General features: G+C 71.7%; 413 protein-coding genes, 1 other RNA gene and 3 pseudogenes (2 of these 417 cut by a window edge). 253 read left to right on the top strand and 164 right to left on the bottom strand.

What is annotated here, in order from left to right:
• The 3 genes in view from ACIHAD_RS03980 to ACIHAD_RS03970 are tightly spaced (at most 2 nt apart) and all read left to right on the top strand, a layout consistent with a single transcriptional unit that may run on beyond the window.
• Positions 1–579 carry the 3' end of an ABC transporter permease gene (locus ACIHAD_RS03980; RefSeq protein ID WP_397352828.1) on the top strand. The gene continues 711 nt to the left of window position 1, outside the view, so the window shows 579 of its 1,290 coding nt (coding positions 712–1,290); the start codon falls outside the window, past its left edge; it ends in the stop codon at positions 577–579.
• Entirely contained in the window at positions 576–971 is a 396-nt protein-coding gene (locus tag ACIHAD_RS03975) for a cytidine deaminase (RefSeq protein ID WP_397352827.1), read from the top strand. Before ACIHAD_RS03980 ends, ACIHAD_RS03975 begins: the two co-directional genes overlap by 4 nt.
• Positions 972–973: 2 nt before the next feature.
• Positions 974–2,245 (top strand): thymidine phosphorylase, encoded by a 1,272-nt coding sequence (locus ACIHAD_RS03970; protein WP_397352826.1) that lies wholly within the window; start codon positions 974–976, stop codon positions 2,243–2,245.
• Positions 2,246–2,322: 77 nt separating this feature from the next.
• On the opposite strand, the gene ACIHAD_RS03965 is transcribed toward ACIHAD_RS03970, so the two are convergent.
• Positions 2,323–2,709, bottom strand: a complete 387-nt coding sequence (locus tag ACIHAD_RS03965) for a MarR family winged helix-turn-helix transcriptional regulator (RefSeq protein ID WP_397352825.1) — start codon at positions 2,707–2,709, stop codon at positions 2,323–2,325.
• Between the two features lie 135 nt (positions 2,710–2,844).
• Between ACIHAD_RS03965 and ACIHAD_RS03960 the strand changes: the two genes are divergently transcribed.
• On the top strand, positions 2,845–4,203 hold the full coding sequence (locus tag ACIHAD_RS03960; protein ID WP_397352824.1) for an MFS transporter: 1,359 nt from the start codon (positions 2,845–2,847) through the stop codon (positions 4,201–4,203).
• 48 nt (positions 4,204–4,251) lie between these two features.
• On the opposite strand, the gene ACIHAD_RS03955 is transcribed toward ACIHAD_RS03960, so the two are convergent.
• Positions 4,252–5,946 (bottom strand): hypothetical protein, encoded by a 1,695-nt coding sequence (locus ACIHAD_RS03955; RefSeq protein WP_397352823.1) that lies wholly within the window; start codon positions 5,944–5,946, stop codon positions 4,252–4,254.
• A gap of 124 nt (positions 5,947–6,070) precedes the next feature.
• Here ACIHAD_RS03955 and ACIHAD_RS03950 point away from each other — a divergent pair, with 124 nt between their 5' ends.
• The 4 genes from ACIHAD_RS03950 to ACIHAD_RS03935 all read left to right on the top strand — a co-directional run bounded on the left by ACIHAD_RS03950 (position 6,071) and on the right by ACIHAD_RS03935 (position 8,814).
• The gene (locus ACIHAD_RS03950) at positions 6,071–6,670 is read left to right on the top strand and encodes a hypothetical protein (protein WP_397352822.1); all 600 of its coding nucleotides are present in this window, start codon (positions 6,071–6,073) and stop codon (positions 6,668–6,670) included.
• Between the two features lie 5 nt (positions 6,671–6,675).
• Complete coding sequence (locus tag ACIHAD_RS03945; protein WP_397352821.1) at positions 6,676–7,026, top strand: cupin domain-containing protein; 351 nt, start codon at positions 6,676–6,678, stop codon at positions 7,024–7,026.
• Between the two features lie 91 nt (positions 7,027–7,117).
• A complete protein-coding gene (locus ACIHAD_RS03940) occupies positions 7,118–8,191 on the top strand; it encodes an adenosine deaminase (protein ID WP_397352820.1) in 1,074 nt (357 codons plus the stop codon).
• Positions 8,188–8,814 carry a PH domain-containing protein gene (locus ACIHAD_RS03935; RefSeq protein ID WP_397352819.1) on the top strand — a complete coding sequence of 209 codons (627 nt, stop codon included), beginning with the start codon at positions 8,188–8,190 and terminating at the stop codon, positions 8,812–8,814. The genes ACIHAD_RS03940 and ACIHAD_RS03935 overlap by 4 nt, the downstream gene beginning before the upstream one ends.
• A 36-nt stretch (positions 8,815–8,850) precedes the next feature.
• Here ACIHAD_RS03935 and ACIHAD_RS03930 read toward each other — a convergent pair whose 3' ends face one another.
• Genes ACIHAD_RS03930 through ACIHAD_RS03920 form a run of 3 tightly spaced genes read right to left on the bottom strand, consistent with a single transcriptional unit; the run spans position 8,851 to position 11,700 of the window.
• A complete protein-coding gene (locus tag ACIHAD_RS03930) occupies positions 8,851–9,579 on the bottom strand; it encodes an enoyl-CoA hydratase/isomerase family protein (RefSeq protein ID WP_397352818.1) in 729 nt (242 codons plus the stop codon).
• On the bottom strand, positions 9,576–11,063 hold the full coding sequence (locus tag ACIHAD_RS03925; RefSeq protein ID WP_397352817.1) for an AMP-binding protein: 1,488 nt from the start codon (positions 11,061–11,063) through the stop codon (positions 9,576–9,578). The genes ACIHAD_RS03930 and ACIHAD_RS03925 overlap by 4 nt, the downstream gene beginning before the upstream one ends.
• Positions 11,023–11,700: a TetR/AcrR family transcriptional regulator gene (locus ACIHAD_RS03920; protein WP_397352816.1), complete on the bottom strand. Its 678-nt coding sequence runs from the start codon at positions 11,698–11,700 to the stop codon at positions 11,023–11,025. Before ACIHAD_RS03920 ends, ACIHAD_RS03925 begins: the two co-directional genes overlap by 41 nt.
• A 111-nt stretch (positions 11,701–11,811) precedes the next feature.
• Here ACIHAD_RS03920 and ACIHAD_RS03915 point away from each other — a divergent pair, with 111 nt between their 5' ends.
• From ACIHAD_RS03915 to ACIHAD_RS03905, 3 genes are read left to right on the top strand one after another with little or no spacing between them, the layout of a single operon-like run.
• Complete coding sequence (locus ACIHAD_RS03915; RefSeq protein WP_397352815.1) at positions 11,812–12,630, top strand: MerR family transcriptional regulator; 819 nt, start codon at positions 11,812–11,814, stop codon at positions 12,628–12,630.
• On the top strand, positions 12,591–13,550 hold the full coding sequence (locus tag ACIHAD_RS03910; RefSeq protein WP_397352814.1) for a sigma-70 family RNA polymerase sigma factor: 960 nt from the start codon (positions 12,591–12,593) through the stop codon (positions 13,548–13,550). The genes ACIHAD_RS03915 and ACIHAD_RS03910 overlap by 40 nt, the downstream gene beginning before the upstream one ends.
• Before the next feature lie 14 nt (positions 13,551–13,564).
• On the top strand, positions 13,565–14,050 hold the full coding sequence (locus ACIHAD_RS03905; protein WP_397352813.1) for a GyrI-like domain-containing protein: 486 nt from the start codon (positions 13,565–13,567) through the stop codon (positions 14,048–14,050).
• A 12-nt stretch (positions 14,051–14,062) separates the two neighbouring features.
• On the opposite strand, the gene ACIHAD_RS03900 is transcribed toward ACIHAD_RS03905, so the two are convergent.
• A complete protein-coding gene (locus tag ACIHAD_RS03900) occupies positions 14,063–15,568 on the bottom strand; it encodes an MFS transporter (protein WP_397352812.1) in 1,506 nt (501 codons plus the stop codon).
• A 157-nt stretch (positions 15,569–15,725) separates the two neighbouring features.
• On the opposite strand from ACIHAD_RS03900, the gene ACIHAD_RS03895 reads away from it, so the two are divergent.
• Positions 15,726–16,094, top strand: a complete 369-nt coding sequence (locus ACIHAD_RS03895) for a YciI family protein (RefSeq protein ID WP_397352811.1) — start codon at positions 15,726–15,728, stop codon at positions 16,092–16,094.
• Positions 16,095–16,176: 82 nt separating this feature from the next.
• On the opposite strand, the gene ACIHAD_RS03890 is transcribed toward ACIHAD_RS03895, so the two are convergent.
• From ACIHAD_RS03890 to ACIHAD_RS03875, 4 genes are all read right to left on the bottom strand, one after another.
• On the bottom strand, positions 16,177–17,811 hold the full coding sequence (locus ACIHAD_RS03890) for a phospho-sugar mutase (protein WP_397353042.1): 1,635 nt from the start codon (positions 17,809–17,811) through the stop codon (positions 16,177–16,179).
• Between the two features lie 77 nt (positions 17,812–17,888).
• Entirely contained in the window at positions 17,889–18,692 is an 804-nt protein-coding gene (locus ACIHAD_RS03885) for a purine-nucleoside phosphorylase (RefSeq protein WP_397352810.1), read from the bottom strand.
• Between the two features lie 3 nt (positions 18,693–18,695).
• Positions 18,696–20,000 carry a M20/M25/M40 family metallo-hydrolase gene (locus ACIHAD_RS03880; protein WP_397352809.1) on the bottom strand — a complete coding sequence of 435 codons (1,305 nt, stop codon included), beginning with the start codon at positions 19,998–20,000 and terminating at the stop codon, positions 18,696–18,698.
• Entirely contained in the window at positions 19,997–20,977 is a 981-nt protein-coding gene (locus tag ACIHAD_RS03875) for an Lrp/AsnC family transcriptional regulator (protein ID WP_397352808.1), read from the bottom strand. The genes ACIHAD_RS03880 and ACIHAD_RS03875 overlap by 4 nt, the downstream gene beginning before the upstream one ends.
• Before the next feature lie 114 nt (positions 20,978–21,091).
• Here ACIHAD_RS03875 and ACIHAD_RS03870 point away from each other — a divergent pair, with 114 nt between their 5' ends.
• Complete coding sequence (locus ACIHAD_RS03870; protein WP_397352807.1) at positions 21,092–22,396, top strand: MFS transporter; 1,305 nt, start codon at positions 21,092–21,094, stop codon at positions 22,394–22,396.
• Here the strand turns inward: ACIHAD_RS03870 and ACIHAD_RS03865 are convergent.
• Entirely contained in the window at positions 22,393–22,818 is a 426-nt protein-coding gene (locus tag ACIHAD_RS03865; protein ID WP_397352806.1) for a gamma-glutamylcyclotransferase, read from the bottom strand. The genes ACIHAD_RS03870 and ACIHAD_RS03865 overlap by 4 nt on opposite strands.
• A 246-nt stretch (positions 22,819–23,064) precedes the next feature.
• Here ACIHAD_RS03865 and ACIHAD_RS03860 point away from each other — a divergent pair, with 246 nt between their 5' ends.
• From ACIHAD_RS03860 to ACIHAD_RS03840, 5 genes and pseudogenes are all read left to right on the top strand, one after another.
• Positions 23,065–24,459, top strand: a complete 1,395-nt coding sequence (locus ACIHAD_RS03860; protein ID WP_397352805.1) for an NAD(P)H-quinone dehydrogenase — start codon at positions 23,065–23,067, stop codon at positions 24,457–24,459.
• 31 nt (positions 24,460–24,490) lie between these two features.
• Positions 24,491–24,990: pseudogene (locus tag ACIHAD_RS03855) on the top strand (phosphotransferase).
• Between the two features lie 175 nt (positions 24,991–25,165).
• Positions 25,166–25,861 (top strand): annotated as a pseudogene (locus ACIHAD_RS03850) (alpha-xylosidase); the annotation flags it as partial.
• Positions 25,756–26,118, top strand: coding sequence for a carbohydrate-binding protein (locus tag ACIHAD_RS03845; RefSeq protein ID WP_397353041.1), 363 nt, complete (start codon positions 25,756–25,758; stop codon positions 26,116–26,118). The pseudogene ACIHAD_RS03850 and the gene ACIHAD_RS03845, both read left to right, overlap by 106 nt.
• A gap of 756 nt (positions 26,119–26,874) precedes the next feature.
• The gene (locus ACIHAD_RS03840) at positions 26,875–29,568 is read left to right on the top strand and encodes a cellulose binding domain-containing protein (protein ID WP_397352804.1); all 2,694 of its coding nucleotides are present in this window, start codon (positions 26,875–26,877) and stop codon (positions 29,566–29,568) included.
• A gap of 164 nt (positions 29,569–29,732) precedes the next feature.
• Here ACIHAD_RS03840 and ACIHAD_RS03835 read toward each other — a convergent pair whose 3' ends face one another.
• Positions 29,733–30,278, bottom strand: a complete 546-nt coding sequence (locus ACIHAD_RS03835) for a TIGR03086 family metal-binding protein (RefSeq protein WP_397352803.1) — start codon at positions 30,276–30,278, stop codon at positions 29,733–29,735.
• Here ACIHAD_RS03835 and ACIHAD_RS03830 point away from each other — a divergent pair.
• Positions 30,277–30,690, top strand: a complete 414-nt coding sequence (locus tag ACIHAD_RS03830) for a DUF6597 domain-containing transcriptional factor (RefSeq protein ID WP_397352802.1) — start codon at positions 30,277–30,279, stop codon at positions 30,688–30,690. The two genes, ACIHAD_RS03835 and ACIHAD_RS03830, sit on opposite strands and share 2 nt — an antisense overlap.
• Complete coding sequence (locus tag ACIHAD_RS03825; protein ID WP_397353040.1) at positions 30,642–30,860, top strand: helix-turn-helix domain-containing protein; 219 nt, start codon at positions 30,642–30,644, stop codon at positions 30,858–30,860. The genes ACIHAD_RS03830 and ACIHAD_RS03825 overlap by 49 nt, the downstream gene beginning before the upstream one ends.
• 52 nt (positions 30,861–30,912) lie before the next feature.
• On the opposite strand, the gene ACIHAD_RS03820 is transcribed toward ACIHAD_RS03825, so the two are convergent.
• From ACIHAD_RS03820 to ACIHAD_RS03810, 3 genes are read right to left on the bottom strand one after another with little or no spacing between them, the layout of a single operon-like run.
• The gene (locus ACIHAD_RS03820) at positions 30,913–31,254 is read right to left on the bottom strand and encodes a DUF5713 family protein (RefSeq protein ID WP_397352801.1); all 342 of its coding nucleotides are present in this window, start codon (positions 31,252–31,254) and stop codon (positions 30,913–30,915) included.
• 42 nt (positions 31,255–31,296) lie between these two features.
• Positions 31,297–31,476 (bottom strand): hypothetical protein, encoded by a 180-nt coding sequence (locus tag ACIHAD_RS03815; protein WP_397352800.1) that lies wholly within the window; start codon positions 31,474–31,476, stop codon positions 31,297–31,299.
• A complete protein-coding gene (locus ACIHAD_RS03810) occupies positions 31,452–31,769 on the bottom strand; it encodes a hypothetical protein (RefSeq protein WP_397352798.1) in 318 nt (105 codons plus the stop codon). Before ACIHAD_RS03810 ends, ACIHAD_RS03815 begins: the two co-directional genes overlap by 25 nt.
• 80 nt (positions 31,770–31,849) lie before the next feature.
• On the opposite strand from ACIHAD_RS03810, the gene ACIHAD_RS03805 reads away from it, so the two are divergent.
• The 3 genes from ACIHAD_RS03805 to ACIHAD_RS03795 all read left to right on the top strand — a co-directional run bounded on the left by ACIHAD_RS03805 (position 31,850) and on the right by ACIHAD_RS03795 (position 33,406).
• Positions 31,850–32,659, top strand: a complete 810-nt coding sequence (locus ACIHAD_RS03805) for a helix-turn-helix domain-containing protein (protein WP_397352797.1) — start codon at positions 31,850–31,852, stop codon at positions 32,657–32,659.
• A gap of 105 nt (positions 32,660–32,764) precedes the next feature.
• On the top strand, positions 32,765–33,154 hold the full coding sequence (locus ACIHAD_RS03800) for a VOC family protein (RefSeq protein ID WP_397352796.1): 390 nt from the start codon (positions 32,765–32,767) through the stop codon (positions 33,152–33,154).
• Positions 33,155–33,187: 33 nt separating this feature from the next.
• Positions 33,188–33,406, top strand: coding sequence for a GNAT family N-acetyltransferase (locus ACIHAD_RS03795; protein WP_397353039.1), 219 nt, complete (start codon positions 33,188–33,190; stop codon positions 33,404–33,406).
• Here the strand turns inward: ACIHAD_RS03795 and ACIHAD_RS03790 are convergent.
• On the bottom strand, positions 33,340–33,717 hold the full coding sequence (locus ACIHAD_RS03790; RefSeq protein ID WP_397352795.1) for a hypothetical protein: 378 nt from the start codon (positions 33,715–33,717) through the stop codon (positions 33,340–33,342). The genes ACIHAD_RS03795 and ACIHAD_RS03790 overlap by 67 nt on opposite strands.
• A 168-nt stretch (positions 33,718–33,885) precedes the next feature.
• On the opposite strand from ACIHAD_RS03790, the gene sigJ (ACIHAD_RS03785) reads away from it, so the two are divergent.
• Complete coding sequence (sigJ, locus tag ACIHAD_RS03785) at positions 33,886–34,782, top strand: RNA polymerase sigma factor SigJ (RefSeq protein ID WP_397352794.1); 897 nt, start codon at positions 33,886–33,888, stop codon at positions 34,780–34,782.
• 65 nt (positions 34,783–34,847) lie between these two features.
• Positions 34,848–35,348 (top strand): carboxymuconolactone decarboxylase family protein, encoded by a 501-nt coding sequence (locus tag ACIHAD_RS03780; protein ID WP_397352793.1) that lies wholly within the window; start codon positions 34,848–34,850, stop codon positions 35,346–35,348.
• A gap of 9 nt (positions 35,349–35,357) precedes the next feature.
• On the opposite strand, the gene ACIHAD_RS03775 is transcribed toward ACIHAD_RS03780, so the two are convergent.
• The 7 genes from ACIHAD_RS03775 to ACIHAD_RS03745 form a co-directional block, all read right to left on the bottom strand.
• Positions 35,358–36,119: a PIG-L deacetylase family protein gene (locus ACIHAD_RS03775; protein WP_397352792.1), complete on the bottom strand. Its 762-nt coding sequence runs from the start codon at positions 36,117–36,119 to the stop codon at positions 35,358–35,360.
• Positions 36,120–36,127: 8 nt separating this feature from the next.
• A complete protein-coding gene (locus ACIHAD_RS03770; RefSeq protein ID WP_397352790.1) occupies positions 36,128–37,264 on the bottom strand; it encodes an ROK family protein in 1,137 nt (378 codons plus the stop codon).
• A 2-nt stretch (positions 37,265–37,266) separates the two neighbouring features.
• Positions 37,267–38,088, bottom strand: a complete 822-nt coding sequence (locus ACIHAD_RS03765) for a carbohydrate ABC transporter permease (RefSeq protein ID WP_397352789.1) — start codon at positions 38,086–38,088, stop codon at positions 37,267–37,269.
• A gap of 1 nt (position 38,089) precedes the next feature.
• Entirely contained in the window at positions 38,090–38,971 is an 882-nt protein-coding gene (locus tag ACIHAD_RS03760) for a carbohydrate ABC transporter permease (protein WP_397352788.1), read from the bottom strand.
• A gap of 3 nt (positions 38,972–38,974) precedes the next feature.
• Complete coding sequence (gene ngcE / locus ACIHAD_RS03755; protein ID WP_397352787.1) at positions 38,975–40,402, bottom strand: N-acetylglucosamine/diacetylchitobiose ABC transporter substrate-binding protein; 1,428 nt, start codon at positions 40,400–40,402, stop codon at positions 38,975–38,977.
• A gap of 90 nt (positions 40,403–40,492) precedes the next feature.
• On the bottom strand, positions 40,493–41,449 hold the full coding sequence (locus tag ACIHAD_RS03750) for an N-acetylglucosamine kinase (protein WP_397352786.1): 957 nt from the start codon (positions 41,447–41,449) through the stop codon (positions 40,493–40,495).
• The gene (locus ACIHAD_RS03745; protein WP_397352785.1) at positions 41,443–42,693 is read right to left on the bottom strand and encodes a 6-phospho-beta-glucosidase; all 1,251 of its coding nucleotides are present in this window, start codon (positions 42,691–42,693) and stop codon (positions 41,443–41,445) included. Before ACIHAD_RS03745 ends, ACIHAD_RS03750 begins: the two co-directional genes overlap by 7 nt.
• Before the next feature lie 178 nt (positions 42,694–42,871).
• Here ACIHAD_RS03745 and ACIHAD_RS03740 point away from each other — a divergent pair, with 178 nt between their 5' ends.
• The 7 genes from ACIHAD_RS03740 (at position 42,872) to ACIHAD_RS03710 (ending at position 48,978) form a co-directional block, all read left to right on the top strand.
• Entirely contained in the window at positions 42,872–43,471 is a 600-nt protein-coding gene (locus ACIHAD_RS03740; RefSeq protein ID WP_397352784.1) for a dihydrofolate reductase family protein, read from the top strand.
• A gap of 740 nt (positions 43,472–44,211) precedes the next feature.
• Positions 44,212–44,724 carry a DUF5753 domain-containing protein gene (locus ACIHAD_RS03735; protein WP_397352783.1) on the top strand — a complete coding sequence of 171 codons (513 nt, stop codon included), beginning with the start codon at positions 44,212–44,214 and terminating at the stop codon, positions 44,722–44,724.
• On the top strand, positions 44,712–44,918 hold the full coding sequence (locus tag ACIHAD_RS03730; RefSeq protein WP_397352782.1) for a DUF397 domain-containing protein: 207 nt from the start codon (positions 44,712–44,714) through the stop codon (positions 44,916–44,918). The genes ACIHAD_RS03735 and ACIHAD_RS03730 overlap by 13 nt, the downstream gene beginning before the upstream one ends.
• Before the next feature lie 355 nt (positions 44,919–45,273).
• Positions 45,274–46,485 (top strand): ROK family protein, encoded by a 1,212-nt coding sequence (locus tag ACIHAD_RS03725; RefSeq protein WP_397352781.1) that lies wholly within the window; start codon positions 45,274–45,276, stop codon positions 46,483–46,485.
• A 104-nt stretch (positions 46,486–46,589) separates the two neighbouring features.
• Positions 46,590–47,483 carry a glycoside hydrolase family 3 protein gene (locus ACIHAD_RS03720; RefSeq protein ID WP_397352780.1) on the top strand — a complete coding sequence of 298 codons (894 nt, stop codon included), beginning with the start codon at positions 46,590–46,592 and terminating at the stop codon, positions 47,481–47,483.
• On the top strand, positions 47,381–47,977 hold the full coding sequence (locus ACIHAD_RS03715; RefSeq protein ID WP_397353038.1) for a fibronectin type III-like domain-contianing protein: 597 nt from the start codon (positions 47,381–47,383) through the stop codon (positions 47,975–47,977). The genes ACIHAD_RS03720 and ACIHAD_RS03715 overlap by 103 nt, the downstream gene beginning before the upstream one ends.
• Positions 47,974–48,978 (top strand): LacI family DNA-binding transcriptional regulator, encoded by a 1,005-nt coding sequence (locus ACIHAD_RS03710; protein WP_397352779.1) that lies wholly within the window; start codon positions 47,974–47,976, stop codon positions 48,976–48,978. The genes ACIHAD_RS03715 and ACIHAD_RS03710 overlap by 4 nt, the downstream gene beginning before the upstream one ends.
• A 96-nt stretch (positions 48,979–49,074) precedes the next feature.
• Here the strand turns inward: ACIHAD_RS03710 and ACIHAD_RS03705 are convergent, their stop codons facing one another.
• The 3 genes from ACIHAD_RS03705 to ACIHAD_RS03695 all read right to left on the bottom strand — a co-directional run bounded on the left by ACIHAD_RS03705 (position 49,075) and on the right by ACIHAD_RS03695 (position 53,079).
• Positions 49,075–50,475: a hypothetical protein gene (locus ACIHAD_RS03705; protein ID WP_397352778.1), complete on the bottom strand. Its 1,401-nt coding sequence runs from the start codon at positions 50,473–50,475 to the stop codon at positions 49,075–49,077.
• Between the two features lie 105 nt (positions 50,476–50,580).
• Positions 50,581–52,332, bottom strand: a complete 1,752-nt coding sequence (locus ACIHAD_RS03700) for an acetyl/propionyl/methylcrotonyl-CoA carboxylase subunit alpha (protein ID WP_397352777.1) — start codon at positions 52,330–52,332, stop codon at positions 50,581–50,583.
• Between the two features lie 27 nt (positions 52,333–52,359).
• The gene (locus tag ACIHAD_RS03695; RefSeq protein WP_397352776.1) at positions 52,360–53,079 is read right to left on the bottom strand and encodes an SDR family NAD(P)-dependent oxidoreductase; all 720 of its coding nucleotides are present in this window, start codon (positions 53,077–53,079) and stop codon (positions 52,360–52,362) included.
• A gap of 124 nt (positions 53,080–53,203) precedes the next feature.
• On the opposite strand from ACIHAD_RS03695, the gene ACIHAD_RS03690 reads away from it, so the two are divergent.
• The 3 genes from ACIHAD_RS03690 (at position 53,204) to ACIHAD_RS03680 (ending at position 57,135) form a co-directional block, all read left to right on the top strand.
• Positions 53,204–53,476, top strand: a complete 273-nt coding sequence (locus tag ACIHAD_RS03690; RefSeq protein ID WP_397352775.1) for a WXG100 family type VII secretion target — start codon at positions 53,204–53,206, stop codon at positions 53,474–53,476.
• 90 nt (positions 53,477–53,566) lie between these two features.
• On the top strand, positions 53,567–54,715 hold the full coding sequence (locus ACIHAD_RS03685) for a S8 family serine peptidase (protein ID WP_397352774.1): 1,149 nt from the start codon (positions 53,567–53,569) through the stop codon (positions 54,713–54,715).
• A 71-nt stretch (positions 54,716–54,786) separates the two neighbouring features.
• The gene (locus tag ACIHAD_RS03680) at positions 54,787–57,135 is read left to right on the top strand and encodes a serine/threonine protein kinase (RefSeq protein WP_397352773.1); all 2,349 of its coding nucleotides are present in this window, start codon (positions 54,787–54,789) and stop codon (positions 57,133–57,135) included.
• Positions 57,136–57,138: 3 nt separating this feature from the next.
• Here ACIHAD_RS03680 and ACIHAD_RS03675 read toward each other — a convergent pair whose 3' ends face one another.
• From ACIHAD_RS03675 to eccCa, 3 genes are read right to left on the bottom strand one after another with little or no spacing between them, the layout of a single operon-like run.
• Complete coding sequence (locus tag ACIHAD_RS03675; RefSeq protein WP_397352772.1) at positions 57,139–58,221, bottom strand: transglycosylase SLT domain-containing protein; 1,083 nt, start codon at positions 58,219–58,221, stop codon at positions 57,139–57,141.
• Positions 58,218–58,502 (bottom strand): hypothetical protein, encoded by a 285-nt coding sequence (locus tag ACIHAD_RS03670; RefSeq protein WP_397352771.1) that lies wholly within the window; start codon positions 58,500–58,502, stop codon positions 58,218–58,220. Before ACIHAD_RS03670 ends, ACIHAD_RS03675 begins: the two co-directional genes overlap by 4 nt.
• Entirely contained in the window at positions 58,502–62,491 is a 3,990-nt protein-coding gene (gene eccCa / locus ACIHAD_RS03665; RefSeq protein WP_397352770.1) for a type VII secretion protein EccCa, read from the bottom strand. Before eccCa ends, ACIHAD_RS03670 begins: the two co-directional genes overlap by 1 nt.
• A gap of 183 nt (positions 62,492–62,674) precedes the next feature.
• Between eccCa and eccD the strand changes: the two genes are divergently transcribed.
• Positions 62,675–64,030 (top strand): type VII secretion integral membrane protein EccD, encoded by a 1,356-nt coding sequence (gene eccD / locus ACIHAD_RS03660; RefSeq protein WP_397352769.1) that lies wholly within the window; start codon positions 62,675–62,677, stop codon positions 64,028–64,030.
• Positions 64,031–64,035: 5 nt separating this feature from the next.
• Here the strand turns inward: eccD and ACIHAD_RS03655 are convergent, their stop codons facing one another.
• Positions 64,036–64,464, bottom strand: a complete 429-nt coding sequence (locus ACIHAD_RS03655) for a YbaB/EbfC family nucleoid-associated protein (protein WP_397352768.1) — start codon at positions 64,462–64,464, stop codon at positions 64,036–64,038.
• Positions 64,465–64,589: 125 nt separating this feature from the next.
• Between ACIHAD_RS03655 and ACIHAD_RS03650 the strand changes: the two genes are divergently transcribed.
• The 9 genes from ACIHAD_RS03650 (at position 64,590) to ACIHAD_RS03610 (ending at position 70,581) form a co-directional block, all read left to right on the top strand.
• The gene (locus ACIHAD_RS03650) at positions 64,590–64,904 is read left to right on the top strand and encodes a hypothetical protein (protein WP_397352767.1); all 315 of its coding nucleotides are present in this window, start codon (positions 64,590–64,592) and stop codon (positions 64,902–64,904) included.
• Positions 64,901–65,689, top strand: coding sequence for a hypothetical protein (locus ACIHAD_RS03645; protein ID WP_397352766.1), 789 nt, complete (start codon positions 64,901–64,903; stop codon positions 65,687–65,689). Before ACIHAD_RS03650 ends, ACIHAD_RS03645 begins: the two co-directional genes overlap by 4 nt.
• A gap of 46 nt (positions 65,690–65,735) precedes the next feature.
• A complete protein-coding gene (locus ACIHAD_RS03640; RefSeq protein WP_397352765.1) occupies positions 65,736–66,179 on the top strand; it encodes a YbaB/EbfC family nucleoid-associated protein in 444 nt (147 codons plus the stop codon).
• A 126-nt stretch (positions 66,180–66,305) separates the two neighbouring features.
• Positions 66,306–66,632, top strand: a complete 327-nt coding sequence (locus tag ACIHAD_RS03635; RefSeq protein WP_397352764.1) for a WXG100 family type VII secretion target — start codon at positions 66,306–66,308, stop codon at positions 66,630–66,632.
• Between the two features lie 12 nt (positions 66,633–66,644).
• Positions 66,645–66,959, top strand: coding sequence for a WXG100 family type VII secretion target (locus ACIHAD_RS03630; protein WP_397352763.1), 315 nt, complete (start codon positions 66,645–66,647; stop codon positions 66,957–66,959).
• Between the two features lie 52 nt (positions 66,960–67,011).
• Positions 67,012–67,416: a hypothetical protein gene (locus ACIHAD_RS03625; protein WP_397352762.1), complete on the top strand. Its 405-nt coding sequence runs from the start codon at positions 67,012–67,014 to the stop codon at positions 67,414–67,416.
• Between the two features lie 9 nt (positions 67,417–67,425).
• Complete coding sequence (locus ACIHAD_RS03620) at positions 67,426–68,844, top strand: hypothetical protein (protein WP_397352761.1); 1,419 nt, start codon at positions 67,426–67,428, stop codon at positions 68,842–68,844.
• Positions 68,845–68,854: 10 nt separating this feature from the next.
• Positions 68,855–69,313, top strand: coding sequence for a hypothetical protein (locus ACIHAD_RS03615; RefSeq protein WP_397352760.1), 459 nt, complete (start codon positions 68,855–68,857; stop codon positions 69,311–69,313).
• 5 nt (positions 69,314–69,318) lie between these two features.
• Entirely contained in the window at positions 69,319–70,581 is a 1,263-nt protein-coding gene (locus ACIHAD_RS03610; RefSeq protein ID WP_397352759.1) for a hypothetical protein, read from the top strand.
• A gap of 133 nt (positions 70,582–70,714) precedes the next feature.
• Here ACIHAD_RS03610 and ACIHAD_RS03605 read toward each other — a convergent pair whose 3' ends face one another.
• Positions 70,715–71,632, bottom strand: a complete 918-nt coding sequence (locus ACIHAD_RS03605) for a M23 family metallopeptidase (protein ID WP_397352758.1) — start codon at positions 71,630–71,632, stop codon at positions 70,715–70,717.
• A gap of 130 nt (positions 71,633–71,762) precedes the next feature.
• Between ACIHAD_RS03605 and ACIHAD_RS03600 the strand changes: the two genes are divergently transcribed.
• A complete protein-coding gene (locus ACIHAD_RS03600; RefSeq protein ID WP_397352757.1) occupies positions 71,763–72,821 on the top strand; it encodes a hypothetical protein in 1,059 nt (352 codons plus the stop codon).
• Positions 72,822–72,837: 16 nt separating this feature from the next.
• Positions 72,838–73,602, top strand: a complete 765-nt coding sequence (locus ACIHAD_RS03595) for a hypothetical protein (RefSeq protein ID WP_397352756.1) — start codon at positions 72,838–72,840, stop codon at positions 73,600–73,602.
• Positions 73,603–73,645: 43 nt separating this feature from the next.
• Here the strand turns inward: ACIHAD_RS03595 and eccB are convergent, their stop codons facing one another.
• Together eccB and ACIHAD_RS03585 are read right to left on the bottom strand one after the other, a co-directional pair.
• Complete coding sequence (gene eccB / locus ACIHAD_RS03590; protein ID WP_397352755.1) at positions 73,646–75,049, bottom strand: type VII secretion protein EccB; 1,404 nt, start codon at positions 75,047–75,049, stop codon at positions 73,646–73,648.
• A gap of 55 nt (positions 75,050–75,104) precedes the next feature.
• Positions 75,105–76,661, bottom strand: coding sequence for an alpha/beta hydrolase family protein (locus ACIHAD_RS03585; RefSeq protein ID WP_397352754.1), 1,557 nt, complete (start codon positions 76,659–76,661; stop codon positions 75,105–75,107).
• A 79-nt stretch (positions 76,662–76,740) separates the two neighbouring features.
• Between ACIHAD_RS03585 and ACIHAD_RS03580 the strand changes: the two genes are divergently transcribed.
• Entirely contained in the window at positions 76,741–77,304 is a 564-nt protein-coding gene (locus tag ACIHAD_RS03580; protein WP_397352752.1) for an ArsR/SmtB family transcription factor, read from the top strand.
• A 23-nt stretch (positions 77,305–77,327) separates the two neighbouring features.
• Here ACIHAD_RS03580 and ACIHAD_RS03575 read toward each other — a convergent pair whose 3' ends face one another.
• Positions 77,328–82,091: an FtsK/SpoIIIE domain-containing protein gene (locus tag ACIHAD_RS03575; protein WP_397352751.1), complete on the bottom strand. Its 4,764-nt coding sequence runs from the start codon at positions 82,089–82,091 to the stop codon at positions 77,328–77,330.
• Positions 82,092–82,442: 351 nt separating this feature from the next.
• On the opposite strand from ACIHAD_RS03575, the gene ACIHAD_RS03570 reads away from it, so the two are divergent.
• From ACIHAD_RS03570 to ACIHAD_RS03515, 12 genes are all read left to right on the top strand, one after another.
• Complete coding sequence (locus ACIHAD_RS03570; RefSeq protein WP_397352750.1) at positions 82,443–83,120, top strand: hypothetical protein; 678 nt, start codon at positions 82,443–82,445, stop codon at positions 83,118–83,120.
• A gap of 1 nt (position 83,121) precedes the next feature.
• Positions 83,122–83,838, top strand: coding sequence for a hypothetical protein (locus ACIHAD_RS03565; protein WP_397352749.1), 717 nt, complete (start codon positions 83,122–83,124; stop codon positions 83,836–83,838).
• The gene (locus tag ACIHAD_RS03560; RefSeq protein ID WP_397352748.1) at positions 83,835–85,130 is read left to right on the top strand and encodes a CpaF family protein; all 1,296 of its coding nucleotides are present in this window, start codon (positions 83,835–83,837) and stop codon (positions 85,128–85,130) included. Before ACIHAD_RS03565 ends, ACIHAD_RS03560 begins: the two co-directional genes overlap by 4 nt.
• A 2-nt stretch (positions 85,131–85,132) precedes the next feature.
• Positions 85,133–85,981, top strand: a complete 849-nt coding sequence (locus ACIHAD_RS03555) for a type II secretion system F family protein (protein ID WP_397352747.1) — start codon at positions 85,133–85,135, stop codon at positions 85,979–85,981.
• Positions 85,974–86,894 (top strand): type II secretion system F family protein, encoded by a 921-nt coding sequence (locus ACIHAD_RS03550; RefSeq protein ID WP_397352746.1) that lies wholly within the window; start codon positions 85,974–85,976, stop codon positions 86,892–86,894. Before ACIHAD_RS03555 ends, ACIHAD_RS03550 begins: the two co-directional genes overlap by 8 nt.
• Positions 86,894–87,127, top strand: a complete 234-nt coding sequence (locus ACIHAD_RS03545) for a hypothetical protein (protein WP_397352745.1) — start codon at positions 86,894–86,896, stop codon at positions 87,125–87,127. The genes ACIHAD_RS03550 and ACIHAD_RS03545 overlap by 1 nt, the downstream gene beginning before the upstream one ends.
• On the top strand, positions 87,111–87,533 hold the full coding sequence (locus ACIHAD_RS03540) for a TadE/TadG family type IV pilus assembly protein (protein WP_397352744.1): 423 nt from the start codon (positions 87,111–87,113) through the stop codon (positions 87,531–87,533). The genes ACIHAD_RS03545 and ACIHAD_RS03540 overlap by 17 nt, the downstream gene beginning before the upstream one ends.
• Complete coding sequence (locus ACIHAD_RS03535; RefSeq protein WP_397352743.1) at positions 87,530–87,925, top strand: TadE/TadG family type IV pilus assembly protein; 396 nt, start codon at positions 87,530–87,532, stop codon at positions 87,923–87,925. Before ACIHAD_RS03540 ends, ACIHAD_RS03535 begins: the two co-directional genes overlap by 4 nt.
• Before the next feature lie 20 nt (positions 87,926–87,945).
• Positions 87,946–88,332, top strand: coding sequence for a pilus assembly protein TadG-related protein (locus ACIHAD_RS03530; RefSeq protein ID WP_397352742.1), 387 nt, complete (start codon positions 87,946–87,948; stop codon positions 88,330–88,332).
• Between the two features lie 70 nt (positions 88,333–88,402).
• Positions 88,403–91,123, top strand: a complete 2,721-nt coding sequence (locus ACIHAD_RS03525) for a BTAD domain-containing putative transcriptional regulator (protein ID WP_397352741.1) — start codon at positions 88,403–88,405, stop codon at positions 91,121–91,123.
• Positions 91,120–91,746: a hypothetical protein gene (locus ACIHAD_RS03520; protein WP_397352740.1), complete on the top strand. Its 627-nt coding sequence runs from the start codon at positions 91,120–91,122 to the stop codon at positions 91,744–91,746. Before ACIHAD_RS03525 ends, ACIHAD_RS03520 begins: the two co-directional genes overlap by 4 nt.
• Complete coding sequence (locus ACIHAD_RS03515; protein ID WP_397352739.1) at positions 91,743–92,675, top strand: hypothetical protein; 933 nt, start codon at positions 91,743–91,745, stop codon at positions 92,673–92,675. The genes ACIHAD_RS03520 and ACIHAD_RS03515 overlap by 4 nt, the downstream gene beginning before the upstream one ends.
• On the opposite strand, the gene ACIHAD_RS03510 is transcribed toward ACIHAD_RS03515, so the two are convergent.
• Positions 92,672–93,103, bottom strand: a complete 432-nt coding sequence (locus tag ACIHAD_RS03510; RefSeq protein ID WP_397352738.1) for a MarR family winged helix-turn-helix transcriptional regulator — start codon at positions 93,101–93,103, stop codon at positions 92,672–92,674. The genes ACIHAD_RS03515 and ACIHAD_RS03510 overlap by 4 nt on opposite strands.
• A 90-nt stretch (positions 93,104–93,193) precedes the next feature.
• Here ACIHAD_RS03510 and ACIHAD_RS03505 point away from each other — a divergent pair, with 90 nt between their 5' ends.
• Positions 93,194–94,357 (top strand): MFS transporter, encoded by a 1,164-nt coding sequence (locus ACIHAD_RS03505; RefSeq protein ID WP_397352736.1) that lies wholly within the window; start codon positions 93,194–93,196, stop codon positions 94,355–94,357.
• A 32-nt stretch (positions 94,358–94,389) separates the two neighbouring features.
• Here the strand turns inward: ACIHAD_RS03505 and ACIHAD_RS03500 are convergent, their stop codons facing one another.
• The 4 genes from ACIHAD_RS03500 to ACIHAD_RS03485 all read right to left on the bottom strand — a co-directional run bounded on the left by ACIHAD_RS03500 (position 94,390) and on the right by ACIHAD_RS03485 (position 97,868).
• Positions 94,390–94,545, bottom strand: coding sequence for a hypothetical protein (locus ACIHAD_RS03500; RefSeq protein WP_397352735.1), 156 nt, complete (start codon positions 94,543–94,545; stop codon positions 94,390–94,392).
• Between the two features lie 70 nt (positions 94,546–94,615).
• Complete coding sequence (locus tag ACIHAD_RS03495; protein WP_397352734.1) at positions 94,616–95,131, bottom strand: methylated-DNA--[protein]-cysteine S-methyltransferase; 516 nt, start codon at positions 95,129–95,131, stop codon at positions 94,616–94,618.
• Positions 95,128–96,534: an AlkA N-terminal domain-containing protein gene (locus ACIHAD_RS03490; RefSeq protein ID WP_397352733.1), complete on the bottom strand. Its 1,407-nt coding sequence runs from the start codon at positions 96,532–96,534 to the stop codon at positions 95,128–95,130. The genes ACIHAD_RS03495 and ACIHAD_RS03490 overlap by 4 nt, the downstream gene beginning before the upstream one ends.
• 77 nt (positions 96,535–96,611) lie before the next feature.
• Positions 96,612–97,868: an MFS transporter gene (locus tag ACIHAD_RS03485; RefSeq protein WP_397352732.1), complete on the bottom strand. Its 1,257-nt coding sequence runs from the start codon at positions 97,866–97,868 to the stop codon at positions 96,612–96,614.
• 60 nt (positions 97,869–97,928) lie between these two features.
• Between ACIHAD_RS03485 and ACIHAD_RS03480 the strand changes: the two genes are divergently transcribed.
• The gene (locus ACIHAD_RS03480; protein ID WP_397352731.1) at positions 97,929–98,927 is read left to right on the top strand and encodes a DUF5937 family protein; all 999 of its coding nucleotides are present in this window, start codon (positions 97,929–97,931) and stop codon (positions 98,925–98,927) included.
• Here ACIHAD_RS03480 and ACIHAD_RS03475 read toward each other — a convergent pair.
• From ACIHAD_RS03475 to ACIHAD_RS03465, 3 genes are all read right to left on the bottom strand, one after another.
• Positions 98,885–99,826 (bottom strand): NYN domain-containing protein, encoded by a 942-nt coding sequence (locus tag ACIHAD_RS03475; protein ID WP_352321648.1) that lies wholly within the window; start codon positions 99,824–99,826, stop codon positions 98,885–98,887. The genes ACIHAD_RS03480 and ACIHAD_RS03475 overlap by 43 nt on opposite strands.
• 107 nt (positions 99,827–99,933) lie before the next feature.
• Complete coding sequence (locus ACIHAD_RS03470; protein WP_397352729.1) at positions 99,934–100,134, bottom strand: acyl-CoA carboxylase subunit epsilon; 201 nt, start codon at positions 100,132–100,134, stop codon at positions 99,934–99,936.
• On the bottom strand, positions 100,131–101,720 hold the full coding sequence (locus ACIHAD_RS03465; RefSeq protein ID WP_397352728.1) for an acyl-CoA carboxylase subunit beta: 1,590 nt from the start codon (positions 101,718–101,720) through the stop codon (positions 100,131–100,133). Before ACIHAD_RS03465 ends, ACIHAD_RS03470 begins: the two co-directional genes overlap by 4 nt.
• A gap of 36 nt (positions 101,721–101,756) precedes the next feature.
• On the opposite strand from ACIHAD_RS03465, the gene ACIHAD_RS03460 reads away from it, so the two are divergent.
• The 3 genes from ACIHAD_RS03460 (at position 101,757) to ACIHAD_RS03450 (ending at position 106,893) form a co-directional block, all read left to right on the top strand.
• Positions 101,757–102,563 carry an ABC transporter ATP-binding protein gene (locus ACIHAD_RS03460; RefSeq protein ID WP_397352727.1) on the top strand — a complete coding sequence of 269 codons (807 nt, stop codon included), beginning with the start codon at positions 101,757–101,759 and terminating at the stop codon, positions 102,561–102,563.
• Entirely contained in the window at positions 102,560–104,203 is a 1,644-nt protein-coding gene (locus ACIHAD_RS03455; protein WP_397352726.1) for a hypothetical protein, read from the top strand. Before ACIHAD_RS03460 ends, ACIHAD_RS03455 begins: the two co-directional genes overlap by 4 nt.
• A 113-nt stretch (positions 104,204–104,316) precedes the next feature.
• Positions 104,317–106,893: a phosphoenolpyruvate carboxylase gene (locus ACIHAD_RS03450; RefSeq protein ID WP_397353035.1), complete on the top strand. Its 2,577-nt coding sequence runs from the start codon at positions 104,317–104,319 to the stop codon at positions 106,891–106,893.
• Between the two features lie 53 nt (positions 106,894–106,946).
• On the opposite strand, the gene ACIHAD_RS03445 is transcribed toward ACIHAD_RS03450, so the two are convergent.
• Positions 106,947–108,026 carry an epoxide hydrolase family protein gene (locus ACIHAD_RS03445; RefSeq protein WP_397352725.1) on the bottom strand — a complete coding sequence of 360 codons (1,080 nt, stop codon included), beginning with the start codon at positions 108,024–108,026 and terminating at the stop codon, positions 106,947–106,949.
• A 158-nt stretch (positions 108,027–108,184) separates the two neighbouring features.
• On the opposite strand from ACIHAD_RS03445, the gene ACIHAD_RS03440 reads away from it, so the two are divergent.
• Positions 108,185–110,002 carry a hypothetical protein gene (locus ACIHAD_RS03440; protein WP_397352724.1) on the top strand — a complete coding sequence of 606 codons (1,818 nt, stop codon included), beginning with the start codon at positions 108,185–108,187 and terminating at the stop codon, positions 110,000–110,002.
• Positions 110,003–110,103: 101 nt separating this feature from the next.
• Here ACIHAD_RS03440 and fdhD read toward each other — a convergent pair whose 3' ends face one another.
• Together fdhD and ACIHAD_RS03430 are read right to left on the bottom strand one after the other, a co-directional pair.
• Complete coding sequence (fdhD, locus tag ACIHAD_RS03435) at positions 110,104–110,946, bottom strand: formate dehydrogenase accessory sulfurtransferase FdhD (RefSeq protein WP_397352723.1); 843 nt, start codon at positions 110,944–110,946, stop codon at positions 110,104–110,106.
• Complete coding sequence (locus ACIHAD_RS03430; RefSeq protein ID WP_397352722.1) at positions 110,943–113,147, bottom strand: FdhF/YdeP family oxidoreductase; 2,205 nt, start codon at positions 113,145–113,147, stop codon at positions 110,943–110,945. The genes fdhD and ACIHAD_RS03430 overlap by 4 nt, the downstream gene beginning before the upstream one ends.
• A gap of 84 nt (positions 113,148–113,231) precedes the next feature.
• On the opposite strand from ACIHAD_RS03430, the gene ACIHAD_RS03425 reads away from it, so the two are divergent.
• The 10 genes from ACIHAD_RS03425 to ACIHAD_RS03380 all read left to right on the top strand — a co-directional run bounded on the left by ACIHAD_RS03425 (position 113,232) and on the right by ACIHAD_RS03380 (position 121,062).
• Complete coding sequence (locus ACIHAD_RS03425; protein WP_397352721.1) at positions 113,232–114,053, top strand: biotin--[acetyl-CoA-carboxylase] ligase; 822 nt, start codon at positions 113,232–113,234, stop codon at positions 114,051–114,053.
• A gap of 46 nt (positions 114,054–114,099) precedes the next feature.
• Positions 114,100–114,618: a PH domain-containing protein gene (locus tag ACIHAD_RS03420; protein ID WP_397352720.1), complete on the top strand. Its 519-nt coding sequence runs from the start codon at positions 114,100–114,102 to the stop codon at positions 114,616–114,618.
• An 83-nt stretch (positions 114,619–114,701) separates the two neighbouring features.
• Entirely contained in the window at positions 114,702–115,619 is a 918-nt protein-coding gene (locus ACIHAD_RS03415; protein ID WP_397353034.1) for an adenylate/guanylate cyclase domain-containing protein, read from the top strand.
• Between the two features lie 15 nt (positions 115,620–115,634).
• Complete coding sequence (locus ACIHAD_RS03410; RefSeq protein ID WP_397352719.1) at positions 115,635–116,720, top strand: S-(hydroxymethyl)mycothiol dehydrogenase; 1,086 nt, start codon at positions 115,635–115,637, stop codon at positions 116,718–116,720.
• The gene (locus tag ACIHAD_RS03405; RefSeq protein ID WP_397352718.1) at positions 116,721–117,341 is read left to right on the top strand and encodes an MBL fold metallo-hydrolase; all 621 of its coding nucleotides are present in this window, start codon (positions 116,721–116,723) and stop codon (positions 117,339–117,341) included.
• A 121-nt stretch (positions 117,342–117,462) separates the two neighbouring features.
• Positions 117,463–117,639, top strand: a complete 177-nt coding sequence (locus tag ACIHAD_RS03400) for a bacterioferritin-associated ferredoxin (RefSeq protein ID WP_125632481.1) — start codon at positions 117,463–117,465, stop codon at positions 117,637–117,639.
• A gap of 25 nt (positions 117,640–117,664) precedes the next feature.
• Complete coding sequence (gene bfr, locus ACIHAD_RS03395) at positions 117,665–118,150, top strand: bacterioferritin (protein ID WP_397352717.1); 486 nt, start codon at positions 117,665–117,667, stop codon at positions 118,148–118,150.
• A gap of 136 nt (positions 118,151–118,286) precedes the next feature.
• Positions 118,287–118,826 carry a hypothetical protein gene (locus ACIHAD_RS03390; RefSeq protein WP_397352716.1) on the top strand — a complete coding sequence of 180 codons (540 nt, stop codon included), beginning with the start codon at positions 118,287–118,289 and terminating at the stop codon, positions 118,824–118,826.
• 285 nt (positions 118,827–119,111) lie between these two features.
• Entirely contained in the window at positions 119,112–119,780 is a 669-nt protein-coding gene (locus tag ACIHAD_RS03385; protein ID WP_043620820.1) for a response regulator transcription factor, read from the top strand.
• A 4-nt stretch (positions 119,781–119,784) separates the two neighbouring features.
• Entirely contained in the window at positions 119,785–121,062 is a 1,278-nt protein-coding gene (locus ACIHAD_RS03380; protein WP_397352715.1) for an ATP-binding protein, read from the top strand.
• Here the strand turns inward: ACIHAD_RS03380 and ACIHAD_RS03375 are convergent.
• Positions 121,046–121,522, bottom strand: a complete 477-nt coding sequence (locus ACIHAD_RS03375) for a GtrA family protein (protein ID WP_397352713.1) — start codon at positions 121,520–121,522, stop codon at positions 121,046–121,048. The genes ACIHAD_RS03380 and ACIHAD_RS03375 overlap by 17 nt on opposite strands.
• Before the next feature lie 227 nt (positions 121,523–121,749).
• Here ACIHAD_RS03375 and ACIHAD_RS03370 point away from each other — a divergent pair, with 227 nt between their 5' ends.
• From ACIHAD_RS03370 to purE, 3 genes are all read left to right on the top strand, one after another.
• A complete protein-coding gene (locus ACIHAD_RS03370) occupies positions 121,750–122,553 on the top strand; it encodes a hypothetical protein (RefSeq protein ID WP_397352712.1) in 804 nt (267 codons plus the stop codon).
• A gap of 79 nt (positions 122,554–122,632) precedes the next feature.
• The gene (locus tag ACIHAD_RS03365; protein ID WP_397352711.1) at positions 122,633–123,781 is read left to right on the top strand and encodes a 5-(carboxyamino)imidazole ribonucleotide synthase; all 1,149 of its coding nucleotides are present in this window, start codon (positions 122,633–122,635) and stop codon (positions 123,779–123,781) included.
• 14 nt (positions 123,782–123,795) lie between these two features.
• Positions 123,796–124,290 carry a 5-(carboxyamino)imidazole ribonucleotide mutase gene (purE, locus tag ACIHAD_RS03360; RefSeq protein WP_397352710.1) on the top strand — a complete coding sequence of 165 codons (495 nt, stop codon included), beginning with the start codon at positions 123,796–123,798 and terminating at the stop codon, positions 124,288–124,290.
• Between the two features lie 143 nt (positions 124,291–124,433).
• On the opposite strand, the gene ACIHAD_RS03355 is transcribed toward purE, so the two are convergent.
• Positions 124,434–125,747: a UDP-glucose dehydrogenase family protein gene (locus tag ACIHAD_RS03355; protein ID WP_397352709.1), complete on the bottom strand. Its 1,314-nt coding sequence runs from the start codon at positions 125,745–125,747 to the stop codon at positions 124,434–124,436.
• A 123-nt stretch (positions 125,748–125,870) separates the two neighbouring features.
• Between ACIHAD_RS03355 and ACIHAD_RS03350 the strand changes: the two genes are divergently transcribed.
• Positions 125,871–127,034: an acyl-CoA dehydrogenase family protein gene (locus ACIHAD_RS03350; RefSeq protein ID WP_397352708.1), complete on the top strand. Its 1,164-nt coding sequence runs from the start codon at positions 125,871–125,873 to the stop codon at positions 127,032–127,034.
• 99 nt (positions 127,035–127,133) lie between these two features.
• Here the strand turns inward: ACIHAD_RS03350 and ACIHAD_RS03345 are convergent, their stop codons facing one another.
• From ACIHAD_RS03345 to ACIHAD_RS03330, 4 genes are read right to left on the bottom strand one after another with little or no spacing between them, the layout of a single operon-like run.
• Positions 127,134–128,294, bottom strand: a complete 1,161-nt coding sequence (locus tag ACIHAD_RS03345) for an alanine racemase (protein ID WP_397352707.1) — start codon at positions 128,292–128,294, stop codon at positions 127,134–127,136.
• Between the two features lie 53 nt (positions 128,295–128,347).
• Complete coding sequence (locus ACIHAD_RS03340; RefSeq protein ID WP_397352706.1) at positions 128,348–129,808, bottom strand: class I adenylate-forming enzyme family protein; 1,461 nt, start codon at positions 129,806–129,808, stop codon at positions 128,348–128,350.
• 49 nt (positions 129,809–129,857) lie between these two features.
• On the bottom strand, positions 129,858–134,501 hold the full coding sequence (locus tag ACIHAD_RS03335; RefSeq protein ID WP_397352705.1) for a condensation domain-containing protein: 4,644 nt from the start codon (positions 134,499–134,501) through the stop codon (positions 129,858–129,860).
• 45 nt (positions 134,502–134,546) lie between these two features.
• Positions 134,547–134,744 carry an MbtH family protein gene (locus ACIHAD_RS03330; protein WP_397352704.1) on the bottom strand — a complete coding sequence of 66 codons (198 nt, stop codon included), beginning with the start codon at positions 134,742–134,744 and terminating at the stop codon, positions 134,547–134,549.
• A gap of 664 nt (positions 134,745–135,408) precedes the next feature.
• Here ACIHAD_RS03330 and ACIHAD_RS03325 point away from each other — a divergent pair.
• From ACIHAD_RS03325 to ACIHAD_RS03290, 8 genes are all read left to right on the top strand, one after another.
• A complete protein-coding gene (locus ACIHAD_RS03325) occupies positions 135,409–136,815 on the top strand; it encodes a condensation domain-containing protein (RefSeq protein WP_397352703.1) in 1,407 nt (468 codons plus the stop codon).
• A 28-nt stretch (positions 136,816–136,843) separates the two neighbouring features.
• Positions 136,844–137,659 carry a glycosyltransferase family 25 protein gene (locus ACIHAD_RS03320; protein WP_397352702.1) on the top strand — a complete coding sequence of 272 codons (816 nt, stop codon included), beginning with the start codon at positions 136,844–136,846 and terminating at the stop codon, positions 137,657–137,659.
• 11 nt (positions 137,660–137,670) lie between these two features.
• Positions 137,671–138,738: a glycosyltransferase family 4 protein gene (locus ACIHAD_RS03315; protein ID WP_397352701.1), complete on the top strand. Its 1,068-nt coding sequence runs from the start codon at positions 137,671–137,673 to the stop codon at positions 138,736–138,738.
• A 26-nt stretch (positions 138,739–138,764) separates the two neighbouring features.
• Entirely contained in the window at positions 138,765–139,580 is an 816-nt protein-coding gene (locus ACIHAD_RS03310; RefSeq protein ID WP_397352700.1) for a 2OG-Fe(II) oxygenase family protein, read from the top strand.
• Positions 139,564–140,670 (top strand): hypothetical protein, encoded by a 1,107-nt coding sequence (locus tag ACIHAD_RS03305; RefSeq protein WP_397352699.1) that lies wholly within the window; start codon positions 139,564–139,566, stop codon positions 140,668–140,670. Before ACIHAD_RS03310 ends, ACIHAD_RS03305 begins: the two co-directional genes overlap by 17 nt.
• A 3-nt stretch (positions 140,671–140,673) precedes the next feature.
• Positions 140,674–141,192: a low molecular weight protein-tyrosine-phosphatase gene (locus ACIHAD_RS03300; RefSeq protein ID WP_397352698.1), complete on the top strand. Its 519-nt coding sequence runs from the start codon at positions 140,674–140,676 to the stop codon at positions 141,190–141,192.
• Between the two features lie 362 nt (positions 141,193–141,554).
• Positions 141,555–142,994 (top strand): ATP-binding protein, encoded by a 1,440-nt coding sequence (locus ACIHAD_RS03295; RefSeq protein WP_397352697.1) that lies wholly within the window; start codon positions 141,555–141,557, stop codon positions 142,992–142,994.
• Positions 142,924–144,096 (top strand): MFS transporter, encoded by a 1,173-nt coding sequence (locus ACIHAD_RS03290; RefSeq protein WP_397352696.1) that lies wholly within the window; start codon positions 142,924–142,926, stop codon positions 144,094–144,096. Before ACIHAD_RS03295 ends, ACIHAD_RS03290 begins: the two co-directional genes overlap by 71 nt.
• A gap of 20 nt (positions 144,097–144,116) precedes the next feature.
• On the opposite strand, the gene ACIHAD_RS03285 is transcribed toward ACIHAD_RS03290, so the two are convergent.
• From ACIHAD_RS03285 to ACIHAD_RS03260, 6 genes are all read right to left on the bottom strand, one after another.
• Positions 144,117–144,890 carry an SDR family NAD(P)-dependent oxidoreductase gene (locus tag ACIHAD_RS03285; protein ID WP_397352695.1) on the bottom strand — a complete coding sequence of 258 codons (774 nt, stop codon included), beginning with the start codon at positions 144,888–144,890 and terminating at the stop codon, positions 144,117–144,119.
• A gap of 24 nt (positions 144,891–144,914) precedes the next feature.
• Positions 144,915–145,754: an EamA family transporter gene (locus tag ACIHAD_RS03280; protein ID WP_397352694.1), complete on the bottom strand. Its 840-nt coding sequence runs from the start codon at positions 145,752–145,754 to the stop codon at positions 144,915–144,917.
• A 5-nt stretch (positions 145,755–145,759) separates the two neighbouring features.
• Positions 145,760–149,086, bottom strand: a complete 3,327-nt coding sequence (locus tag ACIHAD_RS03275) for an amino acid adenylation domain-containing protein (protein WP_397352693.1) — start codon at positions 149,084–149,086, stop codon at positions 145,760–145,762.
• A gap of 3 nt (positions 149,087–149,089) precedes the next feature.
• Positions 149,090–151,372 (bottom strand): amino acid adenylation domain-containing protein, encoded by a 2,283-nt coding sequence (locus tag ACIHAD_RS03270; protein WP_397352692.1) that lies wholly within the window; start codon positions 151,370–151,372, stop codon positions 149,090–149,092.
• Positions 151,373–151,449: 77 nt separating this feature from the next.
• Complete coding sequence (locus ACIHAD_RS03265; RefSeq protein WP_397352691.1) at positions 151,450–152,211, bottom strand: thioesterase II family protein; 762 nt, start codon at positions 152,209–152,211, stop codon at positions 151,450–151,452.
• Complete coding sequence (locus ACIHAD_RS03260) at positions 152,208–153,221, bottom strand: phosphopantetheine-binding protein (RefSeq protein ID WP_397352690.1); 1,014 nt, start codon at positions 153,219–153,221, stop codon at positions 152,208–152,210. The genes ACIHAD_RS03265 and ACIHAD_RS03260 overlap by 4 nt, the downstream gene beginning before the upstream one ends.
• Before the next feature lie 241 nt (positions 153,222–153,462).
• Here ACIHAD_RS03260 and ACIHAD_RS03255 point away from each other — a divergent pair, with 241 nt between their 5' ends.
• Both ACIHAD_RS03255 and ACIHAD_RS03250 read left to right on the top strand, forming a co-directional pair.
• Entirely contained in the window at positions 153,463–154,446 is a 984-nt protein-coding gene (locus tag ACIHAD_RS03255; RefSeq protein WP_397352689.1) for a TauD/TfdA family dioxygenase, read from the top strand.
• 3 nt (positions 154,447–154,449) lie between these two features.
• Positions 154,450–155,430 (top strand): TauD/TfdA family dioxygenase, encoded by a 981-nt coding sequence (locus ACIHAD_RS03250; RefSeq protein ID WP_397352688.1) that lies wholly within the window; start codon positions 154,450–154,452, stop codon positions 155,428–155,430.
• A gap of 63 nt (positions 155,431–155,493) precedes the next feature.
• On the opposite strand, the gene ACIHAD_RS03245 is transcribed toward ACIHAD_RS03250, so the two are convergent.
• The 6 genes from ACIHAD_RS03245 to sbnA are packed head-to-tail and all read right to left on the bottom strand — an operon-like array spanning position 155,494 to position 160,541.
• Entirely contained in the window at positions 155,494–156,288 is a 795-nt protein-coding gene (locus ACIHAD_RS03245) for a hypothetical protein (protein ID WP_397352687.1), read from the bottom strand.
• A 3-nt stretch (positions 156,289–156,291) separates the two neighbouring features.
• On the bottom strand, positions 156,292–156,573 hold the full coding sequence (locus ACIHAD_RS03240; protein ID WP_397352685.1) for an acyl carrier protein: 282 nt from the start codon (positions 156,571–156,573) through the stop codon (positions 156,292–156,294).
• Positions 156,574–156,605: 32 nt separating this feature from the next.
• On the bottom strand, positions 156,606–157,580 hold the full coding sequence (locus ACIHAD_RS03235) for a 3-oxoacyl-[acyl-carrier-protein] synthase III C-terminal domain-containing protein (RefSeq protein WP_397352684.1): 975 nt from the start codon (positions 157,578–157,580) through the stop codon (positions 156,606–156,608).
• On the bottom strand, positions 157,570–158,511 hold the full coding sequence (locus ACIHAD_RS03230) for an ornithine carbamoyltransferase (RefSeq protein WP_397352683.1): 942 nt from the start codon (positions 158,509–158,511) through the stop codon (positions 157,570–157,572). Before ACIHAD_RS03230 ends, ACIHAD_RS03235 begins: the two co-directional genes overlap by 11 nt.
• Before the next feature lie 40 nt (positions 158,512–158,551).
• Positions 158,552–159,553, bottom strand: a complete 1,002-nt coding sequence (sbnB, locus tag ACIHAD_RS03225) for a 2,3-diaminopropionate biosynthesis protein SbnB (RefSeq protein ID WP_397352682.1) — start codon at positions 159,551–159,553, stop codon at positions 158,552–158,554.
• A gap of 1 nt (position 159,554) precedes the next feature.
• A complete protein-coding gene (sbnA, locus tag ACIHAD_RS03220) occupies positions 159,555–160,541 on the bottom strand; it encodes a 2,3-diaminopropionate biosynthesis protein SbnA (protein WP_397352681.1) in 987 nt (328 codons plus the stop codon).
• 179 nt (positions 160,542–160,720) lie between these two features.
• Here sbnA and ACIHAD_RS03215 point away from each other — a divergent pair, with 179 nt between their 5' ends.
• The 3 genes from ACIHAD_RS03215 to ACIHAD_RS03205 all read left to right on the top strand — a co-directional run bounded on the left by ACIHAD_RS03215 (position 160,721) and on the right by ACIHAD_RS03205 (position 164,150).
• Positions 160,721–162,076, top strand: coding sequence for a condensation domain-containing protein (locus ACIHAD_RS03215; protein ID WP_397352680.1), 1,356 nt, complete (start codon positions 160,721–160,723; stop codon positions 162,074–162,076).
• 13 nt (positions 162,077–162,089) lie between these two features.
• Positions 162,090–162,929: a hypothetical protein gene (locus ACIHAD_RS03210; RefSeq protein WP_397352679.1), complete on the top strand. Its 840-nt coding sequence runs from the start codon at positions 162,090–162,092 to the stop codon at positions 162,927–162,929.
• Between the two features lie 129 nt (positions 162,930–163,058).
• Positions 163,059–164,150 (top strand): type III PLP-dependent enzyme, encoded by a 1,092-nt coding sequence (locus ACIHAD_RS03205; RefSeq protein WP_397352678.1) that lies wholly within the window; start codon positions 163,059–163,061, stop codon positions 164,148–164,150.
• A gap of 28 nt (positions 164,151–164,178) precedes the next feature.
• Here ACIHAD_RS03205 and ACIHAD_RS03200 read toward each other — a convergent pair whose 3' ends face one another.
• Complete coding sequence (locus ACIHAD_RS03200) at positions 164,179–165,918, bottom strand: fatty acyl-AMP ligase (protein WP_397352677.1); 1,740 nt, start codon at positions 165,916–165,918, stop codon at positions 164,179–164,181.
• Positions 165,919–166,140: 222 nt separating this feature from the next.
• Between ACIHAD_RS03200 and ACIHAD_RS03195 the strand changes: the two genes are divergently transcribed.
• From ACIHAD_RS03195 to ACIHAD_RS03185, 3 genes are all read left to right on the top strand, one after another.
• Complete coding sequence (locus ACIHAD_RS03195) at positions 166,141–166,398, top strand: acyl carrier protein (protein WP_397352676.1); 258 nt, start codon at positions 166,141–166,143, stop codon at positions 166,396–166,398.
• The gene (locus ACIHAD_RS03190; RefSeq protein WP_397352675.1) at positions 166,395–168,128 is read left to right on the top strand and encodes an acyl-CoA dehydrogenase family protein; all 1,734 of its coding nucleotides are present in this window, start codon (positions 166,395–166,397) and stop codon (positions 168,126–168,128) included. Before ACIHAD_RS03195 ends, ACIHAD_RS03190 begins: the two co-directional genes overlap by 4 nt.
• Before the next feature lie 105 nt (positions 168,129–168,233).
• Positions 168,234–168,968: a hypothetical protein gene (locus ACIHAD_RS03185; RefSeq protein WP_397352674.1), complete on the top strand. Its 735-nt coding sequence runs from the start codon at positions 168,234–168,236 to the stop codon at positions 168,966–168,968.
• 172 nt (positions 168,969–169,140) lie between these two features.
• On the opposite strand, the gene ACIHAD_RS03180 is transcribed toward ACIHAD_RS03185, so the two are convergent.
• Positions 169,141–169,800 carry a hypothetical protein gene (locus ACIHAD_RS03180; RefSeq protein ID WP_397352673.1) on the bottom strand — a complete coding sequence of 220 codons (660 nt, stop codon included), beginning with the start codon at positions 169,798–169,800 and terminating at the stop codon, positions 169,141–169,143.
• 105 nt (positions 169,801–169,905) lie between these two features.
• Between ACIHAD_RS03180 and ACIHAD_RS03175 the strand changes: the two genes are divergently transcribed.
• Together ACIHAD_RS03175 and ACIHAD_RS03170 are read left to right on the top strand one after the other, a co-directional pair.
• Entirely contained in the window at positions 169,906–170,574 is a 669-nt protein-coding gene (locus ACIHAD_RS03175; protein ID WP_397353033.1) for a DNA alkylation repair protein, read from the top strand.
• A 385-nt stretch (positions 170,575–170,959) separates the two neighbouring features.
• Positions 170,960–171,778 carry a DUF4240 domain-containing protein gene (locus ACIHAD_RS03170; protein WP_397352672.1) on the top strand — a complete coding sequence of 273 codons (819 nt, stop codon included), beginning with the start codon at positions 170,960–170,962 and terminating at the stop codon, positions 171,776–171,778.
• 300 nt (positions 171,779–172,078) lie between these two features.
• Here ACIHAD_RS03170 and ACIHAD_RS03165 read toward each other — a convergent pair whose 3' ends face one another.
• Positions 172,079–172,315 (bottom strand): hypothetical protein, encoded by a 237-nt coding sequence (locus ACIHAD_RS03165; RefSeq protein WP_397352671.1) that lies wholly within the window; start codon positions 172,313–172,315, stop codon positions 172,079–172,081.
• A gap of 471 nt (positions 172,316–172,786) precedes the next feature.
• On the opposite strand from ACIHAD_RS03165, the gene ACIHAD_RS03160 reads away from it, so the two are divergent.
• Both ACIHAD_RS03160 and ACIHAD_RS03155 read left to right on the top strand, forming a co-directional pair.
• Positions 172,787–173,476, top strand: coding sequence for a hypothetical protein (locus ACIHAD_RS03160; protein WP_397352670.1), 690 nt, complete (start codon positions 172,787–172,789; stop codon positions 173,474–173,476).
• A gap of 177 nt (positions 173,477–173,653) precedes the next feature.
• Positions 173,654–174,784: a hypothetical protein gene (locus ACIHAD_RS03155; protein WP_397352669.1), complete on the top strand. Its 1,131-nt coding sequence runs from the start codon at positions 173,654–173,656 to the stop codon at positions 174,782–174,784.
• 11 nt (positions 174,785–174,795) lie between these two features.
• Here ACIHAD_RS03155 and ACIHAD_RS03150 read toward each other — a convergent pair whose 3' ends face one another.
• From ACIHAD_RS03150 to ACIHAD_RS03130, 5 genes are all read right to left on the bottom strand, one after another.
• Positions 174,796–175,488, bottom strand: coding sequence for a DUF4097 family beta strand repeat-containing protein (locus ACIHAD_RS03150; RefSeq protein ID WP_397352668.1), 693 nt, complete (start codon positions 175,486–175,488; stop codon positions 174,796–174,798).
• A gap of 99 nt (positions 175,489–175,587) precedes the next feature.
• On the bottom strand, positions 175,588–176,427 hold the full coding sequence (locus ACIHAD_RS03145; RefSeq protein WP_397352667.1) for an LLM class flavin-dependent oxidoreductase: 840 nt from the start codon (positions 176,425–176,427) through the stop codon (positions 175,588–175,590).
• Complete coding sequence (locus ACIHAD_RS03140; RefSeq protein WP_397352666.1) at positions 176,424–177,254, bottom strand: GNAT family N-acetyltransferase; 831 nt, start codon at positions 177,252–177,254, stop codon at positions 176,424–176,426. Before ACIHAD_RS03140 ends, ACIHAD_RS03145 begins: the two co-directional genes overlap by 4 nt.
• A gap of 110 nt (positions 177,255–177,364) precedes the next feature.
• Positions 177,365–177,712, bottom strand: coding sequence for an STAS domain-containing protein (locus ACIHAD_RS03135; RefSeq protein WP_397353032.1), 348 nt, complete (start codon positions 177,710–177,712; stop codon positions 177,365–177,367).
• A gap of 34 nt (positions 177,713–177,746) precedes the next feature.
• Positions 177,747–179,189, bottom strand: coding sequence for an LCP family protein (locus ACIHAD_RS03130; protein WP_397352665.1), 1,443 nt, complete (start codon positions 179,187–179,189; stop codon positions 177,747–177,749).
• An 82-nt stretch (positions 179,190–179,271) separates the two neighbouring features.
• Here ACIHAD_RS03130 and ACIHAD_RS03125 point away from each other — a divergent pair, with 82 nt between their 5' ends.
• Positions 179,272–180,288 carry a glycosyltransferase family 2 protein gene (locus ACIHAD_RS03125; RefSeq protein WP_397352664.1) on the top strand — a complete coding sequence of 339 codons (1,017 nt, stop codon included), beginning with the start codon at positions 179,272–179,274 and terminating at the stop codon, positions 180,286–180,288.
• Here ACIHAD_RS03125 and ACIHAD_RS03120 read toward each other — a convergent pair whose 3' ends face one another.
• Positions 180,289–182,022 carry a CDP-glycerol glycerophosphotransferase family protein gene (locus ACIHAD_RS03120; RefSeq protein ID WP_397352663.1) on the bottom strand — a complete coding sequence of 578 codons (1,734 nt, stop codon included), beginning with the start codon at positions 182,020–182,022 and terminating at the stop codon, positions 180,289–180,291.
• A gap of 69 nt (positions 182,023–182,091) precedes the next feature.
• On the bottom strand, positions 182,092–182,826 hold the full coding sequence (locus tag ACIHAD_RS03115) for a 2-C-methyl-D-erythritol 4-phosphate cytidylyltransferase (RefSeq protein ID WP_397352661.1): 735 nt from the start codon (positions 182,824–182,826) through the stop codon (positions 182,092–182,094).
• A gap of 91 nt (positions 182,827–182,917) precedes the next feature.
• Between ACIHAD_RS03115 and ACIHAD_RS03110 the strand changes: the two genes are divergently transcribed.
• The 6 genes from ACIHAD_RS03110 (at position 182,918) to ACIHAD_RS03085 (ending at position 188,713) form a co-directional block, all read left to right on the top strand.
• Positions 182,918–184,333, top strand: coding sequence for a CDP-alcohol phosphatidyltransferase family protein (locus tag ACIHAD_RS03110; RefSeq protein WP_397352659.1), 1,416 nt, complete (start codon positions 182,918–182,920; stop codon positions 184,331–184,333).
• A 58-nt stretch (positions 184,334–184,391) separates the two neighbouring features.
• Positions 184,392–185,015: a DUF5941 domain-containing protein gene (locus tag ACIHAD_RS03105; RefSeq protein WP_397352657.1), complete on the top strand. Its 624-nt coding sequence runs from the start codon at positions 184,392–184,394 to the stop codon at positions 185,013–185,015.
• A 77-nt stretch (positions 185,016–185,092) separates the two neighbouring features.
• Positions 185,093–185,827: a sugar phosphate nucleotidyltransferase gene (locus tag ACIHAD_RS03100; protein WP_397352656.1), complete on the top strand. Its 735-nt coding sequence runs from the start codon at positions 185,093–185,095 to the stop codon at positions 185,825–185,827.
• Positions 185,828–185,856: 29 nt separating this feature from the next.
• Positions 185,857–186,897, top strand: coding sequence for an iron-containing alcohol dehydrogenase family protein (locus ACIHAD_RS03095; RefSeq protein WP_397353031.1), 1,041 nt, complete (start codon positions 185,857–185,859; stop codon positions 186,895–186,897).
• Entirely contained in the window at positions 186,875–187,642 is a 768-nt protein-coding gene (locus ACIHAD_RS03090; protein ID WP_397352655.1) for a CDP-alcohol phosphatidyltransferase family protein, read from the top strand. Before ACIHAD_RS03095 ends, ACIHAD_RS03090 begins: the two co-directional genes overlap by 23 nt.
• A gap of 186 nt (positions 187,643–187,828) precedes the next feature.
• A complete protein-coding gene (locus ACIHAD_RS03085; protein ID WP_397352654.1) occupies positions 187,829–188,713 on the top strand; it encodes a glycosyltransferase family 2 protein in 885 nt (294 codons plus the stop codon).
• Here the strand turns inward: ACIHAD_RS03085 and ACIHAD_RS03080 are convergent.
• From ACIHAD_RS03080 to ACIHAD_RS03060, 5 genes are all read right to left on the bottom strand, one after another.
• Positions 188,710–189,417, bottom strand: a complete 708-nt coding sequence (locus ACIHAD_RS03080) for an acetoacetate decarboxylase family protein (protein ID WP_397352653.1) — start codon at positions 189,415–189,417, stop codon at positions 188,710–188,712. The two genes, ACIHAD_RS03085 and ACIHAD_RS03080, sit on opposite strands and share 4 nt — an antisense overlap.
• Before the next feature lie 38 nt (positions 189,418–189,455).
• Entirely contained in the window at positions 189,456–190,418 is a 963-nt protein-coding gene (locus ACIHAD_RS03075) for a glycosyltransferase (RefSeq protein ID WP_397352652.1), read from the bottom strand.
• A 56-nt stretch (positions 190,419–190,474) separates the two neighbouring features.
• Entirely contained in the window at positions 190,475–191,674 is a 1,200-nt protein-coding gene (locus ACIHAD_RS03070) for an acyltransferase family protein (protein ID WP_397352651.1), read from the bottom strand.
• 172 nt (positions 191,675–191,846) lie between these two features.
• Positions 191,847–193,442, bottom strand: coding sequence for an LCP family protein (locus ACIHAD_RS03065; protein ID WP_397352650.1), 1,596 nt, complete (start codon positions 193,440–193,442; stop codon positions 191,847–191,849).
• Positions 193,443–193,609: 167 nt separating this feature from the next.
• Positions 193,610–195,127, bottom strand: coding sequence for a hypothetical protein (locus tag ACIHAD_RS03060; RefSeq protein WP_397352649.1), 1,518 nt, complete (start codon positions 195,125–195,127; stop codon positions 193,610–193,612).
• Between the two features lie 65 nt (positions 195,128–195,192).
• Between ACIHAD_RS03060 and ACIHAD_RS03055 the strand changes: the two genes are divergently transcribed.
• The 4 genes from ACIHAD_RS03055 to ACIHAD_RS03040 are packed head-to-tail and all read left to right on the top strand — an operon-like array spanning position 195,193 to position 200,134.
• A complete protein-coding gene (locus ACIHAD_RS03055; protein ID WP_397352648.1) occupies positions 195,193–197,217 on the top strand; it encodes a glycosyltransferase family 39 protein in 2,025 nt (674 codons plus the stop codon).
• A 33-nt stretch (positions 197,218–197,250) separates the two neighbouring features.
• Complete coding sequence (locus tag ACIHAD_RS03050) at positions 197,251–198,078, top strand: hypothetical protein (protein WP_397352647.1); 828 nt, start codon at positions 197,251–197,253, stop codon at positions 198,076–198,078.
• Positions 198,079–198,136: 58 nt separating this feature from the next.
• The gene (locus tag ACIHAD_RS03045) at positions 198,137–199,066 is read left to right on the top strand and encodes a glycosyltransferase family 2 protein (protein WP_125632415.1); all 930 of its coding nucleotides are present in this window, start codon (positions 198,137–198,139) and stop codon (positions 199,064–199,066) included.
• A gap of 3 nt (positions 199,067–199,069) precedes the next feature.
• A complete protein-coding gene (locus tag ACIHAD_RS03040; RefSeq protein ID WP_397352646.1) occupies positions 199,070–200,134 on the top strand; it encodes a glycosyltransferase family 4 protein in 1,065 nt (354 codons plus the stop codon).
• On the opposite strand, the gene ACIHAD_RS03035 is transcribed toward ACIHAD_RS03040, so the two are convergent.
• Positions 200,035–200,994 (bottom strand): YbhN family protein, encoded by a 960-nt coding sequence (locus tag ACIHAD_RS03035; protein WP_397352645.1) that lies wholly within the window; start codon positions 200,992–200,994, stop codon positions 200,035–200,037. The two genes, ACIHAD_RS03040 and ACIHAD_RS03035, sit on opposite strands and share 100 nt — an antisense overlap.
• Positions 200,995–201,085: 91 nt before the next feature.
• Here ACIHAD_RS03035 and ACIHAD_RS03030 point away from each other — a divergent pair, with 91 nt between their 5' ends.
• The 7 genes from ACIHAD_RS03030 to ACIHAD_RS03000 all read left to right on the top strand — a co-directional run bounded on the left by ACIHAD_RS03030 (position 201,086) and on the right by ACIHAD_RS03000 (position 210,545).
• Positions 201,086–201,913: a methyltransferase domain-containing protein gene (locus ACIHAD_RS03030; protein ID WP_397352643.1), complete on the top strand. Its 828-nt coding sequence runs from the start codon at positions 201,086–201,088 to the stop codon at positions 201,911–201,913.
• Positions 201,910–202,818 (top strand): lysylphosphatidylglycerol synthase domain-containing protein, encoded by a 909-nt coding sequence (locus tag ACIHAD_RS03025; protein ID WP_397352642.1) that lies wholly within the window; start codon positions 201,910–201,912, stop codon positions 202,816–202,818. The genes ACIHAD_RS03030 and ACIHAD_RS03025 overlap by 4 nt, the downstream gene beginning before the upstream one ends.
• 106 nt (positions 202,819–202,924) lie before the next feature.
• A complete protein-coding gene (locus ACIHAD_RS03020; protein WP_397352640.1) occupies positions 202,925–204,034 on the top strand; it encodes a glycosyltransferase family 4 protein in 1,110 nt (369 codons plus the stop codon).
• A gap of 20 nt (positions 204,035–204,054) precedes the next feature.
• On the top strand, positions 204,055–205,146 hold the full coding sequence (locus tag ACIHAD_RS03015; protein ID WP_397352639.1) for a sugar phosphate nucleotidyltransferase: 1,092 nt from the start codon (positions 204,055–204,057) through the stop codon (positions 205,144–205,146).
• Between the two features lie 72 nt (positions 205,147–205,218).
• Positions 205,219–206,112 carry a DNA-3-methyladenine glycosylase family protein gene (locus tag ACIHAD_RS03010; protein ID WP_397353029.1) on the top strand — a complete coding sequence of 298 codons (894 nt, stop codon included), beginning with the start codon at positions 205,219–205,221 and terminating at the stop codon, positions 206,110–206,112.
• A 51-nt stretch (positions 206,113–206,163) separates the two neighbouring features.
• Positions 206,164–208,716 carry a bifunctional FO biosynthesis protein CofGH gene (locus tag ACIHAD_RS03005; protein WP_397352638.1) on the top strand — a complete coding sequence of 851 codons (2,553 nt, stop codon included), beginning with the start codon at positions 206,164–206,166 and terminating at the stop codon, positions 208,714–208,716.
• A gap of 116 nt (positions 208,717–208,832) precedes the next feature.
• Positions 208,833–210,545, top strand: a complete 1,713-nt coding sequence (locus ACIHAD_RS03000; protein ID WP_397352637.1) for a substrate-binding and VWA domain-containing protein — start codon at positions 208,833–208,835, stop codon at positions 210,543–210,545.
• 31 nt (positions 210,546–210,576) lie between these two features.
• Here the strand turns inward: ACIHAD_RS03000 and ACIHAD_RS02995 are convergent, their stop codons facing one another.
• From ACIHAD_RS02995 to cofD, 4 genes are all read right to left on the bottom strand, one after another.
• Positions 210,577–211,002, bottom strand: coding sequence for a DoxX family protein (locus ACIHAD_RS02995; RefSeq protein WP_397352636.1), 426 nt, complete (start codon positions 211,000–211,002; stop codon positions 210,577–210,579).
• A gap of 16 nt (positions 211,003–211,018) precedes the next feature.
• On the bottom strand, positions 211,019–211,750 hold the full coding sequence (locus ACIHAD_RS02990; RefSeq protein ID WP_397352635.1) for a lytic polysaccharide monooxygenase: 732 nt from the start codon (positions 211,748–211,750) through the stop codon (positions 211,019–211,021).
• 100 nt (positions 211,751–211,850) lie between these two features.
• Entirely contained in the window at positions 211,851–213,122 is a 1,272-nt protein-coding gene (locus ACIHAD_RS02985) for a coenzyme F420-0:L-glutamate ligase (RefSeq protein WP_397352634.1), read from the bottom strand.
• Complete coding sequence (gene cofD / locus ACIHAD_RS02980) at positions 213,119–214,057, bottom strand: 2-phospho-L-lactate transferase (protein WP_397352633.1); 939 nt, start codon at positions 214,055–214,057, stop codon at positions 213,119–213,121. Before cofD ends, ACIHAD_RS02985 begins: the two co-directional genes overlap by 4 nt.
• A gap of 181 nt (positions 214,058–214,238) precedes the next feature.
• Here cofD and ACIHAD_RS02975 point away from each other — a divergent pair, with 181 nt between their 5' ends.
• The 4 genes from ACIHAD_RS02975 to ACIHAD_RS02960 all read left to right on the top strand — a co-directional run bounded on the left by ACIHAD_RS02975 (position 214,239) and on the right by ACIHAD_RS02960 (position 221,655).
• Positions 214,239–216,863, top strand: coding sequence for a hypothetical protein (locus tag ACIHAD_RS02975; RefSeq protein ID WP_397352632.1), 2,625 nt, complete (start codon positions 214,239–214,241; stop codon positions 216,861–216,863).
• A gap of 321 nt (positions 216,864–217,184) precedes the next feature.
• On the top strand, positions 217,185–217,445 hold the full coding sequence (locus ACIHAD_RS02970) for a WhiB family transcriptional regulator (RefSeq protein ID WP_020546325.1): 261 nt from the start codon (positions 217,185–217,187) through the stop codon (positions 217,443–217,445).
• A gap of 104 nt (positions 217,446–217,549) precedes the next feature.
• Positions 217,550–220,354, top strand: coding sequence for a glycosyltransferase family 2 protein (locus ACIHAD_RS02965; RefSeq protein ID WP_397352631.1), 2,805 nt, complete (start codon positions 217,550–217,552; stop codon positions 220,352–220,354).
• Entirely contained in the window at positions 220,351–221,655 is a 1,305-nt protein-coding gene (locus ACIHAD_RS02960) for a DUF5719 family protein (RefSeq protein WP_397352630.1), read from the top strand. Before ACIHAD_RS02965 ends, ACIHAD_RS02960 begins: the two co-directional genes overlap by 4 nt.
• Positions 221,656–221,684: 29 nt before the next feature.
• Here ACIHAD_RS02960 and ACIHAD_RS02955 read toward each other — a convergent pair whose 3' ends face one another.
• Entirely contained in the window at positions 221,685–222,044 is a 360-nt protein-coding gene (locus tag ACIHAD_RS02955; protein WP_357702700.1) for a metallopeptidase family protein, read from the bottom strand.
• Positions 222,045–222,411: 367 nt separating this feature from the next.
• Here ACIHAD_RS02955 and ACIHAD_RS02950 point away from each other — a divergent pair, with 367 nt between their 5' ends.
• Genes ACIHAD_RS02950 through ACIHAD_RS02930 form a run of 5 tightly spaced genes read left to right on the top strand, consistent with a single transcriptional unit; the run spans position 222,412 to position 226,418 of the window.
• Entirely contained in the window at positions 222,412–222,780 is a 369-nt protein-coding gene (locus ACIHAD_RS02950) for a DUF3499 domain-containing protein (protein WP_352323386.1), read from the top strand.
• 44 nt (positions 222,781–222,824) lie between these two features.
• Positions 222,825–224,174, top strand: a complete 1,350-nt coding sequence (locus ACIHAD_RS02945) for a phosphomannomutase/phosphoglucomutase (RefSeq protein WP_397352629.1) — start codon at positions 222,825–222,827, stop codon at positions 224,172–224,174.
• Positions 224,171–224,338, top strand: coding sequence for a Trm112 family protein (locus tag ACIHAD_RS02940; protein ID WP_352323388.1), 168 nt, complete (start codon positions 224,171–224,173; stop codon positions 224,336–224,338). The genes ACIHAD_RS02945 and ACIHAD_RS02940 overlap by 4 nt, the downstream gene beginning before the upstream one ends.
• Complete coding sequence (locus tag ACIHAD_RS02935; protein ID WP_397352628.1) at positions 224,335–225,441, top strand: SIS domain-containing protein; 1,107 nt, start codon at positions 224,335–224,337, stop codon at positions 225,439–225,441. Before ACIHAD_RS02940 ends, ACIHAD_RS02935 begins: the two co-directional genes overlap by 4 nt.
• A gap of 50 nt (positions 225,442–225,491) precedes the next feature.
• Positions 225,492–226,418, top strand: a complete 927-nt coding sequence (locus tag ACIHAD_RS02930) for a cation diffusion facilitator family transporter (RefSeq protein WP_397352627.1) — start codon at positions 225,492–225,494, stop codon at positions 226,416–226,418.
• 4 nt (positions 226,419–226,422) lie between these two features.
• Here the strand turns inward: ACIHAD_RS02930 and ACIHAD_RS02925 are convergent, their stop codons facing one another.
• The gene (locus tag ACIHAD_RS02925; RefSeq protein WP_397352626.1) at positions 226,423–226,758 is read right to left on the bottom strand and encodes a MerR family DNA-binding transcriptional regulator; all 336 of its coding nucleotides are present in this window, start codon (positions 226,756–226,758) and stop codon (positions 226,423–226,425) included.
• Positions 226,759–226,859: 101 nt separating this feature from the next.
• Between ACIHAD_RS02925 and ahcY the strand changes: the two genes are divergently transcribed.
• Complete coding sequence (ahcY, locus tag ACIHAD_RS02920; protein WP_397352625.1) at positions 226,860–228,287, top strand: adenosylhomocysteinase; 1,428 nt, start codon at positions 226,860–226,862, stop codon at positions 228,285–228,287.
• A 64-nt stretch (positions 228,288–228,351) separates the two neighbouring features.
• Complete coding sequence (locus ACIHAD_RS02915) at positions 228,352–229,587, top strand: adenosylhomocysteinase (RefSeq protein WP_397352623.1); 1,236 nt, start codon at positions 228,352–228,354, stop codon at positions 229,585–229,587.
• A gap of 19 nt (positions 229,588–229,606) precedes the next feature.
• Here the strand turns inward: ACIHAD_RS02915 and ACIHAD_RS02910 are convergent, their stop codons facing one another.
• Positions 229,607–230,239 carry a DUF305 domain-containing protein gene (locus ACIHAD_RS02910; RefSeq protein ID WP_397352622.1) on the bottom strand — a complete coding sequence of 211 codons (633 nt, stop codon included), beginning with the start codon at positions 230,237–230,239 and terminating at the stop codon, positions 229,607–229,609.
• A 168-nt stretch (positions 230,240–230,407) separates the two neighbouring features.
• On the opposite strand from ACIHAD_RS02910, the gene ACIHAD_RS02905 reads away from it, so the two are divergent.
• The gene (locus ACIHAD_RS02905; RefSeq protein ID WP_397352621.1) at positions 230,408–231,814 is read left to right on the top strand and encodes an LVIVD repeat-containing protein; all 1,407 of its coding nucleotides are present in this window, start codon (positions 230,408–230,410) and stop codon (positions 231,812–231,814) included.
• A gap of 15 nt (positions 231,815–231,829) precedes the next feature.
• Here ACIHAD_RS02905 and ACIHAD_RS02900 read toward each other — a convergent pair whose 3' ends face one another.
• On the bottom strand, positions 231,830–232,807 hold the full coding sequence (locus ACIHAD_RS02900; protein ID WP_397352620.1) for an RDD family protein: 978 nt from the start codon (positions 232,805–232,807) through the stop codon (positions 231,830–231,832).
• Positions 232,808–232,858: 51 nt separating this feature from the next.
• Here ACIHAD_RS02900 and ACIHAD_RS02895 point away from each other — a divergent pair, with 51 nt between their 5' ends.
• Complete coding sequence (locus ACIHAD_RS02895) at positions 232,859–233,851, top strand: stage II sporulation protein M (RefSeq protein ID WP_397352619.1); 993 nt, start codon at positions 232,859–232,861, stop codon at positions 233,849–233,851.
• Here ACIHAD_RS02895 and ACIHAD_RS02890 read toward each other — a convergent pair.
• Genes ACIHAD_RS02890 through ACIHAD_RS02870 form a run of 5 tightly spaced genes read right to left on the bottom strand, consistent with a single transcriptional unit; the run spans position 233,848 to position 239,361 of the window.
• Positions 233,848–235,221 carry a DUF58 domain-containing protein gene (locus tag ACIHAD_RS02890; RefSeq protein WP_397352618.1) on the bottom strand — a complete coding sequence of 458 codons (1,374 nt, stop codon included), beginning with the start codon at positions 235,219–235,221 and terminating at the stop codon, positions 233,848–233,850. The two genes, ACIHAD_RS02895 and ACIHAD_RS02890, sit on opposite strands and share 4 nt — an antisense overlap.
• A 55-nt stretch (positions 235,222–235,276) precedes the next feature.
• Positions 235,277–236,233, bottom strand: coding sequence for an AAA family ATPase (locus ACIHAD_RS02885; protein ID WP_397352617.1), 957 nt, complete (start codon positions 236,231–236,233; stop codon positions 235,277–235,279).
• Between the two features lie 13 nt (positions 236,234–236,246).
• A complete protein-coding gene (locus ACIHAD_RS02880; protein WP_397352616.1) occupies positions 236,247–237,419 on the bottom strand; it encodes a DUF4350 domain-containing protein in 1,173 nt (390 codons plus the stop codon).
• Entirely contained in the window at positions 237,416–238,042 is a 627-nt protein-coding gene (locus ACIHAD_RS02875) for a DUF4129 domain-containing protein (protein ID WP_397352615.1), read from the bottom strand. The genes ACIHAD_RS02880 and ACIHAD_RS02875 overlap by 4 nt, the downstream gene beginning before the upstream one ends.
• The gene (locus ACIHAD_RS02870; RefSeq protein ID WP_397352614.1) at positions 238,039–239,361 is read right to left on the bottom strand and encodes a glycerophosphoryl diester phosphodiesterase membrane domain-containing protein; all 1,323 of its coding nucleotides are present in this window, start codon (positions 239,359–239,361) and stop codon (positions 238,039–238,041) included. Before ACIHAD_RS02870 ends, ACIHAD_RS02875 begins: the two co-directional genes overlap by 4 nt.
• 268 nt (positions 239,362–239,629) lie before the next feature.
• Between ACIHAD_RS02870 and mtrA the strand changes: the two genes are divergently transcribed.
• The 6 genes from mtrA (at position 239,630) to ACIHAD_RS02840 (ending at position 246,920) form a co-directional block, all read left to right on the top strand.
• Positions 239,630–240,307, top strand: a complete 678-nt coding sequence (gene mtrA, locus ACIHAD_RS02865; protein ID WP_043620615.1) for an MtrAB system response regulator MtrA — start codon at positions 239,630–239,632, stop codon at positions 240,305–240,307.
• Between the two features lie 18 nt (positions 240,308–240,325).
• The gene (gene mtrB / locus ACIHAD_RS02860) at positions 240,326–242,062 is read left to right on the top strand and encodes an MtrAB system histidine kinase MtrB (protein WP_397352613.1); all 1,737 of its coding nucleotides are present in this window, start codon (positions 240,326–240,328) and stop codon (positions 242,060–242,062) included.
• Positions 242,049–243,761, top strand: a complete 1,713-nt coding sequence (locus ACIHAD_RS02855) for an LpqB family beta-propeller domain-containing protein (protein WP_397352612.1) — start codon at positions 242,049–242,051, stop codon at positions 243,759–243,761. Before mtrB ends, ACIHAD_RS02855 begins: the two co-directional genes overlap by 14 nt.
• A gap of 166 nt (positions 243,762–243,927) precedes the next feature.
• Positions 243,928–244,665, top strand: a complete 738-nt coding sequence (locus ACIHAD_RS02850; RefSeq protein WP_397352611.1) for a ComF family protein — start codon at positions 243,928–243,930, stop codon at positions 244,663–244,665.
• Between the two features lie 626 nt (positions 244,666–245,291).
• A complete protein-coding gene (gene hpf / locus ACIHAD_RS02845; protein ID WP_397352610.1) occupies positions 245,292–245,957 on the top strand; it encodes a ribosome hibernation-promoting factor, HPF/YfiA family in 666 nt (221 codons plus the stop codon).
• Positions 245,958–246,221: 264 nt separating this feature from the next.
• On the top strand, positions 246,222–246,920 hold the full coding sequence (locus ACIHAD_RS02840) for a response regulator (protein ID WP_397352608.1): 699 nt from the start codon (positions 246,222–246,224) through the stop codon (positions 246,918–246,920).
• 362 nt (positions 246,921–247,282) lie between these two features.
• Here ACIHAD_RS02840 and ACIHAD_RS02835 read toward each other — a convergent pair whose 3' ends face one another.
• Both ACIHAD_RS02835 and ACIHAD_RS02830 read right to left on the bottom strand, forming a co-directional pair.
• Positions 247,283–248,476 carry a winged helix-turn-helix domain-containing protein gene (locus ACIHAD_RS02835; protein WP_397352607.1) on the bottom strand — a complete coding sequence of 398 codons (1,194 nt, stop codon included), beginning with the start codon at positions 248,474–248,476 and terminating at the stop codon, positions 247,283–247,285.
• 370 nt (positions 248,477–248,846) lie between these two features.
• Positions 248,847–249,107 carry an HGxxPAAW family protein gene (locus ACIHAD_RS02830; protein ID WP_397352606.1) on the bottom strand — a complete coding sequence of 87 codons (261 nt, stop codon included), beginning with the start codon at positions 249,105–249,107 and terminating at the stop codon, positions 248,847–248,849.
• A gap of 224 nt (positions 249,108–249,331) precedes the next feature.
• Between ACIHAD_RS02830 and secA the strand changes: the two genes are divergently transcribed.
• On the top strand, positions 249,332–252,124 hold the full coding sequence (gene secA, locus ACIHAD_RS02825) for a preprotein translocase subunit SecA (RefSeq protein ID WP_397352605.1): 2,793 nt from the start codon (positions 249,332–249,334) through the stop codon (positions 252,122–252,124).
• A 98-nt stretch (positions 252,125–252,222) separates the two neighbouring features.
• Here the strand turns inward: secA and ACIHAD_RS02820 are convergent, their stop codons facing one another.
• The 3 genes from ACIHAD_RS02820 to ACIHAD_RS02810 form a co-directional block, all read right to left on the bottom strand.
• Complete coding sequence (locus tag ACIHAD_RS02820) at positions 252,223–253,491, bottom strand: PTS transporter subunit EIIC (protein WP_397352604.1); 1,269 nt, start codon at positions 253,489–253,491, stop codon at positions 252,223–252,225.
• A 79-nt stretch (positions 253,492–253,570) separates the two neighbouring features.
• Positions 253,571–254,887: a PTS transporter subunit EIIC gene (locus ACIHAD_RS02815; RefSeq protein WP_397352603.1), complete on the bottom strand. Its 1,317-nt coding sequence runs from the start codon at positions 254,885–254,887 to the stop codon at positions 253,571–253,573.
• Positions 254,888–254,984: 97 nt separating this feature from the next.
• Positions 254,985–255,725, bottom strand: coding sequence for a GntR family transcriptional regulator (locus tag ACIHAD_RS02810; RefSeq protein WP_357703032.1), 741 nt, complete (start codon positions 255,723–255,725; stop codon positions 254,985–254,987).
• Positions 255,726–255,901: 176 nt separating this feature from the next.
• Between ACIHAD_RS02810 and ACIHAD_RS02805 the strand changes: the two genes are divergently transcribed.
• The 10 genes from ACIHAD_RS02805 to ACIHAD_RS02760 all read left to right on the top strand — a co-directional run bounded on the left by ACIHAD_RS02805 (position 255,902) and on the right by ACIHAD_RS02760 (position 263,910).
• On the top strand, positions 255,902–256,936 hold the full coding sequence (locus tag ACIHAD_RS02805; RefSeq protein ID WP_397352602.1) for an SIS domain-containing protein: 1,035 nt from the start codon (positions 255,902–255,904) through the stop codon (positions 256,934–256,936).
• A 51-nt stretch (positions 256,937–256,987) separates the two neighbouring features.
• A complete protein-coding gene (locus ACIHAD_RS02800) occupies positions 256,988–257,221 on the top strand; it encodes a glucose PTS transporter subunit EIIB (protein ID WP_397352601.1) in 234 nt (77 codons plus the stop codon).
• A gap of 10 nt (positions 257,222–257,231) precedes the next feature.
• On the top strand, positions 257,232–257,678 hold the full coding sequence (locus ACIHAD_RS02795; protein ID WP_397352600.1) for a PTS glucose transporter subunit IIA: 447 nt from the start codon (positions 257,232–257,234) through the stop codon (positions 257,676–257,678).
• Positions 257,679–257,857: 179 nt separating this feature from the next.
• The gene (locus ACIHAD_RS02790) at positions 257,858–258,121 is read left to right on the top strand and encodes an HPr family phosphocarrier protein (RefSeq protein ID WP_397352599.1); all 264 of its coding nucleotides are present in this window, start codon (positions 257,858–257,860) and stop codon (positions 258,119–258,121) included.
• A complete protein-coding gene (gene ptsP, locus ACIHAD_RS02785) occupies positions 258,118–259,782 on the top strand; it encodes a phosphoenolpyruvate--protein phosphotransferase (RefSeq protein ID WP_397352598.1) in 1,665 nt (554 codons plus the stop codon). Before ACIHAD_RS02790 ends, ptsP begins: the two co-directional genes overlap by 4 nt.
• A gap of 59 nt (positions 259,783–259,841) precedes the next feature.
• Positions 259,842–261,134, top strand: coding sequence for a glycoside hydrolase family 3 protein (locus tag ACIHAD_RS02780; protein ID WP_397352597.1), 1,293 nt, complete (start codon positions 259,842–259,844; stop codon positions 261,132–261,134).
• A gap of 125 nt (positions 261,135–261,259) precedes the next feature.
• On the top strand, positions 261,260–261,907 hold the full coding sequence (locus ACIHAD_RS02775; protein WP_397352596.1) for an HAD family hydrolase: 648 nt from the start codon (positions 261,260–261,262) through the stop codon (positions 261,905–261,907).
• Positions 261,908–261,938: 31 nt separating this feature from the next.
• Positions 261,939–262,448: a DUF6912 family protein gene (locus ACIHAD_RS02770; protein ID WP_397352595.1), complete on the top strand. Its 510-nt coding sequence runs from the start codon at positions 261,939–261,941 to the stop codon at positions 262,446–262,448.
• Between the two features lie 34 nt (positions 262,449–262,482).
• Complete coding sequence (locus ACIHAD_RS02765) at positions 262,483–263,109, top strand: HAD family hydrolase (RefSeq protein ID WP_397352594.1); 627 nt, start codon at positions 262,483–262,485, stop codon at positions 263,107–263,109.
• A gap of 93 nt (positions 263,110–263,202) precedes the next feature.
• Positions 263,203–263,910 (top strand): HAD family hydrolase, encoded by a 708-nt coding sequence (locus ACIHAD_RS02760; protein ID WP_397352593.1) that lies wholly within the window; start codon positions 263,203–263,205, stop codon positions 263,908–263,910.
• A gap of 38 nt (positions 263,911–263,948) precedes the next feature.
• On the opposite strand, the gene ACIHAD_RS02755 is transcribed toward ACIHAD_RS02760, so the two are convergent.
• Positions 263,949–265,556 carry a penicillin-binding transpeptidase domain-containing protein gene (locus ACIHAD_RS02755; RefSeq protein WP_397352592.1) on the bottom strand — a complete coding sequence of 536 codons (1,608 nt, stop codon included), beginning with the start codon at positions 265,554–265,556 and terminating at the stop codon, positions 263,949–263,951.
• 86 nt (positions 265,557–265,642) lie between these two features.
• Between ACIHAD_RS02755 and ACIHAD_RS02750 the strand changes: the two genes are divergently transcribed.
• From ACIHAD_RS02750 to ACIHAD_RS02740, 3 genes are read left to right on the top strand one after another with little or no spacing between them, the layout of a single operon-like run.
• Positions 265,643–266,572 (top strand): LysR family transcriptional regulator, encoded by a 930-nt coding sequence (locus ACIHAD_RS02750; protein ID WP_397352591.1) that lies wholly within the window; start codon positions 265,643–265,645, stop codon positions 266,570–266,572.
• Positions 266,569–267,426 (top strand): serine hydrolase, encoded by an 858-nt coding sequence (locus ACIHAD_RS02745; protein WP_397352590.1) that lies wholly within the window; start codon positions 266,569–266,571, stop codon positions 267,424–267,426. Before ACIHAD_RS02750 ends, ACIHAD_RS02745 begins: the two co-directional genes overlap by 4 nt.
• A gap of 58 nt (positions 267,427–267,484) precedes the next feature.
• Positions 267,485–269,449 carry an acetoacetate--CoA ligase gene (locus ACIHAD_RS02740; RefSeq protein ID WP_397352589.1) on the top strand — a complete coding sequence of 655 codons (1,965 nt, stop codon included), beginning with the start codon at positions 267,485–267,487 and terminating at the stop codon, positions 269,447–269,449.
• A gap of 28 nt (positions 269,450–269,477) precedes the next feature.
• Here ACIHAD_RS02740 and ACIHAD_RS02735 read toward each other — a convergent pair whose 3' ends face one another.
• The gene (locus tag ACIHAD_RS02735) at positions 269,478–270,113 is read right to left on the bottom strand and encodes a GNAT family N-acetyltransferase (RefSeq protein ID WP_397352588.1); all 636 of its coding nucleotides are present in this window, start codon (positions 270,111–270,113) and stop codon (positions 269,478–269,480) included.
• Positions 270,114–270,549: 436 nt separating this feature from the next.
• On the opposite strand from ACIHAD_RS02735, the gene ACIHAD_RS02730 reads away from it, so the two are divergent.
• Positions 270,550–271,179, top strand: coding sequence for a L,D-transpeptidase family protein (locus ACIHAD_RS02730; protein WP_397352587.1), 630 nt, complete (start codon positions 270,550–270,552; stop codon positions 271,177–271,179).
• A 1-nt stretch (position 271,180) separates the two neighbouring features.
• Here ACIHAD_RS02730 and ACIHAD_RS02725 read toward each other — a convergent pair whose 3' ends face one another.
• The 4 genes from ACIHAD_RS02725 to ACIHAD_RS02710 all read right to left on the bottom strand — a co-directional run bounded on the left by ACIHAD_RS02725 (position 271,181) and on the right by ACIHAD_RS02710 (position 276,791).
• A complete protein-coding gene (locus ACIHAD_RS02725; RefSeq protein WP_397352586.1) occupies positions 271,181–272,710 on the bottom strand; it encodes an FAD-binding oxidoreductase in 1,530 nt (509 codons plus the stop codon).
• A gap of 86 nt (positions 272,711–272,796) precedes the next feature.
• Positions 272,797–274,404: an NADH-ubiquinone oxidoreductase-F iron-sulfur binding region domain-containing protein gene (locus ACIHAD_RS02720; RefSeq protein ID WP_397352585.1), complete on the bottom strand. Its 1,608-nt coding sequence runs from the start codon at positions 274,402–274,404 to the stop codon at positions 272,797–272,799.
• A 31-nt stretch (positions 274,405–274,435) separates the two neighbouring features.
• A complete protein-coding gene (locus ACIHAD_RS02715; protein ID WP_397352584.1) occupies positions 274,436–275,260 on the bottom strand; it encodes a hypothetical protein in 825 nt (274 codons plus the stop codon).
• Positions 275,261–275,315: 55 nt separating this feature from the next.
• Positions 275,316–276,791 (bottom strand): DUF1996 domain-containing protein, encoded by a 1,476-nt coding sequence (locus tag ACIHAD_RS02710; RefSeq protein ID WP_397352583.1) that lies wholly within the window; start codon positions 276,789–276,791, stop codon positions 275,316–275,318.
• A 209-nt stretch (positions 276,792–277,000) separates the two neighbouring features.
• On the opposite strand from ACIHAD_RS02710, the gene ACIHAD_RS02705 reads away from it, so the two are divergent.
• The 3 genes from ACIHAD_RS02705 to ACIHAD_RS02695 all read left to right on the top strand — a co-directional run bounded on the left by ACIHAD_RS02705 (position 277,001) and on the right by ACIHAD_RS02695 (position 282,873).
• Positions 277,001–277,546, top strand: coding sequence for a sigma-70 family RNA polymerase sigma factor (locus tag ACIHAD_RS02705; RefSeq protein ID WP_357702993.1), 546 nt, complete (start codon positions 277,001–277,003; stop codon positions 277,544–277,546).
• On the top strand, positions 277,546–277,743 hold the full coding sequence (locus tag ACIHAD_RS02700; RefSeq protein ID WP_397352582.1) for a zf-HC2 domain-containing protein: 198 nt from the start codon (positions 277,546–277,548) through the stop codon (positions 277,741–277,743). The genes ACIHAD_RS02705 and ACIHAD_RS02700 overlap by 1 nt, the downstream gene beginning before the upstream one ends.
• A gap of 270 nt (positions 277,744–278,013) precedes the next feature.
• Positions 278,014–282,873, top strand: coding sequence for an NAD-glutamate dehydrogenase (locus ACIHAD_RS02695; RefSeq protein ID WP_397352581.1), 4,860 nt, complete (start codon positions 278,014–278,016; stop codon positions 282,871–282,873).
• Positions 282,874–282,892: 19 nt separating this feature from the next.
• On the opposite strand, the gene ACIHAD_RS02690 is transcribed toward ACIHAD_RS02695, so the two are convergent.
• Positions 282,893–283,924, bottom strand: a complete 1,032-nt coding sequence (locus tag ACIHAD_RS02690) for a hypothetical protein (RefSeq protein WP_397352580.1) — start codon at positions 283,922–283,924, stop codon at positions 282,893–282,895.
• Between the two features lie 47 nt (positions 283,925–283,971).
• Between ACIHAD_RS02690 and prfB the strand changes: the two genes are divergently transcribed.
• Positions 283,972–285,087: a peptide chain release factor 2 gene (gene prfB / locus ACIHAD_RS02685; protein ID WP_397352579.1), complete on the top strand. Its 1,116-nt coding sequence runs from the start codon at positions 283,972–283,974 to the stop codon at positions 285,085–285,087.
• Here the strand turns inward: prfB and ACIHAD_RS02680 are convergent.
• A complete protein-coding gene (locus ACIHAD_RS02680; protein ID WP_397352578.1) occupies positions 285,073–285,264 on the bottom strand; it encodes a hypothetical protein in 192 nt (63 codons plus the stop codon). The two genes, prfB and ACIHAD_RS02680, sit on opposite strands and share 15 nt — an antisense overlap.
• Before the next feature lie 201 nt (positions 285,265–285,465).
• Here ACIHAD_RS02680 and ftsE point away from each other — a divergent pair, with 201 nt between their 5' ends.
• From ftsE to ssrA, 5 genes are all read left to right on the top strand, one after another.
• Positions 285,466–286,155, top strand: coding sequence for a cell division ATP-binding protein FtsE (gene ftsE, locus ACIHAD_RS02675; RefSeq protein ID WP_020541427.1), 690 nt, complete (start codon positions 285,466–285,468; stop codon positions 286,153–286,155).
• A gap of 20 nt (positions 286,156–286,175) precedes the next feature.
• On the top strand, positions 286,176–287,084 hold the full coding sequence (gene ftsX, locus ACIHAD_RS02670) for a permease-like cell division protein FtsX (RefSeq protein ID WP_397352577.1): 909 nt from the start codon (positions 286,176–286,178) through the stop codon (positions 287,082–287,084).
• A gap of 23 nt (positions 287,085–287,107) precedes the next feature.
• On the top strand, positions 287,108–287,575 hold the full coding sequence (gene smpB / locus ACIHAD_RS02665) for an SsrA-binding protein SmpB (RefSeq protein WP_397352576.1): 468 nt from the start codon (positions 287,108–287,110) through the stop codon (positions 287,573–287,575).
• Between the two features lie 20 nt (positions 287,576–287,595).
• Positions 287,596–289,461: a penicillin-binding transpeptidase domain-containing protein gene (locus ACIHAD_RS02660; RefSeq protein ID WP_397352575.1), complete on the top strand. Its 1,866-nt coding sequence runs from the start codon at positions 287,596–287,598 to the stop codon at positions 289,459–289,461.
• A gap of 292 nt (positions 289,462–289,753) precedes the next feature.
• Positions 289,754–290,138, top strand: a transfer-messenger RNA (tmRNA) gene (gene ssrA / locus ACIHAD_RS02655).
• A gap of 55 nt (positions 290,139–290,193) precedes the next feature.
• Here ssrA and ACIHAD_RS02650 read toward each other — a convergent pair.
• From ACIHAD_RS02650 to ACIHAD_RS02640, 3 genes are all read right to left on the bottom strand, one after another.
• Complete coding sequence (locus ACIHAD_RS02650) at positions 290,194–291,564, bottom strand: hypothetical protein (RefSeq protein WP_397352574.1); 1,371 nt, start codon at positions 291,562–291,564, stop codon at positions 290,194–290,196.
• 77 nt (positions 291,565–291,641) lie between these two features.
• Positions 291,642–292,097 (bottom strand): cyclase, encoded by a 456-nt coding sequence (locus ACIHAD_RS02645; RefSeq protein WP_397352573.1) that lies wholly within the window; start codon positions 292,095–292,097, stop codon positions 291,642–291,644.
• A 48-nt stretch (positions 292,098–292,145) separates the two neighbouring features.
• Positions 292,146–292,616 (bottom strand): hypothetical protein, encoded by a 471-nt coding sequence (locus tag ACIHAD_RS02640; protein WP_397352572.1) that lies wholly within the window; start codon positions 292,614–292,616, stop codon positions 292,146–292,148.
• Between the two features lie 99 nt (positions 292,617–292,715).
• Here ACIHAD_RS02640 and ACIHAD_RS02635 point away from each other — a divergent pair, with 99 nt between their 5' ends.
• The 3 genes from ACIHAD_RS02635 to ACIHAD_RS02625 all read left to right on the top strand — a co-directional run bounded on the left by ACIHAD_RS02635 (position 292,716) and on the right by ACIHAD_RS02625 (position 294,875).
• A complete protein-coding gene (locus tag ACIHAD_RS02635; RefSeq protein ID WP_397352571.1) occupies positions 292,716–293,684 on the top strand; it encodes a GlxA family transcriptional regulator in 969 nt (322 codons plus the stop codon).
• A gap of 83 nt (positions 293,685–293,767) precedes the next feature.
• Entirely contained in the window at positions 293,768–294,352 is a 585-nt protein-coding gene (locus tag ACIHAD_RS02630) for a lipoprotein (RefSeq protein WP_397352570.1), read from the top strand.
• Positions 294,336–294,875 carry an OmpA family protein gene (locus tag ACIHAD_RS02625; RefSeq protein ID WP_397352569.1) on the top strand — a complete coding sequence of 180 codons (540 nt, stop codon included), beginning with the start codon at positions 294,336–294,338 and terminating at the stop codon, positions 294,873–294,875. The genes ACIHAD_RS02630 and ACIHAD_RS02625 overlap by 17 nt, the downstream gene beginning before the upstream one ends.
• A gap of 77 nt (positions 294,876–294,952) precedes the next feature.
• Here the strand turns inward: ACIHAD_RS02625 and ACIHAD_RS02620 are convergent, their stop codons facing one another.
• On the bottom strand, positions 294,953–296,032 hold the full coding sequence (locus ACIHAD_RS02620) for a S1C family serine protease (RefSeq protein WP_397352568.1): 1,080 nt from the start codon (positions 296,030–296,032) through the stop codon (positions 294,953–294,955).
• A gap of 19 nt (positions 296,033–296,051) precedes the next feature.
• A complete protein-coding gene (locus ACIHAD_RS02615) occupies positions 296,052–297,482 on the bottom strand; it encodes an AMP-binding protein (RefSeq protein WP_397352567.1) in 1,431 nt (476 codons plus the stop codon).
• 590 nt (positions 297,483–298,072) lie between these two features.
• On the opposite strand from ACIHAD_RS02615, the gene ACIHAD_RS02610 reads away from it, so the two are divergent.
• The 8 genes from ACIHAD_RS02610 (at position 298,073) to ACIHAD_RS02575 (ending at position 311,323) form a co-directional block, all read left to right on the top strand.
• Positions 298,073–298,912 (top strand): hypothetical protein, encoded by an 840-nt coding sequence (locus tag ACIHAD_RS02610; RefSeq protein ID WP_397352566.1) that lies wholly within the window; start codon positions 298,073–298,075, stop codon positions 298,910–298,912.
• Positions 298,913–298,982: 70 nt separating this feature from the next.
• Positions 298,983–301,160, top strand: coding sequence for an acyl-CoA dehydrogenase (locus ACIHAD_RS02605; protein ID WP_397352565.1), 2,178 nt, complete (start codon positions 298,983–298,985; stop codon positions 301,158–301,160).
• A gap of 77 nt (positions 301,161–301,237) precedes the next feature.
• Positions 301,238–302,803: a hypothetical protein gene (locus ACIHAD_RS02600; RefSeq protein WP_397352564.1), complete on the top strand. Its 1,566-nt coding sequence runs from the start codon at positions 301,238–301,240 to the stop codon at positions 302,801–302,803.
• Between the two features lie 124 nt (positions 302,804–302,927).
• Entirely contained in the window at positions 302,928–303,059 is a 132-nt protein-coding gene (locus ACIHAD_RS02595) for a hypothetical protein (RefSeq protein ID WP_260477562.1), read from the top strand.
• A gap of 83 nt (positions 303,060–303,142) precedes the next feature.
• Positions 303,143–304,366, top strand: a complete 1,224-nt coding sequence (locus tag ACIHAD_RS02590; RefSeq protein WP_397352563.1) for a glycosyltransferase family 4 protein — start codon at positions 303,143–303,145, stop codon at positions 304,364–304,366.
• Positions 304,363–308,514, top strand: coding sequence for an alpha-(1->3)-arabinofuranosyltransferase family protein (locus ACIHAD_RS02585; protein ID WP_397352562.1), 4,152 nt, complete (start codon positions 304,363–304,365; stop codon positions 308,512–308,514). The genes ACIHAD_RS02590 and ACIHAD_RS02585 overlap by 4 nt, the downstream gene beginning before the upstream one ends.
• Positions 308,511–310,349 carry a hypothetical protein gene (locus ACIHAD_RS02580; RefSeq protein ID WP_397352561.1) on the top strand — a complete coding sequence of 613 codons (1,839 nt, stop codon included), beginning with the start codon at positions 308,511–308,513 and terminating at the stop codon, positions 310,347–310,349. Before ACIHAD_RS02585 ends, ACIHAD_RS02580 begins: the two co-directional genes overlap by 4 nt.
• Positions 310,346–311,323, top strand: a complete 978-nt coding sequence (locus ACIHAD_RS02575) for a DUF3068 domain-containing protein (protein ID WP_397352560.1) — start codon at positions 310,346–310,348, stop codon at positions 311,321–311,323. Before ACIHAD_RS02580 ends, ACIHAD_RS02575 begins: the two co-directional genes overlap by 4 nt.
• Here the strand turns inward: ACIHAD_RS02575 and ACIHAD_RS02570 are convergent.
• Positions 311,264–312,037 carry a class I SAM-dependent methyltransferase gene (locus tag ACIHAD_RS02570; protein WP_397352559.1) on the bottom strand — a complete coding sequence of 258 codons (774 nt, stop codon included), beginning with the start codon at positions 312,035–312,037 and terminating at the stop codon, positions 311,264–311,266. The genes ACIHAD_RS02575 and ACIHAD_RS02570 overlap by 60 nt on opposite strands.
• On the opposite strand from ACIHAD_RS02570, the gene ACIHAD_RS02565 reads away from it, so the two are divergent.
• Positions 312,036–313,859, top strand: a complete 1,824-nt coding sequence (locus ACIHAD_RS02565) for an ArnT family glycosyltransferase (protein ID WP_397352557.1) — start codon at positions 312,036–312,038, stop codon at positions 313,857–313,859. The genes ACIHAD_RS02570 and ACIHAD_RS02565 overlap by 2 nt on opposite strands.
• Here the strand turns inward: ACIHAD_RS02565 and ACIHAD_RS02560 are convergent.
• Positions 313,802–315,049 carry an acyltransferase family protein gene (locus ACIHAD_RS02560; protein WP_397352556.1) on the bottom strand — a complete coding sequence of 416 codons (1,248 nt, stop codon included), beginning with the start codon at positions 315,047–315,049 and terminating at the stop codon, positions 313,802–313,804. The genes ACIHAD_RS02565 and ACIHAD_RS02560 overlap by 58 nt on opposite strands.
• Before the next feature lie 120 nt (positions 315,050–315,169).
• Here ACIHAD_RS02560 and ACIHAD_RS02555 point away from each other — a divergent pair, with 120 nt between their 5' ends.
• From ACIHAD_RS02555 to ACIHAD_RS02530, 6 genes are all read left to right on the top strand, one after another.
• The gene (locus ACIHAD_RS02555) at positions 315,170–316,090 is read left to right on the top strand and encodes a DUF3068 domain-containing protein (protein ID WP_397352555.1); all 921 of its coding nucleotides are present in this window, start codon (positions 315,170–315,172) and stop codon (positions 316,088–316,090) included.
• Complete coding sequence (locus ACIHAD_RS02550; protein ID WP_397352554.1) at positions 316,087–316,974, top strand: decaprenyl-phosphate phosphoribosyltransferase; 888 nt, start codon at positions 316,087–316,089, stop codon at positions 316,972–316,974. The genes ACIHAD_RS02555 and ACIHAD_RS02550 overlap by 4 nt, the downstream gene beginning before the upstream one ends.
• Complete coding sequence (locus ACIHAD_RS02545) at positions 316,971–318,386, top strand: FAD-binding protein (RefSeq protein ID WP_397352553.1); 1,416 nt, start codon at positions 316,971–316,973, stop codon at positions 318,384–318,386. The genes ACIHAD_RS02550 and ACIHAD_RS02545 overlap by 4 nt, the downstream gene beginning before the upstream one ends.
• Before the next feature lie 85 nt (positions 318,387–318,471).
• Complete coding sequence (locus tag ACIHAD_RS02540; RefSeq protein WP_397352552.1) at positions 318,472–319,212, top strand: SDR family NAD(P)-dependent oxidoreductase; 741 nt, start codon at positions 318,472–318,474, stop codon at positions 319,210–319,212.
• Between the two features lie 88 nt (positions 319,213–319,300).
• Complete coding sequence (locus tag ACIHAD_RS02535) at positions 319,301–320,407, top strand: NAD(P)H-dependent flavin oxidoreductase (RefSeq protein ID WP_397352551.1); 1,107 nt, start codon at positions 319,301–319,303, stop codon at positions 320,405–320,407.
• 24 nt (positions 320,408–320,431) lie between these two features.
• On the top strand, positions 320,432–321,208 hold the full coding sequence (locus tag ACIHAD_RS02530; RefSeq protein WP_397352550.1) for an arginase family protein: 777 nt from the start codon (positions 320,432–320,434) through the stop codon (positions 321,206–321,208).
• A 33-nt stretch (positions 321,209–321,241) separates the two neighbouring features.
• On the opposite strand, the gene ACIHAD_RS02525 is transcribed toward ACIHAD_RS02530, so the two are convergent.
• Positions 321,242–321,715, bottom strand: a complete 474-nt coding sequence (locus tag ACIHAD_RS02525) for a carboxymuconolactone decarboxylase family protein (protein WP_397352549.1) — start codon at positions 321,713–321,715, stop codon at positions 321,242–321,244.
• Between the two features lie 193 nt (positions 321,716–321,908).
• Complete coding sequence (locus ACIHAD_RS02520; RefSeq protein WP_397352548.1) at positions 321,909–322,718, bottom strand: crotonase/enoyl-CoA hydratase family protein; 810 nt, start codon at positions 322,716–322,718, stop codon at positions 321,909–321,911.
• 126 nt (positions 322,719–322,844) lie between these two features.
• Between ACIHAD_RS02520 and ACIHAD_RS02515 the strand changes: the two genes are divergently transcribed.
• From ACIHAD_RS02515 to ACIHAD_RS02495, 5 genes are read left to right on the top strand one after another with little or no spacing between them, the layout of a single operon-like run.
• Positions 322,845–324,395: an acyl-CoA synthetase gene (locus ACIHAD_RS02515; RefSeq protein WP_397352547.1), complete on the top strand. Its 1,551-nt coding sequence runs from the start codon at positions 322,845–322,847 to the stop codon at positions 324,393–324,395.
• A complete protein-coding gene (locus ACIHAD_RS02510) occupies positions 324,385–325,287 on the top strand; it encodes a Zn-ribbon domain-containing OB-fold protein (RefSeq protein WP_397352546.1) in 903 nt (300 codons plus the stop codon). The genes ACIHAD_RS02515 and ACIHAD_RS02510 overlap by 11 nt, the downstream gene beginning before the upstream one ends.
• Positions 325,284–326,303, top strand: a complete 1,020-nt coding sequence (locus tag ACIHAD_RS02505) for a thiolase domain-containing protein (RefSeq protein ID WP_397352545.1) — start codon at positions 325,284–325,286, stop codon at positions 326,301–326,303. The genes ACIHAD_RS02510 and ACIHAD_RS02505 overlap by 4 nt, the downstream gene beginning before the upstream one ends.
• Positions 326,304–326,306: 3 nt before the next feature.
• Positions 326,307–327,455: a thiolase domain-containing protein gene (locus tag ACIHAD_RS02500; protein WP_397352544.1), complete on the top strand. Its 1,149-nt coding sequence runs from the start codon at positions 326,307–326,309 to the stop codon at positions 327,453–327,455.
• Entirely contained in the window at positions 327,455–329,053 is a 1,599-nt protein-coding gene (locus ACIHAD_RS02495; protein ID WP_397352543.1) for an acyl-CoA synthetase, read from the top strand. Before ACIHAD_RS02500 ends, ACIHAD_RS02495 begins: the two co-directional genes overlap by 1 nt.
• A 3-nt stretch (positions 329,054–329,056) precedes the next feature.
• Here ACIHAD_RS02495 and ACIHAD_RS02490 read toward each other — a convergent pair whose 3' ends face one another.
• The 3 genes from ACIHAD_RS02490 to ACIHAD_RS02480 all read right to left on the bottom strand — a co-directional run bounded on the left by ACIHAD_RS02490 (position 329,057) and on the right by ACIHAD_RS02480 (position 336,271).
• Complete coding sequence (locus tag ACIHAD_RS02490; protein ID WP_397352542.1) at positions 329,057–334,654, bottom strand: hypothetical protein; 5,598 nt, start codon at positions 334,652–334,654, stop codon at positions 329,057–329,059.
• An 84-nt stretch (positions 334,655–334,738) separates the two neighbouring features.
• The gene (locus ACIHAD_RS02485) at positions 334,739–335,368 is read right to left on the bottom strand and encodes a LysE family translocator (RefSeq protein ID WP_397352540.1); all 630 of its coding nucleotides are present in this window, start codon (positions 335,366–335,368) and stop codon (positions 334,739–334,741) included.
• Positions 335,369–335,389: 21 nt separating this feature from the next.
• Positions 335,390–336,271, bottom strand: coding sequence for a LysR family transcriptional regulator (locus ACIHAD_RS02480; protein ID WP_397352539.1), 882 nt, complete (start codon positions 336,269–336,271; stop codon positions 335,390–335,392).
• 117 nt (positions 336,272–336,388) lie between these two features.
• On the opposite strand from ACIHAD_RS02480, the gene ACIHAD_RS02475 reads away from it, so the two are divergent.
• On the top strand, positions 336,389–336,910 hold the full coding sequence (locus tag ACIHAD_RS02475) for a cysteine dioxygenase (protein ID WP_397353027.1): 522 nt from the start codon (positions 336,389–336,391) through the stop codon (positions 336,908–336,910).
• Positions 336,911–336,914: 4 nt separating this feature from the next.
• On the opposite strand, the gene ACIHAD_RS02470 is transcribed toward ACIHAD_RS02475, so the two are convergent.
• The 4 genes from ACIHAD_RS02470 to ACIHAD_RS02455 are packed head-to-tail and all read right to left on the bottom strand — an operon-like array spanning position 336,915 to position 341,028.
• Positions 336,915–337,481, bottom strand: coding sequence for a TetR/AcrR family transcriptional regulator (locus ACIHAD_RS02470; protein ID WP_397352538.1), 567 nt, complete (start codon positions 337,479–337,481; stop codon positions 336,915–336,917).
• A complete protein-coding gene (locus ACIHAD_RS02465; RefSeq protein WP_397353026.1) occupies positions 337,478–339,724 on the bottom strand; it encodes a YhgE/Pip family protein in 2,247 nt (748 codons plus the stop codon). The genes ACIHAD_RS02470 and ACIHAD_RS02465 overlap by 4 nt, the downstream gene beginning before the upstream one ends.
• A gap of 8 nt (positions 339,725–339,732) precedes the next feature.
• Positions 339,733–340,302, bottom strand: coding sequence for an ATP-binding cassette domain-containing protein (locus ACIHAD_RS02460; protein WP_397352537.1), 570 nt, complete (start codon positions 340,300–340,302; stop codon positions 339,733–339,735).
• 57 nt (positions 340,303–340,359) lie between these two features.
• Entirely contained in the window at positions 340,360–341,028 is a 669-nt protein-coding gene (locus ACIHAD_RS02455; RefSeq protein ID WP_397352536.1) for an alpha/beta fold hydrolase, read from the bottom strand.
• Positions 341,029–341,142: 114 nt separating this feature from the next.
• Here ACIHAD_RS02455 and ACIHAD_RS02450 point away from each other — a divergent pair, with 114 nt between their 5' ends.
• Both ACIHAD_RS02450 and ACIHAD_RS02445 read left to right on the top strand, forming a co-directional pair.
• Entirely contained in the window at positions 341,143–341,730 is a 588-nt protein-coding gene (locus ACIHAD_RS02450) for a helix-turn-helix domain-containing protein (protein ID WP_397352535.1), read from the top strand.
• A 12-nt stretch (positions 341,731–341,742) separates the two neighbouring features.
• Positions 341,743–341,982, top strand: coding sequence for a hypothetical protein (locus tag ACIHAD_RS02445; protein ID WP_397352533.1), 240 nt, complete (start codon positions 341,743–341,745; stop codon positions 341,980–341,982).
• 51 nt (positions 341,983–342,033) lie between these two features.
• Here ACIHAD_RS02445 and ACIHAD_RS02440 read toward each other — a convergent pair whose 3' ends face one another.
• Both ACIHAD_RS02440 and ACIHAD_RS02435 read right to left on the bottom strand, forming a co-directional pair.
• Positions 342,034–342,798: a phytanoyl-CoA dioxygenase family protein gene (locus ACIHAD_RS02440; protein ID WP_397352532.1), complete on the bottom strand. Its 765-nt coding sequence runs from the start codon at positions 342,796–342,798 to the stop codon at positions 342,034–342,036.
• Between the two features lie 81 nt (positions 342,799–342,879).
• Positions 342,880–344,235, bottom strand: coding sequence for a M20/M25/M40 family metallo-hydrolase (locus tag ACIHAD_RS02435; RefSeq protein WP_397352531.1), 1,356 nt, complete (start codon positions 344,233–344,235; stop codon positions 342,880–342,882).
• A 231-nt stretch (positions 344,236–344,466) separates the two neighbouring features.
• On the opposite strand from ACIHAD_RS02435, the gene ACIHAD_RS02430 reads away from it, so the two are divergent.
• Together ACIHAD_RS02430 and ald are read left to right on the top strand one after the other, a co-directional pair.
• Positions 344,467–345,849 carry an aspartate aminotransferase family protein gene (locus ACIHAD_RS02430; RefSeq protein WP_397352530.1) on the top strand — a complete coding sequence of 461 codons (1,383 nt, stop codon included), beginning with the start codon at positions 344,467–344,469 and terminating at the stop codon, positions 345,847–345,849.
• 52 nt (positions 345,850–345,901) lie between these two features.
• Positions 345,902–347,011, top strand: coding sequence for an alanine dehydrogenase (ald, locus tag ACIHAD_RS02425; RefSeq protein ID WP_397352529.1), 1,110 nt, complete (start codon positions 345,902–345,904; stop codon positions 347,009–347,011).
• Positions 347,012–347,045: 34 nt separating this feature from the next.
• Here ald and ACIHAD_RS02420 read toward each other — a convergent pair whose 3' ends face one another.
• The 4 genes from ACIHAD_RS02420 to ACIHAD_RS02405 all read right to left on the bottom strand — a co-directional run bounded on the left by ACIHAD_RS02420 (position 347,046) and on the right by ACIHAD_RS02405 (position 350,045).
• Positions 347,046–348,434, bottom strand: a complete 1,389-nt coding sequence (locus ACIHAD_RS02420; RefSeq protein WP_397352528.1) for a sel1 repeat family protein — start codon at positions 348,432–348,434, stop codon at positions 347,046–347,048.
• Positions 348,435–348,490: 56 nt separating this feature from the next.
• Positions 348,491–349,369 carry a sulfite exporter TauE/SafE family protein gene (locus ACIHAD_RS02415; protein ID WP_397352527.1) on the bottom strand — a complete coding sequence of 293 codons (879 nt, stop codon included), beginning with the start codon at positions 349,367–349,369 and terminating at the stop codon, positions 348,491–348,493.
• A 93-nt stretch (positions 349,370–349,462) separates the two neighbouring features.
• A complete protein-coding gene (locus ACIHAD_RS02410; protein WP_397352526.1) occupies positions 349,463–349,699 on the bottom strand; it encodes an SHOCT domain-containing protein in 237 nt (78 codons plus the stop codon).
• 94 nt (positions 349,700–349,793) lie between these two features.
• Positions 349,794–350,045, bottom strand: coding sequence for an Lrp/AsnC ligand binding domain-containing protein (locus ACIHAD_RS02405; RefSeq protein ID WP_397352525.1), 252 nt, complete (start codon positions 350,043–350,045; stop codon positions 349,794–349,796).
• Here ACIHAD_RS02405 and ACIHAD_RS02400 point away from each other — a divergent pair.
• Positions 350,031–350,336, top strand: coding sequence for a hypothetical protein (locus ACIHAD_RS02400; protein WP_397352524.1), 306 nt, complete (start codon positions 350,031–350,033; stop codon positions 350,334–350,336). The genes ACIHAD_RS02405 and ACIHAD_RS02400 overlap by 15 nt on opposite strands.
• 40 nt (positions 350,337–350,376) lie before the next feature.
• On the opposite strand, the gene ACIHAD_RS02395 is transcribed toward ACIHAD_RS02400, so the two are convergent.
• From ACIHAD_RS02395 to ACIHAD_RS02385, 3 genes are all read right to left on the bottom strand, one after another.
• The gene (locus ACIHAD_RS02395) at positions 350,377–351,147 is read right to left on the bottom strand and encodes a class I SAM-dependent methyltransferase (RefSeq protein ID WP_397352523.1); all 771 of its coding nucleotides are present in this window, start codon (positions 351,145–351,147) and stop codon (positions 350,377–350,379) included.
• A gap of 178 nt (positions 351,148–351,325) precedes the next feature.
• Positions 351,326–351,973, bottom strand: a complete 648-nt coding sequence (locus tag ACIHAD_RS02390) for a response regulator transcription factor (protein WP_357702885.1) — start codon at positions 351,971–351,973, stop codon at positions 351,326–351,328.
• A complete protein-coding gene (locus tag ACIHAD_RS02385; RefSeq protein WP_397352522.1) occupies positions 351,970–353,082 on the bottom strand; it encodes a sensor histidine kinase in 1,113 nt (370 codons plus the stop codon). The genes ACIHAD_RS02390 and ACIHAD_RS02385 overlap by 4 nt, the downstream gene beginning before the upstream one ends.
• 104 nt (positions 353,083–353,186) lie before the next feature.
• Between ACIHAD_RS02385 and ACIHAD_RS02380 the strand changes: the two genes are divergently transcribed.
• Positions 353,187–354,902: a gamma-glutamyltransferase family protein gene (locus ACIHAD_RS02380; protein WP_397352521.1), complete on the top strand. Its 1,716-nt coding sequence runs from the start codon at positions 353,187–353,189 to the stop codon at positions 354,900–354,902.
• An 84-nt stretch (positions 354,903–354,986) separates the two neighbouring features.
• Here ACIHAD_RS02380 and ACIHAD_RS02375 read toward each other — a convergent pair whose 3' ends face one another.
• Together ACIHAD_RS02375 and ACIHAD_RS02370 are read right to left on the bottom strand one after the other, a co-directional pair.
• Positions 354,987–356,441 carry a flavin-containing monooxygenase gene (locus ACIHAD_RS02375; RefSeq protein ID WP_397352520.1) on the bottom strand — a complete coding sequence of 485 codons (1,455 nt, stop codon included), beginning with the start codon at positions 356,439–356,441 and terminating at the stop codon, positions 354,987–354,989.
• Between the two features lie 207 nt (positions 356,442–356,648).
• Entirely contained in the window at positions 356,649–356,822 is a 174-nt protein-coding gene (locus ACIHAD_RS02370; protein WP_357990759.1) for a hypothetical protein, read from the bottom strand.
• A 106-nt stretch (positions 356,823–356,928) separates the two neighbouring features.
• Here ACIHAD_RS02370 and ACIHAD_RS02365 point away from each other — a divergent pair, with 106 nt between their 5' ends.
• Entirely contained in the window at positions 356,929–357,711 is a 783-nt protein-coding gene (locus ACIHAD_RS02365; protein WP_397352519.1) for an SURF1 family protein, read from the top strand.
• Positions 357,712–357,713: 2 nt separating this feature from the next.
• Positions 357,714–358,025, top strand: coding sequence for a DUF3817 domain-containing protein (locus ACIHAD_RS02360; RefSeq protein WP_397352518.1), 312 nt, complete (start codon positions 357,714–357,716; stop codon positions 358,023–358,025).
• Positions 358,026–358,050: 25 nt separating this feature from the next.
• Here ACIHAD_RS02360 and ACIHAD_RS02355 read toward each other — a convergent pair whose 3' ends face one another.
• From ACIHAD_RS02355 to ACIHAD_RS02340, 4 genes are all read right to left on the bottom strand, one after another.
• On the bottom strand, positions 358,051–358,242 hold the full coding sequence (locus tag ACIHAD_RS02355) for a hypothetical protein (protein ID WP_352322643.1): 192 nt from the start codon (positions 358,240–358,242) through the stop codon (positions 358,051–358,053).
• Between the two features lie 105 nt (positions 358,243–358,347).
• On the bottom strand, positions 358,348–359,772 hold the full coding sequence (locus ACIHAD_RS02350; protein ID WP_397352517.1) for a glycosyltransferase family 39 protein: 1,425 nt from the start codon (positions 359,770–359,772) through the stop codon (positions 358,348–358,350).
• Positions 359,769–360,836 (bottom strand): protein kinase, encoded by a 1,068-nt coding sequence (locus ACIHAD_RS02345; RefSeq protein WP_397352516.1) that lies wholly within the window; start codon positions 360,834–360,836, stop codon positions 359,769–359,771. Before ACIHAD_RS02345 ends, ACIHAD_RS02350 begins: the two co-directional genes overlap by 4 nt.
• Before the next feature lie 39 nt (positions 360,837–360,875).
• Complete coding sequence (locus tag ACIHAD_RS02340; protein WP_397352515.1) at positions 360,876–361,730, bottom strand: arylamine N-acetyltransferase; 855 nt, start codon at positions 361,728–361,730, stop codon at positions 360,876–360,878.
• A 72-nt stretch (positions 361,731–361,802) separates the two neighbouring features.
• Here ACIHAD_RS02340 and ACIHAD_RS02335 point away from each other — a divergent pair, with 72 nt between their 5' ends.
• The 6 genes from ACIHAD_RS02335 to ACIHAD_RS02310 are packed head-to-tail and all read left to right on the top strand — an operon-like array spanning position 361,803 to position 369,746.
• Positions 361,803–362,486 carry a response regulator transcription factor gene (locus ACIHAD_RS02335; protein WP_397352514.1) on the top strand — a complete coding sequence of 228 codons (684 nt, stop codon included), beginning with the start codon at positions 361,803–361,805 and terminating at the stop codon, positions 362,484–362,486.
• Complete coding sequence (locus ACIHAD_RS02330) at positions 362,483–365,494, top strand: DUF4153 domain-containing protein (RefSeq protein WP_397352513.1); 3,012 nt, start codon at positions 362,483–362,485, stop codon at positions 365,492–365,494. The genes ACIHAD_RS02335 and ACIHAD_RS02330 overlap by 4 nt, the downstream gene beginning before the upstream one ends.
• Positions 365,495–365,502: 8 nt before the next feature.
• A complete protein-coding gene (locus tag ACIHAD_RS02325) occupies positions 365,503–367,032 on the top strand; it encodes an amidohydrolase family protein (protein WP_397352512.1) in 1,530 nt (509 codons plus the stop codon).
• A gap of 41 nt (positions 367,033–367,073) precedes the next feature.
• The gene (locus ACIHAD_RS02320) at positions 367,074–368,150 is read left to right on the top strand and encodes an alanine racemase (RefSeq protein ID WP_397352511.1); all 1,077 of its coding nucleotides are present in this window, start codon (positions 367,074–367,076) and stop codon (positions 368,148–368,150) included.
• 9 nt (positions 368,151–368,159) lie between these two features.
• Positions 368,160–368,540: a RidA family protein gene (locus ACIHAD_RS02315; RefSeq protein ID WP_397352510.1), complete on the top strand. Its 381-nt coding sequence runs from the start codon at positions 368,160–368,162 to the stop codon at positions 368,538–368,540.
• A gap of 9 nt (positions 368,541–368,549) precedes the next feature.
• Positions 368,550–369,746: a hypothetical protein gene (locus ACIHAD_RS02310; RefSeq protein ID WP_397352509.1), complete on the top strand. Its 1,197-nt coding sequence runs from the start codon at positions 368,550–368,552 to the stop codon at positions 369,744–369,746.
• A gap of 140 nt (positions 369,747–369,886) precedes the next feature.
• Here ACIHAD_RS02310 and ACIHAD_RS02305 read toward each other — a convergent pair whose 3' ends face one another.
• Positions 369,887–370,426 carry a TetR/AcrR family transcriptional regulator gene (locus ACIHAD_RS02305; protein ID WP_397352508.1) on the bottom strand — a complete coding sequence of 180 codons (540 nt, stop codon included), beginning with the start codon at positions 370,424–370,426 and terminating at the stop codon, positions 369,887–369,889.
• A gap of 3 nt (positions 370,427–370,429) precedes the next feature.
• A complete protein-coding gene (locus ACIHAD_RS02300) occupies positions 370,430–371,044 on the bottom strand; it encodes a LysE family translocator (RefSeq protein WP_397352507.1) in 615 nt (204 codons plus the stop codon).
• Between the two features lie 102 nt (positions 371,045–371,146).
• On the opposite strand from ACIHAD_RS02300, the gene ACIHAD_RS02295 reads away from it, so the two are divergent.
• The 4 genes from ACIHAD_RS02295 (at position 371,147) to sigJ (ACIHAD_RS02280) (ending at position 377,430) form a co-directional block, all read left to right on the top strand.
• A complete protein-coding gene (locus ACIHAD_RS02295; RefSeq protein WP_397352506.1) occupies positions 371,147–373,885 on the top strand; it encodes a helix-turn-helix transcriptional regulator in 2,739 nt (912 codons plus the stop codon).
• A gap of 346 nt (positions 373,886–374,231) precedes the next feature.
• Positions 374,232–375,026, top strand: a complete 795-nt coding sequence (locus ACIHAD_RS02290; RefSeq protein WP_397352505.1) for a hypothetical protein — start codon at positions 374,232–374,234, stop codon at positions 375,024–375,026.
• Positions 375,027–375,198: 172 nt separating this feature from the next.
• On the top strand, positions 375,199–376,491 hold the full coding sequence (locus ACIHAD_RS02285; protein WP_397352504.1) for an ArsB/NhaD family transporter: 1,293 nt from the start codon (positions 375,199–375,201) through the stop codon (positions 376,489–376,491).
• A gap of 57 nt (positions 376,492–376,548) precedes the next feature.
• Positions 376,549–377,430 carry an RNA polymerase sigma factor SigJ gene (sigJ, locus tag ACIHAD_RS02280; protein ID WP_397352503.1) on the top strand — a complete coding sequence of 294 codons (882 nt, stop codon included), beginning with the start codon at positions 376,549–376,551 and terminating at the stop codon, positions 377,428–377,430.
• Here sigJ (ACIHAD_RS02280) and ACIHAD_RS02275 read toward each other — a convergent pair.
• On the bottom strand, positions 377,427–378,848 hold the full coding sequence (locus tag ACIHAD_RS02275) for an MFS transporter (protein WP_397352502.1): 1,422 nt from the start codon (positions 378,846–378,848) through the stop codon (positions 377,427–377,429). The genes sigJ (ACIHAD_RS02280) and ACIHAD_RS02275 overlap by 4 nt on opposite strands.
• Before the next feature lie 78 nt (positions 378,849–378,926).
• Here ACIHAD_RS02275 and ACIHAD_RS02270 point away from each other — a divergent pair, with 78 nt between their 5' ends.
• Positions 378,927–379,415, top strand: a complete 489-nt coding sequence (locus ACIHAD_RS02270; RefSeq protein WP_397352500.1) for a winged helix-turn-helix transcriptional regulator — start codon at positions 378,927–378,929, stop codon at positions 379,413–379,415.
• A gap of 6 nt (positions 379,416–379,421) precedes the next feature.
• Here the strand turns inward: ACIHAD_RS02270 and ACIHAD_RS02265 are convergent, their stop codons facing one another.
• Positions 379,422–379,958, bottom strand: coding sequence for a hypothetical protein (locus ACIHAD_RS02265; RefSeq protein WP_397352499.1), 537 nt, complete (start codon positions 379,956–379,958; stop codon positions 379,422–379,424).
• Positions 379,959–380,067: 109 nt separating this feature from the next.
• Between ACIHAD_RS02265 and ACIHAD_RS02260 the strand changes: the two genes are divergently transcribed.
• The 15 genes from ACIHAD_RS02260 (at position 380,068) to ACIHAD_RS02190 (ending at position 394,230) form a co-directional block, all read left to right on the top strand.
• Positions 380,068–381,408, top strand: coding sequence for a lanthionine synthetase LanC family protein (locus ACIHAD_RS02260; RefSeq protein WP_397352497.1), 1,341 nt, complete (start codon positions 380,068–380,070; stop codon positions 381,406–381,408).
• Positions 381,409–381,759: 351 nt separating this feature from the next.
• Entirely contained in the window at positions 381,760–382,278 is a 519-nt protein-coding gene (locus ACIHAD_RS02255) for a flavin reductase family protein (RefSeq protein ID WP_397352496.1), read from the top strand.
• 201 nt (positions 382,279–382,479) lie between these two features.
• Positions 382,480–384,102, top strand: coding sequence for a TIGR04028 family ABC transporter substrate-binding protein (locus tag ACIHAD_RS02250; protein ID WP_397352495.1), 1,623 nt, complete (start codon positions 382,480–382,482; stop codon positions 384,100–384,102).
• The gene (locus tag ACIHAD_RS02245; protein ID WP_397352494.1) at positions 384,099–385,028 is read left to right on the top strand and encodes an ABC transporter permease; all 930 of its coding nucleotides are present in this window, start codon (positions 384,099–384,101) and stop codon (positions 385,026–385,028) included. The genes ACIHAD_RS02250 and ACIHAD_RS02245 overlap by 4 nt, the downstream gene beginning before the upstream one ends.
• Positions 385,025–385,813, top strand: a complete 789-nt coding sequence (locus ACIHAD_RS02240) for an ABC transporter permease (RefSeq protein WP_397352493.1) — start codon at positions 385,025–385,027, stop codon at positions 385,811–385,813. The genes ACIHAD_RS02245 and ACIHAD_RS02240 overlap by 4 nt, the downstream gene beginning before the upstream one ends.
• The gene (locus tag ACIHAD_RS02235; RefSeq protein WP_397352492.1) at positions 385,810–387,357 is read left to right on the top strand and encodes a dipeptide ABC transporter ATP-binding protein; all 1,548 of its coding nucleotides are present in this window, start codon (positions 385,810–385,812) and stop codon (positions 387,355–387,357) included. The genes ACIHAD_RS02240 and ACIHAD_RS02235 overlap by 4 nt, the downstream gene beginning before the upstream one ends.
• Positions 387,354–388,346: a putative FMN-dependent luciferase-like monooxygenase gene (locus ACIHAD_RS02230; RefSeq protein WP_397352491.1), complete on the top strand. Its 993-nt coding sequence runs from the start codon at positions 387,354–387,356 to the stop codon at positions 388,344–388,346. The genes ACIHAD_RS02235 and ACIHAD_RS02230 overlap by 4 nt, the downstream gene beginning before the upstream one ends.
• On the top strand, positions 388,343–388,927 hold the full coding sequence (locus tag ACIHAD_RS02225; RefSeq protein ID WP_397352489.1) for a CMD domain protein: 585 nt from the start codon (positions 388,343–388,345) through the stop codon (positions 388,925–388,927). The genes ACIHAD_RS02230 and ACIHAD_RS02225 overlap by 4 nt, the downstream gene beginning before the upstream one ends.
• The gene (locus tag ACIHAD_RS02220; protein WP_397352488.1) at positions 388,924–389,490 is read left to right on the top strand and encodes an alkylhydroperoxidase domain protein; all 567 of its coding nucleotides are present in this window, start codon (positions 388,924–388,926) and stop codon (positions 389,488–389,490) included. The genes ACIHAD_RS02225 and ACIHAD_RS02220 overlap by 4 nt, the downstream gene beginning before the upstream one ends.
• Positions 389,487–390,107, top strand: coding sequence for a VOC family protein (locus tag ACIHAD_RS02215; protein ID WP_397352487.1), 621 nt, complete (start codon positions 389,487–389,489; stop codon positions 390,105–390,107). Before ACIHAD_RS02220 ends, ACIHAD_RS02215 begins: the two co-directional genes overlap by 4 nt.
• A 23-nt stretch (positions 390,108–390,130) precedes the next feature.
• A complete protein-coding gene (locus ACIHAD_RS02210; protein ID WP_397352486.1) occupies positions 390,131–390,670 on the top strand; it encodes an OsmC family protein in 540 nt (179 codons plus the stop codon).
• Positions 390,671–391,062: 392 nt separating this feature from the next.
• Positions 391,063–392,127, top strand: coding sequence for an ABC transporter substrate-binding protein (locus tag ACIHAD_RS02205; RefSeq protein WP_397352485.1), 1,065 nt, complete (start codon positions 391,063–391,065; stop codon positions 392,125–392,127).
• 12 nt (positions 392,128–392,139) lie between these two features.
• Positions 392,140–392,946 (top strand): ABC transporter ATP-binding protein, encoded by an 807-nt coding sequence (locus ACIHAD_RS02200; protein ID WP_397352484.1) that lies wholly within the window; start codon positions 392,140–392,142, stop codon positions 392,944–392,946.
• On the top strand, positions 392,943–393,806 hold the full coding sequence (locus ACIHAD_RS02195; protein ID WP_397352483.1) for an ABC transporter permease: 864 nt from the start codon (positions 392,943–392,945) through the stop codon (positions 393,804–393,806). Before ACIHAD_RS02200 ends, ACIHAD_RS02195 begins: the two co-directional genes overlap by 4 nt.
• Before the next feature lie 13 nt (positions 393,807–393,819).
• Complete coding sequence (locus ACIHAD_RS02190; RefSeq protein ID WP_397352482.1) at positions 393,820–394,230, top strand: RrF2 family transcriptional regulator; 411 nt, start codon at positions 393,820–393,822, stop codon at positions 394,228–394,230.
• 16 nt (positions 394,231–394,246) lie between these two features.
• Here ACIHAD_RS02190 and ACIHAD_RS02185 read toward each other — a convergent pair whose 3' ends face one another.
• Together ACIHAD_RS02185 and ACIHAD_RS02180 are read right to left on the bottom strand one after the other, a co-directional pair.
• Entirely contained in the window at positions 394,247–394,894 is a 648-nt protein-coding gene (locus ACIHAD_RS02185) for a response regulator (protein WP_397352481.1), read from the bottom strand.
• Positions 394,891–396,024, bottom strand: a complete 1,134-nt coding sequence (locus tag ACIHAD_RS02180) for a sensor histidine kinase (RefSeq protein ID WP_397352480.1) — start codon at positions 396,022–396,024, stop codon at positions 394,891–394,893. Before ACIHAD_RS02180 ends, ACIHAD_RS02185 begins: the two co-directional genes overlap by 4 nt.
• Positions 396,025–396,143: 119 nt before the next feature.
• Between ACIHAD_RS02180 and ACIHAD_RS02175 the strand changes: the two genes are divergently transcribed.
• From ACIHAD_RS02175 to ACIHAD_RS02165, 3 genes are all read left to right on the top strand, one after another.
• Entirely contained in the window at positions 396,144–397,196 is a 1,053-nt protein-coding gene (locus ACIHAD_RS02175; RefSeq protein WP_397352479.1) for a DUF418 domain-containing protein, read from the top strand.
• 81 nt (positions 397,197–397,277) lie between these two features.
• Positions 397,278–397,787: a SigE family RNA polymerase sigma factor gene (locus tag ACIHAD_RS02170; protein ID WP_397352478.1), complete on the top strand. Its 510-nt coding sequence runs from the start codon at positions 397,278–397,280 to the stop codon at positions 397,785–397,787.
• Positions 397,784–398,905, top strand: coding sequence for a hypothetical protein (locus tag ACIHAD_RS02165; protein WP_397352477.1), 1,122 nt, complete (start codon positions 397,784–397,786; stop codon positions 398,903–398,905). The genes ACIHAD_RS02170 and ACIHAD_RS02165 overlap by 4 nt, the downstream gene beginning before the upstream one ends.
• Here the strand turns inward: ACIHAD_RS02165 and ACIHAD_RS02160 are convergent.
• Genes ACIHAD_RS02160 through ACIHAD_RS02145 form a run of 4 tightly spaced genes read right to left on the bottom strand, consistent with a single transcriptional unit; the run spans position 398,900 to position 402,813 of the window.
• Positions 398,900–399,742 (bottom strand): TIM barrel protein, encoded by an 843-nt coding sequence (locus ACIHAD_RS02160; RefSeq protein WP_397352476.1) that lies wholly within the window; start codon positions 399,740–399,742, stop codon positions 398,900–398,902. The two genes, ACIHAD_RS02165 and ACIHAD_RS02160, sit on opposite strands and share 6 nt — an antisense overlap.
• A 5-nt stretch (positions 399,743–399,747) precedes the next feature.
• A complete protein-coding gene (locus tag ACIHAD_RS02155) occupies positions 399,748–400,584 on the bottom strand; it encodes a carbohydrate ABC transporter permease (RefSeq protein ID WP_352349562.1) in 837 nt (278 codons plus the stop codon).
• On the bottom strand, positions 400,578–401,465 hold the full coding sequence (locus tag ACIHAD_RS02150; RefSeq protein WP_397352475.1) for a carbohydrate ABC transporter permease: 888 nt from the start codon (positions 401,463–401,465) through the stop codon (positions 400,578–400,580). The genes ACIHAD_RS02155 and ACIHAD_RS02150 overlap by 7 nt, the downstream gene beginning before the upstream one ends.
• 28 nt (positions 401,466–401,493) lie before the next feature.
• The gene (locus tag ACIHAD_RS02145) at positions 401,494–402,813 is read right to left on the bottom strand and encodes an ABC transporter substrate-binding protein (RefSeq protein WP_397352474.1); all 1,320 of its coding nucleotides are present in this window, start codon (positions 402,811–402,813) and stop codon (positions 401,494–401,496) included.
• A 285-nt stretch (positions 402,814–403,098) separates the two neighbouring features.
• Here ACIHAD_RS02145 and ACIHAD_RS02140 point away from each other — a divergent pair, with 285 nt between their 5' ends.
• From ACIHAD_RS02140 to ACIHAD_RS02130, 3 genes are all read left to right on the top strand, one after another.
• Complete coding sequence (locus ACIHAD_RS02140) at positions 403,099–404,100, top strand: SIS domain-containing protein (protein ID WP_397352473.1); 1,002 nt, start codon at positions 403,099–403,101, stop codon at positions 404,098–404,100.
• A gap of 87 nt (positions 404,101–404,187) precedes the next feature.
• The gene (locus tag ACIHAD_RS02135) at positions 404,188–405,060 is read left to right on the top strand and encodes a PfkB family carbohydrate kinase (RefSeq protein ID WP_397352472.1); all 873 of its coding nucleotides are present in this window, start codon (positions 404,188–404,190) and stop codon (positions 405,058–405,060) included.
• Positions 405,061–405,103: 43 nt separating this feature from the next.
• Positions 405,104–406,192, top strand: a complete 1,089-nt coding sequence (locus tag ACIHAD_RS02130) for a LacI family DNA-binding transcriptional regulator (RefSeq protein ID WP_397352471.1) — start codon at positions 405,104–405,106, stop codon at positions 406,190–406,192.
• A 75-nt stretch (positions 406,193–406,267) separates the two neighbouring features.
• Here ACIHAD_RS02130 and ACIHAD_RS02125 read toward each other — a convergent pair whose 3' ends face one another.
• Together ACIHAD_RS02125 and ACIHAD_RS02120 are read right to left on the bottom strand one after the other, a co-directional pair.
• Positions 406,268–406,555 (bottom strand): DUF3040 domain-containing protein, encoded by a 288-nt coding sequence (locus tag ACIHAD_RS02125; protein ID WP_397352470.1) that lies wholly within the window; start codon positions 406,553–406,555, stop codon positions 406,268–406,270.
• Positions 406,556–406,911: 356 nt separating this feature from the next.
• Positions 406,912–407,514, bottom strand: a complete 603-nt coding sequence (locus tag ACIHAD_RS02120) for a Dps family protein (RefSeq protein WP_397352469.1) — start codon at positions 407,512–407,514, stop codon at positions 406,912–406,914.
• Positions 407,515–407,703: 189 nt separating this feature from the next.
• On the opposite strand from ACIHAD_RS02120, the gene ACIHAD_RS02115 reads away from it, so the two are divergent.
• A complete protein-coding gene (locus ACIHAD_RS02115; RefSeq protein WP_397352468.1) occupies positions 407,704–407,838 on the top strand; it encodes a hypothetical protein in 135 nt (44 codons plus the stop codon).
• Between the two features lie 72 nt (positions 407,839–407,910).
• On the opposite strand, the gene ACIHAD_RS02110 is transcribed toward ACIHAD_RS02115, so the two are convergent.
• Entirely contained in the window at positions 407,911–408,375 is a 465-nt protein-coding gene (locus tag ACIHAD_RS02110; protein ID WP_397352467.1) for a PPC domain-containing DNA-binding protein, read from the bottom strand.
• Between the two features lie 37 nt (positions 408,376–408,412).
• Positions 408,413–408,952, bottom strand: a complete 540-nt coding sequence (locus tag ACIHAD_RS02105) for a hypothetical protein (RefSeq protein ID WP_397352466.1) — start codon at positions 408,950–408,952, stop codon at positions 408,413–408,415.
• Between the two features lie 98 nt (positions 408,953–409,050).
• Here ACIHAD_RS02105 and ACIHAD_RS02100 point away from each other — a divergent pair, with 98 nt between their 5' ends.
• Complete coding sequence (locus ACIHAD_RS02100; RefSeq protein WP_397352465.1) at positions 409,051–412,404, top strand: WD40 repeat domain-containing serine/threonine-protein kinase; 3,354 nt, start codon at positions 409,051–409,053, stop codon at positions 412,402–412,404.
• A gap of 21 nt (positions 412,405–412,425) precedes the next feature.
• Here the strand turns inward: ACIHAD_RS02100 and ACIHAD_RS02095 are convergent, their stop codons facing one another.
• The 3 genes from ACIHAD_RS02095 to ACIHAD_RS02085 all read right to left on the bottom strand — a co-directional run bounded on the left by ACIHAD_RS02095 (position 412,426) and on the right by ACIHAD_RS02085 (position 416,885).
• Entirely contained in the window at positions 412,426–412,977 is a 552-nt protein-coding gene (locus tag ACIHAD_RS02095) for an FAD-dependent monooxygenase (protein WP_397352464.1), read from the bottom strand.
• Between the two features lie 54 nt (positions 412,978–413,031).
• A complete protein-coding gene (locus ACIHAD_RS02090) occupies positions 413,032–415,989 on the bottom strand; it encodes a hypothetical protein (RefSeq protein ID WP_397352463.1) in 2,958 nt (985 codons plus the stop codon).
• Between the two features lie 113 nt (positions 415,990–416,102).
• Positions 416,103–416,885 (bottom strand): SAM-dependent methyltransferase, encoded by a 783-nt coding sequence (locus tag ACIHAD_RS02085; protein WP_397352462.1) that lies wholly within the window; start codon positions 416,883–416,885, stop codon positions 416,103–416,105.
• 98 nt (positions 416,886–416,983) lie between these two features.
• On the opposite strand from ACIHAD_RS02085, the gene ACIHAD_RS02080 reads away from it, so the two are divergent.
• Positions 416,984–417,424, top strand: coding sequence for a hypothetical protein (locus ACIHAD_RS02080; RefSeq protein ID WP_397352460.1), 441 nt, complete (start codon positions 416,984–416,986; stop codon positions 417,422–417,424).
• 9 nt (positions 417,425–417,433) lie between these two features.
• Here the strand turns inward: ACIHAD_RS02080 and ACIHAD_RS02075 are convergent, their stop codons facing one another.
• Positions 417,434–418,033, bottom strand: a complete 600-nt coding sequence (locus ACIHAD_RS02075) for a TetR/AcrR family transcriptional regulator (RefSeq protein ID WP_397352459.1) — start codon at positions 418,031–418,033, stop codon at positions 417,434–417,436.
• A gap of 92 nt (positions 418,034–418,125) precedes the next feature.
• Here ACIHAD_RS02075 and ACIHAD_RS02070 point away from each other — a divergent pair, with 92 nt between their 5' ends.
• Entirely contained in the window at positions 418,126–418,929 is an 804-nt protein-coding gene (locus ACIHAD_RS02070) for a class I SAM-dependent methyltransferase (RefSeq protein WP_397352458.1), read from the top strand.
• A 24-nt stretch (positions 418,930–418,953) separates the two neighbouring features.
• On the opposite strand, the gene ACIHAD_RS02065 is transcribed toward ACIHAD_RS02070, so the two are convergent.
• From ACIHAD_RS02065 to ACIHAD_RS02045, 5 genes are all read right to left on the bottom strand, one after another.
• Positions 418,954–420,393: a cation:proton antiporter gene (locus tag ACIHAD_RS02065; protein ID WP_397352457.1), complete on the bottom strand. Its 1,440-nt coding sequence runs from the start codon at positions 420,391–420,393 to the stop codon at positions 418,954–418,956.
• Positions 420,394–420,457: 64 nt separating this feature from the next.
• Positions 420,458–421,666: a CynX/NimT family MFS transporter gene (locus ACIHAD_RS02060; protein WP_397352456.1), complete on the bottom strand. Its 1,209-nt coding sequence runs from the start codon at positions 421,664–421,666 to the stop codon at positions 420,458–420,460.
• Between the two features lie 71 nt (positions 421,667–421,737).
• Positions 421,738–422,625: an ATP phosphoribosyltransferase gene (gene hisG, locus ACIHAD_RS02055; protein ID WP_397352455.1), complete on the bottom strand. Its 888-nt coding sequence runs from the start codon at positions 422,623–422,625 to the stop codon at positions 421,738–421,740.
• Between the two features lie 43 nt (positions 422,626–422,668).
• Positions 422,669–423,373, bottom strand: coding sequence for an SDR family oxidoreductase (locus ACIHAD_RS02050; protein WP_397352454.1), 705 nt, complete (start codon positions 423,371–423,373; stop codon positions 422,669–422,671).
• A complete protein-coding gene (locus tag ACIHAD_RS02045; protein ID WP_397352453.1) occupies positions 423,360–424,079 on the bottom strand; it encodes a phosphoribosylaminoimidazolesuccinocarboxamide synthase in 720 nt (239 codons plus the stop codon). The genes ACIHAD_RS02050 and ACIHAD_RS02045 overlap by 14 nt, the downstream gene beginning before the upstream one ends.
• A gap of 224 nt (positions 424,080–424,303) precedes the next feature.
• Here ACIHAD_RS02045 and ACIHAD_RS02040 point away from each other — a divergent pair, with 224 nt between their 5' ends.
• Genes ACIHAD_RS02040 through ACIHAD_RS02020 form a run of 5 tightly spaced genes read left to right on the top strand, consistent with a single transcriptional unit; the run spans position 424,304 to position 430,740 of the window.
• Complete coding sequence (locus tag ACIHAD_RS02040; RefSeq protein WP_397352452.1) at positions 424,304–425,581, top strand: aminotransferase class III-fold pyridoxal phosphate-dependent enzyme; 1,278 nt, start codon at positions 424,304–424,306, stop codon at positions 425,579–425,581.
• The gene (locus ACIHAD_RS02035; protein WP_397352451.1) at positions 425,574–426,629 is read left to right on the top strand and encodes a Gfo/Idh/MocA family protein; all 1,056 of its coding nucleotides are present in this window, start codon (positions 425,574–425,576) and stop codon (positions 426,627–426,629) included. Before ACIHAD_RS02040 ends, ACIHAD_RS02035 begins: the two co-directional genes overlap by 8 nt.
• A 29-nt stretch (positions 426,630–426,658) precedes the next feature.
• On the top strand, positions 426,659–428,458 hold the full coding sequence (locus ACIHAD_RS02030; RefSeq protein WP_397352450.1) for an ABC transporter ATP-binding protein: 1,800 nt from the start codon (positions 426,659–426,661) through the stop codon (positions 428,456–428,458).
• A gap of 21 nt (positions 428,459–428,479) precedes the next feature.
• Positions 428,480–430,258, top strand: a complete 1,779-nt coding sequence (locus tag ACIHAD_RS02025; RefSeq protein WP_397352449.1) for an ABC transporter ATP-binding protein — start codon at positions 428,480–428,482, stop codon at positions 430,256–430,258.
• Positions 430,255–430,740: an NUDIX domain-containing protein gene (locus ACIHAD_RS02020; RefSeq protein ID WP_397352448.1), complete on the top strand. Its 486-nt coding sequence runs from the start codon at positions 430,255–430,257 to the stop codon at positions 430,738–430,740. Before ACIHAD_RS02025 ends, ACIHAD_RS02020 begins: the two co-directional genes overlap by 4 nt.
• On the opposite strand, the gene priA is transcribed toward ACIHAD_RS02020, so the two are convergent.
• Positions 430,737–431,474, bottom strand: coding sequence for a bifunctional 1-(5-phosphoribosyl)-5-((5-phosphoribosylamino)methylideneamino)imidazole-4-carboxamide isomerase/phosphoribosylanthranilate isomerase PriA (gene priA / locus ACIHAD_RS02015; protein ID WP_397352447.1), 738 nt, complete (start codon positions 431,472–431,474; stop codon positions 430,737–430,739). The two genes, ACIHAD_RS02020 and priA, sit on opposite strands and share 4 nt — an antisense overlap.
• 183 nt (positions 431,475–431,657) lie before the next feature.
• On the opposite strand from priA, the gene hisG (ACIHAD_RS02010) reads away from it, so the two are divergent.
• The 14 genes and pseudogenes from hisG (ACIHAD_RS02010) (at position 431,658) to ACIHAD_RS01945 (ending at position 446,592) form a co-directional block, all read left to right on the top strand.
• Positions 431,658–432,524, top strand: coding sequence for an ATP phosphoribosyltransferase (hisG, locus tag ACIHAD_RS02010; RefSeq protein ID WP_397352446.1), 867 nt, complete (start codon positions 431,658–431,660; stop codon positions 432,522–432,524).
• The gene (locus tag ACIHAD_RS02005; RefSeq protein WP_397352445.1) at positions 432,521–433,327 is read left to right on the top strand and encodes an HAD family hydrolase; all 807 of its coding nucleotides are present in this window, start codon (positions 432,521–432,523) and stop codon (positions 433,325–433,327) included. The genes hisG (ACIHAD_RS02010) and ACIHAD_RS02005 overlap by 4 nt, the downstream gene beginning before the upstream one ends.
• Positions 433,328–433,451: 124 nt before the next feature.
• Positions 433,452–434,519, top strand: coding sequence for a BMP family protein (locus ACIHAD_RS02000; RefSeq protein ID WP_397352444.1), 1,068 nt, complete (start codon positions 433,452–433,454; stop codon positions 434,517–434,519).
• The gene (locus tag ACIHAD_RS01995; RefSeq protein WP_397352443.1) at positions 434,516–435,607 is read left to right on the top strand and encodes an ABC transporter permease; all 1,092 of its coding nucleotides are present in this window, start codon (positions 434,516–434,518) and stop codon (positions 435,605–435,607) included. The genes ACIHAD_RS02000 and ACIHAD_RS01995 overlap by 4 nt, the downstream gene beginning before the upstream one ends.
• Positions 435,604–436,824, top strand: coding sequence for an ABC transporter permease (locus ACIHAD_RS01990; protein ID WP_397352442.1), 1,221 nt, complete (start codon positions 435,604–435,606; stop codon positions 436,822–436,824). Before ACIHAD_RS01995 ends, ACIHAD_RS01990 begins: the two co-directional genes overlap by 4 nt.
• On the top strand, positions 436,824–438,917 hold the full coding sequence (locus ACIHAD_RS01985; protein ID WP_397352441.1) for a N,N-dimethylformamidase beta subunit family domain-containing protein: 2,094 nt from the start codon (positions 436,824–436,826) through the stop codon (positions 438,915–438,917). Before ACIHAD_RS01990 ends, ACIHAD_RS01985 begins: the two co-directional genes overlap by 1 nt.
• Positions 438,918–438,928: 11 nt before the next feature.
• Positions 438,929–439,840: a 6-phosphogluconolactonase gene (locus ACIHAD_RS01980; RefSeq protein WP_397352440.1), complete on the top strand. Its 912-nt coding sequence runs from the start codon at positions 438,929–438,931 to the stop codon at positions 439,838–439,840.
• Positions 439,837–440,766: a PfkB family carbohydrate kinase gene (locus ACIHAD_RS01975; RefSeq protein ID WP_397352439.1), complete on the top strand. Its 930-nt coding sequence runs from the start codon at positions 439,837–439,839 to the stop codon at positions 440,764–440,766. The genes ACIHAD_RS01980 and ACIHAD_RS01975 overlap by 4 nt, the downstream gene beginning before the upstream one ends.
• Positions 440,763–441,488 (top strand): GntR family transcriptional regulator, encoded by a 726-nt coding sequence (locus ACIHAD_RS01970; protein ID WP_397352438.1) that lies wholly within the window; start codon positions 440,763–440,765, stop codon positions 441,486–441,488. The genes ACIHAD_RS01975 and ACIHAD_RS01970 overlap by 4 nt, the downstream gene beginning before the upstream one ends.
• Positions 441,489–441,546: 58 nt before the next feature.
• Positions 441,547–442,242 (top strand): response regulator transcription factor, encoded by a 696-nt coding sequence (locus tag ACIHAD_RS01965; RefSeq protein ID WP_397352437.1) that lies wholly within the window; start codon positions 441,547–441,549, stop codon positions 442,240–442,242.
• A 48-nt stretch (positions 442,243–442,290) separates the two neighbouring features.
• Positions 442,291–443,223 (top strand): hypothetical protein, encoded by a 933-nt coding sequence (locus ACIHAD_RS01960; RefSeq protein ID WP_397352436.1) that lies wholly within the window; start codon positions 442,291–442,293, stop codon positions 443,221–443,223.
• 153 nt (positions 443,224–443,376) lie between these two features.
• Positions 443,377–445,191 (top strand): glycoside hydrolase family 15 protein, encoded by a 1,815-nt coding sequence (locus ACIHAD_RS01955; RefSeq protein ID WP_397352435.1) that lies wholly within the window; start codon positions 443,377–443,379, stop codon positions 445,189–445,191.
• 231 nt (positions 445,192–445,422) lie between these two features.
• Positions 445,423–445,632: pseudogene (locus ACIHAD_RS01950) on the top strand (TrmO family methyltransferase); the annotation flags it as partial.
• A 138-nt stretch (positions 445,633–445,770) separates the two neighbouring features.
• Positions 445,771–446,592, top strand: coding sequence for an alpha/beta fold hydrolase (locus tag ACIHAD_RS01945; protein ID WP_397352434.1), 822 nt, complete (start codon positions 445,771–445,773; stop codon positions 446,590–446,592).
• 114 nt (positions 446,593–446,706) lie between these two features.
• Here the strand turns inward: ACIHAD_RS01945 and ACIHAD_RS01940 are convergent, their stop codons facing one another.
• A complete protein-coding gene (locus ACIHAD_RS01940; RefSeq protein WP_397352433.1) occupies positions 446,707–447,633 on the bottom strand; it encodes a zinc-binding alcohol dehydrogenase family protein in 927 nt (308 codons plus the stop codon).
• A gap of 123 nt (positions 447,634–447,756) precedes the next feature.
• Here ACIHAD_RS01940 and ACIHAD_RS01935 point away from each other — a divergent pair, with 123 nt between their 5' ends.
• On the top strand, positions 447,757–448,170 hold the full coding sequence (locus ACIHAD_RS01935; RefSeq protein WP_397352432.1) for a MarR family winged helix-turn-helix transcriptional regulator: 414 nt from the start codon (positions 447,757–447,759) through the stop codon (positions 448,168–448,170).
• 111 nt (positions 448,171–448,281) lie between these two features.
• Here ACIHAD_RS01935 and ACIHAD_RS01930 read toward each other — a convergent pair whose 3' ends face one another.
• The gene (locus ACIHAD_RS01930; RefSeq protein ID WP_397352431.1) at positions 448,282–448,851 is read right to left on the bottom strand and encodes a YbhB/YbcL family Raf kinase inhibitor-like protein; all 570 of its coding nucleotides are present in this window, start codon (positions 448,849–448,851) and stop codon (positions 448,282–448,284) included.
• Between the two features lie 267 nt (positions 448,852–449,118).
• On the opposite strand from ACIHAD_RS01930, the gene ACIHAD_RS01925 reads away from it, so the two are divergent.
• From ACIHAD_RS01925 to helR, 3 genes are all read left to right on the top strand, one after another.
• Complete coding sequence (locus tag ACIHAD_RS01925; protein ID WP_397352430.1) at positions 449,119–449,391, top strand: GlsB/YeaQ/YmgE family stress response membrane protein; 273 nt, start codon at positions 449,119–449,121, stop codon at positions 449,389–449,391.
• Positions 449,392–449,559: 168 nt separating this feature from the next.
• Entirely contained in the window at positions 449,560–450,549 is a 990-nt protein-coding gene (locus ACIHAD_RS01920) for a sporulation protein (RefSeq protein WP_397352429.1), read from the top strand.
• A gap of 313 nt (positions 450,550–450,862) precedes the next feature.
• Positions 450,863–453,022: an RNA polymerase recycling motor ATPase HelR gene (helR, locus tag ACIHAD_RS01915; RefSeq protein WP_397352428.1), complete on the top strand. Its 2,160-nt coding sequence runs from the start codon at positions 450,863–450,865 to the stop codon at positions 453,020–453,022.
• A 20-nt stretch (positions 453,023–453,042) separates the two neighbouring features.
• Here helR and ACIHAD_RS01910 read toward each other — a convergent pair whose 3' ends face one another.
• Together ACIHAD_RS01910 and sigJ (ACIHAD_RS01905) are read right to left on the bottom strand one after the other, a co-directional pair.
• Positions 453,043–454,236 (bottom strand): NAD(P)/FAD-dependent oxidoreductase, encoded by a 1,194-nt coding sequence (locus ACIHAD_RS01910; RefSeq protein ID WP_397352427.1) that lies wholly within the window; start codon positions 454,234–454,236, stop codon positions 453,043–453,045.
• 91 nt (positions 454,237–454,327) lie between these two features.
• A complete protein-coding gene (gene sigJ, locus ACIHAD_RS01905) occupies positions 454,328–455,275 on the bottom strand; it encodes an RNA polymerase sigma factor SigJ (protein ID WP_397352426.1) in 948 nt (315 codons plus the stop codon).
• 196 nt (positions 455,276–455,471) lie between these two features.
• Between sigJ (ACIHAD_RS01905) and ACIHAD_RS01900 the strand changes: the two genes are divergently transcribed.
• Positions 455,472–455,979 carry the 5' portion of an alpha/beta fold hydrolase gene (locus tag ACIHAD_RS01900; protein WP_397352425.1) on the top strand. The gene runs 353 nt beyond the window's last position, so 508 of the gene's 861 nt are visible here — the first part of the coding sequence; it begins with the start codon at positions 455,472–455,474; the stop codon falls past the right edge of the window.

Genomic DNA, 455,979 nt, shown 5'->3' with positions numbered 1-455,979 from the left:
CCGTGGGCGGCCGAGTCGCTGGGCGTGAACGTCTACCGGATCAAGTACCTCGCGGTCGTCGTCTCCGGCGCGTTCGCCGGGCTCGGCGGCGTGTTCCTGGTCTTCGTCTCCAACAAGTACGTCGAGGGGCAGACGCAGGGACGCGGCTTCATCGGCCTGGCCGCCATGATCTTCGGCAACTGGCGGCCCGGCGGGCTCGCGGCCGGCTCGTCCCTGTTCGGCTACGCCAGCGGCCTGCAACTGCGCAGCTCCGGCGACGCCAACGCGGTCACCACGTTCTTCCTGTTCGGCTCGCTGCTGCTGCTGATCTACATCGCGTTGCAGATCCGCAAGCTGGTCTTGCCGAGCCAGCCGGCCGAGGTCGTGGCCAGGGGCGTCAAGGACTACACCGTGATCGCCGCCGCGGCGGTGGGCGCGCTCGTGCTGTTCTGGCTCTGGCAGACCGTGAAGACGCTGCCGGGCGAGTTCGTCTTCATCACGCCACACGTGCTCACGCTGCTCGTGCTCCTGGTCGCCTCGCAGCGTCTGCGGATGCCCAAGGCCGACGGCGTACGCTTCCGTCGGGGGGATCAACATTGAACATCGATTGGGACGGCCTTCGCGCCGAGGCCGCCACGGCCATGCGCAACGCCTACGCGCCGTACTCCAAGTTCCCGGTGGGGGCGGCGGCGGTCGTCGACGACGGCCGGATCGTCACCGGCTGCAACGTCGAGAACGCCTCCTACGGGCTCGGCCTGTGCGCCGAGTGCGGCCTGGTGTCGGCGTTGCAGATGTCGGGCGGCGGCCGGCTGGTGGCCTTCACCTGCGTGGACGGCCACGGCGAGCTGCTCATGCCGTGCGGGCGCTGCCGTCAGCTCCTGTACGAGTTCGGCGGTGAGGACCTGCTGGTCGAGACCATCGACGGCCCCAAGCGCATGGCGCAGATCCTGCCGTACGCGTTCGGCCCCGACGACCTCAGCAGGAGCTCGTGACCATGGACGCCATCGAGGTCATCCGCGCCAAGCGCGACGGCGGCGAGCTCACCACCGCCCAGATCGACTGGGTGATCGCCGCCTACACCCGCGGTGACGTGGCCGACGAGCAGATGTCCGCCCTCGCCATGGCCATCCTGCTCAACGGCATGAACCGGCGCGAGATCGCCGACTGGACGCAGGCCATGATCCGCTCGGGCGAGCGCATGGACTGGTCGATGCTCGACCGGCCCACGGCCGACAAGCACTCCACGGGCGGCGTCGGCGACAAGATCACGCTGCCGCTGGCGCCGCTGGTGGCGGCGTGCGGGGCGTACGTGCCCCAGCTCTCCGGGCGCGGCCTCGGGCACACCGGCGGCACACTGGACAAGCTGGAGTCCGTCCCCGGCTGGCTGGCCTCGCTCTCCAACGAGCAGATGCTGCACGTCCTGCGCACGGCCGGAGCGGTGGTCTGCGCGGCGGGCTCGGGGCTGGCCCCGGCCGACAAGAAGCTCTACGCGCTGCGCGACGTCACCGGCACGGTCGAGTCGATCCCGCTGATCGCCTCGTCGATCATGTCGAAGAAGATCGCCGAGGGCACCGGCTCGCTGGTGCTCGACGTGAAGGTCGGCTCCGGGGCGTTCATGAAGACGACCGAGACGGCCCGCGAGCTGGCCGAGACCATGGTCGCGCTCGGCAGTGACGCGGGCGTGCGCACGGTCGCCCTGCTGACGGCCATGGACCGGCCGCTCGGCCGGGCCGTGGGCAACGCGCTGGAGGTCGAGGAGTCGATCGAGGTGCTGGCCGGCGGCGGGCCGTCCGACGTGGTCGAGCTGACCGTACGGCTGGCGCGCGAGATGCTGGCCGCCGCCGGGGTCTCCGGCAAGGACCCGGCCGACGCCCTGCGCGACGGCTCGGCCATGGACGCGTGGCGGCGGATGATCTCCGCCCAGGGCGGCAACCCCGACGCGGTCCTGCCGAGGGCGGCCGAGACCATGACGGTCGCGGCGCCGTCGTCGGGGGTGCTGGCCCACCTCGACGCGTACGCGGTGGGGCTGGCCGCCTGGCGGCTCGGCGCCGGACGGGCGCGCAAGGAGGACCCGGTGTCGTTCGGGGCCGGGATCGTGCTGCACGCCAAGCCCGGCGACCTGGTCCGCGAGGGGCAGCCGCTGTTGACGCTGCACGCGGACGAGACGGCCAGGTTCGAGCGGGCGCTGGAGGCGCTGGAGGGCGGCTACGAGGTCGCCGAGTCGGGGCGCGAGCTGCTGCCCCTGGTCATCGACCGCATCGGCTGACCACCGGAAGCACTCGTGCGCGGCGGCCGGACCCCTGCCCGGGGACGGCCGCCGCCGCTTTCCCGGCCCCGTACCGGTCAGGTGGTGACGGCGGGGACGTCGGTGAAGACGTCCGCGAGCACGGCGCGCTGCGTGGGCAGCGCCTCGGTGTGCCGCTCGCGCCCCTCGTCGGTGATCCAGACGAACACGCCCCGGCGGTCGGAGTGGCAGGTGCCGCGGGTGACGAGCCCGTTCTTCTCCAGCCTGGCCACGACCCTGGACAGGGCGCTCTGGCTCAGGTGGACCTCCTCGCAGAGCTCCTGGATGCGCAGCTTCCTGTCGTGGTGGACGATCCGGTCGAGCACCTCGAACTCGCTGGGCCCGATCCCGTGCCGCTCGCCCAGCTCCCGCTCCAGCGCGCACATGGCCTTGGCGTGTTTGGCCAGGACGTAATGCCAGGTCTCGACCACGAACTCCTCGTCCATGTCGCGGAGGTTACCATCTTGGGAAGATTCATGCAACGACATTAAATGCGCTTGCATTAGATGCGAGCGCATGTATTGTTCTGACTCATGTCCTCTTCCTCATCCCGTTGGGGCGCGCTCGCCGTGCTCTGTGCAGTGATCTTTCTTGACGCCCTTGATGTCTCCATGGTCGGCGTCGCGCTGCCGGCGATCCAGCACGATCTGGGGCTCAGCACGTCTTCCCTGCAGTGGGTGGTCAGCGGCTACGTGCTCGGCTACGGCGGTCTTCTGTTGCTCGGGGGCAGGACCGCCGACCTGCTCGGGCGGCGCAGGGTGTTCCTGGTCGCTCTGGGCGTCTTCGCCGTCGCGTCGTTGCTGGGCGGTGTCGTGGACGACGGGGGCCTGCTGATCGCCGCCCGGTTCGTCAAGGGTGTGGCCGCCGCGTTCACCGCGCCCGCCGCTTTGTCGATCATCACCACCACGTTTCCCGAAGGACCGGAGCGCAACAAGGCGCTGAGCATCTTCACCGCCTGCGGCGCGAGCGGCTACTCGCTCGGCCTCGTGCTCTCCGGCCTGCTGACCGAGATCGGCTGGCGGTGGACGCTCCTCATGCCGGTGCCGGTCGCGATCATCGCGCTGATCGCCGCGTTGATGGTGCTGCCGAAGGGGCGGGAGGAGCGCGCCGAGGGCGGTCACGACCTCGTCGGCGCCGTGCTGATCACCGCCTCGATGTTGCTGCTGGTCTTCACCGTCGTGCAGGCTCCCGAAGCCGGTTGGACCTCGTTCCAGACGATCGGCTCGCTGGTGGCCGTCGCGGTGCTGCTCGGCCTGTTCGTCTTCACCGAGTTGCGGTTGAAGCACCCGCTGGTGCGGCTCGGCATCCTCCGCTCGGGTCACATCGTCCGGGCCAACCTGGGGCTGCTCATCCTGATGGGTTCGTACGTGGCCTTCCAGTTCGTGGCCATGCAGTACTTCCAGAACCTGCTGCACTGGTCGGCGCTCGGCACGGCCATGGCGTTCCTGCCCGCGGGCCTGCTCGTCGCGGTCAGCTCGACCAAGATGGGCGACTTCGCCGACAGGTTCGGCACCGGCAAGCTGATCGTCATCGGCGCCGCGGCCCTGGCCGGCGGGTACGCGATCTTCCTGGGCATCGACGAGACGCCGAGCCTGGGCGGCATGGTGATCCCCGGCATGGTCCTGTTGGGCGTGGCGTTCGCCCTGTCCTTCCCGTCGCTGAACATCCAGGCCACCAACGGCGTGGACGACGACGAGCAGGGTCTGGCCTCCGGGCTGCTCAACACCTCCGGCCAGGTCGGCGGCGCGATCGTGCTGGCCGTGGTGACGGCCGTGCTGACCTCGGGCGGCGAGACGCTGTCGATCGGCGCGCTGCGCTCGGCGATCGTGGTCGCGCTGGTGCTGGCCCTGGTCGGGCTGGTGATCTCGGCCACCGGCCTGCGCTCGCGCAAGGCCGCCGCTGTCGAGCAGGAGGACGTGAAGGTCTTCGAGGCCGTCTGACCTCCACGGGTTCGGGAAGAGGGTTCCGCCGGGGGCGGGGCTCTCTTCTCACTTCTCCAGGGCGCCGATCGGGTCGGAGTGGTCGATCCATTCCGTCGCGGAGTCGTCGAAGGCGGCGGCCTCGCCGGTGCGGACGTCCACCTGGATCAGGTAGAGGTCCTCGTGGTCCCACAGGCGCACGAGGACCTTGCCGGGGCCCAGCCAGCGCTCCACCCTGATCACTTCGAGGTCGTCGTTGTCCAGGCGGGTACGGGGGCCGGCGACGCGGCCGGTGCGGGCGTCCATGGTGACCAGCCGGGCGTCGGCCGTCACCAGGGCCAGGGAGCGGCCGTCGGGCGCGAGCGCGGTGCCGTGCTCGATGAGGGCGGGGTCGATCCGGAACCCCTTCGTACGGGTGCTCGCGCCGTCCAGCCTGAGCGTGCTGACGGAGGCGTGGCCGGGCACGTCGTCGGTGTCCCGGCGTTCGGCGACCACGCGCGTGCCGTCGTCGTGGACGGCCAGGACCTCGACGTCCTTGCCGCGTACGGTGCGGGTCGTGCCGGTCCGGAAGTCGAGCACCGCGCTGTCGCCGGCCTCGCCGAAGGAGAGCGAGAAGTAGCGGCCGTCCGGGGACGAGGTGATGTGCGCCTCGCCCTCCCCGGCCGTCGCGTCGATGCCCTTGACCACGCCCGTGGGCAGGTCGTGGACCAGGTAACGGCCCTGCGGGTTCTGGTAGACGAGCCGGTGGCCGTCCTGGCTGAGGGCGAGCGGCATGTAGTCGCCGGTGTCCGGGTCGTAGCCGGCCCGCGCGTCCGGCAGCCGCCACTCCGCGCCCGACCGGGTCGTCAGCACCCACTGGCCGCAGGGCTGGGGGGCGAGGGCGTCTGTCTCGTCGTCGCGGCAGTAGCCCGGGTAGGCGAAGCGCACCGGGTCGGGGAGCGCGGCGGGCAGCGGGTCGCGGATCTCCTGGGCGGTGCCCGCCGCCCCGGGGTCGAAGGGGGAGCGGGTCATCGCCTCGTTCACGTTGCCGGCCACCGCGGACAGCCCCGCCACGACCGTCGCGACCAGCGCGGCGACCAGGCCGACGGAGGCGGACGTCCACACCGACGCCCGTATCCTGCGCCGCGTCGTGACCCGGCGCAGGACGGTGCCGGCGAGGTCGGTGCGCGGCGTCCCGGCGGCCAGGGCGAGCAGGGCGGCCCGCAGGGCCGGATCCTCGGCGGCGGCGTCCTGTGGCCCCGCCGCCGGGGCGGCGGGCTCGGGCGCGGGGCCGAGCGTCCAGGGGGAGGCGGATGTCGCGTCGTCCCGGCGACTTCCCTCCGCGCGACCCTCGGCCGGGTGCGGGGGGTCCGCGAACAGGTGCGGGTGGGAGGCGCGGAGCTGGGCGCGGGCCCGCCGCAGCTCGTCGTCCAGGGCGCCGATCCACAGGCCCGTGACCGTGGCCGCGTGCGGCAGGCTCAGCCCGTCGTGGAGGGTGACGACGACGGCCGCGCGGGTCTTCGGGGCGAGCCCGGCCAGCAGGTGCCCGTCCGGGGCCGGCCAGGACGCGCCCGTCGCGCCCAGGAACCGCCCGTACAGCTCGCGCAGCACCGCGTCGGCCGGGCGGTGGCAGCGGATCGCGGACCACCGGCGGCAGGCCGAGACGAGGGCATGGACGGTCAGCTCCCGCGCCCTGTCCGCGTCGCCGGTCAGCAGGTACGCCGTCCGGGCGAACGAGGGTTCATAAGACGCCAGAAAAGCCGATAAGTCGTGGGATTTGCTCACTTGTATGACTCCTTGGAGGTTGATCAGCGTAGAGGGAGTCCCGGCTCCGCGGAAGTGCCCCGGAAACCCGGGCCGATCCGCCGTGAAGCCGCTTGCAGGCCCGTGGGCTGGGCATCTACCGGGCATGCGCCCGTCCTTTACGGCCGGCGACCGGTCGTCGCGCCTTCGCCGCGTCGTACCGCTCGCCTGCCTCGCCCTGCTGACCGCGTGCGGCACCACCTCGCAGACCGCCCGGCTGGACACCCCCGCGGAGACCAGCCCCACCGCCGCGCCACGCAGCACCCCCTCCGACGTCCCCACCAGCACCGCCGAGGTGGACGTCGAACGCGACGGCCTCGACCCGGCGGTGGTGACCGGCGTCCGGTACGCCACCCACGACGGCTACGATCGCGTGGTGATCGACCTCAAGGGCGACATACCCGGATACAAGGTGAAATGGGTGGACGAGTTCCTGGAGGACGGGTCCGGCGAGCCCATGGGCGTCCACGCAGGCGCGTACCTGCAGCTCACCCTGTTCCCCGCCAACGCGCACGACGACGACGGCCGCCCCACCTGGAAGGGCGGCCCCGTCTACCCGGCCCACCTCAAGAACGTCTCCGACGTCGTCAGGACCGGCGACTTCGAGGGACGCGTGGGCATCGGCCTGGCGCTCGCCCGCAAGGCCGGCTTCCGGGTGAAGGAGCAGTCCGCGCCGAGCCGGCTGGTGCTCGACGTGGCACACTGAACCCCGTGGTGAGAAAGATCGAGGGCCCGACCCGCATCCCCGTCCCCGGCGGCAAGCTCATCGACGAGCACGTGGGGCGCGTCAACAGTGGCGACGAGCAGGTCTCGATCGCCCACATGACCGCCCCGCCCGGCTGGGCCGAGCCCGCCCAGACGCCGTCGTTCACCGAGTACACCGTCGTCCTGCGCGGCAGCGTGCTCGTCGAGCACGACGGCGGCACGGTCGAGATCGGCGCGGGCCAGTCGGTGGTGACCTCGCCGGGGGAGAAGGTGCGCTACAGCGCGGGCCCCGACGGCGCCGAGTACATCGCCGTGTGCCTGCCCGCCTTCACGCCGGAGGCCGCCGCCCGCGACTGAGCGGAGGCCGTTCGCGGGTGTGCCGGAAGGGTCGTCCACAGGCGGACGCGACGTGTGCGGCGGCGGATGAGTGTGCTCATATCATGGCCAGATGAGCCCCACGCTTGACAAGATCCGGCAGGCTCCCAAGGTGTTGTTGCACGATCACCTCGACGGCGGGCTGCGCGCCGAGACGATCGTCGAGCTCGCACGGGAGATCGACTACGGGCGGCTGCCCTCCACCGACCCCGACAACCTGCGCCTCTGGTTCGAGGAGGCCGCCGACTCCGGCTCGCTGGAGCGCTACCTGGAGACCTTCGACCACACGGTCGCGGTCATGCAGACCCGCGAGTCCCTGGTCCGGGTGGCCGCCGAGTGCGCCCGCGACCTCGCCGACGACGGCGTGGTCTACGCCGAGGTGCGCTTCGCCCCCGAGCAGCACACCACCATGGGGCTGAGCCTCGACCAGGTGGTGGAGGCGGTGCTCGAAGGGTTCACGCTGGGCTCGCAGGGGCGCGGCATCCGGGTCGGCACGCTGCTGACCGCGATGCGGCACATGGCGCGCTCGATGGAGATCGCCGAGCTGGCCGTGCGCTACCGCGACGTCGGCGTCGTGGGGTTCGACATCGCCGGGGCCGAGGCCGGCTACCCGCCCACCCGGCACCTCGACGCCTTCGAATACCTCCAGCGGGAGAACGCGCACTTCACGATCCACGCCGGCGAGGCGTTCGGGCTGCCGTCGATCTGGCAGGCCATCCAGTGGTGCGGCGCCGACCGGCTGGGCCACGGCGTGCGGATCATCGACGACATCACCGTGGCGGGCGACGGGTCGGCCAAGCTGGGGCGGCTGGCGGCGTACGTGCGCGACAAGCGCATCCCGCTGGAGATGTGCCCCACGTCCAACCTCCAGACCGGGGCCGCCGACTCGATCGCCGAGCACCCCATCGGGCTCCTGCGCAGGCTGCACTTCCGGGTCACCGTCAACACCGACAACCGGCTGATGAGCTCGACGAGCGTGTCGCTGGAGTTCGCCAAGCTGGTCGAGGCATTCGGCTACGACTGGGACGATCTGCAGTGGTTCGCGGTCAACGCGATGAAGTCGGCCTTCCTCCCGTTCGACGAGCGGCTGGCGCTGATCAACGGCGTGATCAAGCCGGGGTTCGCGCAGATCAAGTGGCAGCCGTGAAGCACACCTACCGATCCAGGACCGCGTTCGTGCTGGGCTGCGCCTGGCTGGTCTTCGTGGCCTTCAACGTGTGGGACCTGACTGCCCACTACAACGGCAAGCCGTCCATGGTGGCGCTGGCCGTGCTCGGGGCGATGACGGCGCTCGTCTACGCGATCGCGGTCAGGCCCGCCACCGTGGTCGGCGAGGAGGGCCTGCTGGCCCGCAACCCGCTGCGCACGACGTTCCTGCCGTGGGCGTCCGTCGGCGAGGTGACGGTCACCCACTCCATCGCGGTCCGTCACGGCGGCGAGGGCGCCGAGGAGCGGGTGCTGCGGTTGTGGACGCCGATGAGCAGCGCCCGCGAGCGGTCCAAGGCGCAGCGGCGCGGGGTGCCCAAGCCCGAGCGCGGCGGCCAGTTCCGGGTCGAGACCACGGTCAGCAAGGCCGAGCAGGCCGCCGCCGAGGCGTTCACGGGCAAGACCCACGCCGACTTCGTGGGCGACCAGATCCGCGACCGCGCCGAGGCCGCCCGCCGCCGCGAGGAGCCGGCGACCCCGGCCAGGGTCACCTGGTCCTACGACTCGATCGCCGTCCTCCTGGTCGCGGTCGCCCTGATCATCGCCGCCGTCGTCATCGCCTGACCGGCCGCCGGCCCGTGGTGGGCGACCGGTGCCGGGTCAGGGGGTCCGGCGGGTGAGGAAGCGGGTCATGCCGGCCTGGGCCAGGCCCGCCCGCTCGACCTGCCGGGCCGCCTCGGTCTCGGCCTCGAAGGCGCGTTCGACCTCGGCGAGCGGCGGGCGCAGCAGCCGGAGGTGCACGGCGGTGGCGGTGCCCGGCCGGGTCCAGTGACGCACCCGGGCGATCGCCGCCGCCACCAGTTCCTCGGCGGGCACGACCTCGTCCAGCAGCCCGGCCGCCAGCGCGTCGGCGGCGCCCAGGCGGGCCGAGTCCAGCACCAGCCGCAGCGCCCGGCCGCCCGCCAGCCGGGGCAGCAGATGACCGGCGGCGTTCGAGATCGACAGGCCGAGGTGGTTCTCGGGGAAGAAGTACTCGGCGGCCGGGGCGCCGATGCGGGTGTCGAAGCAGAGCGTCCACTCGGCGGCGCCGCCGACGGCCAGGCCGTTGACCGCGGCGACCACCGGCACCTCGGTCTCCAGCACGGCCCTGGTCATGTCGTGGAACAGCTCCACCTCCGCCTCCAGCGGCTTGCCCGCCGCCTCGGCGATGTCCTCGCCCGCCGAGAACGCCCGGCCGGCGCCGGTCACCACGATGCCCCTCGCCGTACGGCCGTGCGCGCGGACGGCCGCGGCCAGGTCCCTGCGCATGCCGGCGGTGAGGGCGTTCAGCTTCTCGGGGCGCGCGAGGGTGATCAGGGCCACCTCGTCGCGTACGGTCACGTCGATCATGCCGGGTCCTCCGTGGGGATGGCGGGGGCGGCGCGCTGGTCGCGGCCGGGGCGGAGCAGATGGCGCTTCTCGACACGGGCGGACGGGGTGAGCGTGAACGACTCCACGAACTCCACGTACGCCGGGATCTTGAAGCGGGCCAGGCGTTCCCTGGCATGGGCGATGACGGCGGCGGCCGTGCGCGCGTCGGCGGCGTGACCGGGGCGGAGCTGGAGGAACGCCTTGGGCAGCTCGCCGAAGAGGTCGTCGGGGATGGGGACCAGGGCCGCGGACAGGACCGCGGGATGCCCGGCGAGCACGCTCTCGACCTCGGCGCACGAGATGTTCTCACCGCCCCTGCGGACCATGTCCTTCAGCCGCCCGGCGTGCCGGATGCGGCCTCGCGCGTCGCGTACGCCGAGGTCGCCGGTGTGGTACCAGCCGCCGCGGAAGGCGTGCGCGGTGGCCTCGGGGTGGTTCCAGTAGCCGTTCATCATGGGCGTGCCGCGGACCAGGATCTCGCCGGTCTCCTCGTCGAGCCGGACCTCCTTGCCGGGCGGCGGCGTGCCCATCGCGCCGGTGCCGACGGTGTCGTCCGCGTCCGGGGCGGCCATCAGGTCGCAGCCGCTCTCGGTGGAGCCGTACAGCTCGCGCCAGGGCGCGCCCCAGCGTTCCTCGAACGCGCGGTGCAGGCCGGGGACGATGCCGGAGCAGAGCACGAGCCGCATCCGGTTGTCCCGGTCGAGGGGGCTGGGCGGCTGCTTGTGCATCAGCAGGGGCATGGTGCCCAGCACGTACGTGAGGGTGGCGCCGTGCTCGCGGGCGGCGGGCCAGAAGCCGGAGGCGGAGAAGCGGGGGAGGACGACGAGCGGGATGCCGCCGACCAGACAGAGCAGGGTGGTCCATTGCGGGTCCATGTACGAGTACGCCTGGGCGATCAGCATGACGTCGTCGTCGCGCAGCCGTACGAGGTCGGCGACGACCCGCGCGGTCCTGATCCAGTAGTCGTGGGTGAGCAGGCAGGCCTTGGGAAAGCCCGTCGTCCCCGACGTGTACTGAAAATTGGCGACATTGTCCGCGCTGGGGGATATGTCGAGAGGTGGGCCATCCGTCAGCGTGTCCACGAGGTGCACCACGCCCGGCACGCGCGCGGCGTGGGCCGCGCCGGCGAGGGTGGCGACCGCGCCGGAGTCGCGCAGGACGTGCTCCAGGTCGGCGGCCTGGTAACGCACGTTCACCGGGACGGTGACCGCCCCCGCCTTCAGGACGGCGAACCAGCTCAACGGCCACCACGGCTCGTTGTCCAGCATGACGGCCACCCGGTCGCCGGGGCGTACCCCCCGGACGGCCAGCGCGCGGGCCAGACGGTCGGACTCGGCGTCGGCCCCGGCGAAGCTCAGCGAGGTCGCGGGGACGGTCGGTGAGGGGGCGGGGAAGCGGAGGAACTCGCGCTCGCCGTACGTGTCAGCGGCGTGCCTCAGCAGGCCGGGGATCGTGGTGTGCATCCGGCGGCTCCCACGGGAAGTCGGGCAGCAGACGTGGATCGAGGGGCGCCACGACCGGGACGGCGGCGCGTACGGCGGCCAGGCCGATCGTGACGAACTCCGCGCACACCTGCTCCAGCGTCGAGTCCCCGTCGGGGCGGTACCACTCGCTGGTGCCGGTGCACATGGACATGAGGGCGAGGCGGGTCAGCCTCTGGTCGGCGACGTGGAAGACGCCTTCTGCGACGCCGTCGGCCAGGGCGCTCTTCCAATGGCTCTCGTAGGCGTCGCGCAGGGCGATGACCTCGGCGTGGGCGGGGGAGCCGGGGGTCAGGGAGCGGAGCTCGCCGTCCATGACGCGGCTGGTCAGGGGGCTGCGCGCGTGCAGGGCGGTGAGCGAGGTGATCAGCAGGGCGAGGCGGTCGGCGGGACGCGTGGCCCCGTCCAGGACGCGGGCGGTGGAGTCGATCAGACCTTGGAGGCCGGTCCGCATGAGATCGGCCAGCAGGGCTTCCTTGCTGGGGACGTGGTGGTAGATGCCGGCGTTGGTCAGGTTCACGGCCCTGGCCAGGTCTCTGATGCTGGTGGCGGCGTAGCCCTGCCGGGCGAAGAGCCGCACGGCCGCCGTCCTGATCCGGAGCAGTGCGTCGACGTCCACGGCGACCTACCGAACGTTCGGTTGCTTGTTACGCTGGAAAATACCCCATGTCTGTAGAAATCGCCATAGGTTGACCCTGACACCGTGTGAGCCCCTACTCCTGGAGCGGTCATGTTCAGCATCGGAGATTTCGCCAGGCTGGGGCTCGTGTCCATACGCATGCTCCGCCACTACGACGCCATCGGCCTGCTGCGCCCCGCGCACGTGGATCCGCTCACCGGTTACCGGTCCTACCAGGCCGCCCAACTGGCCAGGCTCAACCGCATCGTCGCCATCAAGGACCTCGGCTTCACGCTGGAACAGGTCCGGGCGATCCTGGACGAGAAGGTCAGCACCGAGGAGCTCCACGGCATGGTACGGCTGCGCCGCGCCCAGCTTGAGGCCCGGATCAGCGCGGACCTGGCCAGGCTGCGCGGCGTCGAGGCGAGACTCCGGACCATCGAGACGGAGGGACACATGAGAACCGCGGAAGTCATGCTGAAGAAGGTCAGCCCGGTACGGGTCGCCCAGCTCAGCGCCAGAGCCGCCAGCTACGAGGGCGAGGACGTCGGCCCGGTGATCGGGCCGCTGTTCGCCGAGATCTGCGCCCGCGTGGAACAGGCCGGCGTCCGGGTGGTCGGCCCCGGCCTGGCCCACTACCGCCAGGAGGACGACGGCTCGGTCATGGTCCACGCTTGCCTGCCGGTCAACGTGGACCCCGACCCCCGCCACGACTTCGAGATCAGGGACCTGCCCGCCATCGGCACGGCGGCCACGATCATCCACCACGGCCCGATGGAGGCCGTCGGACCGACCTTCCAGGCCCTGGCCCACTGGATCGAGGAGAACGGCTACCGGTCGCTCGACCTGGCGAGAGAGGTGTCACTGCACTGCCCGGACGACCGCGCGGAATGGGTGCACGAGCTGCAGATCGAGGTGGCCCCGATCTAGTGGAGGCGACCGAGCTGGAAGGCCACCGGGTCGAGCTGACCGGCTACTGCTACCGGATGCTCGGCTCGGGCTTCGAGGCCGAGGACGCGGTGCAGGAGACGTTCGTCCGGGCCTGGCGCACGTACCAGGCCGGGCGGGGGCCGTTGCGCCCGTGGTTGTTCCGGCTCGCCACGTCCGTCTGCCTGGACATGCTGCGCGGGCCGCAGCGGCGGGCGCGGGCGATGGACCTCGGGCCGGCGGCGCGTCCGGGCGACCCGCTCGGCGACCCGCTGCCCGGGGAGGCGTGGGTGTGGCCCGTGCCCGACGGGCGCGTGCTGCCGGCCGACCCGGCGGAGCTGGCGGTGGCCAGGGAGAGCGTGCGGCTGGCGTTCGTGGCCGCGTTGCAGTGGCTGCCGCCGCGGCAACGGGCCGTGCTCATCCTGCGCGACGTGCTGAAGTGGCAGGCCGCCGAGGTGGCGGGCCTGCTGGGGATGAGCGTGGCGTCCGTGAACAGCGCGTTGCAGCGCGCCCGCGCCCGCCTTCCCGCGGTCGCCCCGGAGGACGCCGAGGTGGACGAGAGCCTGCTCGACCGCTACGTCTCCGCCTTCGAGCGGTACGACGTGGACGCGCTGGTCTCCCTGCTGCACGAGGACGCGACGATGTCGATGCCGCCGTTCGCGTGGTGGCTGCGCGGCCGGGAGGCGGTCAGGGCGGTCCTGCTGGCCGCCGGCGCCCCCTGCGAAGGCGCCCGTCTGCTGCCGGCCAGGGCGAACGGCGCGCCCGCCTTCGCCCAGTACCGGGACGGGACGGCGTTCGCCCTGATAGTCCTGGAGATCGGCGGCGGGGTCGTCACCGGCATGACCACCTTTCTCGATCCCAGGCTCGTGTCGTCCTTCGGGCTGCCGATGAGTTTCGGGGCCGCACTCCGTACTGACAGGTGAAGGAGGACAGACACATGCCACAGATCGTCGAATTTCCCGAGCGTCCTTACATCGGGATCCGGAAAACCATCACGATGACCAGCTTCGGCCTCGTCGGAGACCGGATCGCGGAGATGATCGGCTGGCTCGCCGAGCGCGGGCACACGCTCGCCGGAGCCCCGTTCTTCCGGTACCACAGCATCGACATGCCGCGGGACCGGCTGGTCGTGGAGGCGGGCGTGCCCGTCACCGCGCCCGTGCAGGGCGAGGGCGAGTTCCACGCGGGCACGCTGCCCGCGGGCCGCTTCGTCACCGAGTCCCACCACGGCCACCCCGACCAGCTCTCCGGCGTCATCGAGTCGGTGCTGACCTGGGCCGCCGAGCAGGGCCTGGCCTGGGACATGACCGAGAAGGACGGGACCGAGCACTGGGGCTGCCGGCTGGAGCTGTACCAGACGGACCCGCGGATCGAGCCCGACCTGAACAAGTGGGACATCGACCTGCAGTTCCGCCTGGCCTGACACCCCCGCCGGTCACGCCGCGTCCGTGCGGGGCAGCAGCGAGGTCAGCAGCGCGGCCAGCACGAACAGGGCCGCGCCCGCCAGGCCGATCACCACGAGCCCGCTGACGAACGCGGCGTGACTGGCCCGCAGCAACTCGGCGGCCTGCGCCGGGGCGAGCCGCCCGGCCACGGCCGCCGCGCCGGCCACGGTCTCCCTGGCGGCCTCGGGGACGTCCGGGGGCAGGGCGTGGTGGTAGACGGCCGCGCCGACCGTGCCGAGCAGGGCCAGGCCGAGCGTCCCGCCGAGGAAGTTGCCCGACTCGGCCAGCGAGGCCGCCGACCCGGCCTTCTCCGGCGGCACGGAACCGACCACGATCCCCGTGCCCAGGGCGAACAGCGGGCCGGTGCCCAGCGCCAGCACGGTGATGGCGATGATCACCACCGGCAGCCCGGACCCGGCCTGCGTGAGCAGCGCCGCCCCGGCGGCCGACAGCGCCAGGCCGCCCACGACGGCCGTACGGGGGGCCAGGCGGCGGGTGAGGGCCGGGGTCAGCGTGGTGCCCAGCGCGACGCCGAGCCCCATGGGCGCGAACCACAGCGCCGACTGCGCCGGGGTGTACCCCAGCACCGATTGCAGGAGCTGGGTGACCAGGAGACCGGTGCCCGCCATCGCGACGCCCGCGAGCACGAGCGCGGTCAGGATCAGGGTGAGCGGACGCTGGGTGAACAGGCGCAGGTTGAGCAGGGGGGCGTCGAGCGTGAGCTGCCGCCGTACGAACGCCGTCCCGAACGCCAGGCCGACCGCGATCGCCCCGAGCGGTGCGCCGGGCCCGGCCGACACCGACGAGGCGGCCAGCTCCTTGACGCCCCAGACCACCGGCAGGATCGCCAGCAACGACAGCACGACGCTGACCAGGTCCATGCGCCCGCCGTCCGGGTCGCGGAACTCCGGCAGCAGCAGGACGCCGCCCACGAGCAGCACCACGATCACGGGGACGGCCAGCAGGAACACCGACCCCCACCAGAAGTGCTCCAGGAGCAGCCCGCCGACGACCGGCCCGAGCGCGGCCCCGGCGAACTGGCAGGTGGCCCAGGCGGCGATGGCCGTGCCGCGCTGCCGGGCGTCGCGGAACATGTTGGTGATGAGCGCGAGCGTGGAGGGCATCAGCGTGGCGCCGGCCACGCCCAGCGCCGTACGGGCGGCGATCAGCATGGCGGGGCCGGTCGCGTACGCCGCCACGACGGAGGCGACGCCGAAGGCCGCCGCGCCGGTCAGCAGCAGCCGGCGGCGGCCGATCCGGTCGCCGAGGCCGCCCATCGTGATCACCAGCCCGGCGACCATGAACCCGTAGATGTCGATGATCCACAACTGCTGGACGGCGCTCGCCCCCAGGTCCACGCTCAGCCGGGGCAGCGCCAGGAACAACGCGTTGATGTCGACCGCGACGAGCAGGGTGGGCAGGGCGAGCACCGCCAGCCCGGCCCATTCGCGCCGCCCGGCCCGGGGTTCGGCGGCGGTCTCGGTGAGGTTCGGCATGTCGGCGGCCTCCAGGTGTCATCGGTTTCACCAGGAGGTCGGAGCCCGGCTCGCGCGCTCGACATGCTTTCCGGGAAAGTTCTGCGGGGCATGTCGAGAGGGCCGCGCCGGCTCCGACTCCAGCACGACGGAACGCGTACGACCACGAGGAGAGACGATGAAGTTTCTGTTGATCATGCAGGTGAACCAGCAGGTCATGGACACCCTGACCGAGGAGCAGCGCGAGCTGATCATGAACGGCCACGGCGCGTTCATGAAGACGATCCAGGAGTCGGGCGAGATGATCGGCACGCAGGCGCTCGGCGACCCGTCCACCAGCGCCGTCGTCCGCACCCGCAACGGCCTGCCCGCCGTGACCGACGGCCCCTACCTGGAGGCCAAGGAGTACATGGGCGGCTACTACATCGTCGACTGCGAGAGCCGCGAACGCGCGATCGAGCTGGCCGGGATGATCCCGGACAGCCAGATCGAGGGCCTGGCCATCGAGGTCCGGCCGATCATGTTCTCGGCCGGCGCCGACATGTGACCGCGAGGCACCGGGCCCGCGACGCGGGCCCGGCCCCCGGAGGCCCGGCGGCGTCGACAGACCCGGGGCAGGGCCGGAACACTCAGAGGCCCAGGGCGGCGGTGAGGTCGGCCTTCAGGGCGTCGAGGTCGCGGGCGGCGGACGCGCGGGCCTGCGGCACCTCGCCCGTCACCGGCACCACCACCTCCAGGTAGCACTTGAGCTTGGGCTCGGTGCCCGACGGGCGGACCACGACGCGGCCGCCGTCCGACAGGTGGAAGCGCAGGCCCTCGGTCGGCGGCAGGCCGCCGTCGCCGCGGCTCAGGTCGTCCACGGCCTCCACCGCGTGGTCGCCGAGCCTGGTGGGCGGGGCGGCGCGCAGGCGGTCCATCGCCCCGGAGATCAGCGACAGGTCGGCGACCCGGAAGCCGAGCTGGGACGTCGCGTGCAGACCGTACCGGACGGCCTGGTCGTCGAGGAGGTCGAGCAGGGTACGCCCGTCGCGCTTGGCGGCGGCGGCGACGGCGGCCACCGTCAGGGCCGCGCCGATGCCGTCCTTGTCGTGGACCGGCAGGCCGGCGTCGGAGCCGACGCTGTAGCCGATGGCCTCCTCGTAGCCGAAGACCAGGCCCTGGCCCGCCTTGATGATCCACTTGAACCCGGTCAGCGTCTCGCCGTAGCGCACGCCGTGGGCCTGGGCGATCTTGCTCAGCAGGGTCGAGGAGACGATCGTGGTGGCCACCAGGCGGTCGCCCGTGGTGTGGGTGATCACGTGCTCGGCCAGCAGGCCGCCGACCTCGTCGCCGGTCAGCATGCGGCACGTGCCGTCGGGCAGCGGCACGCCGACCGCGCACCGGTCGGCGTCGGGGTCGTTGGCCAGGACCAGGTCGGAGCCGAGCTTGGCGGCCAGCGCGACGGCCAGGTCCATCGCCCCGGGCTCCTCCGGGTTGGGGAAGGCCACCGTCGGGAAGTCGGGGTCGGGGTTGCGCTGCTCCTCCACGGCCATCGGGGTCTCGAAGCCCGCCGCGAGGAAGGCCCCCGTCAGCGTCCCGGAGCCCACCCCGTGCAGCGGCGTGTACGCCACCCGCAGCTCCCGCGCCTCGCCCAGCGGCAGGGCGGTCACCGCGTCGATGTAGTCGTCGACGATGTCCTCGCCCAGCTCGGTGAGCGTGCCGGGACCGTCGAGGGGGAGCTGGTCGACCCGGCCCACGGCGTCGATGGCGGCCGAGATCTCCCGGTCGACCGGCGGCACGATCTGCGAGCCGTCGCCCCAGTAGACCTTGTAACCGTTGTCCCTGGGCGGGTTGTGGCTGGCGGTGACCGTCACGCCCGCGTCGGCGCCCAGGTGGCGCACGGCGAAGGCCAGCACCGGCGTGGGCAGCGGGCGCGCCAGCAGCGAGACGTGCAGGCCCGCGCCGGTCAGGACGGCGGCGGTGTCCCTGGCGAACACGTCGGACTTGTGCCGGGCGTCGTAGCCGATCACGACGTGCTTGCCGGGGCCGAGCACGCCCGCCAGGCCGGCGGCGGCGCGCATGACGGTGACCCGGTTCATCCGGTTGGGGCCGGCGCCCAGCTCGCCGCGCAGGCCGGCGGTGCCGAACTCCAGCTTGGCCTGGAACCGCTCGCGCAGGGCGGGCAGGTCGTCGTCCTCCAGGAGGCCGGACAGCTCGGCCCGGGTGTCGGGGTCGGGGTCCTGGGCCAGCCACTGGCGGGCGCGGCGCAGCAGGTCGGCGTCCACGGGCGGCAGCGGCACGTCGCCGTCGGCCTCCGGCGGGATGCGGTCGTCACCGTCGGACTCGGGCGGGATGCCGGCGGTCACAGGCGGTCCACCACCTTGGCCAGGAGCACGCCCATGCGGGCGGCCGTGGCGCGGCCGACCTCCAGGACCTCCTCGTGGTTGAGCGGCTCGCCGGACAGGCCCGCCCCCGGGTTGGTGACCAGGGAGACGCCGAGCACCTCCAGGTTCGCCTCGCGGGCGGCGATGGCCTCCAGCACGGTGGACATGCCCACCAGGTCGCCGCCGAGCGTGCGCAACATCCGGATCTCGGCCGGCGTCTCGTACGTCGGCCCGCGGAAGGCCACGTAGACGCCGTCGGCCAGGGTCGGGTCGATCTCGCGGACCAGGGCGCGCAGGCGGCGCGAGTAGACCTCGGTGAGGTCGATGAAGGTGGTGCCGGTGATCGGGTTGGCGCCGGTCAGGTTGACGTGGTCGCTGATCAGGACCGGGTCGCCGACGTTCTGGGTCTCCGGCCGCAGGCCGCCCGCCGCGTTGGTCAGGACGATCGTGCGCACGCCCGCCGCGGCCGCCGTGCGCACGCCGTGGACGACCGCGTCGACGCCCAGGCCCTCGTACAGGTGGGTACGGCCGAGGAAGACCAGCGCGTGCCGCCCGGACGGGGTGCGGACGACGCGGATCTTGCCGCCGTGCCCGGCCACGGCCGGGGCGCGGAAGCCGGGCAGATCGGTGAACGGGATCTCGGCCACGGTCTGCCCGATCGCGTCAGCGGCGGGAACCCACCCCGACCCCATGACGAGGGCCACGTCGAAGGTGTCGAGGCCGGCCGCGCCGGTCAGGGCGGCGGCGGCCTCTCCGGCCAGGGTGTATGCGTCGTTGCTCACATCTCAGTAGTTTAGGAGCAGCCTGTCCAGAACCCGCACCCCGAACTGCAGCGCGTCCACCGGCACCCGCTCGTCCACGCCGTGGAACATCGAGGCGAAGTCCATGTCGCCGGGCAGCCGCAGCGGCACGAACCCGAACCCGCGCACCCCGAGGTCGGCGAAGAAGGTCTTGTTGTCGGTGCCGCCCGACATGCAGTACGGCACCGCCCGCGCGGTCGGATCCTCGGCCTTCAGCGCCGCGATCATCGACTCGACCAGCGCGCCGTCGAAGGTGGTCTCCAGCGCGATGTCGTGGTGCACGAACTCGCGGCGCACCTTCGGCCCGATGAGCGAGTCGACGGTCTTGAAGAAGTCGTCCTCGAAGCCGGGCAGGAAGCGCCCGTCCACGACGGCCGTGGCCTGGCCGGGGATGACGTTCGACTTGTAGCCGGCGTCGAGCTGGGTCGGGTTGGTGGTGTGGCGCAGCGTCGCGCCGACGAACCGCACCAGCGGGCCGAGCTTGTCCAGCAGCGGGGCCGGGTCGTCCTCGTCGAACGGCAGGCCGAAGGCGTCGGCGACCTCGGTGAGGAACTGGCGCACGGTCGGGGTGTAGGTCAGCGGCCACTCGTGCCCGCCGAGCCGGGCCACGGCCTTGGCGACCTCGGTGACCGCGTTGTCGGGGTTGAGCATCGAGCCGTGCCCGGCGGTGCCGTCGGCGACCAGCTTCATCCAGGCCAGGCCCTTCTGGGCCGTCTCGATCAGGTACAGCCGCAGGGAGGGATCGACCTCCAGCGAGTAGCCGCCGACCTCGCTGATGGACTCGGTCACGCCCTCGAACAGCTCGGGGTTGTTGGCCGTGAGGTACTTGGCGCCGTACACGCCGCCGGCCTCCTCGTCGGCGACCCAGGCGAAGACGATGTCGCGGCGCGGGCGGCGTCCCTCGCGCTTCATCTGGCGCAGCACGGCCAGCATCATCGCGTCCATGTCCTTCATGTCCACGGCGCCGCGGCCCCAGATGTAGCCGTCCCTGACCTCGCCGGCGAAGGGGTCGACCGACCAGTCGGCGGCGTTGGCGGGCACCACGTCGAGGTGGCCGTGGACGAGCAGCGCGGGCAGCGACGGGTCGGTGCCCTCGACGCGGGTGACCACGTTGCCGCGGCCCGGCTCGCTCTCGACGTACGTCGCCTCGATGCCGACCTCGTCCAGCCTGGCCATGACGACCTCGGCCGCGGCCCGCTCGCCGGGGCCGCTGCCGTCCCCGTAGTTGCTGCTGTCGACGCGGATGAGCTCCACGCACAGGTCGGCGACTTCCTTCTCGGCAGGTGTCATGGCGTCTTCTCCAGGGTGAGCAGTCCGGACTTGTGCAGGTGACCGCGCTTGTAGGCGCGGGTGATTAGGGTCAGGTCGCTGTCGGTGATCTCGTCGAGCCGGCCGAGCACGTCGGTCATGAAACGATAGAGGTCCGCCTCGTGGGCCACCGCCACCTGCACGATGAGGGAGTGGGTGCCCGACGTGGCGGCGCAGTACCGCACGTTGGGGTGCTCGGCCAGGCGCCGGCCGGTCTCGCCCAGCCCGTACGGCCGCACCTTCAGCCACAGCATGGCCTCGACCTCCAGCCCGAGCAGCGCGGGCTCGACCTCGGCGCGCGGCAGCAGCAGCCGCCGGTCGATGAGCGAGCCGACGCGCCGCCGGGCGGTCGGCACGGAGAGGTCGAGCCGTTCGGCGATCGTGGTGAAGGCGGCCCGGCCGTCGGCCGCCAGCAGCTCGGCGATCTCCTTCTCCAGCGGCGACAGGCCGTCCTCGTCGGGCAGGTCGGGAGGCGGCGGCGCGGGACGCAGCTCGGCGACCTCCCGCTCGGTCAGGAAGGGCGCGTGCCACTCGGCCACGGTCGTGAACGTGTGCAGCACGACCTGGGTCTGCGTCTGGAGCACGCCGTCGATGTCGCTGATGTCGTGGGACAGGATGGTGTGCAGGTCCTGACGGGACGGCGGCACCAGCTCGCAGGCCAGGTCGGCGGCCCCGGTCAGCGCGTAGACCGACCGCGTGTCGCGCCGGTCGGTGAGCGACCTGGCCACCTGGGCCGCCGTGCCGGGCCGCACCTGGACGTGCAGGTGCGCGGGGCGGCCGTGGCCGGTGCGCAGGTCGTCGTAGATCGCGGTGACGCGGACGACGCCGTCGGCGATGAGCCGCTGGAGCCGGCGGGCGACCGTGCGCTCGTGCTCGCCGACCGCCCGGCCGATCTCGCCCCACGAGGCACGTGGGCTCACCTGGAGCGCGGCCACGAGCCGCCGGTCGAGAACGTCCACCTGCAACCGCTTCCGTGTCGGGTTTGTAAATAATTGCCCAGACATTTGACTGTTTCGGTCTTCCGAATGCACAGTAAGCCATTACCGCACGTGTCAGCAAAAGGAGCACATGCCGTGTCGACCTCCCCCGTCGCGCAATCGCCGCTCGGCATACCGAAGAGCAGGGTCCGTCAGCTCATGGCGGCCAGCATCGGCAACGTGGTCGAGTGGTACGACTGGTACGCCTACACCTTCCTGGCCACGGTCTTCTCGGCGCAGATCTTCCCCGACAGCTCCGGCAACAGCCTGGTGCCGCTGCTGAGCTCGTTCGCGGTCTTCGCGGTGGGCTTCTTCATGCGGCCCCTCGGCGGTCTGCTGGTGGGCGCGTTCGCCGACCGGTACGGCCGCAAGTCCGCCATGACCTTCACCATCATCCTGATGGGCGGCGGCTCGCTGCTGCTCGCCCTGACCCCCACCTACGAGGCCGTGGGGCTGCTGTCACCGGTCATCCTGACGCTGGCCCGGCTCATCCAGGGCCTGTCCGTGGGCGGTGAGTTCGCCGCCGCCACCACGTTCCTCGTCGAGTCGGCCCCGCCGCGCCGCCGCGGCCTGTTCTCCTCCTTCCAGTACGTCAGCACCACCATCGGCCAGCTCATCGCCTCCGGCCTGGCCGCGGTGCTCACCTCGACGCTGGTCAAGGAGGACATGAGCTCCTACGGCTGGCGCATCCCGTTCCTCCTGGGCGCGCTGCTCAGCCTCGTCGGCCTGTGGATCCGCAAGGGCGCCGACGAGACCTCGGCGGTGGCGGAGGAGATCCAGCGGGGCGAGGTCAAGCGGCCGGGCATGTTCGAGTTCCTCAAGCACCACCCGAGGTCCGCGCTCACCATCGTCGGCATCACGATCGCCGGCACCGTCGCGTACTACACCTGGACCAGCTTCCTGCCCACCTACGCGCAGATCACCGTCTCATTCGACAAGGCCGAGTCGCTGCAGGTCGGCACGATCTCGCTGGTGTTCTTCATGCTGCTGCAGCCGCTGCTGGGCCTGCTGTCGGACAAGATCGGGCGCAAGCCGATGCTGATCGCGTTCGGACTCGGCTTCCTGATCCTGCCGGTGCCGCTGCTCGGCCTGCTCACCGACTCCTTCGCCAGCCTGCTCGTCGTGCAGATGATCGGCATGGTGTTCCTGGGCTGCTTCACCTCGGTCTCGGCCGCGGTGAACTCCGAGCTGTTCCCGACCCGGGTGCGGGCCGCGGGGGCCGGGTTCCCGTACTCGCTGACCGTGGCGATCTTCGGTGGCACCGCGCCGCTGATCGGGACGGCGCTCCAGAAGGCCGGGAACCCCGACCTGTTCCCGTGGTACATGTCCGGCCTGGCGCTGATCTCCACGCTCGTCTACGTCTTCGTGCTGCGCGAGACCAAGGACGAGCCGCTGCGCTAGGGCGCCGAGGTGCAGGGGCGCTCCCGCAGCTCCTTGACGTAGTCGTCGGGGGCGCCCGCACGCTCGGCCGCGTCGGCCAGGTTGCACAGGTAGCGGGCCGAGGGCAGGCCGCCCTCGTAGCCGTCGAGCACGTAGAACCAGGCCACGGCCTCGCCGTCGAGGGTCTGCACCCGCAGCCGTACCTTGTGGTAGGCCCCGCGGACCGCGCCCTCCCACTGGTCGAGCGAGGTCTCCTCCCACTCGGGCACGTCGTAGAGCACGACGAAGACGTGCTCGTCGGGGGCCTCCACGATGGTGGCGATCGAGCTCTCCCACTTGCTGTCGGTACGCCCGAAGGTCAGCCGCCAGCCGGTCAGCCAGCCGACCCCCCAGATCGGGGAGTGCGGGGCGCGCATGGCCATCTGCTCGGCGTCCATGTTCATCCCGTAGGAGGCATACAGCCGTAGATCATTCGGCTTCCCTGATTGATCCGAAAGCCACGCCACGATCCACCCCTCTCGCCGGGTGCCGCTCGTCATCCAGCTACCGCGCCATCCTGCCACGCTGACCCGGCGTGTCGGTCCATCAAGCCGGGCACGGAAGGCCCATGTGTCCCCCATGTCCACGGGATCGTCATCCGTCATGGCCCGGTTGCGGCTTCCCGGGGCACGTGCGGGACAATGGGACACGTGACGAGGATCGTGATCATTGGTGGCGGACCAGGCGGCTACGAAGCGGCGCTGGTGGCCGCCCAGCTAGGCGCGCAAGTCACGATGGTCGAGCAGGACGGCCCGGGCGGGGCCTGCGTGCTCACCGACTGCGTGCCGTCCAAGACGCTGATCGCGACCTCCGTCCGCAAGCAGGCCCTTCTCGACGCGCCCTCGCTCGGCGTGTCGTTCTCGGGCGGCCCCGACGGCGACGCGGGCGTGGTCGGCGTCGACCTGCCGCTGGTCAACAAGCGGGTCAAGGAGCTGGCCCAGGCCCAGTCGGCCGACATCGCGACCCGGGTCGAGGCCGAGGGCGTCGAGATCATCAAGGCGCGGGGTCGGCTGGTCGATCCGCAGGTCGTACGCGCGGGCGACCGTACGATCAGGGCCGACGTGGTGCTGGTGGCCACCGGCGCGACGCCGCGAGTTCTGCCCGGGGCCGAGCCCGACGGCGAGCGCATCCTCACCTGGCGGCAGCTCTACGACCTGGAGGAGCTGCCCGAGCACCTGATCGTGGTCGGCTCCGGCGTGACCGGCGCCGAGTTCGCCGGCGCCTACCGCTCGCTCGGCGCGGAGGTCACGCTGGTCTCCAGCCGCGACCGGATGATGCCCAACGAGGACGCCGACGGCGCCGAGGTGCTCGAAGAGGTCTACCGGCGGCGCGGCATGAACGTCATGGGCCGCTCGCGCGCCTCCTCCGTCAAGCGCACGGCCGACGGAGTGGTGGTGACCCTGGAGGACGGCCGCACGGCCGAGGGCTCCCACGCGCTGATGACGGTCGGCATGGTCCCCAACACCGGGGGCATGGGCTTGGAGGAGGCCGGCGTGCAGCTCGACCGCAACGGCTTCGTCAAGGTCGACAAGGTCTCCCGCACCGCCGCACCCGGCGTCTACGCGGCCGGCGACTGCACCGGCGTGCTCATGCTGGCCTCGGTCGCCGCCATGCAGGGCCGCATCGCCGTGTGGCACGCGCTGGGCGAGGCCGTCCAGCCGCTGCGGCTGGCCACGGTGGCCTCCAACATCTTCACCGACCCCGAGATCGCGGCGGTCGGCGTGGCGCAGCGTTCGATCGAGGCGGGCGAGATCGACGCGAACGTGGTCAAGCTGCCGCTGGCCACCAACGCGCGGGCCAAGATGCAGGGCTTCAACGACGGCTTCGTCAAGCTGTTCTGCCGCCCCCACACCGGCATCGTGCTCGGCGGCGTGATCGTGGCCCCGCGTGCCTCGGAGCTGATCCTCGCGGTGTCGCTGGCCGTGCAGCAGCGGCTGACGGTCGACCAGGTCGCCCACACGTTCGCGGTCTACCCGTCGCTGTCGGGCTCGATCACCGAGGCGGCCCGCCGCCTCATGCAGCCCGAGGCCGCCAGCGGCCTCTGACGCCGTGACACGCCTGACGGGGGTCCTGGGGATGGATCGCGCCCTGCTGAGCCGGCTGCTGCCGGGCGTCGACCCGGAGGATCTCACCGTCCGTCAAGGGCAGTTCCACCAGGTGGTGATCGGCGCGGACCGGGTCGTGTGCCTGCCCCGCACCGAGGCCGCCGCCACCCGGCTGCCGCAGAGGGCCGCCGTCCTGCGCCTGCTCGCCGGGTTCGGGCTCGGCTTCCGTACGCCTCGGCCACTGTCGGAGGGCGGCGCCCACGGCGCGGACCGGTTCCTGGTTCTCAGCCGCGTTCCCGGAGCCCCGCTGGAGGTCGAAGCACTCGCAGATCCCCGGGTGGCCGAGGCCGCGAGGCCGGCCACGGCACCCGTTTCCTGAACCGGGTACTCGCGCTGGGCGGCTGGCCGGACGGCGCGATGGCCACCCGTATCGCCGTCATCCGCGCAACCTTCGCCCTGCAGCAGGCCCTGTCCGCGCACCGGGACGGTGACGAGGAAGAACTGGCGGACGGCCTGACCGGCTACCGCTGAACCCGGCCCCGCTGCTGACGGACGCCGTCCCCGAAGACGACAACACGTGAAGCCGCGCGGGTCGTCCTGACCCGCGCGGCTTCCTCGTTGTGCGGGAGCGGTCGAGCTGTTGATTTTTGTTGGTATGGAAGCCAAACTAATTGCCGAGTCGGATCGGCCCTGAAAAGGAGCTTTAATGCCCTTTCGCCCCCCGCTGGTCGCGCACGAGTACTTCGTCGCGGACCCGCCCGAACTGCCGGTACGCGCGCCCGGCGAGGGCGGCCTGTCCGCGGTGACGGGAGCCGAGCCGGTCGCCGCCGGCGGCTCGGAGGTGATGCTGAAGGCGGTCACGACGGCGGAGGAGACGCTGGTCGTCCAGGTCGGCGTGGCCGGGGAGGGCGTCATCCGGGTGCGGTTGTCGCAGGACGCCACCGCCCGGCCGCGCTCGGAGGCCGCCCTGCCCCTGGTCCGGCCGGGCTCCTACGCGCAGGCGCGGGTGACCGCGGGGGAGCCGATCGTGGTCGACGCGGGCTCGCTGCGGGCCGAGATCCGGCTCGCGCCCTTCTATCTGCGTTTCACGGACGCCGCCGGGCGCACCCTGGTCGAGCAGGACCGCGGGCACACCGACATCAGCGGCCGGCTGCGCACGCTGCCGTTCGGCCGCTCCTCGGCGGGCGGGACGGCGGTCGCCTACCACGAGAGCTTCGCGGCGGCGCCGGACGAGGCGTTCGCCGGGTTCGGGGAGTCGTTCGCGCGGCTGGACAAGCGCGGGCAGCGGCCCCTGATGTGGAACTTCGACGCCTTCGGCGCGGAGTCGCAGCGGGCCTACAAGAACATCCCGCTGTACCTGTCGAGCAGGGGCTACGGCGTGCTGGTGGACAGCGGGGCGCCGATCGAGTTCGACATGTGCCGGTCCACGCACAGCGTCGTGCAGATCGTGGTGCCCGACGACGTCATGGACTACTACGTGCTGGCCGGGCCGACGCCAGCTCGCCGACCGGCGCGCTGCTCGGCACGGCCGCCGTGCCGGCGACCGGCGGGGTCTACCGGTGGGACACGGTCACCGCGACCGTGCGGCCCGGCAAGGGCGCCGTGTACCTGGTCTTCAAGGGCGACCTGCGGCTCAGGGACTTCTCGCTGGCCCGCTGACCCGCGCTTGCGTCCACCCGCATTGGATAGTAGCGTTATCCAAGTTCGGATAACGCTACTATCCAATGAGGTGTTACGGGTGACGGTGATCGTTCTCTTGGTGGCAACGCTGGGCTTCCGGTTGCTGGGCGTGCTCGGGGTGCGGCGGTTCGGCGCGTGGCAGGTGTCCGTGGCGCACGGGCTGGCGGTCATGCTGGTCATGACGGGAAGCGCGCACTTCGTCCCCGAAGGTGTGACCTTCATGCCGAACCATGGCGACCTGGTGCGCATGGTGCCGCCCTTCGTGCCGTTCCCCGCCGCGATGGTCCACCTGACCGGCGTGTTCGAGCTGGCCGGGGCGCTCGGGCTGGTGCTGCCCGGCACGCGCAGGGCCGCCGGGCTCTGCCTGGCCCTGCTGTTCGTCCTCCTGCTTCCGGCGAACGTCTACGCGGCGGTCTCCGGCGTGCCCTTCGCGGGCGGGGAGGCGACGCCGTTGTGGGAGCGGATCCCGGAGCAGGTTCTGTACATCGCCGCGGCGCTCGTCGCCGTCGGACGGCGTGCCGTCCCTGCTCAGGAGAGTGCCGAGCACGTCGCTGCCGTTCGTTAATTCGTTGTTTGACCAAACTATTGACCATCGGGTCGCCCGTGTGTGAGCCTCTTGGTTGATAGCTCATGCGCGAAGGCGCGGTGACGGTCAGGGTCCTGCAATCTGGTCGTGCATGGCGGTCGTCTGAAGCCGTGGGGCGCCTTGTGGCGTGCCTGGAAAGGAAGCCGCGCATGCGAAGAAGGTTGTTCGTCATGCTCGCGACCGCCGCCGTCCTGCTGGTGGCCGCGGTCGTGCGGATGTCGCCGGTCTCGGCCGTGGCGTCGGATCCGTACGCGTTCAAGAACGTGCGGATCGACGGTGGCGGGTTCGTGCCGGGGATCGTTTTCAACCAGACCGAGAAGAACCTCGTCTACGCCCGTACCGACATCGGCGGGGCGTACCGGTGGAACCAGTCGAACAAGTCGTGGACCCCCTTGCTCGACTGGGTCGGCTATGACAAATGGGGCTACAACGGCGTGATCAGCCTCGCCACCGACCCCGTGGAGACCAACCGCCTGTACGCCGCCGCCGGCATGTACACCAACAGCTGGGACCCCAACAACGGCGCGATCCTCCGTTCCACCGACAAGGGCGACAACTGGCAGGTCACGCCCCTGCCGTTCAAGCTCGGCGGCAACATGCCCGGCCGCGGCATGGGCGAGGCCCTGTCGGTGGACCCGAACAAGAACAGCGTGCTCTACCTCGGCGCTCCCAACGACAACGGCCTGTGGCGCAGCACGGACTACGGCGCGACCTGGGCCAAGGTGACGAGCTTCCCCAACGCCGGCACCTACGCCCAGGACCCGAACGACGCCAACGGCTACCTCAGCCACAAGCCCGGCGTGCTCTGGGTGACCTACGACCCGCGCTCGTCGGCCAAGGGCAGCGCCACCAGGACCATCTACGTGGGCGTCGCCGACAAGGCGAACAGCGTCTACCGCAGCACCGACGCCGGCGCCACCTGGGCCCGCCTCCCCGGCCAGCCGACCGGCCACCTGCCGCACAAGGGCGTGCTCGACACCGTGAACGGCTACCTCTACCTCGCCACCAGCGACACCGGCGGCCCGTACGACGGCGCCAAGGGCGAGGTCTGGCGCTACGCCACCGCGACCGGCACGTGGACCCAGATCAGCCCCGTCGCCTCGTCGAGCAGCGACGACTACTTCGGCTACAGCGGCCTGACCATCGACCGGCAACACCCCGGCACGATCATGGTCGCCACCCAGATCGCCTGGTGGCCGGACGTGATCTTCTTCCGCTCCACCGACTCCGGCGCCACCTGGACCCGGGTCTGGGACTGGACGTCGTACCCGAACCGCAGCTTCCGCTACAAGATGGACATCACCGAGGACCCGTGGCTGACCTTCGGCGCCAACCCGCAACCGCCGGAGGTCACGCCCAAGCTCGGCTGGATGACCGAGTCGCTGGAGATCGACCCGTTCGACTCCAACAGGATGATGTACGGCACCGGCGCCACGATCTACGGCACCGAGGACCTCACGAAGTGGGACTCCGGCGCCCAGTTCACGATCAGGCCCATGGCGAGGGGGCTGGAGGAGACCGCCGTGCTCGACCTGATCAGCCCGCCGAGCGGCGCGCCGCTGGTCAGCGGCCTGGGTGACATCGGCGGCTTCCGGCACGCCAACCTGGACGCGGTGCCGTCCATGATGTTCACCGCGCCGGTCTTCACCTCCACCACCAGCCTCGACTACGCCGAGAGGTCGCCCTCGGTCATGGTCAGGGCGGGCAGCTTCACCGACGCGGACCGTCCCGGCGACAGCCACGTCGCCTTCTCCACCGACGGCGGCGCGAACTGGTTCCAGGGCGGCGAGCCCGGCGGCGTCAACGAGGGCGGCACGGTCGCGGCCGCCGCCGACGGCTCCCGCTTCGTGTGGGCGCCCAAGGGCGTCGCCCCGGTCTACTCGGCCGGCTACGGCAACTCCTGGCAACCGGCCGCCGGCCTGCCCACGGACGCCGTCGTGGAGTCGGATCGGGTGAACCCGGCCAGGTTCTACGGCCTGAGCGGCGGCCGGCTCTACCTCAGCACGAACGGCGGCGCCGCCTTCACCGCCACCGCGGCCACCGGCCTGCCCGCGACCTGTAAGTTCAAGGCCGTGCCCGGCGTCGAGGGCGACGTCTGGGTGGCCGGCGAGGGCGGCCTGTGGCACTCCACGAACAGCGGCACGTCCTTCGCCAAGGTGCCCGGGGTCACCGGGTCGGTCAACGTCGGCTTCGGCAAGGCGGCGCCCGGCGGGACGTACCTGGCGGTCTTCACCGTGGCCACCATCGGCGGTGTCACGGGCCTGTACCGCTCCGACGACGCCGGCGCGAGCTGGGTGCGCGTCAACGACGACAAGCACCAGTGGGGCAACATGGGCGAGGCCCTGACCGGCGACCCGCGCGTCTACGGCCGCGTCTACCTGGGCACCAACGGCCGCGGCATCCTGTACGGCGACCGCACCGGCCCCGTCGTCACCCCGACCGCGACCCCGACCCCGCCCGCGACCCCCACCGTGACCCCGACCGTCACCCCCACGGCGACCCCGACCGTCACGCCGACCGTCACCCCCACCACGGGCTCGGGCTGCGCCGCCACCTACACCCCCGGCAACTCCTGGCCCGGTGGCTTCCAGGCGGAGGTCACGGTCAGGAACACCGGCGCCACCGCCACCAGGTCGTGGAAGGTCACCTGGACCTACGGCGGCGACCAGAAGATCACCCAGCTCTGGAGCGGCACCCTGACCCAGTCCAGCGCGAACGTGACCGTCACCGACGCCGGCTACAACGGCACCCTCCAGCCGAACGCCATCACGTCCTTCGGCTTCACCGGCGCCTACTCCGGCACCAACACCCCACCCGCCACCCTCACCTGCACCCCGGGCTGACCTCCGGCCCCACCACCGACCTGGGAGGCGCTGCGTCGTGCGCGCTCACGCAGCGCCTCCCAGGGGCCCGCCGACGGGTCCCGCGGGGGCGCTGCGCGCATTTGGGAGCTGCCGCGGCGCCCCCTTCGCCGGTGAGCCGCCGGGTCCCCGCACCGGCCGGAAGGTCAGGGCTTCCAGGCCGGGTCGCGGCCGATCAGGCCGATCAGGCGGTCGAACGGCGGGGCGTCGTCCGGCACCGCCACCGGCGGCCCGAACGCCCCGCGCCGCCTGCCCATCTCCACCGTCTCCTCGGTGAACCGCAGCCCCCGGGACACCGCCTCCGCGTCCGGTTCGTACGCCTGGCCGGTGGCCCTGGCCAGGTCCCAGCCGTGGACGACCATGTCGACCAGCCACAGGTGGGCCACCATGGTCATCGGCAGGCCGCCCAGCGCGGCGCACGTGCCCTCCCACGCCTCCGGCCGCGACCAGGCGGCCAGCATGCGCCGGGACCGTTCCGGGAAGTCACCCGCGTACGGGCCCTGCTCGGTGCGCTCCCCGCCGCGCGCCAGCGACTCGAACATCTCCGCCACCCATTCCAGGTGGTTGACCAGCGCCTTGACGTCGAACTCCGCGCAGGGCGTCGGGGACCCGAACTGCTCGGGCCGCACCGCGGTCACCAGACTCGCGGTCCGGCCGGTGACACGGGTCATCAGCGGCATCATGTCTTCCATGGCAGACATGGTGTCCCGCCTGCCCGAGGCGCGGCTTGTAGAAACGCGACAGCGCGGCTGGGTCAACCCGTACGCGGGGCTCGCCGCCTTCGACTTCGCGCGCCAGGCGCCGACGCCGGAGCAGGCGGCGTACGTCGACCACTTCTGGGTCGTCACCTGGACCGACCTCGCCGAGCCGTACGAGCAGCGCATCCTGTCGCACCCGACCGTGAACATGACGATCGTCCAGGACTTCCACCAGATCGCGGGCGTGATCGACGGCGGTTTCTCGTACACGATGCGGGGCAGCGGCCGGGCGCTCGGCACCCGCTTCCGCCCCGGCGGCTTCCGGACGTTCCTCGGCGGGGCCGGTCGGTCCGCTCCCTGCAACGGCTGTTCCGGGACTATGTCGGCATCGGCCCTAAATGGGTGATCCGCCGCTTCCGGCTGCACGAGGCCGCCGAACGCGTGCACCAGGGCCTCGACCTCGCCACGCTCGCCGCCGAGCTCGGCTACACCGACCAGGCCCACCTGACCCGCGACTTCACGGCCGCCGTCGGCATGCCGCCCGCGGCCTACGCCCGGCTCAACACCCGGACCTGACGCCCGCGGCCTACGCCCGGCTCGCCCCCGGGACCTGACGTCTCCGGGCGGGTCACCACTCGCGTGGGGCGATCAGCTCCTCCACGTCCGCGTCGGGGAAGCCGTAGGTCGAGGCCACGAACCAGAACTCCTCGCCGATCGCGTCGCGCGCGACGGTCTCGATCTCGCTGCCGGCCTCGTGGAACTCCTCGTCGAGCTCGTTGAACTCCTCCGTCGCGGCGTGCGTCAGCGCGTAGAGGGCCGCCAGATCGGCGGGCCGCTCGGTCTCGACGCGCTCGCACAGCCGCAGCAGGACGGCCCTGCCCTTGTCGACGACGTGATCGGGGTAGTAGCCGTCGTCGTACATGGCCTTGAGGAAGGCGTGGCCGATCACCTGCGGATGCGTGGGGGACATCCCCGATCTCCTGTTCCGTGCGGTCGCGGTCTGACGGCTCGATCATGCACCGCGCGACCGACAGAATCCGCCGGGCCGGGGTCGGCGCATCAGCTCGTACGCCGCGTGCGCCGTGATCCCGTACGCGAGGTGCGGGACCACGTCGGAGACCCACGCGCCCGCCGGCCACTCGCGCGGATGGGTGACGTCGAGCAGCGTCAGCGGCACGTTCGAGCCGGACATGGCCAGAGCGGTGAGCGCCAGCACGCAACCGGCCACGACCTGCGCCGCCCCGACAGGACCCCGTAGGCGATCCCGGTCGCGTACCCCATGAGCGAACCCAGTGCCTCGGTGCGGTTGGCGGCCCGGTCGCCGTCGCCGAGGTCGGTGTGCGTCAGGTCGGACAGCTTCTCCACGGCCTGCCGCGGCGTGCTGCTCGCGGCCCGCGCCCGGACGAGCATGTCCAGGTAGGAGACGGTGTTGAGCGCCGTGGTGCCTGCCGCTCCCGCGATCAGTCCCTTGACGAGTGTGTGCATGCCCTGGCCGCCACCCCGCCCGGCCTGCCCTGCACCCGCACGTCGAACCTGCGGCGTCCGGGGGCCCGTACTGTGGTGAGGTGAGCGCTGATGGCATGCCCGCCGCGCTGTCGCCGTACGTGACGGCGCTGGCCGCCTACGACCTCGGGCCCGGCTCGGGCGGGGTTCATCGCGGGTTGCCGTCGTCCACGGTGTCGATCACGATCCCGGAGGCGGACCCGGTCGACATCGCATGGGTCGGGCGGCCGGGCGCGGGGCGGCGGCTGCGGGCCGCCGTGGCCGGGCTGCACCTGGACGCGGCCGAGCTGAGGCAGCGAGGGTGCACGCGCGGGGTGTGGCTGACGCTCACCCCGCCGGGCGCCGCCGCGCTGCTCGGGGTCCCCGCGTCGGCGCTGGCCGGGGAGGTGGCCGAGCTCGCCGACGTCGTCCCGTCGCTGGCCGACCTGCCCGAGCGCCTGGCGGCCTGCCGGTCCTGGGCGCAGCGCCGCGCCCTCGTCGAACGCCGCCTGCTGGCCGGCCTGTCCCGGCACGGCGATCGCGCCGCCCGCCGTTCGTCCCGCGCCGCGCTCGCGGCCCTGTCCGGGACCGACCGGGTCGAGGAGGCCGCCCGGCTCCTCGGGTGCTCGCGGCGCCACCTGAGCAGCGCGGTGCGCGCGGAGTTCGGGGTGACGCCGAAGGAGTACCAGCGGCTCGTCCGCTTCGAGGCCGCCCGGGCGCGGCTCGTGGCCGCCGCGCGGTCCGGCGCGGCCGGGCTGGCGGACGTGGCCGCCGCGTCGGGCTTCGCCGACCAGGCCCACCTCACCCGGGAGTGGCGCGCCATGGCCGGCTGCACCCCCACGGAATGGCTACGCACCGAAGGCCCAGCCCCCCAGCCTCGAACCACGCCGTAACACCAGCCCCGCCCCTGCCCCTCGCCATGCTGACGTCCGCGACCTGCGAGGGGTCGTTCCCAGATGTTCAAGACCCCCGCCGCCACGCGCCGCCACGATGGCCGCATGAACGTGAACCTCATTCCTCGTCTGATCGTGCCCGACCCCGACCGGGCCTCCGCCTTCTACCAGGACACCATGGGAGCCGAGCAGGTGTTCCGCGCCGGCCAGGGCGACGACGGGCGGCCCGCCGTCATCGAGCACCGCCTCGGGAACGCCGCGTTCCGGGTCTCACCCGCCGTCGCCTCGTGGGGCTGGCTGTCGCCGGACGATCTGGGCGGCTCCCCGGTGCTCCTGGAGATCGAGGTCGGCGACCCCGACGCCGTCGGCAAGCGCATGACCGCCCAGGGGGCGCAGGCGGTCGTGCCGATCGAGAACCGCCCCTACGGCAAGCGCTCGGGCCGCCTCCGCGACCCGTACGGCCACCTGTGGATCATCACCGGAGACCTGCGCTGAAGCACCGGCGACGAGGACGCCTACGTCGGCGAGCTGGCCGTCGCCCCCGAGGCCGTCCGTGGCGGTCTGGGGCGCCGGCTCATGGCGGCGGCCGAGGAGTGGGCGCGTGACCAGGGGCTGCGTCACGTCACCCTGGAGACCGGGGCGGCCAACACGACCGCCCGCCGTTTCTACGCGGCTCTCGGCTACACCGAGGAGGGCGTGCGGCTGACCCGGTCGCTGGACCGCGCCGTCCAGGCCCGGCTGAGCTGAAGCACGCTTCCGGCGAACAGCAGCACGCCCAGCGGCACGTGCAGGGTCGTCACGTGCGCGATGCCCAGCGCGACCTGGGCGCTGACCAGTACCAGGAACCCCGCCGCGTGCATGATCGGCTTCGGGGAGCCGCCGCCCGGCCGCCACGCCAGGATCGCGGCGACCAGGTGCAGCACCGCCACGACGAACACCGTGTACGCGGCGGCACTGTGCATCGGCTGGCCGTTGGGCACCGACAGCAGTAGTCCGGCGGTGACCGGCGCGGCGAACAGGGCCAGGGTCTGCAGGGTGATCGCGACACGTAGCAACATGGGGAACTCCTCGGCCGCCGGGTGGTGGCGGCCCGCTTCTGGGGCTTGCCTTCGATAGTCCGACGACGTGACCGCCGGGAATGTGAGGTGGCGCGGTGACCTCACGATCGGAGGCGCTGTCTCGTCGGACACACTAGGGCAAAAGCGACTAAGGGAGTCGTCCACACCATGAGCACCGCATCCGACCCGAGCCTGGACGCGATCATGAGCGAGCGCAGGCAGCTCATCAACCTCGCCTACCGCCTCCTCGGCTCGCTGGCCGACGCAGAAGACGTCGTCCAGGAGACCTACACCCGCTGGTACGCCATGTCCCGGCAGCGGCAGGAGGCCATCGAGTCGCCGGGCGCCTGGCTGACCAGGGTCGCCGGCCGCATCTGCCTGGACCAGCTCGGCTCGGCCCGCGCCCGCCGCGAGCGCTACGTGGGCGAGTGGATCCCCGAACCGCTGCCCGACCGCAGCGAGTGGCCCGGCGACGACCCGGCCGACCGGGTCACCCTGGACGAGTCGGTCAACATGGCCTTCCTCGTCGTGCTGGAGTCGATGACACCGGCCGAGCGGGTCGCGTTCGTCCTGCACGACGTCTTCCGCTACCCCTTCGCCGAGGTGGCGGAGATCGTCGGACGCACCCCGGCCGCCTGCCGCAAGCTGGCCTCCTCCGCCCGCCACCGCATCGACGCCGCGCGGACCTCGGTCGCGACGCCCGTGGCCCGGCAGGCCGGCATCGTCCGCGAGTTCAAGCAGGCGTGGGAGGCCAAGGACATCGAGGCCCTCATCGCCCTCCTGGACCCCGACGTGGTCGGCGTCGCCGACGGCGGCGGCGTGGTCAACGCCGTGCTGCGGCCGGTCGAGGGCGCCGACAGGCTCGCCCGTCTCACCATCGACATCGGCACCCGGGTGCCGTCCATGACGCTGCTGGAGCGCACGGTCAACGGCCGGCCCGGCCTGGTGGCCCAGCGGGACGGCGTCACCGTGATGGTCATGGCCTTCGACGTGGCCGACGACCGGATCACGCGGCTGTGGGCGGTACGCAACCCCGACAAGCTCCACCCCTGGACGGCGGCGTAGCCCTCACATTCCCGGCCGTCACGTCGTCGGACCGTCGAGAGACGAACACAGACGAAGGGAAGCCGATGTCCACGACGACCGAGCAGGAGAACCTCCAGTCGCGTCTGCCCGATCCCTCCAGGTTCTTCCCCGAGCTGGGAGAGATCGCCGTCGCCATGACCAAGGCCACCCGCAACGGCGCGATCCCCGGGACCACCGTCGGCCTGGTGCAACTGCGCGCCGGGCAGATCGTCGGCAGCACGTACCACACGGTCCGGCAGTCCGACCTGTTGCGCAGGGCGGGGGAGCCGGACGAGCGCCTGGCCGCCGTGGCGTCGTGGCGGGACGCCCCCTACTTCTCCGGCGCCGAACGGGTGGCGCTGGAGCTGGTGGAGGCGGTGCTCACCGCGAACCCGTCCGGGGAACGCGTCCCGGACGAGCTGTACGCCAGGGCGGCGGCCCACTACGACGACAAGGCCCTGTGGACGCTCGTCCTGGCGATCAGCCAGATCTGCTTCTTCATCCCCGTCGCCGCCATCGCCAAGCCGATCCCCGGCAAGGCCCCCGGCAAGAATTACACCGGCTGAGGCGGACGGCTACGCGGCCGGTTCGCGGGTCCCGGCGAGAAGGCGCCTGGCCTCCTCCACGTCGGCCTTCCTGCCGTAGCCGGCGAGCTGGAAGGTCTCCTCCTGCGCGAAGTCCGCCCAGTGTTCGAGCACGAACGCCCGTCCCGCCGCGACGTCGCCGGGCGGGGGCGCCTGGTCCAGGAAGCCCCGCTGCCACGGCGCGAACTCCAGGAACTGGGAGGCGTGGGCCAGGCACGCGTCCAGCTTGGCCGTCAGCACCGGGGAGACGTCCACCACCACGTCGGGCCGGTGTACGGGGGCGGAGGCGTAGTCCGTCATGAGCAGGCACAGCGGCATGCGCTCCAGGGGCGGCTTGCCCACCTCCAGGTTGCGCGTCATCGCGAACTCGACCGCGTGCGCGGCCAATTGCCCGGCGGCCCGGTTGTCGGGGTGGCCGCCGCCGTCGGCGTGCAGGGCGATCACCAGGTCGGGCCGCCAGGCGCGGATCTGCGCCAGCACCCGCAACCGCAGCTCGACGGTGGCTTCCAGCATGCCGTCGTGCACGTCGAAGATCTCGTAGTCCACCACGCCCAGGGCGTCGGCCGCGCGCCAGGCCTCCTGGGCGCGGCGGCGGGCCAGCGGGCCGCGCTCCAGCACGTGGTGCCCGGCGTCGCCGTTGGTGAGCGTCAGGAACTTCACCGCGTGGCCGGCCCGTGCCAGCAGCGCGGCCGTGCCGCCCGCGTAGATCTCGGGCTCGTCGGGATGAGCGGCGATCACGAGGGTTCTCAACATGTGCGTCCTTAGGGGTTGGATTCACCGGTACGGCCGGCCGTCCCGGCTTGGAAGACCCGCTCGCGGGTCAGGTCCAGGGCGTAGCAGAGGGCACCGTCGAGCACGGCGTTGCCGCGCGCGGCGCTGAGGGCGACGGTCACCGGCACCAGCGGCGTCGAGGCCAGGCGGTCGGCGACCCGCGCCCTGAGCGGCTCGCCTCCCGCGACGCACAGCGGCCCGGCCAGCACGACCAGGCCCGGGTCCAGCACCCCGATCGCGGCCGTCACGCCGAGCGCCACCCGTGCGGCGGCGTCGTCGAGGAAGCCCGGGTGGGCGTCGGCCAGCGTCCGGCTCACGGCGGTCAGCGTGGGTTCGGCAGCCAGGCCGTGCGCCTCGGCCAGCGCGGCCAGCGGCTCGGCGCCGAGCAGCGCGCCGAGCGGCCCGCCGTCCTGCCCGTAGCGGCGGCCGGTGGTGACCGGGTCGGGCACGATGACCGAGCCGACCTCGCCGCCGCGCCCGGTGACGCCGCGCCAGAGCCCGCCGTTCAGCACGACTCCCGCGCCGACCCCGCCGCCCACCCAGAGCAGGACGAAACTGCTGTCCTCGTGCTCCTGGAGCTCCCGGATGGCGACGAGGTTGACGTCGTTCTCCAGGCGGACGTTGCCCGGCAGGTCGTCCAGGCCGGTCCAGCCGGAGAGCTGCACGGCCTGCCGCAGCCGCCTGCCGTCGGCCTCCACCACGCCGGGGACGCCCACCACGACCTGGTCGAGCTCGTCCAGGGCGAACCCGGCCGCGCCGAGCGTCTCGGCCAGCAGCCGCCGGGCGTCGCCGGTCGCCTCGGTCCGGTGGCCGCCGACCACCCGGCCGGTCAGGTCGGCGACCGACACCTCGATCGAGCTGGTGGTGAGGTCGACCCCCGCGACGCGCGCGGCCGTGCCGTCGAGCTGCCACATCTGGGCGGCGGGCCCGGCGTTGCCCGGTTTGTGGCCGGCCTTCCTGGCCAGCCCGCTGTTCTCCAGCCTGCGCAGCACCTCGGCCGCCGACGCCTTGGACAGGCCCGTGTGCAGTTCCAGCTCGGCGCGGGTGAGTCCGCCGTGCTCAAGGAGCAGGGTGAGCGCGGCGCGCTCGTTGAGCGTACGGAAGACGGTGGGGTTTCCCGAAGACATGCCTACTTCAGCGCTCCTGATGTCAGCCCGGACTGGATATGTCGCTGGAAGACGATATAGACCAGCACAACGGGAAGCACGGTCATGCTGAGTGCGGCGAACAGTCCGGGCCAGTCGGCCTCGTACCCGGCGATGGTGGAGATGTCGGCCACGCCCTGGGTGATGACCCACAAACTCTTGTCGCCGGGCAGCAGGACCAGCGGGATGAGGTACTGGTTCCACTGGCCGAGCACGTTGAAGATGGTCAGGCTGACCAGCGCGGGCCGGGCCATGGGCAGCATGACCTGGAAGAACGCGCGGGTGTGCGAGGCGCCGTCGATCATCGCCGCCTCGGCCACCGCGTCCGGCAGGGCCCTGAAGAAGGACGTCAGGAAGAACACCGTGAACGGCAGCGAGTAGGCGACGTAGACCAGCACCAGGCCGACATGGCTGTTGAGCAGCCCCAGCCCGTCCACCACGAAGAACAGCGGCACGAGCGCCAGGAAGACGGGGAAGGCCATGCCGGAGACGAACAGGAAGTAGACCAGCCGGTTGCCCGGGAAGCGGTAGCGGGCCAGCACGTACGCGGCCATCGAGCTGAGCAGCATCGTCCCGGCCACGCCGAAGAAGACCACGATGACCGTGTTGAGCAGGTAGCGGCCGATGTTGGCCCGCTCCCAGGCCCGCGCCCAGTTGTCCCAGCGCAGCTCGCCGGGCAGTTGCAGGGCATCGCCGAAGATCTCGGCGTTGCTCTTGAACGACGCCAGCAGGGTCCACAGCAGCGGGGCGATGATGAGCAGCGCCCAGAGGCCAAGAACGGCCTGGATGCTGATTTTTCGGAACATTTCAGTAGACGACCTTCTGGCGGCGGGTCACGCGCAACGTCAGCGCGGCGAAGGTGAGGGTCAGGAAGAACAGCGCCACGCCCATGGCCGAGGCGTAGCCGAACCGGGAGTAGGAGAAGGCATTCTTGTAGATCTCCGTGGCCAGCACGGTGGTCGCGCCGTCCGGGCCGCCCTGCTCCACCGACAGCACGTTGACCAGCGCGAACCCGTCGAACGCGGCGATCCCGAGATAGACCCAGGCCACCTGGACGGTGTCCCAGACGAGGGGCAGCGTGATGGAGAAGAACGTGCGCAGCCGTCCGGCGCCGTCGAGGGCGGCCGCCTCGAACACGTCCTTCGGGATGGCCGCCATCCCGGCCGAGAACAGCACGACGTAGAAGCCGACCGCCTGCCACACCATCACCGCGATGATCGACCACAGCGCCAGGTCCTGGTCCGTCAGCCAGCCGACCGGCTCGACGCCCAGCTTCGCCAGCGCGCCGTTCAGGACGCCGCTCGCGTCCGGCCGGTAGACGGCCTTGAACAGCACCCCGACCACCGCGACCGCCAGCACCTGCGGCAGGAAGAAGATCACCCGGTAGATCCGCGCCCCCGGCGTGCCCGCCGAGTCCCCGAGCAGGTACGCGAAGACCAGCGCGAGGGCGATCGTCACCAGCGGCAGTGTGACCAGCAGGACCGCGTGGTTGCGGACCGCCTGCCAGAACGTGTCGTTGCCGAGCATCCGCCGGAAGTTGTCCAGGCCGACGAAGTTCAGGTTCGCCGACACCCCGCGCCAGTCGGTCAGCGCGATCTGGAACGCCTGGACGTACGGGCTGATCACGAAGACCGCGTAGAGGATCACGGGCAGGGCGAGGAAGCCCGCGACGAAGCCGTGCCGCCTCATCGCTCAGACGCTCCGGGTCTGCTTGGCGATCGACGGATCGGCCTTGAGCTCGTCGGCCTTCTTCTGCATGTTGGCGCAGAACTGCTCCGGCGTGATCCGTCCGGACATCACCGAGTTGGTCTGGACCTGCCCGTGGTCGAACAGCTCCTTGTACCAGCCCTCGAAGCGGGCGTCGGTGATGATGTCCGTCCCGGCGGCCTCCTGGGCCTTGGCGGCGCTGCGCACCGCCGAGGTCAGGTCGAGGCCGTCGACCACGCCGTTGACGACGGTGAGGTTCTTGGTCATCTCGGTGTAGCCGCGCGCGCCCTCTCGCGACACCATCAGGCGCAGGTACTCCAGGCCGCCCTGCGGGTTCTTGCCCTTGGCCGCGACGAAGAACGCCTCGCTCACCCCGATCATGATCGCCTCGTACGGCATCGCGTCGGCGGCGGTGATGCCGGGGACCGGGGCGATCGCGTACTCGAAGGAGGCCGGCCGGTCCTTGGCCATCTCGTTCTCCAGCCACGAGCCGCAGGGGTAGAACAGCACCTTGTCCTGAAGGTGTTTGACCTGCGTCTGGGTGTGGTCCAGCCCGAAGTACGCCTTGTCGCCGAAGTCGCGCTGCACCTGCGCCCACGCCGCGACGGCCTGCCGTACGGGCTCGGCCTGCCAGGCGCCGTCGGCGAGGTTGTCGATGTCGACGATCACCTTGTTGCCGCCGATCTTGGCGGCGCTGTAGACCAGGTTCCAGAGCTGGTAGAAGGGCCCGACCTGGCCGGGGTAGGCGAACAGCGCGATGCCGGCCTTCTTGGCCTCCTCGCCGAGGGCGTTGAACTCCGCCCACGTCTTCGGCGCCTGCCAGCCGCGCTGCTCGAACAGCTTGGCGTTGTACCACAGGGCGCGGTGGGCGACCGTGTACTGCAGCACCCGTGGCACGCCGTCGATCAGGGAGTTCTCGTAGACCCCGCCGACCAGCGTGTCGCGCACCTTCTTGGCCGGGTCCACCAGCGAGGGGGCGTCGAACAGCGGCGTCAGGTCGGCGAGGTGCCCCTCGGCGACGAGCGACTGCAGGTCCAGGGCGTCGGGGCCGGAGTTGTTGACCACGTCGGGCGCGTCGCCGCTGATGAAGCGGGGGCGGAGCTGCGTGCCCACCTTCTGCGTCGGCACGTGGTTGATCTTCGCGGTCTTGTACGCCTTGCTGTACAGGGCCTCGTGCAGGCCGGTCGCGTAGCCGTCGCCGTTGCCGCCGCTGAAGATCACGACTTCCAGCGGCCTGGCGGCGTCCACGCCGAGGGGGTTGGCGGCCGAGGTGGGGGCGGCCGAGGTGGAGGCGACCGGACCGGCGGACCGGCCCGTGGCGCACGCGGCGAGCAGCCCGGCGCCCGGGCCCGCCGCGAGGGCGGTGAATCCGATACGTCGAAGAACCTCACGTCGGCTGGGGGTGGTGGACATGGGTGGCCTCCTTGACCGCCAACCGTCCGGATACCTTCCAGACGGTTGGCGGCTGACTCTAGACTTACCGCCCCACGTGCGTCAATACCTCTAGAACTGCGCTCGGAGTCGAGCCTTGGCCTCCTCGGAGGCCCCGATTCGGTCCAGACCGTTCAGCGCGGCGCCCACGATCGGTGGCTGGTCGGGGATGACCTGCTTGGCCAGCGGAGCCCGTACGGCGAACCGCTCCTCCAGCATCGCGACCAGCAGAGGGATGCGCGCGCGCAGCACGCCCCCGCCGAGCACGACCTCCGTCGGGGTGTCCAGCAGGTCCAGCCGGCGCAGGCACACCTCGGCCATCACCACGATCTCGTCGGCCAGCCGGGTGACCAGCTCCAGCGCGATCGCGTCAGCCGACGCGGCGGCCTCGAACACCCCGGGCGCGAACCCGGTCAGGTGATGCCGCTCGATCTGCCCGAAATGCACGCCGAGCACGACCTCCTCGACCGTCCGCGTGCCGAAGTGCGCCGTGATCAGGCCGGTCAGCGCGGTCGGCGCGCCCCGGCCGTCCTCTGCGCGGACGGCGTGCCACAACGCCTCCTCGGCCAGGCCGCCGCCCCCGCCCCAGTCGCCGCTGATCCGGCCGAGCGAGGGGAAGCGGGCCACCCGGCCCGTGGGCGAGACGCCGACCGCGTTGATGCCCGCGCCGCACACCACCGCGACGCCGCTCGGCCCGGACGCCCCCGAACGCAGCAGCGCGAAGCTGTCGTTCCCCACGACGACGTCGGCCGCCATGCCGCGCGCGCGGAACTCGGCCGCGAGGGCCTCCTCCTCCACCGGCAGATCGGCCCCGGCCAGGTAGGCGCAGAGCCGGTCGGCGTACGGGGGAGCGGCCACCGGGCCGAGCGCCCGCCTGACCGCCTCCGCCACGACGTCCACGGCCGCCGGCACGCCGACGGTCTGCGGCTCGAACGGCCCGCCGTCGCCCTGGGCCAGGATCGTGCCGTCCTCGGAGAGCACGACGACGTGGGTCTTGCTGTTGCCCGCGTCCACGGCGATGATCACCATGACAGGTACCGCTCGTTCGCCGCCAGCAGCAGGCCGGTCAGCTCGTCCGCGACGGCCTCCTGGCCGACCAGCGGATGGGCCAGCAACGCGTTGCGGACCCGGTCCGCGCCGCCGTGCAGCGCCGCGTCGAGCGCCAGCTCCTCGTACGCCGAGACGTTCGCGATCAGGCCCGCGTACAGCGGCTCCACCGGATCGACCGGCAGCGGCGCCGCCCCGGACACCGAGACCCTGGCCGGGACCTCGATGACCGCCTCGTCGCGCAGGAACGGCAGCGTCCCGTCGTTGCGGGTGTTGACCACCTGGACGTCGCCCCGGTCGCCGAGCAGCGAGGCGATCAGCGCGACCGCCGCCTCCGAGTAGTAGGCGCCGCCGCGCTCGTCCAGCAGGTCCGGCTTGGTGTCCACGGCCGGGTCGGCGTACAGCTCCAGGAGCTGCTGCTCCATCGCCGCGACCTCCGCCGCCCGCGACGGCTTGGCCCGCTGCTCGGACACCACCAGGTCGTGGGCGTAGAAGTAGCGCAGGTAGTAGGACGGGACCGCCTGGAGCCTGCGCAGCAGCCCGACGGGCAGGCCCAGGTCGTCGGCCAGCTCCTGCCCGTGCTCGGCGAGCAGTCGCGGCAGCACGTCCACGCCGTCGACCAGGACCGACCGCTCCCACGTCAGGTGGTTGAGCCCGACGTGCCCGAGCGCGACCCGCTCCGGCGGCACGTCCAGGTGGCGGGCGAAGCGGCGCTGGAACCCGATCGCCACGTTGCACAGGCCGATCGCGCGGTGCCCCGCGTCCAGCAGCGCCCTGGTGACGATGCCGACCGGGTTGGTGAAGTCGACGATCCAGGCGTCGGGCGCGTGGGCGCGTACCTGCTCGGCCAGTTCGAGCACGACCGGGACCGTGCGCAGGGCCTTGGCCAGCCCGCCCGCCCCGGTCGTCTCCTGTCCGACGCAGCCGCACTGCAACGGCAGCGTCTCGTCCACGTTCCGCGCGGCCTGGCCGCCCACCCTGAGCTGGAAGAGCACGGCGTCCGCGCCCGCCACCCCCTCGGCCACGTCGGCGGTGGCGACCACCTCGGCCGGGTGCCCGGCCCTGCGCAACATCCTGCGGGACACGCCCGCCACCAGGTCGAGCCGCGCGGCGTCCGGATCGATCAGGGTGATCTCGGTGAGCGGCAGCTCGTCGCGCAGCCGGGCGAAGCCGTCGATGAGCTCGGGGGTGTAGGTCGAACCGCCCCCGATCACGGCGAGTCTCATACGTGCTCCTTCAATTAGGAAACTTTCCTAACCGCCGAACCTACCCGACCTGTCTCCTTCCGACTCCTCCCACCCCGTTCCGGGAAATTTCCCGATGCCATGTCGAGAGTCCGGCCCCGGCTCCGACTCATCGGTGAAGGCGCCGGACGGGCGCCACGGACACACAGGAGGAACCGGGATGAGCAAGGTCACCTGCGACATGGGCATGTCCCTCGACGGCTACGTGGCGGGCCTGAACCAGAGCCTGGACAACCCGTTCGGCGAGGGCGTGGGCGACCGGCTGCACCAGTGGATGTTCGAGGAGCCCGAGCGGCACGCCGAGGTGATCGAGGGCATCACGGCGGCCGGGGCGTTCATCATGGGCCGCAACATGTTCGACCCCGGCCGCGGCGACTGGAACCTGGACTGGACCGGCTGGTGGGGCGAGGAGCCGCCGTACCACGCGCCGACGTTCGTCCTCACCCACCACCCGCGCGAGCCGCTGACGATGAAGGGCGGCACGACCTTCTTCTTCGTCACGGACGGGATCGAAGCCGCCCTGACCCGGGCCCGCGAGGCCGCGGGCGACCGCGACGTCTCCATCGCCGGCGGCGCCGCCACCGTCAACCAGTACCTGGCCGCCGGTCACATCGACGAACTCCGCCTGCACGTCGCCCCCGTGATCCTGGGCAGGGGCGAACGCCTCCTGGCCGACGCCGGCGACATCACCCTCACCCCGACCGCACCCCCCACGGGCACCGCTTTGGTCACCCACCTGACCTACCAGGTGCTCCGCTAGCAGGGGCCTCACCTCGGGTGTCCGGCCCATGCGACATCACGATCAGGCGTACGTCGATCACGGCGGACAGTCGGCTCAGCCCTGTCCGCCTCCGCGAGGTCACGATCGAGACCGGGTTCTTGTTCGCGAACTCCCCTCAGGAGCCATCGGCGGGTGCGACGGTCCGGAGATCGGCCCATCCGACGCGGTGACCGTGCCGTTCGACGACGTGCGTGCCGCACCTGACCGACAACGCGGCCACCAGGCCGAGGCCATGACCTGATTTCCCGCAAGGACTCCACCTCCAGAGGGGCGAAGTGCGGTTCTCGTCCCGCCGTGCCCGGATCGACCACTTCAAGACGTACGAATCCGTCCCCGATCCCGAGCAGCACCGCGACCCAGTCACGCTCGGGGCCGGACGGCACATGTCTGACCGCGTTGGTCACCAATTCCGAGACGACCGTCGTCGCGTCGTCGCGAACCACCGGATCGACGTCGGCCGGCCAGCGCCGAATCGTCCGCCGACTTTCTCCGGGTGCCTGCTTCACCGCGCCCCAGCGTCATGCCTCTCCACCTGGAGATCGCACTGTTCCGATCCGGTATCTGCGTGGGCCTTGCTCGAAGTGACATGCATTCACCTCATGCGTTCGTGACGTTCCGCCGGGCCGATTCCCACGACAAAAGCGTTGTCGCTCGAATCCAGCATGAACTCTGACGCAATCCGATGGTGCTCCTGCCTCGCGAAACCTGTCAGACGCAAGGTGACTTCCTGGGATCCGCTGCTGATTCCCGGGATCTTGCAGACCGCCGACTACGCTCGCGCGATCTTCTCCAGGACGGCTCCGCAGGATCGTGTCGAAGAGCGCGTCCAAGCTCGCATGAAGCGGCTGAGGATCTTCGACAGCCCCGGCCCGCCGACCTTTCTCGCGCTCATCGACGAAGGAGTGCTGCACCGCCCGATCGGAGGGTCCGAAGTACTGGCGGAACAGCTCCACTACTTGCTGGACCTCACGCGTCATCCCCCTATCACCCTTCAATTGGTTCCCGTCGCCGCAGGCTGTGTGGCCGGCACCATGAGCGCGTTCGCGCTGGCGCGGCTGCGTGACGGTTCGGAGGTGGTCTCCGCTGACTCGGTCCTGTCCGGCTACGTCACTGGAGATCACGATGCGGTCATGCGCCTCAAGCAGAGATATGACACCATCAGAGCGGACGCACAGCCGAAGAACGTCACATCACAGGCGATTGAGGATGCGATCAGGAAATGGACCGGATAAGCCTCGATGGAGCGAAATGGCGCAAGTCCAGCGCCAGCGGTGACAACGGGCAGTGTGTGGAAGTCGCGACCAACATCCCGGGCGTGATCGCTGTCCGCGACAGCAAGAATCCACAAGTCCCGGCACTGATTTTCACCCCTGGGGAGTGGCAGGCGTTCCTGCGAGGGGTCAACCCGGGCGAGTTCGACGTCTGAGCAGGCGTTCCCGTGCTTCGGGAGTGTCGAGGCCGTGTCTCTGAGCCTCAGGCAAGAGGGCGTGTGAGTCGCCCGTTCCCGTCTTGGCGCGTCCCATCGGAAACCGGGATCGTGTCCGAGGGGTTCGGGACAGGTAGGTCCCTGCCGGGGGTGTGGGGGCTTGCCCCCACATGGACGCAGCCTGAGCTCCTGTCGCGCGAAGCGCGCCCCGGCGAAGCCCCTGAGCCCTGTCGTGCCTTCTCAGGTTAGGCTTAGTTGGTATTACGGCCAAACAAAGCGGCAGGTCCCCTCGTTGGGGAGTACACCCGGCCATGCGGCATGCTTGGATCACCTCTTGGCGGGAACGGGGCTGATATTGATCATTTCCACGGCCGGCCCGCAGCCGGCCGACTTCGCCGACGTACGGGCCACCAACCTCACGGTCGTGCTCCGGTTCGTCCGCGAGCACGCGCCCTGCTCGCGCGCCGACATCGCCGCCTCCACCGGCCTGAACAAGGCCACGGTGTCGAGCCTGGTCGCCGACCTGATCGACCGCCGGCTGGTCCGCGAGACCGGCCTGACCGAGAACCGGGTCGGACGGCCGGCCACGATGCTGATGCTGGACGGCTCGCCGTACGCGGCGATCGGGGTCGAGATCAACGTCGACCACGTCTCGGCCGTGGCCACCGACCTGGCGGGGGAGCGGCTGCTGACCTGGCGGCGGTCGTTCTCGGCCGGTGAGTCGGTCAACCAGGACATCGCCTCGGTCGCGGCGATCGTGCGGCGCGTGGTCAACCGCATGGCCAAGGAGGAACGCCAGATCCTCGGCCTGGCCGTGGCCGTGCCGGGCCTGGTCGACGTGCAGGGCACCGTACGCCTGGCGCCCAACCTCGGCTGGCGCGACGCCGACCTCGGGGGCGACCTGGCCAAGGCGCTGCGCGGCCCCGGCTTCCCCATCCAGGTCGACAACGACGGCAATCTGGCGGCCCTGGCCGAGCAGCGGTTCGGCGCGTACGCCGGCGCCTCCGACCTGGTCCACCTGACGGGCGAGGTGGGCGTGGGCGCGGGCGTCATCCTCGACGGCCGGCTGCGCAGGGGCGGGCTCGGCTACAGCGGCGAGATCGGGCACGTGCAGCTCGACCCCGACGGCCCCGAGTGCCACTGCGGCCGGCGCGGCTGCCTGGAGGCGATGGCGGGCATGGGCGCGATCCTGCGGCGGCGTGCGTCCCCGGCCGAGCTCCAGGTCGAGATCGAGGAGGTCGTCCGCCTGGCGCGGGCCGCCGATCCCGCCACGCTGGCCACGCTGGAGGCCGTCGGCACGAGCCTGGGCAGGGGCGTGGCGATCGTCGCCAACCTGCTCAACCCCGAGGTCGTGATCCTGGGCGGCTACTACGTCCCGCTCGCGCCCTGGCTGTTGCCCGCCGTCCAGGCGGAGCTGGCCGATCGGGTGATCGCCGAAGCCGCCGGAGGATGCCAGGTGGTGGCCTCGACGCTCGGCCACGACGCCGCCGCGCTGGGCGGTGCGGCCCGGGTGCTCGACAGCGTGGATTCGGGAAGATTGCCGGGAGGAATGGCGCGAATCCCTTGACCTAGGTCATCAGGAGGGCACCCTTCAGGGAACCCCATCGAAACGTTCGCGTCATTTCCCCAGGCCGGTTGTCGAAGCGCTTCGACACTTTCAGAGGGACGAACATGCCCGAACCCTTCCGCGACCCAGCGATCCCGCTGGCCGACCGGATCGCCGACCTGCTGGGCAGGCTGACGATCGAGGAGAAGGTCGGCCTGCTGCACCAGTACCAGGCCCCGGTGGAGCGGCTGGGCCTCGGCGCGTTCCGTACGGGCACCGAGGCGCTGCACGGCCTGGCCTGGCTCGGCCCGGCGACCGTGTTCCCGCAGGCCGTGGGGCTGGCCTCGTCCTGGGACCTGGACCTCGTCCGCCGGGTGGGGGAGGCCGTCGGCGAGGAGGTGGTGGCCTTCCACCACAAGGACCCGGCGGGCGCCGGGCTCAACGTGTGGGCGCCGGTGGTGAACCCGCTGCGCGACCCGCGCTGGGGGCGCAACGAGGAGGGCTACTCCGAGGATCCGTGGTTGACCGGCGTGCTGGCCACGTCCTTTTCGCGTGGCCTCACTGGGAGCGCTCCCACCGCGATGCGAACGGCCCCCACCCTCAAGCACTTCCTGGCCTACAACAACGAGACCGACCGCTGCGTGACCTCCAGCAACCTGCCGCCCCGCGTCCTGCGCGAGTACGAGCTGCCCGCCTTCAGACCGGCGATCGAGCAGGGCGTCGCGGTGGCCGTGATGCCCTCCTACAACCTGGTCAACGGCCGTCCCGCGCATCTCAGCCCGCTGATCGGGGAGGTGCTGCGGGCCTGGGCGCCGGGCGACCTCCTGGTGGTGAGTGACGCGTACGCGCCGGGCAACCTGACCGGGCTCCAGGCGTACCACGAAGCCACCAGCAGCGCTCGCGCGTCAAGCAGCCGCTGCGCCGCCTGCGCGGCTTCGACAAGGTCCGGCTCGCTCCCGGCGAGACCCGCACGGTCACCCTCACGCTGCCCGTCGCCGACCTGGCCTTCTGGGACGTGACCAGGAGCAGGTTCGTCGTGGAGCGCTCGACGTACCGGCTCATGCCCGGCCGCAGCGCCACCGACCTGCGCCTGAGCGCCTGCTTCGAGATCGAGGGCGAGACCGTCCCGCCCCGGTCGGGCCTGCTGCGCGCCGCCGACCACGACGAGTACGACGCGATCACGTTCGTGGACGAGGCCAAGGTCGCCGGCGACGCCGTGCGCTCGGAGGCCGAGGGCGCCTGGATCCTGTTCCGGCAGGTGGACCTCACCGGCGTCGCGGCCTGCGTGGCCAGGGCGGGCAGCGCCGAGGGCGGCGTGGTCACCGTGCGGCTCGGCGACCCCCTCTACGGCGACGTCCTGGCCGCCTTCCCGGTGCCGCGCACCGCCCGGTACGACTTCCACGACGTCCCCGCGGCGCTTGCGGCGGCCGGCGGCGTGCACGATGTTTATGTGGTGTTCGAGAACGACGGCGTGACCCTGGTCCACCTCGACCTCCTCGGAGCCGGGGCTTGAGCGGGCGCGCCGTCACGATCTCCGAGGTCGCCCGGCATGCCGGCGTGGCCGTCAGCACGGTGTCGTACGTGCTGAGCGGCAAACGCACGATCTCGGCCGGCACCCGCAGGCGCGTGCTCGACAGCATCAGCGTCCTCGGCTACCACCCCAACGCCGGCGCGCGGGCCCTGGCCAGCAAGCGGTCGAACGTGATCGCGCTGGTGCTGCCGCTGCGCGCGGGCATGCACGTGCCCGTGCTGATGCGTTTCGCCGGCGCCGTCGTCACCGCCGCCCGCCGGTACGACCACGACGTGCTGCTGCTCACGGCCGACGAGGGCGCCGCCGGGATCCGCCGCGTGGCCGCCAGCGCCATGGTCGACGCCCTGATCCTCATGGACGTCGAGCTGGACGACCGCCGCGTCCCGTTGCTGCGCGAGCTGACCGAGCCCAGCGTGCTCATCGGGTTCCCGGCCGAGCCCGCCGGGCTGACCTGCGTGGATCTCGACTTCGCCGCCGCGGGCGCGCGCTGCGTCGCCCACCTCGCCGAACGCGGCCACACCGAGATCGCCCTGCTCGGCGCGCCGTCGGTGGTGTACGAACGCGGCACCGGCTTCGCCGGGCGTACCCGCGAGGGCTTCGTGGCCGCCCTGGCCGGGCACGGCCTCAAGGGCACGGCCCTGGCCTGCGAGGAAACCTTCGACGAGGTCCACGAGACCCTGCGCGACCTGCTGCTCGACCGGCCGGAGCTGTCCGGGCTGGTCGTCCACAACGAGGCGGAGGCCGGGCACGTGCCGGCCGCGCTCAGGCAGCTCGGCAGGCGGGTGCCGCAGGACGTCGCGGTGGTCGCCATCTGCCCCGACGACGTGGCCGAACGCGCCAGCCCGCCCCTGACGTCGGTGCAGATCCCGGCCGAGGAGGTGGGCCGCGAGGCCGTCCGCCTGGTCATGGACAAGCTGGAGGGCCGGGCCGTGCCGGAGTCCACGCTCCTGGCCCCGCGCCTGGCCGTACGCGCCAGCACCTGAACCGCGCCCGGCTGCCGCGAGAACGGCGGGCCGGAACGCGAAAGGGCGCGCCCCCCCGGAAGGGAGGGCGCGCCCGTCAGGGTCGGCGCAGGGGGTTTACCAGTCGCCGCCGCCGAAGTCGCCACCGCCGAAGTCTCCGCCGCCGCCGCCGAAGTCGCCCCAGCCGCCGCCACCGCCGCCGCCGAGGTCGCCGCCGAAGTCGCCGCCGCCACCGAAGTCGCCGCCGCCGCCGTCCTGGTAGCCCTCGGCGTAACCGGCGCCGTAGCCGCCGCCGCCCCAGCCGCCGTGGAACATGCTGCCCATCATCGTGCCGATGAACATGCCGGTCATGATGTCGCCGAAGCCGCCGTAGTAGCCGTAGGCGTACGGCTGGTAGGCCGGGCCCGCGTCGTAGTAGGGGCGACGGTGACCGTCGACCATGACCTCGCGCATCTGCGGGTCGAAGCCGCGCTCGACGGCCTCGGCGTCCATCGCGCAGGCCGGCACGTCGCGCACCGCGCCGCCGGGCGGGGCCCAGCGCACGTCACGCGCGGACGGGCCGTGCTGCGGGTTGAAGAAGCAGGGGGCGCGCCGCTCGGGGATCGGCCGGTTGTTGACCTTGGCCTTCACCACGGCCAGCGCGTAGCGGCCGTCCTCAAGGGTCTGGGTGACCTCGCGGACCTGGTCGGCCCGCTGGACCGCGTTGAGCTGGACCTTGGCCTTCTCATAGGAATCGAGCGCCTGCTGCCACTCGGTGATGTGGCCGCCGCCCTGGCCGGCGAGGGTGACGTCGGTGTCGAGCTCGGTGATCTCCTCGCCCAGCTTGGTGACGTCCTCCTCCACGGTCTGCTTGACCGCGGCGAGGTCCTTGGCCTCCTGGATGGCGCGCTTCTTCTTCTTGTTCTTGGAGTACAGGAAGTAGCCGCCACCGCCGACCACCAGCAGCCCGAGCAGGGCCACCAGCGCGAACGTGCCGCCGGCGCCGGGGTTGGCCTGGCTGCTGGGGCTGAGGGCGCCGCTGCGGTCGTTCTTGCCCGCCGCGTCCACCCGGTTCGCGAAGTCCTTCACGCCCGCGACGATGTCGCCCGAGTTGGCGTTCGTCGAGAGCTTGACCAGCTGGCCGGCGAGGTTGTTCCGCAGGGCGTTGGACCCGGCGAACATCGTCTCGCCGTCGAACACCACGACCGTCACCTTGGGGCGACCGGCCTCGACCAGCGCCTTGCCCAGCGACGACAGGTACGGCCCGACGGTGGAGTTGTCAAAGGTGCCGTCGGGCAGCGCGACAGCGTAGATCTTGCTGTCGGCGTCCTTCAGCGTGTCATTGATGTCGCTCTGCTGGCTGGAGCTCAAGGGGGAGCCCGACACCACGTAGAGCGGGGCCTTCTTCCAGTTTTGCACCACACTTTGTGCGTCAGGTGGCGCCGCCGCGTTGGCGGCAGGGGACAGCGCAAGAACGACGAACAGCCCGGCGATCAGAGCCGCGATCGCGGCCCCTGCTCGGCGCAGCGAATGGGTCATTGGCAGCAAGCCTCCTTCGCCCATGAGGACGAACGGGCGGTCGGCAAAGTTCCTCACTGGGCACGTTACCTGCCCGCGACGGCGCGGAAGCACAGGGGAGCGGGCTCAGGCGTCCTTGATCTCGCAGATCGTGGCGCCCGACGTGACGGTCTGGCCGACGGCGGCCGACAGGCCCGTGACCGTGCCCGACTTGTGGGCGGTCAGCGGCTGTTCCATCTTCATGGCCTCCAGCACCACGACCGTGTCGCCCTCGCCGACCACGTCGCCGTCGTTCGCCACGACCTTGACGATCGTGCCCTGCATCGGGCTGACCAGCGCGTCGCCGCCCGCGGTCGCGTGCTTCCTCGCGCCGCCGGCGCGGCGGGGGGCCTTGCCCGCGGCGGGCGCGGGGCCCGCCATGCCGAGCCCGGCAGGGAGCACCACCTCAAGGCGCTTGCCGCCGACCTCGACCGTCACCGTCTCCCGCACCGCCGGGGCGGCCGGAGCGGCGGCCACCTCGCCCGCGTACGGCTCGACCGGGTTGTCCCACTCGGTCTCGATCCACCGTGTGTGCACGGCGAACGGCTCGGACGTGAACGCCGGATCGGTCACGACCGCCCGGTGGAAGGGCAGCACGGTCGGCATGCCGTCGATCTCGAACTCGGCCAGCGCCCGCCGGGCCCGGTCGAGGGCCTCGTGACGGGTGCGCCCGGTCACGATCAGCTTGGCCACCAGCGAGTCGAACGTCTGCGGCACCGTCATCCCGGCCTCGTAGCCCGAGTCGAGGCGTACGCCGGGTCCGGCCGGGGTGCGCATGGCGGTCAGCGTGCCCGGGGCGGGCAGGAAGTTGCGGCCGGCGTCCTCGGCGTTGATCCGGAACTCGATCGAGTGGCCGCGCAGGACCGGGTCGTCGTAGCCCAGGAGCTCGCCGTCGGCGATCCTGAACATCTCGCGCACCAGGTCGACGCCGGCGACCTCCTCGCTCACCGGGTGCTCGACCTGGAGGCGGGTGTTGACCTCCAGGAAGGAGATCGTGCCGTCCTGGCCGACGAGGAACTCGCAGGTGCCGGCGCCGACGTAGCCGGCCTCCTTCAGGATGGCCTTGGAGCTGGTGTAGAGGATGTCGATCTGCTCCGGCGACAGGAACGGCGCGGGGGCCTCCTCGACCAGCTTCTGGTGGCGGCGCTGGAGCGAGCAGTCGCGGGTGCTGACCACGACCACGTTGCCCTCGCGGTCGGCCAGGCACTGGGTCTCGACGTGGCGGGGGCGGTCGAGGTAGCGCTCGACGAAGCACTCGCCCCTGCCGAAGGCGGCCACGGCCTCGCGCACGGCGGACTCGTACAGCTCGGCGACCTCCTCCAGCCTGCGCGCGACCTTGATGCCGCGGCCGCCGCCGCCGTACGCGGCCTTGATCGCGATCGGCAGCCCGTGCCGCTCGGCGAACGCCACGACCTCCTCGGCGCCGGAGACCGGGTCCTTGGTGCCGGCCACCAGCGGCGCGCCGACCTTCTGCGCGATGTGCCTGGCCTGCACCTTGTCGCCCAGCGCGGCGATGGCGGCCGGGGGCGGGCCGATCCAGGTGAGGCCGGCGTCGATGACGGCCTGGGCGAAGGCGGCGTTCTCGGCCAGGAAGCCGTAGCCGGGATGGACCGCGTCGGCGCCGGAGCGCGCGGCGACGTCGAGCAGCTTGGCGATGTCGAGGTAGGTCTCGGCGGGGGACTGCCCGCCCAGCGCGTACGCCTCGTCGGCCACCCTGACGTGCAGGGCGTCGAGGTCTTGGTCGGCGTAGACGGCCACGCTGCCGATCCCCGCGTCCGTGCACGCGCGGGCCACCCGTACGGCGATCTCGCCGCGATTGGCGATCAGAACCTTCCGCACCGACCTTCGTCCCTTCCTCGTGGATGCTCAGCGGCCGAGGTACGCGCCGCCGTTCAGATGCAGCACCTGCCCCGTCATGTGCCCGGCTCCCGCGGATGCCAGAAAGAGAACGGTATCGGCCACGTCGGAGGGGGTGCCAGGGCGCCCGTTGCGCGTGTTCCGCACGCGGGCCCTGATGCTCTCCTCCGTGAGCCTGCCGCGGAAGAACTCGGTCTCCATCACCAGCCCGGGAGCCACGACGTTGGCGGTGATGCCCCGGGGGCCCAGTTCGGCGGCCAGGTCCGCGGTCCACGACTCGACGGCGGCCTTCGCGGCCCCGTACGAGCCGGACCCGGTGCCGCGTGCGGCGATCGAGCCGATGGAGACGATCCGGCCGCCCTCGCCCATGCGCGGCGCGAGCGCGGTCGTGACCAGCACGGCGGACAGCAGGTTGGCGTTGAGGTTGGCCCACCACGCCTCGGCGACGTCCGCCAGGTCGCCGGACTGCCCGCGTTCCAGGTTCGTGTTGCCCCCGGCGTTGTTGACCAGGACGTCCACGTGGGCGGGCAGGCTGTCGAGCGCGCCCTTGACGGCGGCCGGGCTCGCGGCGTCGAACGGCACGTACGCCGCCCCCAGCCGCGCGGCCGCCTCCTTCAGCACGTGCTCGCGCCGGCCGGTGATCGTGACGTGGTCGCCGAGGGAGGCGAACGCCTCGGCGACGGCGTAGCCGATCCCGGTGCCGCCACCCGTCACCACGACTTCGCGCATGGGTGGATCACTTCCTTTGATCCGAATAATCCTCTGGACGACCATAGCCGCTCGGCATAACGGGGGCGATGGGCGGTGGCCCGCTTTAGGGTGAGGGCGCTTTCACCAGTCCCAGGAGGTATGCATGAGCCAGAGTATGCTCGGCGGCGACCCCGCGGAAATGCAGCAGATGGCCGGCCAGTTCACGCAGCAGTCCGAGGCGCTCCAGAACATCATGACGGCGCTCGACCGCGAGGCGGCCAAGGTCGGCACCGCGTGGACGGGCCCCGGGGCACAGCGCTTCAACCAGGCCTGGCAGAACTACCGCACGGCCTTCCAGCGCATGACCGAGGAGCTGCGGGAGGCTTCGCGGGTCATCAACACGTACCAGCGGAACATCGAGTCCGCCACGCAGTGAGCACGGACAGGGGCCCTGGCCGGGCGCCGGGGCTTCTTCCGTCGTAAGGGGAGCTTTCCTCCGGGATCGGGCAGGCTACCCTCTTTCTTCATGATTGGTCGCGCCTTGGCGGCGAGCGTGCTCGCCCTGCAGTTCGCGGCGGCGCCGGCGCAGGCCGCGCCCGAGCGGTGCACGCCCAAGAAGGCCACCATGGCGATCGCCGAGAGCTGGGCGCAGCGGCGGCTCAACGTGCAGCGGGTGTGGCCGCTGACCACGGGCCGGGGCGTCACGGTCGCCGTCATCGACAGCGGCGTGGACGAGACCCACCCCCAGATCCGGCTGAGCGGCAAGGCCGACCTCACCAACACGGGCTTTCGCGACTGCGTCGGCCACGGCACGGCGGTCGCCGGGATCATCGCCGGCCAGCCGCGCAAGGACGTGCCCTTCCACGGCGTCGCCCCCGGGGTCAGGCTGCTGTCGATCAAGCAGGTCAACGGCGACAGGGGCGACGTGGCCCTGCTGGCCAAGGCCATCAAGACGGCCGTGGACGAGCGGGCCACTGTGATCAACCTCTCGATCGACGCCCCCGACACGGCCGACCTGAGGGCCGCCGTCGCCTACGCGCTGGAGCAGGACGTGGTGATCGTCGCCGCCGCCGGCAACCTGACCAAGGAGGACGGCACGTCGGCCCCCTCCTACCCCGCCGCGTACGACGGGGTGCTGTCGGTGGGCTCGGCGACCCCGGACGGTGGGCGTTCGACGTTCTCCAACCCCAACGCGGTCGCCGTGCTCGGCCCGGGGGAGGGGATCAGCTCGACCTGGCCGCTCAAGGGCTACCAGTCCGCCCTGAAGGGCACCAGCTACGCCGCCCCCTACGTGGCGGGCGTGGCCGCGCTGGTCCGGTCCCGCCATCCCGGGCTGACCCAGCTCCAGGTGCGCAGGCGCATCACGATGACCGCCGACGGCGCGTCGGGGACGGGCACCGGCGCGGGGATGGTGAACCCGCTGCTCGCGGTGACCGCGGTCCTGCCGTCGGAGCAGGTGGCCGTGGCGCAGCCGGTGCCGCCGCCGCTGCCCGCGACCGTGGTGCGCAAGGCCGTGCCGCCGGACCGGCGGTCGATGGAGGTCGCGACGGTGGTCGCGGCGAGCGGGTTGTCGCTGGCCGGGATCGTGATGGCGGCGTGGGCGATCGTCCCCATGGGACGCCGGAGGCGCTGGCGTCCCGGCTCGCCGCCGGATCTCGGGCGAATTGACGGTTAACTGTAAGAATGAGCGACCGAAATTGCTGATGCTTATGGGGCTTATGCGGTTAAATGTGTCTCGATCATGACGTGACTCCTGAAAGGACGGTCATGGTGGAGAAGGACTCCCCCCAGGCACCTGTACCGGAGCGGATCGGCGATCACGAGATCGTGTCCCTGTTGGGGCAGGGCCCGCGTGGCGCCGTTCATCTGGGCAAGGAGTCCGAGGACGCCGATCCGGTCGCGATCAAGACGCTGACCGCGGACCCGGCGGCCGACCCGGACTTCGTGACCCGGCTCAAGGACGTCGCGCGCGTGTCCAGCTCGTACGTGGCCCGCACGCTCGACGCCGGCGTCCAGGACGACCTGTTCTACGTCGTACGTGAGCACGTCGAGGGACGCTCGCTGGCCGAGACCGTCGCCGCCGACGGCCCGTTGACCGGTGACGCGCTCGAACGCGTGGCGGTCGGCATGCTCACCGCGCTGACCGCGGTGCACCTGGCCGGGTTCGCGCACCGGGGGCTCACCCCGAACAACGTGATCCTCACCGGCGAGGGGCTGCGCGTCACCGACATCGAGATCGGCGACCCGGCCGGCGAGGTCGGCTACCGCGCCCCCGAGCAGATCAACGGCCTGCAGTACGGGCCCTACGCCGACGTCTTCGCCTGGGCGGCGACCGTGGTGTTCGCCGCCACCGGCTCCGCGCCGTTCGGCCAGGACGCGCACGCCGTCCTCACGGACGAGCCCGAGGTGGACGGGCTGCCGGACCCGCTGCGCCAGACGGTGCTCGCGGCGCTGTCCAAGGACGTGTCCGGACGGCCCACGACGTACACGGCGCTGCTGCGGCTGCTGGGGGACGACAAGGCGCCCATGCCGGAGGCGCCGATCGACGGCGTGCCCGTCCAGATGCCGCCGTCCGACCCGGCGGCCCTCGTCACCCTGGTCGACGGCCAGTATCCGGTGCCGGGCCAGCCTCCGGTCCCGGGGCAGCCGCCCGTGCCGGGCCGGCCTCCGGTGCTGCCCCTGGCCATCGAGGGCGCCCCCGCCCCGTACGGCCCGGTGCCCCCGGGCTTCCTGCCGGAAGGCGCGATCCCCCCGGGCGCGATCCCGCACGACCCGATGCAGCAGGGCCCGATGCAGCAGGGTCCGATGCAGCAGGGTCCGTTCCCGCACGACCCGATGGCGCACGGCCCGGTCCCGCCCGGCGCGCTGCCTCCCGGCCCGATGGGGCCGGACCCGATGCAGCACCTTCCCGCGTACGAGGAGCCGGTGCAGGGCGTGCCGGTGCAGTACCCGCCGGTGCCCGTACAGGCCGCGTGGGGGCCGCCGCCCGGACCGCAGAACCCGCCGGCCGAGTCGGCCCAGCCCGTGATGTCGGGCGCGGGCGGCTCCGGCCCGGTACGCAAGCCGTTCCCCATCGGCCTGGCGGCCGGCGTGACGGCGGTCGTGCTGCTGTCGGCCGTCGGCCTGTGGGGCGCGAGCCACTACTCCTCCAGCGTCACCTTCGAGCCCGCCGCCGCGGCGGCCTCCGCGTCGCCCACCTCGGGCGCGGCAGCCGCCCAGCAGGCCATGACCGCCGTGCCCACGCAGCCCCAGGCCGAGGTCACCGCCCCCTGGGCGACCACGCCGTCCCCGGACGACGACGGCGTGGGCCCGCTGGTGCTGCCGAACGACGACACCTCCACGGGCACCCACCAGGTGCCGGTGCTGACCTCGGTGCCGACGCCGACGGTGACCCAGCCGCTGGTGGTCCCGACGGTCCAGCAGCCGACGGCCCAGCCGACCGTGCAGGCGAAGAAGACGGAGAAGGACCCCGAGCCGACGGCCACGGTCACCAGGACGGTCACGCCGACCCCGTCCGCGACCCCGACGCCGACCGAGAAGCCGACCCAGAAGCCGACGGAGAAGCCGACGGGGAAGCCCACCGACGAGCCGACCCCGACGCCCACGGAGAAGCCGACCGGGACGCCCACCCCGACGTCCACCCAGACGGCCACCCCGACTCAGGCCCCGACCCAGACGCCCACGCAGGCGCCGGAGCCCACCGCCCAGAGGCCCACCCAGGCGCCGGAGCCCACCAAGGCCTCCGAACCCCCGGTGGTCAGGCTGACGACGAACCCCTACTCGGCGGCGCAGGTGTGCGGGTCCGGTTTCGCGGTCCAGAGGTCGAGCGCGTTCACCGGCGGCACGACGTACCAGCTCTACAACAGCGGCACGGGCCAGAACTGCGTGGTCACCATCAAGTCCGGCGCCGACGTCGGCAAGGCGAGCCCGGTCAGCGCCACCCTGGAGGTGCAGGGCGGCCCGAGCAGCACCGACAGCGGCAACTACGAGTACTACGCGGGCCCGGTCAAGCTTCCCGCCAAGGGCAAGTGCGTGCGCTTCTCGGGCAGCGCGGGCTCGGGCAACACCAGTGTGCCCTGGGCCAACTGCGGCTAGGGTTCAGTATCCGCGGTAGCCGGATCCGGTCTTCATGCCCACGACCCCCGGCACCGCGGACACACTGCCGTAGCGCTCGATCGAGTAGCGCACGCCCGCGATGATGTTGTCCACCGGGTTGTAGATGTCCCGGTGGCCGTCCAGGGCGTGGGAGCTGAAGGTCGGGTCGATCGTCTGCATGAGCCCCTTGGAGGGGTGCCCGGCCGCGGCGTTGGAGTCCCACAGGTTGATCGCGTGCGGGTTCCCGCCCGACTCGTGCTGGATGATCATCCAGATGTCGTCGACGTTCATCTTGCCGACCGGGTAGCCCTGCTCCTTGAGGATGCCGACGGCCTCCTCGATCCACTGCTTCACCTTGCCCGTGGGCGCCGGTCCGCCGCCCGCGGGCGGCGGCGGGCCGCTGGGGCCGTAGCCGCCGATGACGGGGCTGCCGCCGGTGCCCGAGTAGGGCGAGGTGTAGCTCTGGGTACGCCGCCAGTCCAGCCGGTGCTCGGCGTCCGGGACGAACCTGTGCTCGCCCTCCTGCTCGCCGGCCGCCTTGATCTTGGCGAACGTCATCGTGCGCTCGCCCAGCGCGGTGTCGATGGCGTCCTTGGCGTCGGTGACGGCGGTCCTGGCGTCCTTGACCGGCTGCCCGGCGTTCTCGGTCGCCTCGCGCACCAGGCGGCCGATCTCGGCGTCCAGGTCCTCCGGCTTGGCGTCGGGGTTAGCGTTCTTGTAGTTCTGGATGCTGGTGAGCAGGCGGTCGCAGATGCCGTCCACCTGGCGCTCGGAGTTCTGCAGCACGTCGGCGGCGGCGTCGAGCGCGTCGGCGCAGGAATTGAGCGCGTCGTGCAGGCCCTGACCGGCCCTGCCGTAGTCCCACATGTAGCGGACGAACGCGTCCGCCGAGGCGCCCTCCCAGGCCAGGTCCACGGTGGTGACGGCGCTGCCGAGCTCGCCCGAGCCGGCGAGCACCTCGCCCGCGGCCGTACGCCAGCGCGCGGCGATGCCGCGGATCGCGCCGGGGTTGCCGCTCACCTGCGCGGCCAGCGCGGCCAGGGCCGGGCCGCCGGGCAGGCCGTTGATCGCCTCCGGTGCGCTCATGACGGGGTGTTCGCCTTCCGCACGTTGCTCTCCACCAGGTCCAGGGCCCGTTCGACGCTCTGGACGAGGCTCTTGGCCTTGCCGCACTCGCTGTCGGTGACGCCCTCCACCCCGTTCACGACGGTCGCCAGGGCCGAGGAGCCGGTCAGCTTGCCGAAGATCGAGGAGTCGACGGCCGTGGCGGGGAAGCCGTCGGCCAGGTCGCCGAACTTGTTCGCCACGGCATGGGCCGCGATGCGGCAGTCGTCCAGGGCGTCGAAGTGGATGTCCAGTCCTGCCATCACTCCTCCTCCGGGGGCGGCCAGAACGCCGTCTGCGCCAGCCGCGAGCCGAACCTTCTGTCCACCATGAAGCCGCGTCCCGGAGGCTGCGGCTGGGCGCGTACGTTGCCGAACAGGAAGCCCTCGTCCCTGCTGCCGGACAGGATGACCGCCGGGCTGGCCATGTCCTTGATGCGCTGGATGACCGGGTCGAACATGGCCCGGCCCAGGCCGCCCATGGCCCGCGACATGATCAGGTGCAGTCCGATGTCACGGGCCTGCGGCAGCAGCTCGACCAGCGGCAGCAGCGGGTTGTTGGACGTGGCCACCAGGTCGTAGTCGTCGACCACGATGTACAGGTCGGAGCCCTTCCACCAGTCGCGGGCGCGCAGCTGCTCGGGCGTGAGGTTCGCCGGCGGCAGGCGCTTGAGCAGGGCGTTGCGGGCGTCGTTGACCAGTTCGAGCGCGGCGGCGCTGGAGGCGGCGTAGCCGATGCGGTTCTCGCTGACCGCCGTGTCCAGCAGCGACCGGCGGTAGTCGATCACGATCATCATGGCCTCGCGCGGCGTGTGCCGGGCGACGACGTTCTCGGCGATCACCTTGAGCATGTTGGACTTGCCGCTCTCGGTGTCGCCGACCACGATGAAGTGCGGGTCGGCGTCGAAGTCGATCAGCACGGGCGCGAGCGTGGCCTCGTCCACGCCGATGGCGATCCGCTCCTTGCCGGTCTCCTCCACGCCCGGCAGCGACGCGGCGGGCAGCACCGAAGGCAGCAGCCTGACCTGCTTGGCGGGCGGGCCCTGCCAGGAGTCGCCGATCGCCTGCACCAGGCCCTGGAGCCCGGTGGCCAGGTCGTCGGAGTCCTGCACGCCGTCGATCCTGGGCAGCGCGCCGAGGAAGTGCAGGCCGTCCTTGGTCAGGCCGCGTCCCGGCACGCCTTCCGGCACGGCCAGCGACTTCTTCCTGTTGATCTCGGACTCGTACGCGTCGCCGAGCTTGAGCTCCACCCGCGTGCCGAACAGGTCACGGATGCCCGGCCGGAACTCCGACCACTTGCCGGTGGCCGCGACCACGTGGATGCCGTAGCCGAGGCCGCGCGCCGCCAGGTCGGTGATGACCGGTTCCAGGGTCTCGAAGTCCTGCCGGATCGTCAGCCAGCCGTCCACGACGAGGAAGATGTCGCCCCAGCCGTCGCCCTGGAGCGAGCCGTCGGCCACCCGCCTGCGGTAGGTGCTCATGGAGTCGACGCCGTTCTCGGTGAACTCCCGTTCCCGGTCGCGCAGGATCGAGGCGATCTCGGCGACCGTGCGGCGCACCCGGTCGGCGTCCAGCCTGGAGGCCACGCCGCCGACGTGCGGCAGCCCCTCCAGCGAGGCCAGCGCGCCGCCGCCGAAGTCCAGGCAGTAGAACTGCACCTCGCGGGGGGTGTGCGTGAGCGCCATGCTGGTGATCAGCGTGCGCAGGATGGTGCTCTTGCCGCTCTGCGGGCCGCCGGCCACGCCCACGTGCCCGGCCGCGCCGGACAGGTCCAGCCAGTACGGGTCCCGCCGCTGCTCGAACGGCCGGTCGATGATCCCCACCATGGCCTGCAACCGGCCGCGTCCCGGCCAGCCGGCCGTGGACAGGCCCAGCTCGGGCGTGACCGACAGCGGCGGCAGCAGGTGCGCGAGCGTGGGCGGCTCGGCCAGCGGCGGCAGCCAGATGCGGTGCGCGGGCGGCCCCTGGCCCACCAGGCGGCCGACGACGATGTCCAGGAGGCTCCGCTGCGCCTTGTTGCTCTCCTCCTGCGCCGCGGGGTCCTCGGGCTGCTCCTCGACCATCGGCACGGGCACGAAGTCGGGGCCGTACTCGACGATCTCCCGGACCGTCACCGAGCCGTCGTGGGTGGCGACGTGCCGCGGGTCGACCTGGTGGGGGCCCGACACGTACGCGGCCTTGAACCGGGTCATGCCGGAGGTGTCGAACTTCAGGTACCCGTTGCCCGGCGCGGACGGCAGCTCGTACGCGTCGGCCACGCCCAGGACGACCCGGCTCTCCATGGCCGAGAACGTCCGCAGACCGATCCGGTACGAAAGGTGCGTGTCCAGCCCGCGCAGCCGTCCCTCCTCCAGTCGTTGCGAGGCCAGCAGCAGGTGCACGCCGAGCGAGCGCCCGAGCCGGCCGATCATCACGAACAGGTCGATGAACTCGGGCTTGGCCGTCAGCAGCTCGCTGAACTCGTCCAGGATGACGAACAGCGTGGGCAGCGGACGCAGGGCGGCGCCCTGCTCGCGGGCCTTCTCGTAGTCGCGCAGGGAGGCGTAGTTGCCGGCCGCGCGCAGCAGCTCCTGGCGGCGCACCATCTCGCCGTGCAGGGCGTCGTGCATGCGGTCCACGAGCGGCAGCTCGTCCTCCAGGTTCGTGATGACCGCGGAGACGTGCGAGAGGCCGTCCAGGCCGAGGAAGGTCGCGCCGCCCTTGAAGTCGACGAGCACGAAGTTGAGGATCTCCGAGGAGTGCGTGACCGCGAGCCCGAGCACCAGCGTGCGCAGCAGCTCGCTCTTGCCCGAGCCGGTCGCGCCGATGACCAGGCCGTGCGGGCCCATGCCGCCCTGGGCGGACTCCTTGATGTCCAGCTCGACCAGCCGGCCGTCGGCGCCGAGCCCGATCGGCACCCGCAGCCGGTTCCGGCCCGCGCGGGGCCGCCAGGTCACCGACGGCTCCAGCCGGGTCGGGTCGCCGACGCCGAGCAGCTCGGTCAGGGTCGTGTTCACCGCCAGCACGTCCTGGGCGTCGCCGCCCTTGGCCGAGGAGGCGCGCAGCGGCGCGAGCTGGCGGGCCAGCCCTTCGGCGCGCAGGAAGTCCAGCGAGTCGGGGTCGCCGAGCCGGTTGGTGTTCTCGCGGCCCGCGTGGTCCAGCTTGACCATGTGGAAGCCTGCGGCGTCGATGCGCAGCCGCAGCGTGCTGCGCTCCTCGACGGTGCCGGCCGAGTTCGACAGGTCGATCACGGTCACGCCGTCGATGGCGTCCGCGCCGAGCTGGGAGTCCTGCGGCACGTGGCCGCCGTCCAGGATGAGCACGTGGTACGGCAGCGCGTCCGGCGAGGCGCCCGGCTTGAAGCGGGCCCGTTCCTTCAGCTCGACGCCCACCAGGCGGTCGAGCTGGGCCAGGTTCTCGGCCATGAGCCTGACCTGGCCGGCACCGTCGGTCTCCTCGGGGTGCAGGGCGTGCGGCAGCCACTTGACCCATTCCCAGTGGCTCATCCACTCCTTGCTCGCGCACACCATGATCCGCATGTCGTCGGGGGAGTGGAAGACGGCCATCTGCGCGATCATGGCCCGGACCAGGTCGCGGACCAGGGCGGGGTCGCCGTCCAGCTTGATGCGGGCGAAGGAGTGCAGCGCGACGGCGACCGGGAGGCGTTCGACGGTCGAGTGCGTGCGGATGAAGCGGCGCAGCGCACCGGCGGACAGGGCGTCCAGGTCCTCGACCGGCTTGGAGTCCGGGGGGATGAGCTGGATGGCCAGCTTCTGGATGCCGGTGCCGAGCCGTACCGTGCTGAAGTCCTCGTCGCGGGGGCGGCGCTCCCACAGGCGCGGGCCCATCGCGGTCCACCAGAGCGTGTCGGGGGCCGGGCCGCTCCACTCCAGGGCCTCGCGCTGCTGGATCGCGGCCTTGCGCACCTTCTTGCGGATCTGCGCCAGGTAGCGGAAGTAGTCGCGCCGGGCGCCGTTGAGCCGCTGCTTGCGCTCGCCCGCCTGGCGGCCCATCTGGCCGACGGTCATGCCGACCATCGAGAACGCGAACAGGCCGCTGGCCACGTACATGATGGGGTTGGCGTTGGTGCCGCCGGCGGTGAACATCAGGCCCATCGCCGCCGCGCCCGCCACCATCGGCAGGTACGTCAGCACCGCCATCATGCCTTGCGACTGGACCTCTGGGATCTCCGGTGGAGACTCCAGCAGGATCTCCCCGCGCGGAGGCTTCGGGCTGGGGCGGCGCTCCGGGCGCCGTACTACGACGATGCTCACCCTAGTGACAGGCCCTTCTGGTGCTCGGAAGAACCTTCTTACCAGATGTGCCTAACGTCCGAGTTGAGGTCTGAGTTAACACTGTCTCGCTATGTTGTGTTTGTGACATCGTTGGCCGAAATCCCGCCTCCACAGCAGGGCGCGTTGCATCAGGTGCCCGCTCCGCTCCCGCCGCTGTGCCACGTGACGGTGGTAGGGCCGCGCAGGAAGGCCGACCTGGCGCTGCCCGCCGACATCCCGCTGCCGCACGTGCTCCCGGGACTGCTCAGAGCGATGGGCGAGCTGGGCGGCGACATCGCGACCGCGCCCGGCTGGACGCTCCAGCGGCTCGGCGGTCCCCCCTTCGACCTGGGCCAGAGCCTCGGCGCGCTGGGCGTGCTGGACGGCGAGATCCTCTACCTGCGCCCGCGCGCGGTGTCGCTGCCGCCGGCCAGGTTCGACGACGTGGCCGACGTGGTCGCCACCGGTGTGCGCGAGGGCAAGGGCAAGTGGACGGCCGACCTGACCCGCGGCGTGGGCGGCGGGACGGCCTGCGGGCTGCTCGTCGCCGGCGCGGTGGCGCTGGCGTTCGGCGGGCTCACCCCGATGGTGACCGCGATCGTGGCCGGGGCGCTCGCGCTGCTGATCGTGGGCGTGGGGATGGCGATCTCGCGGGCGGTCGGAGACTCGGGCTCTGGCGCGCTGATCGGGTACGCCGCGCTGCCGTACGCGTTCCTGGCCGGGCTGCTCGCCCCGGCCGCCGCAGGGGGACTGGCGACCGTCGGCGCGCCGCAACTCCTCGGCGCGCTGGCCTGCACCGCGCTGGTGGCCACGCTCGGCGGCACCGCGATCGCCGACGGCGTGCCCGGCTTCCTCGGCACGGCCATCGCCTCCATGGCCGGCGCGGTCTGCGCGGCCGTGGTCATGGTGACCGGGGCGTCGCCCGCGGGCGTGGCGGCCGTCGGCGCGGCCGTCGTGATGGCGCTCAGCCCGCTGGTGCCCGTGTTGTCCTTCCGGCTGGCCCGTGTGCCGCTGCCGGCCATGCCCACCAACGCCGAGGAGCTGCGCGGCGACAACCAGCGGCTCGACAGCGCCTCGGTGCTGGAGCGCACCGGCGCGGCGCGGCGGTACGCGACCGGCATGATCGTGGGCGTCGCGCTGGTCGGGGCCGGGGCGCACGCGCTGTTCGTCGCGGACGGCCGGTGGATCTCGGTGGCGATGTCCCTGGTGCTGGCGTTCACCCAGATCATGCGGGCCCGGGTGTTCCAGGGCGTCGGGCAGCGGTTGTGGCTGCTGCTGGTCGGGCTGGCCGCGCTCGGCGCGGTGGCCGTGTCCGTCGGGATCGGCGTGGGCGGCGTGGCCTCGGTGGCCGTGGTGCTCGGGCTGCTGTGGGCCGCCATGGTGATCGTCGGCATGGGCGTGTGGCTGCCCGGCGGCCGGCCCTCGCCGTTCTGGGGGAGGGCCGCCGACATCACGGAGTGGGCGCTGATCGTCGCGCTCGTGCCGCTGGCGCTCGGGGTGCTGGAGGTCTACTCCTGGGTACGCGGTCTGGCCGGTTAGCCGTCTCAGTCGTCCGACAGGGCGCGGCGGCGGATGGTCTCCAGGGCGTCGAGGCGGTCGTTCATCTGCCGCGACAAGCCGTCCTGGAGGTCCTGGAACTGCCGGGTGACCGCCTCGGCCGACAGGCCGCCGAACGACGCGGGCGGGATCACGTCCCTGAGCCTGCGCGCCTGGTCGTCCTGGGCGGCCCGGACGGCCTGGACGATCTCCTCGGTCAGCTCGTCCAGCTCCAGGCGGCTCGCCCGGGGTGCCAGCCTCAGATCGTCCAGGCGGCCTTCGGCGTCCACGCGTGCGGTGACCGCGCCGCCGCGGCTCTCGCCCTGGCCGGTGACCAGGCTGAGCTCGTCCAGCGTGCCGGCCAGGGCGCGGACCGAGCGCTCGCTCTCGCTGATCACGCGGTCGAGGTCGTCGGGGTGGAAGTCGATGGGGTTCATGGCCAGCACGCCACCGCCCGAAGGTTAACGAACGTGGAGCGGTAGTTTTCCGGGCCCTGAAGTGATCATGAAAACCCCGCTATGAGTGCTGAAACGAGGGCAAACCGCCGCAACAATCGGACGTCGTGGCAACGAATCGGGAAATCCATATCACCTCGACGACCATCGGCAAGACGCGCCAACGGGTGGAGTCCGAGCTGAAGACGGGGATCGTCGGTTTCGTCAAGGGCCTGATCCCGCTGACAGCCGTGGACGGCCTGGGCTTCGGCGTCCTGGGCAACATGATCATCGGCAGCACGTACCAGGCGGTCATGGACCGCGCCGACGGCCTGATGGGGGAGGCCGAGGGCGCGCTGGACGGCTGGTGCGGCGCGCTGACCGTGTGCGAGCGCAACTGGCGGGCGGCGGAGGACGCCAGCATCATCCAGTACCGCTCATGAGCGACCCCTACCTCAAGGCCATCAACAAGGGCAGGGGCGGCTCGGCGGAGTCGCTCAGCACGAGGGTGCTGAACCTGCTGAAGAGCGCGGGCCGGTTCTCGCCGTACCTGGTGGCCGTGGCCGGCATCGTGGCGGTGGGCGCGGCCGACGAGTTCGCCATGGCCGAGGCGGCCAACACCTGGAAGTACGGCATCAGCGCCCGCCTCGACGACGGCGTGAAGAACCTCATGCCGCAGATCCTGGCCACGTCCAGGACCGGCTGGGTCGCCGCCGACCAGACGGAGTTCGGCCGGGTGCAGGCGCTGTTCCATCAGGAGATCGGCGCGCTGCGCAACTCGTTCGGCGAGATCGGCGGCGTGCTGGACGAGGTGGCCGCCGGGGTCCGCAACTACTGGCTGCAGATCGGCTCGACGGTCGTGTCCGGGATCGCACTGCTGTTCGCGGCCATGCGGATGAAGATCACGCCGGTCCCGCAGGTCGCGGCGGCCGGGATGATCCTGGAGCACCTCGTCGGCACTGCGCTGGTCAGCGCCGCCGCGGTCATGACCGGGATGCTGGCGCAGCTGCTCAGAGGCGGCATGCAGGTGCTCGGGACGCTGGTCAGGAAGCAGCACCAGTTCGGCTTCGTGCTGCCGGGGGGCGCGGCCGCCATCGACTTCGGCCGGGCCACGATCAACGCCGGGAACCTGCCCCCCTTCCAGGAGCCCGCCGCGCCCGGACAGTTGCCCGCCGGCTACCAGGGCTTCGACTGGGTCGTCCCCGAGGTGAACACCACGAAGCCTTGATTGTGGTTAGATCACCGAGATGTGCCCTATGGGAGGGATGGAGTCGGTGACGGATTTCGGGGACTTCGGCAACATCGACATGGACCGGCTCCTGGACAACATGGACAAGCAGCTCAGCAAGTCCGAGGAGCTGCAGAAGGCCATGTCCGCCCTGGTGGGCCGAGGCGAGGACGAAGGGCACCTGGTCCTCGTCGAGTACGGCCAGGAGGGCCTGCGGACCCTGGACATCCAGCCGAAGGCCATGCGACTGAGCGCGGTCGAGCTGTCGGAGAGGATCAAGGCGGCCATCGAGCAGGCGACCGCCGACCTCCAGCGGCAGGCCGACGAGCTCCTGACGCAGCTGTTCGGCGAGGCCAGCAACCCGATGCGCATGCTGGAGAACCCCGAGCGGGCGCTGCGTCCGGTCCGGAAGGCGGAGGCCAGCTACGAACGGGCCTTCGAGGACGTTATGGGAGAACTCGACAGAATTCGCCGCGACCTGGACCTGTGATTGACCAGGGCGTTTGCTGACATGTCGAGAAGTTGTTACATCTTGGCCATTGGGTCCGCTGTTACTCATGGGGGCTTTGGTGCTTATATGGGTAAGCGACCGAAATGATCGTTACGGAGGTGACGAGTGTCCGAACTCTTTGGGGCAAGCCCGAGCCAGATCAAGGTGGCCTCTGGCCATGTGGTGGACACCGCCCAGTACATCGAGGGCCTGAGGACGGCGGTTGAGACGACCGCCAACGGTCTTCTCACGACCGGCTGGCTCGGCCCGGCGGCGGCCAGGTTCAAGAACGCCATGAACAACTGGGACAACTCCATGCGGGCCGTACGGACCGACCTGGAGGGCATCGCCGACAAGATGGGCGTCAACGCGGTCGTCTACTCCGCGGCCGACCAGGACGTCCAGGCCGGTATGGGCCGCGTCGAGTCCCTGATCAACGTCGACATCAAGTAGGAGGCGACCGCGGTGTCAGCTGAGCTCGACTTCACCAAAGTCAACTTTGGGCACATGGAGCTCGCCCAGGGCGACTTCGTCAAGATCCTCGGTTCCTTCGAGAAGGCCACCGAGGACCTGATGACCCGGCTGAAGACCGACCTGGCCGGTCACTGGGAGGGCCCGGGCGGCGCTGAGTCGTTCTTCCGGCAGCACGAGCAGAAGTGGCAGACCGCCGCCGCCCAGATGCGGGGGCAGCTGGACGAGCTGCAGAAGGCCGTCCAGATCGCCAACGAGAACTACCGCGCGGCCGAGAACCGCAACAAGTCCATCTGGTACGACGGCTGACGTCTTCTTCTCGGCCACCCGCGCGGTGGCCGAGCCTTGTGAGGGGAGGATCATGGCCGGGCTCGAACCCGAACCGTGGCCTGGGCTCGACGACACCGACGCCGAGCTCTACTACAACGTGGGCAGGATGCGCGCCATCGCCGACGACCTGGAGATCGCTCTCGCGCTCACCCAGGGCGCCGGCGGCAACAGGGACGGCGTCACCGGCTCGGTGGAGACCCTCACCAGGTACTTCACGCTGGGCGAGGAGCACATAGGGCGGTGGCCGGCGGCCAGCGCCCTCGCCCACAGCGTGGGCAGCACCGGCGCGGACCCCGGCGGCCAGGTGTCGCTGGAGGGCCGCGGCGCGTTGCTGGCCGGCCTGTACCAGGACTACGTCGAGTGCTGTCAGAAGCTGGTCAAGGCCATCAGGGACAGCGCCGACAGCTACGCCAAGACCAACCCGGGCCGAGAGTGAGCAGCAGCGTTGGCTGAGCGCAAGGTCGACATCCGTGACGAATCCCGGCGTCCGACGACCGGGCCCGTCACCGCGTCGCGGGAACAGATCGAGGGATGGCTCAAGTCCACCTCCGCCATGGAGGTGCACGACCGGGGGCTGTCCTACAAGCAGGTGGCCAAGATCGTCCGAGGGGTGGCCGACGCGCTGCCCCAGATCGGCAAGGATCTGTCCGGCGCCTGGCGGTCGGACACGTCCGCCCAGGCGCAGCGGGCGCTGCAGATGCTCAACGTCTCCGGGCAGCAGATCGCCGAGGCCATGGACAAGATGTCCGAGGCGCTGATCCTGTACGGGCGCGACTACCTGCCCGCGGCCATCGAGGAGGTCGAGGCCGCCAAGAACGCGAAGACGGCCACCCCGATGCCTTCGGCGGGCGCGTCGCCGAAGCCGCCGTCCTCGACGCCGTCGCCGTCGTACACGCCGCCGGTGCTCGGGCCCCAGACCTCGCACAACTATCCGGAACCCGCGCCCGGCGCCACCAAGTCGCCTGCCGAGATGCAGGCCGACGTGGCCCGGCGGGCGCTGGAGAAGCTCAACAACCACATCGTCGACCTGTACGACTTCCGGATCCCGGACAGCGTCGTCGTCGAGCTGCCCGAGGTGAAGCCGGCCGAGGCGCCGGCCCCCGAACGGGACATGCCGCTCGACCAGCACACGCCGTACACGAAGGGCTCGTACTGGAGCGGCGGTGGCTCCGACGGGAGCTCGACCGGCTCCGGCGGCGGCGGTGGTGGCGCGCACGGCGGCTCCGGCGGATCGGGCGGATCGGGCAGCGGTGGAACCGGCGGGACCGGCGGCGGCCATGACGGCGGCGGTAACGGCGGCACCGACCCCCGCCCCGGGGATCAGACCCCCGGTGGCGACACCCCCGGCACCGACCGGCCGGACACCCCCGGGACCGACACACCGGGCACCGACCCCTCGGGAGGTCAGGGCACCGGATCCGGCACCGGATCCTCCTCCTCGACCGGCGACGGCACCACGCCACCCGTGCTCGACAACAGCACCACCGACGACCGCGCCACCCAGTCGCAGGACGTGGACACCCGCGACCCGCGCGCCACCGAGACCGCCGGCTACCACCCGACCACCACGCCCGGCTACCCGGCCACCCCGAACCAGCCGGTCGTGACCCAGCCGGCCTACCCCTCACCGGCCTCCGGGACGCCCGCGGTGATCGGCGGCCCCGGGTCGTACGTCCAGGGCAGCGCGCCCGCGGCGGCGGCGGCACGGGCGGGTGCGGCGGGCGGCGGCATGCCGTTCATGCCGTTCGGCGGCGGCGGTGGGCAGGCGGCCGAGGAGGGACAGGTCGAGACCTCGACCCTCCTGAAGGAGGACAACGACGTGTGGAGCCACCACGAGGGCTCCATCTCACCGGTGATCGGCTAGGGAGGCGGCCATGGCGCTCGAACTGGACTCGAAGTGGCCCGGCCTCGACGGGGACAAGGACAACTACACCAACCGCACGGAGATCAAGCGCATCGCCGGCGAGGTGAACGAGCTGCTCAAGAAGCTCAAGACGCCCACGCTCCCGCCGGTGACGCAGTTCCTGACCGCGCGGGGGGCCAAGGCCCCCGAGCCGCAGCTGCCCGAGGGGGCCGGCTCGCTGCCCGACCTCCAGCGGTACTGCGCGCTCAGCCAGAGCCAGATGGGCGAGTGGCCGGCCGCCATGCACTTCGCGTTGGCGGTCAACTCGGCCTACTCCCAGCTGATCGGCGAGCAGGGCTCCTCCAGCGGCCTGTACGCGGCCATGGTGCAGCAGGCCGACAGCACGGTGGAGGCGCTGCTCGACATCTCCAAGGCGTCGGGCGGCGCCGAGCAGGCGACCGAGGAAGCCGCCGCGCGGCGGGAGGTCTGACAGCCATGGCCGAGCCCAGGAAGCAGACGTTCAAGCTCGTCTACAACACCGGTCCGGTCGACACCTCCACCCCGGACGTGTCGTTCATGGGCAGCATGTTCAGCGACACGCTCGAGAAGGTCAAGAACTGGATCGACGACACCGACCCGCCCTCGGTGAAGCTGGCCGGTCTCTACTACGCGCGGGCCGAGGCGCTGCTGAACGGGTTCGCCGGCGACCTGAAGACCAAGGCGACCGAGCTGGCCGAGAACTACACGGGCCCGGCCGCCGTCGAGACGCAGAAGCAGCTCCAGACCCTGCACGCCAGCGTGCGCGAGCTGGCCAGGAAGCTCGGCGAGATGGGCCGGCCGCTCCAGGGGTACGGCGAGACGCTGCACTGGGCGCAGGCCAACGTGGTCGAGTCGATGGACCACGACTCGCGCTCGGACCGCGACGTCGACTGGGCCGGGCGGGTGCCGTTCTACCGGCTCTACCGGGGGGACAAGCGGGCCGTCGAGCACCTCAAGAAGGTCAACGAGCGCATCGTCGAGCACTACAAGCAGCTTCCCGTCGAGATCCAGACCGCGCTGCCCGACCCGAGCGTCCCCGAGTTGCCGGACTTCAACAACGGCGGCGCGGGCGTGCCCGGTCCGGATCTGAACGGCGACGGCGTCCCGGACAAATACCCCACGGCCTCGTTCGGGCCGGGCGCGGTGCCGGGCGGCCCCGGGTACGTCGACGGCAAGATGCCGGGTGACGGCGGAACGGGGTCCTACCCGACGGTCCACTACCCCGACGGCACCAACGGCTCCGGCGTGAACGTCGGCGGCGTGCAGGGCTACGACGGCGGGGACAACCCGTACGGCGGGGCCGACTCCTCGGCCCTGAACGGCTCCTCGCTGGGCTCCTCGCCCAACGGGGTACCGCCCGCCTCCCTGCCGTCCACGGGCGACGGCGGCACCACCAAGCTGGCCGGATACGACCCGTCGCTGTCCGGGATGCCCAACGGCGGCTACCCCACGGCGTCCACGACGGGCGGCTCGCCCTACGGCGGCGTGGGATCGGGGTCGGCGAGCGGCTTCGGAGCGGCCGAGGGCGCGGCGGCCAACGGCGCCGTTCGCGGCGTGAACGGCGGCGGCGGCTTCCTCTCCCCGGGCATGATGGGCGGAATGCCCGCTCGTGGCGGTGAGAGCGGGGAGAAGCAGGACAACGAGAGCTCGACCTGGCTCGCCGAGGAGGACGACGTGTGGGGCGGCCCGGAGGGCACCACGCCGAGCACGCTCGCCTGAGGCCGCCCTGCGCGCCCGCCCGGCTCCGTCACCCGGAGCCGCCGCACCACCCCTCCGGCCCACCCTCGCCGACCGGGCCGGGGGTGCGGGTGGCGCGCGGAGGCGCCACCCCGATCACGTACGTGCCGTCGCGTCAGCCGCAGTGCTCGAAGGGGCTGTTGTACGCGGTCGAGCCGATCGCGCCACCCCACTTGACGCAGGTACGCGACGCCTTGGCCCGGACCGGACCGGCGTAGTACTGGTAACTGCCCGCGTCGGTGCTCCTGGCCTTGCCCTTGACCTCCAGGTAGGCCCGCACGGCCGCCTTGCCCGAGCCGCTGTTGCGCAGCGTGGTGACGCAGTTCTGGCCGCTGGAGGCCGAGTACAGCAGGACGACCCGGCCCTGGCTGCCGAGCGGCGCGGAGTCGATCTGCTTGAAGCCCGCGCCGCAGACCTGCTCGGCCGAGTACGGGTTGCCGCCGCCGGTGGGCTTGCCCGGGTTGCCGGGGGCGGGCGTGCCGCCGCCGCCCTGGCAGTTGTTCGACTTCAGCGTCTGGTGGCTGTAACCGAAGGTGGAGCCGTTGAACCTGGCCGCCACGATCGTGCCGGACGACGTGCGCTGCTCGTAGTGCAGGTGGGCGATGATGCCCTTGTACTTGGCCGAGGTGTTGCCGACCTGGCCGATCCGCTGCCCCTGGGCGACGTTCGCGCCTGCGGAGACCGCTCGCGACTTCATGTGGGCGTACAGCGAGACGCTGCCGTCGGCGTGCCGGATCTTGACCACGTTGCCGAAGCCGTCGGCGGTCCGGTACTCCGACATGATCACCTTGCCGGCCGCCGAGGCCACCACGGTACGGCCCATGTCGGCGTTGCCGTCGTTGTACGAGCCGTTGAAGTCGATCTCGTAGCCGGCGGTGTGCGCGCTGCTGTCGTTGCTGTCGCCGGTCCAGGTCTCACCGCACGGGAAAGGAAGCTGGTGGACGGGGGCGGCGCTGGCGCTGGCCGCGCTCGTACCGGCGAAGGGCAGCGCGGCGATGCCGCACACGCCCACAATCAGGGTCTTGATCCGCATAGGGGAAAGGCTGCCATCCTGATCAACGGCGAGTCTAGGTCATTCGCAAAGTGTTCACGCTAAAAGTTGATATTTGTCGATATCGTAGCCAGGACTGTGCAAAACGCAGTTTTCGGACAGGGAGGGTCAGATGGGCGCAGGGGAGAGCACCACGCCTGGTCTGGGGCAATACCAGCCGGGGGGCTCCCCCGCCGGGGCCACGATCCAGTTCAAGGACAAGAAGATCAGCGAGCTCGGCGGCAAGATGGCCGAGCAGGAACCCGGCATGGGCAAGATCGAGACGAACACCAAGGGGATCAGCGTCGACTTCCCCGGGTTCGGCATCGTCGGCATCGGCCTCTCGTACGCCCACGAGCAGGTCAAGGGTGGCGCGACCGGCGCGATCAGCATGGCCAGGACCGCCCTGCGGGACTACAAGACGGCGCTGGAGAAGCTTGAGAAGAACTACGAGAAGGTCGACAAGGACAACGACGGCCTGATCAACGAGTACGGCGACGACAATCCCACAGGACCCGGCCCCGGACCTGGACCCGGCCCCGGCCCCGGAGGCATCGACCCGAGCAGTCTGGGCGGCGGGGGCGGCCTGCCGCCGATGGACATGCCGGACGACAAGTTGCCCGACGACAAGCTGCCGGACAACAAGCTGCCCGACGACAGGTTCATGAACGGGCTGCCGGACGACAAGTTGCCGGACGACAAGCTGCCCGACCAGAACCTCCCGAAGCCCGACTATCCCGACCCGAGCAAGCTGGATCCGAACCTGCCCGGCTCGAACCTGCCGGACCCCAACGCGCTGAACACGAACCTGCCGAAGACGCCGTCCATCGAGGACCAGCTCAACCACAGCGTCCCGGACCCTTCCCAGACCAAGCTGTCCGGGTTCGACCCCACCGGCCTGCACTCCGCCATCCCCAGCACCGGCAACATGACCGGCCTGCCCACCGACTACCCCACGTCCGGCGGCTACGGAGGCAGCCAGGGGGCCGGCGGGGCTGCGGCGGGGGCGGGCGCGGGCGGCCTGCGCGGCGCCGGCGCGAACGGCATGTCGGGCATGCCGTTCATGCCCATGTCGGGCGGCGCGTCCGGCAACGAGCAGAACCGCGATCGGGACAAGGCCGAGTACGTACGCGGCGACGAGAACGACTGGCTGGACGACATGGACATCGCACCGCCGGTCCTCGGCGAGTGAGGAAGGGCAGGACAAGATGGCCCAATACGACAGCGACCGGTGGCAGATCCTCTCGGCGGCCGCCATGGCCAGCGCGTCCGCTCTGGTGCTGAGCCAATACCCGATCGCCAGGAACATCGCGCTGCTGATCGGGACGATCGTGTCCAACCCGGGAGACATGGCCAAGGCGGCCAAGGAGTGGGAGGCGCCCGCGGACGGCCAGGCGGGGATGGACTTCGACGCCATCAAGACGGAGCTCGTCAGGCTGAAGCAGGAGATCGAGGACAAGGGGTACTGGAAGGGGCCGGCCTGGATGGTGTTCAGCGAGGCCGTGGACCAGTTCGCCCAGCAACTCGACGTCACCGCGACGTACTTCAAGGGCGTGGGCGGCGGCATGGACCACATGGCCACGCTCTACCACTGGGCTGTCCAGGTCGCCGTCTACGTGGGCTTCGCCATGGCGCTCGCGGCCGCGTGGGAGGTGGCGTCCTACTTCATCCCCCTCGGGGGCAGGGTCGCGGCCAGGGTCACGATCAGCGGCTTCCTGACCGCGCTGGGACAGGCCCTGAGGAGCGTCGTCAGCAAGAAGGTGAAGTCCGTGGCCATGCTCACCGGCGTCCTCGTCCTGGTGAACGGCATGTGCGCCATGATGACCCAGTCCATCGACAAGGGCCGCCCCAAGCCCGACTTCGCGCCCACCGACCTGGAGTACGCGAGCAACGGGAGCGAGGGCGCCGGCAGCCTGCGGCGGAAGAACGGCGGCATGCCGAGCATGAACCTGCCCGGCGGCGGCCTCATCTAGCCCTGTCCCACCCCCGCCCGGCGGTCTCCGGGCGGGGTGTCGCTCACTGGGCCGTCACCTGCACCGGCGAGCGCGCCGCCGTCGGGTCGAGCGCCGGGCCCTCCGGGATCAGGTGGACGAGGTTGTAGGGCACCGGCGCGACGTCCTCGGCGCCGTACCCCAGCTTGTTGATCTGGTCCCCGGACTGCAGCGGGAACTTCCTGCCCTGGTCGGTGAGCAGGAAGTAGGTCTGGACGAACGCCTTCTGGCCGTCCCCGGGCAGCAGGCCGCCCAGCGCCGCCCCTCCGGCGGGCAGCAGCACCTGGTCGAAGTGCTCCTGGTCGCCCCGGGCGGTGGGCGCGGGGATGACCATCGTCGCGCCGACCGTGATCTTCGCCTGAGCCGAGCCGTTCTGCGTGTCGGCGTACACCGAGCACAGCGCCGCGGAGGAGGTGACCGTCCTCGGCAGGCTGGTCGGCAGGCCGCCGACCGTGAGGTTCTGGCGGGAGGTCCTGCCGTTCGCGGTGGCGGCGTCGATCTCGATCGGTACGGCGGCGCGCCTGCCGTACGCGGTCTTGGTCCTGGGGTCGGCCAGCAGCAGCGTGGCCTGGGTGAGGTTGACCGGGGCGAGCCCGTCGGCGAGCAGCACGTACCAGCGGTCGGGAGCCCCGCCCATGCCCTTCACGGTGTATACCTGCCCGACCGCGCCCTTCCCGCCTCCGGGGGCGACGGCGCGCCGCCCCAGGCCGGTGATCGCCGGCGGCATCAGGTCGGGGCCGGGAGGGATGGCGTTGATCCAGGTCGAGGGCACCTTCCTGGGATGCGCGTTGAGCGCGCGCACGCCCGTGTCGGTGACCTTCATGCGCCGGTCGTTCCAGATCACCCAGCCCTGCTGGCCGTCCGTGACGACCAGCGCGTCGCCGCCCACGGGCGTCCCGCCGACGTCCTGTCCGCCCACCAGCGTGACGTACGGTTCCCGTACCCCCGCCTGGGTCGGCTCGGTCACGCAGGCCGACCATGGGCCCTTGACCAGCTTCTCGCGGGCCGGAAGGCTGTCCGGCGCCCCCGCGATGCCCACCAGCGGCCCGCGCGGCAGCGTCGCCAGCGAGGCGGCGGAGACGCTGCGCACCTTGAAGTCGGTCGCGTCGAGCAGCAGCAGCGCCGAGACGTAGTTGGCGGTCGGCAGCAGCCGCGCCTGCTCCTGGCTGTAGACGTAGGTGGCGCCCGTCTCCTCCTCGACCAGGAGTTGCCCGGCCTCGGTCAGGTTGGTCGCCCCGCCCGGCTTGAGCAGCCCCCAGATCCCGAACACCGCCGCGATGAGCACGCCCACGAGCACGCCGCAGAACATCGCCACGTTGTGCCGTCGCATGGGCGTCTCGGGCACATCGGGCTCAGCCTGCAGCAACGCCATGCCCAGGCGCTGCTGCATCAGCCGATGAGCCTGGTAGAGGTCCTTCCGGGTCTGCATCTCACCTCTCCCGTATCCCAGGGATCAGCATAGAACGCTCTTGTGTCGTGAACCCCTACGGAAGTAGCAAACCCCAATAGAACGCCCACGGAACGAAGACCACGCCCGCCGCGACCAGCAGGCCCAGGCGTACCCGCTCGCCGGTCGCGCGCTCCTGCCGCCACCGGCGCGCGGCGAGCGCCGTCGCCACGACGGTGGCCACCGCCACGGCCTGGAGCGCCAGCCAGACGAGCGGCCTTCCGAGGAGCATCGGCCCCGGCGCGGCCAGCTTCCCGCCGGTCGACATCAGGTAGAACAGGTAGGCGAACCCGCCGAGCGCCGCCGCGAGCCCTCCGGCGCTGACCACCCGGGCCGCCACCAGACCCCTCCCCGGCGCGAGGTGACCCTCTCCGGGTGTGCCGTGGGCCGCGCCGCGCCGCCGGATCCGCCGGACCACGGCGACCACCGGATATCCGGCGAACCCCACGAGGAACAGCGCCAGCACCACCGACTGCGCGAAGGCCGACTCCCACCACGCGGGAGGCGGCACCCCGATGGAGTCGCTCGCCTGGACGGGCGCCGGCCCCGACACCTCCGCGACCGGAGCCTGCCCCGAGGTCGCCTTCGCCGCCCAGCTCCCCACCAGCTCGGCGTAGCCGGGAGCGAGCTCGGGCGACCGCGTGATCCCGCCGTCCGGAGTCAGGTGCGCCGCGTGATCGGCCCCCGCGAAGAACCGGAACGTGTACCGCCTGTTGCCCCCCTTCTCCAGCGCCGCACGGAACAGCGGCGGCGTCTCCCGAGGCGGGGTCAGCAGGTCGTGCACCCCCCAGATCGCCAGCACCGGCTGCCGCACCCCGGCCAGGACCGGCTCGGGGTCGTAGTAGGGCTCCGGGAACATGCCGCCGTCCGCGATCACCCGGTACAGCTTCGGCTCGGCGTGCTCGACCAGCGACCCGCCGACCCCCGCCTTGCGCAACCCGGCCGCCACGGCCCACGTCTGCTGCCGCAACGGCAGCAGCGCGTTGGCCCCGACCACCACCACGAACGCGATCTCCTTGGACTTCGAGGCGGCCAGCGGCGCGACCCAACCGCCCTCGCTGAGCCCCCAGATGCCGACCTTGCCGGGATCGACCCCCGGTTCCTTCCGCAGTGTCGCGACCGCGCCGAGCGCGTCCTCGGCGAGCCGCGCGTACGACCGCCGGAACAACGAGTACCCCTCCGAGCGCTTGTCGTAGACCAGCACCGACAGGCCCTGCCGGGCGAAGGCGACGGCCTCGCCGAGCAGCTTCTCGCGGGGTGTGCCCGTCCCCGCGCCGTGCACGAGCACGATCCCGGGCCGTCCGCCCGTGCCGTCCCCGTTCCGCCCGGTCGTGGCCCGGGACGCCGCGCCGGACGGGCTGATCACGCTGCCGCGCAGCTCCAGCCCGCCGCCGCCGCGGAACGTCACGTCATGGACGGCCAGGTCGCCGGGCACCGCCGGGCCCGCGCGATCGAGGAGGACCGATCCGGTCCGCCCTCCGGCGCTCGTTGCGGTCGTGGGGGCGAGGCCGGCGGAGGCGGCATGAACCGGGCCGGGCGTACCCAGCCATAACAGGGCGACGGCGCCGAGAGAGGCCGTGAGAAGCTTTCGCATACTGCCGACAGTAGTCTGCAGAGAGTTCTCGGCAAAGAGATGTCTGCAGATATCCTTCTCAAGGACTAGCCTGCTCCTCATGAAGGATGACGAGCCCCTGGTGCTCCACGACCCCGACCGGCTCAAGGCACTGGCCCATCCCATGCGCCGCCGCATGCTGACCCACCTGAACATCCACGGCCCCGCCACCTCCACCACCCTCGGCGAACTGCTCGGCGCCAAGACCGGCACCACCAGCTACCACCTGCGCCAACTGGAGAAGTACGGCTTCATCGAGGAGATCCCCGAACGCTCCTCCGGCCGCGAACGCTGGTGGCGCCGCGCCAAGCTCCCCAGGGACATCCGCCTTCCCGACCCCGGCGAACTCGGGCCGGAGGAGCGGGCGGTCCTGACCGAGTTCCACCGGATCGGACTGGAGGAGGACCGCGCCCTGCTGGACCGCGTCCCCGCGGCCTTCCAGGCCGACCCCGACTGGGTGAAGGGCTCCCGAGGGCTCGCCCGCATGACCAAGGAGGAGCTGAGGGAGTTCCACGACGCCTATGTGGCCCTGCTCCTGAAGTACAGCCACCCGGCAGACGAGGCCCCACCCGGCGCCCGCCCGCTGTACGTCCGCATGTACACCCTCCCGGCCGACGAAGGCTGAACCCCCACCCGGGTGGGCGGTGGTCAGGACGCGTCGGGGAGGGCCGCCTGGACAGAGGTGACGTTGCCGGTGGTGACCAGGAGGCCGCGCCCCGGAGGGCCGCCGCCGGCCCCACGGGGCAGCCGGATGCTGAACAGGTCGCCGTCGGTCGGGCCCTGGACCGACAGGAGCACCCCCGTACGGGACTTGCGGGTCTCGGCCACGAACCCGCGATAGGCGACCGCCAGATCACCGGTGGCGCCCGCGATCAACAGGCCGTGATCGCCGTCCCGGCCCGAGCGGAGCACTTCCTCCAGGGCCGTCCCGAGGGGGGAGTCCGGGTTGACCAGCTCGGCGTCGTCCACCACCACGACGTACTGGCTCAGGTCCGCGACCAGTTCGGGCAGGTTCGTGGCGTTCCCGTCCAGGACGGCCACGGCGTCCGTCAGGTCGCGCAGCGGGCTGCGTCTGGGGGCGACGGCGATGACCGGCGTGCCCGCGGCGATGAGCGACCGCGCGGCCGTCAGCAGCACGGACGACCGCCCCGACCGCGACGGCCCCGCGACCACCGCGCCCGGGCCGTGGGCCAGCAGGTCGAGGCCGAGCGGCATGAGCGCGTCCCCACCCGCGCCGACCAGCGCCCACAGCGGCGAGGGCGGGGTGAAGGCGGGGTCGAGCTCCATCGTCTGGGAGGCGGTGACCCGCATCGGGAGCGCGTCCACGCGCAGCGGCCGGTCGCCCTCCCGGCTCACGCCCCCACGCCCCCCGGACGGCGGGCTCGCGGAACGGGCGAGGGACTGGAGGGCGGCGACCTGGGCGGGGCCCGAGGGGTCGGCCGACAGCAGGGCGATGTGGTGTTCCGTGATGCCGTGCTCGCCCAGCGACAGGGCGCGGCCCGGAGGCATGGACGCGGGCAGCCCCTTGAGCGGGAAACCGGCCAGGCCGTAGTCGGACGTGTCGGACAGGCGCAGGAGAAGGCGGTCGTCGAAGACGGTCGAGACCTGGCCGAGCAGGCCCGACCGGTCGCTGGTGACCACCGCGCGCAACCCCACCGCCGGGCCCTCGCGCAGGAGCTGGAGCAGGGCTTCGATCAGGCGTCCGTAGTCGTAGCTCTCGAACGCGGCGACGAAGCCCTCCCAGCGGTCGAGCATGAGCACCAGCCACGGCAGGCGGTGACCGGCCTGGCGGTATTCGGCCAGCGAGGCGTGGCCCGCCTCGGCCAGCAGTTGCTGGCGGCGGCCCACCTCGGCGCGCAGGCGGCCGAGCAGGCGCTCGACCCGTTCGATCTGGTCGCGGGTGACGACGGCGCCGCAGTGGGGCATCGCCATGACGGGCAGCAGCGCGCCCGAGCCGCAGTCGATGGCATGGACGTGCACGTCGGCGGGCGACGTCCGGGCCGCGATCGCGCCCGCGATCGTCCGCAACGCCGTCGAGCGGCCGCTACGGGGGGCGCCCGCGATCAGCAGGTGGCCTCCGTGGGCCAGGTCGAGCGCCAGCGGGCAACGATCCTGCCGCCACGGACGATCGGTCACCCCGAACGCCAACGCCCCCACCTCCGAGAACCCGCCCGCCCCACCGCCCGGCGAGCCCGCCTCACCGTCCGGCGACTCAGGCCCGCCGTCCGGGGACCCAGCGCCGCCGGATCGGGCCTCAACCGCGTCTTCCGGTGACGCGGGGGCGCCGGGCGGTGGTGGGTCGGTGGACGGCAGGTCCAGGACGAGGTGGGTGGGCAGAGGGTCCAGCCACGGGCTCGGCTGGGCCGGGACGCCCGCCAACCGCCCGGCCTCGATGAGCGCGTCGGCGACCAGCCCGAGGTCGGTGACCGCCGACTCCTCCTCCGGCTCCGGAGGCGGCGGAAGGGGCCTGCCGAGCGAGCGCCAGTCCACGTCCAGCACGCGCACGTGCCCGGCCGGCCCCCCGGCGGACGGCGTACGGGCGGGGCTGCGCCCGCCGACCCGAGCCGTCTGGACGGCGATCGCCGCCCCCACCCCCGACCGCACGTAACACCGGCCAGGGGTGGACTTGGAGATCGCGGCCGCGTCGGGAAGGTCGATGACGTCGGTGGACTCGGCGGGCTCGGTCACCCGCAGCGCGATCCGCAGCGACGTGTTGGCCTGGATGTCGGCCGTGACCACGCCGGCCGGCCGCTGGGTGGCCAGGATCAGGTGGATGCCCAGCGAACGGCCCCGCCGCGCGATGTCCACCAGGCCCGCCACGAAGTCGGGCAACTCGGCCACCAGCGCGGCGAACTCGTCGATGATCAGCACCAGGCGCGGCAGGGGCGCCTCGCCCGCGTAGTCGTCGATGTCCTTGGCGCCCGCAGCCAGCAGCAGGCGCTCCCTGCGCCGGATCTCGGCCGCCAGCGAGTCGAGAGCCCGCTGGGTCAGGTGCCCGTCGAGGTCGCTGACCATGCCGACCGTGTGCGGCAGGCGTACGCACTCCTTGAAGGCCGCCCCGCCCTTGTAGTCGATCAGCACGAATGTGAGCTGGTCGGGCCGGTTGGCCACCGCCAGCGAGCAGATCAGGGTCTGCAGCAGCTCGGACTTGCCCGCGCCGGTGGTGCCGGCGATCAGCCCGTGGGGGCCGTCGAGCTTGAGATCGACCGAGAACGGGCCCTCGGGGCCGACGCCGATCAGCGCCTGGGTGGTGCCGTGGGCCCGCCACCGGCCGGCCAGCTCCTTGCCGGCGGGCTCGGGCATGCCCATCAGGTCGAGCAGGCGGACGGCTCCGGGCAGGTTGCCCGACGGATCGTCCCTGCTCACGTCGCGGATCGGGGACAGGGCCCTGGCCAGCCGGTCGCACCAGGCGGACGAGACCAGGTCGCCCAGCACCGGTCCGATCACGTCGAGCCCCCCGCCGAGCAGGCGTACGAGGCCGTCGGAGCCGCACGCCGCCACCGTCTGGCACTCCTCGGGCAGCAGCCGCTGGTCGTCGTCGATGGCGAGGGTGAACACCCCCGAACGGGGACCTTGCCGCAGGACCTGGGGCATGTGGGGCAGGCCACGCAGGATCTGGGCGCCGTCGAGGATCACCAGCACGTCATGGGGACGTACGTCGTAGGAGGAGAAGCTGGGCTTCTCGGGACCGCCCAGATCGTCCCAGCCTGTGGGGATCTTGCCGAACTCGGGGATGGCCGTGTTCTGGCGTTCGTCGATCAGCGCGGCGAGCTCGGCGACCCGGCGGGCGGCCGACTCCGGATCGGTGCCGACCAGGGCCACGCAGTCGTCGCCCGAACGCGGGGCGCAGTGCGGCAGCCAGCGCGTCCAGCCCCAGCGGCGTTCGCCGTCGGCGCGCGCGGACACGACCACGATGGCCAGGTCGCGCGGGCTGTGCAGGGTGGCGGCCTGGGCGATCAGCCAGCCGGCCAGGCTGGTCGCGGCCTCGCGCGGGCCGGTGACGCCCGCGACGCCGAGCCGGCGCATGGCCAGCGCGACCGGCACGGCCCGGCAGAGCGGCGGCTCGATCGGGCCGCCCTGCTCCTCCGACAGGTCGAGGTTGGCGGGCAGGTCGGCGAGGCCGACGCGCAGCCGCAGCGAGTCGGCGTCGTGGATCCTGCGCTCCCACAGCCGCCTGCGCGGCCCGGTGGCCGTGAGCAGGACCTGGGCCGGGTCGGGCGCGTCGGACCGGCGCGCGGCCTCGTCGGCGACCCTGGCCCCCTCGACCTCCTCGTCGTAGGCCCGGACCCGTTCACCGAACTCCTTGAGCGCCTGCTTGTGCTTCTTCCTGCCGTGGCGGCGGTCGCTGACCCACTGGCCGATCATGATGATCGGCGTCATCAGGGCGACGAGCAGGTAGTAGGGGGCGCGCAGGGCGAACGCCAGCGTCACGCCGAGCACGGCGGGCAGGAACGCGGCCAGCAACTGCAGCCGCATTCCCTCGGACCTGGTCGGCTCCTTTGGCTTGACGAACTTGCGCTCAGGCTCGGGACGGCGCAGCCTGGGCGGCCGGTTGTAGGCGAGGCCGCCCTCGCTCCTGGGGGCGAGGTGGGCGTCCCTCGGCTCGATCGAGGTCAGCACGAACACGGAGGACCCGCAGGTCAGCACCGCCTGATCGGGCCACTCGGCGGGCTCGGTGAGCGCCCTGCCGTCGAGCTCGGGCATCTCGCCCTGTTCGGCGGCGAGCTCGGCCGCCTCCCGCTCGGCGACCCGCGCGGTCAGCTCGGCGACCTCCTCGGCCCACCGCCCCTTGAGCTTGAGCCTGGAGGTCTGCCCGGGGAGCTGCCGGGACGCCCGCTCGACCGTGATCGCGTCGGGCGTCACGCGCACGGCGACGGCCTCGGCGGCCAGAAGGGGGTCGGCGACCGCCATCGCGCAGGTCGGGTCGGACCCGATGACGTGCACGCCCAGCCCCAGGCGGTGGACCGCCCCCGCCGCCGGGCCGCCGATCACGCGGACCTCGGCCACCCCGCCGGGCTCCTCGACGACGGTGGCGCGGGCGAGGCGCGGGTCGAGCGTGACCTTGTCGCCGTCGCGCAGGACGGCCGCGGCCACGGCACGCGGATCGAGGGCACGCCCGTCACGCCAGAGCAGAGCACCGGAGTCACCGGAGACGCCACCGGAGACGCCACCGGGGACGCCGAGCCGGTCGGGGACGCGCGGACGGGGGATGCGCGCCTCGACCCGCCCCCGCCCCTCGGCCTCGGGCGACAGGCCGTAGGGCGCGCGTGTCCTCGGCAGGTGGACGACCTTCGCCATGGACGTGCGCCCGCTCAGCGCCTCGGTCACCCTGGCCACCGTGGCGTCGGCGTCGCCGTCGATCACGACGTCGCGGTCGCCCTGCTCGCCGAGCACGGTGAGCATGATCCGCATGTGCCGTCTCCTCGCTCGACCTCGGGCGCCAAGGTAGCGCCAGAAGGGAGAGTAGGCGCCCCGGTTGACGCCAACGGCATGAGAAGGCGTTCCTGTGGACAACTCATGCGCCCGGCTCAGGGATCAAGTCTGAAAAAGCTGAGATTTCTGTGACCAAAGATAAAACAGTGACTACGATGCCGATAAATCGGTATTAGTCAACTCGGTAGAGACAATAGGCATCGATTATTCCGGGTTGACATCCCGCCACCTGCGAAACAAGCATGGGTCCTCGCATTCCGCCCACGCCTCACCCGGGCGCCCCACATAATGGGCGTGAATTCCGCATTTCACAATGGGAGCCCCCCACCCATGAGGACCAGTGAAAAACCTGTCGCCGACAACGCGGCGGCGGGGTTGTCCGGCCCGGCCTCGCGCAAGCTCCCCGTGCCCCCACGCGAACGCAAGCCGGCCCTCGCCGCGCTGGCCGTCCTGCTCATCCTCGGCGGCGCGCTGGCCACCACGCTGCTCGTCCTGCGCAGCGGCGACCGCGTCTCCGCCGTCAGGGTCACCCAGCAGGTCGGCGCGGGCCAGCAGTTCGTGGACGGCATGCTCGAAGAGGTGAAGATCGCCTCGGACACGGGCGTCGACTACGTCCCCTGGTCGCGGCGGTCCGAGGTGACCAAGAGCTTCGCGGCGGTCACGATCCTGCCGGGCACCCTGCTGACCAACCAGATGGGCAGCAAGGCCAGCGACGAGCTCGGCCCCGGAAAGGCCACCGTCGGCCTCGCCCTCAAACCCGGCCAAATGCCCGCCGGCATTCAACAGGGCGACCGCGTCCAGGTGGTGTACGTGCCGAACCGTACCGCTCAGGGGCAAAGTCGCGTGCTCGCCGAGAGCGCGCTGGTGTTCAGCGCGGGCGACAAGAGCAGAACCGGCGGTAATTCCGGGCAGATCACCGTGATCGTCGATTCGTCGGACTCACCGCAAATACTCGCCTACGCCTCCAGCGGAGAGATCGCGGTGGCCGAGCTCCCGGGAGCGCGCTGACGTGGCGCTGATCGTTCTGGCCGCGGACAAGGGCGCGCCCGGCGTGACCACCGCGGCCACGGCCCTCGCGGCGGTGTGGCCGCGGCCCGTGCTGCTGGCCGAGTGCGACCCGGCCGGCGGCGACCTCGCCTACCGGCTGCCGGCGGTCGACGGCGGCGTGCTCAACCCGGGCAAGGGCCTGCTCACGCTCGGCGCGACCGCCCGCAGGGGCCTCGAACCCGCCCAGATCCACCAGCACACGCAGAAGATCATCGGCGGGCTCGACGTGCTGGCCGGGCTGACGCACGGCGAGCAGGCGGCCGGGCTCACCTGGCTCTGGGGCCCGCTGGGCAGGTCGCTGGCCGCCATCCCCGACGCCGACGTGATCGCCGACTGCGGCCGGCTGGGCTCCCACCCCCAGATCGCCGACCTCCTGGCCGAGGCCGAGCAGGTGCTCCTGCTCACCAGAGCCACCCTCGACCACGTCGCCCACCTGCGCGAACGCCTCCAGATCACCAAGGCGCACGGCGTCGTCGTGATCGCCGACCCGCGCAACTACCGGGCCTCCATCGAGGACGTCCGCAGGATCGTCGGCCCCATCGTCCAGTTCGTCCACGGGCTGGCCCACGATGCCAAGGGCGCCGAGCTGCTGCGCGGCCAGTGGGGCGGCCGGCTCGACCGGTCCCTGCTGATCCGTACGGCCCGCGACCTCGCCGCGAGGCTGGTGAGCCACCGATGATCGACCACACGCTCGTCAAGCGCTTCCGCCAGGAGGTCGGTGACCGGCTGGCCCACCAGCGCCGGATCGACCAGGCGAGCGGCGTCCCGCCGATGTCCGGCGAGGACGAGCGCCAGTTCGCCAGGGCGCTGATCTCGCAGGTGCTGGAGGAGCACGCGCGCAACGAGATCGGCCTCGGCCGCACGCCGCCCACCATCGAGGAGGAGGAGGCCCTGGCGGCCGGCATCCACGCCGCGCTGTTCGGCGTGGGCCGCCTCCAGCCGCTGCTCGACGACCCCGAGGTCGAGAACATCGACATCAACGGCTGCGACCGCGTGTTCGTCAGCTACGCCGACGGCCAGGAGATCATGCACGACCCGGTCGCCGAGTCCGACGACGAGCTGGTCGAGCTGATCCAGATCCTGGCGGCGTACTCGGGGCTGTCCAGCAGGCCGTTCGACACCGCCAACCCCCAGCTCGACCTGCGGCTGCCCGACGGCTCCAGGCTGAGCGCGGTGATGGACGTCACCGTGCGCCCGGCCGTGTCGATCCGCCGCTCCCGCCTCGGCAAGGTCTTCCTGTCCGACCTGACCGGCAACGGCACGATCAGCCCAGAGATCGGGAGGTTCCTGACGGCGGCCGTCGCCGCCCGCAAGAACCTCATGATCGCCGGGTCCACCAACGCCGGCAAGACCACCCTGCTGCGGGCGCTGGCCAACGAGATCCCGCCCAGCGAGCGCCTGATCACCGTCGAACGCGCCCTGGAGCTGGGCCTCGACCAGTTCTCCGAGCTCCACCCCAACGTGGTCGCCTTCGAGCAGCGCCTGCCCAACTCCGAGGGCCAGGGCGAGATCTCCATGGCCGAGCTGGTCAGGCGCTCGCTGCGGATGAACCCCAGCCGCGTCATCGTCGGCGAGGTGCTGGGCGACGAGATCGTCACCATGCTCAACGCGATGACCCAGGGCAACGACGGCTCGCTGTCGACGATCCACGCCAACTCCAGCATGGAGGTCTTCAACCGCATCGCCACCTACGCCCTCCAGGCCGGCGAGCGCCTGCCCATCGACGCCACCCACATGCTCATCGCGGGCGCGATCGACTTCGTCGTCTTCATCGAGAAGCGCAACGACTACCACGTCGGCGGCACCCTGCGCCGCTACGTCTCCAGCATCCGCGAGGTCAACGGCTGCGACGGCCGCGTGTTGTCGAGCGAGGTGTTCGCGCCGGGCCCCGACGGCACGGGCGTCCCGCACGCGCCGGTCTCGTGCCTGGAGGAGCTCATCGCCCACGGCTACAACCCGGGAGGCTGGTGAGGATGGCGTTCGACCTCGACCCGTTCGCGATGCTGGCCGGAGCGGCCGCCGGCGGCGGCCTCTTCCTGTTCTTCCTCGCCCTGTACGGCCTGCGCCGCCGCCCGTCCCAGCCCCGCCGCCCGCTCGTCAAGATGCTCACCACCCGCACGGCCGTCGCCGCGGTGGCCGCCGGCCTGGTCCTGGTGATCACGGGCTGGCCGGTCCTGGCGGTGGGCACGGTGCTGCTCGTGTTCGCCTGGCGCGGGTTGTCCGGCGGCGCGGCCGAGGAGCGCGCCGCCATGCACCGCCTGGAGGGGCTGGCCGCCTGGACCGAGTCGCTGCGCGACACCATCGCCGGGGCGGCCGGGCTGGAGCAGGCCATCCCGTCCTCCATCAGGGCCGCCGCGCCCACGCTCCGGCCGCACCTGCGGGCCATGGTCGACCGCCTGCACACCAGGATGGCGCTGCCGGAGGCGCTGTCCCGCTTCGCCGACGAGCTCGACGACCCCTCGGCCGACCTGGTGATCGCCGCGCTCATCCTCAACTCCCGGCTGCGCGGGCCGGGCCTGCGCGACGTGCTCGGCGCGCTCGCCGTCTCGGCCCGCGAAGAGCTCGACATGCGCCGCCGCGTCGAGGCCGAACGCCGCTCGACCAGGCGCAGCGTGCAGATCGTGGTGATCACGGCGCTGGTCTTCGCCGGGCTGCTCATCCTGTTCAACCCCGCCTACGTCAGCGAGTACGGCTCCACCCTCGGCCAGGCCGTGCTCGTGGTCGTCGGCGGCCTGTTCGGCGCCGGGTTCGCGTGGATGCGGCGGCTGGCCAGGTTCGACAAGCCGACCCGGCTGCTGATGGGAGGAGGCGGCCATGGTTGAGGGCGTGCTGGCCGGAGCGGTGCTCGGCCTCGGGCTGTTCGTGCTGGTACGCGCGCTGTTCCCGGCCCGTCCAGGACTGGTGGCGCGGCTGCTGGCGCTCGACGCCGTGCGCGAGGACGCCGACGCCCCGCGCATCCGGCTCCTGCTGCCCGACGAGGAGGTCAGCGCCTTCCGCCGCGGCCTCGGCGCCCGCCTGGCCCGCCTCTACGGCGCCCGCGGCTGGGAGGCCCGCTCGGTCAAGTCCGACCTGGCCCTGCTCGGACGCTCGTTCGAGGCGTTCCTGGCCACCAAGGTGCTGCTCGGCGCGAGCGGCCTGCTGGCCTTCCCGATCCTGCTCGGCTGGCTGGCGCTCATGGGGTGGGGCGTGTCGTTCACGGTCCCGTTCTGGTCGGCCGTGCTCGTGGCGCTGCTCTTCTTCTTCCTGCCCGACCTGCAGATCCGCAAGGAGGCCGCGGCCATGCGACGCGACTTCCGGCACGTCGTGGGCGCCTTCCTCGACCTGGTCTCGATGAACCTGGCGGGCGGGCGCGGCGTGCCCGAGGCGCTGATGATGGCCGTCTCGGTCAGCGGCGAGCAGCCCAACTGGGCGATGGGCCGCATCCGCGACGCGCTGGGCGGCGCCCGGATCGTCGGCATCACCCCGTGGCAGGCGCTCGGCCAGCTCGGCGAGGAGATCAACGTCGACGAGCTGCGCGACCTGTCGGCCGCGCTCGGCCTGGTGGCCGACGACGGCGCCAAGGTACGCGCCTCGCTCACCGCCAGGGCAGCCACCCTGCGCCGGCGCGAGCTGGCCGAGATCGAGGGACGGGCGGGCGAACGTTCGCAGTCGATGCTCGTGGCCCAGCTCCTCCTGTGCGCCGGATTCGTGATCTTCCTCAGTTTTCCCGCCGCAATGAAGATGTTGGGGGCCTGATGAACCATCCCTGGATCGTCTATCTCACCGCGTACCTGGGGGTGCGGATCGAGCGCGCCCGCAACGCGCCCAGCAGGGGCGCCTCCGCCGTCGAGTGGGTGATCATCACGGCCATCATCGCGGGCGTCGCGCTCGGGCTGGCCACGCTGATCAAGACCCTGGTCGAACAGAAGTCGAGCGAGATCCAGGGCACGTTCGGCGGCGGCGGCGGTGGTGGTGGCGCAGACTCGTGAGCGGGGCGCGACCGTGATCGAGCTGGCGTTGCTGATGCCGGTCGTCCTCGCGGTCGTGCTCCTCGTCGTGCAGGTCGCGCTCTGGTTCCACGGTCGGGAGATCGCCGAGGCCGCGGCCAGGGAAGGCGCGCGGGTGGCCAGGTCGGCGCCGTTCGACTCGGGCGACTGGCAGGGCGCGGCCACGGCCAAGGCCACCGACATCGTCAAGGCGGTCGGCCCGCGCCTGCTGGAGAACGCCGCGGCCACCACCTCCGAGCAGGACCCCGACCAGCGCTTCGTCACGGTGACGGGCAGCGCCGTGCAGGTCGTGCCGCTGCTGCCGCCGCTCACGTTCACGATCACGGCGACCGCGGGCGGGCCGATCGAGTGCTTCCGTCCCGACAACGGCGGTGATGACTGCCGATGAAGCCGGGCGAGCGCGGCTCTATGGCCGTGGAGACGGTGATGCTCGCCCCCGTCTTCCTGCTGTTCCTCATGTTCCTGGTCGGGGCGGGGGTGCTGGTGGAGACGCAGGGGCGGGTCAACGGCGCGGCCAGGGACGCCGCGCGGGCCGCGTCCGTGCAGCGGAGCTTCGACGACGCGGGCGCCGCGGCGGAGAGCACCGCGAAGAGCGCGCTGGACGACAAGTGCGGCGGCACCGCCGTGAACCTGGACGGATCCACGTGGGAGGCGGGCGGTCAGGTGCAGGCGGAGGTGACCTGCGAGCTCGACCTCGGGTTCCTGGGGTTCGGCGGCACCAAGCGGTTGACGGGCACCGCCGTGGTGCCCCTTGAGCAGCTCGTCAGGCGGGAGCCGTGAAGGCGGGGGAGCGGGGGTCCATGTCGGTGTTCACCGTGTTGTTCTCCGTCGTGGTGTTCCTCCTGGCCGGGCTGCTGGTCGACGGCGGCGCGGCGATCAACGCCCGGCTGCGCGCCGCCGACGTCGCCGAGCAGGCCGCGCGGGCGGGCGCGGACAAGATCGACGTCGATCGGCTGCGCACCGACGGGCAGGTCGCCCTGCTGGACGAGGGCCAGGTCTGCGCCAGGGCCGACGAGATCGTCGCGGCCCAGGGCGGCGACGGCGTGGCGCGCGGCTCCTGCTCGGTCCAGCAGGAGCGGGTGACGGTCAGTGTCTCGGTGCGGTGGGAGGCGTTCTTCCTGGGGGCCCTCGGGTTCCCGGGTTCGGAGATGAACGGCGAGGCCACGGCCGCCCCCGAAGCCAGGTAGACCGATTCCCGCCACTCGCTGGCCGGGGCGACGCACGACGCAGGACGCTGGACGGAAGAAGGGAGCGGCGATGCCGACGCGAGAGCCGACGCGTCCCCCGGGACGGCACCAGCCCAGACGGCCGCCTGCGCGCGGCCCGGCCAGACGGACCTTCGGCGACGTGGTCGCCGGGCTCGCGGCGCTGGTGGCGCTGGTGGCGCTGGTGGGCGGGGTGCCGTACGCGCTGCTCATGTTCGCCGGGCCGCCGGTCACGTCCGAGATGCTCGACCTGCGCTTCTTCACCGCCGAGGCCGGGCCGAGCACGATCCAGGCCGTGCTGGTGCTGCTGGTCTGGCTGGCCTGGTTCCAGCTCTTCGTGTGCGTGCTGGTCGAGGTGTACGCCGGTGTCCGAAGGGTCGGGATGCCCGCCCGCGTACCGTTGTCGGGCGGCACGCAGGCGCTGGCCAACAAGCTCGTCGGCGCGGTGCTGCTGCTGTTCACGGCCGGGGCGATGATCGCGCCCATCGCGCGGATGGCCGCCCCGCCCGCCGCGCCGCCGGTGACCGCGGTCGCCTACTCCGCGCCGATCGTCGAGCGCACGCTGGAGACCCACAAGACCAAGAAGGTGTACGTGGTGCAGCCCCCGCACGGGCGGCACCACGAGAGCCTGTGGGAGATCGCGGAGAAGTGCCTGGGAGACGGCCGCCGATACCCGGAGATTTACCGACTCAACCAGGCCAAGGAGCAACCGGACGGCATCCGCCTGCGCATGGCCGACCTGATCAGGCCCGGCTGGGTGCTCGACATGCCGGACGACGCCAGGAACGTGCACATCGTCCCCGCCGGCCAGTCCCGCGAGCAGACGCTGCGCGAGCACCCCGGCGTGGCCCACACCCGCGCCCAGCCCGACGCCCGGCGCGACGTCGCGAAGAAGGCCGCGGAGGCCACCGGGAAGAGCGAGAAGGACCAGGCCAGGCACCGCAAGCCCGACGTCCGGCAGGACCAGCCCGAGATCACCGTCAGGGAGGCCCAGAGCCTCGACCTGATCGACTACCTGGCCGGGGCGTCGCTGGCCGCCGCCGGGCTGCTGGCCCTGCTGGCCAGGAGGCGGCGGGAGCAGTTGTGGCGCAGGGTGTTCGGGCGCCGGATCGTCCGGCCGCGCGACGACGCCGCCCAGGCCGAGGTCGCCCTCAGGCTGGGCGGCGACGCGCCGGGCGCGCGCATCCTCGACATCGGGCTGCGGCTGCTCGGCGCCGAGCTGGCCGCCCAGCACCGCACCCCGCCCACGGTCTACGGCGCCCATCTGTCCCCGCGCACGCTCGACCTGTGGGTCCACCCGCCGGACGGCGACCCGCCCGAGCCGTGGACGGCCCAGGACGGCGGCCAGGTGTGGCGCCTGCCCGCCCACGAAGGCCGCCTGCTGGAGGAGCAGGCGGGCGGCGCGCCGTACCCGGGGCTGGTCTCGATCGGCACGGACGCGAGCGGCCGGGTGCTGATCGACCTGGAGGCCGCGCAGGGCCTGATCAACGTCCGCGGCCCGCAGACCACCGCGGCGCTGGCCGCGCTCGCCGTCGAGCTGGCCACCAACCGCTGGTCCGACCGCATGCGCATCACGCTCGTCGGCTTCGGCGACGAGCTGACCGCGATCGCCCCCGACCGGATCAGGGCCGTCGGCAGCCTGGCCGAGGTGCTGCCCGAGCTGGAGGCGACCGCCGCGCCGCGCAGGGAGGTGCTCACCGGACGCGTCTCCGGCAGCCCGCGCGAGGCCCACTACCTGCTGTCGGCCGTGGCCCCCACCCACGAGGAGGCCCGCCGCCTGGCGCTGCTGGCCCGCCGGGACACCGCCGGGTACGTCCTGGCCGGCGACGTCCCGCACGCCACCTGGACGCTGGAGATCGGCGACGACGGCAAGGCGCGCATCGCCGAGCTGGGCTTCGAGGTCGAGGCCCAGCTCCTGCCGCGCCGCCACTACAAGGCGCTGGTCGACCTCTTCCGCACCGCCGGACGGCTCGACGGCGAGGTCTGTCCCGAGGCGGAGCCGCTGGAGGGCCTGCACCCGCCCGCGGTCGAGATCAGGATGCTCGGCCCGATCGCGATCGCCGGGCTCGCGCCCCTCGAAGAGGGCCGCATGGCGCTGGCCACCGAGTTGCTGGTCTACCTGGCCACGCATCCCGGCGGCGTGCATCCCGTCGTGCTCGGCGGCGTGTTGTGGCCGCGCGGCGTGCAGACCATGGTCAGGGACGCCACGATCGCCCGCGTCGCCGACTGGCTCGGCCCCGAGCACCTGCGCGTCGACGAGGCCGGACGGCTCAGGCTCGGCCCGGAGGTCCGTACCGACTGGGCCCTGTTCCGCGAGCTGGTCCGCCGGTCCCAGCACGACCCGACGGCCCGGACCGTGCTGCTGGAGAAGGCGCTCGGCCTGGTACGCGGCCCGCTCCTGGCCAATCGCCCGTCCGGCCGGTACGCCTGGCTGGCGGCCGACGACCTGGAGTACGACGTGGCGGCCGGCGTGGCCGACGCGGCCCACCGGCTGTGCGAGCTCCGGCTGGCCCAGGACGAGCCGGACGCCGCGGTGGCGGCCGTACGCGCGGCGTTGCTGCTGGCGACCGACGACGAGGGGCTCTGGCGCGACCTGCTGCGGGCCACGCACGCCACCGGCGACGCCGTCCGCATGCGGGCCGTGGTCGAGGTCCTGACCCGCAGGGCCGCCTCCCACCCGTACGGCGGCGGGATGGCCCCCGAGACCGAGGCGTTGATCGAGGAACTGCTGCCGTCGTGGCGCATCCACGTGGTGAGGGAGTCGTCCGCATGAGACGTATGCCGGTGATCGCGCTCGTCCTGCTCGTGGCGGGGTGCGGGGAGGCGGCGCGGCCGTACACGCCGCAGCCGGGCCCGTCGGGGACCGCCCCCGCGACCGCGACGGCGCCCGCGACGGGGGGCTCGGCGCGGCCCTCCGCGGACGCGCCCGGCGTCGAGACGGTCGAGGTCGGCGGCGGGAAGCTGCGGGTGGACATCGACTGGCCGGCCAGGCGCGACCCGCTCATGACCGTCATCACCGACTGGTACCTCGCCTCCCGCAAGGTGATGGTCTCGGGAAGCGATCGATACCTGAAGGATCTGGATCTCGAACTCCAGGCGGTGCGCCAGGCGTATGACGGAGTACGCCGGTACACCGAGGAGGACAGAAGAGTGAAGGGCGTCGCCCGGCTGTACGACCTGCGCGTCACGAAGGTCCTGGACAAGGGCGCGCAGGTCGACACCTGCGTGGACGAGTCGAAGGTCCGCGTGGTCAGCGCGAGCAGCGGCGAGGCCGTCTCACCCCAGCCCTCCATCATGCGCGCCCCCTACCTCCAGAGGGCTCTCGCGCACCGCGGCGACGACGGCGTGTGGCGGATCCGGGAACTCCTCTACGACAAGGAAGGATGCGCGCGATGAACCGCGTGATCTCGCTGGCCACCGCGGCTCTGATGCTGCTGGGGCACCTCGACGACCCGGGCGACACGGCCGGCAGCCCCATCGAGCACGGCAGGACCAGAGGGATCGAGCTGCGCAACTCCAGGATCGTCATCTCCGGCGACGGCGCCAAGGGCGGCAACGCCGACGGATACGTCCTCAAACGCCCCTGCTGGTACGAGCCCGGCATGACCGGGGCCGAGATGCTGAAGTCGCAGGAGGCCCTGCGCGACTACTGGTTCCGGTACACCAAGGACCCGTCCGAGGAGAAGTTCCAGGAGTTCCTCAAGCAGTTCAAGGACAAGATCGGCAAGGACGGGCGCTGGTGGGGCCCGGCCTACGACGCCTCCGACCCCAAGGGCCAGGTCTGCTTCGCGGCGCTCGACCCGTTCGTGTTCGTCCCGCCGGGCACGACCCCGCCCGCCGGGATCACCATCCAGGAGCTCGCCGAGATCGCCAGGGCGTCCCTGACCGTGCCCGAGCCGACGATCAGGCTGAGCCCCGACGCCAAGAGCTTCGTCAACCTGCCCACCTGGGTCTGGCTGGAGGGCCTCGGCGAGCGGCGCAGGTCGGTGACCGCGGAGATCCCGGGCGTCATGAGCGTGACCGTCGTGGCCACGCTGAAGAGCATCAAGATCGACCCGGGCACCACGAAGGACCGGGCCGAGGTGCACGAGGAGGGCTGCGGGGCCGCCGGGCGCCCGTACGCCAAGGGGGCCTCCTTCACCTGCGGCGTGCGTTACCTGCGGGCCTCGATCGACCAGCCGCGTGAGGCGTACCGGCTCACCGTGACCACGTCGTGGCCGGTGGAGACGACCGGTGGCGTGGTGCCGTTCCAGTTCGCGCCGGTCGAGGTGGGCGCGACCCGGGACGTGCCGGTCGGCGAGATCCAGAGCAACGTGAAGCCCTAGGCGATCACCGCGGCCAGCGGGGCCAGCTCGGGCTGCTCGGCGGCCTCGGCCAGCACTTCCTTCAGCACCGTGTCGTGCGTCGGGCCCGCCCTGGTCAGCAGGTCGCGGCCGTCGGGGGTGACCTCGGAGTAGATGCCGCGCCGGTCGTCCTCGCACAGGTAGCGCCTGAGCAGATCGCGTTTCTCCAGGCGGGTGACCAGCCGGGTCGTGGCGCTCTGGCTGAGCACGACGGCGCGGGCGAGCTGCTGCATGCGCATGTGCCAGCCGTCCTGGCGGGCGAGCACGTCGAGCACTGTGTACTCGCTCACACTCAGGCCGTGCTCCTTCTGCAGCGCCTTCTCCAGCCTGTCCTCGATTTTGGCGTGCAGCGCGGCGAGGGTGCGCCATCCCTGGGCGCGCGCCTCCACGGCGTCGTCGGCTAGGGGCATGTGACACCCTCCTCCTCTTGCTTGTATGTTCAGTTAGTCGGCGTGTGCAAATAATGTCTACGCCTACTAACGTCGTATGAGGAGTATTCTATGCCTCTCGCCCTGCTGGCCCTGGCTATCAGCGCCTTCGGCATCGGGACCACCGAGTTCATCATCAACGGGCTGCTTCCCGAGCTGGCCGCCGACTTCGGCGTGACGATCCCGGCCGCCGGGCTGCTCGTCTCCGGTTACGCCCTGGGCGTCGCCGTCGGCGGGCCGCCGCTGACCATGCTCGGCGGGCGGCTGTCGCGCAAGACCATGCTGCTGTCGTTGATGGTCATGTTCATCGTCGGGAACCTGCTGTCCGCCCTCGCGCCCTCGTACGGCGTGCTGATGGTGGGCCGGTTCCTGGCCGCGTTCGCGCATGGCGCGTACTTCGGGGTGGGGTCGGTGGTGGCCGCCGACCTGGTGGCGCCGCAGAAGCGGGCCAGCGCCATCGCCCTGATGTTCACCGGCCTCACCCTGGCCAACGTGCTCGGGGTGCCGCTCGGGACGTGGATCGGGCAGGCGTTCGGCTGGCGGGCCACGTTCTGGGTGGTGGTCGGGATCGGGTTCGCCGGGCTGGCCGGCGTGCTGGCCCTCGTGCCGCGCCAGCCTCGTCCGTCCGGGGGCGGGTTGCTGCGCGAGCTGGCGACCTTCCGCAAGGCCGGCGTGTGGCTGGCCCTGGCCATGACCGTCTTCGGGTTCGCGCCGGTGTTCGCCGTGATCACGTTCATCGCGCCCATCATGACCGGGGTGGGCGGGTTCTCGTCCGGGGCCGTACCGGTGGTGATGGCCCTGTTCGGGGTCGGCATGGTGGTCGGCAACCTGATCGGCGGCCGGCTCGCCGACCGCGCGGTCATGCCCGCCATCTACGGGTCGGTGGCGCTGCTCACGCTGCTGGCCGTGGTGGTGGCGCTGGTCTCCGCCAGCCAGGTCGCGTTCGTCGTCACCATCACGCTGTTCGGCGTGGCCGCCTTCGCCACCGTCTCGCCGTTGCAGACCCGGGTGCTGGACGCCGCCAGCGGCGCCCCCACCCTGGCCTCGGCCGCCAACATCGGCGCCTTCAACCTCGGCAACGCGATCGGCTCCTTCGCCGCCGGCCTCACCATCGACGCCGGCCTCGGCTACACGGCCCCCGCCTGGACCGCCGCCCTCCTGGGACTCCTCGGCCTCCTGGTGGCCGCCGCCGCCGGCCTCCAGTCCCGCCGCCACCACCTGGCCCCCGCCGCCTGAGCTCGAAGCGGCTCCGGTTTCGAAGGCCAGGCTCAGTTGAGGAGTTCGTCGACGTTCCCGGTGGTGACGGCCCAGTCGATCCAGGGGGTGAGAAGGTCCGGGTCAGGGCACTGGAGGAGCAGCTCGGCGGCCTCATCCGGTACGTGGATGCCCCGAACCAGCAGGATCCGCACGATCGCCTCTGCCATCCCCTTGGCCTCGCTGGACCTGCCCAGAGCCCTGATCAGCGCCCTGTGCAGGGCCAGGTCCGGGGTCCCGTCAGGTGCGCGTGCCGAGCTTTTGTCCGCTTTCGTGGGCGAGGAGCCATTCCTTCACCGGGACGCCGTAGTAGTACCCGCCGTAGCCGCCCGTGCTGGGCAGGACGCGGTGGCAGGGGACGAAGGGGGCGATGAGGTTCTGGGCGCAGGCGGAGCCGGCGGCGCGGGCGGCGGTACGGGGAAGGCCGGCGGCCTGGGCCAGCTCGGCGTACGAGACGGTCGTCCCCGCGCGGACCTCGCGCAGCGCCTCGTGCAGGCGCTTGCGGGTGGGGGAGCCGGGCTGGGAGACCGGGACGGCGTCCAGGGCGTCGAGGTCGCCGTCGAAGTAGGCCCGGACGGCTTCGGCGGCGGCGCCGAGGTCGTCCACCACGTCCAGGCCCTCCGACTGAAGGGCGGGGGTGAGGCGGGCGAACATCTCCGTCGGGTCGGCCGTGAAGCCGCCCGCGACGAGGACGCCCTCGCGGGTGAGCAGCGACAGCGAGCCGATCGGCGTCGGCAGGACCTGAGCGGTGATCATGAGGAGCTCCAGAGGTGCAGGGCGGCGTAGGCCCGCCAGGGCCGCCACCGTTCGATGTGGTCGTGCGGGATGCCCAGGGCGGCCATGCGCTTGTTCAGCACGAGGTCGCCCGTGGGCCAGGCGTCGGGGTCGCGCAGGGCGCGCAGCGCGATGTAGCTGGCGGTCCAGGGGCCGATGCCCGGAACCTTCAGCAGCTCGGCCACGGCCTCGGCCGGGTCCTGGCCGCCGTCGAGGTCGATGTCGCCGTCGGCGACCCGGCCCGACAGGTCGGCGAGGGTGGCGATCCTGCGGTTGGTCAGGCCGAGGCCCGTCAGGTCGGCCTCCCGCAGCTCGGCCGCGGTGGGGAAGAGGGGGCCGCCGGTCCTGGCGACGATGCGGCCGAGCAGCGTACGCGCTCCGGCCACCGAGATCTGCTGGCCGACCACCGCGCGTACGGCCAGCTCGAACCCGTCGAACGTGCCCGGCACCCGCAGCCCGGGCCGCGCCTGGACGAGGGGGGCCAGCGAGCTCTGGCCGAGCGCCTCGGCGATGGCGTCGGGGTCGGCGTCCAGGTCGAGCAGGCGGCGGCAGCGGGCGACGACGCGGGCGAGCTGCCGGGTGTCGGCCACGGCCACGTCGAGCGCGACGTGGTCCGGCCGGGGGGTGAGGGTGATCGTCCCGCCCGGCACGGCCCTGGAGTACGACGCCGGGCTCGCGACCTCAAGGCCGGGGATGGCGCGCGAGGTCAGGAATCCGAACACGCCCGCCACGTCGTACGGCTCGCGGCGGTGCAGCCGCAACCTCAGCGTGACCGGCCCGGCGACCTCGGGCGCGGGCGGCGCCGCCGCCGGGCGTCCGGCCGTGGCGCGCAGCTCGCTGGGCGTGAAGCCGTACGTCTCCCGCATCGTGGCGTTGAACTGCCGCACGCTCCCGAACCCGGCCGCGAACGCGACCTCGGTGACCGGCAGCCCGGTCTCCGTCAGGAGCTGCTTGGCCAGCAGGAGTCGCTTCGTCCGGGCCACCGCCAGCGGCCCGACGCCCAGCTCGGCCACGAACAGCCGGTGCAGGTGGCGTTCGGTGATGTGCAGCCGCCGGGCCAGCCCGGCCACGCCCCGCTCGTCGGCGGCGCCGTCGTCGATCAGCCGCAGGGCCCGGCCGACGAGGTCGCCGCGCAGGTCCCAGCCGGGGTCGCCGGGGGACAGCTCGGGCCGGCAGCGTTTGCACGGCCGGAACCCGGCCGCCTCCGCCGAGGCCGCGTGCCGGTAGAAGCGCACGTTCCTGGAGGAGGGGGTACGCGCCGGGCAGATCGGCCGGCAGTAGATGCGCGTCGTCGTCACCGCGGTGTAGAAGCGCCCGTCGAACCGGGAGTCCCTGGCGGAGACCGCCCGGTAACAGGATTCGAAGTCGAGCTCTAGGGGTGACATGCCTCCGAGACTATGCGCGCGCCGCGGGTGCCGACCGGCGGAAATCGGACCTCACCGTGAAAACGCAGGTCACCAGGTCAGTACGGCCGACCGGCGGTATTCGGACCCGGCCGCCGAAGGGCTGAGAAGTGGATCGGCAGCCAACTCATGGCCATGATCACCGCGCCCGGCCAGAGCGACGCGCGCACCCCCCACAACTCGCCGAGCAGCCCGGCCAGCAGCCCGCCGAGGCCGAGCGCGCCCATCAGCAGCAGCCGCATCGTGGCCGTCATCCGGCCGAGCAGGTGGTCCGGCGTGACCCGCTGCCGCAGGCTCACCAGCAGCACGTTGTTCACCCCGGTACGGAACGCCAGCACGAACCACGCCGCCGCCGCTGCCCACAGCCACGGCCCTGGACCGAGGAACGGGATCACCAGCGCGGCCGGGGCGGTGACCAGGCTGACCAGCCACACCGCGCGGCCCGTGCCGAAGCGCCGGCCGAGCAGATGGGCCGCCGACGACCCGGCGAGCACGCCGAGCCCGCCCATCGCCAGGTACGCCCCGAGCACCCACTCCGGATAGCCGAGCTGCCCGACGATGAGCACCGGCAGCAGGACCGAGCAGAGCGGGAACGCCAGGTTCGCCATCGCGCCCTGCGCCAGCGCCGCGACCAGCACCCGGTTGCCGAGGATGAACCGTACGCCCTCCGCGATCCGGTCCTTCATGGACTCCGCGCCGTCCGGCGAGCCGTCCTGGGGGAGGGCCGGTTCGGGGACGCCGCGCAGCCAGGCCGCCGACCACAGGTAGCTCAGCGCGTCCAGCAGCACGGCCAGCGGCGCGCCGGCGACCTGGGCCAGCACCCCGGCGAGGCTGCGCCCGGCGACGTCCATGCCCGCCGCCGTGCCCACGAGCAGCGAGTTGGCCGACGTCAGCCGCTCGCGCCCGACCAGCCCCGGCACGATGCTCATGGACGCGACGTCGAACAGCAGCGACCCCGCCCCGACGAGCACCGTCACCACGTAGAGCTGCGCCATGGACAACACGCCCGCCCACCACGCCACGGGCACCGAGAGCAGCGCCACCGCCCGCCCGGCGTCCGTCGCGATCATCAGACGACGTCTCCGGACGCGATCCACCCAGGCCCCGGCGGGCAGCCCGAGCACGAGGGCCGCGAGCGTGGCGAGGGCCGAGAGCAGCCCGACTTCGCCCGCGCCCGCCCCGAGGACGGTCACGGCGAGCAGGGGGAGCGCGACGTAGCCGATCTGGCTGCCGAGCTGGCTGACCGTGCCGGCGACGAACAGGTTACGGAATGCGCGAAGCCGCAGAAGCGGAGTGTCCACCAAAGTTGCTGACATGTCGGCAGGATGCTGAAATGTCGCCCAAGGCCGCTATCGATTAAGTGACAAGCAAATCCAATGACGCTCGACCTGACGTTCACCGCCCACGACATCGCCAACACCCGCTTCGCCGTCTCCCCGCTCGGCGAGGTCGTGGTCAGCGTGCGCGTGGTGAAGGACCCGGCGGCGCACCCGCTCCTGCGCCCCTGGGCCGACCAGGTGCGCCGCCGCCTCCGGGACGTGGACTGGCGGCTGCTGTCCGACCTGGTCCCGGTGCCCACGGTCTCCATCGCGGGCTTCACCTGCACGCCGCCCTCGACGTCCATGCCGGACCTGGAGCTGGAACTCGCCACGATGCGGGGCGCGGCCGCACGGGTCCGCACGGACCTGGACCGCATCGGCGGTCCCCGGACGAAACGGGTGCAGGCCCTCTACGACGACCCGGAACAGGGCCTCGAACGCCTGGCCGTGGAGGTAACCGACTATTGGGAGGCGGCGATGGCGCCGTACTGGCCGCGGATCAGGTCGCTGCTGGAGGGCGAGATCCTGCACCGGGCCCGGCTGCTGGCCGAGGGCGGCGCCCAGCGCATGCTGGCCGACCTCGACGACACCGTCACCTGGAACGACGGCACCCTGCGGCTGGAACACCGCTACGTCACCGGCCGGCGGTCACTGAGAGGGCTCGGACTGCTGCTGGTGCCGTGCGTGTTCGCCTGGCCGCGGGTCTTGTCGGTCACGACGCCGCCGTACCAGCCGACCGTGCGCTACGCGCCGCGCGGCATCGCGACGCTGTGGGAGCGCCGCGAGGTGGACCCGCCCGAGGCCCTGGCCGCCGTGCTCGGCAGGACGCGCGCCCGGCTGCTGGCCGAACTCGACCAACCGGCCTCGACCCGCGACCTCGCCCAGCGCGCCGGGCTCTCCGAGCCCGGCGTCAACCAGCACCTGACGGCGCTGCGCAAGGCCGGCCTGTGCAGCGCGCACCGCAGCGGCCGGTACGTGCTCTACGCTCGCACGGCGGTCGCCGAGACGCTGCTCTACTTGGAGGAGACCCCCACCCCCAGGTCGAACTCCCGGTAGACGCGCGCCCAGAACCCGTCACGCAGCCAGACCCGGGCCTCCGGGTAGGGCCGCAGCGAGTGCCCGAGCTCCTTCTCCGCCTCGATCAGCAACTCGGTGTCGATCACGGTCGGCAGGATCGGGCCGGGCAGCAGGTCGCGGATGTTGTCGCGGCCGCGGGTGAGTATCCACTTCTGGGCGACGTGCTCGCCGACGTCCTCCACGCGCGGACGGCTGGGCCCCAGCTTGGCGACCTGACCGGGCTTGGCGTGCGGCTTGACCGGCGCACGCCCGGCGAACACCTGGGCGGGCGAGGGAGCGGCGGCGGGCGGGGTGACCGCAACAGGTTGCGGCGCGCGGCTGAAGAACGGTCTCAGGAAATCGGCCGAGATCACTTCCACGGTGTCCGACTCCCACACCAGGCGCTCGGCCTGGTTGGTGCCGTAAGGGGGCTCGACGCCCCACAGGTGGATGCGAACGCCGTACGCCTGCGCCGCCTCGACCGCCGGGACCATGTCCTCGTCGCCCGCCAGCAGGATCGTGTCGGTCACCGCGTGATGCCTGGCCAGTGCCTCCAGGTCGCTCCTGATCTGCGCGTCGACGCCCTTCTGCTGGCCGCGGGCGTTGAGGTTGCCAAGGCGGACCTTGACCCACGGGAGCTGGGCGATGACACGCTGGTCGACGGTCGGCACACGGTCGCGGGCTGCGTCATACCAATAGATCCGCAGAAGTTCGCCGGAAATACGTTCCTCTGCATGTTTCTGTAGACTCTGGATGAGCTCATCGGCGGCCACCCGATATTCCTTGCGTTCCTTCGCGCCGAGCAGCACCTCACCTGCCGCAGCGTACAGATAACCGACATCCACTAGGACGGCGTACTTGGCTGCCACAGGATGCGGCATGAGGTCTGGGATGGCCATGTCGTCCTCCAGGCCGCGGTGTTAGTTGATCGGCTGACTATATACGCCTACTTTCTCTAGATAGTCCCAACTCCCGGGGAACTTGACACCCGATTCCCGGGATCTATCTAGGGTAGTGCGCTCATCCGCCAAGCCGCCTTCCCCGGCAGGCCAGGGTTACGCATACCTCTGGCGGGGTTTCGCCATGTTTGTCTACGAGGTCTCTCGGGTTCGGCGTACGAGCTCCGGCGCGTGGCGAGCACGGCCACCACGGCCGCGATCTCCTCGGCCGTGGCCTCGCCGCGGACTATACGCAGGTGGTCGCTCATAGAGGAATGTTCCCATGCTTCTTCGGCGGCAGCGAGGCTCTCTTGTTACGCAGGGCGCGAAGTGCCCGGACAACTTGTGGCCGGGTTTCGGATGGCCGAATCACCGAGTCCACATAGCCGCGTTCGGCCGCGATGTACGGATTGGCCAATGTGTCCTCGTACTCGGTGACGAGCCGGGCGCGTTCGGCGTCGGGGTCGCCGGAGGCGGCCAGTTCGCGGCGGTAGAGGATGTTGACCGCGCCCTGCGCGCCCATGACCGCGATCTGGGCCGTGGGCCAGGCGAGGTTGACGTCCGCGCCGAGGTGCTTGGAGCCCATGACGTCGTACGCGCCGCCGTACGCCTTGCGGGTGATGACCGTGACCAGCGGGACCGTGGCCTCGGCGTAGGCGTACAGGAGCTTGGCGCCGCGGCGGATGATTCCGTTCCATTCCTGATCGGTCCCGGGGAGGAATCCCGGTACATCAACAAAAGTCAGGATCGGAATATTAAAGGCATCACAAGTTCGAATAAATCTGGCGGCCTTCTCGGAGGCGTCGATATCCAGACATCCGGCGAAATGCATCGGCTGGTTGGCGACGACGCCCACCGGCTGGCCGTCCACGCGGCCGTAGCCGACCACGATGTTCGGCGCGAACAGCGCGTGGACCTCCAGGAACTCCCCGTCGTCGAGCACGTGCTCGATCACCTGGTGCATGTCGTACGGCTGGTTGGGGGAGTCGGGGATCACCAGGTCGAGGGCCGGGTCGGGCGCCAGGTCGTCGGCGGCGGCGAACGCCGGGGCCTCGTCCAGGTTGTTGGAGGGCAGGTAGGACAGCAGCGCCTTGACGTAGTCGAGGGCGTCCTCCTCGTCGGTGGCCTGGTAGTGGGCCACGCCCGACTTGGTGTTGTGCGCGCGGGCCCCGCCCAGCTCCTCGAACGTGACCTCCTCGCCGGTCACCGTCTTGATCACGTCGGGGCCCGTGATGAACATGTGGGACGTCTGGTCCACCATGACGACGAAGTCGGTCAGGGCGGGCGAGTAGACGTGGCCGCCGGCGGCGGCGCCCATGATGAGCGAGATCTGCGGGATCACGCCGGAGGCGTGCACGTTCCGCTTGAAGATCTCCGCGTAGAGGCCGAGCGCGACCACGCCCTCCTGGATGCGCGCGCCGCCGCCCTCGTTGATGCCGATGATCGGGCAGCCGGTCTTGAGCGCCAGGTCGAGGACCTTGACGATCTTCTCGCCGTACACCTCGCCGAGCGAGCCGCCGAAGACCGTGACGTCCTGGGAGAACACGCAGACCTGCCGGCCGTCGATCGTGCCGTGGCCGGTGATGACCCCGTCGCCGTACGGCCGCCGCTTCTCCAGCCCGAACATCGTGGACCGGTGGCGGGCGAACTCGTCGAACTCCACGAACGAGCCGTCGTCGAGCAGCGCGAGCACCCGCTCGCGCGCGGTCATCTTGCCCTTGGCGTGCTGTTTGTCCACCGCCGACGCCGAGCCGGCGTGCACGGCCTCGTCGAGCCGTCGCTCCAGGTCGGCGATCTTGCCCGCGGTGGTGTGGATGTCCGGCATCTCCGGCATGGGATCGGCGGCAGCGCTCATGCGCGTTAGGCTAGCTCGTCCTCCTAGAGTGGATCCATGACGGATGCGGTTCGCTCCCACGGCCTGTACAAGCGCTACGGCGCCCAGGTCGCGGTGGCCGGGGTCGACCTCGTGGTCCCGGCGGGCAGCTTCGCGGGTCTGGTCGGTCCCAACGGCGCCGGCAAGACGACCACGCTGAGCATGATCACGGGCCTGCTGCGGCCCGACGGGGGCCAGGCCGCGATCGACGGGTTCGACGTCTGGCGCGACCCCGTCGCCGTCAAGGCGCGCATCGGCGTGCTACCAGAGGGGCTGCGGCTGTTCGAGCGGCTGTCGGGCCGCGAACTGCTGCTCTACAACGGCCGGCTGCGCGGCATCCCCAAGGCCGACGTCGAGCAGCGCGCGGGCGAACTGCTCGACGTGATGGACCTGACCGGGGCCGCCGACAAGCTCGTCGTCGACTACTCCACCGGCATGCGCAAGAAGATCGGGCTGGCCGCGGCGCTGCTGCACAATCCGTCCGTGCTCTTCCTCGACGAGCCGTTCGAGGGGGTCGACCCGGTCAGCTCCAACACCCTCACCGAGGTGCTCCGGCGCTTCACCGCCTCCGGCTCGACCGTCATCTTCTCCAGCCACGTCATGGACCTGGTCGAGCGGCTGTGCGACTGGGTGTCGGTGATGAGCGGCGGCCACATCGTCGCCCAGGGTCCGCTCGACCAGGTGCGCGGCGGCTCCAGCCTCAACGAGGCGTTCATGCGGCTGGTCGGCGGCTCCCGCGCCCACGGCGAGGCGGGCCTGAGCTGGCTCGGCGCCCGGCCCGGTGAGCAGCGCCCGGCCGCGCCCACGCCCCAGGACACCCCGTGAGCGCCCCCGGACCGTCCGCCGCGACCTCCGCCGAGCAGCCCGCCGAGCGGTCCGCCGCCGTCACGGGGTCGCCGATGGCCACGGCCGCGCTCTTCGCCCGGCTCAAGCTGCGCCTGCTCGCCGGCAACCTGCGCGGCGACGTGCAGCGCAAGCTCGGCTTCGTGTTCACCCTGCTCGCCGCGGCCGGCCTGGCCGTGCTCGGGTTCCTGCTGATGAGCCTGCTCAGGCTGGCGCCCTCCGACGTCGCGGCCGAGCTGGTGATCGTCGCGTTCGCGCTCTTCCTGGTGAGCTGGATGATCGTGCCGCTGCTGGCGTTCGGGCTGGACGACACGCTCGACCCGGCGCGGTTGTCGCTGTTCCCGCTGCGTACGCGCGAGCTGGCCGTCGGGCTGTTCACCGCGTCCGCGACGGGCGCGTGGCCGCTGGCCATGCTGGTCGTCACGGCCGGCGCGCTGGTCGGGCTGCCCACGGGCGTCGGGGGCGTGCTGCTGGGCGTGCCCGCGGTGCTGCTGCAGTTCGCGCTCTGCGTGGTGACCTCGCGGTTGATCACCACCTCGCTGTCCGGCGCCCTGCGCAGCCGGCGCGGGCGTGACGTGCTGGCCGTGGCCGCCCTGTTCGTGGTGCTGCTGGCGCAGCTCCCCAACCTGCTGATGAACCGCGGCATCGGCGACCCCGCCGCGATGCTCCACCGGCTGGCCGGCGTCCTGCGGTGGACCCCGCCGGGCATGGCAGCGCACGCCATGGCCGACGGCGGCCTGGTCGGCGTGGCGGAGCTGGCCGCCGTCGCGGTGATCGTCGTCGTGCTCGCCTGGTTGTGGATCAAGGCGCTGGGCCGTGCCCTGGTGTCGCCGGACGCCTCGACGCAGGCGGCCTCCGTACGCCGGCGGCGCGGCCTGGCCGACCGGTTCCTGCCCGACGGGCCGCTGGCGGCCGTGGTGACCAAGGAGCTGAAGTACATCAGGCGGGAGCCCAGGTTCCGCGTGGGCTGGTTCTCCTCGGTCGTGGTGACCGTCATCCTGGCGTTCTCGCTGAACAACGGCACCGAAGGGCAGGCGGGTCCGGTGCTGCCGGTGCTGATCACCGGCATGGGCGCGCTGATGATCTCGTTGCAGTCGGGCAACGCGTTCGGCATCGACGGGCGTTCCCTGTGGATGAACGCCGTGGCGTTCGGCTCCGAGGAGGACCTGCGCCGCGACCTGGCGGGCCGCCATCTGGCCAACTGCCTGGTCGCCGCGCCGCTGCTGCTGCTCGTGGCGGTCGCCGCCGCGCTGCTCACCGGCAGCCCGCAGGCCGTCGTGCCGGCGTTCCTGACCGGGCTGGGCGCGCTCGGCGTCGGGCTCGGGGTCGGCTCGGTGACCAGCGTGACGATCCCGTACACGCTGCCCGAGCGGATGAACGCCTTCAGCGGCGCCGCGCCCGGCCAGGGTGGTCAGGCGTTCGCGTCGTCGATGGGGGCGATGCTCGGGATCGTGCTGATGTCCGTCCCGATCGTGGTGCCGCTGCTGTTCGGGCTGCTGTGGGTGTCGGTGCTGGCGCCCTTCTACGGCGTGCTCATCGAAGTGCTCGGCAGACGCCTCGCCGGCAAGATCGGCTTCCCCCGCCTCCCGGAGTTGCTGGCAGCGGTGTCAAAGCCCAGTTAGGGAGTGGTCTAGTCCAATGGGCGAGACCGCCATGCGGTCGCCGAAAGCGACTCGCTACCCTTCGAAGCATGATTGACCAGGGGCTCGAGCGTCGTAGTGCCGCCGTGACCGAGATGCCTGACGAGCTGCGCCACGACGTGCGCATGCTCGGCAAGCTGCTCGGCGAGGTGATCGCCGAACAAGGTGGCGAAGACCTGCTGGCCGACGTCGAACGGTTGCGCAAAGCCGTCATCGCGGCGCGCAGAGGCGAGATTTCCGCCGACGAGATCACCGAAATGGTCGCCGGATGGGAGATCGAGCGGGCGGTGGCGGTCGCCCGCGCGTTCACCTGTTACTTCCACCTGGCGAACCTGGCCGAGGAGCATTACCGCATCCGTACGCTGCGCGAACGCGACGCCGAGGGGAGGGTGCAGCGGGAGTCGCTGGCGCAGGCCGTCCACGAGCTCGGCAACGAGCGCGTGAGCGAGCTGCTGCAGGGCCTGGAGCTGCACCCGGTGCTGACCGCGCACCCCACCGAGGCGCGCAGGCGCGCGGTCGTCACCGCCATCCAGCGGGTCAGCGGCCAGCTCACCGAGTACAACACGCCCGGGCGCGGCGCCTCCGAGCGCGCCGAGAGCAGGCGCCGCCTGCTGGAGGAGATCGACCTGCTGTGGCGTACGGCCCAGCTCCGCGCCACCAAGCTCGACCCGCGCGACGAGGTGCGCACGGCCATGGCCGCCTTCGACGAGACGCTGTTCCGGATGGTGCCCCAGGTCTACCGCTCGCTCGACGCGGCGCTCGACGCGGGCACCGGCACCCGTCCTCCGCTGGCCAGGCCCTTCATCCGGTACGGAAGCTGGATCGGCGGCGACCGCGACGGCAATCCCAACGTCACCGCCAAGGTCACCCGCGACACCATCCAGATCCAGTCCGAGCACGTGCTGACCGCCCTGGAGACGGCCTGCACCCGCATCGCCCGTACGCTGACCGCCTCCGCCCAGTTCTCGCCGTGCTCCGCCGAGCTCAAGGGCGCGCTGGCCGCGGCCGTCGACGCGCATCCCGAACTGGTCTCCGAGCTGGCCACCCGGTCGCCGCGCGAGCCGCACCGCCAGTGGCTGCTGTTCGTGGCCGCGCGCATCGCCGCCACCCGCCACCGCGACCTCGACCTCGCCTACCGCTCGCCCGCCGAGCTGCTGACCGACCTGCGGCTGGCGCAGGAGTCGCTGGCGCGCAGCGCGCCGCGGCAGGCGTACGGGGAGCTGCAGCACCTCGTCTGGCAGGTCGAGACGTTCGGCTTCCACCTGGCCGAGCTGGAGGTGCGCCAGCACTCGCAGGTGCACGCGGCGGCCCTGGAGGAGATCAGGGCCGGCGGCGAGCTGTCGGAGCGCACCGAGGAGGTGCTGGCCACGATCCGGGTGATCGCCTGGATCCAGGAGCGGTTCGGCGTCACGGCCTGCTCCCGCTACGTGGTCTCCTTCACCCGCTCGGCCGACGACATCGCGGCCGTCTACGAGCTGGCCGGGCACGCCCTGGGCGACCGGGCGCCGGTGCTCGACGTGGTGCCGCTGTTCGAGTCCGGCCAGGACCTGGCGAACTCGCCGCGCGTGCTGAGCGGCATGCTGGAGATCCCGCAGATCCAGGACCGCCTGGCCGCGACCGGGCGCCGCATGGAGATCATGCTCGGCTACTCCGACTCGGCCAAGGAGCTGGGCCCGGCGGCCGCCACCCTCCGCCTCTACGAGGCGCAGGAGGAGCTGACCGTGTGGGCGCACGAGCACGACGTGAAGCTGCGCATGTTCCACGGCCGCGGCGGCGCGCTCGGCCGCGGCGGCGGCCCGGCCAACCGGGCGGTGCTGGCGCAGGCGCCGGGCTCGGTCGCGGGCCGCTTCAAGGTCACCGAGCAGGGTGAGGTCATCTTCGCCCGTTACGGGCACATCGCCATCGCCCGCCGCCATCTCGAACAGGTCACCAACGCCGTGCTGCTGGCGTCCTCGCCCACGGTCGGCGCGCGTACGGCGGCCGCCGCCGAGCGGTTCCGAGGCCTGGCCGAGCAGGTCGCCACGGCCTCGGAGGATGCCTACCGCGCGCTCACCGAGGCCCCCGGGTTCCCCGAGTGGTTCGCGCTGGTCAGCCCGCTGGAGGAGATCGGCTCGCTGCGGCTCGGCTCCCGCCCGGCCCGCCGCGGCCTGGGCGCGCCGCGCTCGCTCGACGACCTGCGGGCCATCCCGTGGGTGTTCGCCTGGGCCCAGACCCGCGTCAATCTGCCCGGCTGGTACGGCCTCGGCACCGGCCTGGCCGCCGTCGGCTCCCTCGACGAGCTGCGCGCGGCCTACGCCGAGTGGCCGCTGTTCAACGCGATGCTGGACAACGCCGAGATGTCGCTGGCCAAGACCGACCGCTCGATCGCCAAGCGCTACCTGGCGCTCGGCGGCCGGGACGACTTCGCCCGCCAGGTGCTGGAGGAGTACGACCGCACCCGCGAGCTGGTGCTGCGGGTGACCGGGCACAAGCGGCTGCTGGAGAACCGCAAGGTGCTCTCGCGGGCCGTGCAGCTGCGCGACCCGTACGTGGACGCGCTGTCGCACCTGCAGCTCCGGGCGCTGCGCGCGATGCGTACCGAGGACCTGTCGGAGCAGGAGCGCGAGCGGCTGTCCACGCTGCTGCTGCTGTCGGTCAACGGCGTGGCCGCCGGCCTGCAGAACACCGGCTGAGCACGCGCGGACGGCCCGGCGGGGGGGAGCCGGGCCGTCCGAAGCGCGGGAGTTCAGCGCAGGCTGTCGAAGAAGGCCGTGATGTCGGAGGTGAGCGCCTCCGTGGCGCTGTGAGCGGTGTAGTGGCCGTGGGCCGGGGCGGGCAGCGTCTTCCACGAGACGATGGCGCTGTGGTCGCGCTCGGCGAAGCGGCGGATCGACTTGAAGTCGCCCTCGGCCATGGCCAGCGCGGTCGGGGTGGTCGTCGGCTCCTGCGGCTGCTCCATGCGGGCGTTCTCCCAGTAGAGCCGCAGGGCCGAGCCGGCGGTGCCGGTGAACCAGTGGATCGAGGCGTTGATCAGCACGAAGTCGTCGTCCAGGTCCTCGTCGAAGAGCTGGGCCAGCCAGCCGACGAGCCCGGCGGGGGAGTCGACGACGGCGTGCGCGAGCGTCTGCGGCTGCTGCGACTGCAGGACGTTGAACGCGCCCTTCTCCTTCCAGAACCAGTCGAGCACGGCCAGCCCGGCCTGGTCCTCCTCGCTCAGGCCGGCGAACTCGGCCGGGTCGCCGGAGGGGAAGGAGAAGAGCTGGGTGACGTGCACGCCCACGACGTGCTCGGCGTCGATCCTGCCCAGCTCGGGGGAGATCATCGAGCCGCCGTCGTTGCCGACGGCGCCGTAGCGCTCGTAGCCGAGGCGGGCCATCAGCTCGGCCCACGCCCCGGCGATGCGCCGGTTGTTCCAGCCGAGTTCCTTGGTCGGCCCGGAGAAGCCGAAGCCGGGCAGCGACGGGACGACCACGTGGAAGTGGCGCGACAGCGGCTCGATCGCGTCGAGGTACTCGGCGACGGTGCCGGGCCAGCCGTGGGTGAGGATCAGGGGCAGGGCGTCGGGGGTGTCGGAACGTACGTGGATGAAGTGGATGTTCTGCCCGTCGATCTCCGTCGTGAACTGCGGGTACGCGTTGAGCCTGGCCTCCTGGGCCCGCCAGTCGAAGCCGGACTGCCAGTGGGCCACCAGGCGCTTGACCCGCTCGACGCCCACGCCCTGGTCGGAGCCGGGGATCTCGTCGGCGAAGCGGGTCCGCGCGAGCCGGTCCAGCAGGTCGTCGAGGTCGGCCTGGGGGATCTCGATGCGGAACGGGCGGATGCTCATGAGGGTCCTCTCGACCGAAGAAGCGGAACGGCTTGTTCTGTTCCAACTATAGCAGAACGGAATGATTCATTCCACAACTCTTCACAAGAGGGATCCAAGTGACTTCCAAGGATCACTGAGCAGCATGGGGGCTTTGACAAGTGCAGAAAGGGACCCCCATGAAAAGGACAGCCTTGCTGCTGGGCGCCGTGCTGCTCGGCAGCCTGCTGGCCGCTCCTCCAGCCCTGGCCACCACCGCACCGGCGACCTCGGTGACCCGGGTCAAGGCCACCCCCGCCGACCGGACGGGCGAGTGCCCCACGACGGTGGCCTTCGCCGCCACGGTGGCCGCCAAGGGCAAGGGCACCGTGCGCTACCGCTGGGTACGCGGTGACGGCAGCAAGAGCGCCATCAGGAACTTCCGCGTCAACGGCGCGCGCAAGGTCGTCGTGAGGGACCGCCAGACGTTCGACCGCGACACGACCGGCTGGCAGGCCGTGGAGGTCCTCGGCCGGCGCGGCCTGTCGGCCAAGGCGCGCTTCCGCGTCTCGTGCACCGGGTCCCCGCAGCGCTACGACGTGGTCAACCCGCTGCCCGCCCAGCCGGACAGGCCGCTGGTGGCGGCCGCGAGCGTGCAGGCGAGCCCGTCCCGCCACGACGGCACCTGCCCGGCCACCGTGACGTTCACCGCGACCATCCAGGTGTCGCGCACCCCGGCCAAGGTCGGCTACCGGTGGATCGACAGCGCCACGGGCGAGGGCGCGGTCGAGTCGATGTACTTCGCCGGCGGCGGCCCGCGCAGCAGGCAGATCACGCTGCCGCTGTCCGTGGGCACCTCGACGGCCGGCTGGCGGTCCGTACGGATCCTCAACGCCGGCGGGCACGACTCCGGCCGCGCGCCGTACGACGTGACCTGCCGCGTCACGCCCGGCCCCGAGCCCACCACGACGTCCACCCCGACGCCGACGACCTCCTCGACACCCACGCCCACCACGTCGTCCACCTCGACGCCCAAGCCGACCACGACGTCCGAGCCCCCGGCGCAGCAGCCGCAGGCGGCGATCACCGCCCTGACGCCCGGCGACTACCAGGGCTACTGCGACGAGCCCATCGCCTACCAGGCCACCGGCCGCATCACCCTTCCGGCGGGCCCGGCGGTCAGCGTCGGCTACTGGTGGAGCCTGGACGGCGCCGAGTGGCAGCACCAGACCGTGAGCTTCCCGGCCGCCGGCCAGGCCAGGGCCCAGGACGTCACCGCCGCCTGGAGCTTCGACCAGCCGAAGACCGGCTCGCACAAGCTGGCCCTGACCACCCGGCCCGCCTCCGCCCAGGCCGCCGAGCGCACCTTCGCCCTCTCCTGCACGACCGACCCCGACCCGGCCAAGCTGGCCATCCCCTACGTCCTGACGCCCGTCTACCGGGGCGACTGCACGCAGCCCATCGGCCTGCGGGTGGACGCCCGGATCACCACCGACCGCGACGCCGACGTCCGGTACCGCGTCGTCGTGGACGGCAAGCCCGGCCCGGTCAGGACGCAGGACGCCAAGCCCGACAGGGCCCAGTCGATCGGCGACCTGTTCTACATCAGCCCCAAGGCCTCCGGCGGCGGCGTCATCCGGCTTGAGGTGCTGAACCACAACAAGCCGGTCAAGGAGAAGCCGTACACCGTGACCTGCGTGCCGCAGGACCCGTCGCCGGGGACCGTGCGGATCAGCGAGTTCCGGCCGGTCCACTACTTCGGCGACTGCGCCGAAGCGCCGTACGTCACCGCCTTCGGCGCCTTCCGCGCCGCGCCGGACACCGAGATCACCTGGCGCTGGGTCATCGACGGAAAGCCGACGGAGTCGGCCACGTACAAGACCAACAGCGGCGGCCTTCTCCAGGTGCAGGCCTTCCACTGGCACCGGGACACGAAGACCTCCGGCGTGGTCCGGCTTGAGGTGCTGAACCACAACAAGCCATCCGCCGAAGGCACGTACCCGGTGACCTGCGAATAGCCCTCACAAGGCAGATCCAGCCGGGACACGAGCCGCTCTGATCATCCTGGGGTTCCATCACCCGCGAGGAGGAACCCCAGGACGAGACGGACAGCCGCTGACTAGGGCGTGACGACCCGCTCCTGACCGGCGTAGACGTTGCAGCGCTCGCCGCGCAGGAACCCCACCAGCGTCATCCCGAACTCCCTGGCCAGATCGACGGCCAGGGACGAGGGCGCCGACACCGCGCAGACCGCCGGGATGCCGGCCGCCAGCGCCTTCTGCATGATCTCGTAGCTGGCCCGGCCGCTGACCATGAGCACGTGCCCGGCCAGCGGCAGCCGGTCCGCCAGCGCCGCCCAGCCGACCAGCTTGTCCACCGCGTTGTGCCGGCCGACGTCCTCGCGCGACGCCAGCAGCGTGCCCGTCGCCGAGAACAGGCCCGCCGCGTGCAGCCCGCCGGTCTTGCCGAACACGCCCTGGGCCTCGCGCAGCGCGCCCGGCAGGCCGTAGAGGACCTCTGGGGTGAGTGCGAGCTCGCCCCTGGGGATCGGCTTGCAGCGGCCGTGCAGCGCGTCGAGGCCGGCCGAGCCGCAGACGCCGCACGCGCTGGAGGTGAGGAAGTGCCGGTCGAGCGCGGGCAGGTCGGGCACCGGGCCGTGCAGGCGGACGGTGACGGTGTTGTAGCGGGCCTCGGGCGGCAGGTCCTCGTCCGTGCAGTACGCGATGGCCGCGATGTCGCCCGGCCCGACCAGCCCCTCGCCGCTCAGGAACCCGGCGGCCAGCTCGAAGTCGTGCCCCGGCGTGCGCATGGTGATGGCGACCGTCTTGCGCGCGCCGTCGTCACCGGTGAGGCGGATCTCCAGCGGCTCCTCCGTGGCCAGGTCGTCGCGCCGGTCGCGGGTGCCGGAGCCGGCCAGCTCCCTGACGCGGACGCGGGTGGTGGGCCCGGGACGCGCCTTCACAGCGGCCGCACGGTGACGAGGGCGTTGTAGTCGGGGATGCGCGCCTGAGGCGATCGGCGGGCCTCGTCGAGCAGGACGTTCCCCTCCGGCCAGTGGATCTGCAGGTTGCCCGGCATCACCGGGGCACGCAGCACCTTGCCCTGGTAGGAGCGCTCACCGGCGCGCAGCTCGACGGGGGCGCCGTCGGCCAGCCCGAGCCGGTCGGCGTCGTACGCGCTCATCAGCACGGCCTCGCGGGCGGCGCCGTTGAAGCCGTCGAGCCGCTCGTGGACCATGCTGTTGAACTGCTTGCCGCGCCTGGTCGCGACCTTGAACGTGCCGTCGGGGCGCTCCAGGGCGGGCGGCTCGACCACGGAGAAGACGGCCAGCCCGTCGGGCGTCTGGAAGCGGCCGTCGGCGAAGAGGTGGCGGCCGCCGTACTGGACGTTGTCCCCGAACTTCCGCAGCCCGGAGATGCCCTGGTAGAACGGCACGACCTGCTCGATCTCCGCACGGATCTGCGGAGTGCCGGTGAAACGGACGTGATCGGCTATCTCCGGACGGGTGCGGGCGGCCAGCTCGGAGAAGATCTTCCACTCCGGCCACGCCTCGCCGACGCGCGGCCCCTCGACCTCGGGCGAGAAGATGATCCGCCGCTCGGTGGAGGTCTCGGTCACGCCGCCGACCATCTCGTAACGCGTCTGGGCGGGCAGCAGCAGCACGTCGCCCTCGCCCGGCACGAGCATCTGCGAGGACAGCACGATGTCGATGTGCACCCGCAGCCCCAGCCTGGACAGGGCCTCGCGGCAGTAGGCCGGGTCGGGCAGGACCTCCAGGAAGTTGCCGCCGGAGGAGACGAGCGCGTCGAGCTCGCCCCGGTGGGCCGCGTCGATCATGTCGGTCGCGGTCAGGCCGGGCGCGTCGGGCACCTGGAAGCCCCACAGGTCGGTGAACTTGGCGGCGTTGGCGGACGTGATCGGCAGGCCGCCCGGGTAGCCGGTCGCGTACGCGCCCATCTCGGCCCCGCCCTGGACCCCGCTGTGCCCCCGGATCGGCATCAGCCCGCACTTGTCGCGCCCGACGAAGCCGCGGGCCAGCGCCAGGTTGACGATCGCCCGGACGTTGTCCTCGCCGTAGGCGTGCTGGGTGATGCCCATCGACCAGACCAGCACCGCCGAGCGCGCGTTGCCGAGCAGCTCGGCCAGCCGGAACATCTGCTCCTTGGTGGCCCCCGAGAGCGCTTCGAGCTCGGCCCACGACTGGGACTCGACGGCCTCGCGCGCCTCCTCGAACCCGGACGTCTGCCCGGTCACGAACGCCTTGTCCACCCAGTCGTTCTCGATCAGGTGCTTGAGCACGCCGTTGAGGAAGCCGATGTCGCCGCCGACGTTCACGCCGAAGAACTCGTCGGTGATCTTCGTGCCGAACAGCGCGGACTCGGCGTTGGAGGGCACCCAGTACTTGTCCATGCCCGGCTCGCGGTAGGCGTTGACCATGGCGATCCGGGTGCCGGCCTTCTTGGCGTGGTAGAGGTACTTCATCGCGACCGGCTGGTTGTTCGACGGGTTCGAGCCGATGAAGACGATCAGGTCCGAGCCGATCCAGTCGGTGTAGGAGCAGGTCGTGGCCGCCGCGCCGATGGTCTGCTTGAGCGCGACCGTCGAGGGCGAGTGGCAGATGCGGGCGGCGTTGTCGACGTTGTTCGTGCCGAGCGCCCGCACCGCCTTCTGCGCCGCGTAGTAGTTCTCGTTGGGCACCCCGCGGCTGGTCAGGTACGTGCCGAACCGCGCGCCGCGCAGCCGGTCGGCCGCCACCCGCAGCGCCTCCTCCCAGGTGACCCGGGTGAAGCCGGGCTCCCCGGCCCGCCGCAGCATCGGGTACGGCAGCCGCCCCAGCTCCCGCAGCTCCGCGCTCTTCCGCCCGGCCAGCCCCGAGACGTCGCGCAGCAGCGACACGTCGAGCGCGGGCATGGTGTTGAGCGGCAGCAGGCGCAACCTGATGTTGCACAGGTGGATCTCGTCCATCGTCCAGTCGCGCATGCCGTGGGTGCCGAGCGCGCATCCGTCGCAGGTGCCCTGGTTGAGTATGCGCCAGGCGTAACGCCTGTTCCCCTTGACCGACCTGAACGCCTTCCACAGCTCCAGGTAGTTGTTCGGCTTGCGCAACCCGAGGCCGAAGGGGCGCCACGAAGCCCAGTTGCGAGGGTCAGGACGTCTGCTCATCCCCCCATCTTTACCCCTCGCGCGCATTTCGAGACAGCCGGTGCGGTGCGCCGACCTCGGCGCGGGGTCGGCCAAGATAGGGGGATGGCCTCCTCGCGCTACTCCGACCTCGACCGTCCGCCGCTCTCGGAGGCCGCGCTCAACCGCGCCCTCGTGCGTCCCGGAGCCCTGTGGACCGGCGTCACCGTCGTCGAGACCACCGGCTCGACCAACGCCGACCTCGCCGTGGCCGCCCAGGCCGGGGCCGAGCAGGGCCGGGTGCTGGTGGCCGAGTCGCAGGTCGCCGGCCGGGGCCGGCTCGACCGCGCCTGGTCGGCGCCGCCGCGGTCGGGGCTGACGTTCTCCGTCCTGCTCAGGCCCACGGCGCCGGTCACCGCCCAGGGGTGGCTGCCGCTGCTGTACGGCGTGGCCGCCGCCTCGGCCGTCCGCCGCCTGGCCGAGGTCGACGTGCGCCTCAAGTGGCCCAACGACCTGCTGGTGGGCGAGCGCAAGCTGGCCGGGGTGCTGGCCGAGCGGGTGGACGACGCCGTCGTCATCGGCATGGGCCTCAACGTCTCCCTCCGCGCGGACGAGGCGCCGGTCGAGACGGCCACGTCCCTGGCCATCGAGGAGGCGGCCTGCGTCGACCGCGACCCGCTGCTGCGGGCCGTGCTGCGCGAGGTCGAGAGCCACTACCGCGAGTGGGAGGCGGCGGGCGGCGACGCCGAGGCCGCCGGGCTGCGCGCCGCCTACCTGGCCGCCAGCGCCACGGTCGGCCGCGACGTCCGCGTGGAGCTGCCGGGCGACCAGGTGCTGACCGGGCGGGCGACCGGCGTCGACGGGTCCGGCCATCTCCAGGTGGAGTCCGGCGGCGAGCGCTACACGCTGGGCGCGGGAGACGTCGTGCACGTACGGGCCGCCCGATGAGCCACCGGCGTAGCCGCTCGGCCGGGTTGGTGGCAGCATGTGCGGCATGACCCTTCCCGACCACCATCTGACGCAGGGTGAGCGGCGCGTCCGATCCTTCCATCCCCACTGGAAGCGCCTCGTCGGCCCGTTCTTCGCGCTGATCCTCATCGCCGCGGCAGCGGGTGCGGCCCTGTACTTCTTCCCCAGCACGTGGGGGGAGAGCGTCACCTCCTACGGCAGGATCGCCGCCGTCGTCATCGCCCTGATCCTCCTGACGATCTTCTCGTTCGTGCCCTACCTCCAGTGGAAGAACACCGGTTACGTCCTGACGACCCACCGGTTCACGATCAGCCTGGGCGTGCTGAACAAGTCGACCGACGAGATCCCGATGGCCAAGGTCAACACCGTCAGCTCCGACCAGACGTTCCTGGAGCGCATGCTCGGCTGCGGCACGCTGACCGTCGAGTCCGCGGGCGAGAGGGGTCAGATCGTGCTGCGCGACATCCCGCGGATCCAGGACGTCCGCATGGACCTGTTCAAGCTGGTCGAGGACGCGTCCGACGGAGCGATCGACGGCCACTGAGTTGGCGTAGCCTGCTGATCGTGAACGCCACCCAACCGCCCGGCAGGCCGACGGCCGAGCAGATCGAGCGCACGCTCGTCGGCATGCCGGCCCGCCACACGCGCGCGCAGGTCGCGGCCGGGGCCGGGGTGTCGCAGGAGCTCGCCCAGCGCATCTGGCGGGCGCTCGGCTTCGCCCAGTTCCCCGACGACGCCGTGGCGTTCAGCGACGCCGACGTGGCCGCGCTGCGCCGGGTGCGCAGCATGCTCGACGGCGGTCTGCTCGACGAGCAGACCGTCATCCGCATGGCCCGCGCCCTCGGACAGACCACCGCCAGGCTCGCGCAGTGGCAGGCCGAGATCGTGATCGGCACCATGCTCCCCGACGCGCCCGCCGACGCCGACCTGAGCGGCGTCCTCGACACCGCCAAGGCCCTCCTTCCCGACTTCGAGCACCTGCTGGTCCACGTGTGGCGGGCCCAGCTCGCCGCCGCGGGCACCCGGCTGCTGGCCGTCGCCGACGACCAGGCCGAGCGGGCGCCGGGCCGCGTGTCGATCGCCGTCGGCTTCGCCGACCTGGTCTCCTTCACCCGGCGCTCGCGCGAGCTGGACGAGCGGGCGCTGGCCTCGCTGGTCGAGGGCTTCGAGTCGCGCGCCGCCGACGTGGTGGCCGCGCACGGCGCGCGGCTGGTCAAGACGCTCGGCGACGAGGTGCTGTTCACCGCGCCCGCCCCGGCCCAGGCCGCGGCGATCGCGCTCGACCTCGCCGACAGCCTGGAGCTGCGCATCGGCATGGCGTACGGGCCGGTCGTGCCCATGATGGGCGACGTGTTCGGCACCACCGTCAACCTGGCCGCCCGGCTCACGGCCATCGCCAGGCCGGGCACGATCCTGGTCGACTCCGAGCTGGCCGAGGGCCTGGCCGGCGCGGCGGACGGGGTCGAGGTCCACAAGATCAGAAGGCGTCCGGCAAGAGGGCTCGGCGTGGTCCAGCCCTATGTCTTGCGGAGATCAACCTCCTGACACAAGATGGCTGCCATGCCGTACGAAGTGCAGGGCGTGATCGCCCGCGGTAAGGGCCAGGAAGTTTCGCTGGAGACGGTGGTCGTCCCCGACCCCGGGCCGGGCGAGGCGGTGGTGAACGTGCAGGCCTGCGGGGTCTGCCACACCGACCTGCACTACCGCGAGGGCGGGATCAACGACGACTTCCCGTTCCTGCTGGGCCACGAGGCGGCGGGCACGGTCGAGGCCGTGGGCGAGGGCGTGACCGGGCTGGAGCCCGGCGACTTCGTGATCCTCAACTGGCGCGCGGTGTGCGGCCAGTGCCGCGCCTGCCTGCGCGGCCGGCCGTGGTACTGCTTCGCCACCCACAACGCCACCCAGAAGATGACGCTCAAGGACGGCACCGAGCTGTCGCCCGCGCTCGGCATCGGCGCGTTCCTGGAGAAGACGCTGGTGGCGGCCGGGCAGTGCACGAAGGTGTCGGCCGAGGCGCCCGCCCAGGTCGCGGGCCTGCTGGGCTGCGGCGTGATGGCGGGCATCGGCGCCGCGATCAACACCGGCGGCGTGACGCGCGGCGACAGCGTGGCCGTGATCGGCTGCGGCGGGGTCGGCGACGCGGCGGTCCTGGGGGCGTCGCTGGCCGGGGCGTCCCGGATCATCGCCGTCGACGTCGACGACCGGAAGCTGGAGCTGGCCCGCGGGTTCGGTGCGACGCACACGGTCAACTCGCGTGAGAGCGACCCCGTCGAGGCGATCCGCGACCTGACCGGCGGGTTCGGCGCCGACGTGGTGATCGAGGCGGTCGGCCGGCCCGAGACGTACGAGCAGGCGTTCTACGCCCGCGACCTGGCCGGCACGGTGGTCCTGGTCGGCGTGCCGACGCCGGAGATGCGGCTGGAGCTGCCGCTGCTCGACGTGTTCGGCCGCGGCGGCGCCCTGAAGTCGTCCTGGTACGGCGACTGCCTGCCCTCGCGGGACTTCCCGATGCTGATCGACCTGTTCCTGCAGAACCGGCTGCCGCTCGACCGGTTCGTCACCGAGACGATCGGGCTCGACCAGGTCGAGGAGGCGTTCGCCAAGATGCACCGCGGCGAGGTGCTGCGCTCGGTGGTGATCCTCTAGATGATCGACCGCGTCATCACCTCCGGCACGTTCTCGCTCGACGGCGGCACCTGGGAGGTCGACAACAACATCTGGCTGGTCGGCGACGCGCGTGAGGTCGTGATCATCGACGCCGCGCACGACGCCGAGGCCATCGCCGCGCGGGTGGGCGGGCGCCGGGTCAAGGCCATCGTGTGCACCCACGCCCACAACGACCACGTCAACGCCGCGGCCCGGCTGGCCGAGCTGACCGGGGCGCCGATCCGGCTGCACCCGGCCGACCAGGTGCTCTGGGAGCAGGTGTACGGGCCGGAGGTGGCGTACACGCCGCTGGCCGACGGCGAGAAGATCTCGGTGGGCGGGGTGGCGCTGGAGGTGCTGCACACGCCGGGTCACTCGCCGGGCGCGGTCTGCCTGCACGCTCCCGACGTGGGCGTGCTGTTCAGCGGTGACACGCTGTTCAAGGGCGGGCCGGGGGCGACCGGGCGGTCGTACTCGTCGTTCGGCACGATCATCGAGTCGATCGCCGGACGGTTGCTGTCCCTGCCGCCCGAGACGGTCGTCCACACCGGCCACGGCGACTCCACGTCCGTCGGGGCCGAGGCGCCGCACCTGGAGGAATGGCGGGCGAGAGGCCACTGACCTGGGGAGTGAGCCGACTGTGACGCCTCTAACATAGGCAAGCCTTACCGAAGTGAGCTATCTTAGGTGTGCCTAACCTAAAGGCATTCCCTTCTGCTCGCTTTGAGAGGCTTGACGCCGGATGTACGTGTGCATATGTCGTGCTGTGACCGAGAACGAGGTCCACGACTGCATCGCCTCCGGGGCGAAGAGTGCGAAGCAGATTCGCGACACCACTGGTGCCGGTGGGGACTGTGCCCGTTGTGTACGGAAGATCTGTGCGATCCTGAAGCAGTCCGAAGAACTGACGACCGCATAGCCGCATCGCGACGAGGGGCCCGTTCATGCAGGGCGACAAGCAGATCATCGAACTCCTCAACGAACAGCTGACCGCCGAGCTCACGGCGATCAACCAGTACTTCCTGCACGGCAAGATGCAGGAGAACTGGGGCTACACCAAGCTGGCCGAGCACACGCGCGCCGAGTCCTTCGAGGAGATGCGCCACGCCGAACGGCTGACCGACCGCATCCTGTTCCTCGAAGGGCTGCCCAACTACCAGCGCCTCGGCACGCTGCACATCGGCCAGACCGTCGAGGAGCAGCTCAAGGCCGACCTTGAGGTGGAGCTGGCGGTGGTCGAGCGGCTCCGGCCGGCGATCCAGCTGATGAGGGAGAAGGGCGACATCACCTCCGCCCGCATCTTCGAGGACATCCTTGAGGACGAAGAGGAGCACATCGACTATCTGGAGACCGAGCTGGGCCTGATGCGCAGCCTGGGCGAGCAGCTCTACCTCGCCCGCTACGCCGAGCCCCCCTCGGCCGACGACTAGCGCCACGCTCTCTCCGGCCCCGCCGCCCGTACGGGCGGCGGGGCCGTCGCCTTTTCCGCCGCGCACGGGCCGGCCGCGGCGGCCTGACGGATACTGGGGAAGGCGAGCCCCGGACACCTGTGAGGGAGTGGTCTCCATGCTCTATCTCTTCGGCTTCGAGCGCATCGGCGTGGCCGTCGGCGACTTGTACTTCGTCGACCCCGATCCCGGAGAGCACCAGGAGGGCGCCGAGCACGGCGTGCGCCTGGAGATCCGCAGGCTCGCGCCGGGCGAGCTCAAGGGGTCGATCTACTCGGCCCGTCCCATCGTCGTCGATCAGCTCGTCTGGCGGGTCGACCTGCTGGAGTCGGTCGACGGCACGCCGGGGAGCTTCGACCGTACGCACCACCACCCGGGCTCCAGCGGCTGGGAGCCCGACCGGCGGGTGTTCGACGAGGAACTGTCGGCCGAGCCGCTGAAGTGGCTGGGGGAGCGGCTGGCCGACCTCGACGGCGTGCTGCGGCAGTCGGGCGTCGATCCCGCCGAGGTCGGCGCGGACGACGCGGCGAGCCTGCGCGAGACGGCCCCCGAGATCGTCGACACGGTCCGCCGCCTGCTCGACCGGGTACGCGCCGGCGAGCTCGGCACCGCCCCGGCCACCGGCCCGGCCACGTCCGTCCGGTCGAGCTGGCTCTGAGCGGCGCCGGGTATCACGCCCCGGATGTCGGGGTTCGTCCAGCGATGGCCCGGTACGCGCGGTGGACGGCGCGCCGGGCCGCGGAGGCGCGCCCGCCGATGCGGGCGTACGTGATGTGATCGGAAAGCCTGGAGCGCTTTGTGATTTCCCCTCGATAATCGCGGTAATTTAATCACGACTAACCCTTATTTAGCTTCGTTTGCCCAGGTCAATGGATAGGTCAACGACAAGTCAAACCGCGCGCTGTGCCCGGGAAACGATCGCCTAAGGTCCTACGATCGCTTCATGACCTGCGTACTTCTCGCCGAGGATGACACCTCGATCTCCGAGCCACTCGCGCGTGCGCTACGCCGCGAGGGCTATCAGGTAGAGGTGAGCCCCGACGGCCCGCAGGCCCTGGAGAGGGCCCTGTCGGGCGGCATCGACCTCATAGTTCTCGACCTCGGGCTGCCAGAGATGGACGGTCTTGAGGTCGCGCGCCGGATCCGTGCCGAGGGGCACGGCACCCCGGTTCTCATACTCACGGCCCGCGTGGACGAGGTCGACACCGTCGTCGGCCTCGACGCCGGCGCCGACGACTACGTGACCAAGCCGTTCCGGCTGGCAGAGCTGCTGGCCCGAGTGCGCGCGCTGCTGCGGCGCGGCACGTCCGAGACCCCGGTCGTGCAGGGGGTCCGCATCGACGCCGACTCCCGGCGCGCCTGGATGGGGGAGAAGGAGCTGCACCTGACGACCAAGGAGTTCGACCTGCTGCGGGTCCTGGTCCGCGACGCCGGCAAGGTCGTCACCCGCGAGCAGATCATGCGCGAGGTGTGGGACACCAACTGGTGGGGTTCGACCAAGACCCTCGACATGCACATCTCCTGGCTGCGCCGCAAACTCGGCGACGATGCCGCCAAGCCCCGTTACATCACGACGGTCCGGGGAGTCGGCTTCCGGTTCGAACGCGAGTAGGCGCATGCGCCGTCGACTGCTCTCCTCCACACTGGTCGTCGCGGTCATCGCGGTCCTGTTGCTGGGGGTCCCCCTGGGCGTCGTGGTCAGCCGTCTGATCGTTGACGAGGCGGCTCAGGAGCTCGGGGCGGAAGCCAAACGTCTCGTGGGCGAGGTCGAGTACGCCCGCGTCCAGGAGACCCCGCTCGATCCGCAGCAACTGGAGCAGAAGTACCCGGGCAGGTACATACAGATCTGGGAACGCGGAACCCCTCTCAGGGTGACCGTCGTCGGCACCGCGCCGGCGTCGGGTCACCTGATGACCGAGGACGCACAGACCAACACAGGCGTCTATGTCCGCATAAGTCGTGACAGAGACCAGGTCGAGCGGGACGTACGCGCCAGGCTCCTGCTGATCGTGGCCCTGGCCGTCGCGGCGCTCGCGGTTGCCGTGAGCCTGGCCGTCGTACAGTCGCGCAGGCTGACGTTGCCCCTCCAGGACCTGGCGAAGATCGCCGAGCGACTGGGGTCGGGCGACGCGCGGCCGAGCAAGCACCGCTACGGCATCCCCGAACTGGACCGCGTGGCCCAGGTGCTCGACCGCAGCGCCACCCGCATCTCCGACCTGCTCACCCGCGAACGCGAGTTCGCCACCGACGCCTCCCATCAGCTCCGCACGCCCCTGACCGGCCTGACCATGCGCCTGGAGGAGATCGTCGCCGCCTCGAACGACCCGGAGGTCGTCCGTGAGGAGGGCGAGGCGGCCATCGTGCAGGCCGAGCGGCTGACCGCGGTGATCGACGAGCTGCTGGCGGCCGCCCGTCGTCAGCGCCACGCCCAGGCCGAGCCCGTCGCCATCGACGAGGTGCTCATCCAGCAGATCACCGAGTGGGAGCCGGTCTTCCGCGAGGCGGGCCGCACGTTGCACCTCGACGGCACCCGCGGCCTGAAGGCGATGGCCACCACCGGCGGCTTCGGCCAGGTCATCGCCTCGCTGCTGGAGAACTCCGTGCGCCACGGCGGCGGCACGGTCACCGTCACCAGCACCAGCGGCGACAACTACATCGTGATCGAGGTCTCCGACGAGGGCCCCGGCATCGCCGACGAGATCGCACCCAAGATCTTCGAGCGGAACGTCAGCGGCGGCGGAGGCACCGGCCTCGGGCTCACCCTCGCCCGCGCGCTGGCCGCCGCCGACGGCGGACGACTGGAACTGGTGCGGCGCCGACCGGCGACGTTCGCCATCTTCCTGCGCCCGGCCGAGGAGGACAGCAGGAACCGCGTGGTCAGCGGTCCTGCCTGACCTCGGGCAGCTCGACCGGGATCGGCTCGGTGGCCTCCAGGAACACCCACTTCTTGTACGACCAGTAGCGGAACAGCGTGCCGAGCCCGACGCCGACGAAGTTGGCGATGTTCAGGCTGACGCCGTCGTGCAGGTGGAGGGTGTACTTGGTGAAGCCGATCACCAGCAGGCCGAACAGCAGGGCGACGCCGTTGAGCAGGAAGAACAGGAAGTATTCGCGGCCGAGGCCGCTCTGCTCGCGGTGGCGGAAGGTCCAGAAGCGGTTGCCCAGGTACGCGAAGGTCGCCGAGAGCGTGGTGGCGAGGACCTTGGCGGTGAGGGGACCCCACTCGAAGCCGAGCAGGAAGAGGTTGTAAACGCCGGTGTCGAACAGGAAGGCGGCGGCCCCGATGCTCCCGAACTTGGCCAGCTCGTGGACCAGGGACTCGAACCGCTGGTAGAGGCGCTTGGCAAACTCCACGTCCGCGCTCGGTCCTTTCCCTAGTCGAGACTGACCATCTCAGCGTACCGGCGATGTCGTACGGCCGGTGTCAGGGGGCCGAACATCCCTCGCAAAGACGACTTCTAGAAATATCGTCTTATGAGCGGCATTTCTGAAAGATCGGCATTACGCTGCCGTTCAGATCGCGGGCCCGCCCGCGATGTCGGACCTGCCGCTCCAGACGGCCGCCCTCCCGGGAGCCACCTGTGCCGCTTCGACTGCTCGTGCTGGTGCTGGCCCTGCTCACAGCGGGCTGTGGCACGACCGGCGGCGCCCCGGTGCTCCAGGAGGACCGCACGCCTGCGCCGGCAGCCGCGCCACGGGTCGACCCGGCGACCGCCGGGCAGGCGTTCTCGCTGCTCAGGCAGCTCGACGAAGCCTGGCGGCGGCGGGACTGCGCCGCCGTACGGGAGCTGACCACGTGGGCGGAGCGGACGCTGGACGGCCGTGCCTGCGAGGCGACCCGGAACGGCCGTCCAGCCCTCCCCGCCGACCCCGGTTACCTGCTGCCCGACGAGGGCGACTGGTTCGCCGCGCTGGCCCGCGAGCCCACGCCCGCGTACTACCTGTTCTTCCTGGAGGACGGACGCTGGCGGCTGGGCGCCGGTCCGGTCCCCGTGCCTGTGCCCGTGCCCGTGCCTGTGCCCGTGCCCGGCGAGCCGGCGCGGGAGGCCACCGAGGCGCCGTCGTCGCTGGTCAGGCCGGCCCGCCTGGTGCCGCAGCGGCACCTCACGTACCTCACCGACCCGGCCGGGGTGGCGGGGGTGCGCTTCCCGGCGGGCGACCCGCTGCGCGGCCTGCTCAAGGACGTCACCGCCCAGCGCGCCGACGTGGAGCTGTACGGGACCCGTACCCTCGCGATCCCGGTGGCCGCCGATTCCGTCCTGGTGTTCGACGCCCTGCGCCTCACGTACGAGGGCGGGCGCACGGACCTGGTGGTGACGGCCAGCCTCGTCGGCGCGGGCAACCGGATCAGGACGCTCGGGCTGCGGCGGGGGCGCGCGAGTTGAACAGACGCTCGTGCTGCGGCGGGGGCGTGCTGGTTGACAACGGCGAGGTAGTCGTTCCGTCCCGGTAAGCTCACCTCACGTGAGTTCCTACAGTCCCATCGGGCCGGTCGTCGGCGTGGTCGGCGCCGGCCAGCTCGCCCGGATGACGCAGCAGCCGGCCATCGCGCTCGGGGTCGAGCTGAGGGTGCTGGCCGCCGCCCCCGGAGAGAGCGCCGCACGAGTGATCGTCGACACCCGGGTCGGAGACTACCGCGACCTGGCCGACCTGCGCGCGTTCGCCCAGGGCTGCGACGCGATCACGTTCGACCACGAGCACGTGCCGACCGAGCACATCAGGGCCCTGATCGCCGACGGCCACGCCGTGCACCCGGGCGCCGACGCGCTCGTGCACGCCCAGGACAAGGCGGTCATGCGCGAACGGCTGACCGCGATCGGCGTGCCGTGCCCCGCCTGGGCCCACGTCGCCTCCGCGGAGGACGTCTCGGCGTTCGCCGGCGAGCACGGCTGGCCGGTGGTGCTGAAGTCGGTGCGCGGCGGCTACGACGGGCGCGGCGTGTGGGTCTGCCGCACCCCCGAGGAGGTGGCCGAGGCGTTCGCGACCGGCGTCGAGCTGATGGCCGAGGCGTTCGTGCCGTTCGAACGGGAGCTCGCGGTGCTGGTGGCCCGCTCGCCCCACGGGCAGGGCGTCAGCTACCCGGTCGTGGAGACCGTGCAGCAGGACGGCATCTGCGTCGAGGTGCTCGCCCCCGCCCCCGGCATGGACCCGGAGGAGGCCGCCGTCGCCCAGCGCATCGGCCTGAAGATCGCCCACGAGCTGGGCGTGACCGGGCTGCTGGCGGTGGAGCTGTTCCAGACCGCGGACGGCCTCGTGGTGAACGAGCTGGCCATGCGCCCCCACAACAGCGGCCACTGGACGATCGAGGGCTCGACCACGTCCCAGTTCGAGCAGCATCTGCGGGCAGTGCTCGACCTGCCGCTCGGCTCGCCCTCGATGACCGCCCCCGTCGTCGTCATGGCCAACCTGCTGGGCGGCGACGACCCCGACCTGTTCAAGCGCTACGAGCACGTGCTGGCCCACGACCCCGGCATCAAGCTGCACTTCTACGGCAAGGAAGTGCGTCCGGGACGCAAGATCGGGCACGTCACGGCCCTGGGCTCCGACCTCGACAAGGTCCGCGCCCGCGCCCGCCACGCCGCCGTCTACCTGATGACCGGGGAGTACACGTGACAGAAGGAGGCGGCGTGAAGATCGGGATCGTCATGGGGTCGGATTCCGACTGGCCCGTGATGAAGGCCGCGGCCGAGGCCGTGGCGGAGTTCGGGGTGCCGTTCGAGGCCGACGTCGTCTCGGCCCACCGCATGCCGGTCGAGATGATCGAGTACGGGCGGCAGGCGGCCTCCCGCGGCATCCGGGTGATCATCGCGGGCGCCGGCGGCGCGGCGCACCTGCCGGGCATGCTGGCCTCGGTCACGCCGCTGCCGGTGATCGGCGTGCCGGTGCCGCTGAAGTACCTCGACGGGATGGACTCCCTGCTGTCGATCGTCCAGATGCCGGCCGGGGTGCCGGTGGCGACGGTGGCGGTCGGGGGCGCGCGCAACGCGGGGTTGCTGGCCGTCCGCATCCTCGGGGCCTCCGACGCCGGGCTGCGCGAGCGCATGGAGGAGTTCCAGGGGCGCCTCAAGGAGCAGGCGTACGCCAAGGGTGAGAAGCTGCGAGCGGAGGCCGCGGAGCTCTGAGCAGGCCGCTCAGAGCTTTTCAGGCCCTTTCGGAGCCGTTCCGTGGCGTTCGCGGGGCGGGCGCCCAGGAGGTCGTTCTCCGGGCGCCCGGCGAGCCGCGGCGGCCCCCTACGGTGGGCCCGGGGCTACGGCGGGCCCAGGGGCTATGGGCGGCCGAGTGCCCGGTAGTGCCAGCCGGCCGAGCGCCACACCTCGGCGTTGAGCGCGTTGCGGCCGTCGACGATGCGCCGGGTCGCGACCACCGCGCCCAGCTCCTCCGGATCGAGCTCCAGGAACTCTTTCCACTCCGTCAGCAGCAGCACCACGTGCGCCCCGCGGACCGCCTCGACGGCCGACTCGCCGTAGTTCAGCTCCGGATGAGCCTTACGAGCGTTGTCGAGCGCGATCGGGTCGTAGACGGTGACCTGTCCGCCCTGGTGGCCGATCGTCACGGCGACGTCCAGGGCGGGGGAGTCGCGAATGTCGTCCGAGTTCGGCTTGAAGGCCGCACCCAGAACGCCGACCGTGCATCCGTGGAACGAGCCGCCCGCCAGCTCTCTGGCCAGGTCGACCATGCGGGCACGGCGGCGCATGTTGATCGCGTCGACCTCGCGCAGGAACGTCAGCGCCTGGTCGGCCCCCAGCTCGCCGGCCCGCGCCATGAAGGCCCTGATGTCCTTGGGCAGGCAGCCGCCGCCGAAGCCGAGCCCGGCGTTGAGGAAGCGCCCGCCGATGCGGTCGTCGTACGAGAGCGCCTCGGAGAGCTGCTTGACGTCGGCGTGCGCGGCCTCGCAGACCTCGGCCATGGCGTTGATGAAGGAGATCTTGGTGGCGAGGAAGGCGTTGGCCGCCGTCTTGACCAGCTCCGAGGTCGCGAAGTCGGTCACCACGAAGGGCACTTCCCCGAGCGGCGCGTACACGTCGCGCAGCACCTTCTCGGCCCGCTCCGAGCGCACGCCGAGCACGATGCGGTCGGGGTGGAGGGTGTCCTCCACCGCGAAGCCCTCGCGCAGGAACTCAGGGTTCCACGCCAGCTCGACGCCGACGCCCGCGGGGGCCAGACGGGCGAGCTTGTCGGCCATGCGCTCGGCGGTGCCGACCGGCACGGTGGACTTGCCCACGACCAGGCACTCGCGGTCGAGCAGCGGCGCGAGCGAGTCGATGGCGCTGTCCATGTACGACACGTCCGCGGCGTACTCGCCCTTCTTCTGGGGCGTGCCGACGCAGACGAAGTGCACGTCGCCGAAGGCCGCGACCTCTTCGTAGGAGCTGGTGAAGCGAAGGCGGCCGGAGTCGAGCCCACGGCGGAGCACGGGTTCCAGCCCGGGCTCGTGAATGGGGAGCTCACCGTTGTTCAGCCGGCGGATCTTGTCCGCGTCAATGTCGAGGCCCAGGACTTCGAATCCGAGATCCGCCATGCAGGACGCATGCGTGATGCCCAGGTATCCGGTCCCGATCACCGTGAGGCGATATGGCACGAGCGAGCTCCTTTCGATCGCCAGGCATGCTACCGGCCTTCGCTACCTCCTTCGTGCCACCTGCATCTGTTCGCAAACCGTACTAGCTGGTAACAAAGTGCTCGGACGTCCTAGTATCTACGCATGAGCTTCCCTCTCTATGCGCCCGCCGAAGAGCACGACATGCTCAGGGAGACGGTCCGCGCCCTGGCCGACGAGAAGATCGCGCCGCAGGCCGCGGCGGCCGACGAGTCCGAAGAGTTCCCCTGGGACGTCTACAAGGCCCTCGTCGCCGCCGACCTGCACGCCGTGCACGTTCCCGAGGAGTACGGAGGTGCCGGGGCGGACGCGCTGGCCGCGGTGATCGTCATCGAGGAGGTCGCGCGGGCCTGCGCGTCGTCCTCGCTCATCCCCGCGGTCAACAAGCTGGGCACCGTGCCGCTCCTGCTCTCGGCGTCCGAGGAGCTCAAGCAGCGTTATCTGGCGCCGGTGGCGCGGGGCGAGGCCATGTTCTCGTACGCGCTGTCCGAGCCGGAGGCGGGTTCCGACGCCGCCGCCATGAAGACCCGCGCCGTTCTCGACGGCGACCACTACGTGCTCAACGGCACCAAGATGTGGATCACCAACGCCGGCGTCTCCGAGTACTACACGCTGATGGCCGTGACGGACCCGTCCGCGGGCGCCCGGGGCATCTCCGCCTTCGTGGTGGAGAAGTCCGACGAAGGGGTGTCCTTCGGGCCGAAGGAGAAGAAGCTCGGCATCAAGGCCTCGCCCACCCGCCAGGTGATCCTGGAGAACGTACGCATCCCGGCGTCCCGCATGATCGGCGAGCCCGGCACCGGCTTCAAGACGGCCCTCGCCACCCTCGACCACACCCGCGTCACCATCGCCGCCCAGGCGCTGGGCATCGCCCAGGGCGCCCTGGACTACGCGATCGGCTACGTCAAGGAGCGCAAGCAGTTCGGCCGCGCGATCGGCGACTTCCAGGGCCTGCAGTTCATGATCGCCGACATGGCGATGAAGCTGGAGGCCGCCCGGCAGCTGACCTACCGCGCCGCCGCCAAGAGCGAGCTGGCGATGCACGGCCGGCCGCAGAAGGACCTGACGTTCCTGTCGAGCGCCGCCAAGTGCGCCGCCTCGGACGCCGCCATGGAGATCACCACGGACGCGGTGCAGCTCCTGGGCGGGTACGGGTACACGAAGGACTTCCCGGTGGAACGCATGATGCGCGACGCCAAGATCACCCAGATCTACGAGGGCACCAACCAGATCCAGCGCATGGTGATGGCCCGCCAGCTCCTCAAGTAACCCCTGACGTGCGAGAACCCCGCCTGCCGGTCGGCTGGGGCGGGGTACGCCGTCCTGGGGTCGTACGGCCTGGACGAACCGGCCGCCGGCCCGGCGGACTCAGAGCCGGGTGTGCACGAGGGTGACTCGGCGGGCGTCCAGGACAGTGCCGCCGTCGTCCAGGACGATTTCCGCTGGGACGGGCCGACTCAGGAAAGCCAGCAGGCTCGCCGTCAACCCGTACGCGCCGACGTTGGGGATCTCCAGGACATCGCCTATGTTCGGCACAGGGATGTCGGCCGACCGGCTCAGGATGTCCAGCGGAGTGCACAGCGGGCCCACGAGGCTGAGACGGCCGTCCCGCGGCGCGATGGCAGGAGCGGCGACCGGCTGGGCGTCAGGAGTGAGAATGCGTCCCAGCCCCGACATTCCGCCGAGGGCGTTGACGCCCACGTCGAGAACGACATAGGTACTCCCGGAACGTGGTTTGACGTCAAGTACGCTGGTCAACAACGATCCGCAGCCGCCTACCAGGTACCGGCCGGACTCGAACGCGATCTCCGGCCGGCCTGCGCGCCACCCGGGCAGGCTTCGGTCGAGCGCGGCGGTCAGGGCGTGGCGCAGGTCGGCGTAGACGGGCCGTGATCCGGGGCGGGCATATGGAGCTGCGAAACCGCCGCCGATGTCGATGAGGCGGCCGACGCTCCCCGCCTGCCGCAGCACCTCAGCCGCCGTCTTGATGCTGAGCTCGAACTCCGCCGTGAGCCCGTCGGCGTCGGAGATGTTCGTCGCCGGGAAGATGTGCACGCCGACGAGGCGGAGCGGGCCTTTGTCGCCGGCGGTCCGCAGGAGGTCGACGGCTGTCTCCGGCGTCATCCCGAACTGGGTGGTGGCGCCGGTCATCCGCAACCCGGTCACCCCGGTGGCCGCCTGGACGCCGTTGAGGCGTAGCAATACGTCGAGCTCGGCGGCGTGGTGTGATGCGATACGCTCCAGACGTTCGAAGTCGGCCCGCGATTCCACCGAGAACGTCCGAACGCCGCGCCGCACGGCGTCGTCGAGTTCTTCGGCACTCTTCCCCGGTCCGGTCATCAGGCAGCGTCCGGGTGCTTGTCCTGCTGACAGCGCGGCCGTCAGCTCGGCGGCCGAGCTCACCTCGCAGTGCAGGCCCTGACGGACGAACTCCGAGATCAGCAGGGGGTGCGGATTCGCCTTGACCGAATAGTAGAGCCGCGTCCGCTCGGGAAGCTGGCGCCGCAGCTGCGTGACCGCGGTCCGCACCTCGGCGAGGCGGTAGACGTACAGGGGACTTCCGTACCGGTCGATCAGTTCTCTCACTCTGTCACCACCAGGTCGGCGCCGAGCTGGACCTTGTCGATCTTGCCGCTCGTGGTTCGCGGCATCGCCCGCACGATGAGGCAGCGATCGGGAACCTTCGCCGTTCCCAGCCGATCCGCGACTTCTTTCATGACGCGTTCGGGGCGTAAGGCGGACTGGATCCACAGAACGCATTCCTGGTTCCGGCCGACCAGCGCGGCCGCGGCCTCCAGTACACCCGGAACGTCGAGGGCAGCCGCCTCGATCTCGTTCAGGCTCGTACGAACGCCGTTGCGCTTGAAGATGTCGTCCCGGCGGCCGACGAATGTCAGCGCGCCGTCATCGTCCAGGAATCCGTGGTCACCGGTACGCAGACGACGTTCGCCGGTGACGGAGTCCACGGGAAAGCGCCGCGCGGACGCCTCCGGGTCGGCCCAGTAACCGTCCATGACATGGGGACCTCGTACGACGATCTCGCCGACCATCCCCGTCGGAAGCGTCTCACCGTCCGGCCCGACGACCTCGACGTGTGTACCCGGCAGCGCGGTTCCGACGGTGTTCGGTTTCACCAGATCCGCATCGGGAGAGGCGATGGTGATGCGTTTGCACTCGGTCATGCCGTACATGGCCACGATGCTCACGCCGGGGAACGCCTCGCGGAGTCTCGCGGCGACCGCAGAGGTGAGCTCCGCCCCAGTGTTGGTGATCAGCCTCGGCCTCAGCGTGTCCTGTCGTCCCGCCAGGCGCAGCAGGGTCAACGCCGCCGGCGGGACCAAGGGCAGCACGGTGGCCCCGCTGTCGCGCATCGAGCGGTAGACCGAGAGCTCGTCGTGAGCGGCGGAGACGACGAGTTCCGCGCCTGCCTCGGCGCAGAGGAAGGCCTGGTAGAGACCGTAGTCGAAAGACAGGGGGAGCCGGCAGAAGACGACGTCGTCGGGCCGGTAGGCGAGCCTGGCGGCGATGGCGCGCGTCGCGAACGTCACCTGCCGGTGGCGCGACACCACCCCCTTGGGGCCTGCCGTCGAACCGGAGGTGTAGATGAGCACGGCGACATCCGACGGATCCACCACCGTGTCGGCCGTCGGCCGGTCGATCGTCTCCCATTCGCCGAGCAGCTCGTCGAGACCAGCCACACGGTGTTCAGGAGGGATCGTGGCCGCGGTACGCGGCGCGTCCGGGGATTCGGCCAGGATCAGCCGCGGCTCGCAGTCACGAATGATCGCTTGGAGCTGATACGGCCGTGCCTGTGAGCTCACCGGTACGAGGATGATTCCGGAGCGCAGAGCTCCGTAGAGGATCGCCAGGAGGTGGCGGGAGTTGGGCAGGAATGTCAGCAGGCGGTCCCCGTGGCCGAGGCCGCGGTACCTCAGCCAGCCGGCGACACGTTCGGCGGCGGCGAGCAGCTCGCGGTAGGTCCAGGACCCTGTGTCGTCTCGTACGGCACGAGCGTCCGGCGCCGCCGCGGCCGCCCGGTCCATGAGCCGGTGGACGGGGCCGAGGTCGGCGAGCAGCCGCTCCATGGTTGTGTCAGTCATGGCCGTGTGCCCGCGCTGCTGCTTCCTGGGCCGGACGGTCCGCACGCAGACGGTCGATCTGCTGCCACAGGCTGCCCGCCGTCGCGAACGTCTCGAAGGCCAGCAGCTCGTCCGACATCTCGATGTCGTACGCGGCCTCCAGCGACGTCAGCAGCTCGACCGTGCCGAGCGAATCGAGGCCGAACTCGGCCAGTTCCAGGTCGGAACGCAGGTCCTCCTCCTCCGGCAGAAACCGCAGCACACCCCGCAGCAGTGCTTCGAACTGCTCGTCCCAGGGTTTCCCGGCCGAGCGCGGTTCGCGCGCGGCTTCTGGGGGCGGAAGCGCGTCGGTGTCCAGTTCGCCCGTGGGCGTCAAGGGCCAATGCTCCACCTGCACCACGGCGTCCAGGGCCAGACGGCGCGGAAGCCGCCCGGACGCCTTGCGCCGCAGCTCCTGAGTGTCCAGCGTGACGCCGTCGTCGGCGCGTACGTAGCCGACGATCCGCCGGTCGGCGCCCTGGAGCACGACAGACGTCTCCCGCGTACCCGGCAGGCGGCGCAACTCCTGCTGAACCTGGGCGAGGTCCAGGAACTGCCCGTTGGCCGCGGTCAGAGCGGCGCGGGGGCCGAGGTGCTCCAACGTGCCGGCCTCGTGCCACCGGGCCAGCAGGCCTGTCCGCACCATCCGGGCACCAGGAGGGCCGTGGGGGTCGGGCACGAACTTCTCGGCCGTCCGGGCCGGATCGTCCAGGTATCCGGTGGCGAGTACGGTCCCGCCGAGACAGAGCTCCCCGATGGCACCGATCGGCACCATGCCCTGCCGGCTGTCGAGCACTCGCACCGTCACCCCGGGCAGCGGCCTTCCGCCGGCGGCCACCCATCCGGCTGTCTGGGGAAGACCGCACGCGACCAGCCGATTGTCTGCCCCAGGTGGCGCCGTCGAGACCGATCGCAGATCACGGCACCTGATAGGGGTGGTCCCTCCCACGACCAGTCCGCCACCGGTGGCAAGGGGCAGCATGATCTCCCCGAGCGCCGCCCATGACGTCGGGGGACTCATGAGCCCCCATTCGACGCCGGGACCGATCTTGACACCGTGCTCGGTCAGCGCGGCCGTCATGCCGGCGAGCGCCTGCGCGAGTGAGGACCGCGACACCACCACACCGGAGGTGGCGTCGATGGGGAGCACACAGCTCGCACCGGCGAGGCCGCGACCGGGAACGGCCCCGCCGGTGTGGACGACACTGACCCCATCGGGGGCCCCGGCCGTCTCCGGCGCGTCCGTCACCATGACGTGGTGGAGGGGGACGACGTCGTCCGGCCGTACGTGCACCCAGGCGGCGTCCACCTTCGAGACGGCGAGCACGGCCAGCGGCAGCCGATGGTCGGGCGTCACGGCCAGCGCCACCAGAGAGCCCGGTCCGGCACCGGTCTGCCGGATGCGGTCGGCGAGGCGGTCGGCGGCCCTGTCGAGCTCGCGGTAGGTGAGGGACGCGGAGGCGTCCACTGTCGCGACCGCATCCGGATGGTCGCGTACGCAGGCTTCGAACAGCTCCAGGAAGGTCGTCGGCCGTCGGTCCGTCGACGGCGTGGCGGTCACGGCCCGGAGATTCGTCAGCTCGTCGGCGGGCAGGCAGGAGGCTGCAGCGTCTCCGGCGGCCCCCTCGGACATCTCCTCCAGCACCCGGCGATACAGAGCGCCGAGGCGTTCGGCGTTCTTCCTGCTGAGCACATGGGTGGTGGTGTTCAGCTTCACCACCCCCGAGGTGGTGAAGACGTGAAGCGCGAACTCGTTGTCGGTCTCCGTGACGGTGGCGGTCCATTCGAGGAGCCGCTTGTCGACGTGATGGAAGTCGAGGTAGTTGAACATGACCTCCAGCAACCGGTCATGGTTTCCGTACTCGTGCTGGATGGCCTGCATCGGCAGGCGGCGGTGCGGCCACATCTCCGCCAGGCGGTCATGGACGGACGTCACCAGCTCACCCCACGTCCGCGCGCCTTCAGGCATGGAGATGGAGAGCGTGTTCAGGTACATGCCGGCGACGTGTTCGGCACCGACCATCTCCGGCCGCGCGTCGCAGACCAGGCCGGTGAAGAATCGGTCCGTCCCCGCCACCATGTTCATGACCTTGAGGTGTGCGGCGAGCAGCACCGCCTTCAGCGACGTCCGGGTCTCCCTGGCGAGCTCGCGCAGCCGTTCTTCGAGATCCAGGTAGAGCACGGTGTGCTGGTAGCGCTCCTCCGGCGCGTCACGATCGCCGTGCCACACCGAAGGAAGCGTCGCCGGCACCCGGTCCCGGTGCACCTGCCGCCAGTACGCGCGGTCGGATTCCGACTCCAACGCTGCGGCTTCCGCGGCGATGTGGTCCGCGTATCGGAACGGGAACGGCTGACTCTCGGGCGGCGCCTTCCCGTCGCGGATGGCGTGGTAGGAGGTCAACAGGTCCATCAGCAACAGGTGGAAGCTCCACCCTTCGACCGTCGGGTGACATTCGGTCAGCGACAGCCACCAGTCGGTCGAGGACGACGAGGTGTGCGCGTGGATCCTGAGCAGCGGAGGCCGCGCCAGATCGAAGAGGACCCGGCGCTGCTCCGCGGCGTACGCCTGGAGCATCGGCTCCCAGTCCTTGAACTCGACGGGCCCGTGCTCGGTCAGACCCGGACGGATGTCAGCGCTCGCGTGCACCACCTGCAGCGGCGTCGAATAGCTGCTCAAGTCGAAGGACGTCCGCAGGATCTCATGCCGGTCCACCAGCAACTGCGCGGCCGCCCTGAGCGCCGCGAGGTCGAGCCCGCGTTCGTCCCTGATCAGAAACGAGGTGGTGTCCTGGTAACGGGCCAGGTCGGGCCGTGCCCGCATCTCGATGATCATTCCGAGCTGGGCCATGGCGCACGGGTAGGCGTCAACCGCGTCAGTCGGAAGTCTGTCCCTGTCCGACTGGCTCACCAGCGCGAAGGGCGCGACACCCGCCGTACCGGTCGCGATGCCCACGCGGTCGGCGACCGCGAGGGTCAGCTCGTCGATGGTCTGGTGGGTCAAGACGTCCGCGGCCGTGACGTCCAGGCCTTCGGATCTGAGACGGGCGGCCAGGGAGACGGCGAGCAGCGAATCGCCGCCCGTGTCGAAGAAGTTCTCCTCGGAGCCGACACGATCTCTCTTGAGCGTCGCCAGCCATGCCGCCTCCACCTGACGGCGCATGTCGTCGTACCAAGCGGTCCCTGCCGTAGCGGGAGAATGTTGTTCCGTACGGCCATGGCCGCCGGCCGGGCGCCGTGGCTCCCGCACCGGCCCGAAGCGCTGCCAGATGTCGGCGAGCGGCGTGTGCGGTTCGAACACTGCCGTGTTCATGAGGAACTCGAACGCCGATGCGAAGCCCCGCGCGGTCTCCTGGTCGAAGAGCGCGACGGCGTACTCCAGATAGATGTGCGGCTGGGCCTCTTCGGACTCCTCGACGTGCAGGTTGAGGTCGAACTTGGCCACCGGATCGGTCTGCAGGCCAAGATGCTCGATCTTGAGGCCGGCGAGGCTGATGGCGCCGTGCTGGCTGCGGTTCATGTCGAACGCCACCTGGAAGAGCGGATTTGCGCCGCCCCTCCGGGTGGGGCTCAGCTCATCCACAACCCACGCGAACGGGACGTCTCGCCGGTCAAGCGCGTCCAGTGCGTGCGTCCGCACCTCCTCCAGCAGATGGAGGAATGACCGGTCCGCATCGCAGTGTGACCGGACCACAACGGTGTTGACGAGATATCCGACGAGCTGATCGAGATCCGGACGGACGCGTGCGCTCACGGGCAGACCCACCGCGATGTCCGTCTGGCCCGAGACCTGCGCGAGCATCGCCTGGAACAAGGCCAGCAAGACGATGGCGGGGGTGGCTCGCCGCTCTTCCGCCAGCCGTTGAACGGCCGCGGCGGTATCGGGCGGGACCAGGATCTCCAGGGCGCCGCCGCGCATGTCGGGCCGGGCGGGTCTCGGCCGGTCCGCCGGAAGGGCGAGGTCGGTGAGCCCGCTGAGTCTGCGACGCCAGTAGTCCAGCTGGGGGCGGAGCTCGTCCGCCGACCTACGTTCTCGTTCCCGCCGGGCATAGTCGGTGTACCGCAAGGAGGGCTCGGGCAGGGATGCCGGCGCACCGGTCGCGTAGTGCGCATAGAGGATGCTGAGTTCCTCGCCGATCCGGCGATAGGAGTTCTCGTCGCAGGCGATGTGATGGATGGTGATCACACACCAGTGGACCTCTGTCTCCAGCTTGAGCAACCTCACCCGTATGGGGTGATCGATGGTCAGGTCCATCGGCGTCCGCCGCATCTGCTCGGCAAGTTGCCGTGCCTGCCCGCGTGCCGCCGCCGGCTCATGTCCACTGAGGTCGATCAATGGCAGGTCGAATGGGCCAGGAGGGTCGATCACCTGGATGGCGCCGTCGTCAGAGTGCTGGTACCTGGTACGCAGGACATCGTGCCGTTCGATGATCCGCTCCCATGCCCGGCGGAGGGAATCGACGCTCAGGGCCCCGGTCAGGCTCATCGACCATGACATGAGATAGGCCGGCGCGGCCGGGTCGAGCTGATGCAGCACCCACATCTGCTGCTGACCGGACGACAGTGGCGACGCCGTCCCCTGATCGAGGCGGCCAAGCGGATGCGTCAGGTCGGGAGCCATGGCGAACCTTTCTGCGGGAGCTGTCATTCGAGCTGCTACCTGCCTCTAGAGGTCGGTACGCGCGCTCAGCGGCCTCATGTCGGTCCAGACCTGTGCGATGCGGTCCAGGCAGGCGGCTTTGGGGCCCGATGTCCCTTCGGCACTCCAGCCGGCCGGCATCTCACGGTCGGCGGGCCAGATCGAGTACTGCTCCTCGTGGTTGACGACCACCAGATAGTCACGGTCGTCGCTGTCGGTCGTCATCGGGCTGCTCCAACTCTCGATCGAGGATCGACTGATCGGGACCATGCCTCAGACCCGTACGACGCCGGCCACCGAGATCGTGATCATCGTCGCAGCGTGGTGGAAGTCTCACCAGGCACACAACCGGCAAGAACGTGCCGCTGTTTGCCGATGAACGGCCGAAACAACTTTCCGGCAGACTGCCGCACGACGATTTCGCCCGGGTGGATGCACTAATGACCTGGGAGAACCGGCACGCCGTCGCAATAACCCCGTCACCCTCCCGCGCCCGCCCCACAGAGGCGTGGAAGCCCGGGTTCCCGCAGGTGGACGATGCCTTTTCCGTCGTCCCGCAGGCATCTTCTGCGGGCCGGGCGCCGCACGAAGATCGGATCTTGTCAGAGGTTTGGTCTGTGTGCTGTGATATTGCACCTTGAGTGCTTCAGTAAAAGGGCAGAAGGGGCGCTGTGTGTCTTCTAATTTGCTCTTGAACCAGGAAAGAGCGGCGAGCGGGCATAGTTCATCGCCCTGACCGCGCAGTACGACCGGTGCGCTCTTCCAAGAGGCAGGTGTCACCCCGATGTGGTGCCGCGCCGGGGCGGTGTGCGTGACCGGGGACATTCGGAACGGGGGCTGCGGTGGAGTTTCCGCTTGTCGAGTCGGAATTTCTTTCTGACGGTGGCACATGAGGGTGGTCGGGATAAAGTTCGCGGGTCTCGACGAGACCTCTGGCCCGCTCACCTGGGCGCAGGAGTATATGTGGAAGATGATTCACATGGCTTCCCCGGGGACGCGCAGCCAATTCAATATGGCGGCGTATGTCAGAATCCCTGACGGGGTGACGTTCCAGCAGGTCGTCATGGCGTTCCACAGCCTGATCGAACGGCATGAAGGCTACCGGACCGTCTACCGGGCCGACGCCGGCGGGGCTCTTGAGCAGCATGTCCTCGGCGCCGGGGCCGTCGAGATCGATGTCGTCGACCTGCCGGAACCGTTCGCTGCTGATTCGCGGCAGGCGGAGGAGTTGTTCAACGAACTGCTCTCCGAGGAGTTCGACCTGGGGAAGGAGTGGCCCTACCGGGCGACCCTGCTGTGCCTGGCCGGCGCTCCCGCACTGCTCGTGGTGGTCCTCTCCCACCTGACAGCCGACGGCTCCTCCAGCGCGCTCCTCCAACGAGAGCTCACAACGCTTCTGCTGAAGTGCGGCACCGGGCGTGACATGGACGACCACGGCACGGTGGTGCAGCAGCTTCACATCGCGGCCCATCAGAGATCCGCCGCCGGACAGGCCGGGAGCGAACGCTCGATGAGACACTGGGAGCGGGTGCTGTCGCGTTACTACCGCTCCGGACAGGAACGCGCGCGGCACGAAGGATCGCTCCACCGGGTGCGAACCGTATCGATGACCTCGCGCCGCCTGGAGGCCTTCGCTTCCATGACAGCCCGCCGGTGCAACACGACGCCCTCGACGGTGTTCATCGCGGCCACGGCCTTCGCGTACGCGACCATCACCGGACGAGCCGGTCTCATCCTGGAGGTCGCCTGCTCGAATCGGACCAGAAATTGGGCCGAGACGCACGGCACCATGTTCCAGTTCGGGATCGCGGAATTCCCGGCCACGGGGGCCGGCTTCGACGTGATCGTGAAAGGCTCGGCGGCGGCGGCGTTGTCCGCCTACGCCTGCAGCCAATACGATCCGGTTGCCCTGGAAGCCCTCAGGCAACGATTATCCGGAGGGACGGGGCATTACTCGCGACTTCCTGCGATCCCCTTCGTCATCAACGACATCGTCGGCCGGCACCTGACCGCCGCCGACTCGAATATCTCTCCGGACCAGGCACATCGGCATCCACCGGCTTTCAGCGAATTCGGTGAAGGCGACCCGGAGACGGGTGGCTACGCGTTCTATCTGGGCTATCACCGGGCAAAAGGCGGCGATTTGCGAATCGGCCTCGAGTTCGACACCAGGATATTGTCCTGCGCCGAGGCAGTGGGCTGCCTGAAGGCGATCGACGGCTTGCTCCTGAAGGCCGGTCGTGCGGACCTCTCGTTGGCCGAGGCGCAGAACATCGTCCAGAGCTGCCTGCCGTGAAACCGTGACAGCGACTTCATCCGGCTGATTGACATTCCCGCTGCGGCGCGCCGTCGAGGCGGATGCGAATGCATTCGGCGCGGCGAAACACTTCGAGAGGCTAAGAGGTCTGGCGATGTTCCCTGCTGACGAACTGCGAACCTACGTCGTGAATTTACGCCGCCGCCCCGACCGGCGGCAGCGGATGCAGCGGATCCTCCCCGCCGACCTGCGCGCCGGCTACACCTCGGACTGGGACGGGCCCTTCGACGGCGCCAGGCTGGACCTGGCCGCGCTGCACCGGCACGGCTACGGCCTCTTCCCGTGGCGGCTGGACATCGATCACCGCTGGTGGGGCCGGCCTCTCCGGTTCGGCGAGATCGGATGCATGATCAGCCACATCCATTGCTGGCGAGACGCCTGGCTGAGCACCGCCACGGCTTGCCTGATCCTTGAGGACGACATAAACCTCGCGCCGGATTTCAGCGAACGACTGCAGGCCGGGTTCGAGGCCGTCACTCAGGACGACGGTCCGACGCTCATCTACCTCGGCCGAGATCCCCAGGAGCCCGACAAGGGGTCGAGGAACGGGATCGCCTCGCCCGGATTCAGCTACGGCACCTACGGCTACATGGTCAACCGGGCGGGCATCGAGGCATTCCTCTCCACCGATCCGCACCGGGACATCATCCCCGCCGACGAGTTCCTGCCGGCCATGTATCTCGACCATCCCCGATCCGACGTGCGGGCCCGGTACCCCAAGCAGCTCCGTGCCCTGGCCTATGCCCCTCCTCTCGTGGTGCAACTGCCCAAACGTGAAGCAGGCAGCGACACCGAGCTCTCGGAATTCGTCTCAATTCACTGATCGGAAGGCCCATGGCGGACTCAGCTGAACCTCTGCGAATCGCTGTCCTGTCCCCCGTCTGGCTGCCGACCCCTCCGGCGATGTACGGGGCGATCGAGCAACTGGCGAGCATCTTGAGCGAGGGGCTCGTCGAACGGGGTCATCATGTGACGCTCTATGCCAGCGGCGACTCGGTCACCTCCGCCGAGCTCCGCAGCCACTGTCCCGAGGCGCCCGGCTGGGGAAGATCTGCGGGGTCGCCGTTCTACGAGGTCCCGCACGTACTCGCGGCCTATCGGGACATCGATCGGTACGACGTCTTCCACGATCACACCGATCCGATCGGTCCCGCGCTGGGAGCGGTGGCGGCCGCGAGAGTTCCGGTGGTGCACACGATCCACACCACGCCGGGCGACGCCGAGAACCGCCCCATCTACGAACTGATCCATGACCGGGTCGACCTGGTCGCGGTCAGTCACGCCCAACGCGCCACGATCGCGGGTACCCGGGTACGTGACGTCATCCACCACGGGCTTCCCATCGACAGGTTCGAGTACTCCGAAGCCAAGGGGGACTACCTCTTCTTCATCGGGCGAATGAAGTACGGCAAGGGGCTTCACCTGGCGATTCGCGCCGCGAGGGAAGCAGGCCTGCCGCTGCTCGTGGCGACGAAGTCCATGGAGTTCCCTCAGGAGGAGGAGTACTTCAGGACGGAGATCCAACCGCTGCTCGGCGACCACGTGCGGCTTCTCGGAGAGGTCGGCTTCGCCAAGAAGGTGGAGCTCTACAAGAACGCTCGTTGCACGCTGATCCCCACGCTGTGGGACGAGCCGTTCGGGCTCACGGCGGCGGAATCGCTGGCCTGCGGCACCCCGGTCGTCGCGCTGAACAGGGGCGCGACCCCTGAGATCGTCGAACACGGCGTGACCGGCTTCCTGACCGACCAGCCGGACGAGCTGGCCTGCCACATCGGACGTGTGGGCGAGCTCAGCCCCAAGGACTGCCGGCTGGCTGCGGAGACCCGCTTCTCGGCCACCCGGATGGTCGACTCCTACGAACGGTTGTACCGCCGGTTGATGAGCGAGCGCCGTTTCTCGTAAAGCAACACATCCACGGAAGGATTCTGATGACGGACTTACTGGCCGCCGGCGTGAGCCGGAGCCTGCTCGACAGCGGGTTCGCCGAGGTCACGCTGCCTTCGGAAGGCGGCACCCTGCTCCAGGAGGCGATCACGCGCAGCCGGGCGTTCTTCGGTCTGGACGCCCAGGTCAAGAAGAGACACACGAGCAGTGACCTGAACTTCGGCTACCGGCCGATGGGCGTCGAGTACTCGATCTCACCCGACCGACCCGACCTGAACGAGTGCTTCACCCTCTGGGCCGATCGCCTCGACCTCATACCCGCAGCGGAGGAGCTGGCACCGCTGACGGACGCCCTGCTCGGCTGGCGCGGGTTCCTCGTCCCCTTTGTGGGGGACATCGTCCGGCATGTCGCCGACGCGTTCGGCGACGTGACACCTCCAGACTTCGCCAAGGCCTCCTACCTGCAAGTGAACTTCTACCCGCAGGCTTCGTCCGGGGGGCGGGACCTCCTGCAGGACCGCCACGAGGACGGTCATCTGCTGACCGTCATCCACGCGACCGACCCGGGGCTGGAGATCTGGGACGGCCTCGACGGCGCCAGGGCCGTCTCGACCGGCGCCGAGCAGGTGCTCGTCATGCCCGGGTCGGTGCTCACCGCGCTCACCGGCGGCAAGGTGGCTCCGCTCTACCACCAGGTACGGAACCACGACCTCGCCGGCCGCATCTCGATCATGTACTTCGTGAACCCGGAGCTGACAGAGCCGCTCCACCCGTGGAACGGCGACCGGAAGGTCGACCTTCGCGATCAGGTGAGGAACAAGCCGTCTATGTTTGGACTGCCCGATGTCCCTGTCCTCTGAGAAGACGATCCTCGTCGTCAACTCCGGCGACGGAACCGGTCTCAACTTCACTCGCTCTCTCGGGCTGGCCGGGGGCTACCGAGTCGTGGGCGTCGACACCACGATCGAGGACTTCCACACCAGTGAGGCCGAGAGCAAACACTTTCTGGCGTGGAGCGAGGCCGACGAATTCGTCGAGGCCGTGAACAAGATCGCCGATATGGAGGGCGCGGATCTCGTCTACGCCGCTGACACCGGTCCGCAGCTCATGGTGATCAGCGAGCGCCGTGACGACCTCAACCGCCCCACGCTCCTGCCTGATCAGGTCGATCACTGGCGAATGGAGGACAAGTGGGCTACGTGGGAGGCCATGCAGGAAGCCGGCCTGCCCGTTCCCGACACCGCTCTCGCCACCGACAGGGAGAGCGTCGCCGCGTTCATCGACAAGCACGTCGACATCTGGCTCCGGCGCCGACGTGGCAGTGGCGGGTCAGGAGCGCTGGCGACGGCCTCACTCGAACTGGCGCAGGCATGGCTGGACGAGCACCACGGATGGCACGAGTTCACGGTGGCGCAGAAGCTCACCACCAGAACGGCCACGTTCAGCGGGCTGTGGTACGAAGGCGATCTGCTCTGCTCGCAACTTCGCGAGCGGCTGTCGTGGAAATACCCGTCGGCCACCGCATCGGGCGTCACCGGCGTCACCGGCGTTCAGCACACGTTGTGGGACGAGCAGCTGCACGACCTGGCGGTCCGGTGTGTCCGCGCGACGTGCGCGCGGCCACACGGCATCATCGGCGTCGATTTCACCTACGACCATGACGGGAACCCGCTGCCGACGGAGGTGCAGCCGGCGCGCTTCTATTCGTCGATCTTCTTCCTCGCGCAGTTGGGCGTGAACCTTCCCGACCTCTACTGCCGGCTCGCTCTCGGTGAGCTGGACGTGCCCGCGGAGCCGTCGATCAATCCGATTCGGGACCGGCATTACTGGGTCAAGGCGGTTGATCGGCTTCCTCAGTTGATGTCGCCGGAGGAATTTCAGTGCAATGGCAACAATGTCCCCGGAGGGCCGGCGCCTGCCGGCTTTTCCCGGAGGACGAGGTCGGAGTGACGCATGCACATCTCATTCATCTGTAAAGGGAATATCTGCCGGTCGCCGATGGCCGCCAGCATCGCCCGGACATACCTGGGGCGGGCCGGGCTGGCCGGCCGGGTGACGGTCAGCAGCGCGGGAATAGAAGGGTGGAATGCCGGGAGTCAGGCCGATGCCAGAGCTGTCGCGGTCCTCGCCCGGCACGGATACCCCGGTGACCACCGCGCGGCACAGGTCAATGCGACGCACCTCGGCGCCGACCTTCTCGTCGCCATGGACGAAGGCCAGAAGAACGCGCTCGCCAAGGAGGCGGATCCGGCGCGGATACGCCTGTTGCGGGAGTTCGCCGCGCCACGGGACGGGGAAGATCTGAACGTGCCCGATCCGTACGAGGGAGAGATCGCCGACTTCGAGGTGACCCTGCAGCTGATCGAGGCCGCCATGCCGGGGTTGATCTCCTGGATCCGGCAGGCGCTCGCCGAGCCCGGCGGAGTTTCGCGTCAACCCTTGACGGAGCCCGGTCCTGCTGGATCGGTTTAGCGCGACGAAGCGGTCCGCGCGGACGTTTGTGTCGTTCTCCTGCACAGAGCCGGAACAAGATGTCAAGGGCGGTTCCCGCAGTCTTTGTTTCGTTTCTCGGCAATGCGAATGACGTAGCGTATACCGACGGATTACTAAACTAATTCACTTGCCATCAAAGGTTGACATAGGTGATCTTTCATGTTCAGCTCTGTCATCGAGTCCTCAGGTGCCGGCGGCCGTCGGAAACCAATCCCGAGGGCTCATTCAGTGAATGCGAAACATCGGCGAGGTAGTAGCAGGGGGAGCTCGGTGTCAATGCTGTGGTGGAATGCTGACGGGGTTACCGCCCGCACGGGTGGTCAGGCGCCTTCGATCGACGGGTGACGAACGTCGTGGACCTGGCAAGAGATGTCGCAGTTCAAAGACGACTTCGAGGCTGGACCCAGGAGGACCTGGCGGAACGCACCGGCCTGAGCGTGCGGACGATTCGCAACCTCGAACTCGGTGTGGTGCAGAATCCGCGGCGCTCGTCGGTCGACCTGCTCGCGGACGCGCTTGGAGTCTTCAACCGATCGACCACGACCGACCACCGCCCGCACCAAGTCCCGCAATGGCGTGGGACGAAGCTGCCGGCCTTGCCGGTCATCGAGCATCATCCGAGCGCCGCGCAGTTGTCTCACCTCGTCAAAACCGTGGCGGCGAACCAGCTCACCACATTCGTCGGTCCCGGAGGCGTGGGCAAGACCTCGCTGGCGTTCGGCGTCGCCCTTGAGCTCGGCTCGTCGTTCCGGGACGGGGTGGCCGTCGTCGAGCTCAGCGATCTGGTTCCGGAACATGTCAAAGGCGAATCGCAGGCGCCGTCCATCGCTCGGCGCGTCCGACGGGTGATCGGCGCGGACCGTCCCGCGGCGGCCGACAACCTGCCACTGTGCAGCCGCGACACGAACCTACTGCTGATCATGGACAATACCGAGCATGTTCCGGTCGGCAGCATCCAGGTCGCGCGCGACCTGCTGAACCAGTGCCCCGATCTACGGATCGTGATCACAGCGCGGAGCCGGTTGACCGAGCGTCTGGGGAGCAACCAGGAGATCCAGCCGTTGTCCGTCGAGCCGCAACCTGGCGACGGTCCCTTCGGAGCGCCCGCTGTCGAGTTCGTCCTGCGGCATCTGGGAGGGGACTCGATGGCGGCGGCGAGCCTGCTCGAGGAGTTGCCGAGCCTGGTCGAGCTGTGCCGGCGGTTGGACGGGATACCCCGCTATCTGGAGTTCGCCGCAGAACGCCTGCGCACGTTACCCATCCAATACCTGCTCTCCTGCGGCCCGTCCCTGGACATGCTCTTCACCCACGATCACGCGCTGCCCCCTCATCAGCAGTCCGTGGCCGCCAGCATCAAGTGGGATGTGGATCTGCTCTCCTGCAGTCAGCGTCGCCTTCTCGAGTGCGTTTCGAGCCTGCCGACCAGTACGTTCGCGATCGAGGACGTGATGGCGGCGTACGGAGAGAGCTCGATCGTCGGCACCGAGCCCCTCGTTCTCATGTCCGAACTGATGGTCACCCCGCTCGTGCGGGCGGACACGGAAGAACCGCACCATTACCGGCTCGCCCCCTACGTGGGCCACTTTGTCCAGAGCATGACCTCGAACACCCTGCGTCGGCGAAGGAGACCATGTGAAGCGCTCGTTGACGACGCCAACCGTTCGGCCACTCTGGCGCAACCGAGCCTATGTGGCGTTGTGGAGCGGCCAGGTGGTGTCCACCCTCGGCTCCCAGATCAGCGCGACCGCGATGCCGCTGCTGGTGCTCGCGTTGACCGGTAGCCCGGTCAACGCCGGCATCGTCGGCACAGCGGCCACCGTGCCGTTCCTTCTGTCCCTGCCCGTGGGGGCCCTCGTTGACCGCTGGAACCGTCGCACCATCATGCTCATCAGCCAGGTGACGGCGAGCGTCGCGCTTTTCAGCGTCCCGCTGGCCTTATGGCTGCACAACCTGACCATCGCGCAGCTCGTGGCGGTGGCGTTCGTGCAAGGGTGTTGCACGATGTTCTATGACGTGGCGGAGAGCGCGGCGCTTCCGATCATCGTGCCCCCGGCGCAGCGGCCGACCGCCTTGGCGCAGAACGAGGCGAGGTCGCGTGGCGCGTTCCTCGCCGGTCCGCCCCTGGGCGGCTTTCTTTTTGGCCTGGGCTGGTTCGTTCCATTTCTGGCGGATGCCATCGGCTACATCTTCTCCACCGCCGGAGTCCTGCTGGTCAGAGAGAAGCTGCAGGGCGAGAGAACGGAACCGTCCCGATCATTGGGCCGGGACATGGCGGACGGCCTTCGCTGGTTGTGGAAGGTGCCCTTCGCGCGTACCGCGGTCATGCTGGTCGCTGCCAGCAATCTCGTGTTCTACGCGCTGGTGCTCACACTGATCGTGCTGGCGGGTCGTAACGGAGCCTCTCCCCAGGAGGTTGGCGTCATGCTGGGGATCTACGGCGGCGGCGGCCTGCTAGGGGCGCTCACCGCGGGATGGCTGCACCGGTTCCTCAGGCCGAAGACGGTCCTCATCTCGATCAACTGGGTCTGGGCCGTGCTGCTCTCCTCAATGCTGCTTCCGCACGACCCGCTCGTGCTCGGCGTCATCGCGGCCGGCTGCGCGTTCGTCGGTCCACTGTGGAACGTCGTCATCCTGAACTATCAGATGGCCATCGTGCCCGAGCACATGATGGGCCGTGTGACCAGCACCGTCATGATGGTCACCGCCGGTGTGCTGCCCGTGGGCTCACTCGCCATCGGCTACCTGCTCGAATGGCTGGGACCGGTCCGGTCGCTGTCCGTTCTGGCCGTTGCGATGTTGGTGGTGGCGATCGCCGCAACGGTCAGTCCGTCGCTCAGGCGGATGCCGGCAACGGAGGAGATCCCGGCGACGGCAGGCAGTTGACGCTCCGGCGGATGTCGTCCCTAGGCCAGCCCGCCACCGTCGACCACGAGTGCCGCGCCGGTGATGAAACTCGCGGCGGGACTGGCCAGGAACAGGACGGCTTGTGCGATCTCGTCGGGATGGCCCTTCCGCCGCATCGGGCGTTCCGCGGTGGAGGCGTTGAACGCCGTCCAGTCCTCCATGAGCTGTCGAGCCTCCTCGCGGAGCATGGGGGTGTCGGTGTCGCCGGGGTTGATGGAATTGACCCGTATTCCCGCGTCGGCGTGATCAATGGCCAGGGCACGGGTCATGTTCACGACCGCGGCCTTGGACGCGCAGTATGACAGCGCGTTGCCGCCGCCCTTGAGTCCCCAACCGGAGCCGGTGTTGACGATCGAGCCGCCGTCCTTCATCACGGGAATCGCGTATTTGCACATGAGGAAGACCGACCGGACGTTGACCGCCATGACGCGATCCCATTCGTCGCAGGAAGTGTTAAGGGCGGTGGTCCGGCGGATTATCCCGGCGTTGTTGAAGAGCACCTGCAGCCCGCCGAAGGCGTCCACAGCCGTCTGAACGACGTGCCGGCAGCCCGCCTCCGACGCTATGTCGGCTGTCACGGCCACCGCCCGCCCACCCGCCGCCCCGATCTCGGCAGCGATCTTCGACGCTCCTTCGCCGTCAATGTCGGCGACGACCACTGCGGCGCCGTGGCGGGCGAACAGCGATGCGGTGGCCCGGCCGATGCCCGATGCGCCGCCTGTCACGATCGCCGTCTGACCGGCCAGCGTATGGACCGGATTCTGCGAGGTCATTCGTCCTCCTACTTGAGTACGGGGCTACATCGCCGCGATGAGGGTCGTGGCCGCGAGTGCGAGAGACAGCCCCAAGATCTGCTTGCCTCTCAGCCGCTCGCCGAGAAAGACATAGGCCAGCAGCAGGGTGCTCACCGGGTACAGAGAGGCGAGGGTCGCGACCAGGCTGAGCATCCCCTCCTGTTTCGCGAGGAGGAACAGGACGTTCGCGCCGACGTCGAGGCCGCCCGCGCAGACGATCAGGTGCCAGCCGCGGACGACGGGTTTCGCCCCTCTGAGAGTGAGCACCGCCAAGACGGCTATCAAAGCGACCGAGCTGCACCTGGCTGCGAGCAGCGGCCACACGCCGGTCTCGCCGGACGCGGCTGGGATCAGGACGAAGAAGAGGCCGAACCCGCCGCCGGAGCCGATCGCGATGAGGACCGAGCTCACCTTCCGCACCTGGGTCCGGGCGGCGGAATCCGCGCTGCTGATCAGGGTGACCGCGAAGATGGCGAGGCTGACACCCACGAGCGCGAACGGCGCGGGTCTCTCGCCGTGCAGGAGGCCGAAGACGACCGGAACGATCGCGGAGACCGCGGAGGTCACCGGAGCCACCACCGACATCGTGCCGATCGCCATCGCCCGGTAGAAGAGCGTCAACGCCGTCCCACTGGCCAGGCCCGCCAGAGCGCCCTGCCAGAGAGGGCCTGCGGCCGGGTGACCGGCGACGAAGGGCAAGAGGAGCAGGATCAGGATCGCGCCGCTGAAATGCGAGATCAGTGCGACGACGACCGCGGAGTTCCTTCGGGTGGCCACCCCGCCGAAGAAGTCCGCTGTGCCGTACAGGATCGCGGTGCTCATTGCCAGAACGGCGGCAAGCATCCTCACTACCTTTCGTTGCCTGGCCTATGACGGGTGTCGCGGAGCCGCTCCGCGACGACTCGGGCGAGGTCGGCCGCGGTGGGCCGGTCGAAGAACGCCCGCATCGACACCTCGACGCCGTAGGTGGACTGCACGTGCCACAGCAGCCGGGAGACCGACAATGAGCTGCCACCCGCGCGCATGACGTCGTCGTCGGCTCCGATGTCGGGCTGGTCGAGCAGTTCGCGAACATGGCCGAGGATGTCCGTCTCGTACGGCGGCTCCTCGTCGCCGGTGTCGAGGCCCGGCGCGCCGATCGCGCTGTCCGGCGTGGTGGCCAGACGCTCGGCCAGGATCGACAATCGCCGGGAGATGTCCTGGCCCAGGCCGGCTGGGAACAGTGCCGACGCGTACTCCAGGACGCCGCCGTAGCCGCCGTCCTCAGCCGGCCACATGGTCAGGGCGACATCCGTCCGCGACACTGACCAGAACCGAGCAAGGAGCTCGGCGTCGCCTTCCCGGGGCCGGATCCCCACCCCTCCCTCACCGACGACGGTGAAGTACGACTGGGCCAGCGGTGTGTGGGAGAAGTCGCGGTGCGGCGCGACGGCGTCGACGACCATCTCGAACGGCACGGAGTGACGGACGAAGGCCTCTCGGCACATGCGGCCGACGTGCGCCAACGCCTCCATGAACGTCATCTCCGGGGTCAACCGTGCCCGGATGACGACGGTGTTGAGGAACGGACCCACGATGTCGTGCAGCTCCGGCCGTGTACGGCCGGCGTGCGGCACGCCCACCCCGAAGTCCCAGTGCCCGGCCAGGCGCGCCAGCACCACCGTCCACAGGGTCAGCAGGGTGGCATGAGACGTCGCACCCACCGTGCGTCCGACGGTGACGAGCGCGGTCGCCACCTCGGGCGGGAGGCCGACGCCGGTGACGGCACCATCGATACGCCGATACGCCTCGCGCGGCACGGCGGTGGGAAGCCCGAGAGGCGGCAGCTCGGCCAGCGTCGACCGCCAGTACGCGAGCTGCTCGTCGCGCACCTCGTCGGTCAGCTGGGAGCGCTGCCAGGCGACCGCGTCCACGTATCGCGGTCCGCTCCGGGCGGGCACGTCCCCCGCCGGATCGCTCAGCAGAGCATGCAGGTCGCGCTCCAGCAGGCCGGCCGACCAGCCGTCGCAGATGATGTGGTGACAGACCAACAGGAGCAGCTGCTCCTGGCCTTCGATGCGCAGGAGGATCGCCCGGAGCAGCGGTGCGGAGGCCAGGTCGAATCCGCCGGCGACCTCTTCGGCCAGCCGCTGGGGCAGCTCGTCCGCCGTGAGGTCGACGGTGCGCAGCGGCACCGGCACCTCGGGCTCGATGATCGACGTCAACCCGTCGGCGTCCATGACATATCGGGAACGCAGCACGTCATGTCTCGCGACCAGCCGCCCGAGCGCGTTCTCCACCGCGTCGGCGCCGGTGCCGGCGGGAAGCCGAAGGGCGATGGGCATCAGGTATTCACGGCTGCCCGGGTCCATTCGATCCAGCACCCAGAAACGTTCCTGGACGGGGGACAGCGGTAGCCTCGCGCCTGCCGGCAGCGGCTCGATCGGCCGGGCCTGGACGGCCCTGTGCAACAACTCGGCCTGTGCACGGGGTGTGGTCGCGAAGTGGAGTTCCCGGAACTCCAGGTCGAGCTTCGACGCGTCGGCCAGGCGAGAGGCCAGTCGGGCGATCATCAGCGAGTGTCCGCCCAACGCGGCGAAGTCGTCGTCGAGCCCGATCTCCGTCGTGCCCAGCAGTTCGCGCCAGGTCGCCAGGACAATGCGCTGTTCGGCGGTCAACGCGTCCGCTGGACCGGAGGCCGTGGGCGGGACCGGGGGGATGGCCGCCCAGGCCGGCTCAGGCAGCGCCGCCCGGTCCGTCTTGCCGCTGGAGGTGCGCGGAAGCCGGTCGACCTCCGTCACGACCGTCGGCACGAAGGTGTGCGGCAAGGTCTCCCGCAGGAACAGCGGCAGATCGGCGGACGTCCCCGGGCGAGCGGTCACCACCCATGCGGCAAGTCTCCTGACGCCATGAGGACCGGTCACCGCCCGCACGACCGCCTCGGTCACCTCCGGGTGGGCGAGCAGCGCGACCTCGATCTCACCCGGCTCGATCCGGATGCCGTTGATCTTCACCTGCTCGTCCACGCGGCCGGCGAACTCGTGGCTGCCGTCGGGGCGCAGCCTCACCAGGTCGCCGGTCCGATACATACGCGAACCCGCCGGGCCCGACGCGTCGGGCACGAACCGTTCGGCGGTCTGCGCCGGATCCCCGAGATACCCGCGACCGACGCCGACTCCCGCCGCGTACAGCTCGTGGAGTCCAGGGGCGTCCGTGGGAGCCAGCACGCACCGGATGTTGTCGATGGGGCTCCCGATGGGAACGGGACCCGACTCCTGGCCCGGGTCGAACCGGGCCGCGAGTACGTCGATCGAGCACTCCGTGGGACCGTAGGTGTTCCAGATCTCGACCTCCACCTGTGCGCGGACCTGCCGACACAGCTCGGCTGTCAACGGCTCCCCCGCGGAGCACACCCGCCGCAGCGACGAGCAGGTCCGCAGCTCCGGCTCGGCCGCCAGCTGCTGCAGCATGGTCGGCACCACCTGCACGACGGTCGCCTGACGCTCCACGATCGAGCGAACCAGCTCACCGGCGTCCTGGCCCGCGTCGTGCCGGCCGAAGGTCACGGCGCCGCCGCAGACGAGCGGGCCGAAGATCTCCCATCCGGCGGCGTCGAACGTCAACGGCGTCTTCTGCAGGATGCGGTCTTCGGCGGTCAGCTTGAGCGTGTCCACCGCCCAGCGAACCCGGTTGGCGATGCCGGCGTGTTCGATCACCACCCCCTTCGGGACGCCGGTGGACCCGGAGGTGAAGATCACGTATGCGGCTCGCCCCGGGGGAGTGTCGCCGCCGGGCGTCCACAGGATCCCCTTGTCCCTGAGCCGGTGCACGTCTACGGTCAGCCGCGGTGAGAGGCCGGGCGCGGGTTCCACGAGGTCGGTCACCACCAGTCGTGGGCCGGCACGTTCGATGGTCAGGCGAAGGCGGTCGGCCGGCGCGTGGGCGTCCAACGGCAGGTAGCAGGCGCCCGCCAGCCAGATCCCGCAGAGGGCGGCGACCAGATCGGGGCCGGGCCGCATCATGACCCCGATCACGTCCTCAGGCTTCACACCTCTTCCGGCCAGGGCGCCGGCGATCTGCCTGGCCGACCTCTCCAGCTCCTGGTAGGTGGTCACTCCTCCCTCATGGAGCACCGCGGGTTCGTGCGGATGCCGGGCCGCGGTACGCAGGAACCACTCGGGCAGCAGAAGGCTCATCGATCACTCCGGGATGTCGGTGACAACGTGACGGCGCGCACTGCGCGGCCTCATGTCGGTCCATACGGCGGCGATGTGCCGCAAGCACTCGTCGCGACTGCCCGAGTAGCCCGCGGACTGCCATCCGGCCGGTACCGGTCGCCCGGCGGCCCACAGCGAGAACTGCTCCTCGTCGTTGATGACCACGTCGTAGGCCGTCTCCTCCGCCTCGTCCATCTCCTCCTGGCCGGGCGCGAGCGGAGGCGGAGCATCCTCGTGGAGCAGGTGCCGCAGGGCACGGTGGTCCACTTTGCCGTTCGCGGTCAGGGGGAACTCGTCGATGCTCCGGATCACGGACGGGATCATGTACCCGGGAAGATCTTCGGCGATCAGCGAGAGCAGGCCGGCCGGATCGACCGTGTGACCGGCCACGGGAACCACGAATCCCACCAGGTCGACCCGGCTCCCGTGATGACGGTCGACGACGATCGCGTCCCGGACTCCGGGATGTCGCTGCAGCGCCGCTCCCACCTCGGCCAGCTCGATCCGGTGGCCCCGGATCTTCAGCTGATGGTCGGTACGGCCGAAGAACTCCAGCTCACCCTTCCGCCAGCCGGCACGGTCACCGGTGCGATAGAGCCGCGAGCCCGGCGCACCGTAGGGGTCGGGGACGAACCGCTCCGCCGTCAGCGCGGGGTCGCCGAGATAGCCGCGGGCGACCCCCGCGCCGCCCACGTACACCTCGGCCACCACTCCGGGCGCGACCGGCTCCAGCCACTCCGTGAGAACGTAGACCGTCGTGTTGGGGATGGGCTCGCCGAGGGGGAGCAGGCCGTCGCGTGAACGGCCCGGAGTGATCCTGGCGCCCGAGTTGCCGACCGTGATCTCCGTCGGGCCGTACTCGGTGGCGACCGCTGTCCCGTCCGGTCCGGACAGCTCGTGCCAGCGCACGGCCAGCGAAGCGGGGAAGGCGTCGCCCGCGGCGATCACCACCCCGGCCAGCTTAGCCGCCTGATCGGAGGAGAGGTCCAGGCTGATCAGGTTGAGATGGCCGGGCGTCATCTTGATGAAGCTGTACGGCCCGCCTTCGACCAGCACCGCGCCTAGATCGGCCGGATCCAGCGGGTCGGGCAGCAGGTGAACCGCTTGGCCGACCATCAGCGGCGTGAACAGGCTGGGCATCCCGAGATCGAATCCCAGAGAGGTGAAGTAAGGAGAACCTCCCTCGCCGCACGCCGCGTAGGCCCGCGCCGTCCAGAGCAGATAGTTGGCCAGCCCGCGGTGCTCGACCATCACCCCCTTCGGCAGTCCGGTCGAGCCGGACGTGAAGATGACGTAGGCGACGTCGTGCGGACGAAGCCGGCTCCGCCGCCCGGCCCCGGCCTCCGCCCCGGCCGCCGCCATGTCCTGGTCGAGCAGCAGCGCCTTGGCCCGCCCCAGCGCCGTCACGGTGTCGAGGTGCTCGGAGTGCGAGACGACGAGCGAGCAGCCGGCCATCGCGGTCATCCGGCTCAACCGCTGAACCGGCAGGTCGGGATCGAGCGGCAAGTATGCGGCGCCCGCCTTCCACACACCGATCAAGGTCGGCAGGAGGTCGGCGTGGCGGCGCATGCACACCCCGACCGGTACGTCGTCAGGTACTTCCTCGTCGAGGATCCGCCGGGCGATTCGGTCGGAGAGCCGATCGAGCTCGCCATAGGTGAGCGTCTGCGTCCCCACCCGGACCGCCACGGCGGCCGGCGTCCGCGCGACCTGCCTCTGGATCAGGTCGAGGACCGTGACCGGCTCGCGCGCCGTCCGCGGTCCGCGAGCCCAGTCGGCCAGGACGAGGCGTCGTTCGACGTCGGGCAGGAAGGAGGCACGAGCGTCGCCGTCGATGGACGACGCCATCGACGTCAGGACGGCACGGAACATCTCCGCCATCGACTCCACCGGCACGGCGGAGGAGGTCGCGGAAACCGTCAGTTCGGATCCCTGCACCGCGACGGCGAGCCCGTGCTCGGCCGGGGCCGAAACGCCGACCACGAACCGGGCCTCGTCCCGTGCCTCCCCGAGGGCGGGCTCCGCCGCGGCCAGCCGCCGCTTGGCGTGGCCGACCAGGCCTGACCATGTCGCGGCGGACACGTGCGCGACGAGGGACGCCGAGGGCCCGCCCCGAAGATCGACGCCGGTACGCACGACAGGGCCGCCGGCCAGCATGCTCAGCACCTTGAGATGGGCAGCCAGCAGCACCACCGACTCGTCCGCCCCTGCGGCGGCGGCCAGCGTCCGCAGGCCCGCCGACAGGTCCGCCCACGGCACCGTCATCGTCCTGGACGGGGAGGCCGCAGCCGATGATTGCGAGCCTGTGGGGGGCGAGCTTCCGCGATCATTGCCCATCGCGATCACCGATCCTCAAGTAGCTGCCTCGCCAGTCGTCCGACGAGCTCCCCGGCTTCGTGGACGAGATAGTGGCCGGCCTCCAGCACGTGGAGCGTGAAGTCCTTCGAGGTCTCCTGGCACCAGGCGGCCATCGCCGCGCATGAGACGTGGTCGTCGTGCCGGCCGCCGATCACGGCGATGGGGGTCTCCAGGGGCGGCCCAGGAGAGTAGACCAGCCTTTCGACCAGCCGGTAGTCGGCCCGGAGCACCCGTTCGAACAGTCTCATCAGGTCGGGATCGTCGACGACTGCCTGGGGCATGCCGCCGAACTGGATGACCCGGGCGCGCAGGGCGTCGCTCGGCAGGAGGTGCAGCGGGTCGTCGATCCGCCGTTGTGCCGGCGCCTCGGTGGAGGAGAGCACCAGCAGGCGCGGCACGGGCCCACCGGACGAGCCGAGGCGCCGGGCGAACTCGTAGGCCAGCACGCTGCCCGAGCAGTGCCCGACGAGGACGAAGGGCCGGTCGAGCAGCGGCGCCAACGCCGGTTCCATGGCGGCGAAGAGGGGGTCGGCATCGTCGATGAGCGGCTCGGCCATCCGGTTCTCCCGCCCGGGGAGGCGCACGGCGCACAACTCGACGTCCGCGGGCAGGTGGTCGGTCCAGGATCTGAACGTGACCGCGCCCGCGCCGACGTGCGGGAAGCACAGAAGACGTAGACGCGTGGACGCGTCACCGCCGGTTCGCACCGTCCATCGGCTGGTCGAGGCCGGACCGGCCGGGCTCATGCCGGCGTCCGCCGGATCATGTCGGCCAGCGCCGGGTCGCCGATGATCGCGTGGGGCGAGGTGAGCCCGTAGCCGAGCTTGTGGACGTCCAGGCGCGGCAGGATCGGTCGCCACGTGCGCTCTGGTACGGCCGAGTCCTGGAACAGGACTGCCGGCCCCTCGTACGGTTCGGGACCGTACTCGCTCAGCAGGCGGTCGAAGAGCGCCGAGGCGAGCTGCAGGCGGGCCAGATCAGGTGGCGTGCACCCGCGGTACCAGCCGTGCTCCTGATCGACGCGCTCATGGGCCTGCGTCGCCGACTCGGTGCCGTCCAGCCCGAACCGGCGCGCGAACACATCCAGGTGACGGGAGTGGACGACGTCGAGCGGCTCGGGACGCCGATCGAGCGCGGGCGGGTTGACCAGGACGAGCTGTTCGACCTCCGCTGAGCGGGCCAGGACGCGCGCGACCTCCACCGCGACGGCCGCGCCCGGTCCGAAGCCCGCCAGCCGGATCCGCCCGTGAGACAGTCGCGCCCCGATGGCCGCGGCGTACCGTTCGCCGATCTCCCGCAGCGACGACATCGGCGGGACGGGACCGTTGCCGCCGGGCAGCGCCAGACCGAAGGCCGGCCGTCGGCGCACCCAGCCGGCGACCGCCTCCCGCTCGGCCTGGACATGGCTGTAGGAGTGCACGACGAAGAGAGGGACGTTCTCGCCCTCTTCCACGATCGGCGCCGGCTCGACGTCGGCAGGGTTCCACTCCTGCGCGCACACATCCTCCGCGGACGACCGCAGCCCCGGAACATCTTTCGGCGGGCCGTCGGCGCCGATCGTCAGGTGCTCGGCCAGCCGGGCGGGGGTCGAATACCGCAAGGCGGCCGAGCTGCGCACGTCGAGCCCTCGTTCGCGGGCGAGCAACACGATGTCGGTGACGGTGATCGAATCTCCGCCGAGGTCGTAGAAGTCGTCGTGCGGGCCGACCTCACGGCCGAAATGATCCGCCCAGACCTCCCGGATCACGCGTTCCACCGCGTGGCATGACAACGGACGACGTGGAGTGACGTCTGAGTCTGTGGTGCTGGTCATCCCACCTCATAGGCACTGGACTCCGACAATGATCCTGATCTTGTGGTAACCCGTGGGACGGAGCCAGGCATCCGGCAGGCAACTGCCGGATGGGCAAGTTGCCGTTTCGGGTTCCTGGATCCGCGCATCATGTGATGGCCAGGATGTGGCCGATGAACCGAGCCGCTAGCGAGGAGCAGGGACCGTGTCCATTGCACCGATCCGCGACTTCACCAGCCATCCCGGGCTGGAGCTCTCCCGCGATGAACGGAAGGTGGTCGAGGCGCTCGCCTCCCGCCTCACCAGGGTCGCGACCGGGCGGGTCGATGACTCCGCATGGCTTGACGAGGCACGTTCGGCGAGCTGCCGGCTGCCCGTGCGGCTGATGGAGACGCTACGCCACTACCGGCACGACGCGGGCCGTCAGGGGTTCCTGACGATAGCCAACCTGCCTGTCGGCGCCGAGAGTCTTCCCGCGACGCCGACCATGGCGGACTCGGTCGAGCGCCGTGCCACCGTCGCCTCCGCGACAGCCGTGATCCTCGCGCATCAGCTGGGCGAGGTGATCGCCTACCGCAGCGAGAAGAACGGGGCACTCGTCCACAACATCGTGCCCGTTCCGGCGCTGGCGAGCACACAGAGCAACGGGGGCTCGGTGCAGCTCCAGGTGCACACGGAGAATGCCTTCCATCCGAACCGTCCTGACTACGTGGGGCTGCTGTGCCTGCGCACCCCTGACCACGAACTGGTCTCCACCCGGGTCTGCTCGGTGCTCGACGCGCTGCCGTTCCTGACCGACGCCGATCGGACGCTGCTGCACGAGCCACGCTTCCGCACCGCGCCCCCTCCGTCCTTCCGGTCGGCCGCGCGGAGCGAGCCGCACGGCGTCCTGTCGGGGGACGCCGAGGATCCCGACCTGCGGGTCGACCTGGACACCACCACCGGACTGGACCGCTCAGCCGGGGCCGCGCTGGACCGGTTGCGGCAGGCCATCATGGACGTGTCCGCGGACCTCGTGCTGAGACCCGGTGACATGGCCATACTGGACAACCGGATCGTGGCCCACGGCCGGAGCGCCTACTCCCCTCGCTATGACGGCACCGACCGATGGCTGCACCGGGTCTTCGTTCACCTGGACATCCGCCGCAGCCGCAGCAGGCGTGCCGACAACGGCATGGTTCTGGACTAACGCATGCGGACAAGCGCATGGGGGAGCCGGGACGAGCTGCCCCACACCGTCATCGGACACGGCTCGGGCGTGGCCGGGCTGGTCGAGCAGCGTGCTGACATCCGGGCGGCGATGGCCGAGCACGGCTCGGTGCTGCTGCGCGACTTCGGCATCTCCGGCGTCGAAGACTTCGACCGCGTGGTCAAGGGCCTCTCGGGAGAGACGCTCAGGTACACGGAAAGGTCGTCGCCTCGGTCGCAGATCAAGGGCAACGTCTACACGTCGACCGAGTACCCGCCGGACGAGGAGATCTTCTTCCACAACGAGAACTCCTACCAGCAGCAGTGGCCCATGGTCCTGTACTTCTTCTGCGTGGAGCCACCGGCCAGGGGCGGGGCGACGCCGCTGGTCGACACTCGCGAGGTGCTGGCCCGGATCGCGCCGGAGGTGCGCGAGGAGTTCGGCCGGCGCGGATGGATGGCTGTGCGCAACTTCCGTGACGGGTTCGGTCTGGGCTGGCGAGAGGTCTTCGGCACGGAGGACCGCCAGGCCGTGGCGGCCTATTGCGCGGCCAACGGGATCGAGGCCACCTGGCTGAACGAGCACTGGTTGCGCACTCGTGCCGTCCGGCAGGCCGTGCACCCGCACCCGCGCTCGGGCGAGCCCGTCTGGTTCAACCATGCGACGTTCTTCCATGTCAGCACGCTTAGCCCGGACGTACGTGACGGCCTCCGGGCGATGTTCGCCGAGGAGGAGCTGCCCGGTCATGCCTTCTTCGGCGACGGCGGATCGATCCCCGATCCTGTCGTGGAGCATCTTCGGGACGCCTACCGAGCTGCGTCGACACGGTTCGACTACCGCAGGGGCGACATCCTGATGATCGACAACATGCTCGTCGCGCATGGCCGCGAGGCCTTCACGGGGCCTCGGCGCATCGCGGTGGCCATGGCGGAGCCGCACTCCGTGATGCCGGGGGGCGCGGCCATCGGCGCACCGGTTCGGTGAGGCCGGCGCAGTGGTCGTGCTCCACCGTCACCCCGCCCGTCACCCCGCCCGTCACCCCGCCCGTCACCCCGGCTGGAGCAAGGCTCTGAAGAGCCGTCGCGTGCCGGGATCGTAGTCCGCCACGAGACTGCGCCGGCCCGGCCGCCACGAGGCCGCCGCCGTCGCCCACACCGCGGCGCATCCCCGTTCACGGGTGATCTCGACGCTGCGCCGCCTCGCGGCGGGTCCCAGATGATCGGCGAGTTGCGCGCCCACGGTGACCGGCATCTCGTCCAGGGCGCCGTGCAGGACGCTCGCGGGATCGTCGGCCGGCACCTCGTCGAGGACGTCCAGCATGAGACCGTCCGATCCGACGTCGCCGGTGACCAGGAGCACCACGCGGTCCCGCTCCGCCCGGTTGCCGTCGGCATAGAGGCTGGCCGACTGGTCGAAGGCGAATACAGCGCCGCCCGTGAGTTCTCCCGCGGCGTACATGGCGTGCAGGACGCGCAGAGCTGTGAAGGGCGCGCCGACCCCCTGACCGGAGACGGAGAAGGCAACAGGGTCGCCCGGACACAGGTCGGCCACTCGGGACCCGGCGACCTCCGCGACCGTGATGTCAGGTTCCTGGTACGCGAGAATCGTCGCGCCCAGTGGCGGTAGCGGCCTGTCGAGGCTCTCCAGCAGGCCCTGCGCCATCTGGGAGAAGGTCAAGCCCGACGGATCAGGCGGCGCCGGCCTCATCCCGTGGGCCGCCACGAGGTCGTCGATCGTCCTGCGCTCGTCAGGCTGCAGCAGGGGACCCGCGCCGCCGGTGAAGGACCGCACGATCGGGCGGCCCACCGGCAACCCGCGCCCTGCCGAGCAGTTCGCGGTCATCGGCTATCCTGCCTCGCCACGCACGCCGGCCAGGCCGGCCGCGATGTAGGCGCTCAACGTGCCCACGGTCTGGAACACCGCCCGCGTCAGGTCGTCCGGATCGACGGGAAGGCCGAACGAGTCCTCCATCCTGATGAGCAGTTCGATGACTCCAGCGGAGTCCAGTCCCAGCTCGTCGAACAGTCGCATGTCGTCGCTGAGCTCAGGGAGCTCCGCCCCGAGGATGACGGACAACTCCGCGCGGAGGAAGCTCCGGATCTCAGCGGAATGGGCAACGGCAGGCACGATTCTCCTCGCAATACAGGTATGGAGTCTGTTCATTGATCAGACGTGAGGCGAAGCACTGCGGCGGTGAAGGTTCCGCCCTCACCGGCGGATGCCAGAACCACGGCGTCACCCGCCGTGACGACTCCGGCTGTCCGGGCGAATTCGAGATTGATGAAAGGGTCGGCGCTGTAGCAATGGCCTAGATTCGGAACGTTGTCCAGGTATATGCGGGAGATGGGGATCTCCAATGCCTTCGCGATCAACGTCCAGGAGTGGCGGTTGACGTTGTGCGGCAGGATCTGGGCGATCCCGCCGATGTCCAGCCCGGCCTTGCGGACAGCCGCGGTGATGACGTCGGCCAAGGTCGTCGTGTAGGCGTCGAGGTATTCACGGCGCACCGCCATGGGCATGTAACGCGCACGATAGAACCGGCCCATGGTCCGATGGGCGAATCCGATCACGGCGTCGCCCGGCCCCCCGAGTGCGGTCAGCACGCCGATCGCGGCATCGCCCAGCATCGACGTGCCCCGAAGTGGTCGTGCGGCCGGCGACGGCGCCTTGTCGCCCACCACCAACAGCGCCATGGTGCCGGCGGGCTCGGCGCGCAGGAGCAGGTCGCACAGCTTCAGCGCGTACAGGCCGGCCACGCAGCCCTGGTGGGAGACCGCGAACACGCGGGCGTCGGTCAGACCGAGCTTCTCGGGAAGCACGGCGAGGACGGGCATGCTGGGCGGCGCGATGTGCGGCATGGTGTGCGCGTGGATCAAATACCGCACCTTGGAGCCGTCACAGCCGTCGAGCGCCGCGCCGGCGGCGTCGAGCAGCATGGCCGTCATCGTGTGCCGATCGGCGACCGCGACCCGGTCCAGGCCGAGGAAGCGGGTCAGCAACCGCGCCTCGGTGGCCGGCCATTGCGCCGCCTCGGCCAGCTGGTGTACCGGCACTCGCTCTTCAGGGACGAAGAGCGCCACATTGCGCAAGGTCAGGAAGCTGGTGCAGTCGCCGTGGCCGTTGTCATCCGACACCGTGACACCACTCGAGGACCGCCATCGCGCTGAACATCTTGTTCTCCGCCTGGGTGAAGGCGATGCTGGCCGGCCCGTCCAGCACGCCGGCCGTCACCTCTTCGCCGCGATGCGCGGGCAGGTCGTGCATGAAGATCGATCCCGGCAGCTCGTCGACGAGCGCTTCGTCGACCTGGAAGGGAGCGAAGACGGCGCGCCAATTCGGGTCGGCCTTGGTGGTACCGGTCGTCTGCCACCGTGTGGTGTAGACGGCCTGAATGTCGGAGACCAGGTCCTTGAGATCATGGCGCTGCTGAATGAGGGTGCCGTTGGCCCGGCCCCGTGTCGCGACGGAATCCATGAGTTCGGCAGAGAGGCCGTAGCCGGGCGGTGTCCGTAGCTCCAGCCGGACGTCACGGAAGCGGCTCAGGGCCAGGGCCAGGGCGCTGGCGGTGTTGTTGCCCTCTCCCACGTAGAGGATCCGGAGCCCGTCCACGTCCCCGAAGTGCTGCGACAGGGTGGTCAGATCCGCCAGCGCCTGTGTCGGGTGCTCGTCCGCGCTCATGGCGTTGACGACCGCCATCCGCTTCTGGTGTGCCCAGGCGCGCATCTCGGCCGGATCGCCGGCCGTCCGTGCGACCAGCGCCGTGAGCATCCGCGACAGCACGCGACCGGTGTCCTCGCTCGACTCGCCGGTGTTGGTCTGCAGGTCCCGTGCGCCGTACGTGATCAGGCCCGCTCCCAGGCGCAGGGCGCCGGAGGAGAAGGCCGTACGGGTGCGGGTGGACGTCTTCGTGAAGTAGACACCCACCACGGCGTCGGCCAGTGTGTCACGCAGCCGATCACCGGAGGGTGTCTGGGCCAACGCCACCCCCCGGTCGACGATGTCGCGAATATCGGTATCGGCCAGATCGCGGAGAGTGATGAGATGTCGGATACTGCGGCTGCCCACCTTGCCACCTTTCTGATGGGACCGGACTCCGTCGGAGTGGCTACCAGCGTTCGGTCTCGGCGAAGAAATCAGGCACTGTGAGCGTCCGGCCCTTGTCCAGGCCGGCTCGTAGCACCTCCATGCTCAGCGCAAGGTCGAGAACCCCCAGGCCGAAGGGGGAGAAGATGCGTGGCTTGTCCTGACCGAAGGTGATCTCGTCCAGAAGCAGCCGGCCCATCGTCCCGTCGATGAACTTCCGATGGCCGAACAGTTGCTCCGCCAGGTGCGGAGAGGTCTGGGCAGTCAGACAATGCTCGATGTCGTCCAGGACGTTGTGCGAGGCTTCGATGAGTTCTGGCCCGATGTCCCGCAGAGACAGGTTGAGTACGACCTGGCCGGGTTCGAAGGCATCGTCGGCCACGATGTGGGGCGTACCGGCGTTGGTGGCCAGCACCACGATGTCCGCGCCCCGCGTCGCGTCGGCCAACGAGGCCGCCACCGCGCCAGGGAAGCCGAGCCCGTCGGCGAACCGGGTCGCGCTGGTGGCGGAGTCCCGGTCGGTGTCGAACACCGCCGTCTCCTTGATCTGCCAGCCCAGATCGTGGAGGAACTCCATGACCGTTCGCGATATGACGCCGGCGCCCACGACGGCGATCCTTCCTGCCGCGCGTGAACCGTGCAGCTTCTCGGCGGCCAGGACCGCTGAGGCGGCCGTACGGGCCGCACTGATCTGCGCGCCCTCCAAACAGGCGAACGGATATCCCGTCTCCGGGTCGTTGAGGATCAGCACCGCCGAGGCCCGCGGCACGTTGCGCGTGACGTTCTCGGGAAAGCTGGCGACCCATTTGATGCCGGCCACCGCTGGAGACCGCAGAGCGGCGGGCAACGCGATGATGCGGGCAGTGGGCCGCTCCGGGAACCGCAGGAAGTAACTCGGCGGATTGAGCGTCTCACCGCGGTGGTGGGCGAGGTAGGCGTCGCGGACGGTCTCCACCACCGCGGGCCGGGACTCCTCGATGAAGGACCGGATGTCGGGACCGCGCATCACATGGAAATCGAACATGTCAGCCTCTCACCGGGTCGAGGTCGATCGTCGGCAGGGCATCGTCGGACGTCATCAGCCGCTCGTCCACCCATGTGTCGTCATAGACGGTCTGGGCGTATCTGTCACCGAGGTCGGGCGCGATCCCGACCACCCGGGACCCGGGGGGCAGGTCCGGCGCCCGTTGTATGATCGCCGCGACTATCGATCCGGTGGACCCGCCCACGAAGATGCCGCGTTCACGGGCCAACCAGCGGCAGACGCGGACGGCCTCGCACTCGTCGACGAGCACGAGATCCTCGACCTCGTCCGGTCGCAGGATCTCGGGCCTGCTGCTGGTGCCGATCCCGGGGATGTGCCGCGCACCGGCCGGCCCGCCGAAGCTCACCGAGCCGACCGCGTCGACGGCGACGACCTTGGTGCCCGGCGAGGCGTGACGGAAATACCGTACGCAACCCATGAGCGTGCCGGCCGTGCCGGCGCCGACGAAGAGGTAGTCGAGCTCGGACAATTCGGCGTGAATGGCGGCGGCTGTGGTCTCCGCATGTGCGATCCAGTTCGCGGAATTCGCATACTGGTTCAGCCATACGATGCCCGGATCGGCCGCCATGAGCTCGTTGATGTATGCGATGCGGCTGCCCAGGTATCCGCCGTTGGCATCACGTCTGTCGATCTGCACGACGTCGGCGCCCAAAGCCTTCATGATGGCCAGGCTCTGTGCCGAGATATTCGGGTCGGTCACACAGAGAAATCGATAACTCCGCGCGGCGCACACCATGGCCAGCGCGATTCCGAGGCTGCCTGAGGAGGATTCCACCACTCGGCTCCCGGGACGCAGCAGCCCACGCGTCTCGGCATCGCGGATCATGCTAATGGCCGGCTTGATTTTGATGGAGCCGGTCGGGTTGAGGCCCTCCAGCTTCAGATATATGTCGACGTCCGGCACTACGTCGGTGACGCGCAGGAAGATATCGTCCATAACGATGTCATGGATCCGCTCATAGATCACGCTTCCCCCACTTGGCGCCGCGCTGTTCCATCGGCCGTCGACCTTCACCGCAGAGCGTAGGCAAATCGTTTCGCGGCCGAACAGGCAATTGAACGGCAGATTGCCCTCGTTCTGCGGTCCCGCGAAATTGCCCGTGGTCCTTCCTCGACCCGGCCGGATGCGGATGCCGTACTTGTTCCATGCCGCGCCGAGGGGATCACCACCTGCGCACGCCGGGAACCGGACGTGAGCTCAGCGCCGGGCAGGAGGCGTTGTGGTTCGTCCAGCAGCTCTATCCTGACTGTGCCGCCTACAACATGGGGACGGCCGTGGCGATCCACTCTCCCCTCGACGTGGAGAAGCTGGCGGGAGCCGCGGCGCTGACCGTGCGCAGCAATGACGTCCTGCGATCCGTGTTCCGCCTGGTCGATGGTGAGGTGAGGCGCCTGCCGGTCGATCCGGACGGCGACCTGCAGGCCGGATGGGACATCGTGGACGCCACGGACCTGGACGAGTCGTCCTTGCGCGACCGGCTCAGGGAATTGTCGCAGCGCCCTTTCCGGCTCGACCACGAGCTGCCCATCCGTTTCTGTCTCCTGCGCCGCCGACATGACCACGTCCTGCTGATCAACGCTCATCACATGGTCGTCGACGACGTCGGGCTGGTGGCGGTCGTTCGTCAGGCGCTCTCCCACTACGCCGGTGAGCCGGTGGACGAGGAGAGCGAGACCTACGACGACTTCGTCGCGCGGCAACGTGACTCTCTGACGACGCCGCGAGCCCGGGCGGCCGAGGCCTACTGGCGTGCCGAACTCGCTGATCTGACGGCGCCGGCGCCGTTCGACCGATGGCCGAGACCGGCTGATTACCGGTACGAGGGAGCCGAGCTCGCCCTCCATCTGCCGGATGGGCTGACGGCCGCGATCCGGTCGGCAGCGGCCGCCGAGAACGTCACCGCCTTCGTGTACCTCATGGCGGCCTTCCAGGTCATGATCCACCGTCTTACGGGGAAGACCGATATCCTAATCGGCTGTCCCGTCTCGCAGCGGTCCGCCCGCCGCTTCGCCGCCTCCGTCGGCTATTTCGTGAATGCCTTGCCCATGCGCTCCTCAGTAGGGCCCTCGGACACGTTCGAGGCGACGCTGCGGCGCACCGGCGACCGGTTCTGGCGGGGCATGGTGCACCGCGACTATCCGGCCGCGCTCATTCCCAGGCTCGTCGGCCACCGCCCCGACCGCAGGCTCCCCGGCATGGTGACGGTCATGTTCGGCGCGGACATGGGACGGCCGGCCGACCCCCTCTACGGCATGGTCGAGCCCGGCAGGAGGGGGGAATTCGCCGGGCTTGAGCTGTCCCATTTCGATTTCCCGGATCAGCTGGGTCAGTTCGATCTCAACGCCCTTGTCGTTCGGCAGGGCGGGACCCGGGTGCGATTCAAATACAACACGTCGGTGTTCACGTCCGAAGCCGCCGGCGATCTGGCGGACATGTATTACCAGATGTTGGAGAAAGCCGCTCGTGGCGCACGGCGCGAGCATCCCGTGTACGAGGGATAGAGGAAGCTCAGAGATGTCGGTTCCGGTCAGTGACGTGTCGAACAGATCCTTCCAGAGGTTGGCCGCGGCGGGCTGGCTGGAGGACGCCCAGTTGGCTGGCGTAGTCAAATTCACGCCGAAGTTCGAGCGGGTGGTCTCGTGGCTGCAGAGCCGGCTGACCCACCTCAGCCCGAACGGCCCGTCCGGACCGTTTCAATATCCACCGGTCATCGCCCGGGTGACCATCGAGCGGGCCAAATACGACGCGGCCTTCCCGCACTTGCTCGGCATGGTCCAACCGCACATCGGCGGCTCCGGAGAAAGCGACGCCGTGCTGATGCCCGCGGTCTGCTACGGCGTCTACCAGGAACTGGCCGACCGCGCCATCGACGACGCGCGCCAGTTCGACGTCAGCGGCTGGTGCTATCGGCACGAGAGCACGGCCGAGCTGGGCAGGTTCCGCTCGTTCCGGATGCGAGAGTTCGTCATCGTCTCGGACGACGACACCGCACAACGCTGGCGCGATGACTGGGTCACCCGTGGCCGTACGTTCTTCGCCCAGCTCGGGCTACCGGTCACCGTAAAACCGGCCAGCGACCCCTTCTTCGGCCCGGGCAGCCATTTCATGCGCTCCAGCCAACTCGAACAGAGCCTGAAGCACGAGTTCGTCGCCCACATGTCGGACGACGACCCAGGAACGGCGATCGGGTCGGCCAACAGCCACAAGGACCATCTGGGTGAACGCTTCTCGATCAGCTACCGGGACACGGGATGGGCGTACAGCTCGTGCGTCGCCTTCGGTCTCGACAGAATCGCGCTCGCCCTGATCCACCAGCACGGCAACGACCCTGCCGGTTGGCCGGAAGCCCTGTGAGATGCAGGTGATGAGTTCGCCGGCGACGCGGCGGAGGACCGCCCACGCCCTGGCCGCGGGTGTGAACGCCTCGTGACCGACTGTCGAGGCTTCGAGCGGTTTCGGGCCCATCTCGCCACGCAACGCCCCGTGACCCCGGTGCTGGTGCTGGACCTGCACGTGGTCGCGGAACGCCTGCACGAGTTCAACCAGAGCTTTCCCGGCGTGACGTGCTATTACGCCGTGAAGGCCAACCCGCACCCGGAAATAGTGCAGCTGCTCGTCCGCCTGGGCGCCTCCTTCGACGTGGCCAGCACCCCGGAAATAGACCTGTGCCTCGCCGCCGGAGCGGCGCCGGAAACACTCTCCTACGGCAACCCGGCGAAGAAGGCCCGGGACATCGCCTACGCCTACGCGCGCGGCGTGCGCCTGTTCGTCTTCGACTGCCCGCAGGAGTTGGAGAAGCTGGCGGAGCACGCCCCCGGCGCGCAGGTCGTCTGCCGCATCGCCGCCACTTCGGACGGGGCGTTGTGGCCGCTGGGCCGCAAGTTCGGCTGCCCACCCGAACAGGCGGCCGGCCTGCTGCGCCGTGCCCTGGAGTCCGGCCTGGACCCGGTGGGCGTCTGCTTCCACGTCGGCTCGCAGCAGCTCGACCCCACGAGATGGGAGGCGCCTGTATCGGCCGCCGCCCGGGTCCACGCCGAGTGCGGGCTGCCGCCGCGCCTGCTCAACATGGGCGGCGGCCTGCCCGCCCGGTACCAGGGGGAACAACCCCCGATGAGTGCGTACGGCGAAGCCGTTCTCGACTCGGTCGCCCGGCACTTCCCCGGCTTCTCCGGGCAGTTGGCGATGGAGCCCGGGCGTTGCCTGGTCGCCGACGCGGGCGTGCTGCGCACCGAGATCGTGCTGGTCTCGGACGAGCGCGATCGGAAGCGATGGATCTACCTGGACATCGGCCGATTCGGCGGGCTCGCCGAGACAGAGGGGGAGGCGATCCGCTACCGGATGGCCACCGCGCTCGACGGCGGCCCGGAGGGACCGGCTGTGCTGGCCGGACCCACCTGCGACAGCGCGGACATCCTCTTCGAGCACGAGCCGTACACGTTGCCCTTGGGACTGACCTCAGGGGACCACGTGGACATTCTCAGCGCCGGTGCCTATACGACGAGCTATGCGTCCGTCTGCTTCAACGGTTTCACCCCGCCCGCGGTGATCTGCCTGGACCGGGATGTCGCCGAATAAGATCTTGAGGGTTGTGAGGCGCTGCGGGTCATCCCTTCGGACCCGGCCCCCCGGGCGCGTCCTCGAACAACGAGCGCAGCTCGCCGGCGAGATAGGCCCGGCGCATCTCCGACCGCTCGATCTTGCCGCTCGTCGTCCGGCGGACGGCGCCACGGCGCAGCAGCACCACCGCGTCACAGCGCACGCCGAACTCGCGGACGACGACCTGGCGAATGCTCAGCGCCGTCGCAGCCAGTTCGGCCTGCAGCACGCGGCCCGCGACCTCATGCATCAGGACCAGCCGCTCGCCGCCCGACTCATCCGGAACCATGACGGCCGCCCCACATCCTTCCCGCAGCACGTCGTGGTGCAGCCGGACTTCCTGCTCCACGTCGTGCGGGTAGATGTTCCGGCCGCGGACGATGAGCATCTCCTTGATCCGGCCGGTGACGTACAGCTCGCCGTCCACCAGGGCGCCGAGATCGCCGGTGCGAAGGAAACCCTCGTCGGCGCCAAGGCGGGCACCGAACGTCCGCGCCGTCGACTCGTCGTCGTCCCAGTAGCCGGCCACGATTGAGCGCCCCCGTAGCCAGATCTCGCCGATCTCGCCGTCCGCCAGCTCAGTTCCGGAAGCGGGGGCGACGATCCGTACGTCGAGGTCCCGGGGCCGGCCGCAGCTCACCACTTCGCGAGAGGATGAGTCCGGCGTGACGGGGAGCATCCGGCCACCGGCGAGCGCGTCGCCGTCGCACCTGGTGACCACGGCAGGACGATCAGGTGAGGCCGACACGAAGACCGTGGCCTCGGCCATCCCGTAACACGGGACGACGGCCTCGGGCCGCAAACCGGCCCGCGCGAACCGTTGGGTGAACTCTCGCACCACGCGGGTGTCCACCGGCTCCGACCCGTTGGCCGCATGCTTCCACGACGTCAGGTCGAGTTCGTCGATCTCGTCCTCGGTCACCCGGCGGTTGCACAGGCGGTATCCGAAGTTCGGGGCCGCTGAGAAGGTGACGCCGAACGTGCTGATCAGCTTGAGCCACGCAGCGGGGCGGCGCAGGAAGGCCGTCGGATCCATGAGGACGGCGCTGCAACCGGCGAACAACGGGGGCACGATGATTCCGCCGAGGCCCATGTCGTGGTAGTTGGGAATCCATCCGCCGAGTCTGTCGGTGTGGCCCAGGCCGAAAGTCCGAAGGAGAGAGGTCGCGTTCGCCATGAAATTGCCATGGGTGACGACGCTTCCCTTCGGGTGCCCGGTCGAACCGGACGTGTACTGAAGAATGGCCACCGTATCGGGCGACGCCGCCGCCGGGTCAAAATAAGGGCGGTCGTGGTGTGACACCCCGTCATGCTCAAGAACCGTCGCCCCGACCTGGTGCGCGTCCGCCCATTCGCGTATCTCGCCGGCTGCCGGGGCAGCCGCCAGCACAATGGAGAAATCCGCGTCGCGGGCGATGCTGAGCACCCGCCGCCGCGAATGCGCGGACTGACCCGGTAGCGAAGAAGGAACGGCGATCATGTCCGCATACAAACAGCCGAGCAGTGCGGTGACGAATTCACCGCCGGCCGGATAGGTCAACAGCACCCGCGAGCCGGCGTCAGCCCGTTCCCGCAGGTGCGCCGCCACCGACTGCGCCTCGCGATGCAGCTCGGCATAGGTCCACCAGCGTACGGTCGACGGATCGAGCGGATTGCGGACCATGCCGATCGCGGGGCGCTCCGGATGATGGAGGGCGTGTGACCGTACTGCGGCGCACAGGGTCATCGAGCTCTCGCCAGTAGTCATGCCCAGATGACATCCGGGAGCGGGCGGGCAGTCCAGGCAGTACACGGGCAAATGCGCTGCCGCAAGAAGCCGGGAATTGCCGCCCCGGTACTACCGAGCTGCTTCTTGTCGCCGGTGCCCAACCGGTGGGCAATTTCGGCAGAGAAACTTCCGTTGACACCCGCCGTGAGGATATCCAGGATGAGCCGTGCGAGCAGTGGATCAACGACCTGAGGAATCCGAATGAACGATGAGGTCGACGCCATCGGTGCCTGGCTGGCAGAGCGGATCGCCGTGTATCTCGATTGTGAAACCGATGAGATCGGAACTGATGCGTCACTCGTGACCCTCGGCGTCGACTCGGTGTACGTCATGGGCATCACAGGCGAAATCCAGGACCGCTACGACATCGAACTCGACCCGTCGACGGTTTGGGACCATCCCACGGTGTCAGAACTCGCCAAGTATTTGCACGGTTGCTTGAAAGGCGGCGGGCGGTGACCGTCTCTGTGCCGATCGGCACGGCGACGTACGCGCCCGCCGCCGATCTGGAACGGCTGATCAGGCAGAGCGACGAATCACTGTCGGCGGAGATCCTGGTCGAGGCCGACGAGCGCGAGCGGTTCCCGCACGACGGGCTTGCCGTCATCCGGGACTGGGGGTTCGGCGACCTGCTCGTCCCGCGGCACATCGGTGGCCGACTCGACTCCTACGAGCAACTGTTCGCCGCGTTCCGGGCATTGGCCCGCCGGGATGCGAGGTTCGCCGTCTACTACGGAACCACGCTCCTGGCCGCCAACCCCGTGTGGCTCTGGGGTGACGGAACGCAGCAGCGATGGCTGGCAGCCGCCGTCCGCGACGGCGCTTGCGGCACGTTCGCGATGTCAGAGGCCGATCACGGCAGCGACCTGATCAACTGTGGGGTTCGGGCGCGTCGCGACGGTGATCGCTTCGTCGTCGACGGGTCGAAGTGGTTGGTCGGCAACGGCAACCGCGGCACTTTCCTCACCCTCTACGCCCGCACCGGCACCCAGGCGTTCTCGCTTCTGCTGTTGGACAAAGAGAAGCTGCCGGAAGGCAGGTGGCGGCCGCTCGACCGCGTCCCGACCCTGGGTCTCCGGGGCCATGACCTGTCCGGGATCGAGTTCTCCGCCTGTCCCGTGCCGGAGCAGACCCTCCTCGGCAAGGAAGGATCCGGCGCGGCGAAAGTCCTCAAGACCCTCCAGCTCACCCGTACCCTCATCGGTGGATTCGCGATGGGCGGTCTCGACACCGCCCTCCGCATCGCCCTGCGATACGCGCAAGGCCGCGAACTCTACGGGGCGCCGATCACGAAGATTCCGGTGGTCGGCGGCGTGCTCGTCGACGCCTACCTTGATCTGCTGATCGGGGAATGCACGGCCGTCCCCGTCACGAGAGCAATCTCGGCCGCTCCGGGCCGCGTGAGTCTCTGGTCGTCCGTGGTGAAGTATTTGGTACCTGCGATCTGCGAAGAGGCTGTGGCGGGCCTGGCCACTGTGCTGAGTGCGAGGCGCTACCTGAGGACGGAGTTCGCGTACCGGCACTTCCAGAAGATCGAGCGTGACCTGGTCATCGCCGGCATCTTCGAGGGCACGAGCCATGTGAACCTGGCTTCGATCGCCGCGCAGCTGCCCCACGTGAACGATGGGCGAGGCCGGGATCACGCTCGTGACGACGGCCTGCTGGCGCACCTGTTCGCGCTGGGGACCGAACCTCGCACGTGGCAACCGTCAGGGGCGGCCATGCGCCTGACCAACGGGACCGACGACGAGATCACCACAGGCTGGCCTCGCCATCGCGCACGTGCTCTGGAGCTCATGGCAGCGCTCGACGCGACTCTCTCCGCCGAGCTGGCGGCGGTCCTCGATCGACTCGACCGAATTCGGGCCAGGCTGCTGCGAGATGTCCAGGCACTCGCCGTCCAGCACTCCCGCCGGCCCGGCGCGCACGCCTTCACCGTCGCCCGGACACATGCGCTGCTCCACGCGGCCGGGTCAGTGCTGCTCACGTGGATACACGCCCGGGACACCTTGTCCCCGCAGTTCCGCGACGGCGAATGGGTCGTGCTCTGCCTGGATCGGATCGTCCGCCGCCTGCGTACCGACCTCGCGCGCAACGAACGCCTCATGCCGGTGGCGTTCGACCTGATGTGCCGGCAGGCGGAGGCGGGCGAGCTCTTCTCGCTGATGCCGATGGCGATCGCCGAATAGGACCTGTGGCATTCGACGCGCCCGCGCTCAGAAGGCGAGGTCTCCCACCCGCACCGACACGACTTGCACGCGGCCCCGAACACCATTCGAGTCAAGGAGATGAGCATGATCGACGAATCCGTTGCCAGCCTTGCGACGGCGCAGGAAAGGCACCACGTCGATGAAGCGGACCTGAGGACGGCGCGCGAGACCCTCGCCAGGTTCGGCTACGCGAAAGTGTCGTTTCTGGTTCCGCAGAGCATCAAGGTCGAAGTGGGCAGAGAGGTCGTCGAGCTGTCCTCCAGCGCGGGTGTGCGCAGGGACCTCGCGTTCAGGGAGACGGACGGCTCGCCGCGACGCATGCGGAACGTCCGGCACAAAGAGATCACGGAACACGGCACGGTCATTCCTGAGGTCTACGAGTTGACGTCCTTGCGCGCTCTCTTGAGCCAGGTGGCGGGGGAGGACGTCCTGCTGTGCCCTTACGAGCCCGAGCGGTACGTCATCACGACTCTGGAGAAGGCGGGCGACACCCACGGATGGCATTGGGACGACTACGCCTTCGCGCTGGTCTGGGTGATCGAGTGTCCGCCGGTCGACGCCGGTGGATATGTCCAGTGTGTGCCCGGCACGTCCTGGAACAAGGAGAACCCGCAGATCAACAGGACCTTGATCGCCAACCCGATCTACTCGATCGGCCTGAACCCCGGTGACCTCTACATGATGCGGACGGACACCACCCTTCATCGCGTCCATCCCATCGATTCCGGTCGCCGGACCATCATCAACATGGGCTACGCCTCGCAGGCCGATCTGGACAAGGTCATGACTCACGAAACGATGGACGCTCTTTGGAGCTGACAGGCAGGTCACCCGACCGCCAACGGCGGTTCCCGTCTTGACAGACCGGCCATGTCAGCACGATGTTTCGGTCCGCGGTCTGTCAGGTCGGGGAGTTGCTTCGGGCTTCTCGAAGCAGGGAACCGGCCGGCTGGTACTCCGGCTGCTGGATGTGCATGGCCCGCTTCGGTGGTCAGACGAAGCCTTCGGCGACGAGGCGGGGGCCGTGTTCGTCGATGATGTGGCGCCGGCCCGATCCGCCGACGACGCGGCACCAGCTTTCCACGGTCAGCTGGGTTCGCTCCAGTCGGTAGCTGAAGCCGCCGTACATGCCGGGGACGGCGAACCAGCAGGCCGGGTGCCGTTGCTCGGTCAGGGGCTCCAGTTCGGGAAGGCGTAGCTGGTGCTCGGTGACCAGGTCGTCGGCACGTTCGTGGATCAGTGCGTGGAAGTGGCGCTGGATCGACCTCAGGGTTTCGGCCGGCAGGTGGTGGTGGATGACCGGGGTGAGTGGTGCCAGGAGGGCGTGGTGTCCCCGGCGGGTGGCGATGTCGATCGCCCGCTCTCCTTGAGCCGTACGGAGCGTGCGCCAGGCGCCGCGGGCGATCAGCCGGTGCACGACGCTGACGTCGGCGCCGTGCCAGGCGGCCTGGTGGAGTGGGGCGTAGCCGCTGGCGCCGCCGACTCTGCCGCCGTTGACCCACTCGGGATGCTCTTCGAGCAGCTCGGAGACTGTGGACCAGGCGCCGTCACGTGCGGCGTCGGCCAGTTCGTCGCGTCCCGCGATCAGATGGTCCTGGTAGCTCGATCGCAGAGTGACGCCGTCCCACCTCGAAGCCTTGTCCTGTTCCATGCAGTCCCTGCCCGCTCGGTCACGGAGACACACCAAGGTACGTCACGACGCGTTTAGGCTGGAGCTGCTTATGAGGAGGTGGCCGGGGTGACGCTGACCGAGGTGATGGCCGAGTTGGCCGCGCTGGAGGATCCCAAGGCGCGTGAGGTGAACGAGAGACACGGTGACGATCACGGTGTGAACCTCGGCAAGCTGCGCGCGCTCGCCAAGCGGTTGAAGACGCAGCAGGAGCTCGCGTGCGCGCTCTGGGAGACGGGTGACACCGCGGCGAGACTGCTGGCGATGTTGATCTGCCGTCCGAAGGCGTTCGGACGTGACGAGCTGGACGCGATGGTGCGCCAGGCGCGTAGGCCCAAGGTGCACGACTGGCTCGTGAGCTACGTGGTGAAGAAGAGCCCGTACGCCGAAGAGCTGCGTGTGGCCTGGTCGGCTGATCCGGATCCGGTGGTCGCGAGTGCCGGGTGGGCGTTGACCGTCGAGCGCGTGGCGAAGAAGCCCGAGGGGCTCGACCTGGTGGGGCTGCTCGACGTCATCGAGGCGGAGATGAAGGACGCCCCCGATCGCCTGCAGTGGGAGATGAACAACTGCCTGGCCCACATCGGGATCGAGCACGCCGAGCACCGCGCCCGCGCGGTCGACATCGGGGAGCGCCTGGAGGTGCTCAAGGATTATCCGACGTCCCCGGGGTGCACGTCGCCGTTCGCGCCGGTGTGGATCGCGGAGATGGTGCGCCGGGAACAGGGCACCACGGTGGCTCCTCGGGCGAAGGGCTGACCTTCGGGTTCAGAGCGGCTGAGCACCGTACGGCCGAGGGGTTGGTGACCGGCCGCGGACGGGAGCGCCTGCAGGCGGAGCGCGCCGCGATCGTGATCGGCTGCGAGATCTGGATGAGGATGGGCGATGCGGAGTTCCTGGTTGCGACGGCCGCCGCTCGTGATCACGTAGCCGGTACTCGGGTGGGGTGCCGGTGAGGGACGGTCATGGGGCCATGCGAGGCGCCATCTGGCCAGGGGGCAGTGCCGGCGCAGGGGAGGAGTCGGGGCGGCCCGTTTCTGTGAAGGTGGCGGTGAGAGGCGGGTGGTCCTCGGTCTGGGGGAGGAAGTGCGGCGTCTCGGTGTGGGACGTGACTGCGGGGGCCGGCGGCATCAGGACTGTCAGCATGCTCGCCATGGACCTCGATGGCTTCTGGGAACTGATCGAGCGGTCCGGCCGGGTGGCCGAGACCAAGGACGCGCGGCTCGCGTGGGTGGTGGCGGAGCTTTCCCGGCGTTCCGTGGAAGAGGTGGTCGACTATTGCTGTTTGTGGGAGGGCGTTCAGGGACGGGGTTGCACCATCGATCTGTACGCCGCCCATTGGTTCGTGTTCGGCAGTGGTTCGCTGGACGGGTTCGAGTATTTCGTGAGCTGGCTCGTCAGCCTGCGGCGGGAGACGTTCGAGAAGGTCACCGACTGTCCTGATCTGCTGATCGACGTGCCTCAGGTGTTACGTTTCCTGACTCTCAGAACGGCTTACTACGGCTCGGTCGGGCCTTGGTCGGCAGATATGCAGCGCCGTCTTGAGGAGGAGTGGCCGGAATTCGAATCCATCGCCTTTGTCGCGCACAAAGCCTACGAGAAGTTCGGTCACCTTTCCGACCCTGCCCGTCGACCGGGGGAATTGTCGCCGGTGGAAGCCGTATTACGGAGTCCGATCGGGGTCGGGTTTCTGACGGCTCCAGATCTGCCTGGCCCGGGGGAGATCCCTGATCGTGCCGCCTTCCGGGATCATGCCCCACAGGAAAGGGATCAGATAGGCGGGCGGACCGTCCAGGAGTTCGGTCAGTTCGTCCTCGGTGATGGGGAGGGTGAATGCGGGGCCGGGACGCGAGGGGGCCCAGCCCTGTTCGAGGGCGCGACGGACGCATCCGGCGACGAGCGGCGGACGGATCGCGATAGTCCGTGCTCCCTTCCAGTTGTCCGGCCGGGCACAGGGGAGTGACACGAGGAGAACGCGGCCGGGATTCTCGTCCCGTTCGACGACGAAGGTGAGCGGGCTCAAGGAATCGCCACGAGAGGCGGGTTTGTGGCTGACGCGCCAGCGGAAAACGGCGCCGTCGACCGTGATGAGCCGTGAGCCCTTCTTGGGCATCGACATGGGCGCCTCCGGGTGCCGCTTTCACAATCGTAGGACCGTCGTCAGCGTAGTCGGCAGGTGTGGACCGGCGCGGGGTCTCCGACCGGTCCTTGGGGCATTCGCCGTCCCGTGCGGTTGCGGGGGCGGGCGGGGCCGGGCGCGGGGTCAGCCGCTGGTGTCCTCCGAGGGGGTCTCGGGCTTCTGGGAGTTCAGCCAGGTGTGGGCGGCCGAGGTGCCGGTGATCCAGAGTGCCGCGAAGCCGCCGGAAGCCGTCGCGCCCGCCATGATGGCGCCGGCGACCGTGCTGCCGTTCCCGGTGGCGAGCAGGCCGGCGACGACACCGACGAGCAGCGCGAGCAGGACGCCGCTGACCGCCGACCAGATGAGGGTTGCCTTGCTCATTCGTGTCCCCTTGCCGTACGGGCTTGATTCATGACGAAGGAGTACCAGCGGGGCTCGGGGGCGCGTCCGGGCAATTGATCATTCCGGCCGTGATCGCGCTTGCCTCGGACGTATTCGGACGGCCTCGGATGGATTCGGCCGAGAGGGGTTGAAGGGGCGGATGTGTGTGTTGCGCCTGGCACCCCGACAAGACCGACTTATGGCACTATGGCTACTTATCTCAGCGCGATGAGATGTGGCGACCGTCTGTCTTCTCGTACGCCACTTCCACTCTTAAACCGGACAATGGTGTCCGAACCGGGGCGGCTCATGAAGGATGTCGATCGAGGCGAAGATCACCTTGCTGTGCTTGTGACGCGTCTGAACAGGTTGCGTAAAATTGAATGCGGAAATCCCTCGCTGAAACGGATTGAAAAAGTCGCACTCGCCCTTTTGGCAGAAGACCCCGAACGAAACAGATGGCGCCGGCCGTTGCCCACGTCCACCGTGTCCGACCTGCTGAACGGCAGGTCCCAGAAAGTGCCGGACTTCATGCTCACGCGGACCATCGTCGAGGTGTGCCAGGTGATCGCGGTGAAGTCCGGCATGCCCGTCGAGTCCCTGGAGGAGCTGACCAGAGAGTTCAGCGCCCTGTGGCAGGCGGCCAAGGAGGGGGAGGGGCAGGCGGTACGGCGCGGGGACAGGTCGCCGGCCGCCGATCGGACCGGCGGGGACGTCCTGGAGCCTGTACCCGGTGAGCAGTCGTCCTGGCGGCCGTCGCCCACGGATCTGCGGGTTCCCCTGCATTGGGGGCGTCTGGGGATGTTCCGGTTGCGGTCGGCGGAGAGGGGTGACGCCAGGGCCGCGCACGAGCTGGCCGTCCTCCTGGCCTGTGAGGCTTGCGGTGCGGGTGGGAAGGAGGCCGAGCACTGGCGGCGGCTCGCCACGTACTGGAACCATCGGGCGCTCGGCGCGGTGCCGGAGGCGGCGGGCTTCCAGCTGCGCGGGCGTCGGCTGGTGGTGATGGCCAGGGCTCTGGCCGAGAAGTACGCCGAGGCGGGCAAGCCCAGCTCGACGTACTTCTGGAAGGCCGTCCGGCAGGCGGAGACGTCCGTGCGGCCCGTGGAGGCGGAGGCGTCCGTGCGGACGGCGGGGGAGCGGCAGGAGGCGGAGGTCGGCTGACCGTGGTGTGACGGTCTGTCGCGGTTCGCGGATACGGGCCGCGCGCCGTGGCGTGCCGTGCTCCGCGTCCAGTTCGGATGACCTTCACTGGCAGTTCACGTGTTTGTCAGACAGCGGCGATTCGTCCCGATAACGTCAGTTTCGAGTTGATCGCTAACCGAAGACAGGTAGTGCACCATGCGTAAGACGCTGGCCCTCGCAGTGGCCGCCACCGCCACCCTCACCCTCCTCGCCGCCCCCGCCGCCGCCACCAGACCCGCGGATCTCCCGGCCGACATCGACGGCGGCGCCTGGACCGAGGGTCACGTCCAGGGCATCGCCATCGACCAGCGCAAGGGGTACATGTACTTCTCCTTCACCAACGTCCTGGTCAAGACCGACCTCAAGGGCAACCCGGTCGGCTCGGTGACCGGCTTCACGGGCCACCTCGGCGACCTCGACCTCAACGCCAAGGACGGCCGCGTGTACGGCTCCCTGGAGTACAAGGAGCAGGAGTCGTTCTACATCGCCATCTTCGACGTCGACCGCATCACCAGCATGGGCATGGACGCCCAGACCAGCGACATCGTGAGCACGGTCTACCTCAAGGAGGTCGTCGCCGACTACACCGCCGACATGAACGGCGACGGCAGGTTCGACGGCAACGTGGGCAACACCCCCGACCACCGCTACGGCTGCAGCGGCATCGACGGCGTGGCGTTCGGCCCCGAGTTCGGCAAGGAGCACGGCAAGCAGAAGCTCACCGTCGCGTACGGCATCTACTCCAACACCACCCGCCAGGACAACGACCACCAGGTCCTCCTGCAGTACGACGTCCAGCAGTGGCGCAAGTACGAGCGCCCGCTCACCGAGACCGCCCCGCACAAGAGCGGCCCCGAGCGGGTGGACGGCAAGTTCTTCGCCTACACCGGCAACACCACTTACGGCGTGCAGAACCTGGAGTACGACGAGCACACCCGCAACTGGATGCTGGCCGTCTACAAGGGCGTCAAGCCGCAGTTCCCCAACTACTCCTTCTTCATGGTGCGCGCCGCCGACCGCCCGGTGACCGGCGAGCTCGCCGGGCAGCCCGCCCCCGAGCAGGGCAGGATCCTGCCCCTCGCCCCCGGCGGCCTCCAGGACCAGGCCACCGGCGTGCGCGGCTGGCAGTTCAACGGCGAGTACGGCCTGGCCTCCCTGGACGACGGCCGCTACTACGTCGCGAAGGCGGGCAAGGTCACCGAGGGCGGCGTCACCAAGAACACCGGCCACGCCCAGCTCCACCGCTGGACCGGCAGCACCCCGACCCCCTTCGAGCCGGTGAGCTAGACCGGAGGCGCCTACTGGGCCAGGACGCGTACGTTCCCGTACGTGCTGCGGGCGAGGATGGTCCTCGGGCTGGACTTCGTGCTCTTGATGTCGGAGTGCTCGGAGCCGTCCTCGCTCTTGACCGTGACCTGGTAGGAGTCCTTCGGCACGCGGACGGTCACGCCGCCCTCGCGGGACTTCAGGTCCAGGTTCGCGGGCGGCGTGGCGAAGGCGAGGGAGATCGAGCCGTCCAGGGTGCGCCCGCGCACGCTGGGCGACCGCAGGCCCTCGCCCTCGATCATGCCGGAGTCGCTCAGCAGGCGCAGCTTGCCCGAGGTGTCCTTGACCTCGATGCGGTCTCCGCTGGAGACGTCGACGTCCTGGGTGAGGCCGTTCAGGATGACGCCGTCGGAGGAGTCGATCGTCAGCCGCACCCCGGCCGGGACCTTCACGTGGTAGCGGGCGCCGCAGTCGCCGACGATGAGCGTGCAGTCGGCGCTGAGGCGCAGCACGCCGTCCCGCAGCGACCAGGAGGAGCTGGTGGCGGCCTTGCCGCGCGCCCAGCGCTGTACCTCGACGGCCGGGCTGGTGCCGGGCAGCACCCGCAGCCCGCCCAGCGAGGACGCGATCTTCAGTTCGGCCCCCGTGAACGGGAACGTCTGGACGGCCGGCACCTCTTCGCTGTCGAAGCGCACGCCACAGCCGGTGACCGCCAGGATTGCCACGATTACCACCAAAAGCCTCATGGAACCGATCGTGGCGAAGCGGCGGCGGAGGCCCATCGGCCGTTCGACCGATGGGCCTCCGCCATTCGGCCATTGGGACTACAGCGCCGACAGCAGGGCGCTCACGTGCGGCAGGGGGTCGCGGCCCAGCGGGCGGACGACCACCGTGTGCGCCCCCGCCGCCCACATGCTCCTGACCTGCTCCGCCGCCTGCTCGGGGGTCCCGGCCGCCATGACGACGTCCTGCGGCGGCACGCCCAGGTAGGCCGCCTGGTCCCGGACGACCGGATGGGTGAGCCGGTCCGCCTCGACGCCGGTGTGCAGGAAGGTGAAGACGCCCAGCTCGTGGTCGTCGCCGCCGGCGATCCGCGCGGCGATGCCGGGAAGCTGCTCGGGGCCGACGCCCTCCGGCACGATCGTGCCCTGCGCGACGCGGCCCGACAGCGCCAGCGACCGTGGACCCTTCACACCCGCCAGGACGGGCGGCGGCACCGCCGGCGGGTGCACCAGCGACACGCCGTCGAGGTGCACCGCCCTGCCGTGCAGGGTGACCGTCTCGCCGCGCAGCAGGGCGCGTACGGCCGTGATCGTCTCCTCCAGCAGGGCGAGCGGCGACGGCACGGCGGCGCCCGCCTGGCGCATCCACTCCTGCACGCCGTGCCCGATGCCCGCGGCCAGCCGGCCCGGATGCATCCGGGCCAGGTTGCCGATCTCCATCGCCAGCAGCATCGGGTTGCGCAGGGGCGCGGGGGTGATGCCGATGCCGACCCGGAGCCGGGACGTGACGGCCAGCGCGGTGGCCGCCGCGGAGACGCCGCCGGTCCAGCCCAGGTCCTCCACCACCCACAGGTCGTCGACGGCGGTCTCGTCGAGCGCCCTGGCGAACGGGATCAGTTCCTCGGGCGGCAGGTCCCGGTCGAACATCACGCCAAGTCTCACGAAGCCCTCCAGTAATAGCGGAACAACCGGCCGACCTCCGAGTATCCGGCACGCAGGAAGGCGTTCGCGGTAGGCGTGTTGCCCACGTCGGTCCCGGCGGTGATCCGCTGGAGCCCGGCCTCGGCCAGCGTGCGCGTGCCGTGGGCGAGCAGGTCGTGGACGTAGCCGTGGCCGCGGTGCTCGGGCACCACGCCGATGTAGGCGATGGAGCGGTCGTCGGGCGCGACCAGGCCGACGGGGGAGTCGCCGAGGTGGCCGACGACGAACCAGTCGGGCTTGGCCTTGCGGTTGACCAGGTCTTCGTACATCCAGCGGGCCTCCTGCGCGGCGCCCACGGTGGCCAGCTCGATCTGCGTGTCGTGGTCGAGCGAGCCCTCGGAGATGCGCATGAGCAGGGCGAGCACCTCGTCGGGGCGCATCTCGCAGGCCGGCCGGTACGTCAGCCTGCCCGGCTCCTCCGGCAGGTCGGTGCCGGCCGCCCATTCGAGCGTCAGCCGCTCGACCTCCATGACGAACCCGGCCGCGGTCAGCGCCTCGTGCTCCACCGCCCGGTCCACGACGGGGGTCAGGCCGGGCGCGAGCGAGATGTCGTACATGATCTTGTCCAGCCCGGCCGCGCGCAGGCCGTGGCGCAGCAGCGCGGCGGCCGCCGCGGGGTCGGGGCCGGGCTCGAACTGCCAGACGATCACCGGGTCCGCGCCCGCGAAGGGGGCCCAGAACGCCAGGCGCGCCCGCCCTTCCGCGAAAGACCACTCCGGCCGGGTCCTGCCCTCGTCGAAGGCCGCGGCGAGCTGGGAGCGGGCAGGCTCGGGGAACTCATCGAACAACGTGGAAGCCTCCGGACGTGAGGGGGCTCTCCCCGTGAGCCTACGAATCGGCGGCTCCGGGAAGGTGTGCCCTGGATGACATCACGTCCATGATCCCTGCGGCGAGCGGGTCAGGCGGCCGGGTCGAGGGCGGCACGGGCCTCGCCGAGCGAGGCGCTGGTCTCGAAGTGCCGGTCGAGATTGGTGATCGTCAGGAGGTGACGGATCATGCCGGGCCCGAGGACGAGGATCATCCGTCCGCGCAGGTCCTGGATGTGGCTGAGCGTCGCCACCAGGACGCCGAGCCCCACCGAGTCGCAGAAGGGCACCTCGGTCAGATCCATCACCAGATTGAGCGGATCGGCCGCCGCCAGCGCCTGATCGAGCTCGGCGCGAAGCCGAGGAGCGCCCGCCACGTCGAGATCGCCGACGACGTGCAGGACGGTACAGGGGTCCTCCCGCCATGACTTGACCACCATGGCAGTCACGTGCCCGCGCTTTACCTAGTTATGCCTATTTCTTGCAGATGTTCTCCATGGCGGTCTTGGTCGTCGGGGTGGCGCTCGGCTTGCTCGTCGGAGCGTCCGGCTGCTTGAGCTTCTTGATCTTCGGCTGGTCGCTGCCGGCGATCACCTCGACGCCCTCGACGTCGGCCTGCCGCAGCTCCGCGCCCGGGATGACGGACGCCACCAGGCGGGCGGCCGCCTCCTGGCCGGCGGCGTAACGCACGAGGGTCTGCTTGTGGTCCTTCTTGTCCGTGTTGCCGGGCACGCCGGGCACCTTGAACCCGGAGGCCACCAGCGCCGACTTGGTACGCGCCCCGAGCCCCGTGATGAGCGTGCCGTTCATGACCTTGACCGTGACGCTCTCCGGCGGCACCACCGTCTTGACCGGCGCCGGCGTGGCCGACTTGGTCGGCAGGGGCTTGGCGAGGTCCTGGTCGGCGTCGATGCGGCGGAACATGTCGCGGGCCGCCGGACGGTCCCACAACACCGCGGACTCGCCGGTCGGGGCCTTGAAGTCGACGTTCGCGAGCGGCACGTCGGCGAACCGGACGTCCTCCAGCGAGACGTCGCGGAGCTGGGAGGCCAGCCCGATCAGCCCGTCGTCGGGATCGACCTTGACCGTGCTCAGCGTGGAGTTGACGAACGCGGCGAGCTTGGCCGGGTTGGCCAGCGTGTCGGCGCTGAGCGCGCGGTTGAGCAGCGCGGAGATGACCTGCTGCTGCCGGTCGATGCGGTCGAGGTCGGAACGGGCGGTGGCGCGGGTGCGGGCGTAGCCGAGCGCCTGGGCGCCCTGGAGCTGGTGGGTGCCGGCGGGCAGGTTGAGGCCCGTCTTGGGGTCGGTGATCGGGATGGGCGTGCAGACGGTGACCCCGCCGAGCGAGTCGACCACGTCGATGAACCCGAGGATGTTCACCTCGATGTAGCGGTTGATCTCCAGCCCGGTCGCGGCCTTGACGGTCTGCATGGTGAGCTTCGGCCCGCCGAACTGGTAAGCCGAATTGATCTTGTGATCGCCCTTGCCGGGGATCGTCGTCCAGGTGTCGCGCGGCAGGCTCACCACGGTGACGCGCTGGTGGTCCTCCGACAGGTGGATGACCATCATCGTGTCGGTGCGCTGGCCGGACTCGCGGCCCAGCTTGAGCTGGTTCTGCTGCTGCCGGGTCAGGTCGTCGCGCTTGTCGATGCCGACCAGCAGGATGTTCTCGGCCCCCTGGGACTTGGGGGCGGTCACGCCCGCGTCGACCGTGCCGATCTGGCGCGGGGTCGCCCACACCACGCCGGTGGTGACCAGGATGCCCGTGGACAGCACGCCCGCGACGATCACGTTGCGGCGGCGGGCCTTGGCACTCCTGACGGGCCTGCGGGGACGGGTGGCAGGGGTCAGCCTGACGCCGCCGTAGGCGTCGCCGCCCACCAGCACGCCGCCGTCCTCCTCGCCCGGTTCGCGCATGCCCTCCTCCTCGTGTCCGCCGGGGACACCGGGGCTTTCGATTGCCCTTCTCCCCTGGTCGTACAGTAGCGTGAGCCCCGCCATGAAGCAGTTCCCCGACTCGCCGCACGCGCCCGCGGAGACGCGCGGCTGGCCCCCCATCTCCGTCGTCATGCCGGTCCTCAACGAGGAGCGGCACCTTCGCGAGGCCGTCGACCAGGTCCTCGCCCAGAGCTACCCCGGTGAGATCGAGGTCGTCCTCGCCGTGGGTCCGTCCCAAGACCGCACCCAGGAGGTCGCCGACGCCATCGCGGCGGCCGACCGCCGGGTGACCGTGGTGCCCAACCCGACCGGTCGCACGCCCAACGCGCTCAACGCCGCCATCGCCGCCTCACGCAACGGCATCATCGCCAGGGTCGACGGGCACGCCATGCTGCCCTCCGACTACCTGCGCGTCGCCGTCGAGACGCTGGCCGAGACCGGCGCCGACAACGTGGGCGGCGTCATGGCGGCCGAAGGCGTCACACCGTTCGAGCAGGCCGTGGCCTGCGCCATGACCTCCAAGATCGGCGTCGGCGCCGCGGCCTTCCACGTGGGCGGCACCGCGGGCCCGGCCGACACCGTCTACCTCGGCGTCTTCCGCCGCTCGGCGCTCGACCGGGTCGGCGGCTACGACGAGCACTTCCAGCGGGCCCAAGACTGGGAGATGAACCACCGCATCCGCCAGACCGGCGGGCTGGTGTGGTTCCAGCCGCGCATGCGGGTCTCCTACCGTCCGCGGCCCAACGCGAAGGCCCTGGCCAAGCAGTACTTCCACTACGGCCGCTGGCGGCGCGTGGTCGCGCGCACCCACGAGGGCACGATCAACCTGCGTTACCTGGCGCCGCCCGCCGCGGTGCTGGCCATGGCGCTGGGGCTGGTCCTGTCGCCGTTCTTCCCGCTCACGCTCGTCGTCCCCGGGGGCTACGCGCTGGCCCTCGTGGCCGGCTCGGCGGTCACCGGCAGCGGGCTCCCGGGCGCGGCCAAGCTGCGGCTGCCCCTCGTCTACGCGGCCATGCACGTCTCGTGGGGCTGGGGCTTCCTCACCAGCCCGCGGAGACTGGCCAGGCCGCCACACTGATCACGAGCCCGCGAAGACCCGCTCGACGGCCGCGTCGAAGCGGGTCAGCGCGTCCGGGTACTCCGGCCCGAGCAGGTAGCTCCTGAGCTTGATCCTGGCTCGGGCCAGGGTGTCCTCACCGTCCAGGAAGTCGGCGAGGGCCGCGAGGTCCTCGCCGAGGAGCACCCCCGCCTCGGTGCTCGGGTAGCGCTCGTGGAAGGCGCGCTCGGGCAGCCCCGCGACGTTCGTCACCGCGTACGGCTTCTCGCTGGCCAGGAAGTCGGCCACGACGCTGGAGATGTCGCTGATCAGCAGGTCGCAGTCGTTGAAGCACTCGTACAGGTGCGGGCGTTCGCCGGTGACGATCAGGTGCCTGATCTCCGGCGCCCCGCCGGGGCTCGACGGATGCCTGGCCTTCGACTTCGCCAGCTCGGCCGCCTCGATCATGGACACGATCCTGCGGTGCGCCCGCGCGGCGCTCTTGTCGCGGTGGCCGGTCAGCGGGTGCGGCTTGTAGATGATCCGCAGCGGCGGGTCGTGGTCCAGCAGGGCGCGCACGATGCGCGGGCCCATGGTGATCAGCGACGTGTGGAACAGGTCGTCGTTCCAGCCCTCCCAGGTGGGGGCGTACAGGACCGTCCGGTACGGCAGCTCCGGGCCCTCGGTCGAGATGCCTTCGAGCTGCGGACGGCCGACCTCGTGGATGTTCTCGTCCCGGACGCCCACCCGGGCCCGGCGGTACCGGTCGCGACCGGCCGGACCGGCCACCCACACCTCGTCGTAGACCCGCGAGAACGGGTTGAACGACGCCTCCTTGTCGCTGTCGCCGTGGTTGAGGAACACGCTGCGCAGGGTCGGGATGCGCAGCATGTGGACGTTGCGGCCGACGTTGGAGACGTACAGGCAGAGCTTGGCGCTGAACAGGGCGCGAAAGCTCATCAGGTCGGCCGAGGACGGGATGCACACCATCGGCAGCGTGGTCGACTCCAGGTGCCTGGCCATGCCGCGCTCGCGCAGCACGACGATGGCGCGCCTGCCGAGGCGTTCCAGCGTGGGCAGCCACATCCTGGCCTGGTAGGCGGCGGCCGTCGCGCCGGAGAAGTACAGGATGACCTGGGGGTCGTAGGCCCTGACCTGCTCGCCCACGACCTCCAGCACCCTCGCCCGGTCGCCGAGCGGCCGGGCGCGGCGCACGTACGGGAGCAGCGCCAGCACGCCCGCCGCGCCGAGCAGCAGCGCCACGCCCGCGCCGGCCGCCCCGGCCGCCGCGCCGAACGTCGCGCCCAGCACCGGCAGGACGTCCAGGCCGAGGAAGCGCAGGCCGCGGTGGGCGCCCAGGAACGGGGGCGGCATCTTGGGGATGCGCAGCGCGGAGACGTCGATGTTGCGGGTGGTCACCGGCATGCTGCTCAGCGTCTGCCGCAGCCGGATGGCCAGGCCCGAGTGCGCGGCACGCGCGCCGTGCAGCGCGAACAGCCCGGCGGCCAGCGCCACGAACCACGGCGAGTCGGCCCCCGACACCCGCGCCACCAGCAGCAGCGCGGCCGTCTCCCTGGCCGCGAAACGCAGCGTGGTCCCCAGGTGCATCCGGCCGAGCAGGTCGGTCAGCCCGTCGGCCAGGCGTCCGGCGGCGAACTCCATGGCGTAGGAGACCACGGCGACCAGCCCGAACAGCAGCGGCGCCGGCCACAGCGCCGACGCCAGCAGGACGGGGTAGCAGCCGAGCAGCGCGCCGATCGCCAGCAGTCTTCTCATGCGACCGCACGGTAACAACCCGCAGGTCAAGGGCCTTCCACGCGAACGTCTACGACATGCCCGGACACGTCAGGAGATGGACCCCTTGATCGCGAAGAGCTGCTCGGCGATCCGCAGGTCGTCCGGATGGGTGACCTTGATGTTGCGCTCGCTGCCCGGGACCAGGTGGATCGGCACCTCGGGCAGGTAGCGCAGCACCACCCCGCAGTCGTCGGTGGCCGGGCGCTCGGCGAAGCCCGGGTCGGCCAGGGCCCGCTCGTACGCCTCGCGGATCACCGAGAGCCTGAAGCACTGAGGCGTCTGGCTGCGGCGCAGCCGCGACCGGTCGAGCACCTCGCCGATGACCTCGCCGTCCGGGCCGGGCACGGCCACCAGGACCGTGTCGGAGCTCGGGATCGCCACGTTGACGGCCCGGTGGGTACGCAGCGCCGCCACGCACTCGGTGATGATCCGCGGCTCCAGAAGGGGCCGTACGGCGTCGTGCAGCAGCACGTCGCACTCCTGCGTGCCCAGCGCGCGCAACGCCCGCCACGTGCTCTCCGTACGGCTCCGGCCGCCCTCCACGATCCGGGTGACCTTGCGATGGCCGCCGTTCGCCACGATGTCCTTCACCCGGTCGGTGAAGCCCGGCGTCATCAGCACCACGATCTCGTCGATCTCCGGGGCCTGCTCGAAAACCGCGATCGAGTGCTCCAGAATCGTCCGCCCGGCTACTTCGATGAGTTGTTTGGGTATCTCATGTCCGACCCGCTGCCCCACGCCTCCCGCGAGGAGCACTCCGACCGACCGCAGCGCTGCATCCATGTCGGCAGCGTAACGGTCCGCTTCCGTGATATCGCGTCCCCCTGTCGCTACGCTGAGTCCACGCACTCCCTACCGGGAGGAGACCTGCGCTTTGCCCGACTCACTCACCCGCGAGGGCACGACCACCTCGGTGGTGCTGCTCGCCACGACCCCGGCCTGCCGGCTCTCCTGCGCCGACGGCACGTTGCTCGACCGGCTGAGCGACCAGTTCGCCGGGCTTCCCGTCCGTGACGTCCAGGTGGTGACCCCCGGTGGCGGGCTCGGCGCCGACCTGCGGGGCGTGGCCAAGATCGCCCGGGTCTGCTCGGGCACGGTCGTGGTGCTCCCCGCCGACCTCGTCGCCCACACCGAGGCGCTCGCGCTCCTGCTCGAACATCCCGCGCGCGACACCGGCGCGCTCGTCTCCCACGACGACGCCGCCGCGCCGATGCGTCCGCCCGTACGCGTCGAGTCCGGCAGGGTCGTCGCGGCGGGCAGCTCGTTCCACACCGTCCCCGAGGCCAACGCCACCTTCAGGGGCGTGCTCCAGACCGGCGAGGCCGACCTGGCGTCCCTGGCCGACATCGCCGAGGAGCTGGCCGAGCTGGCCGACCTGGGCAGGCTCGGCCCGGTCACCCCCGTCGAGGCGGTCGACCTGCTGCTGGTGGGCCTGGTCAGAGCGGGCGTCCGGGTGCGCGCCGCCTCGATCGGCCCGCTGCACGCCGACCGCGTGACCGGCCAGAACGCCGCCGACAGCGCTCTGACCAGGCTCGCCGAGGTCGACGAGGCCAGGGTCAGGCTCGACACCTCGGTCAAGGAGGACGACGGCTTCTTCGCCACGTTCTTCGTCTCGACCTGGTCGCGCCACCTGATCAAACCGGCCGTACGGCTCAAGCTCACCCCCAACGCCGTCACCGGCGTCTCGATCGGCCTGGCCGCGCTGGCCGCCGTCTGGTTCTCGGCCGGCACCCAGCCGGGCCGGGTGGCCGGGGGCCTGCTGTTCCTGATGTCGTTCGCGCTCGACTGCCTCGACGGGCAGCTCGCCCGCTACACCCGCGCGTTCTCCCCGCTCGGCGCCTGGGCCGACGGCATGGCCGACCGGCTGAAGGAGTACCTGGTCTACGTCGGGCTCGCCTTCGGCTACGGCGGGACCGCGATCTGGTACCTGGCCGCCGCCGCGATGATCACGCAGGTCGTCCGGCACTCCATCGACTACTCCTACGCGGGGGCGGTCGCCGACGCGGGCCGCGTCGGCGCGCTGTGGGCCAGGCCCGCCCGGTCGCTGCTGGAGCCGGCCGACGCGCGGCAGGCCCACGGGGTGCTCGGGCTCGCCCAGCGGATGGAGGGCGACGCGCTCGCCCGCTGGGTCAGGAAGATCGTCGTGCTGCCCATCGGCGAGCGGACCGCGCTGATCGCCGTCACCGCCGCCGTGTGGAACGCCAGGGTGACGTTCGTGTCCCTGCTGTGCTGGGGCGGGGTCGCCGCCCTCTACCAGCTCGCCGGGCGCGTCGCGAGGTCGGCGCGGTGAGGGGAGCCTGGGCCGGTGCGCAGAAGGCGGCGGTTCGCCGGATCGGGAGGTGGGCAGCGTGATCTCCGTGCACATGACCCCCGTGCCTGAGAGCAAGGTCGTCGCCTACCGCGACGACGGGCCGCTCTCACGCGCGATGGGCCTGCTCGTCGCCGGGCAGCTCCCGCCGCTGCCGCCGGTGATCGCCGGCACGTTCGTCACCGGCGTGCTGCTGCTGATCGGCGTGGCCGGCTCCGACGGGCTCGCGGTGTTCGCGCCCGCCGTGACGCTGCTGCTGGCCGGGCCGGGCAGCACCCACCCGCACGACGGCCGCTTCGACTGGCTCGTGCCGCCGATCCTGCGGCTCATCGAGTACAGCTTCATCGCCGCCTGCGGCTTCGCCCACGGGCTGCCGCCCGTGCTGACCTTCCTGCTGCTCGGCGCGCTCGCCTTCCACCACTACGACCTGGTCTACCGGCTGCGCCAGCGCGTCTACCCGCCGCCCTGGCTCTCGACGCTCGGCCTCGGCTGGGACGGCCGGATGATGGCGGTCTCGCTGGCCGCCCTCGCCGGCTGGATGACCGCCGGGTACGTGCTGCTGACGCTCTACCTGTGGGCGCTGTTCGGCTGGGAGAGCATCACGTGCTGGCTGGCCGCGCCCCGCTCGGGCGTCGAGGCGAGCGAGATGGGAACGCAAGACTAACGCCGGATTACCCGCGAAGGGGCCAAAGGCAACTAACCTTTGGGCACACGTAGTCATGCTCGACCGAGGAGTGCACGTTGCTGGGAATGGTTCTGGCCGCCGGGGCCGGACGACGCCTGCGGCCGTACACCGACACGCTGCCCAAGGCGCTCGTGCCGGTTGACGGCGAAACCACGATCATGGACATCTCGCTGCGCAACCTCGCCGAGGTGGACCTGCGGGAGGTCGTGGTCGTCGTCGGTTACGCGGCGCAGGCCGTCCACGAGCGCAAGGAGGAGCTGGAGAGGCGCCACGGCGTCAAGCTCACCCTCGTGCACAACGACAAGGCCGAGGAGTGGAACAACGCCTACTCGCTGTGGTGCGCCCGCGACTACTTCGCCCAGGGCGTGCTGCTGGTCAACGGCGACACCGTCCACCCCGTCTCGGTGGAGAAGACGCTGCTGGCCGCCCCCGAGAGCAGCGACCTCCTGCTCGCGGTCGACAACGTCAAGAAGCTGGCCGACGAAGAGATGAAGGTGACCCTCTCCCCGGAGGGCTCGCTGCGCCGCATCACCAAGCTGATGGACCCGGCCGAGGCGTACGGCGAGTACATCGGCGCCACGCTCATCAGGCCCGGCGCGGCCGAGCGGCTGACCGACGCGCTCAAGGCGACGTTCGAGCGCGACCCCCAGCTCTACTACGAGGACGGTTACCAGGAGATGGTCGAGCGCGGCGAGGCCGTCCACGTCGCGCCCATCGGCGAGGTCGACTGGGTCGAGGTGGACAATCACGACGACCTGGCCAAGGCTCGCACCATAGCCGTTCGCTACTAGAAGGAGCGCGAATGCCGCTTCTAGCGAGGATGCTGCCGGCGCCCCTGACCATGGAGGTCAGGCGCGGCGCCGTCGCAGAGCTCGGCGCCCTGCTGGCCGACAGCCGCGTGGCGACCTCCGGCCGCGTGGCCGTGGCGGTCGGGCCCGGCCAGGGCGACCACATCGAGCGCCTGATCGCGCCCACGCTCGACCAGGCCGAGGTGTTCAGGGTGAGCGACGGGTCGGTCGAGGCGGCCGTCTCGCTCGGCGCCGACCTGCGCAAGGGCGCCTACGAGGTCGTCGTCGGGGTCGGCGGCGGCAAGACGATCGACGCGACGAAGTACGCCGCCTCGCTCGCGGGCATCCCGATGGTGGCCGTGGCCACCAACCTCTCCCACGACGGCATCTGCTCGCCCACCGCCTCCCTCACGTACGAGGGGGGCAAGGGCACGTTCGGCGTGCCGATGCCGCTGGCGATCCTGGTCGACCTCGACTTCGTGCACAACGCGCCCAAGTCGCTGGTCAGGGCCGGGATCGGCGACGTCGTCAGCAACCTGTCGGCGATCGAGGACTGGCAGCTCGGCAGCGTCGAGCGCGGCGAGCCCATCGACGGCCTGGCCTGCTCGATGTCCCGCACCGCCGCCGAGGCGCTGGTCGGCCGGAGCGACGGCATCGAGTCCGACGCGTTCCTGACCGTCCTGGCCGAGTCGCTCATCCTTTCCGGCATGTCGATGGTCGTCGCGGGGTCGTCACGGCCCGCGAGCGGTGGAGATCATGAGATCCTTCATGCCGTGGATCAGCTCTTCCCCGGCACCTCCAACCACGGCGAGCTCGCCGGCATCGGTGCCGCCTTCTGCTTCTTCCTGCGGGAGGACACCGCCAGGGTGACCCAGGTGGTCGACTGCCTGCGCCGGCACGAGCTCCCGGTCGTGCCCGCCGACATCGGGCTCACCGGCGAGCAGTTCGCCGACGTCGTCGCGCTGGCGCCGTCGACCCGTCCCGGCCGGTACACGATCCTGGAGCACCTGCGCATGCAGGACTCCGAGATCCGCGATCGGGTGGGGGACTATGTCCGGGCCTTCGGTAGCTGAGCTGCGGCGGGTAGCCCAGCCCGAGGGCCATCTCGACCGCAGGAACGGCGAACACTGGGCAGGCGTGCTCTACATGCGCCGGCTGTCCATCTACGTCACGTGGCTGACGAGCAAGACGTCGATCACGCCCAACCAGCTCACCTGGGTGATGACGATCGCCGGGGTCGCGGCGGGCTTCGTGCTGGCCCTGCCGGGGCTGTGGGCGGCCGTGCTGGCCGCCCTGCTCGTCCAGGTCTACCTGCTGCTCGACTGCTCCGACGGCGAGCTGGCCCGCTGGACGGGCAAGACGTCGCTGGCCGGGGTCTACCTCGACCGCGTCGGGGCCTACTTCACCGAGGCCGCCGTGCTGGCCGGGCTCGGCTGGCGGGCCTCGGCCGTCCTGCCCGACTGGTACACCGTGCTCGGCTTCGCCGCCGCGCTCGGCGCGATCCTCATCAAGGCCGAGACCGACCTGGTGGAGGTCGCGCGGGCCAAGGGCGGGCTGGGCGCCTCCTCCGAGGCGTCGGCGGTGCAGTTCCGTTCGGGGCTGCTCGGTCTGGGCAGGAGGATCCTGGCGGCGACGAAGTTCCATCGGATCATGCAGCCGATCGAGCTGTCCCTGCTCGCGGTGGCGGCCGCGGTGATCGACCTGGCGACCGGAGCTCTCGGGGCCTCCCGGGTGCTCATCGTGGCCTGCGTGATCGCCGCCGCGCTGCAGACCGTGCTCCATCTGATCAGCATTATGGCGTCGAGGCGGCTTGGGTGATCTCATGTCGGAACCGGAGGAGCTTCCCGTCCGTCGTATTGATCGGACGTCCGCCGTTCGGTGGGGGTTCACCATCGGTTCCGATACGCTTAGCTCCACCATTGTCAACAAGATGCAGACCAGCAGACTCGGTGATCATGAAAGAATGTTCCGCTCGTGTCCTCAACGCGTCAGGACGATGACCCGTTGAAGATTTCGTGCGTCATCCTCACCATGGGCAACCGGGTCGCGGAGCTGAACCGGGCCGTCGAGTCCGCGCTCAACCAGATCGACGGCGACGTCGAAGTCGTGATCGTGGGCAACGGCGCCGACGTACCCCAGGTGTCGGCCACGCCACCCGAGGGCTCGGCCGCGGTCGTGAAGACGATCCGGCTCGACCACAACACCGGCATTCCCGCCGGCCGTAACCGCGGCGTCGAGGAGTGCTCCGGCGACGTCGTGCTGTTCCTCGACGACGACGGCTGGTACGCCAACCAGAAGGTCGTCGCCCACGTGCGCGACCGGTTCGCCACCGAGCCCGACCTCGCGGTGATCTCCTTCCGGGTGATGGACCCCGAGGGCGGCGTCGGCCAGCGGCGGCACGTGCCCCGGCTGCGCGCGGGCGACCCGCAGCGCTCCTCGCCGGTCACCACGTTCCTGGGCGGCGCCTCGGCCGTGCGGCGTTCGGCCTTCCTCCAGGTCGGCGGCCTGCCGGAGCGGTTCTTCTACGCGCACGAGGAGACCGACCTGGCCTGGCGCCTGCTGGGCGAGGGCTACCGGATCGAGTACGACGCCGAGACCGTCATGTACCACCCGCAGGTCCCGCCGACCCGCCACGCGCAGTTCTACCGGCTCAACGCCCGTAACCGCGTCTGGCTGGCCCGTCGTAACCTGCCGTGGCCGCTGGCGTTCCTCTACCTGACCAACTGGGTGGTGCTCACCCTGATCCGCGAGCGCCGTTCGGGGGTCGCGATCAAGGCGTGGTTCTCCGGCTTCTTCGAGGGGCTGCGCACGCCCGCCGGCGAGCGCCGTCCCATGGCCTGGCGCACCGCCTGGCGCATGGTCAAGCTCGGCCGCCCGCCGATCGTCTAGACCACCTCCGCCTCGCCGAAGGTCATCGAGGCGCGGGAGACGGTCGAGGCGAACAGCGCCCGCCTGGGCAGCCCCAGCTCGCTGAGCTCCTTGGCGATGGGGTGGTTGCCCAGGCGGATCAGCGCGCCGCCCGGCCGCACACGGGCGCCCCCGGCGCGTACGGACCACGGGATGCGCCGGGTGACGCCCTCCAGATGGGTGAAGGCGTCGAGCGGCGTCATGGCGGCCGGCGCCGGCACCCCGGGCCTGATCAGCATGTCGAGCACGAGCCTGCCGTCCTTGCGCAGCACACACCGTTTGTACGGCGACCCGAGCCGCAGCTCGATGTCGGCCAGCTCCTTGGGAAAGCCCCAGATCGTCCGCCCCGCCTCCAGGGTGAACCGCTGGTCGACGGGCAGCCAGTGGACGAAGACGCCCGCGCCGCGCAGGTCGCCGAGCCCGACCGAGCCCGCCGCCCCCGGCCGCCTGATCAGGAAGGCCATCCCGAACTCGTGGTAGGTGTCGAGGTCGCCGCTGCGGTAGTCGACGAACAGCAGCACGCACACGGCCTTGCCGGGGAACACCTCGGCCACGTCGAGGCCGGAATAGGCGATCACCGCCCGCGCCGCGTCGGCCCGCACCGCGTAGAAGGCGCTGCACACCTCCGCGTCCTCCACCCGCACAGGCATGCCCACCGTCCGGCCCTGGATCAGATGCGATGCCATGGATCCAGTACATCAACCCCGGCGCCCGCTGGCCATTCCTACACCGCCAGCGCGTGTTCGGGCAGTCCCGCCCACGACTCGGCCAGCTCGACGAAGTCCGCGGCCCGGTCGGGCCAGTGGTGGCGCAGCCGGGCCTCGACGTGCCCGAGCGCCCCCAGATCGGCCCGCCGCACGGGGTCCTCCTTGAGGTCCAGTACGGCGTCCAGCAGTGCGTTCACGTCCAGGGGCACGACCAGGCCGCAGCCGATGCCCTTGACCAGCGGGGCGGCCTGCGGGGTGGCGATCACCGGCAGGCCGCGGCCCATGTAGTCGAGGATCTTCGTCGGCGGCCCGGTCACGGCGTCGCCGGCCAGCGACAGCCCGGCCAGCGCGCCCTCGGACATGCGCAGGGCGTGCCGGTTGGGCACGTACCCGAACCAGTCGAGCAGGCCGACGCGCTGGGCGTCGCGCAGCAGCGGGCGCACGTCGCGGTCGGCGGCGCCGATGAGGTCCATCCGGATGCCGTGCGGCGCCAGGCGCTCGGCCAGGGCGATCAGCTCGGCCACGCCGCGGTCGGCCGACAGGCGGCCGATGTGCACGACCCTGGTGTCGCCGGGAGGGGGCGGGCTGGGTGACACCAGGGTCGCTTCCGGCACCACCGCGGAGGTGATCACGTGGTGCCGTCTCTCCGCGCGTGCCCGCCGTCTGGGGGAGACGTCCTCGCGGACGTCCCAGACGACCGGAGGACGCCGGTGGGGCAGCGCGCGCAGCAGCCGGTGGTCGTGCACGATCAGCAGGTCGGCGTCCCGTACGCCGCGCCTCAGCGCCGCGCGGGCCTTCCCGTACGGCGCCTGCCGGGCGACGTCGACGGCGGTGAGCCCGACGGCCGGGGTCACGTTGTAATAGGTGAACGGCGCGACGTAGGTCACCTCGTGGCCCGCGTCGAGCAGCGCCCTGATCTGCCGGTGCATGATCCGGGCGTCCTCGGGATGGTGGACGGTGGTGGCGACACATGCGCGCATGTGTCGATGCTCCGCGCCTACCAGGTCAAAGGCGTTAACTCAGGTAGAAGTGCCGCTTAACTTCCAGAGGGGCGGCGATAGAGCCAGGTCAGGCGAGGTTCGAGCACCCACTTGAAGACCGTACGCGTCTCTGGCAGGCACAACACGATCGCCAGCGCGAACGAACTGGACGCGATGGCGAGCACGCCGAGCGGCCCGTGCAGCCACGGCAGGGCCAGCCAGCCCTGGTCCTTGGCGATCAGCACGGGGATGCCGTGGAGCAGGTAGCAGTAGAGCGTGCGGGTGCCGAGGTCGGAGTACCAGGTCTCGCCGCGCGGCACCAGCGCCAGCACGGCGAAGCACATCGCCAGGGCGCAGACCAGCAGCCCGGCCTTGAGTAGCAGGCCCATCCACCAGGACAGGTCCATGTCCTGGAAGCTGTGCTTGAAGTAGAACGGGTCGAGCGGCGCCTTGGGCGCGATGACGATGGCCACGGCCGCCGCGCACAGCAGCGTGACCCCCGAGACGATCTTGATCCACAGCTTGTTGAGCATCTCGAAGTGCTCGGGCTGCATCACCAGGCCGAGCACGAAGAACGGCAGCAGGCCGAAGAAGCGGTCCATGCTGAAGTCGCCCGTGATCTGCGAGAACCCGGCGAACATGTAGATCACGATGGCGACCGGGACCGGGTGTTTCATCCGCTTCCACACCGGTGTGGACAACCGCCAGAACAGCAGGGCCAGCAGGTACCAGTTGAGCCACGCCGGATCGATGATCGTGAGGCTCCACTTCTGGCCGAGCCCGTAGCGGACGGCGGCGTAGCCGATCTCCACGATCACGTACGGCACGACGAACGTGTCGACGAGCTTGTTCGTCTTCGCGTTGGAGTTCCAGAAGTTCCTCGACAGGTAGCCACTGATCAGCACGAACAGCGGCATGTGGAACATGTAGATGTAGATGTAGAGCGCTCTGGAGGAATGGGCCGAGAGCGTGGGCACCAGCGAGTGACCCAGCGGCACGAGCGCGATCAGGATGAACTTGACGTTGTCGAGGTAGGGATCGCGCCTGCGCTTGGGCGGCTCGGGCTCCTCGGCGGGCTCCTGCCGCTCCTCGGGGCGCTCGGCCGTCGCGATGCCGTGGGGGTCGGTCTGGTTGCCCCAGGCGGACTCCTGGGGCAGGGGCCAGCGAGCTCCAGTGTTCGCCGGCCCGCCTTCCTCGACGGGGCCGTCAGGGCTCCGCGGGGTCGTGACCGGTGGGGAGAACTTTGTGTCAGACACAGGGGAGCTCAGCTTCGCTAGGGGCCGGGGTGCACGACGCAACTCTGACATTTCATACTTACAACCGCCTTAACAGCGGCCGTGTCGCGCTGCGTCGCCGACCCGCAAACATTATCTCGATCTAGTGGTCCCTGTCTCACGGGACGCCCGGTTCCACAGGGAACTTGGAGCCTCAGGTGCACACGTTCTTCTGGTCGGAGGCGGTGATCGTGCTGTTGGTCACGCTGTCAGGAAGCTTGGTCACCTTGACCGACTTGAAGTCCGAGCCCACGACGAGCTGGAGCACCGGAGCGCCCTTCCCGCCGGTCCCGGCCGCCACGCCGGAGGTGTAGGGCTGCGGGTTGGTCGCGGTGACCTTGCCCGCCGAGGGAGCCGGCTTGGGCAGCACCGCGCCGGACAGCACGGCCGCGTAGTCGGCGCCGGTGGCGGCGCCCTTGGCGTAGTGGATCTCGCTGGCCGGCAGGCTCGCGCCGTCGGCGGCCTGGTAGTTGCCCACGCCGACCACGTTGAAGCCCTGCTTGGCCAGCTCGTCGGCCACCAGGCGGGCCTTGCCCGGCGTGGTGGTGCCGTTGAGCACCTGGACCTTCACCTGCTCGGGCTTCGGCGTGACCTTGGGCTTGGTGCTCGCGCTGGCGCTCGGGGACGGGGCGGGGAGCTCGGTGTCGCTGATGATCGAGGCCCACAGCGCGGAGGCGTCGGGCTCCTTCCAGACCACCCGGTTGGGGTCCTGGGGGTCGGGCAGCCACGGGATCGTGGTGAGCTGCACGCCGCCCGCGGTCAGCTCCTTGGCGCTGGTGGCGATGTCGATGAGCTGCTGGGTGTCGTTGGCCAGCTCGGGGTCCATGGTGACCGAGCCCGCCGCCGCCTTGATGAAGCCGGTCAGCTTGCCGATGTCGGTGAGCAGCTCACTGCTCGTGGCCTTGGCGATGACCTTGCTGAGGAAGATCTGCTGGCGCTTGATGCGCTGGATGTCGCTGCCGTCGCCGTAGTGGCGCAGACGTACGTAACCGAGCGCCTTCTCGCCGTTGAGCAGGCTCTTGCCCGGAGGCAGGACGAGATGGGATGCCTTGTCGTTGACGCCGGACTTGAGGCAGATCTCGATGCCGCCGAGGGCGTCGACGATGTTCTTGAAGCCGCTGAAGTCGACCTCGACGAAGTGGTTGATGCGGATCTGGGTGAGCGTCTCGATCGTGGAGATCGTGCACGCGATGCCGCCGGAGTTGTACGCCGAGTTGATCATGTCCCGGCGGGGCGGCATCTCGGCCTTGGTGGTCTCGTTCTTGCACTTCGGGATCTGCACCATCGAGTCGCGCGGGAAGCTGATCAGGCGCGCCTTGTCCCGGTTGGGGGAGATGTGCATGACGATGATGGTGTCGGTGCGCTTGCCGCCGGCGTCGGCCGTCCTGGCGATCTGCTGGCCGTACTTGGCGTTGCCCTTGCCCGCGCGGGTGTCGGAACCGACGAGCAGCACGTTGAGCGCGCCCGTGTCACGTGGACGCGGGTTGATGATGTCCTCTTTGACGCTCTTCTGGGTGATGTTGCCGAAGGCGTCGCGGTAGACGGTGTAACCGGTCAGCGCGCCCGCGACCATGACCGTGGTGGCGGCGATGCTGACCCAGGCCAGCACCCGCATCTTGCCCTGCCCGCCGCCGCCGTCGCCCCGGTGGCCGCGCGAGGGCCGGTCGTCGGGCGGAGGAGGCGGGGAGCCCGCCGCCCGTCGCGCCATCCGGCTGCCCGGAGCGCTGGGGGCGACTCTGGCGTCCTGCATGGACGCGCTCCTGTAGTCACTCATACGCCCCCCAGCCTCGTTCCCTGCGCCAACGCGCCGGCTTGGTCGCTCCGCGCCACGAGATTAGGTCACGTACGGCGTGCCCGGTGCCATGACCGCCGGAAACGACCGTGACCCGGGCGTGATGTTTCCGCGGCACAGCATACTCAGAGCCGGACATTTCGTGGAATATCATTGCCAAAGTCTTTCCCGCTTTCTGACCGTCTCCGCAGGTCAGGCCGGACGCTCAGAGCCCCCGCGAGGCAGGCCAGAGGCACGGCCGGGAGCACGTACCGGTAGTCGAACTCGGCCACGGCGGGCGGTGTGACGAGCAACACGACGGCTGCCGACCAGGGCACCAGCCACGACGGCGGGCCGGCGTGGCGCAGACCCCGCGCCCTGCGCACGGCGGCCGCGACGGGCGACGCGAGCAGGAGCGCCAGCAGCACCGGGCCGGGCAGGCGCACCACGCTCTGGTAGCCCCGCAGCCATCCGGCGTAGGGCTCGACGATCTCCGTACCGATCGCACCCTGCTCGTAGAGCTTGGCATACTCGGCGCCGACCCGCGCGGGATCGCGGCCAGGCGGTCCGGGCGGGGTCACCGGGAACTCGTAGTAGGCGTAGATCTCCGCGTCGGGATAGACCGGACGCCCCCACGTGAACGTGCGGCCCAGCTCGGCCAGCACCGAGCCCGCGTAGTCGAGCGGCTGGCTGGTGACGGCCAGGGTCGCGAACCTGGAGGCCAGGTCGTCGTTCGCCTTCGTGAACGTGATCCCCGGCAGTTTCACCAGCGGCGAGTCCTTGCTCCAGATGTACTCCTGCGAGGGCGGACGCCGCTCCGGCGGACGGGGGTCGCACAGGACCCGCAGGTCGGCCGGCGGGTTCATCCTGGCGCAGTCGGCGAAGGACATCGTGCGGGCGTAGAGGAAGGCGCCGTTCGCGCCCACCAGGCCGACGCGGTGGTGGGCGGCGTAGAACCAGGCGCCGTAGGCGACCACCGGGACCAGCGCGGCGGCGAGCAGCACCCCGGCCAGGCCCACGCGCCTGCGCAGCACGAACCACGCGGCCAGGACGACGATGAGCGGCTGGCCGACGGTCCTGGTCAGGGTGGCGGCGGCCAGCAGGAGGCCGAGGGCGGCGACGGTGGCGGGCCTGTCGGTCAGGCTCAGCGCCACGGCGGCCACGATCAGGAACAGGAACAGCGCGTCGGAGACCAGCAGGTGCTCCAGCTCGACCTGGTACGCGTCGAGCAGCACGGGGACGGCCGCGAGCGTGCGCGCCCAGCGGGGGGCCCGGCGCGCGGCCACGTAGACGATGACGCCGGTGGCCAGGCCGAGCAGGTGCTGCGCGGCGGTGACCGCCCAGAAGCCGTGGAAGGGCTCCAGGAGCTTCATGAACATCGAGTAGCCCGCCGGGCGCACCAGGTCGGGGCGCGGCCGGAAGACGGTGACGACGTAGGTGTAGGAGTCGGGGAACCACAGGGCCGGGCGGTAGCCGAGCATGGCGAGCGCGCGCAGCGCCGCGCCGACCGCCAGGACGCCCGCGAACCAGCCGTGCCGCCGCCACCAGGCGGGCTCCCTGAGGCGGGAGGCGAGCCGCCGCCTGCCGCGGGGCGCGCCGTCCTCGGCGGGGGCTCCCGCGGGAGGCTCCGGCTTCAGCCGCGCGTCGTCCCGCTCCTCCTGCACCTCGCGTACGCTACCCGCGTTTTCGTGGACGCCGTGACTCCGGCGTTGGATACGCTCGCTCACCGATGGAACGTGATCGATCGGGCCGCGTACTGGCCGCGCTGTCGGTGTCGCCCGCGCTCGCCGTGGCGGGCTGGCTGCTCGTGGGCCTGCCGCTGCTGCTGGCCGGCCGGTTCGCGCCGCTGCCCGCGCTGCTTCTCGGGGTGACCGCGGCGGCGCTGCTGTGCTGGGCGGGCACGCGCGGCGTCCTACGGGGGGCGCGTGGCGCGGGCCAGGGCGTCCAGGCCACGCCCTGGCAGGTGGCGGGGGTCGTGGCGGTGGCGGCCGGGTCGGGCGTGTTCAACGTCGTCATGCACTCCGAGCAGCTCCTCGTCCGGCGCGACCCGGCGACCTACGCCCAGTACGCGGCCTGGATCGCCGGGCACGGCTCGCTGCCGATCCCCGACCAGGCGGCGGCGTTCGGCGGCCACGACTCTTCCCTGTACTTCGACAGCGTCGGCACCTACCCGGTGGACGGCGGGGTGGTGCCGCAGTTCATGCCGGGGCCGCCGATGTTGTTCGCGATCGGCGACTGGCTGGGGGCACCGTTCGCGGTGCCGGCCGTGCTGGGCGCGCTGGCCGTGCTGACGGTGGCCGGGGTGGCGGCGCGGCTGGCCGGGGGGCGGTGGGCGGTGCTCGCGGCGGCGGCGTTCGCGGTGAGCCTGCCGATCCTCTACACCTCGCGTACGACGTTCAGCGAGATCCCGTCGCTGATCCTGCTGTTCGGCGGGCTGGCGCTGGCCCAGGACGCGATCGAGGCCGAGCGGCCCGGCTGGCGGCAGGGGCTGCCGGCCGGGCTGGTGCTGGGGCTGGCCGTCCTGGTCAGGGTCGACGGGCTGCGCGACGTGCTGCCGGTGCTGGCGTACGCGGGGCTGCTGGTCGCGATGCGGCGGTCGGGCAGGGCGCAGGGGGCGGTGGGGGTGCCGCTGCTGGCGGGGCTGGTGGCGGGGGCCGGGGTGGGGCTGCTGGCGGCGTACGTGCTGGCCCGGCCTTACCTGGAGTATCTGTCGGGGTCCGTCCGGCCGCTGCTGGTCATCTGCGCGGTCGTGCTCGTGCTCACGCCGGTCGGCGTGGCGACCGCGCCCGTCCTGGCCGGGATCCGGCCGCCGCGGTGGCTGCCGACTGCGGGGGCCGCGCTGGTCGTGCTGGTCATGGCCGGTCTGTACGCCCGTCCCTGGTTCCAGACCGTGACCCGGAAGCCCGCGAACATCGAGGACGCCCGCACGGCCGAGTTCATCGCCCAGATCCAGAAGGCGAACGGCCTGCCCGTCCAGGGGGACCGGCTCTACTTCGAGTACTCGCTCCATTGGGTCACCTGGTACATCGGCATCCCGGCCGTCGTGCTGGCCACGGTCGCGGCGGCCGTGCTGCTGCGCAGGCTGCTGCGCGACGGCAGGCCGTTCGTCTGGCTGCTGCCGCTGGCGATGATCGGCTGGACGACGGTCACCACGCTGCTGCGGCCCGAGATCACCCCCGACCAGCCGTGGGCCTCGCGGCGGCTGGTCCCGGTCGTGATCCCCGGGCTGATCGTGCTGGCGGTGTGGGGGCTGGGCTGGTTGCGGGAGCGGTCGTGGCCGCGGGAGCCGGTGCGGCGGTGGGCGACGGTCGCGGGGGTGCTGCTGGTGCTCGCGCCGCCGGTGGTGACCTCGATCGGCACCGCGTTCACGCCGGTCGAGCGGGGGGAGGCGGCGGCGGTCCGGACGATGTGCGGGGCGATCCCGCCCGAGGCGTCGGTGCTGTTCGTCGAGCGGGTGACCGGCGACCGGTTCACCCAGCTCGTCCGCGGGATGTGCGGCCGTCCGGCGGCGCAGGTGACGCGGCCCGAAGGGCACGACCTGGCGGAGGAGCCGGCGGTCCGGGCCGCCGTCGAGAGGGTCAGGGCGGCCGGCCGGGTGCCGGTCGTGCTCGCCGCGGACCCCGGCCAGGTCGCCCCTTACGGAACGCCGCGCCAGATCATGGGCCTGGTGACCCGCCAGGACGAGCGCTCGCTCGTGGACCCGCCCAACGGGACGTGGTCTTTGCGGGTAGATGTCTGGATGGCGGTGGGTTGACCCCGGTCCGGGCGGATCGCGATAGTTCTGGGCATGCCTGACACCGACGAGCTGTCGTTCGGCGACGACCGGGAGCCCTGGTTACGGCCCTGGATCAGAGCCCACCAGAGGACGGCGGCGATGGCCGTAATGGCCGTCCTGCTGGTGGCGGCGCTCGGCGGGGGCGGCTGGTACCCGCACCTGCGCTCGCTCCTGCCCTCGCCGCCGCCCGACGGCGCGCTGCCCGTCGTGGACGGCTTCACCGTCGCGCTGTGCGCCGAGGGGACGCAGGGATGCCCGCAGGGCACCGCCGAGCGGGTGCTGGCGCTGGTCCGGCGGATCCCCGAGGCGGTCGCGCCCACGCTGGTGCCCGCCGACGAGATCGAGCGGCGCTGGGCCCAGAAGGTGATCATCGACGAGGGGCTGGCCAAGCCCCGCGAGGAGAGCTGGATCCCGGAGATCGAGGCCGGGCTGCGCGGCCCGGCCGACTACGACGCCGTCCGGCGGCGGCTGGCCGGGGAGCCGGGCATCCTGGTCATGCCCCGCCTGCCCAGCTTCTGGCAGGGCAAGGCCGACCTGAGCGTCGTGATGTGCGGCCGGCGGCAGCAGTACCCCTCCTGCCGGGCCGCGGCGACCGAGGCGCAGCGCGACGCCGTCGTGGCCCGGCTGCGCGAGCTGGACGGCGTGGACGAGGTGTTCCTCCAGGACAAGCCGTTCGGCCTGCGGCTTTCCCGGCTCTACCAGGGCGACGTGCCGCCTCTCACGATCGACGCCGTCTCCGAGATGTTGTACGTGCGCTTCGACGACCCCGCCAGGGCCAAGGCGGTGGGTCAGGAGATGCTCAGGATGCCCGGCGTAGGATGGTCACAGCTGATCAAGTGACTGTAAAGCCCGTCGATGTGGACTCGGCTTCCAGCGGGGCAGAGTACCCTCGACCCCCGTGAGCACGCTTGAGACCCCCAAGAGTGGACCTGCCGTGGAAGAAGCGCCGTACGTCACGATCGTCCTGCCCTGCTACAACGAGCAGGACCACGTCATCGACGAGGTCGAGCGCATCACGCGGGCGATGGACTCCAGCGGCTACACCTACGAGCTGGTCGCCGTCGACGACTGCTCGACCGACCAGACCCTGGCCCGGCTCGAAGAGGCCGCGCCCGAGTACCCTCACCTGCGCATCCGCGCCTTCCACCGCAACGGCGGCTCGGGCACCGTGCGCCGCATCGGCACGCAGGAGGCCAGGGGCGAGATCGTCGTCTGGACCGACGCCGACATGACCTACCCCAACGAGCGCATCCCCGAGCTGGTGCAGATCCTGGAGAAGGACCAGACGGTCGACCAGGTCGTCGGCGCGCGCACCACGGAGGAGGGGTCGCACAAGATCCTGCGGGTGCCGGCCAAGTGGGTGATCCGCAAGGTGGCCGAGAAGCTCGCCGGGCAGAAGATCCCCGACCTCAACTCGGGGCTGCGCGCCTTCCGCAAGTCGGTGGCCCGGCCCTACCTGCGGCTGCTGCCGCCCGGGTTCTCCTGCGTCACGACGATCACGCTGTCGTTCCTGTCCAACCAGCACGACGTCTACTACCTGCCCATCGAGTACGCCAAGCGGGCCGGCAAGTCGAAGTTCAGTTTCATCTCCGACGCCTACCGTTACATCCTCCAGGTGCTGCGGATGATCATGTACTTCAACCCGCTCAAGGTGCTCATGCCGCCGGCGCTCTGGCTGGTGGCGATCGGGTTCGTGAAGGGCGTCTGGGACATGGTCCGCCAGCCGTTCTACTTCCCGGCCAACACGGTCATGATCTTCCTGTCGGGCCTGCTGATCGGCTCGGTGGCGCTGCTGGCCGACCTGATCGTGCGGTCGCGGGGGGAATAGCGCGTGCGGATCGCGATCGTCGGCCCGACCCATCCGTACAAGGGGGGCGGGGCGCAGCACACCACCGAGCTGGCGCACCGGCTGGCGGCCCAGGGCCACGACGTGGTGATCGAGTCGTGGCGGGCCCAGTACCCGTCGTTCCTCTATCCAGGGCAGCAGACGATCTCCGAGCCCGAGGGCACGCCGTACCCGAGGACCGCGCGGCGGCTCGACTGGCGGCGGCCCGACGGGTGGTTCGCGGCGGGGCGGCGGCTGCGCACGGCCGACCTGGTGGTGCTGGCGGTGCTGAGCCCTGTGCAGGTTCCTCCGTACCTGGGGATCCTGTCCGGGATCGGGCGGAAGGCCCGGACGGTCGCGCTCTGCCACAACGTGCTGCCGCACGAGCGGAAGCCGTACGACCAGCCGCTGATGAAGGCGCTGCTGCGGCGGGTCGACGGCGTGCTGGCCCACTCCGAGCAGCAGGCCGAGCTGGCCAGGGAACTCGCGCCGGGCAGGCCGGTCGGGGTGGCGGGGCTGCCGCCGCACCTGCCGTCCACGTCGGCCGAGCAGTCCGGCGGGGTGCGCGGGCGGTTGTTGTTCTTCGGGATGGTCCGCCCGTACAAGGGGCTTGACCTGCTGCTGCGGGCGTTGCCCGAGGGGATCTCGCTGACCGTCGCGGGCGAGTTCTGGGGCGGCCTCGACGGGACGAAGGCGCTGATCGACGAGCTGGGCCTGGCCGACCGGGTCGAGCTGCGGCCCGGGTACGTCCCCGCCGCCGACGTGCCGAAGCTGTTCGCCGCGGCCGACGCGCTGGTGCTGCCGTACCGCAGCGCCACCGCCAGCCAGAACGTCTGGCTCGGCCACGAGCACGGCGTGCCGGTGATCGCCACCCGGGTGGGCGCGCTGGCCGACCACGTGACCGACGGCGTCGACGGCCTGCTGGTCGAGCCGGGCGACGCCGGGGCGCTGCGCGCGGCGATCGAGCGCTTCTACGCCTCCGGCGAGCCGGAGAGGTTGCGGTCGGGGGTCAAGGCGGTCGATCCCGAGCCGTTCTGGGCCGCGTACGCGGGCGCGCTGCTCGCCGTCTGACGGCCGAGCACGAACGCGGCCCCCGCCGCGACCGCGTCGGCCAGCGTGAACGCCAGCCGCGACACGATCGCCACCGCGATGGCCGGAGCGGTGCCGATGACCGGCCCGAGCACCAGCACGAGCGCGCCCTCCCGCACGCCCACCCCGGCGGGCACCACGAAGGCCAGGATGCCGGTGCACCAGGCGAACGTGTACGCGCCGGTCGCCACGAGGTAGAGGTCGGGGCGGCCGGACAGCAGCCAGGTGTGCAGGCCGTAGACGAACCAGCCGAGCGCGGTCCAGGCGACCGCGACGACGACCGTGCGGCCGGGAAGCGCGCTCTCCAGCGGCTCCTTGCGGGCGATCCGCAGCGCCAGGTTGAGCCCCCAGGTGAGCACCTTGGGATGCAGGCACACGATGATCACCGGGACGAGCAGCACCACGTACCAGGCCCGGCGGACGGCCTCGTGCGAGCTCAGCGTGGCGGCGGCGATCGAGATGCCGACGCCCAGGTTGACCACCAGCCCGAGCGAGATCGTCGCGAACGTGCGCCGCGGCGGGCTCCCGTGGTCCCGCCCGAGGTCCATCATGGCCGCGTACGCCCACACCGCGCCCGGGATGTACTTGCCGAGCTGGCCCACGAACATGATCCGCCCGGCCACCCGCAGCGGCAGCCGCGTGCCGAGCCCCGCCATGATCTGCCGCCAGGCCACCAGCATGCAGAACTGCCCGGCCAGCACCGCCCCGAACGCCCCGAGCACCGCCCACGGCGACAGCCTGGCCAGGGCCTGCGTCGTGTCGTGCCAGTTCCTCGCCAGGCCGTAGCCGAGGAAGGCGAGGGCGACCAGCGCGAGCAGGACGCGCAGCAGGCGGCGCAGCATCAGGCCAGGCTACGCGGGAGCCGCCGGGTTGAGCCAGCATGTGGGGCAGGTCAGCGTACCGGGGCCCGCGGCGCGGGTACTGTTGGGCGGCGTGGGCAAGCAACGCGTCGCGCAGCTCGAGTACTCCGAATTCCAGTCGGCCATGCTCGACGAGGACAAACGCCGCCGCAAGGCCGCGAAGATCATCGCCGTGCTGGAGCACTTCCAGGGGCCGCTCGGCGGACTGACCGTGGGCGACGTCGGCTGCTCGGCCGGGTTCATCGCCGACGAGCTGGCCCAGGCCGGGGCCAAGCACACGCTGGGCATCGACATCGACGTGCCGGGGCTGCGCAAGGCCGCCGACCGGTTCGGCGAGCGGGTGGCGTTCGTCTGCGGCGACGGCACGGCGCTGCCCTTCCCCGACGGGTCCATCGACGTGCTGGTGTTCAACCACATCTACGAGCACGTGGTCGACCCCGACGCCGTGGTGGCCGAGATGCACCGCGTGCTGTCCGACGACGGGGTGCTCTATCTCGGGCTCGGCAACCGGCTCGGGGTCGTCGAACCCCACTACAAGCTGCCGTTCCTGTCGTACCTGCCGCCCGCGCTGGCCGACCGCTACGTGCGCGCGTCCGGCCGCGCCGACCACTACTACGAGCGGTTCAGGACGCGGCGGGGGCTGCGAAAGATGTTGCGGGCCTTCCACGTGTGGGACTACACGTTCCCGGTGCTGGCCACGCCGACCAGGTTCGCCGGCTCCGAGCTGTTCCCCGGCCTGCCGGGCCGGCTGGTCAGGGCCGTGCTGGCCCGCGCGCCGCGCGAGGTGCTGCGGCTGCTGCTGCCCGTCGTGCCGACGTACCTGTGGGTGGCGACCAAGACGCCGCGCAGGCCCGCCGGGCCGGCGCTGCCGCAGCCGCCCGAGCGGGTCCTGCCGCTGTGAGCCTCGTGGAGGAGACGGGCGCGAGCGCCGTCCCCAAGCGGTCGTTGCCGCGCCGGCTGCTGCGCTTCGGCTTCCTGGCCGTCGCGCTCGCGTTCGGCGCGTGGGCGGTGGCCGGGCAGTGGGACGCCGTGGTGGCCGGATTCGCCAGGCTGTCGTGGCCGGCGCTGGCCGGGTCGCTGGTCGCCGTGGTCGCCGCGCTGCTCGGGGCCATGCTCACCTGGCGCACGCTGCTGGCCGACCTGGGCTCGCCGCTGCCGCTGCGGCCGGCCGCCAAGGTGTTCTTCGTCGGCCAGCTCGGCAAGTACATCCCCGGCGCGGTCTGGCCGGTGCTCGCCCAGATGGAGATGGGCCGCGACCTGGGCGTGCCGCGTCCGCGCAGCGCCGCGGCGTTCTTCCTGATGATGCCGGTCCAGATCGCCAGCGGCCTGCTCGTCACGCTGGTCACGCTCGGCTGGCACCGGTTCGGCTGGGTGCTGCTGTTCATCCCGCTGCTGCTGGTGCTGTTGGAGCCCAAGGTCGTCAACGGCGTGATCGGCTTCGGCCTGCGCAAGCTCAAACGGGAGCCCCTGGAACGACCGCTCACCCGCCGCGGCATGCTCACCGCGTTCGGCTGGGCGCTGGCCGGCTGGACGGCCTACGGCGTGCACTTCTTCTTCATCGCCCCGCAGGGCGGCCTGCTGTTCGCCGTCGGGGCGTTCGCCCTGTCGTGGTGCCTGGGCATCGTGACCTTCGTCGTGCCGGCGGGGGCGGGGGTGCGCGAGGTGGCGATGGTGGCGGTGCTCGCCCCCGTGCTCGACAGCGGCGCGGCCATCGCGGTGGCCCTGTGCTCCCGCATCGTCATCGTCGTCGGGGACCTGATCTGCGCAGGCCTGGCGGGAATCGCCTCACGTCGCGACTCCGTGTGATTTGGCCCACGATTTGGGGGAGGGTGGTCATAAGCTGAATCAAAGAGGGGGGACTTGCCAGGTCCCACGTTGATCTTGAGGGGAGAAGATCCACGCAATGCCTCGCATGCTCGTCGATGCCGCCGCGGTCCCCGCCGACCGTGGAGCGTTGATCCGGTACGTGGACGGGCTCGTGGCCGCGCTCCACCGGGCCGGAACCGATCTCGCCGTGGTCTGCCAGCGTGCGGAAGCGGAAAGGTACCGGCGACTGGCGCCTTCGGCCCGGGTCATCCCCGGCCCCGTCGCCATCACCAACAGGGCCGCCAGGCTGGCCTGGGAGCAGACCGGCCTGCCGCTGCTCGCCCGCCAGGCGGGGGCCGAGGTCATCCACGCCCCCTACTACTCCATGCCGCTGCGTTCCGGCGTCCCGACCGTCGTGACGGTGCACGACGTGACCTGGTTCACCGAGCCCGAGCAGCACAGCCCGGCCAGGGCCGCGTTCTTCCGCTCGGCCACGCGCACCGCCGTCCGGCACGCCCGGCGCGTCATCGTGCCGTCCAAGGCGACCAGGGACGAACTGGTCCGGGTGTTGTCGGCCGACCCGACCCGCATCGACGTCGCCTACCACGGCGTCGACCTGGCCCAGTTCCACCCGCCGAGCCAGGACGAGATCCGCCGGGCGGCCATCAGGTGCGGGCTGCACGGCCAGCCGTACGTGGCCTTCCTCGGCAACCTCGACCCCCGCAAGAACGTGCCCAACCTGATCCGCGGCTTCGCCGCCGCCGTGAAACGGCTGGAGACGCCGCCCGCGCTGGTGCTCGGCGGCGGCGTGCACGAGGACGACGTCGACGCCGCCTGCCGCGAGGTGGAGGCCACCGTCCGGGTGATCAGGCCGGGATACCTGCGCGCGCCCGATCTGCCGGGGTTCCTGGGCGGTGCGCTCGTCGTGGCGTTCCCCTCGCGGGGCGAGGGCTTCGGCATGCCGGTGCTGGAGGCCATGGCCTGCGGCGCGGCCGTGCTCACCAGCCACCGCACCTCGCTGCCCGAGGTGGGCGGCGACGCCGTCGCCTACACCGAGCCGGACGCGGACAGCATCGCCGACGCCCTGGGCGAGCTGCTGGCCTCCTCCGAGCGGAGGCGGCAGTTGCAGGAGGCCGGACAGGCACGGGCACGCGAATTCACCTGGGAGGCTTCGGCGGAGGCGCATCTCAACTCCTATCAACGCGCAATCGAATAGTTCGCTACTCTCACGGAGTGATGGAGAGCTCTTTGCCAGACCTCGAGGCGATCCTCCTGGTCGGGGGGCAGGGCACACGCCTGCGTCCGCTGACACTGGGCACGCCCAAGCCGCTGCTGCCGACCGCCGGAGTGCCGTTCCTGGCCCACCAACTCGCCCGCGCCCGGTCCTTCGGCGTACGCCGGATCGTGTTCGCGACCTCGTACAAGGCGGCGATGTTCGAGCCCGTCTTCGGTGACGGGGCGGCCCTCGGGCTCTCGCTCGAATACATCACGGAGGAGACGCCGCTCGGCACCGGCGGGGCCATCCGGAACGCCGCCGAGGCGCTCACCTCCGGGCCCTCCGACCCGGTGCTCATCCTCAACGGCGACATCCTGTCCGGGCACGACATCGGCGACCAGGTGCGCACCCACTGCGAGCGCGACGCCGCCGTGACGCTGCACCTGACGGAGGTGGACGACCCGACGCGGTTCGGCTGCGTGCCGACCGACGAGTCCGGACGGGTGACCGCGTTCCTGGAGAAGACCCCCAACCCGGTCACCAACCGCATCAACGCCGGCTGCTACGTCTTCACCCGCTCGGTGATCGACTCGATCCCGCGCGGCGAGGTCGTCTCCGTGGAGCGTGAGACGTTCCCCGGGCTGATCGACTCCGGCGAGCTGGTGCTCGGGTACGCCGACCGGACGTACTGGCTCGACGTGGGCACTCCCGCCGCGTTCGTGAAGGGCTCGCGCGACCTGGTGCTCGGGCGGCTCGACTCGCCCGCGCTGCCCGGCCCGCAGGGCGAGCACCTCGCGCTCGGCGGGGCGAAGATCTCGGCCGAGGCCAAGGTCCAGGGCGGCACCGCCGTCGGCGCGCGGGCTGTCGTCGAGGCGGGCGCGTCCGTGGTGGGGTCGGTGTTGTGCGACGACAGCGTCGTCGAGGCCGGGGCCACCGTGAGCGATTCGGTCGTGGGCAAGGGGGCGCGGATCTGCGCCGGCACGGTCGTGCGCGACGCGGTGATCGGTGACGGCGCGGTGGTCGGGCCGGGCAACGAGCTCCAGGGCGGGGTGCGCGTCTGGCCCGGCATCGAGCTGCCCGAACGCGCGGTGCGCTACTCCAGCGACGTCTGACCCACCCGGCGGGCCCGGCCAGGCCGGGCGGGTGAGCGACCACCCGCCGCCGCGCGGCAGACTGGACGGGTGATGGAACGCAGGTGGGAGCCCGACGGGCCGCTCGACGCGGAGTTGGCCCTGGGCCCCCACCGGCGCGGCACCGGCGATCCCGCCTGGCGCCGCACCCCCGACGGCTCGGTCTGGCGCACCTGCCGCACCCCCGACGGCCCGAGCACGCTGCGGATGACCGTGACGGCCGGAGCCGTGCACGCCCAGGCGTGGGGGCCGGGAGCCGGATGGTCGCTGGAGACCCTGCCCGCCCTGCTCGGCGCGCTCGACGACGTCTCCGGCTTCCGCGTCCGGCACGACGTGCTGGCGGACGTGGCCCGCAAGCACGCGGGGCTGCGCATCGGGCGTACCGGGCGGGTCATGGAGGCGCTGGTGCCCGCCGTGCTGGAGCAGAAGGTCGTCGGCCGGGAGGCGTGGCGGGCCTGGCGCTACCTGCTCGGTCACTACGGCGAGCCCGCGCCCGGCCCGGCCCCCGACGGCATGCGGGTGGCGCCCGAGCCGGTCGTGTGGCGGCAGATCCCGAGCTGGCACTGGCACCGGGCGGGCGCGGAGGCCGTCCGGGCCAGGACGATAGCCAACGCCGCCTGGCACGCCGCCAAGCTGGAGGCCGCGGCCACCACCGAGGAGCTCGACCGGCTGCTGCGGGCGCTGCCCGGGATCGGCGTGTGGACGTCGGCCGAGATCCGCCAGCGTGTGTTCGGCGACGCCGACGCGGTGAGCGTGGGGGACTTCCACCTGGCCAAGCTGGTCGGCTACGCGCTGACGGGGGAGAAGACCGACGACCAGGGGATGATGCGGCTGCTGGAGCCGTATCGGGGGCATCGGCACCGGGCGACGGTGCTCGTCTGGCTCAGCGGCGTGCGTCCTCCGGCGCGGGGGCCGCGGATGCCGGCGCGCGACTATAGGTCCTTCTGACACCCCGCCCTGAGTGCGCGTCATGAACTCAGGGGTGCGTACTGTGCCTCTATGAGTGTTGTCAGTGATTCCGCGCTTCGCCGTGCCCTCGCCCGTGCCCGTGACGGCAAGGCACTCGACCTCACCGAGGCCGTCGTGCTGCTGCACGCGCGCGGTGAGCAGCTCGACGCGCTGCTCGACCACGCCTCCCGCGTGCGCGACGCCGGGCTGAAGGCCGCCGGCAGGGAAGGGGTGATCACCTACAGCAGGAAGGTGTTCATCCCGCTGACCAGGTTGTGCCGTGACCGTTGTGGCTACTGCACGTTCGCCACCGCGCCGCACAAGCTGGAGTCGGCCTTCCTGAGCCCGGACGAGGTGCTGGAGATCGCCCGGCAGGGCGCGGCGATGGGTTGCAAGGAGGCGTTGTTCACGCTGGGGGACCGGCCGGAGGACCGCTGGCACCAGGCCCGCGAGTGGCTGGACGCGCACGGCTACGACGACACGTTGTCCTACGTGCGGGCCATGGCGATCAGGGTGCTGGAGGAGACCGGGCTGTTGCCGCACCTCAATCCCGGTGTGCTGAGCTGGCGTGACCTCCAGCGGCTCAAGCCGGTCGCGCCGTCGATGGGCATGATGCTGGAGACCACCTCGCGGCGGCTGTTCGAGGAGAAGGGCCAGCCGCACTTCGGCTCCCCCGACAAGGACCCGGCGGTACGGCTGCGCGTCCTGGAGGACGCCGGACGCACCAACGTGCCGTTCACGACCGGGATCCTCATCGGCATCGGCGAGACCGTCGAGGACCGGGCCGAGTCGATCTTCGCGATCCGCAGGGTCGCCCGCGAGTACGGCGGCGTCCAGGAGGTCATCGTCCAGAACTTCCGCGCCAAGCCGGACACGGCCATGCGCGGCCTGCCGGACGCCGACCTGCACGAGCTCGCCGCCACGATCGCCGTCGCGCGCCTGGTCCTCGGCCCCCGCGTACGCCTCCAGGCCCCGCCCAACCTGGTCGACTCCGAGTACGCGCTCATGATCCGCGCCGGCATCGACGACTGGGGCGGCGTCTCGCCCCTGACCCCCGACCACGTGAACCCCGAGCGCCCCTGGCCGCAGATCGACGACCTGGCGGCGCGTACCGCGGAGTCCGGTTTCGACCTGCGGGAACGCCTGACGATCTACCCCGAGTACGTGCGGGCCGGCGAGCCCTGGCTGGACCCCCGGCTGTTCGCGCACGTCGAGGCCCTGGCCGACCCCGCCACCGGGCTCGCCCGCGAGGACGCCGTGCCGGAAGGCCGTCCCTGGCAGGAGCCCGACGGCGGGTTCGCCGCCTCCGGCCGGGTGGACCTGCACGTCGAGGTGGACACCACCGGCCGCGCGAACGACCGGCGCGACGACTTCGACCACGTCTACGGCGACTGGGCGGCCCTGCGCGACCGCCTCGGCCCGGTCGCGGCCCCGACGCCGAGCGACGTCCGGCAGGCGCTCAGGCGGGCCGAGGCCGACCCCGCCGGGCTGACCGACGCCGAGGCCGTCGCGCTGCTGGGCGCGGAGGGCGAGGCGCTGGACGAGCTGGCCGCCATCGCCGACGCGCTGCGCAAGGAGGCCGCCGGCGACGAGGTCACCTACGTCGTCAACCGGAACATCAACTTCACCAACGTCTGCTACACCGGCTGCCGCTTCTGCGCCTTCGCCCAGCGCAGGACCGACGCCGACGCGTACACGCTCAGCCTGGACCAGGTGGCCGACCGGGCCGAGGAGGCGTGGGCGGCGGGCGCGACCGAGGTGTGCATGCAGGGCGGCATCCATCCGGACCTGCCGGGAACCGCGTACTTCGACATCGCCAGGGCGGTCAAGGCCAGGACGCCCGGCATGCACGTGCACGCGTTCTCCCCGATGGAGGTCATCAACGGAGCCTCCCGGACGAACCTGTCCGTACGCGACTGGCTGGAGGCCGCCAAGGAGGCCGGCGTGGACTCGCTGCCCGGCACGGCGGCCGAGATCCTCGACGACGACGTGCGCTGGGTGCTGACCAAGGGCAAGCTGCCGGCCAAGGAGTGGATCGAGGTCATCACCACGGCCCACGAGGTCGGCATCCCGACGACGTCCACGATGATGTACGGCCATGTGGACCACCACCTGCACTGGGTCAAGCACATCAAGCTGATCAGGCAGCTCCAGGAGCGGACCGGCGGGTTCTCGGAGTTCGTGCTGCTGCCGTTCGTGCACACCAGCGCCCCGATCTACCTGGCCGGCATCGCCCGGCCCGGCCCCACCGCCCAGGAGAACCGCGCGGTGCACGCCCTGGCCAGGATCCTGCTGCACGGCGCGATCCCCAACATCCAGTGCTCGTGGGTCAAGCTCCAGGACGACCTGTGCCGCCAGGTGCTCCAGGGCGGCGTGAACGACCTCGGCGGCACCCTCATGGAGGAGACGATCAGCCGGATGGCGGGCTCGGAGAACGGCTCGTACAAGACGATCAGCGAACTGCGCGAGATGGTCGAGGTCACCGGCAGGCCGGTCCGCCAGCGCACCACCGAGTACGGCAGCCCCACGGACGAGCGGCTGGCCGCCGCGCGGGCGAGCGACGGGGTGTGCCAGAGCGTGAGAAGAATCTTGCCGATGGCGTAGTTATAACAAGTTCTAACAAGGCTTGCGCCCGGCACGGGAGGCACTGGAAGAATCATCACTCCACCGGAGAGAGGTTCATCGTGCGGTTGGGTCGACACCGTGCCGCGCTGCCTCCCGTGCAGCGACGCAGGAAGGCGCTCCAACGCGGCATGCTGGCCGGCCTCGCCGCCGTGGCCGTCGCCGCCGGCAGCCTGTACGTGGTCCTCGGCGGCGGTCCCGCCCTCTGCGTGTCACGAGAGCCTGTTCTGGTCAGCGTGGCCGCCGCCGTGGACGTGGCGCCGGCGGTCATGGAGGCCGCCGGGCGCTTCAATCAGACCAGGACGTCGGTCGGCGGCCGGTGCGTGCTGGTCCAGGTGACCGAGGAGCCGCCGGCCACGGTCCTGCGCACGCTGATCGGCGACCGGGCGGGCGTGCTGCGCGAGCGTCCCGACGGCTGGATCGCCGACTCCTCGGCCTGGATCAGGCTGGCCCGCAGCCAGGGCGCGAGCTCGCTGCCCGCGGGGGAGACCGTGGTGGCCACCTCGCCGCTGGTGTTCGCCACGCGCTCGTCGCTGGCCCAGCGCTTCTCGGTGGGCAGGACCGAGATGAACTGGCGGATGGTCTTCCCGCCGACCGTGCGCGGGCGGCTGACGCCCAACCCCGACGAGCCCGACGTCGTACGGGTGCCCGACCCGTCCCTGGTGGGCGCGGGGATCGCGACCGTGGCCGCGGCCAGGGACGTCGTGGGCACCGGGCCGGCCGCCGACAAGGCGCTGACCGCGTTCGTCCGGTGGGCGCAGGCCGGGTCGGCCCCCGACTACCGCAGCATGCTCGACGCCGTGGACGACCGCGGGTTCTGGCAGCGGCCGGTGGTCATCGTCCCGGAGCAGTCGGTGTGGAACCACAACCGGGTGCCCTCGTCCGACCCGGTCGTGGCGCTGCACCCGCGCGAGGGCACGATCGACCTCGACTACCCCTACGTCGTCACGGCCGCCGATCCGGCCGTCGCGGAGGCGTCCACGGCCTTCGCCGACTGGCTGAAGGGCGCCCAGGCGCAGGAGATCGTCCGGCGGGCCGGGTTCCGTTCGGGCGACGGCAGGCTGGGGCCGCTCTCGCCGGGCCCGCAGATCCCGTCGCAGGCGCCGCGGACCAGGCCGTCGGTGTCGCAGCAGGACATCGACGAGGCTTTGCGCGCCTGGAGCAGGCTGGCGCCGCCGACCAACATCCTCGTGCTGGCCGACACCTCCAAGCACATGGCCGAGCCGCTGAACGGCAGCACCAAGGTGCGCATCGCGCTGGCCGCGGCCAAGATCGGGCTGCAGCTCTTTCCGAACTCCACGCACATGGGCATGTGGGAGTTCGCCGACAAGGTGGGCAACATCAGGGGCTACCGCGAGCGCGTCGGGCTCGGCCCGATCAGCGAGCCGGAGTCGGGCCAGGTGCTGCGGCGCAGCGTCCTCGACGAGCTGACCAGCACGATCGCTCCCCACCCCGACCTGGACAGCTCGCTCTACGACGCGATACTGAGCGGGTTCCGCAAGGTCAGCGGCGACTACCGCGACGACATGAACAACACGCTGCTGGTGATCACGGCCGGCAAGGACGACGGCAAGGGGGTCAAGCTCCCGCAGCTTCTCGGCACCCTGCGGAACGAGTGGGACCCGGACAAGCCCGTCCAGATCGTCATCATCGCGTTCGGCAAGGACGTGGACCGCGGCAGCCTGTCGCAGATCACGGCGGCCACGAACGGCTCGCTGCACGAGGCGCAGGAGCCCGGGGAGATCATCGACGTCTTCCTCGGCGCGCTGGCCCGCAGGCTCTGCCACCCCACCTGCAAGCCGGCCGCCTGAGGGGATGCCGGTCGCCCGGCACCCCCTCGGCCTACATCTGGTGGACGGTGGCGTTCTCGCCGCGATGGTGGACGCGGGACACGAGCTTGTCCAGCGACCACGCGCCGCTGCCGAGCAGCGCCAGCATCAGGAACGACCACGAGAACATGGCCGCGGTCTCGCCCCCGTTCTGCAACGGGAACAGGCCCTTGGGCAGGTGGACGGTGAAGTAGGCGTAGGCCATCGTGCCCGAGCACAGCAGCGCGGCGACGCGGGTGGCGAGCCCGATGAGGACGAGGCCGCCCGCGCCGAGCTCGATCACCCCCGCCCACCAGTCGGGCCAGTGTCCTACGGAGGGGGTCGATCCGCCGTAGGGGCCGCCGAGTACGCCGAACAGAGTGGCGGCCCCGTGGCAGGCGAACAGCAGGCCCACCACGATGCGGAACAGCGACAGCGCGGCGTCACGAATCTTCGTCATCAGCCTGTCCAGACAGTCAGATCCGCTGCCAGAGCGCCGGGACGTTCGGCGGCTCCCAGCCGGCGATGGCCGTGTGGGGCTGCAGGCACCGGTAGGAGACGCCGTTGTAGGTGACCGTGCTGCCCGTGGTGTAGGCCGTGCCGGCCTTCCAGGTGCCCGAGGCCGTCGCGGTCGGCGTCGGCGTCGGGGTGGGCGTGGGGGTCACGGTCGGGGTGGGGGTGGGGGTCGGGTTGCCGCCGCCGCCGATCTGCAGGTCGATGCAGGAGTAGAAGGCGTTGGAGGTGTCGGAGATGTTCCAGATCGCCAGGACCTTCTGGCGGCCGGAGTAGCCGGAGAGGTTCACCGTGTGCGAGATCGTCGACGGCGGCTGCTGGCCGTTGCCGTTGAAGACGGCGACCCGGTTGCCGCCGATGTAGTACTCGTAGTTGAGGGTGGCGTGCCTGGCGGTGAACGTCCAGGTGAAGGTCACCGAGTTGCCCACGGAGGTGGCCGGCCAAGGCTTGCTCTCGTCACTGAGCTGGGCGAACTGGCCAAGGTTGGCGTTGCAGCTCCGCAGGCCCTTCGGGCCCTCGACGCTCTGCGGCTCGTAGACGATCTGGCCGCAGTCGGGCACCTTGCCCTGGGCGCAGAACGCCTGCCTGCTGGGGGGCGAGTTCACATAGCCATGGGCGAACGCGGGAGAGGTGTTGAACACCGCCGTGGCGATGGTGATCACCGCCACGGCGACTAACGTGAGAGTCCTTCGCATTGAAGTGGCTCCTTTACATGGGGGGATAGTCCAAATGTAAAGGAAAGTTTCCTAACGGTAAACGGTTGGCTTACCAGATTTCCAGACTCTCGTCAGAGGCTCAGCGCGTCACGATGTAATCGCGCGGGTCACGGGGGGCGCGGTCGCGCGGCGGCGCCGCGGCGTGCCCGATCGCCACGCAGCCCATCGGGTCCCACGACTCCGGCAGGTCGAGCACCTGCCGCACCACGGGCCGGCAGAACATCGTGGAGGACACCCAAGCCGAGCCCAGCCCCTCGACCGCGAGCTGGATCAGGAAGTTCTCCACGCCGGCGCCCGTCGCCACGACGAACATCTCCCGCTCGGAGGCGTTGCGCCGGTCGTCGCGGTAGGTGTGCGAGCCCTCCATCACCAGGCACGGCACCACCAGGTAGGGGGCGTTGCGCAGGACGTCGCCGCGCTTGACCCGCTTGGCGATCGACTGCTCGGTGAACCCGTCGGCGCGCAGGTCCTCGACCCACGCCTCGCGCATGGCGTCGAGCAGCTCGGTGCGCGTGCGCGCCGACTCGACCAGCACGAACCGCCACGGGGTCGTGTGGTGCGGCGCCGGCGCCGCGATGCCCGCGGCCACCGCCCTGCGCACCGCCTCGCCGTCGACCGGCCGGTCGGAGAACTCCCTGATCGTACGGCGGGCGAACACGACGTCGCGGGCGCCGAAACGGAACAGGTCTTCGTCGGCCGGGCGGACGAGCGGCCTGACCCCCGGCCCGTCGTCGTCGGTCACCAGATGGCCGAGGCCGCGCACGATCGCCGCGGGAACCCCGTCGAGCTTGCCCTTGACCAGCTCGGCCGCGCTCGCGATCTCGTCGGCCAGCGCGGTGACGGTGGCGCTGAGCGCGTTGCCGTAGGAGTCGGAGGAGCCGCGGAAGTCGTCGAGCGGACGCACCCCGGCGGCGCCGATCGCCACGTCGGTCAGCCCGTTGCGCCACGGACGCCCGAACGTGTCGGACACGATCACCCCCACCCGCGCGCCCAGCCCGGCCCTGATCCGCGCCGCGGAGGCGTCGGAGTCCTCGGGCAGCAGCAGGACGGTGCCGGGCTCGGTGTTGGAGGCGTCGACCCCGGCCGCGGCCATGACGAAACCGTGACGGGTCTGGACGATCACCGTGTCGCCGCGCCTGGCGACCACCCGCTCGGTCTCCTCCTCGATCGCGCTCGCCCGGTCGGGCGCCCGGCGGACGCGCCCCTCGGCCTTGCTGACGATCTTCGAGGTGACCACCACGATGTCGCCGTCGCGCAGGTCGGCGTCCTTGAGCAGGGCCGCCACGTCGTCACCCGGCCGGACCTCGCCGATGCCGGTGACGGCGATGACCTCGATCCGCCGCGAGCTCATCGGGCCAGCTCCAGGGCCAGGTCGAGCGCCGTACGGGCGATGTCGGCGGCCGTCTCGGCGTCGTGCATGAGGATCGGACGGGACACCACGCGCACGCCGTCGAGCGCCACCCCGGAGTCCTCCTCGGCCACCAGCCAGCCGTCGACCAGGCCCGCGCCGTAGAGGTCGAGCACGGCCTGGGCCGAGGTCTCCACCCCGATGGCCGTCAGGCAGGCGTCGGCCATGCCGCGCACGGGCGCGCCGCCGATGATGGGGGAGACGCCGACCACGGTCTTGGCCGCGACCGCCTCGCGGATGCCCGGGACCTGGAGGATCGTGCCGATGCTCACCACCGGGTTGGACGGCGGCAGGACGACCACGTCGGCCTGCTCGATCGCCTCCAGCACGCCCGGCGCGGGCTTGGCCGTCTCGACCCCCACCAGCGCGAACGACTCGGCCGGGACCGAGGCGCGCAGGCGCACCCACCACTCCTGGAAGTGCACCGCCCGCCTGCCGCGCTCGTCGGAGACCACCACGTGCGTCTCGCAGCGGTCGTCGGTCATCGGCAGCAGCCGCACGCCCGGCTGCCAGCGCGCGCACAGGGCCTCGGTGATCTGCGAGAGCGGGTAGCCCGCCTCCAGCATCTGGGAGCGGACGATATGGGTGGCGAAGTCGCGGTCGCCGAGCCCGAACCACTGCGGCTCGACCCCGTAGGCGGCCAGCTCCTCCTTGACGACATGGGACTCCTTGGCCCTGCCCCAGCCCTGCTCCTCGTCGATGCCGCCGCCCAGGGTGTACATGACGGTGTCGAGATCGGGGCAGACGCGCAGGCCGAACAGGGTGATGTCGTCACCCGTGTTGCCGATGACGGTGATCGAGGCGTCGGGTGCGGTGGCGCGCAGGCCGCGCAGGAAACGGGCGCCGCCGATGCCGCCGGCGAGGGACACGATGTGCATGCGTCCCAGTCTTTCACCGGGCTCCGACATCCCCGTGGGGGGAGTGCTTCTGCCCCACTTCGTGGCAGGAAGTTCCAGGTATAGGGGTAAATGGGAGGGAAGAGGTTCTTGGGACGCCCGCCGCGAAAGTCGGCAATGTGGCAAACTCCCTTCGGGCCAAAGGGTCCGATGGGGGTTACTCATGAGCAAAGTAAATGCCGCGCGACTACGGGAGCCGGCTGCCTGGATCATGCTCGTCACCGGGCTGCTGGACGTGGTCCTGTCGATCGGCCACATCCTGATCGGCTCGGGCAGCTCGCTCGGCGGCGGGTTCGCCGACCGTGCCGCCGCGAACATGCTGGGCCTGACCAGCCCGGTCGTGACCGCGCTGCTCGTGGGTGCCGTGCTGCTCGTGACCAGGGCGGGCGAGCGCTCGTCCAAGGCCAGGACCATCGCCTACGGCTCGGCCGCCGGCCTGCTGCTCGCCGCCGTGTTCGGCGCGCTGGCGCTGGTCGTCGGGCTGTTCGCCGGGGGCGGCTTCCGTGGGGTCGTCGAGTACGTGCTCACCGGCGTGCCCACGCTCGCGCTGACCGTCGTCGCGCTGGTCTACCTGCTCCCCGAGGTCCTGCCCGACCGTTCCGCCATCCCCACCCTCGACGGGTACGGCCGCCCGACCACCCACTACGGCCAGCCCCAGCAGTTCGGCCAGTCCGACCAGTCCCCGTACGGCCGCCCCCAGCAGTTCGGCCAGCCGGACCAGCCCCATTCCCCCTACGGGCAGCCGGACCAGCCCGCCTACGGCCAGCCCGACCAGCCCTCCCAGCCCGCGTACGCGCAGCCGCACGCCGCGCCGACCCCCTACGGCCAGCAGCCCGCGCTCGCCCAGCTTCCCCCGGGCCAGGACGCCCAGTCCGCCGCCCCCGCCCCCCAGCCCGCCTCCTCCGGCTACGCCCCGCAGCCCCCTTCGGGCCAGCAGACCCCGGGCTACGCCGCCCAGCCTTCTTCCTCCGGCTACGAGCCCCAGCCCGCCTCCTCGGGGTACGCGCCCCAGCCGCCCTCGGGCCAGCAGGCGACCGTCGCCTTCGGCCAGCAGACGGCCAACAGCCAGCAGGACCAGCAGGCTCCCTTCGGCCAGCCGGACCAGCAGGCTCCCTACGGTCAGGACCAGCAGTCGGCGTTCGGCCAGCCGGACCAGCAGGCTCCCTTCGGCCAGCAGCACGGCTACGGTGCCCAGGCGCCGAGCCCCGGCGGGCAGCCCGGCGGCGGATACGGCCAGCAGCCCCCGAGCTACGGCGGCCACCCCGAGCCCTCCACCCCTGGTTACGGCCAGTCCGAGCCCTCCACCCCCGGCTACGGCCAGCCCGCCCCCTCCGCTGCCGCCTTCGGCCAGCCAGACCCCTCGGGCTACGGTCAGTCCGCGCCCGGCTTCGGCCAGCACGACGCCACCGCCCCCGGCTACGGCCACCAGCCCGAGACCGCCGTCCCGCACGCGGCCGAGGCGCCGTCCCCCTACGCCCCCCAGGCCCCCGAAGCCCAGCCCGCGTACGGCCAGGCCCAGCCCCAGCAGCCCGCCTACGGCCAGCCCGACCAGACGCCGTTCGGCCAGCCTTCACAGGGCCAGCCGGACCAGTCCCCGTTCGGCCCGCCGTCTCCAGGTCAGCCCGACCAGACCCCCTTCGGTCAGCCGTCTCAAAGCCAGCCGGACCAAACTCCTTTCGGTCAGCCGTCTCAAAGCCAGCCGTCCCAGGGCCAGCAGTCCGAGGCCGCCTTCGGTCAGCCGTCCCAGGGCCGGCAGCAGTCTGACCAGGTGCCCTTCGGCCAGCAGCCCTCCCACGGCCAGCAGCCCGAGCCGTACCAGCAGCAGCAGCCCTACCAGCCGGCCAGGGCCGCGCTGCCCGCCGCGTCCACCGACCAGCCCACGCGCCAGCCCGAGCCGCCGTTCCCCCCGGCGCCCGAGCGCCCGTACGGCCCGACCGACCAGCCCTTCGGACACCCCCAGAGCCAGGCCGGGCAGCCGGGCGCGCAGCCGGGCGCGCAGCCGGACCAGGGCTTCCCGCCGCAGAGCTTCGGCCAGGACCAGGGGTACGCCGCACCGGCCTACACCCCGTCCGAGACGCTCCCCGACTCCGGCTACCAGCCGCCCGCCGGCGAGTACACCCCCGCGCCGTACGTCCCGGCCGACAGCCAGCCCAGCGCGTACGGCCAGGCCGGCTACCCCACCCCCGACAACCCGTACGCCCCGAGGGACGGCTCCCAGAGCGCCTTCGCCGACCAGGCGTACCCCAGCGGCGAGACCAGCCCGAGCGTCCCGTACCCGCAGGCGGAGCAGCAGCAGCCGTACCTGGACCGCCAGAGCGCCTTCGACCAGCAGGGCGGCCAGCCGTTCACCGGCTACTCCGGCCACGAGTACGCCACCCCCGCCTACCAGGAGCCGGACCCGCCCGTGGACCCGCGCTCCCAGCAGCTCCTGGACGCCTACCAGCAGGCCGAGACCTACCAGAGCTCGACGGCCGGCCAGCCCGACCTGAGGGTCCCCGACTACGGCGGCCAGCCGGCCAGGCCGTACGACGACCCCTTCGGCCACCCGCAGCAGGGCCAGCCCTACCAGCAGCAGCAGAACGCGTACGAACCCCGGCAGGGCCAGTACGAGCCCCCGACCTACCGCCCCACCCACCAGGCCCCGGCCGGGTGGAGCGAGGCGCAGGGCGAGTCGACGATGCGGCTCGACCCCTCGCAGTTGGGGGACGCCCTGGGCGCCCAGAACCGCCCGGGTGACGACCCAATCGACCCAACGGCCATATACACGCCCAACGAGCCACGCAGGTAACGGACCGGCAAACGACGGCTAGAGAGAAGGTGGCCCAAAGGGCGGGCGTCTACCCCGCCCTGGTACGGTTCCGACCGCTGACAGCGTTGAACGAACCGGGTCGAAGCCTTGCTGTGCAGGGGGCCTCGGCCTGGTGCGAACACCACATGCCGAGCACACCGGGGCGAGAGTCGGTCTTTCCCCGGATACCGTCATGCCGCTTGACGTCACGTACGGCACGCGCGTGTAATTACAACCATGTTGTTACGCCTTCCCGTGGGTGGGTAGGAGGAAGGCGTCCATGGGGGGCTCCATTGCGGGCGGGCGGCAGGGAGGTGTGCAGTGACCGATCCGGTCATCGCACAGGATCAGCTTGACGCTGAAGAACTCGGATGGCAGGAGCGTGCGTTGTGCGCGCAGACCGATCCGGAGGCGTTCTTCCCGGAAAAAGGCGGCTCCACCAGAGAAGCCAAGAAGGTCTGTCGATCGTGTGAGGTCCGTGCCGAGTGCCTGGAATACGCACTCGAACACGATGAGCGATTCGGCATCTGGGGTGGGTTGTCGGAGCGGGAGCGCAGACGGATCAAGCGCCAGGCCGTTTAGGGGATATGAGCGAAAGGGTCACGCGGTAGCCCGCGTGACCCTTTTTCGCGTGTGGTCACACCTGTAGGGTGGGCGCGCCTGATCAACGCTGGAGTCGCCCGCCCATGACCCGTCCCCTCGTCACCGCGATCGTCGTCGCCCATGATGGCGGGCGCTGGCTGGGGGAGACGTTGCGCGCGCTGGCCGGTCAGAGCCGCAGGCCGGAGCGCGTCGCCGGGGTGGACAACGGCAGCAGGGACGGCTCGGCCGACCTGCTCGCGCAGACGCTCGGCGCGTCCAACGTGCTCGCGCTGTCGCGCTCGGCCTCGTTCGGCGACGCGGTGGCGGAAGTGCTGGACAAGCTGCCGCCGTGCGGCCAGAACGAGTGGCTCTGGCTGCTGCACGACGACTGCGCCCCCGACCGGCGGGCGCTGGAGGCCCTGCTGACGGCGGCCGAGCAGGATCCCAAGGCGGCGGTGCTCGGCCCGAAGCTGCGCGACTGGCTCGACCGCAGGCGGCTGCTCGAACTGGGCGTGACCGTCGGCCTCACCGGGCGCAGGGACACCGGGCTGGAGCCGCGCGAGTTCGACCAGGGGCAGCACGACGGCACCCGGGAGGTGCTCTCGGTCTCCACGGCGGGCATGCTGGTCCGCCGCGACGTCTGGGAGCGGCTCGGCGGCCTCGACCCGCTGTTCCCGCTCTTCCGCGACGACCTCGACCTGTGCTGGCGGGTACGCAACGCCGGCCACCGGGTGCTGGCCGTGACCTCGGCGGTGGCCTGGCACGCCGAGGCGGCGGCACGCAGGCGGCGGCGGATCACGGTCAGCGGCGACCATCCGCGCAGGCTCGACCGGCGGAACGCGATGTTCGTCATCATGGCGAACCTGCCGTTCCGCGTGATGTTGTGGGCGCTGATCCGGAATCTGGCCGGTTCGGCCCTGCGCACGCTGCTGTTCCTGGTGGGCAAGCAGCCGGCGAACGCGCTGGACGAGATGGTGGCGCTGGGGTCGATCCTGGTGCACCCGTTCCGGCTGCTGAAGGCGCGCAGGGCCCGCCGCGACGGCCGTAAAAAGGGATTTATCCGTATAAAGCGGTTGCTGACGCCGCCGGGGGGCGCCTACCGGCGGCTGGCCGACATGGTGCAGAGCTTCCTCGCCGGCGAGGGCCCCGTGGACTCCGCCGGCCGCCACCACCACCACTCCGCCGCCGAGGACGACGAGGAGAGCACGCCGGCGGACACCGGCGCGGTCAAGGGCTTCCTCAGGCGGCCCGGCGTCGTCCTCATGCTCGCCCTCACCGTGATCTCGCTGGCCGCCGAACGGTCGCTGCTCGGCGGCGACCGGCTGGGCGGCGGCGCGCTGGTCCCGGTCACCGGCGGCGCGGGAGACCTGTGGCGGTTCTACACCGAGGGCTTCCACGACATCGGGCTCGGCTCCACCGACTGGGCGCCGCCGTACGTGGCGCTGCTGGCGCTGGCCTCGACGCCGGCGCTGGGCAAGACGTGGCTGGCCGTGTCCGTGCTGCTGCTCGGCTCGGTGCCGCTGGCCGGGGCGTCGGCGTACCTGGCGACCCGGCACGTCATCCCGGCGGTGCCCGCGCGGGCGTGGGCGGCGGGGACGTACGCGCTGCTCCCCGTCGCGACCGGTGCGATCGCGTCCGGGCGGCTCGGCACGGCGGTGGTGTTCGTACTGGTCCCGGTGTACGCCGCGCTCGGCGCCACGCTGCTGTCCGGCGAGCGGCGCCGTGCCCGGCGCGCGGCCTGGGCGCTGGGGCTGCTGCTGGCCGTGGGGACCGCGTTCGTCCCGCTGGTGTACCCGCTCTTCGCGGTGCTCGGCGTGCTGGCCGCCGTCGCGTACGGCGGGGTGCGGCGCGGCGTGGTGACCTCCATGGTGATCGCGCTCGCGGTGCCCGTCGCGCTGCTGCTCCCGTGGCTGGCCGGGCTGGTCACGGACCCCGGCCGGATCCTGCTGGAGGCGGGCCTGCACGATCCCGCGCTGGTGGAGGCGGGGCTCGCGCCGGAGTCGCTGCTCGCGCTCAGCCCGGGAGGGCCGGGGCTGCCGCCGTTCTGGGTGACGGCCGGGCTGGTGGTGACCGCGCTGGCCGCGCTGCTGATGCGCCGCCAGCGGATGATCGTCGCGATCGGCTGGGGCATCACGCTGTACGGCGTGCTGGCGGCCATCCTGGTCGGCCGGATCGAGGTCGAGGGGGCGCGGGCCTGGCCCGGCGTGCCGCTGGCGTTCGCGGGGACCGGGCTGCTGGTGCTCGTGGGCCTGACCGCGCACCGGCTGGCCGAGCTGCGGGCCGGCGGCGGGCTGCGCAAACTGGGCGCGACCCTGGTGGTGGCCGCCGCCGTGAGCACGCCGATCCTGGCCGCCGGGTACTGGGTGGCGTACGGGGTGCGCGGCCCGCTGACCGGCGACGCGCCCGAGGTGCTGCCCGTGCTGGCCACGTGGAGCACCCGGCACGGCGAGCGCACGCTGCTGATCAAGGGGGACGCCTTCACCGTGCTGCACGGCCGTACCCCGTTGATCGGCGAGGCCGAGCTGCCGGTCGCGTCCGAGGGGCGGACGAAGGTGGCGGTCGCGGCGCGGGGCCTGGTCGGCGGGCGCGGCGGCACGGACGCCGCGACGCTGGCCCAGCACGGGATCGCCATGGTGGCCGTGGCCGCGCCGGTGCCGCCGCGGCTCGCCAGGTCGCTCGACTCGCAGCCGTCGTTGCAGCGCATGAGCCTGTCGGAGGCGGGCGGCCTGTGGCGGCTGGTCGAGCCGGTCACCCGGGTGCCCGCCCGGCCCGCGGACGTCCTGCACACGCCCTGGTTGTGGACCCAGGGCGCGCTGGCCCTGCTCGTACTGGCCCTGGCCATGCCGGGACGCCGGGCGAGCGGCGCGGTCGAGGGCGTCGAGGTGCCCGTGCCCGTGGGAGCGCGATGAAGGCGTTCGTGGAGAACAGGTTCGGCCTGCTGGTGCTGGTCGTGGTGGCCCTGTCCGCCCTGTACGGCGTCGCGTTCGTCACCCGCCCGGCCGCCGTCCCGCCCAGGGCCGAGGGGCCGCGGAAGGTCGCCGTCGAGTCGGTGACCGCCGTCTGCCCCGGCGCCAAGGGCGCGCGGATGAACGTCTACCTGCCCGGACGCCTGTCCCACGAGGTCATGAAGAACGCCCAGTCGTACGTGACGAACGGCCCGGGAGCGCTCGAAGCCGGATACACCACCCGGGTGACCTCGGGCGCGGCACGCGGGCTGTCCGGGGTGCGCTGCACCGAGCCGGCGCAGTCCGCCTGGCTGGTCGGCCCCGGCCCGGCGGCGGCCGACGTGATCCTGCACCTCACCAACGCCGACAAGGCCCCGGCCCAGGCCGACGTCGAGGTGTACGCGGCCGAGGGCCTGGTCTCCGGCGACAGGGGCCGCGGCCTGGAGATCGCGCCGGGCGAGCACAAGGAGATCGACCTCAGGACGCTCGCGCCCTCGGCGGACGTCATGGCCGTCGGCGTCACCACCGTCTTCGGCCGGCTCGCGGTGGCGGCCAGGGCGTCGATGCAGGCCGGCGGCGTGGACTGGCTCCCGCTCGCCGCGCCCCCGGCCACCCGCGTGGTGGTGCCCGGGATCCCCGGCGGCGGCGGGAAGCGCGAGCTGCTGGTCGCCGCCCCCGGCGAGAGCGACGTGTCCGTCCAGGTCAAGGCGGTCAGCCAGGACGCCGAGTACGCGATGAAGGGCCGCGAGACCATCGACGTGCCCGCCGGCAGCGTGGTCGCCCTGGACGTGACCACCGGGATCGGCGGCGAGCCGGCCGCGCTCGTGCTCACCGCGCCGGAGCCGATCGTGGCCGGGCTGGTCGTCACCGGCACCGGCCTGCGGCAGGACGTGGCGTTCACGGCCGGCACGCCCGCGCTCGACCTGGGCAGCGCGGTCGCGGGCAACGGGCCCGGCACGCGGCTGCTGTTCACCGCGCTGGGCGGCCCCGGCGAGGTCAGGGTGCAGGAGGTGCCCGTGAAGGGCGCGGCGGGCCGGCCGTACGACGTGGCGGTGCCCGCCGGGCGGACCAAGGAGGTGCGGCTGCGCGGCAAGGGCGAGTTCGCCGTGGTCGTCACGCCCGTGTCGGGCCAGGTCTACGGGGGCCGGGTCATCGAGGAGCGGCAGAAGGACGGGCTGCTCGTCACGGCCCAGCCGCTCGCGCCCGCGCGCATGTGGACCATGCTGCCCGCGCTGACCGACAGCGCCCGCGTCGTGCTGCCCTGACGCGGGCCGGTCGGGCCGGTCGGGCCGGGTCAGCGGCGGTCGTCGTAGCCCGGGTCGACGGTCTCGGGGGCGAGGCCGAGCAGGGTGGCGACCTGCTCGACCACCGTGTCGTGCACCATCGCGCCGAGGGTGTCGCGGTCGCGGGCGCGGGCCTCAAGGGGGCGGCGGTAGATCACCACGGAGGCGGGCGACTGGCCGCTGGCCGCGTCGGCCCGGCCGAACGGGATGGGCTCGGTGCCCATGCTCGGGCCGTCGCCCAGCTCGTTGAGCGGCGGCACCTCCTCGACCGCGAACTCCACGGCGGACAGCTGTTTGTCCCATCGGGGCCGGAGCCGGTCGACCGCGTCGAGCACGAGGTCGTCGAAGCGCTCGCTGCGGGACCGGGCCATGGGGACGTGGGAGGGGGCGAGGGGGCCGCGCAGGCCACGACCGTGGCGATCGCGCCGTCTGGGACCGCGCTTTGGAGTCACCGACCAAGTGTAAGGGCACCTGCCCGCGACCCCCCGGAACCCCACCCCGCGTCGCCGCGGTCGAACGGCTCGGTCGCCTCGCCCTCGGCCGACGGTCGATCAACCGACGCGGAAAGCAGGGCGCGGCCGGTGTGGCGTCGACGGCGACGGGGCAAGGTTGTCCCTCAGGCGCGCGCATCGGTCATGTGGGTGGAAAGCCTGCGACAGGTGTCCGAATTGTGGCGACACGCTCGTTAAGAGCGCTCAGATAGTGGCGCCTCGCACTCTTACCAGATACGGTCCCTCCGTGAGCCCCGTCCGCCGCTGTTCCCGCACCGCTTGCAGCCAGCCTGCCGTCTTCACGCTCACGTACGTATACGCCGACTCGACCGCAGTTCTCGGCCCTCTGGCGACGTACGCCGAGCCACACTGTTATGACCTGTGCGCCGAACACGCCGAGCGGCTGACCGCTCCCCGCGGCTGGGAGGTCGTCCGGCTCCCCACCGATGGCAACTCACCCAGCTCGGACGACCTTGAGGCGCTGGCCAACGCCGTCAGGGAGGCCGCCAGGCCCACCCCGTCCGGCAGCGGCGAGCCGGTCGGCCAAGGCGTCGAGGTCGGGCGCAGGGGCCACCTGCGCGTTCTTCGGTCGGCCCAGCAGCACCGCGACCGGTAGGCTCGTTTCACACGACAAACGACCTAGGGGCGGAGCTGGAGAGAGTGGGCGACCTCGCCAAGATCTTCAAAGCGTACGACGTTCGCGGGGTGGTTCCCGGCGAGCTCGACGAGCCGATCGCCGAGGCCGTGGGTGCGGCGTTCGTGGAGGTGACCGGGGCCGCGTCCGTCGTGGTCGCCCATGACATGCGCGAGTCCTCCGTGCCGCTGGCCGACGCGTTCGTCAGGGGCGCCCGCTCGCGCGGGGCCGACGTCGTGTTCGCCGGGCTGGGCTCCACCGACCTGCTCTACTACGCCAGCGGCAGCCTGGGCCTGCCCGGCGTGATGTTCACCGCCAGTCACAACCCGGCCCAGTACAACGGGATGAAGATGTGCCGCGGCGGCGCGGTGCCGATCGGCGGCGAGACCGGGCTGGGCGAGATCCGCGACCGCGCGGCCGAGCTGGTGGGCGCCACCGCCACCCCGACCGGGTCGCTGATCGAGAAGGACCTGCTGTCCGGCTACGCCCACCACCTGCGCTCCCTCGTCGACCTGTCGGCGATCCGGCCGCTCAAGGTGGTCGCCGACGCGGGCAACGGCATGGCCGGCCACACGGTCCCGGCCGTGTTCGAGGGCCTGCCGCTGGAGCTGATCCCGCTCTACTTCGAGCTCGACGGCAACTTCCCCCATCACGACGCCAACCCGCTGGAGCCGCAGAACCTCCTCGACGTGCAGCGGGCCGTCGTCGAGCACGGCGCCGACCTGGGCCTCGCCTTCGACGGCGACGCCGACCGCTGCTGGGTGGTCGACGAGCACGGCGCGTCCGTCTCGCCGTCGGCCGTCACCGCCCTGGTCGCCACCCGTGAGCTGGCCAAGAACCCGGGCGGCACGATCATCCACAACGTGATCACCTCGCTCGGCGTGCCCGAGATCGTCCGCGAGCACGGCGGCACGCCCGTGCGCACGCGCGTCGGCCACTCCTTCATCAAGGCGGAGATGGCCCGCACCGGCGCGATCTTCGGCGGCGAGCACTCGGCCCACTACTACTTCCGCGACTTCTGGTTCGCCGACTCGGGCCTGCTCGCCGCGATGCACGTGCTGGCCGCGCTGGGCGAGCAGGACCGCCCGCTGTCCCAGGTGGTGGCGGCCTACTCCCGCTACCACGCCTCCGGCGAGCTCAACAGCGCGGTCGCCGACCAGGGCCAGGCGCTGGCGCTCGTGCGCGCGGCCTTCGAGGGCCGCGGCGAGGTCGACGAGCTCGACGGGCTGACGATCACCGGCCCCGACTGGTGGTTCAACGTGCGCGCGTCCAACACCGAGCCGCTCCTCAGACTGAACGCCGAGGCGGCCGACGAGAGCAAGATGCAGGCGATCAAGGACGAGGTCCTCGCCATCGTGGGAAGGGTGTCATTGTGAAGATCGACGACTGGCTGCTGGAGATCCTGGCCTGCCCGGCCTGCAAGGCGCCCCTGCGCGCCGAGGCCGAGACCGAGGAGCTGGTCTGCACGGACTGCGGTCTGATCTACCCCGTGCGCGACGACATCCCCGTCCTGCTGGTCGATGAGGCAAGGAAGCCGTGACCTGGGAGCCCGGGCGGCTCGATGACCAGCAACACCTCACCGCGGCCGATCCGGGCGGCATGCTGCTCGCGGTCGCGGCCTCGGCCGCCCAGGTGCGCACGGGTCGCCGTGCCGCGGTCGAGGCCGGCCTCGACCGCCTGTCCGCCCAGGGCCGCCCGCGGGCCGTCGTGGTCGCGGGCATGGGCACGGCGGGCCTGACCGGTGACATCCTCGCGGCGGTGTGCGGCAACGGCGTGCCGCTGCCGATCGTGACGCTGCGCTCCTACCAGCTCCCGGGCTGGGTCGGCGCGACCGACCTGGTCATCGCCGTGTCCGCCAGCGGCGACGAGGAAGAGACGGTCTCCCTCGCCGTCCAGGCCGTCCGGCGGGGGTGCGGGCTGCTGGCCGTGTGCCCGCCCGGTTCGCCGCTGGAGGCCGTGGCCGTGCAGGCGTCGGCGGTGCACGTCCCGGTGCGGCCCGACGGTCCGTCCCGGGCCGCGCTGTGGCTGCTGACGATCCCGGTGATCGTGGCCGCGTCCGCGCTCGGGCTGGTCACGGCCGAGCCCGAGGTGTTCGAGCGGGTGGCCGCGACCCTTGAGGACATCGCCAACCGTTGCCGTCCCTCCAGCGAGTCCTTCGTCAATCCGGGTAAGTCCCTTGCCATGGATCTGGCCGAGAGCATCCCCATGATCTGGGGTTCTTCGCCGGTGGCCCGCGCGGCGGCGTACCGGCTGGCCTCCCAGCTCAACGAGAACGGCAAGTACCCCGCCATCTTCGGCGAGCTGCCCGAGGCCGCGCACAACCAGGTGGCGGCCCTGGAGGGGCCGCTGGCCGAGCGGGACATCTTCGCCGACACGGCCGGGCCGACGCTCAGGCTCGTCATGCTGCGCGACGTCGAGGAGCATCCCCAGGTGACGCGGCAGCGCGAGGCGTCGCTGCGGCTCGCGCACGACCGCGACGTGCCGGTCAGCGAGCTGACCGCGGAGGGGGTGCATCCGCTCGAACGGCTGGCCACGCTCGTCGGCCTGGCGGACTACGCCGCCACCTACCTGGCCCTCGGCTACGCCGTCGATCCGACGCCTGTGGCCACGATCACTGAGCTTCGGGCCAGGATTTCCCAATAGGATCCCATGTCAGGGTCTTTTTAGGTGATCTTTATGAGCGGAGACGACCGGTGAGCGCGAGTGGTGGCACGAAGGCAATCATTGCGGCGCTGAGCGCCAACCTGGCGATCGCGGTGGCGAAGTTCGTGGCGGCGTTCTTCACCGGGTCGTCCTCGATGCTGGCCGAGGGCATCCACTCCGTCGCCGACTCGGGCAACCAGCTCCTGCTGCTGATCGGCGGCAAACGGGCCCAGCGGGCCAGCGACAAGGCCCACCCCTTCGGCTACGGGCGCGAGCGTTACTTCTACGCGTTCGTGGTCGCCGTCGTGCTGTTCACGATCGGCGCGGTCTTCTCGATCTACGAGGGCTGGCACAAGATCTCCGCACCGGCCGAAGTCGACAAGCCGATCTGGGCGTTCGCGGTGCTGATCTTCGCGATCATCGCCGAGGGCTTCTCGTTCCGTACGGCGGTCAAGGAGTCCAACCCGCTGCGCGGCAAGCAGTCGTGGTTCGCCTTCATCCGCCGTTCCAAGTCGCCCGAGCTGCCCGTCATCCTGCTGGAGGACCTGGGCGCGCTGCTCGGCCTGATCTTCGCGCTGTTCGGCGTGACGATGGCCGTCGTCACCGGCGACGGCGTCTGGGACGGCATCGGCACCCTCATGATCGGCGTGCTGCTGGCCGTCATCGCGATCGTGCTGGCCGTCGAGACCAAGTCGCTGCTGCTCGGCGAGGGCGCGTCGCCCGAGGTCGAGGAGCAGATCCGGGCCGCGCTGGAGGGCGCGCCCGAGGTGGCCAGGATCATCCACATGCGCACGCTGCACCTCGGCCCCGAGGAGCTGCTGGTGGCCGCCAAGATCGCGGTCGAGCACGACGACACGGCCGGCGAGGTGGCCCGCGGCATCGACGAGGCCGAGCGGCGCATCCGCGACGCCGTGCCGATCGCGCGGGTGATCTACCTGGAGCCCGACCTCGACCGGCTGCGCACGACGGCCGGCTGACGCTCTAGCCCCGGGGCCGCAGCAGCCTCAGGGCCTTCTCCTTCTCGAAGTCCAGGGCCCTGCGCGGCACCTGGATGCGGCCGATGCGCACGCCCAGCTCGCGCACGGCCGCGGCCACCTGCGGCTCGCTCAGCACGCGCAAGGCGAAGGCCAGTTCGGCGGGCGAGACGTCGAACCGCTTCTCCAGCTCCACCCCCTGCGCCACGGCGGCCAGTTCCTCAGGACCGAATCTGCGGTGCGCGCCGCGCTCCCGGACCGGCGGCAGCAGCCCCAGAGCCTCCCGGTATCGGAGCATTCGAGGGGACATGCCGAGCCGCTTGGCTGCTTCCGTGATGCGCATCCTTACATTCTTACGTCAGTTTCGCTGTCTCGGAGATGCGGGGCTGCCCGAGCGCCGCCTAAACTCGTCCGCGACACCAATCGTGACGCGAGGGGAACCCGATGGACTTCAAGGTCGCCGACCTTTCACTTGCCGACTTCGGCCGTAAGGAGATCCGGCTCGCCGAGCACGAGATGCCCGGCCTCATGGCGATCCGCAAGGAATACGCGGCCTCCCAGCCCCTCCGCGGCGCGAAGATCATGGGCTCGCTGCACATGACGATCCAGACGGCCGTGCTCATCGAGACGCTGGTCGACCTCGGCGCCGAGGTCCGCTGGGTGAGCTGCAACATCTTCTCCACCCAGGACCACGCCGCCGCCGCGGTCGTCGTCGGCCGCGAGGGCACCCCGGAGGACCCCAAGGGCGTCCCCGTGTTCGCCTGGAAGGGCGAGACGCTGGAGGAGTACTGGTGGTGCACCGAGCAGGCCCTCACCTGGCCGAACGGTGACGCCCCCAACATGATCCTCGACGACGGCGGCGACGCCACGCTCCTGGTCCACAAGGGCGCCGAGTACGAGAAGGCCGGGGCCGTGCCCCCCGCCGGCGCCGACGACCCGGAGGAGTGGCACGTCATCATCGACCTGCTCACCCGCACGGTCGGCGAGGACAAGCGCTGGACGCGCATCGCCGAGAGCATCAAGGGCGTCACCGAGGAGACCACCACCGGCGTGCACCGTCTCTACGAGATGCACAAGAACGGCCAGCTCCTCTTCCCGGCGATCAACGTCAACGACTCGGTCACCAAGTCCAAGTTCGACAACAAGTACGGCTGCCGCCACTCCGTCATCGACGGCCTCAACCGCGCCACCGACGTGCTCATCGGCGGCAAGGTGGCCGTGGTCTGCGGCTACGGCGACGTCGGCAAGGGCTGCGCCGACGCGCTGCGCGGCCAGGGCGCCCGGGTCATCGTCACCGAGATCGACCCGATCTGCGCCCTCCAGGCGGCCATGGACGGCTTCCAGGTCACCACGCTGGAGGAGGTCGTCGGCATCGCCGACATCTTCGTGACCGCCACCGGCAACTTCAACATCATCACCGCCGAGCACATGGCGAAGATGAAGCACCAGGCGATCGTCTCCAACATCGGCCACTTCGACAACGAGATCGACATGGCCGGCCTGGCCAAGCTGCCCGGCATCGAGCGCATCACCATCAAGCCGCAGGTCGACGAGTGGGTCTTCGCCGACGGCCACTCGATCATCGTGCTGGCCGAGGGCCGCCTGATGAACCTGGGCTGCGCCACCGGCCACCCCAGCTTCGTCATGTCCAACTCCTTCACCAACCAGGTGATCGCGCAGATCGAGCTGTTCACCAAGACGGCCGAGTACCCGACCGGCGTCTACACGCTGCCCAAGCACCTCGACGAGAAGGTCGCCCGCCTCCACCTCGACGCGCTCGGCGTCAAGCTCACCGAGCTGACCAAGGAGCAGGCGTCCTACATCGGCGTGCACGTCGAGGGCCCGTACAAGTCCGACCACTACCGCTACTGATCGGCAGGGCGGCTCCGGGAGGGGGGTCCCTCCCGGAGCCGCTTCTTCTCGCGAGGGGCTGGGCATGGATCTCTGGGAAAGCGGCGAGCGGCAGATCTCCTGGGCCGCGCGCTCGATGCCGGTGCTGACCGCCATCGGTGAGCGGTTCGCGCTCGAACGGCCGCTGGACGGGCTGAAGATCGCGGCCTGCCTGCACGTCACCGCCGAGACGGCCGTGCTCATGGGCGCGTTGAAGGCGGGCGGCGCCGAGATCGCGCTGGCCGCCTCCAACCCGCTGTCCACGCAGGACGACGTGGCCGAGGCGCTGCGCGCGTACGGGATCGCCGTGCACGCCCGTGCCGGGGTCGATCGCGCCACCTACTACCTGCACATCCATCAGGCCCTCGACCTCGGGCCCGACCTCGTCCTCGACGACGGCTGCGACCTGGTGAACATCCTGCACACCGAGCGCACCGACCTGCTCGACGGCGTGAGCGGAGGGTGCGAGGAGACCACGACCGGCATCATCCGGCTGCGGCAGATGGCCGCCGAGCAGGCGTTGCGGTTCCCGGTCGTGGCCGTCAACGACACCCGTACGAAGCGCATGTTCGACAACCGGTACGGCACCGGGCAGTCCACGCTCGACGGGATCATGCGGGCCACCAACACCATGCTCGCCGGCCGTACGGTCGTGGTGGCCGGGTTCGGGTTCTGCGGGCGCGGCGTGGCCGAGCGGGCCAAGGGGCTCGGCGCCAGGGTCATCGTCACCGAGATCGACGCCGTCAAGGCCCTCGACGCCACCCTCCAGGGCTACGAGGTGCGTCCCATGGCCCAGGCGGCCATGATCGGCGACCTGTTCATCACCGTGACGGGCAACCGGGACGTCATCAGGGCCGAGCACCTGTCGGTCATGAAGGACGGCGCGATCCTGGCCAACGCCGGCCACTTCGACGTGGAGATCGACGTACGGGCCCTCGACGAGATGGCGCACGAGGTGCATCGAGGGGTGCGCCCGAACACCGACGAGTACGTCATGCCCGACGGCAGCCGCCTGCTGCTGCTGGCCGAGGGCCGCCTGGTCAACCTGACCGCCGCCGAGGGGCACCCGGCGGCCGTCATGGACATGTCGTTCTCCGCGCAGGCGCTGGCCGTGGCCTGGCTGGCCGGGCAGCGGGCGGGCCTCGTGCCCGGCGTGTACGACGTGCCGGAGGAGATCGACCACGAGGTGGCCAAGCTCAAGCTGGCCGCCGCCGGCATCGGCATCGACACGCTGACCCCCGAGCAGGAGGACTACCTCCACTCCTGGCGGGTCGGCTCCTAGCCGGGCTCCCGGCAGGCTCCTAGAGCGCCGCCTGCATCTCCTGCATGCGGCGGATCTCGGCCGTCTGGGTGACGCTGACGTCCGTGGCCAGCTCCTCGATCTTGATGTGCGAGCCGCCGGTCAGGACCTGGTCGGACATCTCCAGCGCGCCCAGATGGTGTTTGATCATCAGCTCCAGGAACAGCCGGTCGAAGTCCTTGCCGGTGGCCGCCTTCAGCTTGGCCATCTGCTCGGGCGTGGCCATGCCGGGCATGTCGCCGTGCGCCGCGTGATGGTCGGGGACCTTCTGGTCCTGTTCCTTGAGCCAGGTGGACATGAACTGGATCTCCGGGCCCTGGGCCGCCTTGATCCGGTCGGCCAGGCTCTTGAGCTTGACCGAGTCCGCCCTGGTGGGAGCCAGGATCGCCATGTCGAGGGCCTGCCGGTGATGGACGATCATGTCCTGGACGTACGTGATGTCGGCGGCGTTGGCCGTGGGCGCGGGGACGGCGGTGGCCGCCTCGCCGGGAGGCAGCGTGCGGGCCTGCTCGCCCGGACGGCCGGGGGCCAGCACCGGTGCGGTGGAGTCGGCCCGCGGCGCGGAGGACGCGCCGGAGGAGCAGCCGGACAGGGCAATCAGCGTGCCCGCGATGACGATGAGCGCGCCGCGCACTCGGCCTCCTGACTGGCTCGGGACGAGAATGCGGACTCTAGGCCATGAATCGCCCGAGGGAAAGAGGGCGAAACGGAACAAGATTTGACACATTGGACGCTGGCCAGGTCCGAGGGCCGTGAGCGACGATAACGGAGATTTATGCCCCCTTTATAGGAGGACCACGGAGTGTTCACCCCCCGCAGGGCCCTCATCCTGGTCGCCGCAGTCGTTGCGGCAACGGGCGCCACCCTGCCCGCCCAGGCTGCGGACATCCCGGCTCCCGGCGAGATCGTCATGAGCTCCAACATCACGCACGTCGCGAACGTGCCCAAGCCGGAGGCTCTGTCCGACATCCACACGGACATGGCCTTCCAAGGCGACTACGCCTTCGTCGGCAACTACTACGGCTTCTCCATCTACGACATCAAGCACCCGAAGAAGACCTCGCTCGTCAGCTCGGTCGTGTGCCCCGGCGGCCAGATGGACATGTCCGTCTACGGCGACCTGCTGTTCGGTTCCGTCGACTCCTCGCGCAACAACGACTCGTGCAGCAGCACCTCCCAGAGCGCCTCCGTCAAGGAGTCGTGGGAGGGCATGCGCATCTTCGACGTCAGCGACAAGTCCAACCCCAAGTACATCAAGTCGGTCGAGACGAACTGCGGCTCGCACACGAACACGCTGGTGCCCGACCCGGCCGGCAAGAACGTCTACATCTACGTCTCCTCCTACGGCCCCAGCGCCAGCTACCCCGACTGCCGGCCGCCGCACGACCTGATCTCGATCATCAAGGTCCCGCTGGACAACCCGACCGCCGCGGCCGTCGTCGCGACGCCGAACCTGTTCCCCGACGGCGGCAACCCCGGCCTGCCGCTGCCGTACCCGAACGGCAAGTCGGCCACCACCGGCTGCCACGACATCACCGCCTACCCCGAGAAGGGCATCGCCGCGGGCGCCTGCATGGGCGAGGGCATCCTGCTCGACATCTCCAACCCCGAGCAGCCCAAGGTCACCGCGAAGGTGCGCGACGACGTGAACTTCGCCTTCTGGCACTCGGCCACGTTCAACAACGAGGGCACGAAGGTCGTCTTCACCGACGAGCTGGGCGGCGGCAGCCGGGCCACCTGCAACGAGGCCATCGGCCCGAACAAGGGCGCCAACGCCTACTACGACATCGTCGGCGGACAGCTCGTGTTCAAGGGCTACTTCAAGATCGCCCGCCACCAGGCCGACACCGAGAACTGCGTCGCCCACAACGGCTCGCTGATCCCGGTCAAGGGCCGCGACGTCATGGTGCAGGCGTGGTACCAGGGCGGCATCTCGGTGGTGGACTTCACCGACTCCGCCCACCCGCAGGAGATCGCCTACTTCGAGCGCGGGCCGGACGAGACCGCCCCGCCGCTCGACGGCGGCTTCTGGTCGGCGTACTACTACAACGGCTACATCTACGGCTCGGACTTCAACCTGGGCCTGGACGTGCTCAAGCTCAACGACCCGCGGACGAACCAGGCCAACAGCGTCAAGATGGGCCTGCTGAACGCGCAGACGCAGGGCTCGTACCCCGAGCACGGGCGCGGCGTCCCCGGCGGCAGGTGACCCCGCGCCGCCGGCTCACTGCGGCGGCGCGAACCCGCCCGGAGTCGCCTTCGGCGGCTCCGGCGCGGGCCCCGGCTGAGGCCGGTAAGGCGCCTGCGGGGGTCGAGGCGCCTGCGGGTACGGCCCTTGCGCCGGATGAGGCGCCTGCGGGTACGGCGCCTGCTGCTGGTACGGCCCCGGCTGCGGGTACGGCGGGTACGGCGGGTACGGCGTCGCCCGTGGCGCGGATCCGGCTCCCAGGGCGGCGGCCTGGCGCGCGAAGCGGGCCTCCTCCCGCCGCCGCCGCTCGGCCAGCACCGCGCTCAGGTACGCGTGCGGCGGCACCCCCGCGGGCGCGGCCGGCGAGACGAAGGCCGTCGTCTGCCGCGCGATGCGCATCCCCATCTCGTGCTGGACCTGCGGCGTGAGGTCGTGCCAGCGCATCAGGTACTGGCGGGCGGCCTGCGCCACCTCCTCGGGAAGCTGGGAGAGCTCCAGGGTGGCGGCCCAGGCGGCCAGCGGCGGCGGCATCAGGATGGCCTGCCCGCTCTCGCGCGGCGCCCGGTCGGAGATCACGATGGTCCCGGCGAAGACGTCGCCGAGCCGCTTGCCCCGCTGCGAGACCAGTGACGAGATCAGCGCAGGCGCCCCGGAGAACATCCAGAACTCCACCAGCCCGGCCAGCCCGCGGAACAGCGCCTGCCGGAACCGTTCCGGGCTGCCGTCGTCGGCGACCACCCGGAGGCCGAGCGCCAGCTTGCCGAGGCTGCGCCCCCTGCTGAGCGTCTCGAAGAGCACCGGATAGCCGATCATCACCAGCACCAGCAGCACGATCATGACCGCGCCGAACATGGCGTCGTCCGTGACGATCGCGAACGCGCCCAAGAGCATGTACGCGCCGATCAGTACGATGACCTGCACCGCCATGTCGATGACGATCGCCACCGCGCGCGAGGGCATCTGGGCCACCCGCACCTCGACGACGACGGCGTCCCCGGTCACAACCTCTGACATATGTGGAGCCTAACGGCAATGCCGCACTGATCGAGCGGCCACAATGGTCGGGTGGACATCGACGCGTTCATCACAGCACACCGTCCCGTCTGGGACCGGCTCGACCACCTGGTCAAGAACCGCTCCTCGCTGACCGGCGCGGAAGTGGACGAACTGGTCGACCTCTATCAGCGGGTGTCCACGCATCTGTCCATCGTGCGCTCCTCCTCCCGCGACGCGATGCTGACCGGACGGCTGTCGGCCCTGGTCGCCAGGGCCAGGTCGGCGGTGACCGGCGCGCACACGCCCGCCTGGCGGGAGCTGGTCAGGTTCTTCACCGTCTCCTTCCCCGTGGTCGCCTACCGGGCGCGGTGGTGGTGGCTGTCCGCGGCGCTGGCCAGCATCGCGGTCGCGTGGGTGCTGGGGGCGTGGGTGGCCGCCAACCCCGACGTGCAGGCGTCGATCGCCTCGCCCGACGAGATCGCCCAGCTCGTCGACCACGACTTCGCCGACTACTACTCCGAGCACCCCGCCGCCTCCTTCGCCGGCCACGTGTGGGTCAACAACGCCTGGGTGTCCGCCCAGGTCATCATCTACGCCATCCTGCTCGGCATCCCCATTCCCTACATCCTTTACAGCAACGCCGCGAACGTCGGCGTCTCGGCCGGGCTGATGGCCTCCAGGGGCAAGCTGGACATCTTCTTCGGCCTGATCACACCGCACGGCCTGCTGGAGCTGACCGGCGTCTTCCTGGCGGCCGCCGTCGGCCTGCGCCTGGGCTGGACGGTGATCGACCCCGGGCCGCGCAGGCGCCTGGAGGCGCTGGCCGAGCAGGGCAGGGCGGTGATGAGCGTGGCGCTCGGGCTGGTCGTGGTGCTGTTCGTGTCGGGGCTGATCGAGGCGTTCGTGACCCCGTCGGGACTGCCCACGGCCGTGCGGGTGGGCATCGGGGTGCTCGCCGAGGTGGCCTTCCTGGCGTACGTGATCGTCTTCGGCCGCAGAGCCCTGCGCGAGAACGAGACCGGCGACGTCGAACGCGCTCCCGACGTCGCCCCCACCGCCTAAAGCCGGCCCGCGGCCTTCAACGCCAGGTAGGCGTCCGCCAGCGCGGGCGCGATGTCCTCGGGCGGCGCGTCCACGACCTCGACGCCGTGCCGGCGCAGCCTGGCCGTGATGCGCCTGCGGGCGAGCTGGGCCTGCTCGGCCGCCGCCGCGTCGTAGACCTCCTCGGTGCTGCCGCGCCTGGCCGCCATGGCCGCCACCCGGGGGTCGGACACGCCCGCGACCAGCACCAGGTGCCGCGAGGAGAGCTGGGACAGCACCGGCATCAGGCCCTCGTCGAGCGCCGCCGCGTTGAGGTCGGTGAGCAGCACGACCAGGCAGCGCCGCTTGGCCCGGGACAGGACGGCGGCCACCATGCCCTGCCCGTCGGCCTCGACCAGCTCGGCCTCGATCGGCGCCATCACGTTGACCAGCGACGACAGCAGCTCGGTACGGGACGCGCCGCTCACCCACGCGCGCACCGCCCGGTCGTAGGCCAGGAAGTCGACCTGGTCGCCGGCCCTGGCGGCGAGCGCGGCCAGCAGCAGCGCCGCGTCCATCGACCAGTCGAGGCGCGGCCAGCCGGGGGCGGGCCGCGGGTCGGGACGTACCAGCAGCCCAGGGCCCTGCGCGGCGGCCCCGGCCAAGGGGACCGGCGCGTCGCCCACCCGGCCGGCCGACGTGCGGCCGGTGTCGAGCACGATCAGCACCCGCCGGTCGCGCTCCGGCCGCCACGTGCGCACGACCACGTCGTTGCGGCGCGCGGTGGCCCGCCAGTCGATGGACCGCACGTCGTCGCCCACCACGTACTCGCGCAGGGAGTCGAACTCGGTGCCCTGCCCGCGCACCAGCGCCGGGTGCCGGCCGTCGAGCTCGCGCAGCCGCGCCAGCCTGGACGGCAGGTGCTTGCGGGACAGGAACGGCGGCAGCACGCGCACGGACCAGGGCGAACGGTGGCTGCCCTGGCGGGCGGCCAGGCCGAGCGGCCCGACCGAGCGCACGGTCACCGCCACCGACGACCGGTCGCCGCGCCTGGTCGGGTTGAGCGTGACCACGATCCTGCGCCGCTCACCGGCCGGCACGTCGAGCGCGGCGACCCGGGGTTCGGCCCCGGCCGAGGGCGGCCAGGCGTCCCTGATCCGCCCGCGCACCCGCCGGCGGCCCGGGTTCTCCACGATCAGCTCGACCGTGGCCGTCTGCCCCAGGCGTACGAGCGTGTCCCCCGAACGGTGGAGCCGCAGGGGCCGTACGGCGCCCGCGAACACCAGGTCCACGATGATCGCGGCGGCCAGCAGCAGGCAGACCCCGGCCAGCGCGGCGCCGGGCTGCGGCGCGAGCAGCACCACCACGATCCCGGCCGCGGCGATCAGCCCGGCGCGTCCCGTCAGAGCCATCGGCGCCTCCCGGACGACACCGCCGCGGACCTCTCGCGTTCGTCGGAGCGGGCCATCAGCGCGGGACCGGGACCGAGGCCAGGATGCCGTCGAGCAGGCCGTCGGCGGTCGCGCCCTCCAGCTCGGCCTCGGGCCGGAGCTGGATGCGGTGCCGCAGCGCGGGCCTGGCCAGCGCCTTCACGTCGTCGGGCGTCACGTAGGGCCGCCCGGACAACCACGCCCACGCCCTGGAGGCCGCCAGCAGCGCCGTCGCGCCACGCGGCGAGACGCCGAGCTGCAGCGACGCCGAGCTCCTGGTCGCGCGGGCCACGTCGACGATGTAGCCGAGCACCTCGGGGGCCACGTGCACCTGGGAGACCGCCTCGCGGCCGGCCGCCAGGTCCTCGGCCGTGGCCACGGGCTTGACGTCGGACAGGTCACGCGGGTCGAAGCCGCGCGCGTGCCGTTCGAGCACCGAGATCTCCTGCTCGCGCGGCGGCAGCGGCACGGTCAGCTTGAGCAGGAAGCGGTCGAGCTGGGCCTCGGGGAGCTGGTAGGTGCCCTCGTACTCGACCGGGTTCTGGGTCGCGCAGACCACGAACGGGTCGGGCAGCGGCCGGGCCAGGCCCTCCACGCTCACCTGGCGCTCCTCCATGGCCTCCAGCAGCGCCGCCTGCGTCTTGGGCGGGGTGCGGTTGATCTCGTCGGCGAGCAGCAGGTTCGTGAAGACCGGCCCCTCCCTGAACTCGAACTCGCTGGTCTTCGCGTCGTAGATCAGCGAGCCCGTCACGTCGCCCGGCATCAGGTCGGGCGTGAACTGCACACGCTTGAAGTCGAGCGACAGGGCCGCGGAGAGGGTGCGCACCATCAGCGTCTTGGCCACGCCCGGCACGCCTTCGAGCAGCACGTGCCCCCGGCACAGCAGGGCGATGACGAGCCCGGTGACCACGGCGTCCTGGCCGACCACGGCCTTGGACACCTCGGCCCGCAGCGCGCCGAGCGCCTCCCTGGCCGCCTCGCCCGAGGGGGCCACGCGGAATGTCTCCTCAGAGTTCACTGACCTGCCTTTCGATGGAGTCCAAGTACCCGGCCAGCGCGACGAGAGCGGCGTCGTCGGCCGGCGGCGGGCCGTACAGGGCGGCGCCGACCACCTGCGGGTCGTCGGCGATCCGCGCCGCCAGGGCCGCGACCATCTCCTGCGGCCCGGCGCCCTGGGCCAGGCCCAGGCGGGGCGTGAGCCGGTCGATCGTGCCGGCGCGCAGCGAGTCGGCGGCCCGCTGCCTGGCCCTCCTGGCGCGGTAGAGCCTGCCGCGGCCCTCGACCGTCTCGGCGGCCCGCACGATGACGGGCAGCTTCTCGGTCACCACCGGCCCGAGGCGGCGCCCGCGCCAGAACGCGACGAGCACCACGGTCAGGCAGGCCATCAGGACCGCCCACGGGACGCTCGCGGGCATCAGCTCGTACATCGACTTGCCCTCGGAGCCGGGCAGGTCGAGCGGGGGCGGATTGTCGGGGCGCACCAGCCAGGTGACGGGCCTGCCGGTGCCGATGAGGTCGAGGGCGAGGGCGGCGTTGCCGTCCTCGGGCAGGCGCAGGTTGGTCATGAACTGGCCGTCGCCGACGACCGTGGTGGTGGCGCCGTCGCGGGTGCGGTAGCTGATCAGCGAGTAGCCCTCGCCGGCCGCGTAGCAGGCGGCGGCGCCCGGCGGGCCGTTCAGCACCAGGCCGCCGACGTACGCGCTGCCGGCCCGCGTCGCGGCGGGCAGCCCGCACCCGGGGTCGCGGGAGCGCACGCGCGACGGCTCGCGCAACGTGCGTGCCTCGGGGGCCAGCACGCCGAGGCCGGGCAGGTCGCCGACGATCAGCCGGTCGCCCGGGACCTGCGCGAGCCGGTGCTCGTCGAGGTAGGTCAGGTCGGTGATCAGCAGCAGCCGGCCCCCGGTCGCGGCCTTGCCGGCGGCCGCCTCGACCGAGTCGACCCGGTCGACCTGGACGCCCCGGGCCCGCAGCAACTCCGCCAGCGCCTTCGACCCGGAGAGCGAGGTGTCGGCGGGGTCGAGGAAGCGCGAGGGACCACGCTGCGGGCTGAGCAGCACCGTGGCCGCCGCGAACAGGACGACGACCAGGCCGAGCACGACGATCATGCGGCCCGCCCGCCAGGTGGAGCGGGCGGTGGGGGAGGTGGAGGCGGACGGCGGCGCGGGGGTGGTGACGCTCATGACGGCCGGCCTCCCACGGCGAGCGGGACGGGCCGTGCCTGGCGCAGCCGCTCGTCCAGGTCGCTCATCGCCTGGTAGGCGGCCTGCGTGCCGGGCACGCCGCCGTAGCTGACGTCGTCGAACGAGCGGGCGGCGGCGGCCAGCTCGACGGCGAAGCCGGGCAGCGCCGCGCCCGCCTCGGCGGCCAGCTCGTCGGCCGTGCGGCCCGGCATGCCGTCGACCAAGGCGCGTTCCTCCAGGTCACGGGCGATGGCGCGGAGGCGTTCGCGGATGGCCCCCGTCCAGTCGCCCTCGGCGGCCAGGCGTTCGGCGGCCCCGCGGTGCTCGGCGGCGTTGAGCACGCGCTCGCCGTAGAGGCCGCCGACGGCCATGGCGTTCCTGCGCGCGGTCCTGCGCAACCGCCAGGCGACCAGCAGGATCACGCCGAGGATGATCAGCGTGATCACGACGGCGGCGATGACCCCGCCGGTCGAGCCGCCGCCCGTCGCCGCGTCGGTCAGGTCGCCGACGAACTGGGTGAAACGCCGGTAGAGCAGGTCGAACAGGGATTCCTTCTCGTATCCGGGCTTGAGGAGCTCCTCGGCCGCTCTGCGCGCCGCCTCCTCCCGGCCGACCGGGCTCACGACCCGGCTGAGTTGGACGGGTGCCAGAGCTCGTCGGCGGAGGCGTGCACCCATCCCTGGCGCTGCTGCTCGATCGCCGCGGTCTGCAGCACGAGGTCGAACGCCTCGCCGCGCATGCGCCGGTCGGCGTAGAGCAGCCCGGAGACGCCGGCCTGGAAGGGATAGGAGAACATCGCGCTCAGCGTGCCGCCGACGGCGATGAACACGGCCGCGGCCACGGCCGAGCCGGGCGAGCCGGCGCCGAGCATGCCGATCAGCGTCCCGCCGAGCGTGAACGGCACCGACAGCACCCCCGACACGACCCCGACCAGCAGCGACGTCAGCAGCAGGATGCCGAGCACCCGCCAGAAGTCGCCGGTCACCAGGTGCCACGAGCGCCGCATCGCGTCGATCGGCCCCCGGCCCTCCAGGACCACGGCGGGCGCGGCGAACGCGAAGCGCGTGGTGATGAACAGGTAGTACGGGATGAAGACCAGGACGAACAGGCCCATCACGCCGAGCATCAGGCCGACGCCCTCGGAGGTGGAGACGTTCATCGCGAGCGCGGCCAAAACCAGCAGGAACACGGCCATGGGCACGATCATCATGGCGGCCATCAGCCCGACGACCCCGAACAGCGCCGGGAGCCGGCTCTTGCTGAGGTGCCACGCCTCGGCCGCGGTGATGTTGCCGCCGAAGACGGCCCGGCCGAGGATGCGGGTCAGCACGCCGGTCAGGACCGTGACCACGACGAACTGGACCGCGTACGAGACCAGCATGCCGCCGTACTGGGCGACCACGCCGTAGAGGCCGTTGAAGCCGGCGGAGGCCGTCTCGGGGTCCTCCAGCGCGTCGCCCATCGAGCCCAGCATGAGCGCCTGGCCCACCGCCAGCGGCACCGCGCCGAGCAGGGCGGCGACGGCCGACAGGCCGAGCACGGCCTTCGGGTTGGACCTGATCAGCTTGATCGTGCCGTCGAGGATGTCGCCGAGGCCCAGCGGGCGCAGCGGGATGATGCCGGGGCGCAGCGCGGGCGGCGGCATGAAGCCGTAGCCGGGCTGCCGGTACCCGGGCTGTTGGTACCCGGGCTGTTGGTAGCCGGGCTGCGGATGGCCGGACTGCGGCGGGCCCGGCTGGGGGTATGGTGTCTGAGGCCCCGGCGGGCCGTAGGGCGGCGGCTGGGGGGCTTCGCCCTGCGGCTCGTACGGTTGGCCGTACGGTGGCTGCGTGGGCGAGCCCGGCGCGGTCCACGGGGAAGCCTGCGGGGCGCTGTAGGGCGGGGGCTGTTCGGCAGACCAGCCTGGGGGCGTCTCGGGCGTGCGTCCGTGACCGTCTGACATATCCCAATCCTGGCACGCTGGGCGGGTGGCTGGTGTCACGGAGGCGATTCGCCGGCTCATCTTGCCCGCATTTATCGGCGAATCAGGGCAAGGAAGGCGGCCGGGGATGGCCGAAAGTCGCTTCGTTACCGCAGACTGGGTTTGTGGTTGCGGGGGGAACCTGAAATTCGCCTTTCGTAGGGCTCATGTCCCACACATGGGCCGACCAAGGGTAACCTTCAGCGATCGTGCGGGTATGTCCCACAATGCGTAGAACGAATGAGGGGCCATGAAAGGTCGCGTGCTGGTCGTCGACGACGACGCCGCTCTCGCCGAGATGCTCGGCATCGTGTTGCGCGGAGAAGGCTTCGAGCCGTCCTTCGTCTCCGACGGCGACAAGGCCCTCGACGCGTTCCGGGATACACGCCCGGACCTTGTCCTGCTCGACCTGATGCTGCCGGGCGCCGACGGCATCGACGTGGCACGCAGGATCAGGGCGGAGTCGGGGGTGCCGATCGTGATGCTCACCGCCAAGAGCGACACGATCGACGTGGTGCTCGGGCTGGAGTCCGGCGCCGACGACTACATCGTCAAGCCGTTCAAGCCGAAGGAGCTCGTGGCGCGGGTGCGGGCGCGGCTGCGCCGTACCGACGAGCCGACGCCCGAGATCCTCCAGATCGGCGACATCACGATCGACGTGGCCGGCCACTCGGTCAAGCGCGGCGAGGAGACGATCAACCTCACGCCGCTGGAGTTCGACCTGCTCGTCGCCCTGGCCCGCAAGCCGCGCCAGGTCTTCACCCGCGAGGTCCTGCTGGAGCAGGTCTGGGGCTACCGGCACGCCGCCGACACCCGGCTGGTGAACGTGCACGTGCAGCGACTCCGCGCCAAGATCGAGAAGGACCCCGAGCACCCCGAGATCGTCGTGACGGTCCGCGGCGTGGGCTACAAAGCCGGCCCCGCCTAGCCTTCGCCCCGCCCCTCCATGCCCCCGACCAAGAAAGCCCGCCGACGGACGGTCCGCCAGATTCTGGGCGGCGTCCGCCGGAGGGTGCGCCGTGCGGCGGGCCGGGTGCGCAGCGTGTGGCGGCGCTCGCTCCAGCTCCAGGTGGTCACCAGCACGCTGGTGATCTCGGTGACCGTCGTGGTCGTCCTCGGCACGTTCCTGTCCGACGAGATCAACAGGTCCGTGGTCGAGAGCAGCCAGCAGTCCGCGCTCAACGAGGCGTACGCCGACCGGCTGCAGATCGCCGACGCGCTGATCCCGCCCTCCGACGACGGGGCCAAGGCCCCCGACACCGACCAGAAGGTCAACCCGCTCGACCAGGTCATGGACACCGTCACGGGGTCGGGCGAGGACGGCTCCAAGAAGCGCTACGACGTGCTCATACTCAACGAGGCCACGCCCGGCATGTCGCGGGCCTCGGGCCGGGTCGTGCAGGCCGACGTGCCGCCCTCGCTCCGGCAGCGCCTGCAGCGGTACATGAACCGGGCCGAGTACGGCAAGACCGAGGCGTCCATCGAGACGATCAGGTTCGCCGGGCAGAGCCAGGCCACGCTCACGTACGTGGTCGGCGCGGTCGTGCACGAGCCCCTGACCGGCGACGACTACCAGGTCTACCACTTCTTCCCGTTCAACGAGGAAGAGGAGCTGCTGTCCAACGTCCGGCTCGCCATCGTCGTGGTGGGGCTCGGGCTCGTGCTGCTGCTGGCCGCCATCGCGTACCTGGTCACCCGGCAGGTCGTCACACCCGTGCGGCTGGCCCGCCAGGCCGCCGAGCGCCTGGCCGCCGGCAAGCTGGACGAACGCCTCAAGGTGCGCGGCGAGGACGACCTCGCCCGCCTGGCGAACTCGTTCAACGAGATGGCCGCCAATCTGGCGCTCAAGATCCACCAGCTTGAGGAGCTGTCGCAGGTCCAGCGTCAGTTCGTCTCCGACGTCTCGCACGAGCTGCGCACGCCGCTGACCACCGTCCGCATGGCCGCCGACCTGCTGTACGACGCCCGCGAGGACTTCGACCCCATGGCCGCCCGCTCGGCCGAGCTGATGCAGGCCCAGCTCGAACGGTTCGAGTCGATGCTGGTCGACCTGCTGGAGATCAGCCGCTACGACGCCGGCGCCGCCACGCTGGACATCGACTCCGTCGACATTCGCGACGTCGTCCACCGGGCCATCGCCGACTCCGAGGCGCTGGCCGAGCGCCACTCCACCCGCTTCGACATCCGCCTGCCGCACGAGCCGTGCATGGTCGAGGTCGACAACCGCCGCGTCGAGCGCATCCTGCGCAACCTGCTGTTCAACGCCATCGAGCATGGCGAGGGCAGGGAGATCGTGGTGACCGTGGGGGCCGACCGCGACGCCGTCGCCGTCGCCGTCCGCGACCACGGGATCGGGCTCAAGCCGGGCGAGGAGACGATGGTGTTCGACCGGTTCTGGCGGGCCGACCCGTCCAGGGCCAGGACCATCGGCGGCACCGGGCTCGGCCTGGCCATCTCCCGCGAGGACGCCACGCTCCACGGCGGCTGGCTCCAGGCATGGGGGCAGCCGGGCGAGGGCTCGCAGTTCCGCCTCACGCTGCCCAGGCTGGCCGGGGCCGATCTGAAGGGCTCGCCGCTGTCGCTGGTGCCGCCCGAGATCGAGATGCGGCGTACGTGGCGCAGCCACATGACGCCGGTGCTGCTCCCGGCCTCGGGTGACGGAGGCGGCCATGACGAGGACTAGGCGGATGGGGGCCGCGGTCGCCCTCGTCGCGGCCGTGGCCTGCGCGGGGTCGGGGTGCACCGTGATCCCGGTCAGCGGGCCGTACACGGTGAACGACACCGGGGGCGGCGACCCGCTGAACAAGCCGTTCCAGCGCATGATCGCCATCCCGCCGCGCGACGACTGGGATCCCGAGCGGCTCATCAAGGGGCTCCAGGCGGCCATGGCGGCCTACCCCGACGATCCCACCGTGCTGGCCAGGTACCTGACGCCCAAGGCCCAGGCCAAGTGGAAGCCGTCCGGGCCGGTGACGGTGATCGAGGACGCGTACCAGGTGGAGGGCGACGAGCCGGAGACGTACGGCCTCAAGGGCAAGCAGGTCGCCCGCATCGACCCCGACGACGCGTACGTGCCGCTGTCGGGGAACGCGCCGGAGCGGCTGTTCGTGCTGAAGAAGGACGCCCGGGGCGTCTACCGGGTCGACGACCTGCCGGACGGGCTGCTGCTCACCAAGTCCGACGTGGCCCGGGCGTACCGGCTGACCAACCTGTACTACCTCAACAGCGCCCGCGAGCGGCTGGTCGTCGACCGGGTGTGCCTGCGGCTCAAGCCGACCGAGAGCTTCGCGCAGACCATCGTCAAGCGGCTGCTCAAGGGGCCGAGCAGCGCGCTGCGCGGCGCCGTGGGCACCGTGTTCCCCGAGGGCACCGAGGTCGAGTCGGTCGGCACCGGCGAGGACCGCGTCGTGATCAACTTTTCGGGCCCGCTCCTGCCGCTCGACCTGGGCGAGAAGGCCGCTCTCGTGGCTCAGCTCAGGTACAGCCTGACCAACAACAAGGTCGCCAACAGCCGCACCATCGAGGTGCAGGTCGAGGGCGAGCAGTACTGGACCGAGCCGCCCAACCCCGAGACCCACTGGCTGGACAACGGCGGCAGCACGCCGTACTACACCAGCAGGGGGTCCGTGCACGTCATGAGCAACGAGGACGCGGGCGTCGCCGTGTCCGGGCCCGCGGGGGAGCCGAACACCGACTTCAAGGCGTTCGCGCTGTCCACGCAGCAGACCGGCGCGATCGTCGCGGCGCGCACCTCCACCGGCATCTCGATCGCCGGGCTCACCCCCGAGGGCCGCTGGCAGCAGGTCATCGAGGGCGCCGACCTCACCGACCCCACCTGGCGCCGCGACGGCTCCCTGTGGACGTTCGACCAGCACAACAAGGTGGTCCTGCGGTACGACCCCGACGGCGGGCGCGGGCCCGAGCGCGTCTCCGCCCCCGGCCTCGACGGCCTCGACGTCACCGCGCTCAGGATCGCCAGGGACGGCGTGCGGGTGGCCCTGCGCACCGGCAAGAACACCGTGCAGCTCGGCGCCCTGAGCGAGGGGCTCAACGGTCCCATGCTCGGCAACCTCCAGACGCTGACCTCGACCGAGGTCGAGTACAAGATCGAGGACATCGCCTGGGAGGACGACGAGCACCTGCTGGTCCTCATCCAGAGCACGGCCGGGCGGATACTCAACGAGATCGACATCGGCGACGGCGAGACGATCGGGATCCCGCTGAAGGACCGGCTGGAGCGGGTGACGGCGCTGAACGGGCGGGTGCTCGGGGAGGCGAAAACCGACAAGGGGCCCAAGATCATCGAGCTGAACCAGGACCGGCAGGGCTGGACCAGCAAGATCGACCCCAACGCCGAGAACCCGTTCTTCCCCTTGGGCTGACCCCCGGCCCGGAGCCTCTTGTGGTCCTCTGGGCCCGGTCCGTTCTGTGCTGGGCACGGGCTTTAAGTTCGGGGTCGCGCCGGTTCCGGGGCGTCCTGTGCCGGCCCCACCTGTGGCGCTGGAGCCGTGGCCTTCGTCGGGCGCGTGCCGTGGGGCGTCCGGCCCGGTGAGAGGGGCGTTCCTGGAATTGTCGGTGGCGGGGGGCATGCTGGGCGGCGTGTTCCGGGGCGTGCTCGATGTGTTCCTGCCGCAGTTCTGCGTGGGCTGTGGCCGTGCCGGTGCTCGGTGTTGTGCGGGGTGCGCGGCCGAGATGGCCGCGGCCCCCGCCAGGCGGGGGCCTGGACCGGGCCCGGCCGGCCTGCCCGAGTGCTGGTCGGCCACGCCGTACGAGGGCGCGGCGCGCAGGGCCGTCCTGGCGTACAAGGAGCGGGGTGCGGTGGCGCTGGCCGGCGTGCTGGCGCAGGTGCTGGCGTTCACCGTGCTCACCGCGCTGAGTGCCGGGGCGGCGGTGGAGTGGGCGCGGGGGCCGTTCGCCGTCGTCCCGGTGCCGAGCGCGAGGAGGGCGTCGCGGGGCCGGGGGCACGATCCCACGGGCCGGTTGGCCGTGCTCGTCACCCGTCACCTCGTCGCGTCGGGCCTGTGGGCCGAGCCGTGGCCGGGTTTGCGGCAGGCGCGCCGGGTGTCCGACCAGGCGGGCCTGAGCTCCACGCAGCGCGTCGCGAACCTCGCGGGGTCCCTCTGTGTGGCCGGGCGCGCGAAAGGCCCTCCAGTGCCGTCTGCGTTGCTCCTGGACGACATCGTGACCACGGGCGCCTCGCTCGCCGAAGCCGCGCGAGCACTGCGCGCCGCCGGCGTACGGGTGCCGCTGGCGGTCACCGTCGCCGCGACACGCCGAAGATCTTGAAACGCTTGGCATCACTGTCGGTAAAGAAAGATCCAATTCTTGAGCCCATCTTGAAGGATGGATTTCCCTTCGGGGGAAGAAGAACCTGTGCAGCTCAGGCCGTCGGTAGGCGCGTGGCCGCAGGGCTTGCCGAGCGGTCGTGCCGGTGTCCTCCGGGCGTCCGGAACCCCGGGAAAATCACGGAAAGTGATCCTTTGGTCGATCCTCCGGCTGACATTCGCCCAGGATGCGGATAGCGTTCTGACATGGCACCCGTTCGGGTCCGTGGTTGCGCAGAGCCGGTGTCCCCGGCTCTGCTAGCCGATGCCAGCCGCAGGCAAAACGGTCCACGTAAGGCGACTCTTTGTCGACCGATCACGGTGCGGCTTAGGGATAAGTCCTGCCTTCCCGAGGGTCCAGATGTCCCTCGCCAGAAGAGAAGGGCAGTAGTGGCAACAGAGCTGCGAAATCCTCAGCAGGCGGATGTGGGGTCGAAGACCAGGTCGGCCGGACGGGTGCCACCCGAGATCCCGGTGACGTCGTGGCGGAAGAGGGTAGCGGTGACGGAGAGGCGGACACGAATCCCCGTCCGGAACGCACAGAGTCGGGCGCTCTTGCTCAGTCGTTAGACGAAGGGGGGCTGTTGCATGGACATCATCGTCAAGGGTCGGCACACAGGAGTGAGTGACCGGTTCCGAGACCAAGTGACGACCAAGCTGGCCAGGATCGAACGTCTGGACAACAAACTCATCCGAGTCGATGTGGAGGTGTCGAAAGAACGCAACCCTCGCCTCGCCGACCAGCGCGAGCGCGTCGAACTCACCATTCATTCGAAGGGCCCGGCCATCCGCGCCGAAGCCTCGGCCGACGACCGGTTCGTAGCCCTCGACATCGCCCTCGACAAGCTGGAAGGCCGCCTGCGGAGGCTGGCCGACCGGCGCAAGGTCCATCACGGCAACCACTGCCCGCCCTCGGTGGCGGAGATCACCGCGACGCTCCCTGACGTCGCCGGCCTGCCGCCTCTCGGGGCCAAACCCGTCCCCGAGCCGGCCGAGTCCTACGAGGACCTGTCGGTGCAGGAGGAGAAGCTCGACGACGACATCGTCCCGATCGAGATGGAGGGCGACGGCCCGCTCGTCGTCCGGGAGAAGTTCCACAAAGCGGAACCCATGACCATCGACCAGGCCATGCTCGAAATGGAACTGGTCGGGCACGACTTCTACCTGTTCCGTGACAAAGAGAGCGGCCTGCCGAGCGTGGTCTACAACCGGCGCGGGTACAACTACGGCGTGTTGCGGCTCATAGAGCCCTGATCGCACGCTGAAAGATCTTCTCGACCACCCGAGGACCGTGTCATACGTGCCATCATGGCGGTCCGACGGCTCTGGCCCCCCGACGAGGAGGAGACGTGAGCGAGCTCAGTCAGGTTCAGATGAGCGAGCGAAGCGAGGGTACTGACGGGACAACCGCCATGCGGACAGCCGCTACGGCCCCGACCGGGCGTGACAGCGGAGCGGCCGTCCGATGAGCAGGTTCCCCGTGAGCAAGGCAGGCGCAAGGCGGACCGAGGAGGGCTCGTGACCGAGTCCGGCGAGGTCCGTACGGCAGAGAGCGAGCCGATCCGCGTGCTGATCGTTGACGATCACGAGCTGATCAGGCGCAGCCTGGCGTTGACGCTGGCCGCGGAGCCCGACATCGAGGTGGTCGGTGAGGCGAGCGACGGGCAGGAGGCGGTCGAACTGGCCGATCGCCTCATGCCCGACGTCGCGCTCATGGACGTGCGCATGCCCCGGCAGGACGGGATCGAGGCGACCAGGAGCATCAGGGCGTCCGTCCCGAGCACCCGCATCATCATGCTGACGGTGAGCGACGAGGAAGAGGATCTCTTCGAGGCCATCAAGGCCGGCGCCACCGGCTATCTGCTGAAGGACGTGCAGATCAACGACGTGCCCGCCGCGGTGCGCGGCGTGCACGAGGGGCAGTCCTTAATCAACCCGGCGATGGCCGCCAAGCTCATCAGCGAGTTCGCGAACATGAGCCGCAAGGAGGCCGAACGCCCGCCGCAGCTCCCCGTGCCCCGGCTGACCGACCGCGAGATGGAGGTCCTGCGCCTGGTCGCCAAGGGCATGAACAACCGTGAGATCGCCAAGCAACTGTTCATCTCCGAGAACACGGTGAAGAACCACGTCCGCAACATCCTCGACAAGCTGCAGCTGCACTCGCGGATGGAAGCGGTGGTGTACGCGGTGCGCGAACGCATGCTGGAGATCACGTGATGGTCGCGCGGGCGCGCACGGAGGACGTCGACCACGGCCCGGAGCCCGCCCTCCGGGGCCGGTGACCCGCCCCCACTTCCGGTTCGGGACCGTCCCGGCCCCGGCGTGGCGGTCGCAGCCGTGGCCGTCGGCCTGCCGCCGCTCGGGGGGCCGTTCCAGTGCCAGGAAGCCCCGGAGTTTCCCGCAGCGCGGAACACCCCACCCATGCCCCCTCCGGCAGCGAGCGGGACACCGGCGCCCACCCCGACGGCATCGCCCTCGGAGCCCTGCGGGGAACCGCGGTTCCTTGGTCATCGCCTGACAGCTCGCCGCGCGGTAGGCGGTCCTCCAGGGCCCGCGGGAGCGCGTGCCGAAGGGGTGGGTCAGGGCTGGGGCGTGGTCAGGTGGTGGGCGAGTTCCGGGGGATCGGTGCGTTCGACGCGTACGGTGCCGCAGCCGACCCACTCGGCGGCCGACCACAGCGCGTCGCGCAGGGCGTCGGCCCACTTGACGGGGGACAGGCCGGGCTCCAGGTGGACCTGGCGGGCGACCAGGGTGGTGCCCTCGCGGGCCGGGTCCACCCGGCCGATCAGGCGGCCCCCGGCCAGCACGGGCATCGTGAAGTAGCCGTGGACGCGCTTCTCCTTGGGCACGTACAGCTCAAGCTGGTACTTGAAGCCGAAGACGCGCTCGGTGCGGCCGCGGTGCCAGATCAGGGAGTCGAACGGGGACAGCAGCGTCGTACGGTGACGGCCGCGCGGCTCGGACTCCAGCGCCTGCGGGTCGGCCCACGCGTTGGCCTGGCCCTTCTTGGCGGGCCAGCCCGCCACCTCGACCGGCACCAGCCCGGCGGCGCCGCTGAGCAGGGCCTGGTCGAGCATCGCCGCGTACTTGCCCTTGAGCCGCAGGAAGTCGAGCAGGTCGGTACGGTTGGCCACCCCGAGCGACCGGCCCGCGATCGCGGCCAGGAGGACGACGCACTCCTCGTCGGGCAGGTCGTCGGCCAGCAGGTCGGCGGGTACGACACGCTCGGTCAGGTCGTAGACGCGGCGCCAGCCGACGCGGCGTACGCAGGCGATCTCACCGATGTCGAGCAGCCATTCAAGCCCGATCTTGGAGTCGGACCAGTCCCACCACGGGCCGCCGTTCTTCGCGCCGCCGACGTCGGACGTCGTGAGCGGGCCCGAGTCTCGCACCTGCTGCAGCAGCTTGTCGACGCTGTCGGGGACCTCGTGCCAGCGGTAACGCCGGTCACGGTAGGCGCGGCGCCGGAAGCCGTAGAGCGGCCAGTGCTCTATGGGGAGGATGCAGGCGGCGTGACACCAGTATTCGAAGCTTTGGGCGGGATCGTGCCAGTAGGCGCGCTCGACCGCGGGCCTGCCCACCGCGCCGAGGCGCGCGTAGGCGACCAGCTCGTGGGAGCGGGCCAGGACGGAGATCGTGTCGAGCTGTACGGCGCCGAGCCGGCGAAGCATGCCGCGCACCCCGCCCTTGCGCGCGTCGGCGCCGATGAGCCCCTGGGCGCGCAGAATGACCCGACGCGCCTCGTCAGCGGTCAGGTCGGTCACGTTCGTCATACGGCGAACCCCAGGGAGCCTTGGGGGACGGTAGGGCTATCCATGGGGGAAATTTAGCGGCGCCCACCGACAGAATCCCTCCACCCCAGGTACGGGCCCCGGCGGCCCCCCGGCGATCGCGGCGGAGTGGGGGCGGGCCAGGCGATGGGCGAGCGCGCCGAGGCGGACGCGGCCACGGGAGGCGCAGGAGGCCGCGACGCGCTGCGGTGGGGGAGGCGTCGCGGTGGAGGGGGTAGCCGGGGGGCAGGGGGCGACACGCCGATGTCCTGGGGTTGGGGAATTGGATGCCGAGAACAGAGGGGTCCAGGAGGGGGCGGACATGGGAACGGCGGGCGCCCGGATGGTCGGGGCCCGCCGTGTGCCGCAGTGGTCAGCGGTGGTCTTCGGCGTGCATGCCGACGCGGGGCGCGTCGATCACCACGTCCGTGAAGATGTCGAAGACGAGGGCGAGGATGCCGCCGACGACGAACACACCGGCGCCGACCCAGACCAGCGTCCAGTTGTCGGCCGTCAGCCCGAAGCCGGCCACGATGGTGCCCACCACCATGACAGTCACGGCCAGCCACGAGGAGGCGCGCCCGCCGTGGCTGCCGAGATTCTCCGTGTGCTCGGACTTCTTCCCCTCAACCATGACTAATCCTTCCTTTGCCGGATATCCCGCTATTGGTGCGAACCGGCGCTCAACCGGCATACCCTCTGCCTTGGCCCCATTCTCCCAGACGTGTCCGGCGCCCTCGTCGTCACGGTGGCTGTGTCTGGTTGCGGAACCGCCTACGATGGCAACCGGGGAAGTTTGTCTCGGCCTCTCCTCCTGGCGGCGCCGCCGGGGTAGACCTGCGAGGAGCTTTACATAAAGTGGCAGCCATTCTCGACAAGATCCTACGTGCCGGCGAAGGCAAGACTCTGCGCAAGCTCAAGCGGATCGCCGATCAGGTCAACTCCATCGAGGACGACTTCACGAGCCTGTCCGACGCGGAGTTGCGCGCCCTGACGGACGAGTTCAAGCAGCGTTACGCCGATGGCGAGAGCCTCGACGATCTGCTTCCCGAGGCGTTCGCGACCGTGCGCGAGGCGGCCCGCCGCGTGCTCGGCCAGCGGCACTTCGACGTGCAGATCATGGGCGGGGCCAACCTGCACATGGGCAACATCTCCGAAATGAAGACGGGTGAGGGCAAGACCCTGACCTGTACGCTGCCGGCTTACCTCAACGCGCTGGCGGGCAACGGCGTCCACGTCATCACCGTCAACGACTATCTGGTCAAGGTCGGCGCCGAGAACATGGGCCGCGTCTACCGGTTCCTGGGCATGGAAGTCGGCATGATCCTCTCCGGCCAGGCGCCGGACGAGCGGCGCAAGCAGTACGAAGCGGATATCACGTACGGCACCAACAACGAGTTCGGCTTCGACTACCTCCGCGACAACATGGCGTGGTCCCTGGAGGAGTGCGTCCAGCGCGGCCACCATTTCGCCATCGTCGACGAGGTCGACTCGATCCTCATCGACGAGGCCCGCACGCCGCTGATCATCTCCGGCCCCGGCGAGCAGTCGGGCAAGTGGTACAGCGAGTTCGCCAAGATCGTTCCCAGGCTGCGCAAGGGCGTCGAGGCGAAGAACCCGGGCGAGGAGAGCACCGGCGACTACATCGTCGACGAGAAGAAGCGCACGGTCGGCGTCCTGGAGGCCGGCGTCGAGAAGGTCGAGGACTGGCTCGGCATCGACAACCTCTACAAGCCCGAGCACACCCACCTGGTCGGCTTCCTGAACAACGCGCTCAAGGCGAAAGAGCTGTTCAAGAAGGACAAGGACTACATCGTCGCCGACGGCGAGGTGCTCATCGTCGACGAGTTCACCGGCCGCGTCCTGCACGGCCGGCGTTACAACGAGGGCATGCACCAGGCCATCGAGGCCAAGGAAGGCGTGAAGATCAAGGACGAGAACCAGACTCTCGCCACGGTCACCCTCCAGAACTACTTCCGCCTCTACGCCAAGCTGTCCGGCATGACCGGTACGGCGGTCACCGAGGCCAACGAGTTCCACCAGACGTACAAGCTCGGCGTGGTCCCGATCCCGACCAACCGGCCGATGGTCCGCAAGGACCAGCCCGACGTGGTCTACAAGACCGAGGACGCCAAGTTCAACGCGGTGGTCGAGGACATCAAGGAGCGCCACGAGGCCGGGCAGCCGGTCCTCGTCGGCACGACGTCGGTGGAGAAGTCCGAGCGGCTGTCCAAGGCGCTCAAGCGCCGCGGCGTGGTGCACGAGGTGCTCAACGCGAAGAACCACGCGCGTGAGGCGGCGATCGTCGCCGAGGCGGGCCGCAAGGGCGCCGTCACCGTCGCCACGAACATGGCCGGTCGAGGCACCGACATCATGCTCGGCGGCAACTCCGAGTTCCGCGCCGACCTGGAGCTGCGCCAGCGCGGCCTCGACCCGGTCGAGACGCCGGAGGAGTACGAGAAGGCCTACCCCGAGGCGCTGGAGAAGGCCAGGGCGGCCGTCAAGGCCGAGCACGACGAGGTCACCCAGCTCGGCGGCCTCTACGTGCTGGGCACCGAGCGCCACGAGTCGCGCCGCATCGACAACCAGCTCCGCGGCCGTTCCGGCCGTCAGGGCGACCCCGGTGAGTCGCGCTTCTACCTCTCGCTCGGCGACGACCTCATGCGCCTGTTCAACGCGGCCAGGGTCGAGATGATCATGAACAGGCTGAGCATCCCCGACGACCAGCCGATCGAGTCGGGCATCGTCTCCAAGGCCATCGCCTCCGCCCAGCACCAGGTCGAGCAGCAGAACTTCGAGATCCGCAAGGAAGTTCTGAAGTACGACGAGGTCATGAACCGGCAGCGCAAGGTGATCTACTCCGAGCGCCGCCGCGTGCTTGAGGGCGCCGACCTGCACGAGCAGGTGCGCGGCTTCGTCGGCGACGTGATCGACGGCTACGTCGCGGGTGCCACGTCCGAGGGCTTCGCCGAGGAGTGGGACCTTGAGAAGTTGTGGAAGGCGTTCGGCGAGCTCTACCCGGTCTCGCTCCGGATCGACGACCTGGTCGAGGAGGTCGGCAGCCGCGAGGAGCTGACCGCCGAGATCATCTCGGAGAAGATCAAGGCCGACGCCCTGGAGGCGTACGCCAGGCGCGAGGAGCAGCTCGGGGCGGAGGCCACGCGTAACTTCGAGCGCCAGGTCATCCTGTCCGTGCTCGACCGCAAGTGGCGCGAGCACCTCTACGAGATGGACTACCTGCGCGAGGGCATCGGCATGCGGGCCTACGCGCAGAAGGACCCGCAGATCGAGTACCAGCGCGAGGGCTTCGAGATGTTCGCCGCGATGCTTGAGGGCATCAAGGAGGACTCGGTCGGCTTCCTGTTCAACCTCGAGGTCGAGGTGCAGGAGAACCCGATCGTCGAGGAGGAGGAGGACGCCGCGGTCACCGAGACGCGGTCGATCATCTCCACCGCCCTGCGCGGGCCGCAGCGTCCGACCGAGCTCGAATACTCGGCCCCTGGTGAGCAGGGCGACGTCGAGCACACGCGGGTGCACACCACGCCGGCCGAGCGGGCCGCGTACGGGAACGTCGAGCGTAACGCGCCGTGCCCGTGCGGGTCGGGCAAGAAGTACAAGCGCTGCCACGGCGACCCGAAGAACGCCGTCTGACGGGCTGAGGCAAGCGCCTGACCGGGCCCCCGTCGCCCCTGCGATAGCAGGGGGCGGGGGCTTCGTCATGCGCGCGGCGGAGGACTTCCGCGTTCCGGTCAGGTGGGGGTGGGGGGTTCGCGGCCGGGGGTGGGGATGTCGAGGCGGCGGATCAGGGAGGCGAAGATCAAATAATAGAGGACGAAATACAGCAGCCCGAAGCCGATGATCAACCCCAGCCGATGGGTGTTCGATTTGCTGGCGTTCAGCAGCATGTCTATGGCGCCCCCGGAGAAGGTGAACCCCAGTCGCGCGCCGAATTCCGCCATCAGGGCCATCGACAGCCCGGTCAGTAGGGCGTGCACCACGAAAAGCACCGGCGCCACGAATATGAAGGCGAATTCCAGCGGCTCGGTAATGCCGGTGATGAATGCCGTCAGCCCGGCCGACAGCATGATGCCGCCCACGGACTTGCGGCGTTCCGGCGGGGCCGCCCGCCACATGGCGATGGCCGCCCCGAGCAGCCCGAACATCATCACGGGGAAGAAGCCGGTCATGAAGATGCCGGCGCCCTGCTCGCCGGCGAAGTAGCAGTTCAGGTCGCCGGCTGCGTTCCGGGTGGCGCCGTTCAGGCCCGCGTGGCATTCGGGCAGGGTGAACCAGACGATGGTGTTGAGGAAGTGGTGCAGGCCGACGGGGATCAGCAGGCGGTTGGCCACGCCGTAGATGCCGGTGCCCGCGGTGCCGTGGGCCGACAGCCAGTCGCCCACGCTGGACAGCCAGTCGCCGACCGGACGCCAGACCAGCCCGAACACGACGCCGAGCAGCAGGGCGGCGACGGCGGTGATGATCGGGACCGAGCGGCGTCCGCCGAAGAAGGCCAGCCACGGGGGCGGTTTCAGCCGGTAGAAGCGCTGCCAGAGCAGCGCCGCCGTGATGCCGATGACGATGCCGCCGAGCACGCCGGTGGGGTTCTGGGCGCCCAGGTTGAGCATGGGCCCCTGAGGGGTGGCGACGACGACCTTGGCGTAGACGGCGCCGTGGCCCGCGTCGTAGAACAGCGTACGGCTGACGCGGTCGAACACCAGGTAGCCGACCAGGGCGGCGAGGGCGGTGGAGCCGTCGGACTTGCGGGCGAACCCGATCGCCACGCCGATCGCGAACAGGACGGGCAGGTTGTCGAACAGGGCGCCACCGGCCGCGGCCAGGACGTTGGCGACGGGCAACATCCAGGGGAGGAGGCCGCCGAGGCCGTCCTTGCCGAGCAGGTCGTCCTGGCCGAAGCGGAAGAGCAGGCCCGCGGCGGGGAGCACGGCGATGGGCATCATGAGCGAGCGGCCGATGCGCTGCAGCACCGCGAAGGTCGCCGACCAGGGCGACGCGCCCATGGTCCTCACCCCCGCTCGGTGGTCCGTCAGCGGGGGAATGCCAGGTTCCTACCACGGCGGGCGTGGCGGAAAACGGACGCTAGGTCTCGCCGGAGTCGAGGTCGGGCTCGGGTTCCCGGCCGGGCGTCATGATGTCGAACCTGCGGATGAGGAACGTGAACACGACGTAGTACACGACGCCGTAGATCAGGCCGAGCAGCAGGATGCCCGGAAGGTTCTGGGTGTTGGACTTGCTGGCGTTCAGCAGCATGTCCAGCAGGCCCGCGGAGAAGCCGAAGCCGAGCTGCCCGCCGATGAGCGTGGTGAGCGCCATCGCCAGCCCGGTCAGGACGGCGTGCGCGACCAGCAGCGCGGGCGCGACGAAGATGAACGCGAACTCGATCGGCTCGGTGATGCCGGTGACGAACGAGGCCAGCCCCGCCGAGAGCATGATGCCGCCCACCGTGGCCCGGCGGTGCGGGGGCGCGGCCCGCCACATGGCCAGGGCGGCGGCCGGCAGGGCGAACATCATGACGGGGAAGAAACCGGCCATGAACTGGCCGGAGTGCGGGGCGCCGCCGAAGTAGCAGTTCCAGTCGCCGCCCAGCACGTGACCGCCCACCTCGCACTGCGGCACGACGTACCAGACGACCGAGTTCACGAAGTGGTGCAAACCGAGCGGGATGAGCAGGCGGTTGATCAGGCCGTAGATGCCGGTGCCGATGGGGCCGATGGCGGCCAGGGCCTCGCCGGCGTGGCGGATCCACTCGCCGAGGACCGGCCAGAGCCAGCCGAACAGCACTCCGAGCAGCAGCGCGACGATGGAGGTGATGATCGGCACGAACCGGCGTCCGCCGAAGAACGCCAGCCACGGCGGCAGCTTGATCCGGTGGAAGCGCTGCCACAGCAGCGCGGTGACCAGGCCCATCACGATGCCGCCGAGCACCTTGGTGGGGTTCTGCATGCCGTAGTTGATGACCTCTTTGATGCCCTGGTCCTGGACCTGGCGGATGGCCACGGTGTCCCGGATGTCCGAGCCGAAGAACATCACCTTGGTCACCCGGTCGAACACCAGGTAGCCGACGACGGCCGCGAGCGCCGTGCTGCCGTCGGCCTTGCGGGCGAAGCCGATGGCCACGCCCACCGCGAACAGCAGCGGCAGGTTCTGGAACAGCGCGTCCCCGGCCGCGGCCAGCACCTCGGCGACCTGGCTCATCCACGCGAACCCGGGCACGTCGGCCAGGCCGCCGGGGGCGGGGCCGTTGGAGCCCAGCATGTCGGGCTGGCCGAACCGGAAGAGCAGCGCGGCCGCGGGCAGGGCCGCGATGGGCAACATCAGCGAGCGGCCCAGCCGCTGGAGCACGTTCATCACGCGTGCGAACGGCGAAGGCCGGGCGGCGGCGGTGGTCTCGTTCACCGGGCGTTCCTCCGGGGGGTGGGAGTGGGGCGTCCGCCGGGCAGGCCGTCCGGGCCTGGCGAAGTGGCCCGAGCCGTCCGGGCCCGGCGGAGTGGCCCTAGCCCCGTCTAACGGGCATTTCGAGGATGGTCCGCAGCTGATAGCGGTCAGCGCGGTAGGTGGACACGCCGAGCTCCGCGCAGACCCCGCCGGAGAAGGACCTGCGCTGGAGCAGCAGCACGGCGCCGCCGCGCGGCAGCTTCAGCAGGTCGGCGTCGCTCGGGTCGGCGATGCCGCCGTCGATGGTGAGCTCGCCGGCGTCCATGACCAGCCCGTAGCGGCTCTCCAGCAGCTCATACAGCGATTTGTCCGACAAGTCGTAATCGGCCAGGTCGGGGGCGAGCTTGACCGGGATGTGTGCCCGTTCGATGGACAGCGGCTCGCCGTCGGCCGTACGCAGGCGTTCGATGAAGTGCACTTCCTCGCCCGGCTGGATCCCCAGTTCCTTGGCCAGGTGGGCGCTGGCCCGCACGATGCGGCGGTCGAGGTCGCGCGAGCCCGGGATCATCCCGCGCGCTCTCATGTCGTCGGTGAACGACGTGAGCTGCAACGCCAGCTCGATCTTGGGCCTGGCCACGAACGTGCCCTTGCCCGGCACGCGGTGCAGGCGGCCCTCGGAGACCAGGTGGTCGACGGCCTGCCGTACGGTCATCCTGGACAGGCCGAACCGCTGGCAGAGCTCCCGCTCGGACGGGATGGCCGCGCCGATGCTGAGCTCGTTGCTGTCAATGAGGTCCAGCAGGATCTCGCGAAGCTGGAAGTACTTGGGCACCGGGCTATCCGGATCGATGTGCGCCACGGATCCTCCCCTCGATCGGCAAAGAAGAAATCTGGGACTGGTGGTGCGGCAGTCTATGGGCAGATTTCTTGTTTGGTGGCCATGGGCTATGGTTCGTACTGGTCTAGTCCGGACTAGACCACATGTCGTGAAAGACGGTCAAGTCCGAACCGTATGAATCGAGGGATGAGCTCAGGATGACCACCAAGATGCGCAGTGAGATCGCCGAGCAGCCGGAAGCGCTGCGGGCCACGCTCGACGCCCTGCTCCCCAGGGTGGACGAGGTGAGGGCGGTGGGCGAGCAGACGCGCCAGCTGCTGTTCATCGCGCGTGGCACCTCCGACAACGCCGCAGTCTACGGCCGCTACCTGGTCGAGTCCCACGCGGGCCGGATGGGCGCGCTGGCGGCGCCGTCCATCGCGACGACCTACCGGCGCAAGCTCGACCTCGACGGCGTGCTGGCCGTCGCGATCTCCCAGTCGGGCCGTACGGAGGAGATCGTCGAGACCCTGACCTGGGCCAAGGACTGCGGCGCGAAGACGGTCGGCATCACCAACGGCGGCGAGGACAGCCCGCTCGCCCAGGCGGCCGACGTCGCGCTGTGCACGCTGGCCGGCGAGGAGAAGGCCGTCCCGGCGACCAAGACGTACACCACGCAGCTCGCCGCGCTGGCCGTGCTCGCGCTGGGCCTGGGCGCCGACGTGGACGCAGGCGACCTGCGGCGGGTGCCCGAGGCGGTCGAGAAGCTGATCGCCGAGCCGGGCGACCTGGACGCGGTCGTCGAAGGGCTGCTGGACAAGCCGGGCGTGGTCGTGTCCGGACGCGGGCTCGCCTTCTCCACGGCCCTGGAGACCGCGCTCAAGCTCAAGGAGGCCTGCTACCTGCACGCCATGGGCCTGTCCTACGCCGACCTGCTGCACGGCCCGATCGCCGTGGTCGACGCCGACACCCCGGCGCTGCTGGTGGCCTCGGAGAACAGCCCCACGCTGTCCGGCACGGTGGCCCTGGCCGAGCGGGTCGTGGCGGCGGGCGCGGCGGCGTACACGATCGGCGGCGGCGACGCGCTCGCGCAGGCCGGCACGGCCGCGCTGAACGGCCCCGACCTGCCCGAATGGGTGGCGCCGATGGGCCTGATCATCCCCGGCCAGCTCCTCACCGAAGCGCTGGCCCGGCGCCTCGGCATCGACCCCGACTCGCCGCGCGGGCTCAACAAGGTCACGCAGACGGACTGAGCCGGGCGCCTCGTTTAGCCTGGTCAAGGAGTTGGAACGAGGGAGGACCGGATGGCGGATGTGAATGCGATCATCGCCGGTCTCGGCGGTGCCGACAACATCATCGAGATCGAGCCCTGCATCACCCGGTTGCGCACCGAGGTGCACGACGCGTCCAAGGTCGACCAGGCCGCCCTCAAGGCGGCGGGGGCGCACGGCGTGATGGCCGCGGGGAACGTGGTCCAGGTCGTCGTGGGGCCCGAGGCGGACACGATCGCCAGCGACATCGAGGACATCATCGGCTAAGGGCGAGACCATGACGACTGTTCTCGCCCCGGTCGAGGGGGCGGCTGTGGGGTTGGCCGCCGTGCCCGATCCGGTCTTCTCCGCGGGCATGGTGGGGCCGGGAACGGCGATCGACCCGCTGCGGGGGCCGGGCAAGGCCGTGGCCCCCATAGCGGGAAAAATCATGAAACTGCATCCGCATGCCTACGTCATCGTGGGGGACGACGGCAGGGGCGTGCTGGTGCATCTGGGCATCGACACGGTCCAGCTCAAGGGGAAGGGATTCCAGCTGCTGGCGGCCGAGGGCGACAGGGTCAGCGCGGGGCAGCCCGTCGTGGCGTGGGACCCGTCCGTCGTCGAGGCCGGCGGACGGTCCCCGGTCTGCCCGGTCGTGGCCCTGGACGCTCCCTCGGAGTCGGTGACCGGGATCGTCCAGGGGGCGGTGCACGTGGGGGACGAGCTGTTCACATGGATGTAGACACCGTCGGCGCGGTCCCCGAGATCGCCGTACGGCGCCTCATCGGCACGGTCGTACCAGCAGAAGACGTCACAATAGGCGTGCCCCCAGCCATGCCGGCGCCGGCCCGACCACGAGCGGCCGGCCGCCGTTCACGCAAGGGTCCAGCTGGTCTGGACCGGGTAGAGAAGGAGAGGCTCATGGGTGAGCGCAAGGTCACGGTCGCGGCGGAGGTGGGCCTGCACGCCCGTCCCGCGGCGACGTTCGTGAAACGGGCCCAGCTGGCCCCGATGGACATCAGCGTGGCCAAGGCCGGCGGCGGAGGGGCGCCGGTCAACGGCAAGAGCATCCTCGCCATCATGGCGCTCGACGTCCGGCAGGGCGAGACCGTCGTGATCAGCGCAGAGGGCGACGGTTCCGAGGAGATCCTGGACGAACTGGCCACGATCGCCGGAGCGCCATGAACCTGCGGGGGGTTGGGGTCAGCCCGGGCATCGGGCACGGCCCCGCGTACGTTCTGACCGCCTCTGTGCCCGAACCCCCCGAGGGCAGCACCTACACCGGTGAGGCGGAACAGGAGAAGGAGCGGGCGACGGCCGCGCTCTCACAGGTCGCGGGCGAGCTGGAGGCCCGCGGCAACCAGGCGGGCGGCGAGGCCGAGGAGATCCTCAAGGCCCAGGCGCTGATGGCCGAGGACCCCGGTCTGGTGGTGAAGGTCAGGACCCTCATCGACCGGGGCCTCGCCGCTCCGCGGGCGGTCTTCGAGGCGTTCACCAAGTACCGGGACGTGCTCACCGGGGCCGGCGGTTACCTGGGCGAGCGGGCCGCCGACCTCGACGACATCAGGGACCGGGTGATCGCCCTGCTCACCGGGCGCCCGATGCCGGGGCTGCCGGCGGCGCCCGAGGAGCCGTACGTGCTGGTCGCGGCCGATCTGGCGCCCGCCGACACGGCGTTGTTGTCCAGGCGGCACGTGGCCGGGTTCGTCACCGAGCAGGGCGGGCCCACGAGCCACACCGCGATCATGGCCCGGGCGATGGGCGTGCCCGCCGTGGTCGCCTGCCCCGGGGCGACCGGCATCCCCGGCGGCGTCCGGGTGCTGGTGGACGGCACGACGGGCGAGGTGAGCCTGGAACCGTCCGACGACCACGTGGCCGGGGCGCGGGACGCGGCGGCGGCGAAGCAGGCGGCGATCGGCGCGGCCAAGGGGCCGGGCCGGACCGCCGACGGGCACGCGGTGCCGCTGCTGGCCAACGTCGCAGGCCCGGCCGAGCTGGAGGAGGCGCTGGCCGCCGGGGCGGAGGGCGTCGGGCTCTACCGGACCGAGTTCCTCTTCCTCGACCGGGCCGACGCGCCCACCGCCGAGGAGCAGCGGCGGGCGTACCGCGCGGCGCTGGAGGCCCTGCCCGGAGCCACCGTGGTGGTGCGCACGCTCGACGCGGGCGCCGACAAGCCGCTGCGGTTCCTGCCCGCCCCCGCCGAGCCGAACCCGGCACTGGGGGAACGCGGGCTGCGCCTGTTCAGGCGGTTCCCCGAGGTGATGGACGCGCAGTTGCGCGCGCTGGCGGCGGCGGCCGAGGACGCGCCGGCCGAGCTGCTGGTGATGGCGCCCATGGTGGCCACGGCCGAGGAGGCCAGGTGGTTCGCCGACGCCTGCCGGGCGCGCGGGTTGTCCAAGGTGGGCGTCATGATCGAGATCCCGTCCGCGGCGCTGCGGGCCGGGCAGCTCGCCGGGGTGGTGGACTTCGTCTCGCTGGGCACCAACGACCTGGCCCAGTACGCCTTCGCCGCCGACCGCCAGCTCGGCACGGTGAGCGGGCTCCAGGACCCGTGGCAGCCGGCGCTGCTCGACCTGATCGCCATGTCCTGCGGCCACGGCAAGCCGGTGGGCATCTGCGGTGAGGCGGCCGCCGATCCGGCCATGGCGTGCGTGCTGGTCGGGCTCGGGGCGACCACGCTGTCGATGGGGGCGGGGGCGCTGGGGGCCGTACGCGCCGCGCTGGCCGCGCACACGCTGGAGCAGTGCAGGCTGGCGGCACGCAACGCGCGGGCCCAGGTCACAGCCGCGAACGCGCGCGCGGTGGCGCGCATCCACCTGCCCGGGCTCGCGGCACTGGGGGTGTGAACGGGCCGTTTTCCGGTGGCGGGGCTCGTACGGGCCGCGGCATGGATACCTTGGAAGGCATGTTCAGACGGATCGGCCCGGCAGGGCTCCTGGTGTTGGCGCTGACCGCGTGCGGCGGCGGCGGTGGCGCCCCGGCGAGCGCGGCCCCGGCGAGCGACGGGGCCACCCCCGCGGGGAGCACGACACCACAGAGCCCGCCCCAGGCCGAGGCCGACCCGGTGCTCCGGGTGCTGAAGCGGATGACCCTGGAGGAGAAGGCCGGCCAGCTCTTCATGCCCGTCCTGTACGGCACCGCCGCCGACACCGTCTCCGGCGAGAACCAGGCCCGCTACGGCGCCCAGACCCCGGCCAAGGTGATCGCCCGCTACCACCTGGGCGGCGTGATCCTCTTCCCGGCGAACGTCAAGACCACCGCCCAGGTCGTCCAGCTCACCAACGGCCTTCAGGAGGCGTCGAAGAAGGTCCCGCTGCTGGTCGGCACCGACCAGGAGAACGGCCTGGTCTCCCGCATGTCCGCGCTGATGACCGACTTCCCCGGCGCGGCCGAGATCGGCGCCACCAAGGACCCGGCGATGTCCAGGGCCGTGGCCAGGGCGACCGGCGAGGAACTGCGGGCGCTCGGGGTCAACCTCGACTTCGCGCCCGTCGCCGACGTCAACGTCAACCCGAGGAACCCGGTCATCGGCAGGCGGGCCTACGGGAACGACCCGTCCGCGGTGGCGAAGATGGTCGCGGCGGCGGTCAAGGGCTTCGGCGACGCCAAGGTGGCGGCCACGGCCAAGCACTTCCCGGGCCACGGCGACACCTCCGTCGACAGCCACACCGGCCTGCCGGTGATCAAGCACACCATGGCCCAGTGGGAGAAGATCGACGCGCCGCCGTTCAGGGCAGCCGTCGGCGCCGGGGTCGACGCCGTGATGAGCGCCCACATCGTCTTCCCCAAGCTCGACCCGTCGGGCGACCCGGCGACGCTGTCCAAGCCCATCCTGACCGGCCTGCTCCGGCAGAAGCTCGGCTTCAAGGGCGTGATCTCCACCGACGCGCTCAACATGGAGGGCGTGCGCAAGAAGTACGGCGACGGCGAGGTGGCGGTGCGCGCGGTGCTGGCCGGGGCCGACCTGCTGCTCATGCCGTACGACCTGGGCAAGGCGTACCAGGCGGTGCTGGGGGCGGTGAAGTCGGGGCGCATCTCCGAGGACCGCCTCGACCAGTCGGTCATCCGGCTGCTCAGGCTCAAGCAGAAGAGGGGGCTGCTGTCCGCGGCGCCCGTCGCGTCGGCGCGGGAGGCGGCCGGCGTGCTGCGTTCGCCCGAGCACCGCAAGCTGGCCGCCGAGGTGCGGGCCGCGGGTTAGGGCGGCCCATGGACAGATCGCGCAGGCCATTCAGTGGGATTTATCCGTAAATAAAGAGCCGGGCCGTGCAAAAGCCGATTCTGTGGGGTTCTATCCTAGAACCGGATTCGAGCGAGGAGGCGGTCGTGGTCGCAGGGGTGCTCATCGACTGGGGTGGCGTGCTCACGAGCAGCCTGACCGACTCCATCGCCCGGTGGCTCGCGGCCGACCGGATCGACGCCGACCACTACCGTTCGGTGATGCGCGAGCTGGTCGACCACGCCTACCGGGGCGGCGAGGGCCAGAACGTCGTGCACGCGCTCGAACGCGGCGAGCTCGACGGCCCGGCCTTCGAACGCGACCTGGCCGCGCGGCTGCTCACCGTGGACGGCGTGCCGCCGGTGGCCGAGGGGCTGCTGGAGCGGATGTTCGCGGGGTTCGAACGGGTTGACGCCATGTACGACATGCTCCGCGACGTACGGAAAAATGGTGTCAAGACGTGTTTGTTGTCTAACTCCTGGTCGAACACCTACCCTCGCCACGAATGGGACGGCCTCTTCGACGCGGTCGTGATCTCCGGCGAGGTCGGCATGCGCAAACCCGAGGAGCGCATCTTCCGCCACGCCCTCGACCAGGTCGGACTGCCCGGCGAGCAGTGCGTGTTCATCGACGACATCGAGGCCAACATCCTGGCCGCCCGCGCCCTCGGCATCACCGGCATCCACCACCGCGACGCCGACACGACCCTCACAGAGCTGGAGTCCGTGCTCCGGCTCACGCTGCGACGGGCATGATGGTGCCCTTGCGATTTCGGAAAGGTTCGTGATGCGCGTCTATCTGCCGTGCACCCTCCCCACCCTCGCCCGCGCGGTCGAGGCGGGGGAGCTGGGTCCGGCCCCCCTGACCGGTTACGCGGTGACCCCCGCGCTGACCGAGTGGTACGCCTCGGGAGACACCGAGGAACTGGAGTACGTCGCGCTGACCGAGGCGGCCCGCGCCTCGCTGCGCATGCTGGCCGCCGACCGCGCCGACGGCGTGGCCGCCGGGCCCAGGCGGGTGGTGGTCGCCGCCGAGGTGCCCGACGGCTCGGTCTCGGCCGGCGTCGGCCTGGAGGAGCGGGCACGGGTGCGCCTGGCCGCGGCCGTCCCGATGGCGAAGGTGGCCGCGGTGCACATCGACGACCACGACGCCGCAACCGACATCGAGGCCGCCGTCGAGGCGCTGGCCGCCGCCGACGACGGCGACGACGACGCCCGGTTCACGGTCGACGGCGCGGAGGCCCACGAGCTCATGTGGTACGCCACCCAGGAGATCCCGGACCTGCTGCGTTCATGAGAACGTCACACCTGCCGAATAAGCTTGATGGGACATGACAAAACACATCATCTGGGATTGGAACGGGACGCTTTTTCACGACGTCGAGGCCGTCGTGGGTGCCACCAACGCCCTCTTCAAGCCGTACGCGTTGCCCGAGCTGACCGCCGACGGGTTCCGCGCGGTCTACACCCGTCCCATCTGGGTCGCCTACGAGCGCCTGCTCGGCCGGCCGCTGGCCGAGGGGGAGTGGGAGCTGCTGGACACCGGGTTCCACGAGCACTACTTCAGGCTGAGCGCCGCCTGCGGGCTGGCCCCCGACGCCGAGGTGGTGCTCGGCGGCTGGGCCGGCACCCAGTCGCTGTGCTCGATGGCCCCCCACACCCATCTGCTGCCGATGGTCGAGTCCTTCGGCATCACCCGGCACTTCACCCGGATCGACGGGCTGGTCGGGAGCACGGGAGGCGAGAAGGCCGTGCACATGACCGCGCACATCCAGGCCCTCGACGTCGATCCCGGCGAGATCCTGGTGATCGGCGACAGCGTCGACGACGGGCTCGCCGCACAACACGTGGGGGCGCGGGCGGTGCTCTACACCGGTGGCATGACCACGCGGGCCGAGCTGGAGGGCACCGGCCTGCCCGTGGTGGACACGCTCGCCCAGGCGCTCCGGTACGCCTGAGGGGCATGCCGGATCCGCCTCGGGGGAAGCCCGGGGCGGGCGGCGGCCGTACCCTTGCCGGTAACCCCTCAGGAGGTCGCCATCAACCGCCTTGTGCTCTGGAACGTCGATCTCACCCTGGTCGACGTCGCCATCGTGACCCGGGACGCCTACGCCGAGGCGTTCCGCGCCGTGACCGGCCGGCCGCTGGTCAAGCTCGTGCCGCCGCTCGGCCGTCCCGACTCCGAGATCGTCTTCGAGACGCTGGCCGTCAACGGGTTCCAGGCCGAGGACGCCCACCTGCCCAGGTTCCTGGCCGCGCTCGCGCTCGCCTTCGCCGACCGGCGCGGCCGGCTGGCCAAGGAGGGCCGGATGATGCCGGGCGCCAAGGCCGCGCTGAAGTCGGTGGCCCGGCTCGACGGCGTCGTGCAGTCGGTGCTGACCGGCACGATCAAGGGCAACGCCGTGCACAAGCTCAAGGCGTTCGGGCTGGACAAGTACGTCGACTTCGAGCTCGGCGGCTACGGCGAGGAGGTCTACCCCAAGGCGACGCTGTTGCAGGTGGCGCAGGGGAGGGCCAAGCAGCGGCTGGGCACGCCGTTCACGGCGGCCAACACGGTCGTGATCGGCGACTCCACGCGTGACGTGCAGGCGGCCAGGATCGGCGGGGCCGCCGTGATCGGGGTCGCCTCGGGGCGGTCGACGGCCGCCGAGCTGCGGGAGGCGGGCGCCGACCTGGTGCTGCCGGACCTGTCCGACGCCTCGGAGGTGGTGGCCGCCGTGCACGGCCTGACCTCGCCGCTGGACCGCAAGGCCGGCTGACCCCGCCCCCGTCGCCCCCGTCGCCCCCGCACGGTCGATCAGGGCAGGGCGGTGAGGAACCGCGCGGCGACCGGGGCCGCCACGGCCGAGCCGGCGCCGCCGCCCTCCACGATGACCGCGAAGGCCACGTCCCCCTTGTAGCCGATGAACCACGAGTGCGCGGGCGGTTCCTTGCCCGAGCCGTACTCGGCCGTTCCGGTCTTGCCCGCGGTGCCCGCCGGGAAGTGCGCGGCCTTGGCGGTGCCGTCCGTGACGACGGCGGGCATGAGCTTGCGCAGGGCCGACACCACGCCGCGCTCCAGCGGGCGCGGGCGGTCGTCGGAGGCCAGGCCCTTGGAGACGATCCGCGGCGGGATCCAGGCGCCCGAGGCGATGGCGGCGGCGACGGAGGCCATGTTGAGCGGGCTGGCCAGCACCCGGCCCTGGCCGATGGAGGCCGAGGCGAGGTCGGTGTCGTCCTTGGGGTCGGGGAACTCGGCCCGTACGGCGGGCACGCCCGGGTTGATCGGGGTGCCGAAGCCGAAGCTCTTGGCCACCTCCGCCAGCCTGCCGCCGTTCAGCTCGGCCACGCTCATCTCGCCGAACGTGGTGTTGCACGAGTGCGCGAAGGCGTCCTGGAAGGAGAGCGTGCCGTAGTCCTTGAAGCCGGCGTTGTGGAAGGGGAAGCCGCCGATGTTCTTCTCGGCCGGGCAGGCGACCGTCTTGCCGGGCTCGACCCCGTCGGCGACCAGCGCCGAGGCCGTGACGACCTTGAACGTCGAGCCGGGCGGATACTTGCCCAGCAGCGCCCGGTTGAAGCCGCCGGGCTTGTTCACCACGGCCAGGATCTCGCCGGTCGAGGCGCGCAGCGCCACCAGCGAGGCCGGCTTGGTGACGCCTTCGAGCGCCGCGGCCCCCGCCGTGTGCACCTTCAGGTCGATCGTGGTGGGGAACGGCTCGGTGCCGCCCGGCTGGACCAGCGTCTCGACCAGCTCGTCGCCCTTGTAGAGGCCGATGCTGGAGTCGCCGCTCTCGTCGAACCGGTCGGGGTAGGTCTGCCTGATGCCCTCCACCAGTTGCTGCACCGAGCCGGGGGCGTCCGCGCCGCCGATCTCGGTGCCGTCGGCGGCCAGGACGCGCACCGCGTCGCGCTTCTGGGCGACCAGGCGCAGCGACAGGCCCTTCTTGAGCTCGGGGTGGATGGCGGCCGGGGTCCAGGCGACCTTCCACGCGCCGTCCCGCTCGACCAGCTTGAGCCGGCCGCTGTACTTCCAGTCCCGGCGGCCTCGCAGGTTGACGCTGAAGCCCAGGTAGCCGTCGTCGTCCGGGCCGTTGTCGGCGAGGGGGCCGTTCGAGCGGGAGCGGGAGAAGGTGGCCTGCTCGACCTTGAGGTCGGTGAGGAAACGCCGGTGCCAGGTCTCGAAGTCGGCGGGCGGGTCGGCGACGAGCTGCCGCATCTTCGCATAATCCTTGACGGACCAGGCCGAGAGGTATTCGTCGGTCGTCTGCTCGGGTGAGCCCTTCGTCCGCAACAGCCAGATCGTGGCCCCCGCCGCCACGACCAGCACGACAAGGACGGTCAGGACCAGCGGCCACCTGCGCCGCCGCCGGCGGCGCGGTCCCTCCGGCCGAAGTTGCCCGTACAGGGCCCCCGTTGGTGATGCCATGGCCTGAGGACACCAGAGACGGAGGAGTCCCGTCCAATATTGATATGACCGCTACATGGATATAAATCTGGATATAGTGGCTGGTCATGGACCTGGTCCGGCATCTCCGCTACTTCGTCGTCGTGGCGGAGGAACTGCACTTCGGGAACGCCGCGATCCGCCTCGGCATGGCGCAGCCGCCGCTCAGCCAGCGCATCAAGCGGCTGGAGGAGGAGCTCGGCGTGCCGCTCTTCGACCGCTCCGCCCGCCAGGTGCGCCTGACCGAGGCCGGGCGGCTGCTGCTCGGCGAGTCCCGCGAGATCGTGGCCAGGGTCGAGCGGCTGCGCGAGCTGGCCCGCCACGGCGACGGCGGCGTGCTCAAGATCGGGGTCCCGCCCGACCTGGCCGCCTCCGTGATCGCCGCCCTGGTCGCGGGCTTCCGCGCGGCCAACCCGGACGTACGGCTCGTCCCCGCCGAGATCTGGACGGCCGACCAGGTGACCGCCCTCGCCGAGGGCGCGATCGACGTCGGGCTCGTCCGCCATCCGGTCGCCGCCCCCGGCCTGGACTTCGGCCAGGTGCTCGTGCAGCCCCAGGGCGTGCTGCTGGCCGCGGACGACCCGCTGGCCGGGGCCGGCGAGGTGCACCTGACCGAGCTGGCCGGGCGCGAACTGCTGATGCCGCCCAAGGAGGGCGAGCCTGGCTGGCACGCCGAGACGCTGGCCGAGTGCCGCCGGCACGGCTACGTCCCCGGCCAGGTCCATCAGGGCGCCGGGCTCGGCCTGGTGCTCGCGGGTCAGGCGGTGGCGTTCGGGCCGAAGGCGGACGTCCCTGGGCTGGCGTGGCGGCCGCTGCTAGGCTCGCCGATCGCGTGCCGGGTCTCCACCGCCTGGCGCACGGCGACGGGCCCGAGGAAGGACTGGGTCGCCGAGTTCTCGGCCGTTGCCGTACGCACGTTGAAGGAGAGCGCCGGGATGACCGACGAGGGCGCCGCGCCCGCGCGGCGGATCAGCCGGAGGCCGGGGATGCTGGCATGAGCGACCCCGACTACGCGGCGCTGTTCCGGATGGCCGGGGTGACCGGCTGGCTGCACGCCTGCGACATCGACTCCGGGCAGGAGGCCGGGCACGGCGCCGAGGAGCCGGTGCCCCTGGCGTCGGTGTACAAGTTGCCACTGCTGGTGGAGTTCTGCCGGCAGGCCGACGCGGGGCTGCTGGACGCGACGGCCCCGACGACCGTCCCGGCCGGCCGGCGGGTCTCCGGGCCGACGGGCCTGTCGGCCATGCTCGACGACGTGACGATGTCGCTGCGCGACCTGGCGTACCTGATGATGGCGGTGAGCGACAACACCTCCGCCGACGTGCTGCTCGACCGGGTGGGCATGGAGGCGGTCAACACCATGCTGGACTCCTTCGGCCTCGGCGGCACCCGGCTGCTGCAGAGCGGCCGGGCCCTGTACGAGAGCATGGAGCTGGACGCCGGCCACGGGTGGCCGTACCTGGATCCCGACGACATCTCCCGCATGCGGGTGCTCGACCCGGCGCGCACGAACCGCAGCACCCCGAGCGAGATGACCCGCCTGCTCTCCATGATCTGGCGGGACGAGGCCGCCACGCCGGGGTCGTGCTCCTGGATGCGTTCCGTGCTCAACATGCAGGTGTGGCCGCACCGGCTGGCCTCGGGCTTCCCGTACGACGACGTCGAGGTCGGCGGCAAGACCGGCTCGCTGCCGACCCTGCGCAACGAGGTCGGCGTGGTCGAGTACCCCGACGGCGGCCGGTACGCGGTGGCGGTGTTCACCCGTTCGTTCAGCACCGCGGTCATCCAGCCGCGCGCCGACGCGGTGATCGGCACGGCCGCGCGTATGGCGGTGGACCACCTACGGAGGTAGCAAGTTATGTGGGAGGTCAGGTATGACTTTCCACCTACCGGGCGACAGGATGGGGCACATGGTTGCTGAAGGTGCGCTTCTCTGGGAGCCGACCCAAGAGGTCGTGGCCGCCGCCAAGCTGACCCGCTACCTGGAGTGGCTGGGGCGGTCCGGAGCGAGCTACGAGGAGGTGTGGCAGTGGTCCGTCGACCGTCCTGAGGAGTTCTGGGCGTCGCTCTGGGACTACTTCGACGTCATCGGGGAGCGCGGTGACGGGCCGGTGCTGTCGGGCGAGATGCCCGGCGCGACCTGGTTCGCGGGTGCCTCGGTCAACTACGCCGAGAACGCGCTGCGGCGCACCGAGGGCACCGCCCTGGTCTTCGTCTCCGAGGACGGCGCCCGCCAGGAGCTGACGTACGCCGAGCTGCGCGACGAGGTGGCCCGCGTCCGCGCCGGCCTGGCCCGGCTCGGCGTCACCAGGGGCGACCGCGTGGCCGGCTACCTGCCGAACATCCCCCAGGCTCTGATCGCCTTCCTCGCCACCGCCTCGCTGGGCGCCGTCTGGTCGGCCGGCTCGCCCGACTTCGGGGTGCCGAGCATCGTCGACCGGTTCAAGCAGATCGAGCCCAAGGTGCTCATCGCGGTCGACGGCTACCGCTACAACGGCAAGACCTACGACCGCTCCGACGCCGTGCAGGAGATCGCCGCCGAGCTGCCCACGCTGCGCGCCACGGTCTGGATCCCCTACCTGCCGGCGGCCGGCGAGGGCCGCGCCCCCCAGCGGGCCGAGCCCGGCGCCGCGCACACCCGTTCGGTGCCGCACGGCGAGGTGATCGGCTGGGAGGGGCTGCGGGCCGAGGCCGGGCCGCTGGAGTTCGACCGGGTGCCGTTCGGCCACCCGCTGTGGATCCTCTACTCCAGCGGCACGACCGGGCTGCCCAAGCCGATCGTGCACGGGCACGGCGGCGTGCTGCTCGAACACCTCAAGTCGCTCGCCTTCCACCAGGACCTGGGCGAGGACGATGTGTTCTTCTGGTACACCACCACGGGCTGGATGATGTGGAACTACCTCATCGGCGCCCTGCTGGTGGGGGCCACGCCGGTGCTCTACGACGGCTCTGCCACACATCCCTCGCCCGCCGCGCTCTGGCGGATCGCCGCCTCGGAGCAGGTGACGTACTTCGGGGTGGGGGCGCCGTACATCATGGCCTCGCTGAAGGACGGGATCCACCCGACCGGGCTGGAGCGGCTGCGCGGCATCGGCTCGACCGGCTCGCCGCTGCCCCCCGAGGGCTTCGCGTGGGTCGCCGCCGAGCTGCCCGGGACGCCGATCGGGTCGTTCTCCGGCGGCACCGACGTGTGCACCGGGTTCGTCGGGGCCACGATGCTCCACCCGATCAGGGCGGGGATCATCCCGTGCCGGTCGCTGGGGGCGAAGGTGGAGTCGTACGACCCCAAGGGCGAGCCGGTGGTCGGCGAGGTGGGCGAGCTGGTGCTGACCCGGCCGATGCCCTCCATGCCGGTGATGTTCTGGAACGACCCCGACGGGCGGCGCTACTTCGAGAGCTACTTCGACGTCTACCCCGGCGTGTGGCGGCACGGCGACTGGATCAAGATCAACGAGGACGGGAGCTGCGTCATCTACGGCCGCTCCGACTCCACCCTCAACCGCGGCGGCGTGCGCATGGGCACCAGCGAGTTCTACCGGGTCGTGGAGCGGTTCGACGAGATCGCCGACAGCCTCGTGATCGACACCGGGCAGCTCGGCCAGGAGGGCCGCCTGCTGCTCTACGTCACCCTCGCCGAGGGCGCCGAGTTCGGCGAGGAGCTCGAACGCGCCCTGTGCGCGGCCCTTCGCCAGGAGCTGTCGCCCCGGCACGTGCCGAACGAGATCCGCGTCGTGCCCGGCATCCCCCGGACGCTGTCCGGCAAGAAGCTGGAGGTGCCCGTACGCAAGATCCTGCTCGGCACGCCCGTCGAGGAGGCGGCCAACCCCGACGCCATGGCGAACCCGGAGGTGTTGCGGCACTTCAGGCCGTCGTGACGGTGACGGTGACGGCGACGGCGGCGGCTCAGGGCTCCAGGCCGAACAGGGGCAGGCAGGCGTCCAGGTTGTGGATCTCGATGTCGGGCGACGGCGACCAGTCCTCGCGGGCCATGCGGAAGCGCCGGGTGACGACCGGCTCGCCCTGGCGCGCGTGCACGGTGACGCCGTCGTCGCGGTAGCCGAGCTTCCTGGTCACCGCCAGCGAGGCGTGGTTGTCCTCGAACGCCTCCGTCACGGCGTGCCGCGCGCCGAGCCCGGCGAAGGCGAAGTGCAGGACGGCCCTGCGCATCTCCGTGCCGATGCCGAGGCCCTGGAAGCGCCGCCCCAGCCAGGAGCCCGTCTTGACCTGCCGGGCCACCGGGAAGCCGGTCGCGGTGATGCCCTGGGTGCCGACCACCCGGCCCTCGTGCACCGCGACCAGCTCCACCGACCAGTCCTCGGCGGTGAATCCGGCCCAGCTCCTGAAGTGGTACTGCACGGTCCGTCGGACCCGCTCGGCCGGGGCGGCCTCGGACCACGGGAACAGGAACGGCATGAAGCCGGCCTCGTGGACGCCCTCGGCGGCCCGGTCGGCCAGTTCGTCGAGGTCGTCGAGGCTGGGGTGCCGCAGTTCCAGCCGCGGCGTGGTGATGGAGAGCTCAAAGAGCGGCCAGTTACGCATATCTCGGCATACTTCCAGCCGTACCGGCGCTCGCGCGACTCGTTTTTTGCCTCACCCGGATATTCGCCGGAAAGGTTTTGCCGAACGGTGTGCGTTCCGGGCGTCGGCTTGGCTAAGGTGGGGGCTGTTCGGAGGGGTGAACAGAAACCGGGTGGGTGAACGCGCAGCTCACTCCCCGGCTTCTGGAGGAAAGGCGGATGCGTCCATGGCGCATCCGCCTTTCTTTTTCGCCCCTTTCGGGCTTGCTCAAAACGCCTAAAGCTTTGACTTTGTTGTCGCATAAAAGCGATATGCCTGTTTTTAGCATGATTTACCAGTGTCGTGAATTGTCGGCGATCTGGGTAGGCGTTGACCTATGATCACAAAGGTTCGGAGAGCGGTTGTTTTCGCCGCTCTAGGGTGTGGTGGGCTCCCGTTCCTGGCCGGTACGCCCGCCGTGGCGGACACGGCGGTGCCCGGCGGGGAGGTCGTGCTGCGGCCGGGCGACCGCGGCGAGACCGTCAGGCACCTCCAGGAGCGGCTGCACCGGGGCGGCTACTACTACGGCAGGATCAACGGCGTCTACGACGAGCAGACCAAGTTCGGCGTGTGGGCGTTCCAGAAGCACCGGCACCTGCGGCCCCAGGGCGCGGTCGGGCCGGAGGTGTGGAAGGCGTTCGGCCGGCCGGTGCGCATGCGGCCGCTGGTGCCGAACGGGGAGGCCGACCGGGTCGAGATCAACCTGCGCTACCAGCTCCTCGTCGTCTACCGCCACCGCCGCCCGGCGCTCGTCTCGCACGTCTCGACGGGCGCGCGGGTCGACTACTGCCAGAACGGCCACTGCGGCAACGCGATCACCCCGACCGGCGACTTCCACGTCACCAGCCGCGCGCCGGGCTGGACCGAGGGGCCGCTGGGCACGATGTACGACTCGCTCTACTTCGTCGGGGGCATCGCCATGCACGGCTCGTCCAAGGTGCCGCTGCGGCCCGCCTCGCACGGCTGCGTCCGGCTGCCGCTGGCCACCTCGAAGCGGCTGTTCGACATGGTGGACATCGGCGAACCCGTCTATGTGCGGGAGAAGTAGGTCAGATGCCTTGCGGCAGGCGGAACAGCCGGTCGGGATCGTAGGTGGACTTCACCTCGGCCAGGCGGGCGGCGTTGGGGCCGTAGTAGGCGCCGCGCCAGCCGGTCAGGTCGGGGTCGACGTAGTTCACGTAGGCGTGCTCGCCGAAGTGCGGGGTCATCTCGCCGTGCAGCTTGCGCAGCCACGTCCGGTCCGTGCCCTCCGCGTAGTACTGCACGCTGTAGAGCGCGGCCCGGTGCGGGAAGGCCGTGGCGGCCGGCTTGACCCGGCCCACGGCGCCGCCGAGCGCGTCCAGCAGCACGGAGTGCCGTCCGCCCCGCGCCACCCCGTCCACCAGGCGCCGGACGCCGTCGGCCGGGAGCCCGGCGTAGGCCAGGTGCGACTTGGCGGCGAACGCCTCCCGCGGCGTCCGGCGGCACTGCGCCACCGACCGTGACGCGCACCCCGCCATGACCATCATGGCCTCCCGGTACGACGTGGTCCGCACGGACCTCGACGACGGCGTGCCGATCCGCGCGACCAGCGGGGCGAGCAGACGGTCCAGTGACGCCTTCGGGCCCTCGTACGTGCCGACGACCAGCACGTCCAGGCCGCTTTCCGCCCGCGTCAGGTGCAACGACGACCACAGCTCGTCCGGCGCGGACGGGCCCCACGACTGCCAGGCGCGCACCGCGGCCCCGGCCTTGGACCACGGCCAGCGCAGGAAGAACACGGTGAGGCCGCGCGTGGCGTGGGTGCGGAAGGTGAAGGAGACCGCGATGCCGACGTTGCCGCCGCCACCGCCGCGGCAGGCCCAGTAGAGGCCGGAGTGGTGGGTGGCGTCCGCGGTCAGCAGGCGGCCGTCGGCCGTGACCACGCGTACGGACTCCAGGGTGTCGCAGGTGAGCCCGTACTTCCTCGACACCACGCCGATGCCGCCGCCCAGCGTCAGCCCGGCGATCCCGACCGTGGGGCACGAGCCCGCCGGGATGCTCACGCCGTGCCGGGCCAGCCGGTCGTAGACGTCGATCAGCTTGGCACCCGCCCCGACCGTGGCCCGGCCGGAGGCGTAGGAGACCGCGTTCATCCGGGACACGTCGATCACCAGGCCGGTCCCGGTTGACCAGCCCGCGTAGGAGTGGCCGCCGGAACGGGCGGTGACCGCGACGCCGGTCGCGCGCGCGAACGCCAGGCACGCCGAGACGTCCGCCGGGCTCGCGCAGTACGCCACGCCGCCCGGCCTGATCCGGTCGTAGGCGGGGTTGAACAGGCGGCGGGCGCTGTCGTACCCGGAGTCGCCGGGCAGCACCAGCGTGCCGGCGAGCTGCCTGCGCAGCCGCGCCCAGTCCGGCGGCGGCCCCGACCGCCCCGCCCCGAACGCCCCCACGCCGGACACCTCAGCGCCGGACGGCCCGAAGCCGGCCGATCCCGCGCCGGCCGATCCCGCGCCGGACGGTCGCGCGCCGACGGCCGGTGCGCCGGGCGTCCTCGCGTCGGCGGCGAGTGCCAGCGGCGCGAGCGCGGTGAGGTGGAGAAAGTCGCGGCGGTCCATGGGCGTCCCCCGTCGGTCGTGTCGAACCGATCGATGAGACGCGTGGACTTTGCGACAAGTTGGTCACAACTCCATCACTGCCGAAATCACCCCGCTGTCCCCCCAAATCCAAAGATGTTCGGACTAACCCCCACCCGCGTCAGCCCCGGGGCCTTCCTCAGCACGCCGTCCTTGACCAGCCGCAGCGGCGACATGGGCGGCTTCGGCCCGTCCCCGTTCGTCTGGGCGATCCGCAACGCCAGCGCCGGGCACATCTCGACCGCCCGCCGCGCGTCCTTGACCATCCAACCCGGCACGTTCCTGAACGACGGGAACCCGTAGTCGTCCAGGTCCACGAACTCCGGCAGCAGGTGCGCGCACAGTCCGTGCCCCTGGCAGCGGGTCCAGTCCACCTCCAGCCGGTACTCGGGCTCCACCTCGGGCTCGGGCATCGGCAGCACGCCGCGCACCGGCCGGCCGCACGAGCCGTGCTCCAGGTGGAGCGCGATCTCGCTCTCGAACGCGTCCAGCGCCGACAGCACGAACTTGGCCGTGCCGTCCGGATGGAAGCACGCGCCACGCCGCTCGACGGCCCGCACGCACCGGCGTACGGCGTCCACGGAGCCGGTGCCCTCGGCGATCGCGCACAGCGCCCGCGCCACGTCCGGCAGCCCCAGGCGGCAGGGACCGCACTGCCCGGCCGACTCCGCGGCCAGGTACGAGGCCACCCTGGCCGCCTCACCCAAAGGACAGGTGGCGTCGCCGAGCGGCACGATGATCCCCGCGCCCAGCGTGGCCCCGGCCAGCTTCATGCCCTCCCGCGAGATCACCGCTGATCTGGCCACCTCGGCCGACAGCCACGCGCCGTGATAGCCGCCGACCAGCACGCCGTCCCCGGCCTCGGCCTCGCACAGCGCGAGGACGTCGGCCAGCAGGACGCCGGTCGGCGCCTCGATCACCGCGCCGTTGGCCGCGCCGCCGCTCACCGTGAGCAGAATCGTGCCGGGCTCCTTGCTGGTGCCCACCTCGGCGTACTTCTCGGGGCCGTACTCGGCCAGCAGCGCGAACTGCGCGTAGGTCTCGGTGTTGGACAGCAGGGTCGGCAGCCCGTCCACGCCGCTCGTCGCGGCCCGCCGCTTCCTTCCCGGCGGGATGGCCTCCTCGCCGTTCACGCCGCGGACGAGCGCACCGCCCTCCCCGCTGATGAACCGCTCCGCCAGGCCGACCACCCGGATCGGGATGCGGCTCTCCGAACCGCCCGACACGTTCGCGGCCCGGCGCTCGGCCACCGCGGCCGACACGGACGACTCGGCCACCTCGCCCTCGACGGTGGCCACGACCACCTCGCGGGCGCCCAGCGCCTCCGCCGCCAGGATGGCGCCGTCCAGGACGAGGTGCGGGTTACGGGTGAGCAGCATGGCGTCCTTGGAACTGGCCGGCTCGCCCTCGGCGCCGTTGACCAGGACCACGCTCTCGCCCGTGCCCGCCGCGTCGGCCACGGCCCGCAGCTTGCGTCCGAACGGGAAGGCGGCGCCGCCCCGCCCGCGCATGTCCACCTCGTTCACCATGGAGATGAGGTCGGCCAGCTCGCGCGGGCGCGGCTCGCCGTGCAGCGTCCGGTGCGCGGGCAGGTCGAGCCGCCGGCAGTGGTCGAGCCCGGCGGTCAGCCGCGCCGGGCCCATCCGCAGCACGCGCGGCACCCGGTGCGGGATCACGACCGGCTCCTCGGGGTCGCGCGGCGCGGGCTCATCCGGCCTCCCGGTACCTGCGCCGCGCGTCGGCCAGGCTCACCGGCGCGTCGGCGGTCGCCGCCGTCGCCGTGGCCGCCGCCGTCGCCCGCGGCCGTTCGACGGGTACGTCAGCCGCGATCCCGGCCGTCACGGCGGGCGCCTCGACCCTCTCCGGTACGACGGGCGGCCTGCGCAGCGTGGCCAGCACGCGGACGACCAGCGCCGAACCGACCGCGGCCAGGCACGCCACGTACGACCAGGCCACCCAGCCGGCCGGTGGGCGGCCCGCCGTCAGCCCGTGCATGATCGCGATGGGCCACGCCAGGTACGCGGCCGAGTGCAGCAGCCGCCACAACCACGGCGTGCCGCGGACGGCGAAGCGGCCTCTGAGCATCCCCGTGGCCACCGCCACGACCATCAGGTCGAAGGCGAGCGCGCCGAAGCCCACGTAGACCCCGGCGACCGGCACGACCGCGGCCCCCGGCGGCGCGTGTCCCAGGCTGACCATGAGGACGATGTGCGTGACCAGGTAGCCCAGCCCGATGAGGGCGGTGGCGCGGTGCGCGAGCTGGGCCCTGACCCGGTTGGGCGGGGACAGGAACACGCGTTCGGTGGTGAGCAGGCCGAGCGCGACCGTCGCGGTCAGCAGCACCAGGGCGAACACGCCCGCGTAGAACTCTAGGAAACTGACTCCCCGGCCGAGCAGCGCGACGCCGCGCTCGGTCCTGGCCAGCGCGAACACCGACAACAGGACGGCCGTCAACGAGGCGCTCGCCCCCAGCCGGACGTTCCTTGTGTCCAGCTTTGTGGGGGCGTGCCGGGGGTGTCGTCTGTGGAGCATCTGTTTCCCTCCAAGGTCGGGTGAGGGTACGACTCGGAAGGCTGATGGGGACGTGTCAGCAGCGGCGCCCCCGGTTGATGCACGAGACGACGAACTGCATCAGCCGATCGGGCATGACGTTGGCGAAATCCGCGTGGTCGGTGACCGGGTTGTGCTTCTGTTCAGGGAACGCGTCCACGGCGAACGACGGACCCTGTGGAACCGTGTAGGCGAGGAGCATGCGCAGTTGCGGAATCGCCCTGGTGCCTTGCGGACAAGCGCCGTTCTGCCCGGGGAAGACCACGTGCGTGCGGTGATTGGCGCTGTCGGTGTTCTGACCGTCCCAGCAGCTGGGGAAATCCAGAATACGAAGAACCTGACTTCCGCGCGGGCAAAGCGGATATTTATCGGGACTTATGCGATTTGTGAATCCTGTGCAGGTCCAGCGGGCCCGCGCGTTGGCCCCGCCGTTCGTCCCGGCCTTGGCGTCGCCGGTGATCAGCCGCAGGAACCTCGGCATCGCCACGACCCCGGAAGTCGCGTTGCCCCGGAACTGCAGGCTCACCGCTCGGGCGCGGATCACCCGGCCCACGTTGCCGTCCGGGTCCTGGACGTTCGCGTCCACTTTGCGGTCGCGCAGAACCGGCCAGAAGTAAGTGGATTTATCCCCTAGGCGGCAGGTGGTGCCGGCGGCGGCCAGGCTCTCGTCGGTGGAGAAGCCGTCCGTGGACAGGTTGCCGACGTAGTCGTGGAGGTGGTGGGCGCCGTTGCTCACGCCGGGGGCCACGATGAAGTTGTCGGGGTTGTTGTGGCCGTTGCGGTTGGTGCCGCATTGAGCGACGAACGTGCCGCGTGAGCCGTTCCTGCCGATGCCGGCGTCGAGCCTCAGGGGCTGGACCTGGCGGATGTCCACGAAGTCCTCGACGAACGGGCCCAGATCCTGGCAGTCGTCGTCCTGGGAGGCCGTGGGGGAGGGGGAGGCGGTCCTGGTCGGCCGGCCCCGCTGGTCCGACGGCTGGTCGCCGGGATCCTGCGGGTTCTGGGGGTCTTGGGGATTCTGGGGGTCCTGCGGATTCTGGGGGTCCTGGGGGTTCTGGGAGTTCTGGTCGGGGTTCTGGGGTGCGCCCGGGGTGGCGGTGGGGGTCCGGGGCGAGCGGTCGCGCCGGAACAGGGTGCCGGCGGACTCCTCCGGCTCCGGCGACCGCGCCGGGTCGTGCAGCACGATCCCGCCGCCCTGCACCTGCTGGTCCCCACCCTGCCGCTGATCGGGCGCCTGCCGATCAGGGACCTGCTGGTCGGGAACCTGTTGATCGGGTGCCTGCTGGTCCGGTGCCTGCGGGTCGGGCGCTTGCTGGTCGGGCGCTTGCTGGTCAGGGGCCTGCTGGTCGGCGGCGCGGTCGCCCTGGCGCCGGGCGTTCTCCTGGCTCACCTGGGCCGGGTCGCAGTGGTCGGCACGCGCCGGTCCCACGCCGATGACGGCGGCGGACACCAGGCCCCCCGCCGCCACGGCAAGAGCGGACATGGCCGCGGCCATGCGCCCAGTTCTCCTCATGGTTGTCTCCTCGTTTCGACCGCCTCGGCGGCGGCGGGCGGCCACCACGGAGCCGCCGGGCATGAGGGTCTCGCCGCACGAAGCCGTTGCATGGTGGGAGGTACGCGGGCTTACACCATCAGGTTCAGTCATGACCGGAGATAGTTAGAAATAACTGGAGTTATCGGAGTGGCTGCCGTACGGATAACGAAGGTGTAAAGATGTGCCCCGTGCTAGGTCACCTCGACGGCAGGTTCGAGAGTGCGGATGCCGAGGCGGAACATCGCATCGCGGTGCTCTACCAGGAGTTCGGCGGCCCTCTGCTGCGCCACGTACGCAAATCGACCGGTAACGATCTGCAATGGGCCGAGGACGTCGTACAGGAGACGCTGGTCAGGGCCTGGCGAAACTCGGCAAGACTGCAATGGGAACCGAGCCTTTTATGGGCGTGGCTGCTGACAGTGGCCCGCCGCATCGTTATCGATGGACGTCGACGGAAGAGCGCCCGGCCTCACGAGGTCGAGCCGCCCGAAGTCGACCAGATGTCGGTGCCGGACGGCTCCGAGCGCGCCCTTTCGGCGATCGTGGTCGCCGACGCGCTGCGCAGCCTGTCCGACGAACACCGCGAAGTCATTGAGCAGACCTACCTCCGAGACCGTACGATAAGTGAGGCGGCGGAGATTCTGGGGATTCCGCCGGGCACGGTGAAGTCCCGGCTCTACTACGGGATCCGGGCTCTCCGCGAACAGCTGCGGGACAAGGGGGTAGCCGGCTGATGCACGACGGGGTGGCCGCCTACGTCCTCGGTGTCCTCGACGAAGAGGAGCACGAGGCGTTCGAACGCCACCTCGACGCGTGCGAGCGGTGCCAGGCCGAGCTCGTGGAGCTGGCCGAGCTTCCCGACCGGCTCGACGACCTCAGGAACGTCCCCTCGGCCTCCGGCGATGATCCCCCCATGTCGATGTCACGTTGACGTCTATGTCCTTTTCGGGTGATATCGGTACGGCAAGGCACACGCCCGGAACCATGACCGGGCGTCCAGGGGGAGGTGTTCGGTGGGCATCGACGGTGATGCGCCCGTTCCCCCGCATCCGCGGATCCGCACCGAGTCGGGCACCCACGGCCCGACCGGTGCCCCCTGTCTCCGCGGACGTACGCGTCTGCACTACTTCCCCTTGCTATGGGAACTAAGAGCCTGGCTATGAACAGCCATGGCAAACCCTCACAAAGGAGTGAGAGCGAAATGCCGCTCGACGAGGCCAAGGATGAGCTGCTGCAGAGAGCCGCGGAAAGTTGCGCGGTCGGCAGCGAGCACATGAGCGCGGAGGAGGCCCTCTCCTTCCTGCGGTTCTACTACCGCCATGTCGCGCCCGAGGACCTGCTCGACCGCAACCCCGTCGACGTGTACGGCCCGGCGATGTCCCAGCGACAGCTCGCCGAGGTACGCCCCCAAGGCCGGGCCGTGGTCCGCGCCTACACCCCCACGCTGGAGGAGAACGGCTGGGACCCGGGGCACTCGGTCGTCGAGGTGGTCACCGACGACATGTCGTTCCTCGTCGACTCGGTCACCATGGAGCTCGACAGGCACGACATCGGCGTCCACCTGGTGGTCCACCCCCAGATGCGGGTGCGCCGCGACATGACGGGCCGGATGCTCGGCCGCGGCCAGGAGGACGTCACCGGCCAGATGCTGGTCGAGTCGTGGATCCACATCGAGATCGACCGGCAGGCCGACCCCGCCGTGCTCAGGCGCGTCGAGGCCGACCTGCAGCGGGTGCTGGCCGACGTGCGGTACGCGGTCGAGGACTTCAGGAAGATGCGGGCGCTGGCCGTACAGACGGCCGAGGACCTCAGTATGAACCCGCCGCCGCTGGAGCCCGCCGAGGTCGAGGACAGCCTCGACCTGCTGCGCTGGCTCGCCGACGGGCACTTCACCTTCCTCGGCTACCGCGAGTACCGGCTGGAGCACACCGACCGGGGCGAGACGCTGAAGGCCCTGCCCGGGGCCGCGCTCGGCATCCTGCGCGACGACAAGGTCGGCTCGGACAGCTTCTCCGCGCTGCCCGCGGAGGTACGGGCCAAGGCCCGTGAGAAGCAGCTCCTGATCATCACCAAGGCCAACAGCCGGGCGACCGTCCACCGTGCGACCTACCTCGACTACATCGGGGTCAAGCTGTTCTCGCCCGAGGGCGAGGTGATCGGGGAGCGCCGCTTCCTCGGCCTGTTGACCCATGTGGCCTACAACGAGTCGATCTCCCGGATCCCCGTGCTGCGGCGCAAGCTGGCCGAGGTGCTCAACGCCGCCGGCCACGCGCCCGACAGCCACGACGGCAAGGACCTGATCGAGATCCTGGAGACGTTCCCGCGCGACGAGCTGTTCCAGACCTCGGTCGCCCAGCTCCTGCCGATCGCGCTCGGCGTGCTGCGGCTGCGCGAGCGCAAGCAGGTCAAGCTGTTCCTGCGGCGCGACGACTACGGCCGCTACATCTCCTGCCTGATCTACCTGCCCCGCGACCGCTACACCACCAAGGTGCGGCTGAAGATGCAGGAGGTGCTGCTCAAGGCGCTCGGCGGCAGGTCGCTCGACTACAGCGCGATGATCGGCGAGTCCGTGCTGGCCCGGCTGCACGTGGTCGTGCGCGGCGAGCAGCTCCCCGTGCCCAGCGTCGACGTGGAGGAGCTGGAGGCGCGCCTGGCCGCGCTGACCCGCTCCTGGGAGGACGACCTGGCCGTCGCGCTCGACGAGATGACCTCCGAGGAGGAGGCCCCCGCGCTGGTCAGAAGGTACGTCTCCGCCTTCCCCGAGGGGTACAAGGCCGACTTCCCGCCCAAGGTCGCCGTGGTCGACCTGCGCCGCCTTGAGCAGCTCGTCGCCGACGGCGAGGAGGTGGCGATCAACCTCTACGAGCCCTACGACGCCACCGAGGGTGAGCGTCGGCTGAAGATCTACAAGGTCGGCTCGCCGATCTCCCTGTCGGAGGCGCTGCCCCTCATCCAGCGGCTCGGCGTCGAGGTCGTGGACGAGCGGCCGTACGAGATCGACAGGGACGGCGACGCGGGCACCAAGAACGCCTGGATCTACGACTTCGGCCTGCGCTACACCCCCTCGGTCGAGGTGGACAGGAACGACTTCAAGCGCCTCTTCCAGGACGGCCTGAGCGCCCTGTGGCAGGGCCGGGTCCAGGCCGACAACTTCAACGCCCTCATCCTGCGGGCCGGCCTGACCTGGGAGCAGGTCGAGATCCTGCGCGTCTACGCCAAGTACCTGCGGCAGGCCGGCAGCACGTTCTCGCAGATCTACATGGAACGCGTGCTGCTGGGCAACGTACGGCTGGCCCGGCTGCTGGTCCGCCTGTTCGAGGCCAAGCTCGACCCGAAGCGCGGCGACGACGTGCGGGTCGACCTCGTGGAGGCGCTCAGCGAGGAGATTTTGGGCGCCCTCGACGAGGTGGCCTCCCTCGACGAGGACCGCATCCTGCGGGCCTACCTGGAGATGATCCAGGCGACCCTGCGCACCAACTACTTCCAGACGGTCGACGGGCAGCGCAAGCCGTACATCTCGCTGAAGGTCGACCCGCAGGCGATCAGCGTGCTGCCGCTGCCGCGGCCGAAGTACGAGATCTTCGTGTACTCGCCCCGCGTCGAGGGCGTGCACCTGCGGTTCGGGAAGGTCGCCCGCGGCGGCCTGCGCTGGTCCGACCGCATGGAGGACTTCAGGACGGAGATCCTCGGCCTGGTCAAGGCCCAGATGGTGAAGAACACCGTCATCGTGCCCACCGGGTCCAAGGGCGGGTTCGTGGTGAAGCGTCCGCCCGCGTCCGGCACCCGCGAGGACATTCTGGCCGAGGGCGTGGCCTGCTACCGGATGTTCATCTCCGGCCTGCTCGACGTCACCGACAACCTGGTGGACGGCAAGGTCGTGCCGCCGGCCGACGTGGTCAGGCACGACGGCGACGACACCTACCTCGTCGTCGCCGCCGACAAGGGCACCGCCACCTTCTCCGACATCGCCAACAGCGTGGCCAAGGAGTACGGCTTCTGGCTCGGCGACGCCTTCGCCTCCGGCGGCTCGGTCGGCTACGACCACAAGGCCATGGGCATCACCGCCCGCGGCGCCTGGGAGTCGGTCAAGTACCACTTCCGCACGATGGGCGTGGACGTGCAGACCACCGACTTCACCGTGGCCGGCGTCGGCGACATGTCCGGCGACGTGTTCGGCAACGGCATGCTGCTGTCCCAGCACATCCGGCTGGTGGCCGCCTTCGACCACCGGCACGTCTTCGTCGACCCGACGCCCGACGCGGCCCGGTCGTTCGCCGAGCGGCAGCGCCTGTTCGACCTGCCGCGCAGCTCCTGGGACGACTACGACCCCTCGCTGATCTCCGCGGGCGGCGGCGTGTTCCCGCGTACGGCCAAGTCGATCCAGATCACCCCGCAGATGCGCGAGGCGCTGGGCATCGAGGCCGGCGTCAACGCGATGGCCCCCAACGACCTGATCAGCGCCATCCTGCGGGCCCCCGTCGACCTGCTGTGGAACGGCGGCATCGGCACGTACGCCAAGGCCGGCTCCGAGTCCAACGCCGACGTCGGCGACAAGGCCAACGACATGCTCCGGGTGAACGCCGGCGACCTGCGGTGCAAGGTCATCGGCGAGGGCGGGAACCTGGGCTTCACCCAGCTCGCCCGGATCGAGTTCGCCCTGAACGGCGGCCTGGTCAACACCGACTTCATCGACAACTCGGCCGGGGTGGACACCTCCGACCACGAGGTGAACATCAAGATCCTGCTCGACCAGGTCGTCCGCGACGGCGAGCTGACCGACAAGCAGCGCAACCAGGTCTTCGCCTCGATGACCGACGAGGTCGCCGACCTGGTGCTGCGCGACAACCACGCCCAGAACGTGGTGCTCGACGCGGCCCGCGCCCAGGCGGTCGAGATGCTCCACATCCACGCCCGCTACCTGCGCAAGCTCGAACGGGACGGGCTGGTCAACCGGGAGCTGGAGTTCCTGCCCTCCGACAAGACGCTGGCCGAGCGGCGGCAGGCCAGGCTCGGGCTGACCGCGCCGGAGTTCTCGGTCCTGCTGGCCTACACCAAGCTGGTGGCCGACGCCGAGGTGCTGGGGTCCGAGCTGCCCGACGACCCGTACCTGGCGTCGTGCCTGGTGTCGTACTTCCCGTCGGACCTGCGCGAGCGGTTCCGCACGTACATGGACGCGCACCCGCTGCGCCGCGAGATCATCACGACATGCGTGGTGAACGAGCTGGTCAACTCCATGGGCACCACGTTCATGTTCCGCTTCGGCGAGGAGACCGGGGCCTCCACGTCGGACATCGTGCGGGCCTACCTGGTGGCGCGTGAGGTCTTCGACCTGCCGAGCTTCCACCGGGCCGTGGAGGCGCTGGACAACGAGGTCGACACCGCCACCCAGATCGCCATGCTGCTGGAGGGCCGCAAGCTGGTCGAGCGCGGCACCCGCTGGCTGCTGGTCAACCGGCGTCCGCCGCTCGACCTGGCCGGGTCGATCAGCTTCTTCCTGAAGGGCGTCAACGGGCTCTCGGCGCACATCCCCAAGCTGCTCACCGGGCCCGACCTGGCCGCGTACGAGGAGCGCCGCGACTCCTTCGTGGCCCGCGGCGTGCCGCAGGAGCTGGCCGAGCGGGTGGCGTCGATGGTGTCCGCGTACTCGACGCTGGACCTGGTCGAGGTGGCGTCACTGACGGGCCGTCCGGTGAACGAGGTGGCGGAGGTCTACTTCGACCTGGCCGACCGCCTGCAGCTCGCCCGCCTGCGCGAACGCGTCATCACCCTGCCCAGGGACAACCGGTGGAACTCCATCGCCCGCTCGGCCCTGCGCGACGACCTGTACGCCGCGCACGCGTCGCTGACCCGTGACGTGCTGGCCCACAGCAAGCCCGGCCTGCCCCCCGAGGAGCGGCTGGCCGGCTGGACCGAGGCCAACTCGGCCGCCGTGGGACGCGCCCGTCAGACGCTGTCGGAGATCTGGGAGAGCGACCACTTCGACCTGGCGACGCTCTCGGTGGCCCTGCGCGCGATCCGCACGCTGGTGTCGGCCAGCAACCTGCCTCGCACGGAGGCGTAGGAACGGCCCGACGGGGCTCTCACTCGCCGCTGGCGCGGGTGAGGGCTCCGTCGTGGGCGACGACCCGGGCGGCGGCGGGGGCCGTCAGCGGGGGCACCGCCGTGGCGTACTGGTGGACCTCGGTGAGTTTGAGGCTGCGGCGCACCGAGGAGCCCGAGATGGCCCAGCTCGCCTCCGGCGGCACCGGGATGATGTAGGTGTTGTTGGCGACGGTGCGGGTCGAGGTGTTGCGCGACAGCGAGTACTGGATCAGCGCGCCGCCGTCGGACGTGCGCAGCGCGTAGACCGGCCAGTTGTCGGCGCTGAAGATCGAGTCGTAGCTGAACCCGTCCTTCTTGGCCTTCTCCCGGTCGGTGGCGATCTGCTTGGCCACCTCCGTCGTGTACGGCCCGTCGGCCAGGAGACCCGCCGTCACCCCGGCCGATCCGGTCTCGGCCACGCTGGCGTGCACCGGGCCCATGTACTGGGGGCTGATGGTGACGCTCTTGTCGTCGGCTGTCAGGGCCGTGGCGTAGCCGTCGGCGTCGAGCTCGACCTGCGGCAGCCGCTGCCCCGGCAGGAGCTGCGCGGCCGAGCTGAGCTGCCAGTCCTCGCCGCTCTTGGCGAACGTCAGCAGCGTCGGCTGCCCGTTGCGCGTCACCAGCGCGCTGAACCAGGGCGCCCGCTCGCCCTGGGCGAACCTGGGCACGTAGAGGGTCGGCGAGCCCCACGTGTAGCGCGGCGGACGGTCGCCGGTGGACTCGTAGGCGGCCTGCGTGAGCGCGAACTGCCCGTCGCGGACCAGGTCGCTGTCCAGCGCGAGCCGCCCCGGCACCAGGCTCTCCACGCGCAGCACGTCGTCGGTGGGCAGGATCTCGGCGATCGCCTCGGCCGCCTCCCGACGCGTGACGGCGGGGGCCGGCGCGGACGGCGAGGGGCTGGCCGAGCCCGTGGCGGACGCCTTCCCCTGCGACACTCCGGGGGACGTCTGAGCAGGGCCTGTGCACGCGGTCGCCGCGGCCAGCACGCCGACGGCGAGCGCCAGCATCTTCCCCCGACCGTATGCGCGCACCTCGCCATGTTATTCGTGCACGCGAGGGTCGCGTACCCTAGGGAGACGTGGCAGGCATCGATCCGGCAGAAGAGATCAACGAGCTCGCGAACACGCTCCGCAGCATCCAGGACGTGCTCGACCTCGACGCGATGCGCAAGCAGATCGAGGAGCTGGAGCAGCAGGTTGCCGCCCCAGACTTGTGGGACGACCCCGAGCAGGCGCAGAAGGTCACCAGCAAGCTCTCCCATCTTCAGGGCGAGCTCAACCGTGTCGACGGCGTCGCGCGCCGTCTCGACGACCTGAAGGTGCTCTACGAGCTCGCGGCCGAGGAAAGCGACGACGACACGCGCGCCGAGGCCGACAAGGAGCTGGAGTCCCTCAAGTCCGACATCGGCGCCCTTGAGGTGCGCACGCTCCTGTCGGGCGAGTACGACGCCCGCGAGGCGCTCGTCACCATCAACTCCCAGGCCGGTGGCGTCGACGCCGCCGACTGGGCCGAGATGTTGCTGCGCATGTACCTGCGGTGGGCCGAGCGCAAGGGCTACTCCACCGAGGTCTACGACACCTCCTACGCGGAGGAGGCCGGCATCAAGTCGGCCACGTTCGCCATCAAGGCCCCCTACGCCTACGGCACGCTGCGCGGCGAGCACGGCACCCACCGGCTGGTCCGCATCAGCCCGTTCGACAACCAGGGCCGTCGCCAGACCTCGTTCGCGGGCGTCGACATCGTGCCGGTCGTCGAGCAGACCGACCACATCGACATCATCGAAGACGATCTGCGCATCGACGTCTACCGTTCCTCGGGCCCCGGCGGCCAGGGCGTCAACACCACCGACTCGGCGGTGCGCATCACGCACATCCCGACCGGCATCGTGGTGTCCTGCCAGAACGAGCGCTCCCAGCTCCAGAACCGCGCCTCGGCCATGAACGTGCTCCAGGCCAAGCTGCTGGAGCGCAAGCGGCAGGAGGAGGCGGAGAAGATGTCGGAGCTGCGTGGCGCGACCACCACGTCATGGGGCACGCAGATCCGCAACTACGTGCTGCACCCGTACCAGATCGTGAAGGACCTGCGCACGGGCAACGAGGCGGGCAACCCGTCGGCGGTGCTCGACGGCGACATCGACGGGTTCATCGAGTCGGAGATCCGCTGGATGCGCCGGCAGGAGTCAGGCACCGACTAGGTGCCTGAGCACCAGCGTCGCGAAGAGCAGCACGAGGAGCAGGACGACGACGAGGGCGGGTGACAATCCGGCGAAGCCGTGGTTGTGCATCCGCTCCCTGTTGGCTCGGCAGAGGGGGCAGCGGCCCTCGATCACGGGGTGGGCGCACTGCGCGCATACGAGGTGTTCACAACTCATGACAGCCCCAAGTGTAGCCGCACAATCGTTTTGTTTCCGTTATGGACGTTCCATGCCAGTCTTCCCCCTAGACTGTCGTCTGGCCAATCGGAACGTCGATCATCAGTAAAGACGGCGCCCCCGATCGGCCGGCGGCGGGAATGGGCATGTGCCACCCTCGCTTCCGTCCTGACCCCTAGACTGGCATGCCGTGATGCTCTCGTGATCCATTTCGATAATGTCACCAAGGTCTACGCGAACCAGAACCGGCCCGCTCTCGACCACGTCTCCGTCGACGTGGACAAGGGCGAGTTCGTGTTCCTCGTCGGCCCTTCGGGGTCAGGCAAGTCCACATTCCTGCGTCTGGTCCTGAAGGAGGAGCGGCCCAACTCCGGGGCGATCCACGTCGCCGGCAAGGATCTGGCCCGCCTCTCCAACTTCAAGGTGCCCCACCTGCGCCGCCGCATCGGCTGCGTCTTCCAGGACTTCAGGTTGCTCCCGAACAAGAACGTCTACGAGAACGTGGCGTTCGCCCTAGAGGTGATCGGCAAGCCCAGGCGGTTCATCCGCAAGGTCGTGCCCGAGGTCATCGAGCTGGTCGGCCTGGAGGGCAAGGCGCACCGCATGCCCGACGAGCTGTCCGGCGGCGAGCAGCAGCGTGTCGCCATGGCCCGAGCGTTCGTCAACCGGCCGATGATCCTGCTGGCCGACGAGCCCACGGGCAACATCGACCCCGCGACGAGCATCGGCATCATGAAGGTGCTCGACCGCATCAACCGGACTGGCACCACGGTCGTCATGGCCACGCACGACGCGGCCATCGTGGACTCCATGCGCAAACGCGTCGTCGAGCTGGAGGACGGGAAGATCGTCCGTGACCAGTCGCGTGGCGTGTACGGCCAGGCGTACTGACAGGGAGCGGCAGACAGAACATGCGGGCGAACTTCATCTTCTCCGAGGTCTGGATCGGCCTCCGTCGCAACCTCACCATGACGATCGCGGTCGTCATCACCGTGGCCGTCGGCATGGCGATGCTGGGCGTCGGCTTGATGATCAACGCCCAGGTCTCCATGCTCAAGGGCTTCTGGTACGACAAGGTCGAGATCTCGGTCTTCCTGTGCACCAAGGGCACCGCGATCCCCGAGTGCAACGGCAAGGCGGTCACGCCCGCCCAGACCAAGGCGCTGGAAACCCGCCTCAAGAGCCTCCAGGGCGTCAAGGAGGTCCTCTACGAGGACCAGACCACGGCGTACGACAACTTCAAGACGGCGTACCAGGGCAGCCCGACGCTCGTCCAGGCCACCAGGGTCGAGGACATGCCGCAGTCGTTCCGCGTGAAGCTGGTCGACCCCGACAACTACCAGCCGGTGATCCAGGCGGTGAAGGGCCAGCCGGGCGTGTCCCAGGTGATGGACCACAAGCAGCTCATCGGCAAGTTCTTCGACATGCTCGACAAGCTGTCCTTCTACGCGCTGGCCGTCGCCATCATCCTGGTGCTGGCCGCGGCGTTGCTGATCGGCAACACGGTGCGGTTGTCGGCGTTCAACCGGCGCCGGGAGACCGGGATCATGCGCCTGGTGGGCGCGTCCAACCTCTACATCCAGCTCCCGTTCGTCATGGAAGGCGTGATCGCGGGTCTGATCGGCGGCGTCTTCGCGGCCGTCATCCTGATCGTGACCAAGGTCATGCTCTTCGAGGAGATCGCGGGCTACTTCGGCAGCGGCACGGCCCAGCTCGGCTGGGACGCGGTGGCCCGGACCATCACGCTCACCATGGGCATCGGCGTCGTGATCTGTGTGCTGGCCTCGTTCGTGACGCTCCGCCGATACCTCAGGGTGTGAGGAATCGCCGGTAAGGTCGAAGCATGCCACGTGAGACCGGGCGGAAGGTCATCGCCCAGAACAAGCGGGCCCGGCACGACTACCACCTTGAGGACACCTTCGAGGCGGGGCTCGTGCTCCAGGGCACGGAGGTGAAGTCGCTCCGCGAGGGCCGCGCCTCGCTCGTCGACGGCTACGCCAGCATCGACGGTGGCGAAGCGTGGCTGCTCAACGTGCACATTCCCGAGTACACGCAGGGCACGTGGACCAACCACGCCGCCCGCCGCAAGCGCAAGCTGCTGCTGCACCGCAAGGAGATCGAGAAGCTGGCCGCCATGACCAAGGAGGGCGGCCTCACGATCGTCCCCACGGTCCTGTACTTCCAGGACGGCCGGGCCAAGGTCGAGATCGCCATCGCCCGCGGCAAGAAGGACTGGGACAAGCGGCAGTCGCTGGCCGAGCAGCAGGCCAAGCGGGAGATGGCGCGGGCCCTGCGGCACCGTAGCCGATGAGAGCGGCGGCACTCTAACCGATGACACGCGCCCGCCGCACCCTTGCCGCGACCGTCACGCTGGCGGTCGCGAGCATGACCCTGACCGGCTGTTTCGAGGAGTCCTCGCCGCACGACGCGGTGCGCGACTTCCTCGTGGGCTGGCAGTCCGAGGACTACGCCCTGGCCGCGGGCCGCACCGACGGCGACCCGGCCACGGTGGGCAAGGCCCTGGCCAACGCCAAGCTGGAGCTCGACGCGGCCTCGTTCCGCTTCAGGATCAAGAGTGTCAGCGTCGACGGCGAGGAGTCCAAGGCCGACTTCCGCGCCGAGGTCGACCTGGGGGAGAACACCCCGCTCTGGGAGTACGACGGCTCGCTGCCGCTGCACCTGGTCGACGGCAGATGGAAGGTGCGCTGGTCGCCGTCGGTGCTGCACCCGCAGCTCAAGGAGGGCCAGCGGTTCGCGGTCGAGACCAACCCCAAGCCGCGCCAGCCGGTGGTCGACCGGTCCGACGATCCCCTGCAGAACGAGCTCTACGTCTACGTCGTCGGCGTGGTGCCGTCCGCGCTGGGCGACCGGGCCGAGGAGGTCGTGGCCAAGCTGTCGGCGATCACCGGCTACGCCCAGGACCGGCTGCTCAGCCGTATCAGGTCCTCGCCGCCGGACAAGTTCGTGCCGCTGGTCACGTTCGGGCGCTCGCGTTACCTGTCGATGAAGTCCAGGCTGGCCGGCATCGCCGGCATCCAGACCGACCCGCAGCCGCAGCCCATCGACCCCGCCGCGCCCAAGCAGATCGTCGGCAAGGTCAGCGCGCTCACCCCCGAGGACGAGCAGAAGCTCGGCGGCCCCCAGCGGGCCGGTGACTCGGTCGGCCAGAGCGGCCTGCAGCAGGCGTACCAGGACTATCTGACCGGCTCCACCGAGACCAAGGTGATCACCCTCGATCTCAAGACCGGCAAGCAGGTGGCCAAGCTGCGCGAGTGGCCGGGCCGCCAGAACGTCTCGGTCAAGACCACGATCGACAGCCACATCCAGGCGGCGGCCGAGAAGGCGGTGGCCGAGACGGCCACCAGCGCGCTGGTGGCCGTGCAGCGCGACACCGGCGAGATCCTCGCGGTCGGCACCAGTGGGCTCAACCAGGAGAAGGACGCGCTGGCGGGCAGGTTCCCCGCGGGCACGGCCTTCTCGATCGTGGCCGCCGACGCGCTGATCAAGGGCGGCGTCAGCACCAAGCAGCGGCTGGCCTGCCCGGCCGAGCGCACGGTGGGCGGCGCCAAGTTCGTGCACACCAGCCAGGCCGCCGGGGTGAGCTCGTCGGCCACGTTCCAGGACAACTTCGCCAAGGGCTGCGTCACCGCGCTGGCCTCGCTGGCGCGCCGGGCCAGCGCCGGCGGCCTGGCCACGAGCGCCAAGGCGTTCGGCATCGGGCTGCCGTGGCGGCTGCCGCTGAAGTCGTTCAGCGGGGCGATGCCCGAGTTGTCCAGCGACGCCGACAAGGCCAGGGCCATCGCGGGCCAGAACGTCGAGGTCAGCCCGCTGTCGATGGCGCTGGTCGCGGCGGCGGTGGGTTCGGGCACCTGGCGTCCGCCGGTGCTCGTGACCGACCCCAAGTCGCCCGATCCGGCGGCGGAGGTCGTCCCGGCCCGGCAGCCGGACCCCGTCCCGATGGACCCGAAGGTGCGCACCGCGCTGACCGCGATGATGCGCGCCGGGGCGGTCGGCAGCCCCGCCCAGGCGGGCCGGGGAAGGGTCTACGGCGTCCGCGCCACGGCGGGCAGCCAGGACAAGCCCATGACCTGGTTCGTCGGCTGGCAGGGGGACGTGGCGATCGCCGTCCTGGCCAAGAACTACGACGCGGCGGCCGTCGCGGGCAGCTTCTTCTCGGGCCTTCGTGACCCTGCGTGAAAATCTTGTGACGCCGAGCAACCATTCCGGCCGGCGGCTGCGTCTTACTGAATGACTGGGCCCGCTCGGGGGGTTGCGGACTCAGTCGCCGTGATGAGATCAGGACTTCATCTCGGGGGAAGTCCTGCCGTCCGGACCGGCTCGACCCTGCCGGTCGGCCCCCGGGAGCGCGTGCTGCTGTGCCGCGCTCCCGGGGGTTTCGCCATGCCGGAATTAAGTTGGCGTTGGGGGCGTTGTCCCCTGTAGATTCAGTGTTGCTCGCCTCCGCGTGAGGCGTGTTGACAACTGCACAGGGGGTGACTGGCTTCGACTTCGATCTTGCAAGCCAGGTGAAGCGGGCCGAGGACTGCGGACATAACCTCGTTAATCCTGTGACCGCAAAACAATAAGTGCCAATTCCAAGCGCACTGAGGTCGGCCAGGGTTCCCTGGCCCTCGCTGCCTAAGTAGCGAAACCTCTGTCAGCCCGGGAGCGCCTTCGGCCCGGTGTCTGGCATCGTTAGAAGGCTCAACCGATCGACCCGGCCACGGGGGGGATCGGGAAATCAAACAGTGGCTGAGCCCGTCGGCGACTCGCCTGTGTGATCGCCGGGGCTGAGAAAAGCACAACAGGCTGCGCCCGGAGAAGCCCTGACTTGGGGTTGAAGGACGCGGGTTCGATTCCCGCCACCTCCACGTGACCAGAACGCCTCCGATCTGCCGAGACCTCGGCGGGTCGGAGGCGTTCTGCTGTCTACAGGGCGCGCAGCCATCGGCGGAAGCGGTCCAGGCCGGTGCTCGGCTCCAGCGGCGGCAGGGCGCGGCGCAGCTCGTCGTCGGTGGCCGGGCGGGCGTCGAGGGTGGCCTGGCGCAGCAGCCTCGCGTCCACCCGCAGGCCGCCGAGCACCTGGACGGTCACCGTGCCGCGGCGCACCGCGTAGCCGTGGGTGTCCTCTTTGCGGACGTACGTGAGGCCGGAGCCGGCGGGGGTGCACTCCTTGGTGAGGAAGCAGACGTCCTCGCCGCCGGCGTAGCTCACGTACATCGTGATGCGGACGGTCTGCGCGCCGTTGCCGGTGTGGTCGGCGGGCGTGTAGATCAGGCCCGCCGGGATGCCCGTGAGCTGTGGGGTGTAGCCCGGGATCTTGGCCGCGTAGTAGTCGCCGGTCTGCTCCTGGTCGCCCAGTTCGCGGGCCGTGGCCGGGCGCAGGCTCCGGGCGGCCGACCGGAGCAGGGCGTGCCCGACGGCCGCGCTGCCCACCACGGCGACGTACCGGCGGCCCACGCGCACCTGGTAGCCGTGCTCCACCGGGCCCCGCCGGTAGACCAGGCCGCCGGGTTCGGCGGTGCAGGACCCGACCGGCAGATGGGCGTCCAGTGCGGTGGGTTGCCCGCACATGTCCTCGCCCACCATGAGCCGGTCGTACGCGGCGATCGTGATGTACCGGTCGGGCGGGACGGAGGCCGGGTTCGCGGGTGCGAAGCCGGAGCCGCCCAGCCCGCCGCCGTAGGCGTTGTCGTCGGGCCGGTAGCCGGGGATGGCGACCACGTACGCGGTCTCCCGGTGGACGCTGCGTGCCGCCAGCCGCGCCTCCAGCTCGTCCGGGGGCTCCTGGCGCAGCACGGCCACGCCCGCCGCCAGGAGCGCCACGCTCAGCACGAGCGCGACCGCGCGGTGGCGCCACCCGCGTACGAGCACCCCGGCCACCAGGGCGTACGGGACGCCGCCGAGCGGGAACGCCAGCGCCGCGTCGCGGCTCACCCCGAGGCCGGCGGCGTCGGTCGCCGCCCATCCGAGTGCCCATCCGGCGGTTCCCGGGCCCATGACGAGCAGCGCCCACAGCAGCCGGCCGCCGCGGGTCGCGCCGAGGACCGACACGTCCCGGGTGGCCCTGATCACGATGACCAGGTAGCCCAGGATCGCCGCCACGCCCAGTGCGGCGAGGACGAGGAACACGGCCTCGCCACCGGCGAACAACATGGCCGGCAGGACCGCCCCCGCCGTCGGCAGGAAGACCGATCCCACCGCCCAGGCGGCGGCGAGGTGGGCCAGGACCGGTACCGGCTTCGCGGCGGCCGGGCCGGGGCTCCTGGGCGGGCCGTCGTTCTCGATCTCCGTGCGCACGCCGGTCTCCGTTCCTCGTGGCAGCCGTGGCCCATGTGTTGGATGAACGCCGGGCGGCGGGGGTTCGGCGGAGCGGGTCAACGCTCGAGGGTGGTCTTGATGTGGTGGTTGCGGAGGTTGATGAGGTGGGTCATGTGGCGGCGGAGGACCAGCAGGTCGGCCAGGCGGCCCAGGGGACCGGCGGGGGCGGAGAAGTCCACGATGTCGGTCATGAGGGTGGCGCCCGCATGCGGAGCCGCCTCGAAGCGGTGTTCGTGACGCCAGTGGCGGAACGGGCCGGACACCTGCTCGTCCACGAAGTACGCGGGCCGCTCCCAGGCGCTGATCGTCGAGGTCATCCGCCAGGTGAGGCCGAAGTGCCTGGCCTGCCAGGTGACCTGGTCGCCAGGGCCGAGCAGCCCCGTGGTGACGCCCGCGACGGCGCGTTCGGACGAGCCGGCCATGGACGAGGTGTGGGTCTCGACCGACAGTGACGTGTCGAAGAGCACGTCGGGGGGAGCGAAGACCAGGGTCACGGTCTCGAAACGCGACATGGCGGCATCCTAGGGACTCCGGTCGGCGCGGAATCCTCCGCCACCGGGTCAGTGGGCGCAGCCGGCGTACTCGTCGAGGCGGCGCAGCATGGCGGCCAGCATGAGCGGGAACATCGCGACGTGCGCCACGAGCATCAGGACGCCCCCGTCGATGACACCGAGCCAGAGCAGCGGATAGAGCGGGACGATCGGGACGAACATCGCCGCGCACATCTCCAGCGTCGAAGGCCAGCGGTGGCCGCGGAAGCGCATCCAAGCGGCCATGCCCACCGACATGTCGACGGCCATGATCAGGTACGCGAGCTCCGGCGACTCCTCGTGGGAGACCGACAGGCCGACGGCCGACTGGAGGGCGCCGAGCGCGAACATGCCGGCGAACATGGCGACGATCATCTCCACGTAGTGCAGGGCGAACCTCGACCAGCGGCGTCCGGCCACGGAAGGCATCGAGGGCGTCGAGGGCGGCGAGGGGGTCGAGGGCGGCGAGGGGGTCGAGGGCGGCGGAGGTGTCGGTGTCATGCTCCGACTGTGGCCGGGCGGGGGCGCGCGGCGGAGGGGGCGAGGTCGTACATGTCCGGAAAGTTGGGTTCTTTGTCTTCCGGACCTACAGTCGTGGCCATGGAGTACCGGCGGGTCGTGGTCGTCGCCTACGAGGCGGCCGAGCTGCTCGACATCGCCTGCGTCACCTCGACGCTGGAGAACGCCAACTGGCACGGCGCCTCACCGTACTACCAGGTGCGGCTGGCCACCCCCGGCGGCCATCCCGTCACCACCGCCGGCGCGCTGGTCCTCCAGGCCCAGCTCGCGCTGGAGCGGATCACCGGGCCGCTCGACACGCTCATCGTCTCCGGCGGCATCGGTCACGTGGACGCCGCCGCGAACCCGCTGGTCGTCGGCCATGTCCGCAGGCTGGCACGGGAGAGCAGGCGGGTCGCCTCGGTGTGCACGGGCGCATACGTGCTGGCCGCCGCGGGGCTGCTCGACGGCCGGCGCGCCACCACCCACTGGCGGGAGGCGGCCGACCTGGCGGCCCGCTACCCGCGCGTCACCGTGGACCCCGCGCCGATCTTCGTCCGCGACGGCGAGGTGGCCACGTCCGCGGGGGTCACCGCCGCGCTCGACCTCACGCTCGCCCTGGTCGAGGAGGACAACGACGCCGACCTGGCCAGGACGGTGGCCCGCGGCATGGTCACCTACCTGCAACGGCCGGGGAACCAGGCGCAGATGAGCATGTTCGTCAGCCCTCCGGCGCCCGCCGACAGCCTGGTCAGGCGGACCGTCGAGCACATCTCCGCCAACCTGGCCGCCGACCTCACCGCGGCCACGCTGGCCGCCGCGGCGGGCGTCAGCGAACGCCACCTGACCCGGCTGTTCCTCCGGCATCTGGGGCAGACGCCGGGCAGGTTCGTGCGGCGGGCCCGTACCGAGGGGGCGGCGCACCTGCTGGCCTCGACCTCGTTGCCCATGTCCGCCATCGCCGCACGCTGCGGCTTCGGGACGGCCGAGACGCTGCGCCAGGCGTTCGTGGACCGGTACGGCATCCCGCCCTCCCGCTATCGGCTGACCCAGTCGTCCGCGGCCGGTTGATTACCTTTTTTCCGGTCCGAAATGAGTAATCCGGGCTAGTGTGTCTGACTTGGGTCTTTTCCGAGCATTAAGGTGATCTTCAGATGCGAAAGACGATCGTGCTGACCGGGGCGGCCGTCGTCCTGGCAGGGTGCGGCATGCTGCCGGGCGGGCAGCCGCAGAGCGCCGCGAAGGAGCCGGCGGCCACCACCGCCGCCAAGGAGACGGCGGCCGGCACCGCCCCCACAGCGCCGCAGAGCGCGCCGCCGCAGCAGGACGAGGTCATCGCCACCCGCGAGGCCAAGGTCGGCTCGGGCGACCAGTACGGCAAGGCACGCGTCGACATCACCGCGCTCAAGCGCCAGGGCAGAACCGTCACACTCAACTGGACGATCACCGCCACCGACGGCAAGGTCAACCTGCACAACGGCCTGGGCACCGCCACGCTCGACTACACGGTCGCCAACGTCTCCCTGATCGACCCGGTGAACGCCAAGCGCTACCGCGTCGCCCGCAACGGCACCGGCCCGGACGCCAAGTGCGTCTGCTCCGGCACCCAGGGCCAGTTCCTGGAGAGCGGGGAGGCCAGCACACTGTACGCGGTCTTCGCCGCGCCGCCGCCGGAGGTCACGAAGGTCAACGTCGAGATGCCGATGCTGGGTGTGCTCACCGATGTTCCGCTCTCTTAGCCTCACGCTGGCCCTCGTCCTGACGCCGGCGCCTTCCCCGGTCCCGGCCGACGCCACCGGCCCGGTCGAGGACCTGGTGCTGCCGGTCGAGGACATCCTCGGCGAGGTCGAGTCCATGGACGGCGCCGAGAGCGAGATCAAGCAGGGCCGCCAGGTGACGGTCGCGCTCACCAGCGACGTGCTGTTCGCGCTGGACAAGTGGCGGCTCACGCCCAAGGCCAGGAAGCGGCTGGCGGACGTGGCCGCCAAGGTCGAGGCGGAGGGGGCGGGCGGCGTCGTCCGGGTCGAGGGGCACACCGACGACCAGGGGAGCGACGCGTACAACCTGGTGTTGTCGCGGCGGCGCGCGCAGGCCGTGCGCGCGGCACTCGGGCCCGTGCTCGGCGGCGGGAACGTGACCCTCCAGGCCGCCGGTTACGGCGAGACGCGGCCCAAGCTGCCCAACCTGGTCGAGGGCAAGCCGGTGGAACGGAACCGGGCGAAGAACCGGCGCGTGGAGATCGTCTTCACGGCCCGCCAGTGACGGCCACGCGCGGGCGGGCCGTCACTCGGCCCTGAGCTCGCCGGGCCCGTCACTCGGCCCTGAGGCCGCCGGGCCCGTCACTCGGCCTTGAGTTCGCCGAGCGTCACCGTGACGGTCTGGGTGCCGCCGTTGGCCCGCAGGATCTCCACCTTGACCTGGTCGCCGGGTTTGTAGGCGGAGACCTCCTCCGCCAGCGCGGCCATGGTCGCGGTCTTCTTGCCGTTGATCGAGAGGATCACGTCACCGGACCGGATCCCGGCCTTCTCCGCGCCGCCGCCCTTCTCCACGCTCGCCACGCCCACGCCGCTCGGCTGCCCGGTGGCGCCGATGACCGTGCTGCCGCGGATGCCGAGCGCGGCCCGGTGGCTGTTGGTGACCTTGCCGCTCTTCACGATCTGGGCCGCGATGTCGGTGGCCGTGTTGCTCGGGATCGCGAACCCGATGCCGGGCGCGGCCCCGCCGCCGAGCTGGGGGTCGGTGGCGGCGAGCGTCGGGATGCCGATGACCTCGCCGGCCAGGTTGACCAGCGCGCCGCCGCTGTTGCCGGGGTTGATCGCGGCGGAGGTCTGGATCGCGCCGCTGATGGTGGCTCCGGGTGATTCGGGGTTCTGGGGCTCGCTGACGGTACGGCCGAGCGCCGAGACGATCCCGTTCGTGACGCTGCCCGACAGGCCCAGCGGATTGCCCATGGCCAGGACGATCTGGCCCACCCGCAGCTTGCCCGAGTCGCCGAACCTGGCCGGGCGCAGCCCGTCGGGCTGCTCCACCTTGATCACGGCCAGGTCGCCGGCGCCGAACGCCTTGACCAGCTTGGCCGGGCGGGGCGCGCCGCCGGTGGCGATCGTGACGTTCATCTCGGTCGCCTGGCCCACCACGTGCGCGTTGGTGACGATGTGACCCGCCGTGTCGTACACGATGCCGGAGCCCAGGCCCACCTTGGTGTTGATCTGCACGATCGACGGCAGGACATCCGTGATGACCCGCTCGTACGCGCTCTCCAGCGACTGCGGCGCGCTCCCCGGCGCCGCCTCCGAGGTGGGCGACGGCGAGCCCGGCGTGGTCGTGGCCGGCGAGACCGTCGACGTCGAGGTGGACGAGGACGGCCCGCAGGCGGTGAGCAGTGCGACGGCTGCCAGCCCCGCGACGATCTCCCTCATGGGGAGGTCTCTGCCCAGCTCAGCGGGAAAGATACGCCTCCCGGACGTCGCGTCTGCTCAGTTTGCCGGTCGGGGTGCGCGGCAGCGACTCCCGGTACTCGATCAGCCGGGGGTGCTTCAGCCTGGCCAGCCGGGGCGCGCAGTGCCGCAGCAGTTCCTCGGTCAGCGCCTCGCCGCCCGCCACGCCCGGCGCGGGCTGGACCAGCGCCACGACCTTGTGCCCCCACTCGGGGTCCGGTACGCCGATCACCGCGACGTCGGCCACCGAGGGATGTTCGAGCAGCGCGGCCTCGATCTCGGCGGGGTAGATGTTGACGCCGCCCGAGATGATCAGGTCGGTCCTGCGGTCCAGCAGGAACAGGTAGCCGTCGGCGTCGAGGTAGCCGACGTCGCCCGGGGTGTAGGCGGCGCCGCGCATGGCCGAGGCGGTCTTGCCGGGGTCGCCGTGGTACTCGAAGCGGTTGATGCCGCCGATGTAGACCGTCCCGGGCTCGCCGGGGGCCACCTCGTGGCCGTCGTCGCCGATGATCGTGAAGGCCATCCCGTCGAGGGCCCTGCCCACCGTGCCCGGCCTCTCCAGCCACTCCCGGGACGACACCATGGTCGCCACCGCCGCCTCCGTCGAGCCGTAGTACTCCCACAGGACGGGACCGAGCCAGTCGATCATCGCCTGCTTGGTGGCGGGCGGGCAGGGGGCGGCGCCGTGGTAGAGGTGGGTGAGGGAGGACAGGTCGTACCTGTCCCGGTCCGGTACGGCGAGCAGCCGGTGGAACATCGTGGGCACCATGAACGCGTTCGTCACCCGGTGCCGCTCGATCAGCTCCAGGGCCTCGGCCGCGTCGAACCGTTCAGGGGCGACGATCGTGTGGCCGAACTGCAGCGCCATCATCGCCTGGCCGTAGGGGGCCGAGTGGTAGAGCTGCGAGCACACCAGGTGCACGCCGTCGGACGGCAGGCCGAAGTGCCGCCAGCTCTTGCGCATCAGGATGGGGTAGAGGTCCTCGGGCGTCAGGTCGAGCAGGCGGCGGCGCACGCCCTTGGGGCGGCCCGTGGTGCCGGAGGTGTAGAGCATCATCGAGCCGGCCCGGCGGTGCTCGGGGGCGGTGTCCGGGTGGCCGTCGGTCAGGTCGGCGACGGTGAGGGCGCCGGGGGAGACGACGACGTCGGCGCCGCAGTCGGCGATGATGTAGTCGATCTCCTCGGCCGTGAAGTGCCAGTTGACCGGCACCAGGTAGGCGCCGATCTGGTAGGTGGCCAGCATCATGGTGAGGGCGTCGAGCCCGTTCTTCAGCACGGTCACCACGGCGCCGCCAGGCCGGACGCCGCGCGCGACCAGGCCGTGGGAGGCGCGGTTGGCCCGGCCCAGCAGTTCGCCGTAGGTCGCGCCCTCGTCGCCCAGCAGGGCGGGACGGTCTGGATCGTCGGCTGCGATCTCGTAGAAACCCCTCATGTCCGCAGACCATACAGAATTAGATTCTGCTGGGGGAATAGAGGAATTATCCTCCTCTGCGGTGACGTAATCTCAAGGCCATGGCGGACGTCGGCGACGAGAGATCAGCACAGGACACCCAACCTTTCCGCAAGGTCGTCGTGCCGCCTGCCGAGCAAACGGTCAAGATCCCGCGCCCTCCTCGGCCGGGGGCGTCCCAGCCGGTCGGGCCCGCTCCTCAGCCGGCGTCCGGCCCCCAGGCCGCCCGCCCCGCCCCGCCTCGCACACCGCCCGGCCCGCCGTCCGTTCAGCCGCCCGTTCAGCCGCCCGCTCGGCCGGCTGCTCAGTCGCCGTCGGGCCCGCAGCCGCGCCCGTACCCGGGGCCCCCGTCGGGGCCTCAACCGCGCCCGCCGTCGGGGCCGCCGCCGGGTCCGCAGCCGCGCCCGCAGCCCCCGTCCGGGCCGCACTCTCACCCCGGGCCGCACCCTCCGTCGGGTCCGCTGGGACCGCTCGGCCCGCACGGTCGCCCGCCGCAGCCGCAACAGGGGGGAAACCGGCAGATCCAGGGTGGGAACCGGCAGGGGCAGGGGAGGTCGCCGCAGCATCAGCCCGTGCAGGTGTGGCCCCCAGGAGCGCCCAGGTCGCCCGAGCCGGGCCCCGGCGGTCCCGTGACGCCGGTCGTCACCAAGCCGCACCAGCGCGGCATCGGGGACATCCCCATCCGCGTGGTGTACCTGGCGGGCGCCATCCTCGTCACCGTCGTGGCGGTGCTGCTGGTCTTCGTGGTGTTCTCCGGCGACGTGCCCACGCGCGACGACTCCGCCGGGACGCCGGTCTCCGTCGCCCCCGTGCCGGCCGCGACCGCCACCCCGACCGCCTCGCCGACCCCCAGTGAGACGCCGGTCGTGCTGCCTCCGGTGCCGGAGAGCAAGGCGTTCCCCACGCTGCCGGGCAAGGCGTCCGTGGTGAGCGGGATCATCTCCGACCGCACGAGCGGCATCAGCTACCCGCGTCTGGCCGCGCCCTGGGACGCCAAGTCGTTCGCGCCGTTCACCGTCGCCCAGCGCATCGGCAAGGTCGCGGTGCCGCACACCGTGATCGCCTCGGCCATGTTCCCCGGCGACGCCCCGGAGAAGAAGCCCTCCAAGGACGCCGACTACCGCGAGATGGCCACCCGCGCGGTCCGCTGGACCCTGCGTACGCAGTATCCGGCGGGCGCCACGCTGACCTCCTGGACCGGGTCCAGGAAGGTGCCGGTCGGCAAGGGCTGGTCGCTGGGTTACAAGGTCACGTACGTCTCGGGCGGCAAGACCGAGACCGCCCAGGCCATGGTGACGATCGTCGAGGTGGGCAAGACCAAGCCGGCGATGCTGATGGCCTCGATTCCCGAGAAGAACAAGGCGCGATGGGCTGATTTGAACACACTCGTCCAGCAGGTGCGGCCCCTCTAGGCCAGAAGCATGCTCTAGAATATGGTTCTGGGCATCAGGCGTGGACTTTGACCTGGCTGGAGGATGAGCAATGGCGATCGGATTGAGCGAGGAGCACGAGGCGCTCCGCGACTCGGTGAGTGGCTGGGCCGAGCGGAACATCCCCTCGGAGCTGCTGCGATCCGGGTCGGACGAGCGTCCGCCCTTCTGGCCGGGCCTGGCCGAGCAGGGGCTGCTCGGCCTGCACCTGCCCGAGGAGTCCGGCGGCTCGGGCTACGGGCTGCTTGAGGCGGCCGTCGCCGTCGAGGCGCTGGCCGAGAAGCTGGCCCCCGGCCCGTACGTGCCGACCGTGCTGGCGAGCGCGGTCATCCACGCCAGCAAGCGGCACGACCTGCTCGAAGCCCTCGCCGACGGCACGCTGACGGGCGCCGTCGCGCTGTCCGGCTCGCTCACCGGCGCCCGCGCCGACGACGGCTCGCTGGTCGTCTCCGGGACGGCCGACCCGGTGCTCGCCGGTTCGCTGGCCGACGTGCTGGTGCTGCCGGTGACCACGTCCGAGGGCGAGGAGTGGATCGCCGTCGACGCCGCCGCCGTCACCGTCACGCCGGTCACGTCGCTCGACCTGACCCGGCCGGTGGCCAAGGTGGAGCTGTCGGAGGTGAGCGTGCCCGCCGAGCGCGTGCTCGACGGCGTGGAGAGCCCCGACGTGCTCAACCTGGCCGCGATCCTGCTCGGCGCCGAGGCCGCCGGGCTGGCCTCCTGGTGCGTCACGGCCGCCGCCGCCTACGCCAAGGTACGCGAGCAGTTCGGCCGCCCGATCGGCCAGTTCCAGGGCATCAAGCACAAGATCTCCCGCATGCTCGTCGCCCTTGAGCAGGCCCGCGCCACCGTCTGGGACGCCACCAGGGCCGAGGGCCGCGAGCTGGAGTACGCCGCCGCCGTCGCCGGTGTGATGGCCCCCGACGCGGCCGTCCAGTGCGCCAAGGACGCGATCCAGACGTTCGGCGGCATCGGCTACACCTACGAGCACGACGTGCACCTCTACTACCGGCGCGCCCTCACCCTGCGCGCGCTGCTCGGCCCGTCGGCCGAGTGGGCCGCCTCCGTGACCGCGCTCGCCCTCCAGGGCGTCGGCCGCGAGATGGAGATCGACCTGCCCGAGGGGGCCGAGGAGCTGCGGGAGGGCATCCGCGCCGAGATCGCGGAGATCGCCCGGCTTGAGGGCCAGGAGCAGAAGCGGGCGCTCGCCGAGCGCGGGTTCGTCATGCCGCACCTGCCCAGGCCGTGGGGCCGCGCGGCCAAGCCGCTGGAGCAGGTGCTCATCGCCCAGGAGCTCAAGGCCGCCAAGGTCAGGCTGCCCGCGATGATCATCGGCGCCTGGGTGGTGCCGTCCATCGCCGTGTACGGCACGCCCGAGCAGCAGGAACGTTTCCTGCCCAAGACGCTCAGCGGCGAGATGATCTGGTGCCAGCTCTTCTCCGAGCCGGGCGCCGGGTCCGACCTGGCCTCGCTGCAGATGAAGGCGGAGCAGGTCGAGGGCGGCTGGCGGCTCAACGGCCAGAAGATCTGGACGTCGGTCGCCCATGTGGCCGAATGGGGCATCTGCATCGCCCGCAACTCCTCCGAGGGCACCAAGCACGAGGGCATCACGTACTTCCTGGTGGACATGAAGGCCCCCGGCGTCACGGTCAGGCCGCTCACCGAGATGACCGGCGAGAACCTGTTCAACGAGGTCTTCCTCGACGACGTCTTCGTCCCGGACGACCTGGTCGTGGGCGAGGTCGGCGACGGCTGGAAGGTCGCCCGCAACACGCTGTCCAACGAGCGCGTCTCGCTCTCGTCCGGATCGGGCGGCACCGGCGCGTCCGTGCCCGACCTGCTCGGGCTGATCGGGCGGCTCGGGCGCGAGCTCACGCCGGCCGAGGATCAGGAGGTGGCCGGGGTCGTGTGCGAAGGGCACTCGATCAACGCGCTGTCGCTGCGGGTCACGCTCAAGCAGCTCGCCGGGACCGAGCCGGGCGCCGACGCGTCCGTACGGAAGCTGCTGTCCACCTCGCACGCCCAGCACGTCTCCGAGACGGCCGTCGGCCTGCTCGGCGCCAAGGCCGTGGTGGCCGCCGACATGAAGCTCGGCGACGCCGGCTACTGGAACCGGGCGGTGCTCGCGACCAGGGCCATGACCATCTACGGCGGCACCACCGAGGTGCAGCTCAACATCATCGGTGAGCGCATGCTCGGCCTGCCCCGGGACCCCGAGCCGGGCAAGTAACACATGTGAGGCATCGGCGGCTACTCTCCCTTGTGCCCGGATTGTCGGTCCTGGCGCGAGGGAGAGGCGGTGTCACGGTGCGCGAAGCCCGTGCGGGCCGCTGGGGGCCCGCGGCGCTGGGACTCGGGCTGGCGGTGCTGGCGCTCGGGCCGGCGCTGGGGTGGGGGCTGGTGCTCCGGTACGACCTGCTCTTCGTGCCCGATCCGCCGCTGTGGCCCGACCGCGGCGGGTTCCCCCGGGCGGTGCCCAGCGACCTGGTCGTGGCGCTGTTGTCCAGGGCGCTGCCTGTGGAGATCGTGCAGAAGGCGGCCCTGGTCGCGGTGTTCGTGCTGGCCGCGAGCGGGGCGGCGGCGCTGGTGCCGGGGGAGCGCGGGCTCGCCCGGTTCGTGGCCGCCGCGTTCTACGCCTGGAACATCTACCTCGCCCAGCGGCTCATGCTCGGACAGTGGGCCCTGCTCCTGGGCGTGGCGGGGCTGCCGTGGGCCATCCGCGCGCTCACTCGGGAGACCCGCGGCGATGGCCCGCCGGAGTCCCTTCGCCCGGCTCCCCGGTCGCGGGAGGTGCTTCGGGCGGGGTTCGTGCGGTGCGGGCGGCTGGGGGTGGCGTTGCTGCCGGCGGCGGTCGGCGGGTTCCAGGCGATGCTCGTCTCCTGGCTGGTCCTGATGCCGATCGCCGTCGCCCGGCGCAGGGTGCCGGTCGCCGCCGGGGTGCTGGTCGCGTACAGCCTGCCGTGGGCGGTGCCCGCGCTCGGCTCGGGCGCCGTGACGGACCCGGCGGGGGCGGACGCGTTCGCGGCCCGCGCCGACGGGCCCTTCGGCGTGCTGGGCAGCCTGCTCTCGCTCGGCGGCATCTGGAACGCCGAGGCCGGGCTGCCGGGCCAGGAGTCGTGGTGGACGGCCACCGCGCGCCTCCTCCTGGTCCTCGCCGGCCTGTACGGCTACGCCCGCCTCCGCCAGGCCCCTGTACGGCCCGCCTGGTGGGGCGGACTGGCGGTGGCGGCGGCGGCCGGGTTCTGCGTCGCCGGACTGGGCGCGTTCCAGGCCGGACGGGAGGCGCTCAAATGGCTCATCGCCCTGTGGCCGGGGTTCGGGCCGCTGCGCGACGGCCAGGTCTACCTGGCTCCGCTGGCCCTGCTGACGGCGGTCGGCCTGGCCTCGGTCCTGAGGTCGGGGGCGCCCGCGCTGGTCGGGGTGCTGGCCCCGGTGCTGGCCCTGCCGACGTTCGCGCTGGGCGCGTTCGGACGGCTGGAGGCGGTGACGTACCCGGCGGAGTGGACGGCGGTCAGGCGCATCGTGGACGGCGACCCCGCGCCGGGGGCGCTGGTGTCGCTGCCCTGGGGCGCCCACCGGGCCTTCGCCTGGAACGGCGGGCGGGTGGTGCTCGACCCCGCGACCAAATTGTTCCGGCGCCGGGTGCTCTGGGACGACACGCTGCTCGTCGGGCTGCCCAGCGGCGGCCGGCTGCGGGTGCGCGGCGAGGACCCGCTGAACCGCCGCGCCGGCGACCTGCTGGCCGCCCACGCCTACGGCGAGCTGCCCGCCAGATACCTCCTCATGGCCGCGGGCGAGAACGGGTTCCCGTCCGCGCCGCCCGGTTGGCGAACGGTCTTCGACGGCGAAGAGCTGCGCTTGCTGCGGCGTTGACCGGCTGTTTCATGATGTACCGGAGGGTAACTTGCTTTATCACGGTTTGACCAATGTTATGGATTCAAGACGAAACACGTTCTAGTCTCGGCACACCGCGTCACCGGAAGGAAGGGAGTGCTTCGTGTTGCGACTTCTCGTGGCCCTGGCAATAGGAGCCCTGCTGGCGGTCGGAGCCTCCGTCGCGGTGGTCAATGTGGCCTCACCCTCGCTCACCCCACCCAACCAGCCGCTCTACAACTACGGCACCAGGTGATCCATCCCGCTTGACGCGGGGCCATGCACCAGCGAGCACGGAGTGTGGCTCCGCCATGCCCGCATGCCCGCCGACGAGGAGTGATGGTGGTCTTTACCGGTGAGCGCAAGGCGGACACGGCACGGCTGATCGAGCCGCAGGCGAGCGACAGGACGGCGGACGAGCGGCCACTCGCGGGCGTCCGCGTGGCGATGCTCAACTTCCGCGAACCCCGGCAGTCCACGGCAGGCGGCGCCGAGGAGTACGCCTGGCAGGTCAGCCGGTTCCTGCTGACCCAGGGGGCCTCGGTCGTGTTCCTGACCGGCCGCCAGCGCGGGCAGCGCCGCGCCGAGGTGCTCGACGGCGTCGACCTGCGCAGGATGGGCAACCCGTACCTCGTCTATCTGCTGGTCCCGCTCTGGCTGCTGGTCCACCGGCGGCGCGTGGACGTCGTCATCGACACCATGAACGGCATCCCCTTCTTCTCCCCGCTCGTCGTACGCCGCCGCACGCCCGTGATCAGCCTCGTGCACCACGTCCACGACCGGCAGTTCCACGCCTTCCTGCCCGCCTGGCTGGCCCGGATCGGCTGCTTCGTGGAGGGCGAGGTGGCCCGGCTGGTCTACCGGCGCTGCCTGACGATCACCGTCTCGGAGTCGTCGAGCCGCGACCTGGCCGCCAAGTTGCGCTGGCTGGCGCCGGTCGCCGTCGTGCCCAACGGCTGCGCCGAGCCCGCGTGGGCCGAGCCGCCGGCCGCCGCGGGCGACCCCGCCCTCGTGTACGCCGGCCGCCTGATCGGCCACAAGCGCATCGAGCGCGTCGTGGACCTGGCCGCCGAGCTCGGCGACGCCTGGCCCGGCCTGCGGGTGCACGTCGTGGGCCGCGGCCCCGAGCGCGACGCCCTGGCCGCGCGCGTCGCCGACCAGGGCCTGGACGGGCGGGTCGAGCTGCACGGCTTCCTGCCCGAGGCCCGCAAGAACGCCCTGCTGGCCGCGGCGCGGCTCAACGTGACGGCCTCGGAGTTCGAGGGCTGGGGGCTGACCGTGATCGAGGCCGCCGCGCTCGGCGTGCCGACCGTGGCCTACGACGTGTCCGGGCTGCGCGACTCCGTACGGGACGGCGTCACCGGGTGGCTCGTACGGGACGGGGAGAGCCTGGCCGAGGTGACCGGCCGCGCGCTGGAGGAGCTGGCCGACCCGCGGCGGCGGGCGGAGGTGGCCGCGGCCTGCCGCGCCTGGGCCAGGGAATTTACGTGGGCCCGAACTGGGGCTAGCATGACCGGACTTATCCTGGCGAAACTCCAAGATTGCGGCGGAGCCCCTCAGTGACCCAAGCCTCGCCTGGACCCCCGGGGGAACGCGGGGACTCCACCGTCGAGAGCATCGTCGAGAGCTACGAGGCCCGGATCAGACACAGGCTGCGGCTGCTCGCCTCCTGTCTCCTGCTCGGTGCCATCGCGTTCAACACCTCGACCGAGAAGATCATCCCCGAGACGAAGCTCGACATGGCGGTCAACCCGCTGGGCTTCCTCGGCCGGGCGCTGCACCTGTGGGACGGCGCCTACTTCGGCCACCTGCAGAACCAGGCGTACGGCTACCTGTTCCCGATGGGCCCGTTCTACGCGATCTTCCTCAAGCTGGGCATGGAGTCGTGGACCGTCCAGCGGTTGTGGATGTCGCTCGTGCTGTGCGTGGCCTTCCTCGGCGTGATCCAGCTCGCCCGCGCGCTCGGCGTCGGCGGCCCGCACACCCGCGTCCTGGCCGGCTTCGTGTACGCGCTCGCGCCGCACGCCCAGGCGCTGATCGGCATCAACTCCTCGGAGTTCCTGCCCAGCGCCGTGCTGCCGTGGATCCTGCTCCCGCTGGTCAAGGGGGCCAAGGGCGAGCTGACGCCGCGCCGGTCGGCCGCGTTGTCGGCGTTCGCCTTCCTGTTCTGCGGCGGCGTCAACGCGGTGGCCGAGGCGGCCGTGCTCGTGGTCCCGATGGTGTACCTGCTGACCAGGCGCGGCGGGCCGGTCAAACGCCGCCTGATCGCCTGGTGGCTGCCGCTGGTGGCGCTCGCCTCGTTGTGGTGGGCCGTCCCGCTGCTCACGCTCGGCGGCTACATCTTCTCCTTCCTGCCCTACATCGAGACCGCCACCGCGACGACCGGCGTGACGTCGCTGGTCAACGCCCTGCGCGGGACGTCGAGCTGGCTCAGCTTCCTGACCGTGGACGGCCAGACCTGGCTGCCCGACGCCCACCAGCAGTCCACCGTCCCGTGGCTGATCGTGGTCACCGCCGCTGTGGCCGCGCTCGGCCTGGCGGGGCTCACCCTGCGCCGGCTGCCCGAGCGGCCGTTCCTGCTGATCAGCCTGCTGTGCGGGATCGCGATCATCACGACCGGCCATCCGGGCACGCCGCACGAGCAGTTCATGGTCGGGCTGCTCGACGGCCCGCTCGCCGCCTTCCGCAACCTGCACAAGTTCGACGCGCTGATCCGGCTGCCCGTCGCGCTCGGCTTGGCGGGGCTGCTCCCGCTCGCGCGCCCGCGCCTGCGCACGCCCCTGACCGTGCTGGCCGCCGGGCTCGTGGCCCTGTCGGGCCTGCCCATCCTGTACGCCGGCCTCGCCCCCGCCGGCGGTTTCACCGCCATCCCCGACTACTGGCGGCAGGCCGTCACCTGGCTCAACCGCAACGCCGGCGACGGCATGGTGCTGGCCGTGCCGGGCGCCAAACGCGGCGAGTACCTCTGGGGCCGTCCCCTGGACGAGCCGTTGCAGGCGCTCTCGCGGGCCCGCTGGTCCACGCACACGATCGTGCCGTGGGGCTCGGCCGGCATCTCGCGGCTGATGGCCGCCGTGGACGACCGCCTGGCCACCGGCAGGGGCTCGCCGGGGCTGGCCGCCACCTTGCGCCGGATGGGGGTGTCGTACCTGGTCGTCAGGAACGACCTGGACCGGGCGACGATCGGCACGGCCTGGCCGGTCCGGGTGCACCAGGCGCTGGAGGACTCGCCCGGCGTCTCGCTGGTGGCCCAGATGGGACCGGGCGTCGGCATCGCCCAGTACGGCAGGGCCGCCGCCTGGCTGGACCAGCCCTACCCCGCCGTCGAGATCTACCGCGTGGCCCGGGCCGCGCCGCTGGTCGGCACCGTGGACGCCACCCGCCCGCTGCGCGTCGGCGGCGCGCCGGAGTCCGTGCTCTCCCTGGCCGAGCAGGGCCTCCTGGACGACGACCGCCCCGTCCTGCTCAACGACGACGCGGGCGTGGTCAAGGTGCCCGCGCACGACACGATCCTGACCGACACGCTGCGCCGCAGGGAGGTCGCCTTCGCCGACCTGCGCCGCAACGCCAGCGCCACGCTCACCGCCGACGAGCCCCTGCGCGGCAGCTCGCCCTCCAACGACCTGCTCGACCCCGGCTGGGCGCGGTACGTGTCCACGGCGGGCCTCACCGGCGTCGCGGGCGTCACCGCCTCCAGCTCCGAGGCCGACGTCGGGGCCGCCCCCAACAGCCGCGAGCCCGCTCACCAGCCCTTCGCCGCCCTGGACGGCGACCGGCGCACGAGCTGGCGCTCCACCGGCTGGAACGGCGCCGTGGGCGAGTGGCTGGAGGTGACCTTCGCCGACCCGATGACGATCCCCACGATCCAGGTGGCGTTCGAGAACTCGCCGATCGGCCCGCCGACCAGCGAGGTCGTCGTGGAGACCGGCGCCGGCTCGCTGCGCCAGAAGGTGCGCGCGACCGCCGACCCGCAGGAGCTGGCCGTGCCGAAGGGGCCGGTCGAGCGGCTGCGCGTCAAGGTCGTCGCCACCGCGTACGACCCGGCCACCCGCCTCGGCGGCCGGGTCGGCATCACCGAGCTCACCATCCCCGGCGTCCACCCCGGACGGTCGATCGTGGTGCCCGACCCGCGCGAGGACACCGGTGAGCCGGCCACGATCGCGGTCGCCAGGACCGGCGACGTGCCCGGCTGCGTCAGGGGCTCGGCCGCCTGGAGCTGTGCCAAGGGCCACGAGGTGCTGGGCGACGACGGCAACGGCTTCGACCGCGCCTTCGTCACCGGCAAGGACGGCGCGTACGGCATCTCGGGCCGCACCACGGTCACCGACCGTGCCACGATCGAACGCCTCAGCACCCTGCCCGGCGACTCCCTGAGCGTGCACGCCTCCTCCACCTCGGTGGACAGCGGCGCGGCGGGCGGGCACTGGGCCTTCGACGGCGACCCGAAGACGGCCTGGTTCGCCGACCCGCTCGACCCCAGGCCCACCCTGACCGTCGAGCTGGCCCGCGAGACGAAGCTGTCGCAGATCCGCGTCATCACGCCCGACTCCTACCTCGGCGCCCCTCCCGTCCGGGTCACGATCCGGGCGGAGGGCGGCGTCCGGCAGAGCTGGGTCGGCACGGACGGGCTGATCCGCTTCCCGGAGATGAAGGCCAGGAAGGTCGCGCTGGAGTTCGGGGCGTCGGGCGGCCGGCCCATCGAGATCAGCGACGTGGCCTTCCCCGGCGTACGGCCGCTCGGCGCGCTGACCGGCTTCAGGCTCACGCTGCCGTGCGGCTTCGGGCCGACGCTCACCATCGACGGCAACGAGGTGCACACCGCCATCACCGGCGGCACCCTGCACGACGTGGTCACCGGCCGGCCGGTGACCTTCGAGACCTGCGAGCGGCTGCAGCTCGTGGCCGGTCCGACCAGGCTGTCGGTGCGGCCGGGGGAGTCGTACCGGGTCGAGTCGGCCGTCGTGCGGCACGAGCCGGGCAGCCCGGCGGCCGGGCCCACCGTCATGCGGCGGACGCCGGTCACCAAGTGGGCGGCCGGCGAGCGGGTCGTCCGGGTCGGCGTCCGGGACGACTCCTACCTGGTGGTCAACGAGAACTTCAACGCCGGCTGGAAGGCCACGCTGGGGGCCGCGGCGCTCAAGCCGGTCCGGCTGGACGGCTGGCGGCAGGCGTGGTTCCTGCCCGCGTTCACGGCCGGGACGGTGACGCTCACGTACGAGCCGGACGAGCCGTACCGGGCGGGGCTCGCGGCGGGCGGGGCGCTGGCGCTGCTCGTCGCCGGGCTGGCCCTGGTGGGGAGGGGCAGGCCGGGACGCCATCTCGCGCCCGTCCTGGCCGCCCGGCCGCGCGTCCGGCACGTCGCGGTCCTCGCCGTGGCGCTCGGCTACTGGGTGGGCGGGCCGGCGGGCGCGGGCGTGGCCGGGGTGGCGTTCGTGCTGGGCGCCTGGTCGCGTCCGCTGCGCGAGGCCGAGCACCTGCGCGGGCGGCGGCGCTGGACCCTGCTGCTCGGGCCGCCCGGCGGGCTCGCACTCTACCTGGCCGTCACGGTCGCGACCGCGCTCGGCGCGGGCGGCCTGTGGGCGCAGCTGCTCTGCCTGCCGCTGCTCGGGCAGCTCCTCGTCGAGGTGGCGGCCAGGCGCGCGCCGGTGAGGCAGACGACCGTACCGATCCCCGTCGCCGCAGGCGGCCCGACCATGACGAGTGTTCCGTGACCGACACGATCAAGCCGCGCCCGGGGACCGTCATCACGGTTCCGGGCCCGGTGGCGCGTGCCGCCCGCCGGATCCGCCGCCACGGCGTCCTGCTGGCCGGGCTCGTGCTCATCGCCGCCGCGATGGCGGGCAAGGCGGCCGTCGTCCAGGAGGCGTACTTCAAGGAGGACGACTACGAGTTCGTGGCCAGGGCGATGGAGAGCGACCTGTCCTTCGACTACCTGACCCGGATCCACTTCGGCCAGTTCATGCCGGGCGGCTTCCTGCTGGCCTGGCTGGTCTCCCGGTTGCACCCCTTCGACTGGGGGTGGGCGGCCGGCACGGTGCTGGCCCTGCACGCCGTGGCCGCCCTGGCCGTGCTGCGCATGCTGCGGGTGGTCTTCGGCCGGCGGCCGGCGACGCTCGTGCCGCTGCTGGTCTTCCTCCTCGCGCCGGTCACCGTGCCCGCGCTCGCCTGGTGGGCGGCCGGGCTCAACACCGTCTTCCTCCAGGTCGCGCTGCCCATGGCGGTCGCCTCCCACTGGCATCACCTACGGACGGGCAGGCTGCGGCACGCCGTGGCCGCGGCGCTGTGGGTGCTGGTCGGGCTGCTGGGCTTCGTCAAGGGGTTCGCGCTGCCGCTGCTGCTGTTCGCCCTCACCGCGATCTACCACGGCGGCCTGCGTGCCGCGCTGCGCCGCCACCTGACCGCCTGGGCCATGTACGTCACCGTGCTGGTGGCCTTCGGCGCGCTCTACGTCCAGCGGTCGTTGTCGACGCCGAACACCGGGGCGCTGCCCATCTTCGACCAGGCCCTGGGCTTCCTGTGGGAGCTGCTGGGCAAGACGTTCGCCACCACCGTGCTCGGCGGGCCGTGGCGGTGGCTCGCGGGCGGCGACTGGGGGGTGGCCTCGCCGCCGCTGCCGCTGGTGATCGCCTCCCTCGCCGTCCTCGCCGCGCTGGTGGTGATCACCGGCCGGTACCGCAGGCGGGCCCTCCTGGCCTGGGCCACGCTGCTGGGCTACCTGCTCGTCGCGGACGCGCTGCCCGTGTTGTGGGGACGCGTCCACCTGCTGGGCTCGTTCGTCGGCACCGACACCCGGTACGTCGCCGACGCCGTCCCGCTGCTCGCGCTGGTCGTGGGCCTGGTGCTGCTGCCGCTGCGCGGCGAGGAGGAGCCGTACCACAGGGCGCTGCCGGCGCGGGAGCGGGTGACGGGGGCGGCCGGCGCGATGCTCGGGCTGTTCGCGGGGGCGTCCCTGGTCACGGTGACGCTCTTCGCCGGGTACATGGGGGCCGAGCGGCGGCACGACTACATCGAGACCGCCCGCGCCGAGCTGGCCGGGGCGCCCCCCGACAGCGTGATCTACGACCGGCTGGTGCCGACCGAGGTGCTGCCGAACTCGTACCGGGCCTACAGCTTGACCTCGCGGGTGCTGGGGGCGCTGGCCACGCCCGCGCTCAGGGCCAGGATGCAGGCGCCGCCAGCCGCGCTCGACGGCCTGGTCTTCGACGACCAGGGCCGCCTGCGGCCGGTGGACGTGCAGGGCATCCCGCTCGTGCCCGCCACGAAGGACCGGTGCTGGCCGGTGACCGGGGGGACCGTCCAGGTGCCGCTGGACAACCGCGTCACCCGCGTCGAGGGCACCCTGGTCAGGCTGGGGTACGCGGCCCGTGCCGACACGACGGTCACCCTGTGGATGGGCGACCGCGCCACCGACATGAAGCTGCGCGCGGGCTTCGGCAAGGTCTTCCTGCTCGCCGCGCCGGGGGCCGACCGGATCGTCGTGCACGACGTGCCGCCCGGCCTGTGCCTGGGCGACGTGACGCCAGGACAGGCGGTGCCCCGGCCGTGACCACCCTGAGCCGCGGGAGCCTCGCGCTGGTGCTGGCCGCCGTGGGGGCCTTCCTGCTGACGCTCATCCCCCTGACCCGCCTGTACGTCTACGACCAGGTGCTCAAGGCCCCCCTGGAACAGCAGAGCATGACCAGGGCGACCGCGGAGTCCGCCACGTACGTGGACCCGGCGACCATGCGGCAGACGACCGGCGACCTGGTCCAGACCCGGTGGCTGATCGGCGACGTGCTGGCCGGCGACGACGACCGGGCGGTGTGGGGCGAGTCGGTCTCCCTGGCCACCCGCGACGGCCACCGCCTGGACTACCACGAGCGCCGCCTGGCCTTCGACCGGCGTACCGGCGAGATCGTGAACTGCTGCGGCGAGTACCTGGACGAGGACGTCTCCATCCGGCAGACCGGGCAGGCCTTCCGCTGGCCCTTCAACGCGGAACGCCGCGACTACCCCCTGTTCGACCTGCGCCTGCGCCGCCCGGTCACGGCCGTCTTCGACGGGGTCGAGCAGGTTCGCGGCGTCGAGACCTACCGCTACGTCCAGCGCGCGCCGCGACAGCTCGTGCCGGGCGAGACGCCGCCGCTGCCGCGACACCTGCTCGGCCTGTCCGGCAAGGGCGACGTCGGCCTCGGCCGCTACGCCGAGATCCGGCGCACGTACTGGGTCGAACCGGTCAGCGGCCTGCCCGTCAGGACGCTGGAGGAGGTGACCGAGACGCTGGTCACCGCGGACGGCCGGGGCCGTTTGACCGCCCTCGACGCGGACTTCCGCACCTCGGAGCCGGACGTCGCCGCGACCCTGGCGACGGCGGCGGCCTACAAGCGATGGATCCTGCTGCTCGGCACGGTGGCGCCGATCGGCGGCGGCCTGCTCGGCGTGGGCTGCGTGGTGGCCGCCCTGTGGTTGTCGCGGCGGCGCTCACCTGCGGCGCAGGACGAGGAGCAGGTTCCAGGTGACCAGCTCGCGGATGCCAGGTAGGTGGACGACGTGCCTGGCCCAGCGTGGATGGTACCGGGGGAGCGCGTCGAGGATCTCCACGTCGCGCCGCCCGCGCGCCCAGGCCAGCGGCTTGGCCACGCCGATGGCGTACATGCTCTCGCCGTAGACGTTCTTGGGGGGCCTGCCGTGGGTGCGGGCGTAGCGGCGGGCGGCGTAGTGGCCGCCGAGGTAGTGCCAGGGGGAGGTCTCGTGGCCGCCCCAGGGCGAGAACCAGATCGTGTACGACAGGTACACCACACCGCCCGGACGGGTCACCCGGACCATCTCGTCGGCCATCCGCAGCGGGTCGGGGACGTGCTCCAGCACGTTGGAGGAGAAGCACACGTCCACCGAGCCGGTGGCGAGCGGCAGGTCGAGCGCGCTGCCGAGGACGGCGTCGCGGGGCGGCACGCCGTCGCGCAGGCGCATCTCACCGGCGTCGCAGTCGACGCACAGAGGCCGGGCCCCGACCGCGCGCAGGGCGTCGGCGAAGTAGCCGGGGCCGCCCCCGATGTCGGCCACGGTCGCGCCGGCCAGGTCGGTGTAGGTCGCGAGCTGGGCCACCGTGTCCCTGGCCAGGGTGCCGTAGAAGAAGTCGGGGTCGCTCTGCTCCAGGCGGAAGGCGCGCAGCAAACGGACGGATCTGCCGAGATCCGCTCGGAACGGTTCGGTGTCCACGGCGCGGAGCTTACTGCAGTGGAGGGATACGTCCATGGCTGAAGACCTCAAGCGAGCCGAGCCCTTCCAGATCACGATCCCGGCGGTGCGCACCGGGCCGGTCATCGGCGTGGGCATGCTGATCATCGTGGTCTCGCTGGTGTTCCGGGCGAGCCTGCTCAGCAGGGCCTACTTCGTCGAGGACGACTTCCTCTTCGTGGCCGGGGCCGGCGACAGCGGGCCGACCTGGGAGTACCTGATGAGGGTGCACAAGGGGCACCTCATGCCGGGCGCGCTCGGCCTGGTGTGGCTGCTCACGTCGGTCGCGCCGTACAGCTGGGCGCTGGTGTCGTTCGTGACCGTCGCGATCCAGGGGGCGGCCTCGGTCATGTTCCTGGTGCTGCTGCGGCGGCTGTTCGGCGACCGGGCGGCGGTGCTCGCCGCGCTGACCGTCTACGCCTTCGCGCCGCTCACCGTGCCCGCCATGAGCTGGTGGTCGGCCGCGCTCAACGCCGTGCCGCTGCAGCTCGCGCTGATCGCGGCGCTGGCCGCGCACGTCAGGTACGTCCGCGAGGGCAAGGGCCGCTGGCGGGCCCTGGCCTGGACGGCCGTCGGGATGGCCTTCTCCACCAAGGGGGTGTTCATCCCCTTCGTGGTGCTCGGGGTCGCCGGCGCCTACCTCGGCCGGGGCCTGTGGGCCCGCGCCCTGCTCGCCGAGCTGCGCAGGCCCGTCTGGTGGGCGCACGGCCTGCTGCTGGCCGGGTACGCCCTGCTCTACTGGCTGCGCCGCGACACCGCCGGGGCCGACGCGCTGACCGGCCCGAAGGCCGAGGTGGTCCCCGGGCTGCTGCGCAGGCTGCTGGGCGAGACCTTCCCCACCGGGGCCGTCGGCGGCCCGCTGCGCTGGGGCGGGGTCACCTCGACCGGCGGGCTGGCCGACCCGGCCCCGGTGACCGTGGTCGTGGCGTGGGCGGTGCTCGCGGCGCTGGTCGTGGTCACCTGCGTGTACCGCAGGCGGGCCTGGCGGGCCTGGGCGATCCTGGCGGCCTACGTGGTGGTCGCCGACGCGGTGCCCACCGTGATCGCGCGGGCCACCGCCTGGGACCTGGTCGGCGCCGAGACCCGGTACGTCGCCGACGCCGCCGTGCTGTTCGCGCTCTGCCTGGCGCTGGCCGTCATGCCGGTGGAGGACGAGCCCGACGTCGTCCGCAGGCCGGTGCCAACGAGCACGCCGGCCGCCGGTGCCGGGCTGACCGCCGTGTTCCTCGTCGTGTCGCTGATCTCGATCAACACCTTCGGCGACACGCTCACCGGCGACCGGGTCAGGACGTACCTGGACAACGCCAGGACCTCACTGGCCGCGGCGGCGGGGGGCGCCGACATCTACGCCCGTCCCGTGCCGCCGGAGATCGTCCTGCCGTGGAACGGGGAGCGCCGGATGACCTCGTACGTGCTGGCGCCGCTGGTCGACGCGGAGACCAGGGAGCGCATGCGCGACCCGCGGCCGTCGTCGGAGCCGTACGTGCTGGACGACACGGGCAGGCTCGTCCTGGTGGGGCGGGTGGCGCCGTTCTTCGACGCGGTCAAGGGGCGCAAGTGTTACCCGGCGGGCAAGGTGTTCCCCGTCGAGTCCTTCGGCGGGCCCGGCGTGGTGGTGGCCATGTCGTACGTCAGCCCGCAGCCCGTGCAGGTCGTGGTGGAGGTCGGCGAGGCGCAGCGGGCGGCCACGCTGCCCGCCACCGGCGCCATGGGCGCGCTGTTCTACGTGCCGCACGACGGGCCCGGCAAGGGCATGCGGATCATCGCGGCCGGGGCGCAGGGTCAGGCGTTCTGCCTCAGGGCGGTGGCCTTCGGCGAGCCGGGTCCGGCGGCGCGCTGAGGCACCAGGCGGACGAGCCGCCTGGCGGGCTCCTCGACGTAGCGGTGGGTGAGCCCGGCCAAGGTGACGGTGATGGCGGTGACGGCGACCAGGTTGAGCAGGAGGTTGCCGGTCCACGGCTTCTGTCCGGTGAAGTCGTACCAGAGGTAGAGGATGACGAACTGCCACAGGAAGACGCCGTAGGAGATCTGGCCCAGGTAGCTCATCACCCGGCCGCCGAGCAGCTCGCGCACCCGCGTGGACCGTCCGGGCTCCAGCGCGGCCGGGGCGACCAGGCAGAAGGCGACGAGCGTGTAGAGGCCCTGCTCGTAGAACGCGGTCCAGATGCTGCCCAGGCCGACCGCGCGCGGCCCGGTGACCGGCGTCGAGGCGATGAGGTACGCCAGGCCCGCGATGACCCACAGCGTGCCCCAGGAGGAGGCCAGCGCGGCGCTCAGCCGCCGCACGCGGCCGTCCTCGGCCCTGGCCCAGACGGTCAGCACGGCCAGCGCCATGCCGGGCACGAAGAACGTCCAGGAGCGCGGCAGCCACACGTTCATCCAGGGCCGGTAGTCCGGGAAGTACTCGAAGACCGTGTACGCGTAGGACAGCGCGCCGAAGGCGGCCAGGCCGGCGAGCAGCCGCCGGCCCCTGGTCCGCAGGTCGGGGTCGCCGCGCAGGGCGAACCTGCGCAGGACCGCCGCCATCAGCGGGAGCGTCAGGTAGAAGGTCAGCTCGACCGCGAGGCTCCACATCTGGCCCAGCCCCTTGGGGCCGAGGCCGTACCACCAGGGGGTGATGTCGTAGGTGTGCACGAGGAACAACATCTGCGCCCACGTCCAGGGGTCGGCCCGGTGCGCGTCGCCCCACAACAACAGCGCCACGGCGACCACCAGCCAGTACGCCGGCATGATCCGGAAGAAGCGCTTCCACAGGTAGCGGCGGGTGTCCGGGGCCCGGTCGCCGAGCAGCACCTGCGCCGCCCACGGCCGGTACAGCAGCAGGCCGGAGAGCGTGAAGAAGATCGGCACGCCGATCTCGCCCCGGGACAGCACGCCGCCCAGGAACCCCGGGTCCAGCGCCGTCCCCGCCTCCATGGACACGTGGAAGAGCAGGACGGCGAAGGCGGCCACGGCGCGCACGCCGTCGAGCGAGGTCTGGTGTCCTGAGACCACCGGAACCCCGCCCGAAGTAGAACCTGTTTCGGTCACGTTTCCGCATCCCTGGTGACGTCGGTCACTCGTCGCAATAACATACCGGCGAGTAGGTAGTTCGTTTCAGTACTTAACCACCCAAACAGGCGTCCGTGCACCTGCACACATGGAGGGTCCATGAACCGGGTCGTCGTTGGCAGCGTCCTCATCGCCGTCGGGGCATTCCTCATCGTTCTGGCTCCCCTGGTTCGCCTCCAGGTCGCGCCCGCCTTCATGGCCGCCAAAGGCGACCAGTACAGCAAAAGCGAGCTGCACGCCACGGGCGCCCAGTACTTCAGCATCCCCGACGGCAAGGTGCTGACCGCCGACCTCGACATCATCGTGACCACCCGCGGTGACGTGAAGGAGGCCAACGACGACCGCGTCGTCTGGGACGAGTTCACCGCCGTCAACGACGTCACCAACAGCAAGCCGGGCATCAACTTCAGCGAGCGGCGCAGCGCCTTCGACAAGCGCTCCGGCGTCGGGCTCAACTGCTGCGGCGTCAGCATCGACAAGGCCCCGGTGCAGCTCCAGGGCCAGATCTACAAATTCCCGTTCGACGTGGAGAAGAAGACCTACCTGGTGTTCAACGCCAGCGCGGGCAAGGCGTTCGACGCCAGGTTCGTCGGCGAGGAGCAGGTGAACGGGCTCGCCACGTACAAGTTCGAGCAGACCGTCCCCGAGACCAGGACCCAGACCCTGAACGCGCCCGCCGCCTGGTTCGGCATGGGCACCTCGGGCGACGTGCAGCTGAACCGGTTCTACTCCGGCAGCGTCACCTACTGGATCGAGCCCACCACCGGCGCGCCCGTCAAGCAGGAGCAGGTGCGCAACGAGGTGCTCAAGAGCCAGGACGGCATCGAGCGCTCCAAGGCGTTCGTGGCCACCGCCAAGATGACCGACGACACGGTCAAGGGCCTGGTCGACAGCGCCGCCGCGGGCAGGAGCCAGATCAACCTGATCAGGACCACGCTGCCGATCGTGCTCGGCGTGGTCGGGGTCGTCCTGCTCCTGGGCGGCCTGCTGCTCTCCCTGCGCGGCCGCCGGTCCGCATGAGCCAGGGCGTGGTCGCCCGGCCCTGGTCGCCCGCGCCCGCGCTGGCCCTGGTCAGGGCCGCCCGGCCGCGCCAATGGCTGAAGAACCTGCTCGTCCTGGCCGCCCCCATGGCGGCCGGGGTGCTCGGGCAGCCTCACCGGCTCCTCCCGGCGCTGCTCGTCCTGGCCGCCTTCTGCCTGGCCGCCAGCGGCTCCTACCTGCTGAACGACGCCTCCGACGTGGAGGCGGACCGGCTGCACCCGCGCAAGCGCCGCCGGGCCGTGGCCTCCGGCGCGGTGTCGGTGCGCACGGCGCGGGTGGCGGGGGTCGTCCTGCTGGTCCTCGGGCCCGGGGTCGCCGCGCTCACCGGCGGCTGGGAGTCGCCCGCGGTCGTCGCCGGGTACGTCGCCCTGACCCTGGCCTACACGACGTGGCTCAAGCACCAGGAGGTCGTGGACCTCATCGCGGTCGCCGGATGCCACGTGATCAGGGCCTACGCCGGGGCCGTCGCCGTCGGCGTGCCGGTGACCGGCTGGTTCCTCGTGGTCGTCTCGCTGGCCGCGCTGCAGCTCGTGGCCGGGAAGCGCGAGGCCGAGCTGCGCACGCGTGGCGTGTCCGGGACGCGGGCCACGCTCGCCGCGTACCCGGCCGCGTACCTGACGCAGGTGCGGATCATGGCGTCCGGGGCGATGATCGTCACGTACTGCCTATGGGCGCTGAACGCGCACGAGAACGTGTTCTACGGGCTTAGCATCGTCCCGTTCCTGCTCCTGGTGCTCCGGCACAACCTGCTCGTCGAGCGGGGCGGCGGGGAGGAGCCCGAGGAACTGGTGATCCGCGACCGGCCCACGCTCGTCTTCGCCGCAGCGCTGGTCGTCCTGGTGGGGCTGGGGATCTACGCATGAGCACGTTCCTCACCGGCTGGGGGCGCACCTCGCCCACCCCCGCCGTCCTGCGCCGCCCCCGCTCCCTGGCCGAGCTGCGCGACCTGGTCCTGGCCGCGCCGGGCCGCGGGGTCGTCGCCCGCGGGCTCGGCCGTTCGTACGGCGACGCCGCCCAGAACGCCGGCGGCCTCGTCCTGGACTGCACCGGCCTGGACGCCTGGAGCTTCGACGAGCACGCCGGCGTCGTGACCGCGGCGGGCGGGGTCAGCCTGCACGAGCTGATGACGGCGCTCGTGCCCCGGGGCTGGTTCGTGCCCGTGAGCCCCGGGACCAGGCACGTCACGGTCGGCGGGGCCGTCGCGGCGGACGTGCACGGCAAGAACCACCACCGCGACTCCTCCTTCGGCGCGCACGTCCGCTCGCTCACGCTGGTGACCGCCGACGGCGCCGCCAGGGTGCTGCGTCCCGGTGATCCGCTCTTCCTGGCGACCGTCGGCGGCATGGGGCTGACCGGGGTGGTGGCCGAGGCGACGTTCGGCTGCGTGCCCGTGGAGACGTCCCGGATGCGGGTGGACGTATGGCGCACCGCCGACCTGGACGAGACCCTCGACGTCATGGCCCGCACCGACGACCGCTACCGCTACACGGTGGCCTGGATCGACCTGCTCGCGCGGGGTCGCCGGATGGGCCGCAGCGTCCTGACCAGGGGCGATCACGCGCCGCGCGACGCGGAGAAACCCTTGTCGGCCTTCGCGCCCGGCGGGCGGGGCCCTCTGGCCGTCGCGCGCGGCGGCGAGGAGGACGCGCTGGCCGTCGCTCACGGCGGCGAGGAGGACGCTTTGGCGTTCGCGCCGCGCGCGCGGCTGCACGCGCCGCCGTGGGTGCCGGACGGGCTGCTCAACGGGCTCAGCGTGCGCGCTTTCAACGAGCTCTGGTACCGAAGGGCGCCCCGGAGCGCGACCGTCACGCAGGGCATCGCGCCGTTCTTCCACCCGCTCGACTTCGTCGAGGGCTGGAACCGCATGTACGGCTCGCGCGGCTTCGTGCAGTACCAGTTCGTCGTGCCGTTCGGCGCGGAGGAGGCGCTGCGCGGCATCGTGGGGTCGTTGTCGGCGCGCGGGACGGTGTCGTTCCTGACGGTGCTCAAGCGGTTCGGTCCCGGTTCGGGAGGGTTGCTGTCCTTCCCGGTGCCCGGCTGGACCCTGGCCCTGGACATCCCGGTCGGTCAGCGTGGCCTGAGCGGGCTCCTGCGCGGCTTCGACGAGCGCGTCGCGCAGGCCGGGGGACGGGTGTACCTGGCCAAGGACGCGCGGCTGCGCGCGGACATGATGGCGGCGATGTACCCCGAACTGGAACGATGGCGGAGCATCAGGGACGAGGCCGACCCGGAGGGCCTGTTCCGCTCGGACCTGTCCAGGAGACTACGACTGTGACCACCGCTTCGCGCTCGACGGCCACCCCCGGAATCCGGCGGGCCGCCACCTTGAGGGCCGTCGCTTCGATTCGGAGGGTGGCGCTGTGAGGGATGCGCTCGGGGCCGTGGACAGCGTGTTGCTGCTGGGCGGGCGCAGTGAGATCGGCCTGGAGATCGTCAGGCTGCTGGTCGGGCTGGGGGCGAGCAAGGTCGTGCTGGCCGCCCGGGGCGAGCTGGTGCCGCCGGCTGACCTCGCCGCGGAGGTGCACGTCCTGCCGTTCGACGCGCTGGACGTGGGCTCGCACGCCGCCGTCCTCGCCGGGGCCGTGGAGCTGGTGGGCGACCTCGACGTGGTGATCTCCGCGTTCGGCGTGCTCGGCAGCCAGGACGACTACGACGCCGACCCGGCCGCCGCCGCCGAGGCCGTCGCGGTCAACTACGGCGGCCACGTCTCCGTGGACCTGCACGCCGCCAGGATCCTGCGCGAGCAGGGGCACGGCACCCTCGTGGTGCTCTCGTCGGTCGCCGGCGCGCGGGTGCGCAAGGCCAACTTCGTCTACGGCTCGGCCAAGGCCGGGCTCGACGGGTTCGCGCAGGGGCTCGGCGACGCGCTGCACGGGTCGGGCGCGCGCGTGCTGATCGTCCGTCCCGGCTTCGTCATCGGCCGGATGACGAAGGGGCTGCCTCCCGCGCCCCTGTCCTCGACGCCCCGCCAGGTGGCCCTGGCCACCGTCCGCGCGCTGCGCGAGGGCGCGTCGTCCGTGTGGGTGCCGCGGGCGCTCGGCCCGGCCTTCGGCCTTCTGCGCCTGCTCCCGAGGCCGCTCTGGCGCCGGCTGCCGCGCTAGAACGCGTTCCATGCCGGAAACCGACCGAGCAAAGGTTCTGGAGTAGAACACGTTGCAGTTAGGCTGCGGCGCGGCTTATCGTCGGGCCATGCGGACACGTGTCACGGACATGTTCGGAATCGAGCTCCCGATCTTCGCGTTCAGCCACTGCAGGGACGTGGTCGCCGCGGTCAGCCGCGCGGGCGGCATGGGAGTGCTCGGCGCGCTCTACTTCACCCCGGAAGAGCTCGAAATGGAGCTCAAGTGGATCGACGACCACGTGGACGGCAAACCGTACGGGGTGGACGTGGTCATGCCCGCCTCCTACGAGGGCGCCGACTTCGCCCCCGAGGAGCTGGTCGGCCGCCTCCAGACGATGATCCCCGAGGGGCACCGCGCGTTCGTCGAGAGCCTGCTGGGCAAGCACGGCGTCCCGCCCCTGTCGTCCGACGCCGATCCCGGCAGGGTGCTGCTCGGCTGGACCGACGCCACCGCCCGTCCCCAGGTCGAGGTCGCGCTCCGCCACCCCATCGCCCTCCTGGCCAACGCCCTCGGCCCGCCCCCGGCCGACGTCGTGGACCTCGCCCACCAGCACGGCGTCAAGGTCGCGGCCCTCGCCTCGACCCCGCGCCACGCGCTCAAGCAGGTCGAGGTCGGCGTGGACGTCGTCGTCGCCCAGGGCACCGAGGCGGGTGGCCACACCGGCGAGATCTCGACCATGGTGCTCATCCCGCAGGTGGTGGACGCCGTGGACGTCCCCGTCCTCGCGGCGGGCGGCATCGGGAACGGACGGCAGATGGCGGCCGGCATGGCCCTGGGCGCGGAAGGCGTCTGGACCGGCTCCCTGTGGCTCACCGTCGAGGAGGCCGACACGCCCGAGATGGCGAAACGCCGCATCCTGGAGGCCACCTCGCGCGACACCGTGCGCTCCCGGAGCTGGACCGGCAAGCCGGCCCGCCTGCTCAGGAACGAGTGGACCGAGGCGTGGGAGTCGCAGGAGTCGCCGGGGACGCTGCCGATGCCGCTGCAGTTCATGCTGGTGTCGGACGCGCTGCGCCGGATCGGCCGCTCGGACGCCTCCGAGCTGGCCACGTTCCCCGCCGGGCAGGTCATCGGCCTCACCAACCAGGTGCGCTCGACGAAGGACGTGGTGTTCGGGCTCGTGGCGGAGTTCGCGGAGGCCCTGGAACGCCTCGACCGCATCACCCAGGACTGATCGTCCGGCTGTTACCGTGGGGACGTGTCGGTCTTATACGTGCCGTATCACCTCGATGAGCACCAGCCCGATCTCAACGTCCCGCTGCCCGGCGGCGTGCCCGTCACCGAGTTCGCCGTCGAGCTGCCCGGACCGGACGTCTGGTCCCGCCTCGGGCAGCTCTACGACGCCGTCGCCGCCACCGTCGAGCGGACCGTACGGGCGGGGGAGCCGCCCGTCGTGGTCTCCGGCGACTGCACGGTGTCGATCGGCATGACGGCGGGCCTGCAACGAGCCGGGCTCGACCCCTCGATCGTCTGGATCGACGCCCACGGCGACCTCCAGACGCTGGAGACGACCACGTCCGGCTACCTCGGCGGCATGGCGCTGCGCTTCCTCCTCGGCTACCGCCCCCGCGACATCGCCGACCGCCTGGCCCTGCGTCCGCCGCCGGAGGACCGCGTGCTCCTCGTGGACGCCCGCGACCTCGACCCGCCCGAGGCCGGCTACCTGGCATCGTCGGGCGTGACCCGGTCGAGCCTCGACGAGGTGACGCCCGAGACCCTGCCGCCCGGCCCGCTCCTGCTCAACCTGGACCTGGACGTCCTCGACCCGTCCTGTCTGCCGGGCCTGCGCTACCCGGCGGCCGGCGGGCCCGACGTCCCGGCGCTGCTGCGGGCCGTACGGGTGGTGCTGGGCAGCGGCCGGCTCGCCGCGCTCAACCTGGCCTGCACGTGGCACCCGGGGCGGGTCGACCCCGGCGGCGTCCGCGAACGCCTGGTCACGACGATCCTCGCCGACCTGCGGGACAGCGCGGGCTGACCCGCAGGTCGTGCCCCTGCGGGAGGTTCCCCGTCAGCCGAACATGCCGGGCTCGTAGTCGCCCGCCGGCTGCTGGACGGCGACGTTCACCCGGTTGAAGGCGTTGATGAGGGCGATCAGGCACACGAGCGCCCCGAGCTGCTCCTCGTCGTAGTGCTTGGCGGCGTTCGCCCAGACCTCGTCCGGGATGCCGCCGGCGGCGTCGGCGATGCGGGTGCCCTGCTCGGCCAGCTCCAGCGCGGCCCGCTCGGCCTCGGTGAACACCTTGGCCTCCCGCCAGGCGGCGACCAGGTTGAGCCGGATCGACGTCTCCCCGGCGTGCGCGGCGTCCTTGGTGTGCATGTCGGTGCAGAAACCGCAGCCGTTGATCTGGCTGGCCCGGATCTTCACCAGCTCCTGCGTCGCGTGGGGGAGACCCGAGTCCAGGATGACCTTGTCGGACGTGATGAGGTGCTTGAGGACCTTGGCCGCGACCTGGTTCTCGAAGAGGTTGAGACGGGCTTCCATGACACGCTCCCTCGCGTGGTCGGCTTCTTCCACCTCTCGGACGGAACAGCCCCGCAGAACGTGACAGAAACCGATGTGACGTGGGTCTCTCTGCCTGACGCGTCCCGCCCGGCTCCTGGCGCCGGATGAGGGGAGTCCGAGCTCTTCGGCGCGGAGCGCCCCCGGGCGAAGGCCCTCGGAGGCGTCGGAGGGGTCAGTGGCCCTGGTAGCGGGCCGGGCGCTTCTCGCGGAACGCCCGGGTGCCCTCCTTGGCGTCCTCCGAACCGATCACCGGCCACCCCAGCTCGTCCGACACCTTCAGGGCCTCCGGCTCCGGCATCCCCAGCGTGTCCCGGTACGTCCGCAAAATGGCCTGCACCGCCAGCGGCCCGGAACCGGCGATGTCCTCCGCCAGCTCACGAGCCGTCGCCAGCGCCCGCCCGTCCGGCACGACCCGGTTGACCAGCCCCATCGCCAGGGCCTCGGCGGCGGTGACGGAACGGCCGGTGAGCAGCAGGTCCATCGCGTGGCAGTACGGGATCTGGCGCGGCAGCCGCACCGCGCTGCCGCCCATCGGGAAGAGCGCACGTTTGGCCTCGAAGAGCCCCAGAGTGGCCGATTCCGCCACCACTCTCAGATCGGTCCCGACCAGCAGCTCCGTGCCACCAGCCACCGCATAGCCCTCGACAGCGCTGATGATCGGCTTTGTTGGCAAATCCTCCCTCAAAAGCCCTTTCCAATGAAAATTCGGGATCTGGGCGGCCCTTGCTTGCACGTCTGGATCGGTCGAGGGTTGGCCCATGGCCTTGAGGTCGGCCCCGGCGCAGAACGTCCCCTCCGCCCCGGTCAGGATCGCGACCCGGATCGAGGGCTCGGCCGACGCGTACGCCCAGGCCGAGGCCAGTCCGATCAGCATGTCCGAGGAGAGGGCGTTGCGGGCCTCCGGCCGGTTCATCGTGACGGTCAGGACGTGGCCGTCGCGTTCCACCCGGCAGTGCGGGGTGCTGATCGGCAGAAGCTCCATGTACGCCTCCCAAGTCCCAGAAGCTACAGAATCAAGCGCTTGCTCCGAACTTTACCCGCGGGATACGCTCCCCACAGCAAACGAGAACAAGTTCCTGTTTTGCTACGCCTGAGCTGAGGAGATCAGATGGGGACGCTCGGTTTCTGGAGGCTGGCGCAGGCGGATCCCGAGTGGATCGCGGCCGTCGACCCCGACGGCACGGAGCACCGCGCGGGTGACCTCCTGGCCCGCTCGAACCGCCTCGTCCACGGGTTACGCGAGCTCGGCCTCCAGCCGGGCGACGGCATCTGCGGCCTGGTGCCGAACGGCGCGGACGGCCTCGTCCTGTATCTGGCCGCGCTCCAGGCGGGCTGGTACTACACGCCGATCAACTGGCACCTCACCGGCCCGGAGATCGGCTACATCGTCTCCGACAGCGAGGCCAAGGCGTTCTTCGTCCACCCCCGGTTCCTCCAGGAGGGCGCCAGGGGAGCCGAGGCGATCGAGCCGCACCGCCGCTTCCTCCTCGGGGACGGCGAGCACGACGGCTTCCGCCCGGCGGGCGACCTGACCGTCGGGCGGCCGGACACCGCGCCGCCCGACCGCACGGCCGGCGCCACCATGCACTACACCTCGGGCACCACCGGCAGGCCCAAGGGCGTCAGGCGCACGCTGAGCGGCCTCGACCCCGACGACGGCGCCGAGCTGATGACCTTCCTGCTCGGCCTGTTCGGCATCACGGCCGGACCGCCCAACGCGCACCTGGTCACCTCGCCGAGCTACCACACCGCCGTCACCCAGTTCGGCGGCAGCGCCCTGCACATGGGCCACACCCTCGTCTACATGGACAGGTGGGACGCCGAGGAGGCGCTCCGGTTGTGCGAGCGCCACCGCGTCACGAACTCCCACATGGTCCCCACGCACTTCAAGCGCCTGCTCGCGCTCCCCGAGGCCACCAGGGCCAAGTACGACCTGTCCTCGCTCACGTGGATGATCCACGCCGCCGCCCCCTGCCCGGTCCCGGTCAAATGGGCGATGTTCGAGTGGTGGGGCGACTGCATCTACGAGTACTACGCGGCCACCGAGGGCGGCGGCACCCTGGCCACGCCCGAGGGCTGGAAGGCGCACCCGGGCACGGTCGGCTCCGCCTGGCCCATCAGTGAGCTGCTGATCGCGGACGACCAGGGCGAACCCGTACCGACCGGCACCCCCGGGACGATCTACATGAAGATGATGGGCGTGCCCTTCGAGTACAAGGGCGACCCCGCCAAGACCGCCGAGAACCGGCTCAAGGACTACTTCACGGTCGGCGACATCGGATACCTGGACGAGGACGGCTTCCTCTTCCTCTGCGACCGCAAGGCCGACATGATCATCTCCGGCGGGACGAACATCTACCCGGCCGAGATCGAGAACGAGCTCATGGTCCATCCCAAGGTCGCGGACGTGGCCGTGTTCGGCATCCCGGACGAGGACTGGGGCGAGCAGATCAAGGCCGTCGTCGAGCCCGCGCCGGGCGTGCCGCCGGGTCCCGGGCTCGCGGCCGAGCTGATCGCCTCGCTGGAGGGCCGCCTGGCCCGGATGAAGTGGCCCAAGAGCATCGACTTCATCGCCGAGATGCCCCGCGAGCCCAACGGCAAGCTGCTCAAACGCAAGCTCCGCGCACCGTACTGGGAGGGTCACGACCGTGCCATCTGACGACCCGCTGGTCGCCCAGCATGTCCTGGAGTTCCCCGGCGGCTACACCCGGACGACCGGGCCGGTGATCGGGCGCTTCCTCACCGAGTTACGCGGCCGCCGCATCGTCGGAGTACGCACGAAGGAGGGCAAGGTCCTCGTACCGCCCCTCGAATACGACCCCGCCACCGGCGAACCCGTCACCTCCGAGTACGTCGAGGTCGGCCCGGCCGGCACGGTCACCTCCTGGGCCTGGGTGCCCGAGCCCCTGGCGAACCACCCGCTCGACCAGCCCTTCGCCTGGGCCACGATCCTGCTGGACGGCGCCGACACCGCGCTCGTGCACGCCGTCGCCGCCGACAACCCCAAGGCGCTGTCGAAGGGCTCCCGCGTCTGGCCGGTGTGGCGCGACCGGCCCACCGGCCACATCACCGACATCGCCCACTTCGCGCCCGAGGTCACGAAGATCGTGTCCAACGTGCGCGCCGAGTACCGCCTCCAGGCGGGCGGCTCGCTCCGCGTCTTCCTGGAGGGCGTCGAGCGCGGTGTCCTCCTCGGCGGACGCTGCGAGCAGTGCGACCAGGTGTACGTGCCCTACCGGATGTCCTGCCCCCAGTGCGGAGGTCTCATCCCGGAGACGCTCGAACTCCCCGACACCGGGACGATCACCACATTCGCCATCAACAACCTGCCGGATCCGCGCGCTCCGGAAGTGCCGTTCGTCTCCGCCTACATCCTGCTCGACCACGCCGACATCCCCATGATCGCCCTGATCGGCGACGTACCCGCGCACGAGGTGCGTCAGGGCATGCGGGTCCGGGCCGTCTGGGTCCCCGAGGAGGAGCGGAGCAAGTCCATGGCGAACATCCGCTGGTTCGCCCCCACCGGCGAGCCCGACGTGGAGTTGTCATGAGAGAGGTCGCGATCGTCGCGTTCGCGCAGACCGTCCACACCGATCACGACACCGGGCTCACCGAGCCCGAGCTGATCCTGCCCGTGATCAGCGAGGTCAAGGAGCGGACCGGGCTGACCAGGTTCGGCTTCACCTGTTCGGGAAGCTGCGACTACCTGGCCGGGGCCCCGTTCTCGTTCGTCAGCGCCCTCGACGCGCTCGGCGCCTGGCCGCCCGTCTCCGAGAGCCACGTCGAGATGGACGGCGCCTGGGCCCTGTACGAGGCCTGGGTCCGCCTCCAGCACGGCGACATCGACTCGGCCCTGGTCTACGGCTTCGGCAAGTCGTCGCTCGGCGACCTCCGCACGATCCTGACCCTCCAGCTCGACCCCTACTACCTGGAACCCCTCGGCCTCGACCAGCTCTCGCTGGCCGCCCTCCAGGCGAACGCGCTCGACGCGGACAGGAAGCACCTCGACGAGATCGTCCGGAGATCCAGGGCGGACGGCAGGAGCAATCCGTACGCGCTCGACCTGCCCGAACCGGACGGCGAGGACGTCGCGGTCGAACCCCTCAGGAAGACGGACGTGCCACCCGTCACGGACGGCGCGGCGGCGATCGTGCTCGCCACGGAGGAACTGGCCCGGCGGCTGACCAGCCGTCCCGCCTTCATCAAGGGCATCGCCCATCGCATCGAGCCCCACTACCTGGGCCTGCGGGACCTGGCCCGGTCGGTCTCCGCGGCCGATGCCGCACGAGCCGCGGGGGTCGGCAAGGGCCCGGTCGAGGTGGCCGAGCTGCACGCCCAGTTCCCGCACGAGGAGCTCATCCTCCGCGAAGCGCTCGAACTGGGCGGCGACACGGTGATCAACCCGTCCGGCGGCCCGCTCGCCGCCAACCCCGTCATGGCCACGGGTCTCATCCGCATCGGCGAGGCCGCGCGGCGCATCCTCGACGGCGGCGCGAGCCGCACCGTCGGGCACGCCGCCGGCGGCCCCTGCCTGCAGCACAACCTCGTCACGGTCCTGGAGGCGTGAATCATGGGCAACCGGTGCGCGGTGATCGGGGTCGGGCAGACGCGCTACACCACCAAGCGCAGGGACGTCTCCATCGCCGGCCTGGTCCGCGAGGCGGCGCTGCGGGCCCTGGAGGACGCGGGGCTGACGTTCAAGGACATCGACGCCGTCGTGGTCGGCAAGGCGCCCGACCTGTTCGAGGGCGTGATGATGCCCGAGGCGTACCTGGCCGACGCGCTCGGCGCGGCGGGCAAGCCGATGATGCGGGTGCACACCGCGGGCAGCGTCGGCGGCTCGACGGCGCTGGTCGGCGCGAGCCTGATCCAGGGCGGCGTGCACGAGCGGGTGCTCGTGGTGGCCTTCGAGAAGCAGTCGGAGTCCAACGCCACCTGGGCGCTCTCCACCCACCTGCCCTTCAGCGCGTCGCTCGTGGTCGGCGCGGGCGGCTACTTCGCGCCGCACATCCGCGAATACATGCGCAGGTCCGGTGCGCCCGGCCACATCGGCACGCTGGTCGCCGTCAAGGACCGGCTGAACGCGCTCAAGAACCCCTACGCCCACCTCAGGATCCCCGGCATCGACCAGAAGATGGTCGAGTCCACGCCGATGCTCTGGGAGCCGATCCGCTACCTGGAGACCTGCCCGTCCAGCGACGGCGCGTGCGCGATGGTCCTGGCCGCCGAGCACAAGGTCACCGGCACCCCCGCCTGGGTGCACGGCACCGCCATGCGCTCGGAGCCCATCTTCCGGGCCGGCCGCGACACCGTCAGCCCCCAGGGCGGCAAGGACTGCGCCGCCGACGTCTACCGCCAGGCCGGCGTCACCGACCCGCGCCGCGAGATCGACGTGGCCGAGGTGTACGTGCCCTTCTCCTGGTACGAGCCGATGTGGCTGGAGAACCTCGGGTTCGCGGCGGAGGGCGAGGGCTGGAAGCTGACCGAGTCCGGCGCCACGGCCCTCGACGGCGACATCCCGTGGAACGCCTCGGGCGGCGTGCTGTCGAGCAACCCGATCGGGGCCTCGGGGCTGATCAGGTTCGCCGAGGCCGCGCTCCAGGTGCGCGGCCAGGCCGGCGAGCACCAGGTGGACGGCGCCCGCACGGCGCTCGGCCACGCCTACGGCGGCGGAGCGCAGTTCTTCGCGATGTGGATCGTCGGACGGGAGAGACCCTGATGGAGTTCAACCACGCGGACCTGTTCGAAGCACTCGCCGACGCGATCGGGGACCGCACCGCCGTCATCTGCGGCGCCGACCGGCGTACCTACGCCGAGCTGGACGCCGAGGCCAACCGGCTCGCCCACTACCTCACCGGCCTGGGCGTCGGGCCGGGCCAGCACGTCGGGCTGCACCTGTACAACGGCGTGGAGTACCTGGCCGGGCTGCTGGCCGCGCTCAAGATCCGGGCCGTGCCGATCAACGTCAACTACCGGTACGTCGAGGCCGAGCTGCTCTACCTCTACCAGGACGCCGACCTGCGCGCGCTGGTCTACGACGTCGAGTTCGACCCGCGCGTGGCCGCCGTCGCGCACCAGGCGCCGCTGCTCGACCACCTGATCGCGGTCGGGGGCGAGTCGTCGATCGCCGCCGCCGTGCCGTACGCGGCGGCGCTGGAGCGCGGCAAGCCGGAACGCGGCTTCGCCCCGCGCACCGGCCAGGACGTCTACATCATCTACACCGGCGGCACCACCGGCATGCCCAAGGGCGCGATGTGGCACGTCGAGGACCTCTTCATGGCGTTCGGCGGCGGCAACCCGTACGGCGACCCGCGCGCCACCCCGCAGGAGGTCGTCGACGAGGCCGTCAAGGCCGACCCGATGATCATGATGGCCGCCTCGCCGCTCATGCACGGGGCCGCGCAGATGGCCACGTTCATCAGCTGGTGGTCGGGCGGCACGATGGTGCTCGTCCCCAGGTTCGACGCCGGCGAGGTGTGGCGGGCGGTCGAGCGCGAGCGCGTGCTCACCATGAGCATCACGGGCGACGCCATGGCCCGGCCGCTGGCCGAGGCGCTGGAGACGGGCACGTACGACCTGTCGTCGCTGTTCGTGGTCAGCTCGACCGGCGCCATCCTGAGCGGCGCGGTCCGCGACCGGCTCCAGGGCCTGCTGCCCGCCGTCATGATCGTGGACAGCTTCGGCTCGACGGAGTCCGGCTACACCGCCTCCGCGCTGCCCGGCTCCACGCCCGAGACCGGGCTGCGCTACCAGCCCAACCCGTCGGCCAGGATCAGCGTCCTGGACGAGCGGGGACGTCCCGTTCCACCGGGTTCGGGGCAGATGGGGACGGTGGCCAGGTCCGGCCGGGTGGCGTTCGGCTACTACAACGACCCGGACAAGTCGGCGCGCACGTTCGTCACCGACCCCGACGGCACCCGCTGGCTGCTCACCGGCGACCTGGCGACCGTGGACGCCGACGGCACCGTGCACGTGTTCGGCCGCGGCTCGCAGTGCATCAACACCGGCGGCGAGAAGGTGTTCCCCGAGGAGGTCGAGGCCGTGCTCAAGGGGCATCCGGCCGTGTTCGACGCGGTGGTGACCGGCGTGCCGGACGACCGGTGGGGCAGCAGGGTGGCGGCCGTGGTCGAGCCGCGCCCCGATGTCGAGGTGACCGCCGCCGAGCTGGACGCCCACTGCCGGGCGTCGCTGTCGGGGTACAAAGTGCCGCGTTCGTACGCGTTCGTGAAGGAGATGGTGCGCTCGCCCGCCGGCAAGGCCGACTACCGCTGGGCCAGGGAGACAGCCGAAGCCGCCTCGTCCCGCGCCGGGGGGTGACGGTTAGGTCGCGCGTAGCTCGGCCTCCAGCCGGGCCGCCTCCTCGCGCCTGCCGGACTTCTCCAGCAGCCGCAACCGGCCGCGCAGCACGTCGCGGAGCAGGTCGGTGAGCTCGCCGTTCACGCCGTTCAGGCCGTGCTCGCCGTCGCCGGGGGTCAGCAGGCCGCGCAGCAGGCCGTGCGCGACCCGCAGCGCGGTGTCGGCCGCGTCGTCCCTGCCCAGCTCCTGGTGGCAGAAGCCGAGCCGGGCGTGGGCGACGGCGGCGGCCGGCTCGTCGTCGATGAGCAGGGTGCCGCGGTGGAAGACCAGGCTCGCCTCCAGCGCCCGCCCCGACTCCGTCAGGGCGTCGCCCAGCATGAGCAGCGCGCGCGACAGGATGCCGCCGAGCAGGGGGTTGGCGGGGGCGTGGCGTTCGAGCGCGGCGACGGCCTCGCGCAGCGGCCCCACCGCCTCCTCCGGCTGCTCGCGCAGCCGGAGCGCGGCGGCCAGCGTCAGCCCGGCGCCCGCCCGGCTGACGTGCAGCGCCTCCGCGTTCATGCCCGTGGTCAGCAGCTCGTCGTAGATCGCGATGGCCTCGCGGGCCCGTTCCTCGGCCTCCGCCGCCGCGCCGGGACGCAGCAGAGGCAGCAGCTCCGAGCTCTGCGCCAGCGAATCGGCCAGGATCGCCCGGTACGTCAGGTTGCCCGGCGACCGCCTGGCCAGCCGGATCAGCTCCTCGGCCAGCGCGCCGGCCTCCCGCGCCTCGCCCAGCATCATGTGGCACCTGACCAGGCGCTGGGTGGCGAGGGCGCGCCGGATCGTGCGGGGCGGATGGCCGGTGACGGCGATCCTGGCGTACTCGGCGGCCTCCTGGGGACGTCCGGCGGCCAGCAGGTCGTCGGCGATCGTCCCGGCCACCTCGGCCGCCGCCGCGGGCCGCGCGAGCCGGACGTGGAGCCGCATGGCCTCCACCAGGTGGGCCAGCGCCTCCTGCGTCCGGCCGGACGCGCGCAGCACCTGCCCGCGCACCTGGATCGCCTGCGCGCGCACGCCGAGCAGCCCGGCCTCGCCGCCGCGTTCCTGCTCGGCCAGCGACCAGGTCACCGCCTCCAGCGCGGCCTGCGGGCGGTCCAGGGCGGCCAGGGCCGCGCCGAGCTGGGCGTACGTGACGGCGGCGACGGCGGGGTCGTCCAGCTCGTCGCAGAGATCGGCGGCGCGTTCGGCGTGGGCCAGCGCCTCCACCGCCCGACCGGCCTCCATCAGCTTGACCGCGTACCTGTTCAGCGTCTCGGCCAGCGCCCTCCCGTCCTCGGACAGCAGGTCGACGGCCTGCTCCAGGGTGGCCAGGCCGGCGTCGCCGAGCGCGGCCAGCGCCAGGCCCAGGGAGCGCCGGTGGCGGGGGTCGAACGCGGCCAGGCTCTTGTGGACGCGTACGGCCGGGGCCGCCGTTCCGCCGCTCAGCATCAGGCAGCGGCCGAACCGTTCGTGCAGCAGCGGGTTCTCGCTGACCGGAGCCTCGTGCTCCAACGCCTCGGCGAACGCCGTGAGCTGCGGCAGCAGCCTGGCGGCCGTCCTGGCGGTGGACGCGCGCAGGTGGGCGGACAGCTCGTCCACGACCGTCGTGAGCGCGTCGGCGCGGGGCAGCGGACGTACTCGGAGAAGCTGCGCGTACAGGTCGGTGCCGGCGGACGGGCCGTGCCCGGTCACGCGCAGCCTGGCCAGGCGGGCCAGGGCCCGCACGTGCACGCCGGTCAGGTCGCGGGTGAGCGGGCCCTCCTCGGCCGTCAGGGCGACGCCCTTGGCCAGTTCGGCGGCGGCGAGGTCGCGTTCGTTCAGGTCGGCGTGGCACAGGCCGCTGAGCTCCAGGCAGGTGGCGGTGAGCAGGCGGGTGCGCTCGGGTGGCTCGGGCGCGAGGATGTCCAGGGCCCGGGTGACCGATTGGAGCGCTCCCGCCCCGTTCCCGCGCGACAGGCGGAGGCCCGCGTGCAGGCGCAGCGCGCCCGCCAGCGCGACCGGCGACTCCAGGCGCTCGGCCACCAGGCCCTCGCACAGCGCGACCAGCCGTTCCGCCTCGGCGTCCGCGGCGTCCGGGCGGCCGGTGCGGTCCAGCGCGACGATCTCCAGGACGAGCAGCCTGGCCAGCTCCTGCCGCACCACGAAGCTGCCCTCGGCCTGCGGCCCGTCCGCGCCCTCCGCGCCCTCCACTGCGGTGAGGTGCCGTTCGGCTCTGGCCACGTCGGGCGGCGCGGTGATCAGGGTCAGCATCCAGGGTTGCTCGTCCGCCCCGGCGGCGGCGGCCGGGTCGTCCACCGACTCCCGCCAGGCCCGGACCTCCTCCCGATGCCGCCGGTAGGACGGGTCATCTGCGCTCAGAACCTCGTACAGCCCGGCCGCTGCCTCCATGTGGGCACGGGCGTCGGCGGGGCGGCCGAGCTCGGCCAGGCAGAGGCCCAGCAGGTGCCTGGAGCGGGCCTTCGCGGCCGCGTGCCGCCCGGTCAGCGGGAAGGCGACGATCACGGCGTCCTGGAGCGGGTCGAGCGCCTCGCGCGGGCGGCCGTCGGCCAGCAGCAGTTCGCCCAGGTCCAGGAGCTGGGCGGCCAGGGCCGGGCGGTGCTCGTCGGGTTCGAGCGCGACCAGCGCGCGCAGGCTCCGCACCGCCTCGGCGGCGAACCGCTCGGCCTGGTCGGGGTCGTGCAGGTCGCGGTGGAGCCCGGCCAGCAGGCCCGCGGCCTCGGCCAGCAGCCGCCGCAGCTCCGGCTCCTCGCCCGCCAGGCCGCGCAGCCGTACGACGGCCTCGGCGGCGGGGGCGACGGCCTCGGCCGCCCTGCCGTGCTCGCCGAGCCACGCGGCCAGCAGGCACAGCCGCTGAGCCAGGTCCCGATCGGTCGGCGCCACGCCCGCCACGGCGGCCGTGGCCGCCACGACGAGGCAGGCGGCCAACTCGGGCAGGGCCCCGGAACCGGCCCCGGCGAAGGCGAGCGGCGGGACCGGCGCGGGGACCCGCCTGACGACGCCGGGGGTGGGCGTGTCCATGGGGGAGGTGTGCAGTGCGAGGACGCCTGTCAGGGCGGCGGCGACCTCGCCGTCCCCGCCCGCCGCCGCGAACGCCTGCACCGCCTCGGCGGTCCGTCCCGAGCCCAGCAGCGCGCACGCCAGGTTGTGGTACGCCCGAGCCGCCCGTGCCGCGTACCGGGGGTCGTCCTCGGCCAGGATGCGGAACCGGGTGGCCGCCTCCTGCGCGGGCCTGAGCGCGCCGCCGGGCTCGCCCGCGAGCAGCAGGCACGAGCCCAGGACGAACAGCGCCTCCGCCTGACCGGCCGCCTCCTCGTACGGGGGAGCGGCGGCGAAGATCTCGACGGCCTCGGCGGCGGCCGCCACCGCCTCGCCCACCCGTCCGACGGCCGCCAGCCGGGCCGACAGCCGGGACAGCGCACCCGCCAGCGCGGTCCGCCTGCCACCCTCCCGGAAATGCCGTACGGCCAGCTCGGCCAGCGTCACCTCAAGGGCCCGCAGCCCGAGCGGCGACCCGGCCCGCGACTCGTCGGGCGGCGCCGCCACAGCCGCGATCGTCGCGCGGTCGGCGGGCAGCAGCGTGAGCGCGGCGTTGAGGAGGTCGCCGAGCCGGGTGGCGGGGTTCGCCGCCGCCTCGGCGACCAGCGCCCCGATCCTGGACGTCACCAGCACCCGCAGCGCCCGCCCGACCTCCGCCCGTCCCGCGCCCTGGCTGAGCACGTCGAGCAGGCGCACCAGATGCCCCGGCGAGCGCCGCTCGTGGTCGTGCACGGCCAGGACCAGCGCGTCCAGGTCCTCGGTCTCGGCGAGCGCCTGCTCGGCCACCAGGTCGGGCCCGAGCGGGCACAGCCGGTCCACGCCGGGGAAGACGCGTCCCAGCCAGTCGGCGACGACCGCCGTGGCGTGGGGATCGCCGTGCAGGGCGGGCACGGCCGACAGCAGGCCGGGCAGCTCGGCGGGGGTGGGGGCGGTGAGCGTGAGCAGGGCGACGGCCTGCCGGGCGGTGGTCCCGTCCACCTGTTCGCGGCCGGTGGGCCAGACGGTGGCCCACTGGTCGCGCTCGCGGTCGAGGAAGCGGCTGAGCAGCTCCTCGCCGGAGGTGGCCACCGGGCGCGTCCGGGTCCCGCCCCGGCCGCCGGGACGGAAGGCGTTCCAGGGCGCCGGGCCGGGCTCCGGCGCCGTGCGGTAGGGCGGGGCGCCGATGCCGCCGCCCGGCAGGGTGCCCGGGGCGGCGGGCGCGGGCAGGACCTCCGTCTCACCGTCGCGCAGCCGCAGCAGGGCCGCCAGGTGGACACGGAGCGGCAGGCCGTACTCGGGGTCGTCCAGGCGCGGGGGCGGGGGGAGCGCGGCCCGGCTCGGCGCGAACGCCTTCATGGCGGTGAACGCGTGCTCGGTGCGCTCGTTCAGGGTGAGCGGGTGCTGGTTGAGCTGCACGGTCGTGGTGTTGAGCCGGCGCAGCCAGCCGCCCGCCGCCGTGTCCAGCCGCCGCCACCACTCCGCGTCGCCGGGCTCGCGGGCCTGCAACAGCACCCGTACGCGAGGGTTGTGCCCGTGTGTGGCCAGCCGCCGTACCAGCTCGCCCACCAGCGGAGCGGACGGCTCCGGCGACTCCACGACGACCAGCGAGGGCCGCACCGCCTCCAGCGGCACCGCCTCGGGCCCGGACAGGGCGGCGAGCGCGGCGTCCAAGGCCAGGAGACCGGCGTCCCAGCCCGCTTCCCGCAGCTCCTCGCACAACTCCCCGGCCAGCCGGGCACGGCCCGTGCCGCTCCGCCCGGTCACCACCGCGACCGACAGCGCGGCCGGTTCCGCGGCCCAGGCGCGCAGGGCCGCGAGCTGCCCGCCCCGCCCCGCGTACGGCACCACGGCGTGCCGCGGCAGCAGCAGCCGCCAGTCGGGGCAGTCGGACGGCAACGGCTCCCGCGCCGGCAGCAGCAGCCCGGACAGGACAATCCGCCCGTCACCGGCGGAAACGCTCTCCAGCGGGCCCGGCGGCGTCCCGGTGAGCTCGCGGAACCGGTCGTCGCCCAGCAGCACGCCGACGGGCACCGCGTCGAGCCGCGTCCCGGCGTGCCCGGCGGCCGAGGCGAGAACGACGGCGGCGACCTGCCCGGCGGGCTCGGCCAGCAGCGCGGCCCCGGCCAGGCCCGCCCGCACCTCCGTGGACGGCGAGGGGCCGGGCACGTCCATGGAGAGCGTCCGCGAGGCCGGGCCCGTGGGCGCGGCGGCCAGTCCGGACAGCACCTGGACGTCCCGGAACCCCGACCGCCGCAGCGCTCTCGGGAACCCCATGGCCAGGCACGGGATCCGGTCCCCGGCCAGGGCGGCCCACCGGACGTGCCCGATGCCGGGCACGTCGGCCCACGGCGGTCCGGGCACCCGCAGTAGCGCCGCGCCGTGCCCGCGCCAGACCTGCTCGGCCGCCGCCCACCGGGACGACCACGGCGGGCGTACCTGGCAGGGCGCGCCGGGGTCCACCACCAGGGACGAGGTCAGCACGAGCTCCGGGCCGATCACATGACCGGTTCCGGTCACGCCGACCACGTCGTCGTGACCCGAGTAGACCTCGACGACTCGTTCGAGGCCGAGGCGGTGCGGTGGCGCGTCCATGGGTCCGCCTAGCTGCTACGTCCCGGCTTTTCGTCCCCCGATTGATCTCACTATCGCATCATGGGCGCAAAATTTCCTGGCTTGTCATGCCTTCTCGGTTGTGAGCCACGCGGCCAGCCCGAGGTACACCAGGCCGCTGCCCACGTCCAGCCGCCGCCGCGCCCGTACGGACCCGCGCAGCCGCCCGGCCAGCGTGGACGACAGCAGCGCGTACATGCCGTCGCTGGCCATCCCCAGCACCAGCCACAACGCGCCGAGCAGGAGGATCTGCGGCCCCACCGGCCCCGCCGACGGGTCGGTGAACAGCGGCAGGAAGGTCAGGAAGAACACGGCCGTCTTCGGGTTGAGCACGTTGACCACGAACCCCTCCCAGAACAGCCGCCGCCTGGACTGCACCTTCAGCTCGACGACCTCCTCGGCCTCGCCGCCGCGCTTCATCAGCTTGCGCAGGCCGAGCCAGAGCAGGTACGCCACGCCCACGTACTTGACGACCGTGAACGCGGTCGCCGAGGCCGCGATCAGCGAGCTGATGCCGAGGGCCGCCGCGCCGATGTGGACCAGCGAGCCGGAGTGCACGCCCAGCACGGAGACGAACCCGGCCGACCGGCCCTGGGAGACGCTCCGGGCGACGATGTAGAGGACCGCCGGTCCGGGGACCAGCAGCAGCCCGAGCGTGGCTGCGCAGAAGAGTGCGAGATGGGTGATGTCCGGCATGTGTTCATGGTAGGGACGCCGTCAACGGTTTTCCCCGGCGGGTGGAAGGCTCTCGGCGAGCGCTTCGAGCAGGGCGCCGGTGGCCGGCGGGTGGGGCGGGTCGCCGTAGACGGCGGCGTAGACGTGCCTGGTGGAACCGGGCACCCGGGTCGCCTCGACGTCGGGGTTGCGGTGGGCGGCGAGCGCGAGGCCGGGCAGCACGGTCAGGCCCATGCCGGCCGCCACGAGCGCCTGCACGGCCACGATGTCGTCGCTGGTGAAGGAGATGCGAGGCTCGAAACCGGCCTTCGCGCAGATGTCGAGCAGGTGGCTGCGGCAGCGGTCGCAGCCGGCGATCCAGGGGGAGCCGGCGTGGTCGGCCAGCTCGCCGCCGGGCCCGGAGGAGACCAGGTAGCTGGGGTCGTCGAAGAGGTGGATCAGGTGCAGGCCGGCGTCCTCGGGGGCGGTGTCGTCGTACCGGAACATGACCGCGACGTCGACCCGGCCGGCGCGCAGCAGCCTGAGGGCCTCGGGGGGTTCGGTCTCGGTGAGCTGCATGCGCAGCCCAGGATGGGCGGCCGACAGGCGGCGCACGGCGGACGGGATGAACGTGCCGAGCGCCGACGGGAAGGCGGCCAGCCGGACGCGCCCCTCGCGCAGCCCCACGTGGGCGGCCAGTTCCTCGGCCGTGGCGTCGATCCGGCCGATGATGTCGGCGGCGCGGTCGGCGAGCAGCCGGCCCGCCTCCGTCAGCCGGATGCCGCGGCCCACCCGCTGGACGAGCTTGGCGCCGGTCTCGGCCTCCAGCCGGGACAGGTGGTGGCTGATGGACGGCTGGGAGTAGCGGAGCTCCTTGGCGGCCGCGGTGAGCGACCCCTTGCGGGCCACCGCGACGAGGACGCGGAGCCGGGCGACGTCGAGCATTCATCAATCGTATCTATCAATGGGCCAGAAGACTTCTGTTGGACCTATCGATTGACTTGGGTCACCGTAGAGAGAGAGGACAAATTGCCACATTTTCCCTAGGGAGGCACCGTGAACATGGTCGCGACCACCACCAGGCCAGGGCTCGACGTGCTGGTGTCCGGCATCTCCGAGATCGTGGCCAGGGAACCCGCCGCCCGCGAGACCGCGTTCGCCGTCGCCGACCTGCTGCGCGACCGGCTGCCCGGGATGGACGTCCTCACCCCCGAGGAACGCCTCGGCACGCCCGACCGCTACACCTCCCACCTGCTGCACGCCCAGGACGAGTTCTCGATCGTGGCCGTCGTGTGGCGTCCCGGCCAGTACACGGTGATCCACGACCACGTCTCGTGGTGCACGTTCGGCATCCTCAGCGGCATCGAACACGAGACCCTCTACCGCGACATGGGCGACCACCTGGTGGAGATCGGCCGCGCCGACAACCGGCCGGGCGAGGTCAGCGGGTTCGCCCCTCCCGGCGACATCCACATGGTCCGCAACACCAGCGACGAGGTCGGGGTGTCGCTGCACGTCTACGGCGCCGACGTGGGCAAGCTGGGCAGCAGCGTGCGCCGCGTCTACGACCTGCCGGTGCGCTGACGCCTCACCTGATGCGGCCGTGGAGCAGCTCGACGAGCGTCCGGTGGGTCTGCTCGATCGGCCGCTCGGGGTAGAGGGCACGGCGTTCGATGGCGACCGTCAGCACCATGCCGAACAGGGCGGTCGCCGCCGTCTCCACGTCGAGGTCGGCCCGGATCTCGCCGCTCGCCGCCGCCCTGCGCAGGACGTCGGCGTACACGCCGAGCGCGCTCTCGCGCAGCCGCGCCACCGCCTCCTGCCAGGCGGTGCGCCACATCTCGGCCAGCAGCACCCGCGCGAACGGGCCGTGCTCCTCGAAGAAGCGCAGCTGGCCGAGCACGACCGAGTCGAGGGCGGCCACGCCGCTCTCCCCGGTGTCGGCGGCGGCCAGCGCGCCCGCCAGCCGCTCGATCGAGTGCTCCAGCAGCGCGGAGAACAGGCCCTCCTTGCTGCCGAAGTTGTAGAACACGGTGCCCTTGGCCACCCCGGCGCGCTCGGCGATCGCGTCGACCGTGGTGGCCGTGTAGCCCTGCTCGGCGATCAGCTCGACCGCCGCCGTGAACACCTTCGCCCTGGTGTCCTGCCTGCTCACAGCGACAGCTCGGGGTGCAGGCGCTTCATGGACCAGACGCGGCCCCGCTCCACCGCGAGGGTGGTCAGCGCGAGCCCGAGCACGAGGAATGCGGACAGCACGCCGCAAGCCTGCCACACCACGGTCAGATCGCCGCCACTGATCAGCCTGCGCAGCGCCGAGACGACCCAGCTCATCGGCAGCCACGGCGAGATCGTCTGGAAGAACCCGGGCGAGGTCTCGATCGGGTACGTCCCCGCCGCCGAGGTGAGCTGGAGCATCAGCAGCGCCAGCCCCACCACCCGGCCGGGCGGCCCGAGCAGCGCGTTGACCGCCTGCACCACCGCCAGGAACGCGGCCGCCGCCAGCAGCAGCAGCCCGATGACCCCGAGCCAGTGCGCCGCCTCCAGGCCGAGCGCGAACCGCAGCACCGCCGCCAGCACCCCGACCTGGGCCGCGCCCAGCGCCACCGCGGGCAGCCAGCCCGCCAGCGCGATGCGCACCCCGCCCTGGGTCCCGGCCAGCCGCCGCTGGTTCAGCGGCTTGAGCACCATGAACGTGATCATCGCGCCCACCCAGAGCGCCAGCGGCAGGAAGAACGGCGCGAAGCCGGTGCCGTAGTTGGGGACCTCGTTGTCGACAGTCTTGGCCAGCCGCACCGGGTCGCTCATCACGTCGGCGCGGGCGGCCCGCTGCCGGGCGTCGTAGTCGGGGATCTTGTCCGCGCCGTCGCCGAGCCCGCCGGCCAGGTCCTTCGAGCCCTTGGCGAGCTGGTCCATGCCCTTGTCGACCTGGCCCGCGCCGTCGTGCAGCCGGTCGACACCGGCGTGCAGGGTGCTCGCGCCGTCGCCCAGCTTGACCAGGCCGCCGCCGAGCTGCCCGAGCCCGCCGGTGACCTTGGCCGAGCCGTCGTGCAGCTTGGCCGCGCCCTGGTAGAGGGTGCCCGCGCCGGTGCCGGCCCTGGCCAGGCTCGCGTCCACGGTCGCCGCGCCCGCGGCCAGCTTGGCCAGGCCGTCGTCCAGGGCCTTCACCTGGCTCCTGACCTGGTCGACCTTGGGGCCGATCCGCGGGGCCACGGCCGCGATCTTCCGGGCGTTCCTGGCCAGCTCGCGGGCCTGGGCGGACAGGTCGGAAGCGCCGCCCGAACCGCCGGTGCCCGCCGAGCCGGCCTGCTCGGCGGCGCGTTCGGCGGTGTTGGCCGCGCTACGCAGGAGGGAGCGCAGCTCGGGGTCGGCGTCCGCGCCGAGGCGGTCGAGGGCGGCCCGGGCCTGGGAGGCGGCCTCGCGGGCGCTGCCCGCCGCGCGGGTCGCGCCGGTGCCCGTGCCGGAGCCGTCCGCGAGCCGGTCGGCGGCGTCGGCCACCTGCTCGGCGGCGTCGGCGACCTTCGGGCCCCACTCGTTCAGCACCGGCACGTACGTGTCGGCGAGCTGGTTGACCGCGCGCGTCTGGGTGTGGACCTGGTCGGCCGCCTTGCGGGTGCCCTTCCGCAGCTCGGAGGTGCCCTCGCGGCGGAGCTTGGTCAGGCCGTCACGCAGCTCGCCGATGGCCTGCTGCGCCTTGCCGAGGCCGCCGGTGACCTGGGCCGAGCCGTCCCGCAGCTTGCCGGTGGCGGTGTTGGCGCTGTTCAGGCCGACGGAGAGCTGCTGGGCGCCGTTCTCGGCGGTGCCGAGGCCGGAGTTGAGCCGGGAGACGCCGTCGCCGGCCTTGACCGCGCCGTCGTGCAGCTTGCCGGCGCCGTCGGCGGCCTCGGTGGTGGCGTCGTGGATGTCGCCGATCGAGACGAAGACCTTGTCGAAGTAGTCGTGGACGGCCGTGCGCTCGGCGGCGGCGCGTACCTCGTTGAAGACCGCGTCGGAGATGCTGCCGACGATGTAGCTGCGTCCGGTGTCCACGCGCAGGCCGAGCTGGGCGGGGGTGGGGGTCGCCGTGTCGTCGGAGGGGGAGGCCAGGCGGGCGCTGAAGTCGGCGGGCACGGTGAGCGACAGGTAGTAGCTGCCGTCGGCGACCCCGTCGGCCGCCTGCCGGGGCGTGGCCTCGTGCCAGGCGAACGTCCTTCGCTCGCGCAGCTCGTCGGCCAGGTCCTGGCCGGCGTGCAGGGTCCTGCCGTCGACCGTGGCCGGGCGGTCCTCCATGACCAGCGCGACGGGGACCCGGTCCAGGTTGCCCTGGGGGTCCCAGAACGACCACAGGTACAGTCCGGCGTACAGGAGCGGCAGCACAATCACCGCCGCCAGCGCAGCCCGGGTCAACCGGGACCGCAACATGCCCTTCATCACAGCTCCACGAGGTGGTCGTAGTGGGCGGGCGGGCGCACGCAGCTCGCGACCACGGCCGTGCCGGAGCCGCCGCCGAGGCCGCGCAGGAGGTCCCACAGCTCCCGTACGCGGTCGTCGGGCAGGCCCGCGTCCACGTTGTCGGCGAGGATCACCCCGGGCTCGTCCAGCAGGGCCAGGGCGACGCCGAGGCGCACCTGCTGCTCGCGGTCCAGCTCGCCCACCGGCGTCGTGTCCGGCGCCGCGAGCCCTGCCCGCTTCAGAACGTCCCGGTACGGCTTGCGCCTGCGCTCGCGCAGGTGTTCCTTGACGGTCAGCGCTCTGTCGAGATCCGTCACGCCGTCCACCAGCGCGAGCGCCGCCACCTTGCGGATGGCTCGCGGCCTGGCGTGCCCGGCGACGGAGAGCGTGCCCGTCGCCGGCTTCATCCGCCCGGCCAGCGTGAGCAGCAGGCTCGTACGCCCGCTGCCCGCCGGCCCCGCGACCACCGTGAGCGTCCCGGGGCCCGCCTTCAGCGAGACCGCCGGGTGCACCCCCTCGATCGACAAGCCCTCGGCGACGATCACCATTGCCCCATCTCTTGAACTGACCAGTCAGTACAAAAGATTAGCCCATGGCGCGCCGAGTCACGCTGTGAGATACGCCTCGAACCGCTCGGCCAGCTCCTTCGGCCGCGACAGCATGACCATGTGACTGCCCCCGATCTCGTCGGGCATGACGCCGAGCCGCTCCCGGACCACCCGCCGCATGAACTCGGGCGGGAAGAACCGGTCGTCCCGGCAGAGCAGGAACCGCGTCGGCACGTCCGGCCACGCCGCGCCCGGCCACGGCTCGACGGACGACTTCGCCGCCTGCGGACGCCGCCGGGACAGCTCCGCCTCGGCCAGCTCCTCGGGGACGTCGTGCATGAACTGGGCGATCGTGTCCAGGTCTTCGGAGCCGCGGTAGCCGGTGTTGGCCCACCAATCGCCCGGGGGCTCGCCCGGCGCCGGGATCATGGCCGTGACCAGCACGAGCAGCTTGACGGGCAGGCGGTCGCAGACCAGCGGCGCGACGAAACCGCCCCACGAGTGGGCCACCACGACCAGCTCGTCCGCCTCGCCGACGGCCCGCGCCACGGTGTCGGCGTAGTCGGCCAGGCCGGCGGACTCGTCCTCGATCGGCAGGTCGACGGCCACCGTCCGGTGGCCGCGGGCACGCAGCTCGGCCTCGACCAGATGCCAGTCCCACGCCGAGCTGCCGCCGCCGTGGATCAGCGCGAACGTCGCCGCACGGCCCTCGGGTGCCTCGCTCATCCTCATGCTCCCTTCGTCGGTGGTCCGGAAGCAGTTCTACGCCCCGAGAGGGACAAAAAAGAGAAGTCCACAAATTTTATTGCGCAATTTTTCTTTCGCATCTAGGGTCAAGGCATGGCAGGGCACGAACGGCAGCGCGTCCAGGACGTCGGCACCCTCAAGGCGCTGGCCCACCCGCTGCGCATGAAGCTGTACCGCGCACTCAAGGTGGCCGGCTCCGCGACGGCCTCGCAGCTCGCCGAGCAGGTGGACGAGGCGGTCTCCCTGGTCAGCTACCACCTGCGCAAACTGGCCTCGCACGGCCTCATCGAGGAGGCGGAGGGCGGCCGGGGCGACGGGCGGGAGCGCTGGTGGCGGACGTCCGCGGAGAGCTTCTCCACCCGCAACTCCGACTTCCGCGACAACCCGGAGGGCGTGGTGGTCCACCAGGCGATCTCACGCCTGCACGCCCGCCAGCTCGCCGAGATGTACGACGGCTACCTCGACGCTCAGTGGGCCTGGAGCGAGAGCTGGCAGGACTCCTCCTTCGGCTCGGAGTTCCTGCTGACGCTGACCGCCGAGGAGTTGCGCACCCTCAGGCGGGAGATCGACGACGTGGTCCTGAGGTGGACGGCCCGCGGCAAGGCGGCCGGCGAGGCGGGTGACACCAAGGGCCGCGAGAACGTCGCCGTGCACCTGTACGGGTTCCCGTTCACGACGTGAGGAGAGAGCAGGATGTATCCCGACTTATACCTACTTGTAGAGCGGGTGCGCGGGCAGGAGTTGCGCGCCGCGGCCCGAACCCCCCGCCGGGCGCCGCGGACGAGATGGACGCCGCGGACGCGGGTGACCCGCCGCGGGACGGTCGCCCGCTCCTGGGAACGGCGGCTGGGCTGGGCCCTGGTGGAGACCGGGCTGCGCCTGGTGTGCCGCGGCACGGCGAAGGGCCCCCGCCTGATGGACCGCCACGCCTGACGACCCTCCGGCAGGCAAGGGCCGCTGCGACCTGCTAGCCGCTCAGGCCCTTCAGGACCGCGCGTCCAGGCCCTTCAGGACCGCGCGTTCCACCGGGGTCGGCGCGGTGCCGGTGAGGTCGAGCAGGCCGGTCGGCACCAGCGGCGGCTGGGCCATGAACCGCGGCACGCTGCCGCGATGCGGCTGCGCGGCGTGGATCAGGAACGGGTGGCACAGGTAGACGTCCCCCGCGGAGCCGGTGACGGTGACCTCCCGGCGCCCCTCGCTGAGCGGCACTGCCTCCCCGCACAGCGGGAACCATTCACGCCCTTCGTCCCCGGAATCGGCGAGCAGAGCGGGCACGTCCAGATGTGAGCCGACCCGTACCCGGGTGGGGGCGTCGTCCGGGCCGACCTCGGAGAACAGGAACAGCATGAGGAGGGCCCGGCCGCGCGAGCGCAGGTTCACCCGGTACTCGCCGCCGTCGCCGGTGAAGCTCGCCTCCAGGTGCCATCCGTCGTCGCCGGGCTCCTTGTCGCCGGGGAAGCGCAGCGGGAAGGTGCCGAGGCCCATGGGCGCGGTCCACCGTCCGGCGCCCACGAGCCGGTCGTACGCCTCGTGCAGCACCGGCGTGTTGGCCGCGGCGCGGAACGGCGGGGTCGCGAACCCGCCCAGCCGGACGACCGGCTGGGTCCAGCTCGACGGGTCGTCCGGATCGCAGCCGCTGGCCGCCCACAGCTCGGCCCGGCACTGGTCGACCGTCTCCCGGGGCACCGCGCCGGGAAGCCGGACGAACCCGTCCTCGACGAACGACTCGACCTGCTCATCGGTCAACATACGCGGCCCTTCCTGACGGACTCCGGGTGACGCCGTGCAGTCTGGCGAACCGGGCCCCGGAAGGGCAACGCGATTTCCGGCTCAGACGCCGAGCGCCGACGGCAGGCTCAGCTCCTGAAGGAACAGCGCCTCGGCGGTGGCCACGCGGCGCAGCTCGTCGAGGTCGACCCGCTCGTTCGGGGCGTGGATGGCGGCGTCCTCGTCCTCGGCGCCGAACAGCAGGATCTCGGCCGCCGGGTACTGCTTGAGCAGCGTGTTCACCAGCGGGATCGAGCCGCCCGCGCCCACGTCGCGCGGCGGGCGGCCGAAGGCGCGCTCCATCGCCCGGTTGAGCGCCGCGCGCGCCTTGCCGCCGGAGTCGGCCTGGAAGCCGGACCCGACGGTGAAGTCGCCGAAGGCCACCTGCACGCCCCACGGCGCCACCTGGCGCAGGAACTCCACCACGGCGTTGACCGTGGTCTTCGGGTCGCCGGACGGAGGCACCCGGACGGTCACCCGGGCCCGCGCCGCGGGCTGGACCGCGTTCACGGCGCCCGACACGCTCGGCACGTCGAGGCCCGTGACGGTGATGGCGTACGACGCCCACAGCCGGTCGGCCAGCGAGCCGGACCCCACCAGCGAGACGCCGTCGGCCACGCCGGCGGTCTTCCTGAACTCCCCCTCCGACGGCCCCTGGCCGAGGAAGGACCCGCGCGGCAGTCCGGGGACGCGGATGTCGCCGTTCTCGTCGTGCAGCGCGGTCAGCATGCGCATCAGGGCGGCCAGCGCGTCGGGGGCGGCGCCGCCGAACGAGCCGCTGTGCACGGCCTCGCGCAGCGTGCGCACCTCGATGGTGAAGGCCGCCATGCCGCGCAGCGACGTCGTGACCGCCGGGTCGCCGACGCGCGGGTTGCCGGTGTCGGCGACCACGATGGCGTCGGCCCGCAGCAGCTCGGGGTTGCGCTCGACGAAGGACTCCAGGCGCTCGCCCGCGTACTCCTCCTGGCCCTCGATGATGACCTTGATGCCCACCGGGAACCGGCCCTGGAAGGCGCGCAGGGCGGTGACGTGGGAGATGATGCCCGACTTGTCGTCCGCGCAGCCACGGCCGTACAGCTTGCCGTCGATCAGGGTGGGCTCGAACGGCGGCGTGCGCCAGGCGGCCAGGTCGCCGGCCGGCTGCACGTCGTAGTGCGCGTAGAGCAGGACCGTGGGCGCGCCGGGAGGGGCGGGGGCCTCGCCGTAGATCGCGGGGAAGCTGCCCTCGACGGCGACCTGCTGGACGTGCGGCAGGCCCGCCGAGCGGACGAGCTCCTCCGTCACCGCCGCGGCGGCGAGGATCGGCTCCTCGGGGTGTCCCGGGAAGGCCACGGAGGGAATGGCGGCGAGCCGCTTGAGCTCCTCGATGGCCTGGGGCATCGCGGCGGCGACGGCGCTCTCGATCTGGTCAGGAGTCACGGGACGGTCCCCCGGGGGTCGTTCTCGACAGTTTGGTCTCATTGGATCACAGACCGTTCCACAGTACGGAAACAGGCATGACCCGCGCGTTAATCTACCTGCGGATTTCGTTGCTGTTACACAACGGTTCTGCGGATCTCGATTTTCTTGCATAGTGCTGCGACCGATTCGCTTGGCAAACCGCAGGTGAAGATGCACACTGTGGAGAGTTCGACACGAGGGAAGATAACCATGACGCAGCCGGAAAACGACGTCCTGAAGGCCGCGCAGGACAACCTGTGGTTGCACTTCACAAGGCACAGCGCCTACCAGGAGAACGAGATCCCCACCATCGTGCGCGGTGAGGGGTCCTACATCTACGACATCCATGGCAAGCGTTACCTCGACGGCCTGGCCGGGCTGTTCGTCGTCCAGGTCGGCCATGGGCGCGGCGAGCTGGCCGAGGCCGCCGCCAAGCAGGCGCAGGAGCTGGCCTTCTTCCCGTTGTGGTCCTACTCGCACCCCAAGGCGGCCGAGCTGGCCGCCCGCCTGGCCGAGCAGGCGCCGGGCGAGCTGAACCGGGTCTTCTTCACCACCGGCGGCGGCGAGGCCGTCGAGACCGCGTGGAAGCTGGCCAAGCAGTACTACAAGCTCGTCGGCAAGCCGCTCAAGCACAAGGTCATCAGCCGCCAGATCGCCTACCACGGCACCCCGCAGGGCGCCCTGTCGATCACCGGCATCCCGGCGTTCAAGCAGATGTTCGAGCCCCTCGTGCCCGGCTCGGTGCGCGTTCCGAACACGAACTACTACCGCGCCGACGAAATCAGTGGCGTTCCCGGCATGTCGCCGGAGGAATACGGCATCTGGGCGGCCGACCGCGTGGCCCGCGCCATCGAGATGGAGGGCCCCGACACCGTGGCCGCCGTCTTCGCCGAGCCCGTCCAGAACGCCGGCGGCTGCTTCCCGCCGCCCCCCGGCTACTTCCAGCGCCTGCGCGAGATCTGCGACGAGTACGACGTGCTGCTCGTCTCCGACGAGGTCATCTGCGCCTTCGGCCGGCTCGGTACCATGTTCGGCGGCCAGAAGTTCGACTACGTGCCCGACATCATCACCTGCGCCAAGGGCCTGACCAGCGGCTATTCGCCCATCGGCGCCATGATCGCGCACGAGCGGCTGTTCGAGCCGTTCAAGGAGGGCGACAACATGTTCGCCCACGGCTACACCTTCGGCGGCCACCCCGTGTCCGCCGCCGTGGCCCTCGCCAACCTCGACATCTTCGAGCGCGAGGACCTGCTCGGCCACGTCACCAAGAACGAGCCCCTCTTCCAGGCGACCCTCGACGACCTGCGCGACCTGCCGATCGTCGGCGACGTGCGGGGCTCGGGCTACTTCTGGGGCATCGAGCTGGTCAAGGACAAGGCCACCAAGGAGACGTTCAACGCCGAGGAGTCCGAGCGGTTGCTGCGCGGGTTCCTGTCCAAGGCGCTGTTCGACGCCGGACTCTACTGCCGGGCGGACGACCGCGGCGACCCCGTGATCCAGCTCGCGCCCCCGCTGATCGCGGGGCCCAGGGAGTTCGACGAGATCGGATCCATCCTGCGGGGTGTGCTCTCGGAAGCGTGGGCGCGCCTCTAACACCCTCCCCACCCGGTACGACGAAGTGCCGGTCTCCGAAAGGATCCCTACGATGAAGATCGGCGTCCCTGCCGAGGTCAAGAACCACGAATACCGTGTGGCGGTAACCCCCGCCGGTGTTCACGAGCTGGTGCGGAATGGTCACGACGTCACCGTCCAGCGGGGTGCCGGCCTCGGCTCACACATCACCGACGAGGAGTACCTCGCCGCGGGCGCGAAGATCCTCGACAACGCCGACGCCGTCTGGGCCGGGGCGGACATGGTCCTCAAGGTCAAGGAGCCCATCGCCGAGGAGTACCACCGCCTGCGCGAGGGCCTGGTCCTGTTCACCTACCTGCACCTGGCCGCCTCCCGCCCGTGCACCGACGCCCTGCTCGCCGCCAGGACGACCGGCATCGCGTACGAGACCGTGCAGGTGGGCCACACGCTGCCGCTGCTCGCCCCGATGTCGGAGGTCGCGGGCCGGCTCGCGCCGCAGGTGGGCGCCTACAACCTCATGCGCTTCAACGGCGGCCGCGGCGTTCTGCCCGGCGGTGTGCCCGGCGTGGCCCCGGCCAAGATCGTCGTCATCGGCGGCGGCGTCTCGGGCCTGAACGCCGCCCAGATCGCCGTCGGCATGGGCGCGGACGTGACCGTGCTCGACACCAACATCGACCGGCTCCGCCAGATCGACGCCATCTACCAGGGCCGGCTCAAGACCCTCGTGTCCACCTCGTACGCGATCGAGCGGGAGGTCCTCCAGGCCGACCTGGTCATCGGCGCGGTGCTGATCCCCGGTGCCAAGGCCCCGACGCTGGTCTCCAACGACCTGGTCGCGCGGATGAAGCCGGGCTCGGTGCTCGTGGACATCGCCATCGACCAGGGCGGCTGCTTCGAGGACTCGCGGCCGACCACGCACGCCGAGCCGACGTACAAGGTGCACGAGTCGATCTTCTACTGCGTGGCGAACATGCCCGGCTCGGTGGCCAACACCTCCACCTACGCCCTGACCAACGCGACGCTCCCGTACGCGGTCAAGCTGGCCAACCTGGGCTGGCGCGACGCGCTGCAGGCCGACCAGGGCCTCGCGGGCGGCCTCAACACCCATGACGGCCTGCTCACCAACGAGCCGGTCGCCGAGGCGCTGGGGCTGGCGTACACGCCGGTCGCCGACGTGCTCTGAAACCTCTGAAGGGGCGCGGCACGAGGTCGCGCCCCTAACTCACGCCCAGACGGCGCCGCAGGTCGCGCGCGGTGGCGAGGACGTGCTGGATCTCGCCCGTGCCAGGCCACGGCGCGCTGCCCGGACGCAGCAGCGTGCCGCGCACGGACGCCAGGTGCTCGACCGCGCTGCGGTGCACCCCGCTGCGCTCCACCAGCCAGCCGATCACGTCGGAATGGTCGTGCAGCGGCCTGGTCACCAGGTCCCACGTGCCCAGGACCTCGGTCAGGTCCGGCACGGACAGCGGCACGCCGCCCCTGCGGCCCGTGGCCGCCGCCGCCAGCTCGGCGCGGGCGGCCAGCTCCGGTTCGGCGGTGCGGGCCCACGCCTGCGGCGGCGGGTCGGCCAGCCACTCCTCGGCCTCGCCCAGCTCGCCGGCGACCGTCAGCAGCCCGCCCAGCTCGACCGCCGCGCCGTGGTGGCCAGCCCGCGCCGCCTGGCGGAACCAGTGGCGGCCGCCGGCCAGGTCGCCGAACTCGGCGATCAGCAGCAGGCCGTAGTTGAAGGCCGATTCTGCGTCGCCGCCCGCCGCCGCCCTGCCGAACCAGTGGCTGGCGGCCGGGGTGTCGCCGAGCTCCACGCAGACGAACCCGGCCATGCGCTGGTCCTCCAGCCGCCCGGCGGCGGCCGCCCGCTCGTACCAGGCGCGGGCCGTGCGCAGGTCGCCGCGGGACAGGGCGATGCCGCCGAGCCGGGAGGCGGCGCCCGGGTGCTCGTTCTTGGCGGCCAGCCGGTAGTAGGCCTCGGCGCCCTCGGGGTCGCGGCTGGCGTGCAGGTAGAGGCCCATGCAGTGGGCGGAGTCGGCGTGGCCGCCCCTGGCGGCGTACTCCCACCAGCGCACGGTCTCCTCGTCCTCGCCGGACGAGTAGGCGAGGAAGCCGAGGTCGTGGGCCGAGGCCATGTCGCCCTCGTCGGCCGCCCTGCGGTGCCACTCGCGGGCCACGCCGGTCTCGCCGGTGTCCTCGCACAGCAGCGCCAGCCGGCGTGCCGCGGTGCGCGATCCGGCCAGGGCCGAGCGCTCGAACCAGGCCCTGGCGGCCCCGGCGTCGCCGCGCTGTTCGAGCAGGAGCGTGGCCAGGTTGGCGGCGGCCTCGGCGTCGCCGGTGGCCGCGGCGGTCTCGTACCAGCCGACCGCCTCCTCCAGGCTGCCGTGCTTCTCGTGCCAGACGCCCAGGTTGTAGGCGCTGTCGACGTTGCCTCCCGAGGCCGCCAGCTCCCACCAGAGCCGGGCCGCCGCGCGGTCGCCGCGCTGGGCGTAGAGCTTGCCGAGCCGGTGGGCGGCCTGGGCGTCGCCCTGCTGCGCGGCCGCCAGCAACTCCGGCTCGTCCCCCACCCGTGGCGCCGGAACGGCCGGCGTCGCCACCTCTCCCTGCCACCAGGCCATGGCGACAGAGTGGCACGTGATCATACGATCGCGAACCGTAATCGCCGACAACGGGCCTAGGAGAACCTGATGAACCCGGAATACATCCCCATCCCGCACACGTAACGCAGCGAGCCGGGGCGGTGGGGCGGCAGCCGTACGGTGGCGGGCAGGGCCACGTCGCGCCCGTCGATGGTGACCGTGCTCGTGCAGCCCGGATCGACCAGTTTGAAGATGACCTCGACCGGTACGTTCGCGCGGGCGGACACGGTGGCGGGCCGGTAGCCGTCGCGGGTGGCGAAGACCGTGACGGTCCGGGCGGCGGGGCCCGCGGCGGCCGGTGCGGCGTCCCCCGTCCAGCCGCCCAGGTTGAGCCCGGCCACGACGGTCCAGAGCCCGGCGGCCACGGCGACGACCCCGGCGAGCCTGGCCAGCCTGGTGCGGGAGATCCGCCGCAGCACGTACCCGAGCAGCGCGAACGCGGGCGCCGTGCCGACCACGAACCCCGCCATGGCCGCCGCGCCCGACATCGGTGAGCCGCTGGACACGGCGAGCATCTCCATGCCGAGCGTCACCCCGCAGGGCACGAGGACGGTGGCCGCGCCCAGCAGCGGCGCCTTGTAGCCGGCGGGCCGGGCGGGCTCGGCGCACGCGTGATCCCCGCCGCGCATGAGCCGGATCGCGTACACGATCACCGCGCAGCCCGCCGCGACCAGGAGCACGGCCCGCGCCCGCGGCGGCAGGCCGACGGCCGAGCCGAGCAGCCCGAGCAACGCCCCCACCAGCGTGTACGACGCCAGCCGGCCGGCCAGGAACCAGGCCACCAGCGCCGGGTCGCCTCCGGGACGGTGGCCGACCAAACCCACCAGCAGCCCGCCCTGCGCGGCCGTGCAGGAGGCGGTGCCCACCACCAGCCCGGCTGCCACGCCCCCGGAGAACAGGGTGACGGCCTCCACGCTCAGCCCCTCCCCGCTCGCGAAGCTTTCGGGGGAAACGTAACGCGGCACGCCGGATGCGGCCAGTGACAGTTCTTGTACCCTTAGTGACGTTTAGGTGGTTGCGCCCTTGAGTACGGACATCTTCTCGAAGAACTCGTCGTCGCTCATCTCGCCGCGGGCGTACCGCTCGGCCAGGATCTGCTCGGCCGACGCGGTCGGCCCGTGCGGCACGGCCACCGGGCGACGTCCCCACCAGCCCTTGCGGCGGGCCGTGACGGCGAGCGCGACGAGCGCGACCCAGAACAGGCCCCAGAAGACCGGGAAGACCGGCCAGAAGTGCGTGTGCATGACTCTCCTCCTTCGTCCTGCCTCCAGGGTCCGCCGCGGGGGCGGGCGGCGAATCGCCCGCGGGGACCCGGCCGGCCTGCGCCCGGGGGAGTGCTCAGGCGGGCCCGGCGTACGCCTGCGGCGGTAGCGCGCCGGTGCGTTTCATCGTCCGCAGGACGGGTGCGGTCTCCATGCTCAGGACGGCTTCCAGGGCCCCCACGCGCTCGGTGAGATAGCGGCAGAGGTCGGCGTTGTCCCGGCAGACCACCTCGGCGACCAGGTTCGACGGGCCGGTCGTGACGCCGGCGAAGGCCACCTCGGGATGGTGCGCGGCGCGTTCGGCGAGCTGCCGATGGCGATGCTGCACGAGCGCGACCTCGCCGCGGTGGCCGTCGAGGCGCTCACGTCCGAGGGGCATGACGGCGCCCGCTACGAGCTCACGGGGCCGGAGACGCTCACCCGGGCCGAGCAGGTGCGGACCATCGGGCAGGCCGTCGGCAGGCCCCTGCGCCGGCAGGAGCTGTCACGCGCGGAGGAACGGCGGCGCCTGCTGGCCGACGACGGTTTCCCGGACGACTTCGTGGACCCCTGCTCGACGGCTACGCCCGGATGCTGGACGGCCCGCCGCCGGTCCTCACCACGACCGTGGAGGAGGTGACCGGACGCCCGGCGCGCACGTTCGCGCAGTGGGCCCGCGATCACGCCGCGGACTTCGGCGCGTAGGGGCGCCGTGCCTCGATGAGGAACCTGGACGAATGGGCGACGAACGGCCCCTCGGCCTCGATGAGCTCGTGCAGCTCGCGCAGCCTGTCGCCGTAGCGGCCGACCGAGAAGCCCGGCACGATCCAGATCACCTTGCGCAGGAAGTAGATCACCGCGCCGATGTCGCGGAACTCCATCCGCAGCCGCTCGGCCCGCAGGTCGGCCACCTCCAGCCCGGCCGCCTCCGCCTCCGCCACGGCCTGGCGCGGGTCGCGGGCCGAGCCGTCCTGCGGGCCCATGAAGAACTCGGTCAGCTCGAACACGCTGCGCGGGCCGACCTGCTGCGAGAAGTACGCGCCCCCGGGACGCAGCACCCTGGCGATCTCCGCCCACCAGGTCTCCACCGGATGGCGGCTGACCACCAGGTCGAAGACGCCGTCGTGGAACGGCAGGCGCGGCTCATCGTCGTCGGCCACCACCCGCGCCCCGCGCGGACGCAGCCGGGCGGCGGCCAGCGCCAGGTTGGGCGGCCACGACTCGGTCGCCACCGTCACCTTCGGGAGCGTGGGCAGCCCGGCCAGGATCTCGCCGCCGCCGGTCTGGACGTCGAGCGCCGCCTCGGCCGCCGCCATCCGCCCGGCCAGCAGGCGGGAGTAGCCCCACGAGGGCCGTTCCTCGGTGGCCCGGCCCTCCAGCCAGGAGAAGTCCCAGCCGTCCACGGACACGGTGTCGGCCTCTTCGACCAGGTCATCGTATGTACGCCGCATCCTCTGACCCTCTCAGCGCCCCGGCCGCGGCTTCAACCGGATTTCTCCCGCGGGTCAGGCGACGCGGGCGCGTACGGCGGCGCGGTCGACGCCGAGCCGCCGGTCGCCGCGCTGGACAAACGCCCCGAACCGGGCGAGCTACCCAAGGCCAACGGGCTCGCGGGCCAGATCGTCGCCGTCAGAGCCACCCCGGCTTGACCAGGCCCGACTCGTAGGCGATGACCACGAGCTGGGCGCGGTCGCGGGCGTGCAGCTTCATCATGGCCCGGCTGACGTGCGTCTTGGCCGTGGCCGGCGACATGAACAGCTTGGCGGCGATCTCGTCGTTGGTCATGCCCGTGCCGACCAGGGAGAGCACCTCGCGCTCGCGGTCGGTGAGCTGGTCGAGGCCCTGGGTGGCGACCGGCTCCTTGGCGCGCGAGGCGTACTCGGCGATCAGCCGCCGGGTCACGCTCGGCGACAGCAGCGCCTCGCCCGCCGCCACCACCCGCACGGCCTGGATGAGCTCGGCCGGCTCGGTGTCCTTGACCAGGAAGCCGGACGCGCCGCCGCGCAGGGCCTCGAAGACGTACTCGTCCAGCTCGAACGTGGTCAGGATGATGATGTGCGGCCCCGGCGGCATCAGGCGGGTGGCGGTCAGGCCGTCGGTGCCGGGCATGCGGATGTCCATGAGCACGACGTCCGGGGCGTGCTCGCCGGCCAGACGCACCGCCTCCGCGCCGTCGGCCGCCTCGGCGACCACGGTCATGTCGGGCTGGGCGTCGAGCAACGCCTTGAAGCCCGCGCGGACCAGCGCCTGGTCGTCGGCGAGCAACACCTTGATCACGTCGGGTTCTCCTCGGGTAGGGGCAGACGGGCCTCGACCTGGAAGCCGTCGCCCGATGGGCCGGCGACGAGCGTGCCGCCCAGGGCGGAGGCGCGCTCGCGCATGCCGGGGATGCCGTTGCCGCTGCCTTCCTCCGACAGCACGGCGGGGGTGGTCGCCCCCGTGTCGGCGACCACGATGACCAGCTCCGCGGCGCCGTACTCCAGGCGCGCCGACACCCGCGAGCCGGGCGCGTGGCGCGCGGCGTTGGTGAGCGATTCCTGCACGATCCGGTACGCGGCCCGCTCGACCTGCGGCGGCAGCGGCCGCGACCCCACCCGCCTGAGCGAGACCTCCAACCCGGAACGCTGGACGAGCTCGTCGAGGCGGTCGAGCCCGGCCGTCGGGGAGCGCGGGGCGCCCTCGCGCAGCACGTTGAGCACCGAGCGCATCTCGCCGAGCACCTCCTTGGACGCCGTCTTGATCGTGGCCAGGGCCGAGCGGGCCTGCTCGGGGTTGGCGTCGATGAGGTGCAGCGCGGTGCTGGCCTGCACGTGGATGAGCGAGATGTTGTGCGCGAGCACGTCGTGCAGTTCCTGGGCCATGGTCAGGCGCTCCTCGCTGGCCTGCCGCCTGGCCTCCTCCTCCGCGACGCGCTCGCGCTCGGCCTGTCGTTCCCTGACGATCCTGACCAGCTCGGCCACGACCATGAACAGCAGGATGAACGCCAGGATCGACACGCTGTGGAACAGGTCGCGGTTGCCCACCCACCAGGCGTAGCTGAGGAGCGAGGTCACCGTCATGGTCGCCATCGTCCAGGCCATCAGCCGTCTGTCCTCCGTGACCAGGAGGAACAGCAGGACGCCGGGGCTGAGGAAAGCGGGGCCGTAGGCGTAGCCGCCGATGAGGAACAGGTCCATCGCGGCGAGCGCGACGGAGGCCGTCAGCAGCGGGAACCTCTTGCGAAACAGGATGGCCAGCGGCCCGACCAGCAGCAACGCGTACGCGTAGGGGTCGAGCTGCTCCCTCAGGATGCGCTGCTGGCCCCACGTCGCGCCCTGGGCGACCACCAACTGGGCGACCGCCACGATGAGGGCGAGATAAGGGTCGAAACCGGACTTCCTGCGCACGCCTCCACGGTAGGCCACCGGCGGCGCGCGCGACATCATCCCCTTGTCCGAGGGGGCCCTACCACGACGGGCGTAGCTGGGTCATCGTGGACACCATGCGCCGTGTGATCTTTTCCGCAGCAGCAGTCCTCATCTCCCTCCTGCCCGCCGCGCCCGCGTCGGCGGGCCCCCAGCAGAAGTCCCCGGTCGCCGAAGGGTACGGAGGCGCCGTCGCCACCGTCGACCTCGACGCCAGCAAGGCCGCGCTCTCCGTGCTGAGACGCGGCGGCAACGCCGTCGACGCGGCCGTGGCCGCCGGAGCCGTGCTCGGGGTCACCGAGCCGTACTCGGCCGGCCTGACCGGCGGCGGCTTCATGGTGTTGTACGACGCCAGGCAGCGCAAGGTCTTCACCATCGACGGCCGCGAGACCGCCCCGCGCGCCATGACCGCCACCAGCTTCGAGGGCATCCCGTTCGACGAGGGCGTCACCAGCGGCCTGTCGGCGGGCGTGCCCGGCACGCTGGCCCATTGGGACCTGGCCCTGCGCCGGTTCGGCACGCTCTCGCTCGGCCAGGCGCTCCAGCCGGGCATCGAGGTGGCCTCCCGCGGCTTCGTCGTGGACCAGACGTTCCACGACCAGACGGCCGCCAACGTCGACCGCTTCAAGGACATCGCCTCGACGGCCCGGCTCTACCTCCCGAACGGGGCCCCGCCGCCGGTCGGCTCGGTGTTCAGGAACCCGGAGCTGGCGAACACGTACCGGGAACTGGCCCGGCGCGGCCCCGGCTGGCTGTACGGCGGCCGGCTCGGCCAGGAGGTCGTGGCCACCGTCAAGAAGCCGCCGGTCACCCCCGGCAGCACCCGCAACGTCAGGCCCGGCCTGATGGAACTGTCGGACCTGCGGGCCTACCGCGCCCTCCTGCGCGAGCCCACCAAGATCTCCTACAACGGCATGGACGTGTACGGCATGGCACCGCCGTCCTCGGGCGGCTCGACCGTCGGCGAGGCGCTCAACATCCTCGAAGCCCTGCCCAAGGTGGGCCTGCACGAATACCTGGAGGCGTCCAGGCTGTCCTTCGCCGACCGCAACGCCTACGTCGGCGACCTGCCCGGCGTGCCGCTGCGCGAGCTGCTGTCGGACGGCTTCGCCAAGGAGCGGGCCTGCCTGATCGGCGACAGGGCCCTGAGCAGCCCGGTCGCCCCCGGCAGCCCCGACGGCACGTACGGCGCCTGCGCCACCCCGACCGGCAGCGCGACCCCGATCGCGGACGAGGGCCCGGAGACCACGCACCTGGTCGTCGCCGACCGCTGGGGCAACGTGGTCGCCTACAACCTCACCATCGAGTCGACCGGCGGCAACGGCATCGTGGTGCCGGGCCGCGGCGTGCTGCTCAACAACGAGCTGACCGACTTCACCTTCGGCCCCGCCCCCGGCGACCCCAACCTGCCCGGCCCCGGCAAGCGACCGCGCTCGTCGATGGCGCCCACGCTGGTGTTCGACCACGGCAGGCCGGCGCTGGCCGCGGGCTCCCCGGGCGGCTCGACGATCATCACGACCGTGCTGCAGATCCTGGTCAACCGGTACGAGTTCGGCATGAGCCTGCCCGACGCGCTCGCCGCGCCGCGGGCCACGCAGCGCAACACGGCCCAGACGCAGGCCGAGCAGGCGTTCCTCGACAAGTACCGGACCGAGCTGGAGGCCAAGGGGCACAGCTTCGTGCTGAACCCCGAGATCGGCGCGGCCACAGCCCTGGAGTTGCGCGGCCACGGCCTGGTCCAGGCCGTCGCCGAGCCCGTACGGCGGGGCGGCGGCAGCGCCCTGGTCCTCAACCCGCGCTGAGCGCGTACGGCGGCGGCCCCCGGCGGGCCGCCGCCCCTCGCGGGGTGACCCGTGGTGCGCTGGGCCGCAGGTGGCCCGCCGCCCTCAGTAGATGAGCTCGTACGCCTCCGGCCGCACCTTCCGTGTACGGGCCCAGTACTCGAAGGTGAAGCCCGGCCAGATCGTCCGGTTCACTCCATGCTCGTCCAGGTACCAGGAGCGGCAGCCGCCCGCGTTCCACACGAGCGGGTCCAGGCGGGCGCGCAGCCGGCGGTTGAAGGCGTCCTGGACGTCCTTCCTGACGTCCACCGCCCTGGCCCGGGTCCTGGACAGCAGCCGCAGGCACTCGACGACGTGGCGGACCTGCGCCTCGATCATGAAGACGACCGAGTGGTGGCCGAGGCCGGTGTTCGGGCCGAGCAGGAAGAACAGGTTCGGGAAGCCGGAGGTCGTGATGCCCAGGTACGTCTCGATGCCGTCCTGCCAGGCGTCCTGGATCTTCAGGCCGTTCCGGCCGGTGATGTGCTGGTCCTGGAGGGCGTCCACGACCTTGAAGCCGGTGCCGTAGACGATCACGTCCACCTCGCGCTCCTCGCCGGTCGCGGTCACGATCGAGTGGGGCCGGATCTCGGCGATGCCGTCGGTGACGAGGGTGACGTCGGGCCTGGTCAGGGCCGGGTAGTAGTCGCTGGAGATGAGCAGGCGTTTGCAGCCGATCGTGTAGTCGGGCGTCAGTTCCCGGCGCAGGACCGGATCGGGGACCTGGGCGGCCAGGTGCCTGAGCGCCAACGACTCGTGCGCCTTCATCAGGCGCGGGTGCACCGCGAAGCCGAGCGCCCGGCTCTCCAGCGCCCAGTAGATGCCGCCGCGCAGGGCCCTGGCCAGGCCGGGCAGGCGCAGGACGCGCCGGGCGGCGGGGGAGAAGGCGAAGTCGGGCTTGGGATGGATCCACGGGGGCGTGCGCTGGAAGACGGTCAGCTCGCGCGCCTGGGCGGCGATCCGGGGGACGAACTGGACGGCGGAGGCGCCGGTGCCGACGACGGCGACACGCTTGCCGGTGAGGTCGACCGAGTGGTCCCATTCGGCGGAGTGGAAGGAGGGGCCGGCGAAGGATTCCCTCCCCACAATTTCCGGAAATTTCGGGATATGGAGGGCGCCGATGCCGGAAACGACCGCGTTCGTCCGTATGGTTGCGCCGTCGTCCGTGGTGACCGTCCAGCCTCGGCGGTCGTCGTCGTACTCCAGGGCCGTGACGTGCTTGTTGTAGCGGATGTGGGGGATCACTCCGTACTTGTCCGCGCACGTGCGCATGTAGTCCCAGATCTCCGCCTGCGGGGCGAACATCCGCGACCATCCGGGGTTCAGCTCGTACGAGTAGGAGTACATGTGCGACGGGACGTCGCACGCGCACCCGGGGTAGGTGTTGTCCCGCCAGGTGCCTCCGAGGTCGGCGGCCTTCTCCAGGATCACGAAGTCGTGGTGGCCCGCCTCCTTGAGCTTGATTGCCATGCCGATCCCGGCGAAGCCGGTGCCGATGATCACCAATGCTGGCTCACCCACGGAACCTCCACGACGAACGCGTCCGGCGCGGTCTGATGTCCAGAGTATTGGACATATAGTCCAATGTAGTCAGTCGTGCGCCGCCGGTCCAGAGACGCCGGGGCGCGAGGCTGGTCACACCGACCGGCCGGTATGTCCGGCGTGTGCGGAAACGGCAAAGACCCGCCACGGCGTCGGGGCGGGTGGGGGTCCGTATGGCGTTGTGTGCTAGCGGAGCAGCAGGAAGGCGGCGACGCCGATGATCACGATCACCACGGCGACCGCGAGGATCGGCAGCAGCGGCGACTTCTTGGGGGCCGCCGCGGCCTCCTGCTCCTGGCGCTGCGCGAAGGCGCGGAACTGCTGGGTGTTCCCCGCCGGGTCGATATGCTGGTCAGACATGGCCAGCAGCCTAGCGTGATGACATGGTCCATTTGCACCCTTTGCCACTACCTAATAGGCATGGGCTGATGAGGGGACCACTCCACCCGGCGGATAGCTTTGAGGCATGCTCCGGACCCTGCTCTCGCCCCGCGTCGTGGGGCTGCATCTGCTGACGATCGGGGTCCTCGCCGCGTTCATCCTGCTCGGGCGCTGGCAGCTCGGCGTCTTCCAGGACTCCGGCAAGCCGCACGCCGCCGTCGATCCGGCCCCCGCGGGGGTCGCCACGCTGGCCCCCGTGGGCGGTCAGATGGACGGCGAGGCCGTCGGACGCAGGGTCACGGCGGAGGGCACGTACGAGGCCGCGCGCCAGCTCCTGGTCGCCGACCGCCGGGCCGACGTCGACGCCCCCGGCGGCAACGTCTCGCGCGACCGGGGCTATTGGGTGCTCACCCCGCTCAGGCTCGACGACGGCACGCTGATGCCGGTCGTGCGCGGCTGGGTGGCCAGGGCGGACGATCCGGGCGTCGCCGCCGTGCCTCAGGGTCGGGTCGCGGTGATCGGACGGCTGCGCGGCCAGCAGGGCACCGACAGCGTCCAGCGGCGGGTGGAGGGGCTGCCTGCCGGTCAGGTGCAGACGGTGTCCACCGGAGAGCTGATCAACCTGTGGACCGGCCAGAAGCTGCGGACCGGCTTCATGGTGGCGCAGCCGCCGTCCGGTCCGCTCACGCAGGTGAAGATCCGGCCGCCGGAGGTCGGTGGCACCCTGACCTGGCGTAACCTGGCATATGCCGCAAACTGGTGGATCTTCGCTGGATTCGCCGTCTTCATGTGGTTCCACTTCGTACGCGACGCCGTACGGGCGGATCGGGACCGCGACAAGTCCCCCGAGATGGTTCTGGAAGGTTAACGGTGGAATCGGCTCTCAAGCCCTTCCGGGTGCTCGCCTACGTGGTCGGCGTCATGCTGCTCATCCTGTGCGTCGCCATGGTGCTGCGCTACGGCTTCGGCGCCGCGGAGCTGTCGAAGATCGTCGCCCCCATCCACGGCGGCCTCTACATGATCTACCTCATCACCGTGATGAACCTGGGCATGAAGGCGCGCTGGAACTGGCCGTACATGCTCGGGGTCATGCTCGGCGGCACGATCCCGTTCCTGTCGTTCTACGTGGAGCGCAGGGTGCACAACCGGGTGCGGGCCGAGCTGAGCGCGGCGAGGGCCTGACGGCCCCCGCCGCGGCTCGCGGGCCTCAGCCGCCGATCCCGCGCCTGCGGGCCCGCTTGAGCCGCTCGCGCTGCGACGGGTCGAGCATGAGGTAGCCGACCACCGGCGCCGCGACCGCGCCGAGGACCACCAGCAGGGTGATCCAGCCCGGCAAGAAGATCAGCGAGAGCAGAACCGCGGCGCCTGCGCCGATGACGTACTTCTGAACTGGCGACATCCCTGGCTTCCTCCGAACGCGGAGCCCGTGCCCCGCCTCTCCCACATTCTGCGTCGCCCGTCCAACGAGTGGACCTGTGCCTGAGGTTCCAGGACGCGATGTATCTCAATTGTTGCGGGACCAGAGGGTGAGGTGGATCGAGCCGTACGTGCGGGTCTGGCCTGGTAGGAGCGTTCTCTTGAGGGTGCGGTAGCGCTCGTCGTCTGCGTACTTCGTCCCGATCCTGGGGGAGATGAGCCAGACCCGGTCCACGCCCTTCAGCGCCGCGTCCAGTTCGGCGGCCGTCCGCGGGCCGGGCGCGCCGGGCGCGCGGGTGAGATCCGTCAGGCGGTCGTACGGGGCGCCGTACACGGCCACGAACAGCCGGAAGCGCTGCGGCACGAACAGCACCCGGTCGCCCGGACGCTCCTGCGCGCCCAGCGTGGCGGCCAGCGTGCGCAGGTCGTCGGGACGGGCGGCGGGCTGCCTCATCGCCACCTGCGCGGGCAGGACGAGCGCGGCGAACAGGGCCAGGACGGCGACCGCCACGGGACGCCACCGCAGCCCGGCCAGGCCGATCCCGGCGAGCAGCGCGAGCAGCGGAACCCCGAAAAGCACGTAACGCGGATGGTAGACCGGCTGGACCTGGGAGATCGCGAACGAGAGCGCCACCGGCAGCGCCGCCCACACCGCCACCGCCGGGGCGCGGACGGCCCCCCACAGGGCGGCGGCGAACAGCACGATCGCGCCCGCCCCCGCGACCTCGCCGGGGAAGGCGGCCAGCTCGGCCCAGCCCGGTGACCGGAGCCAGAACACCTGGGCGTCCCGCTGACCGGCGGCCAGGGCCAGGAGCGGGACGAGCGCCACCCCCGCCGCGCCCACGGCCGCCATCGAGCGCACGACGGCGGGCGCCGGGTTCACCGGGAGCGTGCGGCGCAGGGCGGGCGGCCAGGCGGTGAGCAGGTGCGCGGGGACGAGGAGCAGCGCGTACAGGTGCAGCCAGCCGAGCAGGGCCACGCTCGCGCCGTAGGCCACCCAGGCGGCCCGGCCGGGACGGTCGAGCAGCCTGACCAGGAGCCAGGTCGCCAGCACGGCGACCGCGCTCACCAGCGCGTACGAGCGGGCCTCCTGGGCGTACCGGGCGGCTATGGGGGTGAGGGCGTACAGGATGCCGGCGTACAGGCCGGCGGAGGTGCCGGCCAGGCGGCGGCCCAGGGCCGCGACCCCGTAGGCGGCGGCCGTGAAGGCGAGCACCGAGGGCAGGCGGACGGCGAACTCCGGCGGCCAGGGGAGTGCGGCGAAGGGCCTCAGGAGAAGGTAGTAGAGGGCGTGGACGGCGTCGAGGTCGGTGAGGAAGCGGCGCAGCTCGCCGAACGGCATGCGCGCGACCAGCGCGCTGACCGACTCGTCCCGCCACAGCGACGGCACCGGGAGCCCCCAGAACCCGGCCACCGCGGCGACGGCCGCGGGCCCGATCGGCCGCCACCGGCCGGCGTCCCGCCCGGCGGCTCCGGCCTGGGCCGGCCGCGGCAGGGCGGGCGCGCGGGTCATCGGCGCGCGCCCATGACCGCTCGGAGCTGCTGCCGGAGGGCCTCGGGGGTGGGCCGGTCGGCCGGGTTGCCGGACAGGAGGCGGACCAGGACGGGAGCCAGCGCGCCGGCCCGCGCCAGCGACGCCCCCGGCGCGGGCGGCACCCCCTCCACGGCCGTGAAGAGCGTGGCGCCCAGGGACCACAGGTCGGCGGCCGGGCTCGCGCCCCCCTCCGGAGCCGTGTACGCCGGGACGGTGCCCGACCGCAGCGGGGCGACCAGCGTGGCCCGGCCCTGGTCGGAGATGAGGATGCCGCCCGGCTGCACCGCGCCGTGATGGCCGCCCATGGCCTGGAGCTGGTCGAGCACGGCGAGCCCGATCTCGGCCACCTCGGCGGGCGGGAGCGGTCCAAGGGCGTGGACGACCTGGTCGAGCGGCTGGTCTACGGCCAGTCGCTCCAGCGTCTCGCGCACCACCTCCAGCGGCGGCGATCCGGCCGGATGCAGCATGGCGCGGATCAGCGACCTGAGCGGATCGGCGCCCTCGGCGGGCACCTGGCCGGGCGGGCGCCCCTCGACGGCGAAGTGCAGCGTGGCGGCCAGCGACCACAGGTCGGCCGAGGGCCGCATGCTGAGGCTGGGCACCCCGAAGCCGGTGAGCACCGCCCTTCCGGTGCTGGTCAGCAGCACGTTGCCGGGGCCGACCTGCCCGTGGACGATCCCCGCCGCGTGCGCGACGGTCAGCGCCGACAACACGCAGACGCCCATCCTGGCCACCTGGACGACGGGCAGCGGCTGCCGCGCGCGTACGGCCTGCTCCAGCGACACCCCCGAGACGAACTCCATGACCAGCCACGGCACCCGCTCCTCGACCAGCACGCCGAGCACCCGGGCGATGGAGGCGTGCCGCAGCCCGGCGGCCTTGCGCGCCTCGTGCAGCGCGGACTCGCGGAGCTCGGGCGGGATGCGCAGCTCCCTGACCGCGACGTCGCGGTGTTCCGTCTCGTCGAAGGCCAGCCGTACGGACCCCGCGCCCAGGGGGTTGAGCAGCCGATAGCGCCCGGCGAGCTTCCTGGTCTCAGCCATGTCGAGTGCACGATAGCGCTCGCCCGCCCCGCCCGGCCATCAGGCGGTCCGGCCGGTCAGCCACGCCTCGTGGGCGTCGTTCAGCCTGCTCCAGAGCCCTTCCGCGTCCTGGGTGCTCAGGTCGTCGAAGGTCAGCCGGAACACGTCGGCGAGCGCCGCGTAGTAGTCGCGGGCCGTGTCCAGGGTGATCGAACGGCTGCCGGCGCCGACGCGGGTCAGGACGAGCCCGCGCAGGGTGTCCACGCCCGAGGCGTCACGCCTCTGCACGACGGCGGTGCGCACGAACCCGGACGAGGGTGACGTCGACAGATGGTTGTGCATCTCAGCGAAGGCGGACATGTCTGTGGAGGTCCGCTCGAAATCCATGCCTACGAACGAACCGCTCGGATCATGGTCGAACCGCCACCCGCCGGGCGCGACCTCCGACGGCCGCAGGACGTACGTGAACGGCCCCTGCCGGTACGTGCCCGCGACCAGCGGCAGCGGCTCGTGCAGGCCGTCCCCGAGCCCGAGGTCGGCCAGCCACTCGCCGCCCGGGTTGTCCTCGCTCGGCAGGCCGCGCACGGTGAGCACCAGGTGGTTGCCGGTGACGCCGGGCTCGCTGCCGGGGTTCTGCACGCCGCCGACGTGCCTGGTCACGTCGTATCCGAGGTTCCCGATCAGCTCGGAGAAGGCGCCGTTCAGGTGGTAGCAGTAGCCGCCGCGGCCCCTGATGATGCGCTCGGCGGACTCGACGGGATCGAGGGAGGTGGGGCGCTTCAGCCAGATCTCCAGCGCCTCGTAGGCGACCCTCTCGACGTGCGCGACGTGGAGCGCGCGCAGGCCCTCGGCGCTCGCGGGGGCGTCTATCAGGCGGGACAGGCCCAGACGGCTGAGGTAGCCAGCGGTGTTCACCGGCCAAGTCTGCACCAGATGTGCACAAATTATGGAGTGTCGTCTGCACAGCGCACTTCTAGTCTTTCGTACGTGACAGAGCAGCGGCGCGTTCTCGTGGTCGAGGACGATGCGACGATCGCCCTGGCCGTACGGAACAGGCTGGTCGCCGAGGGCTTCGACGTCCGGGTGGCGGGCGACGGGCACGACGCCCTGGTCCAGTACGGGAAGGCGGAGCCCGACCTGGTGATCCTCGACCGGCTGTTGCCCGGTCTGGACGGGCTGGAGGTGTGCCGCAGGATGCAGGCGGCGCGGCCGGTGCCCGTCCTCATGCTGACCGCGCTCGGCGAGGAGACCGACGTGCTGGTCGGGCTGGGGGTGGGGGCCGACGACTACCTGGCCAAGCCGTTCAGCATGCGCGAGCTGGTGGCCCGGATCCACGCGCTGCTGCGCCGGGTCGAGCGGGCCGCACAGCTCGCCGTCGAGGACACGGTGATCAGGGTGGGCGAGGTGGAGATCGACACGGCCGCCCGCCGGGTGTTCGTCGGGGGGATCGAGGCCCAGCTCACCAGGACCGAGTTCGACCTGTTACGGCGGCTGGCCGAGCGTCCCGGGCAGGTCTTCGAGCGTGACCGGCTGCTGTCGGACGTGTGGGGCTTCTCCGAGGCCGCCGCGACCAGGACCGTGGACAGCCACGTCCGCGCGCTGCGCCGCAAGCTGGGCTCCGACGTGGTGCGCACCGTCCACGGCGTGGGCTACGCCCTGGTACGGCAATGAGGCCGCTCGACTTCCTCGGCCGCATCAAGGTCAAGCTGGGCATCGTCATCGTGCTGGCGGTGGGCACCGCGTTCGTGGTGAACGAGGTGGGGCTGAACGCCGGGTTCACCCGGGACGTCCGGATCGTGGTCGCGGTCATCCTCGCGTTGATCATGGTCCAGGTGCTGGCCATGGGCATGACCAAGCCGCTGCGCCAGATGGCCAGGGCCGCCCAGACGATCGCCAAGGGCAGCTACGGCCTGCGGGTCAGCGCCACCTCGCGGGACGAGGTGGGCGAGCTGGCCAGGGCGTTCAACGCGATGGCCGCCGACCTGGGCGAGGTGGACCGGCAGCGGCGCGAGCTCGTCGCGAACGTCAGCCACGAGTTGCGCACCCCCATCACCGGCCTGCGCGCGGTGCTGGAGAACGTCGTGGACGGCGTCTCCGCGCCCGACCCGGTCACCATGAGGACCGCGCTCGCCCAGACCGAACGGCTCGGCCGCCTGGTCGCCCAGCTCCTCGACCTGTCCAGGCTCGATTCCGGCGTGCGGCTGATCGAGCCCGAGGCCGTCGAGCTGGCTCCGCTGGTCGAGCAGGCCGTTCGGGAGATGTCGCTGGCGCGCGAGGACGTCACGATCACGGCGTCGGTGCCCGGCGGGCTGGTGGTGCGGGCCGATCCCGACCTGCTGGCGCAGGTGCTGGCGAACCTGCTGGACAACGCCGTACGGCACAGCCCTTCGGGGGGCGTGGTGACGGTGGCGTGCGGGGCCGGGCGGGACGGGGCGCGGGTGGTGGTGGCCGACCAGGGGCCGGGCATCCCGGAGGCGGCCAGGGGGCGGGTGTTCGAACGGTTCTCCCGGCTGGACGCGGGGCGGGCGGCCGACTCCGGGGGCGCGGGGCTGGGGCTGGCGATCGTCAAGGAGGTCGTGGAGCTGCACGGGGGGTCGATCCGCATCGACGACTGCGCGGGGTGCCGCATGGTCGTCGATCTACCTGGAAGGACGACGATGACGGACACACCGTTCGACACGGGGGCGAACAGGGTGCACGAGGGCCGTCCGGGGGACGCGCTTCCCCTGGGCGACGCGCTCCCCGCGGTCGCGGACGGCCCGGCTCCGGCCCCCGTCCCCCTGACTCCTGGCACGACGGCACCGGGCACCATGGCCCCGGGGCCTCCCGCTGCACCGAGCGCCGCCGACGAGGCGCCACCGCGCCCCCCGGACGCGATCGATCCGGGCCCGCTCACGGAGTCCGGCACGCCCGTGGGGTCCGTCGCGGGCGCGGGGCAGGGGGCGGCGGCCGGGGGGCTTGCCAGGATGGTCGGGGGCGGGGTGCTCGGGGTCGTCGTCGGGTTCCTGGGCGGGCTGTTCGCGGCCGTGCTGGCCTCGGTGACCGTCGGCGACGGTCTGGCGCTCGTCACGCTGGTCATGGTGACCGCGTTGGGCGGCGCGCTCGGAATGGCACTGGGCGCGGGGTCGGGGCGCAGGGCGGCGGCGTACCAGGCCGCGTACCAGGTGGCGGGGCGGGGACAGGGCGGGGGCGGGGGCGGGTCGGCGTACGTGCCGCCGCCGCTCTTCCCCAGGCCCGAGCTGCCCGCCGCGCCGCGCTGGCTGCTGCCGGCCGCTGCGGGCGCGGGCGTGTTCGCCGCCGTGGCGCTGCCCGACGCGCAGGTGGGGCTGGGGATCGTGCTGGTGGCCATGGTGCTCGGCGCGGCGGCGCTGCCGGCCGTGCTGCGCAGGATGACCCCCTGGACGCCGGCCTTGGGGATGACGGCGTACTGGCTGATCTCCATGGCGGCCGTGCGCGACGCGGACTGGCTGGTCGCGATCCTGCTCGTGGCGGGGGCGGGGCTGGGCGCGCTGGCGGTGTCCGGCGCGGGGTCGGGATGGCTGGGCGTGGTCAGGGGCGGCGTGTCCGTGGTGCTCGCGCTCGGTCCGGTGCCGTGGTTCCTCGCCGGGCCGCTCAGGAAGCTGACGGCCAGGCGGCGGATCATGCCGGTGCTCGCGGGGCTCGGCATCGCGGTCGTGCTGCTGCTGGTGTTCGGGCTGCTGTTCGCCTCGGCCGACGCGGTGTTCGCCGCGTACGTCGAGCGCCTGACCAGCACCCCGGCCTGGGCCGACTCGGTGCCCTCGCAGATCTTCGTCTTCGGGTTCGTCGCCGTGCTGCTGGCCGCCACGGTGCTGGTCGCGCTGCGGCCGGTGATCGACCCGGTCGGTCCCGAGCACAAGTTCGGCGTGAGCAGGAGCGTGTGGCTGGTGCCGCTCGTCTCGGTGAACCTGCTGTTCTCGTCGTTCGTGGCGGTCCAGATCAGGGCGCTGTTCGGCGGCGACGGCTGGGTGCTGAGGACGGCGGGCCTGACCTACGCCGAGTACGCCCGGCAGGGGTTCTTCCAGCTCGTGGTGGTCAGCGTGTTCGTGCTGGGCATCGTCGCGGTGGCCGGGGGGCTGCTGCGGACCGAGCGTGGCGAGCGCTGGCTGCTGGCCGTCCTGCTCGGCGTGCTGTGCGGGCTGACCATGGTGGTGCTGGCCTCGGCCCTGCACCGGATGAGCCTCTACACCGACGCCTACGGCCTGTCGCGGCTGCGGATCTCGGTGCAGGCGACCGTGTGGTGGCTGGGCGCGCTGTTCGCGCTGGTGCTGCTGGCCGGCGCGGTACGCCTGGCCGGCCGCGGTTCCGGCTGGCTGCCGCGCACGATCGTCCTGGTCACCGGGCTCGGACTGGGCGCGTTCGCGCTGGTGAACCCCGACCTCCAGGTCGCGCAGACCCAGGTCGAGGTGCGCGGCGTGACCAACATGGACTCCGACTACCTGGGCGACCTCGGCGCGGAGGCCGTGCCCGCGCTCGACCGGCTGCCCGAGCCGCAGCGCAGTTGCGTGCTGGCCGACGTGGTCCGCGCCAACGAGCTCGACCGGCCCGACCCGTGGAACGGCTGGAACCTCGCCCGCGCGCGGGCCCGGGACCTGCTGGCCGAGCGGCCCGTGGACCGCTCGATCACGTGCGCATCGGCGTCCTCGCGCGGCTCTGATTGAATCTTGGTGTGAGGTTCGACGTAGTCATCAGCGGCGGCCGGGTGCTCGACGGCACGGGCGCGCCGCCGTACCGGGCGGATGTGGGGATCGCGGGCGACGAGGTCGCGGCGGTCGGCAGGCTGGGCGGCGCGCAGGCGGAGACGGTGATCGACGCGACCGGGCGGTTCGTCGCGCCCGGCTTCGTCGACTGCCACGCCCACGGCGATGCCGCCGTGTTCGACCCCTCCGTGCAGCTCGCGGCGCTGCGGCAGGGGGTGACCACGTTCGTCCTGGGGCAGGATGGTCTGTCCTTCGCGCCGGGGTCGGCCGAGACCGTCGCCTACGCCTCGCGCTACTTCGCCGCCGTCAACGGCGCCCTGCACGAGGGCCCGCTGAGCGTGGCCGAGCTGCTCGACGGCTACGACCGCGCGGTGGCGCTGAACACGGCCTACCTGCTGCCGCACGGCACGATCCGCTACGACGTCCTGGGGCCCTCGCCGGAGCCGGCCTCGCGGGCCGAGCTGGCCGCGATGGTCGAGCGGGTCGAGCGCGGCCTGTCCGAGGGCGCGGTCGGGCTGTCCAGCGGGCTCGAATACCTGCCGGGCCGCTACGCCGACGCCGCGGAGCTGGCCGCCCTGTGCGCGCCGCTCGGCGGCCTGCCGTACGTCACCCACATGCGGGCCTACGGCGTGAACGCCGGGGTCGGCATGGCGGAGGTCATGGACATCGCCGGGCGTTCGGGCACGGCCGTGCACGTCTCCCACCTGCACGGGCCGGCCGACGTGCTGCTGCCGCTGGTCGGCAGGGCCCACGACGAGGGCGTCGACCTCACCTTCGACACCTATCCCTACCTGCGCGGCAGCACGATCCTGGCCATGGTGGTGCTGCCGCCGTCCGTGCCGGGCGCCGATACCGACGCGGCGCTGGAGATGATCACCTCGCCGGAGCTGGACGACTGGTGGGCGGGGCTCGGCGACGTCTACCCCCGGCTGACCGTCTCCCACGCGCCCGGCCTGGAATGGGCCGAAGGGCTCACCCTGCCGGACGCCGCCGGACGGGCCGGCATGACGCCCGCCGCGTTCTGCCGCCACCTGCTGGTGGAGACGCGGCTGGAGGCCGGGTGCGTCTCCGCGCGTCCCGACGAGGGCCCCGAAGGTGAGGAGTCCGTACGCCGGATCCTGCGCCACCCCTCCCACACCGGCGGCTCCGACGGCATCTACGTGGGCGGTCATCCGCATCCGCGCGGGTTCGGGGCCTTCGCCAGGTTCCTCGGCCGGCACGTCCGCGAGCTGGGCGACTGGACGTGGGAGCAGGCGGTCGTGCACCTGGCCTCCCACCCGGCCCGGCGGTTCGGGCTCGACCGGCGCGGGCTGGTGCGTGGCGGGTGCGTCGCCGACCTGGTGGTGTTCGACCCGCTCACGGTGTCCGACCGGGCGACGTACGCCGATCCGCGCAGCCCGGCGCACGGCGTCGACGACGTGCTCGTGTCCGGCGTACGGGTGCTGGCCGGAGGCGAGCTGACCGGGGCCCGTCCGGGGCGGGCACTTCGATCACGCTGATCCCGCCTGGGATAGGGTCAGACGCGGATAAAGGGGGTGTTGTGCAGGTAATCCTTGGGCAGTCGGTCCTCGACGGCGAACTCGGCTTTCCGCTGATGATCGTGCACCGCGACGCGCTGGAGCACAACGTGGCCACGATGGCGGCGTTCGCCCGCGATCACGGCATGGAGCTGGCTCCGCACGTCAAGACCCACATGTCGCCGGAGATCTCCGCCATGCAGCTCGAAGCGGGCGCGTGGGGGCTGACGGTCGCGACGACCCGGCAGGCCGGGATCGCCCGCGGCTACGGCGGCGACCGGATCATGGTGGCCAACCAGGTCGTCGACTCCGCCGGGCTGACCTGGGCCGCCGGAGAGCTCGACCGCGACCCCGCCTTCGAGTTCCTCAGCTTCGTCGACTCCGAGGCCGGGGTGGACATCCTCGCCCGGCACGCCTCGACCCGGCCGTTCCGGGTGCTCGTGGAGCTCGGGCACGAAGGCGGACGAGCCGGCTGCCGCACCCTCGGCGAGCTGCTGAAGGTGGCCGCGTACGCGCAGGAGACGCCCGGCGTCGAGCTGGCCGGCGTCGCCGGGTACGAGGGGGCGCTGAAGAGCGCGGAGGAGGTCCGGCGGTACCTGGCCGGGTTGCAGGAGGCCGTCGAGCACGTCCGCGTGCGCAACCCGATCCTGACGATCGGCGGCAGCCAGTGGTTCGACGTGATCGGGCGCGAGCTGGTCACCACGCACGCCCGGATCCTGCTGCGCAGCGGCGCGTACGTCACCCACGACGACGGCTACTACCGCGAGCGCACGCCGTTCAACCGGATCGAGGGCGAGCTGCGGCCGGCCCTTGAGGTGTGGGCGCACGTGTTGTCCACGCCCGAGCCGGGCCTCGCGATCGTGGGCATGGGCAAGCGCGACGCCCCCTACGACGAGGGCCTGCCGGTGCCGCGCCGGAGCGGCCTCACGATCACGAAGATGCAGGACCAGCACACCGTCGTGCGGGCCGACGGGCTCAAGCCGGGCGACCTGCTGGCCTTCGGGATCTCACATCCGTGCACCGCGTTCGACAAGTGGCGCGTGCTGCCGTTGGTGGACCGGGACTACCGTGTCGTCGGCACGATACACACCGATTTCTAGGGAGATTTCGTGAAGAAAGAGCTCAAGACCACCGAGGGCGCCGCGCCGGTCGGGGCGTACTCCCAGGGGCTCGTGGTGGGCGACTTCGTCTACACCTCCGGGATGGGCCCGCTCGACCCGCACACCGGCGAGATCGTCGGCGACGACGTGGCCACCCAGACCCACCAGGTCATGAAGAACCTCGGCGCCATCCTCGCCGCCCACGGCCTGGGCTTCGACGACGTCGTCAAGTCGACGGTCCACCTGCAGAACGTGAAGGAGGACTTCGCCGCCTACAACGAGGTGTACAAGTCCTACTTCACCCAGCCGTACCCGGTGCGGACGACGGTGGGCTCGCAGCTCATGAACATCCTGGTGGAGATCGACTTCGTCGCGCACAAGAGCGCGTAAGGTCTGCACGTGGACAGTTCGGTTTACGTCTTCGCCGAGGACCTGCACGGTGAGGGCGTCGAGCGGGTGCTCGACAGGGTCAGCGCGTACGGCGTGGGCGGGGTCACGGTCGGCGCCGTCCACCACGCCGCGCGCGACGTCACCCCGCACGGACTGTCCAGGCTGACCGTCAGGCACGACGGCGCCCACTTCACCCCGCCGGCCGGGCTGTTCGACGGGCTCCGGCTCGCTCCCGTGCCCGGCCACGTCCACGCCCTCGACGGGCTGCGCGAGGCGTGCGCCGGGCGCGGCCTGAAGCTCCACGGCTGGACGGTCTTCCTGCGCAACGCCACGCTCGGCAACGAGCACCCCGACGTGACCGTGCGCGACTGCTTCGGCGACCGCGGCTCGCTCGACGACCTGTGCCCGGCCCATCCCGACGTGCGCGAGTACTCCGTCGCGCTGGCCAGGGCGGTGGCCAGGCTGGGCGTCCACAGCGTGGTCGCCGAGGCGCTGCACTTCACGCCGGTCGAGCCGCAGCGCTCCTTCGTGCAGCTCGGGCCCATGGACTCGTTCCTGTTCGGGCTCTGCTTCTGCGACTACTGCATGCGCCGGGCCACCGACCTGGGCGTGAACGCCGAGGTGGCGCGCGAGGAGTGCGCGCGGATCGTGGGCGGCGTCTTCGACGGCGACCCGGCCGCGCAGGGCGAGGTGACCAGGGCGGCCCTCACCGCCTACGCCGGGCCCGAGGTGGTGGCGTACGCGCGGGCGCGCTCCGAGACCGTCACCACGCTCGTCTCCGAGGTGTCGTCGGCGGTCGCCGAGGAGGGCTCCAAGCTGGTCTTCGTCGACTCGACCGGGGCGGTGAAGGGCTACCGGGACGGCCTGCCGACCCCGGGCCTGGCCGCCCACGACGCGTGGCAGCTCGGGGTGGACCTGGTGGCGCTGGGCGACCTGGTGCCCGCCTTCGGCGTGCTGGCGTACGCGCGGGACGCGGCCCGGGTGGCCGACGACGTGGGCGCGTACCTGCGGTCGGTGGGCAAGGACCGCGAGGTGCGGGCGGTGCTGCGGCCCGGGTACCCCGACAGCGACTCGACCGACCGCCTGGTGGCCAAGGCCAGGGGGGCGAAGGCGGCGGGCGCGCTGGCGGTCGACTTCTACGCCTACGGCCTGGTGCCGCACCCGGTGCTCGACCGCATCCCGGCCGCCCTCGCCGCCGCCGGCTGACCCACCCGAGCCCGCCGCACGCCCGACCGACCCCGAGCCTTCTCCCCGAACCAGGCCCGCCCGCTCACACCAGACACGCCCGGTCACACCTGGCCCGCCCGCTCACACCTGGCCCGCCCGCTCTTGTCCGGCGCGTCCGCTCAGAAGGTGTCGAGCAGGGCCGAGACCGCCTTCTGAGCGAAGCCGTCGGGCAGGGGCAGGCCGCGGAAGACCGTGCGCATCCACACGGCCCCGGCCAGCAGGTCCATGATCAGCAACGGATCGGCCGACCCGCTCAGCTCACCCCGCCGCACCGCGCGCTCGAACACCACGCGCTCCCGCGCGAACCGGTCGGCGAAGAACCGGCGGGCGTCGAGCTCGGGATGCCGCACGGCGGCGGCCAGTGCCGCGACCGCGATGTCACTGCCGGGCGGCTCGGTGAGCAGCCGCTCGACCTGCTCGACCAGCGCCACCAGATCGCCCCGGAACGACCCGGTGTCCGGCGGCTCGAACGCCAGCACGTCCGACTCGACCAGCGCGGCCCCGAGCAGCGCCGCCTTCGACGGCCACCACCGGTAGATCGTCGTCTTGTTGACCCCCGAACGCTCGGCGACCCCCTCGACCGTCAGCCCGTCATAGCCCTTGTCCGCGACCATCCACAGCGTCGCGTCGAAGATCTCCCGCTGCTTCCTCGGCGCCATAGGTCATTTTCTCCCGGCGAACGCCATGGCCACGCCGAGCCCCAGGTAGACGACGCCGCTGACGTACCGCAGAGCCTTGGCGCCCCTGGTCAGCCGGGCGCCGAGGGTGCCGGCGGTGAGGGCGTACACGATGTCGCTGGCGAGCCCCAGGAGCAGCAGCGTCAGGCCGAACACGACGATCTGCAGCGCCGGCGAGCCGGCGCCGGGGTCCACGAACTGCGGGAGGAACGCCACGAAGAACAGCGCCACCTTGGGGTTGAGCACGTTGACCAGGACCCCTTCGAGGAACACCTTGGCCAGCGGCTGCACGGGCAGCCTCCCGGCCTCCGGGTCCTTGCCGGTGAAGGCGCGCACGCCCAGGTAGACGAGGTAGGCCACGCCCGCCCACTTGACGATCCCGAACAGCGTCGCCGACCGCGAGATCACGTAGGAGAGCCCGGCGGCGGCCGCGGCGATGTGCACCAGCGTCCCGGTCTCGACGCCGAGCGCGCTGGCCAGCCCGGCCGCCCTGCCCTGGGCCAGGCCCCTGGCGGTGATGTACAGGTGGTTGGGGCCGGGGACGAGCACCAGGACGAGCGAGGCCGTCCCGAAGAGCACGAAAGTCGTCAAGGAGATCACGAAAGAGCAGCGTAGAGCGGGTTTGGTATGACGAAGAGGGCCAATTCCGGGGCGGTCGGGCGGACCAATGGAATGTCACCGGCTCATGGCACACTTGCTGGCGTGAACGGTCTTCTCGTCGGGCGCTCGGCCGAGCTGTCCAAGCTCGTGCGTGTGCTGGAGTCCGCGGCCGACGGCACGGCCGGGGTCGCGCTCGTCGGCGGCGACGCGGGGATCGGCAAGACGCGCCTGGCCGGTGAGCTGGTCGCCGAGGCGCGCGAGCGCGGCTTCCACGTCATGGTCGGCCAGTGCGCCGAGCTGGGCGACGCGCTGCCCTACCTGCCGCTGGCCGACGCGCTGCGCGGGGCCGAGCCGGGCGTGCGCGAGGCGGTCGCCGCCCATCCCATGCTGGGCCAGCTCCTGCCGGGCCGGGAGAGCGAGGCGCCTTCGGCCGGGCTCACCCAGCAGCGGCTGTTCGGGTCGCTGCTCGGGCTGCTGGCCGACGTCCAGCCGGTGCTGTTCCTGATCGAAGACCTCCACTGGGCCGACCGTTCCACCCGCGACCTGCTGGTCTTCCTCAGCCGCATGCTCCAGAGCGAGCGCGTCTGCGTGGCCGGCACCTACCGCACCGACGACCTCCACCGCCGCCATCCGCTGCGCGCGGTGCTGGCCGAGCTCAAGCGGCTGCCGTCGGTGACGAACGTGGAGCTGGGCCCGCTGGCTTCCGGTGAGATGTCCGACTACGTCACCACCTTGGGGGAGGTGGGGGCGCAGGAGCTCGGGCTCATCGTCTCGCGCGCCGACGGCAACCCGTTCTACGCCGAAGAGCTGTTCGCGGCCATGTCCGAGGGCGACACCCTGCCCGACGGGCTGGCCAGCCTGCTGCTGTCGCGGGTCGAGGTGCTGTCCGAGGCCGGGCAGCGGGTGCTGCGCGCCGCCGCGGTGGCCGGCCGCCGGGTGGAGGACGACCTGCTGCGCGAGGTCTCGGGGCTGCCGCTGGCCGAGTTCGAGGAGGCGGTCAGGGAGATCGTCTCGCGCGGCCTGCTCAAGGTCCAGGGCCATGGCTACGCCTTCCGCCACGCCCTGTTGCAAGAGGCGGTCTACACCGATCTGCTGCCCGGCGAGCGTACGCGGCTCCACGCCGACTTCGCCCGCCTGCTCACCTCGCCCGCCGAGCTGGCCCACCACCACCTCGCCAGCCACGACCTGGCCGGGGCGCTCGCCGCCTCGGCGCAGGCGGGCCGGGACGCCGAGCGGCTGGGCGCGCCCGCCGAGGCCCACAACCACTACGACCAGGCGCTCGGCCTGTGGGACCGCGTCGAGGGCGCCGCCGCCCTTGCCGGGGAGAGCCGGGTCGCCCTGGCCTTCCGCAGCGCCGTCGCGGCGGCCGACAGCGGCGACAACCACCGGGCGGTCCACCGGCTGCGGGCGCTGCCGCCGACCTCCGAGGTCGCCGAGCGGCTGGCCTACTACCTCTTCGAGACCAACGACCCGCCCGGTGCGATCGCGGCCGCCGAGCGCGCCGTCGAGGGCGCCGAGGACGAGCCGAGCCTCGCCCGCGCCCTCGCCACCCAGGCCCGCACACTGCTGTGGACCGCGCGCCACCACGAGGTGGAGCCGCTGACCGCGCGCGCCCTGGAGACGGCCCGCGCCTGCGGCGCCGTCGACGCCGAGGTGGGCGCGCTGCTCACGCTGGCCAGCTACGTCGAGCAGCGGGGCGACGTGGCGCGCGCCCATTCGCTGGCCGAGAGCGCCTCCGCCCGGGAGACGGGCGACCTGGCGATGGACCTGCGGGCCCGCTTCCACCACGCCCGCATCCACTACGAGCAGGGGCGGCTCGCCCAGGCCGCCGAGGTGGCCGACGACGGCATCAAGCTGGCCGTCCACACCGGCCTCAACTGGAGCACCTACGGCACCGACCTGCGCTTCCTGCGCCTGCTCATCCACTACGTCGCGGGCGAGTGGGACGCCGCGGAGGCGGTGGCCGCCGGGTTCGGCGCGCGGGTGGGCACGCTGTCGGAGGCCATCCTGTCGTCGTTCGCCCTGTTCATCGAGGTGGGTCGGGGGTTGCCCGCGGTCGAGGCGCGGCTGGGGTGGCTGCGTCCGTTCTGGCACGATCCGCTGGCGACGTACATGTCGCGGGGCATGGCCGCCGAGCACGCCCTGTGGAACGGCGACCCGGCCGCCGCGCTCGACCACGTCCACGCGGCCATGGCCACGCTCGACGAGGGCGAGTCCGGCACGGTGCGGCTGGCCGCCATCGGCCTGTGGGCGATGGCCGAGCTGGGCACCACCGAGGGGGCCGACGACCTGCTGGCCCGCGCCCGGTTCGCCGCGACGAAGGGGCCGACCGGCGACGGCGGCCACCTCGGTCCCGAGGGGCAGGCGTGGACGCTGCGGGTGGAGGCCGAGTGGCACCGCCTCCACGGGCGGCTCGACGTCGCGCTGTGGCGCGAGGTGGTCGCGGCCTTCGACTTCGGCTTCGTCTACGAGGTGGCCAGGGCGCGCTGGCGGCTGGCCGAGGCCCTGCTCGCGGCGGACGAGCGGGAGGCTGCGCACGAGGAGTGGGCCCTGGCCAAGGAGGCGGCCGGCAGGCTGCGGGCCGCGCCGCTGGAGGCCGCGCTGCTGGAGTTCGGCAGGCGGGCCCGGTTCGGCGGCGGGCAGCCAGAGGGTGGCCTGACCGCGCGCGAGGTCGAGGTGTTGCGGCTGGTCGCCGAGGGGCTGACCAACCGGGAGATCGCCGCGCGGCTGTTCATCGCGCAGAAGACGGTGAGCGTGCACGTCTCCAACATCCTGGGCAAGCTCGACGTCTCCACCCGTACCCAGGCGGCCGCCGCCGCCCGCGCGCACGGGCTCCTGTGATCACGGCTGTCTGAGGCTCGACGCCGACGACAACGGCCTGTGGACGTCGAGGCGGAGATCGTCGTTAGACGCAGGACATGGATGGCGGGACAGGCAGGGGTGAGTCCGTACATCTGGGACGCCACGTGCGGCCATTTGGGGCGATGTTTGCGTCTCTCCTCGTAGCGTCCGAGATCGGGACCTCTCACCGGAGAGCGATGGCGGGCCCGGCCGGCGGCTCGCGTCGACCCGTCCTGTCGTGACAGGTCGGTCCATCCCGTTGTGATGCGCCGACCCGTCGTGTCGTGAGGTCGGTTCATCACGTTGTGATGCGCCGACCCGTCCTGTCTCGAAAAGGAGCAGCTTCATGCCCACTCTCGCCACGTCACTGCCCGCCCTGGCCGCCGCCGGGCTGACCGTACTGGCTCCGGCCGTCGTCCCGGGGGCCGCGCGTGCCGCGGCCGTGATCTCCTGCACCGTGTCCGGCCAGGCCCAGTACCTGCCGGGCGCGGGCCGGCTCCTGCGATTGGAACGTTCCTACAGCCGGCGGGAGGCGTGGAACTGCGTGGACCGCAGCGGCTCCGGGGTCACGGCGGCCCGGCTCCGCGCCAGCTTCAACGGCGTGACCCCGAGCTGCGGCGGGCGCACGTCCAGCAGCACGCGGTGGCGCCTGTCCGACGGAGGCAACGCCTACGACCGCGTGTTCGGCGACCGCGACTACGAGAGCGGCAACCTGGCCGACCGCATCGTCCACGACCGCGATGGGCACAACCTGGCCGACCGCATCATCCACGACCGTGACGAGCGCGACCAGGCCGACCGCGTCGTCTACGACCGCGAGCGCTGGGGCGCCTCCGACGGCGTCATCCGCGGCCGCGCCGCCGCCGCCGGGAGCGCCGCCGCGCCCGCGGGCACCGGCACGGTCACCATCGACTGGACCGTCAAAGGCACCAGGCAGACCAGCAAGGCCAACGCACGCATCGTCGAGATCGTGCACGACACGGCCAAGGTGTCCGGGACGATCCAGTCCGGGCTGTTCAGGGGCAAGACGTTCACGGGCCGGTTCGACACCTACCTGCTCGGCGGTTCGGGCACGTGCGTGTCGGGCTCGTCCGGCAGCGTGCTGAACGCGGACTTCAAGGGCCAGTTCGACGTCGGCTGATCGCCACCCCACCGGGCGCGACCGGCGCCTGGCCCCCTACGGGCGGCCAGTCCGCCGGTCTCGCCCGACCGCGCTTCTTGGTAAGTTGTCCTGAGGTGTGCCGGGAAGTCTGGTCGGCGATTCCGTCGTCGATCGTGGAGTTCTCCTTGAAGGCTTTCCCGGGCGGTCCGCCGTGACCGTCACCGCGTGGCTGGCGGTCGCCGTCTTCCTCGTCTCGTACACGCTGATCGCCACCGAGAAGGTGCACCGGGTCGCCGCGGCGCTCGGCGGCGCGGGGATCATGCTGGTGCTGCACGCCACCGACGGCGGCGCGGCCTTCTTCGACGAGCACACCGGCATCGACTGGAACGTCATCTTCCTGCTGCTCGGCATGATGGTGATCGTCGGCGTGCTGAAACAGACGGGCGTCTTCGAGTTCCTGGCCATCTGGGCCGCCAAACGGGCCAGGGGCCGCCCGTTCCGGCTCATGGTGCTGCTGATCCTGATCACCGCGGGCGCGTCGGCGCTGCTGGACAACGTGACCACCGTGCTGCTGATCGCGCCGGTGACGTTCCTGGTCTGCGAGCGGCTGGCGCTGCCGGTCGCGCCGTTCCTGATCGCCGAGGCGATGGCCTCCAACATCGGCGGCACCGCCACCCTGGTCGGCGACCCGCCCAACATCATCATCGCCAGCCGCGGCGGGCTGACCTTCAACGACTTCCTCGCGCACCTGGCCCCGCTGATCGTGGTGCTGATCGTCGTCTTCATCGGGTTGTGCCGGGTGATGTTCCGCCGGTCGTTCACCTACGACCCCGATCTGGCGGCCGAGATCATGGCGCTCGACGAGCGCGAGGCCATCGCCGACCGCAGGCTGCTGTGGCAGTCGCTGACCGTGCTCGCGGTGGTGATGGCGGCGTTCGTGCTGCATCCCGTGCTGCACTACGAGCCGTCGGTGGTGGCGCTGCTCGGCGCCGGTGTGCTGGTGGCCCTCACCAAGGTGACCACCGAGGAGGCGATCGCCGAGGTCGAGTGGCCCACGCTGGTGTTCTTCGCGGGCCTGTTCGTCATGGTAGGGGCGCTGGTGGAGACCGGGGTCATCGCCCAGGTCTCCCAGGCCGCAGCGCAGGCCACGCACGGTCAGCTCGGGCTGACCACGATGGTGCTGCTGTGGGCCTCGGCGGGCCTGTCGGCCATCGTCGACAACATCCCGTACGTGGCCACCATGAGCCCGATCGTGGCCGACCTCGTCCAGGCCAACGGCGGCGACGGACCGGCGCGGGTGTTGTGGTGGGCCCTGGCGCTCGGCGCCGACCTGGGCGGCAACGCCACCGCCGTGGGCGCGGCGGCGAACGTGGTCATCCTCGGCATCGCGGCCCGCAACGGCACCCCGATCAGCTTCTGGCAGTTCACGAAGTACGGCCTGGTCGTCACGGCGACGACGGTCGCGCTGGCCACGCCCTACCTGTGGCTGCGTTACCTGATGTGACGCAGCTCATGTCACACCCGGGAGCCGCGCATGCTCTCAGGAGACATGATGCCTGGAATGACGGACGTTTTCGCCGGCCACAGGGAGCTGCTGTTCTCCATCGTCTACAACATGCTCGGCAGCGTCTCCGACACCGAGGACGTGCTCCAGGAGACCTGGCTGTCGTGGTCGTCGAGGGACCCGGACGAGATCGGGAACCCGCGCGCCTACCTGGTGCGCATCGCCGTGAACCAGGCGCTCGCCCACCAGTCGGCGCTGCGCCGCCGCCGCGAGACCTACGTCGGGCCGTGGCTGCCCGAGCCGCTGGTCACGGACGCCGACGGGGCGGAGGAGGTCGTGCGGGGCGAGTCGGTGTCGCTGGCGCTGCTGGTGGTGCTGGAGACGCTGACGCCGCTGGAGCGGGCCGTGTTCATCCTGCACGAGGTGTTCGCCTTCCAGCACACCGAGATCGCCGGCATGCTCGGCCGCAGCCCCGCCGCCGTACGGCAGCTCGCGCACCGGGCCCGCGAGCACGTCCAGGCCCGGCGGCCGCGCAACCGGGTGGACGCGCACGTCCAGCAGGAGGTGACCGAGCGGTTCGTGGCCGCGGCGTTCGGCGGCGACCTCGACGCGCTGATGGAGCTGCTGGCGCCGGAGGTGACCCTTTGGGCCGACAGCGGCGGCAAGTCGGTGGTGGGCGGCCCGCGTCCGGTCCGGGGACGCGACAAGGTGGCCCGGCTGCTCGTCGCGCGCACCGCCCAGCCGATGGAAGGGTTGGACATCCAGTACAGAGAGACCAACGGGGACCCCTCGGCGGTGGTGTTCGTGGAGAACGCGCCGTTCGCCGTCATGGTCGTCGACCTGACCCCCGACGGGTCGCAGGTGCGCGACATCTACACGGTCGCGAACCCCGAAAAGCTCTCCCGGGTGCGGAAGGAGCCGGGAACGAGCCCGTCCTAGCCGACGGTCTCGGGCACGGGGCTCTCGGCGGGCGCGGCGGCGGCGCGGGCCCGCAGGCCGAACGCGGTCACCAGCACGGCCACCACCGCGGCGGCCACCGGGACGACCAGGGCGATCCGGAGCGAGTCCAGGGTCGGCACGGTGCCCCCGCCCAGCGCGGCCACGTTCACGGCGGTCACCGCCGACAGGCCGAGCGCGGTGCCGAACTGCATCGCCGTGTAGAGCAGGCCACCGGCCAGGCCCTGCCGGTCCTCCTCCACGCCCTCGGTCGCGGCCATGGTCAGCGGGCCGTAGGTCAGCGAGAAGGCCAGGCCGAGCAGGAGCATGGTGGGCAGCATGGCGGCGTACGTCCAGTCCGGGCCGACCGGCAGGAACAGCGCGTACGCCGGCGCCGCCAGCACGATCCCGGCGAACAGCACGCGGGCGTTGCCGAACCTGTTCACCAGGCGCGGCGTGAGCGTGGGGGCCAGGACCGTGTCGATGCCGATCACCAGCATGGCCAGGCCGGTCTGCAGGGTGCTCCAGCCGCGCACCTCCTGGAGGTAGAGCGTGGCCAGGAACTGGAACCCGGCGAACGAGGCCAGGAACAGCAGCGCGCCCAGGTTGGCCCGGACGAGCGGCCCCGAGCGCAGGATGTCCAGCCGGACCAGCGGGTTGGCCGAGCGCCGTTCGATCAGCACGAACAGGGCGAGCAGCAGCAGCCCGGCGGCGAACGTCGCGACCGTGGCGCCGGAGCCGTCGGCGGGCGCCTCCAGGCGGACCACGCCGTACACGAGCAGCAGCATCGAGCCGGTGATGGTCAGCGCCCCGGCCAGGTCGAACGAGCCCCGCGCCCGTTCGCCGGAGTCCTTGACCAGCGGCACGGCGGCCAGCAGGATCACCGCCGACAACACCACGGGGGCGAAGAACACCCAGCGCCAGCCGATCGAGGCCAGCAGGCCGCCGGCGACCAGACCGAGCGAGAAGCCGCCGGCCGCGGTCCCGGCGTACACGCCGAGGGCCTTGGTGCGCTGCGGGCCCTCGGGGAAGGTGCCGGTGACCAGCGCCAGCCCGGCGGGCGCCATGAACGCGGCGGCGACCCCCGTGACGAACCGGGCGACCAGCAACATCCACCCCTCGGTCGCCAGGCCGCCCAGTCCGGAGAACAGCAGGAACACCGTCAGCCAGGTCAGGAACATGCGGCGGTGGCCGAGCAGGTCGGCGGCCCGTCCGCCCAGCAGCATGAACCCGCCGTAACCCAGCACGTACGCGCTGACCACGCCGCTGAGCGTGCCGGTGGACAGGCCGAGGTCGGCGCGGATCGACGGCAGCGCCACGTTCAGCATGGCCACGTCGACGCCTTCCAGGAAGACGGCCCCCGCCAGGACGAACAGCGCGCTCCACGCGCGTGCGCCCATGCGCTCGTTCGAGGGAGACATAGGAGGCATGGTGCATTCCTTCCAAAACAGTCGGTTCCTTCTTGTAACCAGCAGCATTTTTGGTGACCATGGGGACGCATGGAAGACGGAACTTCGATGTCCCTCGGTCACTGCGGGGATACCGACTACGACGTGCTGCAATGGGACCAGCGGGAGGACTGCGAGGTCAGGCAGATCCTCGACCGGGTCGCCGACAAGTGGTCGCTCCAGGTGATCGCGCTGCTCGACCGGCGCGGCCTGCGCTTCACCGAACTGCGCCGCATGATCGACGGCGTTAGCCAGCGCATGCTGACCAGGACGCTGCGGCACCTTGAGCGCGACGGACTGGTGAGCCGTACCGTCCATCCGACCGTGCCGCCCCGCGTGGACTACGCGCTGACGCCCCTGGGCGGCACGTTGCACGCCACCATCCGCGCCCTGGTCACCTGGACCGAGGAGCACCAGAGCGAGATCGCCGCCGCCCGCTCCGCCTACGACGTGCGCGTGGCGGCCGAGCGGGAGGCGGCGGCCGAGGAGGCCGCCGGACGGGACGCCGTCGCGCGCGGCGTCCTCGCGGGCATGCGCTGAAGGCCGTCAGTGACCGGGTGTGTGCCGGGGAGCGTGCTTGGGCGCGTGCCCCGGCGCCGCCGGGGTGGCGGCGGCCGGGCCGGCGGGGGACTGGCTCGCGTTCTGCTTCACCGGAACGATCACGCGCACGGCCCCCGCGTCGCGGAAGGTGAAGGTCATGGGCACGGAGGGGCCGCGTACGCCGGTGACCGTGCCGAGGGGCTGCTCGTTGGCGCCCACGGGCTGGTTGGGCCGGATGTCGGTGGCGGCGCCGGAGAGCTGCACCGAGCCGCCGCCGTCGACGGTGATCCGCTGGAGCTGGTCGGGCTTGTGGCCGTCGTTGATCAGCACGGCGTAGAGGGTCTGCTCGGAGGCGGGCGAGACGGGCGAGGCCGCCTGGCCGGAGGCGGCCCGGAGGTAGGCGTTGCGCACGTGCAGGACGCCCTTGGCGTCGGCGTTCGCGCCCTCGTTCTGCGGCAGGTGCTTCCCCGTGTCGTAGCCGGTGTTCGTGCAGCCCGTGGCGAGCAGGGCCAGGATCGCGGCACAGCTGATGGGACGCTTCACGACGCCCTCCCGTTCGTTACTCACCGTCATCGTTCCGTTACCCGTCAAGATGGAGGCGAACCCTTGGGGAAATACCAATTTTCCTACCGGAAGTGTGGGAGAATGCGGCATGGGCTTGGACCGGACCCGCTCGCCGAGTGAGCGCGCCGAGACTCCGCTGACCGCCGCGATCATGGCGGGCCGCTGGATCCGCACCGCCGCCGTGGACGACGGCAGAGGCCGTCACTGGCGTGCCAACCCCGACCCCCGTGGCAGGTCGGCCGCCGCCGGCGACTCCTGCTCCCTGTACGCGGGCGCGGCCGGCATCGTGCTGTTCTTCCTGGAACTGGCCGCCGCGACCGGCCACGAGGCGTACCTGGACGACGCCCGCAGGGGCGCCCGCTACCTGGCCGCCACCTGGCGCGAACGCGCCGACCTGACCCTCTACCACGGCCTGACCGGCACGCTCGTCGCGCTCGTCGAGGCCGGCTGGGCCTTCGGCGACGGCGTCTTCGAGGAGGAGGCCGTCGCGGTGGCCGACGCGATCGTCCGCGCCGCGCGCCCGCTCGACGGCGGGCCCGGCTGGACGCGCGAGCCCGCCCAGCGCGGCGACGGCGGGATCGTGCTGGGGCTGCTCCAGGCGTCCGCCGCGCTCGGCGTGCCGGGCTACGAGGAGACGGCCGTGGCGGCGGGCGAGCGCATCGCCGGGCTCGCCGTGCCCGGCCACCGCTTCGGCGACTGCGCCGACCTGCCCCTCGATGCCGTCACCCCGGGCTTCCTTTCCGGCACGGCGGGCACCGCCTTCCTCCTGGCCAGGCTCTACGGCGTCACGGGGGAGCGGCGCTTCCTGGAGGCGGCCGCCCGTGGCGCGGGCTTCGTCCGCGAGGTGAGCGCGGTGGCGGGCAGGTGCGCGGTCGTCCCGCACCACGTGCCGCAGGGGCGCGAGCTGCACTACCTGGGCTTCTGCTCGGGCTCGGCGGGCGTGGCCCGGATGTTCTACGAGTTGTACCGGGTGACCGGCGATCCCGGCCACCTGGACTGGGTGGAACGGCTCGCGCACGGCGTCGTCGAGAGCGGCGCCCCCCACCGGCGGACCGAAGGCTTCTGGAACGTGGCCTGCCAGTGTTGCGGCGCGGCCGGGCTGCTCGAACTGTTCGTCGGCCTGTGGGCGGCGACCGGTGACGAGGCCCGTCTTGAGCACGCCCGGGTGCTCGCCGGGCACCTCATCGGACGCGGCGACAACCACGACGGCCAGGGGTTCCGCTGGTACCAGGCGTACCGGCGGCTGCGTCCGGGCGAGGTGAGCGCGGACACCGGGTACATGGTCGGCGCGGCCGGCATCGGGGCCGCCCTGCTCCACCTCGACGCGGCGATGCAGTCCCGGCAGGCGCGCCGGGTCATCCTGCTGCCCGACAATCCCTTCCCGGCGATCCCGGTGCCATCCGCCAGACTTCGCGATTCATCCCAATAGGCATTCCCTTTAAAGCCGGTAGGGAATATTGACTTTCGGCGCGCGGCGGCCTAGCGTCGTTGGCATGAGCCAGGGCACTCTCCTGACCAGGCGCCCGCACGTGGACTTCGGCCACGTCGCCAGCGCCCAGTGTCGTTGATCACGGACCAGCAGCCGCCCGCCTCCCCCCGAGCGCTCCAGCGTGGCCGACGCCGTCCACGCCTCCGCTGACGAATCCCCGCTCTCCGTGCCCCCTTCCCGGCGTTCCCGGCCCCGCCGCCGGGAGCGGCGTGAGCACGCCCTCTCTCCCGTGAGGAGCCTTTCCGTGATCGCAACCGGACCTGCCCGCCCGTCCCGAACGAGGGCCGGCGCATGACCGACACGCTGCCCGACCAGCAGGCCGTCGGCGCGGACGTGTTCCGCCAGGCGCTCGCCGTGCACGCCAGCGGGGTGGTGGTGATCACCGCGCAGAGCGACGGCATCCCCGTCGGGCTCACGGCCACCTCGTTCTCCTCGGTCAGCCTCGAACCGCCGCTCGTCTCCTTCTACGTGGACCAGTCCTCGACCACCTGGCCGTGGTTGCGCGGAGCCGACCACTTCGCGGTCAACATCCTGGCCAGCGACCAGGCCGAGCTCGCGGAGCGGTTCGCGCGCAAGGGGGTGGACCGGTTCGCCGCGCCCACCCGATGGCGGGCCGGGCCGCTGGGCGCGCCGCTGCTCCAGGACGTCTCCGCGCACCTGATCTGCCTGCCGTACGAGACCGTCGAGGTCGGCGACCACATGCTGGTCGTCGGCCTGGTGGCCGAGGCGGCCACGCACAACGCCGGCCGCCCGCTCCTCTACCACCAGGGCCGGTTCGGCCGCTTCCTGCCCCACCAGGAGAACCTGTGACCGCCACCACCGGCACGCCGGCCCGCTCGACCGCACCGCCTTGGTCGTGAAGGACGGCCGGGTCGTGGAGGAGGGCGAGGTCGGCGAGGTGTTCGGCCGCCCGCGTCACGCCTGCGCCGCAGCCCTGGTGGCTTCGGTCCCGCGTTTGCTGTAGCCTTTTCCTACTTTTTAGGTATGTTTTGTCTGAAAGGCAGTACCCCCATGTCCTCATCCAGCCTGCGCACCGCAGCCGTCATGCTCGCCGTCGTTGGGCTCCTCGGCGCCTGTGGTGGTCAAGGGGGTGCTGCCGGCGCGGCGCCGTCCAGCGGTCAGCCGGTCTACGGCGGCACGCTGACCTACCTGGAGCACCAGCCGCCCACCTGCCTCTACCTGCCGGCCGCCGGCTTCTATCCCAACGGCGGCATCCTCAACCAGATCACCGACAAGCTGACCTGGCAGAACCCGCAGACCCTGGAGATCGAGCCCTGGATCGCCACCAAGTGGGAGGTGAACGAGGACGCCACCGAGTACACCTTCCACCTGCGCCAGGGCGTGACCTTCAGCGACGGCGGCCCGCTCGACGCCGCCGCCGTGGCCGCCAACTTCGACGTGTACGGCCTGGGGAACACCGAGCTCAAGCTGCCGGTCGCCGAGTTCGTCAACAACTACGAGCGCAGCGAGGTCGTCGACCCGCTGACCGTGCGGTTCCACTTCAAGAAGCCCTCGCCCGGGTTCCTCCAGGGCACCTCGGTCATCGGGGCCGGGCTGGTGTCGAAGAAGACGATCTCGCTGCCGTACGAGCAGCAGTGCCAGCTCAAGAACATCGTCGGCTCGGGCCCCTTCACGCTGAAGAACCAGGTCGTCGACAAGGAGGTGGACCTGGCCGCGCGCAAGGACTACGACTGGGCGCCGCCGTCGTCCAAGCACCAGGGGCGGGCTTACCTGGACGAGATCAAGATCATTGTGACGCCCGAGGACAACGTCCGGGTCGGCGCGCTGACCTCCGGCCAGGCCGACTTCGTGCGCTACGTCCAGGCCTACGACGAGAAGACGGTCAAGGACGCGGGCTTCCAGATCTACGCCGAGCCGACCAGGGGCGTGAACAACGGCCTGTACCTGCGGCCGTCCAACAGCATCCTGAAGGACCTCGACGTGCGCAAGGCGCTCCAGGCGGGCACCGACGTCAAGGAGGTCGTGGACACCCTGTTCACCGCGAGCTACCCGCGGGCCACCTCGGTGCTCAGCCACCTCGCCCAGGGCTACGTCGACCTGTCGAAGGACCTGGCCTACGACCCGGCCAAGGCCGGCGAGCTGCTCGACAAGGCCGGCTGGACCAAGGGCGCCGACGGCGTACGCGAGAAGGACGGCGTCAAGCTGCGGCTGGGCGTCTTCGTCGCCGGCCCGCAGCCGCTGTCCAAGCAGACGCTCGAACTCGTCGGCCAGCAGTGGGCCAAGCTCGGCGTGCAACTGGAGATCCGCCCCGCCGACGCCGGCACCCAGGCCGTGGACATCAAGGACGCCGAGAAGACCGCCGTCGCGCACAGCATGGTCGGCCGCGCCGACCAGGACGTCATCAAGAGCCACTTCCACAGCCGGAACCGCGACGTCATCCTCTCCAAGGACGACAAGCTCGACACCCTGCTGGAGGAGGAGTCCGCCGAGCCCGACAACGCCAAGCGCAACGCCAAGGTCGCCGAGATCCAGCGGTACGTGATCGACCAGGGCTATGCCATCCCCCTGTTCGAGGAGCCCCAGGTCTACGGCGGCGCGCCGTACGTCAAGGGCGTGGCCTTCGAGGCGGTCGCCCGGCCGTGGTTCTACTCGGCCTGGAAGACGCAGCAATGACCCGGTACCTCCTGACGAGGGCCGGGCAGGCGGTGCTCGTGCTGTGGGCCGCCTTCACCGCGAGCTACGTGCTGCTGCAACTGCTGCCCGGCGACTCGATCCTGATCAAGTTCCAGAACCCGGAGCTCGGCCTGTCGCCGCAGCAGATCGCCGAGATCCGGGCGTACTACAGCGGCGGCTCGCCGATCGGCGAGTACCTGCGTACCCTGTCCGGCTTCCTGACCGGCGGCTTCGGCTACTCGATCGACACCGGCACCCCGGTGGTCGAGCGCCTGGGCGAGGCGTTGCCCGAGACGGCCCTGCTGGCCTCGGCGGCGTTCGCGCTGGCGGTCCTGCTCGCCGTGGCGATCGCCTTCGTGGCGAGCTACAGCAGGACGTCGTGGCTGCGCGGGGCGCTGCTGTCGGTGCCGTCGCTGTTCATCTCGGTCCCGGCGTTCTGGCTGGGGATCCTGCTGATCCAGGTCTTCTCCTTCCGGCTGCGGCTGGTGCCCGTCATCGGCGGCGGCGAGCTGCAGCAGCTCGTCCTGCCGGTGGTGACGCTGGCCGTGCCGATCTCGGCGCCCATCGCGCAGGTGCTGGCGCGCGGCATCGACCAGGTGTACGCGCAGCCGTTCGTGCCGGTGATCGCGGCCAAGGGCGCCACCCGCTGGTGGATCCTGTGGCGGCACGTGGCGCGCAACGCCGTGCTGCCGACGCTGACCGTGGCGGGCCTGACGTTCGGCGAGCTGATCGCGGGCTCGGTCGTGACGGAGACCGTCTTCGGCCGCAACGGCGTCGGGCGGCTCACCGAGCAGGCCGTGACCGCCCAGGACACGCCCGTGATGCTGGCCGTCGTGGTGCTCGCCGCGGCGGTGTTCGTCCTGGTCAACTTGGTGGTGGACGTGTTGTTCCCGGTGCTCGACCCGCGGCTGAAGGCGGCGTCGTGAGGGCGGGCCTGATCCTGTCCTGGACGGTGATCGCCGTGGTGCTGCTGTGGGCGGTCGTCCCGGGCCTGTTCACCGGGTACGACCCGATCGCCGGCGTACCGGTCGAGAAGCTCCAGGCGCCGAGCGGGCAGCACCTGTTCGGCACCGACGCGGTCGGGCGTGACGTGTTCGCGCGGGTGGTGCACGGGGCCGTGCACTCGCTGTCGGGGGCGTTCGTCGCCGTCGCGGTCGGCCTGCTGCTCGGCACGCTGCTCGGGCTGCTGGCCGGCTCGCTCGGCGGGGTGTTCGACGCCGCCGTCATGCGGGTCGTGGACGTGCTGCTGTCGGTCCCCGGGCTGCTCCTGGCCCTGGTCGTGATCATCCTGCTCGGCCCCGGGACGGTGAACGTGGCCGTCGCGGTCGGCGTCGGCTCGGTCGCCGCGTTCGCCCGGCTGTCGCGCTCGGAGGTCGTCCGGGTGCGCCGCACCGACTACGTGGAGGCCGCCTTCGGCAGCGGCGGCCGGTTCACCGCCGTGTTGTGGCGGCACGTGCTGCCCAACTCCCTCGGACCCGTCGTCGCGCTGGCCGCCCTGCAGTTCGGCGTGGCCATCCTGGCCATCTCGACGCTCGGTTTCCTCGGTTACGGCGCCGAGCCGCCCACCCCCGAGTGGGGGCTGCTCATCGCCGAGGGCCGCAACTACCTGGCCACGTCCTGGTGGCTGACCACGCTGCCCGGGGCCGTGGTGGTCGCGGTCGTGCTCGCCGCCGGCCGGATCAGCCGGTCCATCGCCAAGGAGTCCTCGTGAGCCTGCTCGACGTCCGCGACCTCGCGGTCTCCTACGACGGCCGCCCGGCGGTCCACGGCGTCTCCTTCACCGTCGAGCCGGGCGAGGTCGTCGCGGTCGTCGGCGAGTCGGGGTCCGGCAAGACCACGACCGCGCACTCGATCATCGGGCTGCTGCCGCGCAACGCCTCGCTCGACGGCGGCAGCGTGCTGCTGGGCGAGAACGACCTGGCGACCTGGTCGCCGCGGCGGATGGAGTCCGTGCGCGGGGCCCAGATCGGGCTGGTGCCGCAGGATCCGTCCAACTCGCTCGACCCGGTCAAGACGGTCGGGGCGCAGATCGCCGAGGTGCTGCGCATCCACAAGCGCGGCGACCGGGCCGCCGTCCGGCGCCGGGTGGTCGAACTGCTCACCCGCGTCGGCCTGCCCGACCCCGAGACGCGGGCCCGCCAGTACCCGCACGAGCTGTCCGGCGGCATGCGCCAGCGCGTGCTGATCGCCATCGCCGTCGCGCTCGAACCCCGGCTGATCATCGCCGACGAGCCCACCAGCGCCCTGGACGTCACCGTGCAGCGGCGCATCCTGGACCTCGTCGACGACCTGCGCGCCGAGTTCGGCACCGCGGTGCTGCTGGTCACCCACGACCTCGGCGTGGCGGCCAGCCGCTCGGACCGGCTGGTCGTCATGAAGGACGGCCGCGTCGAGGAGCAGGGGACGACCAGGGGCATCCTGGCGGCGCCCGGCGCGGACTACACCCGGCGGCTGCTGCACGACGCCCCCGCGCTGTCGGCCCGCCCCTTCCGCGAGCCGGTGACGGCCGAGCCCGCGATCGTGGTGCGCGACCTGGTCAAGGAGTTCCGGTCGGGGCGGCGGGCCTTCCGGGCCGTGGACGGCGTCTCGTTCGAGGTGCCGCGCGGCACCACGCACGCGCTCGTCGGGGAGTCGGGGTCGGGCAAGACCACCACCGCGCGCATGGTGGTGCGCTTCGCCGAGCCCACGTCGGGAACGGTCACCGTCACCGGGGCCCCAGACGGCCGCGGCTTCCGCCGTCACGTCCAGCTCGTCCACCAGAACCCGTACGGGTCGCTGGACCCGCGGCAGTCGATCGCCGACATCGTGGAGGAGCCGTTGCGCAACTTCCGGCTCGGCGACCGGGCCGCCCGCCGGGCCCGCGTCGCGGAACTCCTCGACCGGGTGGCGCTGCCCGCCGACGTGCGGTCCCGCAGGCCGCGCGAGCTGTCGGGCGGGCAGCGGCAGCGGGTGGCCATCGCCCGCGCGCTGGCCGCCGGGCCGGAGGTGCTCGTGCTCGACGAGGCCGTCTCGGCGCTCGACGTCACCGTCCAGGCGCAGATCCTCGACCTGCTCGGACAGCTCCAGCGCGACCTCGGCCTGACCTACCTCTTCATCTCGCACGACCTGGCGGTGGTGCGGCAGATCTCGCACACCATCTCCGTCATGAACAAAGGACGCATCGTGGAATCAGGATCCACCCGGCGGGTCTTCACCGACCCGGCCGACGACTACACCCGCGAGCTGCTCGCCGCCATCCCGGAACCGGTGCGATGAGGCTCGGCTTCTTCACCCGCGTCCTGGACGAGGCGCCCGCGGCCGAGCGTTACCGGCTGGCCGCCGAGCAGATCGCGCACGCGGAGTCGCTCGGGTTCGACACCGCCTGGGTGGCCCAGCACCACTTCGACGGCGAGGAGGGCGGGCTGCCCGCGCCGCTGGTGTTCCTCGCCCACGTGGCGGCCAGGACCAGCCGCATCCGGCTCGGCACCGGCATCATCACCCTCCCGCTGGAGCATCCCGTCCGGGTGGCCGAGGACACCGCCGTGCTCGACCTGCTCACCGGCGGGCGGCTGGAGGTCGGGGTGGGCAGCGGCGGGACGCCGTCGTCGTTCGGGCCGTTCGGGCACGACAGCGGCGACCGCGCCGCCCTGTACGCCGAGCACTTGTCGGTCCTGGTCAGGGCCTGGTCGGGGGAGGATCTGGGCGGCGGCAACCGGCTCTACCCGCCCGCGCCCCGGCTGCCCGGCGCGATCTGGGAGGCGACGTTCTCGGCCTCCGGAGGAGCGCGCGCCGGCCGGGCGGGCAACGGGCTCATGCTCTCGCGCACGCAGCCGCGCCCGGCCGACGACCCGCAGACGACGCTGGCCGACCTGCAACAGCCGATCGTGGACGCCTACCACGAGAACCTGCCCGCGGGCGCCGTCCCGCGCATCGTGGCCTCGCGGACCGCGTTCGTGGCCGACAGCAGGGCCGAGGCGCTGCGCCTGGCCGAGCTGGGGCTAGGCCGAGGCCGGCTGCCGTGGGAGCTGCCCGGCGGCGACCTCGACAGCCGCATCGCCGCCTTCGACGTGCACGTGGGCACCCCGCAGGACGTCATCGACGGCCTGCGCGCCGATCCGACCCTCGAACGGGTCACCGACCTGGTCTTCCAGGTGCACTCGGTGGACCCGCCGCACCCGCTGATCCTGCGTTCGATCGAGCTGCTGGCGACCGAGGTCGCGCCCGCGCTCGGCTGGCTCCCCTCCACCGAAATGAGCTCCACATGATCAACGACGTCATCGACCACCTGGCCGGGATAAGACCGGGCTCCCGCCTGGACAAGCTGCGCGACCTGCGGCCCGCCGCCCGCGAGCACGCCCAGCGGGGCTTCGACGCGCTCTTCACCCCCGACGAGGAGGGCGAGGTCACCCTCGTCGAACGCGACGCGGTCGCGGCCTTCGTGGCCGGGCTGCACCGCGACGCCGTCGTCGCCGGCTTCTACGCCGACCGGCTCGCCGAGCTGGCCCCCGGCCTGCTGAAGACCGTCGAGGCCGAGGTCGAGGCGGGCGCCACCACCGGCCCGTACGGGGTCTACCCCGCGCCGCTGGCCGCCGAAAGCGACGAGGGCCCGCGCTACCGCGTACGGAACCCGGACGAGCTGGGCGTCCGGCTCACCGCGGCGTTCGAGCACGCGCACCTGCTGGTGTTCCGGCCGCGCGAGGCGAGCGGGCAGGCCCTGGAGGCGCTGGCCGCGGCGGGCTGGAGCCCGACGGGCGTGGTGACGTTGTCGCAGCTCGTCGCCTTCCTCGCCTTCCAGGTCCGGGTGGTCGGCGGGCTCCGGCTGCTCGGCGTGGAGGTGGCGGCGTGAGCACCGGCTTCACCCGGGAACAGCTCGGCTGGCGGCCCTGGCTGCCGCCGCTCGCGCCGGAGGAGCTGACCGAGGCCCACTACGAGGCGCTGGTGGACCGGGCGCGGGCGTCGTCGCCGTACTTCCTGCTGCTGGCCCGCGACCCCGAGATCCTGCACGCGCGCACCAAGACCGACAACGACATCTTCTACAACGCCGACGGCGGGCTGCCGCGCGCCGAGCGCGAGCTGGCCGCGACCGCCACCTCGCGGCGCAACGGCTGCGTGTTCTGCGCGTCGGTGCACGCCCGCTTCGCCGCCCACCACTCCAAGCGCCCGCAGGACGTGCAGCGCCTGCTGGACGAGGGGGTGGACGCGCCGCAGGACGGCACCTGGCGGGCGGTCATCGACGCCTCGGTCGCGCTGGCCGCCACGCCCGTCGAGTTCGGGCCCGAGCACATCGCGGCGCTGCGCGCGGCCGGGCTCGACGACCTGGCGATCAGCGACACCATCCACGCCGCCGCCTTCTTCAACTGGGCGAACCGGCTCATGCTCTCACTCGGCGAACCGGAGGACCACCGATGACCGACCGTCACCTCGACCACCTTGTCTATGCCGTTCCCGACCTGCTCGCGGGGGTCGAGGACTTCGCCGCGCGCACCGGCGTGCGGCCCGTCCGGGGCGGCAGCCATCCCGGGGGCACCGCGAACTACCTGGTGCGCTTCGGGCCGGCCGCGTACCTGGAGATCATCGGGCCGGACCCGGAGTCGGAGGTGCGGCCGAGGGCGTTCGGGCTGGAGACGCTGACCGAGCCGCGCCTGGCCGCCTGGGCCGTGCATCCGCAGGACCTCGACAAGACCGTGGAGCTGGCCCGCGAGCGCGGCTACGACCCCGGCGACGTGCAGCCGCTGTCCCGGCGCACCCCGTCCGGGGAGCTGCTGGAGTGGCGGCTCACCCGGCGCGAGGATCCGGCGGCGGTCCGTCCGGTGCCCTTCCTCATCGACTGGGGCACGACCACCCATCCGGCCGCCACGGACCTGCCGCTGCTCGGCCTGGTCTCCTTCGCCGCCGTCCATCCCGACCCCGCCGCGCTCCGCCGCGACCTGGCCGCGCTCGACGTGGCGCTCGACGTCACAGAGGGGCCCGAGCCCGCGCTGCGGGCCGTCGTCGACACGCCGCTCGGCCACGTGACCCTGAGCTGAACCCCTTCGAGAGAGAAAGACCCATGAGCACCCTTCGCGAGTACCTGTCGCACAAGCGCGCCGCCCTGCTGGCCCGCCGGGAGGCCCCGGCGGGCGGCCCGGTGCCGCTGCACGCCCACGTCACGGCCGAGGGCCGCAGCGGGATCCGGCGCATCAGGATCAGGGACTTCCAGATCATCAGCGACAGCGGCCCCGACTTCGCCGGCTACGACCTCGGCCCCGGCTCGCCCGAGCTCCAGGCCGGCGTCCTGGGGAGCTGCGTGACGCACATCTTCCTGATCAAGGCGGCCGAGCTGGAGGTGCCGATCGACTCCCTGGAGGTGGACGTCCGCGCCGAGTACGACCCCAGGGCCCAGCTCCCGGGCGACCAGGGCGTCCCGGTGTACCCGCACAACTTCGCCTACGAGGTGCGGATCGGCTCGCCCGCCTCCGACGAGGAGCTGGCCGGGCTGCACGCCGAGGTCGAGCGGGTGTGCCCGATCCTCAACCTGATCCGCGACCCGCAACAGATCAGCGGCTCGATCGTGCGGGTCGCGGAGCCCGCGGAGCTGCCCGTCGCATAGCGGGCGGGCCCCGCCCCCCGGGCGGGCGGGGCCCTCAGCCGGCCGTGAAGCCGGAGAACAGCGCCAGGGCCAGCGCCAGCGCGACGACCACGTTGACCACCGTCGCGGCGGCGAACACGGCGACCGGCCGCCACCGGCCTCACGCAGCGCCGACACCCGGAACTCCAGCCCGATGCTGACGAACGCCAGGATCAGGAACATGGCATGGTGTCCTTCCGCACGTCTCCACCGTAGAGAAAAACCAACTAAATCGGTAGGGATTGACGGATGTCGGCGCACGGAAGGCTGCCGTTCGTGAAGAGTCTGTGACCCAGGGTGGGATTGACGAGCGCCCCCCCTTGCTCCTATAAACACTCTAAAGCCACTAAATAAGTGGGAAATAGGGAGAAGAGATGAACGCTCGCAGGGTTCGCGTATCGGTGGCCACCCTGGCCGCCCTGGCGCTCACGACCATGGCGGCCGCCTGTGGGGGCAGCGGCAGCCCTGCGGACAGCGGCGCCAAGAGCGGGGGAGCCGGCACGACGCAGGTGCGTCTCGGCTTCTTCCCCAACATCACCCACGCCACGGCCCTGGTCGGCGTGGAGAAGGGCATCTACGCCAAGCACCTCGGCACCGCGCCCAGGACCAGCACGTTCAACGCCGGCCCGGCCGCGATCGAGGCCGTGTTCTCCGGCGCCGTCGACGCCACCTACGTCGGCCCCAACCCGGCCATCAACGCCTGGTCGAAGTCGAAGGGCCAGGCCATCAAGATCGTCGCCGGCGCGGCGTCCGGCGGTGTGTTCCTCGTGGTCAAGCCCGGGATCAACTCGGTGGAGGACCTCAAGGGCAAGAAGATCGCCACCCCGCAGCTCGGCAACACCCAGGACGTCGCGCTGCGCTACTGGCTGACCGAGAAGGGCATCAAGACCGATACCAAGGGCGGCGGCGAGGTCTCGATCGTGCCCCAGGAGAACTCCCAGACCATCCAGACCTTCGCCACCGGCGACATCGACGGCGCCTGGGTGCCCGAGCCGTTCGCCAGCCGCCTGATCAAGGAGAGCGGCGGCAAGGTGCTGGTGGACGAGCGCGACCTGTGGCCGAACAAGCAGTTCGTGATCACCCACCTCATCGTCCGCCAGGAGTGGGCCAAGGAACACCCCGACCTGCTCAAGAAGCTGATCGAGGCGCACGTCGAGGCCAACGACGTCATCGCCCGGGACCCGGCCGGCGCCGCGCAGACCGCCAACGCCGCCCTGCAGAAGCTGACCGGCAAGCCGCTCAAGCCCGAGGTGCTGGACAGCGCGTTCAAGAACATCACCTTCACCAACGACCCGATCGCCTCGTCGCTGGTGGGCAGCGCCGAGCACGCGACGAAGGTCGGCCTCCTCGACCCGGTCGACCTGAACGGCATCTACGACCTCAAGGTCCTCAACGAGGTCCTCGCCGCCAAGGGCCAGCAGGCCATTTCCGACAAGTAGGAGGCGCACGCGATGTCCGCTCCGCTCACGGAGCAGGCCACCGGCCGGGTCGAGGGGCACAGCCCCGCGGTCCGGCTGGAGGCCGTCTCCAAGCTCTACGGTCAGGGCCGGACGGCCCTTCAGGCCCTCGACCAGGTATCGCTGTCGGTGGCCCCCGGCGAGTTCGTCTGCCTGCTCGGCGCGTCCGGCTGCGGCAAGAGCACGCTGCTGTCCCTGGTGGCCGGGCTCGACCGGGTCTCGGCCGGCCGGATCGACGTGAACGACAGCCGCGTCGCGCTCATGTTCCAGGAGCCCGCGCTGTTCCCCTGGCTGACCGTCTCGGCCAACGTCGAGATGGCGCTGCGCGCCAAGGGCGTGGGCAAGCAGGAACGCCGGGACCGGGCCGCCGAGTTCCTCGACATCGTCCATCTGGGCGGGTTCGGCAAGAAGCGGCCGCACGAGCTGTCCGGCGGCATGCGCCAGCGCGTGGCCCTGGCCAGGGCGCTCGCCCAGGACGCCGACGTGCTGCTGATGGACGAGCCCTTCGGCGCCCTGGACGCCATGACCCGCGATCTGCTGCACGACGAGCTCGAACGCATCTGGCGGGAACGCGCCCTGTCGGTCCTGTTCGTCACCCACAACGTGCGCGAGGCCGTACGGCTCGGCGACCGGGTCGTGCTGCTGTCCAGCAGGCCGGGACGGGTGGTCGAGGACTTCGCCGTCGCGCTGCCGCGGCCCCGCCGTACCGACTCGGGCGAGGTGGCCGAGCTGGCGGGGGAGATCACCGGCCGCCTCCGCCAGGAGGTCCTGCGCCACGCCCGTCAGGAGGAGCCCGCATGACGACGACGGACACCCACGCCCAGCAGCTCGCCGGGCTCGACGCGCTGGAGCTGGGCACCGGCCGCCGCGCCGGCCCGGCCTCCCGGCTGTGGGCGGCGCTGTGGCCGATCGCCTCGGCCGTGGTCATCGTGCTGGCCGTCTGGCAGGCGGTGGTGTGGGCGGGCTGGTGGCCCGAGTACGTCTTCGCCGGCCCGGTCACCACGCTCACCGAGCTCGGGCACCGCCTCGGCGACCCCGAGTTCTACACCGCGCTGACGGTCACCATGCGCCGCGCGGTCACCGGGTTCGCCCTGGCCATCGCCGCCGGGCTGGTCGTCGGGGCGCTGGTCTCGCGGATCGGGCCGCTGCGCCGCGCCACGGGCTCGCTGATCACCGGGCTCCAGACGATGCCGTCCATCGCCTGGTTCCCGCTGGCCATCCTGCTGTTCGGGCTGTCGGAGAGCGCGATCCTGTTCGTGGTGGTGCTGGGGGCGGCGCCGTCCATCGCCAACGGCCTGATCACCGGGGTGGACTACACGCCGCCGATCCTGCTGCGCGCCGGGCACATGCTCGGCTTCCGCCGGATCGCGCTCTACCGGCACGTCATCCTGCCGGCCTCGCTGCCGTCGTTCCTGGCCGGGCTCAAGCAGGGGTGGGCCTTCGCCTGGCGTTCGCTGATGGCCGGTGAGCTGCTGGTCATCATCGCCAACCAGGCCTCGCTGGGCGAGCAGCTCCACTACGCCCGCGAGCTGGCCGACTCGCCCGGCCTGCTCGCCACCATGATCGTCATCCTGGTCATCGGCATCGTGGTGGACCGCGTCTTCGGCCTGGCGGACGGCGCGCTGCGCCGCCGCTGGGGCCTGCACCAGGTGAGCGCCTGAGCAGTAGACGGTCATGCGGATCTCCGCCAGAACCCAGTACGCCCTGCGCGCCGCGGCCGAGTTGGCGGCGGCGCCGCCGGGCCCCATGCCCGCCGAGAAGATCGCCACGGCCCAGGGCATCCCCCGCAAGTTCCTCGACAACATCCTGCTGCAGTTGCGCCGGGCGGGCCTGCTGCACAGCCAGCGCGGCCCCGAGGGCGGCTACTGGCTGGCCAGGCCCGCCGGCGAGATCACCCTCGCGGACATCGTGATGATCGTCGAAGGCGTCTCCGAGGGCGGCGACCACGGAGGCTATCCCGGGGTCGCCAGCCCGCTCGCCGAGGTGTGGAGCGCGCTGCGTGACCACGAGGAGATGATGCTGGCCGACATCACGCTGGCCGACATCGCCCGCGCGAGCGTCCGGCTGGGCGACGAGTCGCGTTGAGGGCCGTACCCCGGAGCTAGCCCGCCACCCGGTTCTCCCAGGCCCACGCGATGATCTCGACGCGGTTGCGCACGCCCAGCTTGTCCAGGACGGCCGAGATGTGGCCCTTCACCGTGCTCAGCGAGATGTGCAGGGCCGCGGCGATCTCCTGGTTGGTGCGTCCGGCGGCCACGGCGCGCACCACGTCGGTCTCCCGTCCCGACAGCGGGTGCACGGCGCCCTTCGCGCGCGGCGCCCGTCCGGCCAGGTGGCCCAGCAGGCGCGGGGTGATCGACGGCGAGATCAGGGCGTCCCCGGCGCCGGCCGCCCGTACGGCCTCGGCGAGCAGGGCCGGGCCGGCGTCCTTCAGCACGAACCCGGCCGCGCCGCCGCGCAGCGCGTCGTAGACGTACTCGTCGAGGTCGAAGGTGGTGACCACGACCACGGGCAGCGGGTCGGGCACGCCGGGGCCGGCCAGGGCGCGGGTGACCGCGATGCCGTCCATGCCGGGCATGAGGATGTCCACCAGGCAGACGTCGGGGCGTATCCGCCGGGCCAGTTCCACGGCCTCCTCCCCGTCCCTGGCCTCGGCCACCACGCGGATGTCGGGCTGGTCCTCCAGGATCAGCCGCAGGCCCCGGCGGACCATCGCCTGGTCGTCGGCCAGCAGCACGCCGATCGTCATCGCCGCCCCCCGAGGGGGAGGGTGGCGCGGACCGACCAGCCGCCCTCCGGCCGGGGGCCCGCGCGCAGGGTGCCGTCGAGGGCCTCGACGCGTTCGCGCATGCCGAGCAGGCCGTAGCCGCCGCGGCTGCGGGACGGCGGCGGTGGCGGGGCGTCGTCGGCGACCTCGACCACGACCGCGCCGTCCCGGCCGGTGACCTCGACGGTGACCGCGCGGGCGCGGGGGGCGTGGCGGGCGACGTTCGTCAGCGACTCCTGGACGATCCGGTAGACGGTGCTGGTCACCTCCGGCGGCCAGCTCTCCGCCTCGCCGGGGGCGCGCAGGGTCACGGGCGGGCCGTCGAAGCGGCCGACCAGGTCGGTGAGGCGTCCGGGCGGGCCGGGGACGTCGTCGGCGGAGTCGCGGAGCAGGCCGACGACGCGGCGCAGCGCGGCCAGGGCTCCGGTGCTCGCGTCCTCGATGTCCTCCAGGGACTCCTCCAGCGGGCCGGACCCCCTGCGGGCGAGCAGCCGGGCGGCCTGGGCCTGCAGGACGATGCCGGTCATGTGGTGCGCGGCCACGTCGTGCAGCTCCCTGGCGAGCCTGCGGCGCTCGTCGTGGCGTACGCGCTCGGCGACCGCCAGGCGGCGCGCGGCCAGCAGCCTCAGGCCGCCGCCGACGGACAGGGCGGCCAGCCAGCCGGCCACGTTGAGCGCCACCACGGACGCGTTGTGCGCCGCGGGCACGCTCGCGGCGGCCACCGCGAGCCCACCGGCCGCGACGGCGCAGGCGGACCGCGCGGGAAGCGTCCTGACCGCCGACCCGACCAGCACGGACAGGCCCAGCGCCACGGCCGGGCCCGGCTCGTTCGGCAGGTCGGCCCGCGCGGCGACCAGGACGGCCGTCACCGCCACCGCCATCCCGCCCGCGGCCGTCCACGCCGGGGCACGGTGGCGCGCCAGGGCCAGCGCGCACACCGCCGCGCCCGCCACGCAGTCGAGCACCCAGTAGCCGCCGCCCCAGCTGCCGGCGATCATGCCGGCCCAGAAGACCAGCACGGCGACGGCCGCGACCCCCAGCGCGACCTCCGCCGCCACGGCCGCGGCCCGCCCGCCGGGCCAGGCGGGCGCAGCCCCGTTCCGCACGTTCACGCCAACCAGGCTAGGGAGGCGGGTCGGCCCGGCACACCGGCCGAAAGTACGGTCGCGGCGGCCCGAACCCTGCTTTCGACCCTCCCCGCGCCCCGCCGCCCGCCGCAGGATGAGGATCCATGCCCTACGACGACACGCGGCCCGCCCGCCCCTTGCCCCATGACGGGACGCCGCCCGCGGCTCCCCCCGAGCCCGCCGCTCCCGGTCGGTCGCGCATCATCGCACTCGACGTCGTGCGCGGGTTCGCCCTGTGCGGGATCCTGCTCGCCAACGTCCAGCCGATCTCGCACGTCGGCACCGAGCCGGTCACCCAGCAGGCGGTGGTGCTCGACGACGCCGCCCGCTGGCTGGGCCTGCTCGTCGAGCAGCGCTTCTTCCCGATCTTCTCGCTGCTGTTCGGCGTCGGCTTCTCGCTGCTGCTGGACTCCGCCTCGGCCCGCGTCCCCCATCCGCGGGCGCTGCTGCTGCGCAGGCTCCTCGTGCTGGCCTGCATGGGCCTGGCGCACATGTTCCTGCTGTGGCGCGGCGACATCCTGACCATCTACGCGGTCGTCGGCCTGGTGGTGCTCCTGCCCTCGACGTGGCTGCCGCGCCGGGCGGTGGCAGGGCTCGCCGCCGTGCTCGTCGTCGCGGCGATGGTCGCCTTCGGGGGTGGCACGATGCTGGTCCCCGGCCTGTTCCTGCTGGGCTCCGCCCTCACCAGGTACGGCGTGATCGACCGGATCGAGAGCTCCACCCGCGTCCCGGCGCTCCTGGGCCTGCTCTTCGCCGCGGCCACCGTGCCGGCCCTGTCGTGGCAGGCGGAAACCTCGGCCGTCCCCCTGCCGATGGCCGCGTCCGGCCTGCTCATGGCCGGTCTGTACGTGTGCGTCCTGCTCGTCCTGCTCAGGACGCCGCTGCGCCCGCTGTTGCGGGCCGTCTTCGCCCCGCTGGGCCGCATGGCGCTGACCAACTACCTGAGCGCCACCGCCCTGGTCCTGGTCATCGGCAGGGTGGTCGGCGGCCGTCCGGAGGACTGGTCGCTGACCACGATCGTGGGGATCTCCGCCGTCATCCTGGCCCTCCAGTGGGTGTGGTCCACCCTCTGGCTGCGCCGGTACCGCTTCGGCCCGCTGGAGTGGCTGTGGCGCTGGGCCACCTGGGGCCGCCGTCCCGTCCAGCGGGCCCGGTGAGGCCGTAGAGAATTCCGGGACGGGCCTGCAACCCTCCGCCCGGCCGTCCGCGTTGGGAACGGGCGAAGGGAGATCACCACATTGGACGCTCATGACGGCTTCCGCGAGTTCGTCGTCGCCCGGCAACAGGCGCTGATGCGGACCGCCTACCTGCTCGTGGGCGACCCTCACCTGGCCGAGGACCTGCTCCAGAGCGTGCTGGTCAAGGTCGTGCGGCACTGGCACAAGCTGGCGCGCGAGGGCAACCCCGAGGCGTACACGCGCAAGGCGCTGGTCAACCAGTACATCTCGTGGCGACGCCGGCCGAACCCCGAGCTGCCCAGCGCCGACCCGCCCGAGCAGGAGGTCAGCTACGACGAGGCCGTGCTCGACCGGATCGTGCTGCGCCAGGCGCTGGCCAAGCTGACGCGCAAGCAGCGCGCGGTGATCGTCCTGCGCTTCTGGGAGGACCTCACCGAGGCCCAGACCGCCGACGTGCTCGGCTGCGCGGTCGGCACGGTGAAGAGCCAGACCCACCACGCGCTGGCGCGCCTGCGCGAGCTCGCTCCCGACCTGTTGGAATCACGTACTGCTCAGGAGGCGGCCCGATGACCAGACTGCGTGACGCACTGAACGGCATCGCCGAGGAGGCTCCCCCGGTGAACCTGGCCGACCTGGCGGTGGCCGGGTACCGGCGCAGACGCCGGGGCACGGCGACGCTGGCGGCGGTCGCGACGATCGCGGTGCTGGCCGGGGTGACGGCGACCGTGCTGGTGGCCGGGCCGCGGCGGACGCCGGCCGCCGCGCCGCAGGCGGCTGCCGTGCCCGTGCTGCCCGCGGGGAAGGTGGGGACGCTCAGCCACGCCTACCGGGAGTTCTGCCTGCCCGCCAAGGGAGAGGACCCGCTGTCCGGCTGCGTGCAGGACGAATGGCGGGTGGTCACGAGCGCCGGCAAGACGTACCGGGTGCCCCAGGCGCTCCGGGTGACCGCCCGGAACGACCGCGTGCCCGTCGCCGTCAGCCGCGACGGGCGCATGTTCGCCTACTACGACAAAGACGCGGGGGCGCACGTCGTCCGCGACATGGTGACCGGCGCGGAGACGGTCTCGGCCGCGAAGGTGAAGGAGGAGCGCCTCGGCGTCGGCTCCATGCTCGTGGTCTCCGACGACGGCCGCCACCTGGCGTTCGACCCGCGCGAGGGCACCAAGGACCCCGGCCTGCTGATCGACGTGCGGACCGGCAGGACGGTGTCCGTCCCCGGCGTGTACGAGCCGGTCACCATCAAGGACGGCGTCGCCGAGCTGGTCCGCTACCGCAAGACCGACCTGCTGTTCATGCCGGTCACCGGCGGCGGCAGGCCGGTGCGCTTCGACGGCGTCTTCATCATGTTCAGCGAGCTCGCCCCGGACGGCCGCACGGTGGTCGCCTTCGAGTTCCCGCCGGGCAAGAAGGCCCGGCCCGAGTACGTCACCCGCAGGCTCACCGTGCTCGACACCAGGACCGGCCGCACGCTGCGGAAGGTCTCCGTGCAGGGCCTGCCGAAGAAGGCGAGCATCGACAACGCCACGATCTGGCAGAGCCCGTCGGAGGTCACGCTCGCCGTCGGGGTCGGGAAGGACACCCGGGCCTACGCGGTGGACGTCCGCACCGGCAGGGCCAGGCTGGTGACCAAGTATCCCGGCGGGTCCACGGGACAGGTCGCCCTGCCCGGAGCCGCCGGCGGGCTATGAGGCTCCCGGGAGCGCTGCCCGTACGGAGGCCAGGCAGCGCTCCACCACGGGCCGCGGGTCGAAGGCGTAGTCCCCGGCCCCGAACAGCTCGAACGTCATCGCTCCCCGGTAGCCCCTGCGGTCCAGCGCCGCCAGGTAGTCCGCGAGCGGCAGCTCGCCGTCGCCCCAGGCCAGGTGGCCCGTGGGGGAGCCGTCGATCAGGTGCACGTGCCTGACCCGGTCGCCGAGGGCGTCGAAGTAGTCGTCCACGCTCTCCCCGGCCGCCGCCATGGCCACGGTGTCCAGCACCGCGCCCAGGTCGGGGGCGTCCACCTCGCCGATCATGCGGGCCAGCGTGGGCGCGTCGTTGACCAGGTTGGACTCCACCCGCTGCAACGCCTCCAGCACGCACGACACGCCGAGCGTCGCGGCGTACGCGCAGATCTCGCCGATCGCGTCGGCCGAGCGCCGCCAGGCGGCGGCGACCGGCTCGTCCTCGAAGCCCCGGCCGGGGGTCAGCAGCAGCAACTCGGCCCCCAGTTCGGCGGCCAGTTCGGCGGCCCGGCGGAACATCGCCACGCTCCCGGCCCGCAACCGGCTGTCCGGCGAGGCCAGGTTGACGGGGTAGGCCACCTGCTCGGGCGTCAGGCAGCGGACGGTGAGCCCGCGCCCGGCGGCGCGCCGGCGGATCGCCCGCGCCTCGGCGTCGCTCAGCCACGGCACGTGCAGCTGCGGCGCGACGCCCCACAACTCCAGGTGCTCGCGCCCGAGCGCGGCGGCGTCGTCGAGGAAGCGGTCGAACGGCAGGTGCTGGTAGGCGAAGTTGGAACCGGTGATCTGCCGGAGCGACAAAGACATCAGGCTCACTTTCCGACCCCGTCCGCGAGGCCCTTGACGATGTAGCGCTGGCCGAGGAAGAACAGCAGCACCACGGGCAGCGCCGCGATCACCATCCCGGCGAAGACGACGGGGAAGTCCGTGCCGTGCTTGCTCATCAGGCTGGTCAGGCCGACCGGCAGCGTCTGCACGCCGGCGCCGCTGGTGAAGACCATCGCGAACAGGTACTCGTTCCAGGCGAACAGGATGTGCAGCAGCACGGTGGAGGTGAGGATCGGCTTGCACATCGGCAGGATGATCCGCCAGAACGCGGTCCACCGGCCGCACCCGTCCATCTCGGCGGCCTCGTCCACCTCGCGCGGCAGGTCGATCATGTACGCCCGGATGAGGAACGTCGTGAACGGGATCCGGAACGCGGTGTAGAGGATCAGCAGCGCCCAGAAGCTGTTGTACAGCCCCATGGCCTGGAACATCTTGACCAGCGGCACGAGCGCCACGGTCGGCGCGAGCATGAGCCCGCCCAGGATGCCCATCGTGACGAACCGGTTGAACGGGATGTTCACCCGGGTCAGCCCGTAGGCCGCCCACGCGCTGACGAACACGGTGGCGACCGTGGAGGTGAGCGTGACCAGCACGCTCGTCGTCAGGTAGTCGCTCACCCCCCGGTTCCACGCCTTCTGGTAGCTCTCGAAGCTCCAGCTCGACGGCAGCGCGAACGGGTTGCCGAACAACTCGCTGTTGGACTTGAACCCGTTGAGGACCATCCACAGCAGGGGATAGAGCACGACCACCGCGAGGCAGAGCAGGAACGCCCAGAGGAACACGCGCGCGATCACGCCGAGAAAGCCGCGGCGACTCACCATTCCACCCTTCTCTTACGGGTGACCCACATCTGTCCCACGGCGATGCCGAGCGTGATGACGAAGATCACTGTCGCGATGGCGGCGGCGTAGCCGAAGTTGTTGCGCACGAAGCCGCTGCGGTAGAGCCAGGTGCCCAGGACCTGGCTGGAGTTGTCGGGGCCGCCGCTGGTCATCACCATGACCTCGTTGAACACCTGGAAGGCGCCCGAGATGGTGACCATCATCATCAGCCCGGTCATCTCGCGCACGAGCGGCACGGTCACGTGGAAGAACCGCCGGACCGGGCCGGTGCCGTCGATGGCGGCGGCGCCGTAGATCTCGCGGGGGATGCGCTGGATCGCGACCGCGAACAGCAGCGTCGAGTAGCCGAAGCCCTGCCACTGGCTCATGGCGATGATCGCCGACATGGCCGTGCTCTCCTGGCCCAGCCACGCCTGTGCCAGGCCGTCCAGGCCGATCGCCCTGAGCAGGTGGTTGAGCGGGCCCAGGTTGGGCTCGTAGATGAAGTAGAAGAGCAGACCGGCGACGGTCATGGAGATCGCCGACGGGATGAAGTAGACCGCCCGCAGGCCGCGCTGCCACCGCTCGCTGCGTACGCCCTCGATCAGCGCGGCCAGCAGCAGCGCGCCGAACACCTGGAAGACGATCGAGACCACCGCGTACAGGACGTTGTTGCCCAGCGAGGACCAGAAGACCGGGTCGTCGACCAGCTTGCGGTAGTTGTCGAGCCCGACGTACTCCTGGGTGCCGCTGTAGATGTCCCATTTGAGGGTGCTGAACTGGAAGTTCTGCACCAGCGGCAGGTAGACGAACACCACGACCAGCGCGAGCGCGGGGGCCACCCACGCCAGGCCGAGCGCCCGTTGACGTATGGCACGCACCGGCATGCTCTCCCTCCGGCCGCCCGGCCTACTTCGCCGACTCCGACGCCTCGCGGACGCTGGCCAGCACCTTGTCGGGGGTCGAGCCGCCGCTGATCAGCGCCTCGCCGCCGGCCAGCCAGGCGTCGGCGACCTCGGGCACGGTGACGGTGTCGAGCCACGCGGCCAGTCGCGGCGCCTTGTTGACCTGCTCCATGCCTTCGTAGACGGCCTTGCTGGAGGTCTCGGGGCTGACCGCGCCGACGACCGTGCTGGGCTGCCCGTACGGGGGCGCCGACAGGGTCCTGGCGTTCTCGGTGGCGGTCACGAACTTCATGAAGTCGACGGCCAGCGCGGCCCGCGGCGACCTGGCGTTGATCAGGTAGCCCTCGGGCGCGCCCTCGATCGTCTTCGGGTCGCCGGCCGCGTTCTGGGGGACCGGGAGCTGGAAGATGCCGAAGTCGTCCGCCTTGAGGCCGTTCTTGTCGGTGGCGTTGTCGAACTCCAGGACCTCCTGGTAGTACATGGCCGCCTTGCCGTCGTGGAAGGCCTGCTGGGCCGAGCTGTAGAGCACGCCGTTGGTGCCCTTGCCGGTGTCGGTGCAGGTGTCGACCAGGGTCTTGAACCGGTTGAGCGCGGTCACGTAGCCGGGGTTGTCGAGTTCGGCCGTCTTCGGGCTGAAGTCGGCCTGGAGGACGTCGGCCGGCACGTCGTAGGCGAAGAGCTGCTGGAGGTAGTGCAGGGCGGGCCAGCCGTCCTTGTTGCCGAAGGCGATCGGCTCGTAGCCCGCCTTGCGCAGCGCCGCGCAGCTCCCGACCAGCTCCTCGAACGTGCCGGGCACCTTGACCCCGGCCTTGTCGAAGGCGGTCTTGTTGTAGCCCATGAACTTGCCGTTGCCGTACAGCGGGATGCCGTAGTACTTGCCGTCGTAGGCGAAGGCCGACAGCGAGCCGGGGCTGAACGTCCTGCCCCACTCGGTGTCCGGGCCGATCACCTTGCTCAGGTCGGCGGCCCGGCCGCCGCGCACGAAGTTCTCCGCCCAGTTGCCGCTCCAGGTGAAGAAGACGTCGGGCAGCGCGTCGGAGGCGGTCAGCGTCTTCGTCTTGTCCTTGACGCTCTGGTCGGTCTCCTGGATGAGCTCGACCTTCACGCCCGGGTGCTTCTTCTGGTAGGCCGCGGCCAGGTCCTCGAAGTACGGCTGCAGCGGGTCGCCGGCGAACTTGGTGAGGATGCTCAGCGTGCCGGAGAAGTCGGGCGTGGCGGACAGGTCGGCGGCGGGGGCCTCGGCCGCTCCGCCGCCGCCGGAACAGCCGGCCAGGGCGAGCGTCCCGAGGAGCGCCGCGAACGACGTCATTGCGCGAGGGCGCATGGGCTTCCTTTCTCTCGGAGGGAGAGGGGGACCTGCCGGTCCGCGGTGGGGTGTTGGCTGACTGTACAGATGAACTGATACCGGTACCAGACCACCAAGCAAGATTTTCTTTTCGAGCGGCTCTCCATGGGCTTTTCGCCGAGGTGAAACAGCAGGCTGTTGCGGGTTCTCGCAGGTGGGGTGTTGACGCGTGGCCGGATCCTGTGCCACCGTGACCTCCGCGTGATACCGGTATCAGGCCGCTGGGCGGCGCCGGCCCGCAAGCTTTCCCGAAAGGACGCGAAGATGCTCGGATTCAACGAGCCGGAATTCCTGTCGCAGTTGGCCAGCACCGTGGCCCTGCGCCCCCAGATCGAGGAACTCGTCGATCGGCTCGTGGACCAGGGGTTCGACACCCTCCTGCTCGTCGGCGCCGGCGGCACGTACGCCCAGATGTGGCCTTATGAGCACCTGGCCAGGCGGAGCTCGACGCTCGACGTCCGCGCCGCGATCGCGGCCGAGCTGGTCGTCTCCGGCGACGCCCGTCTCGGCGAGCGCACGGTCGTGATCTTCACCTCGGTCTCCGGCACCACCGAGGACAGCCTGCGCGCGATCGAGTACGTCAAGGACAGGGGCGCGTACACGGTCGGCTTCACCGGCTACCCTGACTCGCCGATCGCCAAGGCCGTGGACGCCGTGCTCGTCTCCGAGCCGAAGGCGTGGCCGTTCGACCAGCAGATGCTGCTGTTCGTGGGCCGCCTGCTGTCCCGCTGCGGCGAGTTCGAGGGCTACGAGAAGCTGGCCGGCGAGTTGGCCGGGCTGCCCGGCGTGCTGCTGGAGGTCGCCCGGCAGGCCGAGCCGGTGGCCGCCGCCTTCGCCGAGGCCCACAAGGACACCGACTACCACTTCCTCATCGGCGGCGGGAACCTGTGGGGATTCACCTACCTGTACTCGATGTGCATCCTTGAGGAGATGCAGTGGCTGCGCACCACCAGGGTGCACAGCGCCGAGTTCTTCCACGGCTCGCTGGAGCTGCTGGAGGAGGACACGAGCGTGCTGATCTTCCAGGGCGAGGACGAGACGCGCCCGCTCACCGACCGAGCGGAGGCGTTCGCCAGGCGCATCTCCAAGGACGTCACCGTCTTCGACACCCGCGACTACCCGCTCGACGGCATCAGCCCCGAGTTCCGCGGACTGCTCGCGCCGCTCGTGCTCGACACGGTGATGGGCCGGGTCAGCAAGCACCTGGAACGGGTCCGCGACCACTCGCTCGACCTGCGCCGCTACTACCGGGTCATGGACTACTAGGCCACCGCCACCCCCGCTCCCGATCCCGCCCGCCGGGACGGGAGCGGCCACGGCCTGCCCACCCCGAACCCCCGGCACAGGAGAAACATGAGAGTCCTCGGCTTCGGCGACAACATCGTCGACCGGTTCGTCGATCGGGGCATCGACTATCCGGGCGGCAACAGCGTGAACGTGGCCGTCTACGCGGGCCGCCTCGGCGTCGAGGCCGCCTACCTCGGGGTCTTCGGCGACGACGACCTCGGCGGCTTCCTGCGCGAGGCCGTCGCCGCGCAGGGCGTCGCCGTAGACCGCTGCGTGGTGCGTCCCGGCGAGAGCGGCGTCTCGCGGCTGCGCGTGGACGACGGCGACCGGGTCTTCCTGGGCTGGAACGGCGGCGGCGTCACCGTACGCGAGCCGCTGGCGCTGGCCGGCGACCTGCTGACCTACGCCGGCTCGTTCGACCTGGTGCACTCCAGCGTCTACTCCGGCAGCGAGGACGAGCTGGCCGGGCTCGCCGGCCTCCGTCCCCTGGTCAGCTTCGACCTGTCCAGCGAGGACGACTACCGCGCCCCCGCCTACCTGGACCGCGTCTGCCCGCACGCCGACCTGGTGCTCCTGTCCTGCTCCCACCTGGACGAGGCCGGCACCCGCGACCTGCTGGCCCTGGCCGTGGCCGGCGGCGCCCGCCTGGCCCTCGGCACCCGGGGCGTGGACGGCGCGATGGCCTACGACGGCCACGACCTGGTCGCCGCCCCCGCCCGGCTGGTCGAGGACCCGAGCAAGATCGTCGACACCATGGGCTGCGGGGACGCGTTCCTGGCCGGGTTCGCCGTCTCGCTGCTGCGCGACGGCTGGCGCAAGGGCGCGGCGCCCGGCCGCGGCAGGGTCGAGCGGGCGCTGCTGGCCGGCGCCGAGACCGCCTACGAGCAGTGCTTCGTCGAAGGCGCGTTCGGCTTCGGCAGGCCCGCCCCGCGCGACTAGCATGGGCGTGCCCGCGACCCCCCAGAAACGAGGAACCCGTTCGATGGCAGCCGACCGGAGCCAGTCGGGCCGGCCGACGATCTCGGAGGTGGCCGCCGAGGCAGGCGTCGGCCGCGCCACCGCGGCCCGCACCCTCGGTGGCTACGGCTACGTCAGCCCCGAGCTGCGCGAACGGGTGCTGGCGGCGGCCGAGAAGCTCGGCTACCGCACCAACGCCCTGGCCCGCAGCATGTCCACCGGGGTCAGTCACACGCTCGGCGTGATCCTGGCCGACATCGGCAACCCGTTCTTCGCGGGCGTCATGCGCGGCATCTCCGACGCCTCGCGCGCCCGCGGGTTCGACACCATCGTGCTGAGCACGTACGAGCGGCTCGACGAGGAGGTGGCGGCCACCGACGTGCTCATCGACAAGCGGGTCGACGGCGTCATCATCGCCTCCGCGGCCGTGGGGCGCGACGAGGTCAAGCACATCAGGGCGGCCATGGGCCGGGGCATCCCGATCGTGCTCGTCGACCGCGCGGTCGCCTCGCTCGACCTCGACACGGTCGTCATCGACAACCGCCGCGCGGCCCGCGAGGCGGTCGAGGTGATGATCGCGGCCGGTCACCGGCGCATCGGGTTCGTGTGGGGGCCGTCCGCGGTCGATCCGCCCGTGACCAGGCGGGCCCTGCTGGAGAAGGCCCGCAACGTGTGGACCGACGGCGAGCGCCTGCGCGGCTACCTCGACGCGCTCGACGACGCCCGCATCCCCTTCGATCCCGAGCTGGTCATGACCGGCCCGAAGACCGAGGAGTGGGCCACCCAGGAGGTGGCCCGGATGCTGGCGCTGCCCGACCGCACCACTGCCCTGTTCTGCACCGAGACCGACGCCGTCACCGGGGCGCTGCGCGCCGTACGCGCCGCCGGGCTGTCCTACCCGGCCGACATCTCGCTCGTCGGCTTCGACGACAGCGCGTGGGCGGCGGTCATGGACCCGCCGCTGACGATGATCGAGCAGCCGGTCCACCAGCTCGGCGCGAAGGCGGCGGAGGTGCTGCTCGACGTGCTCGACGGCGGCGAGCCGCGGCACGACGTGCACACGCTGCGCTCGCGCCTGATCACCCGCGCCTCGGTCGCCCCGCCGCCGTCCTGAACAGCCCTGCGGCCTTACTGAACGGCCCCGCGGCCTTACTGAACGGCCCCGCAGCCGTCCCGAACGGCCCCGCGGTCAATGGTGGCCCACCTGTGGTGAGGTGGTCACCACCTCGCGCGTGGGGCGCGGCGCGGGCGGGGTGCGCGGACGGCCCGCCGCCACGAACACGACCGCCGACAGCAGCGTCATCGCGACCACGATGATCAGGATGAACGCCATCTCCCGCCGTGTCACCGGACAGCGGCGGCGGCGGGCCGGTTTGGCGTTCAGGGCGTCGATGCGGCAGGCGAAGTCGCGGTCCTGCCAGCGCAGGTCCTGCTCGATCTCGGCCAGGATGCGGCGTTCGCGGTCCGACAGGCTCATGGCCGCCGCTCCCGTCCCGCGACGCCGTGTGCGGGGGCGGGCGGTGAGGTCAGCGGTTCGGTCATGTCGTTCTCCGTCACTCCCGGTCAGAAGTAGCCCCCGTCAGGGCGGCCCGGTCGGGGCCGGCCCTGGTCAGGGGGCGTCCCGCTGGTGAGGCACGCATCAGTGGCGGCGCGCTCTGGCGGGTCGCCGGCGGGCCCACAGGCCCGCGTTTCCTCCGTACCCGGGGGCGCAGGCTCGATGCGGCGCCTTACTGCGCCCGGTATGAACCGTTACGCCCGAAGGGCGATGTCCACCTAAATCCAGACATTTCCTTCACCTGCGATCGAGTCCCGGCTTACCGGGCCCCACGCCCCTCACTTGTCCGGCTTCTCCACCAGCGGGGTGTCCACCAGGTGCTCGATCAGGAACCAGGTCTGCAGCTCGTTCGTCCTGATGACGTCGGAGACCAGCAGGTCGTTGGTGCCGTCGTCGCCCATCTCCTGCGCCCGGTTGGCCGCGTCGTGGGCGGCCACGAGGATGGTCTCGTGCGCCTCGATCAGGCGCGAGAGCATGGCCGGCACCTCCTCGCAGCCGTTCGGCGGGCGCGGGATCACGGTGATCTCGGCCACGTGGCGCGGGTCGCCCACCGCGACGCCGCCGAGGGTCTGCACGCGTTCGGCCATCTCGTCCACCAGCGCGATCTGCTCCGAGGCGTGCTTGTCCAGCAGCAGGTGGAGCTGGTAGAAGGTCGGGCCGCGCATCAGCCAGTGGTGCTTCTTGTAGAGGCTGTAGAGGATCTGGGTGTCGGCCAGGATCTGGTTGAGGCGCTGGCAGGAGTACTCGCGCGCGTCGCGGGAGAGGCCGAGCGGGAACATCCGCACGGTGCCGTACTCCTGGATCTCCACGCCGTTCACGTGCAGCCAGGGCTGGCTGTCGGGCTTCGACCGGGTCGGCTTGGTGGAGCGTTTGGTGGGCACGTACATCTCCTCAGATAGGCGGAACAATCGCCCGGAAACCTCCCCTTCTACGCGCCAAGCGCCCCCACGAGCCCGCACAAGAGCCGGTCAACATCCGGCGCCGGCAGCCGTTTGCCCGCAGGTCGGAGGGGTAGCCGGAGCGATGGGCGCGGGGGAGCCCCGCGCCCCGTCTTCCGGAGGGGGATGGCTATGCGACGTAAAGAGCCCGAGGAGCAGGAGACACCCGCGGCCGACCTCGAAGGCCCCGTGAATGAGGAAGCCTACGACGAGGAGCGCGAGCGCTTCGAACGCCTCAAGGAACTGAACCCGGACGACTTCGAGTGACGGCCGGGCCGCCCCTTGGCTCACCACCGGGCCGGCCGCGGCCGGCCCCCGGGCACCGGCCGGCGGACCGGGTCAGTCCAGGTCGATGAGCGCCAGGCCGGTGGCGGGGTCGTGGCGGCGTTTCAGGTAGCGCGGTGACTGCGTGACGATCACTTCCAGCGTCGGCCACACCTCGCCGCCCAGCAGGTGGCCGCCGCGGGTCGTGCCGTCGGGCAGGCCCACGACCACATGGGCATGCAGGTGGGGCCGTACGTCGTCGTCGGGCATGGCGTCGGGCATGGCGTCGGGCATGGCGAAGTCGCCGATCAGGGAGAGCACCTCGGTCTGGCGGTGGACCGGGATCGGGTCGTAGCGGAGCTCGTCGGGGTCGTAGAAGCCCAGTGTGACCTGCCGGAACCCGCCGATGCCGGTCAGGCGGGCGGCACGGACGCCGTTGTCGGCCGCCCACTCCGTCAGGCTCTCGACCACCTCGTCGCCGGCGTCGAGGACGACCGCGTACGTCTGCTCCTCCACGGTGGAGAGCCGCTTGCTGCGCATGACGATCTCCTGCCCGCCGGACGCGCGGGCAACCCGGTCACCGCCAGACGGCCTTGGCCAGGATGTCCCCGAGCCCGGGGGTCTTCCACTGGTCGACGACGAGCACCTTCTCCTTGCGCAGGTACCAGACGCGCTGGGTGTAGGACACCGCGGCCGGCTTGCTGGTCTTCGTCTGGCAGGTCAGGCTCCACTCGGTGAAGCGGGCCGGATGCCCCGCCCCCACCTGTACGGTCGCGGCCCGGGAGGGCCGGACGGGCGGCACTCCCTCCAGGTAACGCCGGTCGGGGACGCACTCCATGACCCCGCTGCCGGGGTGGTACGGCTGCCCCGCCCGGTACGGGCCGCCCTCGGAGGCGTAGGCGATGGCCCGCGGCCCGCCGAGGGAGAACCCCGGACACTCCGTCGCCCGCTTGGAGCAGGCCCCGGTGATCACGTCGAGCCCTCCGATCGGGTCCTTCTTCACCTTCCATGAGACCGGTATCTGGAGGGTGAACCCCCGGAACGAGACGGATTTGGTGGCCTGGGCGGGCGTTCCGGTCAGGACGAGCGCCGCGCTGAGCGTCAAGGTCATGAGCACGGCGGCGATCTTAGGCCCTGTCGTGGAGAGAATGTCAAGCCCTGATAAAACGGGGCAATCATCGCAACTTTGCCGGTGATCACCGCATCCAACCGTCCGTGAACGTGCTGACCGCCGACGATCCGCAACGCCTGGGCGGCTACTGGCTCGCCGGACGGCTGGGCGCCGGCGGCCAGGGCGTCGTCTACGAGGCCTACGCCGAGGACGGCGCCCGGGTCGCGATCAAGGTGCTGCACGGCGACGAGGCCGGACGGCTGGCCAGGGAGGCCGAGGCGGCGCGGCGGGTCGCCTCGTTCTGCACCGCCCGCGTGCTCGCCGCCGAGCTGGACGGCCCGCGTCCCTACATCGTCAGCGAGTACGTCGCCGGGCCCAGCCTGCGCCAGGCCATCGCCGGGGGCCGCCGCTTCGCCGGTGGCGACCTGCACCGCCTGGCCACGGCGGTGGCGACGGCGCTCACCGCCATCCACGAGGCCGGTGTGGTGCACCGCGACCTCAAACCGGACAACGTGCTGCTCGGCCCGGACGGCCCGCGGGTCATCGACTTCGGCATCGCGCGGACCGCCGAGATGTCGCTGACCGCGACCGGCCTGGTGACCGGCACGCCGACGTACATGGCGCCCGAGGTGTTCGGCGGGCAGCGGGCCGGCGCCCCCGCGGACGTGTTCGCCTGGGGCTGCGTCGTCCTGTACGCCGCCACGGGCGCCGACCCGTTCGAGGCCGAGAGCCTGGGCGGGGTGATGCACCGGGTGTTGGCGGCCACGCCCGACCTGGCCGCCCTGCCGGACTCGCTGCGCCCGCTGGTGTCGGCGGCCCTGAGCAAGGAGCCCGGCAGGCGTCCCGAGGCCCGCCGGCTCCTGCTCGCCCTGGTCAGCGGGGACGGCGGGCTCGACACCGCGCGGCTGCTCGAACGCGGGCGGCAGGCCGCGCACGTCGCCGGGACCGGCGCCGACCCGGCGCTCGGCACGCTGGCCGAGGACTCCTACGCGCTGCTCGCCCCGGCGGAGCGGGAGCTGGCGCCCGAGGTGTTCCTGCGCCTGTTCACCGTGGACGCGCAGGGTGAGCTGGCCACGCGGAAGGCCGCCCTGGAGGAGCTGGTGGCCGGCAGGCCGGCGTCGGAGGTGCCGGCGGTCACCAGGATCCTGGAGGTGTTCGCGTACCTGCTGGGCCGCGACGAGCGCGAGGCCTGGCTCGCCCGCCCGGCCCTGCCGCACGCCTGGCCGCGGCTGCGCCGCTGGATCGAGGCCAACAAGGAGGGGCTGGTCGTCCACGGCCCGATCCTGGCCGCCGTCCGGCGCTGGGACGAGGGCGGCCGCAGGGACGGCGGCCTCTTCCACGGCACGATGCTCGACGACGCCCTGAGCTGGGCCGCGACCGCCCGCCGCGACATCAGGCTCTCGCAGGCCGAGCGCGAGTTCCTGGATTCGTCGGCGCGGCTGGCCAAGCGGCGGGCCCGCCGCGCCCGGCTCCTGACGCTGAGCCTGGCGGGGCTGCTGGTCGTCGCGCTGGCCGCGGGCGGCCTGGCGATCCAGCAGAGCAGGCTCGCCGCCGCCCGCGCCGACGAGTTGCAGGACCGCCTGACGACGTCGGAGTCCACGCGGCTGGCCGCGCGCGCCGAGGCCACCAGGCGCAGCGATCCGGTGCTCGCCGGGCTGCTCGCCGTGGCCGCCTGGCGGCTGCGGCCCACACCGCAGGCCAGGGCGGCGCTGACCGCCGCGCTCGCGCAGCGCGAGCGCGGCATGTTCCGCGATCCGGCGCGCGCCCGCAGCACCCGCCGGGCGCTGGGCGCCGACGGGCACACGCTGCTCAGCGTCGGCCAGGACCAGGCGCGGGTGTGGGACGTGCGCACGGGCAGGCGCACCGCGCTGATCTCCGGCCTGGGCCTCGGCGGCGGTCCGGTGGCCGACATCGGGCTGTCCCCGTCGGGCCGCACGCTGGTCGCCGCCACCAAGAGCCGCGCCCGCGCCTGGGACGCCCGGACCGGCAGGCCGGTCGGCACCTGGCCGGTCAACCGGATCAAGGACCTGGTCGAGGGCTGGGAGGACGTCATCCGCCGGCACGAGGGCCGCAAGGTGATCGTCAAGCCGGACGACAGCGAGCAATGGGACGTCGCCGACGCCGCCGCCCCCGCCGCCAGGCGCGGCACGCTGAGCCCCGACGGCCGGTGGCTGGCCACTTCGGGCGACGGCACCCTGACCCTGACCCAGACCGAGGAGGGCTGGACGGAGGAGATCGGCGAGGGCACGGAAGGCGCCTGGAACAGGGGCGGCCCCGTCTTCGACCACGGCGGCCGGCTGCTGGCCACGGTCACCGACGCCACCGTCCAGTTCTGGCGCCTGCCCGACAGCCACCTGCTCAGCGCCGTTCCGGTGCGCGGCGACGGCGAGATGGGCACCCGTCCGGCCGCCGCCTTCGACGGCACGACCTTCCGCTACCTCGTCGGGGACCAGGTGTTCGCCGTGGACGTCGCCGACCTGGTGAACGAGCCGGTCGAGGGCCCGCCGTACGAGCGGGCCGACTTCGGCGAGGACGGGCTGCACCTCGTCGTAGACGGCGCCCTGCGCCCGGTCCAGGGCGGGACGTCCGGCCGCCTGCCCGCCGCGCACGCGCTCGGCTTCAGCCGCGACGGTCGCAACCTCGCGCTGCTGTCCGGCCACGACGTCACCGTCCTGGACACCGCGACGAGGCAGCCCGTGGGCGGCTTCCCGGCCGGTACGGGGAAGGCGCGGCCCGAGCTCGTCCGCTTCAGCCCCGACGGCGGCCGGCTCGCGCTCGTGCTCGACGGCCCCGGAAGCGGCGAGGACGCGGTCGAGCTCTGGGACTGGCGGGCGCGCCGCCGCCTGTGGAGCACGCGCCTGAGCGAGGCCGTGGACCTGGCCTTCGCGCCCGACGGGGGGCGGCTCGCGGTGACCGGCCTGGACGTCCGCCTGCTGCGGGCGGCGGACGGCCGGGTCGCGGGCTCGCCGTTCGGCGCCTTCGGCAAGGACGTCCTGGGCTCCTGGGTGCGCTTCACCCACGCGGGGGACGGGGTGGTCGTGTTCGACTCGCGCGGCCGGCTGAGCACGTGGGACGCGGGCGGCCGGCGGCTGGTCGAGGAGACCGAGGGGTTCTCCTACACCGGCGTGCCGGCGTACTCGCCGGTCGAGGACCTGGTCGCGGTCAACGCGGGGCAGGGCCGCGTCCGCCTGATCGACCCGGTGACGGGCGGCGACCTCGGGCTGTCCGCGGACCCGGGCGGCGGCCTCGACCGTGACGAGGGCGAGGTGTTGTCGGTCGCCTTCACCCCCGACGGGTCGCACGTCCTGACGGTGGACGCCGGCGGGACCGTCGGTCGCGTCCCGGCCGCCGCCGAGCTGGTGGCGCGGACGGTCTGCGCCCGCGCCGGGCGGGCGCTGACCGAGCGGGAGTGGCGGGCGTACGTGCCCGCGCTGCCCTACCGGCCCGTCTGCGGGTGATCGCGCCGCCCCGGGTCAGGCTCACACCAGCGTCAGGTCCGGCGTCGCGCCCGGCCTGAGCGGCGCCATGAACTGGAAGCAGTCGGTGCCGGCCATCGGGTAGAGCGCGACCATCCCCCTGCCCGGCCGCACCCAGGCGTGGATGTGCTCCCGGTCCAGCCCCTCGACGCGCACGTCACCGAGGGCCATGCGCTCCTCCTCGCGGGTCTCGCCGGTGAAGCCGACGCCGAGCGCCTTGCGTACCGTGCTCCTGCCGCCGTCGGCGGCGACCAGATACGCGGTCCGCAGCGTCGCGCCGGTGCCGAGCCGGGCCGTCACGCCCTCCGCGTCCTGCTCCAAGCCCGTCAGCCCGACGCCGTGCTCGACCTCGCCGCCCAGCTCGGCCAGCCGCTCCCGCAGCACCGCCTCGGTGCGCCACTGCGGGTGCATCCGCACCATCGGGTACGGCACCTCGTCGCTCGCCGCCGCCCGCTCGACGACGCGGTGGGCGATCCCGCGCCTGGCCGGTTCCACGGCGAGGGTGAGGCCGGTGGGCCCGGCGCCGACGATGAGCACGTCCGTCTTGTCCGTCATGGGAGGACCGTGCCAGGGGCCGCTGCCGGATCTCTGTCAGCGTCCTGCCGGGGCTCACGAGCAGGGCGGACGGTAGGGCAGGTCGTCGAAGTACCGCCGCCACTCGGCCCGCGTGAGAGGCATCCCGGCGGCCTCGCAGACGCGCGCCGCCGCCGACGCCGGCCGCAGGTCCCACAACCGCAGGTCGTGGCCGGCGGCCGAGACGAGGGTGTGGTCGTCGGCGTACAGGACGGTCCCGAGGTCGGGGTGGGACAGCTCGGCGATCGGCCGCCGGGCGCGCAGGTCCCATACGCGGGTGGTGCGGGAGGCGTCCGTGGTGGCCAGGGCGGCGCCGTCGGGGCTGAACCCGGCGATCCGGACGGTGTCGTCGTGCCCGCGCAGCGCCGCCGGACGGGGAACGCGGCGGAGGTCGGCGATCCTCCAGACGCGGACGGTCCGGTCGTGGCCGGTGCTCACGAGCACGTCGCCCTTGGGGCCGAAGCGCACGCCGGCCACCGCGTCGGCGTGCTCCTCGTGGTGGGCGACCTGGTCGAGGGCGCGGCGGCGCACGTCCCACAGCCGTACGCCGCGGTCGGCGCCGCCGCTGGCCAGCAGGCCGCCGTCGGGGCTGAAGTCGAGCGCGCCGACGTCGCCGAAGCCGTCGCGGGCGGCCAGGCGGCGCGGCGGGCCGGTGACGTCCCAGAGCAGCAGCCGGCCGCCGTGGTCGCCCGTCGCGAGGGTGCGGCCGTCGGGGCTGAGCGCGGCGACCGCGAGGCCGCGCACCGGCAGCCGGACGTGCCGGGCCGGGCGGTAGGGGTCCCGGATGTCCCACACGGTCACGGCCACGCCGCGCTCGACGGTGGCCAGGCGGCGGGCGTCGCCGCTCAGGGCCAGACCGGCGGCGGGTGGAGCGTTCCAGCGGGCCAGCAGCACGCGGTGCCGGGGGTCGCGGACGTCCCACAGCGCGCCGCCGTGCGCGCCGGTCGTGGCCATCAGGGCCCGGTCCCGGCTCAGGACCAGCTCGGTCACCGGGTCGGGCACGCGGACGGGATGGCGCCACTGGTAGAAGGCGCCGGCCGCGGACCCGGTGGCCAGCGCCTGGCCGTCGGCGGTGAAGGCGAGGCCGAGCACGCGGTCGGGATGCGGGAACGAGCCGACCTCCGCGCGGTTGGCCAGGCTCCACAGCCGGACCGTACGGTCGTCGCCGGCGGCGGCCAGGACGGTGCCGTCCGGGCTGAACGCCAGGGCGCCGGCGGGGTCGCCGTACCGGGTGGGCCGGTCGCAGCGGCGGGCGTCCAGGCGGCAGAGCCAGGTGCCGCGGTCGGGGGCGGACCAGGCCAGCGCGCTGCCGTCGGGGCTGATCGCGAGCGCGGCGGGGCCGTCCTGGAGGCCGGTCGCGATCGTGTCGGCGGGGGAGGCGGGGGCCGCCGGGTCCCACAGCCGTACGCTCCCGTCGTCGTGGCCGGTGACCACCGTGTCGTCGCCCACGGCGAAGCGGGTGACCTGGGCGGACGTGCGTACCGAAGGCAGGGCGACCGGGCGGCCGGCCAGCCGCCACCGCCGTACGCCGTGCGCGGCAGCGGCGAGCACCGTGCGGCCGTCCGGGGTGAACGCGGCCGTGGGCGCGCCGGGCAGGGCGGCGACGTGCCGGGGGCGGGCCGGGTCCACGACGTTCCACACCTCGACGCCGTCCCGGGTCGCCGCGAGCAGGACGCGGTCCCCGCCGGACGGGCGGAAGGCGAGCGCGCCGACCGGCCCGGCGGTGCGCGGCAGGGTGGCGAGCGGGGTGCGGCGGCGGGAGTCGGCGGCGTCCCACAACTCGACCACGCCGTTGTCGGCACCGGTCGCGAGCAGGGCGTGGTCCTGGCTGTAGGCGATCGCGCGCAGGCGGTCGCCGGTGGAGCGCAGGCGGGTGGCGTACGGCTCGGCGGTGTCGAGCAGCGTGCCCCGGGTGCTCGGGGTGTCGGCCAGGCCCTGGGCGGCCACCGCCACCTGCATCGCCAGCGCCGGGTCCGTCGCCCGCAGCGCCCGCGCCTGGGCGGCGGCCCGTTCGGCGAGCGCGATGACGCGGGCGGCGCTCGCCCGGCCGCTCTTCTGCCACGCCAGCCCCGCCCCCACCCCGGCGACCACCACCAGCACCACCAACGCCACCACGAGCCCGCGCACCCTCCGCCCGACCGGACATCCCCCACCGCCCGGGGGCGTCACCGGCAGGGAGCTCTCGGAAGGCGTGGGCGTCTCGAAGAGCGGGCCGTCGGAGGGTGGGGTGGGGGCGGGGTGGTAGGCGTTGTGGGGGAGGGTGTCGCCGTCGCGGTGGTGCCAGGTGGCGCGCATCGCCTGCGAGAGGCGCGGCAGCGCGTCGGCCGCCGCCGGGGCGTCGTCGTCACGTACCCGTAGATCGTGCAGGATCGCCTCGGTCAGCCCCGGTTCCAGGGACAGGCCCGCGGCCCGGGCCGGGCCGGTGATCGCGCGGCGCAGCTCGGCGCCGGTCATCGGGCCGAGCGGCAGCGACCGCGCCCGCAACGCCTCGACCAGCGGCGGAAACCCCAGGCACCGCTCGTAGCAGCCGGCCCGCATCCCGATCACCACCGGCAGCCCGCCCGCCGCGAGCCGGCACAGCTCCTCGACGTACGCCGCCCGCCCGCCCCCCGCCCGAGTCGTGAACAGCTCCTCGAACCGGTCGACCACCAGCAGCGCGCACTTCTCCACCGGCCGCCCCCCGCCCCGGACCGGCGAGCCCGGCGTACGCCACAACACCCCGGCGCGGCCCCCCGGCAGCGCCCCCTCCAGCACGGCCGGCACCAGCCCGGCCGCCAGCACCGACGTCTTCCCGGCCCCGGCCGCCCCGGTCAGCACCACGGGATGGCCGGCGCCCGGATCCGAGAGCAGCCCCACCAGCTCGGACACCACCCGCTCGCGCCCGAAGAACCACCTGGCGTCTCCGGCCGTGTACGGCCCGGCGGGCCAGGGGCACGGATCCCGCGTGTACCGGTCCCGCTCGCTCCCCAGCCCCGCGCCGAACCCGTCGTCCATCCCGCACCCGCATCCCGTCACCCGGTGAAGTCGATCGGGGACTCAGGGTACGCGGGCCCGCCAGGCGGCGTACGCCGGTCCGCGAGGCGGCACCGGCACGAAGCCCGAAGAGGTCAGCCCTTGCGGCCGACGCCCGCGTAGTAGACGGCCTCGCGGTCGGCGTACAGCGTCTCGGGGAGGGGACGCCAGCGCGGCAGCGGCACCACGCCCGGCTCCAGCAGCTCCAGCCCGTCGAAGAAGCTGGTGACCTCCTCAAGGGTGCGCAGCGTCATGGGCGCGCCGCCGCTCTCGTTCCAGTGGCGGACGCCCTCTTCGAGCTGCCTGCCGACGAGCCCGTGGGAGACGGCCAGGTGGCTGCCCGGCGCCATCTCGGCCAGCAGCTCGGCGATGATCGAGCGGGCCTGTCCGGTGTCGGGGATGAAGTCCACGACGCCGAGCAGGGTCAGCCCGATCGGCCGGCCGAGGTCGAGGTGCTCGGCGGCGGCGGCCAGGATCTTGCCGGGCTCGCGCAGGTCGGCGTCGACGAAGGCCGTCGTGCCCGCGGGCGCGGCCCGCAGCAGCGCCCGCGCGTGGGCCAGGACCATGGGGTCGTTGTCGACGTACACGACGTGGCTGTCGGGGGCGACCGCCTGGGCGACCTGGTGGGTGTTGTCCGCCGTGGGGATGCCGGTGCCGATGTCCAGGAACTGCCGGATGCCCGCCTCGCCGGCCATGTACCGCACCGCGCGGCCGAGGAACTCCCGGTTCGTACGGGCCAGCACCGGCAGGTCGGGCACGGCGGCGAGGATCTGCTCGCTCACCACCCGGTCGATCTCGTAGTTGTCCTTGCCGCCCAGCCACAGGTCGTAGATGCGGGCGGGGCTCGGAACATCGGTGTTCAGCGAACGTTCGCTCATCGCGACGCCTTCCGGACGAAAGGGGCTACGTGGGAGATCGTAGCCCCAAGATCCCTCCGGCGGGTCACGTCCGCCCCGCGCGGCCTAGGCTTCCGGGGATGACGCACTTACCTCCCGCCCAAGCCAGGGCCGACGTGCACGTCACCTACCACCAGATCCTGGTAGGCGAGCCGGGCCGCGACCATCCGGGAACCGTCCCCAACGGCCTGACCGCCTCCGCCCCCGGCGCCGCCGTGATCCGGACGGGCATCCACACCGGCGTGGTGGATGTGACCGTACGGCTGGCCGGGACCGCCCAGCCCCCCGACCCGGAGGGCTGGGAGGAGAGCGAGGAGGTCGAGTTCGTCACCACCACCGGCGTGATGCGCGTGCAGGGCGTCGCCGACGAGCCGATCGACCTGACGCCCCAGGGCGCCGGACGGTACGGCCTGCGCGTCCACGGTCGCCGCCGCGACCGGCGGACGCCGTCGAACCAGCCGTCGGAGGTGTACCTGCTGGTCGTGTGGCCCGTCGCCCTGGGGGCCGCCGCGGCCGGGTGAGGCGGGGGCTCAGAGCAGGCGGCGCTGCACCGCGTCGGCGATGGCCGTGGTCACGATCCACTCGACGGCGGTGGCGCCGGGCGGGTCGCCCTCGCTGCCGGCGAACAGCAGGTGGCCGCTGCCGATCAGGGTGAGCGCGAGGGCGTCGACGTCGGCGTCGGCCGCGATGCGGCCCATCTCGCGCTCGGCGGTCAGGTAGGCGGCGATCATGGTCGTGGCCTCGGCCAGGAGCGGGATGCCCGACGACCCGGCCTGGCGCAGGCGGGCGCGCAGGCCGTCGCGGGAGATGACGAGGCCGACGACGGCCACGGCGACCGACCCGAACAGCTCCAGCAGCGCCAGGGTGAGGTTCCCGGCGACGGTGCCGGTGCCGGCGCTCTCGCGCAGGGCGGCGGCCTGGGCCTCGACGCGGCGGATGCGGTCGGTCACCAGGTCGGCGAGGAAGGCGTCGAAGTCGGCGAAGTGGCGGTGGAGCACGCCCTTGGCGCAGCCCGCCTCGGTGGTGACCGCCCGGCTGGTCAGAGCGTTGGGGCCGGCTCTGAGCAGGACGCGCTCGGCGGCGTCGAAGAGCTGCTCGCGTACGTCGCGGAGGGCTACGCCTGTGGGCACCGGGCCGGTCTCCTTCTGTCACGAATCCCGTTCAGCGTAGACGAGTGGGCGCATGCCCACTAGAGTGGGCGCATGCCCACTAGAGTGGGCGCATGCCCACTAACAGCCCTGAGAGCGAGCCGCACCGCCACCGGCGGATGGCCGAGTCCTTCGGCGCGGACGCCGACCGCTACGACCGCACCCGCCCCCGCTACCCCGAGGAGATGATCGCCAGGATCGCCGCGGCCGCCCCCGGCCCGGACGTCCTCGACGTCGGCATCGGCACCGGCATCGCGGCCCGCCAGTTCCAGGCGGCCGGCTGCCGGGTCTCCGGCGTGGACGTCGATCCCCGCATGGCCGAGCTGGCCCGGCGCGACGGCATCGAGGTGGAGGTGTCCGCCTTCGAGTCCTGGGACCCGGCCGGGCGCACGTTCGACGCGGTCGTCGCCGGCCAGACCTGGCACTGGATCGACCCGGCCGCGGGCGCGGCCCAGGCGGCCCGGGTGCTGCGGCCCGGCGGCAGGCTGGCGCTGTTCTGGAACGTCTTCCAGCCGCCGGACGTGCTGCGCGACGCCTTCGCCGAGGTCTACCGCCGCATCCTGCCCGACCTGCCGGCGCTCGGCCAGGCCGGGCCGGCGGTGGACCTGTACGCGTCGCTGCTCGACAAGATCACCGACGGTGTCCGCGCGGCGGACGCGTTCGGCGAGCCCGAGCGGTGGCAGTACGCGTGGGAGCGCGTCTACAGCAGGGACGAGTGGCTGGAGCAGGTGCCCACGCACGGTCCGGCCACCGGGTTGCCGCCGGAGCGCCGCCGCGAGCTGCTGGAGGGCGTCGGGGCCGCGATCGACGCGGCGGGCGGCGCCTTCACCGTCCACTACGACGTCCTGGTGCTCACCGCCGTCCGGCGGGGTGAGTAGGCGCCGGTGGCCGTCGTGGCCGGTTCAGGCCGGTTGCGGCGTGCGCGGCCCGGTCCTGGCCGGGGCGTAGAGGCCGAGCCGGCGCAGGGCCGGCGCGGTCATCATGGTGGTGATCAGGGCCATCAGCACGAGCACCGTGAACGTGCCGGGTGCGATCAGTCCCATGCCGAGCCCGGTGCTGAGCACGACGATCTCGGTGACGCCGCGGGCGTTCATCAGCACGCCGAGCCCGAGCGCGAGCCGTCCCGGCATGCCGCCCGCCCAGGCGATCACCCCGGCCGCGCCCAGCTTGCCGAGGACGGCGGCCACCAGCAGCACCGCCCCGCCCACCAGCACCACCGGGTGGCCGAAGGCCAGATGCACGTCGGTGCGCAGCCCGATCGAGGCGAAGAACACCGGCAGCAGCATCGCGCGGTTGAGCGAGCCGAGGCGTTCGGGCACCGCGCCGAGCACGGGCGCGTCGCGGGGGAACACGACCCCCGCCAGCAGCGCCCCGAAGATCGCGTGCACGCCGATGGCGTCGGTCGCCGCCGCCAGGACGAAGATCAGGCCCAGGACCAGCGCGAGCGCGGCGGGAACGGGCAGCCGCCGGTCGGCGTGCCGGGCCGCCAGGGCGGCGAGCGCGGGACGTACGACGAGGGTCACGGCGAGCACCAGGGCGGCGGCCAGCGCCAGCGAGGTCAGCACGCCCGCAGGGGAGCCGGCGTGGGCCAGGGCGATCACGGCGGCCAGCGCGCACCAGGCGAGCACGTCGGCCAGCCCCGCGCAGAGGATCGCCAGCGAGCCCAGCCGGGTGACGGTCAGCCCGGCCTCCTGAAGGATCCTGGCCAGCACGGGGAACGCGGTGACGCTGAGCGCGGTCCCGGCGAACAGGACGAACGCCGTCCCCGACGCCGACGGCCCGGCGAGCGCGTCGGCGAACGGGAGCGCCGCGACCGTCCCCAGGGCGAAGGGCACGGCCATCATGGCCAGCGCGGCGACCCCCACGACCGTCCGCTGCCGGCCGAGGGCGGCCGGGTCGAACTCCCGCCCCACCGTGAACATGAAGATCGCCAGCCCGGCCTGGGCCAGCAGTTCGAGCTGCGGCGCCACCCAGCCGGGCAGGATCAGCGCGGACACGCCCGGCGCCAGCGAGCCCAGCGCGGACGGCCCCAGCAGCAGCCCGGCCACCATCTGCCCCACCACGGACGGCTGGCCCGCCCGGCGCGCCAGGACGCCGCCCAGCGAGGCCAGACCGCCGATGACCGCCACCGCGAGGAACAGCCGCAGGATCGACTGGGCGGGCGGCACCCCCGCGGGCGCGGCCGGCGCCGCCGGATGCCCCGGTTGCTGCCCGCCCGGCCCGAACACGAGCAGGAGCGCCACGCCGGCCACGGCGATCAGCAGCAGCGCGACCGCCAGGCCCCGGGCCGGGAGGGGGAGCAGGGCCTGTTCGGTGTCGTCGAGCGGGTCGTCTCCGCGCATGGTCGCACCTTCCTGCGAACTCCGCGACGGGCCGCCCGGCCCGTCGCCGGCTCCGGCGGCCGGCTCAGTCCGCGGCCGGGAGCGGCCGGGCCGCCCGCCGGCCGATCAGCAGCAGGGCGCCGACGGCGGCGACGATGCCGACGGCGATGACGGGGATCAGGGCCGGGTAGCCGAGGTCGCTCGCCACCATGCCGAACAGCGGGGGGCCGAGCAGGGAGCCGAGGCTGCCGGCCTGGGCGATGACGCCGTTGCCGACGTCGGCGTGGTCGAGGCGCTCCAGGATCAGGGGGAGCGCGGCGAAGACGAGGGCGCCCAGGAAGCCGTTCTCCATGGAGATGACGCCCGCGCCGGTGAGCGCGCCCGCGGAGGAGCCGCCGGCGTACAGGATCCAGGCGGCCGGCACGACGAGGAAGCCCGACAGGGCCAGCACGCCGACCCGTACGCCCCTGCGCAGCAGGACGCCCACCGCCAGCCCGCCGGCCACGCCGAGCAGCGAGATCACCGAGGTCAGCGCGCCCGCGGCGGCGGCCGAGCGGCCGTACTGCTCGATGAGCAGGGTGGGCAGGAGCACGATCACCGGGATGGTCACCAGCGCGGTCAGGCAGAAGGCCGCGGCGAGCACGCCCGGCCAGGTCAGCGCCCGCATCCGGGGGACCGGCCCGGCCGCCTGCGCCCCGCCGCCGCGCGGCAGCCGCGCCCAGGTCACCACGGCCGTCAGCAGCGTCAGCCCGGCGATCAGCCCGGTCCAGCCGCGCCACCCCAGCGCGTCGCCGGCCGCGCCGCCGGCCAGCGTGCTGGCCCCCAGCCCGACCGGGACGAACGTCGCCCAGACCGACAGGGCGGTGCCCCGGTCGCGCTCGTGGGCCAGGCGCAGGATCAGCGCCGGGCAGGAGATGGTGACCAGGACGTAGCCGACGCCCTCGACGCCGCGGGCGATGAGCAGCCAGGCGAAGTCGTTCGCGGCCATGCTCGCCGCGCCCGCGGCCGCGATCAGGGTCAGCCCGGTGACCAGCGACCTCCCGGTGCCGAACCGGCGGACGAGGTAGCCCGCGGGCAGGCCGACCACGGCCCCCACACCGACCACCGCCGAGATCACCCAGCCCAGCTCCGACAGCGACAGCCCGAGTTGGGCGGCCACCGCCGGTCCGACCGAGGAGAACTTGCCGAGGCTCATCGCGGCGACGACCCCGCCGACGTAGACGACGAGGATCGTCAGCCAGGGGGAGCGTGGCGGGGACGTCTCCGTGATCTTTGCCGCCGACCGGGGGTCCATGAGTCTCCTTCGCACTGCGTTCCGCGGGCCAGGGTTCCCACGTCCGATCTTCGCCATGCCGGCGGCGCCGATCAACCCGCCTCTCCCGTGACGAGGATGCCGATGCCCGACTCGGTGACGTTCACGGCCCCGGCCGACAGCAGCGCGTCGATCGTCTCGGGCACCTCCCGCCTGGGCAGGACGCCCTGGAGGACGACCATGGCGGCGTCCCCAAGGCCGGGGCCCGCGCGCCAGGACTGGACCGGCATCGCGGGCGTCACCTCCTCCAGCCGGTCGGCGGGGGCGCGGACCGTCAGCAGCACGTGGGCCGGGCCCACCCAGGCGGCGCGCAGCAGCAGGGCGACGTTCCTGATCAGGCCGCGCCTGGCCGGGTCGGCGTAGGCGGCCGGGTTGGCGACGAGCTGCGCGCCGCAGGTCCGGACGGTCTCGATGACCCGCAGATCGTTCTGGCGGAGCGAGTGGCCGGTCTCCACGACGTCCATCATGGCGTCGGCCAGCTCGGGGATCTTGGCCTCGGTCGCGCCGTAGGACACGACCACCTCGGCCCGCCGTCCCGCCTCGCGGAAGAAGCGGCGGCCGATGTTCGGGTACTCGGTGGCCACCCTGACGCCGTCGTCCAGGTCGGCCACGCTGCGGGCGGGATGGCCGGACGGCACCGCGAGCACCAGCCGCCACGGCCGCTCGGTGTTCCTGGAGTAGTCGAACGACTCCACCACCTCGACCTCGGCCCCGGTCTCCTCCACCCAGTCGGCGCCGGTCAGCCCGAGGTCGAAGGTGCCGTCCCCGACGACCAGGGGGATCTCGCGCGGCTTGTAGAAGGCCACGTGCGACACGCCGGAGTGGTCCACCGTGCCGCGGTAGGAGCGTTCCGAGCGTCGCCGTACGGGGAGCCCCGCGGTCGCGAAGAGCTCCAGGGCCCGCCGCTCCAGCGACCCCTTCGGCAGGGCGAGCGAGATCATGCTTCCTCCTTGCGGGCACGACGGCAACGACGGCAACGACGGGTCACACGTGCAGCAGCCGGTCGATGCCGACGACGGGCGGCTCGGGCAGGCTGGACGGCCGCACCTCGATCTCGCCCACCACGAGGTCGTCGGGCCAGGAGCCGACGATGGTGCCCACGCAGCGGGCCACCGACCGGGTGCTCATCTTGTGCGGCGACCCGTCGCCGTCGAGGTTGGCGATGGCGCCCGGCGAGACCAGGCAGGCGCGCACCCCGTTGCGCCGCTCCTCCAGCAGCAGCGTCTCGACCAGCGCCTTCAGCCCGGCCTTGGTGGCGCTGTAGGCGGCCCCGCCCTCGAAGTACCGGGTCCCGGCGTGGCTGCCCATGGCGACGAACATCCCGCCGGCGGCCCGCAACGCCGGCAGGACGGCTTTGAGCAGGTGGAAGCAGGCGCTCAGGTTGATCGCGACCAGCCGCTCCCAGTCCTCCCCGCGCAGGTCGGCGATCGGGTCGAGCACCCGGTCCACCGCGTTGGACACGCAGACGTCGAGCCGGCCGGCCGCGCCGAGCACCTGGGCGGTGGCCTCCGCGATCTGCGCCGGGTCCGACAGGTCGCACTTGTGCTCGCCGAGCCAGTCCTCGCCGGCGAGCGAGCGGTTCAGGGAGAAGACGCGGTAGCCGCGCTCGCGCAGCTCCTCGGCGATGGCCCGCCCGCTGCCCCGGTTGCTGCCGGTGACCAGCGCGGCCGGGGTCTCATGTGATGACATCGAGGACGCGGCTCCACTGGTTCACGATCTCCTCGCCGGCCACGCCGTCCCGGAACAGGTCCTTGTCCAGCGGGGAGCCGTCCTGGTGGCGCAGGCGCATGCAGTCCTGGGAGATCTCGGAGATGACGGTCAGGCCGCCGTCGGCGGTCTGCCCGAAGATGAGGCAGAAGTCCCACACCTCCAGCGGGCGCAGCCAGGACCGCAGCACGTCGTTGACGGCGAGGGACAGCTCGCGCATCTCCTCCACCGGCAGGCCGAGCGCCCTCAGGTAGTCCTCGCCGATCGGCTGGTCCTCGGGGTCGGTCCGGTAGTCGAACTTCACGACCGGGCGCGGCAGCGGGGCGCCGTCCTCGAACAGGCCGGGGTACTTGCGGGTGGTCGATCCCGTGGCCCGGTTCTTCACGATCACCTCGAACGGCGGCGCCGGGCAGTAGTCGGCCACGTACGAGTCGGCCGAGACCCGTTCCCTGAACGCGCACGGCACCCCGGCGCCGGCCAGCCGGGCCGCCGCCCTTTCGTAGAAATCGAGCCGGAGCGGCCCGGTGCGCTCGACGATTTCATCGCGGTGGTACGTGAAACTGCGCAGGCTGGGGATTATCTGCACCAGGCAGCGCCCCTCGGGCAGCAGCCACAGACGCTTACTGCGCCCGACGATATCCGGCTCTCCGCGGCCGGCCGGACTTCCCGGATCGGATCCGTTATCCACGTGGCCTCCATCCGCTGACAATGGCCCACACAACTTGATATTGCGGGCACCTGAATGTCAAGGCGGCGTGACCCTGGAAAAAGGAGCACTTGACGGCCCTCTCGCGGTCTTGATATGTCGTCCGCCCTCGCCCGGGGTCCTGGAAGAAAGAGTACTTGACGGGTCCCGGCGGCCGGACGGTACTGTCTTCTGAAATTGAAATTCCGATCTTAATTCAAATCCCAATGGGGGGAGGATCGTTGTCGGAATATGAGCGCATAGCTCACTCGAAGATCACACGTAAGTTCAGGTCCGCGGGGCAGCAGCTCTTGTTCTCGCGGGGGCGGCGGGGCGAGGTGTCCGACGCGAACGGCGTACCGTACATCGATTTCGTCATGGGTTATGGGCCAGTGATAATCGGTCACGCGGACGCCCAGTTCAACGAAATTCTCTGCGGTTATCTCGGCAACGGCGTCATGCTGCCGGGGTACACCACGTTCCACCAGGAATACTTGGACAGGCTGCTCGGCGAGCGGCCCGGCGACCGCGGGGCGTTCTTCAAGACCGCCTCCGAGGCCGTCACCGCCGCCTTCCGGCTGGCCGCGATGCGCACCGGCCGGCTCGGCGTCATCCGCAGCGGCTACGTCGGCTGGCACGACGCCCAGATCGCCGACTCCCTCAAGTGGCACGAGCCGCTGCACTCGCCGCTGCGGGACAAGCTCCGCTACACCGACGGCATGCGCGGCGTCGGCGACTCCGAGCCGGTGGCCAACTGGGTGGACCTGCGCCTGGAATCCCTCGCCGAGCTGCTGGAACGGCACCGCGGCCGGCTGGGCTGCTTCGTCTTCGACGCGTACCTGGCCTCCTTCACCACGGCCGACGTGCTGCGCCAGGCCGTCGCCATGTGCCGCGAGGCCGGCCTGCTCACCGTCTTCGACGAGACCAAGACCGGCGGCCGGATCTCGGCCCTCGGCTACGACCACGACAACACCCTCGGCTCCGACCTGATCGTGATCGGCAAGGCGCTGGCCAACGGCGCCCCGCTGAGCATCCTGGCCGGCGACGCGGACCTGCTCGCGCTGGCCGAGAAGGCCCGGCTGAGCGGCACGTTCTCCAAGGAGATGATCGCCGTCTACGCCGCGCTGGCCACCCGCGACATCCTGGAGAAGCCCGTCGGCGACTCCCCGGACGGCTGGACCGAGATCGGCCGGATCGGCACGCGGGTGGCCGCCGCCTTCACCGCGGGCGCCGCGGACGCCGGGGTCGAGGCCCTGGTCGGCGCCCGTCCGGTGCTCGGCGGCGGCATGTTCGAGCTGGTCTACCACGACGTGGGCCTGCTGGGCGACAAGGAGCGGCGCGAGTCGCTGCTGGCCGAGCTCGCCGGGGTCGGCATCCTGCTGCTCGAAGGGCACCCGTCCTTCGTGTGCCTGGCCCACCGCGACATCGACTGGGGGGACCTGCGCGACCGGGTGCGGCAGGCGTTCGAGGCGTGGAGCGCGCCCGCGGAGGCCGGCCGTGGCTGACCTCCTGCGGCTCGCCCTGGTCGGCTGCGGCCGCCAGATGCAGCAGAACCTCTTCCCGTTCCTGCAACGCATCCGCGGCCACCAGGTCGTGGCCTGCGTCGACCCCGACCTGGCGCTGGCCGCCGACGTGCAGTCGCTGGCCGGCGGCGCGACCTGCGTCTCCTCGGTGGACGAGCTCGACCTGGAGATGGTGGACGCGGCCGTGCTGGCCGTCCCGCCGGAGCCGTCGTACCTGCTGGTTCGGCAGCTCGCCGAGCGCGGGGTGGACTGCTTCGTCGAGAAACCGGCCGGGCCGTCCACGCCGTCGCTCCAGGACCTGGAGCACGTGGTGCGGCGCACCGGGCGGCACGTCCAGGTGGGGTTCAACTTCCGCTACGCCGAGACCCTGCAGCGGCTGCACGAGCTGAGCGAGGAGATCCGGGCCACGCCGTGCTCGGTGACCATCGACTTCTACAGCCGCCATCCGTCCGCGCCGCAGTGGGGGGTGGACACCACCCTGGAGGCGTGGATCCGGCACAACGGCGTGCACGCCCTCGACCTGGCCCGCTGGTTCGTGCCGTCGCCGGTCGTCCAGGTGGACGCGCACGCCATCGCCAGTGACGCCGACCGGTTCCAGATCAACCTGTTCCTGCGGCACCACGACGGCTCGCTGTCCACGCTGCGCATGGGCAACCACGTCAAGCGGTTCATGGTGGGCGTCACCGTGCAGGGCATGGACGGCAGCCGGTACAGCGCGCCGTCCCTGGAGCGGGTGACGCTCGAACTGTCCGACGGCGTGCCGTACGGCCAGGAGCTGCACAGCACCCGCAACCTGGACCACGGGTGGGCGCGCAGCGGTTTCGGGCCCGAGCTCCAGGCGTTCGTGGACGCCTGCGCGCAGCGGTCGGCCGAGCCCCACCCGGGCGGACGTCCCGCGATCAAGGGCGTGCCGTCGGTCTCCGACGCGCTCGCCGCCTCCGCACTGTGCGACCGGGTGATGGCGGAGCTGAACACGGCCGCGACGAACGGCTTCGGCCTGCTGACCGGTTCCGTCCGGGCCTCGGCCTAGGCGGGGGCCGTTGACGAGAAGGGGGAGGCATGACTGAACGGGCGCGACCGGCCGCGGGCGGGCGGCCGGTCGCGTCGCGTGATCGGGCCGGGCGGCCGGCCGGGTCACGTGATCCGGTCGCGTCGCGGGGAGTGGGCCGGTGGGTGGCCGGTCATCTGGGCCGGCACCGGCCCTCGCTGCTGCTGTTCACCGTGGCGGCCGTGGCGGCGAGCCTGTGCTCCACGCTCGTCCCCGTCCAGATCGGCACGGCGTTCGCCGAGGCCACCGGCCCCCGGCACGACCTCGGCGCGGTCGGGGTGGCGGCGCTGGCCGCCGCGCTGCTGGCGGCCGGCCGGTTCGTCGCCGACCTGCTGTCGAACGGCTCGATGGAGGTCGTCGCCCAGCGCGTCAAACGGGACGTACGCGACGAGCTGTACCGCAGCCTGCTGACCAAGCGCATGGCCTTCCACGACCAGCAGCGCATCGGCGACATCCTGGCCCGCGCCATCAACGACGCCAGGCTCGTCGACTACATGCTCAGCCCGGGGGCGGCCACCGCGGCCAACGGCGTCCTGGCCCTGCTGGTGCCGATCCTGTTCATCGCCTCGCTGGACCCGCGGCTGCTGCTGGCGCCCGGCGTGCTGGTCCTGGTGTTCGCCTACGCCCTGCGCTACCACCTGCGCCGGCTCTACCCGCTGGTCATGCGCACCCGCGAGACCTTCGCCGACCTCAACGAACGCTTCTCCACCACGCTCTCGGGCATCGCCACCGTCAAGGCCGCCACCCAGGAGGACCACGAGCGGCGCGCCCTGCGGTCGGCCGCCGCCGCCTACCGGGACGCCTTCGTCCGGCGCGGCCGGGCGCAGGCGGTCTACCTGCCCGCGCTGAGCTTCGCGCTGGCCATGGTGACCGGCTCCCTGCACTCCCTCTACCTCTACTCGCAGGGGGAGCTGGCGCTGTCCCAGGTGGTGACCTACCTCGGCTGGCTGCTGCTGTTCGCGCAGCCCGTCACCATGTCCGAGCAGGCCGTGCCGGTCATCCAGGAGGGCTTCGCCGCCGCCGCGCGCATGCGGGAGATCATCGACGGCGCCCCCGGCGAGCGCGAGGACACGCGCGGCACGACGGCGGCCGTCGAGGGCACGATCACCTTCGACCGGGTCTCGCTGCGCCACGAGGGCAGGGACATCCTGCGCGAGGTCTCCTTCCACCTGCCCGCCGGCCGCACCCTCGCCGTCGTCGGCCCCACCGGCAGCGGCAAGAGCATGCTGATCAAGCTGGTCAACCGCATGTATGACGCCACCGAGGGCCGCGTGCTGATCGACGGACGTGACGTGCGCGAGTGGGAGCCGGGCGCGCTGCGCCGCCAGATCGGCCACGTGGACCAGGAGATCTTCCTGTTCTCCAAGAGCGTGCTGGACAACATCGCCTTCGGCGCGCCGCACGCCGCCGGGTACGAGGACGTCCTGCGCGTCGCCAAGCAGGCGTGCGCGGACGAGTTCGTCCAGACGATGGCCGACGGCTACGCCACCACGCTCAACGAGGGCGGCACGACGCTGTCCGGCGGGCAGCGGCAGCGGCTGGCCATCGCCAGGGCCCTGCTGACCGAGCCGCGCATCCTCACCCTCGACGACGCCACCAGCGCGGTGGACGCCCGTACCGAATCGGCCATCACCGAGGCGATCGAGCGCGCGACGGCGGGCCGCACGACGGTGCTGGTCTCGCACCGCCCCGGCCAGATCCGCCGGGCCGACGTCATCCTGCTGCTGGACGGCGGCCGGGTCGTCGACCAGGGCTCGCACGACGAACTGATGGCGCGCTGCGCGCTCTACCGGGAGATCTACAGTGGATGACGCCCAGGATCGGCGGCGGCCGTGAGCGACCTGTTCGCGGGCCTGCACGCCGACGCCTACGATCGCGTGTACGGCAACCGCCGCCTGCTCGCCCGCATCCTGCGACAGTTGCGCGCCCACCGCGCCGGCATGGTCGGCTCGGCCCTGCTCGTCGCGGGCTCGGTGCTGCTGACCGCCTCGGTGCCGGTCGTCGTCTCCCGCCTGATCGACCAGGCCGGCGGCGGCAGCGGCCCCGGTCTGCTGCTGTGCCTGTTCGTGGTCGCGGCGGCGGTGCTGGCCTGGGCGATGAACTGGGCCCGCCAGGCGATCACCGCCCGGCTGGTGGGCGGCATGGTCTACCGGCTGCAGTGCGAGGCCGCCGACGCCGCGCTCGCCAAGGACGTCGCCTTCTACGACGAGAACTCGGTCGGCAAGGTGCTCAGCCGGGTCACCGGCGACACCGAGGGCTTCGGCTCGGTGCTCACCCTCACCCTGAACCTGATCAGCCAGCTCTTCCTGGTGGTGCTGCTCGGCGGCGTGGTGTTCTGGATCGACCCCGGCCTCGGTCTGGTCATCGTGGCGGCGCTGCCGTTCCTGCTGGGCACGGCCCTGGCCTTCCGCCGGGTGGCCCGTACCGCGGCCTCGGCCACGCGGCGGGTGATGGCCAAGGTCAACGCCAACGTGCACGAGACCATGCTCGGCATCGCGGTCGCCAAGAGCTTCGGCCGCGAGGAGGCCGTCTACGGCGACTTCGACGACGTCAACCGGCTGTCGTACCGCGTCTACGTCCGGCAGGGCCTCATCTACGCGGTCATCCTGCCGGTCCTGACGCTGCTGGCCGGGGTGGCCACGGCGGTCGTGCTGTACCAGGGCGGGCGGTTCACGGTGCTCGGCAGGCTCTCGGCGGGCGAGTGGTACTTCGCCCTCCAGGCGCTCGGCATGCTCTGGCAGCCGGTCACCCAGGCCGCCTCGTTCTGGAGCCTGTTCCAGCAGGGGCTGGCCGCCGCCGAGCGGGTGTTCGCGCTGATCGACAGCGATCACGCCGTCGTCCAGAGCGGGAACGCGCCGGTGACCGGGCTGACCGGCGCGATCGAGGCCCGCGGCCTGCACTTCCGGTACGGCTCGGGCGCCGCCGTGTTCCGGGACTTCGACGTGCGCGTGGCGGCCCGCGAGACGGTGGCGGTCGTCGGGCACACCGGCGGCGGCAAGTCCACGCTGGCCAAGCTGATCGCCCGCGCCTACGACTTCCAGGGCGGCGAGCTGCTGGTCGACGGCCGGGACATCCGCGGCCTCGACCTGCGGGCCTACCGGCGGCGGGTGGGGGTCGTCCCGCAGCACCCGTTCATCTTCGCGGGCACGCTCGCGGAGAACATCGCCTACGGCCGTCCCGGCGCCGGGCGCGACGACGTCGTACGGGCCGTCGAGCGGATCGGCCACCGCGTGTGGGACCGCAGCATGCCGATGTCCCTGGACGACCGCCTGGCCGCCGGCGGGCAGGGCGTGTCGGTCGGGCAGCGGCAGCTCATCGCCCTGGCCCGCATGTTCGTCCGCGAACCGGACATCCTGCTGCTGGACGAGCCGACCGCCAGCGTCGACCCGCTGACCGAACGCGGCATCCAGGACGCGCTGTCGAGGTTGTGCGCCGACCGTACGGTCCTGGTGATCGCCCACCGGCTGTCCACCATCCGGCGCGCCGACCGCGTCCTGGTGCTGCACGGCGGCGAGATCGCCGAGCAGGGCCGGTTCGACGAGCTGCTGCGCCGCGACGGCCCGTTCGCCGCGCTCTACGCCACCTACTACGCCCACCAGGAGACCGCATGACCTGCGCACCCCATCCGCCGCAGTTCGAGCCGATCCAGCGGGAGGCGTCCGCGGCGGGCGTGCGCTGCGTGGTGGGCGCGGTGCTGGTCAACCCGGCCGGCGAGGTGTTCCTGCAACGGCGGGCGGCCCACGTGCGGCTCTTCCCCGGCTGCTGGGACATCGTCGGCGGGCACGTCGAGCGGGACGAGACGCTGTGCGCGGCGCTGGCCAGGGAGATCGAGGAGGAGACCGGCTGGCGGCTGCTGCGGGTGGGCGGCCTGGTGGACGTCTTCGACTGGACCGGCGGCGACGGCGGCCTCCGGCGCGAGATCGACGTGCTGGCCACGGTCGAGGGCGACCTGACCCGGCCCACGATCGAGCAGGACAAGTTCGACGAGGCCCGCTGGCTGGACGGCGACGCCCTGCGCCGCCTGGCCGCCGAGTCCCCCGGCTCCGGCATGGTCGAGCTGGCCCTGCGCGCGCTGGCCATGCGGCCGGTTTAGGGCTCCGGCTTGCGTACCGCGTCCAGCGCCTGGCGCAGGGTGAACCTGCCGGCGTACAGCGCCTTGCCCACCACCGCGCCCTCGACGCCCAGCGAGGTCAGGGAGGAGATGGCGCGCAGGTCGTCCAGGCAGGAGACGCCGCCGGAGGCCACGACGGGGCTGCCGGTGGCGGCGCACACGTTGCGCAGCAGGTCCAGGTTGGGGCCGCCGAGCGTGCCGTCCCTGGCGATGTCGGTGACGACGTACCGGGCGCAGCCGGCGGCGTCCAGGCGGGCCAGGGTCTCGTACAGCTCGCCGGCCTCGCGGGTCCAGCCGTGGCTGCGTACGGTCGTGCCCCAGACGTCCAGCTCGACGGCGATCCGGTCGCCGTGCCGGGCGATGACCTCGGCCACCCACGCCGGACGTTCCAGCGCGCCCGTGCCGAGCACCACCCGGCCGCAGCCGGTGGCCAGCGCGGCGGCCAGGCTCGCGTCGTCGCGCACGCCGCCGCACAGCTCGACCGGGATGTCCAGGGCGCCGACGACCTCGGCGACGCGGGCCCGGTTGGAGCCGGTGCCGAAGGCGGCGTCGAGGTCCACCAGGTGCACCCAGTCGGCGCCCGCGTCCTGCCAGGCCAGCGCCGCGTCGAGCGGGTCGCCGTACCAGGTCTCGGACCCCGACACGCCGCGCACCAGGCGGACGGCCCGGCCGCCGCGCACGTCGACGGCGGGCAGGAGGGTCAGGCATGTGGACACTCGTCGTTTCCTCTCCCGTGAACCCCCCTTTTCCATCATCCCGAACACTGGTCAGGAATCGAAGTCAACCTTCGGCCACCACCTTGGTTCACTTGCCGCCGGCCGGCCGGACGGGGACGCTTGCCGGTGCGCGCCGCACGCCCAGTCGCCGGGGGCCGGTCCCCCTGTTCCGAGGAGGACTGCATGGTCTCGCTCGCGCTGCCCAAGGGCACGTTCCTGGAGCGTCCCGTCCTCGACCTCTTCGCCGCCGCCGGGCTGGAGGTGCACCGCCCGTCCGAGCGCAGCTACCGGGCGAGCATCGCCTACGACGGCGGCGTCGAGGTGGCCTTCCACAAGCCGCGCGAGATCCCGCTCGCCGTGGAGAGAGGCGTTTTCGACGTCGGCGTGACCGGCACCGACTGGATCGAGGAGACCGGCGCGAAGGTCGAGCTCGTCGAGGCGAGCGGGTGCGTGCCCGCCTGGCGGCTCGTGCTCGCCGTCCCCTCCGGGCATCCCGCCGCGGACGCCGCCGGCCTGCCGGCCGGGGCCCGGATCGCCACCGAGTTCCCCAAGATCGCCAGGCAGTTCTTCCAGAGCCTGCCGCTGCCCGTACGGATCGTCCCGTCCTTCGGCGCCACGGAGGCCAAGATCCCCGAGCTCGCCGACGCCGTCATCGAGGCCGACGGTCCCGGTTCCGCCCTGGACGAGCACGACCTGCGGGTCATCGCCACGTTACGCACGTGCTCCCCGCACCTCGTCGCCGGCCCGGCCGCCTGGCGGGACGCCGGCAGACGCGCCGCCATCCAGCGGCTCGCGCGGCTGCTGACCTCGGTGGACGGGGGAGCGGCGCACGTGCTGCTGACCGTCCGCACCACCTCGCAGGACCTGCCGCTCGTGGCCGGGGCGATGCCCGAGCGGTCCTGGCGGGCCGGCACCGGCCTGACCGGGAGCCTGGTGGTCGTGCAGGGGCTGGCCGCCCGGCGCGGCCTGGCCGAGACCATCGGCGGCATCCTGGCCGCCGGAGCGCTCGACGTCATCGAGTCGCGCGTCGGGAAGGACGTCACCGCGTGAGCCGGCGGATGATCGTGTGCGACCTCGACGGGACGCTCCTGGACTCCCGCGGCCAGGTCTCGGAGCGCACCAGGACGGCCGTGCGCCGGGCCCGCGCCGCCGGGCACGTGTTCGTCATCGCGACCGCCCGGCCGGTCCGCGACACCCGTCCGGTGGCCGCGGCCCTGGACCACGCGGCCGTCGCCGTCTGCGGGAACGGCTCGATCACCTTCGACTTCGGCCGCGAGGAGGTGGTCGACTACCGCCCGCTGGACCGGCAGCCGCTCGCCGCGGCGCTGTCGATGTTGCGCGACCGCTTCCCCGGTGTGCGCCTGGGCGCGGAGTGCCGTCTTGAGCTGCTGCTGGAGGACTCCTTCCACCTGCCCGAGCCGCTGGCCCGCGACGCCCGTCGCGTCCCCCGCCTGGAGGGCGAGATCGGCCGGCACGACGTCGGCAAGCTCATGGTCCAGCTCGAAGGCGCCGCCCGCCAGTACTACGAGACCGTGCGCGGGCTCCTGACCGGCTGCGAGGTCACCATCTCGGCGGACGTGTTCTGCGAGGTGATGCGGGCCGGCGTCACCAAGGCGGCGGCCCTGGAGTCCATGGCGGCAAGGCTCGGCCTGGGCAGCGCCGACGTGATCGCGTTCGGCGACATGCCGAACGACCTCCCCATGCTGACCTGGGCCGGAACCGCGGTGGCGGTCGCCAACGCCCACCCCGCCGTGCTCGGCGCGGTGGGCGAGGTGACCTCCTCCAACGACGACGACGGGGTGGCCGCGTGGCTGGAACGGCACGCCATGGCCGATTTCTCAGAGAAGTATTGACGCTTGTCTGACGACTATTCATGATGGTCGCTGGAGCCGGGAACGCACCGGCCAGGATCGGCCTGCGGAGGCAGGCCCCCAGGGCCCGCGCCGGGCGCGGGCGTCCCGTCTGAGAGGTGCCCCCGTGCCCCGATTAGCCGCTGCCCCTGTGCTCATCCGCGTCCTCGCCCTCTGCACGGCGCTGTGCTCGCTCGCCGCCTGCGGCGCCGCCAACCGCACCGTCAACCCCGCCGACGGTCCCGCCGCCGGGGCGAAAGGCGCCGCCTCGATCGGCGTGGCCTTCAGCCGCGGCGGACGCGGCGACAGGTCCTTCAACGACTCGGTGGGGGCCGGCGTCGACCGCGCGAAGGCCGAGCTGGGCGTCACGGCCAAGGAGCTCAGCCCCAACGCCGCCGGGTCCGATCTGGAGGAGATCCTGCGGCTGCTGGCCCAGACCGGCCACAACCCGGTGCTGGCCGTCGGCTTCTTCTACGCCCAGCCGCTGGCCAAGGTCGCCCCCGCCTTCCCCCGCACCCAGTTCGTCATCATCGACGACGCCACCGTGAAGCTGCCCAACGTCACCAACGTGGTGTTCCGCGAGGAGCAGGCCAGCTACCTGGTCGGCGCGGCGGCCGCGCTCAAGTCCGCCAGCGGAAGGATCGGCTTCGTCGGCGGGGTGCAGACGCCGCCGCAGGAGAAGTTCCTCGCCGGGTACGAGGCCGGCGCCCGCGCGGTGAAACCCGGGATCCAGCTTTCCAGCGTGTTCATGTCCCAGCCGCCCGACTTCAGCGGCTTCTCCGCGCCCGACAAGGCCCAGGAGGCGGCCCGCGGCATGTACGACGGCGGCGCCGACGTCGTCTACCACGCCGCCGGCGCGTCCGGGCTCGGCGTCTTCCAGGCGGCCAAGGCGGCCGGCAAGTGGGCGATCGGCGTCGACGTCGACCAGCGGAAGACGGTCGATCCGGGGCTCGCCGGGGTGATCCTCACCAGCGCCACCAAGCAGCTCGACGTCGCGGTGCTGAGCATCGTCCGGGACGCGGCGGCGGGCCGGCCGATCGCCGGGGTGCGCGAGTTCGGGCTCAAGGAGGGCGGGGTCGGCTACGCCACCAGCGGCGGCGAGCTCGCCGACATCCAGCCGCGGCTGGAAGAGCTGCGCAAGCAGATCGTCTCGGGCGGGATCAAGGTGCCCGTCAGGCCGGCGGAGAGCCGGTGAGCCGGGCGCGGGCGGCGGGCCGGGAAGCGCTGGGCGTGCTCGCCGTCCCGGCGCTCGCGCTGCTGATCGCGCTCACGGTCGCCACCGCGCTGCTGGCCGCGGTGGGGGCCGCGCCGGGGCGGACGTACCTGACGATGCTGGAGTTCGGGGTCCGGCCGGACTCGCTCGTCTCGGCGGTGAACCGGGCGGCCGTCTACTTCTTCGCCGCCCTCGCCGTGGCCGTCACCTTCCGGATGAAGCTGTTCAACATCGGGGTCGAGGGCCAGTACCACGTGGCCGCGCTGTTCGCGGCGGTCGCCGGGGCGGCCGTGCGGCTGCCGGGCCCGCTGCACCTGGCGTTCGTCTGCCTGGTCGCCGTGCTGGCCGGGGCCCTGTGGGCGGGCATCGCCGCGGTGCTCAAGGTGTGGCGCGGGGTCTCCGAGGTGCTGTCCACGCTGCTGCTGAACTACGTCGCCACCGCCGTCGTCGCCTACCTGCTGGCCGAGGTCTTCGCCGCAGGCAGCACGTCCGGTTCGACGCAGGAGCTGCCGCCGTCGGCCCGCCTGCCCCAGCTCACGCTGCCCTCGGGCGACCAGCTCGGCTCGGCCGCGCTCGCCGCGGTCGTGCTGGGGGTGGCCGTGCACCTGTTGCTCACCCGCACCCGCTACGGCTACGAGCTGAAGGCCGGCGGCCTGAACCCGGTGGCGGCGCGCGTCCAGGGCATCGACCCGCGCCGGATGATCCTGGTCACGATGTTGCTGTCCGGCGGCCTGGCGGGCCTGGCCGGGCTGCCCGACCTGCTGGGCCAGACCTACCGGTACGGCATGGACTTCCCCTCCGGCGCGGGCTTCACCGGGATCGCCGTGGCCCTGCTCGGCCGCAACACGCCCGCGGGCATCGCGCTGGCCGCCCTGCTCTTCGGGTTCCTGGAACGGTCGGCGCTGATCCTCGACATCGAGGGCATCCCCAAAGAGATCGTCACGATCATGCAGGGCGTCATCGTGCTCAGCGTCGTGGTCGCCTACGAGGTGGCGCGGCGCGTGGAACGTCGGCGCGCCGAGCGGCTCGTACGGGAGCAGAGCTCCCCGGCGCTGGAGCCGTCCGCATGAGCGCGGCACGGTACCGGTGGTGGCGAGCCGCGCTCGTCCTGCTGCTGGCGATGTCGGTGGTCAGGGTGTTCACCGGCGCCGACGAGCTCACCGGGTCGGGCGTCGTGGGGGCGGCGCTGCGGCTGGCGGTCCCCATCGGGCTCGCCGGGCTCAGCGGCCTGTGGAGCGAGCGCGCGGGCGTCGCCAACCTCGGCATCGAGGGCATGATGATCATCGGTACGGTCTGCGGGGCCTGGGCCGGGTACGCGTTCGGCGTCTGGGCCGGGGTGCTGGCCGGCACGCTCGGCGGGGTCGCCGCGGGGCTGCTGCACGCGGTCGTCACCGTGACGTTCGGGGTCGATCAGGTGGTCTGCGGCATCGCGATCAACATCCTGGCCGTGGGCGTGGCCCGGTTCATGTCGGTCATCGCCTTCAGCGGCCTGCCGGGGGCGGGGGCCACCCAGTCGCCGCCGGTGAGCGGGTCGATCGGCACGGTCAGCGTGCCCGTCCTGGCGGGCGGCGGGGGCACACCCGACCTGCTGGGCGGGCTGGAGCGCGGCCGGTTCTTCCTGGTGTCCGACCTCGCCGGGATCGCGCGGGGGTTCCTGCACGAGGTCTCGCTGCTCACCGTGGTCGCCGTCGCGCTGGTCCCGCTGAGTTTCGTGCTGCTGTGGCGGACCGCGTTCGGGCTGCGGCTGCGTTCGGCGGGCGAGCATCCCGCGGCGGCGGACTCGCTCGGGGTCCCGGTGCTGCGCATGCGGTACTACGGCGTGCTGGTCTCCGGCGGGCTGGCCGGGCTCGGCGGGGCCTACCTGGTCACCGTCTCCTCGACCGTCTACCGCGAGGGCCAGACCGGCGGCCGGGGCTTCATCGGGCTGGCCGCCATGATCTTCGGCAACTGGCGCCCGTCCGGCACGGCGGCGGGGGCCCTGCTGTTCGGTTACGCCGACGCGCTGCAACTGCGCCAGGCGAGCGCGGTGCACGTGCTGCTGCTGCTCGGGGCCGTGCTGGCCTGGGTCGCGGCGGTCGCGCTGGTCCGTACGCGGGTCCGCCCGGCCGCGACGCTGGCGCTGCTCGGCGCCGCCGCCTTCGCGGTCTTCCAGGGCACCGACTCGATCCCCACCCAGCTCGTGTACGCCACGCCGTACCTCACCACGCTCCTGGTGCTGGTCACGGTCGCCCAACGGCTCCGCATGCCGGCCTACGTCGGCATCCCCTACCGGCGAGGAGACGCCTGATGGCCATCGACCGGGAGGCGCGCCTGATGGGGTACGCCGACCGCTGGTCCGCCGCCCCCGGCGAGCGGCTGACCCTGCACGCCTCCGGCCCGTCCGGGGGCGCGGACGTCGCCCTCGTGGACCTCGTGCGGGAGGGCGACCTGACCCCGGCCGTGCCGGTGACGATCGCGCCGCGGCCCCTGCGGCCCGGCTCCCTGCTGGAGGCGGCCTCGGTGCCGACGCCTCCCAGGGGCGGCCTGGCCCTGTGGATCCGTCCCAAGCGGATCGGGCCGCGCCAGGTCGTGGCCCGCCTGGGCGCCTCCGGCTGGCGGCTGCTGCTCGCGCTCGACGAGGAGGGGCGGCCGGAGGCGACCGTGCTGACGCCGTCCGGGAGCATGGGCTGCCGCCTGCGGTCGGGCGTCCCGGCGGGGGAGTGGTCGCTGCTGGCCGTGGCCTGGGAGGCGGCGCCGCTGATGACCGTCCTGCACCTGAACGACTTCCGCATCCCTGGCGTGAGCGCGGGCCGGGCCCGACTGCCGCTGCCGTCCCCGTCCGGCGGGCTGCGGATCGGGGCCGGCGACGAGCACCCGTACGCGGGCCGGATCGCCCTCCCGATGCTGACGGACGGCCCGCTCGCCACCCCCGGGCGCGCTCCGCTGCGCGACCTGACCACCGCTCCCGAGCTGGTCAAGCACCTCGGTCCCGACCTCCTGGCCCTTTGGGACCCGTCCGCCGAGCCCGGCGGCCCGGTCGTCCCGGACGTCAGCGGGAACGGGCGCCACGCGAACGCCGTCAACCGGCCGCTCGCCGGGCTGATCGGGCCGGGCGGCGTCGCCCGCACCGCGCTCCAGGTCAGCCCCGAGGACCTCGACGACGCCCGCTGGCCGGTGACGTGCGAGCTGACCGTCCCCGAGGACGCCGGCTCCACCGTGCTCGGCGTGCGCCTGCGCACCCGGGACGCGTCGTGCGTCGTCCCGGTGGTCGTGCGCCCGGACGGGACGCGCAGGAGCCCGGTCGCGGTCGTCCTGCCCACGTTCACCTACCTCGCCTACGCCAACCACCGGCAGTCCAGCGAGGCCGAGTACTTCGGGGATTACAAGCAGGTCACCGACCGGGTGATCACGCTCTCCCCGGAGGACGCCTACCTCAACGAGCACCGCGAGCTCGGCCTGTCCCTGTACGACCAGCGCCGGGAGGGCGGCCACGTCACCCACTCCTCCAGACGCCGCCCGGTGCTCAACCTCACCCCCGGCTACCGCTGGTGGATGACCGGCGCGCCGCGTCACTTCGCCGCCGACCTGCTGCTGCTGCGCTGGCTGCGCTCCGAGGGGGTCGCCTTCGACGTGCTGGCCGACGAGGACGTGCACGAAGGCGGCGCCGGCCTCCTGTCCGCCTACCGCGTCGTCCTGACCGGCAGCCACCCCGAGTACGTCACCGCCCCCGGCCGCGCGGCCTTCGGCGGGTACGTGTCCGGCGGCGGCCGGCTCATGTACCTGGGCGGCAACGGGTTCTACTGGGTGACCGGCGTCGATCCCCGGCACCCGCACGCCATCGAGGTCCGCCGCGGCCACGTCGGCGACTGGTGGGACGACGAGCCCGGCGAGGACGTGCTGACCTCCACCGGCGAGCCCGGCGGCCTCTGGCGGCACCGCGGCCTGGCGCCGCAGGAGCTGCTCGGCGTCGGCTTCGCCGCCCAGGGCTGGGGGCCCGCCCCCGGCTACACCCGGCTGCCCGACAGCTACCGGGACGAGGCGTCCTGGGTCTTCGAGGGCGTCGGCACCGACCCCGTGGGCTGCTGCGGGCTCGCGCTCGGCGGGGCGGCCGGTGACGAGATCGACCGGGCCGCGCCCGAGCTCGGCACCCCGCCGGACACCCTGCTGCTCGCGACCTCCGCGGGCGGCCACGGCCACCACTACCGGCCCCCTACCGAGGAGGCCGGACTGGGCGCGGAGACCGTACGCGCCGACATGACCCTGCGACGGCTCGGATCCGGCGGTGCGGTCTTCGCCGCCGGATCCGTCAACTGGGTGACCAGCCTCGCCTGCTGTGACGGTGACATCAGGCGAATCACCCGCAACGTCCTGTCCCGATTCCTGCTCTCCCGCAGCTTGTGAGGAGGAGTGACGTGACCACCGCCAGCGCGAGGCACCTCGACTACCCCTACCCCCGCACGTCGGCCGAGCTGACCGACGAGATGTTGTCCATGCCCGCCGAGGACGTGGCGGCCATCGCCCGCCACCCGCTGACCGTCTGCCCCGACACGACCGAGCTCTACTACCGGCTGGCCCGGGAGATGGCCGACGAGTTACGCGCCCGCAACATGCGCGGCGAGCCCACCCGCTGGATCCTGCCCGTGGGCCCGAAGGCGCAGTACCCGATCCTCGCGCGCATCTGCAACGAGGAGCGCATCAGCTGGGCCGACGTGTTCGCCTTCCACATGGACGAGTTCCTCGACTGGCAGGGCCGGCCGGTGGACCCCTCGCACCCCTTCAGCTTCCGCGGCTACTGCGACCGCAACCTCTACCAGCTCCTCGACCCCGACCTGCGGCCCCACCCCGACAACGTGGTCTTCCCCGACGTGTTCGACCCCGACGCGTTCGGCGAGCGCCTGCGCGGCGCGGGCGGCGCCGACACCTGCTATGCGGGCTTCGGCTTCCGGGGGCATCTGGCCTTCAACGAGCCGCCGTCCACGCGCTGGCACCAGTACACCGCCGAGGAGTTCGCCGCCTCGACCACGCGCGTCGTCCCCCTGCTCGACGACACGATCGTGGCCCACTCCCACCGCGTGACCGGCGGCTACACGCAGGCGATCCCGCGCATGGCGATCACCGTCGGCATGTCGGAGATCCTGTCCGCCCGCCGGCTGCACCTCGTCACCGACGGCGGCGCCTGGAAGCGCTACATCGTCCGGGTCCTGCTGCTCACCACCGAGCCGGACGTGCTGCTCCCGGTGACCTTCGCCCACCGCCATCCCGACGTACGCGTGACCGTCGACGCCGACAGCATCGCGCCCTGCGCCCTGGGGCTGGGCTCGTGACCGTCGTCGCTATCGGCGCCTACATCGTCGACCTCTACATGTTCGGAGACCACCTGCCGGAGCCGGGCGAGAGCGTCAACGCCGCCGACTACGCCACCGCGCACGGCGGCAAGGCCGCCAACGTGGCCGTCGCCGCCGCCCGGCTGGGCGCCCCCGCGCGGTTCCTCGGCTGCCTCGGCGACGACGCCGCCAGGCCGGTGGCGCTGGCCGAGCTGCGCGCCGAGGGCATCGAGGTCGGCGACTGCACCACGGCCGTCGGCGTGGCGACCGGGCGCAGCTTCGTCTACGTCGACTCCGGCGGCAGGCAGATGGTCATGACCTGGCCGGGGGCCGCCGACCTGCTGCTGCCCGCCCAGGCGGCCACCGTCGCCGCCGGCCTGCCCGCCGGGTCGGTGCTCGTCCTCCAGGGCGAGATCCCGCTGGAGATCTCCTACGCCGCCGCGACGGCGGCCCCGGCGGGCGTGCGCGTCCTGCTCAATCCCAGTCCCGCGGGACCGTTCCGCGAGGGGACCGGGAAGGAGCTGTTGGCCAGGGCCGACCTGGTGGTGCTCAACGAGGGCGAGCTGTCCGCCCTGGCCGGGGACACCCCCGGCGACCTGGACGACCTGCGCGGCCGGACCAGAGGACGCACCGTCGTCGTCACCCGCGGCGAGCACGGCGCCGAGATCGCCGACGACGGCGGCACTATGCTGATCGACGTCCCCAGCGTGCGCGTTGTGGACACCACCGGCGCGGGTGACGCCTTCACCGGCGCCCTGGCGGCCGCCCTCTGCGCCGGCGCGGGCCTGGTGCGCGGCGTCCGGCTCGCCTGCCAGGTGGCGACCGTCTCGGTCACGCGCCGGTTCTGTGCCCCCAGCTACCCATCGGCCGCCGAGCTCGGCATCGCCCCGCTCCGCGGTCCGTCCGTGCAGGAGAGACCCGCGTGACACGACGTCATCCCACCCTGGCCATCCAGATCCGTGACCGGCTGCACGCCCTGATCGTCGAACAGGGGCTGCGCCCCGGTGACAGGCTGCCGTCGGAGAACGAGCTCATGACCCTGTTCGACGTCGGGCGCACCAGCATCAGAGAGGCGTTCAAGCTCCTGGAACAGGAAGGGCTCATCCAGGCCAGGCACGGCGACGGCCGCTACCTCACCACGCAGCCCAGCCTGGACCGGCCGCTGACCCGCCTCGAAGGCGTGACCGAGATGCTGGCCAGCCGGGGGTACACGGCCGACAACACCGTCCTCGACGTCGCGGCCACCGAGCCGGACCGCCACCAGCGCGAGCTGCTGCAACTCCCGCCCGGCGAGGCCATCGTCCGGCTGGAACGCCTGCGCCGGCACCGGGACGACGCGCTGCTGTACTCGATCGACCTGTTCCCGCGCTCGCTCATCGGCCGCCCCCTGGACGAGGTGGACTGGACCGGCTCGCTGTTCCAGCTCCTCACCGAGCAGGGCCACACCATCGCCTACGCCGTCGCCCAGGTCCGGGCGGTGACCCTCAGCCACACCCAGGCCGAGCGCATCGGCACCCACGAGGACGGCGGCGCCTGGCTGCTGCTGCTCCAGACCCACCACGACAGCGCCGGACGGCCGGTGCTGTATTCGCAGGACTACCACAGGGGCACCGACTTCTCCTTCCACCTGGTGAGACGCCGCGACTGAGAGAGCCGCCGCCGCGTACCGACCGCCCGCCGTTCGCCGACGCAGAGAGGATCATGCGATGAGTGCCATCACGCTGGAGGCCGGCCAGCCGATCCCGGCCTCCCCTTCCAGCCTCCGTGCGAGGTGCTCCAGGCTGTCCGTCTTCTGGCTCGCCGAGGACGAGGTCTCCTTCTACGGGCTCCCGCCGCTGCTGATGAAGGTGTCGAACGTGGCCGGGGTCGCGGTCGTGCGCAGCTCGGCGGAGGCCAGGCTGCTGCTGGCCGGCGAGGACTTCGACGTGGCGGTGATCCCGCTCGCCGTCCTGCCGGACGTGCTCGGCGGCGGCCCCCGCCGGGCCCGCCCGCGGATCCTGGCCATGGTGCGGCAGGGGGAGGAGCTCGCCCCCTGCCTCGCCCAGCGGTACGGCCTGGCCGGTTGCCTGCTGTGGGACGAGATCAATGTCGCCGGCTTGTCGGGCACCTTCGAGCGGCTGCTGCGCGGCGACGCGCCCGTCCCGTCCAGAGGCGGCCCCGACCTGCTCGGGCGCCTGACCGAGCGCGAGCACATGGTCCTGGCGCTGCTGCTGCGCGGCATGAGCAACCACCAGATCGCCCGCGCGATGGGCATCTCCATCCACGGGGTCAAGCGCCACATCTCGAACCTGCTCGTCAAGTTCAACTGCTCCAACCGCACCGAGGTCGCCCTGGTCGCCCAGCGTCTCGGCCTCGACCCTGCCGCCCGCACCCCGCGACACCTGAGCAGCACCGGCACGTAGCACGTACGACGAACCATCCCCGAACGGTCATCGAGAAACGGAGTGACAATGGACGTCCCTCTCATGGAACTCAGCGGCCGAGCCCCCGTCGTCAGGCTGCACGACATCGAGGCGGACATGGCCGCCGCCACCGACGCCATCAGGTCGCAGCTGACCGGATGGGGCTTCATGGCCGCGGAGGTGCCCGGCATCGGCGAGCGCGTCGAGGCCATGATGAACGAGTTCGCCGCGGCCTGCCGGGCGACCGGGCCGAGCCTGTCCGACTACGCCTACGACGTCGTCCCGCAGCTCGCCGTCGGCGGCACGCACGGGTTCTTCCCGTACAACTCGGAGATCCCGCGCCTGGCCAACGGCGTGCCCGACCCGAAGGAGTTCATCCACGTCAGCGGTGCCATGATCGGCGACCAGCCGCCCGGGGCGGCCGACGTGCTGCGGGCCTTCCCGGCGTTCGGCACCCGCGCCGCCGAGGTGTTCGACATCGCCTTCCGGCTGATCTCGCTCTTCGGCGAGGTCGTCCGGGGGATGATGCCGCCCGGCACGCCCGAGCTGGACCTGTCGCACGACGCGACGAACCTGCGGGTGATCCACTACCGGGACGTGGGCGACCGCCAGGTGCTGGCCCACGAGCACTCCGGCATCCAGATGCTCGGCCTCCAGCTACCCCCGTCCGACCAGGGCCTGCAGTACGTCCTGCACGACGGCACCTGGGTCGAGCCGGTGATCGCCGGGACGGACGTCGTGCTGTGCAACATCGGCCGGATGCTCACCAGCGCCTCCGACGGGCGGTTCCGGCCGTCCACGCACCGGGTGCACACCAGGCCGATGCCCGCCGGCTACGAGCGCCTGTCGTCGGTGCTCTTCGCCTACCCGCAGCACAAGGCCCGCCAGTGGAAGATGGTGGACGGCGAGCTGATGACGCTGAACTCCACCTGGGGCGACTTCATCGAGAGCCGCTTCCAGGGGCTCGGCAAGCAGTCCTGACCACCCCGCCTCCTGGCGGCCCCGGCGGCCGTCAGGAGCGCTGCGGGCGGCCGGGAGCGAGCCCGAACGCGCCACCTGCGCCGCCGCCCGGACGCGTCGGCCGAAACCGGTCACGAGGTTTGAGTACCGCTCTGACCTGGGAGAACTGCTGCGATGGGTGGAGCAGACGGTGACCGCTACCTGCCGATCGCCGAGCACGGCCTCATCGGCGATCTGCGCAGCGTGGCCCTGGTCGGCACCGACGGCACCATCGACTGGTACTGCTGCCCGGCCTTCGACTCGCCCAGCGTCTTCGCCGCGATCCTCGACGCCGACCGGGGCGGGGCGTTCGAGCTGGCCACCGACGTGCCGGCGCGTACCAAGCAGTTCTACTTCCCCGACACCAACGTGCTCATCACCCGCTTCTTCACCGAGAGCGGGGTGGGCGAGGTCCAGGACTTCATGCCGATCATCGGCGAGCCGGGCGGCAGCGGCCGGCAGCGGCTGATCCGCCGGGTGCTCTGCGTGCGCGGCTCGCTGCCCTTCCACGCGCGGGTGGCCCCCCGCTTCGGCTACGGCGCCGAGCCGCACACCGTGCGCGAGGTCGACGGCCTGACCGTCTTCGAGTCCGTCCACCTGACGCTCGCGCTGAGCGCCACCGTGCCGGTCGAGTCCGACGGGCGCGACGTGCGGGCGGCCTTCACCCTCGCGGAGGGCGAGTCGGAGGTGTTCGCGCTCGACCGGGTCGAGGCCGAGATCCCGCCGCTCGGGTGCCCGCACATCGAGGCGGAGGAGCAGCTGACCGCCACGGTGGCGTTCTGGCGCACATGGCTGTCGGCCTCCCGCTACCGGGGCAGGTGGCGGGAGATGGTCCACCGCTCGGCGCTGACGCTCAAGCTGCTGACGTACGCGCCGACCGGCGCGATCGTCGCCGCGCCGACGACCAGCCTGCCCGAGCTGATCGGCGGCGAGCGCAACTGGGACTACCGCTACCTCTGGATCCGCGACGCCGCCTTCTGCGTCTACGCCCTGCTCCGGCTGGGCTTCACCGGCGAGGCCGAGGCGTTCATGTCGTTCCTGACCCGGTACGTCAGCCTGCGCGGCCCCGGCCCCAACGGCCCCCTCCAGATCATGTACGGCATCGACGGCCGCACCGACCTGCCCGAACGGCAGCTCGACCACCTGGAGGGCTACCGCGGCTCGGCCCCCGTACGCGTCGGCAACGCCGCCGCCGGCCAGCTCCAGCTCGACATCTACGGCGCCCTCATCGACTCCGTCTACCTCTACGACAAATGGGGCAAGCCCATCTCCAGCGACCACTGGGACGCCGTCTGCGCCCTGGTCGACTGGGTCTGCGACAACTGGGACCAGCCCGACGAGGGCGTCTGGGAGACCCGGGGCGGGCGCAAGAAGTTCCTGTACTCCCGGCTGATGTGCTGGGTCGCCATCGAACGCGCCATGCGCATGGCCGCCCGCCGGGGCCTGCCCGCCGACATCCCCCGCTGGCGCGGGGCCCGCGACGACCTCTACCGGCAGATCATGGCCCACGGCTGGTCCGACGTGCGGCAGGCGTTCGTCCAGCACGAGGACGACGACGTCCTCGACGCGGCGCTGCTGATGATGCCGCTGGCCAAGTTCGTCTCGCCCACCGACCCCAAGTGGCTGTCCACCCTCGACGCGCTCACCCACGACCTGGTCTCCGACTCGCTGGTCTACCGCTACGACCCCGACGCCAGCCCCGACGGCCTGCGCGGCCAGGAGGGCACGTTCTCCATCTGCTCCTTCTGGTACGTCGAGGCGCTGGTCCGCGCCGGCCGGGTGGAGGAGGCGCGCCTGGCCTTCGAGAAGATGCTGACCTACGCCAACCACCTCGGCCTGTACGCCGAGGAGATCGGCCGCACCGGCGAGCAGCAGGGCAACTTCCCGCAGGCGTTCACCCACCTGGCACTGATCAGCGCCGCCTTCAACCTCGACCGCGCCCTCGGCTGACAGCCGGGTCCCCGGGCCGTCGCGCGCTTGATCCACGCGCCGGCGATTGATCAGAAGTCACGAATGCCGCAGGCTTGCAGGGCGCGCCGACGGCGGCGCGCACTCCGGCATCTCCGGACGGACGCCGACCCGCCGGCCCGACCGGGCTCCCAGCGAAGGAGCCAGGACTCATGACCGAATACACGCTGCGCCCCGTCGGGCACGTCGAGTCGGCTCGACCGCTCCGACCGCGACACCCTCACCGTCCACCCGCGCGGCGACGCCACCCGCTCGCTCACCGGCGTCTTCGCCACCCGCGCGCCGGACCGGCCCAACCCGATCGGCCTGCACCCCGTCCACATCCTCGCCGTCGAGGGCCGGCGCGTGCATGTCCGCAACCTCGAAGCCCTCGACGCGACCCCGATCCTGGACGTCAAACCCCTCCTCACCCCGGACCGCTGACCGCCGGCACGGGCTGCGCAAGGGTGCCAGCGTTCTGCCAGGTGGGTGACAGCGGCGGCGGCCATGCTGCTGTCTCCACCGACGTGAAGGCAGGACGTGATGGGCGGCAGGACGACGACGCAATGGCAGTCCGCGGAAGTGACCTCCCGGGACGGGACGACGATCGCCGTGCTCAGCGCGGGGCGGGGCCCCGGGCTGCTGGTGATCCCCGGGAACAACCGGCGCGCCCACCACTACGGGGCTCTGGCGCACGAGCTGTCCGGCACGCACAGCGTGCACGTGATCGAACGGCGCGGACGCGGCCCCAGCGGCCCACAGGGGCCGGCGTACAGCGTGGAGACCGAGGTCGACGACGCGATCGCCGTCATGAACCACACCGGTGCGCGTCTGGTCTTCGGGCACAGCTACGGCGGCCTCGTCGCCCTGCACCTCGGGCTGCGCCGACGGGTGGACGCGCTCATGGTCCACGAACCGGGCGTGAGCATCGACGGCTCCTTCCCCGCCCACTGGGTGCCCTCCTTCACCCGCCTGCTGGGGGAGGGGAGGCACACCGCGGCGATGGCGACCTTCCTCAAGGCCACCCGCCTCGCCCCCGTCGGCGACGCGCCGACGCCGGTGTTCCGCGTGCTGGCGTTCCTGCTGCTGCGCGGGGCCGAGGGGCAGGACACCCGCGCGATGATGGCGACGACCCCGGCCGAGATACGCGAGATCATCCGCCTGGACTCCGACGGCAGCGGGTACGCGAACGTGGACTCCCCGACGCTGCTGCTCGGCGGCGACAGGTCCCCCGGCTACCTCACCGGCGTGCTCGCCCGTCTGGCCCACGTCATGCCCGACGCCCGGCACGAGATCATCACCGGGCTCGACCACAACGCTCCCGACCTGAACGCCCCCGAGATCATCGCCGAACACGTCCGGACCTTCGTGCGGTCCCGCGTCCCGGGGGAGCAGCCCCGCTGAGCGGCGTGCGCGCACTCCGGCGCCGGCCTCACCGGGCCCTCGTCGTGGGCGCCGGCGGGTTGCGGTCCCGCTCGCTTCCGCTGTCCGACGCGGCCTCCTCCTCGGCGGTGACGGTCAGGGGACGAGAACGACGCGGTCGCCGGTCTCGGCGTCCCAGACCCGCGCGACCTCGGCGAGGGGCACGGCGCGCGCCTGGACGTCGATCGCGCCGGCGGCCACCGCCGAGGCCAGTTCCGGCAGTTCGGCGAGGAAGTCCCGGGCGGGGACCGAGCCGATGCCGCTGCCGACGATCCGCAGGCGGGCCGCGCGCAGCGCCGCGGACGGGATCGGCGCGGTCTGGCCGGCGAGCGAACCGATCTGGATCCAGGTCAACGGGACGGCGCGGTCGGCGCGGGCGGTGAGCATCGGGATCATCGCCCCGGCGGCGGGTTCGCCCCAGACGTAGTCGAGGACCACGTCGACGTCGGCCGCGCGGCCGATCTCGTCGAAGGTGATCGTCTCGTCGGCGCCGAGCGCGGTCAGCGCCTTCAGACGGGTGGTGTCGCGGCCGGCGCCGATGACGTGGGCGGCGCCGAACAGCTTGGCGATCTGGACCGCCATCCGTCCGGCGTTGCCGGTGGCGCCGAGGACGAGGACGCGCTGACCGGCCCGGAAGTCGACGCGCCGGCGCAGCGCGACCCAGGACGACATGGCCGGGTTCATCGCGGCGGCGATCCGTACGGGGTCGATGCCGTCGGGCAGGATCACGCTGCGGCGGGGGTCGATGAGGGTGCGGTCGGCGAACGTCCCGTTGGGGGTGCCGTCCAGGACGACGTAGCGGAGGTTGCCCTCCTTGTCGCGTACGACGCCGTCGGCGCCGGGGACGAGCGGGTACCCGCCGTCGGCGGAGTAGTGCGAGCCGTTCGCCTTGGACCGGGTCAGATGGTGCAGGCCGGCGGCGAGCACCTGGACGAGCATCTCGTCGTCGTGGCGTTCGGCCGGGTCGGGGTGCTCGCGATAGACCGGCGGGGTGTCGGGCGCCTGGATGACGGCAGCGTGCATGGTGACCTCCGAAGGATGGTTTGTATTCCCAACTACCCCTTCAGGATGGTTGGGAATACAAACAATGTCAACCTCGAAGGCGCGCATAGTTGGGACTGCCAACCATGGGGCTAGCATGGCGGCATGACCGCCGCCGACGACGCCATGGACGCCCTGGTCCGGACCACTTTCGAGGTGACGGGCGTGCTGACCCGCATCGGTGCCGCCCACGACATGTCGCTCACCCAGCTCCGGGTGCTCGGCATCCTCCGCGACCGCCGCGCCCGGGTCACCGACCTGGCCGCCTACCTCGGCCTGGACAAGTCCACGATGTCCGGCCTCATCGACCGCGCCCAGCGCCGTGGCCTGCTGACGCGCGCCAAGAACCTCGAAGACGGCCGGGTCGTCGAGGTGTACGCGACCCCGGCGGGGCTCGAACTCGCCCAGCGCGTCGAGGACGAGATCCGGCGCGCCCTGGCGCCCGCGGTCGGCCGCCTGGCCCCCGAACAGCTCGATCGGCTCGCCGGCCTGCTCGACGTCGTCTCGTCCCGGTCGTAGCCACGAGAGGCCGGCGGGCGTGAACCCCGCGTGCGGAGGGGGTCCGCGGAGTCGTGGCGTGGCCCGCCGGACCCGGCCGCTCCCGGGCGGGCCCGGCGGGCTCGCGAGTGGTCAGGACCCGCCGGACAGCACGGCCGTCCCCAGGGACGCGCCGGAGATGACCCGCGCCGCGGTCGTCGTGGACGAACCGGACGTCAACTCGGACAGGGCGGCCCCGTCGAGGGCGTGCACGGTGAACTGGTAGGTGTTGACCGACCAGGGCGAACACGGCCCCTGGTAGCCGTACAGGCTCGCGCTCCCGCGGTAGTAGACCTGCCGGGCACCGGCGGGGGACGCGGGCCGGTAGGCGTGCTCGACGTTCTGCGGCAGCGAGGTCACGCCCGCCGGGATGTCGTAGATCACCCAGTGGATGAGGTTGTTGTTGTCGAGGTCTCGCATGACCAGGGCGTAGCCGCGGGTCCCGGCCGGACCGGCGCTCCAGGTCAGGGGCGGGGACTCGTTGCGGCGGCCGGGGTCGGTCTGGCCGCCGCTGGTGCACTCGTGCACCTTCGGGACGATCCCGCCCTCGGTGAAGGCGGTGCTGGTCAGGGTGAAGGCGGTGGCGGACGCCGGTGCCGCCATGGCGGTCGCGGCGGTCGTCAGGGCGAGCAGGGCGTGCGGCATGATTCGTCCGACGGTCACAAAGGGCTCCTGAGAGGGTTCGGTGCGCCGTTCGTTCGCGTCTGCTGTTCGTGGGGTGTGCCCGCAGTGTAGGCACCGGCGGCTCGCCCCGCCACCACCGCGAACGGCACAAACCCGTCGGCACAGTCCGCCATGAACCGATATCAGGCTGAGTCATCCGGTTTCTTTGAGTTTAGGCAGGGAAGCAAAGGCGCTGTCAGGCCGGGGGCCACTCCTCCCCCCACGAGAAGTGGCGACACCCGGCGCGGCAGAACGGGAGCGTGAAGCGTGGAAGTCACCGGCATCATCTCCGCCCTCATCATCGGGCTTGTCATCGGCGTCCTCGGCCGGCTGGTCGTGCCGGGCCGTCAGAGCATTCCTATCTGGCTCACCATCGTGATCGGCATCGTCGCGGCCCTCATCGGCACCGTGATCGCCGCCGCGGTCGGCGTCGCGGACACCCGCGGCATCGACTGGATCGAACTGGTCATCCAAGTGGTGCTCGCCGCTCTGGGGGTGGCCCTGGCGGCGGGCCTCTACGGCAGACGCAGCGTCAGGTAGACCGGGACACGCCGGGATCCCGGAGCGCGGCACACAGGCCGGGCTCCGGGATCTCGCCGTGCCGACGCCCCCGCATACGTTTTCGCCATAACCGGAACCGGGGCAGGCCGGAGATCGTTGTGCGGGTCGGCTGCACACATTTCGATCTTCGACAGGGAGAACAAAGCCGTGGTCTTCAAACGCATGCTGGGTGCCTTCGGCGTCGGCGCGCCCTCGGTGGACACCGTCCTGGCGACCCCGCGCGTCCAGCCGGGCGGCAGGCTGTCCGGCGAGGTACGGCTCAAGGGCGGCGACTTCGACGCCGAGATCGAGCACGTCACCCTCGGCCTGGTCGCCCGCGTGGAGTTCGAGCACGGCGACGGCGAGCACGCGGGGGCGGGGGAGTTCTCCCGCGTCCAGGTGTCCGGCCCGTTCCTGCTGCGCCAGGGCGAGGAGCGTACGATCCCGTTCGAGATCGGCGTCCCGTGGGAGGCGCCGATCAGCCAGATCGGCGGGCAGCCGCTGCACGGCATGGCGCTGGGCGTGCGCACCGAGCTCGCCATCGCCAAGGCGGTCGACAAGGGCGACCTCGACGAGGTCGCGGTCGAGCCGCTGCCCTCCCAACTGCGCATCCTGGAGGCGCTGCGGCAACTCGGCTTCGCGTTCAAGTCCGCCGACCTGGAAGCCGGCCATCTGTACGGCGTGCGCCAGGAGCTGCCCTTCTACCAGGAGATCGAGTTCTACCCGGCAGGCCGGTACGCCGGCGTGCTCGGCGAGCTCGAAGTGACCTTCGTGGCCGACCCGGCGGGGCTGGAGGTCGTCCTGGAGGCCGACAAGCGCGCCGGCCGCTACTCCGGCGACGCGATCGGCCGCTTCACCGTCAGCCACGCCGACGCCCTGCACACCGACTGGCCCGGCGAGCTCGACCGCTGGCTGTCCGGCCTGACCTCCCACGCCCACCCGGGCTTCGCGCATGGCGACCACCACGGTTACGGCGACCACCACGGCCACGGCGACCACCACGGCCACGGCCACCACGAGCAGCACCGCAGCGGGCCGGGCTGGGGCGCGGTGGCCGCGGCCGGCGCCGCCGGCGTGGTCGGCGGCCTGGTGGCGGGCGAGATCGTCGAGGAGATCTTCGAAGGCGACGAGGACGAGGGCGGCGACGGCGACTGGTGACCCCGCACCGGTGATCCGCCCGTCAGGGGCGGGTCACCGGCTTCCGCCGGTCACGCGAATCCTGGTGGTTCCGCCGGTCACGCGAATCGTGGTGGGCGCCCTCACGTCGAGGCTGTGAGCCGTTCGACGCCTTGTGGGGGATTGCTCCTGCATTGCGGAGCGAAGTCGGAAAAAAGGAGCTTCTACTCCTTTCCACTCTCAACGTATAGCGCACCGGGGGGCTTGCGGCAAGCCCCCCGTCGTGGCGCAGAATCGTCCGCCGAGGCCAGAGGCCTTGCCATGCGAAGACCGACCTCGTAGCGGAGCCACAGATATGAATCCCCTGACCACCAGCGTGTTCGACCTGCCCGGCAACCTCGCCGCCAAGGCCGACCCGGCGCTGATCGCCGTCGACGAGCGGCACTTCGCGGCGCTCGCCGAGAGCCTGGAGCAGTCGATCGCCGACCTGTCCGCCCGCCTGGACGCCGAACGCAGGGCTCCGGGCGGCAAGGGCCGGCAGGCGCTCGACCGGGACCTGGAGATCCACCGCCTGGCCGCCCGCCTGCGTACGCTGCGCCGCTTCGGCCTGGATCTGTGCCTCGGCCACATGGTCACCGCCGACCATCCCGAACCGGTGTACGTCGGACGCCTCGGCCTCACCGACCGCGCCGGCCGCCGCCTGCTGCTCGACTGGCGTTCGCCCGCGGCCGAGCCGTTCTTCGGCGCCACCCACGCCAACCCCATGGGCCTGACCAGCCGCCGCAGATACCGCTGGACCCGCGGCCGGATCAGCGACTACTGGGACGAGGTGTTCACCGCCGACGGCTTCGAAGGGCACGCCGCCCTCGACGACCAGTCCGCCTTCATCGCCAGCCTGGGCGGCAACCGTTCGCCCAGGATGCGGGACGTGCTCGGCACCATCCAGGCCGACCAGGACGCCATCATCCGGGCCGGATCCCGCGGCGCCCTGGTCGTGGACGGCGGCCCCGGCACGGGCAAGACCGTCGTCGCCCTCCACCGCTCGGCCTACCTCCTCTACTCCGACCCACGGCTCGGCCACAACAGGGGCGGCGTGCTGTTCGTCGGCCCGCACCAGCCCTACCTGGCCTACGTCGCCGACGTCCTGCCCAGCCTGGGGGAGGAGGGCGTACGGACCTGCACCTTGCGGGACCTCGTGCCCGAGGGGGCGGCGGCGGTTCCCGAGCCGGACCCGGAGGTGGCCCGGCTGAAGGCGTCCGCGGACATGGTGAAGGCGATCGAGCCGGCCGTCAGGTTCTACGAGAACCCGCCCGCCAAGGGCATGACGGTCACCACGCACTGGGCCGACGTCCGGCTGAGCGCCGAGGACTGGGCCGAGGCGTTCGAGGCCGCCGAACCCGGCACGCCGCACAACGAGGCGCGCGACCAGATCTGGGAGGAGCTGCTCACGATCCTCATCGACAAGCACGACCGGCACGACGAGGACGACGTCTCGCCGGACCTGCTCCGCCGGTCACTGCTGGCGAACCGGGAGCTGCGCGCCGCCTTCAACCGCGCCTGGCCGCTGATCGAGGCCACCGACCTCGTCGGCGACCTGTGGACGGTCCCCGCCTACCTGCGGCTGTGCGCCCCCTGGCTGAGCCCGGACGAGATCCGGCGGCTCCAGCGCGCGAACGCCCAGTCCTGGACGGTCTCCGACCTGCCGCTCCTGGACGCGGCCCGCCAGCGCCTCGGCGACCCGGAGGCGTCCCGCAGAAAGCGCAGGCAGGAGGCCGTGCTCGCCGCCCAGCGCGAGCGCATGGCCCAGGTCGTCGACAACCTGATCGAGGCCGACGACGACGGCGAGGGCCTGGTGACGCAGCTGCGCCGGGCGGACCTCCAGCGGAACCTGGTGGACGAGTCGGAGCTGCCCACGCTGGAGCCGGATCTGCTCGCCGGGCCGTTCGCGCACGTCGTCGTGGACGAGGCCCAGGAGCTGACCGACGCGGAGTGGCAGATGTTGCTGCTGCGCTGCCCGTCCAGGAGCTTCACCATCGTCGGGGACCGTGCCCAGGCCAGGCACGGGTTCACCGAGTCGTGGGAGGAACGGCTCGGCCGGGTCGGGATCGACCGCGTCGAGCAGGCCGGCTTGAGCGTCAACTACCGGACCCCGGCGGAGATCATGGCCGAGGCCGAGCCGGTCATCCGGGCCGCGCTCCCGGACGCCAACGTGCCGGCCTCCATCCGGGAGAGCGGCGTCCCCGTCACGCGCGGGCCGGTCGCGGAGCTGGACACGATCCTCGACGCCTGGCTGGCGGCGAACGCCGAGGGCATCGCCTGCGTGATCGGGGACCCGGCCTTCCCGGAGCGGCCCCGGGTCCGGTCGCTGACGCCGGAGCTGTCGAAGGGGCTGGAGTTCGACCTGGTCGTCCTGGTCGATCCGGACAGGTTCGGCGAGGGCGTCGAAGGCGCGGTCGACCGGTATGTCGCGATGACCCGGGCGACCCGGCAGCTCGTCGTCCTCACGACCCCCTGACGGGGGCCCGCCGTCGCGCTCTACGCCTGCGCCCTGACGGCCGGGCCGGTCGCGGCGCGCGGCCGGGTGACGCGGCGGCGCCGGGCCGGCAGGCCCAGCATCGGGTTGGCGACCCCCCAGGCGGCGCCCTTGCAGACCAGCTCCTTGTAGACGGCGGCGGCCCGCCCGGTCAGCACCGTGGGCACGGCGCGGTCGTCGGCGGTGACGAACTGGATCAGCCCGTTGTCCCGGCCCAGCGAGACGCACTGGTTGAAGTAGCGCAGCGGCGTGTTCGGAAGCTTCCCGCCGGTCAGCCGCGCCGCGATCGAGTCGGCGGCCTGCCAGGCGGTCGGGATCCCCGACGCGCACGACATCCGCAGCGGCTTGTCCCCGGGGCCCATCGCCATGGCGGCGTCGCCGACGGCGTACACGTCCGGGTGCGAGACCGAGCGCATCGTCCGGTCGACCACGATCTGGCCGGTGCCGGTGACCTCCAGGGTGGTCGCCCGAGGGATCGGGTGCACGGCGAAGCCGGCCGTCCAGACGGTCACCGCGGCCGGGATGGGCTCGCCGGCGGTGGTGACGCGGTCGGCCTCGACGCCGGTGACGGCGGTGTGCTCGTGCACGCTGACCCCGAGCCCGGTGAGGACCTTCCGCACGTGCGCGCGGCCCTTCGGCGAGAGCCAGTCGCCGAGCCCGCCGCGGGCGGCCAGGGCGACGTCGAGGTCCGGGCGGGCCTCGGCGATCTCGGCCGCGGCCTCCAGCCCGGTGAGCCCGCCGCCGACGACGACCACGCTCTGCCCCGCGTCGAGCCCGGCCAGACGCTCGCGCAGCCGCAGCGCCCCCGGACGGCCGGCGACGTCGTAGGCGTGCTCGGCGGTCCCGGGCACGCCCTCGGCGTTCCAGCCGCTGCCGAGCGCGTAGACCAGCGTGTCGTAGGTCAGCTCCTCGGCGCCGCCCGCGCCGGTCACCGTGACGGTCCGGCGGTCGGCGTCGAGGCCGGTGACCGTCCCGAGCCGCAGCTCGACGCCGGTGCCCGCGAACATCTCGCGGAACGGCCGGGGCCTGAGGTCCTGGCCGGTCGCCACCTGGTGCAGGCGGACGCGCTCGACGAAGTCGGGCTCGGCGTTGACGAGGGTGATGGCGACGTCCTCGTGGCGCAGCCGCCTGGCGAGGCGGCCGGCGACGATGGTTCCGGTGTAGCCGGCTCCGAGGACGATGATCCGCTGCTGCATTTCCTCGCTCCTGTCTGACGCGGGTTCGCCACCTGAACCGGACGGCCCGCGTTTTCCTGACAGGATCACGATGTGAAGCGCGTCACACCGCTCACCAGGCGACTCTGAGCAGCGGCTCCCCGTGGTCGGTGGCGGCCCATTGCGCGGTCGCGCGGGCGAGCTTGTCGGGGTTGACCTGGTTGCGGAACGCGGCGATGCCCTCGGCGGTGACCTCCAGGCACATGACGCCGACGACCCGGCCGTCCACGACCGCGACGACGGCCGGCTCGCCGTTGGCCGTCCAGGCGTGGATCTCGGGCGAGCCGCCGACCAGGGTGAGCTTGGCCTTGCCGGGCTTGAGCAGGCCCCACAGGAACGTCGCGACCGCGACGGCGCCCTCGAACGCCTTGGCGCGGGCCGGCACCTTGCCGCCGCCGTCGCCGATCGAGATGGCGTCCTGGGTGAGCAGGCGTACGAGCGGCTCGGTCTGCCCGCTGCCGGCGGCGGCCAGGAACTCCTCGACGATCCGCCGGGCGGCGGCCTCGTCGACCTCGGTGCGGGCCCTGCCGTCGGCGACGTGCTTCTTGGCGCGGTGGAAGATCTGCTGGCTGGCCGACTCGGTGATGTCGAGGATCTCGGCGATCTCCCGGTGGGAGTGGTCGAAGGCCGTCCGCAGCACGTAGACCGCCCGCTCGTTGGCGGAGAGGCGTTCCATCAGGGTCAGGACGGCGTACGAGACCGATTCGCGCTGCTCGGCGGTGTCGGCCGGGCCGAGCATCGGGTCGCCGGCGAGCAGCGGCTCGGGCAGCCACTGGCCCACGTACGTCTCGCGGCGCGCCCGCGCGGAGCCGAGCTGGTTGAGGCACAGGTTGGTGAGCACTTTCGTCAGCCACGCCTCGGGAACCTCGACACGTCCGGCGTCGGCGGCCTGCCAGCGCAGGAACGTCTCCTGCACGGCGTCCTCGGCCTCGGCGGCGGAGCCGAGCATGCGATAGGCGATGGCCTCCAGGCGGGGTCTGGCGGTCACGAACCGGTCGACGTCGTCCGCGGTCAAAGGCATGGCCCGATCCTAGAACGTCCCCATATGCGGCGCGTCGCGGGTTCGCCCCCTGTACCCACCCACCGAACGAGCCCCAGCAACGCCCCCATCCGAAACCCGTCCCTCCGGCTCTCACCGCCCCGCCGCAGTGGAACGCGGGGCCCTCGCGTGGATCGTGGCTGTGTTGATCGGCGGCCGTCGCGGGTAGAGGCGGCCGATGTTCGACGACTTCGCGACCGGCATGATCGACGTGGGCGAGACCGAACTCTTCGTCCGGTACGGCGGCTCCGGCTCGCCCGTCCTGCTGCTCCACGGCCACCCCCGTACACACGCGACCTGGCACCGCGTCGCCCCCCTCCTGGCCCCCCACCACACGGTCGTCTGCCCCGATCTGCGCGGGTACGGCCGCTCCGGCAAGCCGCCCACCACCCCCGACCACGCCCCGTACTCCAAGCGCGCCATGGCCCGCGACATGGTCGCCCTCATGCGCTCGCTGGGCCACGAGCGGTTCGCCGTCGCCGGCCACGACCGCGGCGCCTACGTCGCCCACCGCCTGGCCGCCGACCACCCCCACGCCGTCACGCGCCTGGTCGTGATGGACGGCATCCCCATCGGCGAGGCGCTGGCCAGGGCCGACGCCCGCTTCGCGGCCTCCTGGTGGCACTGGTTCTTCCTCGGCCAGACCGCCGACCCCGCCGAACGCGTCATCAACGCCGACCCCGACG

Origin of the sequence: Nonomuraea sp. NPDC052265, from assembly GCF_044547985.1 — a bacterium.
In the GTDB taxonomy this organism is placed as follows: domain Bacteria; phylum Actinomycetota; class Actinomycetes; order Streptosporangiales; family Streptosporangiaceae; genus Nonomuraea.
This window is presented reverse-complemented; position numbering and strand designations above follow the sequence as displayed.

Coding starts and splice junctions, on each gene's coding strand:
- ACIHAD_RS03970 (WP_397352826.1), top strand. CDS start 974: ATGGACGCCATCGAGGTCATCCGCGCCAAGCGCGACGGCGGCGAGCTC.
- ACIHAD_RS03965 (WP_397352825.1), bottom strand. CDS start 2,709: ATGGACGAGGAGTTCGTGGTCGAGACCTGGCATTACGTCCTGGCCAAA.
- ACIHAD_RS03950 (WP_397352822.1), top strand. CDS start 6,071: ATGCGCCCGTCCTTTACGGCCGGCGACCGGTCGTCGCGCCTTCGCCGC.
- ACIHAD_RS03940 (WP_397352820.1), top strand. CDS start 7,118: ATGAGCCCCACGCTTGACAAGATCCGGCAGGCTCCCAAGGTGTTGTTG.
- ACIHAD_RS03930 (WP_397352818.1), bottom strand. CDS start 9,579: ATGATCGACGTGACCGTACGCGACGAGGTGGCCCTGATCACCCTCGCG.
- ACIHAD_RS03925 (WP_397352817.1), bottom strand. CDS start 11,063: ATGCACACCACGATCCCCGGCCTGCTGAGGCACGCCGCTGACACGTAC.
- ACIHAD_RS03915 (WP_397352815.1), top strand. CDS start 11,812: ATGTTCAGCATCGGAGATTTCGCCAGGCTGGGGCTCGTGTCCATACGC.
- ACIHAD_RS03910 (WP_397352814.1), top strand. CDS start 12,591: ATGGGTGCACGAGCTGCAGATCGAGGTGGCCCCGATCTAGTGGAGGCG.
- ACIHAD_RS03905 (WP_397352813.1), top strand. CDS start 13,565: ATGCCACAGATCGTCGAATTTCCCGAGCGTCCTTACATCGGGATCCGG.
- ACIHAD_RS03900 (WP_397352812.1), bottom strand. CDS start 15,568: ATGCCGAACCTCACCGAGACCGCCGCCGAACCCCGGGCCGGGCGGCGC.
- ACIHAD_RS03895 (WP_397352811.1), top strand. CDS start 15,726: ATGAAGTTTCTGTTGATCATGCAGGTGAACCAGCAGGTCATGGACACC.
- ACIHAD_RS03880 (WP_397352809.1), bottom strand. CDS start 20,000: ATGACACCTGCCGAGAAGGAAGTCGCCGACCTGTGCGTGGAGCTCATC.
- ACIHAD_RS03865 (WP_397352806.1), bottom strand. CDS start 22,818: ATGAACATGGACGCCGAGCAGATGGCCATGCGCGCCCCGCACTCCCCG.
- ACIHAD_RS03840 (WP_397352804.1), top strand. CDS start 26,875: ATGCGAAGAAGGTTGTTCGTCATGCTCGCGACCGCCGCCGTCCTGCTG.
- ACIHAD_RS03830 (WP_397352802.1), top strand. CDS start 30,277: ATGGCAGACATGGTGTCCCGCCTGCCCGAGGCGCGGCTTGTAGAAACG.
- ACIHAD_RS03835 (WP_397352803.1), bottom strand. CDS start 30,278: ATGGAAGACATGATGCCGCTGATGACCCGTGTCACCGGCCGGACCGCG.
- ACIHAD_RS03820 (WP_397352801.1), bottom strand. CDS start 31,254: ATGTCCCCCACGCATCCGCAGGTGATCGGCCACGCCTTCCTCAAGGCC.
- ACIHAD_RS03815 (WP_397352800.1), bottom strand. CDS start 31,476: ATGTCCGGCTCGAACGTGCCGCTGACGCTGCTCGACGTCACCCATCCG.
- ACIHAD_RS03810 (WP_397352798.1), bottom strand. CDS start 31,769: ATGCACACACTCGTCAAGGGACTGATCGCGGGAGCGGCAGGCACCACG.
- ACIHAD_RS03800 (WP_397352796.1), top strand. CDS start 32,765: ATGAACGTGAACCTCATTCCTCGTCTGATCGTGCCCGACCCCGACCGG.
- ACIHAD_RS03790 (WP_397352795.1), bottom strand. CDS start 33,717: ATGTTGCTACGTGTCGCGATCACCCTGCAGACCCTGGCCCTGTTCGCC.
- sigJ (WP_397352794.1), top strand. CDS start 33,886: ATGAGCACCGCATCCGACCCGAGCCTGGACGCGATCATGAGCGAGCGC.
- ACIHAD_RS03780 (WP_397352793.1), top strand. CDS start 34,848: ATGTCCACGACGACCGAGCAGGAGAACCTCCAGTCGCGTCTGCCCGAT.
- ACIHAD_RS03775 (WP_397352792.1), bottom strand. CDS start 36,119: ATGTTGAGAACCCTCGTGATCGCCGCTCATCCCGACGAGCCCGAGATC.
- ACIHAD_RS03770 (WP_397352790.1), bottom strand. CDS start 37,264: ATGTCTTCGGGAAACCCCACCGTCTTCCGTACGCTCAACGAGCGCGCC.
- ACIHAD_RS03765 (WP_397352789.1), bottom strand. CDS start 38,088: ATGTTCCGAAAAATCAGCATCCAGGCCGTTCTTGGCCTCTGGGCGCTG.
- ACIHAD_RS03760 (WP_397352788.1), bottom strand. CDS start 38,971: ATGAGGCGGCACGGCTTCGTCGCGGGCTTCCTCGCCCTGCCCGTGATC.
- ngcE (WP_397352787.1), bottom strand. CDS start 40,402: ATGTCCACCACCCCCAGCCGACGTGAGGTTCTTCGACGTATCGGATTC.
- ACIHAD_RS03750 (WP_397352786.1), bottom strand. CDS start 41,449: ATGGTGATCATCGCCGTGGACGCGGGCAACAGCAAGACCCACGTCGTC.
- ACIHAD_RS03745 (WP_397352785.1), bottom strand. CDS start 42,693: ATGAGACTCGCCGTGATCGGGGGCGGTTCGACCTACACCCCCGAGCTC.
- ACIHAD_RS03740 (WP_397352784.1), top strand. CDS start 42,872: ATGAGCAAGGTCACCTGCGACATGGGCATGTCCCTCGACGGCTACGTG.
- ACIHAD_RS03730 (WP_397352782.1), top strand. CDS start 44,712: ATGGACCGGATAAGCCTCGATGGAGCGAAATGGCGCAAGTCCAGCGCC.
- ACIHAD_RS03720 (WP_397352780.1), top strand. CDS start 46,590: ATGCCCGAACCCTTCCGCGACCCAGCGATCCCGCTGGCCGACCGGATC.
- ACIHAD_RS03705 (WP_397352778.1), bottom strand. CDS start 50,475: ATGACCCATTCGCTGCGCCGAGCAGGGGCCGCGATCGCGGCTCTGATC.
- ACIHAD_RS03695 (WP_397352776.1), bottom strand. CDS start 53,079: ATGCGCGAAGTCGTGGTGACGGGTGGCGGCACCGGGATCGGCTACGCC.
- ACIHAD_RS03690 (WP_397352775.1), top strand. CDS start 53,204: ATGAGCCAGAGTATGCTCGGCGGCGACCCCGCGGAAATGCAGCAGATG.
- ACIHAD_RS03685 (WP_397352774.1), top strand. CDS start 53,567: ATGATTGGTCGCGCCTTGGCGGCGAGCGTGCTCGCCCTGCAGTTCGCG.
- ACIHAD_RS03675 (WP_397352772.1), bottom strand. CDS start 58,221: ATGAGCGCACCGGAGGCGATCAACGGCCTGCCCGGCGGCCCGGCCCTG.
- ACIHAD_RS03670 (WP_397352771.1), bottom strand. CDS start 58,502: ATGGCAGGACTGGACATCCACTTCGACGCCCTGGACGACTGCCGCATC.
- ACIHAD_RS03655 (WP_397352768.1), bottom strand. CDS start 64,464: ATGAACCCCATCGACTTCCACCCCGACGACCTCGACCGCGTGATCAGC.
- ACIHAD_RS03645 (WP_397352766.1), top strand. CDS start 64,901: ATGAGCGACCCCTACCTCAAGGCCATCAACAAGGGCAGGGGCGGCTCG.
- ACIHAD_RS03625 (WP_397352762.1), top strand. CDS start 67,012: ATGGCCGGGCTCGAACCCGAACCGTGGCCTGGGCTCGACGACACCGAC.
- ACIHAD_RS03615 (WP_397352760.1), top strand. CDS start 68,855: ATGGCGCTCGAACTGGACTCGAAGTGGCCCGGCCTCGACGGGGACAAG.
- ACIHAD_RS03610 (WP_397352759.1), top strand. CDS start 69,319: ATGGCCGAGCCCAGGAAGCAGACGTTCAAGCTCGTCTACAACACCGGT.
- ACIHAD_RS03605 (WP_397352758.1), bottom strand. CDS start 71,632: ATGCGGATCAAGACCCTGATTGTGGGCGTGTGCGGCATCGCCGCGCTG.
- ACIHAD_RS03600 (WP_397352757.1), top strand. CDS start 71,763: ATGGGCGCAGGGGAGAGCACCACGCCTGGTCTGGGGCAATACCAGCCG.
- ACIHAD_RS03595 (WP_397352756.1), top strand. CDS start 72,838: ATGGCCCAATACGACAGCGACCGGTGGCAGATCCTCTCGGCGGCCGCC.
- eccB (WP_397352755.1), bottom strand. CDS start 75,049: ATGCAGACCCGGAAGGACCTCTACCAGGCTCATCGGCTGATGCAGCAG.
- ACIHAD_RS03585 (WP_397352754.1), bottom strand. CDS start 76,661: ATGCGAAAGCTTCTCACGGCCTCTCTCGGCGCCGTCGCCCTGTTATGG.
- ACIHAD_RS03580 (WP_397352752.1), top strand. CDS start 76,741: ATGAAGGATGACGAGCCCCTGGTGCTCCACGACCCCGACCGGCTCAAG.
- ACIHAD_RS03575 (WP_397352751.1), bottom strand. CDS start 82,091: ATGCGGATCATGCTCACCGTGCTCGGCGAGCAGGGCGACCGCGACGTC.
- ACIHAD_RS03570 (WP_397352750.1), top strand. CDS start 82,443: ATGAGGACCAGTGAAAAACCTGTCGCCGACAACGCGGCGGCGGGGTTG.
- ACIHAD_RS03560 (WP_397352748.1), top strand. CDS start 83,835: ATGATCGACCACACGCTCGTCAAGCGCTTCCGCCAGGAGGTCGGTGAC.
- ACIHAD_RS03555 (WP_397352747.1), top strand. CDS start 85,133: ATGGCGTTCGACCTCGACCCGTTCGCGATGCTGGCCGGAGCGGCCGCC.
- ACIHAD_RS03550 (WP_397352746.1), top strand. CDS start 85,974: ATGGTTGAGGGCGTGCTGGCCGGAGCGGTGCTCGGCCTCGGGCTGTTC.
- ACIHAD_RS03545 (WP_397352745.1), top strand. CDS start 86,894: ATGAACCATCCCTGGATCGTCTATCTCACCGCGTACCTGGGGGTGCGG.
- ACIHAD_RS03535 (WP_397352743.1), top strand. CDS start 87,530: ATGAAGCCGGGCGAGCGCGGCTCTATGGCCGTGGAGACGGTGATGCTC.
- ACIHAD_RS03530 (WP_397352742.1), top strand. CDS start 87,946: ATGTCGGTGTTCACCGTGTTGTTCTCCGTCGTGGTGTTCCTCCTGGCC.
- ACIHAD_RS03525 (WP_397352741.1), top strand. CDS start 88,403: ATGCCGACGCGAGAGCCGACGCGTCCCCCGGGACGGCACCAGCCCAGA.
- ACIHAD_RS03520 (WP_397352740.1), top strand. CDS start 91,120: ATGAGACGTATGCCGGTGATCGCGCTCGTCCTGCTCGTGGCGGGGTGC.
- ACIHAD_RS03515 (WP_397352739.1), top strand. CDS start 91,743: ATGAACCGCGTGATCTCGCTGGCCACCGCGGCTCTGATGCTGCTGGGG.
- ACIHAD_RS03510 (WP_397352738.1), bottom strand. CDS start 93,103: ATGCCCCTAGCCGACGACGCCGTGGAGGCGCGCGCCCAGGGATGGCGC.
- ACIHAD_RS03505 (WP_397352736.1), top strand. CDS start 93,194: ATGCCTCTCGCCCTGCTGGCCCTGGCTATCAGCGCCTTCGGCATCGGG.
- ACIHAD_RS03500 (WP_397352735.1), bottom strand. CDS start 94,545: ATGGCAGAGGCGATCGTGCGGATCCTGCTGGTTCGGGGCATCCACGTA.
- ACIHAD_RS03495 (WP_397352734.1), bottom strand. CDS start 95,131: ATGATCACCGCTCAGGTCCTGCCGACGCCGATCGGCTCGCTGTCGCTG.
- ACIHAD_RS03490 (WP_397352733.1), bottom strand. CDS start 96,534: ATGTCACCCCTAGAGCTCGACTTCGAATCCTGTTACCGGGCGGTCTCC.
- ACIHAD_RS03485 (WP_397352732.1), bottom strand. CDS start 97,868: ATGTCAGCAACTTTGGTGGACACTCCGCTTCTGCGGCTTCGCGCATTC.
- ACIHAD_RS03480 (WP_397352731.1), top strand. CDS start 97,929: ATGACGCTCGACCTGACGTTCACCGCCCACGACATCGCCAACACCCGC.
- ACIHAD_RS03475 (WP_352321648.1), bottom strand. CDS start 99,826: ATGGCCATCCCAGACCTCATGCCGCATCCTGTGGCAGCCAAGTACGCC.
- ACIHAD_RS03470 (WP_397352729.1), bottom strand. CDS start 100,134: ATGAGCGACCACCTGCGTATAGTCCGCGGCGAGGCCACGGCCGAGGAG.
- ACIHAD_RS03465 (WP_397352728.1), bottom strand. CDS start 101,720: ATGAGCGCTGCCGCCGATCCCATGCCGGAGATGCCGGACATCCACACC.
- ACIHAD_RS03460 (WP_397352727.1), top strand. CDS start 101,757: ATGACGGATGCGGTTCGCTCCCACGGCCTGTACAAGCGCTACGGCGCC.
- ACIHAD_RS03450 (WP_397353035.1), top strand. CDS start 104,317: ATGCCTGACGAGCTGCGCCACGACGTGCGCATGCTCGGCAAGCTGCTC.
- ACIHAD_RS03445 (WP_397352725.1), bottom strand. CDS start 108,026: ATGAGCATCCGCCCGTTCCGCATCGAGATCCCCCAGGCCGACCTCGAC.
- ACIHAD_RS03440 (WP_397352724.1), top strand. CDS start 108,185: ATGAAAAGGACAGCCTTGCTGCTGGGCGCCGTGCTGCTCGGCAGCCTG.
- ACIHAD_RS03430 (WP_397352722.1), bottom strand. CDS start 113,147: ATGAGCAGACGTCCTGACCCTCGCAACTGGGCTTCGTGGCGCCCCTTC.
- ACIHAD_RS03425 (WP_397352721.1), top strand. CDS start 113,232: ATGGCCTCCTCGCGCTACTCCGACCTCGACCGTCCGCCGCTCTCGGAG.
- ACIHAD_RS03420 (WP_397352720.1), top strand. CDS start 114,100: ATGACCCTTCCCGACCACCATCTGACGCAGGGTGAGCGGCGCGTCCGA.
- ACIHAD_RS03415 (WP_397353034.1), top strand. CDS start 114,702: ATGCCGGCCCGCCACACGCGCGCGCAGGTCGCGGCCGGGGCCGGGGTG.
- ACIHAD_RS03410 (WP_397352719.1), top strand. CDS start 115,635: ATGCCGTACGAAGTGCAGGGCGTGATCGCCCGCGGTAAGGGCCAGGAA.
- ACIHAD_RS03405 (WP_397352718.1), top strand. CDS start 116,721: ATGATCGACCGCGTCATCACCTCCGGCACGTTCTCGCTCGACGGCGGC.
- ACIHAD_RS03400 (WP_125632481.1), top strand. CDS start 117,463: ATGTACGTGTGCATATGTCGTGCTGTGACCGAGAACGAGGTCCACGAC.
- bfr (WP_397352717.1), top strand. CDS start 117,665: ATGCAGGGCGACAAGCAGATCATCGAACTCCTCAACGAACAGCTGACC.
- ACIHAD_RS03390 (WP_397352716.1), top strand. CDS start 118,287: ATGCTCTATCTCTTCGGCTTCGAGCGCATCGGCGTGGCCGTCGGCGAC.
- ACIHAD_RS03385 (WP_043620820.1), top strand. CDS start 119,112: ATGACCTGCGTACTTCTCGCCGAGGATGACACCTCGATCTCCGAGCCA.
- ACIHAD_RS03380 (WP_397352715.1), top strand. CDS start 119,785: ATGCGCCGTCGACTGCTCTCCTCCACACTGGTCGTCGCGGTCATCGCG.
- ACIHAD_RS03350 (WP_397352708.1), top strand. CDS start 125,871: ATGAGCTTCCCTCTCTATGCGCCCGCCGAAGAGCACGACATGCTCAGG.
- ACIHAD_RS03340 (WP_397352706.1), bottom strand. CDS start 129,808: ATGGACCGGGCGGCCGCGGCGGCGCCGGACGCTCGTGCCGTACGAGAC.
- ACIHAD_RS03335 (WP_397352705.1), bottom strand. CDS start 134,501: ATGGCTCCCGACCTGACGCATCCGCTTGGCCGCCTCGATCAGGGGACG.
- ACIHAD_RS03330 (WP_397352704.1), bottom strand. CDS start 134,744: ATGACGACCGACAGCGACGACCGTGACTATCTGGTGGTCGTCAACCAC.
- ACIHAD_RS03325 (WP_397352703.1), top strand. CDS start 135,409: ATGAGGGTGGTCGGGATAAAGTTCGCGGGTCTCGACGAGACCTCTGGC.
- ACIHAD_RS03315 (WP_397352701.1), top strand. CDS start 137,671: ATGGCGGACTCAGCTGAACCTCTGCGAATCGCTGTCCTGTCCCCCGTC.
- ACIHAD_RS03310 (WP_397352700.1), top strand. CDS start 138,765: ATGACGGACTTACTGGCCGCCGGCGTGAGCCGGAGCCTGCTCGACAGC.
- ACIHAD_RS03305 (WP_397352699.1), top strand. CDS start 139,564: ATGTCCCTGTCCTCTGAGAAGACGATCCTCGTCGTCAACTCCGGCGAC.
- ACIHAD_RS03300 (WP_397352698.1), top strand. CDS start 140,674: ATGCACATCTCATTCATCTGTAAAGGGAATATCTGCCGGTCGCCGATG.
- ACIHAD_RS03285 (WP_397352695.1), bottom strand. CDS start 144,890: ATGACCTCGCAGAATCCGGTCCATACGCTGGCCGGTCAGACGGCGATC.
- ACIHAD_RS03280 (WP_397352694.1), bottom strand. CDS start 145,754: ATGCTTGCCGCCGTTCTGGCAATGAGCACCGCGATCCTGTACGGCACA.
- ACIHAD_RS03275 (WP_397352693.1), bottom strand. CDS start 149,086: ATGAGCCTTCTGCTGCCCGAGTGGTTCCTGCGTACCGCGGCCCGGCAT.
- ACIHAD_RS03270 (WP_397352692.1), bottom strand. CDS start 151,372: ATGACGGTGCCGTGGGCGGACCTGTCGGCGGGCCTGCGGACGCTGGCC.
- ACIHAD_RS03265 (WP_397352691.1), bottom strand. CDS start 152,211: ATGAGCCCGGCCGGTCCGGCCTCGACCAGCCGATGGACGGTGCGAACC.
- ACIHAD_RS03250 (WP_397352688.1), top strand. CDS start 154,450: ATGCGGACAAGCGCATGGGGGAGCCGGGACGAGCTGCCCCACACCGTC.
- ACIHAD_RS03245 (WP_397352687.1), bottom strand. CDS start 156,288: ATGACCGCGAACTGCTCGGCAGGGCGCGGGTTGCCGGTGGGCCGCCCG.
- sbnB (WP_397352682.1), bottom strand. CDS start 159,553: ATGTTCGATTTCCATGTGATGCGCGGTCCCGACATCCGGTCCTTCATC.
- ACIHAD_RS03215 (WP_397352680.1), top strand. CDS start 160,721: ATGCCGCGCCGAGGGGATCACCACCTGCGCACGCCGGGAACCGGACGT.
- ACIHAD_RS03210 (WP_397352679.1), top strand. CDS start 162,090: ATGTCGGTTCCGGTCAGTGACGTGTCGAACAGATCCTTCCAGAGGTTG.
- ACIHAD_RS03200 (WP_397352677.1), bottom strand. CDS start 165,918: ATGACTACTGGCGAGAGCTCGATGACCCTGTGCGCCGCAGTACGGTCA.
- ACIHAD_RS03195 (WP_397352676.1), top strand. CDS start 166,141: ATGAACGATGAGGTCGACGCCATCGGTGCCTGGCTGGCAGAGCGGATC.
- ACIHAD_RS03185 (WP_397352674.1), top strand. CDS start 168,234: ATGATCGACGAATCCGTTGCCAGCCTTGCGACGGCGCAGGAAAGGCAC.
- ACIHAD_RS03180 (WP_397352673.1), bottom strand. CDS start 169,800: ATGGAACAGGACAAGGCTTCGAGGTGGGACGGCGTCACTCTGCGATCG.
- ACIHAD_RS03175 (WP_397353033.1), top strand. CDS start 169,906: ATGGCCGAGTTGGCCGCGCTGGAGGATCCCAAGGCGCGTGAGGTGAAC.
- ACIHAD_RS03170 (WP_397352672.1), top strand. CDS start 170,960: ATGCTCGCCATGGACCTCGATGGCTTCTGGGAACTGATCGAGCGGTCC.
- ACIHAD_RS03165 (WP_397352671.1), bottom strand. CDS start 172,315: ATGAGCAAGGCAACCCTCATCTGGTCGGCGGTCAGCGGCGTCCTGCTC.
- ACIHAD_RS03155 (WP_397352669.1), top strand. CDS start 173,654: ATGCGTAAGACGCTGGCCCTCGCAGTGGCCGCCACCGCCACCCTCACC.
- ACIHAD_RS03135 (WP_397353032.1), bottom strand. CDS start 177,712: ATGGTGGTCAAGTCATGGCGGGAGGACCCCTGTACCGTCCTGCACGTC.
- ACIHAD_RS03130 (WP_397352665.1), bottom strand. CDS start 179,189: ATGCGCGAACCGGGCGAGGAGGACGGCGGCGTGCTGGTGGGCGGCGAC.
- ACIHAD_RS03125 (WP_397352664.1), top strand. CDS start 179,272: ATGAAGCAGTTCCCCGACTCGCCGCACGCGCCCGCGGAGACGCGCGGC.
- ACIHAD_RS03120 (WP_397352663.1), bottom strand. CDS start 182,022: ATGAGAAGACTGCTGGCGATCGGCGCGCTGCTCGGCTGCTACCCCGTC.
- ACIHAD_RS03115 (WP_397352661.1), bottom strand. CDS start 182,826: ATGGATGCAGCGCTGCGGTCGGTCGGAGTGCTCCTCGCGGGAGGCGTG.
- ACIHAD_RS03095 (WP_397353031.1), top strand. CDS start 185,857: ATGCTGCCGGCGCCCCTGACCATGGAGGTCAGGCGCGGCGCCGTCGCA.
- ACIHAD_RS03090 (WP_397352655.1), top strand. CDS start 186,875: ATGTCCGGGCCTTCGGTAGCTGAGCTGCGGCGGGTAGCCCAGCCCGAG.
- ACIHAD_RS03080 (WP_397352653.1), bottom strand. CDS start 189,417: ATGGCATCGCATCTGATCCAGGGCCGGACGGTGGGCATGCCTGTGCGG.
- ACIHAD_RS03075 (WP_397352652.1), bottom strand. CDS start 190,418: ATGCGCGCATGTGTCGCCACCACCGTCCACCATCCCGAGGACGCCCGG.
- ACIHAD_RS03065 (WP_397352650.1), bottom strand. CDS start 193,442: ATGCAGGACGCCAGAGTCGCCCCCAGCGCTCCGGGCAGCCGGATGGCG.
- ACIHAD_RS03055 (WP_397352648.1), top strand. CDS start 195,193: ATGGAACGTGATCGATCGGGCCGCGTACTGGCCGCGCTGTCGGTGTCG.
- ACIHAD_RS03050 (WP_397352647.1), top strand. CDS start 197,251: ATGCCTGACACCGACGAGCTGTCGTTCGGCGACGACCGGGAGCCCTGG.
- ACIHAD_RS03035 (WP_397352645.1), bottom strand. CDS start 200,994: ATGCTGCGCCGCCTGCTGCGCGTCCTGCTCGCGCTGGTCGCCCTCGCC.
- ACIHAD_RS03020 (WP_397352640.1), top strand. CDS start 202,925: ATGCTCGTCGATGCCGCCGCGGTCCCCGCCGACCGTGGAGCGTTGATC.
- ACIHAD_RS03015 (WP_397352639.1), top strand. CDS start 204,055: ATGGAGAGCTCTTTGCCAGACCTCGAGGCGATCCTCCTGGTCGGGGGG.
- ACIHAD_RS03010 (WP_397353029.1), top strand. CDS start 205,219: ATGGAACGCAGGTGGGAGCCCGACGGGCCGCTCGACGCGGAGTTGGCC.
- ACIHAD_RS03005 (WP_397352638.1), top strand. CDS start 206,164: ATGAGTGTTGTCAGTGATTCCGCGCTTCGCCGTGCCCTCGCCCGTGCC.
- ACIHAD_RS02995 (WP_397352636.1), bottom strand. CDS start 211,002: ATGACGAAGATTCGTGACGCCGCGCTGTCGCTGTTCCGCATCGTGGTG.
- ACIHAD_RS02990 (WP_397352635.1), bottom strand. CDS start 211,750: ATGCGAAGGACTCTCACGTTAGTCGCCGTGGCGGTGATCACCATCGCC.
- ACIHAD_RS02985 (WP_397352634.1), bottom strand. CDS start 213,122: ATGAGCTCGCGGCGGATCGAGGTCATCGCCGTCACCGGCATCGGCGAG.
- cofD (WP_397352633.1), bottom strand. CDS start 214,057: ATGCACATCGTGTCCCTCGCCGGCGGCATCGGCGGCGCCCGTTTCCTG.
- ACIHAD_RS02975 (WP_397352632.1), top strand. CDS start 214,239: ATGAGCAAAGTAAATGCCGCGCGACTACGGGAGCCGGCTGCCTGGATC.
- ACIHAD_RS02965 (WP_397352631.1), top strand. CDS start 217,550: ATGACCCGTCCCCTCGTCACCGCGATCGTCGTCGCCCATGATGGCGGG.
- ACIHAD_RS02960 (WP_397352630.1), top strand. CDS start 220,351: ATGAAGGCGTTCGTGGAGAACAGGTTCGGCCTGCTGGTGCTGGTCGTG.
- ACIHAD_RS02955 (WP_357702700.1), bottom strand. CDS start 222,044: ATGGCCCGGTCCCGCAGCGAGCGCTTCGACGACCTCGTGCTCGACGCG.
- ACIHAD_RS02925 (WP_397352626.1), bottom strand. CDS start 226,758: ATGCGCATCACGGAAGCAGCCAAGCGGCTCGGCATGTCCCCTCGAATG.
- ahcY (WP_397352625.1), top strand. CDS start 226,860: ATGGACTTCAAGGTCGCCGACCTTTCACTTGCCGACTTCGGCCGTAAG.
- ACIHAD_RS02915 (WP_397352623.1), top strand. CDS start 228,352: ATGGATCTCTGGGAAAGCGGCGAGCGGCAGATCTCCTGGGCCGCGCGC.
- ACIHAD_RS02900 (WP_397352620.1), bottom strand. CDS start 232,807: ATGTCAGAGGTTGTGACCGGGGACGCCGTCGTCGTCGAGGTGCGGGTG.
- ACIHAD_RS02890 (WP_397352618.1), bottom strand. CDS start 235,221: ATGGCTCTGACGGGACGCGCCGGGCTGATCGCCGCGGCCGGGATCGTG.
- ACIHAD_RS02880 (WP_397352616.1), bottom strand. CDS start 237,419: ATGAGCGTCACCACCCCCGCGCCGCCGTCCGCCTCCACCTCCCCCACC.
- ACIHAD_RS02870 (WP_397352614.1), bottom strand. CDS start 239,361: ATGTCAGACGGTCACGGACGCACGCCCGAGACGCCCCCAGGCTGGTCT.
- mtrA (WP_043620615.1), top strand. CDS start 239,630: ATGAAAGGTCGCGTGCTGGTCGTCGACGACGACGCCGCTCTCGCCGAG.
- mtrB (WP_397352613.1), top strand. CDS start 240,326: ATGCCCCCGACCAAGAAAGCCCGCCGACGGACGGTCCGCCAGATTCTG.
- ACIHAD_RS02855 (WP_397352612.1), top strand. CDS start 242,049: ATGACGAGGACTAGGCGGATGGGGGCCGCGGTCGCCCTCGTCGCGGCC.
- hpf (WP_397352610.1), top strand. CDS start 245,292: ATGGACATCATCGTCAAGGGTCGGCACACAGGAGTGAGTGACCGGTTC.
- ACIHAD_RS02835 (WP_397352607.1), bottom strand. CDS start 248,476: ATGACGAACGTGACCGACCTGACCGCTGACGAGGCGCGTCGGGTCATT.
- ACIHAD_RS02830 (WP_397352606.1), bottom strand. CDS start 249,107: ATGGTTGAGGGGAAGAAGTCCGAGCACACGGAGAATCTCGGCAGCCAC.
- ACIHAD_RS02820 (WP_397352604.1), bottom strand. CDS start 253,491: ATGGGCGCGTCGCCCTGGTCGGCGACCTTCGCGGTGCTGCAGCGCATC.
- ACIHAD_RS02805 (WP_397352602.1), top strand. CDS start 255,902: ATGACCACCAAGATGCGCAGTGAGATCGCCGAGCAGCCGGAAGCGCTG.
- ACIHAD_RS02800 (WP_397352601.1), top strand. CDS start 256,988: ATGGCGGATGTGAATGCGATCATCGCCGGTCTCGGCGGTGCCGACAAC.
- ACIHAD_RS02795 (WP_397352600.1), top strand. CDS start 257,232: ATGACGACTGTTCTCGCCCCGGTCGAGGGGGCGGCTGTGGGGTTGGCC.
- ACIHAD_RS02790 (WP_397352599.1), top strand. CDS start 257,858: ATGGGTGAGCGCAAGGTCACGGTCGCGGCGGAGGTGGGCCTGCACGCC.
- ptsP (WP_397352598.1), top strand. CDS start 258,118: ATGAACCTGCGGGGGGTTGGGGTCAGCCCGGGCATCGGGCACGGCCCC.
- ACIHAD_RS02780 (WP_397352597.1), top strand. CDS start 259,842: ATGTTCAGACGGATCGGCCCGGCAGGGCTCCTGGTGTTGGCGCTGACC.
- ACIHAD_RS02770 (WP_397352595.1), top strand. CDS start 261,939: ATGCGCGTCTATCTGCCGTGCACCCTCCCCACCCTCGCCCGCGCGGTC.
- ACIHAD_RS02765 (WP_397352594.1), top strand. CDS start 262,483: ATGACAAAACACATCATCTGGGATTGGAACGGGACGCTTTTTCACGAC.
- ACIHAD_RS02755 (WP_397352592.1), bottom strand. CDS start 265,556: ATGGCATCACCAACGGGGGCCCTGTACGGGCAACTTCGGCCGGAGGGA.
- ACIHAD_RS02750 (WP_397352591.1), top strand. CDS start 265,643: ATGGACCTGGTCCGGCATCTCCGCTACTTCGTCGTCGTGGCGGAGGAA.
- ACIHAD_RS02745 (WP_397352590.1), top strand. CDS start 266,569: ATGAGCGACCCCGACTACGCGGCGCTGTTCCGGATGGCCGGGGTGACC.
- ACIHAD_RS02740 (WP_397352589.1), top strand. CDS start 267,485: ATGGTTGCTGAAGGTGCGCTTCTCTGGGAGCCGACCCAAGAGGTCGTG.
- ACIHAD_RS02735 (WP_397352588.1), bottom strand. CDS start 270,113: ATGCGTAACTGGCCGCTCTTTGAGCTCTCCATCACCACGCCGCGGCTG.
- ACIHAD_RS02725 (WP_397352586.1), bottom strand. CDS start 272,710: ATGGACCGCCGCGACTTTCTCCACCTCACCGCGCTCGCGCCGCTGGCA.
- ACIHAD_RS02715 (WP_397352584.1), bottom strand. CDS start 275,260: ATGCTCCACAGACGACACCCCCGGCACGCCCCCACAAAGCTGGACACA.
- ACIHAD_RS02710 (WP_397352583.1), bottom strand. CDS start 276,791: ATGAGGAGAACTGGGCGCATGGCCGCGGCCATGTCCGCTCTTGCCGTG.
- ACIHAD_RS02700 (WP_397352582.1), top strand. CDS start 277,546: ATGCACGACGGGGTGGCCGCCTACGTCCTCGGTGTCCTCGACGAAGAG.
- ACIHAD_RS02695 (WP_397352581.1), top strand. CDS start 278,014: ATGCCGCTCGACGAGGCCAAGGATGAGCTGCTGCAGAGAGCCGCGGAA.
- ACIHAD_RS02680 (WP_397352578.1), bottom strand. CDS start 285,264: ATGAGTTGTGAACACCTCGTATGCGCGCAGTGCGCCCACCCCGTGATC.
- ftsX (WP_397352577.1), top strand. CDS start 286,176: ATGCGGGCGAACTTCATCTTCTCCGAGGTCTGGATCGGCCTCCGTCGC.
- smpB (WP_397352576.1), top strand. CDS start 287,108: ATGCCACGTGAGACCGGGCGGAAGGTCATCGCCCAGAACAAGCGGGCC.
- ACIHAD_RS02660 (WP_397352575.1), top strand. CDS start 287,596: ATGACACGCGCCCGCCGCACCCTTGCCGCGACCGTCACGCTGGCGGTC.
- ACIHAD_RS02645 (WP_397352573.1), bottom strand. CDS start 292,097: ATGTCGCGTTTCGAGACCGTGACCCTGGTCTTCGCTCCCCCCGACGTG.
- ACIHAD_RS02640 (WP_397352572.1), bottom strand. CDS start 292,616: ATGACACCGACACCTCCGCCGCCCTCGACCCCCTCGCCGCCCTCGACC.
- ACIHAD_RS02635 (WP_397352571.1), top strand. CDS start 292,716: ATGGAGTACCGGCGGGTCGTGGTCGTCGCCTACGAGGCGGCCGAGCTG.
- ACIHAD_RS02630 (WP_397352570.1), top strand. CDS start 293,768: ATGCGAAAGACGATCGTGCTGACCGGGGCGGCCGTCGTCCTGGCAGGG.
- ACIHAD_RS02625 (WP_397352569.1), top strand. CDS start 294,336: ATGTTCCGCTCTCTTAGCCTCACGCTGGCCCTCGTCCTGACGCCGGCG.
- ACIHAD_RS02620 (WP_397352568.1), bottom strand. CDS start 296,032: ATGAGGGAGATCGTCGCGGGGCTGGCAGCCGTCGCACTGCTCACCGCC.
- ACIHAD_RS02615 (WP_397352567.1), bottom strand. CDS start 297,482: ATGAGGGGTTTCTACGAGATCGCAGCCGACGATCCAGACCGTCCCGCC.
- ACIHAD_RS02605 (WP_397352565.1), top strand. CDS start 298,983: ATGGCGATCGGATTGAGCGAGGAGCACGAGGCGCTCCGCGACTCGGTG.
- ACIHAD_RS02590 (WP_397352563.1), top strand. CDS start 303,143: ATGGTGGTCTTTACCGGTGAGCGCAAGGCGGACACGGCACGGCTGATC.
- ACIHAD_RS02565 (WP_397352557.1), top strand. CDS start 312,036: ATGGCTGAAGACCTCAAGCGAGCCGAGCCCTTCCAGATCACGATCCCG.
- ACIHAD_RS02570 (WP_397352559.1), bottom strand. CDS start 312,037: ATGGACGTATCCCTCCACTGCAGTAAGCTCCGCGCCGTGGACACCGAA.
- ACIHAD_RS02555 (WP_397352555.1), top strand. CDS start 315,170: ATGAACCGGGTCGTCGTTGGCAGCGTCCTCATCGCCGTCGGGGCATTC.
- ACIHAD_RS02550 (WP_397352554.1), top strand. CDS start 316,087: ATGAGCCAGGGCGTGGTCGCCCGGCCCTGGTCGCCCGCGCCCGCGCTG.
- ACIHAD_RS02545 (WP_397352553.1), top strand. CDS start 316,971: ATGAGCACGTTCCTCACCGGCTGGGGGCGCACCTCGCCCACCCCCGCC.
- ACIHAD_RS02535 (WP_397352551.1), top strand. CDS start 319,301: ATGCGGACACGTGTCACGGACATGTTCGGAATCGAGCTCCCGATCTTC.
- ACIHAD_RS02525 (WP_397352549.1), bottom strand. CDS start 321,715: ATGGAAGCCCGTCTCAACCTCTTCGAGAACCAGGTCGCGGCCAAGGTC.
- ACIHAD_RS02520 (WP_397352548.1), bottom strand. CDS start 322,718: ATGGAGCTTCTGCCGATCAGCACCCCGCACTGCCGGGTGGAACGCGAC.
- ACIHAD_RS02515 (WP_397352547.1), top strand. CDS start 322,845: ATGGGGACGCTCGGTTTCTGGAGGCTGGCGCAGGCGGATCCCGAGTGG.
- ACIHAD_RS02505 (WP_397352545.1), top strand. CDS start 325,284: ATGAGAGAGGTCGCGATCGTCGCGTTCGCGCAGACCGTCCACACCGAT.
- ACIHAD_RS02500 (WP_397352544.1), top strand. CDS start 326,307: ATGGGCAACCGGTGCGCGGTGATCGGGGTCGGGCAGACGCGCTACACC.
- ACIHAD_RS02495 (WP_397352543.1), top strand. CDS start 327,455: ATGGAGTTCAACCACGCGGACCTGTTCGAAGCACTCGCCGACGCGATC.
- ACIHAD_RS02490 (WP_397352542.1), bottom strand. CDS start 334,654: ATGGACGCGCCACCGCACCGCCTCGGCCTCGAACGAGTCGTCGAGGTC.
- ACIHAD_RS02485 (WP_397352540.1), bottom strand. CDS start 335,368: ATGCCGGACATCACCCATCTCGCACTCTTCTGCGCAGCCACGCTCGGG.
- ACIHAD_RS02480 (WP_397352539.1), bottom strand. CDS start 336,271: ATGCTCGACGTCGCCCGGCTCCGCGTCCTCGTCGCGGTGGCCCGCAAG.
- ACIHAD_RS02475 (WP_397353027.1), top strand. CDS start 336,389: ATGGTCGCGACCACCACCAGGCCAGGGCTCGACGTGCTGGTGTCCGGC.
- ACIHAD_RS02465 (WP_397353026.1), bottom strand. CDS start 339,724: ATGTTGCGGTCCCGGTTGACCCGGGCTGCGCTGGCGGCGGTGATTGTG.
- ACIHAD_RS02460 (WP_397352537.1), bottom strand. CDS start 340,302: ATGGTGATCGTCGCCGAGGGCTTGTCGATCGAGGGGGTGCACCCGGCG.
- ACIHAD_RS02455 (WP_397352536.1), bottom strand. CDS start 341,028: ATGAGCGAGGCACCCGAGGGCCGTGCGGCGACGTTCGCGCTGATCCAC.
- ACIHAD_RS02450 (WP_397352535.1), top strand. CDS start 341,143: ATGGCAGGGCACGAACGGCAGCGCGTCCAGGACGTCGGCACCCTCAAG.
- ACIHAD_RS02445 (WP_397352533.1), top strand. CDS start 341,743: ATGTATCCCGACTTATACCTACTTGTAGAGCGGGTGCGCGGGCAGGAG.
- ACIHAD_RS02440 (WP_397352532.1), bottom strand. CDS start 342,798: ATGTTGACCGATGAGCAGGTCGAGTCGTTCGTCGAGGACGGGTTCGTC.
- ACIHAD_RS02430 (WP_397352530.1), top strand. CDS start 344,467: ATGACGCAGCCGGAAAACGACGTCCTGAAGGCCGCGCAGGACAACCTG.
- ald (WP_397352529.1), top strand. CDS start 345,902: ATGAAGATCGGCGTCCCTGCCGAGGTCAAGAACCACGAATACCGTGTG.
- ACIHAD_RS02420 (WP_397352528.1), bottom strand. CDS start 348,434: ATGGCCTGGTGGCAGGGAGAGGTGGCGACGCCGGCCGTTCCGGCGCCA.
- ACIHAD_RS02410 (WP_397352526.1), bottom strand. CDS start 349,699: ATGCACACGCACTTCTGGCCGGTCTTCCCGGTCTTCTGGGGCCTGTTC.
- ACIHAD_RS02400 (WP_397352524.1), top strand. CDS start 350,031: ATGGCGATGCTGCACGAGCGCGACCTCGCCGCGGTGGCCGTCGAGGCG.
- ACIHAD_RS02395 (WP_397352523.1), bottom strand. CDS start 351,147: ATGCGGCGTACATACGATGACCTGGTCGAAGAGGCCGACACCGTGTCC.
- ACIHAD_RS02370 (WP_357990759.1), bottom strand. CDS start 356,822: ATGTCTGACCAGCATATCGACCCGGCGGGGAACACCCAGCAGTTCCGC.
- ACIHAD_RS02365 (WP_397352519.1), top strand. CDS start 356,929: ATGCTCCGGACCCTGCTCTCGCCCCGCGTCGTGGGGCTGCATCTGCTG.
- ACIHAD_RS02355 (WP_352322643.1), bottom strand. CDS start 358,242: ATGTCGCCAGTTCAGAAGTACGTCATCGGCGCAGGCGCCGCGGTTCTG.
- ACIHAD_RS02350 (WP_397352517.1), bottom strand. CDS start 359,772: ATGACCCGCGCGCCCGCCCTGCCGCGGCCGGCCCAGGCCGGAGCCGCC.
- ACIHAD_RS02345 (WP_397352516.1), bottom strand. CDS start 360,836: ATGGCTGAGACCAGGAAGCTCGCCGGGCGCTATCGGCTGCTCAACCCC.
- ACIHAD_RS02330 (WP_397352513.1), top strand. CDS start 362,483: ATGAGGCCGCTCGACTTCCTCGGCCGCATCAAGGTCAAGCTGGGCATC.
- ACIHAD_RS02305 (WP_397352508.1), bottom strand. CDS start 370,426: ATGGCGCCGAGGAAGCAGCGGGAGATCTTCGACGCGACGCTGTGGATG.
- ACIHAD_RS02290 (WP_397352505.1), top strand. CDS start 374,232: ATGCCCACTCTCGCCACGTCACTGCCCGCCCTGGCCGCCGCCGGGCTG.
- sigJ (WP_397352503.1), top strand. CDS start 376,549: ATGACGGACGTTTTCGCCGGCCACAGGGAGCTGCTGTTCTCCATCGTC.
- ACIHAD_RS02275 (WP_397352502.1), bottom strand. CDS start 378,848: ATGTCTCCCTCGAACGAGCGCATGGGCGCACGCGCGTGGAGCGCGCTG.
- ACIHAD_RS02270 (WP_397352500.1), top strand. CDS start 378,927: ATGGAAGACGGAACTTCGATGTCCCTCGGTCACTGCGGGGATACCGAC.
- ACIHAD_RS02260 (WP_397352497.1), top strand. CDS start 380,068: ATGGGCTTGGACCGGACCCGCTCGCCGAGTGAGCGCGCCGAGACTCCG.
- ACIHAD_RS02255 (WP_397352496.1), top strand. CDS start 381,760: ATGACCGACACGCTGCCCGACCAGCAGGCCGTCGGCGCGGACGTGTTC.
- ACIHAD_RS02250 (WP_397352495.1), top strand. CDS start 382,480: ATGTCCTCATCCAGCCTGCGCACCGCAGCCGTCATGCTCGCCGTCGTT.
- ACIHAD_RS02245 (WP_397352494.1), top strand. CDS start 384,099: ATGACCCGGTACCTCCTGACGAGGGCCGGGCAGGCGGTGCTCGTGCTG.
- ACIHAD_RS02230 (WP_397352491.1), top strand. CDS start 387,354: ATGAGGCTCGGCTTCTTCACCCGCGTCCTGGACGAGGCGCCCGCGGCC.
- ACIHAD_RS02225 (WP_397352489.1), top strand. CDS start 388,343: ATGATCAACGACGTCATCGACCACCTGGCCGGGATAAGACCGGGCTCC.
- ACIHAD_RS02215 (WP_397352487.1), top strand. CDS start 389,487: ATGACCGACCGTCACCTCGACCACCTTGTCTATGCCGTTCCCGACCTG.
- ACIHAD_RS02210 (WP_397352486.1), top strand. CDS start 390,131: ATGAGCACCCTTCGCGAGTACCTGTCGCACAAGCGCGCCGCCCTGCTG.
- ACIHAD_RS02205 (WP_397352485.1), top strand. CDS start 391,063: ATGAACGCTCGCAGGGTTCGCGTATCGGTGGCCACCCTGGCCGCCCTG.
- ACIHAD_RS02200 (WP_397352484.1), top strand. CDS start 392,140: ATGTCCGCTCCGCTCACGGAGCAGGCCACCGGCCGGGTCGAGGGGCAC.
- ACIHAD_RS02195 (WP_397352483.1), top strand. CDS start 392,943: ATGACGACGACGGACACCCACGCCCAGCAGCTCGCCGGGCTCGACGCG.
- ACIHAD_RS02190 (WP_397352482.1), top strand. CDS start 393,820: ATGCGGATCTCCGCCAGAACCCAGTACGCCCTGCGCGCCGCGGCCGAG.
- ACIHAD_RS02185 (WP_397352481.1), bottom strand. CDS start 394,894: ATGACGATCGGCGTGCTGCTGGCCGACGACCAGGCGATGGTCCGCCGG.
- ACIHAD_RS02175 (WP_397352479.1), top strand. CDS start 396,144: ATGCCCTACGACGACACGCGGCCCGCCCGCCCCTTGCCCCATGACGGG.
- ACIHAD_RS02165 (WP_397352477.1), top strand. CDS start 397,784: ATGACCAGACTGCGTGACGCACTGAACGGCATCGCCGAGGAGGCTCCC.
- ACIHAD_RS02160 (WP_397352476.1), bottom strand. CDS start 399,742: ATGTCTTTGTCGCTCCGGCAGATCACCGGTTCCAACTTCGCCTACCAG.
- ACIHAD_RS02155 (WP_352349562.1), bottom strand. CDS start 400,584: ATGGTGAGTCGCCGCGGCTTTCTCGGCGTGATCGCGCGCGTGTTCCTC.
- ACIHAD_RS02145 (WP_397352474.1), bottom strand. CDS start 402,813: ATGCGCCCTCGCGCAATGACGTCGTTCGCGGCGCTCCTCGGGACGCTC.
- ACIHAD_RS02140 (WP_397352473.1), top strand. CDS start 403,099: ATGCTCGGATTCAACGAGCCGGAATTCCTGTCGCAGTTGGCCAGCACC.
- ACIHAD_RS02135 (WP_397352472.1), top strand. CDS start 404,188: ATGAGAGTCCTCGGCTTCGGCGACAACATCGTCGACCGGTTCGTCGAT.
- ACIHAD_RS02130 (WP_397352471.1), top strand. CDS start 405,104: ATGGCAGCCGACCGGAGCCAGTCGGGCCGGCCGACGATCTCGGAGGTG.
- ACIHAD_RS02125 (WP_397352470.1), bottom strand. CDS start 406,555: ATGAGCCTGTCGGACCGCGAACGCCGCATCCTGGCCGAGATCGAGCAG.
- ACIHAD_RS02115 (WP_397352468.1), top strand. CDS start 407,704: ATGCGACGTAAAGAGCCCGAGGAGCAGGAGACACCCGCGGCCGACCTC.
- ACIHAD_RS02110 (WP_397352467.1), bottom strand. CDS start 408,375: ATGCGCAGCAAGCGGCTCTCCACCGTGGAGGAGCAGACGTACGCGGTC.
- ACIHAD_RS02095 (WP_397352464.1), bottom strand. CDS start 412,977: ATGACGGACAAGACGGACGTGCTCATCGTCGGCGCCGGGCCCACCGGC.
- ACIHAD_RS02090 (WP_397352463.1), bottom strand. CDS start 415,989: ATGGACGACGGGTTCGGCGCGGGGCTGGGGAGCGAGCGGGACCGGTAC.
- ACIHAD_RS02085 (WP_397352462.1), bottom strand. CDS start 416,885: ATGAGCGAACGTTCGCTGAACACCGATGTTCCGAGCCCCGCCCGCATC.
- ACIHAD_RS02080 (WP_397352460.1), top strand. CDS start 416,984: ATGACGCACTTACCTCCCGCCCAAGCCAGGGCCGACGTGCACGTCACC.
- ACIHAD_RS02070 (WP_397352458.1), top strand. CDS start 418,126: ATGCCCACTAACAGCCCTGAGAGCGAGCCGCACCGCCACCGGCGGATG.
- ACIHAD_RS02065 (WP_397352457.1), bottom strand. CDS start 420,393: ATGCGCGGAGACGACCCGCTCGACGACACCGAACAGGCCCTGCTCCCC.
- ACIHAD_RS02060 (WP_397352456.1), bottom strand. CDS start 421,666: ATGGACCCCCGGTCGGCGGCAAAGATCACGGAGACGTCCCCGCCACGC.
- hisG (WP_397352455.1), bottom strand. CDS start 422,625: ATGATCTCGCTCGCCCTGCCGAAGGGGTCGCTGGAGCGGCGGGCCCTG.
- ACIHAD_RS02050 (WP_397352454.1), bottom strand. CDS start 423,373: ATGTCATCACATGAGACCCCGGCCGCGCTGGTCACCGGCAGCAACCGG.
- ACIHAD_RS02040 (WP_397352452.1), top strand. CDS start 424,304: ATGGGGGGAGGATCGTTGTCGGAATATGAGCGCATAGCTCACTCGAAG.
- ACIHAD_RS02030 (WP_397352450.1), top strand. CDS start 426,659: ATGACTGAACGGGCGCGACCGGCCGCGGGCGGGCGGCCGGTCGCGTCG.
- ACIHAD_RS02020 (WP_397352448.1), top strand. CDS start 430,255: ATGACCTGCGCACCCCATCCGCCGCAGTTCGAGCCGATCCAGCGGGAG.
- hisG (WP_397352446.1), top strand. CDS start 431,658: ATGGTCTCGCTCGCGCTGCCCAAGGGCACGTTCCTGGAGCGTCCCGTC.
- ACIHAD_RS01990 (WP_397352442.1), top strand. CDS start 435,604: ATGAGCGCGGCACGGTACCGGTGGTGGCGAGCCGCGCTCGTCCTGCTG.
- ACIHAD_RS01985 (WP_397352441.1), top strand. CDS start 436,824: ATGGCCATCGACCGGGAGGCGCGCCTGATGGGGTACGCCGACCGCTGG.
- ACIHAD_RS01965 (WP_397352437.1), top strand. CDS start 441,547: ATGAGTGCCATCACGCTGGAGGCCGGCCAGCCGATCCCGGCCTCCCCT.
- ACIHAD_RS01960 (WP_397352436.1), top strand. CDS start 442,291: ATGGACGTCCCTCTCATGGAACTCAGCGGCCGAGCCCCCGTCGTCAGG.
- ACIHAD_RS01955 (WP_397352435.1), top strand. CDS start 443,377: ATGGGTGGAGCAGACGGTGACCGCTACCTGCCGATCGCCGAGCACGGC.
- ACIHAD_RS01940 (WP_397352433.1), bottom strand. CDS start 447,633: ATGCACGCTGCCGTCATCCAGGCGCCCGACACCCCGCCGGTCTATCGC.
- ACIHAD_RS01935 (WP_397352432.1), top strand. CDS start 447,757: ATGACCGCCGCCGACGACGCCATGGACGCCCTGGTCCGGACCACTTTC.
- helR (WP_397352428.1), top strand. CDS start 450,863: ATGAATCCCCTGACCACCAGCGTGTTCGACCTGCCCGGCAACCTCGCC.
- ACIHAD_RS01910 (WP_397352427.1), bottom strand. CDS start 454,236: ATGCAGCAGCGGATCATCGTCCTCGGAGCCGGCTACACCGGAACCATC.
- sigJ (WP_397352426.1), bottom strand. CDS start 455,275: ATGCCTTTGACCGCGGACGACGTCGACCGGTTCGTGACCGCCAGACCC.